The sequence below is a fragment of the Ferrovibrio sp. genome (genome assembly GCF_046297595.1).
In the GTDB taxonomy this organism is placed as follows: Bacteria; Pseudomonadota; Alphaproteobacteria; order Ferrovibrionales; family Ferrovibrionaceae; genus Ferrovibrio.
The window spans coordinates 56058-499213 of record NZ_JBKBHT010000002.1 but is presented as its reverse complement, the minus strand read 5'-3'; the positions used below and the strand labels follow the sequence as shown (position 1 = coordinate 499213).

General features: G+C 64.3%; 453 protein-coding genes, 4 tRNA genes, 1 pseudogene and 1 riboswitch (2 of these 459 cut by a window edge). Of the genes and pseudogenes, 189 read left to right on the top strand and 269 right to left on the bottom strand.

Annotated elements, in window-relative coordinates:
- The 9 genes in view from ACK4FJ_RS08225 to ACK4FJ_RS08185 are tightly spaced (at most 27 nt apart) and all read right to left on the bottom strand, a layout consistent with a single transcriptional unit that may run on beyond the window.
- Positions 1 to 91: the 5' end (the start) of an NnrS family protein gene (locus ACK4FJ_RS08225; RefSeq protein WP_409765368.1), read on the bottom strand. 1118 nt of this gene lie to the left of the window's left edge; only the first 91 of its 1209 coding nucleotides appear in the window; it begins with the start codon at positions 89 to 91; its stop codon lies off the left edge, out of view.
- On the bottom strand, positions 88 to 816 hold the full coding sequence (locus tag ACK4FJ_RS08220) for a carbonic anhydrase (protein ID WP_409765367.1): 729 nt from the start codon (positions 814 to 816) through the stop codon (positions 88 to 90). Before ACK4FJ_RS08220 ends, ACK4FJ_RS08225 begins: the two co-directional genes overlap by 4 nt.
- A gap of 7 nt (positions 817 to 823) precedes the next feature.
- Complete coding sequence (locus ACK4FJ_RS08215; protein ID WP_409765366.1) at positions 824 to 1582, bottom strand: peptidylprolyl isomerase; 759 nt, start codon at positions 1580 to 1582, stop codon at positions 824 to 826.
- 11 nt (positions 1583 to 1593) lie between these two features.
- Positions 1594 to 2292 carry a respiratory nitrate reductase subunit gamma gene (gene narI / locus ACK4FJ_RS08210; RefSeq protein WP_409765365.1) on the bottom strand — a complete coding sequence of 233 codons (699 nt, stop codon included), beginning with the start codon at positions 2290 to 2292 and terminating at the stop codon, positions 1594 to 1596.
- A gap of 17 nt (positions 2293 to 2309) precedes the next feature.
- Positions 2310 to 2993 (bottom strand): nitrate reductase molybdenum cofactor assembly chaperone, encoded by a 684-nt coding sequence (gene narJ / locus ACK4FJ_RS08205; protein WP_409765364.1) that lies wholly within the window; start codon positions 2991 to 2993, stop codon positions 2310 to 2312.
- Positions 2994 to 2998: 5 nt separating this feature from the next.
- Positions 2999 to 4510, bottom strand: coding sequence for a nitrate reductase subunit beta (narH, locus tag ACK4FJ_RS08200; protein ID WP_409765363.1), 1512 nt, complete (start codon positions 4508 to 4510; stop codon positions 2999 to 3001).
- Positions 4511 to 4537: 27 nt separating this feature from the next.
- Positions 4538 to 8269, bottom strand: coding sequence for a nitrate reductase subunit alpha (locus ACK4FJ_RS08195; RefSeq protein WP_409765362.1), 3732 nt, complete (start codon positions 8267 to 8269; stop codon positions 4538 to 4540).
- A 23-nt stretch (positions 8270 to 8292) separates the two neighbouring features.
- Entirely contained in the window at positions 8293 to 9648 is a 1356-nt protein-coding gene (locus tag ACK4FJ_RS08190; protein ID WP_409765361.1) for an MFS transporter, read from the bottom strand.
- Between the two features lie 3 nt (positions 9649 to 9651).
- Positions 9652 to 10968: an MFS transporter gene (locus ACK4FJ_RS08185; RefSeq protein WP_409765360.1), complete on the bottom strand. Its 1317-nt coding sequence runs from the start codon at positions 10966 to 10968 to the stop codon at positions 9652 to 9654.
- A gap of 288 nt (positions 10969 to 11256) precedes the next feature.
- On the opposite strand from ACK4FJ_RS08185, the gene ACK4FJ_RS08180 reads away from it, so the two are divergent.
- A complete protein-coding gene (locus ACK4FJ_RS08180; protein ID WP_409765359.1) occupies positions 11257 to 12003 on the top strand; it encodes a cyclic nucleotide-binding domain-containing protein in 747 nt (248 codons plus the stop codon).
- 22 nt (positions 12004 to 12025) lie between these two features.
- Here ACK4FJ_RS08180 and ACK4FJ_RS08175 read toward each other — a convergent pair whose 3' ends face one another.
- Positions 12026 to 12970, bottom strand: coding sequence for a radical SAM/SPASM domain-containing protein (locus ACK4FJ_RS08175; protein ID WP_409765358.1), 945 nt, complete (start codon positions 12968 to 12970; stop codon positions 12026 to 12028).
- 205 nt (positions 12971 to 13175) lie between these two features.
- Here ACK4FJ_RS08175 and mog point away from each other — a divergent pair, with 205 nt between their 5' ends.
- Complete coding sequence (gene mog, locus ACK4FJ_RS08170) at positions 13176 to 13712, top strand: molybdopterin adenylyltransferase (protein ID WP_409765357.1); 537 nt, start codon at positions 13176 to 13178, stop codon at positions 13710 to 13712.
- A gap of 6 nt (positions 13713 to 13718) precedes the next feature.
- On the opposite strand, the gene ACK4FJ_RS08165 is transcribed toward mog, so the two are convergent.
- The 3 genes from ACK4FJ_RS08165 to ACK4FJ_RS08155 are packed head-to-tail and all read right to left on the bottom strand — an operon-like array spanning position 13719 to position 16085.
- On the bottom strand, positions 13719 to 14123 hold the full coding sequence (locus ACK4FJ_RS08165) for a carboxymuconolactone decarboxylase family protein (protein WP_409765356.1): 405 nt from the start codon (positions 14121 to 14123) through the stop codon (positions 13719 to 13721).
- A gap of 26 nt (positions 14124 to 14149) precedes the next feature.
- Entirely contained in the window at positions 14150 to 14749 is a 600-nt protein-coding gene (locus tag ACK4FJ_RS08160; RefSeq protein ID WP_409765355.1) for a 2-hydroxychromene-2-carboxylate isomerase, read from the bottom strand.
- Between the two features lie 19 nt (positions 14750 to 14768).
- Complete coding sequence (locus ACK4FJ_RS08155; RefSeq protein WP_409765354.1) at positions 14769 to 16085, bottom strand: deoxyguanosinetriphosphate triphosphohydrolase; 1317 nt, start codon at positions 16083 to 16085, stop codon at positions 14769 to 14771.
- Positions 16086 to 16224: 139 nt separating this feature from the next.
- Between ACK4FJ_RS08155 and ACK4FJ_RS08150 the strand changes: the two genes are divergently transcribed.
- The 5 genes from ACK4FJ_RS08150 (at position 16225) to ACK4FJ_RS08130 (ending at position 21691) form a co-directional block, all read left to right on the top strand.
- Positions 16225 to 17940: an ATP-binding protein gene (locus tag ACK4FJ_RS08150; RefSeq protein ID WP_409765353.1), complete on the top strand. Its 1716-nt coding sequence runs from the start codon at positions 16225 to 16227 to the stop codon at positions 17938 to 17940.
- A gap of 111 nt (positions 17941 to 18051) precedes the next feature.
- Positions 18052 to 19026 (top strand): Bug family tripartite tricarboxylate transporter substrate binding protein, encoded by a 975-nt coding sequence (locus ACK4FJ_RS08145; protein ID WP_409765352.1) that lies wholly within the window; start codon positions 18052 to 18054, stop codon positions 19024 to 19026.
- A 9-nt stretch (positions 19027 to 19035) separates the two neighbouring features.
- Positions 19036 to 19509 carry a tripartite tricarboxylate transporter TctB family protein gene (locus ACK4FJ_RS08140; protein WP_409765351.1) on the top strand — a complete coding sequence of 158 codons (474 nt, stop codon included), beginning with the start codon at positions 19036 to 19038 and terminating at the stop codon, positions 19507 to 19509.
- A 1-nt stretch (position 19510) separates the two neighbouring features.
- The gene (locus tag ACK4FJ_RS08135) at positions 19511 to 20986 is read left to right on the top strand and encodes a tripartite tricarboxylate transporter permease (protein WP_409765350.1); all 1476 of its coding nucleotides are present in this window, start codon (positions 19511 to 19513) and stop codon (positions 20984 to 20986) included.
- Between the two features lie 261 nt (positions 20987 to 21247).
- Positions 21248 to 21691 (top strand): PaaI family thioesterase, encoded by a 444-nt coding sequence (locus ACK4FJ_RS08130; RefSeq protein WP_409765349.1) that lies wholly within the window; start codon positions 21248 to 21250, stop codon positions 21689 to 21691.
- A 15-nt stretch (positions 21692 to 21706) separates the two neighbouring features.
- Here the strand turns inward: ACK4FJ_RS08130 and ACK4FJ_RS08125 are convergent, their stop codons facing one another.
- Together ACK4FJ_RS08125 and ACK4FJ_RS08120 are read right to left on the bottom strand one after the other, a co-directional pair.
- The gene (locus tag ACK4FJ_RS08125; RefSeq protein ID WP_409765348.1) at positions 21707 to 22474 is read right to left on the bottom strand and encodes a hypothetical protein; all 768 of its coding nucleotides are present in this window, start codon (positions 22472 to 22474) and stop codon (positions 21707 to 21709) included.
- A gap of 162 nt (positions 22475 to 22636) precedes the next feature.
- Positions 22637 to 22834 (bottom strand): hypothetical protein, encoded by a 198-nt coding sequence (locus tag ACK4FJ_RS08120; protein ID WP_409765347.1) that lies wholly within the window; start codon positions 22832 to 22834, stop codon positions 22637 to 22639.
- Between ACK4FJ_RS08120 and ACK4FJ_RS08115 the strand changes: the two genes are divergently transcribed.
- Positions 22833 to 23570 (top strand): substrate-binding periplasmic protein, encoded by a 738-nt coding sequence (locus tag ACK4FJ_RS08115; RefSeq protein WP_409765346.1) that lies wholly within the window; start codon positions 22833 to 22835, stop codon positions 23568 to 23570. The genes ACK4FJ_RS08120 and ACK4FJ_RS08115 overlap by 2 nt on opposite strands.
- A gap of 82 nt (positions 23571 to 23652) precedes the next feature.
- On the opposite strand, the gene pnp is transcribed toward ACK4FJ_RS08115, so the two are convergent.
- The 21 genes and pseudogenes from pnp to tsaB all read right to left on the bottom strand — a co-directional run bounded on the left by pnp (position 23653) and on the right by tsaB (position 46015).
- Complete coding sequence (gene pnp, locus ACK4FJ_RS08110) at positions 23653 to 25803, bottom strand: polyribonucleotide nucleotidyltransferase (RefSeq protein WP_409765345.1); 2151 nt, start codon at positions 25801 to 25803, stop codon at positions 23653 to 23655.
- Between the two features lie 266 nt (positions 25804 to 26069).
- On the bottom strand, positions 26070 to 26339 hold the full coding sequence (rpsO, locus tag ACK4FJ_RS08105; RefSeq protein WP_409765344.1) for a 30S ribosomal protein S15: 270 nt from the start codon (positions 26337 to 26339) through the stop codon (positions 26070 to 26072).
- 18 nt (positions 26340 to 26357) lie between these two features.
- On the bottom strand, positions 26358 to 27263 hold the full coding sequence (truB, locus tag ACK4FJ_RS08100; protein ID WP_409765343.1) for a tRNA pseudouridine(55) synthase TruB: 906 nt from the start codon (positions 27261 to 27263) through the stop codon (positions 26358 to 26360).
- Positions 27260 to 27739, bottom strand: coding sequence for a 30S ribosome-binding factor RbfA (gene rbfA, locus ACK4FJ_RS08095; protein ID WP_409765342.1), 480 nt, complete (start codon positions 27737 to 27739; stop codon positions 27260 to 27262). The genes truB and rbfA overlap by 4 nt, the downstream gene beginning before the upstream one ends.
- 32 nt (positions 27740 to 27771) lie before the next feature.
- The gene (gene infB, locus ACK4FJ_RS08090; RefSeq protein WP_409765341.1) at positions 27772 to 30627 is read right to left on the bottom strand and encodes a translation initiation factor IF-2; all 2856 of its coding nucleotides are present in this window, start codon (positions 30625 to 30627) and stop codon (positions 27772 to 27774) included.
- 128 nt (positions 30628 to 30755) lie between these two features.
- Positions 30756 to 31226: a DUF448 domain-containing protein gene (locus ACK4FJ_RS08085; protein ID WP_409765340.1), complete on the bottom strand. Its 471-nt coding sequence runs from the start codon at positions 31224 to 31226 to the stop codon at positions 30756 to 30758.
- Positions 31219 to 32751, bottom strand: coding sequence for a transcription termination factor NusA (gene nusA, locus ACK4FJ_RS08080; RefSeq protein ID WP_409765339.1), 1533 nt, complete (start codon positions 32749 to 32751; stop codon positions 31219 to 31221). The genes ACK4FJ_RS08085 and nusA overlap by 8 nt, the downstream gene beginning before the upstream one ends.
- 47 nt (positions 32752 to 32798) lie before the next feature.
- Positions 32799 to 33335, bottom strand: coding sequence for a ribosome maturation factor RimP (rimP, locus tag ACK4FJ_RS08075; protein ID WP_409765530.1), 537 nt, complete (start codon positions 33333 to 33335; stop codon positions 32799 to 32801).
- A gap of 228 nt (positions 33336 to 33563) precedes the next feature.
- Positions 33564 to 34217: a CbtA family protein gene (locus tag ACK4FJ_RS08070; protein WP_409765338.1), complete on the bottom strand. Its 654-nt coding sequence runs from the start codon at positions 34215 to 34217 to the stop codon at positions 33564 to 33566.
- Positions 34218 to 34244: 27 nt separating this feature from the next.
- On the bottom strand, positions 34245 to 34964 hold the full coding sequence (trmB, locus tag ACK4FJ_RS08065; protein ID WP_409765337.1) for a tRNA (guanosine(46)-N7)-methyltransferase TrmB: 720 nt from the start codon (positions 34962 to 34964) through the stop codon (positions 34245 to 34247).
- Positions 34965 to 34966: 2 nt separating this feature from the next.
- Positions 34967 to 36181: a methionine adenosyltransferase gene (gene metK, locus ACK4FJ_RS08060; RefSeq protein ID WP_409765336.1), complete on the bottom strand. Its 1215-nt coding sequence runs from the start codon at positions 36179 to 36181 to the stop codon at positions 34967 to 34969.
- A 145-nt stretch (positions 36182 to 36326) separates the two neighbouring features.
- On the bottom strand, positions 36327 to 36773 hold the full coding sequence (locus tag ACK4FJ_RS08055) for a helix-turn-helix domain-containing protein (RefSeq protein ID WP_409765335.1): 447 nt from the start codon (positions 36771 to 36773) through the stop codon (positions 36327 to 36329).
- A 97-nt stretch (positions 36774 to 36870) separates the two neighbouring features.
- Positions 36871 to 38436 (bottom strand): apolipoprotein N-acyltransferase, encoded by a 1566-nt coding sequence (lnt, locus tag ACK4FJ_RS08050; protein ID WP_409765334.1) that lies wholly within the window; start codon positions 38434 to 38436, stop codon positions 36871 to 36873.
- Between the two features lies 1 nt (position 38437).
- Entirely contained in the window at positions 38438 to 39316 is an 879-nt protein-coding gene (locus ACK4FJ_RS08045; protein WP_409765333.1) for a hemolysin family protein, read from the bottom strand.
- Between the two features lie 146 nt (positions 39317 to 39462).
- Positions 39463 to 39942: pseudogene (ybeY, locus tag ACK4FJ_RS08040) on the bottom strand (rRNA maturation RNase YbeY); the annotation flags it as partial.
- Between the two features lie 9 nt (positions 39943 to 39951).
- On the bottom strand, positions 39952 to 41019 hold the full coding sequence (locus ACK4FJ_RS08035) for a PhoH family protein (RefSeq protein WP_409765332.1): 1068 nt from the start codon (positions 41017 to 41019) through the stop codon (positions 39952 to 39954).
- A 47-nt stretch (positions 41020 to 41066) separates the two neighbouring features.
- Positions 41067 to 42455 carry a tRNA (N6-isopentenyl adenosine(37)-C2)-methylthiotransferase MiaB gene (gene miaB, locus ACK4FJ_RS08030; RefSeq protein WP_409765331.1) on the bottom strand — a complete coding sequence of 463 codons (1389 nt, stop codon included), beginning with the start codon at positions 42453 to 42455 and terminating at the stop codon, positions 41067 to 41069.
- A gap of 387 nt (positions 42456 to 42842) precedes the next feature.
- Positions 42843 to 43718, bottom strand: a complete 876-nt coding sequence (locus ACK4FJ_RS08025) for a lysophospholipid acyltransferase family protein (protein ID WP_409765330.1) — start codon at positions 43716 to 43718, stop codon at positions 42843 to 42845.
- Between the two features lie 29 nt (positions 43719 to 43747).
- Positions 43748 to 44191, bottom strand: coding sequence for a Fur family transcriptional regulator (locus ACK4FJ_RS08020; protein ID WP_409765329.1), 444 nt, complete (start codon positions 44189 to 44191; stop codon positions 43748 to 43750).
- Positions 44192 to 44346: 155 nt separating this feature from the next.
- The gene (locus ACK4FJ_RS08015) at positions 44347 to 44775 is read right to left on the bottom strand and encodes a MucR family transcriptional regulator (RefSeq protein WP_409765328.1); all 429 of its coding nucleotides are present in this window, start codon (positions 44773 to 44775) and stop codon (positions 44347 to 44349) included.
- Between the two features lie 88 nt (positions 44776 to 44863).
- The gene (gene tsaB, locus ACK4FJ_RS08010; protein ID WP_409765327.1) at positions 44864 to 46015 is read right to left on the bottom strand and encodes a tRNA (adenosine(37)-N6)-threonylcarbamoyltransferase complex dimerization subunit type 1 TsaB; all 1152 of its coding nucleotides are present in this window, start codon (positions 46013 to 46015) and stop codon (positions 44864 to 44866) included.
- Between the two features lie 29 nt (positions 46016 to 46044).
- On the opposite strand from tsaB, the gene ddpX reads away from it, so the two are divergent.
- Positions 46045 to 46620, top strand: a complete 576-nt coding sequence (gene ddpX, locus ACK4FJ_RS08005; protein WP_409765326.1) for a D-alanyl-D-alanine dipeptidase — start codon at positions 46045 to 46047, stop codon at positions 46618 to 46620.
- Here the strand turns inward: ddpX and ACK4FJ_RS08000 are convergent.
- From ACK4FJ_RS08000 to sppA, 5 genes are read right to left on the bottom strand one after another with little or no spacing between them, the layout of a single operon-like run.
- Positions 46575 to 47729, bottom strand: a complete 1155-nt coding sequence (locus ACK4FJ_RS08000; RefSeq protein WP_409765325.1) for an FAD-dependent oxidoreductase — start codon at positions 47727 to 47729, stop codon at positions 46575 to 46577. The genes ddpX and ACK4FJ_RS08000 overlap by 46 nt on opposite strands.
- The gene (locus tag ACK4FJ_RS07995) at positions 47726 to 48673 is read right to left on the bottom strand and encodes an ornithine cyclodeaminase family protein (RefSeq protein WP_409765324.1); all 948 of its coding nucleotides are present in this window, start codon (positions 48671 to 48673) and stop codon (positions 47726 to 47728) included. The genes ACK4FJ_RS08000 and ACK4FJ_RS07995 overlap by 4 nt, the downstream gene beginning before the upstream one ends.
- A 10-nt stretch (positions 48674 to 48683) precedes the next feature.
- Positions 48684 to 48998 (bottom strand): lipopolysaccharide assembly protein LapA domain-containing protein, encoded by a 315-nt coding sequence (locus ACK4FJ_RS07990; protein WP_409765323.1) that lies wholly within the window; start codon positions 48996 to 48998, stop codon positions 48684 to 48686.
- An 18-nt stretch (positions 48999 to 49016) separates the two neighbouring features.
- Positions 49017 to 49325 (bottom strand): integration host factor subunit beta, encoded by a 309-nt coding sequence (gene ihfB / locus ACK4FJ_RS07985; protein WP_409765322.1) that lies wholly within the window; start codon positions 49323 to 49325, stop codon positions 49017 to 49019.
- A gap of 41 nt (positions 49326 to 49366) precedes the next feature.
- A complete protein-coding gene (gene sppA, locus ACK4FJ_RS07980) occupies positions 49367 to 50296 on the bottom strand; it encodes a signal peptide peptidase SppA (RefSeq protein WP_409765321.1) in 930 nt (309 codons plus the stop codon).
- Positions 50297 to 50389: 93 nt separating this feature from the next.
- On the opposite strand from sppA, the gene ACK4FJ_RS07975 reads away from it, so the two are divergent.
- Together ACK4FJ_RS07975 and ACK4FJ_RS07970 are read left to right on the top strand one after the other, a co-directional pair.
- The gene (locus ACK4FJ_RS07975; RefSeq protein ID WP_409765320.1) at positions 50390 to 50812 is read left to right on the top strand and encodes a hypothetical protein; all 423 of its coding nucleotides are present in this window, start codon (positions 50390 to 50392) and stop codon (positions 50810 to 50812) included.
- On the top strand, positions 50809 to 51753 hold the full coding sequence (locus tag ACK4FJ_RS07970) for a sterol desaturase family protein (protein ID WP_409765319.1): 945 nt from the start codon (positions 50809 to 50811) through the stop codon (positions 51751 to 51753). The genes ACK4FJ_RS07975 and ACK4FJ_RS07970 overlap by 4 nt, the downstream gene beginning before the upstream one ends.
- Here the strand turns inward: ACK4FJ_RS07970 and ACK4FJ_RS07965 are convergent.
- A complete protein-coding gene (locus ACK4FJ_RS07965) occupies positions 51750 to 52313 on the bottom strand; it encodes a PAS domain-containing protein (RefSeq protein WP_409765318.1) in 564 nt (187 codons plus the stop codon). The two genes, ACK4FJ_RS07970 and ACK4FJ_RS07965, sit on opposite strands and share 4 nt — an antisense overlap.
- 135 nt (positions 52314 to 52448) lie before the next feature.
- Positions 52449 to 53006 carry a sigma-70 family RNA polymerase sigma factor gene (locus ACK4FJ_RS07960; protein ID WP_409765317.1) on the bottom strand — a complete coding sequence of 186 codons (558 nt, stop codon included), beginning with the start codon at positions 53004 to 53006 and terminating at the stop codon, positions 52449 to 52451.
- 146 nt (positions 53007 to 53152) lie between these two features.
- Between ACK4FJ_RS07960 and ACK4FJ_RS07955 the strand changes: the two genes are divergently transcribed.
- Genes ACK4FJ_RS07955 through ACK4FJ_RS07945 form a run of 3 tightly spaced genes read left to right on the top strand, consistent with a single transcriptional unit; the run spans position 53153 to position 55441 of the window.
- On the top strand, positions 53153 to 53734 hold the full coding sequence (locus ACK4FJ_RS07955; protein WP_409765316.1) for an invasion associated locus B family protein: 582 nt from the start codon (positions 53153 to 53155) through the stop codon (positions 53732 to 53734).
- Between the two features lie 4 nt (positions 53735 to 53738).
- Positions 53739 to 54938, top strand: coding sequence for a 23S rRNA (adenine(2503)-C(2))-methyltransferase RlmN (gene rlmN / locus ACK4FJ_RS07950; RefSeq protein WP_409765315.1), 1200 nt, complete (start codon positions 53739 to 53741; stop codon positions 54936 to 54938).
- Between the two features lie 53 nt (positions 54939 to 54991).
- Entirely contained in the window at positions 54992 to 55441 is a 450-nt protein-coding gene (locus tag ACK4FJ_RS07945) for a hypothetical protein (protein ID WP_409765314.1), read from the top strand.
- 11 nt (positions 55442 to 55452) lie between these two features.
- Here ACK4FJ_RS07945 and ACK4FJ_RS07940 read toward each other — a convergent pair whose 3' ends face one another.
- From ACK4FJ_RS07940 to ACK4FJ_RS07920, 5 genes are all read right to left on the bottom strand, one after another.
- Positions 55453 to 57705, bottom strand: coding sequence for a methyl-accepting chemotaxis protein (locus ACK4FJ_RS07940; RefSeq protein WP_409765313.1), 2253 nt, complete (start codon positions 57703 to 57705; stop codon positions 55453 to 55455).
- A gap of 228 nt (positions 57706 to 57933) precedes the next feature.
- Complete coding sequence (gene cynS / locus ACK4FJ_RS07935; RefSeq protein WP_409765312.1) at positions 57934 to 58383, bottom strand: cyanase; 450 nt, start codon at positions 58381 to 58383, stop codon at positions 57934 to 57936.
- A 37-nt stretch (positions 58384 to 58420) separates the two neighbouring features.
- Positions 58421 to 59287 (bottom strand): ABC transporter ATP-binding protein, encoded by an 867-nt coding sequence (locus tag ACK4FJ_RS07930; RefSeq protein WP_409765311.1) that lies wholly within the window; start codon positions 59285 to 59287, stop codon positions 58421 to 58423.
- A gap of 10 nt (positions 59288 to 59297) precedes the next feature.
- Positions 59298 to 60131, bottom strand: coding sequence for a nitrate ABC transporter permease (gene ntrB, locus ACK4FJ_RS07925; protein ID WP_409765310.1), 834 nt, complete (start codon positions 60129 to 60131; stop codon positions 59298 to 59300).
- Between the two features lie 25 nt (positions 60132 to 60156).
- The gene (locus ACK4FJ_RS07920) at positions 60157 to 61551 is read right to left on the bottom strand and encodes a CmpA/NrtA family ABC transporter substrate-binding protein (protein ID WP_409765309.1); all 1395 of its coding nucleotides are present in this window, start codon (positions 61549 to 61551) and stop codon (positions 60157 to 60159) included.
- 175 nt (positions 61552 to 61726) lie between these two features.
- Here ACK4FJ_RS07920 and ACK4FJ_RS07915 point away from each other — a divergent pair, with 175 nt between their 5' ends.
- From ACK4FJ_RS07915 to ACK4FJ_RS07905, 3 genes are all read left to right on the top strand, one after another.
- Positions 61727 to 63661 carry a sigma 54-interacting transcriptional regulator gene (locus ACK4FJ_RS07915; RefSeq protein ID WP_409765308.1) on the top strand — a complete coding sequence of 645 codons (1935 nt, stop codon included), beginning with the start codon at positions 61727 to 61729 and terminating at the stop codon, positions 63659 to 63661.
- Positions 63662 to 63803: 142 nt separating this feature from the next.
- Positions 63804 to 64064, top strand: a complete 261-nt coding sequence (locus ACK4FJ_RS07910; protein ID WP_409765307.1) for an AbrB/MazE/SpoVT family DNA-binding domain-containing protein — start codon at positions 63804 to 63806, stop codon at positions 64062 to 64064.
- Positions 64065 to 64180: 116 nt separating this feature from the next.
- Positions 64181 to 64603 carry a hemerythrin domain-containing protein gene (locus tag ACK4FJ_RS07905; protein WP_409765306.1) on the top strand — a complete coding sequence of 141 codons (423 nt, stop codon included), beginning with the start codon at positions 64181 to 64183 and terminating at the stop codon, positions 64601 to 64603.
- Positions 64604 to 64668: 65 nt separating this feature from the next.
- Here the strand turns inward: ACK4FJ_RS07905 and ACK4FJ_RS07900 are convergent, their stop codons facing one another.
- On the bottom strand, positions 64669 to 65865 hold the full coding sequence (locus tag ACK4FJ_RS07900; RefSeq protein WP_409765305.1) for a M20 aminoacylase family protein: 1197 nt from the start codon (positions 65863 to 65865) through the stop codon (positions 64669 to 64671).
- A gap of 203 nt (positions 65866 to 66068) precedes the next feature.
- Between ACK4FJ_RS07900 and ACK4FJ_RS07895 the strand changes: the two genes are divergently transcribed.
- Complete coding sequence (locus ACK4FJ_RS07895) at positions 66069 to 67346, top strand: MFS transporter (RefSeq protein WP_409765304.1); 1278 nt, start codon at positions 66069 to 66071, stop codon at positions 67344 to 67346.
- Between the two features lie 21 nt (positions 67347 to 67367).
- Here the strand turns inward: ACK4FJ_RS07895 and ACK4FJ_RS07890 are convergent, their stop codons facing one another.
- The 3 genes from ACK4FJ_RS07890 to ACK4FJ_RS07880 form a co-directional block, all read right to left on the bottom strand.
- Entirely contained in the window at positions 67368 to 68762 is a 1395-nt protein-coding gene (locus ACK4FJ_RS07890; protein WP_409765303.1) for an MATE family efflux transporter, read from the bottom strand.
- An 87-nt stretch (positions 68763 to 68849) separates the two neighbouring features.
- Entirely contained in the window at positions 68850 to 69083 is a 234-nt protein-coding gene (locus ACK4FJ_RS07885) for a DUF1127 domain-containing protein (protein ID WP_409765302.1), read from the bottom strand.
- Between the two features lie 2 nt (positions 69084 to 69085).
- The gene (locus ACK4FJ_RS07880) at positions 69086 to 70153 is read right to left on the bottom strand and encodes a class I SAM-dependent methyltransferase (protein WP_409765301.1); all 1068 of its coding nucleotides are present in this window, start codon (positions 70151 to 70153) and stop codon (positions 69086 to 69088) included.
- Positions 70154 to 70295: 142 nt separating this feature from the next.
- Here ACK4FJ_RS07880 and ACK4FJ_RS07875 point away from each other — a divergent pair, with 142 nt between their 5' ends.
- Entirely contained in the window at positions 70296 to 71330 is a 1035-nt protein-coding gene (locus ACK4FJ_RS07875) for a GlxA family transcriptional regulator (RefSeq protein ID WP_409765300.1), read from the top strand.
- 114 nt (positions 71331 to 71444) lie between these two features.
- On the top strand, positions 71445 to 72479 hold the full coding sequence (locus ACK4FJ_RS07870) for a methionine synthase (RefSeq protein ID WP_409765299.1): 1035 nt from the start codon (positions 71445 to 71447) through the stop codon (positions 72477 to 72479).
- Positions 72480 to 72489: 10 nt separating this feature from the next.
- Here the strand turns inward: ACK4FJ_RS07870 and ACK4FJ_RS07865 are convergent, their stop codons facing one another.
- The 7 genes from ACK4FJ_RS07865 to groES all read right to left on the bottom strand — a co-directional run bounded on the left by ACK4FJ_RS07865 (position 72490) and on the right by groES (position 79038).
- Positions 72490 to 72975: a PAS domain-containing protein gene (locus tag ACK4FJ_RS07865; protein WP_409765298.1), complete on the bottom strand. Its 486-nt coding sequence runs from the start codon at positions 72973 to 72975 to the stop codon at positions 72490 to 72492.
- Positions 72976 to 72992: 17 nt separating this feature from the next.
- Positions 72993 to 74360 (bottom strand): methyl-accepting chemotaxis protein, encoded by a 1368-nt coding sequence (locus ACK4FJ_RS07860; protein ID WP_409765297.1) that lies wholly within the window; start codon positions 74358 to 74360, stop codon positions 72993 to 72995.
- A gap of 22 nt (positions 74361 to 74382) precedes the next feature.
- On the bottom strand, positions 74383 to 74913 hold the full coding sequence (locus ACK4FJ_RS07855) for a PAS domain-containing protein (protein ID WP_409765296.1): 531 nt from the start codon (positions 74911 to 74913) through the stop codon (positions 74383 to 74385).
- 242 nt (positions 74914 to 75155) lie between these two features.
- Positions 75156 to 75815, bottom strand: a complete 660-nt coding sequence (gene ycaC / locus ACK4FJ_RS07850; RefSeq protein ID WP_409765295.1) for an isochorismate family cysteine hydrolase YcaC — start codon at positions 75813 to 75815, stop codon at positions 75156 to 75158.
- 140 nt (positions 75816 to 75955) lie between these two features.
- Complete coding sequence (locus ACK4FJ_RS07845) at positions 75956 to 76936, bottom strand: LysR family transcriptional regulator (RefSeq protein ID WP_409765294.1); 981 nt, start codon at positions 76934 to 76936, stop codon at positions 75956 to 75958.
- Positions 76937 to 77028: 92 nt separating this feature from the next.
- Complete coding sequence (gene groL / locus ACK4FJ_RS07840; protein WP_409765293.1) at positions 77029 to 78678, bottom strand: chaperonin GroEL; 1650 nt, start codon at positions 78676 to 78678, stop codon at positions 77029 to 77031.
- A 42-nt stretch (positions 78679 to 78720) separates the two neighbouring features.
- Positions 78721 to 79038: a co-chaperone GroES gene (gene groES / locus ACK4FJ_RS07835; protein WP_300295056.1), complete on the bottom strand. Its 318-nt coding sequence runs from the start codon at positions 79036 to 79038 to the stop codon at positions 78721 to 78723.
- A gap of 279 nt (positions 79039 to 79317) precedes the next feature.
- On the opposite strand from groES, the gene ACK4FJ_RS07830 reads away from it, so the two are divergent.
- The 4 genes from ACK4FJ_RS07830 (at position 79318) to ACK4FJ_RS07815 (ending at position 84708) form a co-directional block, all read left to right on the top strand.
- On the top strand, positions 79318 to 79722 hold the full coding sequence (locus ACK4FJ_RS07830; protein ID WP_409765292.1) for a PaaI family thioesterase: 405 nt from the start codon (positions 79318 to 79320) through the stop codon (positions 79720 to 79722).
- Positions 79723 to 79740: 18 nt separating this feature from the next.
- Positions 79741 to 80895, top strand: a complete 1155-nt coding sequence (locus ACK4FJ_RS07825; RefSeq protein ID WP_409765291.1) for an alanine racemase — start codon at positions 79741 to 79743, stop codon at positions 80893 to 80895.
- Between the two features lie 66 nt (positions 80896 to 80961).
- On the top strand, positions 80962 to 82734 hold the full coding sequence (locus ACK4FJ_RS07820; protein ID WP_409765290.1) for an ATP-binding protein: 1773 nt from the start codon (positions 80962 to 80964) through the stop codon (positions 82732 to 82734).
- Positions 82735 to 82998: 264 nt separating this feature from the next.
- Positions 82999 to 84708, top strand: coding sequence for a sensor histidine kinase (locus ACK4FJ_RS07815; protein WP_409765289.1), 1710 nt, complete (start codon positions 82999 to 83001; stop codon positions 84706 to 84708).
- A 32-nt stretch (positions 84709 to 84740) separates the two neighbouring features.
- Here the strand turns inward: ACK4FJ_RS07815 and ACK4FJ_RS07810 are convergent, their stop codons facing one another.
- The 8 genes from ACK4FJ_RS07810 to rsmI all read right to left on the bottom strand — a co-directional run bounded on the left by ACK4FJ_RS07810 (position 84741) and on the right by rsmI (position 91290).
- On the bottom strand, positions 84741 to 85544 hold the full coding sequence (locus ACK4FJ_RS07810; protein WP_409765288.1) for a dienelactone hydrolase family protein: 804 nt from the start codon (positions 85542 to 85544) through the stop codon (positions 84741 to 84743).
- 15 nt (positions 85545 to 85559) lie between these two features.
- The gene (locus ACK4FJ_RS07805) at positions 85560 to 86648 is read right to left on the bottom strand and encodes a DUF2336 domain-containing protein (RefSeq protein WP_409765287.1); all 1089 of its coding nucleotides are present in this window, start codon (positions 86646 to 86648) and stop codon (positions 85560 to 85562) included.
- A gap of 259 nt (positions 86649 to 86907) precedes the next feature.
- A complete protein-coding gene (locus tag ACK4FJ_RS07800; protein WP_409765286.1) occupies positions 86908 to 87537 on the bottom strand; it encodes a methyltransferase in 630 nt (209 codons plus the stop codon).
- Positions 87534 to 88490, bottom strand: a complete 957-nt coding sequence (gshB, locus tag ACK4FJ_RS07795; RefSeq protein WP_409765285.1) for a glutathione synthase — start codon at positions 88488 to 88490, stop codon at positions 87534 to 87536. Before gshB ends, ACK4FJ_RS07800 begins: the two co-directional genes overlap by 4 nt.
- Positions 88491 to 88525: 35 nt before the next feature.
- Positions 88526 to 89350, bottom strand: a complete 825-nt coding sequence (locus tag ACK4FJ_RS07790; protein WP_409765284.1) for a SirB1 family protein — start codon at positions 89348 to 89350, stop codon at positions 88526 to 88528.
- 21 nt (positions 89351 to 89371) lie between these two features.
- Entirely contained in the window at positions 89372 to 89986 is a 615-nt protein-coding gene (locus ACK4FJ_RS07785; RefSeq protein WP_409765283.1) for a BON domain-containing protein, read from the bottom strand.
- 55 nt (positions 89987 to 90041) lie between these two features.
- The gene (locus ACK4FJ_RS07780; RefSeq protein WP_409765282.1) at positions 90042 to 90404 is read right to left on the bottom strand and encodes a YraN family protein; all 363 of its coding nucleotides are present in this window, start codon (positions 90402 to 90404) and stop codon (positions 90042 to 90044) included.
- Complete coding sequence (rsmI, locus tag ACK4FJ_RS07775) at positions 90391 to 91290, bottom strand: 16S rRNA (cytidine(1402)-2'-O)-methyltransferase (protein ID WP_409765281.1); 900 nt, start codon at positions 91288 to 91290, stop codon at positions 90391 to 90393. Before rsmI ends, ACK4FJ_RS07780 begins: the two co-directional genes overlap by 14 nt.
- Positions 91291 to 91300: 10 nt before the next feature.
- Between rsmI and ACK4FJ_RS07770 the strand changes: the two genes are divergently transcribed.
- The 3 genes from ACK4FJ_RS07770 (at position 91301) to ACK4FJ_RS07760 (ending at position 93907) form a co-directional block, all read left to right on the top strand.
- On the top strand, positions 91301 to 92683 hold the full coding sequence (locus ACK4FJ_RS07770; RefSeq protein ID WP_409765280.1) for a penicillin-binding protein activator: 1383 nt from the start codon (positions 91301 to 91303) through the stop codon (positions 92681 to 92683).
- A gap of 171 nt (positions 92684 to 92854) precedes the next feature.
- Positions 92855 to 93388: a response regulator gene (locus tag ACK4FJ_RS07765; protein WP_409765279.1), complete on the top strand. Its 534-nt coding sequence runs from the start codon at positions 92855 to 92857 to the stop codon at positions 93386 to 93388.
- A 24-nt stretch (positions 93389 to 93412) separates the two neighbouring features.
- Positions 93413 to 93907: a hypothetical protein gene (locus tag ACK4FJ_RS07760; RefSeq protein ID WP_409765278.1), complete on the top strand. Its 495-nt coding sequence runs from the start codon at positions 93413 to 93415 to the stop codon at positions 93905 to 93907.
- Positions 93908 to 93911: 4 nt separating this feature from the next.
- Here ACK4FJ_RS07760 and ACK4FJ_RS07755 read toward each other — a convergent pair whose 3' ends face one another.
- Together ACK4FJ_RS07755 and ACK4FJ_RS07750 are read right to left on the bottom strand one after the other, a co-directional pair.
- Positions 93912 to 94673, bottom strand: coding sequence for a sulfite exporter TauE/SafE family protein (locus ACK4FJ_RS07755; protein ID WP_409765277.1), 762 nt, complete (start codon positions 94671 to 94673; stop codon positions 93912 to 93914).
- Positions 94663 to 95256: a HupE/UreJ family protein gene (locus ACK4FJ_RS07750; RefSeq protein WP_409765276.1), complete on the bottom strand. Its 594-nt coding sequence runs from the start codon at positions 95254 to 95256 to the stop codon at positions 94663 to 94665. The genes ACK4FJ_RS07755 and ACK4FJ_RS07750 overlap by 11 nt, the downstream gene beginning before the upstream one ends.
- 123 nt (positions 95257 to 95379) lie before the next feature.
- Positions 95380 to 95611, top strand: a riboswitch (cobalamin riboswitch).
- Positions 95612 to 95724: 113 nt separating this feature from the next.
- Here ACK4FJ_RS07750 and cobW point away from each other — a divergent pair.
- The 10 genes from cobW to ACK4FJ_RS07700 are packed head-to-tail and all read left to right on the top strand — an operon-like array spanning position 95725 to position 107786.
- A complete protein-coding gene (gene cobW, locus ACK4FJ_RS07745; protein ID WP_409765275.1) occupies positions 95725 to 96765 on the top strand; it encodes a cobalamin biosynthesis protein CobW in 1041 nt (346 codons plus the stop codon).
- 27 nt (positions 96766 to 96792) lie between these two features.
- Positions 96793 to 100551: a cobaltochelatase subunit CobN gene (gene cobN / locus ACK4FJ_RS07740; RefSeq protein WP_409765274.1), complete on the top strand. Its 3759-nt coding sequence runs from the start codon at positions 96793 to 96795 to the stop codon at positions 100549 to 100551.
- A complete protein-coding gene (gene cobO, locus ACK4FJ_RS07735) occupies positions 100548 to 101192 on the top strand; it encodes a cob(I)yrinic acid a,c-diamide adenosyltransferase (protein WP_409765273.1) in 645 nt (214 codons plus the stop codon). The genes cobN and cobO overlap by 4 nt, the downstream gene beginning before the upstream one ends.
- Before the next feature lie 15 nt (positions 101193 to 101207).
- Complete coding sequence (locus ACK4FJ_RS07730) at positions 101208 to 102194, top strand: sirohydrochlorin chelatase (protein ID WP_409765272.1); 987 nt, start codon at positions 101208 to 101210, stop codon at positions 102192 to 102194.
- A complete protein-coding gene (locus tag ACK4FJ_RS07725) occupies positions 102194 to 102862 on the top strand; it encodes a precorrin-8X methylmutase (RefSeq protein ID WP_409765271.1) in 669 nt (222 codons plus the stop codon). Before ACK4FJ_RS07730 ends, ACK4FJ_RS07725 begins: the two co-directional genes overlap by 1 nt.
- A complete protein-coding gene (cbiE, locus tag ACK4FJ_RS07720; RefSeq protein WP_409765270.1) occupies positions 102859 to 104061 on the top strand; it encodes a precorrin-6y C5,15-methyltransferase (decarboxylating) subunit CbiE in 1203 nt (400 codons plus the stop codon). The genes ACK4FJ_RS07725 and cbiE overlap by 4 nt, the downstream gene beginning before the upstream one ends.
- Positions 104058 to 104777, top strand: a complete 720-nt coding sequence (gene cobI, locus ACK4FJ_RS07715) for a precorrin-2 C(20)-methyltransferase (protein ID WP_409765269.1) — start codon at positions 104058 to 104060, stop codon at positions 104775 to 104777. The genes cbiE and cobI overlap by 4 nt, the downstream gene beginning before the upstream one ends.
- Positions 104774 to 106576, top strand: coding sequence for a precorrin-3B C(17)-methyltransferase (cobJ, locus tag ACK4FJ_RS07710; RefSeq protein WP_409765268.1), 1803 nt, complete (start codon positions 104774 to 104776; stop codon positions 106574 to 106576). Before cobI ends, cobJ begins: the two co-directional genes overlap by 4 nt.
- Positions 106573 to 107361, top strand: coding sequence for a precorrin-4 C(11)-methyltransferase (gene cobM, locus ACK4FJ_RS07705; protein WP_409765267.1), 789 nt, complete (start codon positions 106573 to 106575; stop codon positions 107359 to 107361). The genes cobJ and cobM overlap by 4 nt, the downstream gene beginning before the upstream one ends.
- A gap of 8 nt (positions 107362 to 107369) precedes the next feature.
- Positions 107370 to 107786: a protease inhibitor I42 family protein gene (locus tag ACK4FJ_RS07700; RefSeq protein ID WP_409765266.1), complete on the top strand. Its 417-nt coding sequence runs from the start codon at positions 107370 to 107372 to the stop codon at positions 107784 to 107786.
- Positions 107787 to 107789: 3 nt separating this feature from the next.
- Here the strand turns inward: ACK4FJ_RS07700 and ACK4FJ_RS07695 are convergent, their stop codons facing one another.
- Both ACK4FJ_RS07695 and ACK4FJ_RS07690 read right to left on the bottom strand, forming a co-directional pair.
- Positions 107790 to 108563 (bottom strand): cobalt-precorrin-6A reductase, encoded by a 774-nt coding sequence (locus tag ACK4FJ_RS07695; protein WP_409765265.1) that lies wholly within the window; start codon positions 108561 to 108563, stop codon positions 107790 to 107792.
- Entirely contained in the window at positions 108563 to 109657 is a 1095-nt protein-coding gene (locus ACK4FJ_RS07690; RefSeq protein ID WP_409765529.1) for a cobalt-precorrin-5B (C(1))-methyltransferase, read from the bottom strand. Before ACK4FJ_RS07690 ends, ACK4FJ_RS07695 begins: the two co-directional genes overlap by 1 nt.
- A gap of 88 nt (positions 109658 to 109745) precedes the next feature.
- Between ACK4FJ_RS07690 and cobA the strand changes: the two genes are divergently transcribed.
- From cobA to ACK4FJ_RS07665, 5 genes are all read left to right on the top strand, one after another.
- The gene (gene cobA / locus ACK4FJ_RS07685; RefSeq protein WP_409765264.1) at positions 109746 to 110561 is read left to right on the top strand and encodes a uroporphyrinogen-III C-methyltransferase; all 816 of its coding nucleotides are present in this window, start codon (positions 109746 to 109748) and stop codon (positions 110559 to 110561) included.
- Positions 110543 to 111871, top strand: coding sequence for a cobyrinate a,c-diamide synthase (locus tag ACK4FJ_RS07680; protein ID WP_409765263.1), 1329 nt, complete (start codon positions 110543 to 110545; stop codon positions 111869 to 111871). The genes cobA and ACK4FJ_RS07680 overlap by 19 nt, the downstream gene beginning before the upstream one ends.
- Before the next feature lie 110 nt (positions 111872 to 111981).
- The gene (locus ACK4FJ_RS07675; RefSeq protein ID WP_409765262.1) at positions 111982 to 112455 is read left to right on the top strand and encodes a hypothetical protein; all 474 of its coding nucleotides are present in this window, start codon (positions 111982 to 111984) and stop codon (positions 112453 to 112455) included.
- Positions 112452 to 113264, top strand: a complete 813-nt coding sequence (locus ACK4FJ_RS07670; protein WP_409765261.1) for a GAF domain-containing protein — start codon at positions 112452 to 112454, stop codon at positions 113262 to 113264. The genes ACK4FJ_RS07675 and ACK4FJ_RS07670 overlap by 4 nt, the downstream gene beginning before the upstream one ends.
- 114 nt (positions 113265 to 113378) lie before the next feature.
- Complete coding sequence (locus ACK4FJ_RS07665) at positions 113379 to 113909, top strand: SH3 domain-containing protein (RefSeq protein WP_409765260.1); 531 nt, start codon at positions 113379 to 113381, stop codon at positions 113907 to 113909.
- A gap of 3 nt (positions 113910 to 113912) precedes the next feature.
- On the opposite strand, the gene ACK4FJ_RS07660 is transcribed toward ACK4FJ_RS07665, so the two are convergent.
- A complete protein-coding gene (locus tag ACK4FJ_RS07660) occupies positions 113913 to 114356 on the bottom strand; it encodes an Rrf2 family transcriptional regulator (RefSeq protein WP_409765259.1) in 444 nt (147 codons plus the stop codon).
- 134 nt (positions 114357 to 114490) lie between these two features.
- On the opposite strand from ACK4FJ_RS07660, the gene fdxA reads away from it, so the two are divergent.
- From fdxA to ACK4FJ_RS07640, 4 genes are read left to right on the top strand one after another with little or no spacing between them, the layout of a single operon-like run.
- Positions 114491 to 114832 carry a ferredoxin FdxA gene (fdxA, locus tag ACK4FJ_RS07655; RefSeq protein ID WP_409765258.1) on the top strand — a complete coding sequence of 114 codons (342 nt, stop codon included), beginning with the start codon at positions 114491 to 114493 and terminating at the stop codon, positions 114830 to 114832.
- Positions 114829 to 115257, top strand: a complete 429-nt coding sequence (locus ACK4FJ_RS07650) for a hypothetical protein (protein ID WP_409765257.1) — start codon at positions 114829 to 114831, stop codon at positions 115255 to 115257. The genes fdxA and ACK4FJ_RS07650 overlap by 4 nt, the downstream gene beginning before the upstream one ends.
- A gap of 5 nt (positions 115258 to 115262) precedes the next feature.
- Complete coding sequence (locus ACK4FJ_RS07645; protein WP_409765256.1) at positions 115263 to 116483, top strand: NnrS family protein; 1221 nt, start codon at positions 115263 to 115265, stop codon at positions 116481 to 116483.
- Positions 116484 to 116526: 43 nt separating this feature from the next.
- Entirely contained in the window at positions 116527 to 117036 is a 510-nt protein-coding gene (locus tag ACK4FJ_RS07640) for a group III truncated hemoglobin (protein ID WP_409765255.1), read from the top strand.
- A gap of 7 nt (positions 117037 to 117043) precedes the next feature.
- Here ACK4FJ_RS07640 and ACK4FJ_RS07635 read toward each other — a convergent pair whose 3' ends face one another.
- Positions 117044 to 117712 carry a glutathione S-transferase family protein gene (locus ACK4FJ_RS07635; protein WP_409765254.1) on the bottom strand — a complete coding sequence of 223 codons (669 nt, stop codon included), beginning with the start codon at positions 117710 to 117712 and terminating at the stop codon, positions 117044 to 117046.
- 93 nt (positions 117713 to 117805) lie between these two features.
- Here ACK4FJ_RS07635 and ACK4FJ_RS07630 point away from each other — a divergent pair, with 93 nt between their 5' ends.
- A complete protein-coding gene (locus tag ACK4FJ_RS07630; protein ID WP_409765253.1) occupies positions 117806 to 118384 on the top strand; it encodes a TetR/AcrR family transcriptional regulator in 579 nt (192 codons plus the stop codon).
- Positions 118385 to 118387: 3 nt separating this feature from the next.
- On the opposite strand, the gene ACK4FJ_RS07625 is transcribed toward ACK4FJ_RS07630, so the two are convergent.
- From ACK4FJ_RS07625 to irrA, 5 genes are all read right to left on the bottom strand, one after another.
- On the bottom strand, positions 118388 to 118996 hold the full coding sequence (locus ACK4FJ_RS07625) for a pyridoxamine 5'-phosphate oxidase family protein (protein ID WP_409765252.1): 609 nt from the start codon (positions 118994 to 118996) through the stop codon (positions 118388 to 118390).
- A gap of 126 nt (positions 118997 to 119122) precedes the next feature.
- Positions 119123 to 119713, bottom strand: coding sequence for a DUF3501 family protein (locus ACK4FJ_RS07620; RefSeq protein ID WP_409765251.1), 591 nt, complete (start codon positions 119711 to 119713; stop codon positions 119123 to 119125).
- Positions 119714 to 119766: 53 nt separating this feature from the next.
- Positions 119767 to 121131 (bottom strand): (Fe-S)-binding protein, encoded by a 1365-nt coding sequence (locus ACK4FJ_RS07615; protein ID WP_409765250.1) that lies wholly within the window; start codon positions 121129 to 121131, stop codon positions 119767 to 119769.
- Positions 121132 to 121220: 89 nt separating this feature from the next.
- Positions 121221 to 121640 (bottom strand): rubrerythrin family protein, encoded by a 420-nt coding sequence (locus ACK4FJ_RS07610; protein ID WP_409765249.1) that lies wholly within the window; start codon positions 121638 to 121640, stop codon positions 121221 to 121223.
- A 208-nt stretch (positions 121641 to 121848) separates the two neighbouring features.
- Positions 121849 to 122268 carry an iron response transcriptional regulator IrrA gene (gene irrA / locus ACK4FJ_RS07605; protein ID WP_409765248.1) on the bottom strand — a complete coding sequence of 140 codons (420 nt, stop codon included), beginning with the start codon at positions 122266 to 122268 and terminating at the stop codon, positions 121849 to 121851.
- 337 nt (positions 122269 to 122605) lie between these two features.
- Between irrA and fabA the strand changes: the two genes are divergently transcribed.
- The 5 genes from fabA (at position 122606) to ACK4FJ_RS07580 (ending at position 126559) form a co-directional block, all read left to right on the top strand.
- Complete coding sequence (fabA, locus tag ACK4FJ_RS07600) at positions 122606 to 123130, top strand: bifunctional 3-hydroxydecanoyl-ACP dehydratase/trans-2-decenoyl-ACP isomerase (RefSeq protein ID WP_374302074.1); 525 nt, start codon at positions 122606 to 122608, stop codon at positions 123128 to 123130.
- A gap of 120 nt (positions 123131 to 123250) precedes the next feature.
- Positions 123251 to 124483: a beta-ketoacyl-ACP synthase I gene (gene fabB, locus ACK4FJ_RS07595; protein ID WP_409765247.1), complete on the top strand. Its 1233-nt coding sequence runs from the start codon at positions 123251 to 123253 to the stop codon at positions 124481 to 124483.
- Between the two features lie 55 nt (positions 124484 to 124538).
- A complete protein-coding gene (locus tag ACK4FJ_RS07590) occupies positions 124539 to 125363 on the top strand; it encodes an enoyl-ACP reductase (RefSeq protein WP_409765246.1) in 825 nt (274 codons plus the stop codon).
- 55 nt (positions 125364 to 125418) lie between these two features.
- Positions 125419 to 125934: a PAS domain-containing protein gene (locus tag ACK4FJ_RS07585; RefSeq protein WP_409765245.1), complete on the top strand. Its 516-nt coding sequence runs from the start codon at positions 125419 to 125421 to the stop codon at positions 125932 to 125934.
- 61 nt (positions 125935 to 125995) lie between these two features.
- A complete protein-coding gene (locus tag ACK4FJ_RS07580) occupies positions 125996 to 126559 on the top strand; it encodes a PAS domain-containing protein (protein ID WP_409765244.1) in 564 nt (187 codons plus the stop codon).
- Positions 126560 to 126565: 6 nt separating this feature from the next.
- Here the strand turns inward: ACK4FJ_RS07580 and ACK4FJ_RS07575 are convergent, their stop codons facing one another.
- Positions 126566 to 127729 carry an aminotransferase class V-fold PLP-dependent enzyme gene (locus tag ACK4FJ_RS07575; protein WP_409765243.1) on the bottom strand — a complete coding sequence of 388 codons (1164 nt, stop codon included), beginning with the start codon at positions 127727 to 127729 and terminating at the stop codon, positions 126566 to 126568.
- A 138-nt stretch (positions 127730 to 127867) separates the two neighbouring features.
- Between ACK4FJ_RS07575 and ACK4FJ_RS07570 the strand changes: the two genes are divergently transcribed.
- A complete protein-coding gene (locus ACK4FJ_RS07570) occupies positions 127868 to 128749 on the top strand; it encodes an EamA family transporter (RefSeq protein ID WP_409765242.1) in 882 nt (293 codons plus the stop codon).
- A gap of 21 nt (positions 128750 to 128770) precedes the next feature.
- On the opposite strand, the gene ACK4FJ_RS07565 is transcribed toward ACK4FJ_RS07570, so the two are convergent.
- The 3 genes from ACK4FJ_RS07565 to ACK4FJ_RS07555 form a co-directional block, all read right to left on the bottom strand.
- Positions 128771 to 128923 carry a hypothetical protein gene (locus ACK4FJ_RS07565; RefSeq protein ID WP_409765241.1) on the bottom strand — a complete coding sequence of 51 codons (153 nt, stop codon included), beginning with the start codon at positions 128921 to 128923 and terminating at the stop codon, positions 128771 to 128773.
- A gap of 94 nt (positions 128924 to 129017) precedes the next feature.
- Entirely contained in the window at positions 129018 to 129284 is a 267-nt protein-coding gene (locus ACK4FJ_RS07560; protein WP_409765240.1) for a hypothetical protein, read from the bottom strand.
- A 157-nt stretch (positions 129285 to 129441) separates the two neighbouring features.
- Complete coding sequence (locus tag ACK4FJ_RS07555; protein ID WP_409765239.1) at positions 129442 to 129741, bottom strand: hypothetical protein; 300 nt, start codon at positions 129739 to 129741, stop codon at positions 129442 to 129444.
- A gap of 288 nt (positions 129742 to 130029) precedes the next feature.
- Between ACK4FJ_RS07555 and ACK4FJ_RS07550 the strand changes: the two genes are divergently transcribed.
- Positions 130030 to 130194, top strand: a complete 165-nt coding sequence (locus ACK4FJ_RS07550) for a hypothetical protein (RefSeq protein ID WP_409765238.1) — start codon at positions 130030 to 130032, stop codon at positions 130192 to 130194.
- Between the two features lie 23 nt (positions 130195 to 130217).
- Here ACK4FJ_RS07550 and pssA read toward each other — a convergent pair whose 3' ends face one another.
- Positions 130218 to 131069, bottom strand: coding sequence for a CDP-diacylglycerol--serine O-phosphatidyltransferase (pssA, locus tag ACK4FJ_RS07545; RefSeq protein WP_409765237.1), 852 nt, complete (start codon positions 131067 to 131069; stop codon positions 130218 to 130220).
- Between the two features lie 86 nt (positions 131070 to 131155).
- Positions 131156 to 131848 carry a phosphatidylserine decarboxylase gene (locus ACK4FJ_RS07540; RefSeq protein WP_409765236.1) on the bottom strand — a complete coding sequence of 231 codons (693 nt, stop codon included), beginning with the start codon at positions 131846 to 131848 and terminating at the stop codon, positions 131156 to 131158.
- A gap of 119 nt (positions 131849 to 131967) precedes the next feature.
- Here ACK4FJ_RS07540 and ACK4FJ_RS07535 point away from each other — a divergent pair, with 119 nt between their 5' ends.
- The gene (locus ACK4FJ_RS07535; RefSeq protein ID WP_409765235.1) at positions 131968 to 132663 is read left to right on the top strand and encodes a glutathione S-transferase family protein; all 696 of its coding nucleotides are present in this window, start codon (positions 131968 to 131970) and stop codon (positions 132661 to 132663) included.
- Positions 132664 to 132686: 23 nt separating this feature from the next.
- Here the strand turns inward: ACK4FJ_RS07535 and ACK4FJ_RS07530 are convergent, their stop codons facing one another.
- Positions 132687 to 133574 (bottom strand): LysR family transcriptional regulator, encoded by an 888-nt coding sequence (locus ACK4FJ_RS07530; protein WP_409765234.1) that lies wholly within the window; start codon positions 133572 to 133574, stop codon positions 132687 to 132689.
- A 117-nt stretch (positions 133575 to 133691) separates the two neighbouring features.
- Here ACK4FJ_RS07530 and ACK4FJ_RS07525 point away from each other — a divergent pair, with 117 nt between their 5' ends.
- Together ACK4FJ_RS07525 and ACK4FJ_RS07520 are read left to right on the top strand one after the other, a co-directional pair.
- Positions 133692 to 134321, top strand: a complete 630-nt coding sequence (locus ACK4FJ_RS07525; protein ID WP_409765233.1) for a glutathione S-transferase family protein — start codon at positions 133692 to 133694, stop codon at positions 134319 to 134321.
- Between the two features lie 4 nt (positions 134322 to 134325).
- On the top strand, positions 134326 to 135243 hold the full coding sequence (locus tag ACK4FJ_RS07520; protein ID WP_409765232.1) for a pyridoxamine 5'-phosphate oxidase family protein: 918 nt from the start codon (positions 134326 to 134328) through the stop codon (positions 135241 to 135243).
- Here ACK4FJ_RS07520 and ACK4FJ_RS07515 read toward each other — a convergent pair.
- Positions 135240 to 137075 carry an ABCB family ABC transporter ATP-binding protein/permease gene (locus ACK4FJ_RS07515; protein WP_409765231.1) on the bottom strand — a complete coding sequence of 612 codons (1836 nt, stop codon included), beginning with the start codon at positions 137073 to 137075 and terminating at the stop codon, positions 135240 to 135242. The two genes, ACK4FJ_RS07520 and ACK4FJ_RS07515, sit on opposite strands and share 4 nt — an antisense overlap.
- A gap of 124 nt (positions 137076 to 137199) precedes the next feature.
- On the opposite strand from ACK4FJ_RS07515, the gene ACK4FJ_RS07510 reads away from it, so the two are divergent.
- Positions 137200 to 138048: a fumarylacetoacetate hydrolase family protein gene (locus tag ACK4FJ_RS07510; protein ID WP_409765230.1), complete on the top strand. Its 849-nt coding sequence runs from the start codon at positions 137200 to 137202 to the stop codon at positions 138046 to 138048.
- Positions 138049 to 138059: 11 nt separating this feature from the next.
- Here ACK4FJ_RS07510 and ACK4FJ_RS07505 read toward each other — a convergent pair whose 3' ends face one another.
- The 24 genes from ACK4FJ_RS07505 to ACK4FJ_RS07390 form a co-directional block, all read right to left on the bottom strand.
- Positions 138060 to 139106, bottom strand: coding sequence for a quinone-dependent dihydroorotate dehydrogenase (locus ACK4FJ_RS07505; protein WP_409765229.1), 1047 nt, complete (start codon positions 139104 to 139106; stop codon positions 138060 to 138062).
- Positions 139103 to 139756 (bottom strand): 2'-5' RNA ligase family protein, encoded by a 654-nt coding sequence (locus ACK4FJ_RS07500; RefSeq protein ID WP_409765228.1) that lies wholly within the window; start codon positions 139754 to 139756, stop codon positions 139103 to 139105. Before ACK4FJ_RS07500 ends, ACK4FJ_RS07505 begins: the two co-directional genes overlap by 4 nt.
- Positions 139753 to 140097, bottom strand: a complete 345-nt coding sequence (locus ACK4FJ_RS07495; protein WP_409765227.1) for a DUF952 domain-containing protein — start codon at positions 140095 to 140097, stop codon at positions 139753 to 139755. Before ACK4FJ_RS07495 ends, ACK4FJ_RS07500 begins: the two co-directional genes overlap by 4 nt.
- 46 nt (positions 140098 to 140143) lie before the next feature.
- Positions 140144 to 140548, bottom strand: coding sequence for a 3TM-type holin (locus tag ACK4FJ_RS07490; protein ID WP_409765226.1), 405 nt, complete (start codon positions 140546 to 140548; stop codon positions 140144 to 140146).
- Between the two features lie 13 nt (positions 140549 to 140561).
- On the bottom strand, positions 140562 to 141020 hold the full coding sequence (locus ACK4FJ_RS07485; RefSeq protein WP_409765225.1) for a cell wall hydrolase: 459 nt from the start codon (positions 141018 to 141020) through the stop codon (positions 140562 to 140564).
- A gap of 13 nt (positions 141021 to 141033) precedes the next feature.
- Complete coding sequence (locus tag ACK4FJ_RS07480; protein ID WP_409765224.1) at positions 141034 to 141333, bottom strand: hypothetical protein; 300 nt, start codon at positions 141331 to 141333, stop codon at positions 141034 to 141036.
- 37 nt (positions 141334 to 141370) lie between these two features.
- A complete protein-coding gene (terL, locus tag ACK4FJ_RS07475; RefSeq protein WP_409765223.1) occupies positions 141371 to 142909 on the bottom strand; it encodes a phage terminase large subunit in 1539 nt (512 codons plus the stop codon).
- Complete coding sequence (locus tag ACK4FJ_RS07470; protein WP_409765222.1) at positions 142902 to 143225, bottom strand: hypothetical protein; 324 nt, start codon at positions 143223 to 143225, stop codon at positions 142902 to 142904. Before ACK4FJ_RS07470 ends, terL begins: the two co-directional genes overlap by 8 nt.
- A gap of 54 nt (positions 143226 to 143279) precedes the next feature.
- Positions 143280 to 144128 carry a phage tail fiber protein gene (locus ACK4FJ_RS07465; RefSeq protein WP_409765221.1) on the bottom strand — a complete coding sequence of 283 codons (849 nt, stop codon included), beginning with the start codon at positions 144126 to 144128 and terminating at the stop codon, positions 143280 to 143282.
- A gap of 154 nt (positions 144129 to 144282) precedes the next feature.
- The gene (locus ACK4FJ_RS07460) at positions 144283 to 145497 is read right to left on the bottom strand and encodes a hypothetical protein (RefSeq protein WP_409765220.1); all 1215 of its coding nucleotides are present in this window, start codon (positions 145495 to 145497) and stop codon (positions 144283 to 144285) included.
- Positions 145494 to 146834, bottom strand: coding sequence for a radical SAM protein (locus ACK4FJ_RS07455; RefSeq protein WP_409765219.1), 1341 nt, complete (start codon positions 146832 to 146834; stop codon positions 145494 to 145496). The genes ACK4FJ_RS07460 and ACK4FJ_RS07455 overlap by 4 nt, the downstream gene beginning before the upstream one ends.
- 7 nt (positions 146835 to 146841) lie before the next feature.
- On the bottom strand, positions 146842 to 147810 hold the full coding sequence (locus tag ACK4FJ_RS07450) for a hypothetical protein (protein WP_409765218.1): 969 nt from the start codon (positions 147808 to 147810) through the stop codon (positions 146842 to 146844).
- Positions 147811 to 148281: a hypothetical protein gene (locus ACK4FJ_RS07445; protein ID WP_409765217.1), complete on the bottom strand. Its 471-nt coding sequence runs from the start codon at positions 148279 to 148281 to the stop codon at positions 147811 to 147813.
- A gap of 47 nt (positions 148282 to 148328) precedes the next feature.
- On the bottom strand, positions 148329 to 149657 hold the full coding sequence (locus ACK4FJ_RS07440) for a hypothetical protein (RefSeq protein WP_409765216.1): 1329 nt from the start codon (positions 149655 to 149657) through the stop codon (positions 148329 to 148331).
- Positions 149658 to 149675: 18 nt separating this feature from the next.
- Positions 149676 to 150152 (bottom strand): hypothetical protein, encoded by a 477-nt coding sequence (locus ACK4FJ_RS07435; RefSeq protein WP_409765215.1) that lies wholly within the window; start codon positions 150150 to 150152, stop codon positions 149676 to 149678.
- The gene (locus tag ACK4FJ_RS07430) at positions 150152 to 152062 is read right to left on the bottom strand and encodes a hypothetical protein (protein ID WP_409765214.1); all 1911 of its coding nucleotides are present in this window, start codon (positions 152060 to 152062) and stop codon (positions 150152 to 150154) included. The genes ACK4FJ_RS07435 and ACK4FJ_RS07430 overlap by 1 nt, the downstream gene beginning before the upstream one ends.
- Positions 152062 to 152631 carry a hypothetical protein gene (locus ACK4FJ_RS07425; protein WP_409765213.1) on the bottom strand — a complete coding sequence of 190 codons (570 nt, stop codon included), beginning with the start codon at positions 152629 to 152631 and terminating at the stop codon, positions 152062 to 152064. The genes ACK4FJ_RS07430 and ACK4FJ_RS07425 overlap by 1 nt, the downstream gene beginning before the upstream one ends.
- A 149-nt stretch (positions 152632 to 152780) precedes the next feature.
- The gene (locus tag ACK4FJ_RS07420; protein WP_409765212.1) at positions 152781 to 153050 is read right to left on the bottom strand and encodes a hypothetical protein; all 270 of its coding nucleotides are present in this window, start codon (positions 153048 to 153050) and stop codon (positions 152781 to 152783) included.
- 10 nt (positions 153051 to 153060) lie between these two features.
- On the bottom strand, positions 153061 to 153879 hold the full coding sequence (locus ACK4FJ_RS07415) for a phage capsid protein (protein ID WP_409765211.1): 819 nt from the start codon (positions 153877 to 153879) through the stop codon (positions 153061 to 153063).
- A gap of 243 nt (positions 153880 to 154122) precedes the next feature.
- Positions 154123 to 154857 (bottom strand): capsid assembly protein, encoded by a 735-nt coding sequence (locus tag ACK4FJ_RS07410; protein WP_409765210.1) that lies wholly within the window; start codon positions 154855 to 154857, stop codon positions 154123 to 154125.
- Between the two features lie 41 nt (positions 154858 to 154898).
- Positions 154899 to 155135, bottom strand: a complete 237-nt coding sequence (locus ACK4FJ_RS07405) for a hypothetical protein (RefSeq protein WP_409765209.1) — start codon at positions 155133 to 155135, stop codon at positions 154899 to 154901.
- Positions 155132 to 156775 (bottom strand): portal protein, encoded by a 1644-nt coding sequence (locus tag ACK4FJ_RS07400; protein WP_409765208.1) that lies wholly within the window; start codon positions 156773 to 156775, stop codon positions 155132 to 155134. Before ACK4FJ_RS07400 ends, ACK4FJ_RS07405 begins: the two co-directional genes overlap by 4 nt.
- Before the next feature lie 5 nt (positions 156776 to 156780).
- Complete coding sequence (locus ACK4FJ_RS07395; protein ID WP_409765207.1) at positions 156781 to 156933, bottom strand: hypothetical protein; 153 nt, start codon at positions 156931 to 156933, stop codon at positions 156781 to 156783.
- Positions 156934 to 157037: 104 nt separating this feature from the next.
- Entirely contained in the window at positions 157038 to 157520 is a 483-nt protein-coding gene (locus ACK4FJ_RS07390) for a hypothetical protein (RefSeq protein WP_409765206.1), read from the bottom strand.
- Positions 157521 to 157669: 149 nt separating this feature from the next.
- On the opposite strand from ACK4FJ_RS07390, the gene ACK4FJ_RS07385 reads away from it, so the two are divergent.
- From ACK4FJ_RS07385 to ACK4FJ_RS07370, 4 genes are all read left to right on the top strand, one after another.
- Positions 157670 to 158302, top strand: coding sequence for a helix-turn-helix transcriptional regulator (locus ACK4FJ_RS07385; RefSeq protein ID WP_409765205.1), 633 nt, complete (start codon positions 157670 to 157672; stop codon positions 158300 to 158302).
- Between the two features lie 98 nt (positions 158303 to 158400).
- Entirely contained in the window at positions 158401 to 159099 is a 699-nt protein-coding gene (locus ACK4FJ_RS07380) for a hypothetical protein (RefSeq protein WP_409765204.1), read from the top strand.
- Positions 159099 to 161909 carry an ATP-dependent DNA helicase gene (locus tag ACK4FJ_RS07375; protein WP_409765203.1) on the top strand — a complete coding sequence of 937 codons (2811 nt, stop codon included), beginning with the start codon at positions 159099 to 159101 and terminating at the stop codon, positions 161907 to 161909. Before ACK4FJ_RS07380 ends, ACK4FJ_RS07375 begins: the two co-directional genes overlap by 1 nt.
- 111 nt (positions 161910 to 162020) lie before the next feature.
- Positions 162021 to 162452, top strand: coding sequence for a tellurite resistance TerB family protein (locus tag ACK4FJ_RS07370; protein ID WP_409765202.1), 432 nt, complete (start codon positions 162021 to 162023; stop codon positions 162450 to 162452).
- Positions 162453 to 162458: 6 nt separating this feature from the next.
- On the opposite strand, the gene ACK4FJ_RS07365 is transcribed toward ACK4FJ_RS07370, so the two are convergent.
- Together ACK4FJ_RS07365 and ACK4FJ_RS07360 are read right to left on the bottom strand one after the other, a co-directional pair.
- Positions 162459 to 162806, bottom strand: coding sequence for an antibiotic biosynthesis monooxygenase family protein (locus ACK4FJ_RS07365; protein WP_409765201.1), 348 nt, complete (start codon positions 162804 to 162806; stop codon positions 162459 to 162461).
- Between the two features lie 22 nt (positions 162807 to 162828).
- Positions 162829 to 163755, bottom strand: a complete 927-nt coding sequence (locus ACK4FJ_RS07360) for a diacylglycerol/lipid kinase family protein (protein ID WP_409765200.1) — start codon at positions 163753 to 163755, stop codon at positions 162829 to 162831.
- Positions 163756 to 163855: 100 nt separating this feature from the next.
- On the opposite strand from ACK4FJ_RS07360, the gene ACK4FJ_RS07355 reads away from it, so the two are divergent.
- From ACK4FJ_RS07355 to ACK4FJ_RS07325, 7 genes are all read left to right on the top strand, one after another.
- Complete coding sequence (locus ACK4FJ_RS07355) at positions 163856 to 164344, top strand: thermonuclease family protein (RefSeq protein WP_409765199.1); 489 nt, start codon at positions 163856 to 163858, stop codon at positions 164342 to 164344.
- Between the two features lie 110 nt (positions 164345 to 164454).
- Positions 164455 to 164763, top strand: a complete 309-nt coding sequence (gene rplU / locus ACK4FJ_RS07350; RefSeq protein WP_409765198.1) for a 50S ribosomal protein L21 — start codon at positions 164455 to 164457, stop codon at positions 164761 to 164763.
- A gap of 32 nt (positions 164764 to 164795) precedes the next feature.
- Positions 164796 to 165056, top strand: a complete 261-nt coding sequence (gene rpmA / locus ACK4FJ_RS07345) for a 50S ribosomal protein L27 (RefSeq protein WP_409765197.1) — start codon at positions 164796 to 164798, stop codon at positions 165054 to 165056.
- 93 nt (positions 165057 to 165149) lie between these two features.
- Positions 165150 to 166184 carry a GTPase ObgE gene (gene obgE, locus ACK4FJ_RS07340; RefSeq protein ID WP_409765196.1) on the top strand — a complete coding sequence of 345 codons (1035 nt, stop codon included), beginning with the start codon at positions 165150 to 165152 and terminating at the stop codon, positions 166182 to 166184.
- Complete coding sequence (gene proB / locus ACK4FJ_RS07335; protein WP_409765195.1) at positions 166177 to 167292, top strand: glutamate 5-kinase; 1116 nt, start codon at positions 166177 to 166179, stop codon at positions 167290 to 167292. The genes obgE and proB overlap by 8 nt, the downstream gene beginning before the upstream one ends.
- The gene (locus tag ACK4FJ_RS07330) at positions 167289 to 168584 is read left to right on the top strand and encodes a glutamate-5-semialdehyde dehydrogenase (protein ID WP_409765194.1); all 1296 of its coding nucleotides are present in this window, start codon (positions 167289 to 167291) and stop codon (positions 168582 to 168584) included. The genes proB and ACK4FJ_RS07330 overlap by 4 nt, the downstream gene beginning before the upstream one ends.
- Before the next feature lie 27 nt (positions 168585 to 168611).
- Complete coding sequence (locus tag ACK4FJ_RS07325) at positions 168612 to 169217, top strand: nicotinate-nucleotide adenylyltransferase (protein WP_409765193.1); 606 nt, start codon at positions 168612 to 168614, stop codon at positions 169215 to 169217.
- On the opposite strand, the gene ACK4FJ_RS07320 is transcribed toward ACK4FJ_RS07325, so the two are convergent.
- The 5 genes from ACK4FJ_RS07320 to ACK4FJ_RS07300 all read right to left on the bottom strand — a co-directional run bounded on the left by ACK4FJ_RS07320 (position 169208) and on the right by ACK4FJ_RS07300 (position 175390).
- Positions 169208 to 170422 carry a class I SAM-dependent methyltransferase gene (locus ACK4FJ_RS07320; RefSeq protein ID WP_409765192.1) on the bottom strand — a complete coding sequence of 405 codons (1215 nt, stop codon included), beginning with the start codon at positions 170420 to 170422 and terminating at the stop codon, positions 169208 to 169210. The genes ACK4FJ_RS07325 and ACK4FJ_RS07320 overlap by 10 nt on opposite strands.
- Positions 170419 to 171411, bottom strand: a complete 993-nt coding sequence (locus tag ACK4FJ_RS07315) for an NADPH:quinone oxidoreductase family protein (protein WP_409765191.1) — start codon at positions 171409 to 171411, stop codon at positions 170419 to 170421. Before ACK4FJ_RS07315 ends, ACK4FJ_RS07320 begins: the two co-directional genes overlap by 4 nt.
- Before the next feature lie 98 nt (positions 171412 to 171509).
- Complete coding sequence (infC, locus tag ACK4FJ_RS07310; protein WP_409765527.1) at positions 171510 to 172052, bottom strand: translation initiation factor IF-3; 543 nt, start codon at positions 172050 to 172052, stop codon at positions 171510 to 171512.
- 58 nt (positions 172053 to 172110) lie between these two features.
- The gene (gene thrS / locus ACK4FJ_RS07305) at positions 172111 to 174099 is read right to left on the bottom strand and encodes a threonine--tRNA ligase (RefSeq protein WP_409765190.1); all 1989 of its coding nucleotides are present in this window, start codon (positions 174097 to 174099) and stop codon (positions 172111 to 172113) included.
- Between the two features lie 85 nt (positions 174100 to 174184).
- A complete protein-coding gene (locus ACK4FJ_RS07300; RefSeq protein WP_409765189.1) occupies positions 174185 to 175390 on the bottom strand; it encodes a glycosyltransferase family 4 protein in 1206 nt (401 codons plus the stop codon).
- A gap of 101 nt (positions 175391 to 175491) precedes the next feature.
- Between ACK4FJ_RS07300 and ACK4FJ_RS07295 the strand changes: the two genes are divergently transcribed.
- Both ACK4FJ_RS07295 and ACK4FJ_RS07290 read left to right on the top strand, forming a co-directional pair.
- Positions 175492 to 176250, top strand: coding sequence for an alpha/beta hydrolase (locus ACK4FJ_RS07295; RefSeq protein WP_409765188.1), 759 nt, complete (start codon positions 175492 to 175494; stop codon positions 176248 to 176250).
- A 22-nt stretch (positions 176251 to 176272) separates the two neighbouring features.
- The gene (locus ACK4FJ_RS07290) at positions 176273 to 176773 is read left to right on the top strand and encodes a hypothetical protein (RefSeq protein WP_409765187.1); all 501 of its coding nucleotides are present in this window, start codon (positions 176273 to 176275) and stop codon (positions 176771 to 176773) included.
- Position 176774: 1 nt separating this feature from the next.
- Here the strand turns inward: ACK4FJ_RS07290 and ACK4FJ_RS07285 are convergent, their stop codons facing one another.
- Positions 176775 to 177638, bottom strand: coding sequence for an SDR family oxidoreductase (locus ACK4FJ_RS07285; protein ID WP_409765186.1), 864 nt, complete (start codon positions 177636 to 177638; stop codon positions 176775 to 176777).
- The gene (locus ACK4FJ_RS07280) at positions 177639 to 178067 is read right to left on the bottom strand and encodes a RidA family protein (protein ID WP_409765185.1); all 429 of its coding nucleotides are present in this window, start codon (positions 178065 to 178067) and stop codon (positions 177639 to 177641) included.
- Between the two features lie 83 nt (positions 178068 to 178150).
- Here ACK4FJ_RS07280 and ACK4FJ_RS07275 point away from each other — a divergent pair, with 83 nt between their 5' ends.
- The gene (locus ACK4FJ_RS07275) at positions 178151 to 178909 is read left to right on the top strand and encodes a tetratricopeptide repeat protein (protein ID WP_409765184.1); all 759 of its coding nucleotides are present in this window, start codon (positions 178151 to 178153) and stop codon (positions 178907 to 178909) included.
- Here the strand turns inward: ACK4FJ_RS07275 and queG are convergent.
- From queG to ACK4FJ_RS07260, 3 genes are all read right to left on the bottom strand, one after another.
- Positions 178896 to 180008 carry a tRNA epoxyqueuosine(34) reductase QueG gene (queG, locus tag ACK4FJ_RS07270; protein WP_409765183.1) on the bottom strand — a complete coding sequence of 371 codons (1113 nt, stop codon included), beginning with the start codon at positions 180006 to 180008 and terminating at the stop codon, positions 178896 to 178898. The genes ACK4FJ_RS07275 and queG overlap by 14 nt on opposite strands.
- Before the next feature lie 6 nt (positions 180009 to 180014).
- The gene (locus tag ACK4FJ_RS07265) at positions 180015 to 180368 is read right to left on the bottom strand and encodes a RidA family protein (RefSeq protein WP_409765182.1); all 354 of its coding nucleotides are present in this window, start codon (positions 180366 to 180368) and stop codon (positions 180015 to 180017) included.
- A gap of 128 nt (positions 180369 to 180496) precedes the next feature.
- The gene (locus ACK4FJ_RS07260; protein ID WP_409765181.1) at positions 180497 to 181165 is read right to left on the bottom strand and encodes a glutathione S-transferase family protein; all 669 of its coding nucleotides are present in this window, start codon (positions 181163 to 181165) and stop codon (positions 180497 to 180499) included.
- Between the two features lie 73 nt (positions 181166 to 181238).
- Between ACK4FJ_RS07260 and ACK4FJ_RS07255 the strand changes: the two genes are divergently transcribed.
- The 3 genes from ACK4FJ_RS07255 to ACK4FJ_RS07245 all read left to right on the top strand — a co-directional run bounded on the left by ACK4FJ_RS07255 (position 181239) and on the right by ACK4FJ_RS07245 (position 185281).
- A complete protein-coding gene (locus ACK4FJ_RS07255) occupies positions 181239 to 181859 on the top strand; it encodes a glutathione S-transferase family protein (RefSeq protein WP_409765180.1) in 621 nt (206 codons plus the stop codon).
- Between the two features lie 524 nt (positions 181860 to 182383).
- On the top strand, positions 182384 to 184675 hold the full coding sequence (locus ACK4FJ_RS07250; protein WP_409765179.1) for a methyl-accepting chemotaxis protein: 2292 nt from the start codon (positions 182384 to 182386) through the stop codon (positions 184673 to 184675).
- Between the two features lie 231 nt (positions 184676 to 184906).
- On the top strand, positions 184907 to 185281 hold the full coding sequence (locus ACK4FJ_RS07245) for a DUF6481 family protein (protein WP_409765178.1): 375 nt from the start codon (positions 184907 to 184909) through the stop codon (positions 185279 to 185281).
- Positions 185282 to 185351: 70 nt separating this feature from the next.
- Here ACK4FJ_RS07245 and phhA read toward each other — a convergent pair whose 3' ends face one another.
- Complete coding sequence (gene phhA, locus ACK4FJ_RS07240) at positions 185352 to 186224, bottom strand: phenylalanine 4-monooxygenase (RefSeq protein WP_409765177.1); 873 nt, start codon at positions 186222 to 186224, stop codon at positions 185352 to 185354.
- Between the two features lie 137 nt (positions 186225 to 186361).
- Here phhA and ACK4FJ_RS07235 point away from each other — a divergent pair, with 137 nt between their 5' ends.
- On the top strand, positions 186362 to 186841 hold the full coding sequence (locus tag ACK4FJ_RS07235) for an Lrp/AsnC family transcriptional regulator (RefSeq protein ID WP_409765176.1): 480 nt from the start codon (positions 186362 to 186364) through the stop codon (positions 186839 to 186841).
- 170 nt (positions 186842 to 187011) lie between these two features.
- Here ACK4FJ_RS07235 and ACK4FJ_RS07230 read toward each other — a convergent pair whose 3' ends face one another.
- A complete protein-coding gene (locus ACK4FJ_RS07230) occupies positions 187012 to 187374 on the bottom strand; it encodes a c-type cytochrome (RefSeq protein WP_409765175.1) in 363 nt (120 codons plus the stop codon).
- A 4-nt stretch (positions 187375 to 187378) separates the two neighbouring features.
- A complete protein-coding gene (locus ACK4FJ_RS07225; protein WP_409765174.1) occupies positions 187379 to 188299 on the bottom strand; it encodes an N-formylglutamate amidohydrolase in 921 nt (306 codons plus the stop codon).
- 204 nt (positions 188300 to 188503) lie between these two features.
- Between ACK4FJ_RS07225 and ACK4FJ_RS07220 the strand changes: the two genes are divergently transcribed.
- From ACK4FJ_RS07220 to ACK4FJ_RS07205, 4 genes are all read left to right on the top strand, one after another.
- Positions 188504 to 188578 (top strand) — tRNA-Val (locus ACK4FJ_RS07220).
- Between the two features lie 305 nt (positions 188579 to 188883).
- Positions 188884 to 189108 carry a hypothetical protein gene (locus ACK4FJ_RS07215; RefSeq protein ID WP_409765173.1) on the top strand — a complete coding sequence of 75 codons (225 nt, stop codon included), beginning with the start codon at positions 188884 to 188886 and terminating at the stop codon, positions 189106 to 189108.
- A 165-nt stretch (positions 189109 to 189273) separates the two neighbouring features.
- On the top strand, positions 189274 to 191493 hold the full coding sequence (locus ACK4FJ_RS07210; RefSeq protein ID WP_409765172.1) for a methyl-accepting chemotaxis protein: 2220 nt from the start codon (positions 189274 to 189276) through the stop codon (positions 191491 to 191493).
- A gap of 134 nt (positions 191494 to 191627) precedes the next feature.
- Positions 191628 to 194066 carry a methyl-accepting chemotaxis protein gene (locus ACK4FJ_RS07205; protein ID WP_409765171.1) on the top strand — a complete coding sequence of 813 codons (2439 nt, stop codon included), beginning with the start codon at positions 191628 to 191630 and terminating at the stop codon, positions 194064 to 194066.
- A 47-nt stretch (positions 194067 to 194113) separates the two neighbouring features.
- Here the strand turns inward: ACK4FJ_RS07205 and ACK4FJ_RS07200 are convergent, their stop codons facing one another.
- Positions 194114 to 194755: an FMN-binding negative transcriptional regulator gene (locus ACK4FJ_RS07200; protein ID WP_409765170.1), complete on the bottom strand. Its 642-nt coding sequence runs from the start codon at positions 194753 to 194755 to the stop codon at positions 194114 to 194116.
- A gap of 179 nt (positions 194756 to 194934) precedes the next feature.
- Here ACK4FJ_RS07200 and ACK4FJ_RS07195 point away from each other — a divergent pair, with 179 nt between their 5' ends.
- Entirely contained in the window at positions 194935 to 198090 is a 3156-nt protein-coding gene (locus ACK4FJ_RS07195; protein WP_409765169.1) for an EAL domain-containing protein, read from the top strand.
- A gap of 30 nt (positions 198091 to 198120) precedes the next feature.
- Here the strand turns inward: ACK4FJ_RS07195 and ACK4FJ_RS07190 are convergent, their stop codons facing one another.
- The 4 genes from ACK4FJ_RS07190 to ACK4FJ_RS07175 form a co-directional block, all read right to left on the bottom strand.
- Positions 198121 to 199344, bottom strand: coding sequence for a methyl-accepting chemotaxis protein (locus tag ACK4FJ_RS07190; protein WP_409765168.1), 1224 nt, complete (start codon positions 199342 to 199344; stop codon positions 198121 to 198123).
- A gap of 48 nt (positions 199345 to 199392) precedes the next feature.
- Positions 199393 to 199944, bottom strand: a complete 552-nt coding sequence (locus tag ACK4FJ_RS07185) for a PAS domain-containing protein (protein WP_409765167.1) — start codon at positions 199942 to 199944, stop codon at positions 199393 to 199395.
- A 212-nt stretch (positions 199945 to 200156) separates the two neighbouring features.
- On the bottom strand, positions 200157 to 200576 hold the full coding sequence (locus ACK4FJ_RS07180; RefSeq protein WP_409765166.1) for a hemerythrin domain-containing protein: 420 nt from the start codon (positions 200574 to 200576) through the stop codon (positions 200157 to 200159).
- A gap of 160 nt (positions 200577 to 200736) precedes the next feature.
- Positions 200737 to 200812, bottom strand: a tRNA-Thr gene (locus ACK4FJ_RS07175).
- Positions 200813 to 200985: 173 nt separating this feature from the next.
- On the opposite strand from ACK4FJ_RS07175, the gene ACK4FJ_RS07170 reads away from it, so the two are divergent.
- Positions 200986 to 201621, top strand: a complete 636-nt coding sequence (locus ACK4FJ_RS07170) for a glutathione S-transferase family protein (protein ID WP_409765165.1) — start codon at positions 200986 to 200988, stop codon at positions 201619 to 201621.
- Between the two features lie 6 nt (positions 201622 to 201627).
- Here ACK4FJ_RS07170 and ACK4FJ_RS07165 read toward each other — a convergent pair whose 3' ends face one another.
- From ACK4FJ_RS07165 to hemC, 4 genes are read right to left on the bottom strand one after another with little or no spacing between them, the layout of a single operon-like run.
- Positions 201628 to 202962, bottom strand: a complete 1335-nt coding sequence (locus ACK4FJ_RS07165) for a heme biosynthesis HemY N-terminal domain-containing protein (protein ID WP_409765164.1) — start codon at positions 202960 to 202962, stop codon at positions 201628 to 201630.
- 2 nt (positions 202963 to 202964) lie between these two features.
- Entirely contained in the window at positions 202965 to 204059 is a 1095-nt protein-coding gene (locus ACK4FJ_RS07160; protein WP_409765163.1) for a COG4223 family protein, read from the bottom strand.
- Positions 204056 to 204787, bottom strand: coding sequence for a uroporphyrinogen-III synthase (locus ACK4FJ_RS07155; protein ID WP_409765162.1), 732 nt, complete (start codon positions 204785 to 204787; stop codon positions 204056 to 204058). Before ACK4FJ_RS07155 ends, ACK4FJ_RS07160 begins: the two co-directional genes overlap by 4 nt.
- Before the next feature lies 1 nt (position 204788).
- Positions 204789 to 205721, bottom strand: a complete 933-nt coding sequence (hemC, locus tag ACK4FJ_RS07150; protein ID WP_409765161.1) for a hydroxymethylbilane synthase — start codon at positions 205719 to 205721, stop codon at positions 204789 to 204791.
- Positions 205722 to 205841: 120 nt separating this feature from the next.
- Here hemC and tsaD point away from each other — a divergent pair, with 120 nt between their 5' ends.
- From tsaD to ACK4FJ_RS07130, 4 genes are all read left to right on the top strand, one after another.
- Positions 205842 to 206912, top strand: a complete 1071-nt coding sequence (gene tsaD, locus ACK4FJ_RS07145) for a tRNA (adenosine(37)-N6)-threonylcarbamoyltransferase complex transferase subunit TsaD (RefSeq protein WP_409765160.1) — start codon at positions 205842 to 205844, stop codon at positions 206910 to 206912.
- Positions 206913 to 206916: 4 nt separating this feature from the next.
- Positions 206917 to 207909, top strand: coding sequence for an NAD(P)H-dependent glycerol-3-phosphate dehydrogenase (locus ACK4FJ_RS07140; protein WP_409765159.1), 993 nt, complete (start codon positions 206917 to 206919; stop codon positions 207907 to 207909).
- A 2-nt stretch (positions 207910 to 207911) separates the two neighbouring features.
- Positions 207912 to 208325 carry an EVE domain-containing protein gene (locus tag ACK4FJ_RS07135; protein WP_409765158.1) on the top strand — a complete coding sequence of 138 codons (414 nt, stop codon included), beginning with the start codon at positions 207912 to 207914 and terminating at the stop codon, positions 208323 to 208325.
- A gap of 111 nt (positions 208326 to 208436) precedes the next feature.
- Positions 208437 to 208799: a Rieske (2Fe-2S) protein gene (locus ACK4FJ_RS07130; protein ID WP_409765157.1), complete on the top strand. Its 363-nt coding sequence runs from the start codon at positions 208437 to 208439 to the stop codon at positions 208797 to 208799.
- Positions 208800 to 209033: 234 nt separating this feature from the next.
- On the opposite strand, the gene hemP is transcribed toward ACK4FJ_RS07130, so the two are convergent.
- The 6 genes from hemP to ACK4FJ_RS07100 all read right to left on the bottom strand — a co-directional run bounded on the left by hemP (position 209034) and on the right by ACK4FJ_RS07100 (position 213923).
- Positions 209034 to 209240, bottom strand: a complete 207-nt coding sequence (gene hemP, locus ACK4FJ_RS07125) for a hemin uptake protein HemP (RefSeq protein WP_409765156.1) — start codon at positions 209238 to 209240, stop codon at positions 209034 to 209036.
- A gap of 162 nt (positions 209241 to 209402) precedes the next feature.
- On the bottom strand, positions 209403 to 209636 hold the full coding sequence (locus ACK4FJ_RS07120; RefSeq protein WP_409765155.1) for a hypothetical protein: 234 nt from the start codon (positions 209634 to 209636) through the stop codon (positions 209403 to 209405).
- 126 nt (positions 209637 to 209762) lie between these two features.
- Positions 209763 to 210470 carry a 2OG-Fe(II) oxygenase gene (locus ACK4FJ_RS07115; RefSeq protein WP_409765154.1) on the bottom strand — a complete coding sequence of 236 codons (708 nt, stop codon included), beginning with the start codon at positions 210468 to 210470 and terminating at the stop codon, positions 209763 to 209765.
- A gap of 54 nt (positions 210471 to 210524) precedes the next feature.
- Positions 210525 to 210932, bottom strand: coding sequence for a nuclear transport factor 2 family protein (locus ACK4FJ_RS07110; protein WP_409765153.1), 408 nt, complete (start codon positions 210930 to 210932; stop codon positions 210525 to 210527).
- A gap of 8 nt (positions 210933 to 210940) precedes the next feature.
- Positions 210941 to 211687, bottom strand: a complete 747-nt coding sequence (locus ACK4FJ_RS07105) for a creatininase family protein (protein ID WP_409765152.1) — start codon at positions 211685 to 211687, stop codon at positions 210941 to 210943.
- A gap of 82 nt (positions 211688 to 211769) precedes the next feature.
- Complete coding sequence (locus ACK4FJ_RS07100) at positions 211770 to 213923, bottom strand: methyl-accepting chemotaxis protein (protein ID WP_409765151.1); 2154 nt, start codon at positions 213921 to 213923, stop codon at positions 211770 to 211772.
- 608 nt (positions 213924 to 214531) lie between these two features.
- Between ACK4FJ_RS07100 and rpsD the strand changes: the two genes are divergently transcribed.
- The 3 genes from rpsD (at position 214532) to ACK4FJ_RS07085 (ending at position 218860) form a co-directional block, all read left to right on the top strand.
- Complete coding sequence (gene rpsD, locus ACK4FJ_RS07095) at positions 214532 to 215146, top strand: 30S ribosomal protein S4 (RefSeq protein WP_409765150.1); 615 nt, start codon at positions 214532 to 214534, stop codon at positions 215144 to 215146.
- A gap of 115 nt (positions 215147 to 215261) precedes the next feature.
- Positions 215262 to 218450 (top strand): ATP-binding protein, encoded by a 3189-nt coding sequence (locus ACK4FJ_RS07090; RefSeq protein WP_409765149.1) that lies wholly within the window; start codon positions 215262 to 215264, stop codon positions 218448 to 218450.
- A complete protein-coding gene (locus tag ACK4FJ_RS07085) occupies positions 218447 to 218860 on the top strand; it encodes a PleD family two-component system response regulator (RefSeq protein WP_409765148.1) in 414 nt (137 codons plus the stop codon). The genes ACK4FJ_RS07090 and ACK4FJ_RS07085 overlap by 4 nt, the downstream gene beginning before the upstream one ends.
- 18 nt (positions 218861 to 218878) lie before the next feature.
- Here the strand turns inward: ACK4FJ_RS07085 and ACK4FJ_RS07080 are convergent, their stop codons facing one another.
- Positions 218879 to 219289, bottom strand: a complete 411-nt coding sequence (locus ACK4FJ_RS07080) for a winged helix-turn-helix transcriptional regulator (protein WP_409765147.1) — start codon at positions 219287 to 219289, stop codon at positions 218879 to 218881.
- 193 nt (positions 219290 to 219482) lie between these two features.
- Between ACK4FJ_RS07080 and ACK4FJ_RS07075 the strand changes: the two genes are divergently transcribed.
- Entirely contained in the window at positions 219483 to 220064 is a 582-nt protein-coding gene (locus ACK4FJ_RS07075) for a flavodoxin family protein (protein WP_409765146.1), read from the top strand.
- Between the two features lie 3 nt (positions 220065 to 220067).
- On the opposite strand, the gene ACK4FJ_RS07070 is transcribed toward ACK4FJ_RS07075, so the two are convergent.
- From ACK4FJ_RS07070 to purC, 9 genes are all read right to left on the bottom strand, one after another.
- A complete protein-coding gene (locus ACK4FJ_RS07070; RefSeq protein ID WP_409765145.1) occupies positions 220068 to 220958 on the bottom strand; it encodes a carbon-nitrogen hydrolase family protein in 891 nt (296 codons plus the stop codon).
- Positions 220955 to 221563 carry a GNAT family N-acetyltransferase gene (locus tag ACK4FJ_RS07065; protein ID WP_409765144.1) on the bottom strand — a complete coding sequence of 203 codons (609 nt, stop codon included), beginning with the start codon at positions 221561 to 221563 and terminating at the stop codon, positions 220955 to 220957. The genes ACK4FJ_RS07070 and ACK4FJ_RS07065 overlap by 4 nt, the downstream gene beginning before the upstream one ends.
- Positions 221560 to 221970 (bottom strand): ketosteroid isomerase-related protein, encoded by a 411-nt coding sequence (locus tag ACK4FJ_RS07060; RefSeq protein ID WP_409765143.1) that lies wholly within the window; start codon positions 221968 to 221970, stop codon positions 221560 to 221562. Before ACK4FJ_RS07060 ends, ACK4FJ_RS07065 begins: the two co-directional genes overlap by 4 nt.
- Before the next feature lie 81 nt (positions 221971 to 222051).
- Positions 222052 to 222393, bottom strand: coding sequence for a Grx4 family monothiol glutaredoxin (gene grxD / locus ACK4FJ_RS07055; protein ID WP_409765142.1), 342 nt, complete (start codon positions 222391 to 222393; stop codon positions 222052 to 222054).
- A gap of 26 nt (positions 222394 to 222419) precedes the next feature.
- On the bottom strand, positions 222420 to 222650 hold the full coding sequence (locus ACK4FJ_RS07050; RefSeq protein WP_409745404.1) for a BolA family protein: 231 nt from the start codon (positions 222648 to 222650) through the stop codon (positions 222420 to 222422).
- Positions 222651 to 222670: 20 nt separating this feature from the next.
- Positions 222671 to 224827: a phosphoribosylformylglycinamidine synthase subunit PurL gene (gene purL / locus ACK4FJ_RS07045; RefSeq protein WP_409765525.1), complete on the bottom strand. Its 2157-nt coding sequence runs from the start codon at positions 224825 to 224827 to the stop codon at positions 222671 to 222673.
- A gap of 38 nt (positions 224828 to 224865) precedes the next feature.
- Positions 224866 to 225561 carry a phosphoribosylformylglycinamidine synthase subunit PurQ gene (purQ, locus tag ACK4FJ_RS07040; protein ID WP_409765141.1) on the bottom strand — a complete coding sequence of 232 codons (696 nt, stop codon included), beginning with the start codon at positions 225559 to 225561 and terminating at the stop codon, positions 224866 to 224868.
- A 6-nt stretch (positions 225562 to 225567) separates the two neighbouring features.
- Entirely contained in the window at positions 225568 to 225822 is a 255-nt protein-coding gene (gene purS / locus ACK4FJ_RS07035; protein ID WP_409765140.1) for a phosphoribosylformylglycinamidine synthase subunit PurS, read from the bottom strand.
- A gap of 97 nt (positions 225823 to 225919) precedes the next feature.
- Complete coding sequence (purC, locus tag ACK4FJ_RS07030) at positions 225920 to 226684, bottom strand: phosphoribosylaminoimidazolesuccinocarboxamide synthase (protein ID WP_300299832.1); 765 nt, start codon at positions 226682 to 226684, stop codon at positions 225920 to 225922.
- Positions 226685 to 226917: 233 nt separating this feature from the next.
- Between purC and ACK4FJ_RS07025 the strand changes: the two genes are divergently transcribed.
- The gene (locus ACK4FJ_RS07025; protein ID WP_409765139.1) at positions 226918 to 227235 is read left to right on the top strand and encodes a DUF1476 domain-containing protein; all 318 of its coding nucleotides are present in this window, start codon (positions 226918 to 226920) and stop codon (positions 227233 to 227235) included.
- A 21-nt stretch (positions 227236 to 227256) separates the two neighbouring features.
- Here the strand turns inward: ACK4FJ_RS07025 and ACK4FJ_RS07020 are convergent, their stop codons facing one another.
- The 10 genes from ACK4FJ_RS07020 to ACK4FJ_RS06975 form a co-directional block, all read right to left on the bottom strand.
- Positions 227257 to 228660, bottom strand: a complete 1404-nt coding sequence (locus ACK4FJ_RS07020; RefSeq protein ID WP_409765138.1) for a multicopper oxidase family protein — start codon at positions 228658 to 228660, stop codon at positions 227257 to 227259.
- Positions 228661 to 228670: 10 nt separating this feature from the next.
- On the bottom strand, positions 228671 to 229567 hold the full coding sequence (locus tag ACK4FJ_RS07015) for a DMT family transporter (protein ID WP_409765137.1): 897 nt from the start codon (positions 229565 to 229567) through the stop codon (positions 228671 to 228673).
- Positions 229564 to 230541, bottom strand: a complete 978-nt coding sequence (locus ACK4FJ_RS07010; RefSeq protein WP_409765136.1) for a GNAT family N-acetyltransferase — start codon at positions 230539 to 230541, stop codon at positions 229564 to 229566. Before ACK4FJ_RS07010 ends, ACK4FJ_RS07015 begins: the two co-directional genes overlap by 4 nt.
- 52 nt (positions 230542 to 230593) lie before the next feature.
- Positions 230594 to 231454 (bottom strand): serine hydrolase domain-containing protein, encoded by an 861-nt coding sequence (locus ACK4FJ_RS07005; protein ID WP_409765135.1) that lies wholly within the window; start codon positions 231452 to 231454, stop codon positions 230594 to 230596.
- A 31-nt stretch (positions 231455 to 231485) separates the two neighbouring features.
- On the bottom strand, positions 231486 to 232853 hold the full coding sequence (gene otsA, locus ACK4FJ_RS07000) for an alpha,alpha-trehalose-phosphate synthase (UDP-forming) (RefSeq protein WP_409765134.1): 1368 nt from the start codon (positions 232851 to 232853) through the stop codon (positions 231486 to 231488).
- A complete protein-coding gene (locus ACK4FJ_RS06995; RefSeq protein WP_409765133.1) occupies positions 232838 to 234655 on the bottom strand; it encodes a glycoside hydrolase family 15 protein in 1818 nt (605 codons plus the stop codon). Before ACK4FJ_RS06995 ends, otsA begins: the two co-directional genes overlap by 16 nt.
- Entirely contained in the window at positions 234652 to 235425 is a 774-nt protein-coding gene (otsB, locus tag ACK4FJ_RS06990) for a trehalose-phosphatase (protein WP_409765132.1), read from the bottom strand. The genes ACK4FJ_RS06995 and otsB overlap by 4 nt, the downstream gene beginning before the upstream one ends.
- A 151-nt stretch (positions 235426 to 235576) precedes the next feature.
- A complete protein-coding gene (locus tag ACK4FJ_RS06985; protein ID WP_409765131.1) occupies positions 235577 to 236425 on the bottom strand; it encodes an alpha/beta fold hydrolase in 849 nt (282 codons plus the stop codon).
- 11 nt (positions 236426 to 236436) lie between these two features.
- Complete coding sequence (locus ACK4FJ_RS06980; protein WP_409765130.1) at positions 236437 to 237177, bottom strand: methyltransferase family protein; 741 nt, start codon at positions 237175 to 237177, stop codon at positions 236437 to 236439.
- A gap of 10 nt (positions 237178 to 237187) precedes the next feature.
- Complete coding sequence (locus tag ACK4FJ_RS06975) at positions 237188 to 238126, bottom strand: alpha/beta fold hydrolase (RefSeq protein ID WP_409765129.1); 939 nt, start codon at positions 238124 to 238126, stop codon at positions 237188 to 237190.
- A 174-nt stretch (positions 238127 to 238300) separates the two neighbouring features.
- Between ACK4FJ_RS06975 and ACK4FJ_RS06970 the strand changes: the two genes are divergently transcribed.
- Positions 238301 to 238804 (top strand): MarR family winged helix-turn-helix transcriptional regulator, encoded by a 504-nt coding sequence (locus ACK4FJ_RS06970; protein WP_409765128.1) that lies wholly within the window; start codon positions 238301 to 238303, stop codon positions 238802 to 238804.
- Between the two features lie 33 nt (positions 238805 to 238837).
- Here the strand turns inward: ACK4FJ_RS06970 and ACK4FJ_RS06965 are convergent, their stop codons facing one another.
- Entirely contained in the window at positions 238838 to 240064 is a 1227-nt protein-coding gene (locus tag ACK4FJ_RS06965; protein ID WP_409765127.1) for a tetratricopeptide repeat protein, read from the bottom strand.
- A gap of 328 nt (positions 240065 to 240392) precedes the next feature.
- Between ACK4FJ_RS06965 and ACK4FJ_RS06960 the strand changes: the two genes are divergently transcribed.
- The 5 genes from ACK4FJ_RS06960 (at position 240393) to ACK4FJ_RS06940 (ending at position 246505) form a co-directional block, all read left to right on the top strand.
- Positions 240393 to 241064 (top strand): TetR/AcrR family transcriptional regulator, encoded by a 672-nt coding sequence (locus ACK4FJ_RS06960; protein ID WP_409765126.1) that lies wholly within the window; start codon positions 240393 to 240395, stop codon positions 241062 to 241064.
- Between the two features lie 10 nt (positions 241065 to 241074).
- On the top strand, positions 241075 to 242781 hold the full coding sequence (locus tag ACK4FJ_RS06955) for an adenylate/guanylate cyclase domain-containing protein (RefSeq protein ID WP_409765125.1): 1707 nt from the start codon (positions 241075 to 241077) through the stop codon (positions 242779 to 242781).
- A gap of 90 nt (positions 242782 to 242871) precedes the next feature.
- Positions 242872 to 243360 carry a DUF1003 domain-containing protein gene (locus ACK4FJ_RS06950; RefSeq protein ID WP_409765124.1) on the top strand — a complete coding sequence of 163 codons (489 nt, stop codon included), beginning with the start codon at positions 242872 to 242874 and terminating at the stop codon, positions 243358 to 243360.
- Between the two features lie 4 nt (positions 243361 to 243364).
- Complete coding sequence (locus ACK4FJ_RS06945; protein ID WP_409765123.1) at positions 243365 to 244861, top strand: thymidine phosphorylase family protein; 1497 nt, start codon at positions 243365 to 243367, stop codon at positions 244859 to 244861.
- An 18-nt stretch (positions 244862 to 244879) separates the two neighbouring features.
- Complete coding sequence (locus ACK4FJ_RS06940; protein ID WP_409765122.1) at positions 244880 to 246505, top strand: MBL fold metallo-hydrolase; 1626 nt, start codon at positions 244880 to 244882, stop codon at positions 246503 to 246505.
- A 3-nt stretch (positions 246506 to 246508) separates the two neighbouring features.
- Here ACK4FJ_RS06940 and ACK4FJ_RS06935 read toward each other — a convergent pair whose 3' ends face one another.
- From ACK4FJ_RS06935 to ACK4FJ_RS06885, 11 genes are all read right to left on the bottom strand, one after another.
- The gene (locus ACK4FJ_RS06935; RefSeq protein WP_409765121.1) at positions 246509 to 249145 is read right to left on the bottom strand and encodes a cation-translocating P-type ATPase; all 2637 of its coding nucleotides are present in this window, start codon (positions 249143 to 249145) and stop codon (positions 246509 to 246511) included.
- A gap of 66 nt (positions 249146 to 249211) precedes the next feature.
- Positions 249212 to 251191: a TonB-dependent receptor gene (locus ACK4FJ_RS06930; RefSeq protein WP_409765120.1), complete on the bottom strand. Its 1980-nt coding sequence runs from the start codon at positions 251189 to 251191 to the stop codon at positions 249212 to 249214.
- A 147-nt stretch (positions 251192 to 251338) separates the two neighbouring features.
- Complete coding sequence (locus tag ACK4FJ_RS06925; protein WP_409765119.1) at positions 251339 to 251707, bottom strand: histidine triad nucleotide-binding protein; 369 nt, start codon at positions 251705 to 251707, stop codon at positions 251339 to 251341.
- A 23-nt stretch (positions 251708 to 251730) separates the two neighbouring features.
- Positions 251731 to 252060 carry a phosphoribosyl-ATP diphosphatase gene (locus ACK4FJ_RS06920; protein WP_409745428.1) on the bottom strand — a complete coding sequence of 110 codons (330 nt, stop codon included), beginning with the start codon at positions 252058 to 252060 and terminating at the stop codon, positions 251731 to 251733.
- Between the two features lie 16 nt (positions 252061 to 252076).
- Complete coding sequence (hisF, locus tag ACK4FJ_RS06915; protein WP_409765118.1) at positions 252077 to 252850, bottom strand: imidazole glycerol phosphate synthase subunit HisF; 774 nt, start codon at positions 252848 to 252850, stop codon at positions 252077 to 252079.
- Between the two features lie 89 nt (positions 252851 to 252939).
- Entirely contained in the window at positions 252940 to 254181 is a 1242-nt protein-coding gene (locus ACK4FJ_RS06910; RefSeq protein WP_409765117.1) for a PLP-dependent aminotransferase family protein, read from the bottom strand.
- Positions 254182 to 254284: 103 nt separating this feature from the next.
- Positions 254285 to 255445 (bottom strand): acyl-CoA dehydrogenase family protein, encoded by a 1161-nt coding sequence (locus ACK4FJ_RS06905; protein ID WP_409765116.1) that lies wholly within the window; start codon positions 255443 to 255445, stop codon positions 254285 to 254287.
- 55 nt (positions 255446 to 255500) lie between these two features.
- Entirely contained in the window at positions 255501 to 256046 is a 546-nt protein-coding gene (locus ACK4FJ_RS06900) for an OsmC family protein (RefSeq protein WP_409765115.1), read from the bottom strand.
- A gap of 42 nt (positions 256047 to 256088) precedes the next feature.
- The gene (locus ACK4FJ_RS06895) at positions 256089 to 256859 is read right to left on the bottom strand and encodes an ABC transporter permease (protein ID WP_409765114.1); all 771 of its coding nucleotides are present in this window, start codon (positions 256857 to 256859) and stop codon (positions 256089 to 256091) included.
- Positions 256860 to 256912: 53 nt separating this feature from the next.
- Positions 256913 to 258157, bottom strand: a complete 1245-nt coding sequence (locus ACK4FJ_RS06890; RefSeq protein WP_409765113.1) for an ABC transporter substrate-binding protein — start codon at positions 258155 to 258157, stop codon at positions 256913 to 256915.
- Positions 258141 to 258971 (bottom strand): ABC transporter ATP-binding protein, encoded by an 831-nt coding sequence (locus ACK4FJ_RS06885; protein WP_409765112.1) that lies wholly within the window; start codon positions 258969 to 258971, stop codon positions 258141 to 258143. The genes ACK4FJ_RS06890 and ACK4FJ_RS06885 overlap by 17 nt, the downstream gene beginning before the upstream one ends.
- A gap of 405 nt (positions 258972 to 259376) precedes the next feature.
- Between ACK4FJ_RS06885 and ACK4FJ_RS06880 the strand changes: the two genes are divergently transcribed.
- Positions 259377 to 259985, top strand: a complete 609-nt coding sequence (locus tag ACK4FJ_RS06880; protein ID WP_409765111.1) for a TetR/AcrR family transcriptional regulator — start codon at positions 259377 to 259379, stop codon at positions 259983 to 259985.
- Here the strand turns inward: ACK4FJ_RS06880 and hisA are convergent.
- The 7 genes from hisA to ACK4FJ_RS06845 form a co-directional block, all read right to left on the bottom strand.
- Positions 259982 to 260719 carry a 1-(5-phosphoribosyl)-5-[(5-phosphoribosylamino)methylideneamino]imidazole-4-carboxamide isomerase gene (gene hisA, locus ACK4FJ_RS06875; RefSeq protein WP_409765110.1) on the bottom strand — a complete coding sequence of 246 codons (738 nt, stop codon included), beginning with the start codon at positions 260717 to 260719 and terminating at the stop codon, positions 259982 to 259984. The two genes, ACK4FJ_RS06880 and hisA, sit on opposite strands and share 4 nt — an antisense overlap.
- On the bottom strand, positions 260716 to 261294 hold the full coding sequence (locus ACK4FJ_RS06870) for an N-acetyltransferase family protein (RefSeq protein WP_409765109.1): 579 nt from the start codon (positions 261292 to 261294) through the stop codon (positions 260716 to 260718). Before ACK4FJ_RS06870 ends, hisA begins: the two co-directional genes overlap by 4 nt.
- Positions 261291 to 261935: an imidazole glycerol phosphate synthase subunit HisH gene (gene hisH, locus ACK4FJ_RS06865; protein WP_409765108.1), complete on the bottom strand. Its 645-nt coding sequence runs from the start codon at positions 261933 to 261935 to the stop codon at positions 261291 to 261293. The genes ACK4FJ_RS06870 and hisH overlap by 4 nt, the downstream gene beginning before the upstream one ends.
- The gene (locus tag ACK4FJ_RS06860; RefSeq protein WP_409765107.1) at positions 261935 to 262396 is read right to left on the bottom strand and encodes a DUF2628 domain-containing protein; all 462 of its coding nucleotides are present in this window, start codon (positions 262394 to 262396) and stop codon (positions 261935 to 261937) included. The genes hisH and ACK4FJ_RS06860 overlap by 1 nt, the downstream gene beginning before the upstream one ends.
- A gap of 12 nt (positions 262397 to 262408) precedes the next feature.
- Complete coding sequence (gene hisB / locus ACK4FJ_RS06855; protein WP_409765106.1) at positions 262409 to 263002, bottom strand: imidazoleglycerol-phosphate dehydratase HisB; 594 nt, start codon at positions 263000 to 263002, stop codon at positions 262409 to 262411.
- A 177-nt stretch (positions 263003 to 263179) separates the two neighbouring features.
- Positions 263180 to 263659, bottom strand: a complete 480-nt coding sequence (locus tag ACK4FJ_RS06850) for a hypothetical protein (RefSeq protein WP_409765105.1) — start codon at positions 263657 to 263659, stop codon at positions 263180 to 263182.
- Positions 263660 to 264137: 478 nt separating this feature from the next.
- Positions 264138 to 266351, bottom strand: a complete 2214-nt coding sequence (locus ACK4FJ_RS06845; protein WP_409765104.1) for a methyl-accepting chemotaxis protein — start codon at positions 266349 to 266351, stop codon at positions 264138 to 264140.
- 623 nt (positions 266352 to 266974) lie between these two features.
- Here ACK4FJ_RS06845 and ACK4FJ_RS06840 point away from each other — a divergent pair.
- Together ACK4FJ_RS06840 and ACK4FJ_RS06835 are read left to right on the top strand one after the other, a co-directional pair.
- Entirely contained in the window at positions 266975 to 267427 is a 453-nt protein-coding gene (locus ACK4FJ_RS06840; protein ID WP_409765103.1) for a helix-turn-helix domain-containing protein, read from the top strand.
- A 179-nt stretch (positions 267428 to 267606) separates the two neighbouring features.
- On the top strand, positions 267607 to 268422 hold the full coding sequence (locus tag ACK4FJ_RS06835) for a hypothetical protein (RefSeq protein WP_409765102.1): 816 nt from the start codon (positions 267607 to 267609) through the stop codon (positions 268420 to 268422).
- Between the two features lie 7 nt (positions 268423 to 268429).
- On the opposite strand, the gene ACK4FJ_RS06830 is transcribed toward ACK4FJ_RS06835, so the two are convergent.
- Positions 268430 to 269245, bottom strand: a complete 816-nt coding sequence (locus ACK4FJ_RS06830) for a hypothetical protein (protein ID WP_409765101.1) — start codon at positions 269243 to 269245, stop codon at positions 268430 to 268432.
- A gap of 282 nt (positions 269246 to 269527) precedes the next feature.
- Between ACK4FJ_RS06830 and hslV the strand changes: the two genes are divergently transcribed.
- The 3 genes from hslV (at position 269528) to ACK4FJ_RS06815 (ending at position 272248) form a co-directional block, all read left to right on the top strand.
- On the top strand, positions 269528 to 270085 hold the full coding sequence (gene hslV / locus ACK4FJ_RS06825) for an ATP-dependent protease subunit HslV (protein ID WP_409765100.1): 558 nt from the start codon (positions 269528 to 269530) through the stop codon (positions 270083 to 270085).
- Positions 270082 to 271398 (top strand): ATP-dependent protease ATPase subunit HslU, encoded by a 1317-nt coding sequence (gene hslU, locus ACK4FJ_RS06820; RefSeq protein WP_409765099.1) that lies wholly within the window; start codon positions 270082 to 270084, stop codon positions 271396 to 271398. The genes hslV and hslU overlap by 4 nt, the downstream gene beginning before the upstream one ends.
- Before the next feature lie 61 nt (positions 271399 to 271459).
- Entirely contained in the window at positions 271460 to 272248 is a 789-nt protein-coding gene (locus tag ACK4FJ_RS06815; protein WP_409765098.1) for an SDR family NAD(P)-dependent oxidoreductase, read from the top strand.
- Positions 272249 to 272268: 20 nt separating this feature from the next.
- Here ACK4FJ_RS06815 and ACK4FJ_RS06810 read toward each other — a convergent pair whose 3' ends face one another.
- The gene (locus ACK4FJ_RS06810; protein ID WP_409765097.1) at positions 272269 to 272619 is read right to left on the bottom strand and encodes a helix-turn-helix domain-containing protein; all 351 of its coding nucleotides are present in this window, start codon (positions 272617 to 272619) and stop codon (positions 272269 to 272271) included.
- A gap of 82 nt (positions 272620 to 272701) precedes the next feature.
- Here ACK4FJ_RS06810 and ACK4FJ_RS06805 point away from each other — a divergent pair, with 82 nt between their 5' ends.
- Positions 272702 to 273538, top strand: coding sequence for a substrate-binding periplasmic protein (locus ACK4FJ_RS06805; RefSeq protein WP_409765096.1), 837 nt, complete (start codon positions 272702 to 272704; stop codon positions 273536 to 273538).
- A gap of 4 nt (positions 273539 to 273542) precedes the next feature.
- Here ACK4FJ_RS06805 and ACK4FJ_RS06800 read toward each other — a convergent pair whose 3' ends face one another.
- The 7 genes from ACK4FJ_RS06800 to ACK4FJ_RS06770 form a co-directional block, all read right to left on the bottom strand.
- The gene (locus tag ACK4FJ_RS06800) at positions 273543 to 274631 is read right to left on the bottom strand and encodes a M14 family metallopeptidase (RefSeq protein ID WP_409765095.1); all 1089 of its coding nucleotides are present in this window, start codon (positions 274629 to 274631) and stop codon (positions 273543 to 273545) included.
- An 86-nt stretch (positions 274632 to 274717) separates the two neighbouring features.
- Positions 274718 to 275314 carry a Smr/MutS family protein gene (locus ACK4FJ_RS06795; RefSeq protein ID WP_409765094.1) on the bottom strand — a complete coding sequence of 199 codons (597 nt, stop codon included), beginning with the start codon at positions 275312 to 275314 and terminating at the stop codon, positions 274718 to 274720.
- On the bottom strand, positions 275289 to 275990 hold the full coding sequence (locus ACK4FJ_RS06790; RefSeq protein ID WP_409765093.1) for a lactate utilization protein C: 702 nt from the start codon (positions 275988 to 275990) through the stop codon (positions 275289 to 275291). The genes ACK4FJ_RS06795 and ACK4FJ_RS06790 overlap by 26 nt, the downstream gene beginning before the upstream one ends.
- Positions 275987 to 277423 carry a LutB/LldF family L-lactate oxidation iron-sulfur protein gene (locus tag ACK4FJ_RS06785; protein ID WP_409765523.1) on the bottom strand — a complete coding sequence of 479 codons (1437 nt, stop codon included), beginning with the start codon at positions 277421 to 277423 and terminating at the stop codon, positions 275987 to 275989. Before ACK4FJ_RS06785 ends, ACK4FJ_RS06790 begins: the two co-directional genes overlap by 4 nt.
- A gap of 16 nt (positions 277424 to 277439) precedes the next feature.
- Positions 277440 to 278201, bottom strand: a complete 762-nt coding sequence (locus tag ACK4FJ_RS06780; RefSeq protein WP_409765092.1) for a (Fe-S)-binding protein — start codon at positions 278199 to 278201, stop codon at positions 277440 to 277442.
- A gap of 22 nt (positions 278202 to 278223) precedes the next feature.
- Positions 278224 to 278931 carry a FadR/GntR family transcriptional regulator gene (locus tag ACK4FJ_RS06775; RefSeq protein WP_409765091.1) on the bottom strand — a complete coding sequence of 236 codons (708 nt, stop codon included), beginning with the start codon at positions 278929 to 278931 and terminating at the stop codon, positions 278224 to 278226.
- A gap of 61 nt (positions 278932 to 278992) precedes the next feature.
- Positions 278993 to 279556, bottom strand: coding sequence for an N-acetyltransferase family protein (locus tag ACK4FJ_RS06770; protein ID WP_409765090.1), 564 nt, complete (start codon positions 279554 to 279556; stop codon positions 278993 to 278995).
- Positions 279557 to 279666: 110 nt separating this feature from the next.
- Between ACK4FJ_RS06770 and ACK4FJ_RS06765 the strand changes: the two genes are divergently transcribed.
- Positions 279667 to 280191 (top strand): PAS domain-containing protein, encoded by a 525-nt coding sequence (locus tag ACK4FJ_RS06765; protein WP_409765089.1) that lies wholly within the window; start codon positions 279667 to 279669, stop codon positions 280189 to 280191.
- A 184-nt stretch (positions 280192 to 280375) separates the two neighbouring features.
- Positions 280376 to 280840 (top strand): PAS domain-containing protein, encoded by a 465-nt coding sequence (locus ACK4FJ_RS06760; RefSeq protein ID WP_409765088.1) that lies wholly within the window; start codon positions 280376 to 280378, stop codon positions 280838 to 280840.
- A gap of 18 nt (positions 280841 to 280858) precedes the next feature.
- Here ACK4FJ_RS06760 and ACK4FJ_RS06755 read toward each other — a convergent pair whose 3' ends face one another.
- Positions 280859 to 282052 (bottom strand): murein transglycosylase A, encoded by a 1194-nt coding sequence (locus ACK4FJ_RS06755; RefSeq protein WP_409765087.1) that lies wholly within the window; start codon positions 282050 to 282052, stop codon positions 280859 to 280861.
- Positions 282052 to 282729, bottom strand: a complete 678-nt coding sequence (locus ACK4FJ_RS06750) for a Tim44/TimA family putative adaptor protein (protein ID WP_409765086.1) — start codon at positions 282727 to 282729, stop codon at positions 282052 to 282054. Before ACK4FJ_RS06750 ends, ACK4FJ_RS06755 begins: the two co-directional genes overlap by 1 nt.
- 225 nt (positions 282730 to 282954) lie before the next feature.
- Between ACK4FJ_RS06750 and secB the strand changes: the two genes are divergently transcribed.
- Positions 282955 to 283434 (top strand): protein-export chaperone SecB, encoded by a 480-nt coding sequence (gene secB / locus ACK4FJ_RS06745; RefSeq protein ID WP_409765085.1) that lies wholly within the window; start codon positions 282955 to 282957, stop codon positions 283432 to 283434.
- Between the two features lie 59 nt (positions 283435 to 283493).
- Positions 283494 to 284066, top strand: a complete 573-nt coding sequence (locus ACK4FJ_RS06740; protein ID WP_409765084.1) for a PAS domain-containing protein — start codon at positions 283494 to 283496, stop codon at positions 284064 to 284066.
- Here the strand turns inward: ACK4FJ_RS06740 and dnaQ are convergent.
- The 5 genes from dnaQ to ACK4FJ_RS06715 are packed head-to-tail and all read right to left on the bottom strand — an operon-like array spanning position 284035 to position 287669.
- Positions 284035 to 284724, bottom strand: coding sequence for a DNA polymerase III subunit epsilon (gene dnaQ, locus ACK4FJ_RS06735; RefSeq protein ID WP_409765083.1), 690 nt, complete (start codon positions 284722 to 284724; stop codon positions 284035 to 284037). The genes ACK4FJ_RS06740 and dnaQ overlap by 32 nt on opposite strands.
- Positions 284717 to 285337, bottom strand: coding sequence for a dephospho-CoA kinase (gene coaE / locus ACK4FJ_RS06730; protein WP_409765082.1), 621 nt, complete (start codon positions 285335 to 285337; stop codon positions 284717 to 284719). The genes dnaQ and coaE overlap by 8 nt, the downstream gene beginning before the upstream one ends.
- A gap of 21 nt (positions 285338 to 285358) precedes the next feature.
- Complete coding sequence (locus ACK4FJ_RS06725) at positions 285359 to 286213, bottom strand: shikimate dehydrogenase (RefSeq protein ID WP_409765081.1); 855 nt, start codon at positions 286211 to 286213, stop codon at positions 285359 to 285361.
- Positions 286210 to 286803, bottom strand: coding sequence for a Maf family protein (locus ACK4FJ_RS06720; RefSeq protein ID WP_409765080.1), 594 nt, complete (start codon positions 286801 to 286803; stop codon positions 286210 to 286212). The genes ACK4FJ_RS06725 and ACK4FJ_RS06720 overlap by 4 nt, the downstream gene beginning before the upstream one ends.
- The gene (locus ACK4FJ_RS06715; RefSeq protein WP_409765079.1) at positions 286800 to 287669 is read right to left on the bottom strand and encodes a pyruvate, water dikinase regulatory protein; all 870 of its coding nucleotides are present in this window, start codon (positions 287667 to 287669) and stop codon (positions 286800 to 286802) included. Before ACK4FJ_RS06715 ends, ACK4FJ_RS06720 begins: the two co-directional genes overlap by 4 nt.
- A gap of 419 nt (positions 287670 to 288088) precedes the next feature.
- Here ACK4FJ_RS06715 and hemE point away from each other — a divergent pair, with 419 nt between their 5' ends.
- Both hemE and hemH read left to right on the top strand, forming a co-directional pair.
- Positions 288089 to 289159, top strand: coding sequence for a uroporphyrinogen decarboxylase (gene hemE, locus ACK4FJ_RS06710; RefSeq protein ID WP_409765078.1), 1071 nt, complete (start codon positions 288089 to 288091; stop codon positions 289157 to 289159).
- Between the two features lie 118 nt (positions 289160 to 289277).
- On the top strand, positions 289278 to 290321 hold the full coding sequence (gene hemH, locus ACK4FJ_RS06705) for a ferrochelatase (RefSeq protein ID WP_409765077.1): 1044 nt from the start codon (positions 289278 to 289280) through the stop codon (positions 290319 to 290321).
- A 5-nt stretch (positions 290322 to 290326) separates the two neighbouring features.
- On the opposite strand, the gene ACK4FJ_RS06700 is transcribed toward hemH, so the two are convergent.
- Positions 290327 to 290545 carry a DUF1127 domain-containing protein gene (locus ACK4FJ_RS06700; protein WP_409765076.1) on the bottom strand — a complete coding sequence of 73 codons (219 nt, stop codon included), beginning with the start codon at positions 290543 to 290545 and terminating at the stop codon, positions 290327 to 290329.
- Between the two features lies 1 nt (position 290546).
- Positions 290547 to 290984 (bottom strand): acyl-CoA thioesterase, encoded by a 438-nt coding sequence (locus ACK4FJ_RS06695; protein ID WP_409765075.1) that lies wholly within the window; start codon positions 290982 to 290984, stop codon positions 290547 to 290549.
- A 133-nt stretch (positions 290985 to 291117) separates the two neighbouring features.
- Between ACK4FJ_RS06695 and ACK4FJ_RS06690 the strand changes: the two genes are divergently transcribed.
- From ACK4FJ_RS06690 to ACK4FJ_RS06670, 5 genes are all read left to right on the top strand, one after another.
- Positions 291118 to 291660: a MarR family winged helix-turn-helix transcriptional regulator gene (locus ACK4FJ_RS06690; protein ID WP_409765074.1), complete on the top strand. Its 543-nt coding sequence runs from the start codon at positions 291118 to 291120 to the stop codon at positions 291658 to 291660.
- Between the two features lie 22 nt (positions 291661 to 291682).
- On the top strand, positions 291683 to 292108 hold the full coding sequence (hemJ, locus tag ACK4FJ_RS06685; protein WP_409765073.1) for a protoporphyrinogen oxidase HemJ: 426 nt from the start codon (positions 291683 to 291685) through the stop codon (positions 292106 to 292108).
- Between the two features lie 272 nt (positions 292109 to 292380).
- A complete protein-coding gene (locus ACK4FJ_RS06680) occupies positions 292381 to 293592 on the top strand; it encodes an efflux RND transporter periplasmic adaptor subunit (protein WP_409765072.1) in 1212 nt (403 codons plus the stop codon).
- A 31-nt stretch (positions 293593 to 293623) separates the two neighbouring features.
- The gene (locus ACK4FJ_RS06675; RefSeq protein WP_409765071.1) at positions 293624 to 296803 is read left to right on the top strand and encodes an efflux RND transporter permease subunit; all 3180 of its coding nucleotides are present in this window, start codon (positions 293624 to 293626) and stop codon (positions 296801 to 296803) included.
- Between the two features lie 186 nt (positions 296804 to 296989).
- Entirely contained in the window at positions 296990 to 298153 is a 1164-nt protein-coding gene (locus tag ACK4FJ_RS06670) for a hypothetical protein (protein WP_409765070.1), read from the top strand.
- Positions 298154 to 298163: 10 nt separating this feature from the next.
- Here ACK4FJ_RS06670 and ACK4FJ_RS06665 read toward each other — a convergent pair whose 3' ends face one another.
- Both ACK4FJ_RS06665 and ACK4FJ_RS06660 read right to left on the bottom strand, forming a co-directional pair.
- Positions 298164 to 299384 carry an adenylate/guanylate cyclase domain-containing protein gene (locus ACK4FJ_RS06665; protein WP_409765069.1) on the bottom strand — a complete coding sequence of 407 codons (1221 nt, stop codon included), beginning with the start codon at positions 299382 to 299384 and terminating at the stop codon, positions 298164 to 298166.
- A 106-nt stretch (positions 299385 to 299490) separates the two neighbouring features.
- Positions 299491 to 300519, bottom strand: coding sequence for a DUF2332 domain-containing protein (locus ACK4FJ_RS06660; RefSeq protein WP_409765068.1), 1029 nt, complete (start codon positions 300517 to 300519; stop codon positions 299491 to 299493).
- A 107-nt stretch (positions 300520 to 300626) separates the two neighbouring features.
- Between ACK4FJ_RS06660 and ACK4FJ_RS06655 the strand changes: the two genes are divergently transcribed.
- Positions 300627 to 300713, top strand: a tRNA-Leu gene (locus ACK4FJ_RS06655).
- Between the two features lie 5 nt (positions 300714 to 300718).
- Here the strand turns inward: ACK4FJ_RS06655 and ACK4FJ_RS06650 are convergent.
- Positions 300719 to 300943 carry a hypothetical protein gene (locus ACK4FJ_RS06650; RefSeq protein ID WP_409765067.1) on the bottom strand — a complete coding sequence of 75 codons (225 nt, stop codon included), beginning with the start codon at positions 300941 to 300943 and terminating at the stop codon, positions 300719 to 300721.
- 18 nt (positions 300944 to 300961) lie between these two features.
- Here ACK4FJ_RS06650 and ACK4FJ_RS06645 point away from each other — a divergent pair, with 18 nt between their 5' ends.
- The 5 genes from ACK4FJ_RS06645 (at position 300962) to ACK4FJ_RS06625 (ending at position 306844) form a co-directional block, all read left to right on the top strand.
- Entirely contained in the window at positions 300962 to 301453 is a 492-nt protein-coding gene (locus ACK4FJ_RS06645; RefSeq protein WP_409765066.1) for a PadR family transcriptional regulator, read from the top strand.
- A gap of 66 nt (positions 301454 to 301519) precedes the next feature.
- Positions 301520 to 301822 carry a DUF3861 domain-containing protein gene (locus tag ACK4FJ_RS06640; RefSeq protein WP_409765065.1) on the top strand — a complete coding sequence of 101 codons (303 nt, stop codon included), beginning with the start codon at positions 301520 to 301522 and terminating at the stop codon, positions 301820 to 301822.
- 146 nt (positions 301823 to 301968) lie between these two features.
- Positions 301969 to 302970, top strand: coding sequence for an HlyD family secretion protein (locus ACK4FJ_RS06635; protein ID WP_409765064.1), 1002 nt, complete (start codon positions 301969 to 301971; stop codon positions 302968 to 302970).
- Positions 302967 to 305717 (top strand): ribosome-associated ATPase/putative transporter RbbA, encoded by a 2751-nt coding sequence (gene rbbA, locus ACK4FJ_RS06630; protein ID WP_409765063.1) that lies wholly within the window; start codon positions 302967 to 302969, stop codon positions 305715 to 305717. The genes ACK4FJ_RS06635 and rbbA overlap by 4 nt, the downstream gene beginning before the upstream one ends.
- Positions 305718 to 305719: 2 nt before the next feature.
- Complete coding sequence (locus ACK4FJ_RS06625) at positions 305720 to 306844, top strand: ABC transporter permease (RefSeq protein ID WP_409765062.1); 1125 nt, start codon at positions 305720 to 305722, stop codon at positions 306842 to 306844.
- 3 nt (positions 306845 to 306847) lie between these two features.
- Here ACK4FJ_RS06625 and egtD read toward each other — a convergent pair whose 3' ends face one another.
- A complete protein-coding gene (egtD, locus tag ACK4FJ_RS06620; protein ID WP_409765061.1) occupies positions 306848 to 307837 on the bottom strand; it encodes an L-histidine N(alpha)-methyltransferase in 990 nt (329 codons plus the stop codon).
- Positions 307834 to 309192 (bottom strand): ergothioneine biosynthesis protein EgtB, encoded by a 1359-nt coding sequence (gene egtB / locus ACK4FJ_RS06615; RefSeq protein ID WP_409765060.1) that lies wholly within the window; start codon positions 309190 to 309192, stop codon positions 307834 to 307836. Before egtB ends, egtD begins: the two co-directional genes overlap by 4 nt.
- A gap of 276 nt (positions 309193 to 309468) precedes the next feature.
- Here egtB and ACK4FJ_RS06610 point away from each other — a divergent pair, with 276 nt between their 5' ends.
- Entirely contained in the window at positions 309469 to 310662 is a 1194-nt protein-coding gene (locus ACK4FJ_RS06610; RefSeq protein WP_409765059.1) for an acyl-CoA dehydrogenase family protein, read from the top strand.
- A 10-nt stretch (positions 310663 to 310672) separates the two neighbouring features.
- Here ACK4FJ_RS06610 and ACK4FJ_RS06605 read toward each other — a convergent pair whose 3' ends face one another.
- Entirely contained in the window at positions 310673 to 312751 is a 2079-nt protein-coding gene (locus ACK4FJ_RS06605; protein WP_409765058.1) for a thioredoxin domain-containing protein, read from the bottom strand.
- A 55-nt stretch (positions 312752 to 312806) separates the two neighbouring features.
- Between ACK4FJ_RS06605 and ACK4FJ_RS06600 the strand changes: the two genes are divergently transcribed.
- From ACK4FJ_RS06600 to ACK4FJ_RS06580, 5 genes are all read left to right on the top strand, one after another.
- The gene (locus tag ACK4FJ_RS06600; RefSeq protein ID WP_409765057.1) at positions 312807 to 313052 is read left to right on the top strand and encodes a DUF6489 family protein; all 246 of its coding nucleotides are present in this window, start codon (positions 312807 to 312809) and stop codon (positions 313050 to 313052) included.
- Between the two features lie 10 nt (positions 313053 to 313062).
- Positions 313063 to 313440: a (2Fe-2S) ferredoxin domain-containing protein gene (locus tag ACK4FJ_RS06595; protein ID WP_409765056.1), complete on the top strand. Its 378-nt coding sequence runs from the start codon at positions 313063 to 313065 to the stop codon at positions 313438 to 313440.
- On the top strand, positions 313440 to 314783 hold the full coding sequence (gene mnmE / locus ACK4FJ_RS06590; RefSeq protein ID WP_409765521.1) for a tRNA uridine-5-carboxymethylaminomethyl(34) synthesis GTPase MnmE: 1344 nt from the start codon (positions 313440 to 313442) through the stop codon (positions 314781 to 314783). The genes ACK4FJ_RS06595 and mnmE overlap by 1 nt, the downstream gene beginning before the upstream one ends.
- A gap of 140 nt (positions 314784 to 314923) precedes the next feature.
- The gene (locus ACK4FJ_RS06585; protein ID WP_409765055.1) at positions 314924 to 315451 is read left to right on the top strand and encodes a PAS domain-containing protein; all 528 of its coding nucleotides are present in this window, start codon (positions 314924 to 314926) and stop codon (positions 315449 to 315451) included.
- Between the two features lie 4 nt (positions 315452 to 315455).
- On the top strand, positions 315456 to 316031 hold the full coding sequence (locus tag ACK4FJ_RS06580) for a GNAT family N-acetyltransferase (RefSeq protein WP_409765054.1): 576 nt from the start codon (positions 315456 to 315458) through the stop codon (positions 316029 to 316031).
- Here the strand turns inward: ACK4FJ_RS06580 and ACK4FJ_RS06575 are convergent.
- The 3 genes from ACK4FJ_RS06575 to ACK4FJ_RS06565 all read right to left on the bottom strand — a co-directional run bounded on the left by ACK4FJ_RS06575 (position 316028) and on the right by ACK4FJ_RS06565 (position 318127).
- Complete coding sequence (locus ACK4FJ_RS06575) at positions 316028 to 316429, bottom strand: PepSY domain-containing protein (protein ID WP_409765053.1); 402 nt, start codon at positions 316427 to 316429, stop codon at positions 316028 to 316030. The two genes, ACK4FJ_RS06580 and ACK4FJ_RS06575, sit on opposite strands and share 4 nt — an antisense overlap.
- Before the next feature lie 98 nt (positions 316430 to 316527).
- A complete protein-coding gene (locus ACK4FJ_RS06570; RefSeq protein WP_409765052.1) occupies positions 316528 to 317310 on the bottom strand; it encodes an alpha/beta fold hydrolase in 783 nt (260 codons plus the stop codon).
- Positions 317311 to 317329: 19 nt separating this feature from the next.
- Positions 317330 to 318127, bottom strand: a complete 798-nt coding sequence (locus tag ACK4FJ_RS06565; protein ID WP_409765051.1) for an MOSC domain-containing protein — start codon at positions 318125 to 318127, stop codon at positions 317330 to 317332.
- A gap of 113 nt (positions 318128 to 318240) precedes the next feature.
- Here ACK4FJ_RS06565 and ACK4FJ_RS06560 point away from each other — a divergent pair, with 113 nt between their 5' ends.
- The 5 genes from ACK4FJ_RS06560 to ACK4FJ_RS06540 all read left to right on the top strand — a co-directional run bounded on the left by ACK4FJ_RS06560 (position 318241) and on the right by ACK4FJ_RS06540 (position 323384).
- Positions 318241 to 318657 (top strand): DUF4149 domain-containing protein, encoded by a 417-nt coding sequence (locus ACK4FJ_RS06560; RefSeq protein ID WP_409765050.1) that lies wholly within the window; start codon positions 318241 to 318243, stop codon positions 318655 to 318657.
- A 219-nt stretch (positions 318658 to 318876) separates the two neighbouring features.
- Positions 318877 to 320775 (top strand): tRNA uridine-5-carboxymethylaminomethyl(34) synthesis enzyme MnmG, encoded by a 1899-nt coding sequence (gene mnmG, locus ACK4FJ_RS06555; protein ID WP_409765049.1) that lies wholly within the window; start codon positions 318877 to 318879, stop codon positions 320773 to 320775.
- An 86-nt stretch (positions 320776 to 320861) separates the two neighbouring features.
- Positions 320862 to 321512: a 16S rRNA (guanine(527)-N(7))-methyltransferase RsmG gene (gene rsmG, locus ACK4FJ_RS06550; protein ID WP_409765048.1), complete on the top strand. Its 651-nt coding sequence runs from the start codon at positions 320862 to 320864 to the stop codon at positions 321510 to 321512.
- 44 nt (positions 321513 to 321556) lie between these two features.
- Positions 321557 to 322339, top strand: a complete 783-nt coding sequence (locus tag ACK4FJ_RS06545; RefSeq protein WP_409765519.1) for a ParA family protein — start codon at positions 321557 to 321559, stop codon at positions 322337 to 322339.
- Between the two features lie 112 nt (positions 322340 to 322451).
- Positions 322452 to 323384 (top strand): ParB/RepB/Spo0J family partition protein, encoded by a 933-nt coding sequence (locus ACK4FJ_RS06540; protein ID WP_409765047.1) that lies wholly within the window; start codon positions 322452 to 322454, stop codon positions 323382 to 323384.
- A gap of 5 nt (positions 323385 to 323389) precedes the next feature.
- Here the strand turns inward: ACK4FJ_RS06540 and ACK4FJ_RS06535 are convergent, their stop codons facing one another.
- Positions 323390 to 324301, bottom strand: a complete 912-nt coding sequence (locus tag ACK4FJ_RS06535) for a hypothetical protein (protein ID WP_409765046.1) — start codon at positions 324299 to 324301, stop codon at positions 323390 to 323392.
- A gap of 113 nt (positions 324302 to 324414) precedes the next feature.
- The gene (locus ACK4FJ_RS06530) at positions 324415 to 324921 is read right to left on the bottom strand and encodes an AAA family ATPase (protein WP_409765045.1); all 507 of its coding nucleotides are present in this window, start codon (positions 324919 to 324921) and stop codon (positions 324415 to 324417) included.
- Positions 324922 to 325034: 113 nt separating this feature from the next.
- Here ACK4FJ_RS06530 and msrB point away from each other — a divergent pair, with 113 nt between their 5' ends.
- The 7 genes from msrB to ACK4FJ_RS06495 all read left to right on the top strand — a co-directional run bounded on the left by msrB (position 325035) and on the right by ACK4FJ_RS06495 (position 332034).
- A complete protein-coding gene (msrB, locus tag ACK4FJ_RS06525; protein WP_409765044.1) occupies positions 325035 to 325415 on the top strand; it encodes a peptide-methionine (R)-S-oxide reductase MsrB in 381 nt (126 codons plus the stop codon).
- Between the two features lie 82 nt (positions 325416 to 325497).
- Complete coding sequence (locus tag ACK4FJ_RS06520; RefSeq protein WP_409765043.1) at positions 325498 to 326415, top strand: hypothetical protein; 918 nt, start codon at positions 325498 to 325500, stop codon at positions 326413 to 326415.
- A gap of 12 nt (positions 326416 to 326427) precedes the next feature.
- Entirely contained in the window at positions 326428 to 326847 is a 420-nt protein-coding gene (locus ACK4FJ_RS06515; RefSeq protein ID WP_409765042.1) for a hypothetical protein, read from the top strand.
- 481 nt (positions 326848 to 327328) lie between these two features.
- Positions 327329 to 328588 carry an ammonium transporter gene (locus ACK4FJ_RS06510; protein WP_409765517.1) on the top strand — a complete coding sequence of 420 codons (1260 nt, stop codon included), beginning with the start codon at positions 327329 to 327331 and terminating at the stop codon, positions 328586 to 328588.
- Between the two features lie 198 nt (positions 328589 to 328786).
- Positions 328787 to 330292 carry a circularly permuted type 2 ATP-grasp protein gene (locus ACK4FJ_RS06505; RefSeq protein ID WP_409765041.1) on the top strand — a complete coding sequence of 502 codons (1506 nt, stop codon included), beginning with the start codon at positions 328787 to 328789 and terminating at the stop codon, positions 330290 to 330292.
- Between the two features lie 3 nt (positions 330293 to 330295).
- Positions 330296 to 331252 (top strand): alpha-E domain-containing protein, encoded by a 957-nt coding sequence (locus tag ACK4FJ_RS06500; protein ID WP_409765040.1) that lies wholly within the window; start codon positions 330296 to 330298, stop codon positions 331250 to 331252.
- Between the two features lie 44 nt (positions 331253 to 331296).
- Positions 331297 to 332034, top strand: coding sequence for a peptidase (locus ACK4FJ_RS06495; RefSeq protein WP_409765039.1), 738 nt, complete (start codon positions 331297 to 331299; stop codon positions 332032 to 332034).
- Positions 332035 to 332056: 22 nt separating this feature from the next.
- On the opposite strand, the gene ACK4FJ_RS06490 is transcribed toward ACK4FJ_RS06495, so the two are convergent.
- Entirely contained in the window at positions 332057 to 332656 is a 600-nt protein-coding gene (locus ACK4FJ_RS06490; RefSeq protein WP_409765038.1) for a PA14 domain-containing protein, read from the bottom strand.
- A gap of 190 nt (positions 332657 to 332846) precedes the next feature.
- Here ACK4FJ_RS06490 and ACK4FJ_RS06485 point away from each other — a divergent pair, with 190 nt between their 5' ends.
- A complete protein-coding gene (locus ACK4FJ_RS06485; RefSeq protein WP_409765037.1) occupies positions 332847 to 335270 on the top strand; it encodes a patatin-like phospholipase family protein in 2424 nt (807 codons plus the stop codon).
- An 11-nt stretch (positions 335271 to 335281) separates the two neighbouring features.
- On the opposite strand, the gene xth is transcribed toward ACK4FJ_RS06485, so the two are convergent.
- Both xth and ACK4FJ_RS06475 read right to left on the bottom strand, forming a co-directional pair.
- A complete protein-coding gene (xth, locus tag ACK4FJ_RS06480) occupies positions 335282 to 336112 on the bottom strand; it encodes an exodeoxyribonuclease III (protein WP_409765036.1) in 831 nt (276 codons plus the stop codon).
- Between the two features lie 46 nt (positions 336113 to 336158).
- Positions 336159 to 337394, bottom strand: a complete 1236-nt coding sequence (locus ACK4FJ_RS06475) for a multidrug effflux MFS transporter (protein ID WP_409765035.1) — start codon at positions 337392 to 337394, stop codon at positions 336159 to 336161.
- A gap of 231 nt (positions 337395 to 337625) precedes the next feature.
- Here ACK4FJ_RS06475 and ACK4FJ_RS06470 point away from each other — a divergent pair, with 231 nt between their 5' ends.
- Positions 337626 to 338126: a GFA family protein gene (locus tag ACK4FJ_RS06470; protein WP_409765034.1), complete on the top strand. Its 501-nt coding sequence runs from the start codon at positions 337626 to 337628 to the stop codon at positions 338124 to 338126.
- Here the strand turns inward: ACK4FJ_RS06470 and ACK4FJ_RS06465 are convergent.
- The 3 genes from ACK4FJ_RS06465 to ACK4FJ_RS06455 form a co-directional block, all read right to left on the bottom strand.
- Entirely contained in the window at positions 338123 to 339067 is a 945-nt protein-coding gene (locus ACK4FJ_RS06465) for a class I SAM-dependent methyltransferase (protein ID WP_409765033.1), read from the bottom strand. The genes ACK4FJ_RS06470 and ACK4FJ_RS06465 overlap by 4 nt on opposite strands.
- Positions 339057 to 340133 carry a hypothetical protein gene (locus tag ACK4FJ_RS06460; RefSeq protein ID WP_409765032.1) on the bottom strand — a complete coding sequence of 359 codons (1077 nt, stop codon included), beginning with the start codon at positions 340131 to 340133 and terminating at the stop codon, positions 339057 to 339059. The genes ACK4FJ_RS06465 and ACK4FJ_RS06460 overlap by 11 nt, the downstream gene beginning before the upstream one ends.
- A 174-nt stretch (positions 340134 to 340307) precedes the next feature.
- Positions 340308 to 340685, bottom strand: a complete 378-nt coding sequence (locus ACK4FJ_RS06455; RefSeq protein ID WP_409765031.1) for a nuclear transport factor 2 family protein — start codon at positions 340683 to 340685, stop codon at positions 340308 to 340310.
- A 103-nt stretch (positions 340686 to 340788) separates the two neighbouring features.
- Between ACK4FJ_RS06455 and ACK4FJ_RS06450 the strand changes: the two genes are divergently transcribed.
- Positions 340789 to 341022 carry a hypothetical protein gene (locus ACK4FJ_RS06450; RefSeq protein WP_409765030.1) on the top strand — a complete coding sequence of 78 codons (234 nt, stop codon included), beginning with the start codon at positions 340789 to 340791 and terminating at the stop codon, positions 341020 to 341022.
- 29 nt (positions 341023 to 341051) lie between these two features.
- On the opposite strand, the gene ACK4FJ_RS06445 is transcribed toward ACK4FJ_RS06450, so the two are convergent.
- The 3 genes from ACK4FJ_RS06445 to ACK4FJ_RS06435 form a co-directional block, all read right to left on the bottom strand.
- Positions 341052 to 341690, bottom strand: a complete 639-nt coding sequence (locus tag ACK4FJ_RS06445) for a hypothetical protein (protein WP_409765029.1) — start codon at positions 341688 to 341690, stop codon at positions 341052 to 341054.
- Positions 341691 to 341700: 10 nt separating this feature from the next.
- Positions 341701 to 342771, bottom strand: coding sequence for a gentisate 1,2-dioxygenase (gene gtdA, locus ACK4FJ_RS06440; RefSeq protein WP_409765028.1), 1071 nt, complete (start codon positions 342769 to 342771; stop codon positions 341701 to 341703).
- 151 nt (positions 342772 to 342922) lie between these two features.
- The gene (locus ACK4FJ_RS06435) at positions 342923 to 344896 is read right to left on the bottom strand and encodes a methyl-accepting chemotaxis protein (protein ID WP_409765027.1); all 1974 of its coding nucleotides are present in this window, start codon (positions 344894 to 344896) and stop codon (positions 342923 to 342925) included.
- Here ACK4FJ_RS06435 and ACK4FJ_RS06430 point away from each other — a divergent pair.
- Positions 344891 to 345439: a hypothetical protein gene (locus tag ACK4FJ_RS06430; protein WP_409765026.1), complete on the top strand. Its 549-nt coding sequence runs from the start codon at positions 344891 to 344893 to the stop codon at positions 345437 to 345439. The two genes, ACK4FJ_RS06435 and ACK4FJ_RS06430, sit on opposite strands and share 6 nt — an antisense overlap.
- Before the next feature lie 55 nt (positions 345440 to 345494).
- Here the strand turns inward: ACK4FJ_RS06430 and ACK4FJ_RS06425 are convergent, their stop codons facing one another.
- The 3 genes from ACK4FJ_RS06425 to ACK4FJ_RS06415 form a co-directional block, all read right to left on the bottom strand.
- A complete protein-coding gene (locus ACK4FJ_RS06425; RefSeq protein ID WP_409765025.1) occupies positions 345495 to 346241 on the bottom strand; it encodes a response regulator in 747 nt (248 codons plus the stop codon).
- 127 nt (positions 346242 to 346368) lie between these two features.
- Positions 346369 to 346977 carry a PAS domain-containing protein gene (locus ACK4FJ_RS06420; RefSeq protein ID WP_409765024.1) on the bottom strand — a complete coding sequence of 203 codons (609 nt, stop codon included), beginning with the start codon at positions 346975 to 346977 and terminating at the stop codon, positions 346369 to 346371.
- A complete protein-coding gene (locus tag ACK4FJ_RS06415; RefSeq protein WP_409765023.1) occupies positions 346974 to 347555 on the bottom strand; it encodes a PAS domain-containing protein in 582 nt (193 codons plus the stop codon). The genes ACK4FJ_RS06420 and ACK4FJ_RS06415 overlap by 4 nt, the downstream gene beginning before the upstream one ends.
- A gap of 205 nt (positions 347556 to 347760) precedes the next feature.
- On the opposite strand from ACK4FJ_RS06415, the gene ACK4FJ_RS06410 reads away from it, so the two are divergent.
- Both ACK4FJ_RS06410 and cueR read left to right on the top strand, forming a co-directional pair.
- Positions 347761 to 350193: a heavy metal translocating P-type ATPase gene (locus ACK4FJ_RS06410; RefSeq protein ID WP_409765022.1), complete on the top strand. Its 2433-nt coding sequence runs from the start codon at positions 347761 to 347763 to the stop codon at positions 350191 to 350193.
- Entirely contained in the window at positions 350190 to 350603 is a 414-nt protein-coding gene (gene cueR / locus ACK4FJ_RS06405; protein WP_409765021.1) for a Cu(I)-responsive transcriptional regulator, read from the top strand. The genes ACK4FJ_RS06410 and cueR overlap by 4 nt, the downstream gene beginning before the upstream one ends.
- A gap of 67 nt (positions 350604 to 350670) precedes the next feature.
- On the opposite strand, the gene ACK4FJ_RS06400 is transcribed toward cueR, so the two are convergent.
- Positions 350671 to 351318: an outer membrane protein gene (locus ACK4FJ_RS06400; protein WP_409765020.1), complete on the bottom strand. Its 648-nt coding sequence runs from the start codon at positions 351316 to 351318 to the stop codon at positions 350671 to 350673.
- Between the two features lie 188 nt (positions 351319 to 351506).
- On the opposite strand from ACK4FJ_RS06400, the gene ACK4FJ_RS06395 reads away from it, so the two are divergent.
- On the top strand, positions 351507 to 351932 hold the full coding sequence (locus ACK4FJ_RS06395) for a hypothetical protein (protein WP_409765019.1): 426 nt from the start codon (positions 351507 to 351509) through the stop codon (positions 351930 to 351932).
- Here ACK4FJ_RS06395 and ACK4FJ_RS06390 read toward each other — a convergent pair.
- Complete coding sequence (locus ACK4FJ_RS06390; RefSeq protein WP_409765018.1) at positions 351922 to 353016, bottom strand: hypothetical protein; 1095 nt, start codon at positions 353014 to 353016, stop codon at positions 351922 to 351924. The genes ACK4FJ_RS06395 and ACK4FJ_RS06390 overlap by 11 nt on opposite strands.
- A gap of 4 nt (positions 353017 to 353020) precedes the next feature.
- Entirely contained in the window at positions 353021 to 353617 is a 597-nt protein-coding gene (locus ACK4FJ_RS06385) for a TIGR00645 family protein (RefSeq protein ID WP_409765515.1), read from the bottom strand.
- Positions 353618 to 353812: 195 nt separating this feature from the next.
- Here ACK4FJ_RS06385 and ACK4FJ_RS06380 point away from each other — a divergent pair, with 195 nt between their 5' ends.
- From ACK4FJ_RS06380 to ACK4FJ_RS06340, 9 genes are all read left to right on the top strand, one after another.
- Complete coding sequence (locus ACK4FJ_RS06380; protein ID WP_409765017.1) at positions 353813 to 355066, top strand: glycoside hydrolase family 2 TIM barrel-domain containing protein; 1254 nt, start codon at positions 353813 to 353815, stop codon at positions 355064 to 355066.
- 49 nt (positions 355067 to 355115) lie between these two features.
- Positions 355116 to 356435, top strand: coding sequence for an MFS transporter (locus tag ACK4FJ_RS06375; protein WP_409765016.1), 1320 nt, complete (start codon positions 355116 to 355118; stop codon positions 356433 to 356435).
- Positions 356436 to 356608: 173 nt separating this feature from the next.
- On the top strand, positions 356609 to 357703 hold the full coding sequence (locus ACK4FJ_RS06370; protein WP_409765015.1) for an ABC transporter ATP-binding protein: 1095 nt from the start codon (positions 356609 to 356611) through the stop codon (positions 357701 to 357703).
- Entirely contained in the window at positions 357700 to 359001 is a 1302-nt protein-coding gene (locus ACK4FJ_RS06365) for an ABC transporter substrate-binding protein (RefSeq protein WP_409765014.1), read from the top strand. The genes ACK4FJ_RS06370 and ACK4FJ_RS06365 overlap by 4 nt, the downstream gene beginning before the upstream one ends.
- A gap of 54 nt (positions 359002 to 359055) precedes the next feature.
- Positions 359056 to 359931, top strand: coding sequence for a carbohydrate ABC transporter permease (locus tag ACK4FJ_RS06360; protein WP_409765013.1), 876 nt, complete (start codon positions 359056 to 359058; stop codon positions 359929 to 359931).
- On the top strand, positions 359928 to 360791 hold the full coding sequence (locus ACK4FJ_RS06355; protein WP_409765012.1) for a carbohydrate ABC transporter permease: 864 nt from the start codon (positions 359928 to 359930) through the stop codon (positions 360789 to 360791). Before ACK4FJ_RS06360 ends, ACK4FJ_RS06355 begins: the two co-directional genes overlap by 4 nt.
- An 11-nt stretch (positions 360792 to 360802) precedes the next feature.
- Positions 360803 to 361645: an endonuclease/exonuclease/phosphatase family protein gene (locus ACK4FJ_RS06350; protein ID WP_409765011.1), complete on the top strand. Its 843-nt coding sequence runs from the start codon at positions 360803 to 360805 to the stop codon at positions 361643 to 361645.
- 79 nt (positions 361646 to 361724) lie between these two features.
- Positions 361725 to 362696 (top strand): Gfo/Idh/MocA family protein, encoded by a 972-nt coding sequence (locus ACK4FJ_RS06345; protein WP_409765010.1) that lies wholly within the window; start codon positions 361725 to 361727, stop codon positions 362694 to 362696.
- Between the two features lie 190 nt (positions 362697 to 362886).
- Positions 362887 to 363066: a DUF1328 domain-containing protein gene (locus tag ACK4FJ_RS06340; protein ID WP_409765009.1), complete on the top strand. Its 180-nt coding sequence runs from the start codon at positions 362887 to 362889 to the stop codon at positions 363064 to 363066.
- 106 nt (positions 363067 to 363172) lie between these two features.
- Here ACK4FJ_RS06340 and ACK4FJ_RS06335 read toward each other — a convergent pair whose 3' ends face one another.
- Genes ACK4FJ_RS06335 through ACK4FJ_RS06325 form a run of 3 tightly spaced genes read right to left on the bottom strand, consistent with a single transcriptional unit; the run spans position 363173 to position 366523 of the window.
- Positions 363173 to 364018 (bottom strand): IclR family transcriptional regulator, encoded by an 846-nt coding sequence (locus ACK4FJ_RS06335; protein WP_409765008.1) that lies wholly within the window; start codon positions 364016 to 364018, stop codon positions 363173 to 363175.
- A 31-nt stretch (positions 364019 to 364049) separates the two neighbouring features.
- A complete protein-coding gene (locus ACK4FJ_RS06330; RefSeq protein ID WP_409765007.1) occupies positions 364050 to 365753 on the bottom strand; it encodes an FAD-dependent oxidoreductase in 1704 nt (567 codons plus the stop codon).
- 8 nt (positions 365754 to 365761) lie between these two features.
- On the bottom strand, positions 365762 to 366523 hold the full coding sequence (locus tag ACK4FJ_RS06325) for an SDR family NAD(P)-dependent oxidoreductase (protein ID WP_409765006.1): 762 nt from the start codon (positions 366521 to 366523) through the stop codon (positions 365762 to 365764).
- Positions 366524 to 366705: 182 nt separating this feature from the next.
- Here ACK4FJ_RS06325 and ACK4FJ_RS06320 point away from each other — a divergent pair, with 182 nt between their 5' ends.
- Genes ACK4FJ_RS06320 through ACK4FJ_RS06300 form a run of 5 tightly spaced genes read left to right on the top strand, consistent with a single transcriptional unit; the run spans position 366706 to position 371774 of the window.
- Positions 366706 to 367758, top strand: a complete 1053-nt coding sequence (locus ACK4FJ_RS06320) for a TRAP transporter substrate-binding protein (RefSeq protein WP_409765005.1) — start codon at positions 366706 to 366708, stop codon at positions 367756 to 367758.
- Positions 367759 to 367773: 15 nt separating this feature from the next.
- The gene (locus ACK4FJ_RS06315; RefSeq protein WP_409765004.1) at positions 367774 to 368400 is read left to right on the top strand and encodes a TRAP transporter small permease subunit; all 627 of its coding nucleotides are present in this window, start codon (positions 367774 to 367776) and stop codon (positions 368398 to 368400) included.
- A 10-nt stretch (positions 368401 to 368410) separates the two neighbouring features.
- Positions 368411 to 369760, top strand: coding sequence for a TRAP transporter large permease subunit (locus ACK4FJ_RS06310; RefSeq protein WP_409765003.1), 1350 nt, complete (start codon positions 368411 to 368413; stop codon positions 369758 to 369760).
- Positions 369761 to 369775: 15 nt separating this feature from the next.
- A complete protein-coding gene (locus ACK4FJ_RS06305; protein WP_409765002.1) occupies positions 369776 to 370726 on the top strand; it encodes an MBL fold metallo-hydrolase in 951 nt (316 codons plus the stop codon).
- 46 nt (positions 370727 to 370772) lie between these two features.
- Positions 370773 to 371774: an LLM class flavin-dependent oxidoreductase gene (locus ACK4FJ_RS06300; RefSeq protein ID WP_409765001.1), complete on the top strand. Its 1002-nt coding sequence runs from the start codon at positions 370773 to 370775 to the stop codon at positions 371772 to 371774.
- A 4-nt stretch (positions 371775 to 371778) separates the two neighbouring features.
- Here ACK4FJ_RS06300 and ACK4FJ_RS06295 read toward each other — a convergent pair whose 3' ends face one another.
- Positions 371779 to 371997, bottom strand: coding sequence for a hypothetical protein (locus tag ACK4FJ_RS06295; protein WP_409765000.1), 219 nt, complete (start codon positions 371995 to 371997; stop codon positions 371779 to 371781).
- Between the two features lie 306 nt (positions 371998 to 372303).
- Between ACK4FJ_RS06295 and ACK4FJ_RS06290 the strand changes: the two genes are divergently transcribed.
- The 10 genes from ACK4FJ_RS06290 to ACK4FJ_RS06245 all read left to right on the top strand — a co-directional run bounded on the left by ACK4FJ_RS06290 (position 372304) and on the right by ACK4FJ_RS06245 (position 378603).
- Positions 372304 to 373437, top strand: coding sequence for a helix-turn-helix domain-containing protein (locus tag ACK4FJ_RS06290; RefSeq protein WP_409764999.1), 1134 nt, complete (start codon positions 372304 to 372306; stop codon positions 373435 to 373437).
- A gap of 217 nt (positions 373438 to 373654) precedes the next feature.
- Positions 373655 to 374212, top strand: coding sequence for a DUF2589 domain-containing protein (locus tag ACK4FJ_RS06285; protein ID WP_409764998.1), 558 nt, complete (start codon positions 373655 to 373657; stop codon positions 374210 to 374212).
- A gap of 21 nt (positions 374213 to 374233) precedes the next feature.
- Positions 374234 to 374863: a DUF2589 domain-containing protein gene (locus ACK4FJ_RS06280; protein ID WP_409764997.1), complete on the top strand. Its 630-nt coding sequence runs from the start codon at positions 374234 to 374236 to the stop codon at positions 374861 to 374863.
- 68 nt (positions 374864 to 374931) lie between these two features.
- Complete coding sequence (locus ACK4FJ_RS06275; protein ID WP_409764996.1) at positions 374932 to 375201, top strand: hypothetical protein; 270 nt, start codon at positions 374932 to 374934, stop codon at positions 375199 to 375201.
- Entirely contained in the window at positions 375198 to 375587 is a 390-nt protein-coding gene (locus ACK4FJ_RS06270) for a hypothetical protein (RefSeq protein ID WP_409764995.1), read from the top strand. The genes ACK4FJ_RS06275 and ACK4FJ_RS06270 overlap by 4 nt, the downstream gene beginning before the upstream one ends.
- Complete coding sequence (locus ACK4FJ_RS06265) at positions 375571 to 375798, top strand: hypothetical protein (protein ID WP_409764994.1); 228 nt, start codon at positions 375571 to 375573, stop codon at positions 375796 to 375798. The genes ACK4FJ_RS06270 and ACK4FJ_RS06265 overlap by 17 nt, the downstream gene beginning before the upstream one ends.
- A gap of 43 nt (positions 375799 to 375841) precedes the next feature.
- Entirely contained in the window at positions 375842 to 376243 is a 402-nt protein-coding gene (locus ACK4FJ_RS06260) for a hypothetical protein (RefSeq protein ID WP_409764993.1), read from the top strand.
- A gap of 129 nt (positions 376244 to 376372) precedes the next feature.
- Entirely contained in the window at positions 376373 to 377209 is an 837-nt protein-coding gene (locus tag ACK4FJ_RS06255) for a glycoside hydrolase family 19 protein (protein ID WP_409764992.1), read from the top strand.
- A gap of 94 nt (positions 377210 to 377303) precedes the next feature.
- A complete protein-coding gene (locus tag ACK4FJ_RS06250) occupies positions 377304 to 377906 on the top strand; it encodes a YopT-type cysteine protease domain-containing protein (protein WP_409764991.1) in 603 nt (200 codons plus the stop codon).
- Positions 377907 to 377982: 76 nt separating this feature from the next.
- On the top strand, positions 377983 to 378603 hold the full coding sequence (locus tag ACK4FJ_RS06245) for a hypothetical protein (protein ID WP_409764990.1): 621 nt from the start codon (positions 377983 to 377985) through the stop codon (positions 378601 to 378603).
- A gap of 190 nt (positions 378604 to 378793) precedes the next feature.
- On the opposite strand, the gene ACK4FJ_RS06240 is transcribed toward ACK4FJ_RS06245, so the two are convergent.
- The 11 genes from ACK4FJ_RS06240 to ACK4FJ_RS06190 all read right to left on the bottom strand — a co-directional run bounded on the left by ACK4FJ_RS06240 (position 378794) and on the right by ACK4FJ_RS06190 (position 389101).
- The gene (locus tag ACK4FJ_RS06240; RefSeq protein ID WP_409764989.1) at positions 378794 to 379621 is read right to left on the bottom strand and encodes an SDR family oxidoreductase; all 828 of its coding nucleotides are present in this window, start codon (positions 379619 to 379621) and stop codon (positions 378794 to 378796) included.
- The gene (locus ACK4FJ_RS06235; protein ID WP_409764988.1) at positions 379563 to 380240 is read right to left on the bottom strand and encodes a TenA family transcriptional regulator; all 678 of its coding nucleotides are present in this window, start codon (positions 380238 to 380240) and stop codon (positions 379563 to 379565) included. The genes ACK4FJ_RS06240 and ACK4FJ_RS06235 overlap by 59 nt, the downstream gene beginning before the upstream one ends.
- The gene (locus ACK4FJ_RS06230; RefSeq protein ID WP_409764987.1) at positions 380227 to 381720 is read right to left on the bottom strand and encodes an AMP-binding protein; all 1494 of its coding nucleotides are present in this window, start codon (positions 381718 to 381720) and stop codon (positions 380227 to 380229) included. Before ACK4FJ_RS06230 ends, ACK4FJ_RS06235 begins: the two co-directional genes overlap by 14 nt.
- Positions 381717 to 382310, bottom strand: a complete 594-nt coding sequence (locus ACK4FJ_RS06225; protein WP_409764986.1) for a thermostable hemolysin — start codon at positions 382308 to 382310, stop codon at positions 381717 to 381719. The genes ACK4FJ_RS06230 and ACK4FJ_RS06225 overlap by 4 nt, the downstream gene beginning before the upstream one ends.
- Before the next feature lie 158 nt (positions 382311 to 382468).
- Positions 382469 to 383143, bottom strand: a complete 675-nt coding sequence (locus ACK4FJ_RS06220) for a DUF6134 family protein (RefSeq protein ID WP_409764985.1) — start codon at positions 383141 to 383143, stop codon at positions 382469 to 382471.
- Between the two features lie 268 nt (positions 383144 to 383411).
- Positions 383412 to 384212, bottom strand: coding sequence for a hypothetical protein (locus ACK4FJ_RS06215; protein ID WP_409764984.1), 801 nt, complete (start codon positions 384210 to 384212; stop codon positions 383412 to 383414).
- On the bottom strand, positions 384205 to 385533 hold the full coding sequence (locus tag ACK4FJ_RS06210; protein WP_409764983.1) for a DNA cytosine methyltransferase: 1329 nt from the start codon (positions 385531 to 385533) through the stop codon (positions 384205 to 384207). The genes ACK4FJ_RS06215 and ACK4FJ_RS06210 overlap by 8 nt, the downstream gene beginning before the upstream one ends.
- On the bottom strand, positions 385520 to 385969 hold the full coding sequence (locus ACK4FJ_RS06205; protein ID WP_409764982.1) for a very short patch repair endonuclease: 450 nt from the start codon (positions 385967 to 385969) through the stop codon (positions 385520 to 385522). The genes ACK4FJ_RS06210 and ACK4FJ_RS06205 overlap by 14 nt, the downstream gene beginning before the upstream one ends.
- A 126-nt stretch (positions 385970 to 386095) precedes the next feature.
- Positions 386096 to 387427 carry a hypothetical protein gene (locus ACK4FJ_RS06200; protein WP_409764981.1) on the bottom strand — a complete coding sequence of 444 codons (1332 nt, stop codon included), beginning with the start codon at positions 387425 to 387427 and terminating at the stop codon, positions 386096 to 386098.
- 4 nt (positions 387428 to 387431) lie between these two features.
- Positions 387432 to 388640, bottom strand: a complete 1209-nt coding sequence (locus ACK4FJ_RS06195; RefSeq protein ID WP_409764980.1) for a hypothetical protein — start codon at positions 388638 to 388640, stop codon at positions 387432 to 387434.
- Positions 388637 to 389101: a hypothetical protein gene (locus ACK4FJ_RS06190; RefSeq protein WP_409764979.1), complete on the bottom strand. Its 465-nt coding sequence runs from the start codon at positions 389099 to 389101 to the stop codon at positions 388637 to 388639. Before ACK4FJ_RS06190 ends, ACK4FJ_RS06195 begins: the two co-directional genes overlap by 4 nt.
- Positions 389102 to 389364: 263 nt before the next feature.
- On the opposite strand from ACK4FJ_RS06190, the gene ACK4FJ_RS06185 reads away from it, so the two are divergent.
- Positions 389365 to 389742, top strand: a complete 378-nt coding sequence (locus ACK4FJ_RS06185; RefSeq protein WP_409764978.1) for a hypothetical protein — start codon at positions 389365 to 389367, stop codon at positions 389740 to 389742.
- 49 nt (positions 389743 to 389791) lie between these two features.
- Here the strand turns inward: ACK4FJ_RS06185 and ACK4FJ_RS06180 are convergent, their stop codons facing one another.
- A complete protein-coding gene (locus tag ACK4FJ_RS06180) occupies positions 389792 to 391102 on the bottom strand; it encodes a DNA cytosine methyltransferase (RefSeq protein WP_409764977.1) in 1311 nt (436 codons plus the stop codon).
- 85 nt (positions 391103 to 391187) lie between these two features.
- Positions 391188 to 391598 carry a very short patch repair endonuclease gene (locus ACK4FJ_RS06175; RefSeq protein ID WP_409764976.1) on the bottom strand — a complete coding sequence of 137 codons (411 nt, stop codon included), beginning with the start codon at positions 391596 to 391598 and terminating at the stop codon, positions 391188 to 391190.
- 177 nt (positions 391599 to 391775) lie between these two features.
- Here ACK4FJ_RS06175 and ACK4FJ_RS06170 point away from each other — a divergent pair, with 177 nt between their 5' ends.
- The 3 genes from ACK4FJ_RS06170 (at position 391776) to ACK4FJ_RS06160 (ending at position 395917) form a co-directional block, all read left to right on the top strand.
- Positions 391776 to 392636, top strand: coding sequence for a hypothetical protein (locus tag ACK4FJ_RS06170; protein WP_409764975.1), 861 nt, complete (start codon positions 391776 to 391778; stop codon positions 392634 to 392636).
- Positions 392637 to 392753: 117 nt separating this feature from the next.
- Positions 392754 to 394496 carry an SIR2 family protein gene (locus ACK4FJ_RS06165; RefSeq protein ID WP_409764974.1) on the top strand — a complete coding sequence of 581 codons (1743 nt, stop codon included), beginning with the start codon at positions 392754 to 392756 and terminating at the stop codon, positions 394494 to 394496.
- Positions 394493 to 395917 (top strand): argonaute/piwi family protein, encoded by a 1425-nt coding sequence (locus tag ACK4FJ_RS06160; protein ID WP_300295641.1) that lies wholly within the window; start codon positions 394493 to 394495, stop codon positions 395915 to 395917. Before ACK4FJ_RS06165 ends, ACK4FJ_RS06160 begins: the two co-directional genes overlap by 4 nt.
- A 290-nt stretch (positions 395918 to 396207) precedes the next feature.
- Here the strand turns inward: ACK4FJ_RS06160 and ACK4FJ_RS06155 are convergent, their stop codons facing one another.
- Positions 396208 to 397161: a toll/interleukin-1 receptor domain-containing protein gene (locus ACK4FJ_RS06155; RefSeq protein WP_409764973.1), complete on the bottom strand. Its 954-nt coding sequence runs from the start codon at positions 397159 to 397161 to the stop codon at positions 396208 to 396210.
- Between the two features lie 84 nt (positions 397162 to 397245).
- Positions 397246 to 397869, bottom strand: coding sequence for a recombinase family protein (locus tag ACK4FJ_RS06150; RefSeq protein WP_409765513.1), 624 nt, complete (start codon positions 397867 to 397869; stop codon positions 397246 to 397248).
- A 270-nt stretch (positions 397870 to 398139) separates the two neighbouring features.
- On the opposite strand from ACK4FJ_RS06150, the gene ACK4FJ_RS06145 reads away from it, so the two are divergent.
- Both ACK4FJ_RS06145 and ACK4FJ_RS06140 read left to right on the top strand, forming a co-directional pair.
- A complete protein-coding gene (locus tag ACK4FJ_RS06145; protein WP_409764972.1) occupies positions 398140 to 399144 on the top strand; it encodes a DUF2971 domain-containing protein in 1005 nt (334 codons plus the stop codon).
- Positions 399145 to 399170: 26 nt separating this feature from the next.
- Complete coding sequence (locus tag ACK4FJ_RS06140; protein ID WP_409764971.1) at positions 399171 to 399860, top strand: hypothetical protein; 690 nt, start codon at positions 399171 to 399173, stop codon at positions 399858 to 399860.
- 186 nt (positions 399861 to 400046) lie between these two features.
- Here the strand turns inward: ACK4FJ_RS06140 and ACK4FJ_RS06135 are convergent, their stop codons facing one another.
- From ACK4FJ_RS06135 to ACK4FJ_RS06125, 3 genes are read right to left on the bottom strand one after another with little or no spacing between them, the layout of a single operon-like run.
- A complete protein-coding gene (locus tag ACK4FJ_RS06135) occupies positions 400047 to 400757 on the bottom strand; it encodes a hypothetical protein (RefSeq protein ID WP_409764970.1) in 711 nt (236 codons plus the stop codon).
- Positions 400757 to 401959, bottom strand: coding sequence for a dienelactone hydrolase family protein (locus ACK4FJ_RS06130; protein ID WP_409764969.1), 1203 nt, complete (start codon positions 401957 to 401959; stop codon positions 400757 to 400759). Before ACK4FJ_RS06130 ends, ACK4FJ_RS06135 begins: the two co-directional genes overlap by 1 nt.
- A 12-nt stretch (positions 401960 to 401971) precedes the next feature.
- Positions 401972 to 402535 (bottom strand): hypothetical protein, encoded by a 564-nt coding sequence (locus ACK4FJ_RS06125; protein WP_409764968.1) that lies wholly within the window; start codon positions 402533 to 402535, stop codon positions 401972 to 401974.
- Positions 402536 to 402608: 73 nt separating this feature from the next.
- Between ACK4FJ_RS06125 and ACK4FJ_RS06120 the strand changes: the two genes are divergently transcribed.
- Positions 402609 to 402872 (top strand): helix-turn-helix domain-containing protein, encoded by a 264-nt coding sequence (locus ACK4FJ_RS06120; protein ID WP_409764967.1) that lies wholly within the window; start codon positions 402609 to 402611, stop codon positions 402870 to 402872.
- A gap of 29 nt (positions 402873 to 402901) precedes the next feature.
- On the opposite strand, the gene ACK4FJ_RS06115 is transcribed toward ACK4FJ_RS06120, so the two are convergent.
- From ACK4FJ_RS06115 to ACK4FJ_RS06105, 3 genes are all read right to left on the bottom strand, one after another.
- Positions 402902 to 403426: a hypothetical protein gene (locus ACK4FJ_RS06115; RefSeq protein WP_409764966.1), complete on the bottom strand. Its 525-nt coding sequence runs from the start codon at positions 403424 to 403426 to the stop codon at positions 402902 to 402904.
- Positions 403423 to 405156, bottom strand: a complete 1734-nt coding sequence (locus ACK4FJ_RS06110; protein ID WP_409764965.1) for a DUF6538 domain-containing protein — start codon at positions 405154 to 405156, stop codon at positions 403423 to 403425. The genes ACK4FJ_RS06115 and ACK4FJ_RS06110 overlap by 4 nt, the downstream gene beginning before the upstream one ends.
- Before the next feature lie 240 nt (positions 405157 to 405396).
- Positions 405397 to 405473, bottom strand: a tRNA-Arg gene (locus ACK4FJ_RS06105).
- A gap of 224 nt (positions 405474 to 405697) precedes the next feature.
- On the opposite strand from ACK4FJ_RS06105, the gene ACK4FJ_RS06100 reads away from it, so the two are divergent.
- Complete coding sequence (locus tag ACK4FJ_RS06100) at positions 405698 to 406246, top strand: hypothetical protein (RefSeq protein WP_409764964.1); 549 nt, start codon at positions 405698 to 405700, stop codon at positions 406244 to 406246.
- An 18-nt stretch (positions 406247 to 406264) separates the two neighbouring features.
- On the opposite strand, the gene ACK4FJ_RS06095 is transcribed toward ACK4FJ_RS06100, so the two are convergent.
- The 7 genes from ACK4FJ_RS06095 to ACK4FJ_RS06065 form a co-directional block, all read right to left on the bottom strand.
- A complete protein-coding gene (locus ACK4FJ_RS06095) occupies positions 406265 to 409075 on the bottom strand; it encodes a helicase-related protein (protein ID WP_409764963.1) in 2811 nt (936 codons plus the stop codon).
- Between the two features lie 18 nt (positions 409076 to 409093).
- Positions 409094 to 409531, bottom strand: a complete 438-nt coding sequence (locus ACK4FJ_RS06090; protein ID WP_409764962.1) for a PaaI family thioesterase — start codon at positions 409529 to 409531, stop codon at positions 409094 to 409096.
- 83 nt (positions 409532 to 409614) lie between these two features.
- Positions 409615 to 410724, bottom strand: a complete 1110-nt coding sequence (modC, locus tag ACK4FJ_RS06085; protein WP_409764961.1) for a molybdenum ABC transporter ATP-binding protein — start codon at positions 410722 to 410724, stop codon at positions 409615 to 409617.
- Positions 410685 to 411374: a molybdate ABC transporter permease subunit gene (modB, locus tag ACK4FJ_RS06080; protein WP_409764960.1), complete on the bottom strand. Its 690-nt coding sequence runs from the start codon at positions 411372 to 411374 to the stop codon at positions 410685 to 410687. The genes modC and modB overlap by 40 nt, the downstream gene beginning before the upstream one ends.
- 96 nt (positions 411375 to 411470) lie before the next feature.
- Positions 411471 to 412274 carry a molybdate ABC transporter substrate-binding protein gene (gene modA / locus ACK4FJ_RS06075; protein WP_409764959.1) on the bottom strand — a complete coding sequence of 268 codons (804 nt, stop codon included), beginning with the start codon at positions 412272 to 412274 and terminating at the stop codon, positions 411471 to 411473.
- Between the two features lie 154 nt (positions 412275 to 412428).
- Positions 412429 to 412794: a winged helix-turn-helix domain-containing protein gene (locus ACK4FJ_RS06070; RefSeq protein WP_409764958.1), complete on the bottom strand. Its 366-nt coding sequence runs from the start codon at positions 412792 to 412794 to the stop codon at positions 412429 to 412431.
- An 80-nt stretch (positions 412795 to 412874) separates the two neighbouring features.
- Entirely contained in the window at positions 412875 to 414182 is a 1308-nt protein-coding gene (locus tag ACK4FJ_RS06065) for a hypothetical protein (protein ID WP_409764957.1), read from the bottom strand.
- Positions 414183 to 414585: 403 nt separating this feature from the next.
- Here ACK4FJ_RS06065 and scpA point away from each other — a divergent pair, with 403 nt between their 5' ends.
- Positions 414586 to 416754, top strand: a complete 2169-nt coding sequence (scpA, locus tag ACK4FJ_RS06060) for a methylmalonyl-CoA mutase (RefSeq protein ID WP_409764956.1) — start codon at positions 414586 to 414588, stop codon at positions 416752 to 416754.
- A 3-nt stretch (positions 416755 to 416757) separates the two neighbouring features.
- Here the strand turns inward: scpA and ACK4FJ_RS06055 are convergent, their stop codons facing one another.
- Positions 416758 to 419034: a methyl-accepting chemotaxis protein gene (locus ACK4FJ_RS06055; protein WP_409764955.1), complete on the bottom strand. Its 2277-nt coding sequence runs from the start codon at positions 419032 to 419034 to the stop codon at positions 416758 to 416760.
- A 382-nt stretch (positions 419035 to 419416) separates the two neighbouring features.
- Here ACK4FJ_RS06055 and rnk point away from each other — a divergent pair, with 382 nt between their 5' ends.
- Positions 419417 to 419839 carry a nucleoside diphosphate kinase regulator gene (gene rnk / locus ACK4FJ_RS06050; protein ID WP_409764954.1) on the top strand — a complete coding sequence of 141 codons (423 nt, stop codon included), beginning with the start codon at positions 419417 to 419419 and terminating at the stop codon, positions 419837 to 419839.
- Between the two features lie 24 nt (positions 419840 to 419863).
- On the opposite strand, the gene ACK4FJ_RS06045 is transcribed toward rnk, so the two are convergent.
- Both ACK4FJ_RS06045 and ACK4FJ_RS06040 read right to left on the bottom strand, forming a co-directional pair.
- Positions 419864 to 421708 (bottom strand): methyl-accepting chemotaxis protein, encoded by a 1845-nt coding sequence (locus ACK4FJ_RS06045; RefSeq protein ID WP_409764953.1) that lies wholly within the window; start codon positions 421706 to 421708, stop codon positions 419864 to 419866.
- Positions 421709 to 421747: 39 nt separating this feature from the next.
- On the bottom strand, positions 421748 to 422119 hold the full coding sequence (locus ACK4FJ_RS06040) for a hypothetical protein (RefSeq protein ID WP_409764952.1): 372 nt from the start codon (positions 422117 to 422119) through the stop codon (positions 421748 to 421750).
- A 193-nt stretch (positions 422120 to 422312) separates the two neighbouring features.
- On the opposite strand from ACK4FJ_RS06040, the gene ACK4FJ_RS06035 reads away from it, so the two are divergent.
- Complete coding sequence (locus tag ACK4FJ_RS06035) at positions 422313 to 422714, top strand: MAPEG family protein (protein WP_409764951.1); 402 nt, start codon at positions 422313 to 422315, stop codon at positions 422712 to 422714.
- A 51-nt stretch (positions 422715 to 422765) separates the two neighbouring features.
- Positions 422766 to 424367 (top strand): GMC family oxidoreductase, encoded by a 1602-nt coding sequence (locus ACK4FJ_RS06030; protein ID WP_409764950.1) that lies wholly within the window; start codon positions 422766 to 422768, stop codon positions 424365 to 424367.
- Between the two features lie 5 nt (positions 424368 to 424372).
- Here the strand turns inward: ACK4FJ_RS06030 and ACK4FJ_RS06025 are convergent, their stop codons facing one another.
- The gene (locus ACK4FJ_RS06025) at positions 424373 to 424756 is read right to left on the bottom strand and encodes a response regulator (protein ID WP_409764949.1); all 384 of its coding nucleotides are present in this window, start codon (positions 424754 to 424756) and stop codon (positions 424373 to 424375) included.
- Positions 424757 to 424905: 149 nt separating this feature from the next.
- Between ACK4FJ_RS06025 and ACK4FJ_RS06020 the strand changes: the two genes are divergently transcribed.
- Positions 424906 to 427158, top strand: coding sequence for a PAS domain S-box protein (locus ACK4FJ_RS06020; protein ID WP_409764948.1), 2253 nt, complete (start codon positions 424906 to 424908; stop codon positions 427156 to 427158).
- A gap of 7 nt (positions 427159 to 427165) precedes the next feature.
- Here the strand turns inward: ACK4FJ_RS06020 and ACK4FJ_RS06015 are convergent, their stop codons facing one another.
- A complete protein-coding gene (locus ACK4FJ_RS06015) occupies positions 427166 to 427669 on the bottom strand; it encodes a GAF domain-containing protein (protein ID WP_409764947.1) in 504 nt (167 codons plus the stop codon).
- Between the two features lie 318 nt (positions 427670 to 427987).
- On the opposite strand from ACK4FJ_RS06015, the gene ACK4FJ_RS06010 reads away from it, so the two are divergent.
- Positions 427988 to 429433 carry a CHAD domain-containing protein gene (locus ACK4FJ_RS06010; RefSeq protein WP_409764946.1) on the top strand — a complete coding sequence of 482 codons (1446 nt, stop codon included), beginning with the start codon at positions 427988 to 427990 and terminating at the stop codon, positions 429431 to 429433.
- 4 nt (positions 429434 to 429437) lie between these two features.
- Here the strand turns inward: ACK4FJ_RS06010 and ACK4FJ_RS06005 are convergent, their stop codons facing one another.
- The 7 genes from ACK4FJ_RS06005 to ACK4FJ_RS05975 all read right to left on the bottom strand — a co-directional run bounded on the left by ACK4FJ_RS06005 (position 429438) and on the right by ACK4FJ_RS05975 (position 435302).
- Positions 429438 to 430262, bottom strand: coding sequence for a phosphodiesterase (locus tag ACK4FJ_RS06005; RefSeq protein ID WP_409764945.1), 825 nt, complete (start codon positions 430260 to 430262; stop codon positions 429438 to 429440).
- 111 nt (positions 430263 to 430373) lie between these two features.
- Positions 430374 to 431420, bottom strand: coding sequence for an ABC transporter ATP-binding protein (locus ACK4FJ_RS06000; protein ID WP_409764944.1), 1047 nt, complete (start codon positions 431418 to 431420; stop codon positions 430374 to 430376).
- Positions 431417 to 432223: an ABC transporter permease gene (locus tag ACK4FJ_RS05995; RefSeq protein WP_409764943.1), complete on the bottom strand. Its 807-nt coding sequence runs from the start codon at positions 432221 to 432223 to the stop codon at positions 431417 to 431419. Before ACK4FJ_RS05995 ends, ACK4FJ_RS06000 begins: the two co-directional genes overlap by 4 nt.
- A 13-nt stretch (positions 432224 to 432236) precedes the next feature.
- A complete protein-coding gene (locus ACK4FJ_RS05990) occupies positions 432237 to 433055 on the bottom strand; it encodes an ABC transporter permease (RefSeq protein WP_409764942.1) in 819 nt (272 codons plus the stop codon).
- 68 nt (positions 433056 to 433123) lie between these two features.
- Positions 433124 to 434134 carry an extracellular solute-binding protein gene (locus ACK4FJ_RS05985; protein WP_409764941.1) on the bottom strand — a complete coding sequence of 337 codons (1011 nt, stop codon included), beginning with the start codon at positions 434132 to 434134 and terminating at the stop codon, positions 433124 to 433126.
- Positions 434135 to 434138: 4 nt separating this feature from the next.
- Positions 434139 to 434948 (bottom strand): DeoR/GlpR family DNA-binding transcription regulator, encoded by an 810-nt coding sequence (locus tag ACK4FJ_RS05980; protein WP_409764940.1) that lies wholly within the window; start codon positions 434946 to 434948, stop codon positions 434139 to 434141.
- Between the two features lie 165 nt (positions 434949 to 435113).
- Positions 435114 to 435302 (bottom strand): superinfection immunity protein, encoded by a 189-nt coding sequence (locus ACK4FJ_RS05975; protein WP_409764939.1) that lies wholly within the window; start codon positions 435300 to 435302, stop codon positions 435114 to 435116.
- A 141-nt stretch (positions 435303 to 435443) separates the two neighbouring features.
- Between ACK4FJ_RS05975 and ACK4FJ_RS05970 the strand changes: the two genes are divergently transcribed.
- Positions 435444 to 436409 (top strand): complex I NDUFA9 subunit family protein, encoded by a 966-nt coding sequence (locus tag ACK4FJ_RS05970; RefSeq protein WP_409764938.1) that lies wholly within the window; start codon positions 435444 to 435446, stop codon positions 436407 to 436409.
- 76 nt (positions 436410 to 436485) lie between these two features.
- Here the strand turns inward: ACK4FJ_RS05970 and ACK4FJ_RS05965 are convergent, their stop codons facing one another.
- Positions 436486 to 437976 (bottom strand): NADP-dependent isocitrate dehydrogenase, encoded by a 1491-nt coding sequence (locus ACK4FJ_RS05965; protein ID WP_409764937.1) that lies wholly within the window; start codon positions 437974 to 437976, stop codon positions 436486 to 436488.
- A gap of 121 nt (positions 437977 to 438097) precedes the next feature.
- Here ACK4FJ_RS05965 and ACK4FJ_RS05960 point away from each other — a divergent pair, with 121 nt between their 5' ends.
- On the top strand, positions 438098 to 438970 hold the full coding sequence (locus tag ACK4FJ_RS05960; RefSeq protein ID WP_409764936.1) for a LysR substrate-binding domain-containing protein: 873 nt from the start codon (positions 438098 to 438100) through the stop codon (positions 438968 to 438970).
- 7 nt (positions 438971 to 438977) lie between these two features.
- On the opposite strand, the gene ACK4FJ_RS05955 is transcribed toward ACK4FJ_RS05960, so the two are convergent.
- Entirely contained in the window at positions 438978 to 439865 is an 888-nt protein-coding gene (locus tag ACK4FJ_RS05955) for a LytTR family DNA-binding domain-containing protein (protein WP_409764935.1), read from the bottom strand.
- Positions 439866 to 439973: 108 nt separating this feature from the next.
- Between ACK4FJ_RS05955 and ACK4FJ_RS05950 the strand changes: the two genes are divergently transcribed.
- The 3 genes from ACK4FJ_RS05950 to ACK4FJ_RS05940 form a co-directional block, all read left to right on the top strand.
- On the top strand, positions 439974 to 441170 hold the full coding sequence (locus ACK4FJ_RS05950) for an acyltransferase family protein (protein WP_409764934.1): 1197 nt from the start codon (positions 439974 to 439976) through the stop codon (positions 441168 to 441170).
- A gap of 262 nt (positions 441171 to 441432) precedes the next feature.
- On the top strand, positions 441433 to 442878 hold the full coding sequence (locus ACK4FJ_RS05945; protein WP_409764933.1) for an NAD(P)-dependent oxidoreductase: 1446 nt from the start codon (positions 441433 to 441435) through the stop codon (positions 442876 to 442878).
- Between the two features lie 5 nt (positions 442879 to 442883).
- On the top strand, positions 442884 to 443156 hold the 5' portion of the coding sequence (locus ACK4FJ_RS05940) for a hypothetical protein (protein WP_409764932.1). 153 nt of this gene lie beyond the right edge of the window; only the first 273 of its 426 coding nucleotides appear in the window; the start codon lies at positions 442884 to 442886; the stop codon falls past the right edge of the window.

The following is a 443156-nucleotide window of genomic DNA, read 5'->3' as shown; positions in this document are numbered from 1 at the left end:
GTAGGAAGAAGGGGCGGAACCCGCTTTGCAGGATCGCCGGCCAGCGCGCCGCGGCTTTGGTGCGCGCCTCGGGTGCAGCGGATCGCGTCATCGCTCGACCAGTTCCATCAGGCCTTCGCAGCAGCCGCAGGCGGGCGCTGGCAGTTCACCCGCAGCCACGGCGCGGAATCGTCCGCTGGCGCCATCCAGCGCCTGGATCTGGCCGTGTTGCAGATCGAAATGCCAGCCATGCAGGGCCAGCTTGCCACTTTGCACACGCTCGGCGATCCAGGGGAAACTCTGCAGGTTGCGCAGCGACAGGCCGATGGCCGCCTTCTCAAGCCAGCGCAGGCGTTCCGCCTCGCCGGCCTCGCTGGCAAGGTTCTCCATCTCCGTCACCATCTCGCCGGCCATGGCGACCCAGTCGGGCAGGAATTCGAAATCCGCGCTGCCGCCGCGGCGCTCGGCCAGAAAGCGGATGCCGCCGCAATGGGAATGGCCCAGCACGATGATGTGATCGACCTCCAGTGCCCGCACGCCGAATTCAACGGCGGCGCTGGTGCCCTTGGGCACGCCGCGCGGCTTCTCATAGGCCGGTACCAGGGCCGCCACGTTGCGGATCACGAACAGGTCGCCCGGCTGGGCCTCGGTCAATAATGCGGGATCGGAGCGCGAATCTGAGCAGGCGATCACCAGGACGCGCGGCGACTGGCCTTCGCTGACCAGCTTTTCATAAGGCCGGTCGTCGCCTTCGAAGAAGCTGTCATGAAAATGCTCGAACCCGCGCAGCAGACGGCGCAGGGCCAGCGTGCCGGAACTGTGTTCGCGATCCGACATGGCATTGTCACTGCAGCAGCGGAGAGTCGGCGCCGGCCAGGGCCACGCCGGTGATCTCGGCTTCGGCCGCCAGCACGGATATGTACTGGCGGATGGCAGTGCGGAAGACCGACTCGGCCAGGTAATCCGCCACCCGCTCGCGCACCTGCTCATATGCCATGTCGCGGCCGGCCTCGCGCTGCACGAGTTGCAGCACATGGAAGCCATAGCGGCTGGGCACCGGCACCGGCGAGAGCTGGCCGATTTCCAGGCTGTCGAGGAAGGTCTCGAATTCCGGGATCGTGCTGCCGCTGGCGAACTGCCCCAGATGGCCGCCGGAGTCTTTTGAGGGACAGGCGGAATATTGCTGCGCCAGCTGGCCGAACAGTTCCGGGTCGCCCTGCAGCGTCGTAATCAGCTTCTCGGCCTGCATCCGCGCCGCTTCGCGTTCTTCCTCGTCGTCCGGCATCGCCGCCAGCAGAATATGGCGGGCCTCGTACAGCGACGGGCTGCGGAACTGAGCAGGGTTGGCATCGAAATAGCGCCGGCAGCTTTCCTCGTCTGGCGCCGGCAGCGAGACTTCCGACGCGATCAGGCGGTCGATGGCATCCTCGCTTTCGCGACCGAAACCCAAAGCTTCGGCGCGTTGCAGCAGCAACTCGCGTACCGCCAGCGCCTCGGCGGCCCGGCGACCGGCCTCTTCGGCCGTGGCGGCGGGGTGATACTGCATCTCGGCCAGAACGGCGGCCTCATCGATGGCCGTTCCATTCACGCGGATCACTTCCATGATGCACCTCCTTACAGGGTCGGCCGGGCCGGCGAGCGGCGCCGCACCACCTGGTAGCTGCGGAACACATACCCCACCGGCACGCTCCAGATATGCACCAGGCGGCTGAACGGGAAGAGGACAAAGATCGTTATGCCCAGCACGAGGTGCAGCTTGAACGGCCAGTCGACATTGGCGACCAGTTCGGCGGCGCCGCCACGGAAGGTGACGATGCGCTGCGCCCATTCCGACAGGGCCAGCATGGTACCGCCATCGCTGTGCTGCACCGAGAAGGGCAGCGTGACGAGGCCAAGCACAAGCTGCAGCCACAGCACCAGCAGGATGGTGATATCCATCGGCGAGCTGGTGGCGCGGATGCGCGGATCGGTCAGGCGGCGATGCAGCAGCATGGTCAGACCGATGAAGCAGATCGTTCCGGCCGTGCCGCCCGATACCACGGCCACCATCTGCTTGGCGCCGGCGGTTATAAAATGCTCGTACAGCCAGTGCGGCGTGAGCAGGCCGACGAAATGGCCGAAGAACAGGAACAGGATGCCGATATGGAACAGGTTCGAACCCCAGCGGAGCTGGCGCGCCCGCAGCATCTGGCTGGAACCGCTGCGCCAGGTGTATTGCCCGCGTTCAAACCGCACCAGGCTGCCGATCAGGAAGACGCTGAGGCCGATATAGGGATAGATCCCGAACAGGAAATGCTCGACATACTGCATCATGGTTGCGTCCTCCGGTCTCAGCGCGGGGATGGATTGTTCATGGCCTGCACCCAGGCCGAGGCCTTGCCGCAGCCATTGCCGGTGCGGGTCGGATCATTCTCCGGCCCGAAGGTGACGGCGGCTTCTTCCCAGGCCCTGTCGAGCGCCTCGAAACTGTCGTCGTCTTCCTCGGGCGGTCGAACCGGAGCAACCACCGCGCCGGCATCGACCAGCGCAAGCAAGGCGGCCGGCACGGCGGCATAAGCCGACCGGCGCTTTTCCAGCCGGTCACGCAGCAATGCAAAGATCGGTGCCGCATCGCGCAGGATGCCGCGTGCTTCCTTGGGGTCGATCTGACTGAGGAATTCCAGCAACAGCGGCAGGTAATCGGGCAGTTCGCGCGGATGCGGCTCGAAACCATGGCTGCGATACAGCTCGATCAGCGCCACCATCGCCGGGCCGCGGTCGCGCGAGTCGCCATGCACATGTTCATAGAGATGCAGAGCGACGGAGCGGCCACGGTCGAACAGGCTGGTGAAACGTTCCTGCAAGGCCATCAGGTCGGCCGCGCCCAGTTCGGCGACCAGGTTGCCGAGCGCGCCGGCAACCTTCGGGCTGGGCCTGAGATCCGCCTCGATGATGGCGCGGATTTCCGGCAATGCCGCCTGCAGGTCGGCGGTGGGATAATCGAGCAGGGCGGAAAGGGCTTTCAGGATGCGCATGATGATCACTCCCCGGCCGCGGCCTGGCGGCCGGGCGCGAACAGGTTGGCCGGTTCCTTGCCGCCCGAGCAGCCCGAACCGAAGGAGAAGCCGCAGCCGCCGCGCAGGTCGAAGGCATTTTCGGCATATTCGCGATGGGTGGACGGGATCACGTAGCGATCCTCGTAGTTGGCGATCGCCATGATCTTGTACATGTCCTCGACCTGGGCGAGACTTAAGCCCACCTGCTCGAGCACGGCCTTGTTTTCCCTGGCATCGACATGGCGGCTGCGCATGAACACGCGCATGGCCATCATGCGCTCCAGTGCCTGCACAACGGGCTCCTCGGCACCGGCGGTGAGCAGGTTGGCGAGGTACTTCACCGGGATGCGCAGGCTGCGGACATCGGCGATCTCGTCGGCCATGGCGATCTTGCCCGCATCGGCGGCCGCCTGGATCGGCGAGAGCGGCGGCACATACCACACCATCGGCAGGGTGCGGTATTCCGGATGTAGCGGGAAGGCGATCTTCCAGTCGATCGCCATCTTGTAGGTCGGCGAATTGCGCGCCGCCTCCAGCCAGTTTTCCGGCACGCCGTCGCGGCGGGCCTGTTCGATCACTGCCGGATCATGCGGATTGAGGAAGATATCGAGCTGGGCCTGATACAGGTCCTGCTCGGTCGGTGCGCTGGCTGCTTCCTCGATGCGGTCGGCATCGTAAAGCAGCACGCCGAGATAGCGGATGCGGCCGACGCAGGTTTCCGAGCAGACCGTCGGTTCGCCCGCCTCGATGCGCGGGAAACAGAAGATGCATTTCTCGGCCTTGCCGGACTTCCAGTTGTAGTAAATCTTCTTGTAGGGGCAGGCACTGACGCACATGCGCCAGCCGCGGCACTTGTCCTGGTCGATCAGAACAATGCCATCTTCCTCGCGCTTGTAGATCGAGCCAGACGGGCAGGCGGCGACGCAGGCCGGATTGAGGCAGTGTTCGCACAGGCGCGGCAGGTAGAACATGAAGGTGTTCTCGAACTGCCCGTAGATTTCCTTCTGGATGCCCTCGAAATTCTTGTCCTTCGAGCGCTTGGCGAATTCGGTGCCGAGGATTTCCTCCCAGTTCGGACCCCACTCGATCTTTTCCATCCGCTTGCCGGTGATCAGCGACACCGGGCGGGCCACCGGCATGGCTTCCGATTCCGGCGCCGTCTGCAGGTGATCGTATTCGAACGTGAAGGGTTCATAGTAATCGTCGATCTCGGGCAGATGCGGATTGGCGAAGATCTTCGCCAGGATGCGCCACTTGCCGCCGATGCGCGGCTCGATTTTTCCGCCGCGGGTACGCTTCCAGCCACCCTGCCACTTGTCCTGGTTCTCCCATTCCTTGGGATAGCCGATACCGGGCTTGGTCTCGACATTGTTGAACCAGGCATATTCGACGCCTTCGCGCGAAGTCCAGACATTCTTGCAGGTCACCGAGCAGGTGTGACAACCGATGCACTTGTCCAGATTCAGGACCATGGCGATTTGAGCACGGACTTTCATGGGGCGATCTCCTTGGTCTGTGCTGGCTTATTCGGCCGCCGCGGTGCCGGGCCGCGGGCCTTCCAGCCAATCTACATTGGCCATCTTGCGCACCACGACGAACTCGTCGCGGTTGGTGCCAATCGTGCCGTAGTAATTGAAGCCGTAGCTGAGCTGGGCATAGCCGCCGATCATGTGGGTCGGCTTGACCGTGGCGCGGGTCACCGAGTTATGGATGCCGCCGCGGGCGCCCGTGATCTCGCTGCCCGGCACGTTCACGATCTTCTCCTGCGCGTGATACATCAGGATCATGCCCTCGTTGACACGCTGGCTGACCACCGCTCGGGCCACCAGGGCACCGTTGGAGTTGAAGACCTCGACCCAGTCGTTGTCCTCGACGCCGGCTTTCTTCGCATCCACCTCGCTGAGCCAGACGATCGGCCCGCCGCGCGAGAGCGTGAGCATCATCAGGTTGTCGGTATAGGTGCTGTGGATGCCCCATTTCTGGTGCGGCGTGATGAAGTTGAGCAGGATCTCCGGATTGCCGTTGCTGCGCTTGCCATGCACCTCGGCCACGCTGCGCGTGTCGATGGGCGGGCGATAGGTGGTCAGGCCCTCGCCGAAAGCCAGCATCCAGGGGTGATCCTGGTAAAGCTGCTGCCGGCCGGTGAGCGTGCGCCAGGGAATCAGCTCGTGCACGTTGGTATAGCAGGCGTTGTAGCTGACATGCTCGGATTCCAGCCCGCTCCAGGTCGGCGACGAGATGATCTTGCGCGGCTGCGCCTGCAGGTCGCGGAAGCGCAGCTTGTCGTCCTCGCGCGGCACAGCCAGATGGGTGTGGTCGCGGCCGGTCGCCTTGGACAGCGCCGCCCAGGATTTCACCGCCACCTCGCCGTTGGTTTCCGGCGCCAGCGACAGAATCACTTCCGCCGCCTCGATATCGGTCTCGATCTTCGGCAGGCCATAGCTGACGCCCGGTTCGGTGACCTTGCCGTTCAGCTTGCCCAGGAAATCCACCTCATGCTCGGTGTTCCAGCTGATGCCCTTGCCGCCATTACCGATCTTGGTCATCAGCGGGCCAAGCGCCGTGAACTTCTTGTAGGTGTTCGGATAGTCGCGTTCGACCACCGCGATCTGCGGCATGGTCTTGCCCGGGATGGGCTCAATCTCGCCCTTGCGCCAGTCCTTCGGCTCGAAGGCCTGACCCAACTCAGCGGGCGTATCGTGCATCAGCGGAGTGAGCACGATGTCCTTCTCGACACCGAGATGACCCTCGCAGACGGTGGAGAATTTCTTGGCGATGCCCTTGAAGATTTCCCAGTCGCTGCGCGCCTCCCAGGCCGGATCGACCGCCGCCGACAGCGGGTGGATGAAGGGATGCATGTCGGAGGTGTTCATGTCGTGCTTTTCGTACCAGGTGGCCGTGGGCAGCACGATGTCGGAATACATGCAGGTGGTGGACATGCGGAAATCCAGCGTCACCAGCAGGTCGAGTTTGCCTTCCGCGGCATCGCGCCAGACCACCTCCTCCGGCTTGCGGCCACCTTCTTCGCCCAGATCCTTGCCCTGCACGCCGTGCTGGGTGCCGAGCAGGTATTTCAGGAAATATTCATGTCCCTTGCCGCTGGACCCCAGGATGTTAGAGCGCCAGACGAACATGTTGCGCGGGAAGTTGGCCGGATTGTCCGGGTCCTCGCACGACATGCGGACAGTGCCGCTTTTCAGCTTGTCGATCAGATAGGGCCCGAGCTCCTGCCCGGCCGCAGCAGCTTCCTTGGCCAGATGCAGCGGATTGCGCTCGATCTGCGGTGCGCTGGGCAGCCAGCCCATACGCTCGGCCCGCACATTGAAGTCGATCAGCGAGCCGGTCAGCTTCTTCGGTGCCACCGGCGAGAGGATTTCCTCCACCGCCAGCTTCTCGTACCGCCACTGGCCGGTATGGGCATAGAAGAACGAGGTCGAATTCTGCTGGCGCGGCGGACGGTGCCAGTCCAGCGCAAAGGCCAGCGGCAGCCAGCCGCATTGCGGACGCAGCTTCTCCTGGCCAACGTAATGCGACCAGCCACCACCCGACTGGCCGATGCAGCCACACATCGCCAGCAGGTTGATGATGCCGCGATAGTTCATGTCGGCGTGATACCAGTGGTTCACCGCCGCGCCGAGGATGACCATGGACTTGCCCTTGGTCTTGTCAGCGTTGTCGGCAAAGGCCCGCGCCACGGCGACAACCTGTTCGCGCGGCACGCCGGTGATGCGTTCCTGCCAGGCCGGCGTGTAGGGCTGGTCCTCGTCGAAGCTTTTTGCGGTATTCGGATCACCGATGCCGCGATCCACGCCATAATTGGCCAGGAACAGGTCGTAGACCGCAGCGGCCAGAACCGGGCCGTTCTTGGTCTCGATCCGCCTGACCGGAATCTTCCGCTCGATCACATCGGGATGGGCGCTGTGATTGAAGTGTTCATGGGCGATCCCGCCGAAATACGGGAAGGCCACGGCCTTCACATCGTCCTCGACGCCCTTGAGGCCCAGCCGCAGCCTGGTCTCGGCGCCGCCGGATTCCTTCTCTTCCAGGTTCCACTTACCCTGTTCGCCCCAGCGGAAGCCGATGGAGCCCAGCGGCGCGACCAGTTTGCCGGTCTTCTCGTCGATGGCGACGGTCTTCCAGTCCGGATTGTTGGTCTGGCCCAGATTATCGGCGAAATCGGACGTGCGCAGGAAACGGTCAGGCACCAGGCGGCCGTCGCGTTCGACCAGCATCACCAGGTTCGGCATGTCGGTATAACGCCGGCAGTAATCCTGGAAATATTCGCTGCGGCCCTTGGCGTGGTATTCGCTCAGGATCACATGGCCCATCGCCATGGCCAGCGCGGCATCGGTGCCCTGCTTGGGATGCAGCCAGAGATCGGCGAATTTCGATGCTTCCGAATAATCGGGCGTCACCACCGCCACCTTGGCGCCCTTGTAGCGAACCTCGGTCATGAAATGGGCGTCCGGCGTGCGCGTCTGCGGCACGTTCGAACCCCACAGCATCAGGAAAGTGGAGTTGTACCAGTCGGCCGATTCCGGCACGTCGGTCTGCTCGCCCCAGGTCTGCGGCGAGCTGGGCGGCAGGTCGCAATACCAGTCGTAGAAGCTCATGCAGACGCCGCCGATCAGCGACAGATACCGGCTGCCGGCCGCGTAAGACACCATCGACATGGCCGGGATCGGCGAGAAGCCGATGATGCGATCGGGCCCGAAAGCCTTGATCGTGTAGGCGTTGGAGGCGGCGATGATCTCGTTCACCTCGTCCCAGCCGGCACGCACGAAACCGCCCATGCCGCGGGCCGACTTGTATTCCTTGGCCTTGGCCTTGTCCTCGACGATGGACTGCCAGGCCGCCACCGGATCGCGGTGCGTCTGCTTCGCCGACCGCCACAGCCGCATCAGGCGGCCGCGGATCATCGGATACTTCACGCGGTTGGCGCTGTAGAGATACCAGGAGTAGCTGGCACCGCGCGAACAGCCGCGCGGTTCGTGGTTGGGCAGATCGGGCCGCGTGCGCGGATAATCGGTCTGCTGGGTTTCCCAGGTAACGATGCCTCCCTTTACGTAGATCTTCCACGAGCAGGAACCCGTGCAGTTGGCACCGTGGGTGGAGCGTACGATACGGTCATGGGCCCAGCGGTTGCGGTAGGCGTCTTCCCAGGAACGATCTTCGGTGGTGATCAGCCCGTGTCCGTCGGAAAACTCACCGACCTGCTTGCGGAAGTATGTCAGACGATCGAGAAAGCGGCTCATGGTTGGGGCTCCATTGGCTCGCGTCAGCAGGGACGCTCGGCGCCCTTGCGGGCGTAATACCACCAGTTGATGGCGACATTGACCGCGTAATAGAAGGCGGCCCAGTAGAAGAAGGCGTTCGGCGAGCCGAACAGCGTCATCGAGTAGCCCAGCATGATGCCGGCGGCGAACGGGCCATAGGCGGCAATCGCGCTGGTCCAGCCGATAACGCCCGCGGCCTGCCGCGGCTCGAACAGCATCGGCATCTGCTTGAAGGTCGAGGCGTTGCCGATGCCGGAGAAGAAGAACAGGCCCAGCATGAAGGCGAGGAAATACGGGAACTCGGCCAGCGAGGTCGGTGAGGTGTAGAAGGTGACGCCCACGGCGCAGGCAATCAGGCCGATCCCCGACCATTGCGTGACGATGGCGCCGCCGAAACGATCCGACAACGGGCCGGCGATCACACGCATGATCGAACCGATCAGGGGCCCGAGGAAGGCATAGGCCAGCGGATCGGGGGCATTGGGAAACCCGCCGTATGTCTGGCGGATCAGCAGCGGGAAAGTGGCCGAGAAGCCCGAGAACGAGCCGAAGGTCATGACATACAGCGTCGTCATGAAGAAGCCGTGCTTGAGCTTGAAGATATCAAGCTGGTCGCGGAAATTGGCCCGCACCGGCACGCTGCGCAGCATAAACCAGGCCAGGATGCCGAACAGCGCGATCAGCGGCACATAAACCAGCGCGGCATTCTGCAACCAGATCTTGCTCTGCACGCCCCCGCGGGTGAAGTCCAGCGGCTCGCCCGCCAGGCTGCCGAACAGAGCCATACCGATGATCCACGGCGTGACGAACTGCACGATGCTGACGCCGAAATTGCCGATGCCGGCCTGGATGGCCAGCGCCGTGCCCTGCAGGCGCTTGGGGAAGAACAGGCTGGTGCTGGGCATGAAGGACGAAAAGTTGCCGCCACCCAGGCCGGCCAGGAAGGCCAGCGTCATCAGCACCCAGTAAGGCGTGGTCGGATCCTGCACGGCGTAGAACCAGCCGATGGCCGGGATCAACAGGCTGAGCGTGGAGAGCGCCACCACGTTGCGCGTGCCATAGAGCGGCACCAGGAAGGTCTGGATGATGCGCAGGCTGCCGCCGGCAAGGCCGGGCATGGCCGCCAGCCAGAACAGCTCGCTCTGGGTCAGCTTGAACCCGGCGCCCGGCAGGCGCACCACCAGGGCCGAGACCATGAACCAGACGATGAAGGCCATGGTCAGGTTAGCCGTGGTGATGATCAGCGTGCGCCAGGCAATCGCCTTGCCGGTGCTGTCCCAGAATTGCTGGTTCTCGGGTTCCCAGCGGCTCAGCCAGTGGCCTCTGCGGGTCGTGGTGTTGTCGGTGGCAATGGTCATGACTCAGGCCTCCTTGGGCCGTGCGGAAGCGTCGGCCGCAGGCGATGCACCAACCAGCTTGGCCGGCGCGCCGCCCTCGGCGAGTTCTGGCAGATCCTGCGGGCCGCGCAGGGCCGGATGCTTGCGCCGTTCCATGCGGATGATGGCGAAGTGCATCCAGGTCAGTGCCGTGGCGACCAGCACGAACAACAGCATGAAACAGCTGGTCCACACGCCGATGATGTCGTTCAGCGCACCGAAGGCGATCGGCAGCACGAAGCCGCCCAGGCCGCCAATCAGGCCGACCACGCCACCCACCGCACCCACATGCCCGGGGTAATAGACGGGGATGTGCTTGTAGACTGCGGCCTTACCCAACGACATGAAGAAACCGAGCACGAAGGTGATCACGGTGAACGGAATAAAGCTGATGGCAATCGTGAAGGTGATCGGGCCCTTGATACCATGCACGGTGTAGTCGGTGGCCGGATAGGACAGGAGGAAGGTGCAGATCACCGAGACGATGAAGGTCCAGTACATCACCCGACGCGCGCCGTATTTGTCGGACAGTACACCGCCATAGGCACGAAACAGGCTGGCCGGGATAGAATAGGCCGCGCCCAGCATGCCGGCGGTTTTCACGTCCAGGCCGTAGACGCCCATGTAGTAGCGCGGCAGCCACAGGGCGAGCGCGACGAAGGCACCGAAAACGAAGAAGTAGTAGAGCGAGAAGCGCCAGACCTGCAGGTTCTTCAGCGGTGCGAGCTGGGCCAGCAGCGGCTCGGGCTTGGCGCCTGTGCGCTTGCGTTCGGCCAGCGCCGGGTCGTCCTTGGTGAAAAGCAGGAAGGCGATGGCCATGACGAGCATGGCAACGGCCCAGACCTTGGCCACCATCTCCCACCCAAAGGCCACCATCACGAAGGGGGCGACGAATTTGGTGACAGCAGCACCCACATTGCCCATGCCGAAGATGCCGAGCGCGGTGCCCTGTTTTTCCTTCGGATACCATTTCGAGACATAGGCGACGCCGACCGCAAACGATCCGCCGGCAATGCCGACGCCGAGCGCGGCGAGCAGGAAGGTCTCGTAGGAATAGGCCGAGGTGAGTAGCCAGGTGGCGATTGCGGCCGCCACCATGACGACCGTGTAAACCAGGCGCCCGCCATACTGGTCAGTCCAGATGCCAAGCAGCAGGCGGCTGAGCGAACCGGTCAGGATCGGCGTGCCGATCAGCAGGCCGAACTGGGTTTCATTGAGGCCAAGATCCTTTTTGATCTGGATGCCGATGATCGAAAAGATCGTCCATACGGCGAAGCAGACGGTGAATGCCACCGTACTCATGACCAGGGCTGAGGATTGGCCAGCGGGGCTGGCGGCGGGGACGGATTGAGAGGCCATCGTGTTCTCCTGCATCCCGAATTGCAGCAGCGGGATGCGGAGCCACGATGTGTGAGGGTTTGGGAAAACCGATTGCGTTAGATCAAGCCCATCGCGGAGCTGGTTTTTTTGCAGCGCGATAACTTGATTTCTGTCAAAATATGCTGGTCTGGCTTACCGGACTATGCTTGATATCGGTCAATGCCCTGTTTGGCACAGCATCTATCCTGCCCTCGCGGACGGAGGTGAAACATGCGCGCTGTTGACCAGGAACTTCTGGAAAAAACCGAGATTTATCAGAGACTCGACCACGCGATTGTCGAACGCCTGGTTCGCGATTGCCCGGTGCGCGAATACCCCAAAAACGCCATCCTGACCGAGCAGGGCGATGCCTCGGAATACGTACATCTTATCCTCAGCGGCCGCGTCGCACTCATGGCGGAATGCTGCGATGGCGAAAGCACGGTGGTAACGACTTTCGGCAACGGCGAAATCTTTGTTAGCGCAGCGACGATCCTGCAGATGCCCTACCTTGTCACCGCCAAGACCACGGCGCCCTCCCGCGTGCTGCTGATTCCCAGCGTGCGTTTCCGACAGGCTCTGGAAACCGAGCATGCCCTGGCCCTGATGATGGTCGACCGCCTGGCCCGCCATTGGCGGCTGCTTGTGGAACATCTGCGCGAACTGAAACTGCATACCGCCACCGAACGTCTGGCCAGTTATCTCGTGCGCCATAGCCCGGTCAGCAGCGGTCCGGCCAGCTTCCGCCTGGCCGACGACCGCAAGACCATCGCGGCCGAACTGGGCATGAGTTCGGAATGCCTGTCGCGCACCTTCCAGCAGTTGCGCGGCTATGGCATACGCGCCAGCGGCAGCCGGATCGAGATCGCCGAGGTGCGCAAGCTGCGCGATCTCTACCGGCCCGTGGCGCGCGCGGCCTCTGTGGATCGCAGAGCCGTCGACGAGATCAGGAAACAGGAACCTGCGACACTGAATTGAAGCGCCGCAGGTTTCTTCATAATTATTTGTAAGCGGCGCAACCTTCGCAGACCGTGCCGCGCACATCGCCCTTCAGATGCGCCCGGCGCAGGTCCTGGAAGACCGGCGAATTCCAGGCCTCGGCGAAACCTTCGCTCGTTAGATCACCCATATGAAAGCGGCCGTCATGGTCGAAACAGCAGGCTGAGAGTTTACCGTCCCAGGTGATATGCCCCTCGGTGAAGACCGCCCAGCAGGGCAGCGGATCGCGTAGCGCCGCAGCCCGGCCGCGATTGCCAGCCACCGCCGACCAGCCGCGTATATCCTCCTCGCCACTGACCAGATCGGCCTGGCTGTAGAGCGGCAAGGCATAAACCTCGTCGACATAAGGCCGGATTTCATCAAGTGCCTCCTGCATGCGCTCGCCCTGCTCTCCATCATACTCGATGTAGGAGGCATACAGGCCGCAGCCATGCCCCGCCTCGTCCCGGATGGTGCGCGCGGCACGGATATTGGCCTTGATCGCCTCGAAATAGCGCGGCTTCACGCCAGCCACATCGCTGAACTGCTCGGCATCGGCGTAATTGTAGGAGAATTTCAGCGAGTCGAGCCCGGCCTCCATGCAGGCGCGCACCCGTTCCGGCGTGGCCAGCGAACCGTTGGTAGTGAGGAAGACATACGGATAGCCGCAATCCTGCTTGGCATAGGCCACCGCCTCGGGCAGCCAGGGCACCATGAAAGATTCACCCAGGTAAAACAGGCCAAGCTCTTCCACACCGGCATCGCGCATCTCGCGCACCAGTTGGCGGAACAGCCCTTTGTCCATGTCTTTCTGATCGCGCAGGCGCATGTCGCGGGCGCAGAAGGCGCAGGCGAAGTTGCAGCGCCCGGTCAGTTCGATTTTGACCGAACGCGGCACCGGTGCGACGGCACGGGCACGCGTCGGGTCGATATGCGTTATTGCGTCGATACGTTCAGTGATCGTCATGGCCGCATCCTTTCTGGAATATCGCGAACACGATTACGCTGAACCGTAGTATTGAATCGGGCGTTAACAGGCTCTGCGGTGTTTTGCCGCGTTATGCGGTTCGTTGCATGGCACCGTTGATCCGCATCAAAAATCCGTCTGCGCAAAACTTGTAAAAGCAACTGACTCAAACAACGGTCCGTCAGCGCAAACGGAGATTGGAATCATGACAGACATACCGATTGGCGTGGTGACGGTGTCGGACCGGGCCAGTGCCGGCATTTACGAGGATCGCGGCGGGCCGGCCATCGTTGCCGAACTGAAACGGATTCTCGTCACGCCATGGCGCGCCGAAACGCGCGTGATCGCCGACGAGAAATCCCTGATCGCCTATACCCTGAGCGACCTGAGCGACCGGCTGCATTGCCCGCTGATCGTCACCACGGGCGGCACCGGCCCTGCGCTGCGCGACGTGACTCCGGAAGCCACCGAGGATGTCTGTGAAAAGATGATGCCCGGCTTCGGCGAACTGATGCGCAGCGTCAGCCTGCAATCCGTGCCGACCGCGATCCTGTCGCGCCAAACTGCCGGCATCCGCGGCAACAGCCTGATCGTGAACCTGCCCGGCAAGCCATCGGCCATCGCCGAATGCCTGGCGGCCGTGTTTCCGGCGATTCCCTATTGCATCGACCTGATCGGTGGGCCGTATCTGGAAACCGACCCGGAGGTCTGCCGCGCCTTCCGGCCGGCCGTGAAGGCCTGACCCGGTTCAGTCCTTTTTCTTTACAGCACCGGCTTCCTGCAGAACTTCGTTGGCGGCCTTGAAGGCCTCAAGGCCAGCAGGGATGCCGCAATAGATAGTGGCCTGCAGCAGCACTTCCTTGATCTCGTCCGGCGTGAGGCCGTTATTCAGCGCGCCTTTCACGTGCAGGCGAAGTTCCGGCGCGCGGTTGAGTGCGGTCAGCATGGCCAGATTGATGATGCTGCGCGTCTTGCGGTCCAGCCCAGGGCGATCCCATACATAACCCCAGCACCATTCGGTCGTCACATGCTGGAAGGCCATCATGAAGTCATTGGCATTGGCCAGCGAGCGGTCGACATAATCGGCGCCCAGCACTTCGCGGCGCACTTTCAGACCATGATCGAACAGGGCCTTGGTGTCGTTCTCGGACATGACTGATTCCTCGATGCTTGCTTCGGTTAAGACTTCGCCAGGGCACGGTCGACGAAATCCAGCCGATCCTGTCCCCAGAAGATTTCCCCATCGATCACATAGGATGGCGCACCGAACACGTTGGCATCGATCGCCTGCTGGGTGCCCCGTGTATATTCGGCCTGAACCGCATCGCTTTCGGCGGCGCCAAAAAGCTTTGCCGGATCGAGGCCGGTTTCCGTGATGATCTGTTCCAGGATTTCCGGATCGGCGATGTTGCGGTCCTCGGCCCAGACGGCGCGCATCATGGTATGGGCCAGGCCGACCGCATCCTGCCCCGCTTCACGCGCCGCGATCACCAGTCGGGCGGCCAAGGCCTCGTTCATCGGAAAGAAGGAGGGTTGCAGATTGAGCGGCACGCCCAGGAACTCGCGCCAGCGCTTCAACTCAACGATACGATAGGCCTGACGCTGCGGTGCGCGCTTGGCCAGCGGCAAACCACCGCTGACCGGGAACACCTCGGCAGCCGCCATGGGAATGATCCGGATGCTGGCGCCATGGCGCTTGGCGATGTCGGCGAATCGCTGCGAGCCCAGATAGGCCCAGGGCGATGCCAGAAACACGTAATAATCAACCGTCTTGGCCATGAAGCCCTCCCTTAAGATTTTATTGCAGGCCACGCAGGCGCTGGAACTGCTTCAGTGCATATGAGTCCGTCATGCCGCTGACGAAATCGGTCACGCTCAGCAACCAGTCATAGCGGCCGGCCGCGGGCGGCGGCAGTCTCGGCATCAGGCGCAGCAGGGCGTGCTGGCGCGGGCTGATCGCGCTCATATCGCGCGTCTTTTCTAGCGCGAGATGGGCGTCGCAGAAGGCGGCCAGCAGACTGGTGAGGATTTCGCCGCCCATCACCTCGGTCTGGAAACGCTCGCGGGTCTGGAAAATCCGGCTGCGCGTGAACGCGGCGATTTCGGCCAGATGCGGCGCGATGGCCGCCTGCCCCAGCAAGTCGCCAGTAAAGCTGCCCTGCAGGATGGCGGCTTCGCTGTCGCAGAACACATCCACCGCCTGGTCGATCAAGTCGCCAATCACCTTGGCCCGCAGATAGGCAATCTTCCAGGTTTCGTCGTCGATTTCCTTGTAGCGCGGCGGCAGACGGCGCAACAGGCTGTGCAGGCGCTCTTCGGCTTCCGCAAAGGTGATGCGGCCCAGCTTGAAGCCGTCCTCTATATCGATCACCGAATAACAGATATCGTCGGCGGCCTCGACCAGATAGGTCAGCGGATGGCGGGCGTAGCGATCCTCGCCCAGCCGGCTCAGTCCAACCGTCTCGACCATTTCGTCAAACAACGTCGTCTCGGCGGCGAAATGGCCGAACTTCCCTTTGTTGGGGTCGGCCGCCAGGCTGCCGAAGGGATATTTCATGAAGGTGGCGAGCGTGGCGCAGGTGAGTCGCAGGCCGCCGGCATCGCGCCAGTTCTGCAACCGCGTCATCACGCGGAAACCCTGGGCGTTGCCTTCGAAATGGAGGAAGTCCCGCCGCTGCTGCTCAGATAGTGGCGCGATCAGTTCCGCGCCCGGGCCGCTGCGGAACCAGTGCTGGATCGTGGCCTCGCCGAAATGGCCGAAGGGCGGGTTGCCGATGTCATGTCCGATGCAGGCAGCTGCCACGATATGGCCGAATTCGGCGGCCGTGATGTTACCCAGTCCGTCACCATGGCGCTGCAGCACGGTCTCGCCCACCTGCGCGCCCAACGAGCGGCCGACGGAAGAAACCTCCAGAGAATGGGTCAACCGGTTGCGCACATAATCGCTCTCGGGAAGCGAGTGGACCTGCGTCTTGTCCTGCAACCTGCGGAAGGCGGAACAGAAGACCACGCGGTCCCAGTCCTTCTGGAAGGGATTGCGGGATGGCGTTACCGGTTCGGCGCCGCGGTGGCCGAGCCTCTGGGCGGAAAGCAGCCTGGGCCATTGCATCGTCATGACCGCACTGTGAAGAGAATGATTTTCGCTTTCAAGGGCTTGCTGCGGTGACAAAAAGCCGGCGCCGAAGTTTTGATTGCACTGGCCCCGATCAAAATAGGATGATTAAGACAAGTACGAATACAACGCTGGCGTCCCCATGGTCATCCCGACGATTGCCGTCACTGCGACCGCTGCCCCCCTGATCGTCGCGCTGGCCTGTCTGTTTGCCCATCGCAAGCTGGGCGGCGGCCGACATTTGCTGTTCTGGGCCATTGCCCATGCCTGCTTGCCCATCCCGTTCGCCATCATCGGCTTCACCGACTGGCCCATCGATCCCAACCGGCTGCTGTCGGTGATTGCGGTCAGCGCCATATTGTTGTCGGCAGTGATGCTGGCCAGCGGTATCCGCGTGCAGACCGGGCGCAGCGACCGGCTTGAAGTGGCGCTGGCCGTCGCGGTCGCGCTGACCGTCTGCACGCTGCTGATCCAGCATGTCACCGGCCTGACCTATGCCGTTCCCACCATTATAGCCGCAGCCGGCCTGCTTTATGCAGGCGCACTGCTGATGCTGCACCGGCGGTCGCTGCTGTATTTCCTCACCGGCGGGCTGCAGATGGCGCGCGGCTGCATGGCCATCTATTACGCGCTGGGCCTGACCGAACTGGGCCATCAACTGAACGGCGCACTGGCTGGATCGATCTTCGCCAACCTGCTCACCGGGCTTGGCCTGATGATGATCGAGTTCGACAATGCACGGCAGCGCGAGCACAGCACGCGGGAGGACGAGCAGGAAACCCGCAAATTCCTGCAGACCCTGATGGATGCCATGCCGGCAACCATGACCTACAAGGACAGCGACCTGCGCTATCGCCTGGCCAACCGCGCCGTGCGCGAACTGCTGAAGCCTTTCAATACCGATCCGATCGGCAAAACCTGGAGCGAGATCGCCGGCCCCGAAGCTGCCGCCGTGGTCGAGCAGCAGGACCGCATCATTCTTGCCACCGGAGAAGCCCTGCACATGGAGCAGGGCTGGACCGGACCGGACGGCAAGCCGATCATTGCCTTGGCCCAGAAAGTGCCGCTCAAGGATGAAAGTGGCCAGGTTGTCGGCATCATCACCTGCGGAATCGACATCACGCGCCTGAAGGAAACCGAAGCCCAACTCATCGAGCAGCGTGAAGCCGCAGAAATCGCCAGCCGGACCAAGACCGCTTTCCTGGCGAATATGAGCCATGAACTGCGCACGCCGCTGAACGCCATCATCGGCTTTGCCGAGATGATGGCGACCGGCTATACCGGCGAACTGACGGCGCGGCAGAAGGAATATGCCGTCAATATCCGGCAATCGGGCGAACACCTGCTGCGGCTGGTGAATGATATTCTCGATCTGTCCCGCCTCGAAAACGGCCGGCTCGAACTCAATATCGCGATCTGCGATTTCGACACGCTAGCCCGCAGTGCATTGGCCATGGTGGAACCCCAGGCCCGCGAAGCCGGCATCAAGCTGGCTTTCACGCCCTGCCGGCTGAAAGTCCGCGCCGATGAACGGGCATTGGTGCAGATCCTGGTCAACCTGATGGGCAATGCGGTGAAATTCAACCGGCCGCAGGGCAGCGTGAGCCTGCGAGCCGAAATCACAGACGGTGTACTGTGCATTCGCGTGGAGGACACCGGCATCGGCATGAGCAGCATGGAAAGCCACGCCGCCACCCAGCCCTTCTATCGCATTGATGCCTATCGCGCCCGCGCCAATAGCGGCGCCGGCCTGGGCCTCTCGATCTGCCGCAGTCTGGTCGAACTGCATGGCGGACGGCTGGATATCCGCAGCCAACCTGGAGCCGGCACCTGTGTCGAGATCATGCTGCCGGCCTGACGCCATCCCCTTTCCGTATATGGCGTAAATTTCCGGGCGCCTCCCCTTGTCATCCCCCCGGCAAGACGGCTCTACTTCCCATAACCAATATGGCCGTCCAGGGAGGACATCATGATGCATCGCCGCGACTTTCTTCGCTCCAGCGTCTATGGCGCCGCCGCCTTCAGCCTGCTGCCTGGCCTCTCTGCCCAGGCCCAGACGGTCGATACGCTGAAGCTGTTCGTGCCGGCCAATCCCGGCGGGGGCTGGGACCAGACCGCGCGCAGCATGGAACAGGCCCTGAAGCAGGCCAGCCTGATAAAGGGCGCGCAGGTGACCAATGTGGGCGGCGCCGGCGGGGCCGTCGGCCTGCCGCAATTCGTCAATCAGTGGAAAGGCCAGGGCAATGCCCTGATGGTGGCCGGCATGGTGATGGTCGGCGCGCTGATCGCCAACAAGTCGCCGGTGAAACTCTCCCAGGTCACGCCGATCGCCCGCCTGACCGGTGAATTCCAGGTCGTGGTCGTGCCGGCTGCCTCGCCGCACAAGACGCTGGCCGACCTGGTGGCCGCCTTCAAAGCCGATCCGGCCAAGGTATCCTGGGCCGGCGGCTCTGCCGGCGGCTCCGATCACATCCTGGCCGGCATGATCGCCAAGGCGGCCGGTGCCGACCCCAAGAAGGTCTCCTATGTGGCCTATTCGGGTGGCGGCCCTGCCCTGGCCGCCTTGCTGGGCAACCAGGTGACCTGCGGCATTTCCGGTTTTGGCGAATTCGGCGAGCAGGTGAAGGCCGGCAAGCTCCGCGCGCTGGCGATCTCTGCCGACAAACGCCAGCCCGGCATCGATATCCCCACCATCAAGGAACAGGGTCTGGATGTGGAATTGTTCAATTGGCGCGGCGTTTTTGCACCGCCCGGCGTGAAGGATGCCGACCGCGCCGCGATGATCGACCTGATGACCAAAATGAATGCCAGCCCGGCCTGGGCGGAACAACTCAAGGCACGCGACTGGACCGGCATATTCCTCGCGGGCGATGCCTATGCCAAATATATCGAACAGGAAAACACCCGCATTGAGGCCATCCTGAAAGAGATCGGGCTGGCATAAGCCGTCGCCATGCAGCGCCTGCGCAGACCGGAAAGCCTCGTCGCCATCGGCGTGATCGGATTGGGCTGTCTTGCCCTGTTCGAGACGACACGCATCCCGGTCTCGCCGATGTATGCCCGGGTTGGCCCCACGGCGATGGCCTATGCCGCCAGCCTGCTGCTGATCGGCCTCGGGGTGGCGCTGCTGGTTCAGGTCTGGCGGGGCGAGTGGACCTCGGAACCGGAGGAAGCCGATACCCCGCTCAACCTCCGCCGCGCGGGCTGGCTGCTGGCGGGACTGGTGCTCAATGCCGGACTGATCGGCCCGCTGGGTTTCGTGCCGGCCTCCACCCTGCTGTTTGCCTGCACCGCCCGTGCCTTCGGCAGCCGCCGGTCTCTGCGCGACGCGCTCGTCGGCGCCCTGCTTGCAGCGCTGGCCTATTTCGGTTTCGCACAATTGCTGGGCATCAATATCGGCGCCGGAATCATGGAAGGCTGGATCTGAGATGGAGACCCTGAGCCTGCTGGCGGACGGCTTCGCCATCGCATTGCAGCCGGCCAACCTGCTCTGGGCCATCGTTGGCGTCACACTTGGCACGGCCGTTGGCGTGCTGCCGGGACTGGGGCCGGCGCTGACCATCGCGCTGCTGTTGCCGATCACCTTCCACGTCCCCGCGACGGCCGCCTTCATCCTGTTCGCCGGCATCTACTACGGCGCCATGTATGGCGGCAGCACGACGTCGATCCTGCTGAACACACCGGGCGAAAGCGCCACGATCATCACGGCGCTGGAAGGCCATCGCATGGCGCGCAAGGGCCGCGCGGCGGCGGCGCTGGCCACGGCCGCCATCGGCAGCTTCATTGCCGGCACCATCGGCACCCTGGGCATCACCTTCCTGGCCCCGCCGCTGGTGGAATTCGCCCTGCAATTCGGACCAGCCGATTATTTCTCGCTCATGGTGCTGGCTTTCGTCGCCGTGTCGGCCGTGCTGGGCAGCTCGGTGCTGCGCGGTCTGACTTCGCTGGCCTTCGGCATCCTGCTCGGCCTGATCGGCATCGACCTGCAGACCGGCCAGCCGCGCTTCACCTTCGGGCTGCCCGAACTGCTGGACGGCATCAACGTAATCGTGGTGGCAGTCGGCCTGTTTGCGGTCGGCGAGACTCTGTATCTGGCGGCCCGCCCGATGGGACAGGCCACGCTGACGCCGCTAAAAGGCAAGGCATGGATGACGCGCGAGGACTGGCGTCGTTCGTGGAAGCCCTGGCTGCGCGGTTCGGCGATCGGATTCCCGTTCGGTGCGCTGCCGGCCGGCGGCGCCGAGGTGCCGACCTTCGTCAGTTACTTCGTCGAGAAGAAGTTGTCGAAGCACCCAGAGGAATTCGGCCATGGCGCCATCGAAGGCGTGGCCGGGCCGGAAGCGGCCAACAACGCATCGGCAGCCGGCGTTCTGGTGCCGATGCTGGCGCTTGGCTTGCCGACATCGGCTACCGCGGCCATCATGCTTTCGGCGTTCCAGTCCTACGGCATAAATCCCGGACCGCTGTTGCTGGAGAGCCAGCCCGAGCTGGTCTGGGGCCTGATCGCGTCGCTGTATGTCGGCAACGTGATGTTGCTGGTGCTGAACCTGCCGCTGGCCGGATTGTGGGCGAAGATCCTCGCCATCCCGTCGCCCTGGCTGTATGGCGGCATCCTCGTTTTCGCCACCATCGGCACCTATGGGATCAGCCAGTCGGCCGTCGACCTGGTTCTGCTGTATCTGATCGGCGGGATCGGCTATCTGATGCGCCGTTTCGATTTCCCGGTGGCACCGACCGTGATCGGCATGATCCTCGGCCCCTTCGCCGAGCAGGAATTCCGCCGCGCGCTGACCATTTCGGCCGGCGACTTCAGCGTTTTTGCCACCCGCCCGCTGAGCGCCACCCTGCTTGCCGCGGCCCTCCTGCTGCTGGTCCTGCCACTGCTGCTGCGCCGCCGGAACTGAGGTTTCTGCCACGAAAATGACAGAATTGCGGCACCGGCTGCTGCAACGGGAATCGTGACCCCCGTCACTGCAAATCACTCAGGGGGCGCTTATATAGAATTCTCAGGAGCGGGTGGTTTTGCAGAGTCATCCTTTCCTTTTTCCTCCCCCAACGATCCCCCCTCGAGGGGCGACCTCCCCCCGGTCGCCCCTCATTTTTTTGCCATCCCTGCAGAGCCTGCATGACTTGCCTTCGCGTGATGCATGGGCGATGACACGGGCATGAAACCCAGACCCCATCCGGTGCCGGCCGGCTTCCAAACCCTGCCGCCCGTCTCGCCGTTTTTCCGCACGCTTGGCAAGGTTTACATTCTGGAGCGCCCGGGCCTGCCGCCCGTCTATGGCCTGCATGTGCGGCCCAAGCATGCCAACCGCCACGGCACTGGCCATGGTGGTTTCCTGGCCACGCTGGCGGATACCTTCATGGCCGCCTTCGTTCATCATCAGCGCCGCGAGATCGGCACGATGTGGACCATCCGCCTCGGCATGGAATACAAGCGGCCGGCGCCGCTGGGCGCCTGGCTGGAATGCCATCTGGCGGATATCCGCCGCGAGGGCGCCTTCGTGACGGTGGACTGCGTGTTGCAAACCGGCCCGGCCGACCAACCGGTGATTACCAACAAGGCGACGGCCGTGTTCAAGGTAACCGACCGCGAGCCGGGTTGACCGGCGTCGTGTGAGTTACTGCGCTGTAGGCGGCAGGGCCGAGGGCGGCGGCGCGGCCGAGACAATGCGGCAGATGAAGGCACGACCGCTGGCTTCCTCCAGGCGGATTTCCTCCCCGCTGCGCTGAGCCCCCCATCCGGCGCCAAAATAATCGTAACGGGCGCCCGACGGCTGGCGCCTCAAGGTAACCGGCAGCCGGTCTCGGGTTTCAACCACGAGACGGTCTTCCGCCGCACCCAGCACGACATGCAGGGTATCGCTGCAGCGGAATACGATTTCGCCGCCAGCACCGGCCAACTTGCGCGCTTCCGCCGACGGACCGCGCTCGGGCACCGAGGCGATCGAAAAGCTGGTCGACTGGCCGGCGCTCTGCCAGGCGGGACGCGCAGCGGCCAACCGCTCTAGGGCAGCATTGGCCTGCAATTGGGCAGCACGGATTTCGGCCTGGCTGGGCTCGGTCTCGATGCCGTCCACCGTTTTGAACCCGTCGCGAAAACGGCCATCGGAAAAAGACAGGTTCAGTTCGATCCGCCGGAATCCATCCATGGAACCGGCCTGGCCACCGCGCCGACGGCCGTGTTCACCGTAATGCATCAGAGCGCCGTTATGGAAACCGAACACCACATTGGCATTGCCGAAATCACCGTAACTGCGCCATTCGGCTATGCGCTCGGGTTTGCCATCCTTCAGCGCGGCTTCCCATTCGGTGCTGACATCGCCTGCGGTATAACTGCCCCGCACAATGGTGGCACCCGCTGCAACATCCTCCGTCTCGCCGGGCATCTGCTCCGCCGGGGCGCCGGCCGGGGAATCCGTTTGCGCAACCGCAGGCATTCCCAGGCCGGCCAGCAACAGGGCAAGCCAGGCCCACCGGCAGAAACACTTGGGGCTGAAGACGGGCAGCATGGTCATAGTCATAAGGATGACCGGGGAAAGCGGCAGGAATCAGGCAATGGCGGCATGGGTAAACCCAAGGAATTCCAAGAATTTCCAAAAGCGAATCGGGAACGGGGCAATTTTACTGCACTGCAATGTTGTGCGCCCTGGGTAATCGAATCGTAAGTCGCAACAAAATTCGATTTCCGCGACAATGCGGCAGAAGGCAAGCAGCAGGAGAATTCCGTTGCGCGGCATCGCAATCATGTTGATCGCCCTCGCCGGCCTGCCGGCCGGGCAGCCCCATGCCCAGACCCAGCCGCAGGTAACCCCCCTGCAGATCGTGGGGCCTGCGCGCCCACCTTACATCATCGATCAGGACGGCGTCGGCACCGGCCCCGCCGTGGAACTCGTCCAGCACCTGGCCACCAGCGTCGGCCTCGACCCCACGGTCCGCATCCTGCCCTTCCAGCGTGCGGTGCTCGCCCTGGATCAGGGCGACACGATTTACCCCGCCCTGCTCCGCACGCCGCAACGGGAAAAACGCTATCAGTGGATCGGCGAGGTGTTCGCCGACCGGGCAGTGTTTTTCACACGTTGGGAAACCGAGGTAGTGAATGTCATCGACGCCGCCCGCGCCCTGCCGGTGATTGGGGTCATGCGCGGCTCGGAGTTGCAATTCATCCTGCAGTCATTGGGGCTGGACCGGATGGAAACCAATGCCAGCGAAAACGATAACGCGCGCCTGCTGCAGGCCGGGCGGATCGATGGCTGGTTTGCGCTGGAGGCCGTGGGCCGAGCCACCTGGCGGGAACTGGATTTCAACCCGGCCAACCTGCGCTCGGGCGAGCCTTTCGCCCTGCTGTCCTTCTGGATTGCCGCTTCGGCCAACCTGCCGCCCAGCACCGTGGCAAGGCTGCGCGCCACCTACCGGGCCATGCGCGCCGATGGCCGTTACCAGCGCATCATCGCGCCGCTGGCGGCGCTGACCGCGCCGTCGTAACGCGGTGGCGATAATCCGCTGAACGTGAAAAGGGCCGGGATCGCTCCCGGCCCTTCGCATCGCTCCGGCTGGAAGAGTCGGATTACTCGGCCTGGGCAGCCTCGCCCTCGTCGGCCTTCGGCTTGTTCGACAGGTCCTCGCCGGTGGCCTGGTCGACCACCTTCATCGAGAGGCGCACCTTGCCGCGCTCGTCGATGCCCAGCACCTTGACGCGCACTTCCTGGCCTTCCGACACCACATCGCTCGGCTTGTTGACGCGCTTGGACGCCATTTCCGAGACATGGACGAGACCATCGCGGCTGCCGAAGAAGTTCACGAAGGCGCCGAAATCGACGATCTTCACGACCTTGCCCTTGTAGATCATGCCGACCTCGGGTTCCGAGACGATCGACTTGATCCACTGCACGGCGGTATCGGCGGCGGCTGGATCGCTGGAGGCGATCTTGATCGTGCCATCGTCCTCGATGTCGATCTTGGTGCCGGTCTTCTCGACGATCTCGCGGATCACCTTGCCGCCCGAACCGATCACTTCGCGGATCTTGTCCTTCGGCACGCTCATGGTGGTGATGCGCGGCGCGTTTTCCTTCACGCCCGAGCGGTTCTGCGAGATCGCCTTGGCCATTTCGCCCAGGATGTGGATGCGGCCATGCTTGGCCTGATCCAGCGCGACACGCATGATCTCCTCGGTGATGCCGGCGATCTTGATGTCCATCTGCAGCGAGGTGACGCCCTGCTCGGTGCCGGCCACCTTGAAATCCATGTCGCCGAGATGATCCTCGTCGCCGAGGATATCCGACAGCACGGCATAGCGCTCACCCTCGAGGATGAGGCCCATGGCGATACCGGCCACCGGCGCCTTCATCGGCACGCCGGCATCCATCAGCGCCAGCGAGCTGCCGCAGACGGTGGCCATCGATGAGGAACCGTTCGACTCGGTGATCTCCGACACGACGCGGATCGTGTAGGGGAACTCTTCCTTGCTGGGCAGCAGCGGGCGCACGGCGCGCCAGGCCAGCTTGCCGTGACCGATTTCGCGGCGACCCGGCGAACCCATACGGCCGGCTTCGCCGACCGAGTAGGGCGGGAAGTTGTAGTGCAGCATGAACGACTCGCGGTATTCGCCGTCCAGCGCGTCGATGATCTGCTCATCCGTGCCGGTACCCAGCGTGGTGACCACCAGCGCCTGGGTCTCACCGCGAGTGAACAAAGCCGCGCCGTGGGCACGCGGCAGTACGCCGACTTCCGATACGATCGGGCGCACGGTCTTGGTGTCGCGGCCATCGATGCGCAGGCCGGTATCCAGGATGTTGAAGCGCACGACCTTGGCTTCCAAGTCCTTGAAGGCATCGGAAACGTCGACCGGATTGGCCTCGCCCTCGGCGAACAGCGCCTTGGCCTTGGCCTTCACTTCGCCGACCTTGGCGTAGCGGGCCTGCTTGACCTTCTCCTGATAGGCGACGCGCAGCTCGGCCTCGATGCCGGACTGCTCCAGCTTCTTCAGCGCGGCCTCGTAACCGGTACGCTCGCTGAGCGGCATGGCGTCCTTGGCGGCACGCTCGGCCAGGCCGATGATGGCTTCGATCACGGGCTGGAAGCCCTTGTGGCCATGCATCACGGCGCCGAGCATGACGTCTTCCGGCAGCTGCTGGGCTTCGGATTCCACCATCAGCACGGCATCGGCGGTGCCGGCGACGACCAGATCCAGCTTGTTGTTCGGATCGCTCATCTGCGACTTGGTCGGGTTCAGCACGTATTCGCCGTTGATGTAGGCGACACGGGCGGCACCGATCGGGCCCATGAAGGGGATGCCCGAGATGGTGAGCGCGGCCGAGGCGCCGACCATGGCGACGACATCGGGGTCGTTCTCCATGTCATGCGACAGCACGGTGGCGACCACCTGGGTCTCGTTGCGGAAACCTTCGGCAAACAGCGGACGGATCGGGCGGTCGATCAGGCGGGAGACCAGGGTCTCCTTCTCGCTCGGACGGCCCTCGCGCTTGAAGAAGCCGCCGGGGATCTTGCCCGCAGCGAAGGTCTTCTCCTGGTAATTCACGGTGAGCGGGAAAAAGTCCACGCCCGGTTTCGGCGATTTCGCGGCCACCGCGGTGCACAGCACGATGGTGTCGCCATAGGTCACCATCACGGCGCCATCGGCCTGACGGGCAACCTTGCCGGTTTCGATCACGAGCTTGCGCCCGCCCCACATCAATTCGGTTTTGTGGATATTGAACATATTGACCTTCTTCCTTCTGAAGCGCCGCAGTCCCTGACTGGCGGCGCCCGGCGGAACGGCGCCCATCGCCTTCCGCCCGGCCGATGCGGCTGATCTTCAGCCGGCCTCGGCAAACCGGCATTGCGGGCCCATCCCGAATGCCGGCCTGTCCGGACTACCGATGAAACACCAACGCCCGCCCGCGGCTGAACTGCCGCTGGCGGGCGTGGCATGTCGTGTCCGGAATACGGCCGCTTGCGGTCTGTATCGCGCCAGCGGCCATATCGTTACTTGCGCAGACCCAGGCGCTGGATCAGCGCATCGTAACGCGCCGGATCGGTGCGCTTCAGATAGTCGAGCAGGCTGCGGCGCTTGCTGACCATCATCAGCAGGCCACGACGCGAATGCACGTCTTTCTTGTGGGTCTTGAAGTGTTCGGTGAGGTTGTTGATCCGCTCGGTGAGCAGAGCCACCTGGATGTCCGGCGAACCGGTGTCGCCCTTCTTGGTGGCGAATTCGGAAACCAGCGCGGTTTTGCGCTCGGCAGTGATGGTCATGTGACTAACTCCGCGACATCATAGGTTGAACAAACGCAGCGGCCTGACCTCGTCAGAGAGACGCTCGGCTATCCCAACGGCCTTGCCGTCGGCTGTCACCAGCAATTCTCCTTCCGGCGGAAGTCCGGGAGCCGCAAGCGCGATCCGGATCGACTGGCCGTGCCTGAGGCGGTCGGCCTGGGGGCCGGTCACAACCAGAGCCGGGATGTCGTCCAGCGCGGTTTCAACCGGCAGCAGATACGCGTGCGCGGCGTCCTTTTGGCACAGTTCCTCCAGCGAATCCAGCGAAAAAGCCCGGTCCTCGCCATAGCGGCCAACCCGGGTGCGCCGCAGGGCCACCACATGGCCGAAACAGCCCAGAGCCTGGCCGAAATCCCGGGCTAGGGCCCGTACATAGGCCCCCTTGCCGCAATCCACCTCGAATACGGCATGATCCGGGTCCGGAACATCGGCCAGCCGCAGGGCGTCGATCCGGATCGGCCGGGAGGCCAGATCCGGGGCCTGCCCGGCCCGGGCCAGGTCATAGGCCCGCTCGCCGGCCACCTTCAGGGCCGAATAGACCGGCGGCCGCTGCATGATCTCGCCCACGAAGCCGGGCAGCATAGCCTCGATGGCGGCCCGGTCCGGCCGCTCGTCCGAGCGCGCGATCACCGGTCCTTCGGCGTCGTCGGTGCTGGTGGCCTCGCCCCAGCGCACGGTGAAACGGTAGGTTTTGCCCGAACCCATGACATAGGCGACTGTCTTGGTCGCTTCGCCGAGCGCGATGGGGAGGATGCCAGTGGCCAGAGGATCGAGGGTACCGCCATGGCCGGCCTTGGCCGCCTGGGTCAGGCGGCGCACCTTCGCCAGGCACTGGGTCGAGGTCAGCCCAAGCGGCTTGTCGACGATCACCCAGCCATGGACCGGGCGGCCCTTCCGCTTCATTCCTCGGTCTCGTCGTCGGCCGGCTTCTTCAGGTCGGCCTGCACGGCGGGATGCTGCAGCACGCGCTCGACACGCGCGGCTTCGTCGAAGCTTTCATCCAGCTTGAAGGAAAAGCTGGGCGCCAGCCGCAGGTTGATGCGGTGCGCCGCTTCGGTGCGGATATAGGCCTGGGCACGATTCAGCGCGGCGATGGTCTTGGTCGCATCCTCGCCACCCAGCGGCATGACGAAGGCCGTGGCATTGCGCAGGTCGGGACTGACCCGCACCTCTGTGACGGTGACGGAAACGCCGTCGATCAGGTCGGGATCGCGGAAATGGCCGCGCAGCAGGATATCGCTCAGGATATGGCGCAATTCCTCGCCGACCCTGAGCTGCCGCTGGCTGCGGCCGCCGGGCAGATCGGCCTGGGAAGAACGACTACCCTGGGAACGACCGCCGCGCGCGCCGCTATGGGCGCTTTTACCGCGCTGTGCCATGACCTGTCACTCCGCCGAACTGTGGCGCGCGCTTAAAGCTCGCGCGCCACGCTCTCGAGTTCGAAACACTCGATCATGTCGCCCTGCTTGATGTCGTCGTAATTCTCGAACGACATGCCGCAATCCATGCCCTGCTTGACCTCGCGGACATCGTCCTTGAAGCGCTTGAGGGTCGAAAGCGCGCCTTCGTGGATCACCACGTTGTCGCGCAGCAGGCGCACCTTGGCGCCGCGCTTGACCAGGCCCTCGGTGACCATGCAGCCCGCGACCTTGCCGACCTTGGTGATGTTGAACACCTCGCGGATCTCGGCATAGCCGAGGAAACGCTCGCGGATCGACGGCGCCAGCATACCCGACAGCAGGGCCTTCAGGTCATCCAGCACGTTGTAGATGATCGAGTAGTAGCGAATGTCGACGCCGTCGCGCTCGGCCATTTCGCGCGCCTGCTTGGAGGCGCGCACGTTGAAGCCGATGATGGCGCCCTTCGAGGCCGCCGCCAGGGCGATGTCGGATTCGCTGATCGCGCCGACCGCGCCATGCAGGATGCGGACGCTGACTTCCTCGGTGGCCAGTTTCTGCGCCGCGCCGATGATCGCTTCCAGCGAACCCTGCACGTCGGTCTTGACCACGATCGGCAGCTCCTTCTGCTCGCCGGCCTTGATCTTGGAGAACATCTGCTCCAGCGTGCCGCGCGCCGAGACGGCGCTCTTGGCCTCGCGCTGCTTGCGCTCGCGGAACTCGGCCACCTCGCGGGCACGTGCTTCGTTGTCGACGACGACGAACTCGTCGCCGGCTTCCGGCGTACCCTGGAGGCCGAGCACCTCGACCGGCACGGCCGGGCCGGCCGACACGGCGTTCTTGCCGTGATCGTCGATCAGGGCGCGCACGCGGCCCCAGGACGAACCCGCCACGAAGACATCGCCGACATGCAGTGTGCCGCGCTGGACCAGGACGGTGGCGACCGAACCGCGGCCGCGCTCCAGCTTGGCTTCCACCACCACGCCTTCGGCGCGACGGTCGGGATTGGCCTTGAGATCGAGGATTTCCGCCTGCAGCAGGATAGCTTCTTCCAGGGTATCGAGGCCCTTCCTGGTCTTGGCCGAAACCTCGATCGACTGCACGTCGCCGCCCATCTGCTCGACCACGATCTCGTGGTTCAGCAGCTCCTGCCGCACCTTCTGCGGATTGGCCTGCGGCTTGTCGCATTTATTGATTGCCACGACGATCGGCACGCCGGCCGCCTTGGCATGATGGATCGCTTCCACCGTCTGCGGCATCACGCTGTCGTCGGCGGCAACCACCAGAACGACAATGTCGGTGACCTTGGCGCCGCGGGCGCGCATCTGCGTGAAAGCCTCGTGGCCCGGCGTGTCGAGGAAGGTGATCGCCTTGCCCGACTTCAGATGCACCTGGTAGGCACCGATATGCTGGGTGATGCCGCCGGCCTCGCCGCTGACCACATCGGTCTGGCGCAGGGCATCAAGCAGCGAGGTCTTACCGTGGTCGACGTGACCCATGACGGTGACAACCGGCGGACGCGGCAGCAGCGCGCCCTCTTCGTCCTTCTCGCCGCCCAGGCCCAGCTCGACGTCGGATTCCGCCACGCGCTGCACGCGATGGCCGAATTCGCTCACCACCAGCTCGGCAGTATCGGCATCGATGGTCTGGTTGATGGTGGCCATCACGCCCATCTTCATCAGGGCCTTGATGACGTCGACACCGCGCTCGGCCATACGGTTGGCCAGTTCCTGCACGGTGATGGTCTCGGGGATCACCACATCGCGCAGAATCTTCTGCTGCTCGGCGGTGCCCTGATGCATGGCGCGCTTTTCACGCTCGATGCGGCGGCGGAAGGATGCCACCGAGCGGACACGCTCGTTGTCGTCCAGCGCCTTGGTCACGCTGAGCTTGCCGGCGCGGCGTTCGGCGCCATCGCGACCGCGGCTGGGCGCGGCCTTGGCCGGCGCGGCCTTGGCGCCGGCGCCACGGCGCTTGCCGCCCGCCTCGTCCTCGTCATCCACCACGGCCCGGCCGGGAACCGCAGCGACACCCGGTGCGGCTTCGGTACCAGTGGTTTCCGGCGCGTTCAGGCGGCGGGCTGCCTCGGCCTCGGCCTTCTTGCGCGCATCGTCTTCGGCTTTCTTGCGGGCATCCTCGTCGGCCTGGCGGCGCAGGGCCGCCTCGCGTTCGGCGTGGACGCGGGAAAGCTCTTCCTGACGGCGGCGCATGTCCTCTTCGGCCACGCGGCGCATCTCGGCATATTTGCGGCGCTCGTCTTCATTGACGCGGCCGCGCGCCTGGCGTTCCTCATCCGACATGGGCTTGAGCACCATGCCGGTCGGACGCTGCGGACGCTGGGCAGTACCGCGCTCGCGTTCACGCTCCCGCCCAGGGCGCACATCGCCGGTCGGCTGCGCGGTCATGCGCGGGCCGCTGCGCGGCGCCGCCGACGGGGCGGTCTTGCTTTCGGGTTCCGCAGCCGGCGCCGGCTCGGCCGGTCGCGCGGGGGCCGCCTTCGCAGCCTCGGCAGCACGGACGGCGGCCTCTTCGGCCGCCTTCGCGGCCTTGGCCGCATCATGCTCGGCGAATTTCTCGGTCAGGGACGGCACATGCACGCTGGGCGCGGCCGTCTTCGGCGCAGCAGCCTTCGGCGCGGCAGCAGGAGCGGCCGGCGCCGTCGGGGCGGCCGGCGGCGCGGCGTCGGCTTTGGCGGCAGCGGCACCCGGCGGCACGATGGTGCGCTTCTTGCGCACCTCCACCGTCACCGCCTTGGTCCTGCCATGGCTGAAGCTCTGGCGTACCTGGCCGGTCTCGACGGTTTTCTTCAGCTCCAGCCGCTTGGGCCGTGCCGCCGCCTTGTCCTTGTCCTGCTCGTTCACGTCGCTCATACAGTCCGCTTCCGCCTACCGCTCAAAACTCTTCCGCATCGGTCCGATGCACCAAACTCATGTCCCGCGCCACGCCGATCCAAGGCGTGCCCCGGGTGATGGCACCCTCCACCCGGCCCGTCAACCGCCTAAATTCCGGCGCCGACCAGCCTGGCGAGCAATGCCAGATCGGCCGCCAGGCGGCCGGTGAACGGCGTGCGCTTCAGCGCCAGCCGTCCGAAGCCGAGCGGGCCCGCATCGGCAAGCAGCGCCTCGCTACCTGCCCCGGCGGCCCCATCGGCCAGCACCAGCCCGGCACGCCGGGCTTTTTCGACCTGCCCGGCGACATGCGCCGTCCAGGCCTTCACGCTGCGGGCCGCCAGATCATCCGGCACCTGCAGCCTGCGTTTCGCGCCGCGGGCAAACACGCCCTTGGCCATGGCCGCCGCCACCGCATCGGGCGCCGGCGCCAGCCAGAGGCCGCGACCGGGAAACCGATGCGCCGGGTCCGGCACTACCGCGCCCGCCGCATCGACGGCGAACCGCAGCAACCGGTCCGGCGTGGTCCGCACACCGCTGAGAAGACAGCGGCGCCGCCGACCCGACTGGCCGTCAGGCATCCGCCTGGCCGGCACCTTCCTCCTCGCCCTCGAACCAGTGCTGACGCGCCGCCATGATGATGGCGTTCGCATCCTCGTTCGACAGGCCCTCGCCGACGATTTCCTGCAATTCGTCGCCGGCCAGATCGCCCAGATCGTCCAGCGTCTTGACGCCCTTCTCGCCGAGCGCGACCAGCATCGCGGGCGTCAGCCCCTCGATTCCGGCCACCTCGTCGCTGACGCCCAGCGCCCTGCGCTTTTCCTCGAATTCGGAATTGCGCTTCTCGATGAATTCCAGCGCCCGCTCGTGCAGCTCGTTGGCGATATCGCCGTCGAAGCCCTCGATCTCGGCCAGTTCCTCGACCGGCAGATAGGCGAGTTCCTCGACCTTGGTGAAGCCTTCGGTGACCAGCAGCTGGGCCAGCGTCTCATCGACATCCAGCGAGTCGATGAAGAGCTGGCTGCGCTCGCGGAATTCCTTCTGGCGGCGCTCGCTCTCTTCTTCCTCGGTCAGGATGTCGATGTCGTAGCCGGTGAGCTGCGAGGCCAGTCGCACATTCTGGCCGCGGCGGCCGATGGCCAGCGACAGCTGGTCGGTCGGCACCACGACTTCCACGGCATTGGCCTCTTCGTCCAGCACCACCTTGGCCACTTCGGCCGGGGCCAGCGCGTTGACGATGAAGGTTGCCGGATCGGGCGACCACTTGATGATGTCGATCTTCTCGCCCTGCAACTCGTTCACCACGGCCTGCACGCGGCTGCCGCGCATGCCGACGCAGGCGCCGACCGGATCGATCGAGTTGTCGTTGGACAGCACGGCGATCTTGGCGCGGCTGCCCGGATCGCGCGCCACGGCGCGGATCTCGATGATACCGTCATAGACTTCCGGCACTTCCTGGGCAAACAGCTTGGCCATGAACTGCGGATGCGAGCGCGACAGGAAAATCTGCGGCCCGCGCGGCTCGCGGCGCACGTCGTAGATATAGGCACGCGCGCGGTCGCCCTGGCGGAAGGTCTCGCGCGGCAGCAGCTCGTCGCGACGCAGGATCGCTTCGGCGCGGCCCAGATCGATGGTGACGTTACCGTATTCCACGCGCTTGACCAGACCGTTCACGATCTCGCCGATGCGGTCCTTGTATTCGTTGTACTGCCGCTCACGCTCGGCCTCGCGCACCTTCTGCACGATCACCTGCTTGGCGGTCTGCGCGGCGATGCGGCCGAAATCGATCGGCGGCAGCGGCTCGGCAATCACGTCGCCCACCTGGGCGTCGGGGTTACGGCGCTGCGCCTCGATCACGCCGATCTCGACGGCGTCGTTCTCGATCTTGTCGACCACCTGCAGATGCCGCTCCAGGCGGATCTCGCCGGTCTTGCGGTCGATCTCGGCATGGATGTCGTTCTCCAGGCCATAACGCGAGCGAGCGGCCTTCTGGATCGCGTCTTCCATCGCCATCAGGACGACGTCGCGCTCGATGGCCTTCTCGCGGGCCACGGCGTCGGCCACCTGAAGCAGCTCGAGCCGGTTGAAACTGGTCACCGTTTCCATTGTTCCTGTTCCTCGGACCTTACCCGTACAAATCCCTGTCTGAACTCTTACTCAGCTGCGCCCTGCTGCGCGGCGTCCTGCCGCCCCGCCAGCGCGGCGGCAATCAGGTCGTCGGTGACGACCAGCTTGGCATTGGCGATCTCGGCCACCGGCAGCGGCGTCTCCGCGCCCGACTCCTCGTCGGCCAGCAGCACGGCATCGCCGCGCAGGCCTTTGAGCCGCCCACGGAAACGCTTGCGGCCGTCCAGCGGCCGGGCCAGCTCGATCTTGGCCTCGAAGCTCTTGAAGCGTTCGAAATCGGCCAGCCTTGTCAGCGGACGATCCAGGCCCGGCGAAGAAACCTCCAGCCGGTAGGCGCCGCTGATCGGATCCTCCACGTCCAGCAGCGCGCTGACCGCGCGGCTGACCTCGGCGCAATCTTCCACCGTGATGCCGCCGTCATGCGGGGCGCCGCCGGTGTCGCGCTCGAACATGATCTGCAGCACCGGGCGCTGGGCGCCAAGCAGCTTGACGCGCACCAGCTGGAAGCCCATGGCCTCCAGGGTGGGCGCGATCATGTCCGCAATCCGGGTCGCCGCATCCATGCGTGCGCTGTCGTCCTTCAATCCGAGGGTCTGGAACCTGCCGGCCCCGTTCTGCCGGTGGACCGCTAAGTCCCTGCGGCACAAACAAAAAATGGGCCGGCCGGCCCATATCCAATTTCCCGATCCGACCATGGACCAGGCCAGCAATGTCGGAGGCTGTTATAGCGGCAAATTCCGCCAATGCAAGGCCTTTTCAGGCCGCGGCGACCCCTCCGGCCCAGTGTAGGCTCAGCCCTGGCGCAGGACCACCCGCCGGGTCGCCAGGACCGAAAAAGCCCCCAGCAGCAGCCAGAACAGCAGGTCGAGCGCCAGGCCGAGTTCCACCCCCAGCGCCCCGTCGGTGGCGCCGGGTTCGAAACTCAGCCCGGGATTCAGGCCGGCCAGGGGATCGGCGGCGTCGGTCGGCAGGGCCGTCCATTCCGGCAGGGTTGAAACCACCAGCAGCGGCAGCACCAGCAGCCCGGCCCCCAGCAGCAGGGCCGAGCGGCCCGACATCTGCAAAGAACGGCCCGACCAGAGCAGGAACAGGCCGGCGGCCGTGCAGATCACGGTGAACAGCCAGATCAGCAGGCCGACGGCATCGCGTGGCCAGGCCCCGGGCAGTTCGAGCGGCAGGATCATCCAGGGCATCAGCACCACGGCCAGATAGCCGCCCAGCCCCCAGGCCAGCCCGCCGGGATAGCCGGGCACGCCCAGGCGGCGGAACACCATCTGCAGGGCCAGGCCGGCGACCAGTCCGGTCACCGCGTGCTGCAGCAGAAAGGCTTCGCGGCCGGCAATATCGGGGGTATCCGGCGGCGCCACCACCGCCTTCACAACCATCAGGACCAGTGTGGCGAGGATGCTTGCCATCGTCGCCGCAGCACCCAGCCGGAACGGCATCCGCCCTCCCCCGCAAGGATCGACCGGTCAGAGCCGGCGCAATCGATAGTAGTGCGGAGTCCGCCCGGCGGCGATGGCTTTCTGCTCGTATTTGCTGGCCGGCCAGTCATCGGGCCGTTGCAGCCAGTCGGCGCTGCCCTCGGCCAGCCATTCGAACCGCGGCTCGGCCAGGATATGGCGCAGCATCCAGCGCTGGTAATCCGGCACGTCGGTGGCGACGCGCAACTCGCCGCCCGCAGGGATCAGCCGCGCCCATTCGGCCAGCGTGTCGGCATTCACGATGCGGCGCCACTGGTGCCGCTTCTTCGGCCAGGGATCGGGAAACAGCGTGAAGCCGCGCTGCACCGCCTTGTCGGGCAGCGCCTTGAGCAGCAGCCGGGCATCGTCGGTGAGGATGCGGATGTTATCCCTATGATCGCCGCGCTCATGGCGTTCGGCGATGCGCATCACCAGCTTGGCGACGCCATGTTCGTAAGGCTCGATGCCGATGAAGCCGATCTCGGGATGGCGTTCGGAGAGGTCGAACATATGCCCGCCATCGCCGAAGCCGACCTCGACCCAGTAGGCCTGCTTCGGACTGGCGAACAACGTGGCCGGATCGAGCGTTACGCCCGGCGCGGGCAGGGTGAAGGACACACGCGGCAGCCATTCGCCGAAGCGGCCTTCGCGGGTGGGAGAAAGTTTGCGGCCGCGCCGACGCCCGTAGATCAGGCGTCGCGGCGCGGCCGCGGACTCGTCTTCAGACACGTTTAGCGGACGTTGAAGGCCGACTTCAGGTCCTTGACCAGATCCGTCTTCTCCCACGAGAAGCCGCCGTCCTTTTCCGGCTTGCGGCCGAAATGGCCGTAGGCGGCGGTGCGGGCGTAGATCGGGCGGTTGAGCTTGAGATGCTCGCGGATGCCGCGCGGGCTGAGGCTCATCAGTTCCTGCAGCACCTTGGCGATCTTGTTCTCGTCCGCCTTGCCGGTGCCGAAGGTGTCGACATAAACCGACAGCGGATGCGCCACGCCGATGGCATAGGACAGCTGGATCAGGCAGCGGCCGGCCAGACCGGCGGCCACCACGTTCTTGGCCAGGTAGCGCGCGGCATAGGCGGCCGAGCGATCAACCTTGGTCGGATCCTTGCCCGAGAAGGCGCCGCCGCCATGGGGGGCCGCGCCGCCGTAGGTGTCGACGATGATCTTGCGGCCGGTCAGGCCGGCATCGCCGTCCGGGCCGCCGATGACGAAACGGCCGGTAGGGTTGACGTAGAAATGCTCGTCATCGCACATCCAGCCCTTCGGCAGGGCCTTCAGCACATAGGGGCGCACGATGCGCTTGATATCGCCGGACTCGAGCTGGCGGCCCTTCTTGTCCTTGGCGGCATGCTGGGTGGAAACGACGACGGCGGTGGCGCCGGTCGGCTTGCCGTTCTTGTAGAGCAGCGTGACCTGGCTCTTGGCATCCGGGCCCAGCAGCGGCTCCTTGCCGCTGTGGCGCGCATCGGCCAGCAGCTTGAGGATGTTATGCGACAGCTGGATCGGGGCCGGCATCAGCTCCGGCGTCTCGTCGCAGGCGTAGCCGAACATGATGCCCTGGTCGCCGGCGCCCTCGTCCTTGTTGCCGGCGGCATCGACGCCCACGGCGATGTCGGCCGACTGGCCGTGCAGCAGCACGTCAACCTTGGCGGTCTTCCAGTGGAAGCCCTTCTGCTCGTAGCCGATATCCTTCACGGCGGCGCGGGCGACTTCCTCGATCTTCTTCTTGTTCACCGCGCCGGACTTCGACACCAGGCTTTTCGGGCCGCGGACTTCGCCGGCCAGCACGATGCGGTTGGTGGTGGTCAGCGTCTCGCAGGCCACGCGGGCATAAGGATCTTCCTTCAGGAAGAGGTCGAGAACCGAGTCAGAAATCCGGTCGCAGACCTTGTCGGGATGGCCCTCGGAAACCGATTCGCTGGTGAACAGGTAAGAAGAACGCGCCACGGTGTTGTCTCCTCAAACGACCGCGCCAATCGGCCCAGGCTGCTCCGCCCCGCACCGGCGCTTGGCGTACGCCGGGATTGGGAAAAGTGCGAAAGTCCGGTTATTTCGCAGACGCTGGCCCGGGGGTCAAGCGTAATGGCCGAAATCAGGCGGAATGGAGGGCCCTTAGTGGGGCAGGATCGACATCTTCTGCCAATTCCTGGCCGCTCATGGCGCGCACCAGGTCGATGATCCGGCGTCGCAGGCTCGGCTGGCGCAGCAGATGGAAGGCCCGCAGCAATTCAACATCCTCGCGGGTGAAAGACGGCAATTGTCCTTCCGGCGTCACCACCGGTTCGAGCAGGCGGCCATTGCGCGCTTCGACCGGCTGGCCCTCCAGGCCCTCGAAGAAATAGGCCGGCGGCACGTCCAGGATCGTAGCGAACTGGAACAGCCGGCTGGCGCCGATGCGGTTGGCGCCCTTTTCGTATTTCTGGATCTGCTGGAAGGTCAGGCCGACGAGCTGGCCGAGCCGGTCCTGGCTCATGCCGATCATCGCGCGACGCAATTTCAGGCGGTTTCCGACATGCACATCAACCGAATTCTTCGGCACTGGACTGTCCTTTACGCTTCTACCCGGCCGGAGCGGCCGTCGATGGGGTGCCGCTTCTGCGGCTGCCCGGTGAATAAAGCGGCCCATGCCGGCCCGGTCAATGATTAATCAGCCTACGGTTAACCACGCCCGCGAAAAGAATCAGCAAGCCGGCAAAGACCAGGGCCGGCCAATCGCCCAGCCGCGCATAGAGTGTGGCCTGCTCCAGCGGCGCCGGCAGCGCGCCATCGACCACGCCCACCGCATCCAGCCCGAGGCTGGCGATGATGCGGCCATAGGGATCGACGATGGCGCTAATGCCATTGTTGGCGGCGCGCACCAGCGGCAGGCCCTGTTCAATGGCTCGAAAACGCGCAGCAGCCAGATGCTGATAGGGGCCGGATGAACGGCCGAACCAGGCATCATTGGTGAGATTCAGCAGCCAGCGGGCGGGCGGGCCGGACGCGGCGATCTCGGCCGGGAAGATGGCTTCATAGCAGACCAGCGCGCGGGCCGGCGGCAGGCCGGGAATGGCCATCGACGACGCGCCGGCGCCGGGCGAAAAATCGATGCTGCCGACGGCCAGGGCATCGAGGCCGAGCGGTCGCAGCAGATTGCGGAACGGCAGGTATTCGCCGAACGGCACCAGATGGATCTTGTCGTATTGCGACGCCAGCGCGCCATCGGGGCCGAGCGCGAAGATGCTGTTGTAGAGCACCAGGCTGCGGTTCTGGTCGAAGCTTCTTCTGGGCGCGCCGGTGATCAGCGCGCCGCCGCTGGGCGCCAGACGCGACAGCGCATCGCGCAGGGCGGTTTCCTCATCCAGCAGATAGGGGATCGCCGTCTCCGGCCAGACGATATGCGTGGGCGGCACGGCGGACGGCTGCAGGCTGAGCGCGATATGTGCCTGCAGGTGTTTCTGCCGCAGATCGTCGCGCCATTTCAGGGTCTGCGCCACGCTGGGCTGCACCAGGCGCAGTTGGATGCCCGGCATCGATTCGAACGGCGCTTGCCAGACCCGCAGGGCGCCGGCACCGAGCAGCACTGCAAAACCGAAGGGCAGCGCCAGCGCGGCAAGGCGCAGCCGGCGCGACACCTGCGGCGCGATGGTCAGCGCCAGTCCGCCGCAGGCCAGCATGGTGGCAAGGCCCAGGCCATGGGCACCGATCCAGGCCGCCGTCTGCATCGTGGCCGGCCAGCCCGCCCAGACATAGCCGACCAGATTCCAGGGGAAGCCGGTCAGCACAAAAGAGCGCAGCCATTCGCCGATCAGCCAGCCGCAGGGCAGCAGCAGATAACGCCATGCCATGCTGCGACCACCGGCCAGACGCCCGAGCCACGCGCCGCCGGCCGGAAACAGCGCCAGCAGCAAAGGCAGGCCCAGCACGGGCAGCGGCAGCAGGATGGCGAAGCGTTCGGCATCGACGAAGAAGGCGATGCCGATCCAGTACAGCCCGGCGACGAAATAACCGTAGGCGAAGGCATAGAGCGTGAAGAAAACCTGCCGGCCATGACTGCCTTCGCTCAGCAGGAAAATGGCCACCAGCGCCAGCAGGCCAAGCGGCCACAGATAAAGCGGCGCCTGTGCGCCGGCAAGCAGCACGCCAAGCAGCAGCGCGGCGCCATAACGGCGCCAGCCGCCCAGGCCCTGCCAGCGGGCGATCAGCACGCTCAGGCGATTCATGTCAGGCGGCGTCGGCGTTGGATTGCTGCGGCAGCGGGCGGATACGCACGCGTTTCACGCGGCGTGGATCGGCGTCGAGCACGTCGATGGCAAGGCCGGCCGGGTGTTCGATCCGCTCGCCGCGCAGGGGCACGCGGCCCAGATGCGACACGATCAGGCCGCCCACGGTATCGACATCCTCGTCCTTGTCCGGGTCGAGCAGCTGGCGTCCGAGCTTGTGTTCCAGATCCTCGATGGGGCAGCGGCCATGAGCCTCCAGCACGCCATCGGGACGCTGGATCAGCAGGCCGCCCGCCGCCTCGTCATGCTCGTCGTCGATCTCGCCGACGATCTGCTCGACCAGGTCCTCAATGGTGACCAGACCGTCCACACCGCCATATTCATCAACGATGATGGCCATGTGGATGCGGGTGTCGCGCATCTCGCGCAGCAGCTGCAGCACCGATTTCGACGGCGGCACAACCAGCAGCTTGCGCACCACCTTTTCCAGCTCAAAGCCGCTGCGGCCGGCCAGATAGGGCAGCACGTCCTTCACATGGACCATGCCGATCACGTCATCCAGCGTCTCGCGATAGACCGGCAGGCGGGAATGCTCGGCATCGACCAGCATCTTCACCAGCTTCTCGAAATCGATATCGGCCGGTACGGCGATGATGTCGGTGCGCGGCACGCGGATTTCGCCCACCCGCATCTCGCCCACTTCCAGCACGTTGCGCAGCAGGGCGCGCTCGGCGGTTTCTTCCGGCGTGGTCGTGTCGTCGGCGTGCTCCTCCAGCAATTCCTCGATGCTGTCGCGCAGACTTTCCTCGCCGCGCCCGCGCAGGAGCGCCAGCAGACGCTGCCACAGGGTATTGCCGCCGTTTTCGCGGGACTCGCTCATGCTGCCTTCTTCTTCCGTGCCTTGGGCTTCCCGGCCCGAACCGGCGCGGCCTTCTTCTTTTTCACGGTCGTCTTCGCTGCGGCCTTTTTCCTTGCCGCTTTTGGTTTCGCTGCCTTTGATTTCACTGGCGCCTTGCGCGCCGGCTGATAGGGATCGGCGATCTTCAGCCCGGCGAGGATTTCCACCTCGCGCGGTTCCATCGCCGCCGCCTCTTCATCATCCATATGATCGTAGCCAAGCAGATGCAGCACGCCATGCACGGTCAGATGTGCGACATGGTCGGCCAGCGTTTTGCCCTGTTCCCTCGCCTCGCGCCGGCAGGTGGCCAGGCCCAGGGCGATATCACCCAGATAGGCCGGCGGCCTGGCCGGATTGATCGCCGCATCGGCGGGAAACGACAGCACGTTGGTTGGCTTGTCCTTGGCGCGCCAGCCGGCATTCAGCTTGCGCATTTCGGCATCGTCGGTCAGCAGGATGCTCAGGCCGGTGGCCGCCTTCACCGGCAGTTCGGCCTTCAGGGCGGCGCGCACGGCACGCCGCACCAATGCGGCGGGGCCGGGCAGGGCCGTGCGCCAGCCGGCGGCGGCAACGCGGATATCGATGTCGATACTGGAACCGTCGGGCATGGCTCGGGCTCAGCGACGCGGCCGGCCGGCGGCATCCGGCCGGGCCAGGTCCAGTTCCCGCTCGTGCTGGGAATAGGCGCGCACGATCTTGGTGACCAGCGGATGGCGCACCACATCGGCCTCGCCGAAGCGCACGAAGGAAATGCCCTCGACGCCCTCGAGGATGTCGAGTGCATGACGCAGGCCCGAGGGCACGCCGATGGGCAGGTCGATCTGCGACAGGTCGCCGGTGACGGCCAGGCGCGAATTCTCGCCCAGGCGGGTGAGCAGCATCTTCATCTGCACCGGCGAGGTATTCTGCGCCTCGTCGAGGATGACATAGGCGTTGGAGAGCGTGCGACCGCGCATGAAGGCGAGCGGCGCCACTTCGATCTCGCCGCTTTCCAGGCCCTTGGCGACACGCTCGGCCGGCAGCATGTCGTAAAGCGCGTCGTAAAGCGGACGCAGATAGGGATCGATCTTTTCGCGCATGTCGCCGGGCAGAAAGCCGAGCCGCTCGCCGGCTTCCACCGCGGGCCGCGAGAGGATGATGCGGTCGACGCGGCCTTCCAGTAGCATGGAGACAGCCATGGCGACGGCGAGGTAGGTCTTGCCGGTGCCGGCGGGGCCGAGACCGAAGACCAGTTCATGCTTCTGCAGAGCATCGAAATAGGTCTTCTGCGTCACCGAGCGCGGCAGGATGATGCGCTTCTTGGTGCGCACCGAGCCATCGGGCAGCTTCTCGCCTTCGCGCGGCATGTCACCCGCCTTGTCCCGCAATCTTGCCGTCACCGGTGCGTTCATCTGACCTCCCTGGATCATGCGGATGGCGCCATCGACATCGCCCATCTCGATCATCCGGCCGTCTTCCAGACGGCCGTAAAGCTCGTTCAGCACCTGGCTGGCCTGCGCCTGGCCCTCGGTCGGCCCGCTGATCATCAGCCGGTTGCCGCGCGGCGTCACCGCCACGCCCAAGCGCTCCTCGATACGCGCCAGATGGCGGTCATGTTCGCCGAACAGCAGCGCCAGCAGGCGGTTGTCGGCAAAATCGAGGATGGTCGGTTGACCGGATGCTTCCGGACCGCGCGGATCACTCACAGGCTTGAGCCTTTCGGTTACCAGCAAATCCTTGTGCCGCGCCCGCGTCACGCCGCCTCGCGGCTGGCGCCGGCGATCGCGGCGAACAGCGAATTGGCGTGGCCGTCGGTGACCGTCACGGTGACGAAGTCGCCGATCTTCACGGTCGGATCGTTCAGCACCACCGACTGCATGTAGGGCGAACGGCCGAGCAGCTGGCCGGGCTGGCGGCCCGGGCGCTCGACCAGCACATCCATGCTGCGGCCCACGCAGGCGCGGTTGAAAGCAGCCGACTGTTCCTGCAGCAGGGCCTGCAGCGCATAGAGGCGCTCGGTACTGACGGCATCGGAAACCTGCTGCGGCATCAGGCTGCCCGGTGTGCCGGGTCGCGGCGAGTATTTGAAGGAATAGGCCTGCGCGAAGCCGACATCGCGCACCAGCTGCAGCGTAGCCTCGAAATCGCGGTCACTCTCGCCGGGAAAACCGGTGATGAAATCGGAGGTCAGCGCGATATCTGGCCGCGCCGCGCGCAGTTTCTCGACGATGCGCAGATAATCCTCGGCACGGTGGCCGCGGTTCATCGCTTTCAGGATGGCATCCGATCCCGACTGGATCGGCAGATGCAGGAACGGCATCAGGCCGGATACATCGCGATGGGCGGCAATCAGATCGTCATCCATCTCGCGCGGATGCGACGTCGTGTAGCGCCAGCGCAATTTCGGATGGCGACGGGCGAAGCGATCGTTCAGTTCGCGCAGTAGGCGACCGAGCGACCATGTCTCGCCATCAGGCCCTGCGCCATGCCAGGCATTCACATTCTGGCCCAGCAGGGCGATCTCAATGGCACCGGCATCGATCAGGCGTTCGGCCTCGGCAATAACGGCGGCGGCCGGGCGCGAATATTCGGCGCCGCGCGTATAGGGCACCACGCAGAAGGTGCAGAACTTGTCGCAGCCTTCCTGGATCGCCAGGAAACCGACCGGGCCGGGCGGCGTGGCAACCTGTTCGGGCAGGTGGTCGAATTTCGATTCGACCGGGAATTCGGTATCCAGCACGCCGCTGCCCTTGCCAGACGCCAGCGCGCGGTGGCGTTCGGCTTTGGCCAGCAATTCGGGCAGACGGTGATAGGCCTGCGGCCCGACCACAAGGTCGACGAAAGGCGCGCGGGCATGGATTTCCTCGCCCTCGGCCTGGGCGACGCAGCCGGCCACGGCGATGGTGACGTCGCCGCCGCGCTCGCGCGCCTCGGCCTTGCGGATGCGCCAGTGGCCCAGTTCCGAGAAGACCTTCTCGGCAGCCTTCTCGCGGATATGGCAGGTGTTGATGATCACCATGTCGGCGTCATCGGGCGTCTCGGTCTTGGCGTATCCCAGCGGGGCCAGCACGTCCGCCATGCGGGCGGAGTCGTAGACGTTCATCTGGCAGCCGTAGGTCTTGATGAACAGCTTCTTGGCCAAGTCCGGGTTTCAGCGGGGCGAATCGTCGATTGTTAACGAGGCCCCAGACGCTCCTTGCGATGTTTCGACTGTTGCAACCTAGCATCCCGGGGGCGCCAAGCCAAGCGGAACGGCATGGCGGCAAGCGCGGCGTCACAGATTCTTCACAAGAGAATCAATGGTTTAATCCGGCCAACGGATGACCGGCCAACGCCTGGGCGCGCCCGGCATGCGGCCAGGCCCCGGCCAATCCTCGCCAATAATCGCCAATGATCGACAATTATCGCCAATTCTTGCCAATCATCGCCAAAACCGGCGGCGGCGGCCGGCGGATTCGCGGCCCGGGACCGAGGCCGGGGAGCAGACTGGGAAGGACGTGGCGCCGGCGGCACCCGGAATCAAGGCCGGTCAGGCCCCGTCGGCGACGGGGGCCGGTGGAGCCTCCAGCACATGCCCGGGCACATGATGGTGGTGCGGCTTGGGCAGGCTGCGCTCGCCCCCCTCGCGGCCGGCATTGATGTCGCTGAGGCCCTCCAGCACGCGCTGGTGACACCAGGCCGCCATGCCCTTGCGCGAGGCGAAATCCTCCATGGTCACCGGCTGGTGCAGTTCGACCACCGCCTCGCAGGGGCCCGCCTTGAGGAAGCGCCACAGATGCGGCACCAGATCCTCGTCGCCGACCCAGGCGAAGATGCGCATCCAGCGCCGCCCGACCGGCATGTGATTGAGCTTGGCGTAACCGAGGCTGACCGGCTGCACATTCAGCATGCGCCCCTGCACCGGATGTTCGGCGGCGGCGAAGAAGGCGGATTTGAAACTGTGGATGCGCAGGCCGTCGGAGGACGTGCCTTCGGGGAACAGGATGAGGTTGTCGCCATGTTCCAGCCGTTCGCGCATCTCGTCGCGGTGTTCGGCGGTGCGGCGACGGTTCTCGCGTTCGACGAACACGGTGCGCTGCAACCGCGCCAGCGTGCCGAAGAACGGCCAGGTGCCGACTTCCTGCTTGGCGATGAAGCTGGCCGGCAGCACGGCCGACAACACGACGATATCGAGCCAGGAAATATGATTGGACACGAACAACGTGGGCGCCGCCGCCGGCGCATGGCCCACACGCCGGACCTTCACGCGCAGAAGCCAGGCGACGCTGCGATGATAAACATGCGGCAGGCTGCGCATCAGCGGGCTGCCGGTCTTGATCAGCAGAAACTGGACGGGGATCAGCAGCACCGTCCACACAAGGAAGACGGCGAGCGTCAGAATGGCCCTGACGGTCATAAAGGTCATGTTGACATGAAGGTCATGCTAACGAGCGGCTAGTGACCGCTTTTGCCCTTCTTGCCGGCACCCTTGTCATCGAGCGGCACGCCGAACAACTCAAGCCGGTGGTCGACCAGCTTGTAGCCCAGGCGCGCAGCGATCTTTTCCTGCAGCGCCTCGAGTTCCGGGTCATTGAATTCGATGATCTTGCCCGAGCGCGTGTCGATCAGGTGATCGTGGTGCGATTCGGGCATTTCCTCGTAGCGGGCGCGGCCGTCGCCCAGATCGAGGCGGCTGAGGATGCCGTTTTCCTCGAACATGCGGACCGTGCGATAGACCGTGGCAATCGAGATGCGCGGATCGACCGCCACCGAGCGGCGGTGCAACTCCTCTACATCGGGATGATCGTCGGAGGCGCTCAGCACACGGGCTATCACCCGGCGCTGATCGGTCATCCGCATGCCCAGTTGTTCGCAGAGTTGTTCGAGACGGCTGCTCATCTGCCGGCTGCCCTTTTATGCTGTTTTATCCCTGTCGGAGCGACCCGCTATTTCTAGCACGTCCCATCCGGGGATGAAACGCGTCGCTCCGGTCCTGCGACCCCAAAATGGGCCGTTCTTCCAATAAGCCTTTCGGCCCGGAAAATCCAATGCCGTCAACGCCGGCGGCGGCCCTTGCCCAGGCCGATCTTCTTGGCCAGCGCCTGGCGATGCAGAGCATAATTCGGCGCAACCATCGGATAATCCGGCGGCAGGCCCCAACGTTCGCGATATTGTTCCGGCGTCATCTTGTAGTGGCTCATCAGATGGCGCTTGAGCATCTTCAGCTTCTTGCCGTCTTCCAGGCAGACGAGATAGTCGGGTGTGACCGACTTCTTCACAGCGATGGCCGGCTGCGGTTTCTCTCCGACGCCGGAGGATTGCACCACCGCTGCACCCGCAGCGCCGATGCCGGCCAGCGTGGCGTAGACCTGGCGTATCAGGGCCGGCAGCTCGGCCGACTCGGTCTTGTTGTTCGAGACATGGGCGGCGACGATCTCGACCGTCAGCGCCAGCAATTCCGACCTGTCGGCGGCAGTGGCCATGGTTCCGCTCCCAATATCTGAAATAAAACCGGATTCCGCCGCCAATATATGTGGCCAGCCGATACTAAATCCAGTGACGAATTCGGGCTTATTTTTGTGATTTGTCTGAAAAAGACAGTAAAACCTGCATCACCACGGCATCGCCGCCGGCGGCATAATAGCCGCGCCGGTGCCCCACCGCCGCGAAACCCAACCCGGCATAGAGGGCACGGGCGGCGGCATTATCCTCGGCCACTTCCAGGAAGCAGCGCGCGACGCCCCGTTCGGCCAGCTGCGCCAGCCCGGCACGCATCAGCGTCTCGGCCACGCCCAGGCGGCGCAGGCGCGGCTTGACGCCCAGGGTGATCACTTCCGCCTCGTCGGCGGCGATGCGCAGCAACAGGAAGCCGACCGGCTGGTCGCCGCTCAGCGCCAGCAGGCACAATGCGCCGGGCATGGCCAGCAGCTCGCGGAAACTCTGCGCGTTCCAGACCTCGCCGCGCGCAACGCCGGCGAAGGCTTCTTCATGCAGCGGCGCGAGGATGTCGGCGGCCTCGACGCCGCAGGGTTGCACGGCCACGCTCAGGCTTGCGCGCGGCTGCGCCACTGCCGGCAGGGCGGCATCGGGCGGACGGATGTAGAGCGGCGATGGCGCATGCTGCGGTCGCGGCTGGGCCAGTGCCAGCCTTGCCACGATCACCGGATCGGGATTGGACTCGGCGGGCGAGAGAATGAGGTCGTCGCGGTTGGCCGCCTGCTGCAGCAGGGCCGCACCGCTGCCAACCAATAGCGTGGCGCCGACAGGCAGGGCCGCGACGGCGGCGGCGATGGGCAATATCCGCGGTTCGTCCAGCGCCGCGCCCAGGCCGGCTTCGGCTGCCGCGAAAGCCTGCATGTAAACCTCGCCGCGTCGCGCATCGATCACGGCGACGGTATGCCGCCCGGGTTGCGCGGCGGCGATGGCCAGCGCCTGTGTGGTGGTGACGCCATGCACGGGCCGGTTCAGCGCCAGGCCGAGCGCGCGGGCGGTGGCCAGCGCGGTGCGGATGCCGGTAAACGACCCGGGGCCGATGGTGGCGGCAATGGCATCGAGCTGCTTCAGCTCGATGCCGGCGGCGGCGCGTGCCTGTTCCAGCACCGGCAGCAGGCGTTCGGCATTGCCCTTGCCGCCGGGCGAAACCACACGGGCCAGCACCTTGTCGCCATCCAGGATGGCGGCCGAGCAGGCATCCAGCGCGGTATCGATGGCGAGCAGCTTCACGGGCGCGATCCGCAATGGTAGGAGAAGGCATGACCGTGCCTTCCCCCCATCATGCCGGCCTGGTCGAGATCGCCGGCCCCGATTATCCGGTGCTGATCGACATGCGCTATGCCAGCGCCGACAACATCACCGGCAAACCGATCTACCGACGCCCGGCCTGTTTCCTGAACGCCGAAGCCGCCGGCCTGCTGCGCAGCGCCATCCGGCTTGCCGCGCAGATGGACCTGCGGCTGAAAGTCTTCGATGCCTTCCGCCCCACCGAGGCAGCCTGGGCTTTGTGGAACCATAATCCCGATCCGAATTTCCTGGCCGATCCGCGCAAGGGCTCGCCCCATTCGCGCGGCGCGGCGGTGGATGTCACGCTGGTCGGCACGGATGGCCGCGCGCTGGACATGGGCACCGATTTCGATGCCTTCACGCCGCTGGCCTTCCACGGCAACCTCGACGTCACGCCCGCGCAGCAGCGCAACCGCGCCCTGCTGCTCGGCATCATGACCGCCGCCGGGTGGGACTTCTACCGCAATGAATGGTGGCACTACCAGCTTTTCCAGCCGCGCCGTTACCCGCTGCTGTCGGATGCGGCAGCGGGAACCTCGATGATGTGACCGGCAGCCCAGCGCGCCGCCGCTTCAAACTCCGCCTTCTCCTGCAGCACGGCGGCGATCCTTTCGCCCAGCGCCGGCCCGAATTTGAAGCCGTGGCCAGAGGTGCCGCACAGCGCATAGCCGCGCGCACCGAGGCGACGGAACTGGAGTCGTTCCTCCGGTTCGACATCGTAGAAGCAGGTTTTGCCCTGCAGCACGCGGTAGCCTTCCAGCCCGGCGATGCGATGGCGCGCGTTATCCAGGATGGCGTCGATCTCGGCCGATGACGGATCGCGGTTGCCATCCGGATCGGCGGTGGGACCAAAACGATGGTCGCTGATCTTCAGCCCGGTGCGCATGCCATCGCGCGTGACGCGCGGCGGCACCAAGTAGAAGCCCTTCGCGGCGCCGATTTCGAGCAGCATCGGCGCGGCATGCCAGGCAGCCACGAATTCCGCCGGCGGCTGCAGATAGACAACGGTCTGGCGCGACGGACGCGATACCGGCGCCAGATCGGGCAGCAGCCGGCCGGTCCACGGCCCGGCGGCTACCAGGATACGGTCGGCACGCAGCGTGTTGCCGTCGGCGAGCGTCAGGCTGCCGGCCTCGGCATCCAGCGCCGCGACGGTCCTGCCGGTCAGCATCGGCACGCCGCGTTCGCGCAGATGGCCGCTTAAGGCCGCGATGATGGATTGCGCGAACAGCACACCGCCCGAGGGGCAGTAATAGGCATCATCCAGTCCGTCGCCCACCAGCATGGGCCAGCGGCCGGTCACGGTCTCGGCGTCAAAGGCGAGGTGCTCGATCTCTTCCGCCGCCAGCGCGACAACGGATTCCTTGGCCCAGCCATCGCCCGCGCCGCTCAGGATCAGCGTGCCGGTCTCGGCATAAAGCCGCATCTTCAGATCGCCCCACAGCCTTTCCCAGCCGTGATAGGCCTCGCGCACCATGCGCAGATAGCCGCGCTGCGCGCCGTAGGGATAGCGGATCAGGCGGTGCTGGTCGACCGAGGAACCAAGCGGATTGGGCAGCACGCCCTGTTCCACCACGCTGACATCGGCGCCGGCACGCCGCAGCGCCCAGGCCGCGCAGAGCCCGACAATGCCGCCGCCAACAACGACGGTCTTCATGGCTGCACGCTTTCGGCCACCAGCTCGGCCGCGGCGAGATCTTCCAGCGCGGTGCCGACCGATTTGAACAGCGTGATCTCGTCGTCGCCTTTGCGCGCGAAGGCATCGGTGCGGCACAGATCGAACAGATCGCCGCGCACCTGTTCCGGCGTCAGCAGGCCGTGTTTCATCGGCACCACCAGATCGCCGGCTTCCTTCAGCGCGCCGGTGCGGGTATCGACCCAGACCGCGGCGCGCTGCAATGCTGCGTCGTCGGCCTCGCGCATCTCGGGCGTGAAGCCGCCGACCAGATCGACATGGGTGCCCGGCCGCAGCCATTCGCCGCGCACCAGCGGTTCGCGGCTGAGCGTGGCGCAGGAAATCGTGTCGGCCGTGCGCACGGCGTTTTCCAGATCCTCGACCACCGCGACCGATACGTTGAGGTCGCCGAGTTTTTCCGCCACCGCCTCGGCACGGAAGCGGTTGCGGTTCCAGATCTCGATCCGTTTGTAGCGCCGCACGGCATGATGGGCGCGGATCAGATGCGGCGCCAATGAACCGGCGCCGACCATGAGGAACTGCTTCGCATCGCGGCGCGCCAGATAATCGGCGGCGAGCGCCGAGGCGCAGGCCGTGCGGCGCAGGGTGAGCGCCACGCCGTCGATGATCGCTTTCGGCGTGCCGGTTTTCGCGTCGAGCAGAAGATACGAGCCGGTGACCGATGGCAGGCCGAGCTTCGCGTTGTCGGGATAGACGCTGACCGCCTTGATGCCGATATGGCCGCCGGGTATCCAGGCCGGCATCACCAGCAGGGTGCCGCCGGCACCGCCGGCCGGATCGTCGACATGGAAGTGACTGCGCAACGGCACCTGCCCGCCTTCGTTGCGGAATGCATTGCGCAGATGCTGAACCAGTCTGCCGTAAGGCAGAGCCGCATGAACGGCAGCGGCTTCTATGCTGCGCATCGCGACCGCCTTAGACCGCCGGCGGCGGCACGGACGGCAGCGTACCGGCCGGCTGTTCGGCCGGGCCCGTGGCCTGGTGTGCGGCAGCCTTCTGCGCATCGCGCTGGCGCTTGCGGCGCGCCGCCGTCCAGGCATTGAGGCGGCCGAGAATGGCGCCGAAGACCAGCCCGGCCAGAAAAACCAGGAAGACCAGCAGGTAGAGCGGCAGGTCGAGGATGAAAGGCAGCGGTTCGAGGCTGACGGTGACAGCCTGCCGATTGGATACCGCGAAGACCACCAGAACGATCAGCAGCAGGGCAGCGAACAGGACGCGCAGAAAGCGCATGGCAGCCCCTTCAGATATTTACTCGTCGGAATCCGAGTTCTGGTCGCCCGACAGGTTGAGTTTCTGGCGCAGCTCCTTGCCCGTCTTGAAGAAGGGCACGAATTTCTCCTGCACCTCGACGGCGGCGCCGGTGCGCGGATTGCGACCGGTGCGTGCCGGTCGGCGCTTTACGGAAAAAGCCCCGAAACCGCGCAATTCGACACGGTCGCCGCGCGAGAGCGCATTGGCGATTTCATCGAAAATTGTGCCGACGATCCGCTCGATATCGCGTTGCGTCAGATGCTGGTTACGTTCGGCCAGACGGTTGATGAGTTCGGACTTGATCATCGGCGTTTCCCTGCGCAGCGGTGGCGGGGCCCCCTCGTTCTCTACTCAGGGTGCCAAAGGGAGACCAGCCCGTCAAGCTTAAGCCGTTCGGAGAAAAGGCTTTTTCCAAACAGGGTCGCCAGCGCCCCGGCGCCGACCCCGTCCAGCCAGCCCGTGGGGGGCTCGGAAGGGATGTCGTGGAGGGGCAATTCAGGGGCGATTCCCCGATTCCGGGCCAGCCAGTCGCGGGCCTCGGCCAGGCCGCCGAGACCGTCGATCAGCCGGTTTTCCAGCGCCGCCCGGCCGGAATAGACCCGGCCGTCAGCCAGCACGGCCACGGTTTCAACCGGCAGATTCCGGCGTTCGGCCACAAGTTTCACAAACCAAGTGTGTGTTTCCTGCACCATGCGCTGGATCTGGGCCCGACCCTCCGGGCTCATGGGCCGGGTCGGGTTGGGCTGGTCCTTCAGGGGGCCCGAAACGATGGTTTCGGCGCTCACCCCGATCTTTTCCATCAGCTTGGAAAATTCGGCGGTCTGGAACAGCACACCGATCGAGCCGGTCAGCGAGGTTTCGCGCGCCAGCACCTGGTCGCCGGCAATGGCTATCATGTAACCCGCAGAAGCGCCCAGCGTGCCGATCACCGAGACTACCGGCTTATGCTCGGAAACCTTGCGGATCGCCTGGAACAGCGCTTCGCCGCCATAGGTGCTGCCGCCCGGGCTGTTGATATGGATGATCACCGCTTTCACGCGGTCGTCGGTGGCGGCCTCGTGCAGCTTTTCCATCCACCAGTCGTTCTCGGCGATCACGCCGTTGATCTCCAGACGCGCAACATGGGCCTGATGGCGGCGGATCACGTTGCCGGGATCGATCCAGTACAGCGCGCCGAGCGCGGCCGCGACGACCGCAAGCACGGCGACAAGGCGCCACCAGTTGAGACGGCGCGCCAGTCGGCGGCGCTCCAGCCAAGCATCGGTATCGTTGGTCATGGCGCACAAGGTAAGGGCGGCGGCCCCGCTTGCCAAGAGAGCCGCCGCCAATAACACCTTGCTGCTGCACATAAAGCCGCCAATACTGCGGCCATGGCCCTGCCGCTGGACCCCACCGTGCCGCTGGCCGGCATTGCGCTGATCCTGCTGCTGGTCTGGCTGACCGGCGGCAACCGCCGCGCGCTGGTTTCCGGCCGCGACGATGCCGCCGCCCTGCTGGCCGCCGCCGAAACCGGATTCGCCGCCGCAGACATTGCCGTGTCCCGCAACGGCGACTGCGCCATCGCCCATGATGGCCATGGTCATCTCGCCATCGTGTTCGCCAGCGGCGCGAAGCTGGCCGTCCGCAAACTGCAACGCGACGAGATCGCAACCGTGACGCTGACGCCGCAGGATGACGGCAGCGCGGTGCTGGCGATCCGCACGCGGGCCTTCACGCATCCCGATTTTGCGCTGCGGCTGGATCAGGAGACAGCGGAAGACTGGCGCCGGCGCGTGACGGAGATGCCGGCATGAGCGAGCTGGCGCTCCGGCTACCCGATCCGGTGATCCTGGCCATTCCGGCCTTCGTCGGGCTGGCCGCCCTGGAAATCCTGGTCGCGCGCCTGCGCAAACATCCGGCCTACGAACTGCGCGACACGGCGGCGTCACTGACCATGGGCCTGGTGAACCTGGTGCAGGCCGTGCTGTTCGCCGGCGTGATCTGGTGGAGCCTGCAAGCCACGTATGAATGGCGGCTGTTCGACCTGCCCGTCACGATCTGGACCTGGCTCGCGCTGCTATTCGCCGAGGACCTGGTCTATTACTGGTTTCACCGCCTGAGCCATGAGCATCGCATCTGGTGGGCGGCACATGTGAACCACCATTCGTCGCAGCATTACAATCTCTCGACGGCTTTGCGGCAGCACTGGACGGGCAACCTGGTCTTCACCTGGGCGCTGTGGCTGCCGCTGGCGCTGGTCGGCTTTCCGCCCGCGCTGATCGTATTCCAGAAGGGCATCAGCCTGGTTTACCAGTTCTGGATCCACACCGAGCAGGTCCGCCGCCTGCCGCGTTGGTTCGAGGCGGTGTTCAACACGCCCTCGCATCACCGCGTGCATCACGCCACCAACCCGCGCTACCTGGACCGCAACTATGCCGGCATCTTCATCATCTGGGACAAGCTGTTCGGCAGCTTCGCGCCGGAAGACGATGCCGAGCCCTGCCGCTATGGCATCGTGAAGAATCTCGGCAGCTTCAACCCGCTGCGCATCGCCTTCCATGAATGGGTCGATATCGGCCGCGATTTGCGCAAGGCCGGATCGCTGAGAGAGGCGATGGGCTATCTGTTCGGACCGCCGGGCTGGCGGCCCGACGGCACAGGCGTCACGTCTGACATCTTGCGTGCGCGCTGGCAGGCCGAACGATCCGATGCCACGACAGAAGCCGGAACAGGCGCCGGGGCCGCAGCAGACTAGAGCGTGTCGAGCATGCCGCGGAAGGTGGCCTGCAGCACGCCCTTCTCCAGCGCCTGGATCGGAATGAGGCGTGGCTTGGGCTGGTTGGCCGGCGCGCCCGAGACGCTCCAGGTCACGGCGCCGAGCACGAAGGCGACACGCCGAGGATCGCTATCGCCAGCCACCGGCAGCAGCAGGCGGCGCACGCGGCTCATGCCCTCCTCCGCCCAGCGCTGGGTGCTTTCGACATACAGCGGCTGTGCCTTTGCGATCACGGTGGCGTAAAGCTGTTCCATGTGATGGCGGTAGGCGCCGCTGTAAACCTCAGCGGTGGTCTTGCCAGTGGCATCGCGGTTAAACCGCTGCACCAGTTCGGTGCCGACCAGGCGAAAACGCATCACATGCTCATCGCCGGTTGGCTCGGCCAGCGACAGGAAAGGCAGCAGACGGCGCGGCATGTCGAGCGGATCGATCATGCTGCGTAGAGGCAGCGCATCCTCGACCCGCCTGGCCGACCAATAGGCAGCCAGATTGAGCAGGATACGGTCATCGGCGAAGGGAAGCGGGAGACCGGCAGTCACTTAAGATAACAATGTGGTGATATGGCGAATCGATGAGATGAAGCGTGACTCGACAGTCAGGCAATTTCCATTTTATTACAATGACTTGCAACCTGTCGGCGAATCGTTCCGCATGGAAATATCGCTTAAGGCCGATCAGCCGTCGTTTCCTTCCCCGTCAAGCTGTGCCCGCAGCCGGGCGAGCGCGAGACGGATTCGCGATTTGACCGTGCCCAGTGGCAGATTTTCGCGCTCTGCGATGGCGCGATGGGACAGGTCGCCGAAAAACGCGAGCTGCAGCAGATGGGTCTGGTCGGCCGGCAGGCTGTTCATGGCGCGACGCAGGCGCGCCTCGGTTTGCGCCTGATCGACGCCGCTGTCGGGCGCGGGCACATCATCGGGCATCAGGGCGGGATCGTTGGGATCGATCTCGGGGCGTTTCTCGCGCCGCAAGCGGTCGATGCGCTTGTTGCGCGCGATGGTGAACAGCCATGTGGCGACAGAGGCCTGCACCGGATCGAATGTGGCGGCACGCCGCCAGGCGGAAATCAGGCTTTCCTGCGCCAGTTCCTCGGCCACGTCTTCCGCCGCGCCGAGGCGCATCATGTAGGCCTTCAGTCGCGGCGCGAAATGGTCATACAGCGTGGCAAAGGCGGCACGGTCGCCGCGCTGGGCCACTGCCTGCATCAGCGTCGCCTGCCTGTCGCGATCCATCCCCTCCCGATCCATGCCGTCATGCTGCGCGAAGCGGGCCGATAACGCAAGGCAGCCAATGATTTAAGGTCTTGGCCGCATATCTGCCATGATGTTGCCATGAAATCGGGTGGAAATCCCCCGACACCACCGCTATGTTCGCCGCCATGACCGACAACAAGGCTTATCGACTGGCAGCTCCGCTGCTCGCCTCGCTCCTCCTTTTTCTGCCGGCCGGCCACGACGATGCACGGGCCCAGCAGAAGCCGCAGAAGACACAGAGCGCAGCCAAGAGCGAAACCAAGCGCATCGGCAGCTTCTCGGGCTGGGATGCCTATGAGCATACCGACAAGGGCGCCAAGCTCTGCTACCTGCATGCCCAGCCGGAAAAGAAGGAACCGGCGACGGCCAAGCGGGGCGAGATCTACATCCTGGTGACGCACAAGCCGAAGGAGAAGATCCGCAACGAAGTGAGCATCTATTTCGGTTACCCGCTGAAGGAACAGGTGGCTGCGCAGGCCGTGATCGGCAGCGCCACCATCGAGATGTTTACGCACCAGGAAGCGGCCTGGGCCGCCGATGCCGCCACCGACCAAAAACTGGTCGAGGCCCTGCGCAAGGGCAGGACCCTGGTGGTCAAAGGCGAGTCGACGCGCGGCACCAAGACCACCGACACCTATGACCTGAATGGCTTTACCGCCGCCCTGCAGGCCATCGACAAGGCCTGCGCCATGGCGGCCACCTCCTGACGCCATGACCAGCCAAGCGACCGCCATCGTTCCGGATATCGCGGCCCGCGCGGATGCTCCCGCAGCGGCTGCCGATGGCCGCCAAGACCTACTTGGTCTGACGCGGTCTGAAATCGCCGCCGCCCTGGTGGCCGCCGGCGAACCGGAGAAGGCGGCCAAGATGCGCGCCAGCCAGCTCTGGCACTGGATCTATTATCGCGGCAGCCGCGATTTCGCCGAGATGACCACGCTGGCGAAGGACATGCGCGAGCGCCTGGCCGGTCGCTTCACGGTGGGTCGGCCGCAGGCCAGCCGCGACCTGAAAAGCGTGGACGGCACGCGCAAATGGCTGTTGAAATTTGCCGACGGCCAGGAAGCCGAATGCGTGCATATCCCGGAAGACGACCGGGGCGCGCTGTGCGTGTCCAGCCAGGTCGGCTGCACGCTGACCTGCAAATTCTGCCATACCGGAACGATGAAGCTGGTGCGCAACCTGGACGCCGGCGAGATCGTCGGCCAGGTGATGCTGGCGCGCGACCACCTGGAGGAATGGCCCTCGCCCAAGGACGGCCGCATGCTGTCCAACATCGTGATGATGGGCATGGGCGAGCCGCTTTATAACTTTGACAATGTGTCGAAGGCGCTGAAGATCGTGATGGACAACGAGGGTATCGCGATTTCCAAGCGCCGCATCACGCTCTCCACCGCCGGCGTGGTGCCGATGATCGCACGCTGCGGGGCCGAGCTGGGCGTAAACCTCGCCATCAGCCTGCATGCCGTGCGCGACGATATCCGCGACGTGATCGTACCGATCAACAAGAAATACCCGATCAAGGACCTGCTGGCCGCCTGCGCCGCCTATCCCGGCCTGAGCAACGCGCGCCGCATCACGTTTGAATATGTGATGCTGAAAGGCGTGAATGACACGCCTGCCGACGCCAAGGAACTGGTGCGGCTGCTGAAAGGCATCCCGGCCAAGGTGAACCTGATCCCGTTCAATCCCTGGCCCGGCGCGCCCTATGAATGTTCCAGCGACGAGGCGATCCGCAAGTTCAGCGATATCGTGTTCAATGCCGGCTATTCCTCGCCGGTGCGCACCCCGCGCGGCCGCGACATCATGGCTGCCTGCGGCCAGCTGAAATCGGACAGCGTGAAACGCAGCAAGGCCGACATCTTGCGCGAACAGGCCGCCAAGGAAGCCACCGCCGCGGCTGTGCCAGCCTGAATATGCGGATGCCGCCCGCTTCCCGTTCCGGCCTTGCGGCCGCCGTTATACTGATGAGCCTGTTGGCGACCGATGCGGCATTTGGCCAGCAGGTCAACCTGGCTCCGCCGCCACCCGCACCAACGCTGCCACCGGCCTTCAGCACACCGCAGGGGCCGGCGGCACAGCCTGCCGTCGAAATCGACGACCGCATCGCCTTCAACAGCACCGAGCGCTGGCTGATCCCGGATTATTTCCAGAGGGTGCGGGAGAAGCAGAGCCGCGCCTCACGGGCGGCAAAATTCCAGCGCGGCCTGCCGGAGGGAATCGCGAAAGCGCCCCGCAAAGGCGACCTGCTGCCGGCGAACGTGGTGGCCAGTCTGCACCGCCTGCCCGGTCCACTGCTGCGTGAGCTGCCGCCGGCACGGCCCGATACCGAGCGGCTGGTGGTCGGCATCGACATCATCCTGCTGCGCCGCTCCAGCGGCGAAGTGCTGGACGTGCTTGGCAGCGTCATCGAGTGACCGGACCGTGATCAGGCCGCCCGGGCTTCGACCCGGCTTGCGACCTGGGCCTGCATCCGGGTTTGTACTGCCGGCATCGCCGTTTCCGCCTTCTTGAAAAATCCGACCAGGTCGGCCAGTTCACGTGCCTGCTGGGCCAGCGCCTGCGCCGAGGCGGTGGTTTCCTCCACCAGCGCCGCATTGCGCTGGGTCGCCTGGTCCATCTGTGCCACTGCCATGTTCACCTGCTCGAGCCCGGTGGCCTGTTCGCGCGAGGCGGCGGCGATTTCGCCGATGATGTCGGTCACGCCCCGGATCGCCTGATTGACTTCGTTCAGGGCATCGCCGGCACGACCGACCAGAGCGGATCCCTCGCGCACATGGCCGTTGGAGGCCTCGATCAGCCCTTTGATTTCCTTCGCTGCATTGGCGGAACGCTGTGCGAGCGCCCGCACCTCATGCGCCACCACGGCGAAACCCTTGCCGGCCTCGCCCGCGCGCGCCGCCTCGACAGAGGCGTTCAACGCCAGCAGGTTGGTCTGGAAGGCGATCTCGTTCATCACCGCGACGATGTCGCCGATGCGGTTGGCGCTGGCCTCGATCTTGCCCATCGCGTCGACCACGCCCTGCACGACGGCGCCGCTGGCTGCGGCCTTGTCGCGCGCGGCGCTGCCCAGGCCATCGGCGCGGGCGGCATTATCGGCATTCTGCTTCACTGTCGTGGTGATCTGCTGCATCGTCGCGGCGGTTTCCTCCAAAGCCGCCGCCTGGCTTTCGCTGCGCTGGGCCAGATCCAGGCTGCCGGTGGAAATCTCAGCTGCCGCCGATTCAACCATCGCCGTGCTGTCGCTTAAGCGCCGCGAAACATCGCGCAGCATCGCCGCCATGCGGTTGGCGCTGTCCTTCAACTGTCCAAAAATGCCCGCATAATCGCCGGTCACCTGCCGGCTGGTATCGCCCTGCCCCAACGCCTCGGTCACTTCGGCCAGTTCCCCGGTCATGCCCTGCAGCATTCCGGTCAGGCGGTTGAGCTGGCGGCTGACATCCAGGAAGAAGCCTTCTTTGCCATCCTGTGCCAGGCGGCCAGCCAGATCGCCGGCGATGACCCGGTTGACCAGTTCGGTGATCTCGGCCGCGGCCACCTTTTCGCGCGCCTCGCGTTCCGCCAGCTTGAGCCTTTCGCCATCGCGCAACACCTGGCGTTCGCGCGAGGATTTGCGCCGCGCGCGAGCCTCGCTGCGCCAGACACGATAGGCATCGCGCAGGGCGCCAAAGCGACGGCCGCCGCCAAGCAGCAGTCCAGCCATGGCGACCAGGGGCAGGCCGAGCGTCAGGCAGGCCGCGAAGATGCCCGCGAAGCGGTCCCTCGGCTGCGCCAGCAGCCGCGCGCAATCCTCGCGCAGATCGGCAGCGACCCGGTCGCGCGCGCGGTTGATCTGTTCGATGCGCTGGGTGGTGACCTGGAACCAGTGCGGCGCGGCGATGCCGCCGGTGGAGCCATGGGCGAAGCCGTCGTAGATCGTGCCGCGCAGGCCCTGCACGGCGGCGAAGACCGGTTCCTCGCGCAGGGCGTCGAAAAACGCCGCCTGACCGGCGGTCGCATGCGACCTGAACACGGCGAAGTCGGCTTCCTGCAGGAACCCTAAGCTCATGAAGCGCTGGAAGACCGGCAGATCGAACCGACCGGCGGCCAGCGCGCCCGATCCGGTGGCGCGTTCCTGCGCCGACTTTTCCAGCCCTTCGAGCAGGGCGAGGAAGGCATCCAGGCCACGCGCCAGTGTCATGTTGTTGAGCAGGTAGCCGATGCCGCGCACGCTTTCCAGGCCATGGCGGATCGGCGTGGTCCAGTTGGCGAAGGATTGCTGGGTGGTGAAATCCAGATTGTCGATGGCCGGCCGCGCCCGGCAGGCCTGATCGAGCAGACGGCCCAGCTCGTCGCCGGCGGCGACCAGCGGCGCCAGCAATGCATGGGAACGACAATCCGCAACGGCCTGGCGCACCGCATCCGCGCTCTGGTCCATCGCGCCGCGTGCCGCCAGCAGCTGCTCGCGGAATTCGCGCCCCCTGCTGCCGATGAACAAGGCGCTGGAGCCGCGCTCGCGCTGCAGGTTGTTGGCCAGATGACCGATGGCGATGGCATAGGCGATGGCTTTTTCGGCGGCCGGAGCCTCATCGCGCAACTGCCGCTCCTCGTAGAGGCGGGTGGCGGCAAACCCGACGAAATCGAGAATCGCGAGATTGCGGGTGATATGTGCTTGGGGCGAGGTCTGGGCGGAAGCAGGCATGCGGCACCTCATTTATCGCTTTTGGGTAGCCGCCCGAGGCGGCACCATGACTCAAAAGCAAGCATGATCCGTGCCAAGAAAACTTTTGCGGAAACAGACTCACCCATCGCGCACGGTTCGCGAGCAGGCCCTTCAGGACGCGGCGGCGAAACGCATAAAAACAGATGCCGTCCGGCATGAACCGGACGGCATAGGCTGCGATGATACGCGGCGGCGAACCGCCGGGTCTCAGTAGCGCTTGTAGTCGAGGAACTTGCCGGTCATGACGATCTTCACGCGGTCGCCCTTGGGATCGGGCAGGCGCTCCATCGTCATGTTGAAATCGATCGCCGACATGATGCCGTCGCCGAACTCCTCCTGGATCAGTTCCTTCCAGGTGGTGCCGTAGACCTGCACCAGTTCGTGGAAGCGATAGATCAGCGGATCGGTCGGCGGGCCCGGGGGCAGCGAACCGCGATAGGGCGTTTCGGCCAGCAGCTTCTCTTCCATCTTGCCCAGGCCGAACAGCTTGGCGGCCTTGGCGGCCTGCTGCGGCGTGAGCTTCATCTGGCCGAGCAGCCCGGCGGTGAGGAAGATCGGCGACTGCTTGGAATCGATCTTCTTGGTGATCTCCTTCCAGCTCCAGCCTTTCATCCGCTTGATGTCGAGAATCTTCTCGGTGACGGACTCGCGTTTCACGATGTTTCTCCTGTGGCTCGGGTGACGACGGACATGGTTATTCGGCGGCCGCGCCGCCCAGGCCGGCCTTGGGCGCGGCGGCATAGACATGCGGCGGCTTGCGGGCATCCCAGCCGGCCGGCGGCGTGAAAGCCTTGGAACGGCGGACCAGAAAATCCAGCAGGTGGTTGCGGATCGGATAGTAGTCCGGCAGCTGGTGCAGGGTTTCGCGGCTGCGGTCACGCGGCAGGGTGTTGACCAGGATCTCGGCGATCCGGGCGCCCGGGCCGTTGGTCATCAGCACGATGCGATCGGCCAGCAGCATGGCCTCGTCCACGTCATGGGTGATCATGAAGACGGTGAGATTGGTGGCGGAGCGCAGGCGCAACACTTCATCCTGCAGGGTGCCACGCGTGAGTGCATCGAGCGCCGAGAAGGGCTCGTCCATCAGCAGCGTCTTGGGTTCGATGGACAGCGCGCGGGCAATGCCGACGCGCTGTTTCATGCCGCCGGAAAGCTGCGCCGGGCGTTTGGTTTCCGCACCGGCCAGGCCGACCATGGCGATGTATTTGCGCGCATGCTCCGCCGCCTTGGCCTTCGACCAGTCGGGCCAGCGCGACTGCACGGCAAACAGCACATTGTCGAGCACGCTCATCCACGGCATCAGGGCATGGCCCTGGAACACCACGGCGCGGTCCAGGCTGGGGCCTTCCACGGCCTTGCCATCGAAGATGATGGCGCCGTCGCTGGGCCGGTCGAGGCCGGCCAGGATGTTGAGCACGGTGGTCTTGCCGCAACCGGAATGGCCGATGATGCAGACGAATTCGCCCTTCTCGACGCCGAACCACAGGTCTTCGAACACCGCCTTGTCGGTGCCGGGGAACTGACGCTTGAGCGCTTCGACTGAAATGAAATGCTGGCTCATGCGGATATCCTCACTCCGGGTAGGTGACGAGGCGGGTGAGGAAACCGAGCAACTGATCGAGCAGCATGCCGATCACGCCGATGAAGAGGATGGCGTTGATCACATTGGCGATCGACAGGTTGTTCCATTCGTTCCACACGAAGTAGCCGATGCCAGTGCCGCCGACCAGCATCTCGGCCGCCACGATCACCAGCCAGGCGATCGACACCGAGATGCGCATGCCGGTGAGGATGGTGGGCGCCGCCGCCGGCAGGATGACGCGGAAGATCTTGCGGAAGGTGCCGACTTCCAGCGTGCGCGCCACGTTCAGCCATTCCTTGCGCACGCTGGCCACCGCGAAGGCCGTGTTCACCAGCATGGGCCAGATCGAACAGATGAAGATGACGAACACCGCCGAGATGTCGCTGTCCTTGATCGTGTAGAGGGCCAGCGGCATCCAGGCGAGCGGCGAGACCGGCCGCATCAGCTGGATGAAGGGATCGAGCGCCTGGCGGAAGATCGGCGACAGGCCGATCAGGAAACCGAGCGGCACAGCGACCAGCACGGCCAGACCGAAGCCGATGCCGACGCGCAGGATCGAATAGGCGAGCTGGGTGCCGATGCCCTGGTCGTTCGGTCCCTTGTAGTAGAAAGGATCGGCGACATGCGCCCAGAGCTTGGCGCCCACCTCGAGCGGGCCCGGCATGGCGGATTTGCCTGCCACTGCCGTCTGGCCCATCAGCTTGGCGTATTCCGGATCGATGTCCTGCGCCGCACCGCCGCCCATGGTGGCGAGTTGCCAGGCCAGCAGGAAGGCGACCAGCAGGGCAACCGACAGGATGGCGGCGCGGACGCGGAAGGACATCTTCATCCGGAAATACCCCTTTGCCTTACGCGCGCTTGATCTTGAACGAGGCGATGTATTCGTCCGGCTTGGCCGGATCGAAGGTCTTGCCCATCACCTTGACCGGCGCATAGGTGGTGCTCGGCGGCGTGAGGCCGACTTCCTTCATCAGCTTGGCCGCGTCGGTGGCGAGGAAGACCTGTTCGGCCACCTGCCTGTAGTTGACCTCGCCCTTGAGCTGGCCCCAGCGCTTCATCTGGGTCAGGATCCAGACGGCGAAGCTGTGCCAGGGGAAGGGCGCGAAATCGATGCGGTCGGGCACCTTCTGCACCTTGCCCAGGCCGTCGGCGAAGGTGCCAGTCAGCACCTGCTCGACCACCGTCACCGGCTGGTTCAGGTAGTTGGCCGGCGCGATGGCTTCAGCGATCTGCTTGCGGTTTTCCGCCTTGGTGGCATAGGCGGTCGCCTCGATGATCGCCTTCAGCAGCGCCTGGTAGGTATTGGGCATGGTGGTGACGAATTCCTGGCTAGCGGCGAAGGCGCAGCAGGGATGGCCGTCCCAGATTTCCTTGGACAGGATGTGGATGAAGCCGACGCCGTCATAGACCGCGCGCTGGTTCACCGGATCGGGCGCGAGGAAGCCGTCGAGGTTGTCGGCGCGCAGGTTGGCCACCATTTCCGGCGGCGGCACGGCGCGGATCTGCACGTCGGCATCCGGGTCGATGCCGTGTTCGGCGAGATAGTAGCGCAGCAGGTAATTGTGCATCGAATAGTCGAAGGGCACGCCGAACTTGAAGCCCTTCCACTGCTTCGGATCGCGCTTGTCCTTGTGCTTCATCGCCAGGGTGATCGCCTGACCGTTGATGTTCTCCACCGCCGGCATGGTGTAGGGGATCGGGTTCGAGCCGGTGCCGGTGGTGATCGCCAGCGGCATGGGCGAGAGCATGTGGGCGGCGTCGTATTCCTTGTTCAGCGCCTTGTCGCGCACCACCGCCCAGCCGGCGGTCTTGATCACTTCCACATTCAGGCCGTGCTTGGAATAGAAGCCCATCGGATGGGCCATGATGATCGGCGTGGCGCAGGTGATCGGGATGAAGCCGACCTTGAGGTCCTTCTTCTCGATGGCGCCGGCCTTGCCCTGGGCGAAGACCTCGCGCGCGGTGGCCAGCGGGAAGACCTGCTCGATGGCGGCCAGCAGCGTGCCGGCGCCGATGGCATGCAGCACGCGGCGGCGGGTCATGTCGTCAGGAATCAGGGCGCGCACCACGGCCTGGTCGACCGCGTTGGTCAGGCGCTTTTCCTCGTCGGCGGCCACTTCGAGCTGCTGCTGGCGCTGCAGCATGGCGAATTCGGCATTGTGCTCGGCCAGCGAGCGATGGGCGCCGCAGGGACAGGCGGAAAGATCGCTCTGGTGATCGAACGGGTTCTTGAACAGTGACATGCTGCCTGCCTCTCCTGTTGCGGTTGCCTCAAGCGGAAATCAGCAAGGAGCGTGCCATGGCGGCAAAAACCACGATTGCCAAGGCTTTGCTGGGCGGGCTACACTACGATTATTCGTAATATACGATTTATCGTAGTCATGATTACGATAAATCGTAGAACACTCGGACCCTGCCATGGACCGCGACACCGCCGATTTCGGCCGCGCCTTCGAGGCCAATCCCCAGGCCATGCTGGCCGTCGACCCGGCGCAGGATCGCATCATCGACGCCAATCCGGCCGCCTGCCGCCTGCTCGGCTATGACCGCGCCGCCTTGTGCGCCCTGAAGATGACCGAACTGCATCCGGGCCAGCGGCCGGCGCTGATCGTCTTCACCGAGGCTGTGGCCGCCAAGGGCCGCTACTGGACCCGCAGCTTAAGCCCGCGCCATGCCGGCGGGCGCGAGGTGAAGGTGGAATATGTCGGCGCGCCGCTGGAAAGCGCGGCAGACCAACCACCGGGTCAACCGCCGCGCCTGCTGCTGATCGCGCAGGACCTGGAGGAGCTGCAGCGCCATACCGTCGACGACGAGGCCGATCATTACGTGCGCGGCGGCCTGGCGGAATGGCAGCGCGTGGAGCGGTTTTTCCGCGACATCGAACGCGAAAACCAGCTGATCCTGCGCGCGGCCGGCGAAGGCATCTATGGCGTGAATGCCGAGGGCAAGACGACGTTCGTCAATCCGGCCGCCGAACGTATGCTGGGCTGGAGCGCCGACGAGCTGGTCGGCAAGGACATCCATTCGATGGTGCATCACAGCCATGCCGACGGCTCGCATTACCACGGCCACGACTGCCCGATCTACGGCGCCTTCCGCGACGGCCATGTGCACACCGTGGACAACGAGGTGTTCTGGCGCCGCGACGGCACGCCCTTCTGGGTCGAGTACACTTCGACGCCGATCCGCGACCGCGGCGCACTGGTGGGCGCGGTGGTGGTATTCCGCGACGTGAGCCTGAAACGCGAGGCCGACGACAAGCTGCGCGCGGCGCTGGATGAAGTGGAAAACCTGCGGCAGAAGCTGGAGCTGGAAAACGCCTATCTGCAGGAGGAAATCCGCGCCGAGAGCAATCATCGCGGCATCATCGGCAAGTCGGCGGCGATCCAGAACATCCTGCGCCAGGTGGAGCTGGTGGCGCCCACCGACGCCACCGTTCTGGTGACCGGCGAGAGCGGTACCGGCAAGGAGCTGATCGCGCGTGCCATCCACGAGGCGAGCAAACGCAGCGACCGCCCGCTGATCCGCGTCAACTGCGCGGCGATCCCACGCGAACTGTTCGAGAGCGAATTTTTTGGCCATGTGCGCGGCGCCTTCACGGGGGCCTTGCGCGACCGCATCGGCCGTTTCGAGTTGGCCGATGGCGGCACGCTGTTCCTCGACGAGGTCGGCGAGATTCCACTGGAGCTGCAGGGCAAGCTGTTGCGCGTGCTGCAGGAAGGCCAGTTCGAGCGCGTGGGCGAGGAGCGCACGCGCCATGTGGATGTGCGCGTGATCGCCGCCACCAACCGCGACCTGAAATCGGAAGTGCGGCTGGGCCGGTTCCGCGAGGACCTGTATTTCCGCCTCAACGTGGTGCCGATCGAATCGGTCAGCCTGCGCGAGCGGCGCGAGGACATTCCGCTGCTGGCGGCGCATTTCCTGCGCGGCGCCAGTCGCAAGCTGAAGACCGGCGGCCTGCGCCTGACCGAAGGCGACGCACGCCGGCTCAGCCATTACGACTGGCCGGGCAATGTGCGTGAACTGGAAAACGTGATCGAGCGCGCCGCCATCCTGGCGCGCGACGGGCGTTTGCGTATCGAGCTGCCGGAGGCAGAGTCACTGCTACGGCCGGCGCCGGCCATGACCGATGCCAATGGCGGGCTGCTGACCGACGAGGAACGACGCGAACGCGACCGCGCCAATATCCGAGCCGCCCTGGCGGCCTGTGGCGGCAAGCTGTTCGGCGCCGATGGGGCCGCAGCCCTGCTGGGCGTGAAACCCACCACGCTGGCCTCGCGCATCAAGGCCCTGGGGATTTCCCGGGCCGCCTTTGCCGAAAAGGCAGGCAGCACCGCACCGCGCCAGCCCTGATTCCGGGCAAACCGCAACAGGTGGTGGCTTCGACTGGCACTCTCACCCTCTTGTCTGCCAAAGCATTAGGCGTTTCACTGGTCGCGCCTTCCCCGGCCGGCTGCCGTTGCCTGCGCATGCTTTCTCCTGCTGCGAGGCGATCATGGCCACCATTCGTCTGGACAAACAGGGCAGGCTGGTTCTGCCCGCCGAACTGATCGGCAGCCATCACTGGCGCGCCGGCACCGAATTCAGCATCGAGGACCGGCCGGAAGGCCTGCTGCTGCGGCCGCTGCGCGCCCATCCCAAATCCACCCGGGCAAAGGCCGACGGCCATCATGGCAGCACGGGGCATGGCAGTATTGGCCGCGACACCGCCCTGGCCGATGCCGTGCGCGACCGTTACGCCAAGCTGGGGCATTGAGCCGGGACGGCATGCGACAGTTTGCCCTAGAGCTATAAGATGCATATTACTTGCATCTTATAGCCGCACGCCTTATCTGATGCTCCGTCTCAACATGACAGGAAACGGAGCTTCCCATGGCCGCCACCGACCGCTATCGCCAGCATCACAGCGAGCTTGATGCGCTGTTCAACAAGGTCGTCAACCAGTTGCACAATCCAGCCGGCGACACATGGGCCCATGACACGACCCGCCTGCTGTCGGAATTCACCGCGCGGCTTTCAACCCACCTGTCGGTCGAAGACAATACGCTGTATCCGAACCTGCTGGCTTCGGGCCATGCCGACCTCGTGCGCATGGCAACGCATTACAAGGCCGAGATGGGGAACCTGTACGGATCGTACATGGATTTCTGGAAACGCTGGCGTTCGGCGGCGCTGCTGCAGAAAGACACCGGCGACTTCCTCAAGGAAGCACGGGCGATCTTTTCCACCCTGCGGGCTCGGATCGAACGCGAGGATCGCGAGCTTTATCCGCTGGCCGACCGGGTCCTGCATTAAAGGATCCGATGACATGATGCGATGCGCGGATCAATACCGCGCATCGCCCATGCAAAACGCCAGCGTCAGGCGGCGTCGCCCAATTCCACGTTCACCAGGTTGACCCAATAGGCCGCGCCGGTGACGAGGATCTGGTCGTTGAAATCGTAATGCGGCGTGTGCACGTAATGGCAGGAGCCATCCTCGATGCTGCCGCCGTTGCCGACCAGGATATAGGCGCCGGGCTTCTGCTCCAGCATGAAGGCGAAATCCTCGGCACCGGTCAGCTTCTCGACATCGCCATCGGTCTTCGCCTCGCCCACGGTCAGCGCCGCAGCCCGCAGCGCCAGCGCGGTCTGCTCGGGCGCGTTCACCAGCGGCGGATAGCGGCGCAGGTAGTGATATTCCACGCTGCAGCCATGGGCCTGGGCGATGCCCTGCGCCACCTCGGCCAGGCGCCGTTCCAGCAGGTCGCGGTCGGCCGGCGTGTAGCTGCGCGCCGTGCCGCGGATCAGGACTTCGGAAGGAATCACGTTGGGTGAGCCATAGGCGCCAGCCGCGACATGCCCCACGCTGATCACGGCAGCATTCTGTGGCGACACATTGCGGCCGATGATGCCCTGGGTGGCGGTGATGAAATTCGCCGCCGGCTGGGTCGGGTCGGTGCCCATCTGCGGCATCGCGCCATGGCCGCCGGTGCCACGGAATTTCACGGTCCAGGTATCCGACGCCGCCATCATCGGGCCCGGCCGGATGGCGAAATGGCCGGTCGGCAGACCGGGCATGTTGTGCATGCCATAGACGGCATCGCAGGGAAATTTCTCGAACAGGCCGTCCTCGATCATCACCCGCGCGCCGGCCTCGCCCTCCTCGGCCGGCTGGAAAATGAAATGCAGCGTGCCGGCGAAATCTGGATTCTGCGCCAGATGCTTGGCCGCGCCGAGCAGCATGGTGGTGTGGCCGTCATGGCCGCAGGCATGCATCTTGCCGTCATGCACGGATTTATGCGCGAAACTGTTCTTTTCCTGCAGGTTCAGCGCATCCATGTCGGCGCGCAGGGCAATCGCCCGCTGGCCCTGGCGTTTGCCTTTCAGGGTGCCGACCACGCCGGTTTTCCCCAAGCCGCGATGGATCGGGATGCCCCATTCGGTGAGCCTGGCCGCCACGATGTCGGCCGTGCGATTCTCCTCGAAGGCGGTTTCCGGATGCTTGTGGATGTCGTGGCGGATCGCGGTGAGTTCCTCGCGATAGGCCTGCATCTCCTTGAGGAGGTCCTTGCTCATGGCGGTTACCTTTTGGTGCGTTGGTTTTTATGGCTGGGAAAGCTGCACCCAGCACAGCACCAAGCCGGCCGGCTGGCAAGAGGACCCGGCCACGAATTGCACCGGTACATTACTTCCTCTGGACTAAAGCCGGTGCCGGCCCCATCATCCGGGCTGCCTGTCCGTCAGGCCGTCCCGAGACAAAAACATAAGAGCCGCCCGCCATGGCCACCCGCAGCCTTTCGCCCCGTATTCCCTTCCATCACGATTCGCTCAGCCAGTGGCAGAGCGTGTCGATCCTGTCCGGCGCCGCCATCATGCTGTCGCTGGCCATGGGCATGCGCCAGAGCCTTGGCCTGTTCATGCAGCCGATCACCCGCGACATCGGCATCTCGGCCGCCGATTTCGCCTTCGCGCTGGCGGTGCAGAATATCGTCTGGGGCATCGCGCAGCCTTTTGCCGGCGCGCTGGTCGACCGCTTCGGCACACGCTTCATCGCGCTGTTCGGCGGCCTGCTCTATGCCGCCGCCCTGATCATCACCGCCTATGCCGATGCCGCCTGGATGATCACGCTAAGCTCGGGCGCCATGATCGGCGTGGCGCTGGCCTGCACCACCTCGGGCATCGCCGCCAAGATCGCCGCCAAGGTGGTGCGGCCGGAACGGCGCAGCCTGGCCTTCGGCCTGGTCTCGGCGGCCGGGTCCATCGGCACCTTCTTCTGCGCGCCGCTGGCCCAGGGCGTGATCCAGTCGAGCGGCTGGCAGATGGCGATGTTTGCCTTCGTGGCTTTGGCCGCCGCGATGCTGCCGGCGGCCCTGATGGGCGGCCGCGCCGACAAGGTGCCGGTCGGCGGCCCTGCCGGCGGTCAGGCCGAAACGATGCGCAGCACGCTGGCCGAGGCGCGGCGCCATGGCGGCTATATCGTGATGGCCGCGGCCTTTTTCGTCTGCGGCCTGCAGCTGGTGTTCCTTACCACCCACCTGCCCACCTTCCTGGCCGATTGCGGCGCCGACCCGATGCTGGGCGCGCAGGCCCTGGCGGTGATCGGCGCCTTCAACGTGTTCGGCTCGTGGCTGTTCGGCTGGCTGGGCGACCGCTATCACAAGCCGATGCTGCTGGGCCTGATCTACATCGCGCGTTCGGTGGCCATCGCGCTGTATTTCATGATGCCGGTCAGCAGCGCCTCCACGCTGGTCTTCGCCGCCGTGATGGGCACGCTGTGGCTGGGCGTGATTCCGCTGGTCAACGGCCTGGTGGCGCAGATCTTCGGCATCCGTTATCTCGCCACGCTGACCGGCATCGCCTTTTTCAGCCACCAGGTAGGCAGCTTCCTGGGCGCCTGGGCCGGCGGCGTGATCTATGACGCGCTGGGCTCCTACACGCTGGCCTGGCAGCTGGCCGCCGGCATCGGTGCCGCCGCCGGCGTGATGCAGCTGTTCATGAACACGCGGCCGACCGAACGTGTGCTGGCCGCGCAGCGCGAGGCGGTGGCCGCGGAGTGATCCGCGGCCGCGCGCCCGCTGCTAGTGGCGGGTGAAGAGGCGCCACATCGTCAGCAGCGTGGTGAGCGCGGCTCCCGTGACCAGGCCGATCCACAGCCCGGTCACGCCCAGGTTCTGAATCTCGCAAAGCCAGATGCCGAGCGGTGCGCCGATCACCCAGTAGGAGACGAGCTTGAACGTCATCGTCGCGGCGGTATCCTTGCGGCCGCGCAGCAGCCCCAGTGCCGCCAGCCCGGGATAGACGATCAGTTCCAGCAACCCGAGCAGGAGCAGAAGACCCACCGCAACCTTGGCCGCGGCAATCCCCGCAGCACTGGAATCGAAGAACCAGACAGCCAGCGGTTCTGCGCTGACAGCCATCAATGCGAACAGCGCCGCGCCAGCCGTCAGCGATATGAGAAGGCTGCTGGTTACGACCGCCCGGGCAATCGCCGCATCCTCCAGTGTCGCCGCCCGCGCCATGCGCACCATGGCGGCCTGAAGCATGGCTGCCGATCCGGCATAGAGGATGCCCGACAGCCGAAGCGTCAGCGTATGGGCCGCGACATCGGCCGCGCTGAGCGCCGCCGCATAGAGTGTCACCGCCAGGAAGATGCCGGTCTCGGTCAGCATCGTCACGCCGATGGGAAGGCCGACGCGCAGCACGGCACCCAGGCCATGGTGCTCGACCGCTGCGCCGGCCGGGGCTGCCGCCGGCATCGCCGCAGTGGCGGTGGCCCGCCGCGCCACGAACAGCAGCGCCGCAAGGGTTGCGGCTGCGACCAGCAGGGTAGACAGGCCCGCGCCGGTCGGGCCGAAGGCGGGAATCGGTCCTGCGCCCATCATCAGCACATAATTGGCGACCGCATTCAGCGGCAGCATCACCATCGTGACATTGAGAAAGACCTTCGGCTTCTCCGCCGCCGTGAGGACCGTGCGGTAGAGCGTGACGCCCAGCATGGGGATGAGCGTCAGCGCCATGCTGCGTGTGTATCCCGTACCCTCATCGAGCAGGCCGCGCCCGAGACCGAGATACTCCAGCCAGGCCGGCGCGAACCAGACCGCCGGAAGCGACAGGAGCGCCAGCAGGGCGACCATGATCCAGCCGGTGCGCTCGAGCTTGGCGCGGGAAACCGAATCGGCCCGCGTGACCGCCGCCGTATAGAAGGGCGCCAGACCGCCGAGCGTTCCGGCACAGAAATAGAAGATGATGGAATAGAGGTCGCTGCCGACCGCCACCGCGGCCAACGCCTCGGCGCCGAACAGCCACGACACCATCAGCGTGTCGGTCACGCTCATGCCCATGTTGACCAGGGCGATCAGCGCAATCGGCAGAGCCAGCCGGAGCAGCGACCGGCCTTCTTCAAGGCGCAGCGTCCAACCCGATGCTGTCGCGGGGATGGCGGTGGATGCGAACCCGACGTCTGCGGTCGACATGAAATCACTCCTGCATGTTGATGATGACGAACGGGATTCGGCGGCCGCGGCGTGACACGCGGCCGCCGGTCATCGGCGATCCCTGTTTCAGAGATCCCTGAGACGCCGTTCCGCGATCCAGAAGGGTCGCGTGGCTTCGTAATGCGCGGCGACAGGATCGATCCCCGCATCACGCAGGGTGCGGGGATCGATCCGCGCCAGCACCCGGCGCGCCCGGATGCGCCGGTGCCGCACGCGCAAGGCCTGGGTCACGCGGGTCAGCCAGCCGGTCTGGCGGTCTTCGGTACGCCGACCGAAAGCCGCCCAAAGGATGGCCTGCATGTTCAGCGCCGCAGTTCCAGGATCAGGTTGAAGGGCGTTGCCGTGGCGCGACGGAACTGCGTGAAGCCATTGGCGTGCGCGAGTTCCGATAGCCGGCCTTCGCCGGCCTGCGCGCCCAGCACGTGGCTGCCGTTTTCCGAAATCGCATGGGCGCAGCACAGGGCGGTGGAGCCGGCATAGTACATGCGGCCGATCGGGTTGAGGTTGTCTTCCACCTTGTCGTTGGCGAAGGGTTCGACCAGCATCACCGTGCCGTCCGGCGCCAGGCTTTTGGCGGCATGGCGCAGGGCCACATCGGGATGGCCCATGTCGTGCAGCGCATCGAAGAAGCAGATCAGGTCGAAGCCCGACGACGCATAGTCGCCGGCCTTGGCGACCTCGAAGGTGACGCGGTCGGCCACGCCGGCCTTCTTCGCATTCTCGCGCGCCGCCTCGATCGAGCCTTCATGCACATCGAAGCCCCAAAAGTGCGACTTCGGAAAAGCCTGCGCCATGATGATGGCGGAATGGCCGTGGCCGCAGCCCACATCGGCCACCTTCGCGCCGGCCTCAAGCTTGGGCACCACGCCCTCCAGCGCGGGCAGCCATTCCGGCACCAGATGGGCCTGGTAGCCGTTGCGGAAAAAAGCGGCCACGCCGCAATAGAGACGATGATGGTGATCGCCCCAGGCCACGCCCTTGCCGGTCTTGATGGCCGCGATGGTCTTGGCCTCGTCGAACCACAGCGAGGCCGCCACTTCCCAGGCATTGGGAATGAAGACCGGGCTGCTTTCTTCGGCCAGCATCATCGCCTGCTCGGGCGACAGCTCGTATTTCTGCTCGGCCGCGTGATAAACCACGTAACCGCCGGCGGCATTGCAGTTCAGCCACTCGCGCACATAGCGCTCGGCGCAACCGGCGCGCTTGGCCACCTCCTCCGAGGTGAGCGGGCCGGCGCCGGCCATGGCCTTGTAGAGGCCGAGCTTGTGGCCGATGCTGATCATCACGCCGCCGTTACTGGCCGACATATCGGCCACAGCCATGCCGACCAGCGCATGCAGCTTGTCCTGATTGATGTTGATCGCGTTCATTACCGTCACCTGATGCGTAAATTACTTCGGGGGAATGGGGTTCAGCGCCCGCTTGCGGGTCGGCGGCACATTGACGGTTGCCGGTCGCGCTGTTGAGAGCGTAACTTGTCAATACCGGTTCAAACGTGCCATCGGTGCCGGAATGTCGTCTCCGCCAACCCTTCATGTCAGCCTGATCGCCATGCCCGAGGCTTCGGTTTCGGTGCTCTACGGGCTTTACGACCTGCTGAATGCCTTCCGCACCATGCAGGGCATCATCGATTCGGCGACGAACTACCCGCCCTTCGAAGTCGAGATCGTGGGCGAAGAAGCCGGCGAGCAGCGCCTGGCCGGCGATACGTTGACCCATGTGCACCGTTCCATCGCGGAGGTGCCGGCCACCGACATCATCATCGTACCCGCCCTGGTGCTGGAGAAATGGCAGACCGGTCGCTATCCCGCGCTGGTGACCTGGCTGAAGCAGCGATACGACGACGGCGCCATCCTGTGTTCCGCCTGCTCCGGCATCTTCCTGCTGGCCGAGACCGGCTTGTTCGATGGCCGCCAGAGCACGATCCACTGGGTCTACAGCCGGCATTTCCAGAAGGTGTTTCCCAATATTCCGCTCAGCCCGGAGAAGACCCTGGTGGTGGCCGGCGACCGCGAGCAGTTCGTCTCTTGCGGTGCCTCGATGTCGTGGCACGATCTGGGCCTCTACCTGATCGCGCGCCACGTCAACCCGGCCGCCGCCCAGGCGGTGGCGCGCTTCTTCGCCCTGCAATGGCATCGCGACGGCCTGGCGCCCTTCATCGCGTTCGAAGGCCGGCGCGACCATGGCGATGCCGCGGTCCTGACGGCGCAGACCTGGCTGGCGACGCATTACTCCGTGGCCGACCCCGTCGAGCAGATGGTGCGGCAATCGGGGCTGGCCACGCGCACCTTCAAGCGCCGCTTCACCAATGCCACCGGCCATGCCCCGCTGGATTACGTGCAGCGCCTGCGCATCGAAGAGGCCAAGCGCCGGCTGGAGCGCACCGGCGAATCGGTGGATGAGATCGGCTGGCAGGTCGGCTATGAGGAACCGGCGTTTTTCCGCCGCCTGTTCAAGCGCGTCACCGGCCTGTCGCCCAGCAGCTACCGCCGCCAGTTCCAGGTGCCCGACTATTCCGCGCGCGATACCGCGCCGAAGCAGGACTAGCCTGGAATTGCTGTGGTCCGGATTGGTCCGCGCCGGCATTGACGCTACGGCGGTTGCATCGACCGCCGCGCGGACTAGATTGCGCCAAAGCGTATTTCCGGGAGGAAAAGAAAAATGGCCGCACCGATTCTGTTTCCCGCCACCCTGGCCGGCAGCCTGCCGAAACCCTTCTGGCTGGCCGAGACCAATAAGCTGTGGCCGCAATGGCAGCAGAGCGGCGAAGCGCTGGGAACCGCCAAGCGCGACGCCACGCTTTTGTGGATCAAGCGGCAGGAGGATGCCGGGTTAAGCGTGATCGGCGATGGCGAGATGTCGCGCCAGCATTTTGTGCACGGTTTCGTCGAGAATGTGGACGGCATCGACCGTGCCCACAAGGTGGAGATCGGCATCCGCGCCGACCGCTACAAGGCGATGGTGCCGCAGGTGGTGGGCGAGCTTAAATTGAAAGGCCGCGCGCATCCCTGGGAAGGCAAATTCCTGCGCGCCCATACCAAACTGCCCATCAAGTTCACTCTGCCCGGCCCGATGACCATCATGGATACGGTGGCCGACCGCCATTACGGCGACCGGGTGAAATGCGCCATGGCCTTCGCCGCCCTGCTGAACCAGGAAGCGAAAGCCCTGGAAGCCGAGGGCGTCGACATCATCCAGTTCGACGAACCCGCCTTCAACGCCTATACGAAGGAAGCCGCCGAATGGGGCATCGACGCGCTGCACCGCGCCATCGACGGCCTGAAGACAAAAACCGCCGTGCATATCTGCTACGGCTACGGCATCAAGGCCAATATCGACTGGAAGCAGAGCTTAGGGTCCGAATGGCGCCAGTATGAGGATTTTTTCCCGGCGCTGGCGAAAAGCCGCATCCACCAGGTGTCGCTGGAATGCTTCAATTCCCGCGTGCCGCCGCATCTGATGAAACTCCTTGAGGGCAAGGAGGTAATGGTGGGCGTGATCGACGTGGCGAGCGACGCCATCGAGACGCCGCAGCAGATCGCCGAGACGATCAAGACGGCGATGCAGTATGTGCCCAAGGAACGCATCATCCCCTGCACCAATTGCGGCCTGGCGCCGCTGTCGCGCGAGGTGGCGATTGCGAAGGTGGCGGCTTTGGGCGAGGGTACGAAACTGGCGCGGCAGATGTTCGGGTGAAGCCTGTTAATTACGTCACGTAGATTCCGCACAAGAACATGTTGATCGACTGACCGTCGTCGGAGAGCGGCAGGATCAGGCGCTCGTAATGCCAGTAGGTATTGTCGCGCGCCAGCAGCTTCACATGGTCGCAGCGTGGCCGCCGGTCGGTCAGCGCCGCGCGATACTGTTCCTCCACCATGGTGGCGACCTCGGGTGTCTTGATGTCGCGCGGCGATTTCCCGGTCAGGTTCTGGCCGTGGATCTCGTCGACAGTGCTGCCCGACAGGCGGTAGCGGAAATGCGGCGCCTCGGCCAGCACCTCGATGATGAAGATGTTGGGTAGCATGTCGCGCAGGTCCAGAGGATCGATGTCGGCGCGGGCAGGAAACGGTCGCGTGTGGCGCTTGGTTTCCCAATAATCGTGCAGGCGCAGAAGATTCGCCTTGCAGGGCTGCTTGCCGGCAGCGATGCAGCGGCGGCAAAGCGTGGCAGTACTGGCGTCGAAAGGCGGCATGGCAATGCAAAAGCCGGTTAGCCGCGCGACAGGCGAAAGAAACCGACAATGCCACTGAGCTGGCGCGCCAGATCGGCCAGCGTGCGCGCCGAGGCCGAGGTTTCCTCGACCAAAGCGCTGTTGCGCTGGGTCATCTGGTCCAGGCTGGCGACGGCAGTATTGGCTTCGTCCAGGCTGCGCGACTGTTCGGCCGAGGCCGCCGCGATCTCGGCCACGATGTCGCTGGCTTTCTTCACCGCATTGACGATGTCGCCCAGCGAGGCGCCGGCGCGGTTGACCAGCTCGGCGCCCGTCCTCACCTCCGCGCCCGATTCCGCGATCAGCGCCTTGATGTCTTTGCTGGCATTGGCGCTACGCTGGGCCAGGGCGCGCACCTCCTGCGCCACCACCGCAAAACCTTTTCCGGCCTCTCCCGCGCGAGCCGCCTCCACCGAAGCGTTCAGCGCCAGCAGGTTGGTCTGGAACGCGATCTCGTCGATCAGGCCGACGATATCGCCGATCTTCGCCGCGCTCTGCTCGATGCGGCCCATGGCCTGTACGGCCTGCTGCACCACGGCGCCGCCGGTCTCGGCCGTGTCGCGCGCCGCCACCGTAAGCTGGCTGGCGGCCTGGGCATTGTCGGCGGTCTGCCGCACGGTCGCGGTGATCTGGTGCATGGCCGCCGCCGTCTGCTCCAGCGTGGCGGCCTGGCTTTCGGTGCGGCCGGCAAGATCGCGGCTGCCCTCGTCGATCTGGTCGGCCGCCATCTGCACGGCCTCGGCCGCGCGGCCAAGCTGCTGCGCCACGTCGCGCAGAGCCGCAATGGTGCGATTGGTATCCTGCTGCACGGTGGCGAAGACGCCCTGGTAGTCGCCCTGCATTTCCTTGCTGAGGTCGCCGCCGGCCATCGCCGCGATGACGCGCGCCACCTCGCCGAAGGCCGTGCCGGTGCGCTCCACCAGCATGTTGATGCCCTCGGCCAGGCGGCGCATGAAACCGTCCTTGCCATCCAGGCTGAGGCGACCGCCCAGATCGCCGGCGGCAGCAGCCGTCACCAGTTCGGCCACCTCGGCCTGCAGCCGCGCGGTTTCCTCCGCGCCGGCCTCCATGGTCTGGCGCGCGCCGTTGATGATATCGGCGCCGCCGCGGAAATTCCCCACCATGCCCTGGGGCAGGAAGGGACGGAAATACTTGCCCTGCGCGGCAAACGACAGCGAGGCGCCGGATTCGCGGATATAGGCATCGGTGAGATCGAGCAGGCGGTTGAAGGCCGCCAGCGTGGGAGCTAGGTCGCCATACTCCTTCAGATGCAGGATGCGCCCCGACATGTCGCCCTGCGCCGCCCTGGCGCAGATCGCATCGATCTGTGCCAACGCCTTCCGGTGTCGCGACGCGGCCAGCAGCATTTTATCCCCCTGGTTTATGTGATCAGGCCTGCACGGCCAATCCCAGTATGAAACGGTCGTAATCCAGGCCGCGCGCCTGCAGCGCGCTTTCGATCATGGCGAGGCCGGCCTGCATGCCCTGCTTGCGGTCGGCCACACGCTCCTCCGCTTCGCAGACCTGGCGATACAGCGGCTCGATCACCGCAAGCGCGCTGCGGCCCGGCACGCGGCGATTGGAATGGAAACCATCCACATTGCCCTGCAGGTCGCGACTGGGCGTGACATGGGCGAGCACCCAGTAATGATCGCCGTTCTTGGCCAGGTTCTTCACATAGGCGAAGATTTCATCGCCATCGCGAATGCGCTGCCAGAGCAGATGGAACACGGCGCGCGGCATTTCCGGATGGCGCACGATGGAATGCGGCTGGCCGAGGACTTCCTCTTCCTCGTAGAGGCCGACCTGGCAGAAGATATCGTTGACGTAAGTGATGCGCCCTTTCAGATCCGTCTTGCTGACGATGATCTGGTTCTCGGCGAATTGCCGCTCTCGCCCGGTTGGCTCCGGCCGCTGCATTTCCACCTCCCCCCGAAGGTTGAATACTGCGCTATTAGTCTCAGCAGGAGATTGTTCTGGCAAGAATAATTTATGTTTAAAACATCACTTAAGCTATTGAGTCGATAATAGAATTTACGCGAATTTGTCTTAAATCATTTTCGATTCCGTCGCGTATTCCGGGAAAAACAACCCATTTTGTCCACACAACGAAAAAGGCCCGGTGTTTCCACCGGGCCTTTCCGTGGGCCACGCCCCACGCTTCAGGCAGCCGGCTTCTTGATCGTGGCCTGCTGCGCGAAGTAGCTGGTCATCAGGTTCTTGTAGTCGGGGATATGGTCGGCGAGCAGCTTGGCCAGACCTTCGATGTCATTGCGCCAGTCGCGATGCAGCTCGCAGGCGACACCAAACCAGTTCATCAACTGGGCGCCGGCCTGGCTCATGCGATTCCAGGCAGCCTGCTGGGCGATCTCGTTGAAGGTACCCGAGGCATCGGTCACCACGAAGACGTCGAAGTCTTCGGCGAGCGCCGAGAGTGCGGGGAACGCCACGCAGACTTCGGTGACGACGCCGGCGATGATGAGTTGCTTGCGGCCCGTCGCTTTCACGGCTTTCACAAAATCCTCGTTGTCCCAGGCGTTGATATTGCCCGGACGGGCGATATAAGGCGCATCGGGGAACATCGCCTTCAGTTCCGGCATCAGCGGGCCGTTCGGGCCGCTTTCGAAACTGGTGGTCAGGATGGTCGGCAGATTGAAGAATTTTGCGAGATCGGCCACCGCCAGCACGTTGTTGCGGAATTTGTCGGGGTCGATGTCGCGCACCAGCGACAGCAGACCGGCCTGGTGGTCCACCAGCAGGACAACGGCATTGTCCTTGTCGAGGCGGTTGTAGCTCTTCGGGGAGATGGTCTGGATGGTCATGGTCGTGGGTCCTTGCGTGGAGGAGTGGGTTATCCGTCACCGGTGTCGTCCGGTGAGATGGAAGCTACTCGACACCATCCGGCCCGATTAGGCGGGTCGTTTCGGACTCACTGTCCGCCCAGGCCGAACAATCAAGGACGTCAAGATTTCTTCGTTTGGGCCGCTTTTTTGCGGATTTTCGCGCGGCCGGCACCCGATTTGGGCCCTGCTGCCATCCAGGGCGGCGTGCCGGCAAAGGCCGCGACCAGATGGTCGACGATGGCGCGCAGCTTGCGCGGCATATGGCGGGTCGGCGGATAGACGGCGTAGATCCCATAGGATGTCGGCATGGCCTCGGGCAGGACCTCGATCAGCGCGCCGCTGCGCAGGGCATCAGCGACGATGAAGCGCGGCAGCACGGTGATGCCCAGGCCGGCAATCGCCATGTCGCGCATCGCCTCGCCGTTATTGGCGACGAGGCGGCTGCGGGTTTCGACCACGCGCATGTCACCCCCTGGGTTGGCCGGCTCGAACCGCCAGAGCCGGCCGGTATGCGTGTTGGCATAATCGATCGTGGCGTGATGGGAAAGATCCTCCACGCTTTTCGGCAGGCCATGCTGTTTTGCGTAAGCCGGGCTGCAGCAGACCACACGCTCACTCTCGCAGAGCTTGCGCGCCATCAATGACGAATCATCAAGATTTCCGATGCGCACGGCGAGATCGTAACCAGCCCCTATGATGTCAACGGCGCGATCATCAAAATCCAGTGCAATCTCCAGTTCGGGGTGGGCCTTGGCAAAGCCGCTGATCATCGGCGTGAGATAGGCCACGCCAAAACTGACCGGCGCCGTCATGCGCAGGCGGCCAGTCAGCGGCCCGTCCTTGGCAGCGGCAGCATCCACTGCCTCTTCCACCCCCTGGACCAGTGGCGCCAACGTCTCAAAAAGTTCGATGCCGCGATCCGTTGGCGTCACGCTGCGCGTGGTTCGGCGCAGCAGTTCGACGCCCAAGGCATTCTCAAGATTGCGCACCCGGTCGCTGACCACGGATTTCGACAGCGCCAGCCGCGCGGCGGCGGCGGTGAAGCTGCCGGCCTTCACGACTTCGATGAAGGCGAGAATATCTTCGTAGCGCTGGATCATCGGCAGAATCTAGACGAGCCACGCACAACGAAAAAGGCCCGGTGTTTCCACCGGGCCTTTCCGTTCCAGTGCAGGACTGATGGGCAGCGGACTTAGAAGTCCATGCCACCCATGCCGCCCATGCCACCCATGCCGCCGGGGGCGCCGGCCGGGGCCTTCGGCTCCGGCTTGTCGGCCACCATGGCTTCGGTGGTGATCAGGAGGGCAGCAACCGAAGCCGCACCCTGCAGGGCGACGCGCACGACCTTGGCCGGGTCGATCACGCCGGCCTTGACCAGGTCGACATATTCTTCGGTCTGGGCGTTGAAGCCCCAGTTGGTGTCCTTCGACTCCAGCAGCTTGCCGGCAACCACCGCACCGTCGACGCCGGAATTCTCGGCGATCTGACGGACCGGCGCCTGCAGGGCGCGGCGGATGATCTCGACGCCATGCTTCTGGTCGCCGTTCTCAACCTTCACCTTCTCGATGGCGCGGGTGGCATAGAGCAGGGCGGTGCCGCCGCCCGGAACGATGCCTTCCTCGACCGCGGCGCGGGTGGCGTGCAGGGCGTCGTCAACGCGATCCTTGCGCTCCTTCACCTCGACCTCGGTGGCGCCGCCGACCTTGATGACGGCCACGCCGCCAGCCAGCTTGGCCAGACGCTCCTGCAGCTTCTCGCGGTCGTAGTCCGAGGAGGTCTCCTCGATCTGCGCCTTGATCTGCGCGCAACGGGCGTCGATGTCCTTCTTCTTGCCGGCGCCGCCGACAACAGTGGTGTTCTCCTTGTCGATGGTCACCTTCTTGGCGGTGCCCAGCATCTGCAGGGTGACCGACTCAAGCTTGATGCCCAGGTCTTCGGAGATCAGCTGGCCGCCGGTCAGGATGGCGATGTCTTCCAGCATGGCCTTGCGGCGGTCGCCGAAGCCCGGCGCCTTCACGGCGGCAACCTTCAGGCCGCCGCGCAGCTTGTTGACCACCAGGGTGGCCAGAGCCTCGCCTTCCACGTCTTCCGCGATGATCAGCAGCGGACGGCCGGTCTGCACCACGGCTTCCAGAACCGGGAGCATGGCCTGCAGGCCCGACAGCTTCTTCTCGTGCAGCAGGATGTAGGGGTTCTCCATCTCGCAGAGCATCTTCTCCGCGTTGGTGATGAAGTACGGCGACAGGTAGCCGCGGTCGAACTGCATGCCCTCGACGACGTCCAGCTCGGTCTCCAAGCTCTTGGCCTCTTCAACCGTGATCACGCCCTCGTTGCCGACCTTTTCCATCGCCTTGGCGATCATGTTGCCGATTTCGGCATCGCCATTGGCCGAGATGGTGCCGACCTGGGCGATTTCCTTGGCGCCGGCGATCTTCTTGGCGCGGGACTTCACGTCCTCGATCACCTTCTCGACCGCGAGGTCGATGCCGCGCTTCAGGTCCATCGGGTTCATGCCGGCGGCAACGGCCTTGGCGCCTTCGCGCACGATGGCCTGGGCCAGCACGGTGGCGGTGGTGGTGCCGTCGCCGGCCTGGTCGTTCGCCTTCGAGGCCACTTCGCGCACCATCTGGGCGCCCATGTTCTCGAACTTGTCGGACAGTTCGATCTCCTTGGCGACGGTGACGCCGTCCTTGGTGATGCGCGGCGCGCCGAACGACTTGTCGATCACGACGTTGCGGCCCTTCGGGCCCAGCGTCACCTTGACGGCATCGGCGAGGATGTCGACGCCGCGCAGCATCTTGCCACGGGCTTCGGCGCCGAACTTGACGTCTTTAGCAGCCATTGCTGTTTCTCCTTGAAATGTCTGTCTGATGGATAGGCGCTATCAAGCGGCCTTGGACTTCTTGGCGGGGGTGCCTTCGATGATGCCCATGATGTCGGATTCCTTCATGATCAGGAGATCCTCGCCATCGAGCTTCACCTCAGTGCCCGACCACTTGCCGAACAGCACGCGGTCGCCGACCTTGACGTCGAGCGGCTGCACCTTGCCATTCTCGTCGCGGGCGCCGGCGCCGACGGCGATGATCTCGCCCTGCATCGGCTTTTCCTTGGCGCTGTCGGGAATGATGATGCCGCCGGCGGTGCGCTCTTCTTCAGCAACGCGCTTCACCACCACGCGGTCATGCAGCGGACGAAACTTCATGCGATCCTCCTTGAGTGTTGTCGCATAGATCAGGGTCAGAATTTCGTACAATCTAGCGAAATCAATGGTTTAGAAGTAATTTCGCCCGATTGTTAGCACTCTCGCTCGGAGAGCGCCAGACACTTAAGCAGCCCGCCACGCTCCGTCAAGGGAGGGTTGCCCGGATTCCGCCATAATTTTTCTCTGGCCGGCCCGGGTGTTAACGCGGCCGGCCCTGCCGGATAGCTTGAGCGGGGACACAGCTCCCGCTCAGACCGCCACCGTTCAGTAGGAAGCCGCATGACCGCCGGGACCAGCCTGCCCTTCGCCGACCTGATGGGCCTGACCATCACTTCGGCAGGCCCAGACGGGGTGACCGCCGAACTGCCGGTGCGGCCCGATCTGTGTACCCGCCCCGCCGTGCTGCATGGCGGGGCGGTGATGGCCTTTGCCGACACCCTGGGCGCGGTGGCCACCATGGCCTGGCTGAAGGCCAATCTGGGCGAGGGCTGGGGCACCACCACGATCGAGAGCAAGACCAATTTCCTGGCCGCCATTCCGGCCGGCGAAACCGCCCATGCCGAATGCACGCCGATCCATCGCGGCCGCACCACGCAGGTGTGGCAGACGAAAATCAGCCGGGCCGACGGCAAACTCGCCGCCATCGTGACACAGACGCAGCTCGTGCTGGCGCCGCGTGCGTAAACAGACTAAGCGGAAGACATGACAACTACTCTCGCCGACCTGCCCACGCCATCGCTGATCCTCGACCGGCAAAGGCTGCTGAACAACATCGCCCGCATGCAGGCCCGCGCCCGCGACCTGGGCGTCATTTTGCGGCCGCATCTGAAGACGGCGAAATCGGCGAAAGTGGCCGAACTGGCCGTGGGCAAAGACGGCCCGCTTACCGTCTCTACGCTGGCCGAGGCGGCCTATTTCGCCAAAGCCGGCTTCACCGACATAACCTATGCCGTGCCGATGGCGCCGGCGAAACTGGCGCAGGCGGCGGCCATCATGCGCGACGCGCCGGGCCTGAAGCTGATCACCGACAACCTGGACGTGGCGCGCGCCGTGGTCGAACAGGGCCGCGCGCTGGGCGTGACATTCGCCGTGCTGATCAAGATCGATTGCGGCCTGGGCCGCGCCGGCATCGCGCCGGACAGCGATCTGCTGCTGCCCCTGGCCAAGGCCCTGTCGCAACCGGGCGCGACGCTTGCCGGCGTGCTGACCCATGCGGGCCATTCCTATCACGCGAAAAGCATCCCGGAGATCGAGCGCATTGCCGAGGAAGAACGCCAGGCCGTGCTGCTGGCGGCTTCGCGCCTGCGGGCAGCGGGGCATGACTGCGCCATCGTCTCGGTGGGCTCGACACCGACGGCGCTGTTTGCGAAGACGCTGGACGGCGTGACCGAGATGCGGCCGGGCAATTTCGTGTTCTTCGACCTGTTCCAGGCCGGTCTGGGCTGCTGCGGCATGGAAGATATCGCTGTCAGCGTGCTGGCCAGCGTGGTGAGCCATCATCATGGCCGCAACCATCTGCTGATCGATGCCGGTGGACTGGCGCTTTCCAAGGATACCGGCGCCAACGAACATGCGCCGGGCACCGGTTATGGCCGGGTCTGCCGGCCCGATGGTTCGCTGCCCCTGCCCGGTCTGGCCATTCATGATGTACACCAGGAACATGGGCTGGTTGGCACAGGTCGGAACGGGCCGGTGGATTTCGCCGCCCATCCGCCGGGCAGCCGCCTGCGCGTGCTGCCCAACCATGTCTGCATGACCGGCGCGATGTATGACCGCTATCACGTGGTGGATGGCAGCCGCGATGCGGGTGGTAACCCCGTGGTGATCGCCGAATGGGACCGGATAAACGGCTGGTGATCAAAAAGATACGTTGCCAGGGGGGCGCTTTTTCCGGTTGAGTTGGCGCGGGGGGCTTTCCAGCCGATGACCGACTCATATCCGCCGATGGCCGGCCAGACCACGCAGGAACCGGGCATGTCCAGCATGCCGCGTAGCCGGCACCACGATCCGGTGCTGGGCAGCTTCCGTCAGGTGGTGCCGATCAATGCCGCCGTCACGCTGATCAATGTGTCGGCCCTGGCCCTGCTGCTGTCCAACGCGATACCGGGCCAATGGCTGCTCGGCTGGTGGCTGCTGCATTCCATCCCCGCCATCTACATGCTCTACCGCTGGCTCGCGCGACCGCGCCGAGCTACACCGGCCGCCGGCGCAGGGCCGCGGCGCATGCGCCAGTACGATACTGTCGTCGCGGCGATTTCCGGATCGAGCTGGGGCGTGGCGGCCCTGTTCCTGCCGCTCTTAAGCGAGCAGCAGCAGTTGCTGGTGATCATGGTGGCGGCCGGCATGATCGCCGGATCGGCCGCGACACTGGCCGTGGTGCCGAATGCCGCCGCCGCCTTCATGACGCTGACAGCCGCGCCCTACATCGTGTTTTTCATCCACCAGGGCAGCGTGGTCAGCCTGGCGATGGCGGTGCTGTCGATCCTCTATGTCGGCGCCATGGTGCTGACCAACCGGATCGTCAACGGCGTGATCCGCCGCAACCGCCGACTATACGAGGAAAACCACGCCCTCTACGACCGCATCCGCGCCGCCCAGGCCGAACTGCTCGATATTGCGGAAAGCACGGAGGCCTTCGCCTTCCTCGACGCCCAGGGACACCTGATGTTGTGGAACCGCCGCCTGCCCGACCTGCTCGGCATCGATGCGGCTCAGCTGGAGCGCGGCGCCGATTTCGAGACGTTGCTGCGGCGCGCCGGCCTGCCCGACCTGCTGCTGACCAGCGAAATCGCCGGCGGCCTGCTGCAGCTGCCGAACGGCCGCTGGGTGCAAGTCGGCCGCCGCGTCACGCCGCAGGGTGACCGCGCACTTATCTTGAGCGATATGACCGAACAGCAGCAGGCCAGCGCCCAGCTACAGGCTCAGAATGCCCGGCTGGAGGAACTGTTCCGCCAAGTCAGCCAGGCGCGCGATGCTGCTTTACGCGCCAGCCAGGCCAAGTCGATCTTCCTGGCCAACATGAGCCACGAACTGCGCACGCCGCTGAATGCCATCATCGGCTTTTCCGACATCGTGCAGAAGAAGATGTTCGGGGCCACTTCGCCGAAATACGATGAATACCTGAACGACATCAACGGCAGCGCGCGGCACCTGCTGGCAGTGATCGACGACATCCTCGACCTGGCCCGTATCGAGGCCAACCAGATCGTGCTGCATGAAAGCGACGTGATGCTGGACGAGGAAATACCGGTCTGCGCCCGGCTCGCCGCATCGCATTACGGCCGCCCCGCCCATGCCGTGACCGTGAACCTGCCCGATACGCTGCCGCCCCTGCATGCCGATGCCCGCCTGATCCGGCAGGTCCTGATCAATCTGGTCGGCAATGCGCTGAAATTCTCGCCCACCGGCATGACGGTGGAGGTCGGCGCCCGGCTGGATGCGCAGAGCAACGAGATTTCGCTCTGGGTACAGGACCATGGCATCGGCATCGCGCCGCAGGACCAGGCCCGCATCTTCGATCCCTTCGAACAGGCCGATACCCAGCTCAGCCGTAACTACGGCGGCGTCGGCCTGGGCCTGTCGCTGGTGCGCGCCTTCGTGCAGGCCCACAAGGGCCGCATCGGCATCGACAGCGCGCCGGGTAAGGGCACGCGGATCACGGCCACCTTCCCCGCCGAACGCACCGGCGCAGCCTGAATTTATGCAGAATCCGGGCAAAAGACATTAAATTGCGGTTATACCCGCACGGCGCATTGGACGCCGGACATGATTTCAGGTTGATTGGGGGTGAAGACTTTCCAACCAGCCATGCCGAATTCCTCCTTTCATAACACGCCCCCCGACTCCCCTGGCGGCGTGAATGACCTGTCTGCCGGGCCACAAGGCGCTGCAGCGCTGCAGTCGGCTGAGTTAGCATCGGACGAGCCGGGATCAGGCGCGCCGTTTCATGCCAGCTTCCAGATGGTGCTGCTGATCTATGCCGGCACCACGGTCGTTTTTCCCTCCATAACCAGCCTGCTGCTGTGGCAGCAGACCCGTGCCGAATGGATTCCAGGCTGGTGGCTGCTGCATGTGCTGGCCGCCGTCATCATCGTGTTCGACTGGTTCCTGCGCGGACACCAGCGGCCAGAAGCACCGCCGCGCTGGCAACGGTCGCTGGACATCGCCGTGGCAGGTTTTTCCGGCCTGGTCTGGGGCGCCGCCGCTTTGGCCATGCCACAGCTCGACACGCCCAGCCAGCTGCTGCTGGTGGCAGTGATCGCGGGCGTGATCGGCGGCTCCGCCCCGGCACTGGCGCTGATGCCCGCCGCCGGTGCCGCCTTCATCGTCAATGTCGCCTGGCCCTATGCGGCGTATTTCCTGCTGCAGGGCGGCGTGATCGGCCATGGCATGGGCCTGCTGATCGGCGGCTACGTGGCCGCCATGATCATCGCCAACAGGGTGCTGCATCGCGTGCTGCTGCGCAACTGGCGCCTGAGCGAGGAAAACACTGCGCTATATGAACGCATCCGCCGCGCCCAGGACGAATTGCTGGACATCGCCGACAGCAGCGAGGCTTTCGTCTTTTTCGACGGTGCGGGCCGCATCCAGCTGTGGAACAACCGCTTTCCCCAGCTGCTTGGCCTGGGCGAGAACGACCTGCGGCGCAACGATGCGCTGGCGCCGCTGCTGTTGCGCGCCGGCATGCCGGCCGATCTGGCCGACTGGCTGGAAGCCGATCCGCCCGGTATCGATCCACTTGGCGCAGCGCAGCGCAGCGACCATGCCCGGCCATTGCTGGAACTGCCCGGGCGCGGCTGGGTACGGGCCAGCCTGCGTATGCTGCCCCATGGCGACCGCGCATTGATCCTGGTGGACGTGACCGACCAGCAGCAGGCCGGTGCCCAGCTGCAGGACCAGCACACGAAACTGGAAACCCTGTTCCGCGAAGTCAGCCAGACGCGCGATGCCGCTTTGCGCGCCAGCCAGGCCAAATCGATCTTCCTGGCAAACATGAGCCACGAACTGCGCACGCCGCTGAATGCCATCATCGGTTTTTCCGACATCATACGGCAGAAGATGTTCGGCGCTGATTCACCGCGTTACGCCGAATATGTCGACGACATATACAGCAGCGGCCGCCACCTGCTGGCCGTGATCAACGACATCCTCGACCTGGCCCGCATCGAGGCCAATCAGATCGCCCTGCAGGAAAGCCTGGTGGACGTGGCCGAGGAGATAGACACCAGCATCAAGCTTGCCGGGCGGCAGTTCGACCGCGCCGCCAACCTGATCACGGCAAATATTCCGGCCGGATTGCCGGCGCTGTATGCCGATGCCCGGCTGGTGCGTCAAATCCTGATCAACCTGATCGGCAATGCACTGAAATTCTCGCCGCCCGGCATGCCCGTGGAAGCCGGCGCGCGGCTGGATGCGCAAAGCAACGAGATCTCTCTGTGGGTGCAGGACCATGGCATTGGCATTGCGCCGCAGGACCAGAAACGCATCTTCGATCCCTTCGAGCAGGCCGATACAAAACTGAGCCGCAGTTTCGGCGGCATCGGCCTGGGGCTGTCGCTGGTGCGTGCCTTTGTGCAGGCCCATCAGGGCCGGGTTGACATCGACAGCGCGCCGGGCAAAGGCACGCGGATCACCGTAACTTTTCCCGCCGAGCGGACGCAGCGGGCCTGATCCTGCGCGCCGCAAAAGTCGCGCGCCCAAATCTACCAGAAGAACCCAAGCTGATGCAGGAAGGCGTCCATGGCCGACTGCCACAGGCCCGGCCGTTCCAGCAGCTGGTGGCCCTCGTCATCTTCGACCGGGCCGAACAGATACAATTCAGCGCTGCCGCCCACGCCGGTATAGGCATCATGCCAGCGCCGGATCATGGCCTTGCTGTGATGGCGATCGTTTTCCGCATAGAGCCACAGTGACGGTGCATCGGCGCCGGAACCCGCGCGCACAAAAACGTCGCGGTTGAAATCGTCCATCATGCCCTGCTCGGCGATCCAGCCACCGGCAAAATTGATGCTGCCCACCACGCCGGGCGGATGCTGGCCGGCATAGGCGACGCTGAGCAGGCCACCACGGGAATGGCCCGCCACCAGGATGCGGCGGCTGTCGATCTCGGGCCGGTTGCGCATGCCATCCACCACCGCGCCGACATCGTCCAGCGCATGCTGCAGCCCCTCGGCCAGCTTCAGCGCGTTCCAGGCATAACTTTCCAGATACGTGCCTTCCGACTCGCCGCGGCCGCGGCGCATAGGCGCCAGGAAGGCGAAACCGCGGGCATGGAAATAACGGGCCTGGTTTTCATAGCGCAGCACGGCTTCGCGCGGGATGCGGCCACGTTCGGCACCCTGGCCGGTGGAACCGTGATTGAACACCACCAGCGGCGCGGGATGGCTGCCGCGCGGCGGATAATAGGTGGCTTTTATGGTTAACGGGCGCCCGAGCGCAGGATCGGCAACACGGCTGGGGATCGTGAGGGTTTCGCTGGGAAGACTGTCGGCCGGCTCAGCGATCATAATGGGCGGGCTTGCTCAGGCCGCCATCCGCTGCGCCGCCTGGGCACGCGAACGTCGGCGCGTCAGCCAGCGCTGTTCCTGCGGATCCCACAAGGCGGTGAAATCGGCCAGCACCATGGCTGTTACCATCTCGACGAATTCGGCGCGCTCCGACGCGCCGCGCAGGAAATCGAAGCCGCGCGCCAGATCGACCACCGCCTCGACCATCCTGAAATAATCCTGCGGCAGGCGGCAGCGCTGATAGATCGCCGCCAGGCCGCGCCGGCCGGGATCGTGGATCAGCAGCCGCGCATTGCCCAGCGAGATGCCGGCCAGCTGGGCCAGGGCCTGTTCGAAGAAAGCGAGGTCGCCGCCGGCCAGGGCGCGCAGCACAAGCATGCCGTTGAGCTGCCCGCGCTTCTGCAGGTCGACCACCAGATCGGCCAGTGCCGGCGGCAGGGCGCCGTCGCCGAGCAGGCCGAGCAAGGTGCGCTCGCGCAGCTGCATCATGGTGTCGGCGGCCATCGCCGGCGGGATGTGATACCGCGCGATCAGCGCCTCGCGCAGGGTATCCGATACCTGGGCGATCAGGCGCGCTGCGAATTTCGGCGGCAGGTTCGGATGGCGCGCCAGCGCATCGCCCAGGCCGCGGCTGTCGGGAAAACGGTCGAGGGCCCGGCCCATCTGCAACGGACCGACGCTGGCGCCGCGATTGCCCATCAGCACCACGACGGCGGGTTCGGCGGCATGGGCGATCAATGCATCGGCCAGATCGACGGAGACGCTGGCCCGACCGGCAATGGCGGACTGGTGCTGCGGCGACACCGCCTGCAGCAGATCGATCAGATCGGCATCGCTGAAGACCGGCGAATGCTGCAGCAGCGGTGCGGCGACGGCGACAACATCGCGCGCCATCCGCAGGGCCAGGCTGCGCGGCAGCTCGTTGCTGTCGCGCAACTGCTCGGCCAGGGCCTGCCGTACGCTGGCCTCGACGTCGCGCGCCAACGCCGCGATGATCGCCTGCGCAAGCTCGCGCTCGGCAGCGGTCAGGGCACGCTTCTTATAGGCCTGCGCGACTTTCGCGGCCGTGTCGGCGCGGGTCGCGGGCGATGGATCCGCCAGCAACCGCTCGACATCCTGAATGCTAAGAAACGCCCCGTCTGACACCGAAATCCTGCCCCCGCGGCCCGATGTTGGCGGCGGACAATAGCAAAGGAAGCCGAAATGTCACGACCAAATCGTCCTGCTGCTGCGACCGGCGATGATCAAACACAATAGCGACCGTTACCGCGCAGCGAGCGATTTACTTTCGTATGCACCTAGCGGCTGCACATAGCCATCTTCGTTGCATAATGATTCAAGGATTTAAAACGGCCGCGCCCCATCAGAGCCGGCGGAAACGGCTGAACTGGAAATGCTGCAACCGGCCGGCCGGCGTGTGGTGCCCTTCCTGCAGCGCCTGCTGCAAAACGAAATCCGGCCCCAGTTCGGCCTGCAGGCTTTCCGGGCTGTAGCGCTGCACCGGCAAGCCGCTGCAGCGTTCCGGCCCGTCCGGCGCAAAGCTGCCGATCACAACGTGGCCGCCCGGCGGAACAGCGGCACGCAAAGCCGCCCTATAGGCCGCGCGATCCTCCGCATCGGTGAGGAAATGGAACACCGCACGGTCATGCCACAGATCGTAGCGACGCTGCGGCCGCCATGACGTGACATCGGCCACGATCCAGTCGACGCCCCAATCCGCGCCGACGCCGCGCGGACCAAGGCGCTCGCGGGCTTTCGCCAGCGCCGCGGCGGCGATGTCTAGCACGGCGACGTCACGCCAGCCGAGATCGAGCAGCGCATCGACCAGCCGCGAGGCGCCACCGCCGATATCGATCAGCGAGGCTTTGGCTGTCAGCCCGGTCTGCGCGATCAGGTCGAGCGAGGTCTGCGGCCGGTCCTGGAACCAGCTGACCTCATCCTCACCCTTGGTGGTGTAGACCTCCTGCCAGTGCTGCTGGCGGGATGTGGTCACGCCAGCACGCGGCGTTTCAGCGCGTCCTCGATGGCGTCCCAGATTTCGGCCTCGAGCTGCACGCCGTCGAAGCGGTTGATCTGCTGGATGCCGGTGGGCGAGGTGACGTTGATCTCGGTGAGATAACCGCCGATCACGTCGATACCGACGAAGATCAGGCCTTCGCGCTTGAGATGCGGGCCGATGATGTCGCAGATTTCGCGTTCGCGGTCGGTCAGCGCCGCCTTCTCGGGCCGGCCGCCGACATGCATATTCGAGCGCGCCTCGCCCTTGGCCGGTACGCGATTGACCGCGCCGGCCGGACGGCCATCGATCAGGATGATGCGCTTGTCGCCTGCGCGCACATCGGGCAGGTAACGCTGCACGATCACCGGCTCGCGCGACAGCTTGGTGAACATTTCGAGCAGCGAGCCGAGATTCTCGTCGTCGGGCCGCAGGCGGAACACACCGGCGCCGCCATTGCCGAACAGCGGCTTCAGGATGATGTCGCCATGCTCCGCGCGGAAGGCCTTGATCGCCTCCATGTCGGACGAGATCAGGGTGGGCGGCATCACGCCGTCGAAATGCGTCACGTACAGCTTTTCCGGCGCGTTGCGCACGGCGACCGGGTTGTTCACCACCAGCGTCCGGGGATGGATGTGCTGCAGGATATGCGTGGCGGTGATGTAGGCCATGTCGAAGGGCGGATCCTGGCGCATCAGCACCACGTCCATCTCGGCCAGATCGACCAGCGCCGGCTCGCCCATCGTGTAGTGGTTGCCGCGCTCGTAGCGCAGGCGCATCGGCCGGGCGCGGGCCAGTACGCGTCCGTCGCGGAAGCTCAGGTCCTTGGCCAGGTAGTGGATCAGGGAATAACCGCGCCGTTCGGCTTCCAGCCCGAGCATGAAGGAGCTGTCGCCATCGAAATCGATGTGTTCGATGGGGTCCATCTGGATCGCCACCTTGAGGGCCATGGCACAGTCCTTCTGTTCGCTGGGGTACGGGGTCGTTAATTGAGCTGCAGGCGAATGTGGCGCAGGAAGGCCTCGGCCTCAAGACTTGCCGCCTCGTCGCCCGCCAGCATCAGGTAGCGTTCCGTGGCGGCGATGGCCTGGCGGATGCGGCCGAGCTTGCCCTCCACCACGCCCAGCTCGCGCCAGGCCGGCGCGAAATTCGGCGCCACCAGCAGCATGCGGCGCAGAGTTTCGGCCGTGCGCTCGATATCGCCGGCGCGCCAGGCGCGGCCCTTGATGTTGTTCTGCAGCCGCAGCAGCACCTCGCGCGCCGTCATCGGCCGTACATGTTCGGGCCGCACATCCTCGCCGCTGCCCAGCCGGCGCAGCAGGTCCTGCATCTCCGGCGGCGCGGAGACGCGGCCGCCATGGAAGGGATCGAGCACCAGGCTGCCATCCTCGCCGTCCAGCCGGATCAGGAAATGGCCCGGGAAATCGATGCCATGCACCGGCCAAGCCTGTGCCTTCGCCGCATGAATATAGAGGATGCCCAGCGCCACCGGCAGGCCCATGCGGCGGTCGATGACGCGGATCAGGTCGGCATTCTGCGGATCGTCGTAGGTTTCGGTATCGCCGCGATACCCGAACTCCACGCCGATCACCCCGGCCAGCGCCATGGCGCGCGGCGCCACCTCGGGGCCTGCATCGACGCGGCTGAGCGCGCCAGCCATGTCGCTCAGGTGCCGGCGATAGGGCAGCAGATCGAGCGTGGGCCGGTCGAGCGCCGCCAGCAGCAAAGCGGCCTCGGCAATATCCAGGCCGTCATCCGGCGCGGCGCCGAGGGCTTTGAGGGCCGTTTCGATTGCCGCCGTGTCGCCCATCGCCCGCCGCTATCCGCTGCGCTACACGGGCCGGCGGCGCGGATCGGTCTTGAGCCAGACATGGCTGACCACGCGCCGCACGCCCTTGATGATGCGCGCATGTTCGGTCACGCGCTGGATTTCGTCTTCGCTCTGCGCCAGGCCGATCAGGTAGATCGTGCCGTTCACTGTCTCGATCGAATAATTGATGTCGACGATGCTCTTGTCGGTGGCGATCTTGGCGCGCAGCTGGGTGGTGATCCAGCTGTCGTTGGCGGAATCGATCAGTCCGCCTTCATCGGTCACCTGCACTTCGTTGATCACTTCGTTGATGCGGTCGCTGGCCGCCCAGGCCAGGCGCGTGGCCTCGTCGCGCGAGAATTCAGTGCCGACCACGCCGGTCAGCAGCACGCGGCCCTCGACCACGGTGATCGATAGCTTGCGCCACAGATACTGGTTCTCCTTGATCAGCTTGTCGTTGATCAGGAGCTGGATGCCCTTGTCGTTGGCGGCATTCTTGGCGCCGCGTTCCTCGGCGGCCGCGATGCCGGCCGTGGCGCCGGCGCCAACGGCAAGACCGACACAGCCACTCAACAGCGGCGCCGCGGCCAGCAGCAGAACCAGCGGAATGAAACGGAGATGGGTGGATGAACGCACGGACGACTCCCCTGCCTGTGACGGAACAACACCTTTATGCCTCTCCGGCCGCCGCTCAAATCCGCCAGGCATCGCGGATATGGCGCGGCAATCGCCCGGGGGCAAGCAGCACGGCATCAAAGCGCAGCGACAGGCCGGCGGCATCGGGCTGCCGCGCCAAGAATACCGCAGCGGCCTGCGCAATGCGACGGCGCTGGGCAGCCTGGATCGCTTCCGCCGCACGATCCTGTTCGCCGCGCCATTTCACCTCCACCGCCACCAGCAGGCGGCCGCGACGGGCGAATATGTCGATCTCGCCGGCCGGATGGCGCCAGTTGCGCACCAGGATGCGGTAACCCTGCAGCCGCAGCCACCAGGCCGCCAGGCTTTCGCCGCGCCGGCCCGTCCGGTTGCGGCTGTTGCGTTCAGTCTTTTCCATCGCGCAGCTGCAGAGCACGGGCATAGACCGGCTTGCGCGGCAGGCCCAGCAGGGTCGCGACCTCGTCCACCGCCTGGCGTAACGGCAGCCGGTTCATCGCCTCAGCCAGCGCTGAGTCCAGATCGGCCTCCGACGGTGCCGCAGCGGCCGGCGGCGGGCCGATCACCAGTGTCACCTCGCCTTTCGGCGGCCCATGTTCGGCATAATGCGCGGCCAGCGCGGCCAGGCTACCGCGCCGCACCTCCTCGAATTTCTTGGTCAGTTCGCGGGCCATGGCGGCTTCGCGGTCAGGTCCCAGCACAGCCGCCATGTCGGCCAGGCTATCAGCTAGGCGTTGGGCGCTTTCCAGCAGCACCAGCGTGGCCGGCACGGATTTCAGCTCGGCCAGCCAGCTGCGGCGGGCTGCCGATTTGGGCGGCGGGAAGCCGGCAAACATAAAACGGTCGCTGGGCAGGCCCGACAGGCACAGCGCGGTAGGCACGGCAGAGGCACCGGGCAGGGCGGTGACATGGATGCCGGCCGCGATGCAGTCCTTCACCAGTTTGTAACCCGGATCGTTGATCAGCGGCGTGCCGGCATCGGAAACCAGCGCCACCACGGCGCCGCCCTGCAGCTTTTCGATCAGCTGGGGCCGCACTTTCGCCGCATTATGCTCATGGTATGGCAGCAGGTGGGCCCGGATGCCGTAGCGCTGCAGCAGCGGACCGGTCACCCGGCTGTCCTCGCAGGCGACCAGATCGGCCCGCTGCAGCAAGGCCAGCGCGCGCAGCGTGATATCGGCGGCGTTGCCGATGGGGGTTGCCACCAGATATAAGCCGGGGATGAATTGTGCCGCGTCCACCCCGGAGACCAGGGCTTCGGGCGGCGGCGGGATCGGGTTTGTCATGGGCGCCGGAATGAGCTGCGTAAGTTACCTTAAGTCGGGCCTTTCCGCGCTGTCTATGCTGGCGGCCGTTTCCCTGCCATTGCTGCTGGGCGCCTGCCAGAGCGGAGCACCCGCGCAGGGCGGTCTGCCCGGCCTGCTGGACCGAATCGCACCCGGCGCGCCGCAGCGCGTGGCGCCGCAGCCGGCCCAGCCCGGACAGGCGAATATCCCGCCGGCGACAACCCCGCAATTGCCCCGGCCGGCCGCGCCGTCTCTGGCCATCGAGACCCAGCCCCTGCCCGGCCCGATGCTGACGCCTCCAGGCGGAACCGACATGATCCGGATCGCCTTTCTCGCACCCCTGAGCGGACCCAATGCCGGCCTGGGCCGCGCCCTGCTGGATGCGGCCCAGCTGGCCCTGTTCGACCTGGCCGACGACCGCCTCGCCCTGCTGCCGCGCGATACGGAAGGCCAGCCGGAAAAGGCCGCCGCCGCCGCCCAGCAGGCCCTGGCCGAAGGGGCACAGATCATCATCGGGCCGCTGTTTGCCAATGAAGCGGCGGTGGTTGGACCGTTGGCGCGCGAGCGTGGCGTGAAGGTGCTGAGCTTCTCCACCGACCGCAGCGTGGCCGGCAACGGGGTCTATCTTCTGGGTTTCACGCCCGACCAGCAGATCGAACGGGTCATGACCTTCGCCCGCACCAAAGGCGTGACGCGTTATGCGCTGCTGGCGCCCGATTCCGCTTATGGCAATGCTGTGGCCCAGGCCGCCGAACTGGCGGCCCAGCAGGCCGGCGGCCGGTTGCTGCGGCAGGACCGTTATCCCAGCGACACCGGCGACCTGACCCCCGTTGTGCGGCGTTTCGCCAATGCGCTGCGCACGCTGCCGCCGCGCGGCCCGGAAGAACCGCCGGTGGAAGGCGTGGATCCCAACCTGCCGCGCCCGGTGGATGCCGTGCTGCTGCCAGAAGGCGGCGCCAGGCTGCGCGCCTTGGCGCCCCTGTTACCCTATTTCGACATCGACCCGCGCGCCGTGCGTTTCCTGGGCACCGGTCTGTGGGAAGATGCCGGCCTGGGCAGCGAGCCGGCCCTGCAGGGCGGCTGGTATGCCGCGCCGGCGCCGGAAGGATTCGCCGAATTCAGCCGCCGCTTCGAACAGAGCTTCGGCCGCCGGCCGGTGCGGCTGGCCAGCCTGGCCTACGACACCACGGCCCTGGTCGGCATCCTCGCCCGCCGCGGCGATTTCAGCGACGCGGCGCTGACCAATCCCGACGGTTTCGCCGGGTACGATGGCATTTTCCGCTTTCTGCCCAATGGCCTGGTGCAGCGCGGCCTGGCCGTGCTGGAAGTGCAGCGCCGCGGCAGCCGGGTGATCGACCCGGCGCCAGCCAGCTTCCAGCAGCCGCTCAATTGACCTTGCCGCTGCAAAACGCCGCATTATCGGGAAATAACTGCTCCTGCCGGCGAACGGCGTGATATCCGCGTAATCAAACCAATTACTACCTGAGCGAGCTTCATCCTCAGGACTCTTTCTAGTACTATTCCTGCGCGATTTTTTCCGGTCCCCTAGCAGGAGGGATCCCGAATGAGCGAAAACATGGCCGATCACGAGCGCATCGATTTCTCGAAGATCAATTTCCTGATTGTCGAACCGAACCGCGTCATGGGCCAGATGGTCCGCGACGTGCTGATGATGCTGGATGCCCAGTATCTCGACCGCGCCCGCGATTACGACAGCGCCCTGACCGTGCTGCGCCTGGGCCGCGCCGATGTGATGATCACCGAATGGGCGTTGCGCGACGAAAAGCTGGGCCGCACCGGCATGGATATCGTGCACTGGATCCGCAACGATCCCGCCTCGCCCAACCGCATGATGCCGATCGTGATGATGACGGCCAATTCGGAAGAGGAATATGTCTGCCGCGCCCGCGATTGCGGCGTCTCCGAATTCGTCGCCAAACCCTATACGGTGAATGCGTTCTATACCCGTCTGGTTTCGGCCATTGCGCGGCCGCGCCAGTTCGTGCGCATCGACGAGTATTTCGGCCCCGATCGCCGGCGCCGGCGCAGCGACCATTACGCCGGCCCCGAGCGGCGCATTCCGTCGGATGCCCTGTGATCCTCGCCGCATAGCATTCCCCAGATGGCCAGAAAAAAACCGGAATTCCTGCCGCCCCAGCAGGACCTCCGCCGCAAGGCGGTGAATTTCAGCAAGGGCTTCCGCCTCAAGCTGGAGCCGGCCGAACTGCGCCGCCTGGAAACGGTGGTGGAAAAGGCCAGGGATGCGCTCAGCCTCGATGTATCGGACAAGCTGAAGCAGCTGCGCGCGGCGCTGGAAGACGTGGCGCTTGGCCAACAGACCGACCGCGGCATGCGGGCGATCCGCATGCTCTCGCTGGAGATCAAGGGCGCGGGCGGCATGTTCAACTATCCGCTGCTGACCGAATTCGCCAAATCGCTGAACGATTTCGTCAAGGGCATCGAACAGCCCACGCCGCTGCAGCTCGATATCATCGCCGCCCAGATCGATGCACTGTATGTTGTGCTGGGCCAGCGCATCGAGGGCCAGGGCGGCAAGCTGGAGCAGGAACTGCTCGCTGTCCTGCGCCAGGCCATCGAGCGGCACAAGACGACTTAAGACCCTACAGCATCTTCCACAATGGCAGGCCGCTGAGCGCAGCAAACGCGCAGAGCGCAAGCGCGGCGTGGCGGAACTGTTTTTCATCGGCGCGGGCGAACAGCCGGCTGCCCCAGCGCAATGGCAGCAGATAGGCCGGAATGAGCGGCAATGCCGTGAGCAGGTTTTCCGCCGTGAAGAGTCCGTTCCACCAGTAGGACAGCGCGGTTGCGATGGCCGTGAGGCCGAAGAACACCACCAGATTCGCGCGTACCGTGGCGGCGGAAGCCTGGCCGCCCAGCCACAGCAGAACCACCGGCGGTCCGGGCAGCGCGGCGGCGCCGCCGCTCAATCCCGCCAGTGCGCCGGTGCCCAAAGTGGCTGGCAGCGACAGCCGCCGGCGGTAGCGCCAGCCTGCACTCATCAGCAGGACAGCCAGCAGGATCAGGCCGCAGATCGCCCAGCGCATCGCATCGGGATCGGCGACCACCAGCAGCGCGACGCCGAAAGGAATGGCGGCGACGGCGGCCAGGCCGAGCGGCAGCACCTCGCGCCACACACAGCGCCGCAGCGCATCGGGCAGCATCGGCAGGGCGGCCACGTCATCGGCGATCAGCAGCCAGATGGCGGCGAGTTTGGGTTCATAAAGCAGGCCGGCCACCGGCATGAACATCATGGCGCCGCCGAAACCGGAAAAGCCGCGCACGAAGCCGGCCAGCGCCGCAGCGCCGATCACGACCCAGTAACGCGGCTCCGCGATGAGGGCGAGAAAAACCTCAGCCGACAAGGATGACGATGCCGGCCAGCGCCACGGCGGCGCCGGCGGCGCGCGTCAGCGCCGGCAGGGCGAACCGCTGGGCCAGGCGCGCGGCGACCAGGCCGCCGGTATGCAGTAGGGCGGTGGCCAGCACCATGCCGCCGGCATACAGCGCGGCCTGTGAGGCATCGCCCATCTCTGTACCATGGGCATGACCATGCAGCAGGGCGAAGACGGCCGTGACCGCCATGGCGGCAGCCAGCGGCGGCCGCGCCGCGAAGGCAACGGCCAGACCCAGGACCAGAACGGAGAGCGCGATGCCGGCCTCGACACCGGGCAGCATGACGCCAGCCAGCGCCAGGGCGAAACCGCCGGCCATGGGCAACACGAAGGACAGCGGCAGCAGCCACAGGGCGCGGCCGCCATGCTGGATCGCCCAGAGGCCGACCGCCACCATCGCCAGCAGATGGTCGAGACCGCCGAAGGGATGCGCGAAGCCGCCGGCGAAACCGAGGACGACCTCCTCGCCACCCGGATGACCCGGATGGGCAAAAGCGGTGCCTGCGGCCAGGATCATCATGGCAGACATGGTCAGCGTGCGGTGAAACGACATCGGATACCCTCTTGGCGCAGTTGCGACCCACCCGCCCCCTTTGTGCCCAAGCAGGCCGGATTTGACAAGGCCGAGAGACCGTACACGGTCTTGCGGCGCAATTTGACAAGGCGGAACCGGGGCCTTACGGTCCGCCGCGATGGTTCGCCGGGCGGCTTGCGTCGCGCGGCGATGAAAAGGGAATGCGGTGCGGGCCGGCCGGAAGGCAGATGCCCAAAACCGCGGCAGCCCCCGCTACGGTAGGCGGTGAGCGGCGCGCATCAGGCCACTGGACAGAATGTCATGCCGTCCGGGAAGGCGCGCGATCCGCATCGACCCGCGAGCCCGGAGACCTGCCATCGCTTTGGTCGAAGCGGAACCGTCGGACGGGGTGTGCCGGCGCCCGGGTTGTGCCATCCTGCCCCCTCGCAGCGGCGGACCGGCATTCCTGTTCCGCGACGGCGTCACGCGATCAGGACGCTTGAACCCATGCAGAAGAGTACCGCGACAAAAATCCCGGCCACCATCGTCACCGGCTTTCTCGGCGCCGGCAAAACCACGCTGATCCGCAATCTGATCCAGAATGCCGATGGCCGGCGCATCGCGCTGATCGTGAACGAATTCGGCGAAGTGGGCATCGATGGCGACCTGCTGAAAAGCTGCGGCGCGCCCGATTGCGGCGAGGAAGACATCGTCGAACTGGCCAATGGCTGCCTGTGCTGCACCGTCGCCGACGACTTCCTGCCCACCCTGCAGAAACTGCTGGAACGGCCGAATCCACCCTCGCATATCGTGATCGAGACATCCGGCCTCGCGCTGCCCAAGCCGCTGGTGCAGGCCTTCGCCTGGCCAGGCGTGAAGACGCGGGCCACGGTGGACGGCGTGATCACCCTGGTGGATGCCGCCGCCGTCGCGGCCGGCCGCTTCGCCGATGACGAGGCGGCGCTGGCTGCCCAGCGTGCGGCCGACCCCAACCTGGATCATGACAATCCGCTGGAGGAATTGTTCGAGGACCAGCTCGGTTGTGCCGATCTGGTGCTGCTGACCAAGACCGATCTGCTGGCGCAGGACGACCTGCCGCGCGTGCAGGCCGAATTGGCGGCGCATCTGCGGCCGGGCGTGAAGACCGTGCCCGTGCGCCAGGGCGAGGTGGCCGCCGACATCCTGCTGGGGCTGGCCGCCGCCGCCGAAGACGACATCGCGGCGCGCAAGTCCCATCACGACGACGAAGAAGACCACGACCACGAGGATTTCGCCAGCTTTGCCGTCACCCTGCCCGAACAGCCGGCGCCGGAAGCGTTGCTGGCGCGGCTCGATCCGCTGATCGCCGAACACGACATCCTGCGCATCAAGGGCTTTGTCGCCGTGGCGGGCAAGGGCATGCGGCTGGTGCTGCAGGGTGTGGGTGCCCGGCTGCAGCATTATTACGACCGCGACTGGCAGAGCGGCGAGTATCGCGCGACCCGTTTGGTTGTGATCGGTCGCGCCGGACTGGACGAAGCCGCAATCCGCGCCGCGCTGGCGGCCTGACGCGGACGGCTGAAGGGGGAAGCCGGCTTGCATCTGCTCAATGCCATACCGGGTGGCGCGGCGGCGACGGAGTCTCCCGTCGATCTGCGGCAATCGCCCGGCGACATCGTGGTGTTGAGCGCTGCCGATTCCGAACTGGCGGCCCTGAGCGCGGCCTGCGCCGCCCTGCCGGAAGACTTCCCCAGCCTGCGGCTGGCCAACCTGCTGCAGCTCAGCCATCCCTATGCCGTCGACCTCTATGTCGAACAGGTGATCGCGAAGGCGCGGCTGGTGATCGTGCGGCTGTTGGGCGGCCAGAGCTACTGGACCTATGGGGTGGAGCGCCTGAGCGATGTCTGCCGCGCCCGGGGCATCGCGCTGGCCTTCCTGCCCGGCGACCGCCAGCCGGATCCGGCGCTGGATGGTTTCTCCACGCTGGACGACGATACCCGCACCACCCTGTTCGGTTATTTCCGCGAAGGCGGCATCGACAATCTGGGCCAGATGCTGCGTTGCGCCGCGGCCCTGATCGGCCGCGACGAAGACCCGTTGCCGGCGCGGCCCCTGCCGGCCGCTGGACTCTACTGGCCGGGCCATGCCGAACCCGATCTCAACACCCTGCGCCGGATCTGGGCCGACCATAAATGCGCGGCCCAGCCGGTGGCCGCCATCGTGTTCTATCGCGCCCTGCTGCAGGCCGGCGACATCGCCGCCGTGGACGCACTGATCGAAGCTCTGGCGGCGGAAGGCATGAGTCCGCTGCCGATCTACGTCACCAGCCTGAAGGACCGCCTGTCTGCCGACATGGCCTCGACGCTGATCGAACAGGCCCTGCCCGACGTGATCCTGAACGCCACCAGCTTCGCCATCGGCAACCCGCGTGGCGAAGGCGGCAGCGAAGACCCGCTGGGCCAGAGCGACTGCCCGGTGCTGCAGGTGGTTTTCGCCTCCAGCCCGCGCGAGCTGTGGCAGGACGGCACGCGCGGCCTGAACGCGCGTGACCTCGCCATCGCCGTCGCGCTGCCCGAGATCGACGGCCGCATCCTGACCCGCGCCGTCGCCTTCAAGGCCGAAGCCGTGTTCGACCAACGCACGGAATGCAGCATCGTGCGGCTGGTGCCCGATGCAGGCCGCTGCGCCTTCACCGCAAAGCTCGCCGCCGCCTGGTCGCGGCTGGCGCGCCTGGCGCCGGCCGAGCGCCGCATCGCCATCGTGCTGGCCAATTACCCGAACCGCGACGGCCGGATCGGCAATGGCGTCGGCCTCGATACGCCGCAGAGCGTGGTGCAGATCCTGCGCGCTATGAAGGATGCCGGGTATGAATTGAATGCCCTGCCGGTCAGCGGCAACCGCCTGATCGCCGCGCTGACCGAGGGCGTCACCAACGATTTCAGCCAGACCTCGGCCCGCCGCGTGCGTGCCCGCTATCCGCTGGCGCTGTATCGCCGTTTCTTCGACAGCCTGCCGACAGCGTTGCGCGAGGCGGTTACGGCGCGCTGGGGTGCACCGGAAGACGATCCGCAACTGCAGGACGACGGCTTTGCCCTGCCGGTGCTGCCGCTGGGCAACGTGGCGGTGATGATCCAGCCGGCACGCGGGTACAACATCGACCCCGCGCGCAGCTACCACGATCCCGACCTGGTGCCGCCGCACAATTACATCGCCGCCTATGCCTGGCTGCGCGAAAGCTTCGGCGCCGATGCCGTGATCCATTGCGGCAAGCACGGCAACCTGGAATGGCTGCCCGGCAAGGCGCTGGCACTCAGCGAGGATTGTTTCCCTGAAGCCGTGTTCGGTCCGCTGCCGCAGCTTTATCCCTTCATCGTCAACGATCCCGGCGAAGGCACCCAGGCCAAGCGCCGCACCGCCGCCGTGATCCTCGATCACCTGACGCCGCCGCTGACGCGGGCGGAAATCTATGGCGACCTCGCAGCACTCGAACAGCTGGTCGACGAATATTACGAGGCTGCCGGCCTCGATCGCCGCCGCCTGCCGCTGCTGGCCGAGCGCATCATCGACGAGGCGCGGCGGCTGGGCCTGGATGCCGATTGCGACATCAAGCCCGGCGAACCCACGGAAAGCGCGCTGCTCAAGCTCGACAACCACCTCTGCGACCTGAAGGAACTGCAGATCCGCGATGGCCTGCATGTCTATGGCGTGAAGCCCCAGGGCGAACAGCTGGTCGATCTTCTGGTGGCTCTGGTGCGCCTGCCGCGCGGACGCACCGGCCGCAGCCGGCCGGGCGACGAATCGATCCTGCGCGCCCTGGCCACCGATCTCAAACTGGACTGCGACCCGTTGGGCATCGACTACGCCGCCGACTGGACGGGGCCGAAACCGGCCGTGCTGGCCGACCTGGTCGCCACGCCCTGGCGCAGTTTCGGCGACACGGTGGAGCGGCTGGAATGCCTGGCCCGGCAGCTGATCGCCGACCGCCGCGTGCCCGAGGATCACTGGACCGCCACGCAGGCAGTGCTGCACGCGGTGGATTACGAGTTGCGGCCGGCCGTATTGCGCTGCGGTTATGCCGAGATCGAAAACCTGCTGCGCGGCATGGATGGCCGTTTCGTGCCGCCGGGGCCGAGCGGCGCGCCGACGCGTGGCCGGCCCGATGTTCTGCCCACCGGGCGCAACTTCTTCTCGCTGGACGCGCGCAGCCTGCCCACGCCGACGGCCTGGACCCTGGGCTGGCAATCGGCCGACGCGCTGCTGCAGCGCCACCGCCAGGACCACGGCGAATGGCCGCGCGCCATCCTCTTGAATGCCTGGGGCACCGCCAACATGCGCACCGGCGGCGACGACATCGCCCAGGCGCTGGCCCTGATCGGCGCACGCCCCACCTGGGAAACCGGATCGGGCCGCGTCACCGGTTTCGAGATCGTGCCGCTCGATCTGCTCGACCGCCCGCGCGTGGATGTCACGCTGAAGGTCAGTGGCTTCTTCCGCGATGCCTTCCCGGCTCAGGTGGCGCTGTTCGATGCCGCCAGCCGCGCCGTGCAGGCATTGGACGAACCCGATCACCTCAATCCGCTGGCCATGCATGCGCGCGGCGAGATCCAGCGGCTGACCGCCGGCGGGCTGGCGCTGGACGCGGCGAAACGCAGCGCGGGTTACCGCATTTTCGGCGCCAAGCCCGGAGCCTACGGCGCCGGCCTGCAGGCCCTGGTGGATGAAGGTGGCTGGGACTCCGCCGACGATCTGGCACGCGCCTATATTGCCTGGGGCGGTTATGCCTATGGCGCGGAAGCCGAGGGCGTAGAGGATTATGCCGGCTTCACCCGCCGCCTGGCACGCACCGATGCGGTGGTGCAGAACCAGGACAACCGCGAACACGACCTGCTCGATTCCGACGATTACTACCAGTTCGAGGGTGGCGCCTTCGCCGCCGTGCAGTATGCCTCGGGCACCGCGCCGACCGCCTACCACAACGACCATTCCCGCCCCGAGGCGCCACGCATCCGCCGGCTGGAGGAAGAGATCGCCCGCGTGGTGCGCGGCCGCGCCGCCAATCCGAAATGGATCGCCGGCGTGAAGCGCCATGGCTACAAGGGCGCCTTCGAGATCGCCGCCACGGTGGACTATCTGTTTGCCTTCGCCGCCACCACCGGCCTGGTGCGCGACCACCAGTTCGACGCGCTCTACGATGCCTATCTGAACGACGCCGAGACGCGCGCCTTCATCGAGGACAACAACCCGGCAGCGGCACGCGAGATCGCAGAACGCTTCCAGGAGGCGATCCGCCGCGGCCTGTGGCGGCCGCGCACCAATTCCGCCGCCGACCTGCTGGAAAGGATGCTGGCCGCATGAAAGTGAAAGAGCAGGGCCTGAGCGAGGACGAGGTCAACGCCCGCGCCAACGAGAAGGCGAAGAAGCGCAAGGAAGTGCGCGACCGCATGCTGGCGACCAAGACCATCGAGAAGGGCCTTCTCATGGTCCATACCGGCAAGGGCAAGGGCAAGTCCACCGCCGCCTTCGGCCTGGTGATGCGCGCCATCGGCAACGGTTTCCGCGTCGGCATCGTGCAGTTCGTGAAGGGCAAGTGGCAGACCGGCGAACGGCCTGTGCTGGAGAAATTCCCCGAGCAGGTGACGATCAAGGCCATGGGCGAAGGCTTCACCTGGGATACCCAGGACCGCGCCCGCGACATCGCCGCAGCAAAAGCCGCCTGGACCGAGGCGAAACGCATGATCGAGGCCTGCCGCAGCAATCCTCCGGCTTACGACATGCTGGTGTTCGACGAACTCAACATCGTGCTGCGCTACGACTACCTCGATCTGGCCGAGGTGGTGGAAACCCTTCGCCAGCGGCCGCCGATGCTCCATATCGTGGTGACCGGCCGCAACGCCAAGTCCGAGCTGATCGAGGCGGCCGACCTGGTGACCGAGATGACCGAGATCAAGCATCCCTTCCAGGCCGGCGTGAAGGCCCAGAAGGGCATCGAGTTCTAAAGAGAGTCCAGCCCCATGTTCCAGAACCCCTTCCAGAAGACCGGCGTGATGCTGTGCGGCCATGGCAGCCGCGACGAACGTGCCGTGGCGGAATTCACTGCCCTGGCCGATCACATGAAACGCCGCCTGCCGCAATACGATGTTGATTTCGGCTTCCTGGAATTCGCCACGCCGATCATACGCGAGGGCCTGGATGCCCTGCGCGCCAAGGGCAACACCAAGATCCTGGCCCTGCCCGGCATGCTGTTCGCCGCCGGCCATGCCAAGAACGACATCCCCAGCGTGCTCAACCGCTACCAGGCCGAACATCCGGATGTGAGCATACAGTATGGCCGCGACCTGGGCATCGACCTGAAGATGCTGCGTGCCGCCGGCGAGCGCGTGCAGCAGGCATTGAATGCCGCCGGCGACCATATCGGCCGCCACGAGACGGCCTTGGTGGTGGTGGGTCGCGGCACCTCGGACCCCGACGCCAATTCGAACATCGCCAAGGTCATGCGCATGCTGTGGGAGGGCTTCGGCTTCGGCTGGGCTGAGACGGCCTATTCCGGCGTCACCTTCCCGCTGGTGCAGCCCGCTTTGGAGCATGTGGCAAGGCTTGGCTACAAACGCGTGATCGTATTCCCGTATTTCCTGTTCACCGGCATCCTGGTCGAGCGCATCTACGAGCATACCGACCGCGTGGCCGCCGCCCATCCCGGCATCGAATTCGTCAAGGCCGGCTACCTGAACGACCATCCGCTGGTGCTGGAGGTGTTCGAGGACCGGCTGCAGGAAATCCTGGCCGGCACCAACAACATGAACTGCCAGATGTGCAAATACCGTGCGCAGGTTCTGGGTTTCGAGGACGAGGTCGGCCTGGCACAGGAAAGCCACCACCACCATGTGGAGGGCATCGGCACCGGAAAGCATGATCATGGGCACAGCCACGACCATAATCACGGCCACCACCCCTATCCCCATGCCGACCATCCGCTCGGCCCCAAGACGCTGACCAAGTGATGGCCGGATCATCCAGATACGATTACCTGCGCGATCCCGACGCGATCTATCGTCTGTCGTTCCAGATGATCCGCGACGAGGTGGACCTGTCGCATCTGCCGCCGGGCATCGACGAACTGGCCCTGCGCCTGATCCATGCCAGCGCCATGCCCGACATCCTGCCCGACCTGGTCTGGACGCCCGACCTGCCGCTGGCTGTGCATGACGCGCTACGCGCCGGCCGGCCGATCCTGAGCGATGTCGACATGGTGGCTTATGGCGTGATCCGCTCGCGCCTGCCGGCGAATAATCCGGTGCTGAGTTTTCTCAACACACCGGAAGCGCGCGAAATCGGCCGCACAAAACAGATCACCCGTTCGGCGGCGGCCGTGGAATTGTGGCAACCGCATCTGGCCCGCGCCGTGGTGGTGATCGGCAATGCGCCGACCGCCCTGTTCCGCCTGCTGGAGCTGCTGCTGGATGAAGGCGCGCCGAAACCGGCCGCCATTCTCGGCTTCCCGGTCGGTTTCGTCGGCGCGGCGGAATCGAAACAGGCGCTGATCGACGCCGCACCCGAGGGCGTGGCTTTCGCCACCCTGAAAGGCCGGCGCGGCGGCAGTGCGATGGCAGCGGCTGCGATCAACGCGCTGGCGGCCTGGGAGCCCGCGAAGGAAAAGGTGGCGCCATGACCCTGCCCTGGCTTTCCGTGATCGGCCTCGGCGAGGATGGGCTGAATGGCCTGGCGCCGGCGGCGCGGGCGCTGGCCGAGGATGCGGAGATCCTGATCGGCGGCGAACGCCATCTGGCCCTGTTGCCCGAGTTGCCGAACCAGACGCGCATGACCTGGACGCGGCCTTTGCTCGATCTGGTCGAGCGCATTACCGATTATCGCGGCCGCCGCGTCTGCGTGCTGGCGACCGGCGACCCGATGTGGTTCGGCATCGGCGTGACACTGGCCAAACGCGTGCCGGCCGATGAGATGCGCATCTTCCCCCATATCAGTGCCTTCAGCCTGGCGGCCGCCCGCATGGGCTGGGCCGTGGATGCCTGCGACTGCCTCACGCTGCATGGCCGGCCGCTCGACCTGCTGGGCCTCCATCTGCAGCCCCATGCGAAGCTGCTGATCCTCTCCGACAATGGCCAGACGCCGGCACAGGTGGCGGCCTTTCTGACCAAACGCGGTTTCGGCAGCGCTGAAATCAGCGTGCTGGAACATATGGGCGGCGCGGCGGAACGCCGGCATGACGGCGCGGCGAAGGGCTGGACGCTGGAATCCTGCGCCGATTTCAACACCCTTGCGGTGCAGCTGCAGGATGGCCCGGGCCTGAGCCGCCTGGCCGGGCTGGATGACGACCTGTTCCTGCATGACGGCAACATCACCAAACGCGAAATCCGTGCCGTCACGTTATCAAAGCTAGCCCCCTTTGCCGGCGAGCTGCTCTGGGATGTCGGCGCCGGGTCGGGTTCGATCGGGATCGAATGGCTGCGTGCCGATCGCCGCAACCGCGCGATCGCCATCGAGGCGCGCGAAGGCCGGCGCGGCATGATTGCGCAGAATGCCCTGGCGCTGGGCGTACCGCATCTGGAAATCGTGGCCGGCAGCGTGCCGGCGGCGCTGGATGGCCTGCCCGCGCCGGATGCCATTTTCATCGGCGGCGGCATCATGGCAGACGGCCTGATCGCGCGCTGCTGGGACATACTGAAACCCGGCGGCCGGCTGGTCGCCAATGTCGTGACGCTGGAAGGTGAGGCCAAGGTCGTGCAGGCGCGCCAGAGTTATGGCGGTGATCTCGGCCGCTTCAGCGTCTATCGCGCCGAGCCGGTCGGCCGCTTCCATGGCTGGCATGCCATGATGCCGGTGACGCAGTGGAGCGTGACAAAAGAATGAGTGGTACCCTGTATGGCCTCGGCATCGGACCGGGTGACCCCGAGCTGATCACCCTGAAGGCGCTGCGCCTGCTGCAGGCCGCCGATGTGGTGGCCTATCCCGCGCCCGAGCAGGGCGACAGCCTGGCCCGCCGCATCGTGGCGCCGCATTTAAGCGGCAAGCAGGCAGAGCTGGCCATCCGCATGCCGCTCAGCGTGGCGCGGTTTCCGGCCCAGGCCGTGTATGAACAGGCCACCGGCGATCTCGCAGCGCATCTCAAAGCGGGCCGCAACGTGGCGGTGCTGTGCGAAGGCGATCCCTTCCTCTATGGTTCGTTCATGTATCTGTTCGGCCGGCTGAGCGAGGATTTCCCGGTCGAGATCGTGCCCGGCGTGTCGTCGCTCACCGCCTGTGCCGCCGCCCTGCAATATCCGCTGGTGTCGCGCAACGACGTGCTGACCGTGATTCCCGCACCGCTGGACGACGAGACCATCGCGCATAAACTGCTGCATACCGATGCCGCCGCAATCCTGAAACTGGGCCGGCACGGGCCGCGTGTGATCGAGCTGCTCAACCGCCTGCATCTGGCGGATCGCGCCCGCTATATCGAACGCGCCACCATGACCGAGCAGCGCATCCTGCCGCTGTCCGAGGTCGACCCTTCGGCCATCCCCTATTTCGCCATGATCGTGGTACACCGCAAAGGCCGCCAGCATTTCATGGAGTTCGGCGCATGAGCGGAAAACCTGCACTTGTGCTGCTTACTCCCAACGCGCGCGGCGTGGCGCAGGCCCTGATGGCCGCCTTCCCGGCCTGGGAGGTCTACGCCCCCGACGATGCCGCGCTGGTACATGCCCTGCCGTTAGGCAAGGCGACCGACACCATCGCGCAGTTATTCGCGGCCGGCCGGCCGGTAATCGGCATCTGCGCCGCCGGCATCCTGATCCGCGCGGTCGCGCCGCTGCTGTCCGACAAGCATAATGAACCGCCGCTCATCGCGGTGGCGGCCGATGGCTCGTCTGTCGTGCCTTTGCTGGGTGGCCATCATGGCGCCAACCTGCTCAGTCGCCGCATTGCGGCCGTGCTGCAGGGCATTCCGGCGATCACCACCGCCGGCGACCTTGCTTTCGGCCTGGGCCTCGATGAGCCGCCCGAAGGCTACACACTGGCCAATCCGGAAGATGCCAAGGGCCTGATGGCGAACCTGCTGCGCGGCGGCGGCGTGCGCATCGAGGGCGATGCGCCCTGGCTGGCCGACAGCAACCTGCCGCTCAGCGCCGATGGCCGCATGGTGATCGAGGTCACGCATCGCGCGGTCGAGGGCAGCACCGACCATCTGGTCTATCACCCGCGCAACATCGCCATCGGCGTCGGCTGCGAACGCAATGCAAAGCCGGTGGAGCTGATCCGCCTGGTGCAGACCACATTGTCGGAACATGGCATCGCACGCGACAGCATCGCCGGTGTCTATTCGCTGGACCTGAAGGCCGACGAGCCGGCGATGCAGGAACTGGCGCGCTGGCTGGGCGTGCCTTTCCGCGTCTTCGATGCCGCCACGCTGGAGGCCGAGACGCCGCGGCTGGCCAATCCCTCCGATGCCGTGTTCGCCGAAGTCGGCTGCCACGGCGTCTCGGAAGGCGCGGCTTTGGCCGCCGCCGGGCCGGAAGCCGCACTGATCGTGCCGAAGGTGAAATCCGAACGCGCCACCTGCGCCATCGCGCTTTCACCCTCGCCCTTCGATGGCGCCTCGCGCGGCTTGCCGCGCGGCGAACTGCATGTGGTGGGCACCGGACCGGGCGATGCGTCATGGCTGACCCCGGAAGCGCGCATCGCGCTCAGCGCGGCCACCGACTGGGTCGGTTACGGCCTGTATCTTGATCTTTACCCAGAACTGGCGGCCGGCAAGACGCAGCATCGCTTCGAGCTGGGCGAAGAGGAAAAACGTGTGCGCGCCGCCCTTGAGCTGGCTGCAAAGGGCAAACGCGTGGCGCTGGTCTGCTCGGGCGATCCCGGCATTTATGCCATGGCGACGCTGGTCTTTGCCCTGCTGGAACAGGAACCGCAGCGCAAGGACTGGCAGCGCGCCGCCATCAGCGTCGCGCCCGGCATCTCGGCCTTGCAGGCAGCGGCAGCCCGTTCCGGTGCGCTGCTGGGCCATGATTTCTGCACCATCTCGCTGTCCGACCTGCTGACGCCGCTGGACATGATCCTGCTGCGCATCAAGAAGGCGGCCGAGGCCGATTTCGTCGTCGCCTTCTACAACCCGGTATCGCAGCGCCGCCGCACCCAGCTGGCCATGGCGAAGGACATCCTGCTGCAGCATCGCCCGCGCGAGACGCCCGTGGTGCTGGCACGCAACCTGGGCCGCGAGGGTGAACGGGTGACGCTGACCAATCTGGGCGACCTCGATGTCGAGCAGGTGGACATGCTGACCGTTGTTCTGGTGGGCAGCAGCGCCAGCCGCAGCATCGTCTTGCAGAATGGCCGCCGTTTCGCCTATACGCCACGCGGCTACGAGAAAAAGTTCAGTCCATGACCGTCCACTTCATTGGCGCCGGCCCCGGTGCCCCCGATCTGATCACCCTGCGCGGCGCGAAGCTGATCGAAAGCTGCCCGGTCTGCCTTTATGCCGGTTCGCTGGTGCCCGAAGCCGTCGTGAAGCTGGCGCCGGAAGGCGCGCGCGTGGTGGATACCGCGCCGCTGAACCTGGACGAGATCATGGCCGAGATCCAGGCTGCGCATGACAGGGGCCAGGACGTGGCGCGCGTGCATTCCGGCGATCCCTCGCTCTATGGCGCCATCGCCGAGCAGATTCGCCGCCTGAAGAAGCTGGATATCCCCTACACGATCACGCCGGGCGTGCCGGCCTTCGCCGCCGCCGCTGCTGCCCTGCAGACCGAACTGACTCTGCCCGACATCGCCCAGTCGGTGGTCCTGACCCGCACGGCGATGAAATCCTCCGACATGCCGGCGGGCGAGGCTTTGGCCAATTTCGGCCGCACGGGCGCCACGCTGGCCATTCATCTGTCCATCCGCAACATCCGCCATGTGGTGGAGGAACTGACGCCGCATTACGGCGCCGACTGTCCTGTGGCCGTGGTGGTGCGCGCCACATGGCCGGACCAGCAGATCATCCGCGGCTGCCTGTCCGATATCGCGGCGAAAGTGCGCGCGGCCAAGATCACCCGCACGGCCCTGATCCTGGTCGGCCGGGTGCTGGACGAGGCTGCTGATTTCAGCGACAGCGCGTTGTACGATCCGAATCACGTGCATGTGCTGCGGCCCGGCGAAAAAGCCAAGGCCAAAGCTGCGAAGCGATGAGGCTGACCATGGCGACCTGGCGCACAATCACCGTCCTGCTGTTCTGCGGCTTCCTGGCCGCCTGCGCCGACACCCCCGAAGCCGTCGTTGAGAAACCCGAGCCCCTGACGCTGGATTTCGCCCAGTCGGGCGGCCGCTTCATCCTGATGCAGGGCGAAGAGCTGCGCATCCGCCTCGCCGCCAATCACAGCACCGGCTATCGCTGGAGCATGGTCAACGAAGCGCCCGGCGTCGAAGTGCTGAGCCTGGCCGAGGAACCGTCCTACATCGCCGAGGGTACGATGCCCGGCCGTGGCGGCATGGAAGTGTGGCATTTCCGCGCCACCGGCACCGGGCCGACCATCCTGTATTTCGTCTATCGTCGGCCTTTTGAGCCGAACGGCCCGGCGGCGCGCGAAGCGATCTACAATTTCGAGATCCGCTGACGCCTAAACCGCGCTGATATTCGCCCAGGCCAGCGCGGCACCCACCGAATCCAAAGTCTCGCCCGGCGGCAGGGGTGGGCGCTCGATCATCAGCACCGGAATGTGCAGCTCGGCAGCGGCCGCGATCTTGGCCGCCGCGCCGCCGGCATTCTTGGTCACCAGCAGGTCGATGCGATGCTGCCGCATCAATGTGCGTTCGTCTTCCGGCCGGAACGGTCCGCGCCCGAGGATCAGATCGCCCGGCGGCAGCGGAACGCCATCGGCCGGTGGATCGATCATCCGAGTGAGAAACCACCGCCCGTTGCCATGCGGCTTGTCTTCACGGCCCAGCGGCACAAAGGGTGCGATCTCCTGCCGGCCGAGCGTGAGGAAGATGCGCTGCGCCGGATGAAAGCGCAGGAACACCGCCGCCGCCGTCACGCTAGGCATCATGGTCCAGCGGTCGCCCGGCGACGGCACCCAGGGTGGCCGCACCAGTTTGGCGCGCGGGACGCCTAAGGCCTGGCAGGCCTCGAAAGCATGACGCGCCATCTGGGCCGCAAAAGGATGCGTGGCATCCAGCACCAGGTCGATCTTTTCGTTCACCAGATACTCGCTCAGGCCCGCCACGCCGCCGAAACCGCCGATGCGAAACTCGCCCGGCGGCTTTTCCGGATTCTCGGTGCGCCCGGCCAGCGAGGAAATGCAGCGGATTTTCGGATGATGCTCAAGCTCGCGCGCCAGCCGCAGGCCTTCGCCAGTGCCGCCCAGCAGCAACAGGTTGCGTTTGCGCGCCATCAGGCCTGCTCCCCGCTGCGACCGACAATACCGCCGGCGCGATCCACCGCCACCACGTCGATGGCGATACGCGCCGGCGCCACGATCCGTTCGGCTGCGTCACGCGCCAGCCGGGCCACATGATCGCCCAGCGGCAGACCTGCCTTCTGCGCCATCTGCAAGACTTCCAACGCGGTATTGGCCTCCATCGCGCGCGCGACCAGCGCGGCATCGCCGCCACATTCGCTCAGCCATTGCGCCAATGCGGCCTTGTCGACCTGGCTGCGGCCGGAATGCAGGTCCATCTGGCCCTGCGCCAGTTTCACCAGTTTGGCGAAGCCGCCGCCGATGGTCAGGCGCGGCAGCGGATGCTGGCGCAGGTATTTCAGCAGCGCACCGGCGAAGTCGCCCATGTCGAGCAGAGCGATTTCGGGCAGATCGTAGAGCGCCTGCACGGCAGCCTCCGAGCTTGAGCCGGTGCAGCCGGCGACATGATCCAGCCCTGCGGCAACCGCCACATCAACACCGCGATGGATCGAATGAATCCATGCCGAACAGGAAAACGGCACGACGATGCCGGTGGTTCCCAGGATGCTCAAACCGCCCACGATGCCCAGGCGCGGATTCCAGGTCTGCTTCGCCAGCTCCGCGCCGCCCGGCACGGCGATCTCGATCTCGACATCCGGCGCTTCGCCATGCCGCGCGGCCAGCACTTGCACAGCTTCGCTCATCATCCGGCGCGGCACCGGGTTGATTGCCGGTTCACCCGGCGGAATCGGCAGGCCGGCGCGCGTGACCATGCCCACGCCTTCGCCGGCACGGAACACGATGCCGCTGCCCGGCGCGGCGCGGCGCACGCGGGCGAGGATCAGCGCCTGATGCGTCACGTCGGGATCGTCGCCGGCATCCTTGACGATGCCGGCCTCGGCCCAATCCGGTCCCAGTGCCTCGCGTGCCAGCGCAAAACTGGGCGTCTCGCCCTTCGGCAGCGTGATGGCGACCGGATCGGGGAAAGCGCCGGTGAGCAATGCCTGATAGGCCGCCGTGGTTGCCGCCGTGGCGCAGGCGCCCGTCGTCCAGCCCCGGCGCAGGGCGGAGGCGGGTTCGGCAGGCATTTCGGCCGGCGTTTCGGTGGGCATCTCGGCAGCCTGGGTCATGGGGGCCAAAGTATACACTGGGGCGCGGCCGGTGTACCTTGCCGCCATGCAATTGCCATCTCTGCAGATGCCGGTTTTCCCCCCCGGCTGGGTCTGGCTGACCGGCGCCGGCCCCGGCGATCCGGGCCTGTTGACCCTGCATGCGGTGAACGCCCTGAACCAGGCCGATGTCGTGATTTACGACGCCCTGGTGGGCGAGGCGATCCTGGCCTGCGCCCGCCCCGGCGCGCTGCTGGAATATGCCGGCAAACGCGGCGGCAAGCCTTCGCCCAAGCAGCGCGATATCAGCCTGCGCCTGGTCGAACTGGCGCAGCAGGGCAAGCGCGTCTTGCGCCTGAAGGGCGGCGATCCCTTCGTCTTCGGCCGCGGCGCGGAAGAGGCGCTCTCCTTACGCGAAGCAGGCATTCCCTTCCGCGTCATCCCCGGCATCTCGGCCGGCGTAGGCGGCCTGGCTTATGCCGGCATCCCGCTCACCCATCGCGACACCAATTCCTGCGTCACCTTCCTCACCGGCCATAACGCCAGCGGCGAGGTGCCCGACAGCGTCGACTGGGCCGCCATGGTGCGCGCCTCGCCGGTGCTGGTGATCTATATGGCGATCAAGCATCTCGACATCCTGGTGTCGAAGCTGCGCCATGCCGGACTGGCGGGCGAACGCCCCGCCGCGCTGGTCAGCCACGCGACCCTGCCGGAGATGCGCGTGCTGCGCAGCAACCTGGACCGCATCGTGGCCGATGCCGAGACGGCAAGGGTCGAGCCGCCGGCCCTGCTGGTGGTGGGCGAGGTGGTCGACCTGCATGCGCTGTTCGGCAGCAGCGACCTGCAGGCCAGGCTCGCGCCGCCATGCCCAATCGCCATCTGACCCGCGGCCTGGTGATCGCCGCGCCGGCCTCGGCCAGCGGCAAGACCACCGTGACGCTCGCGCTGCTTCGCCTGCTGGCCCGCGAAGGCCGCATCGTCGCACCCTTCAAGACCGGACCGGATTACATCGACGGCGCCTTCCATCGCGCCGCCAGCGCTGGGCGGCCCTGCTACAATCTCGATCTTTTCGCCATGCGGCCCGCGACCCTGGCCGGCGTGCTCGATTACGGCAGCGCCGGCGCCGAGATCGTGGTGATCGAAGGCGTGATGGGGCTGTTCGATGGCGCCGTCAGCAGCGAAGGCAGCACCGCCGACCTGACGGCAAAACTGGACCTGCCGGTGGTGCTGGTGATCGATGCCGCGCGCCAGAGCCAATCCATTGCGGCGCTGGTGCATGGTTTCCGCAGTTTCCGCGCCGATGTCGTGCTGGCCGGCGTGATCCTCAACCGCGTGTCGTCGCCCAAACACGAGATGCTGTTGCGCAATGCCCTGGCGCCGCTTGGCCTGCCGGTGCTGGCCGCCCTGCCGCCGGAAGGCGATCTGACGATGCCGAGCCGGCATCTGGGCCTGGTGCAGGCCGAGGAACGCGACGGCCTCGATTTTTTTCTCGACCGTGCGGCCGACTGGCTGCATCTGCATCTGGATCGCGCGGCGCTGGAGCAATTGCTGCAGCCCCTGCAGGTCAGCCGGCCGGCGACGCTGGCGCCTCTGCCGCCGCTGGGCCAGCATATTGCAGTTGCGCGCGATGCGGCCTTTGCCTTCGCCTATCCGCATCTGCTGCAGGGCTGGCAGGCCCAGGGCGCGAATCTCAGCTTCTTTTCGCCGCTGGCCGACGAAGCACCAATGCTGGATTGCGACGCGGTGTTCCTGCCCGGCGGCTATCCCGAACTGCATGCGGCAAAACTGGCCGGCAATGCTGGCCTGCTGCAGGGCCTGCGCGCGGCAGCGGATCGCGGCGCGACCATCTATGGCGAATGCGGCGGCTTCATGCTGCTGGGTCGCGGCCTGACCGATGCCGATGGCCACAAGCATGCCATGGCCGGCCTGCTGCCCATTGAGACCAGTTTTGCCGAACGCAAGCGCCATCTGGGATATCGCCGCATCACCAGTCTGGCCGATACGATGCTGGGTCCGGCGGGCCAGCGGTTTCGTGGCCATGAATTCCATTATTCCGTCCAGACCGGCGGCGAAGACCAGACACAGGCCTTGTTCAGCACCACGGATGCCGCCGGCGCCGCGCTTGGTCCGACCGGCTGCCACCAGGGCAAAGTGTTCGGCAGTTACCTACACCTGATCGACCGCGAGGATTGAGCGCGCGAACGCCGCAGGCTCAAGGTTGCGGTATTATCTTACGGCAATCCCGGGCCGCATCTGTCCTAGACTAGCAAAAAAAGCAAACGGGAAACGATCAAACCGCCGGCATGATCAACTGGATCGACATACTTTCGCCCCGGCTGCGCCATCTGCATCGCGACTGGATCCATTTCCGAGCCCATAACCTGATGCCAGCCGTGGGCGACTATAACGGCTTCGCTCGTGCCGAGGCGGTGGAGGCCGCCCAACGGCATAGCGCGACGGTGATCCTGCCGGCCGAAAGCGGCCCGCTGTTCAAGCATGTGGGCGATGGGCTGAACGGCGTGTTGCCGTCCTGCCGCAGCGGCATGCATTTCAGCGATCTGGCCTCGCCGGTGCTGCGCGCCGCCCTGACCGGCCCCTTCCACCGCATTGCCAGCAGCCGGCAGCCGGAAGCAAGACGCAGCCATACACGTGGTGGGAACGAGACATCCGATTATGAAATGCTGCTGCTGCCATTCTGCGATAGCCGCTTGCGGGTCTGCATCATACACGCCGTCTACGATCTGGCCGGCATCGACTGGAAAAGGGCGTTTGCATGATAGAGCCAGCAATCCCCGAAGACGAAGACTACCGCCTGGCGGCGCTGCGCATGCTGCCGCTGCTGGATACACCGCCGGAACCGGATTTCGATGCCGTGGTGCAACTCGGCCGCGCCATGTTCGCCGTGCCGACCTGCCTCGTCACCCTGGTCGACAGCCACCGCCAGTGGTTCAAGGCTCGCGCCGGACTGGATGCAACCGAAACGCCGCGTGCGCATTCCTTTTGCGGTCATGCCATCCTGCAGCACGACGTAATGGTGGTGCCCGACGCATCGCTGGATGAACGCTTCCACGACAACCCTCTGGTGCTCGGCACACCCTTCATCCGATTTTATGCCGGCGCGCCGATCCTGCTACCCAGCGGCTATACCATCGGCACAGTCTGCATCCTGGGCCCAGAGCCACGCCACGATTTCGACGCCGGGCAACAGGATTTGCTGGCCAAGCTCGCCATGTTGGCGCTTTCGGCGATCACTCTGCGCGCCCTGCGCAGCAATTTCGACCGCGCGCGCCGCGAGGCCGACCGCAGCCGCCTGCTGGTTCTGGCCAGCCCGGCGCCCCTGGCCCTGGCGGATGCGGAAGGCCGGCTTGAGGTCTTCAACGAAGCCTTCGCCGCGCTCTGCCTGCGGCCTCCTGAGGTTGGCGGCCCCGTTGAGCAGGCGCTGGACCTCGGCCAGTGGCCGCCGGCCGCCATGGCGCGCAACGGATCGGACATGGCCGTGCTGACCTTCAATGACCGCGACGCAAGGTTGGCAGTTTACCGCGATCCCGAAGGCTATATCCTGACCACCGCGCCCGACGGACTTTAGCCTCGGCGTTGCACGCCGGCAGGCGGCTGCTACGATCCGGCCATGGCGGCCCGATTCGCGGCTGCGTTGTGTGGGTTAACCATTCCTTTGCCGCTTTGCGCTAGTCACCGCAGCATGCTGCCGCGTTTCGCCCTTGTCCTGCTTCTGTCGCTGGTTGCCCTGGCTGCTGCGCCGGCCCCGGCGGACGCCATCGACACGGTATCGCCGGTGGCGGATAAAGGCGCCGATTCCGGCCTGCCGCTGCCGCGTTTCGTCAGCCTGGCCGCCGACAAGGTGAATGCCCGCACCGGACCGGGTTCACGTTATCCCATCGCCTGGCAATATCAGCGCCGTGGTCTGCCGGTGGAGGTGGTGGCGGAATACGAATACTGGCGCCGCATCCGCGATCATGACGGCACCGAGACCTGGGTGCACAAGAACCTGACCTCGGGCAAGCGCTTCGCCGTGGTGGACGGCACGGTGCGCAGCCTGTTCAAGAAACCCGACATGGCCGCCGACGTGCTGCTGACCGCCGAACCCGGCGTGATGGCGCGGCTGCGCAAATGCCCCGATGTGGCCTGGTGCCAGGTGGAAATCGCCGGCACGCGCGGCTGGATGCCGCGCAGCCATCTCTGGGGCCTGTATCCCGACGAAGTCTTCGACTGACGCCTAGCTGACGCCGAGCAGACGGCGCAGGCTGCGCGTGATGGCCGGATTGCCCAGCATGTCGGCCAGCGTGTAGCGGTCGAGCACGGCAAGGAATGCCTTCACCGCTTCGGCGAAGGGCTGCTTGAGCTGGCAGGCCGGCGCCAGGCAGCAGGTGTTGCTGGCGCCGTCGAAACATTCCACCAGGTTGAAGTTGTCCTCGGTGGCGCGCACCACGGCGCCGATGGCGATCAGGCCGGCGGCGCGGCTGAGCTGCAGGCCGCCATTGCGGCCGCGCAGGCTGTCGACGAAGCCCGCCTGCGCCAGGGTCAGCGCCACCTTCATCAAATGATGACGCGAGACATCGTAATGCTCGGCGATCTCCTCGATGGTGCAGCGCCGGGCCGGATTCAGCCCCAGATACATCAGCATGCGTAGGGCGTAGTCGGTATGCAGCGTCAGATGCATGGCCAGGGTCGTCCGTGATCCTTGGGCGGGGGGTGCGACAAAATATGCATTTAATTTACTTGATATCGGCCGGCCGCTCAATATCATGCATTTTAAATACTTCTTTTAAAGGCCCCGCCTCCTGGAGGCTTCCGATGACCTACGTCGTGACCGAGCAGTGCATCAAGTGCAAGTACATGGATTGCGTCGAGGTCTGTCCGGTCGACTGCTTCTATGTCGGCGAGAACATGCTGGTGATCAATCCGGACGAATGCATCGATTGCGGCGTCTGCGAGCCGGAATGCCCGGCCGAGGCCATCCTGCCCGACACCGACCGCCGCACGGATGCATGGGCCGCCCTCAATCGCGACTACGCCAAGCAATGGCCCAACATCACCCGCAAGGGCACCCCGCCCGAGGATGCCGATGCCTGGCGTGGCGTGGCCGACAAGTTCAGCCGCTTCTTCTCGCCCGAACCCGGAAAGGACCAGTCATGAACGACATGAGCCTGCATGCCGGCATCCTGCCGCACCGCCTGCATAACCGCGCACCGCAGCTGCATGACAGCCTGCCTCGCGCCGCTTTCGGCATCACGGCCGGCGCCTATGTGCTGATGCTGCTGGTCTACTGGCTCACCTTCGGCGCCAAGGCCGAGGGCGCGCTGATGGTGGCGGTCAGTACCGTGTACGTGATCATGTTCTTCGGCGTGCCCTGGGTGATGGCGCGGCTGGGCGAAAAAATGCTGCGCCAGCGCCATGGCGGCCGTGCCGCGCCGAACCTGGAGGATTTCCTGCAGACCGGCATCCAGACCTGGACCGGACCGATGAGCGGCTGGAGCGCCCTCATCCAGGTGACGCTGATCCCCGTCGGCCTGGCCTTCGCCACCCTGGGCATCTGCATCGCCGTGGCGATGGCGCGCTGATCGCCATGGCCGCCGCCTTCGCATTGCCGCAGGATCCGCCGCGCCAGGAACCGGCACAGCGCCGCTGGGCGTTGTTTGCGCTCGGCTTCCGGCCCTTCTATCTCGCCGGCGCCGCCTATGCCGTGCTGATCCTGCCATTATGGCTGGCCGTTTATGGCGGCCATGTCGCCCTGCCGATAGCCAATCCGCTGGCCTGGCATGGCCACGAGATGCTGTTCGGTTTCGGCGTCGCGATCATTGCCGGCTTCCTGCTGACGGCCGTGCGCAACTGGACCGGTCAGGATACCGCAACCGGCCTGCCGCTTGCCCTGCTGGTGCTGGTATGGCTGGCCGGCCGCGTCGCACCCTTCCTGCTGCCGCCCGACTTCGCGGCGATGGCCGATCTGGCCTTCCTGCCGGCACTCGCCGTCGCCCTGGCGCAGCCGATCTTTCTCATGCGCGTATGCAAGGCCTCGCAGCGGCCCTGGCTGCCGCTGGTGGTCCTGAGCCTGCTAACCATCGCCAACCTGCTGCATCATGCCGGTGCCATGGGTTTCTGGAGCGAGGGCATCGTTTTCAGCCGGCATCTGGCGCTGGGCGTGGTCGCCATCCTGATCAGCGTGATCGCCGCGCGCATCGTGCCCAGCTTCACCATGTCGGGTGCCGGCATGTTCATTCCGGCCGCGCCCCGGCGCGACCGCATTGCGCTGGCGGCGCTGGTGCTGGCCGTGGCGCTGGATGTGACAGCCGTGCTGTGGCCGGTGCCATCCCCACTGCTGATGGCCACCAATGCCGCCGCAGCCCTGCTGCATGCCAGCCGGATGCAGCAATGGCATAGCTGGTCGGCGCGCCGTGTGCCGTTGCTGGCGATCCTGCATATCGCCTATCTCTGGCTGCCGCTTAGTTTTGCCCTGCGCGCCGCCAGTGCATGGAGCGACGCAGTGACGCCGGCCATGGCCGATCATGCGCTGGGTGTCGGCGCCATGGCCGGGCTGATGCTGGCGATGATGACGCGCAGCGCGCTGGGCCATACCGGCCGCAAGCTGAAGGCCGGACCGGTGGAGGTCGGCATCTATGCCGCCATCACGCTGGCCGCTTTGCTGCGGTTCTGCGCGCTGGTACATCCTGCCCTGCAATGGCCTTTGCTGCTGGCCGCCGGCATAGCCTGGGAGGCCGCGTTCGGCCTGTTCCTGCTGCGCTACCTGCCGATCCTGCTGCGGCCGCGCATCGACGGCAAACCGGGCTGACCGACTCGTTTCCTCCCCTCCCATCCCCTATATAATTGTTGTCATGGCCCATCAGGACGAAACCGACACAACTTTGGCCGAACGCCAGGCCCGCCGCGCCCAGCTTGCGCCAGGCACTGCCGCCGGCGTGACCGAGGCGATGGTGCATGACGTGGTGCACGCCTTCTACGGCCGAATCCGCACTGACGCCGTGCTGGGGCCGATCTTCGAGGGCGTGATCAGGGACAACTGGGATCACCACCTGGCCAAGATGTGCGATTTCTGGTCGTCGGTGCTGCTGATGACCGGCCGTTACGATGGCCGCCCGATGCCGGCGCATATCCGCATCGATGTCGGCCAGGGCGCAGGCCTGACGGGCGCGCATTTCGCCCATTGGCTGGAGCTGTTCCGCACCACAGTCCGCGAGCGCTGCCCACCAGCGGCCGCCGCCCTGTTCGAGGACCGGGCGCAGAAGATCGCCGCCTCGCTGCTGCAGGGTGTGCAGTTCAGCCGCGGCGAACTGCCCGACTGGCTCGGGCCGGTGAAGAGCGAACCCGCCAAAGATTCGGTATAAGGCGCCATCAGGCGTGAAGCGGAGGCCCGTCTTTCGCGTAATGCACCATGCGCTGGCCCGGCAGCAGATCATAGGCTGACTGCCAGCCTGGAAGACTGGCGATGCGATCCAGCCAAGCGTGGATTCCCGGATGCGTAATGGCGAAATCGTAGCCCGTCTCATCAGCCGGGAAATGCAGATAGGCCATCATCGAAATATCGGCCACGGTAAAACCAGCACCGGCCACGAAGGCCGAAGACACCACCCGCTTTTCCAGGATCCCGAGGAAGTCATCCAGCCGGCGGCGGAAATATGTCAGCACATGAGGATTGGGCTTCGGCGTGAAGCTGCGCATGAAGCGATAGGACGCCATATAGCCGGTGAGCTTATGATTGTCCCAGAACAGCCAGCGCAACACTTCGTATTTCTCGGCCGCTGTGTCGCCGCCGAACTTGCCGTGTTTCTCGGCCAGTTTCATCAGGATCGGTGCGGTTTGCGTCAGCTTGACGCCATCTTCTTCCAGCACCGGAATCTCGCCCATCGTGTTGACATTGGCGCGCCATTCGGCGGAACGCGTCACGCCGCCGGCGAAATCGGTCCAGATCGGCTCAAAATGCTGGCCACAGAATCTCAGCATCAGCGCCAACTTGTAGCTGTTTCCGGACTCCGGAAAATAATGCAGGCGATAAGACGGCATCGCGGATTCCTGTCAAGAACGAATGCACTTGTGTACAGAACATTTGTTCTGTACAGTATACCCGAATGAGGCGATGTCAACATGCATGACAATATGGCCATCTCAGATCGTCAGCAGGCGCTGATGGAAGTGACACTCCGCATTATCGGGCGGCTGGGTGTGGATGGCGTGACACATCGCGCGGTTGCCGCCGAAGCCGGGTTGTCATTGGGCGCGATCACTCATCACTTCAGCTCGCGCGACAGCCTGGTGGAGGCCGCCCTGCACCACGCCCTGGCGCGTGAAACCGGGCGTCTGCGCGCGCTCAGCCTGTCGCTGCAGGATCACGTGATGGATATCGATGCCTGGATTGGCGCGCTGGCTGCGTGGTATGCCCGAGAACTGAAGACCGATGCAGAGGTACATATCGCCTGCTATGAGGCTTTTCTGGCGGCGGCGCGCAGCCCGCGCTACCGCGACATTATCCAGCAATGGTTCTCCACTTGGCAGCGTAGCGCCGAGCTGGCCCTGAAGGCCGCTGGTTCGACGCAGCCTCGGCAGCATGCCGAGCTCTTTGTTTCCGCCCTGATTGGCTTAATCCTGCAACAACTGGCTGCGCCGCGCCGCAGTTTCCGCCGCGATGCCGTCGCGCTGCTGAGCGGGCTGGTCGATGGCTTGCTCGGCCGTCGCTGAGCACTAGTAAAGCCGGTTCTTGTAGCTTTCTTCCAGATTGGCATCGGCCGCTTCGGCATCCAGCCCGCCGACCTGGTCGGCAATCACGCGGCCCAGCGTGGGAAAGCTGCTGCGCGGCACATGCTTTTCGGCATTCCACAGATCCGAACGGATCATCGCCTTGCCGCAATGGAAATAGACTTCGCGCACGCTGATCTCCAGCGCCGATGCCGGCAGCTTGCCCTGCGCAATCATCGGCTGCAGACGTGCCGGGTCGGTGATCACTCTCGCGGTTCCATTCACGCGCAAGGTCTCGTTGATCCCGGGAACAAAGAACAACAGCCCGACATCGGACGATGCGACGACATTGCGAAGCGAATCGATCAGGTTGTTGCCGCGCCGATCCGGCAGCAGCAGCGTGACATCATCCTCCACGCGGACAAAGCCTGGCGCATCGCCACGCGGCGAGGCATCGGCGCCGTCCGGACCATGGGTCGCCAGCACGACAAAGGGCGACAGCGCGATAAAGGCCTTGGCGTGCTTGTCCAGCCGGGGCAGGATTTTCTTCTGCACCAGCTCGCTGGGCTGATCATAACTGTCGCGCAGGTCGGATTCACTGGAAAGAACAGTCATGCCGGGCCTCAGAATAACACGTGGAGCCCGGACCAGGTCCGGGCATGACGATGTCCGAAAACGAACCTACCTGTCATGCCATGCCTTGGGCGTGGCATCCACGATTTTATTTTCCAGGCTTAAGGCTTACGCGAAATCCTGCGCCAGGCTTTCGCGCACGGATTCCGGCATCACGGCGATATGCCCGTAATGGGGATGCTCGATGGCCAGCAGCACGCGGGTGCCGGGTTTGCGGAATTCGGCGATCTGCTCGGCCGTGAAGGGGAAGCGCAGGAAATGTACGCTTGAGGTCTTGCCATCCTCGCGGTTGCGCTCGGCATCGTCTTCCGGCACGGCGCGGATCTTGTGGCCGGCGAATTCCAGCATCACGGTCTGGTCGATATTGGTGAGCTGGGCCAGCACGATGGGCCGGCGCACCGCATCCTCGATCTCGATCATGAAGGTGGCGACCAGTTCGCGGCCCTTCGGAATCAGCGGCTCGTAGGCGCGCAGCTCGTCTTCCAGCTGCTCCGCGCCGCCCTTCTCGATGAACAGCATCTCCTGGATCTGCCACCACATGGTGGCGTAATTCTCGAAATAGAAGGTGCAGAAGGGGCCGACGCCGACGCGGCGGTTTTTCTTGATCGCCACCACTTCGGCGCGCTTGTCCTTGCGCACCTTCACAAAGTCGTCGAGCGACAGGATATCGGCGTGGGTGATTGTCGTCTTCAGAGCCATAAACACATCATCCTCCTGAAAGTGCGAAGCCCCTCCGCCCCCTCAGCTTAAATTCAGATCAGACCGTAGGCCCGGGCGAACAGCTCGACCGGATGATCGGCCTTGGCGGGAAGGCTGAAGCCGTCCTTGTCCTTGCCTTCGCGCTCCATACCCTGGCGGATATGGATTGCCGCCAGCGGACATTCGGAGGCGATATGCGCCTTGTTCTCCTTCACCGCCGTACGCGCCACCGGCTTGCCGACTTTCATGCCGACCTCGAAGAATTCCTTGCGCACGCCCCAGCTGCCGCCATGGCCGGCGCAGCGTTCGATTACGGCCAAGTCCTGGCCCGGCTTCATCTCGGGGATCAGCTTCATCAGCTCGGTGGCCTTGGCGCCCATATTCTGCGCGCGGGCATGGCAGGCCAGATGCAGCGTGACGCCGCCTTCGAGCGGTTTAAGCCCCGGCGCGAGGCCTTCCTTCTTGGCGATGTCGACGATGTATTCCGAGATGTCGAAGGTGGCCTGGGCCAGCTTCTTCACCAGCGGGTCATTCGGCAGGATCAGCGGCCATTCGAATTTCAGCATCAGCGCGCAGCTCGGCACCAGCGCCACGATGTCATAGCCCTGATCGATCAGCGGCGCGAAGGCCTCGGCCACCACGCGGGCCTTCTTCGCCACGTCGTCGATGTCGCCCTGCTCCAGTCGCGGCATGCCGCAGCAGCCGGGATATTCCACCCGCAGGTCGACGCCGTTATGGGCGAGGATTTTCTGCGCGGCGACACCGATATCGGGATTGTTGTAATTGCCGAAGCAGGTGGCGTAGATCGCCGCCTTGCGCTTGCCATAGGCCGGCGCGGCAGTGTTCACTGCGGCCGGTTCGGATTTGGCGCGCGCCACCAGCGTTTTCGCATTGAATTTCGGCAGCTCGGCATCGCGATGGATGTCGGCGACGGTTTCCATGATCGGCCGCGTCAGGCCGTTGCCGCGTTCGGACGCCCAGTTGGCAATCGGCGCGACCAGGCCGGCCAGCTTGCCGTTGCGGTCGGTCTGCGACAGCTGGTCGCCGATCTTGTCCTTGTGGCCGTGATGCCGCTCGGCCGCGCGGTAGCGCAGCATCAGATGCGGGAAATCGAGGTTGAACTCGTGCGGCGGCACATAAGGGCACTTGGTCATGTAGCACAGATCGCAGAGCGTGCAGGCATCCACGATCGGCTTGAAATCCTTCGACTCCACCTCGTCCAGCTCGCCGGTGGGCGAGGCATCGACCAGGTCGAACAGGCGTGGGAAAGAGTCACACAGGTTGAAGCAGCGGCGACAGCCATGGCAGATGTCGAGCACACGCCGCATCTCGGCGTCGAGCTTTTCCAGATCGTAGAAATCGGGATTCTGCCAGTCCAGCGGATGCCGGGTCGGCGCCTCGAGGCTGCCTTCGCGCATGGTCGTCTCCGGGAGCGGGTGCGTCTACGGGAAAGGCCCGGAGTCCAAGCGGACTCCGGGCGGTACGTCACCTTTGAAACGCGCGGCGATCAGCCGAGCGTGTCGAGCGCCTTCTGGAAACGGCCGGCGTGGCTCTTCTCGGCCTTGGCCAGCGTCTCGAACCATTCCGCGATCTCGTCGAAACCTTCGTCGCGGGCGGTCTTGGCCATGCCGGGATACATGTCGGTGTATTCGTGGGTCTCGCCGGCAACGGCGGCCTTCAGGTTGTCGGCCGTGGCGCCGATCGGCAGATCGGTGGCCGGGTCGCCGACTTCGGCCATGAATTCGAGATGGCCGTGGGCGTGGCCGGTCTCGCCTTCCGCGGTGGAGCGGAACACGGCGGCGACGTCGTTGTAGCCTTCCACGTCGGCCTTCTGGGCGAAGTAGAGGTAGCGGCGGTTCGCCTGGCTTTCACCGGCGAAGGCTTCCTTCAGATTGTTGTGGGTCTTGGTGCCTTTGAGTGCGGGCATGGCTGGTCCTCCTTGTTCTTCCCTGCATACCGCCGGGGCCGGGTTGGCCCCGGGGCGGGCGCCCCGCTCTGGCCCCCCACTGCCAATGGGGGGCAGCGGGACAGAGATTCGGGACGCTGCGGATTATGGACCGGCGCCTTTCACTGTCAAGGTTTTTTGGAATTATTCTAACTTATGCAGGGTCGCTACGACCCTGCCGCGTGGCGGCTCAGTCTTCCAGTCGCACGATCACGTCGACCCGGGCAATCCTGGCGCCGTCGGGGGCCGATGGCAGGCGGGCGACCGCCACCTCGGTTTCCGGAATGTCGCGCAGCTCGCCGGTGCGCTCGTAATAGAAATGGTGATGGGCCGACAGGTTGGTGTCGAAATAGGCCCGGCCGGCATCGACGGTCACCATGCGGAGCAGGCCGGCGGCGGTGAACTGGTGCAGGCAGTTATAGACCGTGGCCAGCGACAGCCGGGCGCCGCGCTCGGCGGCCTCGGTGAACAGGCTTTCCGCCGTCACATGCCGGTTGCCGCGTGAAAACAGGATTTCGGCCAGCACCAAGCGCTGGCGCGTGGTACGCAGGCCAGCGGCCCGCAGTTGTTCGGCGGCGGCCCGGAAGCGGGGTTCGATCACCTTGGTCATGATTTGCATATATAGCAGGATTGGGCTGCCGGCCACAGGAATGTCATACTTGGCCGTTCCCGGCCATTTTCCAGGGCAAAGCCCCGTTTCGGCCGGGTGAAAGGCCAGACCGGTGGCACAGATGTAACAAAGTGCAACGAAACTGTTGCGACCGGGCCCCGGATCACTACATTGTGGCCGGAAGGCGAAGGATGGCCCGCTATTTATGGCCTGGAGCGGCTGCTGCGGCAGCGGCCCGGGCATGCCGGCCAGCGGGAGGATTTGCCGGCCAATCGGGCCTTGCACGGCGCAATCGTTGCCCGGCAGGCGTTGCTAACGGGGTTGAGGGTTTCCCAACGTGGAACAGAAGAACAGTTACAGCTACGAGGATCTTCTTGCTTGCGCGCATGGCAAGCTGTTTGGCGAGGGTAATGCCCGCCTGCCGCTGCCGCCCATGCTGATGCTCGACCGCATCGTGAAGATCGTCAGCGACGGCGGTAAATATGGCAAGGGCGAGATCGAGGCCGAACTCGATATCAAGCCCAACCTGTGGTTCTTCCCCTGCCATTTCGAGAACGACCCGATCATGCCGGGCTGCCTGGGGCTTGATGGCATGTGGCAGCTGGTCGGCTTTTTCCTCGGCTGGATGAAGGCACCGGGCCGGGGCCGTGCGCTCAGCGTCGGCGAGGTGAAGTTCTCCGACATGGTGACGCCGGCGGCGAAAAAGATCACCTACAAGATCGACATCAAGAAGCTGCTGCTGCGCAAATTCGGCATCGCCATCGCCGACGGCACCATGTATATCGACGGCAAACCGGCCTATGAGTGCAAGGACATGCGCGTCGGCGTTTTCCCCGATGGCATGGCGCCGGCCGCCACGTAACAGCCGGCCCGAGTAACAGCCGGCAAGGGGCTGCGTCGGTTTATTGAACGGGTGCAATGACTGCGGCTGCCGGATTGGTTTTCCTGCGATCCGGCCCGCATCCTGAGGAGTTTCACGCCCATGCGTCGCGTCGTCGTTACCGGTATCGGCATCACCTCGTCCATCGGCAATACCGCCGAGGAAGTGGCCGACAGCCTGAAGGCCGGCCGTTCCGGCATCGTGTTCGCCGAGGACTACGCCCGACTCGGTTTCCGCAGCCAGGTGCATGGCACCGTCAAGATCGACCTTGATGCTGCGGTCGACCGGCGCCAGAAGCGTTTCATGGGTGACGGCGCGGCCTACGCCTATCTGGCGATGGAACAGGCGATCGCCGACAGCGGCCTGGAGCAGGGCGACATCATCAATCCGCGCACCGGTCTGATCGTCGGCTCGGGCGGCGCCTCGACCAAGAATCTGGTTGCCGCTGCCGATATCGTGCGCGAAAAGGGCGGCCCGAAGAAAATCGGCCCCTTCATGGTGCCGCGCACCATGTCGAGCACCTGCTCGGCCGTGCTGTCCACCGCTTTCAAGATCAAGGGCGTGAATTATTCGATCAGCTCGGCCTGCTCGACCTCGGCGCACTGCATCGGCAATGCCGCCGAACTGATCCAGCTCGGCAAGCAGGACGTGATCTTCGCCGGTGGCGGCGAGGAACTGGACTGGACCTTAAGCTGCCTGTTCGACGCCATGCCGGCGATGTCCTCGTCGTTCAACGCCACGCCCGAGCGCGCCTCGCGCGCCTATGACAAGGACCGCGACGGCTTCGTGATCGCCGGCGGCGGCGGCATCGTTGTGATGGAAGAGCTGGAGCACGCCAAGGCGCGCGGCGCCAAGATCTATGCCGAACTGGTCGGCTATGGCGCCACCTCGGACGGCGCCGACATGGTCGCTCCCTCGGGCGAAGGCGCGGTGCGCTGCATGCAGATGGCCCTGGCCGAAAGCGCGCGCGGCAGCAACGCGCCGATCGACTACATCAACACTCATGGCACATCCACACCGGCGGGCGACATCACCGAACTGAACGCGATCCGCGAGGTGTTCGGCGAGGCCGTGCCGGCGATCAGTTCGACCAAGTCGCTGACCGGCCACAGCCTGGGCGCCGCCGGCGTGCAGGAAGCCATCTATAGCATGTTGATGATGCGCGACAACTTCATCGCCGCCTCGGCCAATATCGAAAACCTCGACCCGGGCGCCGAAGGCTTCCCGATCGTGCGCGAACGCCGCGACAACGTGACGCTGAACCGCGTGATGTCGAATTCCTTCGGCTTCGGCGGCACCAACGCGTCGCTGGTGTTCCAGCGCTACGAGGCCTGACCGCTTCCATCCCTCTGCCCAAAACAGAAACCTCCTTCCTTTCCGGATTTCCGATATGACCGAAATGCGCGCGTTGATGAGTGGCAAGCGCGGCCTCATCATGGGGGTCGCCAACGATCACTCGATCGCCTGGGGCATCGCCGAGATGCTGCACCGGCATGGCGCCGAACTGGCCTTCACCTTCCAGGGCGAGGCCTTCGAGCGTCGCGTGCGGCCGCTGGCCGAGAGCGTGAACGCCAAGGCGGTGGTGCCCTGCGATGTCGAGGACGAGACCTCGATGCGCCAGGCCTTCGAGAAGGTCGGCGCCGCCTTTGGCAACCAGATCGATTTCGTGGTGCATGCCATCGCCTATTCCGACAAGGAAGAGCTGAAGGGCCGCTACCTCAACACCACGCGCGGCAATTTCAGCCGCTCGCTGCTGATCTCCTGCTATTCCTTCACCGAGGTCGCGCGGCTGGCCATGCCCTATATGAGCAATGGCGGTTCGCTGATCACGCTGACCTATGAGGGCAGCACGCGGGTGATGCCGAACTACAACGTGATGGGCGTGGCCAAGGCGGCGCTGGAAGCATCCGTGCGCTACCTCGCGGTCGATCTCGGCCCGCAGAATATCCGCGTCAATGCCGTGTCGCCCGGCCCGATGCGCACGCTGGCCGGTTCGGCCATCGGCTCGGCGCGGGCCACCTTCAAGTTCACCGCGCAGCACAGCCCGCTGCGCCGCAACGCCAGCTTGGACGAAGTGGGCGGCGCCGCGCTGTTCCTGCTCTCCGACCTGGGCGCCGGCGTCACCGGCGAGATCGTGCATGTCGACAGCGGCTTCCATGCGCTCGGCATGCCGAACCCGGCCGACCTGAACGGGAACGGCAACGGCGAAGGCTGACGCCGGCGGCGCGGTTCCCGGATTTGCCGCTGTGGATCGCCCGCTAAATACCCTGATGTCCGATCTGCGGCTGCCGGGCCACCTGCAGCTCGCCGAACATTGGCTCGGCCTCTACCGGAATCATGGAGATCGCGTGCCGCCCTTGAGCGCACTCGATCCGATCCGTTTCCCCAAGGCGCTGGCCGACAGCTGGATCGTCGATGCCGAAGAGGGCCGTCGGTTTCGCATCCGCCTGTCGGGCGAAACGCTGGTCAGCTGGTACGGCTTCAATCCGAAGGGGCGACATTACGAGGACCTCTTCACCCCGGCCATCCTGCCCGCCGTCACCGAACAGTCGTGCCGCGTGATCGGCGACCCCGCCATCTGCTATCACCGCATGCATACGACGATTCCCGACTGGACCGTGCCGGCCTTCTTCGAACGCCTCGTGCTGCCGCTGGCCGATGCCGAGGGCCGCGTGCGCCACCTGGTCGGTGCCACGCTGTTCCAGGGCGAGGCCGACCACGGCAAGGGTGGCAAGGCCGCCGTGGTCGATGCCGATTACTGGTATGCCGTTTCGGCCGCCATTTAAATCCGCCTGCATTACGGCTTTGTAATTTCCATTTCGGCAGTGGGGTTTCTACGTTGCAGGCATGGAACACGGCCTTGCCTCGCTGATTGTCGACATGCCCGATGCCAAGCTGCAGGCGGTGGCGCGACACTGGCTCACGCTGTATTACGCGGCCAATGGCATCCCGCGCCTGCGCGACATCGATGCCGTGCAGATGCGCCAGGCCCTGGCCGATATCTGGATCCTCGACCTGCATGACGACGGCATGCCGCGCGTGCATCTGGCTGGCGAGACGCTGGCCGACTGGTTCGGCCGCTGCCTGAAGGGGCTGCCGCTGGACACGATTTACAATGCCGACATATTGCCTGTGGTCATGAACACGGTGCGGCAGGTGAGCGAGACGCCGGCCATCCTCATGCAGCAGGCGCGCAGCCTGCCCACCGCGCGCAGCTTCACGGTGCCGTTCCATCGCCTGGCGATGCCCCTATGCGACGACAACGGCACCATCCGCCATGTGCTGGGCGTTTCGGTCTTCAGCACCCGCGAAGGCCATGGCAATGGCCCGGCGCAGACCAGCATAGAGCGCGAATGGCTCTATCCGCTGAGTACCGCCGCCGCCGAACGCGTCGCCGCCATGGTGGCCTGAGCTGCTTCAGCCCAGCGCGATCTTCAGCACGCCGAACAGCCGCTCCACATCCTGATCGGTGTTGTAGAGATGCGGCGTCACCCGCATCGACTGGCCGCGCACGCTGACGAACACGTTTTCCGCCGCCAGCTTCGCCGGCAGGTCAGCCGGCACGCCGTCCTTGAAGCGCAGGCCGAGGAAATGGCCGGCGCGTTTTGTCGCCGGCGCCGAACCGAGGCCGAATTCCGCCTGCGCGCGCGCCGCGATGGCAGCCGTGCGCGCGGCCAGCGTGGCCTGGATGTTGGCCACACCCCAGCCGAGCAGCATCTCGAGCGCGGCCATCGACGCCGGCATCAGGGCGAAATTGCTGCGCTCGCCCACATCGAAGCGGCGTGCACCGGGCTGGTAGTCGCTCTTGTAATCGACCAGGCCGGCGAAATTCTCCGAATCCCGGCGCGCGATCCAGTTCTGCTCGAACGGCATCGCCTGCTGCCAGCGCTTTGCTACATAGAGATAACCCAGGGAATAGGGCCCCATCAGCCATTTGTAGCCGCCGACGGCGAGGAAATCGGGATCGATCACCTGCACGTCGAAGGGCAGCGCGCCGAGCGACTGCGTGGCATCGATACACAGGGCCGCGCCAACCTTCGTGCAGGCCTGGCGGATCGCGACGAGGTCGAGCAGGCCGCCATCGGTCCAGTGGCAATGGGGCAGCGCGACAATCGCGGTGTTCGCGTCAATGCGCGCCAGCACCGCCGCAGTCCAGTCGTCGTCGGCCGGGCGCGGCACCTGCACATGGGCGGCATTCGCTGCCCGCGCCTTCTCGATCCAGGGATAGACATTGGACGGAAACTGCTCGGCCAGCGTCAGCACGCTCTGGCCGCGTTTAAGCGGCAGGGCATGGGCGGCCACCGCCATGCCGTAGGAGGCCGCCGGCACGATGGCGACATCGTCGGTGGCGGCGTTCACCATACGCGCGAATAGCCCGCGCACGATCTCGGTATCGGTGAAGAAATCCTGCGCCGTCACCGTCCAGGGCTGCGCCTTGCGCGCCATGCCGGCCTCGCCTGCCGCCACCACCGCCTTCGCCAGCGGCGACATGTAGGCACAGTTCAGATAGGCGATATCGTCGGGGATGTCGAAGAGATGGCGTTGCGAGGGCAGCAGTTTGGTCGGGCTATGCGCGGTCATACCCCGAGCTTAGCGGCGCGGCGATGGTGCTGGCCATGGCTGAAAAATGTATGGCAACAATTTTGCGCCGGCCCGGGACTGGTCCGGCGCCGGCCTGGGGCGCAAAGTGCGGCCAAGCATAAACAGACCCCAGCCATCATGCCGCTGCCCCATATTGCCCTTGCCGTCCTGATCGCCGCGCTCTGGGGCTTCAACTTCGTCGTGATCCGCATCGGGCTGGATGCCTTTCCGCCCTTCCTGTTCAACGGCCTGCGTTTCGCCGTGGCGGCCCTGCCCTTCCTGCTGTTCTTCCGCCATCCTGGCGTGAAATGGCGCTGGGTGATCGGCACCGGCCTGGTGCTGGGCGTGGCCAAGTTCAGCCTGCTGTTCCTCGGCATGGCCCATGGCATGCCAGCGGGCCTGGCCTCGGTGGTGATGCAGGCCCAGGCCTTGTTCAGCGTCGCCTTCGCCGCCCTGCTGCTGAGCGAGCGGCCGGGCATGGTTCAGTGGATCGGCCTGGGCATCGCCGCCGCCGGCCTGGTGGTGATCGGCAGCGATCTTGGCGTCGATACGCCGATGCTGGCCTTCCTGATGCTGATCGCGGCGGCGGCCTGCTGGGGCTTTGCCAATATCCTGACGCGCCGCGCGGCGACAAAACAGCCGCTCGCCTTCATGGTCTGGGTCAGCGCGGTGCCGCCGCTGCCGATGCTGGGCCTGTCATGGGCCTATGAAGGCGAAGCCGCGATCATGCAGACCCTTGCCGGGCTGGACATGAAGGGCATGCTCGCCGTGCTCTATATCGGCCTGCTCTCCACCACGGCCTGCTTCGCCGCCTGGAGTTTCCTGCTGCGGCAATACAAGGCGTCGCTGGTGGCGCCCTTCACCCTGCTGGTGCCGGTCTTCGGTCTGGCCAGCGCGGCTCTGGTGCTCGACGAAATGCCGTCGACCGTCGAGCTGGCCGGCTCGGCGCTGATCCTGCTGGGACTGATGGTGAATGCCGGGCTGCTGACGCGCTGGATGCGCCGCACGGCCGCCGCCTGAAAAGACCTAAGCGGCATCGCCCTATAATTTCATGGCCAGGTCGCGAATCGCATCGCGACAGGCATCGGCCGTGCGCTCCAGATAGGACCGTGCTTCGGGACGAAGGCCATCCTGCTGCAGTTGTTCGTTGATCGACGCGAGAATAGCGCGCAGGTGCCGTATACGACCCGGCATATCCTTCTCCCCCTCAGGCGAATCAGTCATCACCCGACGGAGAGTGCCGTCTGCATGGTTAACAAAACCTGAGAGCGCCCAATCGGAAGCCGGATCAGGCCGCCGCGCCTTCGGTGACGTAACCGGTGAACTGGCGGATGCTGTCGAGCATGTGTCGCGGCACGGGATCGTGGCCCTTCAGGATCAGCACCAGGGCGGCGCGCGTGACGCCGAGCTTGGCGGCATATTCCTCGAAGCTGATGCCGTTGCGACGGCAGGCCTCCAGCACCAGCGGCTGGGCATCGCGGGCAAAGAACTGCTTTGCCCCATAGCCCCGGGTTTCCAGGGCGATCTGATGAGGGATCGGATTCGGGCGGTACACGGTTTGCCTCCTTACAGTTCCGTCTGGCCGCAGCGGGGCCGGCGGGATTGCGCCGGCGGAGAAAAATTTGGCGAATGCCGTGACGGATTCAAGAGGAAATTCTGCCGCAGCCCAGCTGCCGCAGGCATGACCCGTGACCGGAGTTTCGGGGGTGTGTTTAAACGCTGAGGTCGGCGTTGCGGCCCATGCCGCGCGGGCGGGTGCGGTCGGTCTTGGCCTCGGTGGCCGAGGCGCCGCTGTCGCTGTCCTTGCCCTTCTTGGCCTTGGACCGGTCGGAACCGCTGGAATTGCCCGAAGCGGTGGCCGCCATGCGCGTATCGGCCCGCACCGGCACGGCCGTCACCGCCGCGGCCGCCTGGGTCGCGTTGGGAGCCTGATTCTGCTGGGCCAGACCATGGGCCGGGGTTGGCGCCTGGGCCTGGGGCAGAGAGCTGAGCGGTGGGACAAGAAAGGTCATGTTTTACATGTATGATGGGGTATAACCCTTGACAAGGATATTATTTCCCAAAGTGGTTAACACCGAATCAATCCACCCGCCCCGCGCGAAGGAAGCCCGGCCCTGACCCAGTCGAAAACGGATAAAAACCGGAAAACCGCCGGAAAACCTGGCCTTCTGGCCCGGCTGTTCGGTGCCGAGGCGCCGGCCAAACCGGCGCCCAAACGGCAATATACCGGTCCGGCCAAGGATCCGCGGGCGGTTCTAGCCCAGCAGATCAGGACGATTCGCGCCAAGCTGAACCCGCAATTGCTGAAGATCGCCGAGAAGCTGGCGAAAAAGGGGCCACCGGTGACCGACCAGGAACGCGCCACGCTGGCCATCGAGTTGTTTCTGGCGCAGAAGCAGGATGGCGGCGATTTCGCCGCCAAGCTGAAGGCCAAGCTGGAAGAGCAGAAACGCCGCAGCCACTAGGGCGCGGCAAAGGCTTTGGTGTTTCAGTGAACCGTCGTGTGCGGCGGTTCACCTTCGGTCTTGTCCGCTGCCGCGGCCGGCGCGTCGGCCGCCGGGGCTGTCGCGGGCTTGGCGTCACCGCGCCGCAGGCGCTCATGCGCCTTGATCGAAAACGGAATCGAGCCCAGATAGGCCAGTTCGATGGCGGCCAGCGTATACCACGGCTGGTTCAGCAGGGCGGCGGCCAGCAGGCCGACGCCAAGCAGCACCAGGCCGACATACTCGCGCGGCACCCGCACGCGCTTGAACGAAAAGGTCGGCACGCGGGAAATCATCAGGCCGCCGATGATCAGCAGCCACAGCGCGTTCAGCGCCGGCGAGCGGAAGAAGTCGCTCTCCATTTCCAGGCTGATGATTAGGAACAGCAGGGCCAGGCCGGCGCCGGCCGGAGAGGGAATGCCGGTGAAGAAACTGCCGGTCCATTGCGGCTTTTCCGTATCGTCCAGCGCGGTGTTGAAACGCGCCAGACGCAAAGCCGTGCAGACGCTGTAGGCCAGCACCACCAGCCAGCCGGTATTGCCGTTGCCCAGGTCGTGCAGGGTCCAGAAATACAGCACCATCGCCGGCGCCACGCCGAAGCTGAGGAAATCCGACAGCGAATCCAGCTCGGCGCCGAAACGCGAGGCGCCTTTCAGCAGCCGCGCCACGCGGCCGTCCAGCATGTCGAACAGGGCGGCGATGGCGATGGCCATCACGGCGAACTTGAACTGCCCGAGCAGCGCGAAGCGGATCGCGGTCAGGCCCGAGCAGAGCGCGATGATGGTGAGGATGTTAGGCGCGAGCGTGTTGAGCGGCAGGTTGCGCAGGCGCTGCGGCGGCTTGAGGCTCATCGGCATATCGCCATCTCCTTCACGGCACGCATAGTCTAGGCGGCCCGTCTTGCCGCCTGGTTAACGCGCCTGGCACTCCGCCTGGTCCTTGCTCAGCGCACTTCGCCGGTGCGCGGCTGTTCGTTGGCGCCGTCCTCGGCGATCACCGTCTCGCCGGCGATCATGCGCTGGCCGACACAGACCAGCGGCACCATGCCATCATCCAGATAGATGTCGACGCGGCTGCCGAAACGGATCAGGCCGAAGCGTTCGCCGGCGCGCAGCTGCTGGCCTTCCTGCACCTCGCAGAGGATGCGCCGCGCCACCAGGCCGGCGATCTGCACGACCGCGATTTCCTTGTCGTTCTTCAGCTTCAGCCGCATAGACTGGCGTTCGTTGTCGGTGCTGGCCTTGTCGAGCGCGGCATTGAGGAACTTGCCCGGACGATAGGCCAGCGCGGTGATCGTGCCATCCGCCGGCGCGCGGTTCACATGCACGTCGAACACGTTCATGAACACCGAGATGCGCTGGCGCGGGTCGCTGCCCATGCCCAACTCTTCCGGCGGGGCGGCGCGCTCGATCATCTGCACCACGCCATCGGCGGGCGAGATCAGCAGGCCGGCGCGCACCGGCGTCACGCGCGGCGGATCGCGGAAGAAATAGGCGCACCAGCAGGTCAGGATCACGCCCAGCCAGCCCAGCGGCTCGGCGACCCAGAACAGCACCAGAGTCACCACGGCGAAGATGGCAATGAACTTCCAGCCCTCGCGGTGGATCGGCACCAGAACGGAACGGATCGTGTCCATATTTACGTCTGCCTCGTGCAAAATCTTGTGGCTGCTAATCTAAGGGCTGGCGGTTGCCATATAAAGGGCTGGCCGGCAAACATCATGGCCAAGCTTCCCGGACCGAAGGATTCCGTGCCATGGCCATCACTCTCTATGAGCTCGCTGCCGCCGACGGCCGCCGGTTCAGCCCCCATTGCTGGAAGGCGCATATGGCGCTGGCCCACAAGGGCCTGTCCTACGAGGCGGTGCCCACCCGCTTCACCCAGATCCGGGAGCGCTGCGGCGGCGCATTCAAGACCGTGCCGATCCTGGAGGATAACGGCAAGCAGGTGGTCGATTCCTGGGCCATCGCCGAATATCTCGACCAGGCCTATCCCGACCGGCCGGCCCTGTTCGGCGGAGAGACCGGCAAGGCTCATGCCCGCTTTGTGCAGAACTGGGCGCAGACCCAGCTGCATCCGCAGATCGTGCGACTGATCGTGCACGACATCTTCACCCAACTCGCGCCCGAGGATCATGCCTATTTCCGTGAAAGCCGCGAGAAGCTGTTCGGCGCCACGCTGGAGCAGGTGCAGGATGGCCGCGACGGACGGCTGGCTGCCTTCCGCGCCGCGCTGGAGCCTGCGCGCCAGACCCTGAAGGCGCAGCCCTTCATCTCGGGCGCCGCGCCGCTTTATGCCGATTACGTGCTGTTCGGTCCGCTGCAATGGGCGCGCGTCATGGGCCGCCTGGTGCTGTTGGAAAACGACGATCCGGTAATGGCCTGGTTCCAGCGCGTCGCCGCTCTGCATGGCGGCAACGCGCTTAAACAGCCGGGCTACTGGGCGGCCTAGACAACCGCCCCATTTGACACCCTTTACTGCAGCACCGGATTGGCGCGCAGGCGATCGGCGGCGAAATCGATGAAGGCGCGGATCTTGGCATTGGCGCGCCGACCCTCGGCATGCAGCAGATGCACCGGGATCGGCGGCCGTTCGTGCTCGGCCAGCAGCACCTGCAGTTTCCCGGCCTGTAGTTCCGGCGCCACCATGTAGGACAGAACGCGGGTGATGCCGCGCCCGGCCACGGCGGCGGCGATCACGGCTTCGGCCGAATTCACGAAGAAGCGCGCCGGCGGCTCGATCACCGCGTCGCGGAAATGCCAGCCCTCGGCCACGACAGGCGGCGCGAAGAGCAGGCAGGTATGGTCCATAAGGTCGCGCGGCTTCAATGGCATGCCATGGCGCGCAATATAGTCTGGCGAAGCCACCACCACGGGCCGCACATGGCCGACGCGCACGGCGCTTAAACTCGAATCCTGCAGATGCGCGATGCGCACCGCCACATCGAAGCCTTCCTCGATCAGGTTGGTGACGCGGTCGAGCAGCAGCAACCGCGTCGTGACGTCGGGATAACGGTCGAGGAAATCCAGCACCACCGGCGCCACATGCCGGCGGCCGAACATCAACGATGCCGTGATGCTGACCTGGCCGCGCGGCGCGTCATGCAGACCGGCGGCCGAGGCCTCGGCCTCGTCGATGTCGGCCAGGATGCGGCGGGCATCGACGAGGAAACGTTCGCCCGCCTCGGTCAGGCGCACATGACGGGTGCTGCGCTGGAACAGAGCCGTGCCCAGCCGCTCCTCCAGCAGGGCGACGGCGCGGGTGACCGAAGGCGGCGAGAGATGTAGCCGCCGGGCGGCACCGGCAAAACCGCTTTCCTCGGCCACCGCCGCAAAAACCCGCATGGCTTCCAGGCGATCCATGGATTATTTCATATTCTGAAACAGAAACTTGTAAAAGCAGATTATTATCATATTGAAAGGAAATGACAGTCTATCGGGACCGTAACCTGAAGGACCAGCCTCCCCATGACTACCCGCATGACTGCCCCGATCCGCCTGCACCGTTTCGCCCTGTCCGGCCATGCCCATCGCGCCGAACTGTTCCTCTCCCTGCTCGGCCTGCCGTTCGAGGCCATCGATGTCGACCTGCGCGCCGGGGCGCAGAAGCAGCCCGATTTCCTGCGCCTCAATGCCTTCGGCCAGGTGCCGGTGATCGAGGATGGCGATGTGGTGATAGCCGACAGCAACGCCATCCTGGTCTACCTCGCCAGCAAATACGACAAGACCGGCCGCTGGCTGCCGCGCGATCCGGTGCTAACGGCGGAAACACAGCGCTGGCTGTCGGTCGCCGCCGGGCCGCTGGCCGTGGGCCCGGCACTGGCGCGCATCATCCTGCTGTTCAAGGCGCCGCTGGATCATGAGCGCGCGAAAACGGCGGCGACGGCACTGTTCGGCGTGATGGATGCCCATCTGGCCGGACGCGAATACTTCGTTGGCAAGGGGCCGACGATTGCCGATATCGCGCTCTATTCCTACACGGCCCATGCGCCCGAGGGCGGCGTGGCGCTGGAACCTTACGCCAATATCCGCGCCTGGCTGCAGCGCATCGAGGCCCTGCCCGGTTTCGTGCCGATGATCAAAAGCCCCCTGCCGCAGGCGGCGGAGTAAACCCATGGGCCGCTTCCATGCCGGCGAACAGGCGTTGCAGGCGCGGCTGAACCCCGCCCTGCCCGCGCGCATGCAGCAGACTGCCGCCATGGCGATCCGCGAATTCATGCCCGACCAGCATCGCGATTTCTTTGCCATGCTGCCCACGCTGTTCGTCGGCAGCGTGGATGAAGAAGGCCGGCCCTGGGCCTCGGTGTTAAGCGGCCAGCCGGGTTTCGTGCTGTCCCCCGATCCACGCAGCCTGCATGTGGCGGCAAAGCCCGTCGCCGGCGATCCGCTGAACGATCACCTGCGCCTGGGCGCGCAGCTGGGCCTGCTGGGCCTGCAGCCGGAAACGCGGCGGCGCAATCGCATGAACGGGCGCATCACGACGCTGGATGACAGCGGTTTCACGGTGGAAGTCGAACAGAGCTTCGGCAACTGCCCGCAATATATCCAGGCCCGTGCGCCGCGTTTTGCCGCCGCATCCGAAACGCCCCGCCTGCTGCGCGAAACCGCGATCCTCTCGCCGCGTGCCGCCACCATGCTGGCCGAGGCCGATACCCTGTTCATCGCCACCTCGGCCGATGGCGAAGGCGTGGACGTCTCCCACCGCGGCGGCCGGCCCGGCTTTTTGCGCGTGGAAGAGAAGGATGGCGCCACGCGGATCACGCTGCCCGATTTCCGCGGCAACAAGTTCTTCAACACGCTGGGCAACATCGCGCTGAACCCGCGCGCCGGCCTGCTGGTGGTGGATTATGCAACCGGCGATCTGCTGCAGCTCACGGCCCGGGCGGAGATCGTCTGGGACGGGCCCGAGGTGGACAGCTTCGCCGGCGCCGAACGCCTGCTGCGTTTAACTGTGGAAGAAGGCCACATCATCGAAGGCGGCCTGCCGTTGCGCTGGAGCGACCCGGATTACGCGCCGCAGCTTGCCGGCTAGTCGCCCGCCGCCGGCAGCGGGGTAGCGTTCGGTCGGTCAGAGACGATTGCTTCACCGGCCGCGCGGGCTTCCTGCTGCTTGTGCCACAGCGCGGCATACAGCCCGCCGGCCTGCAGCAGGGCATGATGCCGGCCACGTTCGGCGATGCGGCCCTGATCCAGCACGATGATCTCGTCGGCATCCACCACGGTGGACAGGCGATGGGCGATCACCAGGGTGGTGCAGCCTTCCGCCGCGCGGGCCAGGGCGGCCTGGATTTCGCGTTCCGTATGGGTGTCGAGCGCCGAGGTGGCCTCGTCGAACACCATGATCTTGGGCTGTTTCAGCAGCGCACGGGCAATCGCCACGCGCTGCTTCTCGCCGCCCGACAGTTTGAGGCCGCGTTCGCCCACCATGGTCTGAATGCCATCGGGCAGGCGTGCGATCAGGCCATCGAGCTGGGCCATTCTTGCTGCCTCTTCCACCTCGGCGTCAGAAGCTTCCACGCGGCCGTAACGGATGTTGTAGAGGATGGTGTCGTTGAACAGCACGGTGTCCTGCGGCACGATGCCGATGGCACGCCGCAGGCTGGTCTGGCTGACCTCGCGGATATCCTGCCCGTCGATGCGGATACAGCCGTCGCTGACATCGTAGAAGCGATAGAGCAGGCGCGAGAGCGTGGACTTGCCGGCACCCGACGCCCCCACCACCGCCACCTTGGCGCCGGAGGGAATGCGGAAACTCACCCCGGCCAGGATCTCGCGGCGCGGATCGTAGGCGAAACGCACGGCATCGAATTCGACCTCGCCGCGCGACACGTCCAGCGCCGGTGCACCGGGTCTGTCCTGCACCTCCTGCGGCACGTCGAGCAGCTTGAACATCGCTTCCATGTCGATCAGGCCCTGCTTGATCTCGCGATAGGCGAAGCCGAGGAAGTTGAGCGGCAGGTAAAGCTGGATCAGATAGGCATTGACCATGACGATGTCGCCCAGCGTCATGGAACCATCGCGCACGCCCAGCACGGCCAGGCTCATCACGCCGATCAGGCCGACGGCGATGATGGCGCCCTGGCCCAGATTGAGCAGGGCCAGCGAGGTCTGGCTTTTCACCGCGGCGCGTTCGTAGCGGCTGAGCGCCTCGTCGAAACGGCGCGCTTCATGCGCCTCGTTGGTGAAGTATTTCACCGTCTCGTAATTGAGCAGGCTGTCGATGGCCCGCGTATTGGCGCGCTGGTCCTCGTCGTTCATCTGGCGCCGGTATTTGGTGCGCCATTCGGTGATGCTCAGCGTGTAGAAGATATAGCCCGCGATGGTACCGACCGTGATCAGCGCGAAGCTCCAGCCATAGAGCCACCACAGGATGCCGCCGACCAGGCCGATCTCGACGATGGTGGGCAGGATGTTGAAGGTCATGAACTGCAGCACGAACTGGATGCCCTTGGTGCCGCGTTCGATCACCCGGCTCAAACCGCCGGTCTGGCGCTCCAGGTGGAAGCGTAGGGACAGGGCATGCAGATGGTTGAAGGTCTGCAGGGCCAGGTCGCGGATCGCCGCCTGGGCCACCTTGGCGAATACCGCGTCGCGCAGCTCGCCAAACCCCTGGGACGCCATGCGCGCCACGCCATAGGCCAGCACCATGGCCAGCACGGCGCCGACGGCGATCTGCCCGGCCGATACTCCGGTATCCAGCAGGTCGACCGCGCGCTTGAAGAAATATGGCACTGCAACATTGACCAGCTTGGCCAGCACCAGGAACAGCAGCGCGATCACCACGCGGCGGCGCAGGTCGGGCCGGCTGGCCGGCCAGAGTCGCGGAATCAACAAGCCAGGTAGCGTTTTTTTCAAGTCGGTCATGATGGGCGTGGGGCTGTGGCTGGATTAGGCTGGCGGTGCTTGATCGGGGTGTGTACGGAGCGTATCGTTCGCTCCCCAGATAATCGACCCCGATTATTCCTTTTTCTGGCTAGGGAGCAGTCCGATGAAAGTGGTGAGCTTCGTCCGCAATGGCAAGAGCTCGTATGGAGTGGTCTCCGGCGACGGGATCGTGGATGTCGGTGCGAAACTGGGCGGCAAGTATGCCGATCTCGTCGCGGTTCTCAAAGCCGGCGCGCTGGCCGAGGTGGAGTCTGCTGCCAAAGGTGTGACGGCCGACATGAAACTGGACGGCACCACCCTGCTGCCGGTGGTGCCCAATCCGGGCAAGATCGTCTGCGTCGGCGTCAATTACGACGAACACCGCCGCGAAATGGGCCGCGAACCGCCAGGCCATCCCACCATCTTCGTGCGTTTCCCCGAAAGCCAGGTCGCCCATAACCAGCCCCTGCTGAAGCCCGCCGAATCCGACAAGCTGGATTACGAGGCCGAGCTGGCCGTGATCATCGGCAAGCGCGGCTACAAGGTTTCCGAGAACGATGCCTTCAGCATCATCGCTGGCTATTCCTGCTACAACGACGGCTCGGTGCGCGACTGGCAGACCCACACCGGCCAGTTCACCCCGGGCAAGAATTTCGTCGCCACCGGCGGCTTTGGCCCCTGGATGGTGACGGCCGATGAAATCCCCGACCCGCAGGCGCTGGCCATCGAAAGCCGCCTGAATGGCCAGGTGATGCAGAAGTCGAATACCGAACTGATGACCTTCAACATCCGCAAGATCATCAAGTATGTGACCACCTTCACCCCGCTGGAACCCGGCGACGTGATCGCCACCGGCACGCCGGGCGGCGTCGGCACCAAGCGCAATCCGCCGGTCTACATGAAGGATGGCGACATCATCGAGATCGAGATCGAGAAGGTCGGCCTGCTGCGCAATCCGGTGAAGAACGCTTAAAACAGCTTTCTTCAGACGTCTTTTCCGACGGCTTCCGCAACACTGCGGAAGCCGTCTTTTTTCAGCAGGGCAGCAAGCTCCGCCTTGATCCGGCCGGCCAGACCGGGGCCCTCATAGACCATGGCGGAATAAAGCTGCACGGCCGAGGCGCCGGCGCGGATGCGGGCATAGGCATCCTCGCCCGAGGCGATGCCGCCCACGCCGATCAGCGGCATGCGGCTGCCGATCTTGCCATAGAGCTGTTTCAGCACGGCCTGCGCACGATCACGCAACGGGGCACCCGACAGGCCGCCGGTTTCGGCCTTGTGGCGGCTGCGCAATGTATCAGGTCGCGCGATGGTGGTGTTGGTGGCGACGATGCCGTCCAGCCGGTATTGCAGGGCCAGTTCCGCCACCGCGTCGATGTCTTCCTCGGCCAGGTCGGGCGCGATCTTGACCAGCAAGGGCGTCTTGTATTGCGCATGCAGCGGCTGCAGCCGGGCGAGCAAAGCGGCCAGTTCCTCGCGGCCCTGCAAATTGCGCAGGCCCGGCGTGTTGGGCGAGGAGACGTTGACCACGGCAAAGCCACAGAGTGCGGCCAGCCGCGCATAGGAAATCGCGTAATCGCCGGGACGGTCTTCCGAGTCCTTGTTGGCACCAAGATTGACGCCGACCAGGCCCAGACGGCCGCGCCGCGCCTCCAGCCGCGATGCCACCACATCCAGCCCTTCGTTGTTGAAGCCCATGCGGTTGATCACCGCGCGGTCTTCCTCCAGACGGAACAGGCGCGGCTGCGGATTGCCTGGCTGCGGACGTGGCGTGACGCCGCCGACCTCGACGAAACCGAACCCCAGACGCAGCATGGCATCGGCCACTTCGGCATTCTTGTCGAAGCCGGCTGCCAGCCCGACGGGATTGGGAATGCGTTTGCCGAACAGAGTGGTGGCCAGCACCGGATCATCCGTCTGGCGGGGCGGCAAGACCAACCCGGTTTTCAGTAGATCGAGAGTCAAACGATGCGCGCGTTCGGACTCCACATGCCGCACCAGCGGCCAGACCAGACAGCGATACAGGTTCATGCAACAGACCCCGGGCTGGCCTGCAACGGGGCGCCGAGGGGCAGCGTGGCGAGGATATCAAATTCCAGCGCAGGATAGCGCGTTTCGCGCAGCACGATGACATCCCGCAGCGGAAATTCCAGATCGACGGGCAATGCTGCGATTCGCGCGGCGAAATCTGCCGGCAAGGCTGAAGGCGCGGCATAACGCGCCAGCGTGAGGTGGATCAGGTCGTAGCGCGGCGCACCGCCGGGCGGCGGCGGCAGAACTTCTGCCAGACGGCGGCGCAGCGACCAGACCGCAGCGCCGGCTTCGGCGCGATCATCGGCCATGGCGATCACTGCCGTGGGCGTGGCGCGCAGGCTGGTGAAGCGCAAGGTCACGGGCTTCTGCGCGGCGGCCCAGTCGCGCAGCGCGGCCAGCACCGTTGCGGCATTGGCGGCCCAGTAGGCGTCCTTGTCGAAATCCTGCCGCACCGGCGCGGCGGCATAGAGCGAAAGATGCTGATGCGCGGGCGGCACCAGGCACAGGCCACAGGGGGCGGCAATAGTGGCGACCTGCGTCAGCACCGGCTGCAAGGCCGCCTGCGTGCCGGCCGATGCCAGCGCGGCCACCCCGTAGGAGCGCGCCGGCTGCTGCCAGAAGGAATCGAGGCTGAACCCGGTATTCATGACTCAAGGTCGGGGAAGACATGCCGGCCATCGGGACCGAGCGGCAAAGGCGCGACGCGATGCACGGCCGCAACCGGCAGGTCGCCATAGAGATGGGGGAACAGATCGTCGTTGCGCGACGTTTCCCATTTCAGCGGCGCCGACAGGGCATCCGTCCGCACATACAGCAGCACCAGGTCTTCCAGCCCGGCATAATGCTTCGCCGCCGTTTCGGCCACCTGGGCGGATGTCGAGAAATGGATGAAGCCGTCGCGAATGTCATGCGCGCTGCCGGCAAAATGCCCGGCGGCTTTCGCGGCGGCCCAGTCGGCGGCCGGCAGGATACGGTATATGGTGGTCATATTGATGGCATAGCAGAAAGCTTGCCGGCCGGGGAGAGTTCCGCCGTCATTTCGCCCGGCCGGTGGTTTTCTCGAAACTGCGCAGACCGGCCATGCCCAGCATGGCCAACACCAGTTCGAACAGGGCATCAATGCGGATCTCCGGCGGCTGCACGCCCGGCGCCCAGAGCGCGGCGGCCCAGAGGAACAGTGGATGGCCGAGATAGGCCCAGCCCACGCCGGCGGCGCAGATCCAGCCCACGGCCGGCCGCCAGCCGGCGACGAAGACGCTGCGATGCGCCGCCTCGATCTTGTTCAGCTCGACCTGAAGCTCGGCCGGATGTTGCCGCAACTTCTCCAGCACGGCCTCGGCTTGGGCGCGTTCGGCATCGGAGGTGAACAATTTATCGAAGACATTGCCGATCGCCTCGATGGGTGAGGCGATATTGGCCACCAGCAGTTTATCCAGCATGGCGCGGCTCCGTTCAGGCGATGTCATTATAGAAGGCATGGCGGCCGATCACGGCGCAGGGGGTGTGCCCCCTGGCCCAGTTCGGCGCGATGTCGACGGTGTGATAATGAGTGGCGCCGAAGGTGTAGTCGGGCAGGCCGCCGCCCAGCGCCTGGTCGGCCACCTGCAGCGCGATGCGGAACTGCACGTCGCGTTCATCCACCTTTTCCAGCTTGGCGCGATTGGGGTCGTCCGCCAGCCAGCAGGAAAACTGCCAGGGCCGCAGGCAGACATCGGCCACGCTGCGACCCCACCAGCCGGGTTTGGCGGCGCGGTTGAGGATCACGCTGGCCACGGCCATCATGCCCTCGCGTCCTTCGCTTCGTGCTTCGCCCCACAATGTGCGGGCCAGCGTGTCGCGCGTGAAGGCCTGGTCGCCGAAGGCGGCGGCACGGCTGACATGACCGGTCGGCGGTTTGCGATGAATCGTCATGTGTCGCTCCGAATCAGGAAGAGGCCCGCGCCGGCAGATCGAGCTTGGCCTCGATGCGCAGCAGGTGCTCGGTCAGCCGTGTTTCGACATCCTTGAGGTAGCCGATGGAGGCATAGCGCTGGGCGACCTCGAGTTTGTAGTCCGAGAGTGCGGCCCGCGTGGCGGTGATCGCCGCGCGATGCTCGGCCTGCAATTGTGCGATCTGCTGTTCGGCGCGGTCGCGCTGGCGCTGGATCATCCAGAACAGGCCGGCCAAAGCCGGCAGTTCCACGGCGCTGAGCCACCAGGTCCAGTCGAAGGCTAGATTGGCCATGGCGTATTCCTTTCCTGCAAATTCGCAAATCGCAATCTCAGGGCTCGAAATCACTGGCGGCGACATGCGTCTCGCCGCCCAGCCGCCAGTTCGGCCGGCCGGGTCGCGACGGCAGCATCCCGAGCCGCACCGGTTCCGACAGCAGGCAGCCGGCCACGGCATCCAGGCCATCGTCGCGGCCCAGGCTGCTGCGACCCTGACGACCCGGCCGCCATTCGCGCATCTCGCTGAAGAACGGCGTCTGCGCCACGCTGTCATGGGCTTTCAGCGCGCCGGCAGCCAGCACGGTGTCGAAAGCCTCCAGGATACGCACGGCCTTGGCCTTGCGGCTGGTGCATTCGATCACGCCGGTGCCGCATTCGGCTTCGGCCAGGGCGCGTCGCAGCAGACCGGGCAGGAACTTGCCCAGGCCGTTCGTCTCCAGCCGGATCGCCGGCAGGTAAAGTGCCTTGGCGAATTGCGCCGCCTGGCGGCAGAGCTGGGTGGCGGCATCGGTGGGATCGCGCGGATCCTGCTGCAGCCATTCGATCCGGTGCAGCCAGTAGCCACCCTCGCCATCGGCGAAGACTGCGGCGATCACGCTGCCATCGCCCTTGCGCGGCGAACCGAAGGAGGGATCCCACCAGCAGCTGGCCGAGACCATGCGCCGGCCGCCAATCTCGATGCACAGCCGTTCGCCGCTCAGCACCTCGACCTTCAGATCGTCGCGGTAACCCGCGATCATGTTCGGATCAAGCCGGCCATTCTCGGCCGAGGTGGGCTGCAGGAGCATCTGCGCGGCAAAACGCGCGGGGCCGGTGCGACGCCGGATCACCTCCAGCCTTTCGCGCGGGAAACGTTCGGGCCAGCGGCTCTCGCCCTGTTCGTCCAGCACCGGCAGCACCAGGCGCTGGAAGCCGGCGAGGAAGGGAGCGTCCTCGTTGATCTCGCGACGCGGCTCCAGGGCGTAGATGGAATAGTAGGAATGCGGCGTGCCGATATAAAGCTGCGTGCCTTCGGGCACCAGCACGTAATCGATCTCGGCCAGACGGGCCCGCAGCTCCTCGCGCTTGGCCGGTGTCTCGCAGGTGGCCGGCACCTCGACATCGTCGCACAGCACGATATCGGCGCGGCAGCCGGTGATGTTGCCGTTCAGGCCGCGCGCCAGCATGGACGGATCGCGCCATTCCTTCGCGCGCTGCACGGTGAACTGGTCGGCCGCCCATTGATCGCGCCGCATGGGGCGCAGCGAGATCGTCAGCGGATGACGCTCGATGATGCGTTTCACGTTGCGCACCATCTTGCGCGCCAGCGCCTGTTCGGCGGCCAGCACCAGGATGCGCAGGCCGGGATCGCGCAGCAGCAGCCAGGCCGCGAACAGGCCCACCAGGGTGGACTTGCCGGCATCGCGGAAGACCAGCAGCAGCAATTCGCGTTTGCCGTCCAGCCAGCTCTGCTCCAGCCACGCGAGGATTTCGCGATGCAGCGCGGGCAGGCCGAGATTCTGCCGCTGGTTCCAGAAGCGCACGAACTCCACCAGCGAGACTCCGCGCGCCACCTCGGGCGGCACGCTGCGGATCGGCAGCAGCTCAGCCACGCTCGGCCTCATCCAGCGCGGCGACCATGGCGCGATAGCTGTCGATGTCGAGATCGATGCCGGCGGTGCCGGGGCCGTCTTCCTCATCCAGCGCGAGCAGCTTGCGCAGCAGCGCCAGATGGCTCAGCACCGAACGCGCCGTGGCATGGCGCTGGGCCAGCGCCTTGTCGTCGCCCGGCAGGTCGGGCCGCACCTCGAGTTCATGATAGACCTCGGTGACGGCGCGGAATTTCTGGGTGGCGACGACGCGGAACCGTTCGACGAGCCGGCCCGGACTGGTATCGGAATCGGTATTGGTGTCGGTGATGCTGGTCATGGCAATCTCCAGACCGGACAGGCCCAGCGGCGGCAAACCGCCGGGCCGCCCGGATCAAGCCTTGATGATGTAATTGAGGATCAGCGTCGGCTGGACGTTGTTATGCGGCTGATCGCCGCCGGTGGCTTCGGTATTGCCCACCGCCGGACCGGCATTTCGATAGTTCGGGTTTATAGACCCATTAGAAGAGGGGTCCTCTCGCATGCCATGACGATGCGAGGGCATTTCGGCAATCGTGAGCTGGTGCTGCTGGTTGCCGCCAGCGGTGCCAAGAACGGCACCATCCAGACCAGCGGCAGAGGTTGCGGTAAGGCGATCGGCGGTTACACCGCCCATATCGTCCCGGCCCGCCGCCACCCGGCCGCGCAGGTCAGGCAGGTTAAAGCTGGTGCTGCCGTCGCCTGAGCCATAGGTGGTTCCGATCATGGCAAAAAGGTTGGCATAGGAATCTCGACTGACCGCCGCACCGTCGCAGAACAGCCAGCCGGTCGGCGCGCTGCTGCCGGCAAACGGAGACACCAGGCCAGTGGGAAGCAGGCTGTCGGTGATGGCAATCTGCAGGGTTTCATCATCGCCGTCATTCAGTTCGATCAAGGCGATACCGCTGCCCGCGACCAGCTTTTCGGCCAATGCCCGCGCCGTCGTATCGTTGCCCGATACATGCACGGTCTGCAGACGGCGAATGCGGATCACATCCCCGCTGGCCGGCGCGGCGGCAAAGGCGACAGTGCCGCCAAAGGGATCGCCGGCGCCATAGACGGTGACGCCGGTCGCCGGCGCGCCATTGTGATAGACCACGATTTCGGCGGGCGCGGCAAAGGCGAAGGGAATATCGAACAGAACGGTAGCGCCGTTGCCTTCATAGGTGATGACGGCATTGCCGGTATTGACGGGAATCGACATGGAAAAACCTCTCTATCAATGAAAAACCGGAAACAAATGACGTGCAGATAATCGTCGCGGGACGCAGCCTCCTCCTTTCCTCAGTCCCAGTGGATCAGCAGGCTGGCCAGCAGCAGCAGGGCGGCGGCCAGATCGGTGATAGTGAAGGGGCCGGTCATGCGGCCTGCTCCGGTGCATCGGCACTGGCGATGCCGGCACGGACACAATCCGCCCGGAAGGCATCGGCGCGGCGGATGCAATCGGCCTCATCGCTGCCCAGGGTGACAAAGCTCGGCACCTGGCCGGCCCGGTCGAAACCGTCCCGCCTGTGGTCGCCCGCTTCCACCTGCATGCGCCAGGGCAGGATGCTCTCGCCCGGCGGAGGGAACCGAAGCTCAGTCCTGCCGCGATCCGGCAAGCCGTAGACCAGGTCGATGGCCATGGCTGGCGCCGGCCAGGCCGGATCGAAGCTTTCGCCGAACAGGAGACTGGCCAGCAGGCGGCGATGGAAAGACGGGTCGGCCACCCCCATCAGCCAGTCCCAGGCGGTGGAAATGCGCAGGTTGATATCGGTGAGATAAAAGCCGGTTTCCGCGCGGATGCCCTGGACATGCAGCACGCCATGGCCCCAGCCCGGCGCCTGGCCGATCAGGCCGGCCAGGCGCGGCAGGCGTTCGGCCAGGTCCGGCGCGGCATCGGCATGATACAGCGCGCGGATCCAGTGCCGGCCATGGCCCGCCTCGTCATGAGGCTGGAACAGCCCATAGCCGCGGCATATCACCGTCGCGCCGGCCGATGCCAGCAGCAGGCTGGCGACTTCGACATGATCGTTGTCGATGGCCGCCTGCATCAGAACGGGCCCGAGTTGTCCGGGCCGCTGCTGTTCGGCGAAGAAATCTGCGGTCAGGCTTTCCGCCGCGAGCCAGTCGAGAAAGCCGCGGGCCGATTCGAAACGGCGATAGCCCCAGGGCCGCGGCGACCAGCCGCCGGCCGAACGCGTCGGCTTGGCGATCAGCGGCCCCGCATACGGCCAGGCCAGCAGATCATCCGGCGTGAGCGGCACGCATTGCGGCAACATGGGCAGGTCCAGCAGAACGCTGAGCATCGGAATGCCCCGGCCCTTGTCGACCAGCGCCGCCGTAAGCGCGGCACCGCATGCGGACTGACGCGCGCGCTCGTTCAGCGCGGCGGCCGGCGCTGCAAACGCATCGCTGCAGGCCAGGGCATACCTGTAAGGCTCCCGTGCCGCCATGATCATGATTTGTTCCGGCGTCTGCGCAACCAGAATCCGCGCAGGCACATCCAGCGCTTCGGCCGCGGCGGCAAAATGCTCAGCCTTGTCGTTGCTTTCTCGGCTGGGCGCGGCCAGCAGCAGCAGCGGGGCCCTCATGCCGCCGCTTCCAGTTCTGCCGGATCGATCACCGTCATTTTCTCAGGCAAACCATCGCGCCGGGCCACACCTTCGATCTCGACCAGAACCAGCCGTGTCAGCCAGTACAGCGCGCCGGCAAAGACGGCGAGGTTGTGCCAGTAGCTGTTGTCGCAGGCCTGTTCCCATTCCCGGTCTTCCAGGAACAGGCAGGCGCCCTGGCACAACGGCAGCACCGGGCAGCGGCTGCATTCCGCCCGTGTCGACCAGTGATAGGCCGTATCGAGCCGCACCTCGCCAATAGCCCCGACATGACCGATGCGGTGCTTGGTCTCCGCCGACATGTTCTGGCAGGTCAGCACATTGCCTTTCAGATCCACAGCGAGCTTTGACGGATCGTCCATGCCGCATTTCTGGCCCAGGCTCGATACTGGCCGCGCCTCGGCGATGTGGCGGAACAGCGTGGTGATCTTGTCACGGATCGTGCTGACCACCATGGCCTCGCCGCGCACGGTTTCCCAGAACATGCTGCGCAGATAGGCACGACCCTCGGACTCATTGCGCAACGACAATCGCATGCCGCCATCGTCATAGGGCAGCAACACTTCCTCGGTGACCAGCTGAAGCGTTTCCTCCGGTATCCCGAGCCGGTCGGCGATATGACGGCGGACGGCAGCGAGCGACAGGTTCCGCCGGTGCAGCACGGTATTGAAACTGACGCGCCCCTGCGGGGCCAGACGATCATAGAGCTGGCGCAGGATGGCCCGCTGCGCCGGATCCTCAAGCGGATCGGGACCCCGGTATTTCATCGCCGGCCCGTCATGACTGATGCCGATGCCGAATCCGAGCCGGTCGAGCCAGTCGATCTTCTCCGCATCGAGCAGGGAACCGTTGCTGACCAGACCGAAGGAGGCATCGGGAAACCGCGCGCGCAAGGCTTCCGCCAGCGGCTTGAGCGTCTTCCAGTAGGCGAATGGCTCGCCGCCCCAGAATTCGATACGCTGCGGTGCGCCCTCAAGCCAGCCCGACAGGCCATCCATAAAGACGGCGACGTCCCGTGGTTCGCCCTGCAGGCTCTGCGGCTGAGCTGCCTGGTTGCAATACTGGCAGGCGTAATTGCATTTCAGGCCCAACTGGATCTTCAAGATGCGCGCAGCCGCATTCTTGCCGGCCGGCGTCAGCGGGCTGACCGGAAAGGCGGCGGGAAACGTATTGCGCGGCTGGTGATCTAGCCCCACAGGGCGCAGATCGACGATGCGGCCATCTTCCCATTGCAAAGTGGAGACGGATGGAGTCCAAAGCAGGATGTGCCGTCGCCCCTGCGGCCCGGCCATGAGCAGGCGATATTGCGCAGTCATGGCACCCTCAGACGACGGAAATGATTTTTTCGTCGGCGCCGGAATAATTCCGCCAGCCGGCCTTCAGTTTGATCTTGTCGCCAGGCTCAAGGCCAAGCGCGATCAGACTGAAATGCCCCACGCCGTCTTTAGTATAGACCTGACGGTGAGTCAGATAGCCAGCATTCGATTCCAGATACAGCCGCACCGAAGGCTCGGAGATCAACTCATCGATGTTTTTGTCGTAAACTTCAACTGTGAAATTGGCCATCTGCCCCGCGCCAACGACATCGGGACCAGCCAGACGCAGCGAAGGCAGGAGTGCTTTTACACCGAAGAGATATTCAATAGGAGGATCGTAAATACTGATCGATTCTTTCGGCATTATAAAGAAATCTTGCATGTTATGTGAGCATCCAAAATTTTCATTGTATTTCAAAATGAAACTGCACCTATCAAAGTTATTTGATGCAAATGGGACACACACCATCAACAAAGTCACTTGATTTCTTGCTCCGACAATCAATTGCCTATGAGATTTTGCATTGTAGCTTTCAATGTATCTGTTAAAGGGCATTTTCAATGCACCGTCACGCTTAGAATTAAAAATCCATAATCCGTAATCCGCCCATGCCCCATGCCCAATAATTTCAGGCGTTATTTCGAATGCAATTTGAGAGATAGGTTGCAAATAAAGATTTTCTTTCTTGATTGGTTTTTCGATTGTATCACTCAAGGCCTCTGCAGGTAGCCAATACTGCTGGCTCTTGTGAAGAGAAAAATCAAAAGGATCCGTGTCCAAAACAAAGAGCTTTGGGGTTTTTTCGAGTAATTTTTTCGATTCATGTATAGTCAAAGCATCTATTTTTGCGTCCGCGCTAATTCGCCAAGTTCTTAAAATTATCGTTGCATCATAGATTTTTGCTTCGACAAAGAATGGAATATTTAATTTTGAAAAAAGATAGTTTCGCCTAATCATTTCAATATCGCCTTTCAACTATTTGCAATTACAGTCGCAATTGCAGTTGCAATTGCAGTTGCAATTACAGTTCGTGTAGCAGTTCGTGGCGCCGCAGTTGCAGTTCCGCCAGTCGCGGCGCTGCACGTCGAAGCCCACCTCGGTGCGCAACAGGTAGTAGCCGCCATAGATGCGCTGGTTGACCTGACTGATGGGCTGATTGGTCACACTGGAGCCGCCAGCAAAATCGTAGCCAGGATTGACATAGCCAAGCCCGAGCCCCCAACTCCACCAGTTGGCATTCGGCATGCTCCACAGCCCATTGCCCTGGCAATTTCCATTCGGCACCGCACCAGCGCAATTCGAGATCTGTTGTTCGAGATAGACGATCTCGCGCGTGCGATGCAGGATCGCATCACCGATATCCTGGCCATCGGCCAGCTTGAAACCGGTTGCCAGCGATGACGTGCCGGCGCTTTTCACGCTCGGTGCTTCCAGCGGACCACTCATGACATCGCCGGACCGGGCCACATAATCCCCTGGCAGATCCTGCCAGATCACATCGCCGTCCTGCGCCGAACCCTTGGCCAGGACCTGGCCCGACAGACCGCCATAGGGAACGCCGATACCGGGTGCACCATCCTGCCCTGGCACACCCTGCGGGCCAATAGGACCCGCGGGCCCCGTCTCTCCCTGCGGCCCCTGCGGACCTGCGGACCTGCCAGACCCGTCTCGCCCTGCGGACCCTGCGGACCGGTCAGGCCACGCGCCGCAAGCAATGTCCAGTGCAAGCTGTCCGATTCCGGCGAGACATTGCCGGTGACATCCGCAATGCAGATATAAGCGTTGCCGTCATGCAGCACGGCATCGTCGCGCAGATAGGCTTCAGCAATCTGCCAGGCACCACGCCAGGTCAGGCCGCGCGGTCCCTGCGGGCCGGTTTCGCCGGGCACGCCCTGCAAACCCTGCGGGCCGGCCGGGCCCTGCAATCCCTGGATTCCCTGCGCTCCCTGCGGGCCTGTATCCCCACGCCCGAAATAAACGCCGCCCGACCAATCGCCACTCGCTGCTGATAGTTTAAAGAAAAGCTGCCCCGCATCCGCCGCGAGATAAGCGAAGCCCGCATCGGCGCCATCATGCAGATCACGATCGGCGAAGATGCCGATGGCATCGGGCGTGAAGGACTGGCCCGCCGGCCCCTGGATGCCCTGGATGCCTGGTGGCCCCTGTAGGCCCTGCGGGCCGGCCGGCCCCTGCGGCCCGTCCGGCCCACGCGCACCAGGATCGCCCTTCGGCCCCGGCGGGCCGCCAACGCCCTGGGGACCCTGTGCGCCGGTATAGCCGCGCGGACCTGCCGGGCCGGGTTCGCCCTGCGGCCCACGCGGGCCAACCGGACCGCTGGGGATATTACCCTCGCCCAGTAGGATCGGCTGCCCGTCGCCATCAAAAGCCAAAACACGATTGGCGCGGTCGCCGGAAACGATCTGCAGGTCTTCTCCCGGCGCAATGTTGACATGCGGCGCTACCTTTATGCTGCGCTGCGCCGTTTCATCCACCTGCTGGATGAGCCGCGTGAGGCGTTCGAATTCCGCGTTCAGCGCGGCGGCGCGCAGCACTCCGCCTTCGGCGAAGCGCGCGACGCTGCCAAGCGGCAAGATGCGGGCCAGCGTGACGCGCTGGCCGGCGGCGGGCATGGCCTCGCCAAACTCCACATAGCCGCCACCGGCACCGTCATCGATCAGATCGACTGAAAAATCACCACGCGCGGTATCGTCGACCCAGACATGAACCTCGCTGGTGGCGCCGACGGGAAAGTCAAAGCCGAAGCGGCTCTGGGTACCGGTGGCGATCAGTTGCACCCTTGGGGGCAGATTTGATGCTGTCATCTCATTGCTCCGTGATCTCTAAGTCATCCATTTCTTGATCTGCTCGCCGCCCTGGATGATTCCGGCGCCGGCCTTCGCTGCTGAGGCCAGCATGCCGAAAGGATCCGAGCCGGATGTGCGGCTGAGCAGGTTGAGCTGCAGACCCGATTGCAGACTGCGGATCTGGCGATCGATCTGGCTGTTGATGTCGTCGCTTTCACGCTGGCTCTGCGCCAACAAGTTGGCGAAGACGGCCTCGCCGGAACCATCGCCACTCACGCCGCTGCCCGCAAAGGCGGCACGCTGCGATGCCGTGCTGCGCGCCAGGCGCTCGCGGCGATCGCGCTCGGCCTTGGCGCGCTGCTCTTCCAGTGACGCCATCTGATCTTGCGTCTGCTGCATCTGGATCGCCTGGGCCTGACGCTGGGCTTTCTGCTGCTGGCTGGCCTGCGCGATCGAACTGACGGCACCCAACGTTGTACTCGCAGCCAGCAGTAATGTTTCGATTCCGCTCATCAGTCGGCTCCCTTGATTTCGGTGATCACGGACAGCAGCGTGCAGGGCAAAGGCGCATCCTGCTCGACGCGCCAGAGCGGCAGGTCTGTGCCGCGCACCCAGCCCAGGCCCCGCATTTCGATATCGCCGCTGAATGCGGATAGCGGTACATCAAGGCTGTTGCCGCTCCGGTCGAATGGCAGATGGCGCAATCCGCGGCCGACATCGACGGCCAGCGCCTTGGCGGCATGCAGACGGAATACGGCGCGCACCAACCGCGCCGGACCGCCCTGGCTGGTGATGGCCCCGTTCCCCAGTTCCGGCGGCAGGGGCCGGATTTCGTGGCTGTAGGGCAACCCGATCTCGACGGCGCTGGCCGCGCGGCTCAGGGTAATGGCGCCTTCATGGACGACCTGCCGGGGTTGCGGCTGGCCGTCGGCCACCACCACGACCTCGCGGCCTTCAAGATGTTCGAGTCCACCCCAGCCTGGCTTCGGCGTTTCGCTACTCATCACGACATGTGCATCGCAATATGTATCGGGCACGAAGCGCTCGATGCACATGCTGCCGGCGCGGCGCACGGCGACATAGATGACATTGTCGACCACCGCGATGGCCTTGAACGTACCGTCTGTCTGAAAGACCGTCCATGCCGTCACCTGCTGGGCCCGATACAGCGTAAGGGCCGCGATCCTCCCATTCCCCATCACCACCAGAAACAACCGGTCGCGCTGGGCATAATCCTGGTCAACCGGATTGACGAAGAAGTGGCTGGACAGCAGCGCCAGGTCGGATGCCGTATAGGACTGGTCGATGTCGGTATAGATGAATTCACGCAATTCCTTGCCGGTGCGCGAAAGAAACAGCGTGGCGCCATCCACATGCCGCGGCGGTATCGCGCGATCGGCAAAGGAACCGACCCTGGTCTGCCGCTCGGCGCGCAGCTTGGTCGGCGTCAGGGGTTCGCCGGTCACCATCCACTCCGCCCCGGTGGTGAAGAGCTGCAGATGGCGGCCGGCAACGACAGCACGGATCGCATCGACCTGATCGGTCAGCAGGGCGAATTCGATCGCCTCATCATCCAGGCCGGTGCCCAGATCGAAATTGTCGATATCCGAGGTTTTGGAAAGCCAGATGCGGTTGGGAAGATCGCGCGAACCGGCAAAGGCAAGCCGATCCTGATAGATCGTCGTGCAGACCGGCCAGCCATGCAGGGCGGAAAAGGCCGGCTCCTCCCAGTCGGTCGTGGCGCTGGTATTGTCCAAGGTCTGCAGCACAGTGGCCTGCGCCACTTTCGTGCTGGTGATGAAATCGATGCGGACAGCCTTCTTCTTGATGCGGAACTGCAGGTTGACATGACCCGGCAGGAAGAAATCTTCCGAAGCGGTCAGCGAAATGGTCCCGCCGGTGGCCGATGGAATCAGTGTGATGTCGTCCTTGGCGAACCTGAAGGTCGGTTCGTGCCGCGCGGCGCTCGCGCTGTCGGCGGCAAAGGTGAAGGCCTCGATCTGCCAATCGGTATGGCTGTGGCGTGTGATCCGCTGCGGCGGCAGGTCGGGATGGCACAGGAACAGGGTATCCGCGCTTTGGGTCCAGCTCAGGTTGGACAACATCGCCGCCGTCCAGGGCGCGGTGCCCGTAAACACATGGTTGCCGTCGCGGAAGACCCGCAACGTGGCATCCGTCAGCACCAGCAGATATGTCTGTTCGGTGTTGAAGGTGAAGGCGATCAGGCGCACGGCGGAAATGCCGGCCAGCAACGCGATATGCTCCAGGCCCGGTCGCCGCGTCACGCCACCGGTCGGCCGCAGCAGGACATTGCGCAGCCGAGCGGCGCCGTTGGCATAGCCCTGCAGATCGGATCGCCCCCACAGATCGGGCGCGATCTCGCCGGCCGTGAAGTTGTTCTTGGCAACGGTGATCTTGGCCATCAGCCGCGCACCTCCACCAGGGTGAAATCCTCGATCCGGCCGGGTTCGTCCTGCTGGCTGTCGATGGTTTTGGCGCGGCGGAATTCAGCTTCGGCCAGTTGATGCAGCAGTTGCGCCCGCGTCGTGCTCTCGGTCAGCGGCAGGCAGAATTCGGCGGCCAGGCGGGCAATCAGCGCCAGATCGAAGAAGGGCGGGAACCCGCTTTCGTCGGGCCGGTAGACATAGGTGAGCAGGACCGTTTCGGCATTGCATTCCAGGCGTCGGCCGGAGATGCGATAGACCAGGCCACGGCCGCGATCGGACTGCCCGGCGGCCATGGCGCGCAGAAAATCCGGCGGCAACTGGAAGGCATGGCTATAGTCGCCCGCTGGCTGCTGGTTCAGGCGTGGCAGATTCGCCTGCTGCGTGGCGAAGCGCCACGGATGCGCCGACAGCAATGCATCTCGCAGGCTGGGATACAGATGCCGCGCGATATCCGCTTCCACAGTGGCATCGTCGAACCCGGTGATGGGTTTGGCCCCCAGCGTGATCAGCGCGCGGCTGCATAGATCGGTGGCGGTCAGCGCCATGATGAACTCCTGTGGTTTGTGGCCCGTTGGAGCGCCCCGATGCGATACGAGGAGGGATCGCACCAGGGCGCTCCGGGGCCGCGCGGCCTGGCCGCCGCTTCCTGGCAACAGCATGTCCCGCTGCCGTTGCCGGTGCGGCGGCGGGTGGCTTAGTCGGTGTTGCCGCCGCCCAACGGCGTCAGGTCGGCCAGGTCGACCACGCCGTTCTGGCTGCTGGCGACCACGAAGATGCCGTGCTGCGGCGAACCGCCGATGCCGGTATTGGCCAGAATGAAATCGCCGACCCGCAGCATCTCGGCGGCGGCGTTGAAATAGCCGCTGCTGTCGACAGTACCGGCCGGATCGGGCGTGCTGTAATGCCAGAGCGTGAAGCCGTTGGCATAACCGAGCACCGAGAGGGTTTTCGAGCTGTAAGCCATCTCAGCCTCCTCACACTTCGCGGCAGCGCAGGGTGACGATGCCGGCCGGATCGATCAGCGCGGCACCCTGGCTCATCATGTTGTTGATGAAATGCGCGGCGCGGTCGCCGTGCCAGGTGATGTCGGATTTGACTTCCTGGCCCGAGGCATGGCCGATGGCGGTCTTGTGGTACCAGTGGCAGAAGCGCACATTGTCCTGCAGCGTCAGGCCGCTATGGGCCATCCACAGCGTGCCGAGCCACTGCTTGGCCTGGGCGCCCTTCCACGGCAGATCCTCGTCGCCGACATAATCGGCATCGGCGAATTCCGGGATCTCTAGCAGTTCCGACCATTGCCGCCAGCCGACCACGGCATACCGCTGGCCGTCATCGGGCACATCGGCATTGCCGAGCAGTTCGAAGGCGGTCAGGATCTTGGCCTTGGTCAGACCGTCGCTGTCGCCGCCGGCAAAACTGGCCGACTGATCGAGTGAACGGATGATCAGTTCGTCGGTCTTGCGGCCCAGCGCATAGGCGCCGGCATTGATGATCACCTCGCGCTCGTTATGGCCGACCTTCAGTTCGTCCAGGGCATCGAGCCATTCGCCGGCATAGTAATCCTGCAGCAGGCATTCGACCGAGCCGTGGTCGACATTCATCACTGGCACCTTGCCATGGCGCGCCTTGGTGCTGGCGGTGCCCTTGCCGACCTTCTGGAAGGTGGTCGACGAGCCTTTCACGGATGTCTTCGACCGCACGGTCGGGCGCAGCTTGGCACCCAGGCGCTGATAGGCCTGATGTACGTCGTGCTCGAACTGACGGACGAAGGATTGTTCGATAGTGGGCGTCACGGGACGCTCCTTTCGTCACAGGGTTGCACTGCCATCTCGCGTTATCGCGGGGCGGCGGGTTCATGCGGCGCTCGGCGTTATCCCGCTGAATATGGGCGGGGCACCGTTGCCGCCGCGCCTTCCGGCCGCGCCGGAAAAATCCGGGTCGCGGTTATCGGCAGGCGGGAAAATCTCCGGCCGGCAGCCACGATGCGGCACGCCCTTTGCGTGGACGGCGTGATCGACGGCGCCAGCCGGCCGCGATCAGCCCGGATAAAGCCTGCGGAAACCTTCGGTGACTTTGGCGAGGATTTCGGGGTCGCGTTTCTTCCAGTAGCGCGGGTCACGCATCAGGCCGACCAGTTGCTCTTCGTTCAGCATTTCGCCGCCGCGCTCGCCGGAAACCAGTTTCGGATCGCCGCCCTGCATCATCGTTTCCAGCGCGACAATGCCTTCATAGGATGAGGCCAGCGCGGTGAAGACGGATTCCGGCAGGTTGCGTTTGCCCCAGGCTTCCAGCGTGCGGGCCATCTCGGCGAAGCGCGCCTCGCTGCCGTAACGCTGCACCAGTTTTTCGCGTTCGCCGCGATAGCGGAATTCGCCGGCCATGCGATGCAGGTGCGGTGCCACGTGATCGCAGGCTAGGTCGTAGACCAGCTGTGCCTGGGCCGGCGTAAAGCCTGCTTCGTGCAACCGCTTGTTCACTTCCGGATCGACCCACAGCGCCGGGTCCTTGAAGGAAATCTCGTAGCCATCCGGCGATTCCGGCACGCCAAGTGCCTGGAAGAAGCGGCGCCGACTGTCATCGTCGGCATCCGCGCCGGGCACGCTGACCATACCGGCCAGCTTCTGCTCCAGTGCGCGATAGGATTTCAGCAGCAGATCGACACGCAGTTCACCGGTTCGCGGGTCGCGGAATTTCTCCGGGATCGCGTCGACACCCGCGCCGTCCTCGCCGATGCCACCGTCATGCGTTTCGCCTTCAAGCAGTGTCGTCATGATGCCTTCCTTTCGGTGATCCCTGTATGTTCCAATGTGTGTCACGCTGCGCCACCCAGCTGGCCACGCGCGACCAGTTGCGCGATGTAGGCAGCCAGATGGCGCTGGCCTTCGAGGTGCCGCAATTCGGCCTCGCTGCAATCGGGGGCGGCGCGCCGGTCGATGGTGATGCGCCGCAGATGGCCCAACACGCGTTCCCCATCGCCGCCGCGGAAGCAGCGCGCAAAGGCCGCCGCCAGATCGTCATTCTCGGTGAGAGCGTGAGGCGCCGCGCTCATATGCTGGCTCCCTGCTGGATCGCCGGGTTCTGCAGCAGCTGCTGCAGCATCTGCTGCAATCCCGCGCCGGCAGCCGGATCGACGGCCGGATTGATGCCTGGCTGGCCCTGCGGCTGCTCACCGGCTTCGATCAGGAATTCGCCGGGTACCCCCAGCGTGCGGCCGAGCCAACGCGCCACGGCCAGGGCATCCACGGCCTGCATCGCCTGCGGACCCAGCGCCTGCACTTGCTGCAGCCAGTTCAACGTACTCTGCACGTCGCTCTGGGCCTGCAATCGCGCCAATGGCGACTGCAGCACCAGGGCAACTTCACGGCCATCGAGGGCGAAGCGCGGGATTTCGCCGCGCCTCTGCAGGATCGCCACCGCACGCTGCACCAGCGGCACCAACAATTCGGCCTGCAGGCGACCGAAGGTGGCGCCAAGCTGGCGTGCCATCTCGGCCGAGCGTTCCAGCACTTCCGTCGCCGTCATACGCGGGGCGTCAACCTGGCCGAGACGATCGGCCAGCAGGGCATGGCGGATGCGGCCGCGCAGATCGTCGAGCACGAGCTGCGAAATGTCGAACCGCCCTGGCGCAGCCAGCGGCGTAAGGCCCGAGGACCCGACCGCCTTGGGGATGATCGCGCCGGGCACCAGTTTCACATTGGCCGGGTTCAGCACGCCATCATCGTCGGCCTGCCAGATGCCGGTGACGGCGATGGAGGCATTCTTGAGCACAAGCTCAACCACCTTGTTCGCGGTCTTGATATCGGGCAGGGCCTTCATCACCGGCGAGCGGCCATAGATTTCGCCCGGCGCCTTGAGCCAGCGGAAGGCAATGAACGGCGTCTGGTCGAAGCAGCCCTGTGCCAGCATCGCCGAAGCATCATCCACCGATGCGTCTTCCAGCAGCGCGGCATAGACATGGCCCTGTAACGGCAGCGGCGCCGGCAGCACGCATTCCAGCAGGCCGAGCCGCGCATCGGGCTCGCGCTTGCGTCGTTCGACGAACCAGGCCTGATCTTCCAGGGTCGGATAACGGCGCGCGAGTGTTTCCAGACTCATGTCCTGGCGCCGGAACACGGTATCGAGCCGGCCGCCGGCGCCTTCTTCCAGCACCAGGTCGTTCAGCGGCACGGCCGCGAAGCGGAAAGCACTGGCCTCGCCCAGCGGCGCTTCTTCGCAGGCGAGACAGGCCGTGCCGGCCACCACCAGATCAAGATAGGCCTGGTGGACCTCGACACTGAAATTCGAGCGGTCAAACTGCGCCTGCAACAATTGCGCGGCACGGTCGAGTTCGGCCGCCATGGCACCCTGCTGGTCCTGCGGCACGTCGCGGCCCGGCTGGAAGCTGAACCAGCGCGACCAGGGCGGCGTGAGTTGCGACAGCATGCTGCCGGCCAGTTGTTCGGCCGCATCGGCAGCGGTGGCATCGAACAGCCGCTCGGCCGTCTGTCCCGGCCGGCCGGCGGGACTGCCCGGCCGGCGCGCCGGCAGGGCGAAATCGTAGCAATCCTGCCAGAGCGGTTCCCAGACGCCGCGCTGGCTGCGCGCGCGACCATATCGCTGGCGCAGGGCTTCGGGCTGCAGCAGAGCGGCGGCGGTGGAATCCTGCCGCTGCGACCCAGAGGCAAGAGAAAGATGTGCGGAGCGGGTCATCGGCATCACTCGCCCAGCAGCCGTTTCGGCGCGGGGCCGGAGGGCTGCTGGCCATCGTTCAGGCCACGCCATGAGGTGGCGATGGTTTCGCCCTGGGCCCGGCGACGGCGTTCGCGCGCCGCCTTCTCGGCGATTTCGGCGTCGCTTTCCGTCGGCACCGGTTCAGGGGGCGGCGGGGGAGGAGGCGGCGGAGGCGGCGGCGAGGAGCCGAAAATCCCACCCATGGGTTGATCCTTTTGAAAATTGAGTTTTCTTAATGTTCCTATGGAAGGAAGTTATAGAACGAATATCGTACATCGTCAAGGTATATTTTCCGCAACTCGAGAAAAAGTTCCCATGGTGTTCTTATGCGCCAGCTATGCAGGCCGATCAGTCGTTTGACGGTCTCGACACAGGAAAACGGCAGCGGCGGCGCCAGGCGGCGCGGCGGCTCCAGCACCGGAACCGTCAGGGCGCATTGACCCAGCCGGCGCAGATGCGCCGCCAGGTCGGCTTCCCGATTCCAGTCCATAAATCCTTTTATTTCAAGGCGATGAGCCAGTGGATCAAGCCCCACCCAGCCCTGCTCCAGTGCCAGATAGGCAAAGCAGTGACGAAAACCGGGCTTCAGGCGGCGCAGCTTGGGCAGCCTGGTTTCCTCGGCAAAAACCACCACGGCCCGAGCGGGCATCGCCTCCGGAACCCGAACCGCGCCTGCTGTTCCTGCGTGTGCTGCGGCGCCGGCCTGATCGGATTGGATTGTCATAATATGTCGGCCTGAGCCTGCAAATAGCGGAACATTCATAAAATTCCCGCGTTCTAGTATCTTATAATTCACTTTATGCTCTTATTTCAAACTCGTAATCAGAGAATATTCCTGTAGCCAAATCGACCAATTTGTAAGACGATCTTCCCATGCTGACTCACCGGGCGATTTGGGCCGCAATCGACGGCCTGGCCGAACGTTATGGCCTCACTGCGTCCGGCCTCGCCCGCAAGGCCGGGCTCGATCCCACGACCTTCAACCGCAGCAAACGCGTCTCGCGCGATGGCAAGCAGCGCTGGCCGTCCACCGAATCCATATCGAAGGTGATCGAGGCCACCGGCGCCAGCGTGCCGGAATTCATGAGCCTGCTGGGCGACGGCACGCCGATGGCCAGCGCCCATCGCATCCCGCTGATCGGTCTGGCCCAGGCCGGCAATGCCGGCTATTTCGATGATGCCGGGTTTCCCACTGGCGAGGGCTGGGAAAAGGTACCCTTCCCGCAGATCGACGATCCACAGGCCTATGCGCTCGAGATCAGCGGCGACAGCATGCTGCCGGTCTATCGCGATGGCGATATCGTGATCGTGTCACCGGCGGCCAATGTACGGCGCGGCGACCGCGTGATCGCCAAGACCGTGCAGGGCGAGGTGCTGTGCAAGATCCTCGCGCGCCGCACGCTGACGCGGATCGAACTCTCCTCGTTCAACCCGGCCTATCCCGACCGCAGCTTCGACGTGCCCGACATCGCCTGGATCGCCCGCATCGTCTGGGCGGCGCAGTAGCATTGAGTTGTTCGTTGGTACGCAAGTCTACAAAGAAATACACCTACAAAGTCAGATTTAGCTTTTCACCACCATCTGTCGTTCGGCAAGCTCAAGGTATGTTGCATCGTGCGCTCCATGAGGATGGTGCCGATGCTGGCCTACATGGTGGGCAAGAAGCAGCGATAATATTTCGGCGATCAGTAGGAATGCACATCGACTTTTGCGCGGGAATTCTCACTTGTCTTGAGAATGGACAGATTCGATCTGCGTTTAGTTTACTTAGGACCAGCCTTGAGCTGACTACAAAATTCTCTTGGCTACAGTCGAATTATAAAATGCATCTTTCAAAGTATTTAGAAGGAAATACTCCAAACGTAAAAGCAATGATGCACCATCTAGGCTGGGATCGCGAATATATAGATTTTTATACTCCTTTATGTGCTTACGTACATGGAGATTATGGAATTTCAAACATTACAAAATTTATCACTCACGATCCATCTCAAGCCTCGTTCTATGCAGAAGTTTATACACTTCCACATGAGAAGAAGTTTGTAGTGATAGATGATCATCCCAAAAAAACTCTAATTAAAATGTATGGGCCTATAATTGGTTTAAAGACATTTGATTCAACAATCACCACCTTAATGCGCGGATCTGGAAAATATGCTGATGCATTCCGTTGGTGGCCGCACCCAAAAGTGATTGATTGGTTCAATGTACAGACAAAGTCGCAAGAGCACGAAACGCATTTCCTATGGAGTTCTGAAAAGCAGCGTTTAGCCATCTGTCTGGTAGAGGGCAAATACAAGTGATGCACCCGAACCATGACATCAAGAATGCCATCGCGCGCCTGCCGGCGCTGGTGGCCGGCGGCGGCGTTGCCTGGTGGGCAGAAGGCGGCCGGATCGAGAAGCTCTTGCCCGATGCCGCCGCGCGCCGCGCCCGCGCCGCGCCGCCTCTGCTGGTGCATGGCCGCGCGACGGCCACGCGGCTGGGCATCGAGCCTTTCCCGGCTTTCGACCTGCTCGACCTGTTCGCCTTCGTGCGGCCGGCGAAATTCTGCCTGCCGACGCCCCATGGCCTGCTGGCCCGCATCGGCCTGGATGCCGCCGACGATGAAGAAGCCGCGCAGTATCTGCACGAAGCGGCGCTGACTCTGCTGAACGAATTGCCGCAGCAGAAGCCCCGCACCTTGCGCCGCGCCGCGCGGCTGGCGCAGACGCTGCACAAGGCCGGCTGGCCCTGGGCCCCCTATCTGCTGGCGGCCATGGGACCTGATGCCGCAAGCGTGCCGGCCGGCGGCTTCGGCGGCCTGGATGTGTGGCAGGAACTGCCCGAATGGGTGGATTACGCGCCGCCGCCGCCGCCCGATACACAAAGCGTTTCGCCCACGGAAGCGCGTGAGCGGCTGGCGCGTCTGCTCGGCCAGAATCAGCAACATGGGGCTTCGGAGCTGCGCGAATCCCAGGCCGATTATGCCGCTACCGCCGCGCAGGCCTTCGCCCCGCGCGAAATGATCGGCATGCCCGAACTGGTGCTGGCCGAGGCCGGCACCGGCATCGGCAAGACGCTGGGCTATATCGCGCCGGCCAGTGTCTGGGCTGAGAAGAATGGCGGTACGGTGTGGCTGTCGACCTATACCAAAAACCTGCAGCGCCAGATCGACCGCGAACTCGACCGCCTGTTTTCCGACCCGGCCGAAAAGGCGCAGAAGGTGGTGATCCGCAAGGGTCGCGAGAATTATCTCTGCCTGCTGAATCTTGAAGACGCTGCCCAGGGCGGCGCGGCGCGGCCGCAGGATCTGGTGCCGCTCAGTCTGATCGCGCGCTGGGCCGGCGCCACACGCGACGGCGACCTGGCCGGCGGCGATTTCCCGGCCTGGGCCGTGGACCTGCATGGCCGCAACCGCACGCTGGGCCTGACCGACCAGCGCGGCGAATGTATCCATGCCGGCTGTCCGCATTATCGCAAATGCTTTATCGAGCGTGCCGTACGCAAATCGCGCAAGGCCGAGATGGTGATCGCCAACCACGCGCTGGTGATGATCCAGGCGGCGCAGGGGATGAACGCGGCAGAAGACGACCCGCAGAAACCCCTGCGTTATGTGTTCGACGAGGGCCATCACCTGTTCGATGCGGCCGACAGCGCCTTCGCCGCGCATCTGACCGGGCAGGAAGCCATCGAACTGCGCCGCTGGCTGCGTGGTCCGGAAGGCGGACGGCGCAGCCGCGCGCGCGGCCTGGCCAACCGCATCGGTGACCTGGTCGCCCAGGACGAACGCGGCCGCAATGCGCTGGAGGCAGTCAGCGAGGCAGCGCGCACCCTGCCCTCCGATGGCTGGCTGGCACGCATCGGCGACGGCAACCCAGTCGGCAATGGCGAAAAGTTCCTGACCCGCGTGCGACAGCAGATTCTGGCACGCAGCGCCCAACCCGATTCTCCCTATGGCCTGGAATGCCCGACCAAGGAACCGGTGGCCGGCCTGCTGGAAGCGGCCGGAAATTTCGCCACCGGCATCGAGCGCATCCTGGAACCGATGAACGCGCTGGCGAAAAGTTTAAGCGACATGCTGGCGGACGAAACCGCAGAGCTCGACACGGCGACACGGGCGCGCATCGAAGGCGCCTTGCGCGGCCTGCTCCGCCGCAAGCTCACCCTGGAAGCCTGGCGCAGCATGCTGCTCGACCTGCGCACCGAAACGCCGCCAACCTTCGTGGACTGGTTCGGACTGGAACGCATCGACGGCCGCGATTTCGATCTCGGCCTGTATCGCCATTACCTCGATCCGATGCTGCCCTTCGCGGCCGCCGTGCTGAAACCCGCCCATGGCGTGGCGATCACCTCGGCCACGTTGCGCGACATGGCGCCGGCCAAGGCCGATGCCGCGCCGGGACAGGACTGGGCCAGCGCCGACATTCGCACCGGCGCGCGCCACCTGCCGCAGCCGGGCCGCCATGCCGCCTTCCCCTCGCCCTTCGATTATGCCGCACGCACCCGCGTGCTTGTGGTCACCGACGTGCGGCGCGATGCGATGGACCAGGTGGCTGCCGCCTATCGTGAACTCTTTCTTGCTGCCGGCGGAGGAGGCCTGGGACTCTTCACGGCGATTTTCCGCCTGCGCGCCGTGCAGAAACGTATCCTCAAGCCCCTGGCCGAGGCCGGCCTGCCGCTTTATGCCCAGCATGTCGATCCGCTGGACAATGCCACGCTGGTCGACATCTTCCGCGCCGAGGAACATGCCTGCCTGCTGGGCACGGATGCCATGCGCGACGGTGTCGACGTGCCGGGCGCGTCCCTGCGCCTGGTGGTGTTCGACCGCGTGCCCTGGCCCCGGCCCGACCTTCTGCACAAGGCGCGCAAGGCGGCCTTCGGCGGCCAGGCCTATGACGACCTGCTCACACGCCTGAAACTGAAGCAGGCCTATGGCCGGCTGCTGCGCCGGGCCGAGGATTTCGGCGTCTTTGTCGTTCTGGACGCGCAATTGCCCTCGCGGCTGCTGTCGGCCTTCCCGCCCAGCGTGGAGGTGCGCCGCATCGGCATTGCGGAAGCCGTGGCCGAGACGCGCGGCTTCCTGCAGCAGATGCAGGCGGATCGTGTGACCCAGAACACACTGGAGGCCTGACCCGTCACGCTTTCGCCGTATTCGGCCGCTAGGCGTGACTGGCGCGGGCCGGATCGATCCGGCATAGTGCGCGTCGTCTCGCCCACCCACCTTCTCTATTCCCGGAACCCGATGTCGACCATCACGCCCCAGAATGCCCTGATCTATGCCATGGTGATTGCCGCGGTGGCGGACGGCAAACTGAAGGATTCCGAAATCGCCGCGCTGGAAGTGGCGGTGCGGCACCTGCCGATCTTCAAGGGCTATGGCGTCGACGCGATGCAGGTCGCCACCGGCGACTGCGTCGCCCTGCTGGACCAGGAAGACGGCATCGATGCGGCACTGGGCCTGGTCAAGGAGGCCCTGCCAAAGGACTGGCGCGAGACCGCCTATGCGCTGGCCTGCGACATCGTCGCGGTGGATGGCCATGGCGGCCAGGAAGAACTGCGCTGGCTGGAGATGCTGCGGCACGAGCTGGCCGTCGAGCGCCTGCATGCCGCTGCCATCGAGCGCGGCGCCGGCGTGCGCTACAAGCGCCTGCCGGGCGACCAGCCGAAGAAATAAGCCGCTTCAGCCGAGCTGCGACGTCGCGAAGTTGTAGGCGCGCTCCACCTTCGCCACCCGCAATTCATAATGTGAATACCAGACCTCGCGGCCCTTCTTCTGCGCCGCCGCGTGTTCCATGTTGCGTTTCCAGGCGCGGATATTCTCTTCACTGTCGAAATACGCCACCGTGATGCCGAAACCGTCGGCGCCACGCGTGCTTTCCATGCCAAGGAAGCCCGGCTGCTGCGCGGCCAGCTCGGCCATGCGGTCGGCCATCTGGCCGTAGCCCTTATCGCCGTCCGTGCGCTGCGACGAGAAGATCACGGCGTAATAGGGTGGTTTGGGGGTCTTGGCGAAACCGGAAGCAGACATCGTGGGGCAGTCCCTTGCTGGGTTATTCCGCCGCCTTCTCTAGCATTCTTTGTCCCAGCGCGCTGCCTTTGGGCACGATCAGCGGAATGGATTTCGCGCCAACCGCGATCCGGGCCGGCAGCCGGGCGACGATATCGCCATCGGCCTGCACCGGCTGACCCGCCGGGCCATAAATTTCCACCACACGCCCGCGCACCAGTTCGATTTCCGGCAGGCGCTGCAACTGTCCCAGCGTCAGCGCGACTGTCGCCCGCAATGCTCCGAGACGGCCGCCCATTTTGAACAGGCAGATTTCAAATGCCGGATCGTCCAGCCGTGCATTCGGCGCGCAGACGAACTGCCCGCCATAGAAATGGCCTTTGGCGATCACCGCCGAGGCGCAGTCGTAATCGCGGCCATCGATGCTCAAGGAATAGCGCGGCACGTTATAAGCCAGCAGCTGGCGCAGGCTTTCGATCACATAGGCGCCCTTGCCAAGCCAGCGTTTCAGCTTCGGCGGCAGATTAGCCACCACCTGGGCATCGAAGCCGATGCCGGCCATGATGGTGAACAGCCGCTCGTTCGCATAGCCGGGCCATATCTGCGCCACATCGCCATGCAGCACCGTTTCCATCACGGCCGGCGGCTGCAGCGGCAAACCGATCTCCATGGCCAGCACATTGGCGGTGCCGAGCGGAAAGATACCGAGCGGCGCGGGATTCTCGGCCGGCAGGCCGTTGGCCACCTCGCCGATCGTGCCGTCGCCGCCGGCCGCCACCACGGCGTCATACCTGTCGGCATGGCCGTCATGGGCGAAGGTCTCGGCATCGCCGCGTTTGGTGGTGGGTCGGAATTCGACCGCGCAGCCGGATTCTTCCAGAAGGTCGAGATAGGCCTCCAGCCGCGCGCGTTTCCGCCGGCCGGCGGTCGGATTGTAGATCACCAGCAGGCGGCGGCGGTAATCGGGCATGACGCCGGATAGCAGATTTCGGCGCCGCGCGGCAGGGACGGTTTTATGACAGGACGAATACCGGCTTCCCATAATATCGTATGCTGCTATATCCGCATGCATGACATTGTATGCGATTCGACTGGCCATCCTGGCTCTGTTCCTGCTGGTCGGCCAAGTCCGTGCGGAGCCGGCCGCCAGCGTGGTGGATGGCGACACCATAAAGCTGAATGGCACCACCTATCGCCTGCATGGCATTGATGCGCCGGAAAAAACCCAGGTATGCCAGAGGGATAACATAGACTGGCTGTGCGGACAGGAAGCCGCCGCCCATCTGCGCCGGCTGGTCGCCGGCCGCCCGGTGGCCTGCGAGGCGCGGGACCGCGACCGTTACGGCCGGATCGTCGCCATCTGCCGGGCTGCCGGACTGGACCTGAACCGGGCCATGGTGCGGGCCGGTTTGGCCTGGGCCTATACCCAATACGGCCGGGATTACGAGGACGCCGAACTGGAGGCCCAGATCATGGGGAACGGCGTCTGGGCGACCAATGTGCAGGCCCTGCCGCCCTGGGACTGGCGCCGGCACAGGAGGGGCAACGGACGTTCCTGAAGCGGCGCGAATCCGGGGTTGACAGGCCTTGGCCGGTAGTTATAGTGCGCCACCTCGAATTCAGGCGGCGCCGGACGGCTGGCGCGGCCGCTTTCTTATGGAATATCAAGATGTTCGCAGTGATCAAGACCGGCGGTAAGCAGTACAAGGTGGCGGCTGGCGACGTGCTCGAGGTCGAGCTGGTCGGCGGCCAGGCCGGCGACAAGATCGAATTCGACCAGGTGCTGGCGGTCGGCAATGGCGGCGATGTGAAGGCCGGCAAGGCCGTGGGCGGCGCCAAGGTGAAGGCCGAGGTGATCGGCCAGACCCGCGGTCCGAAGCTGATCGTGTTCAAGAAGCGCCGCCGGCAGAATTCGCGCCGCAAGAACGGCCACCGCCAGAGCTACACTGCGGTGAAGATCCTCGAGATCGCCGCCTGATCGCGCGACCCAAGATTTAAGGAGACAGTTCCATGGCACATAAAAAAGCTGGCGGCTCCTCGCGCAACGGTCGCGACTCAGAGTCAAAGCGTCTCGGCGTGAAGAAGTTCGGCGGTCAGGCCGTGCTCGCCGGCAACATCATCATCCGTCAGCGCGGCACCAAGGTGCATGCCGGCAAGAACGTGGGCATGGGCAAGGACCACACCCTGTTTGCCACCAGCGACGGCTTCGTGAAGTTCCACGACGGCAAGCAGGGCCGTTCGTTCGTTTCGGTGCTGCCGCCGGAGGCGTGATCACACGCGCCTTTCCCGCAAGCATCACACAGATCAAGGGGAATGGCGCAGGCCATTCCCCTTTTTCTTTTTCTGCTGTCTTTGTGAACTCCGATGAAATTCCTCGATCAGGCCAAGGTCTATATTGAAAGCGGGCATGGCGGCCCAGGTTCCGTCAGCTTCCGCCGCGAGAAGTTCATCGAATATGGTGGCCCCGATGGCGGCAACGGCGGCAAGGGCGGCGATGTCTGGGCCGAATGCGTCGACGGGCTGAACACCCTGATCGACTATCGCTATCAGCAGCATTTCCGCGCAGCCCGCGGTGGCCACGGCATGGGCCGCCAGCGTTCAGGCGCCAATGCGGAAGACGTGATCCTGAAGGTGCCCAAGGGCACACAGATCCTGGCCGAGGACAACGAGACTTTGCTGGCCGACCTGACCGAAGTGGGCCAGCGCGTGCTGCTGTGCAAGGGCGGCGACGGCGGCTTCGGCAATGAGCATTACAAATCCTCCACCAACCGCGCGCCGCGCCGCGCCGATCCCGGCTGGCCGGGCGAGGAAAAGTGGATCTGGCTGCGGCTGAAGCTGATCGCCGATGCCGGCCTGGTCGGCCTGCCCAATGCCGGCAAGTCGACATTCCTGAGCCGCGTCTCGCGCGCCAAGCCCAAGATCGCCGATTATCCCTTCACCACGCTGAAGCCCCAGCTTGGCGTCGTGAAGGCGAATGACCGTGAATTCGTGCTGGCCGACCTGCCCGGACTGATCGAGGGCGCGGCCGAAGGCGCCGGCCTGGGCCATCGTTTCCTCGGCCATGTCGAGCGCTGCGCCGTGATCCTGCATCTGGTAGACGGCACGGCGGAAGACCCCGTCGCCAACTGGAAGATGATCCGCAAGGAGCTGAAGGCCTATGGCGCGGCGCTGGACAAAAAGCCCGAGATCATCGGCCTGAACAAGATCGATGCGCTTTCTGCCGACGAGCTGAAAGAGAAGATGACGAAACTGAAGCGGTCGGCGAAACGCCCGGTGCTGGCGCTCTCTGGCGTTTCGGGTGAGGGCATCGACGCGGTGGTGAACCAGCTTTATGCCGTGATCGCCGAAACGCGTGCGGCCGAGAAGGCCGCATTGCAGGCCGGAGAGGGTGATGAGTAATCCTCTCGCCCGCGCCCGACGCATCGTCGTCAAGGTCGGCTCGTCGCTGCTGGTCGATGCGGAAAAGAACACCCTGCGCGAGGCCTGGCTGAATGCCCTGGTCGACGACATCGCGAAGCTGCGCACAGATGGCAAGGATGTACTGGTGGTCTCGTCAGGCGCCATCGCACTGGGCCGCCGCATCCTGGGCCTGAACGGCAAGGCCTTACGGCTGGAAGAGAGCCAGGCCGCTGCTGCTGCAGGCCAGATTCGCCTGTCCTCGGCCTGGCAGGAGGCGCTGGCGCGCCACGAGCTGAAGACCGCACAGATCCTGTTGACCTTAGGGGACACGGAATCGCGCCGGCATTACCTGAATGCCCGCGAGACAGTGCATACCCTGCTGAAGCTCGGCGTTGTGCCGGTGGTGAACGAGAACGACACGGTGGCCACGGCGGAAATCCGCTTCGGCGATAACGACCGCCTGGCCGCCCGCGTGGCGCAGATGATCTCGGCCGACTGCCTGATCCTGCTGTCTGACATCGACGGACTCTACACTGCCGATCCCGGTGTCGACGCAGACGCCAAATTCCTCGCCACCGTGCCGGCGATCACGCCCGAGATCGAGGCGATGGCCGGCGTGTCGCGCTCAGGCCTGGGCCGGGGCGGCATGGTGACCAAGATCGTGGCGGCCAAGATCGCGGTCGGCGCCGGTTGCGCCATGGTGATCGCCAACGGCAAGCAGATGCACCCGGTGCAAAGTGTGCGCGATGGCGGCCGCTGCACCTGGTTCGAGGCGCAGGGCACACCGGCTGTTGCCCGCAAGCAGTGGATCGCCGGCCACCTCAATCCGCAGGGCACGCTCACGCTCGATGCCGGCGCGGTGAAGGCGCTGCAATCGGGCCGCTCTCTGCTGCCCGCCGGCGTGACTAGGGTAGACGGCAAGTTCCAGCGCGGCGACCTGGTGCGCGTCTGTGATCCGGACGGCAACGAGATCGCGGTTGGTCTGAGCGCCTATGCTGATGAAGATGCCCGCCGTATCATCGGACACAAATCCGGCGACATCGTCGAAATTCTCGGCTACCGTGGCCGCGACGAAATGATCCATCGCGACGAACTGGTGCTGCGATGACTGCGCATACTGCTATCGCCGGGCATGCCGCCATTGCCGATACGGCGACCTTGATGAACGAGATGGGCCGCGCCGCCAAAAGCGCCGCCGCCATCCTCGCCACTGCGTCGACCGAGCAGAAGAATGCCGCGTTGCTTGAAGCGGCGAAGGCCATGATTGCAGCCGAGGCCGCCATCCTCGCCGCCAATGCCGAGGACATGGCTGCTGGCCGCGAAAAAGGCCTGACGCCAGCCCTACTCGACCGCCTGATGCTGGATTCAAACCGCATCCGTGCCATCGCCCAGGGGCTGGAGGATGTGGCAGCCCTGCCCGATCCGGTCGGCGCCGTGATGGCGACATGGACACGGCCCAACGGCCTGAAATTCGAGCGCGTGCGTACGCCGCTCGGCGTGATAGGCGTGATCTTCGAAAGCCGCCCGAATGTGACCGCCGATGCCGGGGCGCTCTGCCTGAAGGCCGGCAATGCCTGCATCCTGCGCGGCGGCTCGGAAAGCTTCCGCTCCAGCCGTGCGATCCATGCCGCGCTGGTGGCGGGCCTGAAGGCCGCCGGTCTGCCCGAGACCGCGATCCAGCTGGTGCCCACCATCGACCGCGCCATGGTTGGCGCCATGCTGACGGCGGCGCAATGGCTGGACGTGATCGTGCCGCGCGGCGGCAAGTCGCTGGTGGCGCGTGTGCAGACGGAAAGCCGCGTGCCGGTCTTCGCCCATCTGGAAGGCAACTGCCACGTCTATGTCGAGGCCAGCGCCGATGCCGACATGGCGGAAAAAATCGTGCTGAACGCCAAGCTGCGCCGCACCGGCGTCTGCGGCGCGGCCGAAACCCTGCTGGTGGAGCGCGCGGCGGCAGCCACGCATCTGCCCCGGTTGGTGAAGGCCCTGCTGGAGCGCGGTTGTGAAGTACGCGGCGATACCGAGACGCAGACGGTGGATGCCCGCGTGAAGCCGGCCACCGAAGAGGATTGGGCCACCGAATACCTGGATGCCATCATCGCCGTGCGCGTGGTGGACGGCCTGGACGCGGCGATTGCCCATATTGCCAGCCATGGTTCCAGCCATACGGAAGCGATCCTCACCGAGGATGCCGATCACGCAGCCCAGTTCATGAACCGGCTGGACAGCGCCATCCTGCTGCATAATGCCTCGACGCAGTTCGCCGATGGCGGCGAGTTCGGTTTCGGCGCCGAGATTGGCATCGCCACCGGCAAGATGCATGCACGCGGGCCGGTGGGCGTGGAACAGCTCACCACCTTCAAATACCGCGTTCACGGCAGCGGCCAGATCAGGCCCTGAGACAATCCGCCGGAGCCGCCGCGCCGCATGATCCCGTCCCCCGGCTCTCCGCTTGGCCTGCGCATCGGCCTGCTCGGCGGCTCATTCAATCCGGCCCATGCGGCGCATCGCGAAATCAGCCTGACCGCGCTGCATCGCCTGAAGCTGGATCAGGTCTGGTGGCTGGTCAGTCCGCAGAATCCGCTGAAACCTGTCTCAGGCATGGCGCCTTTGCAGCAGCGCCTGGCCGAGGCGCGCCGGGTTTCGGCGCATCCGCGCATCCTGGTCACCGATGTCGAAAACCGGCTCGGCACGCGCTACACGGCCGATACATTGGCTGCCTTGCAGCGGCATTATCCGCAGACGCGCTTCGTGTGGCTGATGGGCGCCGACAACCTGGCGCAGTTCCATCGCTGGCAGGACTGGCAGGGCATCGCCCGCATGATGCCGATTGCCGTGCTGGACCGTCCCGGCTTCAACCTGACGGCGCCGCAGAATCCGGCCGGCCAATGGCTGTCGCGTTTTCGTGTGGCCCGTCATGACGCCGCCGCCCTGGCCGGCAAAGCCGCGCCGGCATTCCTGCTGCTGAAATCCAAGCTCAATCCGCTGTCTGCCACGGCGATCCGGCAGCAACGCGGCAGACGTCAGGCCTGACGCAGATACAGCTTGTTGATGCCGGTGAGCAGTCTGTGCACTGGCCGATAGAGACCCAGGAAATCCTCCCAGCCCAGACCCAGCGCAGCCGCCATATCCCCCAGCGTGCGGCGGCCATCGATCAGCGCGGCAATCTCGGGCGCACGCGGCGGCGCGGAGAATACCAGCCGTTCGTTCTGGAAGTTGACCGCCAGTTCGCCGCGCTTTTGCAGCGTTTCGGCCAGAGATTGCGGCGGGATGCCATTCAGCCAAGGCACCAGGTCGGGCGCGGGCTGCGCCACGGCTTGGTCCACGCGCGTCGACGGCACGACGTAGATCACATGGGTTTTCAGCGTGCCGCTCAGGCGTTCGGCCAGCGCCGCCTGCTCCAGCCGGGGCAGTCTTGCCGCGCGTTCGCGCAAAGCCTCATCCTTCAGGTAGCTGAGCGGATCGTAGCGGCAGGGTTCGATGAAGGCCGCAATGCCCAAATCCGCGCCGGTGGCAAAATCGACGAGTTCCGGCACGGTATAGGCGCGATCCTGCGCATGCAGCAGCAGGTCGTAGAATTCCGCATCGCCAAGCTTGTGGTCGCCCAGGAAGGGATTGCGCCGGAATTCGTTGGTCTCGGGCAGGTCTGCCAGCAGTGTTTTCGCCAGCGCGAGTTTGCCGCCCGCCGGCAGGTCGGCGGTGAGCTGGCGCAGCGCCGCCTGCAGCGGATAGACCCCGGCGCGGCCATAGCTGCCATAGACCATCAGACCCATGCCGCCATCGGGCGACAGCGCCTGTTTCAGCACCGCCAGACCGGCATCCGGATCGGGCAGGTGATGCAGCACGCCGCAGCAATCGATGTAATCATACGGCCCCGGCGCCAAGGCGGCCAAATCGAGCAGCGAGCCGGTGAAGAAACGGATATTCTTCAGGCCGCGGACTTCGGCACGTGCCTCGGCAACCTTGCGCGAGGCGGCCGAGAGATCGAGATAAACCACTTCGTGGTGGCCACCTGAAGCCTGCAGATACTGCGCAAGGTGAATGAGTCCGTCGCCGGTGCCGCCGCCGGCCACCAGCGCGCGGAAGGGTTGGCGGAAATCGCGCCGCCCGCCGAAAACGTAATGGTTGAGCTCCGGCAGGAAACTAGGGCTGCCGGTGATCAGCCGCTTACGTTCTTCCGCCGGATCGCGCGCCGGATAGGGATAGGCCTCGTACTGCTCTTTGACGGAGTCCGTCACGCGACCTTGATCACCACCTTGCCGGTGGTCTTGCGCGACAGCAGGGCCTGCATCGCCTGCGGCACCTGGTCGAGCGGATAGCTGGCCGAGACATGGGGCTTGAGCCGGCCCTGCTCATACAGCGCCAGCAGGGCGGCGAAATTGGCGCGGTTCTTCTCGGGCTCGCGCGCGGCAAAAGCGCCCCAGAAGACACCGACGATGCTGCAGCCCTTGATCAGCGCCAGGTTGGCCGGCGCTTCCGGAATGCGGCCCGAGGCAAAACCGATCACCAGCAGACGGCCGTCCCAGTTGATGCAGCGGAGCGATTGGTCGAAGGCATCGCCGCCCACCGCGTCGTAGATCACGTCGGCGCCGTTGCCGCCGGTGAGTTCCTTCACGCGATCCTTGATGCTCTCTTTCGAGTAGTTGATCACATGGGCGGCGCCGTATTCCTTCACGATCGCCGCCTTCTCGTCGGAACCGACCGTGCCGATCACGGTGGCGCCCAGTTCGCGGCCCAGCTCCACGGCATTCAGGCCGACGCCGCCGGCCGCACCATGCACCAGCAGCACCTCGCCCTTCTTGATGCGGCCGCGGTCGACCAGCGCGTGATATGTGGTGCCATAGGTGATCGGGAAGCCGGCCGCGATCTCGTAGGGCATGCTGGCCGGAATCTTGAACACGTTACTGGCCGGGCAGTTCACCAGCGTGCCGAAGGCGCCGCTGCCAGTGGTGGCCATCACGCGGTCGCCGGCTTTCAGATCGCTCACCTTCTCGCCCACCTCGACAATCTCGCCGCCGCATTCCATGCCCGGCGCAAACGGGAAGGCCGGCTTGAACTGGTATTTGCCGGCGATCATCAGGGTATCGGGGAAATTCAGGCCGGCGGCGTGCACGCGGATGCGCACATCCTTCGGGCCCAGGGCCGGCAGCGGCAGGTCTTCCAGCACCAGGCTCTCCGGCCCACCCCAAGCCTTGCACACCATGGCCTTCGCGACGGCAGCACTCATCTCTCACTCTCCCTGTTTTTTCTTATGGTCCGGGTTTTTCTTGTCTGCAGATACAGAAATGGCGCCGACATAAGCCGGCGCCATCATTCGCGGCCCGATTATTTGGGCGCCATAACCATGGTCATCTGACGCCCTTCCATCTTGGGCGTCTGTTCCATCTTGGCCTTCTCGCCGAGATCGTCCCGCACGCGGTCGAGCAGCTTCATGCCCAGTTCCTGGTGCGCCATCTCGCGGCCGCGGAAGCGCAGGGTGACCTTCACCTTGTCGCCCTCTTCCAGGAACCGCACCATCGCCCGCATCTTCACGTCATAATCATGCGTGTCGATCATCGGGCGCAGTTTGATTTCCTTGATCTCGATGACCTTCTGCTTCTTGCGCGCCTCGGCCGCCTTCTTCTGTTCCTCGTACTTGTACTTGCCGTAATCGAGGACCTTGGCGACGGGCGGCTGGGCGGTCGGCGAAATCTCGACCAGGTCCAGCCCGGCCTCTTCGGCGATTTTCAGCGCTTCACGGATGGGGACGACACCGCGATTTTCGCCGACGGCGTCGATCAGACGAACCTGGGGAACGTCGATCTCGAAATTCACCCGCGGACCGTCGCTTTTGGGCGCCGGCGGGGCATTGAACGGGGGACGGGCTATGACGCGCTCCTAAAGTAGTTTCAACGTAATCAGTAAGTTAGGCAGAGCCGGCTCGAAATCAAGCCGAGGGCATCCGCGCTTCGGCCGCCAATCTAGCAATCGCGTCGGCCAAAGCAATGGTTTCCTGTTGTTCCGATCCCAGCCGGCGCAGCGTGACGGTATTCTGCTCCGCCTCCTTTTTGCCAACCACCAGGATCACCGGCACCTTGGCCAGGCTGAGCTCGCGGATCTTGTAATTGATCTTCTCGTTGCGCAGATCGGTATCGACGCGCAACCCGGCGGCATCGAGCTGGTCGGCCACGTTCTGCGCATAGGCATCGCAATCCGACACGATCGGCGCCACCACAGCCTGGATCGGCGCCATCCACAGCGGCAGTCGGCCGGCATAATGCTCAAGCAGGATGCCGATGAAACGCTCGAAGCTGCCCAGGATCGCGCGATGCAGCATCACCGGGCGATGGCGAGCGCCATCGGCGCCGACGTAATCGGCATCCAGGCGCTCGGGCAGCACAAAATCCACCTGCAGGGTGCCGCATTGCCAGTCGCGGCCGATGGTGTCGCGCAGCACGAATTCCAGCTTCGGGCCATAGAAGGCGCCTTCGCCGGGATTGAGCGTGTAGTCCAGGCCGGCGGCGACGCAGGCTTCCTTCAGCGCGTTCTCGGCCTTGTCCCAGGTCGCATCCGTGCCGGCGCGCTTTTCCGGCCGGTCGGAGAATTTCACCCGGATGTCGGTGAAGCCCATGTCATGGTAGATGCCCTTGAGCAGCTCGCAGAATTCCTTGCTCTCCGAGATGATCTGGTCTTCGGTGCAGAAGATATGCGCGTCATCCTGCGTGAAGTTGCGCACGCGCATGATGCCGTGCAGCGCGCCGCCCGGCTCGAAACGGTGGCAGGAGCCGAACTCGGCCATGCGCAAGGGCAGGTCACGATAGCTCTTGAGGCCCTGGTTGAAGATCTGCACATGGCAGGGGCAGTTCATGGGTTTCAGCGCGAAGACGCGTTCTTCCGGATCGCTGCCGTAATCGCGGATGCCCTGCTCGTTCTCCGCCAGATACATGTTCTCGCGGAACTTTTCCCAGTGGCCCGAAGCTTCCCACAGCTTGCGATCGACCAGCTGCGGCGTCTTCACCTCGACGTATTTCGCCCGTTCCAGCCGGTTGCGCATGTAGCGTTCCAGCGTGCGATACAGCGTCCAGCCCTTGGGGTGCCAGAACACCATGCCGGCGGCTTCTTCCTGCTGGTGGAACAGGCCCATTTCCTTGCCCAGCCGGCGGTGGTCGCGCTTCTCGGCCTCTTCCAGGCGCTTGAGATAGGCGTCCAGCTCCTTCTGGTCGCGCCAGGCGGTGGCATAGACACGCTGCAGCTGGCGGTTCTTCGCATCGCCGCGCCAGTAGGCACCCGACACCTTCATGATCTTGAAAGCGGTGGGCAGCTTGCCGGTGGAGGGCAGATGCGGGCCCATGCAGAGGTCGAGCCAGGCATCGCCCTGGCGATAGATCGAGATGGCTTCGCCGCGCTTGGCGATTTCCGCCACCCATTCGGCCTTGTAGGTCTCGCCGACCGATTTGAAATACTCGACCGCCTTTTCCGGCGCCCACTCCTCGCGCCGGATCGGCAGATCCTGCTTCACGATCTCGGCCATGCGCTGTTCGATCTTGGCGAAATCGTCGGGCGTGAAGGGTTCGTCGCGCACGAAGTCGTAGTAGAAGCCGTCCTCGGTGGCCGGGCCGAAGGTGATCTGCGTGCCGGGATAAAGTTCCTGCACCGCCTGTGCCATCACATGGGCGCCGTCATGGCGGATCAGCTCCAGCAGCTCGGCCTCGTTCTTGTCCTTCATGGTGACGATTTCGAGCCGGGCATCCCGGCTGATCGGCGTCTTGAGATCTTTCAGCACCCCGTCCAGCCGGATCGCCAGCGCCGCCTTGGCCAGGCCGGCACCGATGCTGGCCGCCACATCCGCCCCGGTGCTGCCGGCCGCATAAGTTCGCACACTGCCATCGGGCAGCGTGACGCGGATTTCGGCAGGATTGGCAGCGGATTGGGACATGGGTTAACGGACCTCCAAGGGGGCGCAGCCTAGCCGCCCCGGCCCCCCTGTCAAGCCGGCCCCGGCCCCGCAGAAAGGCGGGATTTCAGCCCTGCCCGGGGAACAGCAGTTTCGTGTAAACCCGGATATAGGCCGCGCACATGGCATCCACGGTGAAATGCTCCATCACGTGGCGGCGCGCCCGCTCGGCGATCGCCATGCGGCGCTCGGGCGACAGCATCAGGGCGGTGTTCAGCGCCTCCGCCAGCGCCTTGGGATCGTTCGGCGGCACCAGCCAGCCGGTCTCGTCCGGCAGCACGGTTTCACGTGCGCCGCCATGGTTGGTGGCGATCACCGGCTTGCCCATCGCCTGCGCCTCGACGGCGACGCGGCCGAAACCTTCGGGGAAGGTGGAGGCCGAGACCACCACATCAGCCAGCATGTAAGCCGCCGGCATGTCCTTGCAGTCGCCCGGCAGGCGCACGCTGCGATCCAGCCCGAGTTGCACGATCAGGCCCTCGAGTTCGGCGCGATAGCCCTCGCGGCCCTGGTGGTCGCCCACCAGCACGGCGATGAAATCCTGCTTGCCGCGCTGTTTCGCCAGCAGGCTGAGCGCGCGCAGCAGCACGGTATGGCCCTTCCAGCGCGTCAGCCGGCCGGGCAGCAGGATCACCGGCAGGCCATCCACCAGGCGCCATTGCTGCGCCAGGCTGGCCATACGGTCGGGATAGATGCGGCCGGGATCGAATTTGCTCAGGTCGGTGCCGCGCGGAATCACGGTCAGGCGGTTGCGCGGCACGCCGAAAGCCTTGTTGGCGTATTCGGCGACGAAATCGGAAATCGCCACCACCATGTCGCCCTTCGACATCGGCCCGGCCCACAGCTTGCGGAACCAGTTATGCGACTTGTAGGCGTTGTGGAAGGTGGTGACGAAGGGCACGCCGCAGCGCTGCGCCGCAGCCCGGGCCGACCAGGCCGGCGCGCGCGAGCGTACATGCACCAGATCCACCGGCAGGGTCCGGATCAGTTCTTCCAGCCGGTCAGCATTGCGCCGCATGACGAAGGGATTTTTGCTGGCCATCGGCAGGGTGAAATGCTTCGCCCCGGCCCGCTCCAGCTCGCGCACCATCGGCCCGCCGGCCGAGGCCACATAGGAAACCCAGCCCGCCTGGGCCAGCGCCTTGGCGGTATCCACCGTACCGCGCTCCACCCCGCCGGTCACCAGTGCGGGCAGGACCTGCAGGATGGCGGGTGGGCGGCCGGTTGGACGATCCGGCGCGGCGGTCATAGTATCGGCAGGCGTCTGGGACATCAGGACTCAGGCGGGAAACAGCGGCCGGCAGTATAGACGGCGGGCAGGCCACGGGAAATGGACCCACGGCTACCATCCGTCAAGCGTTCAGGAGTGCATTCGTGACCGAAGTCCAGTTCCTCACCCGGCCCGACGGCAGCCGCATCGCCTATTGCGCCACGCCGGCCCTTAACGCCGGCCGCCGGCCCGGCCTGCTGTTCTGCGGCGGCTTCAGGTCCGACATGACGGGCAGCAAGGCGCTGGCACTGGAGGCTGCGGCCCGGCAGCGCGGCACCGGCTTCGTGCGCTTCGACTATTTCGGCCATGGCCAGTCGGACGGCAACTTCCTCGATGGCAGCATCGGGCGCTGGAAGGACGATACGCTGGCCGTGCTGCGCGAGGTCTGCGGCGATGGCCCGCAGATCGTGATCGGCTCCAGCATGGGCGGCTGGCTCGCCACGCTGGCGGCACTGGCGATGCCGGAGAAAGTCGCCGGCCTGGTGCTGATCGCGCCGGCGCTGGACTTCACGGAAGACCTGATGTGGGCGCAGATGGACGAGGCGCAGCGCGCCATCCTGCTGCGCGACGGCATCCTGCGTGAACCCTCGCAGTATTCCGACCAGCCTTACGAATACACGCTGAAGCTCATCACCGAGGGCCGCGGGCATTGCATTCTGAAGGCCGGCATCGCTTTCGACAAACCTGTGCGCATTCTGCAGGGCATGCAGGATCCCGATGTGCCGTACCAGCATGCGGTGAAGACCATCGAGGCCTTCCGCGGCGACGACACGCGCCTGATCCTGCTCAAGGACGGCGACCACCGCCTGTCGCGCCCGCAGGATCTGGACCTGCTGATCGAGACGGTGTGGAGCTTACTGTGAGAAAAGGTCATGCTAAATGGACATGAACAGCTTTCGCCACTTTTGTGATGCACTGAAAGATCGCTTCGAGAGTTTTGAAAACACCGGCATCGGTAAAAACCCCAGCAAATTTCGTTTAAAATACAATTTCAGCATTGCCAACAGCGAAGCTGTATATGAATTCGCACACCTCAAATCACCAAAAGACAATGAGAATCTGTTCTATCTGAACATAAAACGTGGTGTCCATACCGACTTGTGGTTGGATAGCATGCAGGCACACCCACCAGGACAAGGCGTCGGCACAATCGTTATCAAAGAGCTTACCGAGTTAGCTGATAAAACCTCTGTGAAAATCGCTCTTAGAAGTGTCCCAAGAGGCAGTTCATATGAACAAAGATCAAAGTGGCTTTCTAACCATAATTTTAAAGACGTCGGGGATGGCACATACGGTGATGCTACCCATGTTCGGTTCCCATCAAATCAAACACTATTTAATAAAATAGCCAAAGCCATATCTCGATTACTCCGCCGCCGGATATAGTTTATATGTTTGAGTGTATCGCCTTCAGCCCTTCGCGATAGCTCGGATATTTCAGGCGCACGCCGAGTTCGCTCTTGATCCTGTCGTTGCGCACGCGGCGGCTGTCGGCATAGAAGCTGGCCTGCATCGGCGATAGCTGCGCCTGATCGAAAGGAATATCCGGCGGCACCGGCAAGCCGAGCAGCTCGGCGGCATACTGCACCACATCCTGCGGCGGCGCCGGTTCGTCGTCGGCGACATTATACACCGTGCCGGGATTGGGTTTCGCCATCGAGGCTTCCAGCACCTGCGCGATATCCTCGACATGGATGCGGCAGAAGACCTGTCCCGGCTTGACGATGCGGTGCGCCGTGCCGCGTTTCACGCCTTCGAGCTGGTTGCGGCCCGGCCCGTAGATGCCGGCCAGCCGGAACACATGCACCGGTACCCCGTGCTCGGCATGCAGCTTCAGCCAGCCGGCCTCGGCTTCGGCGCGGCGCCGGCTGCGCGCCTGCGTCGGGCGCAGGTCGCTTTGTTCATCCACCCAGTCGCCGCCGCGATCGCCATAGACGCCGGTGGTGGAGAGATACCCCAGCCATTTGAGGTCTTTCAGCTTCGCGATATCGGCGGCATGCCAGCGCAGCACGGCATCGGCCTGCTCCTCGGCCGGCACCGAGACCAGCATATGCGTGGCCGGTCCCAGCACGGAGGGATCGCTCAACGGCGCCGTGCCATCGAAGACATGGCTGTCATACCCCAGCGCCGCCAGGGAGGCCGCCTTCTCCAGGCTACGGCTGGTGCCGACAATGCCCCAGCCCTGCGCCTTAAGCCTTGCCGCCAGCACTTTTGCACTGAATCCCAAACCGAAACAGAACAGCACGCTCATCTAGTCCCCGCCGGAATATGTGTCTGTGGTCGCCGCCATGGCCTCAATCTCGATTAAAAACTCCGGGCGTGCCAATGCGGAAACCACAAGGGTCGTCACCGCCGGTGGCCTGATGGAGGCCCAGCGTTGCTGTCGGACCATGGTCAAGTCGGCCAGATCGGCGGCGCGGGTTAGATAATATGTCACTTTGACAAGATCGGATGTCTGCATTCCGGCGGCAACCAGCATGGCCTCCACATTTGCCATTGCCTGCTGACACTGGGGGATAAACGCATCGGCCGCTCTGCCTTCGGGATCGATGCCGACCTGCCCGGAAATCATCAGCAACCGCGCTCCCGACGGAACCTCCATGCCATGACTATAGATGGCCTGGAACGGCTCTGGCACTCGCCACAAGGAAGAAGGATCATGTCGCTTCAATACTGGCATTTAGCCTCCAAGCACACCGCATGCCTTGCTTTTGCCATGACGGCCGGCCACTCTCCGGCGCAATGATGATGCCTGCCAAGATAGTGTCCGCAATCCTGGGCGCCAGTGCCCTCTTCACGCTGGGCGCCGGATTCGCGGCGGCGCAGCAGCCCTCGCGCGCGCTGGAGGATGCCGCCTACGAGGATTGCCTGTCGCTGATGCGCAAGAACCCCGAGGAAGGCTTTGCCCAAGCCCAGCTCTGGCAGGCCACAGGCGGCGGCCTGCCGGCGGCCCATTGCGCGGCGCTGGCGTTGGTGGAGATGAAGCATTACGCCGATGCCGCCGACCGCATCGAACAGTTGCTGCCGATGGCCGAGAAGCAGGCGCCGCACCTGACCGTCGCCCTGCTCGACCAGGCGGCCAATGCCTGGCTGCTGGCCGAACAGCCGCAGCGCGCCAAACAACTGCTGGACATCGCACTGAAGGCTGTGCCCGATACGCCCGACCTGCTGATCGACCGCGCGCTTAGCCTGGCGGCGCTGGGCGACTATCAGGCCGCGCGCGTGGATCTGGATCGCGTGCTGGGCCTCGACCCCACGCGCGAGGATGCGTTGGCCCTGCGTGCTTCGGCACGGCGGCAGACCGGCGACCCGAAGGGCGCGCTGGAAGATGCCGAAACTGCGCTGGTGATCAATCCACGTCTGCCGGAAGGTTTGCTGGAACGCGGCATCCTGCGTTTCGAGGCGGGCGACAGGAAAGGCGCGCGGGCCGACCTGATCCAGGTGCGACTGATCGCGCCGGACAGCGCCGCCGCCGTCTCGGCCGGGCTCTATATCGAGAAGATGGACGTTAAGCCCGAGTGAACTCGGCCCGCACCGTGGGATCGGGCTCGGCCTGCTCCCGTGCAGCCGCGAAACGTGCAAAATCTTTCCCTGGCAGCAATTGCTTCAGTGCCCAGACCGCATGGGCGCGCACCGGCGCAGCCGGATCGGCGCTGAGTTTCTCCAGAACCGGAATAGCCGCGGCATCATTGCTGTTGCCCAGCGAGATGCAGACATTGCGCACGAAGCGGTCGCGGCCGATGCGCTTCACCGCGTTGGTGCTGAAACGCTCGCGGAATGTCACGTCGTCCAGCGCGGCGAGTTCCAGCAGCAAAGGCGCGGTCAGCTCGGGCCTTGCTTGCAGTGTCACCTCGCGCGCGGTGGAAGCGAACTTGTTCCAGGGACAGACGGCCAGGCAATCGTCGCAACCATAGATGCGGTTGCCCATGGGCTTGCGGAACTCCTCCGCGATGATGCCGCCATATTCGATGGTGAGGTATGAGATGCAGCGCCGGGCGTCGAGCTGATAGGGCGCCGGAAAGGCTTTGGTGGGACAGACATCGAGGCAGTTCGCGCAGGACCCGCAATGATCGGTTTCCGCCTGCTCCGGCTGGATCTCCAGCGTGGTCAGGATGATGCCGAGGAACAGCCATGAGCCGAACGCGCGCGAGACCAGGTTGGTATGCTTGCCCTGCCAGCCAATGCCGGCGGCGGCAGACAGCGGCTTTTCCATCAGGGGTGCGGTATCGACGAAGACCTTCACCTCGTCGCCCCATTCGCGGTGCATCCAGCCGGCCAGGCTTTTCAGCTTCTTCTTCACCACCAGGTGATAGTCGCGGCCCTGTGCATAGACCGAAATCGCGGCGCGGTCACCCTGCGCCAGCACATCGAGGGGATTGTCGTCGGGGCCGTAATTCAGGCCCAGCGCAATGATGCTTTTCGCCTCCGGCCACAGCGCATTGGGATGGCGGCGGCGCTCGGCCTTCTCTTCCAGCCAGGCCATCTCGCCATGGCGTTTCAGCGCCATGAAGACATCGAGTTTTTCGGCGAGCTCCGGGCCGATGCGGTCGGTGCTGGTGAAACCGACCGCATCGAATCCTTCCGCGAGGGCACGCGCCCGGATGCGCTCCCTCACCGACATCGCGGCTCAGTCCGGCAGGGCGGCGATGCAGGCGATCTCGACCTTGTATTCCGGCGCGGCCAGCTTGGCTTCCGTGGTGGCGCGGGCCGGCGTGTTGCCCTTCGGCACCCAGGCATCCCAGGCCTTGTTCATATCGGCAAAGGTCTTGATATCCGCCACCCAGACACTGGCCGAGAGGATACGCGTCTTGTCGGTGCCGGCCTGGGCCAGCAGCTTGTCGATCTGGCCGAGGATCTGTTCGGTCTGGCCGGTGACATCGGCCTTGGGATCGGCGGCGACCTGGCCGGCCAGATAGACCGTCTTGCCGTGCACCACGGCCTGGCTCATGCGGGGGCCGACATCGATGCGGCGGATGGACATGGGGTAGTCTCCTTCTCTCTCTCTCTATTCACGTCATGCCACGCTTTAGGCGTGGCATCCACGTGTTGTTAAACATGAACTCGTGGATGCTCGGGCCAAGCCCGAGCATGACAGCTTCTTTAAAACCTCTAGAAATCCAGATCGGCGTAATGCTTCGGTGGCGGCAGGCCGGGAATGTGGTCAGCCAGCAGCGGGCGGAAACTCGGCCGCGACTTCACGCGGGCATACCAGTCCTTGGCGCCGGCATAATCGTCCCACGGGATGTCGCCCAGATAGTCGACGCAGCTTAAGTGCGCGGCCGCCGCGATGTCGGCCAGGCTGAAATCCTCGCCGGCCAGCCAGTTGCGCCGCTCGGTGAGCCAGCCGATGTAGTCGAGGTGGATCTTGAGGTTGGCATGGGCGATGCGGATCACGGCGGATTCGGGATGGCCCATGCCGAGGAAACGCTTCATCACCTTCTCGAAGACCAGCGGCTCGGACACCTCGCGGCCGAATTTGTGATCCCACCACGAGACCAGCCGGCGCGTCTCGGCGCGGCCGGGCGGATCGAAGCCGATCAGCATCTTGTTGGGATAGACCTCGTCGAGGTATTCGCAGATCGCCTGGCTCTCGGCCAGCACGCGGCCGTCATGCTCGACCAGCACGGGACCCTCGCCGGTGGGGTCCATGGCGAGGAATTCCGGCCGGCGCTCCCACACCTTCTCGACCTCGAGGTCGAATTCGAGCCCCTTCTCGCGGAGCAGGACGCGGACTTTGCGGGACTGGGGCGACAGCCACAGATGGTACAGCTTGCGCATGGCTGCGGAGTTTAGTCGTATTCAGGGTGTCGAAAAAGATTCAGGTCGGAAAAATGCAAGGGGTGCCAAGGGCATGCTGAAAATCTGGGGTCGCGGCAGCTCGGTGAACGTGCAGAAGGTGCTGTGGGCGGCCGAGGAACTGGGGCTGGCCTATGAGCATATCCCCGCCGGCGGGCCGTTCGGCGGCCTCGATTCGCCGGCCTACCGCGCCATGAACCCCAACGGCCTGGTGCCGACGCTCCAGGACAGCGACGGCAGCCTGCACTGGGAAAGCAACGCCATCGTGCGCTATCTGGCCGCCCGTTACGGCGCGGGGCAGCTCTGGCCCGAGGCCCCTGCGGCGCGCTCGGAGGCCGACCGCTGGATGGACTGGGTGCCGACCACGCTCGGCGAGCCCATGCGCGTGCTGTTCTGGGGCTTTGTGCGCGATCCGGTGCACGCCGACCTGAATGCCATGACTGCGGCCGAAACCCGGCTGGCCGAACTCTGGGGCCGGGTCGATGCCCACCTCGCGAGTCGCCCCTATCTAGGTGGCGACAGGCTGACCATGGGCGACATCCCGCTGGGCTGCCATCTGCAGCGCTGGCTGAGTTTCCCCATCACCCGGCCGGACCTGCCGCACCTGGCCGCCTGGCACGCCCGGCTGGGTGCCCGCCCAGGTTATGCCCGGCATGTGATGGTGCCCATGGAATGACGTTGACCGGAATGGCTCGTTTGGGTTCGTTCTGCTTCGTTCGAGTTCGTTTCGCTTCGCCAGTGTTCGTTTTGTTTCGTTTGAGCTCGTTACGGCATCCTTTGGCCTCGTTACGCTTCGTCTTGCCTAGCGCCGCTTATCTGGGCCATTTCTCGGGCTTTGAAACAGCAAACCGGCCATGAAATCCTCCAAAATACCAGTCAAGGGCGTTTTTCCGGCCAGAAGGGGCGATTTTGCGACCCTTTAATGCCAGTTTTTGTCGAGTTCCATTCGTTTAAGGCCGTTTCTAGCCTTCAAAACTGCATTTTTAGCCATTTTTCGCCTTAACTACCCGGTTCGGTTAATTTGAAGACGGTATGCGAAATCATAGAACAAATATAGTACAAATCGGCCGCGGCGACAACCCAATCTTCAGGGCACAATTTAAGGTATTGCATTATCGGAAATTAATCCCGGCATAGCCGAGCCTCGGCTTTACGATCCCTGACATCCAAAGCCGAAAAAACCCTGTCAGGAAAACCGCCATGTTCCGCCATTCGCTCAACCGGCTGCTGCTGGTCATCATCCTGCTGCTTGGCGCGGTCGGGATCGTCATGACCTTACTTCAGATGCGCGAGGCCTATCTCAACGCGGTTGAGAAAGGAAAGATTGTGGCGCTGGCACAGGCGGACCGCCTGCTCTTCGATTCCGTTGCCAATTTCCGCGTCCAGCGCGGACAGGCCCAGGCCGACCTTCTGGCGCTCGACAACGGTCGCGCCGCCATGGACGCCATCAAGGCGGATTACCTGAAGCGCTATGCCAATGTGCAGCGGGCCTTCAGCGGCCTGGACATCCCCGATCAGGCCAGGCTGAAAGCCAAGATAGCCGAGGACTGGGCCGTGGTGGAAAACAGGTTTGCCGAGCTGATCGCCGAGGGCGACAAGCCGAAAGCAAGCCGCGCCATCGCCAATACCAACAACTGGTACAATTCGACCACCGGGCTGATCAACGCCGTGAACGCCACTTCAGCGGTGGTCAGCAACGAGATCCGCATCCTTGACCCAACGATCGCGGAACTGGTGCAGGTGCGGCGCTTCGCATGGCAGATCCGCGACCGCTATGGCATCCAGTGTTCGATCCAGCGCCCGAACATCAACCAGAGCAAACCCCTGGACGATGCGCAACGCGCCACCCTCACCCGCAACCGCGGCATCGTGATGGCAGGGTGGGAAGGACTGGAAGAACTTGTCGCCCGCAACGGCATCCTGCCTGCCGTTCAGCAGGCCGTGCGCAATGCCAAGGCAAGCTACGACAAGGCGCAGACCGGCATCGACGATGCAGTCAAGAAGCTGGATGGCAGCGGCAATCCGCTCATGCCGCCGGCTGAGTGGAACGCCCTCTGCCAGGGCCCCTTCGAGCAGATTGTCGGCATTGCCTATACGGCTCTGGATCAAGCCATTGCCTATGCGGATAACGCGCAGGATGCAGCCCAGCAGCGATTAATCGTCAGCGGTGCAGCCGTGGCGGTGGCCGTACTGATCTCGATGTTCGGCATTATTGTGTTGCGTCGCCGCTTCGCCGGTCCGGTGGGCCGGTTGCTGACCGCCGTGGATGGCCTGCGACAGCGGGATTATGCCACGCCAGTGCCGTCAGCCGCCTATCCTGATGAACTCGGCCGCATATCAACCGCACTGGAAGGTCTGCGCGAAAGCGCGGCGCATGCGCAGAAGCTGGAAAACGAGGAGCGTAATCGTCTTGAAGAGGAGAAGCGCGCACAGGACGAGGAAATGAAGCGCAATGAGGCAATCAGCCGCGAGATTGCTGGCTTTTGTGCCGCGATCGCCGCAGGCCAGATCGACAGCCGGATCAAGGAAACCGATAAAAGCGGCGTATTCCTTGGCCTGTCGCAACAGATGAATGGCCTTGCGAAAACGCTGGAGCAGGTATTTGGAGAATTCACGGCCGTCATGGGTGGCATGGCGGAAGGCGATGTCACACGCCAGATCGGTGGCGACTATCATGGCGCTTTCGGTCAACTGAAAACCTCGGCAAATGGCACGGCCCAGCGGCTGCGCATTTTCGCCCAGCAACTCGGAGAAAGCGCCGAGGCGGTTCACAGCGCCTCTTCTGAGCTGATGTCGGGCAATCAGGACCTGGCGCAACGGACGGAAAGCCAGGCAGCGAGCATTGAGGAAACGGCGGCCTCGATGCATGAAGTCACCACGACAGTGAAACAGAATGCCGACAATGCACAGGCCGCCAACCAGTTGGCTGTAGCGGCACGCAATACGGCGGAACGCGGCGGCCAGGTTGTTGGCGATGCCGTTGCCGCTGTCACCCGCATCGAGGAGAGTGCGCAGAAGATCAGCGACATTGTCGGCCTGATCGACGAAATCGCCTTCCAGACCAACCTGCTCGCCTTGAATGCCTCGGTCGAGGCTGCCCGCGCCGGCGAGGCTGGCAAGGGCTTCGCCGTGGTGGCGCAGGAAGTGCGGGCGCTGGCCCAGCGCAGCGCCAATGCGTCGAAGGATATCAAGGCGCTGATCACTGAATCGAATGCCCAGGTGAAAGCGGGGGCCGATCTGGTCGGCCGCACCGGCCAGTCGCTGACCGAGATCGTATCCGCGATCAAGAAAGTCTCCGACATCGTGGCCGAGATCGCGGCCGCCAGCCGTGAGCAGGCCACCGGCCTGGATCAGATCAACACCGCCGTGGGCCAGATGGACGAGATGACCCAGCGCAATGCCGCGCTGGTGGAGGAGAATACCGCTGTCACGCAATCCATGGCCGATCAGGCCGGCAAGCTGGCGGAACTGGTGCGTTTCTTCCGCACCTAGGCCGTTGGGCGTTTGCGCCGGTACTCAAACGCCATCCAGATGGCCAGGGCAAATCGGCCCGGTCGGTGCAAAAACCTGTGCCTAGCGGTCGCCATGGCAGGAAAGCAGGGCAGGAGAACATCGCGCCGGCTGGACAAACGCCCCGCCATCTGCGCCTATGGCGCGCTGGCGGCCCCCGGATGCATTGCATCCCCGGACAGCCGGCCTTTTTGACCGACAACCAGGTGATGCATGAAGGATAAGGACGGCTTTGCCGAACGGCTCGGCACGGCAGCAGCGGCGCGTAAGGCCCTGCTCGACAAGGCGCGGGCGCTGAATCCCGCCAACGACCCCGATTTCGCCGCCCGCCAGGCGGCCCGACTGGAAGCCAGCCGCCGTCGCGAAGCCGCCGAGGCCGAGCGCAAGGCCGCCAAGCTGGCCGAGGCCGCGCGCAAGGCAGCGGAACGCGAAGCCGCGAAGGCCGCCGCCGACGCGGCTGCCAAAGCCGAGCAGGAAGCCCTGGAAGCCGCCCGCGCCGCCAAGGCCAATGTCAAAGTGAAATCCGAAGCCGAACTGAAGGCGGCGCGCGACGCGCGTTATGCCGCCCGCAAGGCGCGCCGGAAGTAAGTTTAGCGGCAGTAAGACCCGAAGAAGATCGTCATGGCCGGCGACATGCCGGCCATTCACGTTTCACAATTCACACATCCGCAGACTCGCCCCAGCCGCCCTCGGCCGCATCGAGCGTGCCGCGCGTGAGCACCACGTCTTCAGCATCGAGATCGCCGGCACCCAGATCGGGCCGCGATTCCAGCGCCGCATAGAGCGGCGTGAAATCGGGCTTGGTCGCCTCGAACAGCTCCTCGAAACTGCGGATCACGAAATAGGTTTTCTGGAACGTGTCGATGCGATAGCGCGTGCGCATCAGCCGCAGCAGGTCGAAGCGCACGCGGTTGGGCGCGGCTGAATCGAGGCAGAACACGCTTTCGCCTTTGGACGACAGGATTCCCGCGCCGTAGATGCGCGGGCCCTCTGCCGTCTCGATCAGGCCGAATTCCACCGTGTACCAGTAGAGCCGCGCCAGACGATGCAGCGCGTTCAGCCCGGCCGCCTTCAGCCCGCCCTCGCCATAGGCCTGCATGTAATCGGCGAAGACCGGGTTCATCAGCAACGGCACATGGCCATAAATGTCGTGGAAGGCATCGGGTTCCTGGATGTAGTCGAGCTGGTCGGCCCGGCGGATCCACCAGGTGACCGGGAAGCGGCGTTTTGCCAGATGGCCGAAGAAGATGTCGTCCGGCACCAGGCCGGGCACACAGACGATGCGCCAGCCCGTGGCCTTTTCCAGCACATCGGACAGGCGTTCAAAATCCGGCACGCCATCCGAGGCCATGCCCAGGCCTTTCAGGCCGGCAAGGAATTCCGGGCAGGCCCGGCCAGGCAGCAGGGCGGCCTGGCGCGCGAACAGAGTGCGCCATACGGCATGGTCCTCGGCCGTGTAGCGGTCCAGCGGCTGGGCGTGGGTGAAATCGGCGGCGATCTCCAGATCGGCCAGATGCTCTTGCGCGACCATGGCGGCCTCCCTCTGCCGTATTCATGTTCCAGCAAGGATATGGCGAATGCTGCGCAAAAACTCCGCAACATGACGCGGTTTTTTATCGCAGTATGCATGAAAGTGGCATAAACTTCTTAAAATCGGAGAAACCGTGCATGCAGACGGATCTGGATGTCTTTGACCTGCGCCTGCTGGCCGCCCTGCAGCAGGATGGCCGCGCGCCCAACGCCGCCCTGGCCGATGCCGTGGGCCTGAGCGCCAGCCAGATCAGCCGGCGTCTGAACCGCCTGGAACAGGAGGGCGTGGTGGAACGCTATGCCGCCCTGCTGCGGCCCGAGGCGGTGGGCCTGACCGTGCAGGCTTTCACGGCGGTATCGATGGAGCGCCATGCCGAGGGCATCGTGCAGGGCTTCGAGCAGACCGTGCTGGCCTGTCCGGAAATCCTGGAATGCTGGTCGGTGACCGGGGAGGCCGACTTTGTGCTGCGCATCGTGGCTCCCGACCTGAAAGCCTTTGCCGATTTCCTGAGCCAGCGCCTGCTGCGCGTGCCAGGCATGCGCAGCGTGCGATCGAGCATCGTGCTGCACCGGATCAAGCAGACCACGGCCCTGCCGCTGGAGCAGGCCGCGGGGTGAGGCAATTATATAAAAATGTCATGCCCGGCCTTGTGCCGGGCATCCACGAGTTTTTAAAGCAAAACGTGGATGCTCGGGCCAAGCCCGAGCATGACGGTCTATATCTTTGGTCATGGCCGCCATGAAGATTCTTGAGCCCGGCCACGACGCATAAAGAAATGTTCTGAAGTCTAATCCCGGCTCAGGCGCCGCAGATAGGCCACGATATCTTCGGTCTGCTGGCGCGAAAGTTCGATGCCGCGCATCGGCGGATGCGGCGCAGCGAGCCAGCCGCGCAAACGCGCCTCGTCGCTCGGCCGGCCGCGCATCAGGCGCGGCAGCGATGGCGCCGCATCGCTGCCCACGGATGCCGTGCCATGGCAGGACGAGCACCAGCGTTCGGTCAGCACGCGGCCCTGGTTCGCATCGCCCACTTCGGCTGCCTGCGCCACCTTCGCGGTATCGGCGGCACGCGCCGTGTCGATCGGAATCGTCTTGCTGCAGGTAGCGAATAGCGCGAAAGCCAGCAGGAAACCAAGGCGGCGCGCGGTCATCGCATCACTCTTTCAAGAAGTCGGGCGTGGCCGAGGCGATCAGCAACTCGATCAGGCCGGTCATGGCGCCCTGCACGCGGTTGAAGCCGCCAGCTTTCTCGATGCGCGTCTCGTCCATGTAGAGGTCGCGGTTGATCTCAAGCTGCAGGGAATGGATGCCCTGGTCGCGCCGGCTGTAATACTGCGTGATGTAGCCGCCGGCATAGGGCTTGTTGCGCGTGGTGCTGAAGCCGCAGGATTTCAGGTAATCCTCGACGCGGTCGACCAGGCGCGGCGCGCAGGACACGCCATGGAAATCACCGATCACCATGTCGGCGCGACGCTGGCCGGCATCGGGATTATGCGTGCCGCCTACCGAAGGCATGGAATGGCAGTCAAGCAGCAGCGCCACGCCATGGCAGGCCTTCGCTTCTTCCAGCAGGGTTTCCAGGGCGTCGTGATAGGGCCGCCAGCAGGTTTCGACCCGGCGCTCGGCCTCGGTGAAGGCAAGCTTGCCCTTGTAGATCTCCAGCCCGCCGGTGACGACGCGGGCGATGGTGCCAAGACCGGCGCCGATCTTGGAGCTGTCGGTCACCACATGAGGCGGCAGCGGCGCGTCGAACATGGCGGGATCGAGTTCGTAGGCGGCACGGTTGGGATCGCAATAGGCGCGCGGGAACAGGGCTTCGAGCAGGGGTGCGCCCAGAGCCGGCCCGGCCGCGTAAAGCTCGTGGATGAAGGCATCTTCCGAACGGCGCAGGGTGAGCGGATCAAGCTGGCTGGCGCCCCGGAAACTGGCCGGATAGATGTCGCCCGAATGAGGCGAGGACAGCACCAGGGCCGAACGGTTGCTGCCGGCCGGCCGGCTGACGCGGATCGGCGGATCGGCCGGAAACTCCGGATCGGGCTGGAACTGGCGGGTTCTGAGACTGGCGCTGCTTGTCATGAAGGACCTGAAAGGGAACGCGGGTACGGAGCAATGAATAATAGGATTGGGGCCGGGATCGGCCATGGATCGACTGCGGGCCATTGACTATGGGGCAGGGGGCAGGGCTTGCCAACCGGCCCGTCAGTGTTTAAAAGCCAGCCGGTCCGGTCGACCCCCGGATACTGCGGCCCGGCTCTGCCCGGCGCTTCAGGCAGCGCGAACGGGCGGTTAGCTCAGCGGTAGAGCACTACCTTGACATGGTAGGGGTCACAAGTTCGATCCTTGTACCGCCCACCACGCGCCCAACCGGATTTCCAGCCTTTATAAGGCCTTTCAGCACCCCGTGCGCGAATTCGACTCGGGCTTGTTCGCCAGAAAAAGCCGGAAAACCGGCTTTTTTATTCAGACATAATTAAGCATACTCATGAAAAGGTCGCTGCATTGCCGCAGCGGTCCGCTGCCGGGGCAATCTGCCGCCGCCCGATCCGGGCGGCGCGAAGTGGGGAGCAATCAGGCATGGCGTTCAGGATGAGTCATCCTCTGTTCCACGAGTCTGTCCGCGGCAGCGCATCGCGCCACGGATTCCGTTACGGGAGCGCCGCATGAGCGTCGAAACCGCCACCATCCCCATCGGCACCGTTTTTGTTGAATGCTCGCGGTTCCTGCCACGCGCCGCACAGCCGCGCTGGCGGGTCGAGCGCATCGTGGCGCTGCCGAACCTGCCCGAGCATGCCGCCATTCGCAAACTGGAGCCGGGCGGCGAAGAGCGTCTGATTACGTTGCAGGCGCTGGCACTCAGCGGGAAATACACCCGGCTCGACAGCTGATCTGTCATGTAGCCAAAGGCTGTAACCTCATCATACTGATCTTCACGCAAACGCAGCAATTTGGCTGTACACGGCCATTCTCTGGTAGAAAAAGACTCTCTGGCCTGCTGATTTTTGATAGCGTCTCCGTACGACTGGTTGAAGCAGTGTACCGGAGATACCCGCATGTCCCCTGCCAGCTCCTCTCGTATCGGCGGTCTGTCGCTTGTCACAAAGATCGCGCTGATCGTCGCCGTCCTGATCATCCTGACTTCAGTCGCCGTGGGTGGCGGCGCCATCTGGGAAATCCGCAACGAGGTGGCCAACCAGGTCATCGAACGCCAGAATAACAGCCTGCGCACCCTGGCAATCCTGGTGCGCAAGAGCTTTCCCGATACGACATTCGAGATCGACGCTCAGGGCCGGGTCGGTCGTGTGACGATGAAGGAGATTCCTGATTTCACCGATCACGCCATGATCGATGAAATCGGCACGCTGACCGGCGAGACCGCCACCCTGTTCCGCTGGCAGGAGGCCGAACAGGATTTTTTTCGCAAGACCACCAACATCAAACGCGATGACGGCGCCCGCGCCGTGGGCACGCCACTGGGCAAGGCCAGTGCCGCCTATGCGCCGGTGGCGGCCGGCCGCACCTATCTGGGCGAGGCGGTGATCCTGGGCAAGCCCTATTACACCGTCTATCACCCGGTGCACGATCCGGCCGGCAAGGTGATCGGCATCCTCTATGCCGGCGTGCTGAAATCGCGCATCGATGCCTTCAGCAATCAGGTAGCCATGGAGATCCTGATCGTTGGTGGCATCGCCGTCGTGATCGGCATCGGTATTGCCCTGCTGCTCACCCGCGCCATCATGCGGCCGCTGCCGCGTCTGACCGAGGCGACGCACCGCCTGGCCGAACACGATCTCTCGGTGCAGATCGGCTATCAGGATCGCGGCGACGAGATCGGCAGCCTGGCGCGCGCGGTCGAGAAGCTGAAACAAACGTCGGTGGCGGCGGCCCGCGCCGAAAGCGGGCTGGAGAATGTCTCCACCAATGTGATGATCGCCGACGAGAATAACGTCATCGTCTACTGCAATCGCGGTGTCTTGCAGACACTGGGCCGCGCGCAGGAGGACATCCGCAGGGACCTGCCGCATTTCGATGCCCAGGACCTGATCGGCAAGAATATCGATATCTTCCACAAGAACCCGGCGCATCAGCAGAAGCTGCTCGCCGGCCTGAAAGGCGAATACAAAGCACGGATCACCGTGGGTGGTCGCATTTTCGACCTGACCGCCAATGCCGCCATCAACCGGCGCGGCGACCGCGTCGGCACCGTGGTGGAATGGGCCGACCGCACCGAGGATGTGCGGATGGGCGACGAACTGGTGGCGATGATCGAGAGCGCCAGCGACAAGGGCTTCGCCGACCGTATCGACACGTCCACGCGCACCGGCTTCATCAAGGCGCTGGGCGAGGCGATCAACGTCATGTCGGATAAATGCCAGGCGATGACCGGCGAAATCGCGGACGGTATCCGCGCGGTCGCCGCCGGCGACCTGACGCGCCGTTCGGACAAGCAGTATCCCGGCATTTTCGGCCAGCTGAAAACCGGGGCCGATGCCATGGCCGATCGCATGCGCGATTTTGCCCAACGTCTGGCGGAGGCCTCGCGCCAGGTACGCGATGCGTCTGCCGAGATTTCTACCGGCAGCCAGGACCTGGCCCAGCGCACGGAGAGCCAGGCCGCTTCGATCGAGGAAACTGCGGCGTCGATGCACGAGATCACCACGACGGTGAAGCAGAATGCCGACAACGCCCAGGCCGCCAACCAGCTGGCCACGGCGGCCCGCGACACGGCGGAGAAGGGCGGCAGCGTGGTGGGCGATGCCGTCTCGGCGGTGAGCCGGATCGAGGAGAGCGCGCAGAAGATCTCCGACATCGTCGGCCTGATCGACGAGATCGCCTTCCAGACCAATCTGCTGGCGCTGAACGCCTCGGTGGAAGCGGCGCGGGCCGGCGAGGCGGGCAAAGGCTTCGCCGTGGTGGCGCAGGAGGTGCGTGCGCTGGCCCAGCGTTCGGCCAATGCCAGCAAGGACATCAAGGCGCTGATCCAGGAATCGAATGCCCAGGTGAAGACCGGGGCCGACCTGGTGGGCCGCACCGGCCAGTCGCTGACCGAGATCGTGGCCTCGATCAAGAAGGTTTCCGACATCGTGGCCGAGATCGCCGCCGCCAGCCGCGAACAGGCCACCGGCCTGGACCAGGTCAATACCGCCGTGGGCCAGATGGACGAGATGACCCAGCGTAACGGTGCCCTGGTGGAGCAGACTTCGGCTTCAGCCCAGGCGCTCGCCGAGCAGGGCCGGCAGCTGGCCGATCTGGTCGGTTTCTTCAAGCTCTGAATCGGAACTGCCGTTGCGTCAGCGCCTTCACAATCGCTCTTAACCATAAGTTGTGAAAAGCGTTTAAGGGTTGCACCGCGTGCCGCCGGGGCGCAAATTCCATCCACAGAGTCATTGTGTGGGGGAGCGCAAGAATGCGTCTCGGCATCCGTCAGAAACTTTTTCTCGCCGTCGGCGTCATCGCCGCGATGGCAGTTATCTCCAGCCTGATCTCGTTCGCCTTCTTCGGACAGGTACGCGGCGCACTCAGCGGCGTGACCGAACGCAGCATCCCGGCGGTGAGCAGTGCGCTCACGCTGGCGGCGCAGAGCGCCGATCTGGCCGCCGCAGCACCGACGCTGGCCTATGCCGCCGGCGAAGGCGAGCGCAAGTCCGCGCTGGGCGAACTGCAGGCCAAGCTGGTGCAGATCGACCGCACCGTGGCCCAGGTGAAAGCCAGCGACGCCCCGGCCGAGATCCGCGAAGAGGTGGAAAACACCGTGGTGCGCCTGGCCGATGCCATGCAGCGCATCGACGATGCGGTGAAGGAGCGCCTGGCGCTCGCTGCCAAACGCCAGGCCCTGACCAAGTCGCTGACCGACAATCATGCCAATTTCCTGTTTCTGGCCCAGCCGGCCGTGGACCAGGCGGTGATGGACATGACGATGGAATTCGAACTGGTGTCGCGTGCCACCGGCCAGGGTGCCTCGGAGATGATCCAGAGCATCCTCGACAAGCAGGTGGCCGGCGCGCGCGCCATCCAGGACCTGGTGGCCAAAGTGAACCTCACCATCGGCATGCTGGCGGTGGCCGCCCAGGCCGACTCGCCCGAGCAGGTCGAACTGATCCAGGTGGACAACATCAATACCAAGGCCGAGATGCTGCGCGCGCTGGATACCGTGCAGGAGGTGTTCCCGAACAAGGAAATCGCCGAAACAGTCGCGGCCATGGCCAAGGTGAGCGAAGGCGAGGAAGGCCTATTCCAGGTCCGCATGCTGGAACTGGCAGCCGCGCGCCAGGCCGTGTCGTCGCTGAGCGAGGCACGCTCGGCCGCCAGCGCACTGGCCGAGGCCGTCGACCAGCTGGTGGCATCCGCGCGCAGCGAGACCGACAATTCGACCTCGGCCTCGATGACCGCCATCAACATCGCGCAGACCAGCATGGCCATCATCGCCGCGATCTGCCTGATCTCGGCGGTGGTGATCGGCTGGCTCTATATCGGCCGCCGCGTGATCGATCCGATCGTCGCCACCACCGGCACCATGGATCGCCTGGCCAAGCGCGACTGGCAGGCCGAAGTGAACGGCGTGGACCGCACCGACGAGATCGGCGACATGGCGCGCGCCGTGCAGGTGTTCAAGGAGCAGGGTCAGGAGGCCGACAAGCTGCAGAGCCAGATCGAGGCCGACCGCGAGCGGTTCGAAACCGAACGTAAGGCGCAGGAAGCCCTGCTGAAGAGCGCTGTGGGCGAAATCGTCGGCGCCGCCAATGCCGGCGACCTGAGCCAGCGTATCGATACGGCGAAGATCGATGGCGTGATGCGCGAACTGGGGCAAGACGTCAACCGCCTGCTCGGCACGGTCGACCGTGCGCTGGGCGATCTGGGCACCATGCTGCACAAGCTGGCCGATGGCGACCTGACGCATCGCATCGGCGGCGACTATCAAGGCATCTTCTCGCGGCTGGCCGGCGACGCCAACCAAGTGAGCGACCGCCTGGCCGGCACGATGAAGCAGCTCGCCGCGGCCGCGGCCCTGGTGCGCGATGCCTCGGCCGAGATATCGACCGGCAGCCAGGACCTGGCACAGCGTACGGAAAGCCAGGCGGCAGCCCTGGAGCAGACGGCGGCCTCGATGCACGAGGTGACGGCAACGGTGAAGCAGAATGCCGACAATGCCCAAGCCGCCAATCAGTTGGCCACGGCGGCCCGTGACACGGCGGAGAAAGGCGGCGGCGTGGTCGGTCGCGCGGTGGCGGCGGTGACGCAGATCGAAACCAGCGCGCAGAAGATTTCCGATATCGTGTCGCTGATCGACGAGATCGCCTTCCAGACCAATCTGCTGGCGCTGAACGCCTCGGTGGAAGCGGCCCGTGCCGGCGAAGCCGGCAAGGGTTTTGCGGTCGTGGCGCAGGAGGTGCGGGCTCTCGCCCAGCGCAGCGCGAACGCGTCAAAGGACATCAAGGGCCTGATCCAGGAATCGAATGCGCAGGTGAAGACCGGGGCCACCCTGGTGAATCAGGCCGGCACGTCGCTGACTGAGATCGTGACGGCGATCAAGAAGGTGAGCGACATCGTGGCCGAGATCGCGGCGGCATCCGCCGAACAGGCGCGCGGCCTGGAAGAGGTGAACGGCGCCGTGGTCAACATGGACGAGATGACCCAGCGCAACGGCGCTCTGGTCGAGCAGACCAATGCCTCGGCGCAGGCCATGGCCGATCAGGCGCGGCAGCTGGCCGAACTGGTCGGGCATTTCCGATTTGAAGGCACGTCGGCAGCAAATGACCGGCTGGCGCAGGCCGAGGTCGATGCCCTGGAAGCCGGCGAACCCGAGACGGACAATGGCGACGATGCCGCCAAGGATGCGGCCGACTGAAATCGCCGACCTGAAAACGGCCGATCGGGAGAGCGGTCGTTCCCTGACTAGCCTTGCGGTCGGCGGGCCGCGGCTTCATCCGCCGCCTGCTGCATCGCCTCGGCCAATGCGACATTCGCATCGCCGCCAAGCCGGCGCAGGTTAGCGATCACGCCGGCGACATCGGCGGCCGGGCGGTTCTGGCTCAGCTTGAACTTGCCTTCCAGCCGCTCAACCGGAATTTCGATCCCAACGATGCCGCGCAGCAGGCCAGTGGCGAAACTCTCCGGCTCATCGCTCAGCTTCCAGCCATTCGGCCCTTCGTAAATGGCTGTCAGGCGTTCGACGATGTTGCGCAGGCGCGCCGGATCGCGGGTCACGCTGGCGCGGCCATAGGCATGCACGGCGGTGTAGTTCCAGGTCGGCACCGCCGGCTTCTTCGCATACCAGTTCGGCGACACATACCCATGCACACCCTGGAAAATGCAGAGCACTGCCTGCCCGTCCAGCGCCGCTGCCTGGCCATTGGCCGCCGCCAGATGGCAGACCAGGCGGCCATGGGGAGCATGGTCCGGCTCGTAGAGGAACGGCACATGGCTGGCCACCATGTCTGCCGCCCCGCCGGAAATCAGCAGGCCGAAAGCATGCCCGGCAATCAGGGCCTGAAGGGGGGCGACGTCGCGGGCGGCGAAATGGGCGGGGATATACATCGGTAAGGTCCGGGTGCTGGTCTGCGGATGGTGGGCGATCAGATATCCAGCCGGCGCGGCGGGCAAGCGGGAAATTGCACCCCGATTGTCTCCGTTCCATCCCCGCAAAAACCCGATTTCCGAAGTATTATCAAATCTATACCTTATTTTTCCGGCCTCTGTGCGGTAGCCCATGCGGCATGGTGCGACCAGATCCTTCCGGACAGCCGGCGCGACCGCTGAGGCATTATGTCCAGATCCTGCTTGCCAGCGTGGCGCTTTGCCTGCTGGCGGCGCTGGCCCTGCATATCGCCGGAGATTATCGCACCCGCATTGCCGCGGCCCGCGCCACCGCCGACATGACGGCCGCCGCCGCCGCGGCCCAGGCCGGCGCCACGCTCGACAATGCCGAGCGGATCCTGCGCAATCTGGCGAGGCACCCCGGCATCGCGGCGCTGGATCCGAAACGCTGCCACGAGGTGTTCAGCGATTCCGAACTGCTGCTGCCGCGCTACACCACGCTGGTGACGGTTGATCGCAATGGCGTGCCGATCTGTTCAGCCTCGCCGCTCTCGCGGCAGCAGCCGCAGACACGATCCTGGCCTTCGCTGGTGGAACGGTTCGGCCAGGGCAATGACCCGCAGAGTTTCGCCGTCAGCGAACCCGTGCGCGGGACCATCACCGACCGCATGCTTGTCTCTTTCGCCATGCCGCTGCGCGATGCCGCCGGCCAGTTGACCGGTGCCGTGTTGCTGCCGCTGGATCTGGAAACATTCCCGACCGTGTTTGAAGGCCGCGCCGCTGACAGCGATTTCTACATCATCAGCCCGCGCGGTAACGTGATCCTGAGCAGCAATCCCGTGGCGCGGCCAGGCCGACCGGCACCCGACTGGCTGCTCTTCCGCCAGGACAGCGAAAAACTGAATGCCAATCCCCTGATCCGCGACGAACGGATGCCGCAAACGGTGATCGCAGCCGCGCGCGATATTCCCCAGGTCGGCTGGCATGTGGTGGCCAGTCTGCCGGCCGAACCGCTGCTGGGCCAGGTCTGGCGCGCGGCGGGCCTGCAGGCGGCCCTTGGCCTGGCCGCCATCGTCGCCATGCTGACCCTGATGCGCCTGATCAGTCGCCGCGTCGCCGACCCAGTCTATGGATTGGCCGCCCTGCTGCACCGCGCAGCCCAGGGCGAACGGGTCGAGGCCCTGCCTCCGACCGGCGCGCTGGAGATCCAGACTATCACCCGCGGGGTCAACCGGCTGATCGAGGCCGTGAACACCCGCGAACAGGCGCTGCGCCAGAGCGAGGAACGCCTGAAACATGCGCTGGATGGCGCCGAAGAAGGTGTGTGGGAATACGACATCGCCCACGATCACATGGAATTCAGCCCGTTATTCCTGTCGCGCATGGGCTATCGCAGCAGCGAATTGCCGCCAATGCTGCAGACGGTGTTCAACCTGCTGCATCCGCTGGATTCGAAACAGGCGATCCAGCGCGTCAATGCGTTCCGCAATGGCGAGGTCGAGCGTCTGAATATCGAGATGCGGCTGCGCACCAAGGCAGGCACCTACATGTGGGCGCTGGTGCGCGGCAAGGTGGTCGAGCATGACGAGCATGGCCGCCCAACCCGGGCGATCGGCACGCATTCCGATATTACGCCGCGCAAGGCCATGGAACTGCAACTCCGCCAGGCGGCTGCCGTGTTCGACAATTCGCCGCAAGCCATCATCGTCTGCGACCGCGACAACCGGATCATAGCCATCAATCCAGCCTTCACCGCCATAACCGGTTACGATGCCGTCGATGTGATGGGCAAGAATCCGTCGCTGCTCTCGTCGGGCAGGCAGGATCGCGACTTTTATGCCGCCATGTGGCACACCCTGCGCACGACAGGCCTATGGCAGGGCGAGGTGTGGAACCGCCGCAAGGACGGCAATGTATACTGCGAGTGGCTGTCGGTGACGCGGATCAACGATGCCACCGGCAACCCGACCAGCTATATCGGCATGTTCGTCGACATCACCAGCCGCAAGGAAGCCGAGGCCCGCGTCACTTGGCAGGCGCATTACGACATGCTGACCGAGCTGCCCAACCGGCGGCTGCTGAACGACCGACTACAGCAGGCCATCATGCGGTCGATGCGCCACGGCCGGCCCGGCGCGGTGCTGATGATCGATCTGGATCATTTCAAGGAAATCAACGACTCGCTTGGCCATACCGCCGGCGACGCGCTGCTGACGGAGACCGCGCGGCGCCTGCAGGGTACGGTGCGCGAGAGCGACACGGTCGCCCGTCTCGGCGGCGACGAATTCGTGGTGCTGCTCGACGAGATCAATACGGCGGAAGATGCCAGGCTGGTGGCGGAAAAGATCAATGCGGTGCTGGCGCGCGCCTATCGCATCGAAGGGCATGATTATTTCATCTCCGGCAGCATCGGCATCAGCGTATTCCCCAACGATGGCCGTGCCGGCGATGATCTGATCAAGCATGCCGATGCCGCCATGTATGCGGCCAAGGGCGCCGGCCGCAACACCTGCCGCTTTTTCACGTCGGACATGCAGGAAACCGTCGACGAACGGCTGACAACAGTGGCCGAGCTGCGGGCCGCCCTGCAGGGCAAAGAGATCGTGCTGCACTATCAGCCGATCGTCGATCTGGGCAGCGGCCGGATTGTGAAGGCGGAAGGCCTGGCGCGCTGGCGGCACCCGCAGCGGGGTCTTTTGAGCCCGGTGCAGTTCGTTCCCTTCGCCGAAACCTACGGTCTGATCGGCCTGCTGGGCGACCGCGTGCTGGCCGAGGCAAGCCGGCAGCGCCGCGGCTGGCATGACGCAGGGCTGGATATCGGGATTGCCGTCAATGTCTCGCCCGAGCAGGTCAAGGCCGGCGACTTCCATACCCGTGTCGCTGCTGCCCTGGAGGGTGAGGCCGACATTCCGCAGCCGCTGATCATAGAGATCACCGAGACGCTGATGATGGCAGGCGACCGGGCCCATCTCGAAACGCTAGACCGGCTGGCGGAATCCGGTGTGAAGATCGCACTGGACGATTTCGGCACCGGTTATTCATCGCTGAGCTATCTGGCCCGCCTGCCGGCACATCTGGTCAAGATCGACCACGCCTTCGTTGCCGAGATCGGCACCAGTCGCGGCGAGCGGCTGGTGCGCGCCATCATCGACATCGCCCACGACCTTGGGCTGGAGGTGGTGGCGGAAGGGATAGAGACTGAGCCGCAGCTCGATTTCCTGCGCCGTGCCGGCTGCGACTATGGGCAGGGTTTCCTGATCGCCCGGCCGATGCCCGCCGACGAGATGCCGGCCTTCATCCGCGATTATCGCCTGGCGATGCCAGCCACGTCATGACCGGCCGACACATGTGGCGGCGCCGTGCGTTCAGAGCGAGCGGATGTAGCCGAGGAAATTGCGTACCTGCGTGCCAAGCTGGCTGGCCTGGCCGTTCAGGCTGTTCACCGCGCTGCTGACCTGATCGGCGGCTTCGCCGGCCGTGCCGGCAGCCGTGCTGATCTCGTGCACATTCGACGATACGCTTTCGATGCCGGCGGCGGCATCCTGGATGTTGTTGCTGATATTCGCCGTGGCGCTGGCCTGCTCCTGCACTGAATCCGACATCAGGCCGACCCGTTCGTTCAGCGTCTCGGACTGGCTCTTGATGATCTCGATGGCGGCGACCGTCTTGTCGGAGGCATGCTGGATCGCGGCGATCTGGTCGGCGATGCTTTTGGCCGCCTCGGCCGTCTTCTGCGCCAGATTGCGCACTTCCTGCGCCACCACGGCGAAACCCTTGCCGGCCTCGCCGGCGCGGGCGGCTTCGACGGAAGCATTCAGCGCGAGCAGGTTGGTCTGGAAGGCAACCGACTTGATGAACTCGACCACCTCGTCGATCTTGCGGTTGGCGGTGGCCAGTTCCTGCACGGCCAGGCTGGCACGTGAGACCTCTTCCTTCACCGCCTCGCTGGCGACCCGGGAATCGCGCACCTGGCGGTCGATTTCGGATACCGAGGCGCTGAGCTGTTCGGCAGCCGCCGCCACGGCCTGGGCGTTATGGGTGGCATTGCCGGCCGACTGCGACACGGAATCCGCCTTGGCATGCACATCCTGGATTTCGCCGGCCATGGTGGCCGCGTTGGTATGCAGGGTACCGGCCGAACCCTGAACGGCGCCCACGATCGACATCACGTCGCGCTCGAACTGGTCGGCCAGCTGCTGGCGTTCGCTGCGGGCCTGCGCCTCCATGGCGGCACGCTGCTCGGCCACCTGCTTTTCCAGGGCGGCGGCGGCCAGCGCCTTCTGATGCATGGCTTCGCGGGCATTGTTGATCACCTGCGCGCCGCGGCGGAAATCGCCGGGCATGCCGCGCAGCAGGAAGGGCCGGAAGAACTTGCCTTCGGCGGCATAGGTGAGCGAGGCACCGGATTCGCGGATGAAGGCATCGGTACGGTCGAGCAGGCGATTCAGGCTCTGCAGCACCGGCGCCAGATCGCCATGCGACTGGGTGTCGACGACGCGCACGGAAAGATCGCCGGCCGCCGCCTTGTCGCAGACGGTCGACAGTTCATCGAGCACCTTCTGTCGTCGATCCTTGCCGAACAAAGCCATCACTACCCTCCGATTGTTATTGTACCCGCGTCTCGGCTTTCCGGCGGTTCAGGCCGCCTGTTTCCCGGTACGCTCGGTTTCGTCGAGCGAAAACACGAATTCTTCGTAGCTCTGGCCGTGCTCGGCCAGGATATTTTCCAGCAGTTTCACGCTGGCAGCCATGCCTTGCTTGCGATCGGCATGGCGGTTCTCCTCTTCCAGCAGCCTGGCATACAGCTTTTCGATCCGCTGGATCGCCGAGGGGCGCGGCTTGCGGCGGTTGGAGTGATAGCCGTCGATCTGGCCATCCTTGCCGTAGCTTGGCGTGACATGGGCAAAGACCCAGTAATAGTCGCCGTTCTTGGCCATGTTCTTCACATAGGCGAAGATCTCGCGGCCGCCGGAGATCGTCTGCCACAGCAGATGAAATACCGCGCGCGGCATGTCGGGATGGCGCACGATGGAATGCGGTTCGCCGACCAACTCGTGTTCTCCATAGAGGCCGACGCGGCAGAACACCTCGTTGGCATAGAGGATGCGGCCCTTGGCGTCGGTCTTGCTGACGATGATCTCGTCTTCGCCGAAGTTGCGTTCGGTCTTGGTGGGCTGTGGTCGCTGCATCAAATCCTCGCAAACTTTTTACGGGTTGCGTGTGTAATCAGGCGGGGAAGAGAACAGAGAATCGTCATCAGGTCATCCGATTGCGGCGGAATTTTTTGATATTAGGCAAATCATGCGCAGCTTCAGATTGCGACTTGCTTTGTTTGGCATATGAAAGGTGATCCTGATGCCGGACATTTGCGAGTCGATACCGATGAGTCATAGATATTACATCACCGAAGAAGGTTCTTTTCATAGAGAAAAGTCTTGAAAGCCAGGTCGGCGCGGAGCACATCGTCGATCAGGCTCTCGAACATGGCAGCCAGGTCGACAAGTTCGATTCCACCCTTGTCGCCACACTGCGTAACCAGCGCCGCGAGGCGAACGAGAATCTTCTGGTGGTGGGCCTGATGCTCGGAAAGCCAGGGAAAGCCAGCCTGCTGCATGATGGTTTCTTCATGCAGGAAATGATCTGCCATCTTCTGTCGCAGGTCATGGAAGAGCATCAGGTCGAGCCTAGTTGTCACCTTGGCCGCCATTTCAACGCAGGCATTGATGCTATCCGCGATTTCGCGGTGTTCGGTATCGATTGCGTCGAGACCGAATTCGGCAGCAGCAGGCAATTTAAAAACGCTCATCGCTGTGAATTCCATTTTCTGCAACTGAAAATAGATTTTAAGCGTTCCTAAATCATCATATCTGAAAAACACGGGCTTTGAGCAGCAGAAAAACGGTGCTATTCAATCCGCATAAAATTGTATGCGCATCATGGAGCGCCCAGACCGCGACTATTTGGATGGCGGGTTTTGGGAATGGTGCCGGCGGAGGGACTCGAACCCCCGACCTCGACTTTACGAAAGTCTTGCTCTACCAACTGAGCTACGCCGGCGTGGCACGCGTCCCCGGTTGACCCGGGCGGGCCGCGCGCGGAAAATACGGGGCGCGGCACAGCTTGGCAAGTCGCAAAGCCGGCCAAAATAATACCGGCAATACAAATGCTTGCCCTGGGTCGTCGCGCGCATGACAGGCCCGGACCGATGGGCGACAGAGGGGGAGTGATCGATGGCCGCCGCCTATACGCTGTATGGCAGTTTCCTGTCCGGCCCGACCTATAAGGTTGGTCTGATGCTGGCGCTGTGCGGCCTGCCCTTCGATTACCGCCATGTCGACCTGGCCAAGGGCCAGCACAAGACGCCGGATTTCCTGGCGCTGAACCGCTTCGGCCAGGTGCCGGCCATGGTGCATGACGGCCAGACGATGTGCCAGTCCGCCGCCATCCTGCTGTATCTGGCCGAGCAGACCGGCAAGTTCGGCGGCGCCACGCCGCAGGAGCTTCAGCGCATCCGCGAATGGCTGATGTGGGAAACCGACCGGCTGGAATCCTCGCTCAGCCGCACGCGCTTCTTCGAGCGTTTCGCCAAGCCCGATCCCGCCGTGCTGGACTACATGCGCAAATACGCCGACATGGTGCTGGGCCAGTTCGACGCGCTGCTGGAAGGCAAACGCTTCCTGGTCGGCGAGCGGCCGACCATCGCCGATATCGCCGTCTTCGCCGCCGTGGTGCATATGGCCGAGGCGAAATTCGAACCCGGCGATTATCCCAACGTAAAATCCTGGTGGGACCGTATCGCCGCTCTGCCGGGCTTCAAGCTGCCCTACGACCTGCTGCCCAAGGGCGATCAGGACGCGGTGCGCTAGACCGCCTCAGCGTTTTTCCAGCATCAGCAGGGGCCGCGGCGCGGCGGCCAGCGGCATCGCCTCGCCCAGCCGCGTTGGATCCAGGCTGTCGAAACTGCCGCAATCGGGGCAGAGCAGATGCCAGTCGGCATGGCCGCTGCCGCAATGGCCACATTGCCACAACTCGCTGCGGATGCTCTCGCGCCAGCGATCGGCGGCGGCAATATCGCCATCGCCCTCTTCCGCCAGCTTCGCCTGCAGCCGCGCCGCCCAACTGCCACCCCGGCTGCCAAGCTGGTCCAGCGCAGCGCGCGCGGCGGAAAATTCATGGGCCTGCAATGCGGCGGCGGCCAGCAGCAGGCGGCTTTCGACTTCCGGCCGGCGTTCCGCCACGAAGGCCTCGGCGCGAGCGAGCAGGCCGGCGGGCGCAACATCCTGCTGCAGGCCGAGCCAGGCATTGGCAAGCGCCTCGGACGGCCGGCGGGCGAAGGCGGCACGCAGCTGCTTCGCCGCCGCTTCACGCGCCGCATGATGGCCAGATTCCTTTTCGGCGGCACGGGCCAGCAGCAGGGGCGGCACCGGATGTTCGGGCAACAGCTTGGCCGCCTGCTCGGCATGCTGGCGCGCCATGCGCGCATCGCCCGTCTGCAGGGCCGATGCCGCCTCGGCCAGATCGAGACGCGCTTCCAGTGCCGATGCCGCCTCGCGGCTGACGGCTTTTTTGCGCCGGGCCAGGTCCAGCCGCTTGCGCGCACCGGCCCAGTCGCCGGCCTCGACCAGCAATTGCAGTTCGGCTTCGGCGGCAAAGGGCGAGGCCGGTCGTAGCGCCGAGGCACGGGCGGCCAGCTGCAGGGCCGCCGCGCGGTCGCCGCGGCTGCGCGCATCGGCCAGCAGGCCGCGCGTGCCAAGGAAGGCCGTGCCGGGATCCTGGTTCAAGGCGGCGAAGGCGCGCTGCGCCTCCTCGTTCCTGCCACCCAGCTGTGCCGCATGGGCCGCCAGCAGGCGCGCCAGCGCCGGATCGTCGAGTTGCTTTTGCGCTTTCGCGGCCAGCTTGGCGGCGCGGTCCGCCTCGCCGGCCGCCACAGCGACCATGCCGGCAGCGAAATTCGCATAGCCTTTCGCCTGGCGTTTCAGCCGGCGGCGCTGCGGCAGGGCCACCGCCCAGGCGACGATCCATGTGAGGATGAAGGCCGCCACGACCAGCAGCACGACGCCCAGCGCCAGCAGCGGCGCCGGCGCCTCGACAATGTGATCGAACCAGGCAATGCGGATGCGGCCAGGCTGGTCGGCGATCCAGGCGGCCAGCGCCGCCAGCGCCATCAGCAAGGCGAGGGCAATCGCCGTCCTGACCAGACGCAGCATGGTCAGCGGATCGCCAGATGCGCGCGCAGGGCGGCGCCATGAGCATCGAGCGCGGCATCGAGATCGAGACGCGCCTGGGCCTGTTCGCGCCAGTCCTGCAGCGCCGGGATCAGCGTCACGCCATCCAGCGCCGTCACTGCGGCCGCCAGATCGCCATCGCGCAGGGCGGCCTCGGCCGTTTCCAGTTTGCCTTCGACCGAGGAGCTATCGACACTGCCGACGCGACGGATGCTGACCAAGCCGGTAACGCGATCGACGGCGCGCTGCCACCAGGGTTTCTCGGCCGCAGCGACGGCCTCACCGCCCGGTGTTGCGCGCTGCTGCTCGGCCAGGGTCGGAAACCGTGCGGCCAGCACGGCGGCCGGCGGAACGCCGCGCTCGGCAAAAGGCTGCAGGCCGGCAAAGGCGGATTTCAGCATGCCGCCCTGAGCCTCGGCATAGCTGCCCAGCAAGGTGGCTTCGCGCGCGAAGGCGCTGCCGCGCCGCGCCAGTTCGCGAGCTTCGGAAAACGCGATGAGTTGCAGCAAAGGTTCGCGCAGGGCGTTGAGCCGCGCCTCGCTGAGGGCGGTGAAGCGCGTCTGCAGATCGGCGATCTGGGTTTGCAGCGTGCTGCGCTGCGCTGCGCTGGCCTCCTGCGTCTGGCGCAGGGTGGCTACCTGCTGCTCCAGCTCGGCCAGCTTCTGCAGCAAGGCCGGATCGGTGCCGGCATTCGCGGCGGGAAGCTGCTGCAGCCGTTCCAGACTGGCCGTCAGCGCGGCAAGGCGTTTTTCCTGCTCCTCGAGACGCGCGAGCAGAGCGGGATCAGGCGCCGGCGCTGCAGTCGTACCGGCCGGGGCCGGCACGGGGATGCTGGCCGTTGTCGCCGGTGTAGATGCCGCCGGGGCGGAAGCTGTCGTGGAAGCCGGCGCCGCGCTCTGGCCGCCCAGCATCGCGTCAAGCTTGCCGCTGCTCCAGAAATGCCAGCCGACGGCAATCACGATGCTGACGACCACTGCGCCAACCAGCAGGATGACCATGCGGCTGCCGCTGCGTTTACCGCCGAGCGGCTCGACTTCAGCGTCGATGATCCTGTCCTGATTGTCCGGCTTGTCGCTCATGATCCATCCGACCGGTTCGTTGTCATTCCATCCAGCAGGGCGAGCATATCATCCTCGCGCGGCATGGCCGCGACGCGAATCTCGGCCCAGCCTAGCGGTGCCAGGGCAGCGGCCACATTGGCACTGAGGGCCAGCGCCGTGCAGGCTGCCGCCCCGTCGCCGATGCCGGCCTGCCGGACCAGCGTAACAAATACCGCCGCCGTGCGGGGAGAGAAAAACAGGGCCGCATCGTATTGACCCGCGGCAAAATCCGCCGCCACCGCCGCCGGCAGCGCCGAAGCCGCCTGCGCTTCATACAACGTGACGCGCCGCACATCGTATCCATTGGCCCGCAGCATGGCCTGCAGATCGCCCGCCAGCGTGGCGCCGGCAACATGCAACAAGGCGCCCTGGCCGACTGGATGCCGCTGGCGCACCAATGCCGCAAGTTTCTCCACGTCGCCGCCGGCGGCCTCGACCTGGGTGAAGCCGGCCTTACGCGCTGCCGCCGCCGTGGTTTCGCCCACGGCATAGACGGCGAGGTTACGGCGGTTGCAGTTGGCGACAAAAGCTCGCAAGCCGTTAACCGAGGTAAACAGCAGCGCGGTCACGCCATCCAGCGGCAGGACGGCATCGTTACGGATGCGGATGTCGAGCAGCGGCGCGCAGTCGGACTCGATGCCGCGTGCCTGCAATTTGCGGCGCAGATTTTGCGCTTCCTGTTCCGGTCGCGTGATCAGCGCGCGCATGTCAGGCTTTGAAGAAATCCGGGCCGATACGTCCTTTCAGCTCGTCGCCCGCATCGCGGCCCATGGCGACGCCGCTCTTTGCCGTGCCTTTGCGCTCGATCTCGATCAGCTCACTGCCATCGGGGCGCGCGATGGCGCCACGCAGGCGCATCTTATCCCCTTCGAGTTCAGCCAGGGCGGCAATCGGCGTGCGGCAGGAGCCATCCAGAACGGCGAGCAAGGCGCGCTCGGCCTCGACGCGGATACGCGTGGCGGCATCGTCGAGGGATTTCAGGAAATCCAGCACGCGGGAATCGCCATCGCGGCATTCGATGCCGATGGCGCCCTGCGCCACGGCGGGCAGCATTTCATCGGTGGACAGCACCTGCATGCCCGGCGGCGCGATCTTCAGGCGATGCAGGCCGGCCAGCGCCAGGAAGGTGGCCGAGACGATGCCATCCTCCAGCTTGCGCAGGCGGGTCTGCACGTTACCGCGGAAGGTGACGACCTGCAGGTCGGGCCGGCGCGCCAGCAGGAAGGATTTGCGCCGCAGCGAAGACGTGCCGACGATGGCGCCCTGCGGCAGCGCGGCCAGCGCGGTGGGTTTCAACGCCAGCAGCACGTCGCGCACATCCTCGCGCGGCAGATAGGCCGCCATCATCAGGCCGGGCGGCAGCTGGGTCGGCATGTCCTTCATGGAATGCACGGCCAGGTCGATGCCGCCATCCAGCAGGGCATCCTCGATCTCCTTGGTGAACAGGCCCTTGCCGCCGGCCTCGGCCAGCGCCCGGTCCTGGATCTGGTCGCCCGTGGTCTTGATGATGCGGATGGCGATGTCGGCCTCGCGCAGGCCGGAATGGGCAGCCAGCAGGCGGTCGCGGGTCTCGTGCGCCTGGGCCAGCGCCAGGGGCGAGCCGCGCGTGCCGATGGTGAGAACGGGTTTGGCCGGAGTCACATGCCTGCCCTGTGTTTGCCTGCCCAGTGTTTGCCGGGCCTGTGCTTGCTGCGGCGGTGTCATAATGCTAGGCCTACTCTATATTTCCTACTGACTGAAACCGACACGGACCCCCGGCGGATGCTTGTTCTGGGCATCGAAACCAGTTGCGACGAAACCGCCTGCGCCGTGGTGCAGGATACGGGCGATCCGGCGCGGCGCATCGTCAGTCATAGCCTGTTCTCGCAACTGAGGGAACACGCGCCCTATGGCGGCGTGGTGCCCGAAATCGCCTCGCGTGCCCATATCGAGCATCTGGATGGCCTGGTGGCCGAAAGCCTGAAAGCGGCTAGCCTGGACCTGGGCGACCTGGACGCCGTCGCGGCCACCGCCGGGCCGGGCCTGATCGGCGGCGTGATGGTCGGCCTGATGACGGCCAAGACCCTGGCCTGGGCGGCGAACAAGCCGCTAATCGCGGTGAACCACCTGGAGGGCCATGCCCTGTCGGTGCGGCTGAGCGATGACGTGCCGTTCCCCTATCTGCTGCTGCTGGTCTCGGGCGGGCATTGCCAGTTCCTCTCCGTCGAGGGCGTGGGGCAATATCGCCGGCTGGGCACCACCATCGATGACGCGGCCGGCGAAGCCTTCGACAAGACCGCCAAGCTGCTGGGCCTGGGTTACCCCGGCGGCCCGGCCATCGAACGGCTGGCGCGTCAGGGCGATGCGACGCGTTTCGAGCTGCCCCGGCCTTTGTGGCGCAAGCCCGGCTGCGATTTCAGTTTCTCCGGCCTGAAGACCGCCGTGCGGCTGGCGCTGGAGTCCTGCGGCCCCAATCCATCTGAGCAGGACAAGGCCGACCTCGCCGCCAGCTTCCAGGCCACGGTGATGGCCGTGATCCTCGACCGCGCCCGACATGCCATCGCCATGTTCGATGAGTCTCACTCTGCACGCGGGAAACATTTTGTTGTGGCCGGTGGCGTGGCGGCAAATGCGAAGCTGCGCGAGGGGCTGGTGGCGCTGGCCGAGGAATACGGCATGGCCTTCACCGCGCCGCCGCTGAGGCTCTGCACCGACAACGGCGCGATGATCGCCTGGGCCGGCCTGGAACGGTTTCGTCTGGGCATGACCGACACGCTGGAGGCGCCGGCGCGGGCGCGCTGGCCGCTGGATGCCACGGCGGCCGTGAAACCCTTCGCAGGGGCCAAGGTGTGAGGCAATGGCCATGAAGCGCATCGGCGTGATCGGTGGCGGCGCCTGGGGCACCGCACTCGCGGCACTCGCCGCTGAACAGGGCGACACCCTGCTATGGGCGCGCAATGCCGAGGTGGTGGACTCCGTCAACACGCGCAATGCCAACACGCTGTATCTGCCCGGCATCGATCTGCCCACGACCCTGAAGGCCACCGGCGAGCTGGCTGCCCTGAAGGATTGCGACGCGCTGGTGCTGGCCGTACCGGCGCAGACCTTGCAGCAGTTTGCACAGGAGATATGGAAAACCCTGCCCGGCCATGCGCCGCTGGTGATCGCCGCCAAGGGCGTGGAGATCGGCAGCGGCAAGCTGCCCAGCCAAGTGCTGCACGATGTGCTGCCGGCGCGGCCGGTGGCAATCCTGACCGGGCCGACCTTTGCCTCTGAAGTCGCACGTGGCCTGCCGGCGGCGGCCACTTTGGCCTGCGCTGATGCGGCTTTGGGCGCGGCGCTGGTGCAGCGCCTGGGCCGGCCGACTTTCCGGCCGTATCTCTCGGACGATGTGACCGGCGCGCAGATCGGCGGCGCGGTGAAGAACGTGCTGGCGATTGCCTGCGGCATCGTGATGGGGCGCAAGCTGGGCGACAATGCGCGCGCGGCGCTGATCACGCGTGGCCTGGCCGAGATGAGCCGGCTGGGCCTCAGCCTTGGCGCGAAGCGCGAAACGCTGATGGGCCTTTCCGGCCTTGGCGATCTGGTGCTGACCTGCACCGGACCGCAATCGCGCAATCTTTCGCTCGGCATGGCTTTGGGCGAGGGCAAAAGCCTGGCCGAGGTGATGGCCGGCCGCCGCACCGTGGCGGAAGGCGTGCATACCGCGCAGGCCATCGATACGCTGGCGCGTGCCCATCACATCGAAATGCCGATCTGCCAGGCAGTGGATGCCGTGCTGCATAAAAATGCTGGGATCGAAGCCATGCTGACCGCCCTGCTGGCGCGGCCATTTAAAATCGAGGACTGAGGATGAACTACTGGCTGATGAAATCCGAGCCGTCTGCTTGGTCGTGGGACCAGCAGGTGAAGAAGAAGGTTGAAAGCTGGAACGGCGTGCGCAATTACCAGGCCGCCAATAACATGAAGGCGATGAAGCTGGGCGACCGCGCCTTCTTCTATCACTCGGTGGACGAGAAGCAGATCGTCGGTATCGTCGAGGTATGCAAGCTGTATCACCCCGATCCCACCGACGAGACCGGCAAATTCGGCATGGTGAGCGTGAAGGCGCTCATGCCTTTGAAGACACCGGTCACACTGGCACAGATCAAGGCCGAGCCGAAGCTGAAGGACCTGGCTTTGCTGCGGCAGTCGCGGCTCTCGGTGTCGCCCGTCGATGCGGCAAGCTGGAAGCTGATCTGCAAGATGGGCGGCGTGAGTGCCTAGCTATTCAAGATACATCGTCATGCTCGGGCTTGGCCCGAGCATCCACGAGTTTCTTTTAAAAAAGACGTGGATGGCCGGGACAAGCCCGGCCATGACGATTCAGGGTTTGTCATGACGGCTACCCGCCCCAACCAGCCCGAGCCGGGCGCGCGGCTGGTCGCGCTGGCCGATATTCCCGAGCCAGGCGCGAAAGGCCTGACATTTGGCGCGGGCAAGGAGCGCTTCGAGTGTTTCGTGCTGCGCTGGCAGGGTGCCGTGCTGGGTTACGTGAATGAATGCCCGCATGCGCGCACGTCGCTGGACTGGCGGCCGGATGCCTTTTTCAACCGCGACATGTCGGCCCTGCAATGCGGCACCCATGGCGCGCTGTTCGCGCCTGAGAGCGGCCAGTGTTTCCTCGGCCCCTGCAAGGGCAAGAGCCTGATCCCCTTTGCCGTGCGCCTCGATGCCGATGGCTGGGTGATTGCCGCCTGAAACGAATGCGGCCGGGATGCTGAGGGAGCATCGCCGGCCGCACGGCAACCGCAGGCAGGGTGGGAGGGAGCTGCAGCAGCCGTTTTGTGGATCTCGTTGTCTGACCTCAGCCGGCGCGGCTGATCACCCGGATGTCGCGGCAGGCTTCGAGCACGCCGAGCAAAGCCTGGCCCAGCAGGTTGATCGGTGCAGTGCGCGTGGTGATGCCCTTGCCTCTGATCATTTGGCCTCCAGTCATTTGGTCAGGATCAGCTTGCCGTTGGTGGTGAGGCGCAGGCGGTAATCGGCGCCGTCATGCTCGATGATGATCTCGCGCGCAGTACGGAACAGCGTACGGCTCGACAGCCGGGGCAATTCGCCGCCCGGCGCCAGTGCCAACCCGTCCGCTTCATTCTCCCGTCCACGCCACCCGGCGGAATCCGCCCGATCCAGCTCTGTCATGACTATTCTCTGCCCCATGCCGCCGAAAGCGGGGCATAGCCCCGCGAACGGCGTGTGGTGTTCAGATTACGGAAGATCATCTGCGAATGCAAGTGAGAATGAGTCGCATATTTAGGGTCGCAAAAAGCCCGCCGGACCCTCGTCCCTGGCGGGCTTCTGGGGTCAGTCGGCCGCGGTCTGCTCAAGACCGTTGCCGACCTGGCGACGCTGCAGGCGGGCCACCAGGCGGCGGACCTCGCCTTCCTGCACACCGTCGCGGCGCATCAGCAGCTGGGTGATCGGATCGGCCAGCATGTCGCTGAGGGCCGGTTCACCGCGGCCGAACCAGCAGACCTGCTTGCCGGCCTTCGCCGTCACGCCAGTTGCCGTCATGGTCGTCTCGTACCGCTCCTGCATCGCCCTCTCCTTTCACTCTCACTCTCGCTACCTGCAACTCAGGTATGGCGCTGATCTTACCGGGGCAAGCATGCAGAGGGTGTGACGAGATTGCGGTCTTTTCGTGACGTGACACCAGTCACGAAATCACCCGGCATCGTGGAAGATCACGCCCAGCGTATGGCGTTCGCCGCGCTGCAAGGTGCTGACGCCATGCCGCATTGCAACACGGTAATCGCCGCGCGGGCCGCGTACCGGACGCTGGTTCACCGCGAAAATCACGGCGGCGCCGCGCTGCAATGAAACCACCTCGGCACGGCTCTGGCTGCGTGGCTTGTTCTCCACCAGCACGAACTCGCCGCCCTCGAAATCGGCACGGTCGCTGAGCAGCAGGGTGGCCTGCAGGGGAAACACCATCTCGCCGTAGAGGTCCTGATGCAGGCGGTTATAGTCGCCCGGACCGTATTTCAGCAGCAGGCAGGTGGGCCGTGCCTGGCCGGCGGCATGGCAGAGCGCCTTGTAGTCTTCATGTCGCAGCGGGAAGCGTGCGGGCAAGCCCATGCGCTGCTGCCAGTCATTGGCCAGCGGCGCCAGATGCGGATAGAGGCCCTGACGCAGGGCCTGCACCGGTTCGGGCAGCGGATACTGGAAATAACGGTATTCGCCCTGGCCATAGCCATGGCGCTGCATCACCACGCGGCTTCGGAAGCCATCCGGCCGGTCATACAGCGCGACTAGCGTGCGGCACTGGGACTCAGACAGCAGCGGCGGCGTGACGGCGAAACCGCGCTCGTTCAGCGCGGCAAGCAGGGCGGACCAGTCGAGGGCGGCGATGCGGGAGACGATGTCGGTCATGGCGGCACTCTAGCGCCGCGCGGAACAGGCCGCTTCCCGTTTATTGCGTTTGCGTCACGGCTTCAGCGCCGCAGCGAAGGTCGCCGTGTCGGTATAGACGCGGTATTCGGCGACGCGGCACCGCCCTGACTCATCTGGTGCAAAGCGGAAGGCGTTGGTCATGTTCACGGCGATGTCGCGCTGCGTGGCCTTGGCGCGCCAGCGGCCGCGGCCCAGCACCACCACCCAGTCGCCTTCGGCGATCACGGCCTCCTGCACCACCTCGACGATCCCCAGCGCCTCGCGCACTTGCGTGAGGAATCGGCGATAGGCCTCGAAGCCCTCATGCACGCCGACCCAGGGCAGCAGACCGGGCGGACCGAAATAACGCACCGTCACATCGGGCGACACGATGCGCGCCAGCGCCTCGAAATCGCCGTCGCGCAGGGCGGCGTAATAGTCGTTCAGCAGCGCCTTGCTCATGGACGGCTTCAGGGTGCGACGAAGTTGCGATAACTCTCGGCCAGTTCGGGCACCACGGCATCCATGATGGTCTTGCCGTGTTCCTTCGTGGCCAGCGCCGGGTTGGAGCCGATGCGGCCATCGGGGAAGCGGGCGCGATAGTCGGCCGCATCGGTGAAGCTGCCCCAGGGCGCGACGCGCGGCGACATCTCGGCCTGCTTCACGGCCTCGGGGTAGGCGTGGAAGGTGAGCGAGACTTCCGACGGCGTGGCGTGCGCCCCTTCCTCGCCGGGGAAGAGTTCGCCCGACAGCCGCTTGGCCGATGGCGCCTCCCACCAGTTCTTGATCGTGCAGCGCAGGCTGGGGGCGTTATGGCCTGCAGGAGCCATGCTGGCCTCGGCATAGATTTCGGAAAAGGCCGCCGTGGCGGTGGCGACATTGCCGCCATGGCCGTTGAGGAAAAAGAAGCGGTCGAAGCCATGCCGGCTTAAGCTGACCACCATGTCGCGGATCACCGCGATCAGCGTGGAGGGCCGGAGCGTCATCGAGCCGGGGAAACCCAGATGGTGCTGCGCCATGCCGACATTGATGGTGGGACCAACCAGCGCACCGGCTGCCTCGCCCACCGCTTTGGCCAGCACCTCGGCGCAGATCGCATCGGTGCCGACCAGGCCGTTGGGGCCATGCTGCTCGGTGGAGCCGATGGGGATGATGATCCCGGTCGAGCGTTTCAGGTAATCCTCGACCTCGGCCCAGGTGCTCAGATGCAGCAGCATGACGACTCCATTGGCGTATCACATTCCGTATCAGGATGTGATGCCACACCGGCGGATGTCTACCCGTCGGCCTGCCGACCGGTCAGAATTCCTTCCAATCGTCATCATCCGTCGCGGCGACAGCCACGGAGGCGGAACCAGCGGCCACCATGGGTGGGCGCTTGAGCACTGGTTTGGCCACCGGCTTTGCCGGGGGTTTTGGCGCCGGCTTCGGCGAGAGCGTGGCGGCGGCTTTCAGTGCGGGCGCCGCCGCCTCTGGTTTCGGTTCCGGCTTCGCTTCGGACTTGCCGGCCTCGCTCGGCACGGCGGCGGCAGCCGGTTTGGCCGCGACAGGCGCGCCAGTGCCGATGCGGAAGAAGCCGACCGCCTGGGCCAGCTCGCCGGCCTGGCCGTTCAGCGCCTGGGCGGCCGCCGTAGTCTGTTCCACCAGGGCGGCGTTGCGCTGGGTCATTTCGTCCATGCCGGCGACGGCCGTGTTGATCTGCTCCAGACCCGTCGCCTGTTCGCGCGAAGCGGCAGCGATCTCGGCCACGATGTCGCTGACCTTCTTGATCGCGGTGACGATCTCGGTGAGCGACTGGCCGGTGCGGTTCACCAGCGCGGCTCCGGTCTTCACCTGCGCGTTCGAATCCGCGATCAGCGCCTTGATGTCCTTGGACGCATTGGCGCTGCGCTGCGCCAGCGCGCGCACTTCCTGCGCCACCACGGCAAAGCCCTTGCCGGCCTCACCCGCACGCGCCGCTTCCACGCTCGCATTCAATGCGAGCAGGTTGGTCTGAAAGGCGATCTCGTCGATCAGCGACACGATATCGGCGATCTTCTGCGCGCTCTGTTCGATCTGGGTCACGGCGTTTACGGCTTCCTGCACCACGCTGCCGCCGCGATCGGCGGTGTCGCGCGCCGCCGTCGCCAGCTGGTTGGCGGCCTGAGCGTTATCCGCATTCTGCTTCACCGTCGCGGTCACCTCGTGCATGGAGGCAGCGGTCTGTTCGATGCTGGCGGCCTGGGATTCCGTGCGGCTGGCCAGATCCTGGCTGCCGGTGGAAATCTCGTCGGAAGCCGAGCGCACCTGTCCGGCCGCCTGGCTGAGTCGCGCCACGATATCCGACAGACGCTCGGCCATGCGGTTGGTGTCGTCCTTCAGGCGGCGGAAGGCGCCGTCGTAATCGCCGGTGATGCGGCGATCCAGCCGGCCATCGGCCATGGCGCCCAGCACGGTGCCCAGTTCGCCGATCATGCCTTCCACGGCCGCCGTCAGGCGATTGATGCCCTGGGCGATGGCGAGATAGAGGCCATCCTTGCCGTCCTCCGAGAGCCGCCGCGCCACATCGCCCGCCGCCACGGCGCCGACCAGGTCGGCAATCTCGCGTGCCGCCGCCTGCTCCTGCGCCTCGCGCGCCACGCGACGCTGTTCGGAGGCCTCGCGCTGGCGTTCGATCTCGCTCTCGGCATCGCGGCGCGCCACCATGCCGTCCTTGAACACCTGCAACGCGCGCGCCATCTCGCCCACCTCGTCACGATGCTCCGCGCCGGTCACGTCCACCGACAGGTCGCCATCGGCGAGCCGGCGCATGGTCGCCGTCATGTCCTGCACCGGCCGCACCACGCTGCGGCGGACCATGGCGATGGCCATAACGATCACCAGCAGCAGCACGCCGAGGCCGATGGCCGAGATCTCGATCAGCCGCATGAAGGCGGCATCCTGGGCCTGGTTGCGCTGCGCGAGATCCTCGCGTTCGGCATCGCGCATCTCGCTTAAACTGGAGCGGATTTCGTCCATCTGCCCCTTGCTGAGCGGCGAGCGCAGGGTGCGCAGGGCGGATTCGCGGCGGGTTTCATCCTTCAGGCGGGTGACCGCCGTTTCGGCGAATTTGAGCTGCCAGTCGACGATGCGGCTGGTGGCCTGGGCCAGGCGTTCTTCCTGTTCGGTGTCGCCGGCGGTAAGGGTTTTCAGCTCCTCCAGCAGCCGCGTGCTGGCCTCGCGGCCGGCATTCACGGTGTCGAGATGACTTTCGTTTTCCGACAGCGCGAAGCCGCGCACGGCGGTTTCCTGGTCCGACATCGCCTGGGCCAGGCCGGCCAGCGCATCCAGCAGGCGGAAGCTTTCCGCGGTCTGCTGCTGGGCGCGCTCCAGGAAACGCACATTCTGGTAGGCCAGGGCGGCGACGGCCAGAAGCAGCGCGAGGATCAGGCCGAAGGCAGCAGAGACGCGCAGGGAAATGCTGAGGTTGCGCATGGGGTCAGGCCTGCGGGCTCATCGGGGACTGCACGGGGAACTGCATCGGGCAAGGTCCTGCCACGCCAATAGTCACGCTATACATGCGCATCGCCTGTCTCTCTGGCTGTTTTCTGGCTGTATGTCTGGTTTTGTCTGGGGAAATACTTGGGGGGAAATACTTGCGGGCGGCATTGCGCCGGCCGAACGGCGCCACGCGCCCCCGTCGGTCGAACGGACGCGATCTGCCCCGATTGCTGCGGATTTTTGCCCCAGCTTGTGCCCCCAAGCTGCTCCGTGATCGGAGCGAATATTCAAGTAGTATAGGTTGCACCCATCGGGCGCAAGCTGGCTTAGTCTTTGATTCAATTACACTATAAGTAGAAATCGAGTATTCATGGCGGCCGGTTGGCCGCTTTTGAGTAATAAATAGAGCAACCGGCAGCGTCATTTGGCCTTTGCTGCACACTTCCGCGGCGCCGGTCGGCCCAATGCAAGCTTGACGGGGGGCGGTTCATCCCTATGATGCGCGCGCCCTCCCCGGCTCCTCACCGGGGGGATCGGCATTCCTTGCATGAACGGGTCGTCGTGGCTGCCTTCCCCTCATGCGCCGAATTCAGGACTGAAGAATGACCAAGCGTCAGGAATCCAAGTACAAGATTAACCGCCGCCTCGGCGAAAACCTCTGGGGCCGCGCCAAGAGCCCGCTGAACAAGCGCGAATATCCGCCGGGCCAGCATGGCCAGAAGCGCAAGAAGCCTTCGGATTACGGCGTGCAGCTGATGGCCAAGCAGCGTCTGAAGGGCTACTACGGCAACATCACCGAGAAGCAGTTCCGCCGCGCCTATGCGGAAGCCAACCGTCGCCGCGGCGACACCTCGGAGAACCTGATCGGCCTGCTCGAGCGCCGCCTGGATGCCGTGGTCTACCGCATGAAGGTGGTGGCCACCGTGTTCGCCGCCCGCCAGTTCGTCAACCATGGCCATATCCTGGTCAACGGCAAGCGCGTCACCATCCCGAGCTATCAGGTGAAGATTGGCGACGTGATCGAAGTGCGCGGCGCCGCGAAGGATTATCCCTTCGTGCTGGAAGCCGTGAAGTCGAGCGAACGCGACGTGCCCGACTATATCGACATGGACCAGGGCAAGCTGAAGGCCACCTTCACCCGCGTGCCGCTGCTGGCCGATGTGCCCTATCCGGTGAAGATGGAACCGAACCTGGTCGTCGAGTATTACTCGCGCTAATAGACCGGTTCATACTGAACACGAAAGGCCGCTCGCCAGAGCGGCCTTTTTTGTTGCCCGCAGCCCGGCGTCGGCGTTTACTTTCACCACCTATGGGGGAAGGGTCGCCCGGCAAATGATCACTGCGTTGCGCCGACAGTTTTTGCCGATCCTGGCGGTGGCGGCCATCCTGCTGCTCGGCGGGCTGGCGGCCCTGATGCTGCAGCAGCGCCAGGAAACGCGGCTGACTGCCAATGCCGAAGCGGTGCTGGCCGGCCTGACCGCCGAGATCGGCGACAACTTCGACACGCTTTTCATACCGGCGACCGCGATTGCCGATGCCGTGATCGAGGCGCGGCTGCAAGACCTGGCTTTCGCGGATGTCGAACGGCTGTTCTTTGCGCTGGCCGGTCATCCGGTGCGGCGCCTGCCGCAGATCAACGGCCTTTATCTCGGTTTTCCCGACGGCAGTTTCCTGCACAGCCAGGAATACGTGCCGACCGCCGTGATGGAGCGGGCCGGCGACAGGCTCGATCCGGCCATGGGCGTGCGCCGGCTGTTGCGCCCGGGCGGACAATCGGGCAGACCCGGTCCGCAGAATCGATGGTTCTATGCCGCGCGTGACGGTAGCGGCTGGATCGCGCTGGACCTGCCGGCCGATGGCTACGACCCGCGCCAGCGGCCATGGTATCGCGAAGCCCTGGCCAGCCAGGCCGCGATCTGGACTGCGCCTTATGTCTTCGCCTCGACCGGCAAGCTGGGCGTCACCCATGCGCGTGCCCTGCGCCGCCGCGATGGCCGCCTGTGGGCCGTGCTGGGCATCGACATGACGATCGAGTCTCTCTCCGACATCCTGCGCGAGCGTCAGATGGCGCTGGATCAGGCCGGCAGCATCGTCTTCGCCACTGACCCGGCCGGCGCGATGGTGGGCCATCCTCAATTGCGCACGGCACTTGAAAAGACCGGCCCTGGAAAGACTGGCGGCAACGTGGCCGAGGCCCTGCAGTCCCTGAGCCGGCCCGGCAGCCTGGAACGCGCGCTGATCGATGCGGCACCGGCAGCAGGCCTGGTGCAGCGCGTCGGCTTCGGCGGCACGGAATACATCATGACCCGCACGGAGCTGCGCGGCGAGGCGGCAATGCCGATGCATGTGTATCTGGCGCAGGACCTGGGCCTAGTGACGGCCGCCGCACGGCGCGACCTGGAACGCAATCTCCTGTTGCTGCTGCTCGGCACGGCGATTGCGGCGGCGGTCATTGCCTATGCGGTGAAACTGCGCGTGGAGATGACGGCGCGGCAGCGCGCCGAACGCGAGCTGGTGGCGGCCCGCGACCAGGCCGAAGCGGCCACGCGGGCGAAGTCGAATTTCCTCGCCACCATGAGCCACGAGATCCGCACGCCGATGAACGGTGTGATGTCGATGGCCGAGATGCTGGAACTCACGCCCCTGAACGGCGAGCAGCATCGCATGGCGCGCGTGATCCGCGATTCTGCCCAGGCCCTGCTGACCGTGATCAACGATATCCTCGATTTCTCCAAGATCGAGGCGGGACGGCTGGATATCGAGCATGTCGCTTTCTCCCTCGCCGAAACAGTGGATGGCGTGGGCGAACTGCTGGCATCGCGTGCCGATGAGAAGATGCTGGAGCTGGCGGTCGATATCGATCCGTCACTCGCCGACCGGCGCATCGGCGATCCGACCAGACTGCGCCAGGTGCTGCTCAATCTCGGTGGCAACGCGGTGAAGTTCACCCATGAGGGCGCCGTGACCCTGAAGGCGATGCCGCTGGTCGAAGGAGATGGCGACGACTGGTTGCGCTTCGAGGTGCGCGACAGCGGCATCGGCCTGACGCCGGAGCAGATGCAGCGGCTGTTCCAGCCTTTCGAGCAGGCGGATTCCTCGACCGCACGGAAATACGGCGGCACCGGCCTGGGGCTTTCGATCTGCCGCCGCCTCTGCGAGATGATGGGCGGCCGGATCGGCGTCGACAGCATCTTCGGCCAGGGCTCCGTCTTCTGGTTCGAACTGCCGCTGCCGCTGGCCGATCCGGCCGAAACCGCGGAGCAGAGTAGCGACGCCTTGAGCGCCCTGCTGGTTGGCCTGCCGGCCGAACACCAGGCCGTCGCGATACGCCATCTGCGGGCCGCCGGCGCCGAGGTTGCCGCCGCCGGGATGGCAGCGGCACAGGATCTGATGGCGACACGGGATTTCGACCTGGTGCTGGTGGATGCCCGGTGCGGCGACGGTGCCTTGCAGGCACCGGAGCGGCTCGGCGCCCAAGCGCAAAATCGAGGTGGCAAGACCACATTCGGGCTGCTGGCGCCGCGGGCACTGGTCTCGACTCTCGATGCCGCCGCGCACAGCCGTTTCCATATCGCCCTGACCTATCCGCTCAGCGGTGCCAGCCTGCGGCGCGCCGCTGGCATCGCCACGGGGCGTATCGATCCCGGCAGCATGGCGGCGACATTCCGCGAGGATATGGCCTTCGCGCCGCCCGACATCGAAACCGCGCGGACTGCCAGCGCCCTGATCCTGGTGGCGGAGGACAACCCGACCAACCGCCTGGTGATCGAGCAGATGCTGGCACGCATGGGCTATGCCTGCGAGATCGGCGATCATGGCGCGGCAGCGTTGGCGCTCTATGCGCGCGGCGGCCATGGCCTGCTGCTGACCGATTTCCACATGCCCGAGATGGACGGCTTCGAACTCACGGCCCGCATCCGTGCCCTTGAAGCCGACGGACGGCCGCGCCTGCCGATCGTCGCGCTCACCGCAGACGCGCTGACCGGCACCGAACAGCAATGCCTGGAGGCCGGCATGGACGGCTATCTGAGCAAACCGGTGAATTCCCGCGCCCTGGCCGCGATGCTGGAAACCTGGATGCCCCAGGCCCTGCCGCTGCGCCGGCCGGCGGGTGCCGCGGACAATACGCTTCAGCCGACGACGACGGCGCCGGGCCCAAGCTGGGACCGCGACATTTTCGACCCGTCGCAGCTGCGCGAGAGTTTCGGCGGTTTCAATGACCTGGCGCGCCAGCTTCTGCGCGATTTTGTCGCCGATGCCGGCCTGCGCGTGGCAGCAATCGCCGAGGCCGTGCAGGGCGGCGATCCGCAGGTCGTGCGCCCATTGGCCCATGCCCTGAAGGGCGGCGCCTATTCGGTGGGCGCAAAACGCCTGGGCACCATCGCCAGCGACCTGCAGGATGCCTGCGACGAGGCGGATACTGCCATGATGAACCTGATGGCGGAGATGCTGGCCCCCACGCTGGATGAGCTGCGCGACCTGCTGCCCACCATCCTTCAGAATGAGGACATTGCCGCATGATCGATGACAGCAGCCGGTACAAGGATCTGCGCATCCTGGTGATCGAGGATGAATCCTATACGCGGCATATGATCACCGGCCTGCTGCGGCAGATCGGTTTCCAGCATATCAACGAGGCCAAGGAAGGCGGCGACGGATTCAAGGAAACCATCCGCACACGCCCGCAGGTGGTGCTGTGCGACGTGCATATGGAGCCGATGGATGGCCTGGGCTATCTCGGCATGCTGCGCGGCTTCAAGAACGAGGATATCGCCGCGACGCCGGTGGTCTTCCTCACCGCCGACAAGCAGCAGGAAACCGTATTAAGCGCCAAGCAGCTCAAGGTGGACGGATACATGGTCAAGCCGGTGTCGCTGGCGACGCTGAAGCAACGCCTGGACGCGCTGCTCAAATTCCACAATCTGATCTGAATCGGCTGATCTGAGGCTCTATTCCGCCGCCTGCCGCGGCAACGCCTGACGCGCGTCTTCGTCGCGCCAGCGCAAAGCGATGTCGCGCACCATGTCGAGCATCGGGTTGAGTTCCTCGCCGCGCGGCGCCAGGGAATAGGTCACCTGCGGCGGAATGGTGGCGCGGTAGTCGCGGTGCACCAGCCGGGCTTCCTCCAGCATGCGCAAACGTTCGGTCAGCACCTTGGCCGAGATGCCGTTGATTTCGCGTTTCAGTTCGCCGAAGCGGCGCGGACCCTGGCTGCGCAGCACATAGAGGATGTAGGTGGTCCATGGCCCCATCAGCAGCCGCAGCACGGCATCGACCGGGCAGGCGGATGGCGATGCGGCGGTTGGGGCCAAGGCGAGGTTGGTCTGGGAGGGCGAGGCTGAATCGGGCATAGCGGACATCAGCATAATCCTTGTCGCGGCCGATCCGTGCGCCGAAGCGCGTGACGGCGGTTACAGGGTGGTTCAAGAAATGGACTTACTTTTAAGTACCTACTTTACTAAAGAAATCAATAGCTCATATTTCATACTTACATGAAGTAACCAATGCGCTTCAGGTAATCAATAATTCCTATCCAAATCAGGGACTTATACAATGACCAAGGTTGCCATCGTCTATCATTCCGGCTACGGCCACACCCAGAAGCAGGCGGAAGCCGTGGCCGAGGGCGTCGCCCGCGTGGCCGGCGCCAAAGCCCTGCTGATCCCGGTGGCCGAGGCCGAGGAGCGCTTCGACGAGCTGAATGCCGCCGACGCCATCGTGTTCGGTTCGCCCACCTACATGGGCAGCGTGTCGGGTCCGTTCAAAACCTGGATGGACGGCACCTCGAAAGTCTGGGGCAAATGGAACGGCAAACTGGCCGCCGGTTTCACCAATTCAGCCTCGCAGTCGGGCGACAAACTCAACACGCTGATGCAGATTTCAGTGTTCGCCGCGCAGCATGGCATGATCTGGGTCAGCCTCGGCCTGATGCCGGGCAACAACAACTCCAAGGGCAGCGTGAACGACCTCAACCGCCTGGGGAGTTTCCTCGGCGCCATGGCGCAGTCGAATGCCGACCAGGGCCCCGAACATGGCCCGATCGCCAGCGACCTGGAGACAGCGAAGCATCTGGGTCAGCGCGTGGCCGAGACGGCGAAGGCCTACAAGCCGGCGCGCGAACTGGTGGATGCGTAAGCGTCAGAGCGTTTCGACCGCCACGGCGAGGGACGGCGACACCTGGCCGTCCCAGTCGCGGCGGGTGAAGACCTGCGCATTGTCGCGCGCGCGGCGCAGCAGGCCGAAATCCAGATCGGCGTGAATCCAGCCGGGACGACTGAGTTCGCCCTGAACGATCACGCCATCGTCGGGCAGCCCGCGATCCGGCGCGGCGAATACGCCGGCCCAGCCGACATTCACATCCACCGCCGGCGACCAGGCGGCATCGCCCACGGTGGGCGCGACGGCGACATAGATCTGATTCTCCAGCGCCCGGGCGCGGGCACCGACCAGCACGCGGTTGGCGCCGGCCAGCGTATCCGTGCAGCTGGGCGCCAGCAGCAGATCGGCACCAGCCGATGCCTGGGCATGGGCGATCAGCGGGAATTCGATGTCGTAGCAGATGCTGATGCCGAAACGGATCGTTTCGCCGCCGATCTTTGCCTCGAAAATTTTAAGCCCGGCACCGCCCCGGATAATCCATTCCTCGCGCTCGAAGCGCGTCATCTGGCGTTTATCCTGGAAGCCCATCGCGCCATGCGGTGAGAACACATAGGCACGGTTGATGAAGCCATCGCCCTGTTTCACCGGCAGGCTCGGCGCAACCACAAACACACCATATTGCCGCGCCAGCGAGGCATAGGTCTCGACGAAGGCATCGTGATACTGCTGCATCGCCGCGATCTGGCCGGTGAGGTCGCGCTGCACAACCTCGGGCAGCAGGGAGGCCAGCTCCATACCGCCATATTCGGGAAACAGCAGAAGCTGCGCGCCGGCATCGGCCGCCTGCCGCACCCAGGATGCGGCATTGGCCTGCCAGCCTTCCAGCGACGCGAATTTCCCGATGGGGTACTGCGCGCAGGAAATCTTCATGCCCGCAGGTCCTTCATCCAGTAGATCATCGGCTTGGGCGTCTCGGCCGCGTCGCCGATATCGCGCCAGGAAAAGCTGGCGACCAGATCGGGTCGTTTGACATAGCCGCGTTTGCCCCAGAAGGCATCCAGCGGCACGTAATCGGCCGGCTTCATCGGATGATCGTCGGGCCGCTGCACGCCACAGAAACAGCAGAGCGGATAACCGAAGCCGCGCGCCGCCGCCTCGCGCTCTTCGAAGAATTTGACGCCGATGCCATGGCCGCGATACTGCGGCAGCAGAACGGATTCGCCGAAATAGAAGATCTCGGCCGTATCCATGCCGGCCCGCACGAAGGGCGCGCGCACGTAATCCGCTTCCTCGTCCAGCGCCAGCGCGGTGGAGGCGCCCACCACGGTTTCGCCGTCGAGAGCCACCACGATGGTGCCGGTTCGCGCCTGGACATAACGCGCGATATAGCGACGCTCATACTCCAGCGAGCCCTCGTAGAGATAAGGCCAGGCGCGGAAGACCGCGATGCGCAGCCGCGCCAGATCGTCGAGCCGGGCGCGCATCTGCTCGCCCGTGAACCGGACAACGCGGATGGCGCCCCCGGCGCTGGTCATCCGCCGACCTGCCGGATCCAGTCGTTGAGATTGTAGGTGTTGGAAATGCGCGCCACCTTTCCGGCGCGGATCTCGAAAAAGGCGCCGGCCGGCAGGCTGTAGCGCTGGCCTTCGGCCGGCGGCAGGCCCTCGTCGCTTTCCAGATACACGCCCAGCACGGTGAACTCGGCGGCCGCGCGGGTGCCATCGGCGTTGGTCATCACGAACAGGTCGACGATCTTTTCCTCGTAGCAGCGGTTCATGCGCTCGAGGAAGGCGCGGAAGGCAGCCTTGCCGGTCTGGCGTTCACCCTGATTGATGTCATGCACCACGTCGTCGGTGAGCAAGGCCAGAAAACCCTCGACATCCTTGGCATTGAAGGCGTCGTAATAGGACCGGATCAGAGCTTCGGCATCTGTATTGGGCATGGCGGACTCGGCAAAGAAAAAGGGCGCGGACAGGATAGCTGTCCGCGCCCATGAATGCCATAGGACGGGCGAAGGAAGCGATCACGCCTCCTGATGGGCGACGCCCTTCTGCTTCAGGTAATCCTGCAGCTCGCCGTTCTGGTACATCTCGCGCACGATGTCGCAGCCGCCGACGAATTCGCCCTTCACGTAAAGCTGCGGGAAGGTCGGCCAGTCGGAGAATTCCTTCAGATGCGTGCGGATCGCCGGATCGGCCAGGATATCCACGCCCTTGAATTTCAGGCCCAGCCGCGAGAGCACCTGCACGACGGTGGCCGAGAATCCGCATTGCGGAAAGACGGGTGTGCCCTTCATGAACAGCACGACGTCGTTGCCGGCCAGTTCCTCGCGGATGCGTTCGAATGTCTGTTCTTTCTCGCTCATGGCGATTATCCCCTGCAGGTCTCGTGTTAAGGCGTTTGCGTGGTGAGGGCCAGCGCATGAAGCTGGCCGCCCATGCGACCTTTAAGCGCGGCATAAACCATCTGGTGCTGCTGGACCCGGGTCTTGCCGGCGAAAGCGGCCGAAACCACCGTGGCGGCGTAATGGTCGCCGTCGCCGCGCAGGTCGTCGATACGGACCTGGGCGTCGGGCAGCGCTTCCTTGATCATCTTCTCGATCTCGCTGGCATCCATCGCCATCGTCAGAATCCCCGGTTTCTTTACAGTTCGCCGGCCATATAGCGCGGCATCCAGCCCTCATGGGCGGTTTTCAGCGCCTGGACCGATATGGTACCGAGCCCGGCAAAGGTCAACGCATCCCCGCCGGTCAGACCGAGCTTGCGCACCGGCACGCCGGCGGCCTCCAGGGCGGCGATCACGGCTTCCGCCTGTGCCGCCGGGCAGGTGACCACGTAGCGGGCCTGGTCCTCGCCGAAACCCATCTCGAAGGCATCGCCCTCGGGCAGCGTCACTGCGGCGCCGATCCCGGACGCCATGGCCATTTCGGCCAGAGCCACGGCCAGGCCGCCATCGGAGCAGTCATGCACGGCCGAAACCATGCCCTTGGTGATCAGCATGCGAACGGCATCGCCGTTTTTCTTTTCGGCCTGCAGGTCCACCGAAGGCGGCGGGCCGGCTTCCTGGCCGCAGATGTCGCGCAGGTAAACCGACTGGCCGAGATGGCCGTGGGTGTTGCCCACCAGCAAAATGGCTTCTCCCGGCAGCTTGAAGGCCAGCGTCGCCATCTGCGCCACGTCGTCGAGCACGCCGACGCCACCGATGGCCGGCGTCGGCAGGATGCCCTTGCCGTTGGTTTCGTTGTAGAGCGAGACGTTGCCCGAGACGACCGGATAATCCAGCGCCAGGCAGGCCTCGCGGATGCCATCCACGGCGCCGACGAACTGCCCCATGATCTCGGGCCGCTCGGGGTTGCCGAAATTCATGTTGTCGGTGATGGCCAGCGGCCGCGCGCCGACGGCGGTGATGTTGCGCCAGGTTTCGGCCACCGCCTGCTTGCCACCCTCGACCGGATCGGCGAAGCAGTAGCGCGGCGTGCAGTCCACGCTCATCGCCAGCGCCTTTTTCGGATGATCCTCCACGCGCACGACAGCGGCATCGCCGCCAGGAATCTGCGCCGTATCGCCGCGCACGAGATAATCGTACTGCTCCCAGATCCAGCGGCGCGAGCACATGTCGGGCGCGCCGATCAGCTTGCCCAGGGCTTCCACGAATGGCAGCGGATGGTTGACGCGGCCCAGCGGCTTCTGCGGCGGGGTCTTTACCCATGGCCTGTCGTATTCAGGCGAGGCCTGGGCCAGCGGATCGATGGGCAGGTCGCCGACCTGCTCGCCGTGGAAGCGCAGCACCATGCGGCCGGTATCGGTCAGATGCCCGATCACGGCGAAGTCGAGTTCCCACTTTCTGAAGATCGCCTCGGCCTGGGGTTCGCTGCCCGGCTTGAGGATGATCAGCATGCGCTCCTGGCTTTCGGAGAGCATGAATTCGAACGGCGTCATGCCGGTTTCGCGCGCGGGCACCTTGTCGAGGTCGATCTCGATGCCCATGCCGCCCTTCGAGGCCATCTCGAAGGACGACGAGGTCAGGCCGGCCGCGCCCATATCCTGGATCGCGACGATGGTGTCGGTGTTCATCAGCTCGAGGCAGGCCTCGATCAGCAGCTTTTCGGTGAAGGGATCGCCGACTTGTACTGTAGGGCGCTTCTCTTCACTGTCGTCGGTGAATTCGGCCGAGGCCATCGAGGCGCCGTGGATGCCATCGCGCCCGGTCTTGGAACCGACATAGACGACGGGATTGCCCAGGCCGGCGGCGGCCGAATAGAAAATCTTGTCGGTTTTGGCCAGACCCACGGTCATGGCGTTGACCAGGATGTTGCCGTTGTAGCTGGGGTGGAAATTCACCTCGCCGGCCACGGTGGGCACGCCGACGCAGTTGCCGTAGCCGCCGATGCCGTGCACCACGCCCGACACCAGATGGCGGGTCTTGGGATGGTCCGGCGCACCGAAACGCAAAGCATTGAGATTGGCGATCGGGCGCGCGCCCATGGTGAAGACGTCGCGCAGGATGCCGCCCACGCCGGTGGCCGCGCCCTGGTAGGGCTCGATGAAGGACGGATGGTTGTGGCTTTCCATCTTGAAGATGGCGGCCAGCCCGTCGCCGATATCGATCACGCCGGCATTCTCGCCCGGGCCCTGGATCACCCAGGGCGCTTTCGTCGGCAGGGTCTTGAGCCACTTCTTCGACGACTTGTAGGAGCAATGCTCCGACCACATCACCGAGAAGATGCCGAGTTCCACCTGGTTGGGCTCGCGGCCCATGATCTCCAGCACGCGGTCGTATTCGTCGCGCGTCAGGCCCATCAGGTCGTTGGGATACTGCACGGCCTTCTTAACGTCACTCACGACAGGCTCTCCGCGATGCTCTCGAACAGGCCCATGCCATCCAAGCCGCCGCAGACGGGGTCGGTGGCGTCTTCCGGATGCGGCATCAGGCCCAGCACGGTCTTCTTGGCGTTGTAGATGCCGGCAATGTTGCCGACCGATCCATTGAGATTGGTTTCCGGCGAAACGGTGCCGAGCGGATCGGCATAGCGGAAGGCGATCTGGTCGTTGTCTTCCAGCCGCTTCACGTCATCGGCGCCCAGCGTGTAGTTGCCGTCGTGATGGGCCACCGGCACGCGGATGGTCTGGCCCTTGCGGTACTTTTTAGTGAACTCGCTGGCCGTGGTCTCGACCCGCAGGTTCACGTCCTTGCAGATGAATTTCAGGCTGGCATTGGTCATCAGCGTGCCGGGCAGCAGGCCGGCCTCGCAGGCGATCTGGAAACCGTTGCACACCGCCAGCACGCGCACGCCGGCTTCGGCACGTTTCTTCACCTCGCGCATGATCGGCGAATGCGCCGCCATGGCGCCGCAGCGCAGGTAGTCGCCATAGGAAAAACCGCCAGGCAGCACGATCAGGTCGATGCCTTCGGGCAGAACGCTGTCGCCATGCCACACGTCAACCGGCGGCTTGCCGCCATTGACCTTGGTCAGCGCCAGACGCATGTCGCGCTCGCGGTTGGAACCGGGGAAGGTGATCAGGGCGGCTTTCATCTGGCGTCAACCCAGCAGTTCGACCGAGTAATTCTCGATCACCGTATTGGCCAGCAGCTTCTGCGCCATGTCCTTCACCGCCGCTTCGATTTCGGCCTTCGGCTTGGCGGCCAGCGCGCCGGTCAGTTCGAGTTCGATCAGCTTGCCCTGTCGCACCTCGGCGACATCGGCGAAGCCAAGGCTGTGCAGTGCCTGGCCAATCGCCTTGCCCTGGGGATCGAGCACGCCGTTCTTCAGGCTGACATGGACGCGGGCTTTCATGGAATTCTGTGTCCTTCTCAAAAACTGCGGCTCAAAAAGCTGCGGCGGCCTCTAGCAGGGCCGCCGCGGTATTCTCACGGCGCCTGTATCGCGCCTCTTACTGCATCGTGTCCGGACCCTTGATGTCGCGCGGGCCGCCTTCGGGCAGGATACCCAGGCGCCGCGCCACTTCCTGGTAGGCCTCGGCGACATTGCCGAGATCGCGGCGGAAGCGGTCCTTGTCCATCTTCTCGTTGGTCTTCAGGTCCCACAGGCGCGCCGAATCCGGGCTGATCTCGTCGGCCAGGATGATGCGCATCTCGTCATTCTGCCACCAGCGGCCGAATTCCAGCTTGAAATCGACCAGACGGATGCCGATGCCGAGGAACAGGCCCGACAGGAAGTCGTTGATGCGCAGCGCGAGATGCATGATCTCGTCGATTTCCTGCGGCGTGGCCCAGCCGAAGCAGGTGATATGTTCTTCCGAGACCAGCGGATCGCCCAGTTCGTCGTTCTTGTAATAGAACTCGACGATGGAGCGCGGCAGCGTGGTGCCTTCGGCAACACCAAGCCGGGTCGCCAGCGAACCGGCGGCGACATTGCGCACCACGGTCTCGAGCGGGATGATCTCGACTTCCTTGATCAGCTGCTCGCGCATGTTCAGGCGGCGCACGAAATGGGTCGGGATGCCGACCTCGCCCAAGCGCGTCATCAGGTATTCGGAGATGCGGTTGTTGAGCACCCCCTTGCCGGTGATGGTGCCCTTTTTCTTGTTGTTGAACGCGGTCGCGTCGTCCTTGAAATACTGTACCAGAGTGCCCGGCTCCGGCCCTTCGAACAGGACCTTCGCCTTGCCCTCATAGACCTGTCTGCGGCGCGTCATGGCACACCCGTGATCTGTTGGGGGAAGCGGGGGAATTTGCTCGGCCCTTGAATAGCGCAAGGGGATCGCTGCCGCAATCGGCCGGCGGCAGAATAGCGCCGGAAATTCCATCCGCTGGCTGGAGCGGAAAGGCGGTTTTCCGCCGCAAAATGCCGCAGCCGCCGACCCTTGCGGCACGCCCTCCCGCTCTCCTATATAACGGGCACGCCAGACCGCATGATAACGAGGCCCGGATGACCACCTTCGACGACCGCAAGGACGCCTTCGAGAAGAAGCATGCCCATGACGAGGAGCTCGCTTTCAAGGCGACTGCGCGGCGCAACAAGCTGCTGGGCCTGTGGGTAGCCGAGCAGATCGGCTTGACCGGCGACAAGGCCGAGGCCTATGCCAAGGAAGTGGTGGCGGCCGATTTCGAGGAAGCCGGCGACGCCGACGTGATCCGCAAGGTGCAGGGCGACCTGAAGGCCAAGAATATCGAGATTTCCGACCACCGCCTGCATGCCAAGCTGGCTGAGCTGCTGGAAGTCGCCAAGAAGCAGGTCGCCGGTTAATACCGGTTTTCCGATAAAAATTCAGCCGACCTGAACGGTCGCCATCATCCCGGCGGCCTGATGCTCCAGGATGTGGCAATGGAGCATCCATTCGCCCGGGTTGTCGGCCAACAGGGCCAGTTGTGCGGTCTCGCCGGGCTGCAGCAGCACGGTGTCGCGCCAAGGCCGGCCGGGCTGGTTCAGCACCCGGAAGACATGGCCGTGCAGATGCAGAGGATGCGGCCTGGACGTATCGTTGCTGACATCGAGAATATAACTTTTTCCTAGCTTTAGCCGGAAAAGCGGCTCGTGGCCGTGATGGCCGGCGTGATCCGTCATGGCCTGGCCGTTGAGGCTCCAGGCCATGCGGTGCTTCTGGAAGGCTTCGCGCATGTCGAGCACCGGCCCGCCATCGACACGCAGGGCATAGGGCACCCCCATGCCGCCACCGAGCACCAACGGCAGGCGTTCGGCCCTGGCAAGATCGGGTTCGGCGACGGGATTGGCTGCCAGCCGGGGGGCGCGGCCAGCAGCACCGGCCATCGGCGTCTCGCCATAGGCCAGGTCGGTCAGGCGATGCTCGCGGCCCTGAAAATCGCGGTCGAGCACGGGATAGCGCCGGCCGGGTTCGCCGGTCAGGTCGAGGATGAGGTCGGCGCGCATGCCGGGGCCCAGCGCGACACGGTCATTGGAGCGGAGCCTTTGCGGCGCATCGAGCGGATGCCCGTCCAGCGCCACCAGCCAGGGGGCATGGTCGGTGAAACGCAGGTCGAAAATGCGCGCATTGGCGGTGTTGACCAGACGCAGACGCAGGCGTTCGCCGGCCGTGACGGCATAGGGCTGGGCCAGTCGGCCATTGATCAGCGCGGTGTTGCCGAGCCGGCCGGCATGGGTGACATCCATGTAATTGCGGAAGTCACCGGTGATCTGCGCGCCGCGGTCAAGACGCAGATCGCTCAGGACCCAGGCGACATCGCGGTCCACCGCCGGTGGATCGGGTTCATCGACGATCAGCAGCCCATACAGGCCGCGGCCGACCTGTTCGGGATTGCCGGCATGGGGGTGATACCAGAAGGTGCCGGCATCGGCGCAGTCGAATTCGTAGACAAAACTTTCACCCGGCTGCACCGGCAGCTGGGTCAGGCCGGGCACGCCGTCCATTGCATGTGGCAGGCGGATGCCGTGCCAGTGGATCGTGGTGTCCTGCGGCAGGTTGTTCTGCAAGGCGACACGCAGACGCTCGCCCTGCCTTACGCGCAACAGCGGCCCGGGAAAACTGCCATTATAGCCCCAGAGCATCGTGCCCGGCTGTCCCGGCACAACAGGCAGAGTGACGGGCGCGGCGGTCAGACCATAACCGGCGGCCTGCGCGTTCCGCGGCAGGAGGATACTGCCGATCATCGCGGCGGCAGAAGCGGACAGGAATGTGCGGCGGGTGACGTTCACAACGTGCAATCTAGCACGCCGCGCGTTCCGGACGATGGGCGAGCCACAGGCCAAGCAGTAGAACGACCAGTCCGGCCAGTAACGGCAGCGTGAGCGGTTCGGCCAGAACCAGCGCACCGAACAGGCCGGCCGTCACCGGGCTTAAGCCCAAGAAGATCGTCACCCGCGTGGGCGAGGCATGGCGCAGGGCCCAGAGCCAGACGGCATAGAAGAGGCCGCTGGAGACGCCGATGAATAGCACGGCCGCCCAACCCTGCATGCTGTAGCCATTCCAGCCCGCGAACAGGCCCTCGGGGATGCTGAGCAGCAGCAGGAAGCCCACGCTGGCCAGCATGGCGAAGGCGCCGATGGGCAATGTGGGATAACGCTGCAGATAGGGCCGGTAGAGCACCGAGCAGACGGCGCCGCAAAGCGCGGCCAGCAAGACGGCAGCCTCGCCGAGCAGACCGGAACCGGGACTTGGGCCGGAAGCGGGATCGAACAGCTTCTCCCCCAGCGCCAGCGCCACGCCCAGCATGGTGAGCAGCACGCCGATGCTTTTGTTCAGCGTCAGCCGTTCGCGCCCGAGTAGCGCCGCAACGATCATGGTGAGCAGCGGAAAACTGGCGAATAGCAGGGCGGCACGCGCCGCCGGAATCAGCGACAGGCCGAAATTCAGCAACGCGATGAGCAACCCGAACTGAATGATGCCCAGTCCGGCGATGGGCAGGATATCACGCCGGGCGAAGCGCATCGGCTGCCTCTGCCACCACAGGACCGGCAACAGGCAGAGCGCGCCGATGGCATAACGAAACATCGCCAGCGTGGCCGGGCCGCTTTCGGCCACCACGAAGCGCGTGGCCACCATGGCGGCGCCGACCTGGATGCCGACGCTGGCGGCCGCCAGGATGGGCCAGTGAGGCTTCACAGTTTGAGGTCCCAGGTCTCGCCGATCAGGTCCACACCGAAGCTGCGATGCTTTTCGCTGGCAACCAGCCTGAAGCCGGCCTTTTCATAGATGCCGCGCGCCGCGGTGAGGATGCTGTTGGTCCATAGCGTGATCTTCTTGTAGCCCGCCTTGCGGGCGAAGCGGATGCATTCCGCCACCAGCGCCTTGCCGACGCCCAGGCCGCGCGCCTTCGGATCAATGATCAACAGCCGCAGCTTGGCGACCGTTTTGTTTTTCTTCACCAGGAACACCGAGCCGACCGGCTCGCCGTCCAGCTCGGCGATCCAGATGCGTTCGCAGGCCGGATCGAAAGTCTTCATGATGCCGACGGCGATTTCCGCCGCCATATCCTCGAAGCTGCGGTCCCAGCCATATTCCTGCGCATAGAGCCGACCATGGGCCTGGATCACCCAGCCGAGATCGCCCGGCTGCAATCCACGCAGGCGCCAGGACCGTTTCTGCGCGGGCGCCTGTGCCGGGGTACTGCCCAGCAGGCTTTCGATGGTGCCCATGGCGTCAGAGAGTCGCATGCGCTCGGCCGGCGACAACCGGGCCAACAGCGGTTCCAGCACACGATGAGAGGCCACTTCCAGCGGCGCCATGGTCCGGCGGCCTTTCGCCGTAAGTTGCAGCAGGCTCTGGCGCGCGTCCTCTTTCGTCGGCTTGCGGGTCACCAGGCCCTGTTTCGTAAATCGGCCCAGCATGCGGCTGAGATAACCGGCATCGAGGCCCAGGTCGCGCACCAGGTCGCTGGCGGTGACACGCTGGCGATGGGCCAGTTCGTAGAGCACGCGGGTCTCGGCCAGCGAGAAGGGGGCATAGAGCTTGCCGTCTTCCAGCACGCCGATCTTGTGCGTGTAGAAGCGGTTAAACTGCCGCATCCGCTCGACCTGCTGCGCCAGGACGGGCTGCTGTGTCAGAGCGGGCTGCGGCTTGGGGGCGGGACCGACCATGGCGTTTCCTCAGGAGATAGCCGCGCCAGTCTCGGCAGAATAGTTGACTGAGTCAAGTATATCGGAAAACCGCCGCCTCCAGCGCGGCCATGTCGGTGCCGGATGCAAACCCGGCCGCCGTGACGCCCTCGGCCGGACGATGATAAACCGCCACCACGCTGCCCGGCCCGCCGCCGCTATGGCCCTCTACATGCTGGCCGGCGCTGGCCTCGCCGCACATCAGGCCGAGACCATAACCCGGCGCCAGCCACGGCCGGTCCGTGACCGGCCCGCCCAGCCAATGGGGCTTTCGCATGGCATCAAGCAAATCGGGTGGCAGCAGGTTTCCGGTGAGCAGGCCGTGCAGCAGCCGCGTCGCTGCATCCAGCGGCCCGATCAGCAGGCCATGATAGACCCAGCCGGGATGGTAGCCGCCCACGATGCCCGGCAGGCCGGTTAGGTCGGCCCGGTCCTGCGCCAGCCGCACCCCGGCTATGCCCAGCGGCGCGAGCACCCGTTGCTCCAGCACCATCCCGAAGGGCTGCCCCGCGGCATGCGCCACGATCTGCGTCAGATGCCAGTAGCCGATGTTGGAGTAACCCCAGTCCTCGCCGGGCGGATAGCGCAGCCGGCCGGCATCGCAGCGCTGCAGCAGGTCGGATATGGGCCAGGGGTCTTCGCCGCGCTCCACCGCCGCGTGATACTCCGCCAGGCCGCCGTAATCGGGCAGGCCGGACCTGTGCTGAAGCAGATGCCGCAGCGTATAGGGCGTGTCAGGCTGAATATCGTCGAGATGAAGCAGGCCATCGCGCACCAACACGAGCGCAGTGGCGGCAATCGCAGTTTTGCCGAAACTCCACCACGGTACGACGGGCGATGGCACAACAGGCGATGCCGTCGGGACCGACGTCGTGCAGGTCAGAAACATGTCCATGCCGGCAGCATAGCTGCCCCGAATGCCCCCGTCAGGCCTGGAGCTGACTGAGGAACGTCTCGCGCCAGTGGGTGATGGTGTTGACGCGCAGCACGGCCATCATGGCCTCCCAGCGCGAGCGGCGCTCATCCAGCGGCATGGTCAGCGCGCGGTCCAGCGCCTCGGCCAGTGCTTCGGTATCGTAGGGATTGACGATCAGCGCACCCTGCATCTCGCGTGCCGCACCGGCGAAACGCGACAGGACCAGTACGCCGGGATCATCGGGATTCTGCGAGGCGACATATTCCTTGGCAACCAGATTCATGCCATCGCGCAGCGGAGTGACGAAGCCGACCCTGGCATGTCGGTAAAAACCAGCCAGGGTTTCGCGCGAGAAGGCCTTGTTGAGATAGCGCACCGGCACCCAGTCGAATTCGGCGAATTTGCCGTTGATCCGTCCGGTGAGACCATCGAGTTCGTTGCGCAGTTTGCGATACTGCGCCACTTCGCCGCGCGAAATGGGCGCAATCTGCATGAAGGTGACCTTGCCGCGATGCTGCGGCCAGGAACCGAGCAGATGATGGAACGCCTCGAAGCGCTGCGGGATACCCTTGGAATAATCCAGCCGGTCGACACCGATCACCAGACTGCGGCCGACCAGGCTCTCGCTCAGGCGTTGCGCCTCCACGCTGCCGGCGCCGGCCGCCGCCATGCGCATGAAATCGGCGGTATCGATGCCGATCGGAAACGCGCCGACGCGCAGTTTGCGGCCATAGGCGGAAATCTGGCCGCCTTCAGCCACGCTGCCCTGGGCTTCGTGCAGGATGTATTCGGTCAATGCGCGCACATCGCCCGCCGTCTGGAATCCGATCAGGTCGTAGGCGCAGAGATCGCGCATCAGCCGTTCATGGCCGGGCAAAGCGGCCAGGACTTCAGGTGCAGGGAACGGAATGTGCAGGAAAAAACCGATGCGGTTCTTCACGCCGCGCCGGCGCAGTTCGGCGGCCAGCGGAATGAAATGATAATCGTGAATCCAGACGACGTCGTCCGGCCGCAGCAGACGGACCAGTTCCTCGGCAAAGCGGGCATTAACCGCCAGATAACCTTCCCAGCTCGCACGGTTGAAATGGATCAGGCCGAGCCGGTAATGGCAGAGCGGCCAGAGCGTGGCATTGGCGAAGTCGAGGTAGAACTGGCGATGTTCGTCGGGCGTGAGATCCAGCACGGCATAATCGACGCGGCCCTGGCGCGCATGGCGCGGTTCCGCGACCGCCTGCTCGCTGACCTCGCCGCTCCAGCCGAACCAGAGGCCGCCCTGGGCCTGCAGGGCCTCGCGCAGAGCCACAGCGAGTCCGCCAGCGCGGCTGAGGCGTTCGCGTGGCATCGCCACGCGGTTGGAAACCACTACGAGCCGCGCCAAAACGCTTCCTCCCATGTCTTTGACAGCCGCATGGCGCAGACGATCAAGCCAACCATCGAATAAGTCTGCGGGAAATTTCCCCATAGCTCACCCGTTGCGGTATCGATGTCTTCCGACAGCAGGCCGAGGTGATTGCGCGAAGCCAGCAGGCTTTCGAAAATCTCGCGCGCTTCATCCCGTCGTCCCACGGCAGCCAGCGCATCGACATACCAGAACGTACAGATCGAAAAGGCATTATGCGGCGACCCGAAATCGTCCGGTGCCACATACCGCATCAGATGGTTGCCACGGCGCAGTTGGCGGCTGATCGCGTCCAGCGTCCCGAGAAAGCGAGGGTCGTCGGCGGCGACGAAACCGATTTCCTGCAACAGCAGCAGGGACGCATCGAGGTCGGCACCGTTAAAACTCTCGACGAAGCTGTTCAGTTCCGCGTTCCAGGCATGCTCCATGATCGCCTTGCGGATAACCTGGGCATGATCGGCCCAGTAGGTCGCCCGTTCGGCCAGCCCCAGGGCGCCGGCGATCTTGGACAGCCGGCGGCAGGCGGCCCAGCACATGGCCGCCGAATGGGTATGCACCCGGGCGCGACCGCGGAATTCCCACAACCCGGCATCGGGGGTGAGCGCCAGCGCCGCCGCCTTTTCGCCCAGCCGTTCGAGCTGTTCGAACAGGGCGACATCGCCGCGGCGCGGCAGCCGGCGGTCGAAGAACATCTGCGCCACCGCCAGCACGATGGAGCCGTAGGTGTCGTTCTGGCGCTGGGCGAAAGCGGCATTGCCGATCCGCACCGGCCCCATGCCGCGATAACCCTGCAGGGCCGGAACATTGCGTTCCTCCATGCTGCTTGATGGATTGAGCGCATAGACCGGCTGCAATTCGCCATCGGGGTTGAGCGCCACCACGGTGGTGATGTAGCGGAGGAAATCCTCCATCGTCTTCGTTGCGCCCAAACGGTTCAGCGCCTGCACGGTGAAATAGGCATCGCGCAGCCAGCAGAACCGGTAGTCCCAATTGCGCGGCGTATTGGCGGCCTCGGGCACCGATGTGGTGAGCGCGGCCAGGATGCCGCCGGTTTCCTCGGCCGCGCAGAGCTTCAGCGTGATGCCGGCGCGGATCACCGCTTCCTGCCATTCGAACGGCACCGACAGGTAGCGCGCCCATTCGACCCAGTATTCGATGGTGCGTTCCTGGAATTCGCGCGCCATGTGGGTGATCGAGGCCGTGAAGCTTTCATCGGGACCGAAGATCAGCGTCACCGGTCCGGTCAGTACGAATTCGCTTTCGGTATCGATATAGGCAATCGGCGCGTCGGTGGTGAGCCGCAGGGCGGCGCCTGGGGCGGTGAAGCGGATATGGTTGCTGCCGAGCGTGCGGCTGGGCTGGGTGGCGCCGTGGTCGAAAAGCGGGCGCAGGCGGATGCGTACCACCGGCGTGCCACCCAGCGGCTCGATGCGGCGGATCAGCATGGCCGGGCGATAGATGCGGTCATGCTGCTTGAAGCGCGGACAGAAATCGGTGATGCGGATACTGCCGCCCTGGTCGTCGCTGAGCGTGGTGACAAGGACGGCGGTGTTGTCGATATAGTGTTGCGCACTCTGTTTGAGGTCGCGCAGCTCGATGCTGAAGACGCCCTCATCGGCATGTTTTGGCTGCAGCAGGTCGCAGAAGACCGGATCGCCATCCAGACGTGGCGCACAATGCCATACGATGCGGCCTGTACGATCGATCAGCGCTGCCACCACGCAATTGCCGATCGTACCTAGATCGAGATTACTCTGGTTCGGCTTTTTGCGGTCCGTCATGCCGTGCGCTCCGCAAAAGCGGCAAGCCAGCCGCGCACGGCCTGTGCATCGGCAAAGCCTTGGCGTTCCGGCCATGAGCGGGCGAGCCCGCCCACCGGCAGCGCCAGGCCGCCCGCGCGTTCCACGGCGCGGAAACCATCCTCATCCGTGCGGTCGTCGCCGATGAAAACCGGCCGGCGGCCGGCGAAGGTCGGTTCGCGCAGGAACAGCTCCACGGCCGAGCCTTTCGACAGGGTGGCATCCTTTACCTCCCAGACATGCCGGCCCGGCATCAGCATCAGGCCGGCATGGCCTTCCAGGGCTTCGGCCAGCCGGGCGCCGAGCTGCGGGCCCAGCTCGGGCGCATGGCGGTAATGCACGGCGAGCGCATGGCTCTTGCGTTCGACCAGGATGCCGGGATGCAGGTCGGCCAAGCGGGCGATGCCGTGATGCAGGCTTTCGGGCAGCGGCAGGCCGGCGACAGGACGGACCTGCGCATGGGGCGTAGGACGCCATTCGCTGCCATGTTGGCCCGAGGCTGCGAGCCGCAGGGGATCGAAGAGCTGATCGACGCTGTCCAGCGCGCGGCCCGATACCAGGGCGAGCGCGCCATCGAGACGGTCGGCGGCAATGCGCAGATGCTCGCGCAGATCGGGCGGCACCACGACGCGATCAGGTGCATCGGCGATATCGAGCAGCGTGCCGTCGATATCGAGGAACAGCGCCCAGTCGGATCGCGGGAATGGCGGCAGGGCCGGCATAGCCCCACCGGAGGAAACAGAGTTGGTCATCAACAACGGCTCGCCCCCCCGGAAAAACCGGGTGATGGAAAAATATTTCTCGGATATCTGAGAATATTTAAGAGCCGAACGCCGAATTACAACCCCGGTTCCGCGCTTTGATACGGACGCAGCGGATCATCAGGAGAACATCCGCGCGTTATCAGGCCGTCTGCGGCTCCATCACCCCCGCGACCGTGTGCAGGAAATCGATCAGATATGGATTGACCCGGTCCGGCTGCGTGACCGGCGCCATGTGGGCCGCGCCGGCCAGATTTACATGACGCGCGGCCGGCAGCAGACGACACAATTCGGCAATCACGCCGCGCGCCGCCAGCGTGGTTTTGCTGCCGCAAAGCAGCAGCACCGGCATGGCCAGGGATTTCGGATCGACGACAATGCTCTCGCGTGCCTGCAGCAACTCGCGGAATTCGCTCGCCACCGTATTCATGCAGCCCGTGACATAAGCCTGCATGTGCTCGGGCATCGCCCGCAGGGCGCCGGGCCCGACCCAGTAATCGAGGAACGCGATGGCGGCGGTACGCGTATCGCCGCTTTCCACCAGTTCGATATGGCGCTGCGCCACCGATGCGATTTCACGCCAGGCATCGCGCTGGCCGCTGTTGCGCAGCAGGCTGAAAGCCACCGGCTCGTACATGGCCAGCGAGGCGATGCGGTGCGGCTGGCGGCCCGCCAGTTCCAGTGCCATGGCGCCGCCATAGGAATGCCCGACCAGATGTATGGGGCCATCCATCCGCTCAAGCAAGGCGGTCAGCAGGGCTATTTCCTCTTCCAGCGTGGGCCTGCCATGATCGGGCATCGGCGTTTCGCCATGGCCGATCAGATCGGGCGCGACAATATGCCAGCCAGGACCAAGCGCTGCGATCAGCGGTCGCCATTGCCGGTGCGAGGCCGCGCCGGAATGCAGCAGCATCAGGCGGGGTGCATCGGCATCGTCACAACCATTGTCGAACCAGGACAGGCGGCCCATGGCCGTTTCCAGCATCGGCATCGCAGCCACTCCTAGATCTTCAGGCCGGGGATCAGCGCCGGAACCCGGTGGCGATAATCGCGATAACGGCCGCCGAAGGTTGCGATCAGATCGCGTTCTTCATAGATGATGCCGACCACGATATAGGCGCTCATGCCAATGGCGAAGAGCAGATGGCCCACCGACATCTGCGGCGTGGCCCAGAAGATCACCAGCCAGCCGGTATAGATCGGATGTCGCATGTAGCGATAAAGCCAGGAGGTGCGGAATTCGTCCTGCGGCACCGGCAGGCCGCGCCACTGGCGGAAAGGCTGCGACAGGCCGAAGAGCTCGAAATGGTCGATCATGAAGGTGGCGGCGACCAGCAGCAGCCAGCCGAAGCCATAGAGCATCCAGATCAGCATGGCGGCGAAACTGTCGTGCACCTGCCAGATCATGGCCGGCAGCGGCTGCCAAAACGCGATCAGCACCGCCACCATGATTGACGTTGCCACCAGATAGACGGCGCGTTGCAGATACAAAGGCACCGTCGCCGACATCCACCGCTTGAAGCCGGGCCGCGCCATCACGCTGTGCTGCAGGCCGAACAATACGATCAGGCCGAGATCGATAGCGCCGGCGAGCCACGGCGACGATACAGGCCAGAGCGAGGCGTCGACATGAATGGGCAATCCCAGACCGGCACTGAGCGGGGCGGCGATGAACAGCGCCAGGGCCAGCGCGGCGATACCAAAACCGAGATAGGCAAACAGGGCAAACAACATTCCGGGCATGGTCGGACTCCTAGGATGTGGACAGAGACGAAAGGAAAGCGAGATAGTCGGTCGCGACGGCTTCCGGCATCTCGATCATCGGCAAATGGCCGCAGGGCAGCAGCAGCAGCGAGGCCCGCGTCAGATGATCGGCAAGCAATGCAGCGCCCGAGACATGCCAGATGCGGTCGTGCTCGCCCCAGACAATGCGGGTCGGCACCGTCATGCCGCTGACGCTGAGCTCCAGCGACGCGGTTTCGCGGGCAAAAGCGTCGAAGACGCTGCGATGGAAGTCCGCCTTGCCGAGTGCGCGTTCGGCCAATGCGCGCCCGACCGGCGCGGGAATGGACGGTGGATGCATCATCAGCCAGCTCAGATACACGGGATAATCCGTCATGCTGCGGATGAACAACGGATTGTCGCCACCCGCCTGCAGGTGTCGCAGCAGGTCGCTCGGCATGGCCGACAGGATTCCACTCGGGCCGGGCAGCCAGAGGCTGCGCACACGGTCGGGATGCGCGGCGGCATACAGCGCTATGACGCGCGCGCCCATGGAATTGCCACCGAGATGCAGCTTACGCAGCCCGAGCGCATCGACGATGGCCGCCAGGGCAGCAACCTGCCCCTGCAACCCAATATCATGGCCAGGCCAGCGTGCACTGTCGCCGAAGCCTGGCAGATCGATGGCGATCACGCGATGGCGAGGCGTGAGGAAGCGCGCGATACGGGTCCAGTTGTCCTTTTCGCCGCTGCTGCCATGCACCAGCAGGATCGGGGCGGCATCGGTGGTCGGGCCGCCCTCGAGGTAAGCGATGGTATGGCCCTGGACAAGAATCGTTTTCGCGGCCAGGCCGGCGCGTTTGCGTTCGACCGCCACGACAAGGTCGCGGAGCGGGGCTGCCGGCGCCAGGAACCAGGCGGCGGCGCCGACCAGAGACAGTGAGATCAGACAGAAGAGCAGAATGAGCATGATGCGGTGCATGGGTGGGATCGCCTTTGAACGGCGGCGAATATATCAACCTTATTGTTAATATCAATAGCATTGATATATTAGTCGGCCTGACACCGAAAACAGGCCGCTAGCCCTCTGGAATCATTGGTGTATGCTGCGCAGACGCATCCGCCCGATGATTGGACTCCGCCCATGACGGCCGCCAAAAAATCTCCTGCTCCACGCATTCCGGTCCCGCGCCGGGACATCCTCGATTCGCTGCGCGGATCGGTGGACGAGACCATTTCGCTGTTTTATCTGGGCTACCGCGCCGGCGTTGCCGGGCCGGGCCGCGTACTCGACAAGCTGGGCTTCGGACGGCCGCACCACCGCATCCTCTATGTGGTGGCGCGCCAACCCGGCATTGCCATCGGCAGCCTGATCGAGATGCTGGCGGTTTCCCGCCAGGCTCTGCACAGGCCGCTGCGCGATCTGGTCGCGCAGGGATATGTCGCGCAGAAAGCGGCGCCGACCAATCGCCGGCTCGCGTTGCTGACGCTGACGCCCAAGGGCGCGGCGCTGGAAAGCAAGCTGACGGACCTGCAATACCAGGCCTTTGCCAAGGCCTTTGCCGCGACCGGGCCGGAAGCCGAGCAACACTGGAAAGCCGTGATGCGCGCGCTCGCCGACCAGGTGCGGCCCGCCTTTACGGTATAGGCGGCGGCCTCAGCCGGTATTTACACGGCACGATCACGCCGCCGCCCGGCCCGCTTCAGCCAGCATACGATAACGTTGGGCGATAGGGCTGGCCGGCTTCAGGAACAGCCGCTCCGCACTCAGGGCCTGCACGAGGCCAAGATCACCATCGCGCTTGGCGGCCTCGATCAGGGTGAGATCGAACAGGTCACGCTGGGCATGGCTGCCGCCGAAACGGCTGGCGATATAGCGCAACGGCCGCAGACGCTGCACCGTGTCGGCATAATGCCCGCCCTGGAAGGACAGCAGGGCCTGCGACAGCGGCAGACCGATCTGTGCCGCCATGGCAGCATTGTCGCCCCGTTTGTCGGCGGCAGCACGCCGCAGCGTGGTCATCTGCTGCTCGATCAGGTCGCGCCGGCCGGCGCCGATGAAACTGATCAGCGCATGAGCGTCGTTGAAGCTGTAGATGCCATCCTGTACCAAACCCGACCAGGCCTCGGCCAGTTCACCCCAGCGTTTCATGCCGACATCCAGGCCGCGCAGATAAAGCCGCCACAGCATGGCCGAGGCATCGATCATGTCGAGCACAACGGTCGACTGGCCGCCGCGGATATGGCGGTCATACAGCGCCAGAACCTCGTCATGCTCGTCGCGGTCCAGATGGAACAGCGCGAGATGCCACCAGTTATGCACGGCCATCATGTTGTCTTCGGCCCAGTGCGGGATGCGGTCGCGCGACCAGCGGATGCCATCCTCAACACGACCCTGCATTTCCATCACATGGGCCACGGCGTGATGGGCCCAGGCATCGCGCGGCTCCAGTGCGCAGGCCTCGCGGCCAGCAGCCTCGGCATGGGCATAATCGCCGCTTTCCTCCAGGCCGAAGGCCAGCATGCCCTGCACCGCGTGCCAGCCGGGGCGCCGGGCATCCCAGGCCGGCAGCACACGCAGCACGCGGTCGCGCAGGTTGCGCGACAGGCCGCGATAGAAATCGAACAGATGCCCCATCTGCAGGGCCAGTAGGTCGCGCGGATGATCGAGCAGAATGTCGTCGAAGCGTTCGCCGGCATCGTCGAAGCGGCCATCGGCCAGCGCCTCGGCGGCGGCGACATGCAGCTTTTCGCGTTCGGTGCGGGCATGCCGCCGCGCCAGTCCGATGCTGTCGCGCGCCGGAGCCAGTCCGGCCGCCTCGGTGCCGCTGAGATAGAGATGGGCGCGCATGGCATGGGCCATGGCGAAGTCGGGTTGCTGGGCGATCACAGTCTCGATCGCCTCCACCGGGTTGCCGCGATAGCAGTTGAACTGGGCCAGCGCCTCTTCATAGCCCCCCCCAGGGCCTCGGCCGTGGCCCCGCTGCAGACCTGGCCGTGAGTATCCTTCATCATCGTGTCCGTCTCCGACTGTGTTTCAAACTGACCAGTCGGTATAAATAAGAGTTTTTCCATTCGTCAAGGTATATGTGGCCTGTCGGACTGCAACCGGGGGAATCAATCATTTATTTGAATTTATTGGTGCTTTATCAGTTTTACATGGGAAAATGGGTTGTTACTCACCGTCTTGTGAAACCGACCGGACGGTTTATATTGAGTGTTTTAGAGGAGTTCCAATGGCCCGCGACGGCACGGCGACCCGCACAGCGATCATGGATGCCGCCCAGGCGCTGATCCTGGAAAGCGGTTTCGCCGCCACCTCGGTGGATGCAGTGATCACCCGCGCCGGCATCACCAAGGGCAGCTTCTTCTACCATTTCAAGACCAAGGCCGACCTGGCGCTTGCGCTGGTGCAGCGCGACGCCGCCCACGATCTGGCGATGCTGGACGCCAACATGAACCGGGCCGAAGGCTTGAGCCGCGATCCGCTGCAGCAGGTGCTGATCTGCATGGGCCTGTATGAGGAAGAGCTGGACAAGCTGACGGCGCCCTATCCCGGCTGCCTCTACGCCTCGTTCATCTACGAGTCGCAGCTTTTCGACGAGAACACCCTGGCGGTGACGCGTGGGGTGTTCGACGATTGGACTGCACGCATCATGGGAAAACTGGAAGAGGCGATGAAGTTTTACCGTCCGCGCCTGCCGGTCGACCTGAAAAGCCTTGCCGAGATGAGCCTGGTGCAGGCCGAGGGCGCCTATATCCTCTCGAAGGTTCAACGCGACCCCAAGGCTGTGGCAGCCCAGTTCCGGCATTACCGCAACTACCTGGAACTGCTGTTCGCACCTGCCGATATAAATAGCGGGAGTGTGAAACCGGCCCGGCTGGACGCGGACGCAACGCCCGCCTAGGCTCCTGCCCATGGCAGGGGGCGGTCGATTCGAGGACATCTACAGCCGGACCAAACTGGCCTCCGGCCTAGTACTGTTCACCTTCCTGCTCACCCATCTGACCAACCATGCCCTGGGCGTGATCTCGCTGTCGGCCATGGAAGGCGGCTCGATACTCTTCAACCTGCTGTGGCGCAGCTGGCCGGGCAGCATCCTGCTCTACGGAGCCGTGCTGCTGCATCCGATGCTCGCGCTCTACAACTGGCTGCGGCGTGGCCATTACCGCGGCATTCCCTGGCAGGGCTGGGTACAGATCTCCCTCGGCCTTCTGGTGCCGCCGCTGGCGGTGGACCACGTGATCGGCACGCGGGCGATGAATGCCGCCTTCGACCTCAACGATTCATACGCCTATGTGCTGATGGTGCTGTTCGTGCAGGAACCGCAGATCGGCCTGCGCCAGAATCTGCTGATTTTGATCGCCTGGGGCCATGGCTGCATCGGCGTCTATTACTGGCTTCGGCTGAAACCCGCCTTCGAGCGGGCCTGGCCCTTCCTCTATGCCATCGCGTTGCTGCTGCCGATGCTGGCCATCCTGGGGTTCGTGTCGGGCGGTCGCTCGGTGATGCTGTTGATGCAGCGCGAGGAATGGCTGGACGCTTTCCGCGCCGGCCTGAACTGGCCCGGACCCGCCGGCCAGGATTTCGGCTTCCGCGCCATCGAGCTTGCCTATGGCGTGATGATCGTGCTGCTCGCGGCAGCCCTGATCGGCCGCGGCCTTTCGGCCCTGCTGCAGCGCCGTCGCGGCAGCATCACCATTCAATATCCCGATGGCCGGCGCTATCGCGGCCAGTCCGGCGCCTTGAACGTGCTGGAGGCCAGCCGCGCCATCGGCTATCCCCATGCCGCCGTCTGCGGCGGCCAGGGTCGTTGCTCCACCTGCCGCGTGCGGGTGAGCGGCGAAGGCCTCGCGATGCTGCCGTTGCCCGACGCCGCCGAGCAGCGTGTGCTGGAACGAATTGGGGCGCCGCCCGGCGTGCGCCTGGCCTGCCAGATCCGGCCCGAGGCGGATATCTCGATCACGCCTTTGCTGCCGGCCGGCGTGCCGGCAAAAGTAGTCTATGGCACCGCGAGCCATGCCCAGGGCGCCGAGCGGCGCATCGCCATCCTGTTTGCAGACCTGCGCGGCTTCACCAAACTGTCGGAGAGCAAGCTGCCCTACGATGTGGTGTTCGTGCTGAACCAGTATTTCAAGGCAATGGGCGAAGCGGTGGAAGGCGCCGGCGGGCGGCTCGACAAGTTCATCGGCGATGGAGTGATGGCCTTGTTTGGCATTGAGGAAGGGCCCGAGGAAGGCTGCCGTCGCGCGCTGGATGCAGCGCAGCGCATGGCGTCCGGCCTGCAGCGGCTGAACGAGGCACTGAAGATGGACCTGGACCAGATGCTGAAACTGGGCATTGGCATCCATTGCGGCCCCGCCATCGTGGGCGAGATGGGCCATGGCAGCGCCATGCACCTCACGGCTGTGGGCGATGCGGTCAACACCGCCAGCCGGCTGGAAAGCGCCACCAAGGATTTCGGCGCCGAACTGGTGATCTCGGCCGAGGTGGCCGAACGCGCCGGGCCGGCCGCGATGGCGGCCCTGTCCTGGCAGCAGGAAACCGTGCATCTGCGCGGCAAGTCCGAACCACTGGCCGTGCTGGTGGCGCAGAAGATCCTCGCCTTGCAGCCGGCGGAATGATCGCGGCTTGACCTCCGTCAATACCGGCGGCTGACCCGACGGCTAGATTGCCGTTAAAATACCGCGACCGTCGCCAGTTCGGAGTCTGCCATGCCCAATACCGTCACGCTGACCGACCGCGATCGCGCCCTGCTGCGCCAGCTGCGGCGCCGTCGTGCCAGCCACCGGCATGCACCGCCGGGTGAGGAACGCAGCCTAGGCCAGGTCATCGCCGATACCGTGGCCCGCGCCGTCGGCTCCTGGCGCTTCATCCTGATTCAGACCGGACTGCTCATCGCCTGGATCATCGGCAACGCGATGACTGGCGGAAATGCCTGGGACCCGTTCCCCTTCATCCTGCTGAACCTGCTGCTCTCGTTTCAGGCCGCCTATACTGCGCCGATCATCATGATGAGCCAGAACCGCCTGTCGGAAATCGACCGGCGCCATGCCGAGGATGATTACCAGGTGAATGTGAAGGCAGAGCTGGAGATCGAATTGCTGCACCAGAAGATCGATCTGCTGCGCGAACAGGAAATCCTCGCGCTGACCAGGGCCGTGAACGCCCTGGCGGATAAGATCGACGGCAAGGGCGCCTGAAGCGATGCTGAAGCTGAAGCGCGTCGCTATCGATACCCATCGCGAAAGCATCGCCTATCTCAGCCGAGCCTGCCCGCTTTATCGCGCCGAGGAATTCCAGGCCCTGGGCAAGATCGAGGTGAAGACCGACGGCCATTGCATCCCCGCCACGCTGAACATCGTCGACGATCCCGGCCTGCTGGCACCCGACGAACTGGGCCTTTCCGAGGAGGCCTTCCGCCTGTTCGCCCGGCATGAGGGCACGACGGTGAGCATCGAGCATCCGCGTCCCGTCGAGAGCCTGGAGGCGGTCCGCGCCAAGATCCAGGGCCGCGTGCTGAGTGAGGCCGAATATCACGCGGTGATCCGCGATGTTGCCGCTTTGCGTTATTCCAAGATGGAGATCGCCGCCTTCCTGGTCGGCTGTGCCAGCTTCATGACGGCCGACGAAGTGCTAAGCCTGACGCGGGCCATGGCCAATGTGGGTCATCGCCTGGAATGGGACCACAAGATGGTGGTCGACAAGCATTGCATCGGCGGTATCCCGGGCAACCGTACCTCGATGATCGTGGTACCTATCGTGATGGCCCATGGCCTGACCATTCCAAAAACCTCGTCGCGTGCCATTACTTCGCCAGCCGGCACCGCCGATACCATGGAGGTGCTGGCCCGCGTTGATATCGGCACCGACGAGATGCGCGCCATTGTCGAGAAGATCGGCGGTTGCCTGGTCTGGGGCGGCCGCGTCAATCTCTCACCCGCCGACGATGTGCTGATTACCGTGGAGCGCCCGCTGCGTATCGACACGCGCGAGCAGATGGTGGCCTCGATCCTTTCCAAGAAGCTGACCGCCGGTTCGCGTTATCTGGTACTCGACATTCCGGTCGGCCCCACGGCGAAGGTGCGCAGCCATGAGGATGCCGTGCGGCTGCGCAAGCTGTTCCAGTATGTTGCCGGCGCGCTGGACCTGCCGATCGAGGTCGTGATCACCGATGGCCGCGAGCCGATCGGCAACGGCATCGGCCCAATGCTGGAGGCGCGCGACGTGATGGCGGTTCTGCGCAACGAGAAGAATGCCCCGCAGGATCTGCGCGAACGCTCCATCCTGCTGGCCGGCACGCTGATCGAGGCGGATGCCGGCATCACCGGCGGCCAGGGCCTGCGTCGTGCCCGCGAACTGCTGGATTCCGGCGCGGCGCTGAAGGCCATGGAACGCATCATCGAGGCCCAGGGCCCGAGCGGCCTGAGCATCGCGCCCAGCCCGACCGGCTATGAAGTGCTGGCGCCGAAGGATGGTATGGTGACGGGCATCGACTGCCTGCGCATTGCACGGATCGCCCGCATGGCCGGCGCGCCGGCCTTCAAGGGTGCCGGCGTGGACCTGCTGAAGAAAACCGGGGGCGCCGTGCGCAAGGGCGAGCCGCTCTATCGCATCCATGCCGCCCTGCCAGCTGATCTGGGTTTCGCCGCCGACCTGGCCGCGCAGGATAGCGGCTTCGTCGTCAATGGCAGTCCGGCATAATCAGGGAAGAGTTCCATCATGTCCGCCACGCTGAGTTTCCATGGCGCCGCCGGCGTCGTCACTGGTTCCTGCTATCGCCTGCAGCTGGGCAATCGCAGTATCCTGGTCGATTGCGGCATGTTCCAGGGCGACAAGACCCTGAAGGAACTGAATTACAGTGCCTGGCCCTTCGACCCGCGCCAGATCGATGCCGTGCTGCTGACCCATGCCCATATCGACCATAGCGGCCTGATCCCGAAACTGGTGAAGGCCGGCTTCGCCGGCCCGATCATGACCACCGAGGGCAGCGCCGATCTGCTGCGTTTCATGCTGCCCGATTCCGGCGGCATCCAGGAGATGGAGGTCGAGCGGCTGAACCGGCGCAACCAGCGGCGCGGACGCGGCATCGTGCAGCCGATCTATACCGAGCAGGACGCCGTCGACAGCCTGAAGCAGATCGCCAAGCGCGATTTCGAGACCTGGTTTGAGGTGATTCCGGGCATCGAGGCGCGGTTGTGGAATGCCGGCCATATCCTTGGTGCGGCCTCAATCGAATTGAAAGTCGCCAATGGAGAGCGCGAGCCGCTGCGGCTACTGTTTTCCGGCGATATCGGGCCGGAACACAAGGCGCTGCAGCATGCCGCCGAGGGGCCGCATGACCTGGACGTGGTGGTGATGGAAGCCACCTATGGCGGCCGGCCACGACCCAAACTCGACGCCGCCGGACGCCGGGCCGCGCTGGCGGCGGAGGTGAACGAGGCGCTGGCCCAGGGCGGCAACCTCGTGATCCCGGCTTTTGCTGTGGAACGCACCCAGGAATTGCTGGCCGACCTGACCAAGCTGATGCATGACGGCACGATCCGGCGCGTGCCGGTTTTCGTCGATTCACCGCTGGCACTCAATGTCACCGACGTGTTCGCCAAATACCTGCACCGCGAGAATGGCGTGCATGCGCCGACCGCGCAGCCCTTCGAGGGCGGCAACCTGCGCTTCACCAAAAGCGTGCAGGAAAGCATGCAGATCGAACAGGTGACCGGCGGAGCTATCATCATCGCTGCCAGCGGCATGTGCGAGGCCGGCCGCATCCGCCATCACCTGAAGAACAATCTCTGGCGACCCAATGCCACGGTGCTGCTGATCGGCTATATGGCGCCGGGCACGCTGGGTTATCTGCTGGAACAGGGCGAGAAGGCGGTGCGCATCCAGGGCGACGAGCTGGAGGTGCGGGCACGCATCCGCAAGCTGGAAATCTATTCCGGCCATGCCGACCATGACGAACTGCTGGACTGGCTGAAGGACCGCCTGCCGATCCGACGCGGCCTGATGCTGACCCATGGCGAGCCCGATGCCGTGGGCGCACTACGCGCCGCCATCGCGCTATGGGACAAGAACACGCTGCCCCACGGGATCCAGCCGCAGGTCTACGCGCCGCGGCTGGACGAGTTCTACGCCCTGAACCACCCGCATCCCAAGCTGCTGAAGACGCCGCAGGTGAAGAAGCGGCTGGATCGTTATGCCGAGGCCGAGGCGCTGTCGGGCCATGACTGGCATAACGACTATGCGCGCCTGATGCTGCAGGTGCAGGCCGAGCTGCGCAATGCTGAAAGCGATGCCGAACGCCGCCGCCTGCTGAAGAAGATGCAGCGCGTGCTGGGGCGGGGATAGGCCTCAGGCGGCTTGCCCGTCGTCCTTCCGCGCCGCCTTGTAGACCTCCATCGCCGCCACCAGCAAAAACGCCGGCAGGGCGAGCAACGCGCCATGCAGCAGCGACACGTCTTCCAGCCGCAGCATCGGGCCGATGCCGGGCAGGGAAGCGGCGGCGAATTGCAGGCCCTGGGCGGCGATCACGCTGAGGATCAGCAGCCAGTTGCCCGACAGCGGCACGCGGAACAGCGAACGTCGCTCCGAACGGCAGTTCAGCACATGGGCATTCTCGAACCAGACGATCAGCCACAACGTGAGCCCCTGGGCGACCACCAGCGGAACATGCCGGCCCTGCAGCAGCCAGGCATAGAAAGCGAAGCTGGCCACGCCGATCACCGCGCCGGACAGCGCCACCTGCTCGATCATGCGGCGGTCGAAGATGCGGCTGTGCTTCGGGCGCGGCCGGCGCTGCAGCAGGCCGGGCTCGGGCTTTTCGAAAGCCAGCGCCACATCCTGGATGCCGTTGGTGACGAGATTGAGCCACAGCAATTGCACGGCCGAGAGCGGCGGCGGCAGGCCGGTCAGGCTGGCCAGCAGCATGAGCAGAATCTCGGCAGCGCCCGTCGAGATGCAGAGCAGGATCACTTTGCGCAGGTTGTCGTAAGCCGCGCGACCTTCCTCGATGCCGGCAACGATGGAGGCGAAATTGTCGTCGACCAGGATCAGGTCGGCCGCCTCACGCGCCACATCGGTGCCGCCGCGCCCCATGGCCACACCGATATCGGCGGCTTTCAGGGCCGGGGCGTCATTGACGCCGTCGCCGGTGACCGCCACCACATGGCCCTGGCGGCGCAGACTTTCGACGATGGCGAGCTTCTGCAGCGGTTCGGTACGGGCAAAGACAAGCGCACGCGCCACGGCCGCATCGAAAGCCGCCTGGTCGCCGCCCAGTTTCTGCAGTTCCGCGCCGGTGATCAGCTGTGCCTCGCCGGCCGCGCCTTCGGCGGCGAGGTCAAGCTGGCGCGCGATGGCCAGTGCCGTGAGCGGGTGATCGCCGGTGACCATGGCGACACGGATGCCGGCGGCCTGCGCAGCACGCACTGAAAGCCGCGCCTCCTGGCGTAATGGATCAATCAGGCCGGCAAAACCGAGCAACATCAAGCCATCGAGCGATTCCGCCTCAGGCGCGGTGACCGCGCCGGCCGCCACGGCGATGACGCGGTAGCCATCGGCGGCGAGCGAGCGCACGGCGCGTTCGGCCGCCGCGCGCCGTTCCGGCTCCCAGGCTTGAGCGCCGCAGAGATCGAGCAGGGTTTCCGGCGCGCCCTTCACATAGGCCACCAGCGTGTCGCCATCGGCATGGAAATCGGCGGCATACCGCCGCGCCGGTTCATAGGCGATGCGGCCGCGATGATCCACCGCATCCATGGCCGCATTGTAGTCGAAGCGCAAGGCAAGGCGCAGGAAGGCCAGATCGACGGCATCGCCGATCTCATCGCCGGTGTGATCGACCGCACCGCCATGGGATTCAGAACAGCGCGCGGCCGCCAGTGCCAGTTGCCGCACGCGGGCATCCTGCGGCGGCATACGGCCGTCATTTTCCGTCAAATCGGGCAGCCAGACGGTTTCGATGGTCAGACGATTCACGGTAAGCGTGCCGGTCTTGTCGGTGGCGATCATGGTGCAGGCACCCAGACCTTCCACGGCGGGCAGGTGCCGCACCACCACGCTCCTCTGGCCCATGCGGTGCACGCTAATGGACAGCGCCACCGTCATCGCGACCGGCAGGCCCTCGGGGATGGCCGATACCGCGAGGGCCACCGCCAGCAGGAATATCTCGGCCATGCCGGCGCCGCGCAGGATTTCCAGCCCGGCGATCAGGGCAATCAGCACCAGCGCGGCGATGGCGATCTGACGGGTGAATACCTCCATGCGGCGCACCAGCGGCGGTGCCGCACCGGCCACCTGCAGGGCCAGTGCCAGCCGCCCGATTTCGCTATGGCGTCCAGTGGCGGCCACCACGGCGCGGGCCCGTCCGCTCTGCACCATCGAGCCGGCGAACAACATGCCGTGCCGATCGCCCAGCGGCGCATCCGCTGCGCTGACATGGCTGGCATCTTTTGCCACCGCCATCGACTCGCCGGTGAGCAGGCTTTCGTCGGCCTCCAGCGCATCGGCCTCGATCAGGCGCAGGTCGGCCGGGATCTTCACGCCGCTTTCCAATTCGACCACATCGCCGGGCACCAAAAGCTCGGTGTCGAGCGAGACCAGCACGCCATCGCGCCAGACCGGTACATGGCCGCGCACCAGGGATTTCAGCGCGCGGGCGCGCGTTTCGGCCTGCCATTCCTGCCAGAATCCGATGCTGCCGTTGAGCAGCAGCACGATGGCGATGAAGCCCGCATCGGCCAGATGATCAAGCAGCAGGCTGACGCCTGCGGCGGCCAGGAGAAGATAGATGAAAGGCGAACGGAACTGGTGCAGGGCGACGCCCAGCATGGTGCGGGCACGGGCCTCGGGCAGCCGGTTGAAGCCGTGCCGGTGCAGCCGCGCGATCGCCTCCGCCCCGCTCAGGCCCTCGCGGATGCTCAGCAGCCGCGCCAGCGCGGCATCGGACGACAGGCTGTGGATGGGATCATGGGCTGGCGGGAGCGGCGTCATGGCGGCATCCTGCCATGACCCGCGGCGCCTTGCCCATGACCGAAATCAAAGACCCGTACTGTGCGCTCAGAAGGCGATACTGGCGCCCAGCCGCACTTCACGACCGCGGATCGGCGCGACGTTCTTCAGCATCGATGTATGGTTGCGGCCTTCCGCGTCCGTCAGGTTGCGGCCCTGGAGCTGCAGCGCCAGGTTGCGGTTTTCCTCGAAAGGCCGCCAGGTCAGCGCTGTGTTCAACACGGCATAACCATCGGTACGCGTCTCGTTTACCCCGGCACGGTTCTGATCCATGCGACCGGCAAGTTCGAAGCGGAAGCCGAGCGCCGCACTATCGGCATTGAAGCCGAGTCCGTAGCCAACCGGCGGAATCAGCGGTAATGCCGTATCGTTGCTGGTGTCGGCGGCGCGCACATAGTCAAGACGGCCATCCAGCTTGAGGGCATAGCCGGCAATGCGCCAGAAGATCCACGCACTTTCCAGCTCGACGCCGCGGAACAACGCATCGGTCTGGCTATATTGCAGTTCATTCAGATTATCCCGCTGATTGCCGGTGAACCTGCCATAGATATAGTTCTGAAACCGCGTGACATAGGCATTTGCCGCGCCAGTCACGTCACCCTCGGTCTTGCGCAGGCTCAGTTCGGCATGCCGCGCACCTTCCTTGCTCAAGGACGCGCTGCCGATCTCGTAGGATTGCGTTGCCACATGCTTGCCGTCTGAAAACAGCTCCTCGGCCGTGGGCGCGCGTTCGGTACGCGACAGCGACAGCCCGGCCGCATAGCCGGGAACAAACTTCCACGAGGCGCTGCCCGACAGGCTGGCCGGGGTGAAATCGCGGCTGCGGCCCAGGCTGCTGGCCTCGACATCCACATGCTCGATGCGGCCGCCGAGGGAGAACAGCCAGTTGCCGGTTTCATAGCGTTCCAGCAGGAACAGGGCGTTGCTGTCGGTGATGGTGGGCGTGATGAAGGCTTCCTCACCGGTGGCCGTGAGGTCGCGCCTATCGCTCTGCAGGCCGATCACGCCGCGGATGTTGCCGATCGGCTTGTGCTCGGCTTCCAGCCGCGCTTCCCAACTTTCGCTGTCGAACCGTGTGGCGCGTTCACCGGTATTCTCGATCTCGTCATGCAGGTAATTGGCATAGCCGAATTTCAGACGCAGTTCGTCAAGGAAGGAAAATAGTTCATACAGGCCGAACTTGCCATCCAGTCGGTTTTGCCGCATGTCGATCCGCACCGGATCGTCGCCCGGAACGCCGTAGTAGCTGTAGAACTGTGCCAAGCTGAATCCGGCATAACCGGCTTCGCCCAGATAGGATGCGCCGACGGCACCGTTGCGGTTTTCGACTGCCGTGTTGTCGACCCGGCCCTTGAGTCCGGCATTGCGTGCCGCATTGGAAGCATAGCCATTGATGCGGTAATCCTCGGCATCCAGGAAACCCGCCTCGCCATGCACCACGAAGCGGTCGCTGACCGCCGCGTTGACGCTGGCGAATCCACTGGTCTCCTGGGCGCCGCTGCCATAATCCAGCCGCGCATTGCCGCTGGCGCCGTTCTTGGACATGGCATCGGGGATGCGGCCGTCGATCACATTGACCACACCGCCGATTGCCGAGGAGCCGTAAAGCAGTGTGGCCGGGCCGCGCAGCACTTCGATCCGTTCGGCGCCGCCGGGCGGGGCCGCCACGGCATGGTCGGGACTGAGGGTGGAGGCATCGAAGGTATCGACGCCGTTCTGCATCACGCGTACACGCGGGCCGCCCTGGCCGCGGATGATCGGCCGTCCGGCGCCGGGGCCAAACTGGGTCGAGCTGACGCCCGGAGTGCCGTCAAGCACCTCGCCCAGCGTGGCGGCGCGGCGGCGGTCCAAAGTTTCGCCCTGCAAAACCGTGCTGCCTTCCACCAGTTCCTCCTGACTCGCGCCCAATGGCGCGGTCACCAGGACGGGGGCGAGCGAGACCGGTTTGTCCTGGGCCAGGACGGTCGCTGGAAACGAGACGAACAGGCTGACGCCGGCCAACAGGCGGTGGCTGAGAGTGTATGACATAAGCGGGACCCCGGGGAGCAGTAACGTTATTTAATAACGTTACTTTATAATATTACTTTCCCACAAGGCCCTGAAATTACAGGCGCCCGCCGGGGTTTTCCGGCGGGCGCCCGGACGAAATGCAGCAGATGAACCGCGGCGAACGGCCTATTCGCCATCCTTCTTCAGCATGCGGCCGAGCACACGGCCGCCGAAGATATGGACATGCAGATGCGGCACTTCCTGGTTGGCGTTGACGCCGCAATTGCTGAGCAGGCGGTAGCCGCCCTCGTCGGCGCCGACCACGCGGGCCGTGTCGCCGATGGCTTTGACGTAGTCGGCCTGCTCTTCCGCGCTGGCCCGGGCCGAGAAATCGTCGAAATCGGCATAGGCGCCCTTGGGGATCACCAGCACATGGATGGGCGACAGCGGGTTGATGTCGTGGAAGGCCAGGCTGTGCTTGCTTTCATGCACCTTCTTGCACGGAATCTCGCCGCGCAGGATTTTTGCAAACACGTTGTTCGGATCGTAAGCCATGGCTAGTGGGATTCCCTTGCGTCTTACGTAAGCTGGCGCGCCTTCTTTTCCTCGATGCCCGACTGACCTTCGCGGCGGCGCAGTTCGGCACGCACATCCTCGATGGTGATGCCGCATTCGGCCCACAGCACCAGCAGGTGGAACACGAGGTCGGCGCTTTCCGAGATCATCTCCTCGCGCGTTTCCGACACGGCGGCGATGGCCAGCTCGACCGCTTCCTCTCCCATCTTCTGGGCGATCTTGGCGCGGCCCTTGGCGAACAGCTTGGCGGTGTGCGACACCGCCGGGTCCCCGCCCTTGCGGCTGAGGATCACGTCGTAGAGGCGTTCCAGCGTGTCGCGGTTCTCGCCCATCGCGTCGGTTCCTTCCCTAGAGCCGTACCGGAATACCGGCAGCGGCCATGCGTTGTTTGGCTTCGGCAATGCTATGCCGGCCGAAATGGAAAATCGAGGCCGCCAGCACGGCCGAGGCATGGCCCTGCACTACACCATCGACGAAGTGATCCAGATTGCCCACGCCGCCTGAGGCCACCACGGGGATGCTGACGGCATCAGCCACCGCGCGGGTGAGATCAAGATCGAAGCCCTTCTCGGTGCCGTCGCGGTCCATCGAGGTAAGCAGGATTTCGCCGGCACCGTATTCGGCCATGCGTTTGGCCCATTCGACCGCATCCAGGCCAGTGGCGTTGCGGCCACCATGGGTGAAGACCTCCCATTTGCCCGGACTTCCCGCTGGCGCCACATTACGCGCGTCGATGGCCACCACCACGCATTGACTGCCGAATTTCTCGGCCGCCTCACGCACGAATTCCGGCCGGTTGACGGCGGCAGTGTTGATCGACGCCTTGTCGGCGCCAGCCAGCAGCAGCTTGCGCACGTCTTCCACCACGCGCACGCCGCCGCCCACGGTGAGCGGCATGAAGCAGCGCTCGGCCGTCCGCGCCACCACGTCGTAGAGCGTGTCGCGGGCATCCGACGACGCGGTGATGTCGAGGAAGGTCAGTTCGTCAGCGCCGGCAGCATCATACACCGCCGCCTGCTCGACCGGATCGCCGGCATCGCGCAGGTTGACGAAATTGACGCCCTTGACGACACGGCCGTCCTTCACGTCGAGGCAGGGAATGACACGGACTTTCAGGGTCATGATCCAGGATCCAGTTTCCGGCCCCGGTCATAGCGGATCGCTGCCCCCAGCGGAAGCGGTTTTACCAGCAAAATGGGGCTTTCTCGCGATCAGGCCGCCCGGTTGGCGCGCAGCTTGTTCTGCAGCAGGGCCGCCAGCCGCTCGATGCCTTCGCGGATGCGGGCCGGCTCGCCCAGCGAGAAGCTTAAGCGCGCGGTGTTGCGCTTCACATCGTTGGCATAGAAGGCCGAGCCGGGCACGAAGGCGACCTGGATGTCCTTCACCGCCTCGGCCAGCAATTCGGCGCCGTCGATGCCATCGGGGAATTCCAGCCAAATGAACATGCCGCCATCGGGCCGGGTGAAACGCACCTCCTTGGGCAGGCAGCGTTCCAGCGCCTCGAGCATCACGTCGCGGCGTTCCTTGTAGGCCTTGCGCAGCTTTTCCACCTGGCTGGCATGGGAAGCCTTGGCAATGTCGCAGGCCACCATCTGGTTGATCGTGCTGCAATGCAGATCGGAGGCCTGCTTGAGCAGCACCAGCTTGTTGATCAATGACGGATCGGCACAGATCCAACCGATGCGCAAAGCCGGTGTCAGTACCTTCGACAGGCTGCCGATATAGACCACGAGGCGTTTGCCGTCGCTTTCAGAGCTGGCGAGATACGTCTGTTCCAGCGCCGCAAAGCTTGGGATGCGGGCATTTTCGTAGCGCAATTCCTCGTATGGCGAATCTTCCAGGATCGCCACATTATAACGATGTGCGAGTTCCAGGATCGCCCGGCGGCGCGCCAGCGAGGTGGTGATGCCGGCCGGATTGCAGAAATCCGGCGTGAGGTAGAAGAATTTAGGCTTCTGTTTGAACGCCGCTTCCAGATCATTCAGCAGCACGCCTTCGTCATCCATCGGCACGGAGATGAATGTCGGCTGATAGGTACCGAAGACCTGGATGGCACCAAGATAGCTGGGCGAGGACATCACGACAGCGTCGCCGGGATTGATCAGGGCGCGGCCAAGGAAATCCAACGCCTGCTGCGCGCCCGAGGTGATCAGCACCTGCTCCGGCGCGGTGTCGATGCCGTGGCTCTTGAGATAACCGACAATCCAGTCGCGCAGCGGGGGATAGCCCTCGCTGATCGAATACTGGAAAGCCTCGCCGGCCATGGCCGGGTTCTGCAGCACGGCCTGATAGGCCTTGCCGATGGAGTCCAGCGGGAACAGGGCCGGATCGGGAATACCGCCGGCAAACGAGATGATTTCCGGCCGCGCGATCAGTTTCAGCAGTTCGCGGATTTCGGAGGCGCGCAGGGTCGCAACGCTCTGGGACAGACCGGGGAACACGGATTCGGACATTCTGGTGGCTCGCGGCGGCTCGGGGTTTCCTCTGGCTGCCGCCACCATAGCCGAGCCGCCCGCCGGCAGGAAAGCGCCGGCGCAGGAATGCGGGAAATCCGGGCTATTTCGCGTCCAGGTCGGCCAGCATCTTGCGCAGCTGCTTGGTCGCCGGGGTGACGATGGCAACGAAGTAGGATTCCCTTAAGCGCCGCTGGGCGGCGGCGCCGACGATATACCCCGAAGCACCGGCATGCAGCATAGCGGCCTGGGCGGCCTTCAGCGACCAGTCGCCGGCTGCCAGCCGGGCCTCGATCACCGCCCGCCAGTAGGCCGGATCGGCCTCGAACGGCGTGGCGGCCAGCTCGTGCACGGTTTCGCGCATTTGTGCCAGGGCATCCTCGAACATGGCCGGCTGTTCGGGGATGTATTTGTTGATATGGCCCAGGCCCTTTTCGGTGCCGCGCATGATGTTGATGCAGCCCTGGATCAGGCCGAAGGCCATGCCGGCCTGCAGCAGAATGAAGCCGGCACGGATGCGTTTGATGAAACCTTCCACCGGCTCGGCCAGCACCATGCTGTCGGGGATGAAGGCCTTGCGGAACGTCACCGCCATGGTGCGGGTACCTTCCAGCGCCAGGAAATGCGTTGACTGGCGCAGCACGATATCCTCGCGGCTGCAATCCACCACGGCCATGACGCGGTGCTGCGGCGCATCGGCCAATTCGAACACCGCGCCGAACAGATGATCGTCGCCCAGATTGGAGACCCAGGGCAGACCGCCTGAGACTTCGTAGCCGCCTTTCACGCGGCGGCCCTTCAGCTTCAGCGGTTCGATGCCGAAGAAACTTTTCATCGGATTCGAAAGCCCCGTGCCGCCGAGCAGCGCGCCCTGCGCCACCTTGCCCAGCAAGGCCTCGCGCGGCGCGGCATTCTGGCTCTGCGCCAGATACCAGGCCAGGGCATCCTGGCACCAGATGCAGAAGGCGGTGGACAGGCATTGCTCACCCGCCACGGCCATCGCCTCGATGGCGGTGACCAGGTCCGGTTTGGCGCCGATATGGGCCGTATAGGCGCCGGCTTCGCCGAAGCTGCGCAGGACGGCGTCGGGGTAAATACCGTCATGGTCGATCTTGTGTACCTGCGGGGCGAGATCGCTGGCAGCGATACCGCGCAGGCGGCTGAGCAGATCGTCGCGGCCCGGCAGAGATGCTGCGGGGATCATGCCCGCCGCGGTAACGGGCACCGGTTCCGACAGGGTGGCGGAAGCGAGGGCGGCTGACATGGGCATCTCCTTGGGCTGCGACGATCGTCTCTGTGGGCAGTGAAACGGCCAGGCGTCAGCCCAGCACAACGTCCACGCCAACCGGCTTCATGAAGGTGTTGGCCACGGGCGACCACTTCTTCACATGCTGGACCAGCTCATCCAGATCGGCCTTGGGCGCATCGGCATCCAGATCGACCTTGATCCGCACGGCATCGAAGCCGACCGGCTTGGGCGAGGTGTCGCCCGTGCCCCAGACGGCCGTGATGTTGATGTCGGCTTCCAGTTCCAGTTCGAGCTTGCGGATGGTGATGTTGCGCGCGACCGCGTTGGCATGGATGCCGACGGCGATGCACGAGCCCAGCGCGGCCAGCGAAGCCTCGGAAGGATTCGGCGCAGTGTCGTCGCCCAGCAGGCCCGGCGGCTCATCGACGATGTAGGGCGGCAGGTTGCGGATGTAGTTGAGGTGCCGGAAGCGGCCCTCGGCCACGGTCTTGCATTTCAGCGTCTTGATCGCCTTCGGGTTTTCCTTGCCCTTGGCGATCAGGTCCATCAGACCGTCCTTGTCGATCGGGGCGAGACAGCCGGTTATGGCGGTAGCGGGTACGGGATTGGCGCTCATTATCAGACTCCTTTCAGGGTGTTTGGTCTTGTGGCGCGGGGTTCATCCTTCCCTGGTCCAGCCGTAGCGCTTGATCAGGGTCAGACAGATCCAGTCGAGCAGGAAGCCGACCGCGCCGATCACCACCACGATGGCGGCAAGGCGGTCGTATTCCAGGGTGTCGCGGGCGTCATTGATCGCGTAGCCGAGGCCGCTTGTGACGCCGAGATATTCCGCCGGTACCAGCACCACCCAGGCGGTGCCGAGCGCGAGACGGATGCCGGTCAGCACGTCCTGCGCCGCCGCCGGCAAAATGATCTGCAGCAGCATCTGCCACGAGCGTGCGCCGAGATTGCGTGCCACCTTGAACCAGGCGGGGTCGATCTTGCGGATGCCGTTAGCGGTGGCAAAGGTGATCGGCCAGACGGCAGCGGCGAAGATCAGGAAGACGATGGCGCCTTCCCAGCTGGAAAAGCTCAGCACCGCAATCGGCATCCACGACAGCGGGCTGATCATGCGCAGGAACTGGAACGGCACATGGGTCAGGTTACGCAGAGCCGCAATACGCCCGATGGCGATGCCGACCGGCACGCCGATGGCAATCGCCCAGGCCATGCCGCCCAGGATGCGCAGCAGGCTGGGCTGCATGGTGGACCACAGACTGCCGCCGCTGATCAGCTTCCACAGGCTCTTGAAGGCCGGGCCGGGTGCGAAACCGGCGAAATTGGCAGTGGCCGGATTGCTGGCCACGATCCAGCCGCCAATCCACCACAGGCCAAGCAGCAAACCGATGCCCAGCGCCGCATTGCCCAGCGAGACAACCTGTCCCCGCATACCCGGTGATAGACGGGGCAGCTTCTTCGCAGCCGGCATATCGAGCGCCAGCGTCACAGCGCGATGACCTCCTCGCGGGTGAAGGGATCGGCGCCGGTCGGCACGGTCGGATCCTTGCGCCAGTCGGGGAACTTGGCCAGCGCCTTGCGGATGAAGCGGTCGTCGACCAGGTCCTTGGCGACGAAATCGGGATCGAGGCCGCCGAGGAAGGTGGTATCGCCCGACACCACGGTCTCGTTCATCGCCTTGACGATCAGCTTGGTGGCCGATGCATAGGGGAAACCGTTGAAGTCGATGCGGCCGTTCTTCCAGTCGGGATGCTTGATCGCCGGCGGCGTCGCATAGGTGCCGGTGTCGTAGAGCGTCATGGCACGCTCGACCACATCCTGCGGCACCGGCAGGTATTCCATGCCATCGCGCGACAGCAGCTTGGCGACTTCCTTCTTGTTGGCGCTGGCATAGACCTGCGCCTTCACGACTGCGTTCATCACCTTCTGCGTCCACTCCGACCGGTCTTTCGTGTCGGATTCATGCATGCAGACCACGCAGCAGGGGTGGTTCTTCCACATGTCACCGGTGAAGCGCAGCATCTTGGCGCCGGCGCGCAACTCGCCCAGGGCATTGAACGGCTCGGCGACGATGTAGGCATCGATCTTCTTGGCAGCCAAAGCCGGCGGCATGTCGGGCGGTGCCATGACCTGCAGGTTGCACTCATCGGCCGCCAGCGGCTGGCCCTGTTCCTTGATCACGGCTTTCACGCCATTTGCGCGCATGGCCATCTGCAGCACGATGTTGTGCATGGAATACCAATAGGGCACGGCGACCTGCTTGCCCTTCAGGTCGGCGAAGCTGTTGATGCCGGCATCCTTGCCGACCACGATGGCGGAGCCGTTGGTATGCGCCCAGCCCATGATCTTGACGGGGAACTTGTTGTTGTAGCGCATCCAGACCGGAATCGGCTTGAGGAAGTGCACCAGATTGAATTTCTGTGCGGCGAAGCTTTCCACCAGCGATGACCATGAGCGGATCAGCGTCGGCTTTTCAGCGACCAGCCCTTCCTCCTTGAAGAACCCCATGCCATGCGCCACCAGCAGTGCCGTGGCATCGGTGATCGGTAGATAGCCGATACGCACCACGTCATCCTTCGGCTGTGCGAAGGACAGGCCGGGCTTCAGTCCGCCCAGCATGGCCAGGCCGCCGGCCGCCATCAGGTCGAGATAGCCACGCCGCGTCAGGCCGCCTTTCGTGGCGGGGGCGCCATGGTCGATCAGGTTGCCGCTGTCACACTGCTCGCACATAGCTCACCTCGTTTCTGGTCTGGGAAAGGCCGATGTCGTTCTCGCCGCGCGGCAGATGTTCGCCGGTGCAGCCCTCGAAGAGTTTCAGCAGCCGGTCGCGTTCGGCCTGCACCGCCGGATCGCCACGATGGCGTTCCTCCGGCAGGTCTATGCGGGTGACGGCGGCGATGCAGCCCGGATTGGCCTGCATGACCAGGGCGCAATCAGCCATCAGCACGGCCTCGTCGATGTCGTGCGTCACCAGCACCAGGGTGATCTTGCGGTCACGACAGATGCGGCGCACATCGCGCTGCAGAGACGCGCGCGTGAAGGCATCCAGCGCCGAGAAGGGTTCGTCGAGCAGCAGCACATCGGGCTGCGTGGCCAGCGAGCGGGCCAATGCCACGCGCTGCTGCTGGCCGCCGGAAAGCTGCAGGGCCGGCGTGTCGTAATGCTCGCCCAGCTGCACCAGGTCGAGCAGCTCCTGCACTATGGCGCGACGTTCGGCCGGTTTCACGCCGGCGAATTTCAGACCCAGCGCCGCATTCTCGCCCACGCTCATCCACGGATAGAGCGACGGCGACTGGAACATCATGTTCCATTTCGGCGACGGGCCGCGCACGATCTCGCCGTCGATCAGCACCTGGCCCTCGGCGGGCTTGAGCAGGCCGGCGATGATGTGCAGCAGAGTGGATTTGCCGCAGCCCGAGCGGCCGATCAGCGCCACCGCCTCGCAGGGCTGGATTTCGGCCTCGATACCGCGCAGGGCCGGCTGGCCGCGGCGATACTGGTGGCCGATGCCCTGGATCTGGATATGCGCGCCCGGCTTATACATGGGCACCGGCTCCGGCGGGCTTGGCAGAATGGATGGACGGGCGAGTACGGCCATGTCGCAGGGACTCCGATAAACACACATTTGAGTGTGAATAAGTAGAGTACGCTTCATATGAACTGTGAATCCAATAGAACAACATTCTAGATTGTCCTTTCTGGATCGCTCGCCACAAGAATGATCGGTCTATCTAGAGCAAGCTTGATGCCAAGTGTGATTCGTCAATGAGTTAGCGATTTTCGTGGCAATGCGGCGGCCGAGTCTGACTGCAAAGCATGCAGCCCTGACAGGCAGAGGCCAGAATCTTGGGCAATTCCACAGTTCTCATTGTGACTATCCAGGGGGCCGGGGCTGACTTATACAAAGCCCCTAGACAGACCGATCCGTTCAGAGTCTTCTCAGAGCATCATGCAGACCCAGCCCGCCCCCGTAACCGAGACCGATGGCAATGCCCAGCCGACCGAACGTCTGCTGAGCACCGCCAAGCTGCTGTTCTGCCGCGATGGCATCCATGCCACCGGCATCGACCGCATCATCGCAGAATCCGGCGTGGCGCGGATGACACTGTATAACCGCTTCGGCTCGAAGGAAGGCCTGCTCTACGCCGTGCTGGAACGCGAAGGCGAAGAATGGCGCGACTGGTTCTTCGCCGCCGTCGAAGCCGCGGGCAACACGCCGGCGCAAAAGCTGAAAGCCGTGTTCCCGGTTTTACGCAGCTGGTTCGAGCGCGAGGATTATTTCGGCTGCGCTTTCATCAATGCCGTGGCCGAGCATGACAAGGGCGAGAGCAAGCTGCGCGGCCTGACGCTGCAGCATAAAGGCGCGGTGCTGGAGTTTTTCGGCCGCCTGGCGCGTGACGCCGGCATCAATGCCCCCGATGCGCTGGCGCATCAGATCGGCCTTCTGATGGATGGCGCGATTGTCGCCGCGATGGTGACGCGGCAGCCGGCGATGGCCGATCACGCCGCCACGGCGGCGGGCGCGATACTCGACGCGGCCCTGCCGAAAGCGGCCTAGGCCGCTTCCTTCAGCGCGGCGGCCGGATCGATACGGCCATCATAAAGCGCGCGACCCAGAATGGCGCCATCGATGGCGGCGCCATTAGCGGCCTCTTTCTTCAGCGCGATCACATCCTCGATCCCGGCCAGCCCCCCCGAAGCGATCACCGGGATCGGCACGGCACGCGCCATTGCCGCAGTGGCGGCGACATTCACACCTTTCAGCAGGCCGTCGCGGTCGATATCGGTGTAGACGATGGCGGCCACGCCGGCATCGACGAATTTCTTCGCCAAGTCGATAGCGTCCAGGTCGCTGGCCTCGGCCCAGCCTTCCACCGCCACGCGGCCCGACCGCGCATCGATGCCAACCACAACGCGCCCGGGCCAGCGTTTCGCTGCCGCCTTCACCAGATCGGGATTGCGCACGGCGATGGTGCCGAGGATCACGCGGGTGATGCCGGCATCGAGCCAGTTCTCGATGGTCGTTTCGTCGCGGATGCCGCCGCCGAGTTGGATCGGCAGCGTGACCGCCTTGCGGATTGCCTTCACGGCCTCGGCATTGGCTGGCTTTCCGGCGAAGGCGCCATCCAGATCGACGAGATGCAGATACCGAAAGCCCGCATCCTGCCACTGCTTCGCCTGGGCGGCCGGGTCGCGATTGAACACCGTGACGCGCGCCATGTCGCCCTGCTGCAGGCGGACACATTCGCCATTCTTGAGATCGATGGCGGGATAAAGATTGAGTGCGCTCATTCGGTGATCAGAGCCTTGGTATAGAAATAACCGTCGACATAAGCACCGTCCACATAGGCGTAACGCGGCTTGGTGCCCCAGCGTTTGTATCCGGCCTGCTCGCAGAGTTGGATCGCCGCCGTCTGGCTGGCGCGGAAATCGAGATCGATCTGGCGGAAACCAGCCTCGCGGGCAATATCCTCCAGCACGCGGATCAGCCCGCGCGCCAGGCCATGGCCCCGCGCCCAGGGCGCGATGAAGAAGGTGGTCAGCGTGGCGGAATGGGCCTGCGCCTCGTTGTTGGGGGGCGGGCGCAGCAACTGCGCCGAACCGACAATGGCGCCGTCCAGCCGCGCCACCAGCAGATCGCGCTGCGGCATCAGCAGCACGCCACGCCAATAGCTTTCCAGCACGCGGCGCGCCGGCACCTTCAACCAGCCGAAGCCATTGCCATCGATGATCGCCTTCTCGGCCGCCTCGCACAGTTCGTCGATCTCGTCGTCGCCCAGAGCGACCACCTTCTCGACCACTGCGTTTGGCTTGATCTGCTGCAGCTTCATGGTCATGGCGCGCTCTTCCTCGTACTTGCCGCTCATGGCCGCCACCGCAGGAAGTTCGCCAGCAGGCGCAGGCCTGTGGCCTGGCTTTTTTCGGGATGGAACTGCGTGCCCACCATGTTGTCGCGCCCGATGGCGGCCACCACCGCGCCGCCGTACTCGGCCTCGGCCAGCACCACTGCGGAATCGTTCGGCAGCAGGTGATAGCTGTGCACGAAGTACGCATGATCGCCGGTTTTGATGCCGGCCAGCACCGGATGCTGCGGCCGCAGCAGGCGCAGCTGGTTCCAGCCCATATGCGGCACTTTCAGCGCGGCATCCGAAGGCTTGAGCAATTCCACTGCACCGTCGATCCAGCCCAGCCCCTTATGCTCGCCATGTTCGCGGCCGACCGTGGCCATCAGCTGCATACCGACGCAGATGCCCAGGAACGGCTTGCCGCCCTTGATCACCTGCTCGTTCAGCGTCTCGATCATGTCCGGCAAGCTGCTCAGGCCGCGATAGCAGTCGGCGAAGGCGCCCACGCCGGGCAATACGATGGCATCGGCCGCCGCGACCGTTTTTGTATCGGCGGTGACGGCAAGGTCGAGCGCGATGCCGTTTTCATCGGCGGCGCGCTGGATCGCCTTGGCCGCCGACCGCAGATTGCCCGAGCCGTAATCGATCAGGGACAGCTTCATCACACCAGCCTCGGGAATGCGTCGGTCTGCTGCTGCGGCAGCAGGATACGAACCGGTGCGGTTGCCGCACCGGTCTGTGTCGGCGTGACGGGCGCCGCGCGGCCGCGGATATAACGCTCCTCGGCCTCGGCGGCATCCTCGGCGCGCTGCACATCCACAAAGCGCCAGCCCCGGCGGGTCAAGGTCCAGCGCCGGTAATCCGCCGCCATGGCGCCGATCAGGAAACTCAGCCCCAGCGCCAGCACGGTTGCGGCCGGTTCGGCGATGTCGCCGAGTTCCAGAGCGACGCCCCAAAGCATGCTGAGCAGCAGGTAGCCGATCAAGCCAAGCCAGAGGCGATGGCGCAGCAGCCAGAGCGGCGGCATGATCGCCGCCCACCAGGAAAAGCCGCTGGCCACGGCCACGACCTGCGGATCGCCGCCGGTTGGGCCGGGGCGCTCATGCAAGGTGAAAAAACGCATGATTGCCCCGCTTTACAGCGTGCCTTTGGTGGACGGCACCGCATGCGGACTGCGCGGATCCACCGTGAAGGCGGCGCGCAGGGCACGGGCGAGGCCCTTGTAGCAGGTCTCGACGATATGGTGGTTGTTCTCGCCGTACAGATTCTCGACATGCAGGGTGATGCCGGCATTCTGCGCGAAGGCCTGGAACCATTCCTTGAACAATTCGGTATCCATGTCGCCCAGCTTCGGCCGGGTGAAATTCACCTTCCAGATCAGGTACGGACGGTTCGACACGTCGAGCGCGACGCGGGTGAGCGTCTCGTCCATCGGGATCAGGGCATCGCCGTAACGTTGGATGCCGGCGCGTTCGCCCAGGGCTTTGGCGACGGCCTGCCCGATGGCGATGCCGGTATCCTCGGTTAGGTGATGGAAATCGATATGAATGTCGCCCTTAGCCTTCACATCGAGGTCGATCAGGCTGTGGCGGGAGAGTTGCTCCAGCATATGGTCGAGGAAACCGACGCCGGTGGAGATGTTGTAAACACCGGTCCCATCGAGATCGAGCTTGACCGCGATCTCGGTTTCCTTGGTTTTCCGGGCAATGCTGGCCTGGCGTGCGGCCATGGGGCACTCTCCTTGCACTGATACGGCAACGACAGCAACGCGCGTCAACCAGGCGGGATCGGACCTGATGCAGGCCGGCAAACGCGGACGGGCGCGGTATAGCAGGAACCGGCGGGGGTGGCTAGGCAGCTTTGCCCGGGGAAGGGCCTGGAACCGCGGCCTAACCCGCGAACTGCTTCAGACCGGCACGGCTTCAGGCGGCCGCCATTCCGCGGGGGGATCCGGCGCCACATGCTGGGCGGCCATTTCGGCCAGGGCACTCCGGTATTCTGATAGCCAGGCGCCCAGCGTGGCCACCTCGTGGACCGGATTCCCCCGCAATCGGCGTTCCATGGCATCCAGGTCCTGCACCAGCGGGCGCAGCAGACCAAGCTTGATCACCGGCGACAACTCGACCAGGCAGCCTATCGGCAGGCCAGCGATCATGCGGTTGAAAACGCGGGTCAGGCGTTCACCGCGACTTTCCATCGGCCTGCCATCGGGCAGGCGGCTGTCGCCGCGCAACACGGCCAGGCATTGCTGCAGGTTCTGTAGGGTCACGAGCCACTGGCCGGTGCGACCGGGATTATCGACCAGATCCGGCGGCAGGGGCGTTGCCTGCAGCAGCGCGAGAACGCGGCGAAGCCGTTCTGCCACGGTTTCGGCGTCAGCCGTCATGCCGTCTCTCGCCGGACTGCTGCTGGGCAGGAGTGGGGCGCGAGGCAGGTGGGACAAGAATGAGGGAAAAGTTTCCTTGATTCACCGGAGCCATTAACCGTTCAGCTCGATAGCGGCTCCTCAGTCTACTGAGGTTGCCACTACCCGATATGCGAGCAAAAAGTCCTTTGTTTACAGACCGCCGGACTCGCTTAACGAGTCCAGACTAGTGGCATTGCTCTTTTTTGGCGAGTGAAAAACAGAAAAAATACCGCTTTTCTGATAGGTCGCTGATTGCACCTGTATTCAGCGGAAAGAATTAAACTAGAACTCGATAAAGATCAATTCTTCTGCGTTTACCATGTCTTAGACGATAGTACGGGGTATCCGGCCCGTTTCCCGGATCATTCGGGGAAATGGCGGCGGCGGCCGGCAACAGCAATCCATCCCGCTGGCCGGCGCGCTCCGCAGGCACGCCGGCCCATAATAGGTCTGTCGGTCAGGCGATGCGGAAGCGGGCCAGCAGCCCGGCCAGGGCGTCGGACTGGTTGGCCAGCGTCTGCGCCGAGGCATTGGTCTGCTCGACCAGAGCGCCGTTGCGCTGGGTCATCTCGTCCATGTTGACCACGGCGCCGTTCACCTCTTCCAGGCCGCGCGCCTGTTCGGCGGATGCCGCCGCGATCTCGGCCACGATGTCGCTCACCTTCTTCACCGCGCTGACGATCTCGGTCAGCGAGGCACCGGCCTGGTTCACGAGCGACGCGCCTGACCGCACCTGCGCGTTGGATTCCGCAATCAGTGTCTTGATGTCCTTACTGGCATTGGCGCTGCGTTGTGCCAGCGCACGCACTTCCTGAGCGACAACAGCGAAACCCTTGCCGGCCTCTCCCGCGCGCGCGGCCTCCACGCTTGCGTTCAGTGCCAGCAGGTTGGTCTGGAAGGCGATCTCGTCGATCAGCGACACGATATCGACAATCTTCTGCGAGCTGGCTTCGATCTGGCCCATAGCCGTCACTGCCTGCTGCACGATTGTGCCGCCCGACGCAGCGGTGTCGCGCGCCACTGTCGCCAGCTGGTTAGCGGCCTGGGCGTTGTCAGCATTCTGCTTCACCGTCGCCGTCACCTCGTGCATCGAGGCCGCCGTCTGCTCCAGTGCCGCCGCCTGGCTTTCCGTACGCTGCGCCAGGTCCTGGCTGCCGGTCGATATCTCGGCCGAGGCATCGCGCACCGCATTGGCATTCTCGGCGATGTGCTTCATCGCCTCGGCCAGCGTATTGCCCGCCATGTTCACGTCGCCCTGCAGCTTGGCGAACACGCCATGATATTCGCCCTCGACGCGCCGCGTCAGGTCGCCAGCGGCAAGGCCCGACAGGACGCCGCCGACAGCATCGATCGCACCGCCGATGGCATCGAGCAGGCAATTGACGCCATCGCCCAGGCGTACGGCCACGCCGTTGAGCGGGGCGGTATCGATGCGCTGGGCCAGATCGCCATTGGCCGCGGCCGCGACGATTTCGCCGACGGCATGATCCAGCAATTCATCCTGTTCGGCACGTCTGCGTTCGGCCGCCTGACGCTCGGCCTCCACGGCATCGCGCAGGCGCCGGTTTTCCTCGCCATTTTGCTTGAATACGGCCACCGCCGCAGCCATACGGCCGATCTCGTCGCCGCGTGCCAGCCCGGGCACGCTGATCCCGTAATCGCCCCGGGCCAGAACGGTCATGGCTTCGGTCAGCGCCGCGATCGGGTTGGCAATGCCCCGGCCGATCAGCCATGCGAACAGCAGGCCCACGGCAAAGGCGACCAGCGACACCACCAGCACGGCGATGGACGTGGCGGCAAAGGCGGCGGTGGCGGCTTCGCGTTCGGAGACCAGCATGGCCGTCTGGCCGGTCCTGATCTTCTCCAGCCGCTCGGTGATCTGGGCGATATCGGCTTCCATCTCCTGATAGATCAGACGGTTGATATCGCCGGCCGCCGTGGCTGCATTGAGGATGCCGGCCTCGTATTGCTTGGCGAACAATTCCGCGTCGGCCGCCAGCTTGGCCTGCTCCTCGTTGTCGAGCTGGTTCTTCAGGTCGGTGATCATGTCGACGAAGACGCCGACCTTGCCGCGCGCCTCGGCGGCCATGGCCATGTCGCCCTGACCGACGAAGCGTGTTGCGGCGATACGAATCTCGGAAAACGCATCCAGCACCAGTCCGGCTTCGGTGGCGGTGGCGAGCTTGTTCTGGCGGATCGCCGCGCGCACGAGCTGCATCAGGCTTTCGCGCGCGCGCGGACCATAGACCTCAAGCTGGCTGCCGTTGATCTCTTTCAGCATGTTGCGCGCATCGAGCGCCAGGGCGAGATTGCCGAATACTTTCTTCAGCAGCGGCTCGATCTCGCCGAACAGCGCCTTGCGCTGCGGATCGCGCGCCGTTCCCAGCATGCCGGCCAGGCTTTCCGTCATTTTCGGTTCCAGTCGGCGCGTGCCCAGCAGGCCGCGCGGGTCATCGCGCTCGATGAACAGCAGCAGGTTGCGGCGCAGGTCGATCAGATCGCGTTCGAATTCCTGCAGGTGTTGGCTATTGGTGGCGACACGGTCATAGGTGGAGAAGGCATCGCCGCCACGTTGCACGCCGATGATCGCCGCCGCCGCCACAACGGCCAGCAGCGCCAAGGCAATGGCAAAGCCGATGCCGATGCGCAGACGGATGCCCAGGCGCGCCATGGGCCCGGACCGGCCATCGACCGGAGGCATATCCTTTCCGGGCACAACGTTGGCGGGATCGGCAGACGGGCTGCCGGCAGGGGAAAACGAAACAGTCATGGGAATCTCCACGAACATCCGGCGGCCGGGCCGACGGATCATGCGATCAGGCAGGGATCAGAACAGGAGGGAATGGCAGCGGCGCGAAACAATCCCGGTCATGACGACGGGAAGGGCAAGCGGCAAAACATCACGCATGAACGGCTCCTGGACACCGGGTGCCGGCCATAGGGCCGGGCGTAGCGACATTGCGCCCTGATCGGTGTTTCCTCCTGATTGCTCTACCCTCGCGATAGGCTGAGCCGCGGTCAAGAGACCGGATGGGGGTAATGGGTTATCAAAATTTTACACCCGCAGGCATCGCCGTCCCGTCTATGCACCACCGGGACCACGCCATGGTTGTTCCCCGCCTAACCCATTCTCGTTGCAGGAGGATTCCCGCCGGGCCAATATTGTATAAGTACCGGAAATATCCCCGATTTTGGAGCAAGCCTAAAGTTGCAACCGGGTAGCAGGCGCGCCCGACTGGTGGTAAAAACACTACATCAAACGGATGTACTGACTCACTTTGGATGGAGAAGTCGATGCGTAAACCGAACCCTTACGACGCGCATGTCGGGGCCCGGCTGCGCGCTTGCCGCACCCTGGCGGGATTCAGCCAGGAACGGCTCGGCGCCTCGGTTGGATTGAGCTTTCAGCAGATCCAGAAATACGAAAAGGGCCTGAACCGCATCGGCGCCAGCCGGTTGCAGCAGTTCGCCCAGATTCTGAATGTGCCGCCATCCTATTTCTTCGAGGACATGCCCGGCATCGAACAGCAGCCCACCGCCCGCCCCGAGCATGCGGTGGTGTCCGAGATCGAGCAGGACAAGAGCCCGGTTTCGCGGCGTCAGGCGCTCGAGCTGGTGCGCAATTTCGGCAAGATCACCGATCCGATGGTGCGCGACCGGATTTTCCAGTTAATCAAGGCTGCGGCTGCCTCCTATAGCGGCAAGCCCGAAGGCGAAGACGAACAGCCGGAGACGGTGCAGTCCTGATCCTACGCGCGCCGCCGCACGGCGCAGTCATTCGCTGACATTCAAAACCGGGCCGGCAACGGCCCGGTTTTTTGTGCACTGCATCGGTACTACCACAACCTGCAACACGCATTGCCCCTGCCCGACTAACCATAAGTGTGTAGACTCGCCGCCGTTACCACCCTGCAACGGAGGCATGCATGTCTATCCACTACCCTCGTCTTGGTCAGAAATCCCGGCGTCTTCTCGACCAGATCACTCTCAACCATGGCCCGCGCGAGCAGCTCGGCCATTTCTTCCTCGCCGCCGACAAGGCCGCGCGCGACCGCGGCATTACCCTGGAACTCAGCACCGATTTTGAGTTATTGCGCGAAGTCAATCGCATGAACCTCAAACACTGGTACGGCCTGCCGCCGACTTTCGACTCTCATTACAGCGGCATTGATGCGAGCAAGGGCTTCTGGCTGATCGGTCGTAATGACGATGGCGAAATCATCAGCACCCAAGCCGCTCATATGTTCGATCTGAGTGACAGTAATCTGGGCGAAGCGATCGAAAGCCTGAAGCTGTTCTATGCGGATCCGGCCAGCATGCGCCATGACGGCGAAAGCTGCACCATCAATGCACCCAGTGCGACTCAGATCAAAGGCCGCGTCGTGTATTCAGGTTGCACCTGGATTCATCCGGATTACCGGCGACGCCACATGGCCGTTATTCTGCCGCGCATTTCACGGGCATTGGCCTATACGAAATGGGATGCCGATTACACGATCAGCTTTGTCAGCACCAAGCTGGTCGAAATGGGCGTCGCTGCTGCTTATGGTTATCAGCGTGTTGAGCCTGCCATGGATTGGTATAATTCGCCGGTTGGGCCGCATTACCAAGGTACGCTGGTGTGGATGCCCCAGGCCGAAATGCTGACTGACATGGCGCGCTTCGATGCGCTACTGGAAGAAGCGGAAGAAAAGCAGCATCGCAAACCGGACACTGCCGAGCAGCGGCCGGTTACGAATTGAATTTTGCTTAAGCGGAGGGCATCTCGACACCCAATGGTATCGAGATTGTCGCATTGACCAGTGAACTGCCGGTGATGAGTCGCCTGCCGTCCGGCGTGCGCCAGCGCAAAATAACGCGCTGGTAGCGCCGACGGCGGGGATCATGGCCGTCTTGCTCGATGATGGCATCGACATCGTCGAGCACGGGATCACCGGTCATCAAGCAATTCTTGTAGATGCTCTCGATCCAACGCCCATAGGCCTTATCCGGCTGATCGGTCATCAGGCGACCTATGCAGCTTTGAAAAGAGAAATCATCGTAAACGGTGAAGCCGGCACCACTGGTATTTACATACAGATTGCCGTCATTGCCGGGCTCGACATGAACCGTTCTATTGATAAGTCCGGTCTGTTTCAGATAGCGCTCGACTGGCGGAGTATACTGACCATCAACAAACCGCCAGAGTTCAAACAGGCCTGCAAGGTCGCGATGGGTGTGGTGCGCCCAGTCGCGTGGTTCATGCGGCTTGCGGATGAACAGATCGCGCATGCGCGGCTCGCGCAGGAACGCAAGCTCATCCATGCGCGCCAGCAGCGGCTCGGCATCTACATAGGCTTCCTCGAGCCAGCCGCTGGCGAAATAGACCAGGCCGACCGGCTTGTCCTTCACCGCCTTGCGCAGATAGGGCTTGAGCGAGTCGAGGCAGAAGCGGCTGAGCATGCCGGCACGGAACTGCAGGAAGGTGACATTCGGCTGAACCAGCAGCCAGACATAGCCGAGATTGCGCGCGGCATAAGACGGCATGTCGAAATCGGGATCGGGATAACCGAGGCGCTCGGCCAAGTTCGCCGACGGCCAGCGCCACCAGTTTCCGTTTGGATCAATGAGATAATTCATCCATTCCCCCCGACCGCGACCATCGGTCGATGTGGATAAAATTCTAGGATAGGGCCGGACAGGAGTCGAGGGGGCGACCTACACCCGTACTCGCCTCTCCACCAAAGCAGCATAGACCGCCGGTTGTAGGCCTGGATCACGGCCACGGGCGGCAATATCGGGCGGCTTGCATGCACGGGCATGCCTCCCTACATGATAGGACATTCCAATGCTTGAGGTTTTCCCGTCATGAGCAGCAGCGACGACCGCGTGCCGACCTGGCATGGCACCACCATCCTTGCCGTTCGCAAGGGCAGCCAGGTGGTTCTGGCCGGCGATGGCCAGGTCAGTCTGGGCCAGACCGTGATCAAGTCGAATGCCCGCAAGGTGCGCCGCATCGGCGACGGTTCGATCCTGGCCGGTTTCGCCGGCGCCACCGCGGATGCCTTCACGCTGTTTGAGCGGCTGGAAGCCAAGCTGGAGCGCCATCCCGGCCAGCTCGCCCGGGCCTGCGTCGAGCTGGCCAAGGACTGGCGCACCGACCGCTACCTGCGGCGGCTGGAAGCCATGATGGCGGTGGCCGACAAATCGGTGTCGCTGGTGCTGACCGGCACGGGCGACGTGCTGGAACCCGAGGACGGGCTGATCGGTATCGGCTCGGGCGGCAACTATGCGCTGGCCGCCGCCCGCGCACTGATCGACCGTCCCGACATGGACGCCGAACAGATCGCAAAACGCAGCCTGGAAATCGCCGCCGACATCTGCGTCTACACCAACCGCAACATCATCATCGAAACCCTGTCATGACCTCGTTCTCACCGCGCGAAATCGTTTCCGAACTCGACCGCTACATCGTCGGCCAGCACGAGGCCAAGAAGGCCGTGGCCGTAGCCCTGCGCAACCGCTGGCGCCGCCAGCAGCTGCCCGATGCTTTGCGCGACGAGGTACTGCCGAAGAATATCCTGATGATCGGACCAACCGGCGTGGGCAAGACCGAGATTTCGCGCCGCCTCGCCAAGCTGGCCAACGCACCCTTCCTGAAGGTGGAAGCCACCAAGTTCACCGAGGTGGGTTATGTCGGCCGCGACGTCGAGCAGATCGTGCGCGACCTGCTGGACAGCGCCGTGACCATGACGCGCGAACGCAAGCGCAAGGACGTGGCGGCGCGCGCCGAACTGGCGGCGGAAGAACGCCTGCTCGATGCCCTGGTGGGTGACAAGGCCAGCGTCGAGACGCGGCAGAAGTTCCGCAAGATGCTGCGCGAGGGCGAGCTGGACAAACGCGAGATCGAGATCGAGCTGAAGGATGCCGGCAGCAGTGGTATGCCGATGTTCGAAATCCCCGGCATGCCGGGCGCCCAGATGGGCATGGCCAACCTGCAGGACATGCTGGGCAAGGCCTTTGGCGGCCTGCGCGGAAAACCGCGCAAGACCAGTGTGGGCGAGGCGATGAAAGCCCTGATCCAGGAGGAAAGCGACAAGCTGCTGGACCAGGACAACCTGGTGAAGGAAGCCATCACCTCGGTAGAGCAGAATGGCATCGTCTTCATCGACGAGATCGACAAGATCTGCGCCCGCAGCGAATACCGCGGCGGCGGCGACGTGTCGCGCGAGGGCGTGCAGCGCGACCTGCTGCCGCTGATTGAGGGCACCGTCGTCAACACCAAGCACGGCACGGTGAAGACCGACCATATCCTGTTCATCGCTTCGGGCGCCTTCTCGGTGGCCAAGCCGAGCGACCTGCTGCCCGAACTGCAGGGCCGCCTGCCGATCCGCGTCGAGCTGAAAGGCCTGACGCGCGAGGATTTCAAGCGCATCCTGACCGAACCCGAGGCGAGTCTGCTGAAGCAGTATGTCGCCCTGATGGGCACCGAACAGGTGACGCTGAATTTCACCGACGATTCCATCGATGCGCTGGCGCAGATCGCAGCCGAGGTGAACGAGGGTGTGGAGAATATCGGCGCCCGCCGCCTGCACACCATCCTGGAACGCGTGCTGGAAGAGATCAGCTACACCGCGACCGACCATTCCGGCCAGACGGTGACCATCGACGCGGCCTATGTGCAGGCCCGCATCGGCGACCTGGCGAAAAACGCCGACCTGAGCAAGTTCATCCTGTAAACCCGGCTTGACCGGCGCGCTCTGCCGTCGTCTGCTGGCGCAGAGACGGGAGGACAAAACGATGAGTGATCTTTCAGGACGCGTGGCGCTGATCACCGGCGCTTCCAGCGGCATCGGCGCCGCCACCGCGAAGCTGCTGGCAGCGCGCGGCTGCCACATCGCCATCAATTTCTCGAAAAGCCGGGCGGCGGCCGAAGGTGTTGCCGCCGAATGCCGCAAGTGTGACGTCGATACCCTGCTGGTGCAGGGCGACGTGGCCAGCGACACCGATTGTCGCCGCATCGTCGATGAAGCGGTGAGTCATTTCGGCCACCTGGATTACCTGGTCAACAATGCCGGCACGACGAAATTCGTCGCCCATAAGGACCTGGCCGGGCTGTCGGCGCAGGATTTCCACGACATCTATGCCGTCAACACCATCGGCCCCTATCAGATGGTGCGCGCGGCCGAGCCTTATCTGCGGGCCACAAAGGGCGCCGTCGTCAATGTTTCGTCGATTGCCGGCGTGGTCGCCGTCGGTTCGTCGCTGGCCTATGTGGCGTCCAAGGCGGCGCTGAACGGCCTGACGCTGGGCCTGGCCCGCGTGCTGGCGCCTGAAGTGCGCATCAACAGCGTCTGCCCTGGCTTCGTCGAGGGCGAGTGGCTGAAGCAGGGCATGGGCGAGACGGCCTACGAGGCGCTGCGGACGGGCTGGGCCGCGATGGCGCCGCTGGGCCGCACCAACACCGCCGCCGACATCGCCGAGAACATCGCCTTCTTCCTGACCTCGGCGCCGAACATCACCGGCGAGACGCTGATGATCGATGCCGGCATGCGGCTGGCGGCGCCGCGCCCACCGGCGGGACGCTGACACAGGGTATCTTCAGGGCCTCAGCCGCGCAGCAGCTTGAGCATCTGTTCCAGCTTGGCATCGTCCAGCTTGTCGATGCGCCGGCCCAGTTCGTTGGCCAGCAGCGTCGCCCGCGGGCTCAGGCCCGCCGTGTCGATGGTGACGCGAGGATGCGACATCTTGGCCAGCTCGGCCAGTTCCTCGGCATCGTCCCAGATGATGTTGAGATAGCCGCAGATGCGTTGCAGCAGCAGCCAGCTTGGCCGGCCGCGATGGCCGTGTTCCAGTGCCGAGAGATAGGCCGCCGAAACACCGAGGTCTTCCGCCATCTGCTTGAGCGAGATGCCACGGGCCTGGCGCAGGCTGCGGATGCGGGCGCCGAACGGCGTCATCCCGGCAAATCCCGTATGCGCAGGGCGCCCGACATACTGTCTTCGCATTGCCCGATCATGGAACGCATCCTAGTATCATGGCGTGTTACCGCGCCATATCCTTGGCGGCATCCTGTTGCGGATCGTTCGCCGGACCTGCCTCCATGCCGCCCTCATTCTGGCGGGCGGACTTGCCGTGGCCTCGGCGCATGCGCAGCAGGCCGGTCGCAGCGCGCTGGAAATCGGTCTGCGCCCGGTAGCGCCCTACGTAATCCAGAAACCGGACGGCAGTCTGGGCGGCCTGGAATACGAACTGATCACTGCAGCCATGCAGGCCGGCGGATTAGATTTCCATGCCGAACTGGTGCCGTTCGGCCGGCTGGCCGAGGATTTCCGCCATGGCATGTTCGACGGCATCGCGCCGGCCAATGCTGCCATGGGCCTGCCTGGCTGCCTGACACGCACCCTACTAGTCTACCGGAATACCGCCTTCGCCCTGTCGGGTCGAAATCTGCCGCTGCAAGCCGTGGCGGACCTGGCGGGCTATGACGTGATGGCCTTCCAGAATGCCCATCGCATCCTGGGCGGGGCCATAGCCGATGTGCAGGCACGCAATCCGCGTTACCGTGAAGTGGCCAATCAGATGTTGCAGGTGCGCGCGCTGTTCAGCAACCGCACCGATGTGGTCATCATGGATCGCCGCATCTTCCGCCACCTGATGCACAGCCCGGAGACCGGCGTGGATACCAGTGCCGCGCTGCAGGAATTCGCCCTGTTCCCGCCGACTGAATACAGCGTCGCTTTCCGCCGGGCCGAGCTCTGCGCGGCTTTCGACCGAGGCCTGGAAAACATTCGGCGCAATGGCAGCTACGACCAGATTCTGCGCCGCTGGGATAACGGGCCGCAGGCCCAGAACGGCGCGATCCGCAGCCCAGGTTGATAGATCAGGCTGTCGCCAGACCGGCCAACGCCTGCTGCTGAATTTCCACCGCGCGCGGATAACACAGGTTCCGCCATGCGTCGTTGTCGGGATAGAAGGCGGCACGGATCTGCGCCTTGATCTGCTGGCCCAGCGGCGAGAACACATCGCCGCGCAGATGGAGCCAGTTATCGGCGATCACCGACAGCCGCACCTCTTCCGAACTGAGCGTGCCGACTTCGATATTCAGCGCTACCGTCACCGCCTGCGGACAGAAGCGCACCAGGCCCATGCGCAGGTTGCCCTCGATGACAGGAGAATCCGACTGGCCCAGAGCCGGCGAAGTAACGGCATCGCCGAACCAGCGCCGCGCCAGGGCCAGCGGCTCGGAGTCCGGCGCATGGCGGCAGATCATCTCCGAATAGCCGAAGGGCCCGAGGCCGGTATGGAAATCCAGCACACAGATGCGTTTTGCGGATTGCAGGTATTTGTCGGCGATGGCCCTCATCGTGCGGTGCGACCAGCAGGGCTGCGTGCCGCCATAGAAGATACCATCCTTGTGGCTGTGCTGGCCGCCGACGATGGCGGCCGTGGCCACTTTCGCGCCGACCCGGTCGTAATAGGCAGCGATCTTCTGCCGGATATCGGCAGCGGCCGCATCGTTCCACTGTTCCGGCACCAGCCAGGCATGCACCTCGGCATAGGCCGGATTGGCCGGCGGCGCCTTGCTGTCGAAATCGATGAAGTTGCGGTTGATGTCCATGTTGTCTTCGTTCACCCGCCGGCCCCAGGAGAAGCCATAGGGGTTGCTGCCATGGATCAGCAGCAAAGCGGTATCGGCTGGCAGCCTTGCCGCATGGCCTTCGTTCAACCAGCCGACTTGGCAGCCAGAACCGTAATACCCCTCGATGCCATGGGTGCCCGACACGGTGACCAGCACAGAGCGCGCATCCCTCGGCCCGATCCAGGCCACATCGGTGAACAGATCCTCGCCGGCAATGCCTTTCAGCGGATGCGGGATGCTTTCGATCGTCGCACCGGCGGTCTGCGCGGCAGTAAGAAATTTTTTTCGTGCGGTAGCGTAATCGGGGGAGAAATGATTGTGAATCGACATGGGGACCTTCTAGGACGACAAGCTGCAAAGACTTTCCGCCGCATATGGCGGCTTGGCAAGCATGACGGCGTTTGGTCCGGATTGGCTCAGCGTTTCGAAGCCATTTCTTCGCGATGGCGGCGCAGCAGCACGTAGAAAGCGCCGCTGCCGCCCATTTCGGGCCGCGCCGGCGTGACGCCCAGCACCTCGTCGCGCCACGGGCCGCGTTTCAGATAGTCCGGCAGCCAGGCGCGCAACACACCGCGCCGATGCAGCGCGCCGGGCTCGCTGCCGCTTAGGCCCTTGCCGGTGATCACCAGCAGGCAGCGCTTCTGCTGGGCGATGCAGTCGCGGATCAGACGGCTGAGGGCGCGTTCGGCATTGGCGAGCGTCAGGCCATGCAGGTCGATACGGGCCTCAATGGGCAGCTCGCCGCGCTGGAAACGCTGCTTCAGGCGCTTGTCCATCTGCGGCGGCGGTTTTTCACTGTGACGGCCATGAGGCAGCGGCGCTTTCTGCCGCGCCTCGGCCTTGGCCATGGCCGCATTGCCCGGGCCTTCCGGCCGGAACAGTTTCGGCAGTGGCGCCAGCGGCTCGGGCACCACGTTCTTTTTCAGCGGGCGCGCGGAAGCGGCCACCTGGTGCCAGACCTCGTGGTCCGGCACCAGGGGAGCGGGTTTAACCTTGCTGCGTTTCGGCGCCATCGTCGATGAGTACGATATGCAGGCGCCGCGGTCCATGGGCGCCCAGCACCGGCACGCCCTCGATATCGGCGGTGCGCGACGGACCCGTGACGAAATTCACCGTGCGCGGCCAGTTCTCGACACTTCCAAGTCTGTCACGCAAGCGCTGGAAGGCCTCTTCCATCGTGCCGGTCACCTGGCTGGTTTTCAGCACCACGATGTGATGGTCGGGCACAAAATGCAGGGTGGTGGGCGTGGTGCTGGAGGAGTGCAGCATCAGCGTGCCGGTTTCGGCGATGGCGGCAAAAGCCGGCGTCACGCTGACCAGATCCTGGCTGCGGCCGCCGCCATACTCCACCTGCAGCATCGGCCGCTGGTCCCATGGCAAGTTTTGCAGCAGCGGATCGGGCGAGACGCGCAGCCGCGATGGCAGGTTATGGCGCGCCAGATAGTCGCTGATTTTTTCCGGCGCCTGGGAAGCGGAAGCGATGCGGTCGACCGTGACGGTCAGTGCCTCCACCTTGGCGGTGAACAAGGCCACCTGGTCGGCATGGGGCTTCTGCGCCCGCTGCGGCAGCAGGTTGCGCGGATGGCTGGCAATGCGGTCTGCCACGGCACGCGGCCGGGCCGGATCGTCGGCCGTTTCCTTCAGGCCGGCGCGAAGGGTGGCGAAGATACGCTCGCGGCTGCTGCTCATGATGCTTTCCGCTTTTTGTATTGAGCCATGAAGGTCTCGCCCGATTGCGGCGCCGGCAGGTCGCGGCCATCGGTCCAGCCCGAAGCCAGCGGCAGGGATCGGAATCGGCCCTTGCCTTTGCCGAACATATGCAGTGCTGCGATGGCAACGCGGGTGCCAAGGCGATAGAGCCATGGCGTCTTCGCGGCGAAGGCCCAGGCCTCGATGCCCCAGCGCTGCAGCGGCGGGGTGATCTGTTTTTCATGCGCCTGTTCGCGCCACCAGCGCATAATGTCGGGCAGCGGGATGCGCATCGGGCAGACTTCCTCGCATTTGCCGCAGAAAGTGGAAGCGTTGGGCAGATGCCGCGCCGCTTCCAGGCCGATCATATGCGGATCGAGCGCGGCGCCGATCGGGCCCGGATAGACCCAGCCATAGGCATGGCCGCCGACCGAGCGGTAGACCGGACAGTTGTTCATGCAGGCGCCGCAGCGGATGCAGCGCATCAGCGGCTGCAGTTCGGTGCCCAGCATTTCACTGCGGCCGTTATCGACCAGCACGACATGGAATTCCTCGGGCCCGCCCACATCCTCGGGCCGTTTCGGGCCGCAGGACAAAGTCGTGTAGCAGCTCATCTCCTGCCCCGTCGCCGAGCGGGCCAGCACGCGCAATATGGTGGAGAGGTCTTCCAGATTGGGGATCACCTTCTCGATGCTGGAGACCACGATATGCATCTTGGGCAATGACTGCGTCAGGTCGCCGTTGCCTTCGTTGGTGACGATCACCGTGGCGCCGGTTTCCGCGATGAGGAAATTGGCGCCGGTGATGCCGACATCGGCCTGGAAATAACGGTCGCGCAGAACCACCCGCGCCTCGGTGACCAGAACCTGCGGTTCGGTCGACCGCGTGCCGGCCTTTTTGCCATGCAGTTCGTAATCGGGGTGATGTTCTTCGAACAGTTCAGCGACCTGTTCGCGCGTCTTGTGCAGGGCCGGACCGATGATGTGGCTGGGCGGTTCATGGGCAAGCTGGATGATGTATTCGCCCAGGTCGGTTTCCACCGGCTGGATGCCGTGTTCGAGCAGAAAATCGTTCAGGCCGATTTCCTCGCTCACCATCGACTTGCCCTTGGTGACGGTCTTGGCGTTGCGCGACTGGCACAGACTCAGGATCGTCTCGCGCGCCTCGCGCGGCGTGCGGCACCAATGCACCCTGCCGCCGCGCGCCGTCACCTGCTGCTCGAATTTCTCCAGATAGAGATCGATATGCTGCAGGACGTGGTTTTTGATCTTCACGCCCTCGTCGCGCAAAGCCTCGAATTCCGGCAATTCACGCGCGGTCTCCACGCGGCGGCTGGCCATCGGCCCGCCGATGATGTCCATCGCCTTGCGCAGGTTGGGGTCGCGCAAAGCCTTGGATGCGTTGGCCTCGAAATCCTGGGCGGTGATCGGCATGGTCATGGCATCGCCCTCACTTGCTCTCGCCAATGGCTGGCGTATCGGTCATGCCGGCCAGAACCTCGGCCACATGGCGCACCTGTACGCGGCTGCCTTCACGCTGCAGCTTGCCGGCCATGTTGAGCAGGCAGCCCATGTCGCCGGCCAGCAGCAGGTCGGCCCCGGTGCCATTGATGTCGGCGGTCTTGCGGCCGACGATGTCGGTGGAAACCTCGCCGTACTTGACGCAGAAGGTGCCGCCGAAACCGCAGCAGGTTTCCGGCGTCTGCATTTCCACCAGCTCCAGCCCCTCCACGCTCTGCAGCAATTGCCGTGGCTGCTGCTTCACGCCCAGTTCACGCAGGCCTGAGCAGGAATCGTGATAGGTGATCTTCGCATCCAGCTTCGCCGCCACGCCGGCCTGCTTCAGTACATCGACCAGGAAAGATGTGAGCTCGAAGGTTTTCGCCGACAGTGAAGCGGCGCGACTTTGCCATTCGGGTTCGGCGGCAAACAGGGCCGGATAATGATCCCTGATCATGCCGCCGCAGGAGCCCGATGGCGCAACCACATAATCATAAGACTCAAAAGCGGCGATCACCTGCTTGGCGATGGCGGCGGTATCCTTGCGGTCGCCCGAATTATAGGCCGGCTGGCCGCAGCAGACCTGCGCCTCGGGCACCTCGACGCTGCAGCCGGCATCTTCCAGCAGCTTGATCGTGGCGAAGCCGACGCTGGGCCGGAACAGGTCGACCAGGCAGGTGACGAATAACGCAACGCGGGGGCGGGACGACATGGGGCTGGTCTCCGGGAAATCGTCAGTTGAAGCGGGGCGGCAGGCCGAGGCGTTTGAGGCCGTTGGAAATATGGCGCAGCACGGCGGCGCGGGCGGCGGCCGGATCGCGGGCGGCGATGGCGGCCACGATGGCGTCGTGCTCGGCATCGATCTCGGCCAGACGGTTTTCGTAACGCAGGCGGCTCAGGCGCGCGAGCTGCATGGCCTCGCGGGCATGACGGCCGACAAAGGCAGCAAAGCGGCGCAGGGCCGGATTATGGGCCGCCGCCGCCAGCAGGTCGTGGAAGCGGATATCCTCGTTCAGTCCCAGGCCACCCTGGTCGATGGCACGCTGCATCGCGGCCTGGGCGGCGCGCAGGGCCTGCAGGTCGGCAAGCGTGTGGCGCTCGGCGGCCAGGGCTGCGCAATCGGCCTCAATCAGGGCGCGCAATTCGAGCAGGTCGGCTTCCGGTTCTTCGGCCAGCTTGAAGCTGTTGCCGCCCGGCGCAGCAGCCACGAAGGCGCCCTTGCCCTGCCGCGTCTCGACATAACCGTCGGATTTCAGGCGTGCGATGGCCTCGCGGATCACAGCACGGCTCACTCCATGCTGCGCCGCCAGGGCATGTTCGGAAGGCAGGCGGTGACGTGGCGGCCAGTCGCCCGACAGGATCGGCTGCAAAACAGCATCGACCACGGCATCGACGCGGGAGCCGGGGGCGGCAGGCAGGTGGATTTCGGGCAGGGCGGTCATAGTCACCTGCCTGACAAGTTAAATGGATTATTTATCTACTTCAATATATTTAAACGCTATTTCAGTCCGGTTTGGTCTGCTGGTTGGGCAGGGTGCTGTCGCCCGGACCGAGCGGGCGCTGCATGAACACGCTGTCGACCCAGCGGCCATGCTTGAAACCGATGGACGGCAGGGTGCCGACCACACGGAACCCCAGCGCGGCATGCAGACCGATGGAGCCCAGATTCTGCGTATCGCCGATCACCGCCACCATCTGACGGTAGCCCAGCCCTGTGCAGCGCGCGATCAGACTGGAAAGCAGCGCGCGGCCGATGCCCTTGCGCGGCGCATCGGGCGCCACATAGATCGAATCCTCCACCGAAAAACGGTAGGCGATACGTGGGCGGTAATGGCTGGCATAGGCATAGCCCAGCGTCTGGCCATCCAGCTCGGCCACCAGGTAGGGAAAGCCCTTGGCGAGAATATCGCCCCGCCGGCGCGTCATCTCGGTTTGGTCGGGCGGTATTTCCTCGAAACTGCCGAACCCGTGCAGTACGTGATGGCTGTATATGGCGGCAATGGCAGGAATGTCCGCCTCTGTGGAGGGGCGGACGATCACGGGAGGGGGGTTGTTGGTCTGGCTCATGGATTTATTGGCTTTAACGACCCGTCCAGACTATGGCATGCCCCTATGGCCCGGCAACGCGTTGGCAGAATGCCCTTGCCGGCAGCATGGCGTGGCCCCAGATTCTGGTCATGGGGGAGAATCAGCTGCCGTCGGAAGCCGCCGCCGCCCTGAAATTCCGCGAAGCCGGCGGCACAGACAGCGTATTGCCCAATGCGCCCATCCTGCACCGCCTGCTGGCCTACTGGCAGTCGAAATGCGGCCCCGATGGCCGCCTGCCGGGCCGGACCGATATCGATCCGCTCGATCTGCGCGGCATGCTGCCCAATATCTACCTGATCGACGCACTGCCCGATGGCAGATTCCGCGTGCGCCTGCTCGGTGAGGCCCATATTGCCGTCTATGGCCCCGGGCTGGTGGGGCGGATCATCGACGATATCTTTCCGCCCCATTCGGCGGCCGAGTTCAACCGGCTCTACTCCGCCGTGGTGAAAAAGCGCAGCTATCTGATCAATCGCGGCCAGGTCACATGGTGGCAGAACCGCGAATGGGTCCGTTTCGAAGGCCTGCACGCGCCGCTGGCGACGGATGGCACCACCATCGACTGCATCTTCGGCGCCGGTGCTTTTGAGAATTTCGGCGAGACGCCGACCTGATTGAAATCATTTCAAATTTGATTGGCCCTTTGGCGTAAATCGCACGACCTCCGCCTTTCGGCGCCGTTCCTTATGACAATGGTATGCCGCTAGAGTGAAGTGCTACCTGACGATGCGCTGATGAACGAAGCAATCGGAAATGGATATGAACGACACGACGGCGGAGAGCACCAGGATTAGGGAAATGCCGGCGCCGCAGGATCTGGTGCTGCGTAATCTGCTGGCCTATTGGCGATCGAAATGCGAACCCGATGGCCGGCTGCCGGGTCGTGCCTCAATCGATCCGGCCGATCTGCCACAGTTATTGCCGCATCTGTTCCTGATCGATGTGGAAGGTGACGACAACGCCGCACCGGACTATCGCGTGCGCCTGCTCGGCACGGCGCAGAGCGTGATCTACAACGGCAGCTATACCGGACAGACCATCGAGCAGATGATGGGCAGCAAGGCTTCGCTGTTTCGCTACGCCTTCGATCAGGTGCGGCAACGGCGCGGTCCGGTATGTTATGCGGGCAAACTGGTCTGGTGGTTTGGCAAGGAATGGATCGAATTCGAGAGCATCCAGATGCCACTGGCCAGCGACGGCAATGCCATCGACATGATCATCGGCGCCGGCGTGTTCAGCATCATGGGCCGCAAATGGGGCTGAGCTGACCGCTTTGCCCGGCTAGCTCTGCGCCATCAGCCGCGCGGCCACATTTCTGGGCAGCAGCAGCCAAATCTTGCCGGGATGCTTCATGCGGCCGGCAATGCTTTCGGCCTCGGGCCCATGGCCCCAGAAGACGTCGCCGCGCACCGCGCCGCGGATGGCGCCACCGGTATCTTGCGCCACCATCAGGCGTTGCAGTGGGAGGTCGTCATATGGCGGCTGCGCGGAAGGCCGCGTCGCCGCCAGCCAGAGCGGCAGGCCCATGGCATGCAGGCCGCGGTCGACCGCCAGGCTACGTCCCGGCAGCAGGGCCACGCCTTGGGCACCTGGCGGGCCGTCGCTGTCGTCCTTCGGCGCCGGCAATTCGCGGAAGAAGACATAGGACGGATTCTGCCGCAGCAGTTCCGATGCAGCGGAAGGATTGGCGCGCAGCCAGGCACGGATGCTCTGCATCGAGACTTCTTCACGGCTGAGCAGGCCGCGTTCGATCATCACCTTGCCCACCGCCACGTACCCGTGGCCGTTCTGCGCGGCGAAACCGACCCGCATCTGCTTGCCGTCCGGCATCTGCACAAGGCCCGAGCCCTGCACCTGCAGGAAAAAGGCATCGGCGGCATCGTCGAGCCAGACCAGCTCGAGATTCTTTCCCGCCAGCGCGCCGGTTTCGATGGCAGTGCGATCCTCATAGGGCTTCAGCCGACCATCGCGCACCCGGCCGGCGATGCGCTGACCTTTCAGGGCATCGCGGAATTCGCCCAGGTCCACCTGCACGAGATCGGCGGGCTGCCGATAGAGCGGCACGGTATAGGTCCCGCCGCGCTGGCGGCTGCCGCGCACCATCGGTTCGTAATAGCCGGTGAACAGGCCTTCCGGCTTGCCGTCGCCGATCACGGCCACCGGCTGCAATTCGCGTTCGACCAGACGGCGCAGGCCGGCATCGTCGCCGGGTTTCAGCGCATTCAGGGCAGTGCAGAAAGGCTGCCAGTCCTGGCCGGTGCCGTACCGCTCGAGGCCGTCCAGCGCGGCAGTGCCTCGCGCCACCATGCGAGTGCAGCTTCGGCTCAGCGCCGGCAGAGCCTCGGCGACACGGTCGGCGGCATAGCCGGGCAGATCGGCGAATGTGACAGGACGGAAAGCCAGCGGCGGGGCTGGCGGCGGTTTCGGCGCGCAGGCCGCAAGTCCGGCCAGCAGCACGGCGGCGAGAATGCGCATCAATTCGGGGCGGTGGTGGCGATCAGCGTCCAGTTCGGATCGCGCGAGCGGGTATCGCGGGCAAAGGTCCAGATATCCGTCACCTGTTCCACGCTGTTGGCATGGCCGGAAATGACGTGGCCCTGGGCATCCTTGGTGACGCTGATCAGCTCGGATTCAAAGCGGATGGTCACCTCGGCGATGCGGTTGTTCACCTGGGTTTCCACGATCTCGGCACCGCGCAGGCCGACAAAGGTGGTTTCCACCGTTTCGCCGCGTTTGACCCGTTCGTCGATGGCGGCGGCAAAATCGTTGAACACCTCGCGCGACAGCAGCGGGCGGAGGTTGTCCTTGTCACCGGCGGCGAAGGCCGTGACGATCATCTCGTAGGCGGCCTTGGCGCCGCCCAGGAATTCGTCGCCATCGAAAGCCGGATCGACGGCGCGGATGCGGGCAATCTTCTCGTCGACCGGCTGTTCGGGAATGTCGCGGCGCGGCAGGCTGACAACATTGTCGCCATCACGATCCTCGGTGCCGGCCTTGTCGGCTTCGCTCTCAGATCCGGCGAAGGGTGGGCGTCTGCGACGCTGCTCATGGCCGGTCCGCTGTCCCAGCACGGCGCGCAGGCGCAGGGCGATGAAGCCGGCGATGGCGCCAAGCAGGAGAATGTCGAGAAACTGGAAACCGCCGTCGCCCATCGCGTGCCTGTTTACCTTTTCACCAAGTTTACCCCCGGGGCTGTCCCCGGTCCAGCCGAACCGGGCCGCAGGCATCCCGGTTCCATCCCTGCGGCGAAGAGGAAATAGGGATAAATCGCGCTTTTACAAGCGCCACGACACGGTGCCGGCCGGGGCCCGCCTTGTCGGTACCGCGCAAAGCATGCTAGGGACAGCGCATATTCCGAGCAGAGAGACTGTCTGGCCATGACCGACTATGCGAACCCGCCGTCCGGCTTCAATCCCGATGCCGCGCCGCGCTTCGGCCTGAACGCGCAATACACCAAGGATCTGTCGTTCGAGCATCCGATGGCGCCGCGCACCTTCAGCATGGAAGGCGCGCCGCAAATCTCGGTCAATGTCGGCACCCAGGCCGAGCGGGTCAATGACAGCCTGTTCGAGGTGACCCTGCGCATCCTGTGCGAAGCCAAGCACGGCGAAGAGACCGCCTTCGTGGTCGATCTGTATTATGCCGGCCTGTTCACCCTGGCCAATATCCCGGCCGAGCATGTCGAGCCGCTTCTGCTGGTCGAGGCACCGCGCCTGCTGTTCCCGTTCGCCCGCCGCATTGTCGCCGATGCCACCCGCGACGGCGGCATGCCGCCGTTGATGCTAGACCCGATCGACTTCCTGCAGCAATACCAGCGCAGCAAGCAGCTGGAAGCGGAGCAGCAGGGCACGGCCTGAGGCCTGCCCAGCGTAGGGTCACGCAGTCGGGAGAGGCAGCGAGGCACGGGAGGTTCGGCATGACCGTTTCCCTGGATGACGCCATCGCCGCCTCCACCCATCCCCGGCTGCTGACAACCGATTTCCTGAAGATCTGCTCGCCGCGCATCCGGCGCTTCTGGGAATACTGGGTCGCCAAGCGCGGCGACCGCCCGATGCCGTCGCGGCGCGACATCGAACCCACCGAAATCCCCGACCTGCTGCCGTATATCGTGCTGACCGAAGTACTGCGGGAACCGCCTTACCTGCGTTATCGCCTGGTCGGCACCAAGCAGGTGGCCGTGCGCGGCCACGACCCGACCGGCGAGCCGGTGCGCGGCCACTACATCGGCCATCATCTGGGCCAGGAAGAAGACGAGGTCCTGCTGAATTACCGCATCGTCATCGAGCGGCATAGCCTGGTCTACGACTACAATCCGACCCTGGGTCCAATCGCGGAAACCGGTTCGTTCGGCATCAAGCCGGTGCGCGAGCTGGGCACCCTGCTGCTGCCGCTGTCCAGCGACGGCGAGACGGTCGACATGGTTTTCTGCTGCGCCGACATAGAAGTACCGGGCGACCTCAATCCGCCTTCAGCCAAAGCGGATCTTTGAGTTTCGCCACGAAGGCGGCATGGGCCGCCAGCTCTTCCGCGCTGGCTTCGTGCGGTCGCGGCGGGCGGGCCGGACCCCGCGCCATCGGCGTGGTGGCCATGGCCTGTCCGCCGGCATCCATGCCGGCCAGGCCCAGACCCTGCTGTCGGCCGCCGATCAGTTCGAGATAAACCTCGGCCAGCAATTCGGCATCGAGCAGCGCACCATGCTTGGTGCGCGCGGAATTGTCGATGTTGAAGCGTTTGCACAGCGCGTCCAGGCTGGCCTGGGCGCCGGGGAATTTGGCGCGGGCGATCCGCACCGTGTCGATGGCGCGTTCCATCGCGATATGCGGAAACCCTTCCAGCCGCGCCAGCTCGGCATTCAGAAAGCCGATATCGAAGGCCGCGTTGTGTATCACCAGCGGGTCTTCGCCGATAAAGTTGCAGAATTGACGCGCCACATCGGCAAACAGCGGCTTGTCCTTCAGGAACTCGTCGGAAATGCCGTGCACCTTGAAGGCTTCTTCCGGCATGGCGCGTTCGGGATTGATGTAGACGTGGTAATGCCGGCCGGTCGGCACATGGTTCACCAGCTCGATGCAGCCGATTTCCACCACGCGGTCGCCATCCTGCGGATTGAAGCCGGTGGTTTCGGTATCCAGCACCACTTCACGCATTGCCCGACTCCCGTTCCCTGTCTGCCCGGCGCCGCAGGGCGGCCAGCACCTCGGCAACCCGCGCTTCGGTTTCGGCCAGCGACACGCCGGTATCGACCACATAATCCGCGCCGGCACGCTTGTCCGCGTCCGGCACCTGTCGCGCCAGTATGGCGGCGAATTTCTCCTCCGTCATGCCCGGCCGCGCCAGCACGCGGCTTTTCTGCATGTCCGCCGGCGCGCTGACCACGATCACGGCATCCACGCCGGCACGACCCTTGCCCTCGAACAGCAGTGGGATATCCAGCACCACGAATGGTTCCCCATGTGCTTCCGCTTCAGCCAGGAAACGCTGGCGCTCCATGCCGACCAGCGGATGCACGATGGATTCAAGTTTTTTGATCTCGTCCGGTTTGCCCAGCACGAGGCGGGAAAGCACATCGCGATCCACGCTGTCTCCCGTCACCGCTGCCGGGAAGGCCTCGCGCACCGGCGCCACCGCCGCGCCGCCCGGCGCATAGAGCGCATGCACCGTGGCGTCGGCATCGAACAGGGGAACGCCGCGCGCCGCGATCATCTTGCCCACGGTGGACTTGCCCATGCCGATGGACCCAGTGAGAGCAACTTTCAGCATCGTGGCTTCACCATCGCGGCCTCAATCCGCCAGCACGGCATCGCGCAGCGCCGGCGTCACCGCCGGCGCGACGCCAAACCAGGCCTCGAAGCCCGGCCGGCCCTGATGTAGCAGCATGCCCAGCCCATCCACAACCGGATTGCCGCGCGCCTTGGCATTGGCCAGCAGGTCGGTGACCAGCGGCGAATAGACGATGTCGTTGACCAGTGCAGCTGGCGGCAGGTCGTTGAGCGCGATCTCCAGCGGCGGCTGATCCGCCATGCCCAGGCTGGTGGTGTTGACCAGCAGATTGGCGCCGGCCAGGGCCGGTGCGCGCTCGTCCCAGGCGACAGGCAGGATGGCCTTGCCGAATTCGGCCGCCAGCGCCTCGGCTTTTTCGATGCTGCGGTTGGCCAGGCGCAGCTCGGTCACGCCGGCATCCAGCAGCGCGACGATGACGGCGCGTGCGGCACCGCCGGCACCCAGCACGACGGCCGGCCCATTCGCCGCTTTCCAGCCGGCCGGGGCATCCGCTTTCAGATTCTCGATGAAGCCGAAAGCATCGGTGTTGCTGCCATGCAGGCTGCCATCGGGCTGCACCACCACGGTGTTCACCGCGCCGATGCGTCGCGCCGCATCGTCCACCTGCGCCATCAGGGGCAGCACCGCGATCTTGTGCGGGATGGTGACATTCACGCCGCGAAAGCCGGGCTCTTTCGGCAGGTCGGCGATGAAGGCGGCCAGGTCTTCCGGCGGCACCGGCAGCTTGTCGTAGCGCCCGACCAGGCCATGCTGTTTCAGCCAGAAGCCATGCAGCTTCGGCGACCGCGAATGCGCCACCGGCCATCCGATCACGCCGGCGCGCGGGATGATCTGATCGTCATTGGCCACGCTCATGCCCGCAGCACCCTGTTCTCGCGCAGGATATCCAGCAGCGGCAGCAGCGGCAGCCCGAGGATGGTGAAGAAATCGCCCTGGATGCGGCTGAACAGCTGCACGCCCAGGCCTTCGAGCTGATAGGCGCCCACCGACGACAGCACGGCCTCGCCGGCCTGGGCCAGATAGGCGTCGACGAAATCGTCGCTGAAATTACGCATGGTCAGCCGCGCCACATCCACATGGCGCCAGATGATGCCGCCACCGCGCGCCAGCACCACGGCGGAAACCAGTTCATGGGTCTTGCCGCGCAGTGCCTGCAGGTGCGCGCGGGCCCCCTGCATGGTGTCCGGCTTGTCGTACCAGCGGCCCTCGCAGACCAGCATCTGGTCAGCGCCGATGATGAAGTCGCTGCCGGCAGAGGGCGACACGCGCTGCGCCTTCAGTTCGGCCAATGCCGTGGCGGCTTCGGATGGCGGCGCGCCTTCCGCCTGCAGTGCCAGCTTGATCTCGCTTTCATCCACGCGCGCCGGCTGCACGGAAAAATCCAGTCCGGCAGAACGCAGCATGGCCGCCCGGGACGGGCTGGCCGAGGCCAGGATCAGGGTCACGCGCGCGGGCCTTTCTGCGGCGGCGCATCGAGGTCGAGCGCCTGCTGCTTGCGCTGCTCTTCCCGGCGGGCATGCAGGTTGAGGATCGCGGCGGCGGTTTCCTCGATGGAGCGGCGGGTGACGTCGATCATCGGCCAGTTATGCTTGGCGCAGAGCTTGCGCGCAATGTTGAGTTCCTCGCGCACGCGTTCATCGTCCACATAATCGGTCTGAGTCGACTCATGCATCGAAATCAGCCGGTTGCGCCGGATCGAGACCAGGCGGTCGGGCGAGGTGGTGAGCCCCACCACCAGCGGCTGGCGCGCGTTTTCCAGTTCGGGCGGGATGACCAGCCCAGGCACGATGGGCACATTGGCGGTCTTGTAGCCGCGGTTGGCCAGGTAGATCGAGGTTGGCGTCTTGGAGGTGCGCGACACGCCGACCAACACGATATCGGCCTTCTCGATATCCATGGTGAGCTGGCCATCGTCATGGGCGATGGTGAAATGCATCGCGTCGATGCGATGGAAATATTCCGCGTCCAGTTCATGCTGCCGACCCGGCAGGTTCTGGGCCTTTTCGCCCAGATACTTGCCGAAGGCGAGGATCACCGGATCGAGCACCGGCACGATGGGCAGCTTGGCCTTGGCGCAGCCTTTCACCAGGATTTCGCGCAGTTGAGGATCGACGATGGTGAACAGCACCAGCCCGCCCATGGCGGCGATGGCCTCGACCACACGTTCCATCTGCAGGGGTTTACGCACCAGGGCCCAGGTATGGGTTTCCACCTCTTCCTGGGATTTCTGGAACTGCACGAGGGCCGCCTTGGCGACGGATTTCAGCGTCTCGCCGGTGGCATCCGAAACCAGATGAATATGCGGCCGCACGGTTTTCGGCATCGACTGAGAAAGACCCTTCCGGCTGTGGAAAACGGGGAAATAGCGGATAAGGCCGGCTTTTTCCCCAACCCAGTCATTTTCATGCCCGCAAGCCGGTTTTCATGCAACAGACCTGTCACCGGCGGATCATTTTTTGTCCGTCCCTGTGCAAAACGGGGAAAATCCACATCTGCTCCCACCAGGGACAATCATCCCCGTTATCCCCATCATTCCTGTGGCCGATTCATGGCGGTTATGCGACGAGTCGGGTCGGTTTATCCCAAAACCGGCCAAACGGAACGGGTTATCCCACCCAATCGGGACAGAGTCCGGGACGCATGGCGGAGAAGCAGTTATCCCCGACTCACACCGCACAACAAACCACTACATCACTTTTATTTTTAAATAAAATAGAAGAGGAATAAGGAATGGCCCGACTCCCTCCCGCCCAGGCTGAACAGCCAACCAAACCCCTGTTGCGCACGCTAGCCGGCCTGCCCAGCGAACGTCCCCCCATGTGGCTGATGCGTCAGGCCGGACGCTATCTGCCGGAATACCGGGCCACCCGTGCCCAAGCCGGCAGTTTCCTCGATCTCTGTTACAATCCGGCCCTGGCGGCGGAAGTGACATTGCAGCCGATCCGGCGCTTCGGTTTCGACGCCGCCATACTGTTCGCGGATATCCTGCTGGTGCCGCAGGCCCTGGGCCAGGGTCTGGCCTTCAAGGAAAACGAGGGTCCGGTGCTGGATGCGATCCGCACGGCCGGCGAACTGGTCCGCCTGGATCCGAAGGGCATCCACAAGCGCCTGGACCCGGTCTACGAGGCGGTGAGCCGCATCAAGGGGGAGCTACCCCCGGACTGCACGTTGATCGGCTTTGCCGGGGCGCCCTGGACGGTGGCGACCTATATGATTGAGGGTCGCGGGTCGAGTGACCATGCCGCGGCCAAGACCTGGGCCTTCGGCAATCCGTTTGGTCTGGATAGCCTCATGAATATCCTGGTCGAGGCGACTGTCGATTATCTCGATCGCCAGATCGTGGCGGGCGCGGAAGTCGTGCAACTATTCGATACCTGGGCCGGCGTCCTGCCGGAAGCGGAATTCCGCCGCTACTGCATTGATCCGGTGCGCCGGATCATCACGGCGCTGAAACAGAAGCATCCGAAGGTGCCGGTGATCGCATTCCCGCGCGGCGCCGGCGCGCTCTACGATGGTTATGCCGCGGCCACCGGTGCCGATGCGATTGGCTTGGACTACACCGTACCGCTGAACTGGGCGCGCGACCATCTGTGGAACAGGACGCCGGTGCAGGGCAACCTCGATCCGCGCCTGCTGGTGGTGGGCGGCCAGGCCATGGCCGAGGCCGTGCAGCGTCTGCTGCGGACGTTTTCGGGCCGCAACCACATATTCAACCTGGGCCACGGCATTGTGCCGGAAACACCCGTGCGCCATGTGGAAGAGTTGGTGCGTCTGGTGAAGGGTACCGAGACGGCGGTGTAAGATGGCAATCTGAGACGAAAGTCTGCGGTTTTTTCACCGTATTCTTTCGGATTTCTCAAGCCCTGCGGCGTTTTGCTCTGTTGCTGCGGCAGGGATTCAGTCTACATCCTTCTTCATCATGCCCCAGAAAACCGCCGTCATCCTGTTCAATCTCGGTGGGCCGGACAGCCAGCAGGCCGTGCAGCCTTTCCTGTTCAACCTGTTCAACGATCCGGCCATCATCCGGCTACCCAATCCGTTCCGCTGGCTGCTGGCGAAACTGATCTCGTCGCGTCGCGCGCCGAAGGCCGCAGGGATTTATGCGCAGATGGGCGGCCGTTCGCCGATTTTGCCGCAGACCGAAGCCCAGGCGGCGGCCCTGAAGACTGCGCTGGGCAGCGACGACTATGCCGTGTTCATTGCCATGCGTTACTGGCATCCTTTCGCGCAGGAAGCGGCGAAAGCGGCGAAGGACTGGGGCGCGGAGCGTGTGATCCTGCTGCCGCTCTATCCGCAATTCTCCACCACCACCACCGGATCGTCTCTCACTGACTGGCAGCGCGCGGCAACGCAGGTCGGCCTTGACGTGCCCACGGCAGCCATCGGCTGCTATCCGGATGAACCAGGCTTCATCGCGGCGCAGACGCAGCTGCTGCAGGCGGCATTGCTGCAGGCTGAGGCGATGGGAAAGCCGCGCATCCTGTTCTCCGCCCATGGCCTGCCGAAGAAAGTGGTGAACGACGGCGACCCCTATCAGATGCAGGTGGAAAAAAGCGTGGCGGCGATCCAGCGCCAGCTCAAACGCCCCGATCTGGAGATGCAGATCTGCTACCAGAGCCGCGTCGGACCGCTGGAATGGATCGGACCTGCCACCGATGCCGAGATCGAGCGTGCAGCCAAAGATGGCCACGTGGTTGTCGTGGTGCCGGTGGCTTTCGTGTCGGAGCATTCCGAGACACTGGTGGAACTCGACATCGAATATGCCGAACTGGCGCAGCATAACGGCGCCGCCGGTTATGTGCGGGTGCCTACTGTTGGCGTGCAGCCGGAATTCATCGCCGGCCTCGGCCGTCTGGTGCGCGGTGCCATGGCAAGCCAGGATGTGTTCGATGGCGCCCCGCGCTGCGGCAGCGGCGAACGTTCCTGCGGCAATGCCTGGCGGCGCTGTGTCTGCAAGAGCTGAGGTCCTCAGCGCCAGAACGGTTTGTTCACCTCTTGCCGCACATCGACGTCGCTGAGGCCCAGATCGCGCCAAGCCAGGCTGCCCATCGCAGCCAACTGTTGCCGCTCGCGGGCGCGGCTGTGCCAGCAGCGCAGCAGGGCGATCACCCGATTGAACCGCGCCTTGATTGTTCCGGACTCTCTGTCGTGAGACAGGGGTATGGAGAGCAAATCGCTGCAGGTCATGTCAGGCCTCCACGGGCATGGTCTTTTCGAAGTTTCGTATGGCTGCGATGAAGGCCACCGGCACCGGAATCGGCCGCCGGCTGGCCAGCCCGACGGCCACATAGGTAATGCGGCCCAGCACCAGCAACTCGTTTCCGCGCCAGACCGGAAAGGCGAACTGGAAGCTGGTGCGGCCGACATGCGGCACCGTGACACCGATCTCAAGGTCGTCATCCAGACGCGCCGAGCCGCGGAATTCAGCCTCGGTCTTCACCGCCAGGATATCGGCGCCGTCATTGGCCATGGCTGAGCGCAGGCTGTAGCCGATAGCGCGCAGGTATTCGTTGGCCGCGCTGTCGAAAAACACGAAATAATTCGGATTGAACACAATGTCCTGCGGGTCGAGGTCAGCCCAGCGCACCCGGTAGGCATACAGGAAGGAAACATCTTCGCGCTGCATGGCGGCGATCCTTGAAATATGTATGACTCACTCATATATATTACTCATACATATTTTCGTCAATCGGGATTTTCCGCGTTGACCATCGCCGGATAGCAGCCTTAAATCCGGCGGGATACTCGGGGAGAATGTCATGGCATTGCGCGAAGACACCACGGTGAACCTGCTTGGCGCTCTGGGCGTTGCAGTCACCGATCGCATCCGCGATGGCGTCGATGCGGCGGGCGAGCATGGCGGACAGGCCGGTGCGGCACTCACCACCATCGGCATCCTGCCCGGCCTGTCCATCGGCAGGCTGGCCGAGGTGCTGGGCCTCACCCATCCCGGCACGGTGCGGCTGGTCGAACGGCTGGTGGCGGAAGACCTGGTGGAGAAGACGCCATCGCCCGAGGACGGCCGCACCATGGCACTGAAACTCACGTCACTGGGGCGGCAGCGCCGGCGCGACATCCTGACCCAGCGCCAGCGCCGGCTGCAGGCATTGCTCGAAGGCCTGAGTGCAACCGAACGGAAGCAGTTCGACGGATTGCTGCGCAAGATCCTGGGCCATATGCCGGTGTCGCGGCGCCAGGCCCATGCCGTCTGCCGCTATTGCGATGCCGGCCCCTGCTTCCGCAATGGCTGTCCGGTGGACGGAGCCTGCGACGAACCGCAGCCGTCGGACTTGCGGGCCTGAACGGCTGGGGTTAATCAGGCGCATGCTCTACGACTGGCTGAAAGCCCTGCATGTCATATCGGTCATCGCTTGGATGGCCGGCATGCTCTACCTGCCGCGGCTCTACGTCTATCACTGCGAGGCGACACCAGGCTCGAAGGAATCCGAGACCTTCAAGGTGATGGAGCGGCGCCTGCTGAAGGCGATCATCAATCCGGCCATGGGCGCCACCTGGATCTTCGGCGTCTCGATTGCCTGGCTGGGCCATCACTGGGACCAGCCCTGGTTCTGGGTCAAGGTCGTGCTGGTGCTCGGCATGCAGGGAGCCCATGGCGGACTGGCCCGCTGGCAGCGCGACTTCGCCGAAGACCGGAACCGCCACAGCCAGCGCTTTTACCGTTTCATTAACGAGGTGCCGACCCTCTTGATGATCGGCATCGTCATCCTGGTCATCGTCAAACCATTCTGAATATTGGGTTCTTTGTCCAACACAGGGGATGTTGCACGACGGGATCGTTCCTGATATGTACTATATTTAACAGGCAGCGGCGGGGTTCTCTGATTACTGAACAGATAAAGCATGGGTGCAATTTCTTACAGGCACCTTGCTTGAACTGCCGTTAAGGTGCCGCCGCGTAAAGTTTTCGTGGCATTGGTCACAGACCGGGCCGCAGCTTTAGCTTGTCCATACTATCTGCGCCCTTTACTTCTTCGCGCATGCAAAAATCCCGGGGGTTCCCGATGTCGGTGCGTTCCTTGCGTCTCAGCGGTCTGCTGACAGCCGCTATTCTGTCCGTTTTTTCCTTCACGGCCTCTGCGGCTTTTGCGCAGGGTGGCCCCGGCGGCCCGCCGCCGGTGACGGTGGCCAAGCCGGTGGTGAAGCCCATCGTCGAGATGGATGAATATACCGGCCGCTTCGATGCGGTCGGTGCGGTGGAAGTCCGGGCCCGCGTCAGCGGTTATCTCGATACCGTGCATTTCCAGGACGGCGCCACGGTGAACCAGGGCGACCTGCTGTTCACCATCGACCGCCGCACCTATCAGGCGGCCTTCAACCAGGCGCAGGCGACGCTGAACAGCCGGCAGACCGAATTCGATCTGGCCAAGCTGGAATTCGAGCGTTACCAGCGCCTGACCCAGACCGGTGCCGCCGCTGCCGCTACACTCGACCAGCGCCGGCAAACCTTCCTGGCTGCGCAGGCCAACATCGCCGGCGCCCGCGCCGCCCTGGAAACCGCGCGCCTGAACCTGAGCTTCACCGAGATCCGCGCCCCGATTGCCGGCCGTATCTCACGCAAGCTGGTCACCGAGGGCAACTTGGTGCGCGAGAACGAGACGCTGCTGACCACCATCGTGCAGCTCGATCCGGTGTATTTCTATTTCGATATCGACGAGCGTTCCTATCTGGCCTACCAGCGCATCGCCAAGCAGAACGGCGGCAACGGTAACGGCAAGGGTTTGCCGGTGGCCGTGCAGCTTTCCGACGAGAAGAGCTTCACCCACAAGGGCAAGCTCGATTTCACCGACAACCGCCTGGATGCAGCCACCGGCACCATGCGCCTGCGCGCCGTGTTCGAAAACAAGGACCTGTTCCTGACGCCGGGTCTGTTCGGTCGCATCGCCGTGCCGGGCAGCCCGGAATACCAAGCAGTGCTGCTGCCCGACGAGGCGATCCTGACCGACCTCGACCGCCGGTATGTCTATGTTGTCGGAGCCGATGGGGCCGTGCAGCAGCGTCCGGTGAAGTTGGGTTCGCGTACCGACAGCTACCGCATCGTCCGCGAGGGCCTGAAGGGCGACGAGACGGTGGTAATCAACGGGCTGCAGCGCGTGCGTCTGGGCGGCGGACGGGTGACGCCGCAGCCGGTGACCCTGCCGCCGGTCTGGCAGGGCCTGATGGCCCTGCCGCAGCCAGGTGCCCAGGCGGGCGCCCCGCAGGGCGCGTCGAAGTAATCCCTTTTCCGCTTTACGCCGCGAGGCAGCCATGAAGTTCGGACATTTCTTCGTCGACCGGCCGATTTTTGCCGCTGTCATCTCCATCGTGACGGTGATCATCGGCGCGATCGCCTATACCCAGCTGCCGATCAGCGAATATCCTGAAATTGCCCCGCCGCAGATCAACGTCACCGCCAGCTATCCCGGCGCCGATGCCGAGACGGTGGCGCGCACGGTGGCGACGCCGATCGAGCAGGAAATCAATGGCGTGGAAAACATGCTGTACATGTCGTCGTATTCAACGGCGGCCGGCGTGATGCAGCTCACCGTCACCTTCCGCCCCGGCACCAACCTGGACGACGCCCAGGTGCAGGTGCAGAACCGCGTTACCATTGCCGAACCGCGATTGCCCGAGGAAGTGCGCCGTCAGGGCATCACCACGCGCAAGCAGTCCGGCGACTTCTTGATGGTCGTGCACCTGCTCTCGCCCGACAAGCGCTACGACGAGCTGTATATCGCCAACTACATGAACCTGCGCATCCGCGAGCAGCTGCTGCGGCTGGATGGCGTGGGCAATGTGACCGTGTTCGGCGGCAGCGAATACGCCATCCGCATCTGGCTCGATCCCAACCGGCTGTCTGCCTATGGTCTCTCGGGTGCCGATGTGGTGGCCGCGTTGCAGGCGCAGAACGTGCAGGTTTCCGGCGGTGCGCTGGGCCAGCAGCCGGCGCCCGATAGCAATCCGCTGCAGGTGATGGTGACCACCCAGGGCCGGTTCGACGATGTGCGGCAGTTCCGTAACGTGATCGTCAAGACCGGCACCGATGGCCGCATCGTTCAGCTGGAAGACGTGGCCCGCGTCGAAATGGGCGGCAAGGACTATACCAGCCGCAGCTATCTGGACGGTCAGACCGCTGTGGCGATGGGCGTGTTCCAGCGTCCCGGCACCAATGCGCTTGCCACCTCGGAAGAGGTGATCGCCAAGATGGAGGAGCTGAAAAAGGATTTCCCGCCCGGCTTGGAATACACCATCATTTACAACCCGACCGAATTCGTCGAGCAGTCGGTGAACGAGGTCTACAAGACCCTGATTGAGGCGATCATCCTGGTCGCGCTGGTGGTGCTGGTCTTCCTGCAGAACTGGCGCGCGGCGATCATCCCGATCCTGGCCATTCCGGTCTCGTTGATCGGCACTTTCGCGGTGATGGCGGCCTTCGGCTTCTCGCTGAACGTGCTCAGCCTTTTCGGGTTGGTGCTGGCCATCGGCATCGTGGTCGACGATGCCATCGTGGTGGTGGAGAATATCGAGCGCAACATCGCGCTGGGCATGAGCCCGCGCGACGCGGCGCACGAGACCATGGACGAGGTCGGCACCGCCGTGGTTGCCATCGCCGTAGTGCTGTCGGCGGTGTTCATCCCCACGGCCTTCATTCCTGGCATTTCCGGCCAGTTCTACAAGCAGTTCGCGCTGACCATTGCGGCTGCCACCATCATCTCGGCCTTCAACTCCCTCACTTTGTCGCCCGCGTTGGGTGCCATCCTGCTGAAGCGCCATGAGAAGGGCGAACACCATCGGCCGGCCTTCGCGCCGCTGCGCTGGCTGCAGGTCGCCGGCGATAAGTTCAATGTGGGTTTCGACCGGATGGGGGATCGGTACAGCCGTTCGGTCGGCGGCATCGTGAAGCGGCGCGTGATGATGCTGGGTGTCTACGGTTTGCTGGTCGCCGCTACGGGCTTCATGTTCTACACGGTGCCGCCGGGCTTCATCCCGCCGCTGGATCGCGGCTATGCCATCGTCGTCATTCAGCTGCCTGATGGCGCCTCGCTCAGCCGCACCGACGAAGTGACCCAGAAGGCCACCAAGCTGATCGAGAGCGCCCCCGGCGTGGCCCACGTGGTGGCGATCCCCGGCTTCAACGGCGCCACTTTCACCAATTCCAACAATGCTTCCGTGATGTTCACGCCGTTTACGCCGTTCGAGGAACGCCTGGCGCAGGGCCTGACGTCGGATGCCATCGTCGGCCAGATGATCGGCCGCCTGCAGGCTATCGAGGAAGCCTTCGTCATCGCCATCCCGCCGCCGGCGGTGCCCGGCATCGGTTCGGGCGGCGGTTTCAAGATGCAGCTGCAGAATCGCAGCGGCGATGACGTGCGGCCGCTGCTGGCCGCGGCCTACCAGATGATGGGTCGCGCTACGCAGACCCGCGGCGTCACCGGCGTGTTCACCACCTTCTCGGCCTCCTCGCCGCAGGTCTTCCTCGAGATCGACCGTGTGAAGGCGCAGATGCTGAACGTGCCACTGGCCAACGTGTTCGATACGCTGCAGGTGAATCTGGGCTCGGCCTATGTGAACGACTTCAACGCCTTCGGCCGCATCTTCCAGGTGCGCGCCCAGGCCGATGCCGGTTTCCGCCTCACCAAGGAGGATATCCAGCGTCTGAAGGTGCGGTCGGCTAGCGGCGAACTGGTGCCGATGGGCACTCTGGTCGCGCTGCGCGAAACCGCGGGTCCCGATCTGATCCAGCGCTACAACATGTATGTCTCCGTGCCGCTGCAGGGCAACACCGCGCCGGGCTACTCTACCGGCCAGTCGCTGACGGCCATGGAACAGCTCGCCGGCCAGGTGCTGCAGCCGGGACAGGGCTTCGAGTGGACCGAAATCGCCCTGCAGGAACGCATGACCGGCAACACAGCGGTTTTTGTCTTCATTCTGGCCATCGTGTTCGTCTTCCTGGCATTGGCGGCACAGTATGAAAGCTGGGTGTTGCCGTTGGCGATCATGCTGATCGTGCCGATGAGCATGCTGTTCGGCCTGTTCGGCGTCTGGCTGGCCGGCATCGACAACAACGTGCTGGTGCAGATCGGCTTCGTCGTGCTGATCGGCCTGGCGGCAAAGAACGCCATCCTGATCGTGGAATTCGCACGCCAGATCGAGCATGAGGGCAAGAGCGCGGTGGACGCCGTGATCGAAGCCTGCCGCCTGCGTCTGCGCCCCATCCTGATGACGGCTTTCGCCTTCATCCTCGGCGTGCTGCCGCTGGTGGTCTCCTCTGGCGCCGGCGCCGAAATGCGGCGTTCGCTGGGAACGGCGGTGTTCTCGGGCATGATCGGCGTGACACTGGTGGGTCTGTTCCTTACCCCGGTCTTCTATGTGGTGCTGCGTGCCTTCGTGCGGCGCCGCGCCGCGCCGGTGGTTCCGCCACCGGCCGAGCCGCAGACCGGCGAGTGACCAACCGAAAGACCGATGAAAGGCCGCGGGCCCGGAGCAATCCGGGCCCGTTTTATGAGAGATGAATAAAGATAACGCTTACGCGCCCTGATTAATCTTGTAGGTACTTTTTCAGCTACAGCTTTTCCGAGGACTCTCGAATCGCAAAGTAGTAAGTTTCTATGCGCGGGTTTGATGGGGGCTGTCATGAAACTGAACTTTCTTGGTGCAGCGCTTTTTACCTTGTTGATTGGGACACAAGCACACGCAGCAACAGATACGCTAGGCGGTGCAATCATTGTCCGAATTAATGATGGTGTTACGCCACGTTGCATAAATTTGAATAAAGATCGGATTACTGTCACCGTCAGGAAAGTTATAACAACAAAAAAGAAGAACTGGTTTACTGAGGGTAAAGCAATCGGGCTGATGATGAACATCGGCTTTGAAGGAGAAAGTGGAGGCAACACACAAACATTCGCGTTGCCACGAGCATTCAATTCAACAATTGAATCGTATCCCGGTGGACTTATCTCTGTGCCGGTCGAACCTAATTTAATAAATAAATTTCGTCTAAAAAACGGGCAGAATATTTATTCTGGAGCATCAATAGATTTATCCCTTGTTAATATCACTGGGACAACAGCACTTACAGATGTTGTTTTAGCGATAGTAGACATTACAAAATCCTTACCTATCCCAGCGAATCCTTTCACCCAGTATCTGGATTATGCACAACGATATGCAAATGCAATCGTGCAGAAGGTAACAACAAGAAACGAGGAGCAGGATAATCAAACTCGCGAATCAGTTATTCGCATGAATTTTTCTTCGTCAGATACATGCCAAGGTGACCAAGAGTATACAGGTACAAAAGCGGTTGTGCGCAGTGCTACTGGTACGGAAGCGGATGGGATTATAAATCTTAACGATGCTAACAATTATTGTTACAGAGTAGTTCTTACACCGTCATATACAATTCGTTTTGCAAAAACTGAGAATAACGCCTGCCCCACAGACAATGGAAAATATCGTAATCTGACAAATCCGTATGTTGCATTTTTTGTGAATGCAGAAGCTGAAGTAACGGCACTAAAACCCGAGACTCTGAATAAGGATTACTCATTCACATCAACAACAATGCCGGAAACGGCAAGTAGTTCTTACCCTGTTGTCTGGAACTATTATCGTGCAAAAGGCTATAATTTTTCACAAAGTTCTGCGCTTGCAACAATGACTGTAAAGCCTTCCCCGCAAGCTGCTCAATCGCAGACTTTCTATAAACTAGAACCGTTGGTTTTACCGGTGAATGAGTCCATCCAACGCTGCCATGCAAACGGCATTAGCGTGGAACAATGTCTCATAAAATAGTGCTCTTTGATTACTGTCGCAGCTGGGCGGGATCGAGGGTGAAGAGTTCCTGCGGCGCCTCGACGCCGCGCAGGGCATAACGGCCGAGCGACACGGCTTCCTCGCGCAGGCCGCCGGCAGCGGCACGGAAGGCGGCCGAGAGAATGGCGGGCTGATCCACCGAGCGCGCCATGCCCGAGATGCGCGAGAGTTCGTTCACCGCCGGGCCGACCACGGTGAAATCCAGCCGGTCCTCACCGCCGAAGTTGCCATACAGCACTTCGCCCACATGCAGGGCGACCGACATGTCGGTGACCGGCAGGCCGGCATTGGCGCGTCGGTTGCGCACCGCGCGCAGTTCTTTTGTGCAGGCCTTGAGTGCGTTCAGCGCTGCGCGGCAGGCATTTTCCAGATTACCGTCGTCGCGGAAGATGGCCAGCACGCCGTCGCCCATGAATTTCAGCACCTCGCCGTCATGGGCCTGGATGGCGGCTACGGCCGCGCCGGCATAATCGTTCAGCAGCGGCATGATCAGTTCGGGCGTGACGGTATCGACCAGACGGGTGAAGCCGCGCAGGTCGCTGTACCACAGCGCTGCCGAGATGCGCTCGGCCTCGCCCCGGCCGATGGTGCCCGACAGCACGCGGCGCGCGGCGTTGCGGCCCAGATAGGTTTCCGCCAGCGTATCGGCGATGCGGCGCACGCTGGCCGAACGGATCGCGGCGGCGGCAAAGGGGATCAGCGCCTTCAGCGTATCGATCTGGCGGTCGCTGTAGCCCTCGGCATGGTCGGTGCTCCACGAGGCATAGATGGAATCGAGTTGGCCGATCACCGCGCGTTCGCCGAAACGCGTCATGGTCACGAGGTAATCGGTGAAGCCTTCGGCGGCCAGGTCGGTGATGACCGGGAATGGATAGCTGCCATTCATGCCCAGGATGCGCACCCGCAGGTCGGCCTCGCCACTCTGCTCCAGGCGATAGAACGGGCTTTCCTCCCATTTGCGCTGGCCCTCGGCCGTAATCGAACGGCCGAATTCATGCAGCACGGTTTCCGGCTGGTCGCGATGCCAGCCGAAGATGCGGCCGGCCAGTACGGGATGCAGGGTGTCGGCGCCAAGCAGGGCGCGTGTGACGGGAATCCCGGCCTGGTTCAGACCGGCGCAGAAGGAGGCCAGCATCTCGCCTTCACTGGCGCCATCCAGCGAAGCGTCGGCGATGCGGCGGGCGATCTGGGTGAAGACCTGGGGATCCATGAGTGCAGCATATACCGCTGGCGCGTCAAAAAAGCGATGGATGGCAGGTTTTTTTGCCTTCGGTGCGCCGGTATCCATCTGGAAACACGGTATCCCGTATCGGCCGTCAGTCGGACGGGGCAGCCCAGCGCACCCAGCGGCCATGGTAATCCGCCACGGCCAGTTGCTGTGTTTTCCCGCCGGGCCAAAGCGTGAGCGTCAGTTCGCCGCCGTCTTTCGCCGCGCCGCTTTCGAAACGCAGCCAGGCCAGCGGTGCGTCCGGCGCTGCCGTGTTTCCGGTGGCCTCCATCAGCCCGGCGATGCGCTGCTGCTCGGCCGGATCGATATACTGCCAGACGATGGAATGGCAGAGCACGAAGGCTGCGCCTGCCTGCCGTTTCTGCAATGCCTGCACTACGAAATCGCCGGCCCCAGCGCGTGCTGCGCAAATCCCTTCGCGAGCGGCGAAATCCAGCGCGCGCCGCACGCGTTCCTGCCGTTCGGGCTGGTCGGCCCAGATATAAGAGAGCAGGCGCTGGCGATCCTCGGGATTGCGCGCATCGATCGGCGCCAGGTCGCAGGCGGTGCTGTACCGCACCCGTGACGTGGCGTCCGGCGGAGGTGGGCCGTGCCAGTCCGCATGCAGGGTCAGCGGCGCTCGTGCCGTATCGCCCCAGCGCCAGGCGCCGAAATCGTAGGCGTAGCGGAACCAGCACTGGTTCAGCCCGGCGCTGGCCCCGATCTCGCAGACATCCAGCGGCAACGGTCTGGTCAGCGATGCGATCTGCAGGAAACCGCCGAGCAGGATGGCGGAACGCTGCGGGTCGTTAGTCTGGGGCGCGCTTTGCAGATAACGCGCGAGCAGGGGGCCGTGGCGCAGCAGGGCCGCATCCATGCGGGCGGCATCGATCTGCCGCGCGGCATAACATTCGGCCAGCTCGGCATCGCCATCGAGCATGGCGCGATGCAGCGCGCCAGCCAGCCGCAGCGCCAGGGCGTCGGCGCGCGGATCACCCGCCCAGTGGTTTAGCGGTGACGCCCAAGCCGCGCCGGCATCGATGCGGTCTGCGGCCAGATCAAGAAGCCTGGCCGTGAAGGGGGAGCCGAGTGTGCGACACTGATCGGCCTGCTGCCGGAAATGCGCGGGAACAGTCATGCGAGCATCAGAGCGTCTGGCCGGGATCGGGTCCAGCACGGGATTGTGCCCCGACAATCGGCGGCCGATTGACCGCACCGGTCATGGCCCGTAGAGAGAAGGCGGCTGCCCGCTTGGCGGAATTGGTAGACGCACGGGACTTAAAATCCCGAGGCCGAAAGGCCGTGCCGGTTCGAGTCCGGCAGCGGGCACCATCCTTTCAGACAGCATTTTCAAAACCAGCCTTGACATTGCTATCGCAAACTATATCGTAAGATACGTCGAAAGACACTATCGAATGACAGGAGTAAAGATGAATCCTTTTATTTTCAATATGATGCGGGAAAGGGCTGCGCATCACTGCATGCGCCGAGGCCATCGTCATGGCGGTTTCCGGGGCAAATTTGCCGCCTTTTTCGATGACGAGGGCGGACTGGGCGGCCATGGCTTCCGGGCCAGCCGCATGGTCAGCGCCGCCGATCTGCAGCTGCTGATCCTCGCCCTGCTGGAGCAGAAGCCGCGCCATGGCTACGAGATCATCAAGGCGCTGGAGGAACATTCCTCGGGCTTCTACGCGCCCAGCCCCGGCGTGATCTACCCCGCGCTCACCTATCTGGAAGAAATCGGCCATGCCAGCGTGGCGGCCGAAGGAACCAAGAAACTCTACAGCCTGACCGAAACCGGCGCCGCCTATCTGGCCGACCATCGGGCCCAGGCCGATGCCATGTTGGGCCAGCTGGCCCGCATCGGTGAGAAGGTGGCGCGCGCCAAGCAGTTCTTCCGTGGCGGCGAGGATATGGAGGGTGACGATGCGGATGCGTCGTCGAACATGCGCGCGGCCCGCCGCAACCTTAAGCTTGCGCTGCTGGAAAAACAGGACGCCACGCCCGAGGAGCAGCGCCGCATCATCGACATCCTGGTGCGTGCGGCCAAGGAAATCCGCGGCCAGCAATGATCACCACCCATGACCGGACGGGGGAGAATATGGGGCAGCGACCTGGCAACCTGGAAAGGCCATAGCATGCGAGGGCATAGATACCGCGTTACCATCGAACATCTGGGCGGCCCGCATGAAGACGCCGCAGTCCAGCCACCGCTGTGTTTCGAGGCGGTGAACCATGACGAGATTCTCGGCATTGTCGCGCGCCTGCGATCCAGCGGTGTGTATCAGCCCGACGAGGCGGCCTCGCTGGGCATCGGGCTGAAACTGTTTGCCGAAGTGATGTTGAAGCGCCGCGACGATCCGCTGTTTGCCGAACTGCGCCCGGCGATCCGTGCCTTCATCGGCGGCCTGAAGGAGCGCGGCCGGGCCGCTGCCGGGTGAGGGTCGCCTGAACAGCAGTGATCGCCGTCACATCCGGCCGGATCACCGGTTTTCCCTTGATTTACCGCAATGCAGCATCAAGGCTGGAAGCGCAGCCTTGATACGCTCCGATCCGGGGCCCGGGGCCAGACGGAGGGGCCGGAGAGATGCGTCGCATTCTGTTGATCCTGCTGCTGGTCGTGATTGCCGGTGGCGCCGGCGGCTGGTGGTATTTGCAGCAGCGCCGCGCCGCCCTGCCGCCGGGTTTTGCCACCGGCAACGGGCGCATCGAGGCCAACGAGATCGACATCGCCACAAAATACGCCGCCCGCCTTCTGGAGGTCGAGGTGGAGGAAGGCGACCTGGTGCAGGCCGGCCAGGTGATCGCCAGGCTCGATACCCGCGACCTGGAAGCGCAGCTGCGTTCGGCTGAGGCACAGGTGGCCCAGGCGCAGCAGGCGCGCAACCAGGTGCTGGCCGAGATCAACCAACGCCAGAGCGAACTCGCTCTGGCCGACAAGGAATTGCAGCGCGCGCTGGTGCTGTCGGGCCAGAATTTCGTCTCGCAGCAGAAGGTCGACCAGCAGCGCAACATCCGCCGCACGGCCGAAGCCGCGCTCGCGGCGGCGGAAAGCAAACTTGGTGCCGCTGATGCAGCGATCCGCGTGGCGGAAGCCGAGGCCGAACGCATCCGCGACCTGCTGAAGGACGGCATCCTCACCGCGCCGCGCGCCGGGCGCATCCTGTTCCGCCTCGCTGAAGCCGGCGAGGTGCTTGGCGCCGGCGGTAAGGTCGCCACCCTGCTCGATCTCTCCGATGTCTACATGACCTTCTTCCTGCCTTCGGAATCCGCCGGCCGCGTCGCCATCGGCGCCGAGGCGCGGTTGCTGCTGGATGCCGCAGCGACCCGTGCGGTGCCGGCGCGCGTGTCCTTCGTATCCTCGCGCGCGCAGTTCACGCCCAAGCAGGTGGAGACGCGCAGCGAGCGCGAGCGCATGATGTTCCGCATCAAGGCACGTGTGCCGCAGAGCCTGGTGCAGGAATATCTCGACCAGGTGAAGACCGGCCTGACCGGCATGGCCTATGTGCGGCTGGACGCCAATGCCGCATGGCCCGACTGGCTTGACTCCGACCTGACCGCGAAAGTCGCAACCCAAGCGACACAATGAATGCCGGTCAACCGCATGGCGGCCAATCGCATGGCGGCTTGAGCATCGCCCATGTCAGCCATCGCTACGGCAAGACCGTGGCGCTGGATGACGTGAGCCTCGACCTGCCGCCCGGTTCGGCCCTGGCGCTGGTCGGCCCCGACAGCGTCGGCAAATCCACATTGCTGGCACTCGCCTCGGGCGCGAAGAAGCTGCAGCGCGGCAGCATTGCTGCTCTGGGCGCAGATTATGCCAGTCGCCGCGCGCGCGAAGCCGTGCAGCCGCGCATCGCCTACATGCCGCAGGGCCTGGGCCGCAATCTCTACGCCAACCTCACGGTGTCCGAGAATGTCGCCTTCTTCGCGCGCCTGTTCGGCCATGGCCGCGCCGAACGCGAGCGCCGCATCCCCGCCTTGCTGGACGCCACCGGCCTCGCGCCGTTTGCCGACCGGCCGATGCACAAGCTCTCGGGTGGTATGAAGCAGAAGCTGGGCCTGTGCTGCGCACTGGTGCACGATCCCGATCTTCTTATTCTCGATGAACCCACCACCGGCGTCGATCCCCTGTCGCGCCGGCAGTTCTGGGACCTGATCGACAGCATCCGGCAGAGCCGGCCGCAGCTTGCCCTGCTGGTCGCGACTTCGACAATGGATGAGGCCGAACGCTTCGGCCGGGTGATCATGCTGGATCAGGGTCGCATCCTCGCTAGTGGCAGCCCCGCCGAGCTGAAGGCGCAGAGCGGCACGGCGTCGCTGGAGCAGGCTTTCATCGCGTTGCTGCCCAAAGATCGTCGCGGCGGGCTGGATGGCGAACCGGCCCTGCCGCCGGCCCATGTGGACGAGATAGCGGAGCCGGTGATCGCGGCAAAGGGCCTGACGCGGCGCTTTGGCGATTTCACCGCCGTCGACCATGTCGATCTGGCGATCCGGCGCGGCGAGATCTTCGGTTTCCTCGGTTCGAATGGCTGCGGCAAGACCACCACGATGAAGATGCTCACCGGGCTGCTGCCGGCCACGGAGGGCGAAGGCTTCCTGTTTGGCCGGGCGGTGTCCGCCGGGGATTTCTCTATCCGCCGCCGCATCGGCTACATGGCGCAGAGCTTTTCGCTCTATGGCGAACTGACGGTGCGGCAGAACCTTATGCTGCATGCAGCACTTTATGGCCTGGAGAATGCCGGAGCGATCGAACGGAGCAAGGCAATGGTGCGGCATTTCGATTTGAAAGAACACTTGGATTCGATAGCCGACACCCTGCCGATGGGCGTGCGCCAGCGCCTGTCGCTGGCTGTCGCCATTATCCATGAACCCGAGATTCTGATCCTCGACGAGCCGACCTCGGGCGTCGATCCGGTGGCGCGTGAGAATTTCTGGCGCGAGTTGCAGCGGCTGGCCCGCGAGCAGGGCGTCACCATCTTCATCTCCACCCATTACATGACCGAAGCCACGCGCTGCGACCGCGTCGCCTTCATGCATGCCGGCCGCGTGATCGCCACCGGCGCACCGACAGAGCTGCAGCGGGCGCAGAACGCAAGCAGCCTGGAAGAGGCTTTCATCGCCTATATGGAACTGGGCGGGCGCAGTGTGGAGGAAACCGCGCCTGCGATCATGGCGGCCGAATCTGATACGCCGCCTGCCGCGCCGCGTGGCTGGTTTTCCGGCCGCCGGCTGCGCGCCTATGCCTGGCGCGAGAGCATCGAATTGCTGCGCGATCCGATCCGCCTGGGCTTCGCATTGTTCGGCACCGTGATGCTGATGCTTTTGTTCGGTTATGGCATCACCTTCGATGTGGACAATGTCAGCTTCTCGGTGCTGGACCGCGACGGCACGCCGGAAAGCCGCGCCTATATCGAGACCTATTCTGGTTCCTCTTACTTCCGGCGCGAAGCGGATGCGCCCGATGGCGTGGCGCTGATCCAACGCCTGCGCGGCAGCGAGATCACGCTGGCCATCGAGATTCCGCCGAATTTTGGCGCCGACCTGCGGCGCGGGCGGGCGCCGGAAGTCTCGGTCTGGGTCGATGGCGGCATGCCGTTCCGCGCCGAGACCGTCGAGGGTTACGTGAACGGCGCCCATTCCAGCTTCCTGGCCGAACTGGCGCGGCAGCAGGGCGTGAGCGTGAGTCAGCCGGCCAGCCTGGTGATGCGCTACCGCTATAACCAGGCTTTCCGCAGCATCGATGCCATGGTGCCGGCGCTGTTTGCCATGATGCTGATGCTGATCCCGGCCATCCTCGCCACATTGGGCGTGGTATCGGAACGCGAGCGCGGTTCGATCACAAATCTTTACGTGACGCCGGTGCGCAAGCTGGAATTCCTTTTGGGCAAGCAGGCGCCCTATGTAGCGCTGGCTTACGTGAACGTGCTGGTGCTCATCGCCATGGCGGTGTTCGTGTTCGGCGTGCCGCTGAAAGGCAGCCTGTTCGGCCTGTTGCTCGGCGGCTTCTTCTACGTGCTGGCCAGTACCGGCATCGGCATGGTCACATCCTGCTTCACGCGCAGCCAGGTGGCGGCCCTGTTCGGCACCGCCGTGCTGACCATCATGCCGACCGTGCATTTCTCCGGCCTGATGCAGCCGGTTTCCACCCTGCAGGGCGGCGCGAGGCTGATCGGTTCGAGCTTTCCCGCCACCTATTTCCTGCGCACCAGCGTCGGCGCCTTCACCAAAGGGCTGGGCCTGGCCGACCTGATGCCTTTCATCCTCACCACCGCCGCCTTCTGGCCCATCCTGCTGGCCATGGCGTGGCTGTTCCTGCGCAAGCAGGAGACCTGACCATGCTGAGCCTGCGCAACATCTGGCAGCTCTGCCGCAAGGAAATCACCAGCCTACTGCGCGACCGCGTGCTGTTCGTCTTCATGATCTATGCCTGCACGCTGATGGTCTATGCCCAGGCCACCGGCACTTCGCATGATCTGGTGCGCGCCTCGCTCGGCGTGGTGGATGAGGACCGCTCGGCGCTGTCCCAGCGCATCATCGACGCCTTCCAGCCGCCACGCTTCCAGGCGCCGGTGATGGTGGCGCCGCAGGAGGTGGACCGCGCCATGGATCATGCGCGTTACACCTTCGTGCTGAACATTCCGCCCGATTTCCAGGCCGACGTGCTGGCCGGGCGTAGCCCGGAAATCCAGCTGCTGATCGACGCCACTGCGGTGATGCAGGCCGGCATCGGCGGCAACTACATCAATTCGATCGTCAGCGATGAGATCGGACGCTTCCTGCGGCGCGATGCCGATGCTGCCAGCCAGGCCGTGGAGCTGAAGCTGCGGATCGCCTTCAATCAGACGCTGGAATCCACCTGGTTCACCGGCGCCATGGCTTTGCTGCAGGTGCTGAACATGCTGGCCATCCTGCTGACCGGGGCGGCGCTGATGCGCGAGCGCGAACATGGCACGCTGGAGCATCTGCTGGTCATGCCGGTGCGGGCGATGGAGATCATGCTGGCCAAGATTATCGCCAATGGCGGCGTGATCATGGCGATGTCGCTGGTGTCACTGTTCGTGGTGCTGCAGGCTATGCTGGGCCTGCGGATTGCCGGCTCGGTGCTGCTGTTCTATGCCGGCACGGCGATCTACCTGTTCTTCGCCGCTGCCTTGGGCATTTTCCTTGCCACGCTGGCCCGCACGATGGCGCAGTTCGCGCTGATGTTCATGCTGGTGCAAATGCCAATGCAGCTTTTATCGGGCGCCTTCACGCCGCTGGAGGCGATGCCCGACTGGCTGCAGATGGCGGTGCAGCTTCTGCCGACCAAGCATTACGTGGCGCTGACCCAGGCGATCCTGTCGCGCGGCGCGGGGCTGGAGATCGTGTGGCCGGAATTCCTGGCGATCCTGGCCATGGGCGCGGCGGCGGTTGCCTTCAGCCTGATGCGCTTTCGCGTTTTCATCAGCCAGCAGCAATAGGCTTCAGCCCAGCGCCAGCCAGTGCAGGCTAAACAGGCTGTCCGGATCGGTCCATACGGCGGTGGGCCGGAAGCCGGCCTGTTCCGCCAGCTTGTGGAAACCGCTCAGCGTGTATTTGTAGGAATTCTCGGTATGGATCGACTCGCCGGCGGCGAAATCGTAGCGCCGGCCGCCGATGCGCACGCTCTGCGCCGCAAGGCTGACCAGATGCATTTCGATGCGCTGCTGGCGCGGCTGGTAGAAGGCGTAATGGGCGAAGCGTTCCAGCACGAAGTCGCCGCCGAGCTCGCGGTTGATCCGCCGCAGCAGGTTGCGGTTGAAGGCCGCCGTCACGCCGGCGGCATCGTTATAGGCGGCATGCAGCAGGGCCGGGTCCTTTACCAGGTCGACGCCGATCAGCAGGCCGCTGTTGCCGGTATCGCCTTCGCCCAGCATGCGGGCGGCCCCGCGCAGGAAGCCGAGCGCTTCCTCGGGCGTGAAGTTGCCGATCGTCGAGCCGGGGAAAAAACCGGCGCGGCACTGGGCGCCGGGCAGGCGCTCGGGCAGTTTGAGGTCGGGCGCAGTGAAGTCGCCGGCCACCACGCGCACATCCAGGCCGGGATGGTCGCGCATCAGTTCGGCGGCCGCATCGCTCAGATGCGCGCCGGAAATGTCGATGGGCAAAAACCCGCGCGGGCGGTTCAGCGCATCCAGTAGTAGGCGGATTTTCACCAGCGCGCCGGCGCCGAATTCGACGATCTCGGCCTCAGGACCGATCAGCTTGGCGATGTCGCGGCCATGGCGGCGCAGCAGGCCGATCTCGGTGCGCGTCGGATAATATTCCGGCAGCTCGCAGATCTGTTCGAAGAGTTCCGAGCCGCGCCGGTCGTAGAAATATTTTGCCGGCAGGTTTTTCTGTGCGGCCGACAACCCAGCCTGCACATCGGCGGCGAAGGCGCGCAGGGCGGGATCGGGTTGCGCCGGCTCGCGGCGATGCAGGGCGATGTGGCTCATAGATCCTCCGCCAGACGGATGCCGGAAAACTGCCAGCGCGCAGCCGGCGGGAAGAAATTGCGGTAGCTGGGCCGGATATGGCCGTGCGGCGTGGCGCAGGAGCCGCCGCGCAGCACGATCTGCCCCACCATGAACTTGCCGTTATATTCGCCGATGGCGCCGGCTGCCGGTTTGAAGCCGGGATAGGGCTCGTAGCCTGAACGCGTCCATTCCCAAACCTCGCCATAGCCGCGCAGCGTTGCATCGCCGCCATCCAGCAGGGGGCGCGGATGGGGATGCTGGCGGTCAAGGAAACCGCCCATATGTTCGGCGCGGCCCGAGACGGCGGCATGTTCCCATTCGGCTTCGGTGGGCAGGCGCTTGCCGGCCCAGGCGGCGTAGGCGGCGGCCTCGTAGAACGAGACATGGCAGACCGGTTCGGCCGGATCGACGGCGCGGCGACCCATCAGGGTGAAAATCTGCCAGTTCTCGCGATGGGGCTCCTGCGACCAGTAGAGCGGCGCCTGCCAGCCCTCGCGCTGCAACATTGCCCAGCCGTCGGAAAGCCAGAATTCCGGCCGCGCATAGCCGCCATCGGCCATGAATTCCAGATACTCGCCGCAGGTGACCGGCCGCGTCGCCAGACGGAAGGGGTGCAGCAGCACACGATGGCGCGGGCCTTCGTTGTCAAAGGCGAAACCATGGCCATCATGGCCGATCTCGGCGATGCCACCCTCGAAATCGACGAAGCCAAGCCGTGCCGGCTCTTCACGTGTGAAGCTCTGCGACGGCAGGTAGGCCGGTGCGAAGGGATGGCGCGAGAAAGCATGCTTGATGTCGGTGAGCAGCAGTTCCTGATGCTGCTGCTCATGGGCCAGGCCGAGGGCGACCAGCGGCGCGAGCGTGGCCAGCGTCGCATCGTCGGCGCAGTCCAGCAGGTCGGTCATCGCGGTGTCGACATAGTGGCGATACTGCGTGACGGTGGCGGCGGTGGGCCGGCTGAGCAGGCCGCGCTCAGGCCTCGGATGGCGTGCGCCAACCGCTTCGTAATAGGAATTGAACAGGTAGTTGAAGTGTTCGTCGAACACGCAGTAGCCGGACTTGTGCGCCTGCAGGATGAAGGTCTCGAAGAACCAGGTGACATGGGCGCGGTGCCATTTGGTTGGACTGGCATCGGGCATTGACTGCAGCTGCTGGTCTTCCGGCGACAGCGTTTCGGCCAGCAGTTCGGTAAGCTGGCGCACGGTCTGGTAGCCGGCCAGTAATGCGGCGCGTGCTGAATCCCGCCGTTCTTCCGTGCCGCGCTGCTCTGTATCCTGTCTTTCCATACCGCCGCGATGGCTGAAACCGGCCTCAATGGTGAGGGTTTCGCTCATGGTCCTCTGCTCCCCTGCGGCGCCGCAATAAATTTTTCTTCAGAACGGCAAATTCAATCGATGACTGGGATTTCAACTGATTGGGATTTCAACGACTTGCTGTAACCGTGGTTCCAGCATGGCAAAAACATGCCGAATATCAAAAACAACCGGATGGCGGCGCGGCCCGCTCTTTTGCTCTCCCGGTCAGATAGCTAGCCTAATCCGAAGGGCAAGGCGAAAATGTGACGAAACCGACATTTTTCGTTGGCCCGTGAAGAAGATCGGGAAGAGCGCATGACGAAAATGGCAGCAGCCCTGCTCCACCGCGCAGAAGACCTCGCGGCATCGTTCCGCCTGCGCAGCGCCGAAATCGAGCAGGTGCGCTATCTGCCAGATGATATCGCTGCTGCCATGGCGCAGGCCGGCCTCTATCGCGCGCCGCTGCCGCCCGATTGCGGCGGTGCCGGAGTCGATCCCGCCACTTTGCTGCGCCTGATCGAGACGATTGCCGGCGGCGACGCTGCTGCCGGCTGGTGCCTGATGATCGGGGCAACGGCGGCGATTTCCGCCGGGCGCCTGCCGGACAGGGTGGTGCATCAGATTTTTTCCGATCCGCTCACCGTCACCGCCGGCGTCTTCGCGCCGATGGGCCGCGCTTTGCCCGAAGACGGCCAGTGGCGCGTGCGCGGCTGCTGGGGCTGGGGCAGCGGCACGCGCAACGCACACTGGATTTTCGCCGGTTGCCTGCTGATGGATGGTCCACCCGATGCCGAGGGCCGGCCGACGCCGCGCCGCCTGCCCAACGGCCAACCCGACGTGACCATGATGATCCTGCCGGCGAAGGATGTGGTCTTCCACGACACCTGGCAGGCGATGGGCCTGTGCGGCACCGGCAGCGGCGATTTCGAGGTGCGCGACGTGGCGATCCCGCGCGATCATGCCGTGTCGCTGTTCTCCAGTCCGGTGCTGCGGTCCGGCGCCTGCTTCGCCTTCCCGGTTTTTGCCCTGCTGGGACTGGGCATCGCGGCGGTGGCCTTAGGGATTGCCGGCGGTGCGGTGCGCGATTTCGCCACCCTGGCCGGCGCGAAGACGCCGCAGGGTTCCAGCCGACGGCTGGCCGAGCGTGCCACCGTTCAGGCCGAATTCGCCCAGGCCGAGGCGATGGTGCTGGCGGCGCGGAGTCATCTGCATGCCATGGTGGAGGCGGCGATGGCCGACCTGGGCGAGGCGAAACCCGGCAGCACCGTATCGCTGCAGCGGCGCGTGGCTTTGCGCCAGGCCGCGACCCATGCGGCGCATGCCAGTGCCGATGCCGTGAAGCGGCTTTATACTTTGGCCGGCGGTTCGGCAGTGTTTGCCACCTCGCCCTTGCAGCGCGCCTTTCGCGACGTGCATGTGACCACGCAGCACATGATGACGGCGCCGGCCACCTGGGAGGTGATCGGCCGTGCGGGCTTAGGTCTGCCCGTGGACGACGCGCAGATCTAGACCGCCCGCCTTAGACGGCTCGCGTCGCCTTCATCGCCACGACGAGTTCGGCCGGCGCGGTGACCGGCAGGCCGCAGGTGGGACCGAGGCAGACATAGGCGGTGGCGGTGGCATCCACCTGCGCCTTGCCATAGGCCGGATGGCTTTCCGGGATGGAGGCCAACGGATCGGTCACCTGCACAATGCGGTTGGGCACCGACACGCCATAGGCGGCATCGATCAGCGCTTCGGTGGCGGCATCGCCGCGCTTGCCGATGATGGCGACCTGCACCGCGTTGGCGAACAGGTCGAAACCGTTGAGGTAGCTGCCCATCGGAAAGAAATTGCGCGCCGCGTCGGCCGAGAAGGCATCCAGCAGGTTCTGCGCCCGCTCGCGCCACTCGACATTGCCGGTCAGGTACCACAGCCGCGCGAAGACGCCGACCAGCAGGCCATTGCCCGAGGGCGTGGCGTTGTCGGTGGCGTGGCGCGTGCGGGCGACAAGGTTCTCGGCTTCTTTTGATGTCAGGAAATAGCCGCCATTCACCGCATCGGCATAATCGTCTTCCACCGTCTCGGCCCAGGCCTGCGCCTGGCGCAGGTAATCCGGGCTGCCGGTGGCCTCATGCAGCGCGAGCGCCGCGCGCATCATCGCCGCGTAATCGTCGAGCAGGCCGGGGAAGACCAGGATGTCGTTGCGCCAGCTGTGGCCCAGCTTGACCTCGCCCACGCTCATCGTGTTGACGATGAAATCATAGGCGCGTTCGGCCGCTGCCAGCCAGTCGGGCCGTTGATACTGGCGCGACAGTTCGGCCAGGGTCGCGATCATCAGGCCGTTCCAGTCGGCCAGCACCTTGTCGTCCCAACCCGGCTTGATCCGCTGTTCGCGCGCTGCCAGCAGCTTCGCACGACAGGCGGCGAGCTTGGCTTCGGTCTCGGCATCCTTCAGATCGGGCGACAGCGAGCGGCGCAGAATGGTCTTGTGTTCCCAGTTGCCGGCATCGGTCACGTCATAGGCGGCGCAGAACAGCGCGGCATCTTCCGGGCTCAGCACCTGCTCGATCTCGGGCTTGTGCCAGATATAAAACTTGCCTTCCTCGCCTTCCGAATCCGCGTCCTGCGTGGCGGCGAAAGCGCCGTCCGCAGTGATCATCTCGCGCAGGACCCAGCCCACGGTTTCCATCACGCGCTGGCGCAGCACCGGATCGCGTGTCTCGGCCTCCACCATCGCCATATGCGAGAGCAGCTGCGCATTGTCGTACAGCATCTTCTCGAAATGCGGCGCCAGCCATTCCGCGTCGGTGGAATACCGCGCGAAGCCGCCGCCCAGATGATCGTAGATGCCGCCCTGGGCCATGCGTGAAATCGTGTTGGTCACCGCTTTGGCGTAATCGGCCTGGCCGGTGCGCAGATATGCGCGCCACAGCAGGTCGAACAGGCCGGTCTGCGGGAATTTCGGCGCGCCGCCCACGCCGCCATGTTCGGGATCGACATGGGTGACGATCTGCGCCGCCACCTGGTCCAGTATGTCGTTGCTCAAGGCCAGGCGGTCGCGCGATTGCGGCTTGGCCATGCTGCGCAGGCCGCCCACCAGCATCTTCACGTTCTGCGCCACCGATTGCGGCTTGTCGCGCCAGGCCTCATGCACCTTTTGCAGCACCTCCACGAAGCCGGGCCGGCCGAAGCGCGGCTCGGGCGGGAAGTATGTACCGCCCCAGAAGGGCTCGCCCTTGGGCGTGAGGAACATGGTGAGCGGCCAGCCGCCCTGTTCGCCCAGGATATGCAGGGCATTCATGTAGAGCGTGTCGATATCCGGCCGTTCCTCGCGGTCGACCTTGATATTCACGTACAGCTCGTTCATCACCGCGGCGATCTGCGGATTCTCGAAGCTTTCATGGGCCATCACGTGGCACCAGTGGCAGGCGGCATAGCCCACGCTGAGCAGGATCGGCTTGTTGGCCGCCTGGGCGGCGGCCAGCACCTGGGGGCTCCAGATCTGCCAGTGGACCGGATTGTCCCTGTGCTGCTGAAGATACGGCGAGGCGGCCCGGTCCAGGTTGTTGCGGTCCAGATTCACGGTGTTGGTCCCTGACAAGGGGGCGGCGGCCATGCTAGGTATTTGTCCTGCTTCTCGTTTCGGCGTTTCAGACAAGTATGGTGCGACAATGAAGGTCACTGTCAATGTCGATTGCACTCCGGAAGAGGCCCGGCGCTTCCTCGGCCTGCCCGATGTGCAGCCCCTGCAGGAGGCGGTCATGCGCCAGATGCAGGACCGGATGATGAATTCGCTCAGCGCGATGGACCCGGAGACCCTGCTCAAGACCTGGGCGCCGCTGGGCCTGCAGAATCTGGAGCAGATCCAGAAATTCTTTTTCAGCCAGTTCCCCGGCGGCGGAACCGACAAGAAGTGAAGTAAGACCCATGGTTGTTTTGTCCAGCGATCCCAAGCCCTTTTACCGGGCGCATATCTTCGTCTGCACCAACGAGCGGCCGGAAAACCATCCGCGCGGCTCCTGCGCGCGCAAGGGTGCCGAGAAGTTGCGCAACTACATGAAGACCCGCGCCAAGGAACTGGGCATGGGCCTGGAAGACGGCGTGCGCGTGAACAATGCCGGCTGCCTGGAGCGCTGCGAGTTGGGGCCGACGCTGGTGATCTATCCCGACGGCGTGTGGTATCGCGCTGAGACTTTCGAGGATATCGACGAGATCCTCGAAGTACATGTGAAGCAGGGCGGTCGTGTGGCACGGCTGATGCTGAAGCCCGAGGACGGCCCGGACCACAGCGCGAAGCTGAAGTGATCGCGCCGCAGACCATCTACGCCCTCTCCACCGCGCCCGGCCGCGCCGGGGTGGCCGTGATCCGCATCAGCGGGCCGCAGGCGGCCGAGGCGCTCACCGCCTTGTGCGGGTCAGACCTGCCGCGCGCCCGCACGGCGTTTCTGCGCAAGCTGCGCCACGCCGATGGCATGCTGCTGGATGAGGGCATGGTTCTGTGGTTCCCGCGCCCGCACAGCTTCACCGGCGAGGATGTGGTCGAACTGCAGGTGCATGGCGGCCGCGCCGTGCTGGCCGCGTTGTTCGAGGCGCTTGGCAAACTGCCCGGCCTGCGCCTGGCCGAGCCGGGCGAATTCAGCCGCCGGGCTTTCGAGAACGGCAAGCTCGATCTCACCGAGGCCGAGGGCCTGGGCGATTTGATCAATGCCGAGACGGAGGCGCAGCGCAAACAGGCCCTGCGCCAGATGCAGGGTGCGCTGGGCCAGTTGTATGAAGGCTGGCGCAACCAGCTCACCCGGGCGCTGGCGCATCTGGAAGCGGATATCGATTTCCCCGACGAGGATCTGCCTGCCGGCGTGGCCGCCGAGGTGATGCCGCAGATCGCGCGCCTGCGCGCCGAGATCGCCGCGCATCTGGCCGATAACCGGCGCGGCGAACGGCTGCGCGATGGCCTGATGGTGGCGATCCTCGGCGCGCCGAATGTGGGCAAGTCGTCGCTGCTCAACGCGCTCGCGCAGCGCGAGGCGGCGATCGTCTCCGAGATTCCGGGTACCACGCGCGACGTGATCGAGGTGCATCTCGATCTGGGCGGCTATCCCGTGATCCTGGCCGATACGGCAGGCCTGCGCGACAGCGCCGACACCATCGAAAGCGAAGGCGTGGCGCGCGCGCTGAAACGCGCCGAGGCCGCCGACCTGAAACTCGTGGTGCTGGACGCGACGAAAAAGACCGTGCCAAAGGAGACGCAGGCGCTGGTCGATGCCGATACCATCGTGGTCGCCAATAAGACCGACGCCGCCAGCATCCCGGCGGGCTACGAGGTCAACGGCCGCCCGGTGCTGGGCGTTTCAGTGCGCAACGGCGCGGGCATGAGCGCGCTGCTCGATGCGCTGGAGAAAGAGGTCGTGGCGCGCATCGGCATGAGCGGTTCGACCTCGCTGACCCGCGCGCGGCACCGCGAGGCGCTGACCGACTGCGTGGCGGCGCTCGACCGGTTCCTCACCGGTAACGGCCGCAACAACCCTGCGCCGGAACTGGCCGCCGAGGATGTGCGCCTGGCAGCCCGCGCCTTGGGCCGCATCACCGGGCGGATCGATGTGGAAGACCTGCTGGACGTGATCTTCCGCGACTTCTGCATCGGGAAGTGAGCGGCCACACGCAACAGGTATTTTACCCAGGGGTTATCCATTTTTTACCCGCCGCCCCCGCCATCCCGATAGCCAAGCCCGCTGCCATGGCAGATATTTAAGGCGCTTTGGGGGAGCTGTCGGATGGCAGAAGCTGGTCGATGAACATTCCCGTCTACGACGTGCTGGGCAGTTCGTGGGACATGGCCGGCCTGCCGCCCGGGCCGCTGGCCGATCTGTACGATTACTGGGACGGCAAGCGCGCCGGCCGGCCCTGGCCGTCGCGGGCCGATATCGATCCGCTGGATATCCCGCTGCTGCTGAAATACCTGCTGCTGATCGAAATCGAGCGGCTGCAGCCCATGCGCATCCGCTTCCGCCTGGTCGGCACCAATTTCCACCGCTTCTTCGGCCGTGACCTGACCGGCAAGACCCGTGACGAGGCCGAGCTGCGGCCCGACGGACCCGGCGCCGGCCTGGCCGAGATGATGGCGGAATGGCGCGAGGTGCTGCAGCGCGGTGCACCACGCTGGGCCAGCGTGCGCCAGCGGGTGGAGCGCGACGGGCTGGGCTGGGTGCGCTTCACCGGGCTGGCGCTGCCGCTGTCGCGCGCGAACACTTCCGATGGGGCCGGCACCGCCGACATGCTGCTGGTCGCCACGCTGTATCATCCCGACGAAGCGGCCTGAGGCCATGGCCGACCTCTTTCCGCAATTCGCCACCGGCCGGCTGCTGCTGCGCGCTTTCAGGGCCGAAGACGAAGCCGCCTTCGCCGAATTTGCCGTGCGCGAGGAATTCTGGCGGTTCCTGCCCGGGCCGGCGCTGACGCCTGAGCTGGTGGCGCAGTTCATCGCCGCGCGGGTGCGGGATGCCGCCAACCCTTCGGGCCGCGACTGGATCTTCGCCGTGGAGGAACAGGCCTTAAGCCGCGCCATCGGCATGGTGCGCTTAAGCATCGCTTCGCCCGAACACCGCCAGGGCAATATCGGCTTTTCCTTCGATGGCGCCCTGCGCGGGCGCGGCTATGCGTCGGAGGCAATGCGCGAAGTGCTGCGCTTCGGCTTTGCTGACCTGGAGCTGCACCGGATCACGGCTTTGGCCGATGTGGAGAATGCGCGCAGCCATGCGGTGCTGCAGAAACTCGGCTTCCGGCAGGAAGGCCGGCTGCGGCAGAATTTCAACATGCGCGGCGCATGGCGCGACAGCGACTTGTTCGCCCTCTTGCGCAGCGAGTGGCCGGCGGCAGATCCGGCAACCGGCCAGGCCTAAAGCGAACTCTGCTGCGGCCAGCGCGGCACGGGCAGGCTGCCTTGCCCTGAGTTGCCGTGAATGGGACGGCCGGTGCGCGGATCGACCTTCAGCACGCGGTCGCGGCCGTCGCGGGTGCGGTATTCGATTTCGTAGCGCCCGTCCTTCCAGTCGATATCCCTGATGAAGGCGTAATCGGGCCGGCTTTCGATCTGGATGATGATCTGCGACAGCGAGAGCGACCCGGCCGGCGGGCCGTCCGGGTCGACGAGCTTGGGTGGTTCGGGCGCAGGCTGTTCAAGTGCGGGTGTGGCAGGTACGGGAGCGGTGGTCTGCGGGGGCATCTGGGCCTGGGCCGGCTCGGCGGCGGTGCCGCCGGCCAGGCTGCCCAGCAGCAGCAATGCGGCGAGCTGGTTCATGGCAGGTACGCCTTGGGGGCAGGACGGATCATGCTGCCATGAGGCGCCCGGAATATGGCGCGGCGGGGGCGGTGCTGCGGCCTTTTGTGGGATTCGACTCAGCCGTGGCGGCGCAGGAAGTCGCCTAAACGGGCGGCGAATTCGGCCGGGCGCTCGTCATGCAGGGTATGGCCGGCGCCCTCGAAAATGGCGGTTTCCGTGCGCGGGTTCAGCGCCGCCATGCGCCGGATTTCATCCGTGGTGACGAAGCGGCTTGTGGTGCCGTGGAACAGCAGGATGGGGCAGGCGATGGCCGCCCAGTCGTCGCTCCAGTCGCCCACCAGGGCGGCGCGGGCCGGCTCGTGCCAGGCATCGGAAAAGCGGAAGCCCCAGCCGTCCTCGTATTCCACCAGGCTGTCGAGGAAATAACGGTCGAGTCCAAAATCCGAGCCGCGCATGTGATCGAGCAGGGCATCCAGGCTGTCCCACCGCAGCGGCCAGGATTCGCCCTTGCCGGCCGGGCCGAAGCGGCAGCCGATATCCTCCACGATCAGGCCGCGCACCAGGTCGGGCCGGCGGGCGGCGAGTTGATAGGCATTCACGCCGCCGAAGGAATGCCCGGTCAGCATCACCGGCCCGCAGGCCAGATGCTCGATCAGGGCTGCGACATCATTGATGAAGGCCTCGCGGCTGCGATCCTCGGCATGGTCGCTCCAGCCATGGCCGCGCTGGTCCATGCCGACCACGCGCCAGCCGGGTTTGAGCGCATGCGACAGCGGCGCGTAATTGCGGGCGCAGCCGGCGCGGCCATGCAAAGCCACCAGCGTGCGCGCAGCATCGCCGCCGAAATCGACGTAGGAGAGCTTCACGCCGTCGCGGTGCAGGAAATGCCGCTGGCCCATGATCAGATCAGGCGCCGGATCAGTAGATGCGCGCGACGCTGTCGCCCAGGCGGATGATGCCGCCCTCGATCACGCGGGCGTAGACGCCGCATTGCGTATGACCGTAATGGCCGCGCAGGCCGGACAGCAGATCAAGGTCCTGCTCGGCGGTGTCGGGATTCACATGGGTGGCGCCGCAGCGGCCGATGATCTCGGCCACTTCCAGAATCGCGGTGCCGATCTGCAGCCGCGCGCCGATCCAGTGCATCTCGACCCAGGCATCGAAGCCATCCACCAGCAGGTTGCCGCGCAGGCGGCGCCAGTCGAGCGGCTCGTTCAGCCCCATCTTCGTGCCGATGTCGCGCAAGGAGGCGGTGTTCTGGATCGAAATGTATGGCTGCGGCACATCGGTAAACCACGCGCCCGGCGCCTCGGCCACGCGCACGCTGCCGCGCGTCTGCTCGTCGCCCATGGCCTGCAGCACCAGGTGTTCCAGCGCGGCGCGGCCTTCCGGCGTGGTGAGGTCGGCATCGTCAAGCCGGCCATCCCCGGGTGTTTCCGGATCGGGATCGGCCACGGTGATCTTCGTACCCGTGGGATCGAAGGCGCAATGCAAAGCGGCCAGCTTCGGGTTGCGCACCCAGGTGAGGAAATGTGCCTTCTTCTGGAAGGCTGGCTTTTGCGGATCGAAAGCCGATGCGCCATGGGCCAGCGCGAAGCGGCGGTCGCCTGCGATCGGCTGATCGGGGATCAGCTCGGCCTGCTCCAGCGGCTGCGGGCTCAGGCCCTTCACGGGGAAACGGTGGATGCGGGTGAGGGCGGCATGCGGCTGGGTCATGGCCCGACCATGCGCAAGAGGAATGCTGCGGTCAACGGCGGAATTGCTGCAACATTGTCATCGTCGCCGCGATGCTGTTTCGTGTCATCGCCCTTTCATGTTTGCGAGGCCGTATGTCGCATCAGTTCGCCCTCTATGCCACCGCTCTGTTGCTTGGCGCGCAGCTCTTCTTCTCCTTCGTGGTCGCGCCGATGGTATTCGCCAATCTGCCGGCGGCCACCGCGTCGGGCTTCATGCGCGCGATCTTCCCGCTCTACTACACCGTCACGATTGCGCTCTCGTTGCTGGCCCTGCTGGCCTTCGGCGTGGCGCAGGATCAGCGTGGCGTAATTGTGCTGGGCGCCATCGCCGCGCTTGGGCTTTTCTCGCGCCAGGTGCTGTTGCCGCGCATCGAGTTCTGGCGGCCGGGCAGGGAGGCGGGCGATGCCATGGCCACGGCGAAATTCCGTGCCCTGCATCGGGCCAGTGTGCTGGTCAATCTGGCGCAAATGCTTGGCGCGGCAGGGCTTTTGTTCTCTTTCGTTCTATAGCGGGTCGCAGCAGCAAAAAATCCCTTGACTACTGAGAACATAAAAGGTACATTTCACAGGTAGGCGGGTGTTTCACGTGAAACAGCCGATTTCCCTCCAGTATCCCCCTTGGGGTGTTTCACGTGAAACACCCCCTTTTTCCTGTGGGCATGCGGCTGATGGGTGTCTGGCCGCGATTCCTTTTGACGGCTCCGGCCACCTGACCTATACCCCCGCGCCATGAGCGGTTCTTTTGATGTCATCGTCATCGGCGGCGGCCATGCCGGCTGCGAGGCGGCTGCGGCGGCCGCGCGGCTGGGTGCGCGTACCCTGCTGCTGACCCACAAGGTCGAGACGATCGGCGAGATGTCGTGCAACCCGGCCATCGGTGGCCTGGCCAAGGGCCATCTGGTGCGCGAGATCGACGCGCTGGACGGCGTGATGGGCCGGGTGATCGATGCCGCCGGCATCCAGTTCCGCATGCTCAACAAATCCAAGGGCCCCGCCGTGCGCGGCCCGCGCAGCCAGGCCGACCGCAAGCTTTATCGCCAGGCCATGCAGGCATTGCTGATGGAGCAGGCCAATCTCACCATCCATGCCGCTTCGGCGGAAGACATCCGTATCGAGCATGGCGAAGTGAAGGGCGTGCTCGCGGGCGACGGCAGTTTCTTCGCCGCGCCCAAGGTGATCCTCACCACCGGCACCTTTCTGCGCGGCCTGATCCATATCGGCGAAGAGAAGATTCCGGCCGGTCGTGTGGGCGAAGCGCCGTCGCTCGGCCTCTCGAAAACCCTTGAAAAATGCGGCTTTTCGCTGGGGCGCCTGAAAACCGGCACACCGCCGCGGCTGGACGGCAAAAGCATCGACTGGGGCGCTTTGGAGATGCAGGGCGCCGATGATCCGCCGGTGCCGTTCAGCTTCCTGACCGAGCGCATCACCACGCCGCAGATCGAATGCGGCGTCACGTATACGTCGCCCGCAGGCCATGCGCTGATCCGCGACAACCTGCATCGCGCGCCGATGTATTCCGGCCAGATCGAAAGCACCGGCCCGCGCTATTGCCCGTCCATCGAGGACAAGGTGGTACGCTTCGCCGAGCGCGAGCGGCATCAGATCTTCCTGGAGCCGGAAGGGCTGGACGACGACACCGTCTATCCCAATGGGATATCCACCTCTTTGCCGCGCGACGTGCAGGCCGGGCTGCTGAAGACCATTCCGGGCCTGGAAAACGCCGTCATGCTGCGGCCGGGCTATGCCATCGAGTATGATTTTGTCGATCCACGTGAACTGAAGCCGACTTTGGAGACGAAGCGGCAGCCCGGTCTGTATCTGGCCGGCCAGATCAACGGCACCACCGGATACGAGGAAGCCGCCGCCCAGGGGCTGATCGCCGGCCTGAATGCGGCGCTTTCGGCGGGAAATCTCGGTTTTGGCGGGGGCGGGGAGGCGAAAACCTTCATCCTCGACCGCGCCGACGCCTATATCGGCGTGCTGGTTGACGATCTGGTCAGTCTCGGCACCCGCGAACCCTACCGCATGTTCACCAGCCGGGCGGAATACCGCCTCAGCCTGCGCGCCGACAATGCCGACCAGCGCCTCACCCCGCTGGGACTGGAGATCGGCTGCGTGGGAATTTCACGTGAAACAGCCTGGAAAACCAAGGAAAAAGCCCTCGCCGAGGCCCGCGCCCTGGTCCGCGCCCTGAAACTCACGCCCCCGGAGCTGGTCAAACGCGGCCTGAACGTGAACCAGGACGGGCAGATCCGCTCGGCCGCCACCCTGCTGGGCTATCCCGACATGACCGTCACCCGGCTGGTCGAAATCTGGCCGGAACTGCACGGCCTGCGCCCCGACGTGGTCGAGCAGCTCGAGATCGACGGGCGGTATGCCGGCTACATGGAGCGGCAGGAGGCCGACATCCTTGCCTTCCGCAAGGATGAAGGCCTGGTCCTGCCTGAAGCGCTGGATTACGACGCCGTCGGCGGCCTCTCCAACGAGGTGCGGGCCAAGCTGAAGCAGCACCGCCCCGGCACCCTGGGCCAGGCAGCGCGCATCTCGGGCGTCACCCCGGCGGCGCTCTCGGCCCTGCTGGGCTATGTCAAAAAGGCCCGCCGGCAGGGCATCGAAGCTGCCGAATAGCGGTTTTCCGCCATTTTATGATCAATCGCCCGGCATTTTCACGGGAAACACCTGACAACACCGCCGCCATGCGCCATAACCCGGCCATGACCCCACAGGCATTCCAGAAAGCCACCGGCTGCAGCGACCAGGCGCTTGAACGTCTGAATATCTATGCCGCACTGGTCGCCAAATGGCAGAAGGCCATCAACCTGGTGGCGCCCAACACCCTGCCGCAGCTCTGGGAACGGCATTTCCTCGATTCCGCCCAGCTTCTGCCGCTGGCGCCGGAAAGCACCACCCGCTGGCTCGATCTCGGCTCGGGCGGCGGCTTCCCCGGTCTGGTGATCGCGGCCTTGGGAGTCGATGGGGGCGTTGAAACCGTGCATCTGGTGGAAAGCGACCAGCGCAAGGCCACTTTCCTGCGCGAAGCCGCGCGGGCCATGGGCTTGGGCAGCCATGTCACGGTTCACATGAAACGCATCGAGGCGGTGGAGCCCGCAGCCCTGCATGCCGCCATGGGCGGCGCACCGCAGGTGATCTCCGCCCGCGCGCTGGCATCGCTGAAAGATCTGATCCCGCTGGCCCAGCGCCTGGCCGGGCCCGACACGGTTTATCTCTTTCCCAAGGGCCGGCAGGCCGGGGATGAATTGACCGAGGCCCGGCGATATTGGACAATTCAGGCGCTCGACCTGCTGCCGAGCCAGACCGAGGCGCAGGCGCGCATTGTGCGGATGAGGGGGCTCGAAGCCGCGTGACCAGTACAGAACAGGAACAGACGGCCGGCAATCCTAACCTGCGCATGGGCCGCGTGCTGGCGGTGGCCAACCAGAAGGGTGGCGTGGGCAAGACCACCACGGCCATCAATCTGGCCACCGCGCTGGCCGCCGTGGGCGAGCGTGTGCTGCTGATCGATTCCGATCCGCAGGGCAACGCCTCCACCGGCCTGGGTCTGACCCATGACGAGCGCGAACCCGGTACTTACGAATTGCTGATGGGCGCGGCCGAGCTGGACGAAGTGATCCGGCCCACCAAGGTGCCCAACCTGATGATCGTGCCGGCCAATGTGGAACTGGCCGGCGCCGAGCTGGAGATGATGGATCTCGACCGGCGCCAGCATCGCCTGAAGGACGCCATCGAGGGCCGCGTCGGCAGTTTCGATCATGTGCTGATCGACTGCCCGCCATCGCTCACGCTGCTCACCGTGAATGCCATGGTGGCGGCCGATGCCGTGCTGGTGCCGCTGCAATGCGAGTTCTTTGCGCTGGAAGGCCTGGGCCAGCTGCTGCGCACGGTCGAGCGTATTCGCGGCACGCTGAACCCCACGCTGGATGTGCAGGGCGTGGTGCTCACCATGTTCGACAAGCGCAACAACCTGTCCGACCAGGTCGCGGCAGACGTGCGCGGCTTCCTGGGCGACAAGGTCTACGAGACGGTGATCCCGCGCAACGTGCGAATCTCCGAAGCGCCCAGCCATGGCGTGCCAGCATTGATCTACGACCACCGCGCGCCGGGCAGCACCGCCTACATGGCGCTGGCCCGCGAGGTGATCAAACGCGAGCAGGCCCTGCGGTCGGCGGCGTAGTTTTTTTGTTTTCGTCATGCCGGGCTTTTGACCCGGCATCCCATTTCCAAATGGGATCCCGGCTCGCGCTGCGCTTGGCCGGGATGACCGGTCAGGAAGGTATTGAGTAGAGATGATCGACGATCCGAAACGCCGCGGTCTCGGCCGTGGCCTTGCCGCCCTGATGGGCGAAACGCCGGGCAAGGATGGCGAGACCACTGCTGCGCCGCGTGGCCTGCGCGAGATTCCCATCGAGCAGCTGAAACCCAACCCCTACCAGCCGCGCAAGACCTTCCTGCGCGAGCAGTTGGAGGAGCTCGCCCAGTCGATCAAAGAGAAAGGCGTGCTGCAGCCCCTGCTGGTGCGCAAGTCGGCTACGCCGGGTAATTACGAGATCATCGCCGGCGAACGCCGCTGGCGCGCCGCCCAGATCGCCAAGCTGCATACCCTGCCCGCCGTAGTGAAGGAGATTTCCGACCGCGACGCGCTGGAAATCGGCCTGATCGAGAATTTGCAGCGCGAGGACCTCAACGCCGTCGAAGAGGCCGGCGCCTTCCTGAAACTCACCGACGAATTCGGCTACTCTGCCGAGCAGATCGCCCAGGTGATCGGCAAGAGCCGCAGCCATGTCGCCAATATCATGCGCCTGCTGCAGCTGCCCAAGCCGGTGGTGCAGATGATCACCGAGGGCAAACTTTCCGCCGGCCAGGCCCGGCCGCTGATCGGCCATCCGCTCGCCGAGCAATTGGCCCAGCGCATCATCGAGGGCAGCCTCTCTGTGCGCGAGGTGGAAAAACTGGTCGCCGTGGGCAAGGCGGTGGCCGCCGGCCCCAGCGGCAAGAAGCCCGGCCGGCCGCCCTCGTCTGCGACTAAGAAGCCGGCCGACGAACCGGCCGCGAAGAAGGACGCCGATACGCTGGCGTTCGAGCGCGGCCTGGCCGCCGCGCTGGGACTCAGGGTGGAAGTGGAAGGCGAACCGGGCAACCCGGAAGCCGGCCGCCTGATCCTGCATTACCAGAAGCTGGAACAGCTCGACGAACTGGCGAAAAAGCTTAGCCGGCGGTGAGTGATTCAGTTGCCATCCGACCAGGCGGCGACCGTCAGTATGTCTCTTTCATCACGGCGCAGGGTATAGCGCAGCGGCCGTTTCACATAACGGCCCACCAGTATCTCTTCATCAGCGTGAAGGTATTCTAGAACGACCGGAATCTCATAGGAGTCGGCGTCCACGCCATCATTACCACCGGACAAGGTTATGGTTTTCAACATCAGCATGCCGCGCCCGGCCGGATCTAGGAATGGCTTATACAGTTCAGGGCTTGAATCAAAATGATGGCGGATGGCGCGTTCGGCGTCGCTCCAGGGCAGATCAGACTTTGGGATCAACGTATCTGAAGCTGGGCTATATTCCAGCGGCTTCGCACCCTGTTTCTGCAGCAGCGGATTGAGGCGCCAACGGGCCGTTTGCGGCCATGCGGGTTCAAGCTGCAGCGATGAGGCGCACGACGTGTTCGCGGCCATGTGGGCCACCCGGAGCAGGTCGAATACGCCGGTCAGAGCGTCGACTTCCAGTACCCCGGTCCGTGGTGTGGTGCTGCGAATTTTCGGACCTTGGCAGTCGTCTATTTTCACCCCGGTTTCGATGTACCACTCATCGCCCGCATTGAGCGTCGCCTTCAGCGGTTTGATGGCCTCTGCCTCTGTTTCAGGTTTCGAGGTGTTTGCAACGGCAATCTGATATTCGCCGGGCACGACATCACGGATGGTCAGGGTATTGGCGGGAAACTCGCCAAGGCTTTCGCCATTCAGGCTCACGACCGGCAGCAAAGGCGGCGCGTAGCCCTTCATCTTATCTTCTTCCAGTCTGAAGACGACGATCCGGCCAGTTGCCTCCGGGCGCGGCGGCATCTGCATGGCGGGAACGGTCTCGTGTGTCTGCGACGTGGTATGGCAGGCTGCCAGCATGATCAGCAGTCCAAGCACAGGTATTTGTCGCATGTTTTATTCGCCCCCGGTTGTCGAGACTATGGCAAACCGGTTGTGTTTCAGGCAAGCGGCCCCTGCCCAAATAGCGGGGGCGCTCAAGGCCAGCTTCCTCACCTGAAGCCGAAGGGCTGCCGTTCAGCGATGGCGTCGGCGGCGGCTTCGGGCGATTGCCGTGCCGTGTCGATCACCAGATCGGCCGCCCAGGTTTCAAAATGCAGCGCCAGTACATCCTGCCATGACGGCAGGCGGTGGCCGGGAATATCGGCATGACGTGATTCCACGCGGCGGCGCTGTTCGGCGGCATCCGAACAGATCACCTCGATCTCGATGACCGGCGCGCCAGCCTCCATCGCCGCGCGCCGCCATCCGTTGCGGCTTGCCTGCACCGGATTGACCGAGTCCGCCACCACGATATGGCCCAGCCGTAGGTTCTCGGTGGCCAGTCGCTGCGCCGCCGCATAACCCGCCGTGCCGATGCTTTCGCCCGGTATGCCGGCCGCGATCATCGCCTGCTCAATGCTGTCGACGCGCAGATGCACGGCCTGCACCCGCCGCGCCAGCGCCCGGGCCAGACTGGTTTTGCCGCAGCCCGGCAGCCCACCGAGGATGATCAGCATGTCGGGGTCACGTTTGTCATGACGACATTATAGATGTGGAGGCGTGACATCCTGACGATGGTGTTGATGCCAGAACCCGGCGCGCTATTGTTTGTTCCCGGAGGATCGCCGCGATGCCCGACAGCAAGACCAAACCCCTTTCGCCTGAAGCCGAGCGTGTGCTGCGCGGCCATGGCACCGAGCGGCCGGGCTCCAGCCCGCTGAACTACGAGAAGCGCGCCGGGGAATACTACTGTGCCGGCTGCGGCACCGAACTGTTCGGCTCGGATACCAAATACGAAAGCGGCAGCGGCTGGCCCAGTTTCTGGGCCCCCGCCGTCAAAGAGAATGTCGCCGCCCAGATCGACACCAGCCACGGCATGCGCCGCATCGAGGTGCATTGCGCCAGATGCCAGGGCCATCTTGGCCATGTCTTCGAGGATGGGCCGCAGCCCACCGGCCTGCGCTATTGCATCAACGGCGCGGCGCTGCAATTCGAGCCGGATGGGAAATAGCGCCTCCAGGCTGTTATATACCCCCTGACCACAACTTTTCCGGATTGGCCCCATCCGGGCAGGATGCTAGCCTGCCATCCGCATGCTGCCGATTCGTCCTGCCTGCGGTCTCCTGCTGGCGCTGCTGGCTTTGCCGGTCCAGGGCCAGACCGTCGCGCCGCCTGACGATGACCCCATCACCGAGGACGACCGGTTCCGCCTCGCCCAGCCAAGTCAGCCTTTCCTGCATCACTGGCAGGCGACCGCCAGTTACGGCGCCGGCCATGCGCCGCTGAACGACGATGTCGGCACGCGGCTGGGTTTCGGCCGCAACCACCAGGTCATGGCCGGACTGGAAGCCGGTATCGGCGAACGCGGCTTCGGCCGCATCGAAGTCGGACGTGCCTGGCGCGATGGCAAGCGCGATTTCGCCAACGAGGTGCTGCACAGCGATGCCGATATCGAAATCCTCGGCATCAGCGGTGGCGTGTTCATCACGTCGTTTCTATCTGCCGGGCTGTCGCTGCAGCATCGCCGCGAGGATGGCCGCGAAATCTTCGTCAGCAAGACCGGCCTGGACGACAGCCGCACGGATCGTGAGGGCAGCAGCAACCGCGTCGCGCCATTCCTCATGCTGGCCGGTCCTGTCGGCCCTGTCGATCTCGCGCTGCTGCTCGCCTATGCGCGGCTGCGCAGCGAAACCGATTATTCACGGCCGCAGCTCAACAACGGCAACAGCAGCGACAGCGGTCAGGTCAATTCGCGGCTGGCCGATTTTTCCGTTGGCTACTGGCTTTCCGGCAGCGTGAAAATCGGCGCCAGCCTGGGCTGGACCGAAGTGCTGCATCAGCGCACGCAATCCACCTCGCTGCCGCTGGACGACGACTGGGGCACGCTGGGTGCCAGTGCGGTCTGGCGCATCCTGCCCGATCTCGATCTCAGCCTGCATGCCGACCGCGATATCGAAAATGCCCGCGGCAACGGCACGCGCTTCGGCGGCGGGCTGGCTTACCGGTTCTGAGGAGATTTACTCATGAACATCCAGCGCCGCACCCTGCTCCGGATTTTCGCTGTTGTGGTGATCGTCACCCAGCTCGCCGGCTTCACCTGTTACTCCCTCGATCATTCGCGGATCGAATACGCACCGGGTTATGGCTATATCGTCACCGTCGAACGCGAAAAAACCGATGGCAAGACGAAAGACTTTTATTTCGTCTTCGACACGCGGGAGCAGGCCGAGCAGTTCATCCGCGAGTTTCCGGACATGAAATACGGCGTGACGCAGAACCGGATCCCGGGCGGCTGGAAGGCCCGGTATTCGTATAACAGCGACGAGGGCGAAGAGATCGAGCGGACCAAGACCGCCGTCCTTCCGCCGCCCCCGGCCGAAGCCGTCAACCGGATGATTGACCGCGCCACCCCGCCGCTGCCCACCGGGCCCCAACCGCAATAGACCCTTGGCCCACTAGGCCCACGGCGCAATAAGCCCTGATACGGATGAAGGCGCTGAATTCCGCGCCACCCTGCGCATCTGTGCTTAAAAAAGCACCATAATGACCCTGACAGCATAGTTTTTGACCATGCCTATGCCGGCCTGCCTGCGGAATCCGCCGCCTTCCCTGGCGGAATCGGGCTTTGGCTGGCTTCTGCCGCAACGCAACAGGCTGGCATGCTTCTTGTAACTCTCCTGTCCGAGGTATGCGCCAAGGGTGGGCCGGCCGGGGTCTCGTAAGGGGGGACCGGCGCGGTTCTGCCGGAAAGGCCGGGTTGGTCCGGCGGCCGGTTTGATGAATTGGCGTGACCTTCACTGACAGGAGGATTTTATCGTCATGCAACTCCCCACCGTCTCGGCGGCCGCCTCTTCGGCCGATCAGCGGCAGCCCGGCTGGCTCAGCTATGTCGGTTTCGGCCTGGTGCTGGCTGCCCTCATTGCCATGTTCCCCTCGCTCGGCTTTGCCGCCGACGAAGCGCCCAAGGTCCTCAATTCCGGCGACACCGCCTGGATGCTCACCGCCACCGCGCTGGTGTTGCTGATGACCATTCCCGGCCTCGCCCTCTTCTATGGCGGCATGGTGCGCAAGCAGAATGTGCTCGCCATCATGATGCAGAGCTTCGCCATCACCTGCCTGATGAGCATCATCTGGATGGTGGTCGGCTACAGCCTCGCCTTCTCGCCGGGCAATGCCTTCATCGGCGGCTTCGGCAACCTGTTCCTCTCGAACCTGGCGGTGGACTCGCTGTCCGGCACGATCCCGGAAACGGTCTTCGTCGTGTTCCAGATGACGTTTGCCATCATCACTCCGGCCCTGATCACCGGCGCCTTTGCCGACCGCATGAAGTTCTCGGCCATGCTGTGGTTCATGGGCCTGTGGTCGATCTTCGTCTACGCGCCGATCGCCCACATGGTCTGGGGCGGCGAAGGCGCGCTGATGTTCGACATGGGCGTGCTGGACTTCGCCGGCGGCACCGTGGTGCACATCAATGCCGGCGTCGCCGGCCTGGTGGCCTGCCTCGTGCTCGGCAAGCGCCAGGGCTACGGCAAGGTCAGCCATGCGCCGCATAACCTGACGCTCAGCATCATCGGCGCCGCCCTGCTGTGGGTGGGCTGGTTTGGCTTCAACGCCGGTTCGGCGCTCACCGCCGGCACCGGCGCTGGCATGGCCATGCTGGTCACCCAGATCGCCACGGCCGCTGCCGCGCTGGCCTGGATGTTCTCCGAGTGGCTCGCCCGCGGCAAGCCCAGCGTGCTGGGCATCGTCTCGGGTGCCGTGGCCGGTCTGGTCGCGATCACGCCTGCCGCCGGCACTGTCGCGCCGATGGGTGCGCTGATCATCGGCATCGTCGCCGGCATCATCTGCTTCGTGGCTTCCACCACGATCAAGAATGCGCTGGGCTACGACGACAGCCTCGATGTCTGGGGTGTGCACGGCGTGGGCGGTATCGTCGGCGCCATCCTCACCGGTGTCTTCGCCACCAAGGCGATCACCGGTGCCGAGGACGCGGTTGGCCTGATCGACGGCAATGCCGGCCAGGTCCTGACCCAGATCTACGGCGTGGTCATCACCATCGTGTTCACCGCGATCATGAGCCTGATCATCCTGAAGATCATAGACTGGACGATCGGTCTGCGCGTCGACGAGGCCACCGAGCGCGATGGTCTCGACCTGAACCTGCACGGCGAGACGGTGCAGTAACAGGCACGCGAAGACACCCGGGCCGGCACACCCACCCGCCGGCCCGGGTTGCTTCTTTCCTTACGCGGTGGGGTGCGGTGGCGTGGCCTTGCCGCTGATGAGTGCCCGGCCACGCAATCCGCTTTTCTCTCCGCCGGTTTTCCGATTTAATCGAACGGAAGACATCGACCGAAATTCTCGTCGCGGAGATTCAACCTCATGACCGCTTTCGACGAGATGGATACCGGGGCCGCCGGTAGCCAATCCCAATCTGGCCAGTCCCAGCTTGGCCAGTCTCAGTCTGTTCAGGCGCAGCGCAACGCCGTCCGCGCTCCGTATCAGGATTACAAGCGCTGGCTCGATGCCGCGCCGGCCGACATGCTCACCCGCCGCCGCCAGGAAGCCGACCTGCTGTTTCGCCGGCTGGGCATCACCTTTGCCGTCTATGGCGAGGGCGGCGACACCGAACGCCTGATCCCCTTCGATATCGTGCCCCGCATCATCGCGGCGAAGGAATGGCGCAAGTTGCGGCGCGGCCTGAAGCAGCGCGTCCGCGCACTCAACGCCTTCCTCGACGACATCTATCATGCCCGCGCCATCCTGAAGGCCGGCACCATCCCAGAAGACCTGATCCTGAAGAACGCGGCTTATGTGGCGCATATGCGCGACGTGGCCATCGCGCGCCAAACCTATACGCATATCGCCGGCATCGACGTCGTGCGCACGGCGGAAGATCAGTTCTATGTGCTGGAGGATAACTGCCGCACGCCCTCGGGCGTCTCCTACATGCTGGAGAACCGCGAGGCGATGATGCGCCTGTTCCCCGATCTCTTCGCCGCCGTGCGCGTGGCCCCGGTCGGTCATTACCCCGACGCCCTGCTGCAGACCCTGCGCGAAAGCGCGCCGGTGAACTGCGCCGGCGAACCCACCGTGGTGCTGCTCACGCCCGGTGTGTTCAATTCGGCCTATTTCGAGCATGTCTTCCTGGCCGAGCAGATGGGCATCGAACTGGTCGAGGGCGGCGACCTGACGGTGAAGGACGATGTCGTCTACATGCGCACCGTCGGCGGGCTGAAGCGCGTCGACGTGATCTATCGCCGGCTGGACGACGATTTCCTCGACCCGAAAGTCTTCCGCAAGGATTCGCTGATCGGCGTGCCCGGCATTTTCCAGGCCTACAAGGCCGGCAATGTCACGCTCTGCAACGCCGTGGGCACCGGCGTGGCCGACGACAAGTCGATCTATCCCTATGTGCCCGACATGATCCGCTTCTATCTGGGCGAAGAGCCGCTGCTGGCCAATGTGCCGACTTACGTGCTGCGCCGGCCCGACGACCTGAAATACACCCTCGACCACCTGCCCGAACTGGTGGTGAAGGAAGTGCATGGTTCGGGTGGCTACGGCATGCTGGTCGGACCGAAGGCCAGCAAGGCCGAGATCGAGGCCTTTCGCGCCAAGATCATGGCAAAACCCGAAGCCTATATCGCCCAGCCCACGCTGGCGCTCAGCACCTGCCCCACCTTCGTGGAGAGCGGCATCGCGCCGCGCCATGTCGACCTGCGGCCCTTCGTGCTGACCGGCGAGACTATGCGCGTGGTGCCCGGCGGGCTCACCCGCGTGGCCCTGCGCGAAGGCTCGCTGGTAGTGAATTCCAGTCAGGGCGGCGGCACCAAGGATACCTGGGTGCTGGAGGACGCGCCCGACATCGCGGCCGGCGAGGACTGAGCCATGTTGTCCCGCGCCGCCGACAACCTCTACTGGATGACCCGCTATATCGAGCGCGCCGAGGCGATGGCGCGCATCCTCAACGTGGCACAGCGCATGAGCCTGCAGATGGCCGGCAATGCCCGCGGCAGCGGCCGCAGCGACGAATGGGAAGCCGCCCTGATCATTGCCGGCTGCGACAAGTCGTTTGCTCTGCATGGCGGCGCGGTCACCCGCCGGGCGGTGATCGACTTCCTCGCCTTCGCGCCAGACAATCCTTCGTCCATTCATGCCTGCCTCAAGGCGGCACGCGAGAATGCCCGCGCCATGCGGGCGCAGATCACCTCCGAGGCCTGGGAAAGCATCAACGCCTCCTGGCTGGAAATGCAGACTCTCAGCCTCAAGAAAGTGGAATCAGACGGCTTCTCGCCCTTTTTCGACTGGGTGCGCGAACGCAGCCAGCTCTTCCGCGGCGTCGCCGAGGGCACCATGCAGCGCGACGACGCCAACCGCTTCATGCGGCTGGGCACCCTGCTGGAACGCGCCGATTCCACCGCCCGCATTCTCGATGTGAAGTATCACATCCTGCTGCCGTCCCCGGGCGATATCGGCGGCGCTGTCGACTACTACCAGTGGGGCGCCCTGCTGCGTTCGGTCTCGGCCCTGCGCATCTACCGCCAGATTTATCGCGACTCGATCCGGCCCTCGCGGGTGGCCGAGCTGCTGATCCTGCGCGAGGATTTCCCGCGTTCCCTGCATGCCTGCTTTGCCGAGATCGTCACGATCCTGCAGCAGCTGCGGCAGAATTATTCCCGCGACTATCCGTCCGTGCGGCAGGCCGAGGGCATGCTGATGAAGGTGCGCTACGGCGATATCGAGGCGATCTTCGATGCCGGCCTGCACGAATACCTGACCGAGACGATCGACAGCAATATCGAGCTGGGCGCGGCCATCGCCCGCGATTTCATGCAGCCGGCGTGATATAAGAAGAAAAACACCAGGGACCGGAAACCGGGAAGCGTGCCATGACCTATTGCGTCGGCCTTCTGCTTAACGACGGCATCGTCATGCTGTCTGACAGCCGCACCAATGCCGGCGTCGATTCCATTGCCACCTTCGGCAAGATGCATGTCTGGGAACAGCCGGGCGAACGCGCGTTGGCGCTGGCCACGGCAGGCAACCTTTCGCTCAGCCAGTCGGTGGTGGCTTTGCTGCGCGAAGGTTTTGCCGGCGAGGACGGCAAGGCGCATGACATGATGCAGGCCACCAGCATGTTCGAGGCGGCCGGCATCGTCGGCGCCGCGATCCGCGAGGTGGCGCGCCGCGATGGCGAAGGCTTGAAGCAGCAGGGCGTCGAGCCCAGTCTCTCCATGCTGCTGGGCGGTCAGATCGCCGGCCGGCCGCACGAGCTGTACATGCTCTACTATGCCGGCAACTTCATCCGCGCCACCGAAGACACGCCTTTCCTGCAGATCGGCGAGATCAAATACGGCAAGCCCATTCTGGACCGTGTAATCCAGCCCGACACGCCGCTGGTGCAGGCGGCGAAATGCGCGCTGGTGTCGATGGATTCCACCCTGCGGTCCAACATCTCGGTCGGCCCGCCGCTCGATCTGGTGGTTCTGCCCAGGGATACGCAGCGCTTCAGCCTGCGCAAGCGCATCACCGAGCAGGATTCCTATTTCTCCAGCATCCGCGGCCTGTGGGGCGAAGGCCTGCGCAAGGTCTTCGCCACCATTCCCGATCCGGACTGGAATCTCTAGAGGGCCGCTTATTTCGCCGGCTCTATTTCGCCGGCATGTGGGCCAGTGCCGCCGCCGGCACCGTCATCAGGCCGCCGGCGCCCGGCGGCTGCCACTGGAATTTCAGCGCCGCCGTGCCGCGCTTCTGGAAATACTGCACGGTGATCGGATACCAGGCCGGCTGCGAAATCCGCACTTCGCCTAAAGGCGACAGGCGGCCGGCATGCACATCGGGATCGTCCACCACGCGGGTGCGGTCAATGGTGATGCGGATGCCGTCATTGGCAAAGGCGGCGAAGCGGTAGATGCCGGCTTCGAGCTGGATCATTCCGGTCATGTGCACGGCAAAGCCTTCGGTTGCCTGCGAATCCCACATGCGGCCCGAGCCGGATTCGGCATCGAGCTGCAGGATCGCCGGCCCACGACGGCCCTTGGCCAGGTCGGCTGGGCTGCGCGGCATGTTGTCGACATGGTCGAGCTGCGCGATGAAATAGAGTGGCGACAGGCCTGGGCTGAGCTGGGCGGCAGTGGGCTGCGGAGTTGCGGGCTGCGGTGGACCGGCCGGTCTGCTGTCCTGCTGGGTGGCGCAGGCCGCCAGCAGCAAGGCCGGCAGAATTCCGAGAATCAGTTTGCGCAGACGCATCGTCGACATCCCCCGTTGTATTTTGGCCCCGTTCGTATTTCCGCTCCTGCCTGCCGGCAATGCCAAAGCTTAGCCATTCTCGCCTCGCTCCGACAGGTCGGACGATCAACTAACATTGTATGCTTTGTGGCCGGCAGCGGCAAAGCTAGGATGCATCTGTCGGAAAAAAGCCAGGCAGGGGGATACGGCCATGGCGGCGGCAACGGGCAATCCTGGCGCAAAAGATGATGATACGACGCAGGCCGGATGGCTTGGGCGTCTTGGATTCAAAAAGCTGGATGCTCATACACCGGTTTTTACGCCGGTCCTCGATGCCGAGCTTGAACACCTGTGCAGCCGGCACCGTGTCCGCAAGCTGCATCTGAAAGCGCGTGACGACGTACGGACCGCCGCTGCCACGGCGCAGCCTCTGGAAATCGCCACATCGGCGGCGGAGGCCCTGCGGATGTCTGCCCCGCGCCGGCGTGCCATGCCCGCCGCGACCGCGACCGGTCCGGCAGAGGATGAAAAATCCGACCGGCCGGACCTGCGCGCCGCCGAGCTGTCCGCCCTGGCGTTGTCCGGCGGCGGTATTCGTTCGGCGGCCTTTGCCAGCGGCGTGATGCAGGCCATGGCGCAGGCCGGAAAGCTGGAATGCTTCGACTATCTTTCCACCGTGTCCGGCGGTGGCTATACCGGATCGGCCCTGACCTGGGCGCTCTACGATCAGGCCACCAAGGGGGCCAACGATCTCGCCGACCTGAAGATCATCCGCAACACCAGCCAGCCGAACCCGTTTCATCCCGCACCGGGCGACCGCAAGGTCACCTTGCTGGGCCATATCCGCGAACGCGCGAGCTATCTGGCGCCGACCCAGACGCTAAACCTGCTGACGGCGATCGGTAACACGCTGCGCCTGTCGATCAGTTCCCTGCTGATCTATGCCGCGCTGGCGCTCTGCTTCGCCTTACCGCCAACCGCGATCTATGTCGCCGGCTCCGGCTGGCTGCATGACAGCTGTTCCTGGTTCGGTACAGCGACGCCACAAACGGCGGGTGCCTATGCGCTGCTGCTGCTGTCCGCACTGGGATTTGCCATGCTCCTGCTGCTGCCGCTTCTGCGGCAGGCGTGGAAGCGCGATTTTGAATCCACCCATGCCATCCGTGTCGCCGTGCTGCAGGATTTTTCCGCCTGGAGTGCCGGCCTTCTGCTGCTGGCCTTGGCCGCGACGCTGCCGCTCAGTCATGATTATATCGCGCGGCAGGATATTGGCGCAGCCATTGCGAAGCTGGCGGGGCTGGCGGTCGCCGGCGGCGCCAGTGGATTGCTATCCCTGATCCAGCGGCTGGATGACCGGCTGCGCATATTGCTGGTGCGCCTTGCCGCCACGATCCTGGCCTATCTGGCCGGCCTGGCCCTGTATGCTGTTGCCCTGTGGCTGGTTCAGGTCGCCATGACCATTCCATTCTCTATTGCCGCCGGCACCTATCTCGCCGTGGCCGGGCTGATCGTGATTGCGTGCTATCGCTACAATCCGAACTTCATCTCGCCGCACCGTTTCTATCGCGACCGTCTGATGGAGACCTTCATGCCTGCGGCCGACGGGCAGGGCTATGCCGCACCCGATGCCGCCAACCTGTCGGTCATGTGCGGGCTGGACCGCCCCGGGCCCTATCGCGGGCCGTATCACATCGTCAACACCAACGTCATCTTGAACCGTTCGCGGCAGCCCCGCTATTACCAGCGTGGCGGCGACAGCTTCATGCTGTCCCCGCTTTATTCCGGCAGCGCGGCCACCGGCTGGCTGAAAACGGCGCAGCAGAGCAAGGCGAGCAATCATTCGCTCAGCCTGGCCACCGCGATGGCGATCTCGGCGGCGGCCGCCAATCCCAACACGGCTGGTGGCGAGGATGGCCTGATGCGCCGCTGGTCGATCAGTTTCCTCATGACCCTGCTGAACATCCGGCTGGGCTATTGGCAGCCCAATCCGGGGAAGCCGGTCAGGCCAGGCAGCAAGAGTACCGCGCCGCCGAATTTCCTGCGGCCCGGGGTCATGTCGCTGGTGTCGGATTATGGCCGCGAGCATGAATCCTTTGTCGAACTGAGCGATGGCGGTCATTTCGACAATACCGGGCTTTACGAACTGTTCCGCCGTCGCGTCCGCACCATCGTGCTGTCCGATGCATCCTGCGATCCGGATTTCTCGCTGGACGACCTAGGCCGCGCGCTGGCGCTGGCACAGATCGATTTCGGCATTGCCGCGGTGTTCGATCCGATGCCGCAGGCTGACAGCCGCGCCCTGTGGGCCGAGCTGGACCGCGATCCGGCCCAGCCGAATGCCTATCGCGGCAAGGGCTATCCCGCGATCAGCGACGGCGTCCGCGCCAAGCTGCTGCGGGACGGTTTCGTCACGGCCACGATAGCCTATCCCGGCGGCGAATCCGGGCGGCTGATCTACCTGAAGCCCGCGCTGGTCAGCGACGCGCCGGTCGACCTGCTGGCCTATGCGCTGGACTATCCGGATTTCCCGCATCACAGCACGGGCGATCAGTTCTTCAGCGAACGGCGCTTCGAAAGCTACCGTCGCCTCGGCTTCTTCATCGCCGAGAAGATGATGAAAGCGGAATTCGCCTAGGCCGGCCCGCGTCACGGAGCCAGGGTGACGATGATCGGCGCGTGATCGGAGGCCTTTTCCATGCCGCGCATGGCCTTGATCACCTGCGCGCCCTTCAGGCGGTCCTGCAGCTGCGGACTGACCCAGACATGGTCCAGTCGGCGGCCCTTGTCGGCCAGCTCCCAGTTCGGCGAACGGTAGCTCCACCAGGAATACAGCTTCTCGGCCGGCGGCACGAAATGACGCACGGCATCCACCCAGCCGCGCGCGGCCTGCATCTTCAGCAGGCCCTCGGTTTCGACAGGCGTGTGGCTCACCACGTCCAGCAGCTGCTTGTGCGACCACACATCGGTCTCCAGCGGCGCGATGTTCAGGTCGCCGACCAGGATTTCCCGGCCGCCCTTCTTCTTCAGGCCGGCCGACCATTTGGTCATGCCGTCCAGCACATCCAGCTTATGGGCGAACTTGTCGTTCTTCTTCGCGTCCGGAATGTCGCCGCCAGCCGGCACATAGTAATTGTGCAGGATGGTGCCGTCGGCCAGTTCGGCCGCGATATGGCGGCGGTCGTCGCGGCCGGCCAGCTTCAGCTTCTCCTTCAGCACCACCGGCGCCTTGGCAAAGATCGCCACGCCGTTATAGCCCGGCTGGCCATGGATCAGGCGATGGGCATAGCCGCGCTGCTCGAACAGGTCGTGCGGGAAATCCTCGTCCTTCACCTTGGTTTCCTGCAGGCAGAGGATGTCGGGGTCATGCTGGCGCAGGAAGGCATCCATCAAGGCAAGGCGCGCGCGCACCGAGTTGATGTTCCAGGTGGCCAGGGTGATGGGGCGGGACAGGGCTGTCTTTGCGGATGCTTTTGCCATGCCGCCATTTTAGCCCAGTCCGCCCCCCTGTTCCAGATGCCGGCCTTTATTCGGCGGGTACAGGCTGCCGCCTGCTGCCGCGCAGCGTCAGCAGCGCCACCACCAGGGTCGCTACCGCGCAGATGGCGATGCCGCCGGTCATCTTCAGGCCGACGCCGTTGATGAACTTGCCGCTGACGCCGATCACCACCGCGCCGATTGCAAGCTGCAGGGTCGCCATCAGCGACGAGGCCATGCCGGCCGCCTCGCCATAGGCTTCCAGCGCCAGCACGGATGCCGTGGGCAGCAGGAAGCCGAGGCAGCCATAACCCAGCAGCAGCAGCGCCATCGTCAGGTAGAGGTTGTCCAGCCCGATCGCGTTCAGCGCAAAGACCAGCACCATCATCGCCGTGAAGCCGAGAATCGAAGGCATCACCAATGCGCGCAGGCCGAACCGCGCCCCCAGCCGGCCGCAGAACTGCGCGGCGAAGAAGAAGGCGGCGGCATTCAGCGAAAAGGTGACACTGAAGCCGATCGGCGACAGGCCATACTGGCCCATCATCACGAAAGGTGCATTGGCCAGAAAAACGAAGAAGGCGCAGATGGCAAAGCTGCTCGCCAGCGTCAGGCCCATGAAGGTCCTGTCGGTGAAAAGTTGCCGGCTGGCCCCGACCATACTGCCGATACTGGTCTCGGCGCGCTGTGCCGCCGAGCGCGTCTCCGGCACCAGCAGCAGGCCGAGGATGCTGGCGAAGACGGCGATGCCGGCGACGAACCAGAAGACGGTGCGCCAACCCAATGCATCGATGATCACGCTGCCGAACATCGGTGCCAGCAGAGGCGACACGCTGAAGACCAGCATCAGCAGGCCGAGCAGCTTCGCCTCTTCCACGCCGCTATGCAGGTCGCGCACGATGGCGCGCGGGATCACGATGCCGGCTGCCCCTCCAAGGCCCTGTAAAAAGCGGAAAGCGATCAGCGTTTCGACCGTGTCGGCCAGCGCGCAGCCCACGCTGGCGCCGATGAACAGCGCTACGCCGAAATAGAGCGGCAGCCGCCGGCCCAGCAGGTCCGAGATCGGGCCGAAGACAAGCTGGCCGATCGCGAAGGTGATGAAGAAAGCGGTCAGGCTCATCAGAACCTTGTCGGGGTCTGCCTGCAGGTTGTCGCCGATGAATGGCAGCGACGGCAGATACATGTCGATGGCAAACGGGCCGATGGCGGTGAGCAGGCCGAGGATCAGGGCGTTGCGCAGGAAATGCGCGCCGGCCCGGGGATCGGTATGAGTGGGTTGAGCGGTCATGGAAATACTGCCTTTGAACTGCAAAAGGGGAGACGCGCCCCAAAACTGGGACGTTGATATATGATTTGGGGATGAGGGCGCCGGCCGGCCGGCCTGCAGATGCAGACGGGCGAGCGTTGTATAAAGCGAACTGGCCGCCCTGGCCACCGTAGAATTGTCACGATGCAATCCGCATCGTTTGCTGTTGCAGATCAGCCACATCAGATCGATCTCGATCAGGGGAGACCGCCCATGCCGATGCATCTTGAAGGATCCTGCCGCTGCGGCGCCGTGCGCTTCGGCCTCGACAGCCACACGCCTGTCCCCTACCAGCTCTGTTATTGCAGCATCTGCCGCAAGACAGCCGGCGGCGGCGGCTTTGCCATCAATCTGGGCGGCCTTTCCGCTAGCCTGAAGATCGTGAAAGGCCGGCGCAGCATCGGTGTCTACCGGGCGGAAATCTGCGACGACGACGGGAAAAACTGCGAGACCAGCTCAGGCGAGCGCAATTTCTGCAAACGCTGCGCCACCGCGCTCTGGCTCTTTGATCCCACCTGGCCCGATCTGATCCATCCCTTCGCCTCGGCTATCGACACGCCGCTGCCCGCGCCGCCGGCGCGGGTGCATCTGATGCTGCGCTACAAGCCCGGCTGGGTAAAGCCCAGGATCGGCCGGAATGACGAGACATATGATCTGTATCCGAAACTCTCGCTGGCCGAATGGCACAAGAAACACAAGGTTTGGGTGCGTTAGACCTGAAGCGGTTTACGCCCGCGCACCGAGGTTGAAATCGCATTGGTATGGATATCGGTCAATCCGAACTCCCTGAACCACTGCGTGACTTCCTCCTCCGAATGAACGCCGTGATAGCTTGGCGTATAACTATCGAACAGAGTCAGAGCCGAGCGCAACGCGGTTTCGTGATGGGTCGTGAACGGCATCTGCCGGATGAACATTTCCAGCAGCGGATGACCTCGGTTGGCACGCGCCACATCGCTGATCCAGACGCACCAGTCATTGAAGGCCTTGTGCGGCACCCGCGAGGTGAAGGGGATCCATTCTTTCCGGCGCGAGAATATACGCGAGTCATAAACCCAGATCGCGAATTCCCCGCCCGCCTTCACCAGAGGCACCAGTTTGGCAGCATAGCCGCGGGTATCCGGCGTGTGATGCAGCACCCCGGTGGATATGACCATGTCGAAGCATTCCGGCCGGAAAGGCAGGTTTGCTATATCGGCCTGCAGCACGGCTGCTGTGGGAAAGCGGACAAGCTGGTGCTGTGCAACATCGACGGAGTCGCTCAAATCCACGCCGATGACATAGGCACCCCATTCGGCCAGGATTTCCGACACACGGCCGGTGCCGCAGCCAGCGTCTAGGAACAGCCTGCCTTTCACCTGTTCGGGCGAAAGGCCGAATTTGCCGATGAAGTCGCGCCGGCTCAATTTTGAGGCATGCGCGCTATTATGCTGTGCCGTGGTGTATTTCGTCCACTGGAACGAGAAGGACTTCACATATTGATCGGACGACACGAAACGCGGCACGTGATTGACCACCGGCACGCTGGTGCCGTCCGTGAATTCCAGCCGTTCCGCATCGCAGGCGCGGATCGGTGCCTTGAAGATCTGACCCAGCTTCTCGGCAAAGACCGGATCCAGCGTTTTGCCGAAGGTGGCATTAAGATCAATGGGCATACGCGCCCTCCGCCGGACAGGTCATGGTTATGGCGTCGCCATCATGCGTCAGCCGCAGCGTCAGGCCGCGCTGGGTGCCGTCGGGCGAAAAGGCATTGATAAGCGTTTCCGTTGTCTCGTCATCAAGCCGTGCCCCGAACGAAAGCTCGCCACTCCGGATCGCTTTGCAGAAGGATGTGATCCAGGCTTTCTGCATGTCCACGCCGCCGCAGGCATCGCCCAAATCCCGGCGCAGGGGCGCGATATCGGCGCAGGCGATCTCGCCGCCTTGAAGGCCGTCCTGATCGTTCCAGTCCAGGTGGCACCGCAGCCAGGAAAGCGCGGCCCGCCCCAGTTCAAGGTGGTCGAGGCGGATGCGGTAATCCGTGCTGAACCCCAACCTGCAGGTTAACCATGCGGCTTCCGGCAGGCCTGCCCCGGTCAGACCATGCAGGTCGAACGCGACATGATTCCAGGCCTGGCCGGGCGCCTGCGCCCAATGGATCGTTGCGCTCTCCGCCTGCAGGGGGGGTAGGCCATACCGCGACAGGTCGATTCGTATATCACGCAATCTAAGCGTGGTCGGCCCAGGCACATCGATTTTGCCTACCGTCAGGATAGGGCCGGCATAAATCTGCAGTTTCGCCAGCAGCCAGGCGCCGATATTGCCCATCTCCGTGCGCCGCTCGTTCAGCGCCAGCAGCGCTTGAATCATGTTTGTGTTGAAGGTGAGCGTCTCAAGCAGAATATACTTGCGGCCGGCCTTGGCGGGATCGGCATTGTCGAGGGTGGAAAAGAATATATGCCGGCCGATATGGATATGCCGGCCCTCACCATAGGTACGCACATTGTAAAGGGTGGCCTCATCGGCGCGCTTTTCCGGTTGGACGGGAAAGCGCGGCAGCGGCTTGCCGTCTTCCAGCACCATGAAAGGCGAGACGCCGAGCCGCTCGTCGATGGTATCGACGTCAACCTCAACAATGTAGCTGAATCCCTGGTCCCGGCTGGACTTCACCGGCGAGACGAAACGCGGGGCGCGCAGGAAACTGCCGATAAAGAGAGGCAGGACGCGCTGCCGCGTGGCCAAGCCGCTCAGGCGGGTCGTATGGAAAAGCGCCAGCCCCGCCGAGATCAGGCCAATAGAAAAAAGATTATACTGCGGCACGACATTCCCTGCTTATCCAGCGCCGATATCCGGTGGGTATGATGGCCGGCGGTCCGTTAAGAATGCGTGAGGCCGATCCAGCAGCGATGCTCCCCGTCAGCCGGCCTCAGCCTTCATCTGCGCCGGATCGTAGTAGAAGCGTTCGCGCCAGATCTTCTCGCCTTTCCAGGTCTGGTGCGCCAGTTCCTCGATGCGGCGTTTGCTGCCATCCTTGAACTCAAACCGGAAGATCCAGTGCACCACCACGGTGTCGCCGTCGATCAGCACCGGCCGCACGCATTCGCTGGCCACGCTTTTCGCCCGCGCCAGCACGGCGCGTTCATGGGCCACCAGTTTGTCGCGGCCCTGGCGCGGCGGCTCGGTCAGGTTTTCCTGCATGCTGGCATCTTCGGTATAGAAACGCTCGATCGCCTCGTCATGGCGGTTGCTTTCCACCAGGGCGATGAAATCTTCCACGGTCTGCCGGCTCGGCATGGCTGTCCTCCCGTTCGCGGTATTTATCCTAGCGCATTGCGGCGCACTGTCGCACGCGGCGATACCTGCTTGATCAGGGTCATAAAATCAGTATTGTAGATGCATGTTAACGCGTACCGACAAGGTTTTCGCCATTGCCATCACGCTCGCCCTGCTGGGTGCGCTGGGCATGGCCATTGTCATGGCTGTCCGGTTCTGGACCGGCATGGCAGCCGATTTCGATCCGGCCGCCACCTGGCCGCTGATCTGGGGCGTGGTGCTCAGCCTGGTGCTGGGCGCCATCGTGGTGGGCGTGTTCCTCTACGGTCGCCGCCGGGAAATCCGCGGCGAGGACTGAGGTCAGTCCGTCCAAAACAGAGCGCCGGCCTAAAACAGATTGAACGTGTTGCCGGTGATGCCGAGCGGCAGACGGCCGGCTTCGAACAGGCGGAATTTCAGCGCGAAGGGATGTTCGGCATCGCCATCTGCCGCCAGCACCAGCGCGGCCTGATAGGCCGCCTGCGCCGCCGCCCCGGCCGCCACCTGCAGCAGGGCCGGATCGCTCACGCCCTGTTTCGCCGCACTGGCCGTGGCGCGATCGAAGGCTTTTTCGCTGGCCCGCGTCGAGACATGCTCCAGCGCCACCATCAGGTCGTGTTCGGGATTGAGCAGCAAAGCCTCATCCAGCAGGCTCTTGCGCATCTGTTCCTCGGCCTGCCACCAGTCATCGCCCCAGTCGGGTGCCTGCGCGGCATGGGATGCCGCCAGCCAGTCTTCCACACCGGCGATGCCGATGCCGGGAAAGCCCAGCCCGGCGATATAACCCTCGGCATCGGCCAGCTGCGCCTTGCTCAGCGGCCGGCCCACGGCCGAGAACCACGGCAGGCCGCCCACCAGCTTCGCCAGCCGTGCCACGGCACGCAGGCCATCGAGGTCGTCGCTGCCGCCATCGCCGCCGATCTCGAAATCGTCGTCGAGGTCTTCGTCGTCATTGGCGACTTCCACGATCTTGGTGATCTTGGCCATGAGGATCCTTTTAACGGTTGCCGCGGCTTTCGCGCCACAGGCCCAAAGCTTTCTGCACCGGCCTGTCGGAGAAGCTGAACAGCACGGCATCGGTATCCGGCGCGTGATGGCGATGCGGCACCCAGCTCGGTATCACGAAGGTATCGCGTTTGCCCCAGTCGAACCGCTGCTGGCTCTCGCCCTCGCCCACCAGCGTATAGCCATTGCCTTCCACCACGCTGAACACCGTGGCGTCTGAGCAGCGATAGCTGGTGCCGGCAAAGCCTTTGGGCAGCAGCTGCATGAAGGTGCCGATGGTCGGCATGGCGCTCTGGCCGGTGGCCGGGTTGATGTATTGCAGCTTCAGCCCGTGGCAAGGATCCCATTCTTCGGCCCGGCGCATGATCTCCAGCGCCTCGCGCGTGCGGCTGTAGGGATAGTTGAACACAGGCGAGGTGGGTGTCTTTACCTCGTGATCGACGGGCAGCAGGCCCGAGCCGTAGCGCGCCAGGGCATCGCCGGCCGGGCGCGACAGCGGCTGGCTGTCTTCCGGCAGGCGTTCCATGAAGGAACAGTCCAGCGCCTGGATCAGCGGAATGTCCAGGCCGTCCATCCACACCATCGGCCGGTCGCTGTCGTTGCCGTGGTCGTGCCAGGTCCAGCTCGGTGTGATGACGAAATCGCCTTCGTGCATGATGGTCTTTTCGCCATCCACCGCCGTATAGGCGCCATCGCCCTCGACGATGAAGCGCAACGCCGATTGCGTGTGGCGATGCGCCGGCGCCACTTCGCCCGGCAGGATCAGCTGCAGGCCGGCATAGAGCGAGGTGGTGATGCGCGACTGGCCCGGCATACCGGGATTTTCCAGGATCAGCACGCGGCGTTCGGCTTCCTTCGCCGTGATCAGCCGGCCGGCCTCCATGATGTCGTCGCGGATATCGGCGTAATGCCAGATTGCCGGCTGGCAGGCGCTTTTCGGCTGCGGGATCACCAGGGCGTGCAGCACTTCCCACAGCGGCGTCATCTTGCGCGTGCCGATCTTGTCGTAATAGGCACGGCGCTGCTGCATCACGGCCTGGTCGATCTGTGGCTGCTGAGTCATGGCGTCATCCTCGTCTCCCGCTGTCTGGGCGTCGGTCCCCATCTTACTAAGGGGCGCGGGATTGCGGCCTACAATATCAGACTACGGATGAAACCCAAGCCACGATGCCACAGCGCAGTCCGGACGATTCATCGTCCGGACTGCAAAACGGTCAGGTGCGGAAAAAGGCCACCATTTCGGCCAGGTCACCGGCCTGCTGCGACAGGCTCTGGGCTGCGGCCGTGGTTTCCTCGACGAGGGCGGCATTGCGCTGGGTCATCTCATCCATCTGGCCCACGGCGGTGTTGATCTGATCCAGGCCGGTCGCCTGTTCGCGACTGGCTGCCGCGATTTCGGCCACGATGTCGCTCACCTTCTTGATCGAGGCCACGATCTCGGTCAGCGAAGCGCCGGTGCGGTTCACCAGCTCGGCCCCGGTCTTCACCTGGGTGTTCGACTCGGTGATCAGGGCCTTGATGTCCTTCGACGCATTGGCCGAGCGCTGGGCCAGCGCGCGCACCTCCTGCGCCACCACGGCAAAGCCCTTGCCGGCCTCGCCGGCACGGGCAGCCTCCACGCTGGCATTGAGCGCCAGCAGGTTGGTCTGGAAGGCGATCTCGTCGATCAGGCCGACGATATCGGCGATCTTGCGCGCGCTCTCCTCGATCTGCGTCACGGCCGAAACCGCTTCGGAGACCACTTGTCCGCCGCGTTCCGCCGTATCCCGTGCTGCCGTGGCCAGCTGGTTGGCGGCCTGGGCATTGTCGGCATTCTGCTTCACCGTTGTGGTGATCTCGTGCATTGAGGCAGCAGTTTCCTCGATGCTCGCCGCCTGGCTTTCCGTGCGCTGGGCAAGATCCTGGCTGCCGGTAGAGATTTCCGCAGAAGCACCGCTGACGGCCGTTGCCGTATCACGCAGGCGGCCGGCCAGACCGCGCAGCTTTTCCGACATGCCGTTGATGCCATTCTTCAGGGCGCCAAAGACGCCTTCATACTGGCCTTTCACCGAACGGGTCAGGTCGCCTTCAGCCATGGCCCCGGCCACATCGGAAATCTCTCCGGTCATGTCCTGCAATGTAGAAGAGAGATTGTTGAGTTGGCGCGAAAGCTCCAGCAGCACGCCATCCTTCCCTTCTTCATGCAGGCGCCGGCTCAAGTCGCCCTGCAGAATCGCATTGCAGAAGGTGGAAATTTCGGCAGCCACCTCGGCATCGCGGCGGCGCTGTTCCTCTTCGCGGCGACGCTCGGTTTCGATGCGCTGTCGTTCCTCCGCTTCCAGACGCTGCCGTTCCTCGGCATTGAGGCGGAACACTCCCAGGGCGCGCGCCATGTCGGCGATCTCGTCGCTGCGGCGCAGAACCGGGATTTCCTGCTTGAACTGGCCTTCCGACAGCCGGTTCATGATGCCGATCATCCGCACCAGTGGCCCGGCGATGCCGCGCCCGATCAGAACCGCCAGGGCAAAACCCGCCAGGCCGGTCGCCAGCATCACGCCGAACATCCAGATCACGGATTGATCGCGAGCGCTCTTCGATGCGGCCTTGGATGCAGTCACCTCGGCTTGATTGTATTCGAACAGCCGGTCAAAGACCGGAATCATCGCCTGCCCGACATCTTCCACCCGCTTGATCTGCGCATCGAGCTGCAGACGAATGTCGGCATAGGCATTGAAGTCTTTGACATAAGCTTCCATGAGGGGCAGCAGGTTGCCGAGATTCTCGGCCTGCATGCGGGCCTGCAACGCTTCGGCTTCCTTGTTGAGGGTCTGGCGGTAACGATCCTCGATGCGAAGCTGGAAATCCTTTTCGCGTCGGCGCAAGGTAAGGAGCGCGGCTTGATACGATGCATCGCGATCCTTGAACTGGGTCTCCACCTCATGCACGGCCTTGCGCAGGGCGCCCTGCAGACCCACGGTTTCATCGAAACCCATGGTTCGGAAACTTTGCAGCAGAGCGGTAAAACCGAGTTCGTATTCGGCGAATTTCTGGCCAATCTCGCCGCCCATCTGTTTCTCCTCTGCCGTGGTCAGCAGTCTGTCCATGGCTGCGATGCGGGCCTTGGTGCGTGCCAGGCTTTCACTATGCGCTTTCAGGCTGTCTTCGGAGGGGGCTGAAATGAAGGCTTTCTCAAGAATGCGCATTTGCATGAAATTTCCGCGCGCATCTGCAACGGCGGACAGCATCGTCGATGCCTCGGCATCCTGCTGCGCGTAGCGTTCGGCCGTTTGATTCTGCAGGAAGAGGATCAGGCCCAGTACAAGGAAGGCAATCGGCAGGATCGCGCCGATGCCCAGGATCTTCATGGATACGGAAATTTTCACGATGCTTGCCCCCCGTTTCAGTGGATTTTGTACTGCACCGGCTTTTATGCCGGGCACCAGCAGTTCCTGAACAAAGCGGACGCGTTACAATCCTTGGATGTAGGCGGGATTTTCGCAAGGAAAAGCCTGTTAAGGCGCGCCAAAAAGAAAACGCCCGGTCGGGGGGACGAACCGGGCGTTTCGCGCAAGGATAAATCTGCGCCAGAAAGGCACCGAAAAGGGGGGGTTCCCGGTGCCGGCAGCGGCATGGCGCCGCCGCATGCAACCGATATGGGAAGCACAATCCGGCTTGCCAAGTACCGGCAGGCCATAATCTGCGGGCACATTTCCGTGAAAGGCATCGGCGCCGCGCAAGAGACTGAGGAGTAAGCCTGATTCAGGGCCTTGCGCGGTGTGCAGGCCAGCCCTGCGCCATGTCAGTCGATCAGTTTGCGGCGTAATCCGGATCGATCAGGCGATAGCCCAGCCGCGGTTCGGTCAGCAGGAAGCGCGGTTCGTCCGGATCCTTTTCGATCTTGCAGCGCACCTTGCGCGCCAGTACACGCAGGGCCTGGCGCATCTCGGCGGAATCGTTGCCCCACAGCGTGACGGTGAGCTGCTTGGTGGCGACGGGCTGGCCAGTTTTCTGCGCCAGCATCTTCACGAAACGCGCTTCCATCGGCGACAGGCGAACCGGCCGGTCGTCGCGCCGGGTATCGCCGGTCAGCGGGTCGATCTGGAACGGGCCGATGCTGACCGGGCCGTTGGGCGCGGCCGCCTCGCCGCGCCGGCGCAGGGCGGCGCGCACGCGGGCCAGCAATTCGCCGGCATCGAAGGGTTTGGTCACGTAATCGTCGGCGCCCAGATCGAGCGCGCGGATTTTCGCCTCGACTTCCTCCTGGCCCGACAGCACCACGACGGGCGTGCTGGCGCTCTTGCGCAGTTCTTCCAGAACGTCGAAGCCGCTGATATCGGGCAGGCCGAGATCGAGCATCAGCAGGTCGGCGGCCTCGGCCTTGGCCAGGCCGTCCCGCCCGGTCGGCGCCTCGTCAACCAGATAGGCCGCCGCTTCCAGCGCCACACGCAGGGCGGCACGCACCGGCACCGAATCTTCAATGAGCAGGATGCGCTGCCGTTCAGGCTTGTTGTCCGACGCCAGGGTGGCCTCCCCGTCTGACTGCAGCCGATACAACGGCTGGCTGATTTCTTCCCTGTAAGCTTAACCTAAAAAAACGGCTTTGCCAGCGGTTTGGTTGATTTGGCCAGGTAGCAAAGCGGGAAATTCCACCTGACTATCGGTGAAATCGCCGGACGGAATTTCAAGGCGCCATGCCCATGTCAGGCGTGCCGGCACCGATATCGATCAGGCACAGGCCGGCGGCACTCGGATCGTAGGGCACGCCGCCTTCGCCCCAGCCCAGCCGGCGCAGGTTGCTGGCCACCGCCAGCAGTTGGACCGGCGCCCCGGCTTCGTCGGCCAGGATCGGTGCGCCGCAGAACTGGATCATGCGCGATGTGCCATCGGGATCGCTGGTGCGGTAGACGTTCACCGCCGCACAGGGCTGGTCCACGACATGCCACATCAGTCGGCCGCGGCGTTCCTGTTGGCTGTGCTCAGCCATGGTCACGTAGTCCCTGCCCTGCAGGCGTTGTCCCAGATACTGCTCGACCTCGCCGCCGGCCAGCCGGAAGATCATGCGCCCGGGGCTGAAAATCTCCAGCAGCACGACGCGCGGCATCAGGCGGGCGATCATGGTGATGTCCATGTCGGCGCGGCGCGGCAGCAGCCGTTCGCCGCGCCAGCGATTCCAGGCCGTCAGGAAAAGCCGGCTGTCATCGCTCAGTTGCACTTGCTCGTTGCGCGCCGTGACGATTCCGGTCGTCGGGCGCGCCAGCAGGTCGTGCAGCTGTTCAAATCCGTAGATCACTGAAGGCGCTGCCCCAACATGACAAGGTCGGCATTCACCGGCGGAATGCCGGCGCCGATATCGATGAAGCGCAGGCCTTCGCCTTCTGTGTAGGACGCCGCCTCCATCACGTCGCCGGTCTTGCCCGCCACCAGCGGCGTGGCGCAGGCCAGCACCAGCGAGGGCTGGTCGCTGTCGTCGGCGCAGAGCGGCGCGGAGACCAGCTCCACCGGGATCGTGCGGCCGCGCGCGCTCTGCAGCCAGTAATAGATCACGGCCGCGCAAGGCTGCGCGATCTCGGCGAATAGCAGGGCGGCGCGGCGCGCACGGTTTTCCGGCTCGGTGAGGTCGAGGTAGTTGCGGCCGGCCAGGTCGGTACCCAGCATGTCCACGACCATGCTGCCGGCAAAGCAGATCGGAATGGAATCGCGGCCCCGGATATCCAGCAGCAGGCAATAGCCGCGCAGATCGCCCAGGCCGTTGGCATCCATCGCGCCGCGCCGGGGCAGCAGGCGCTTTGCCCGCCAGGCATGCCATTGGGCGAAAAAGCGGCGGCTCGGCTCCGTAAGAGGGGCGGGCAGGCTGGCGATGAAATCCATGGCGGCAGAATATCCAACCTGCTCAGCGTCCTGACTACCGGAAAGATGTCGCAGAGCGAAAAAACTTCAGAATCGCGATATTTTTGTAATATTCCAATGTCTTATGGTGGCAATGGCGCCTCCCATGAGACTTCCGCTTGACCTTCCCATCATGGGAAGCTTTATCTGTATGCGCAGCTATCCCCTGCCGAAAGGAATTTTCGTCATGTCTGCTGCTGTTGCCGCCCTCGACCTGCCGGTCGCGGGCATGAGCTGCGCCTCCTGCGCCGGGCGGGTCGAAAAGGCCCTGGCCGCCATCCCCGGCGTGCGGTCGGCCAGCGTGAACCTGGCCAGCGAAACCGCCCATGTGGAATTCGCCTCGCCCGATATCGCCGTTCTCGCGCCGCTGGTCATCGCGGTGGAGAAGGCCGGCTACCAGGTACCGCAGGACCGGCTGGCCTTGAAGATCGGCGGCATGAGTTGCGCCTCCTGCGTCGGCCGCGTCGAGAAGGCGCTGAATGCCGTGCCGGGTGTGCAGAAGGCCAGCGTCAATCTCGCCAGCGAAACCGCCGAGGTGGTCGCGCCGCGCGGCGCCGTCGAGATGGCCGCGCTGATCGATGTCGTGAAGAGGGCGGGCTACGAGGCGCGCCCTTTTGATGATGCTGCCGCGTCGGCTTCCGCGCGCGAGGACGAGGCAGCCAAAAAGATCGCGCGCGAACGCAACCTCGCCCTGCTCGCCATCCTGCTCACCCTGCCGCTGGCGGGCGGCATGGTGTTCGAGCTGGGCGGCCGGCACGACCTGATGCTGCCGCCGCTGTGGCAGTTCGTCATCGCCACGCCGGTGCAGTTCCTTCTCGGCTGGCGTTTCTACAAGGCCGGCTGGGGTGCGCTGCGGGCGGGCACCGGCAACATGGATCTGCTGGTGGCGCTCGGCACCACGGCGGCCTGGGGTCTCAGTACCTGGCTGTGGTGGCGCGCCGAACCGGGCGAGATGCCGCACCTCTATTATGAGGGCGCGGCGGCGATCATCGCGTTCGTGCGGCTGGGCAAATGGCTGGAGGCCCGCGCCAAGGGCCAGACCGTGGCCGCCCTGCGTGCGCTGATGAAACTGAAGCCCGCCACCGCGCGCCGGCGGCGTGCGGATGGCAGCGAGGAGGAAGTCGCCACCGCCATGCTGCAGCCCGACGACCGGCTGGTGGTGCGCGCCGGCGAAGCCTTCGCCGCCGACGGCCTGATCGTCGAAGGTCGCGGCAGCGTGGATGAATCGATGCTCACCGGCGAAAGCCTGCCGGTGGAAAAAGACGTCGACGATGTCGTGCATGCCGGCACGCTGAACCGCGACGGCCTGATCGTCGCGCGCGTGATGGCGGTGGGCGGCGAAACCGCGCTCGCCCGCATCGTGCGGTTGGTGGAGACCGCGCAGGCCAGCAAGCCGCCGATCCAGAAACTGGTCGACCAGATCAGTGCCGTCTTCGTGCCGGTGGTGGTGCTGATCGCGCTTGTCACGTTTGCCTTTACCCTCACGTTGGCCGGCGGCAGTATGGAAATGGCCCTGGTGCATGCCATTGCGGTGCTGGTGATCGCCTGCCCCTGCGCGCTCGGCCTGGCCACACCGGCCGCGCTGATGGTCGGCACCGGGCTGGCGGCACGGCATGGCATCCTGATCCGCGATGCCGAGGCGCTGGAAGCCGCGCGCAATGTCAAGCTGGTGGCCTTCGACAAGACCGGCACCCTCACCGAAGGCAAGCCGGTGGTCACCGATCTCGTCGCGGCATCGGGCAATGATGAACAGACGCTGCTGATGCAGGCGGCCGCCTTGCAGTCCGGTTCGCAGCATCCGCTGGCCCAGGCCGTGCGCGAGAAGTCGGCCGGCTGCCCGCTTGGTGTGATGGAGGATTTCCGCGATCGTCCCGGTCGCGGCGTCGGCGGGCGCATCGACGGCACGCCGCTTCTGTTCGGCAATGCCCGGCTGATGCGCGAGGAGGGCATCGACATGTCCGCCCTGTCGGCCGATGCGGAAAGGCTGGCCGGCCAGGGCCGAACGGTGTCGTGGCTCGCCGATGCGCAGAAGAAACGTGTTTTCGGCTTGGTAGCCTTCGGCGACGAACCCAAGCCGCAGGCCGCCGATGCCATCGCGCGGCTGAAGGCCATGGGCATCCGCACCGTAATGCTCTCGGGCGACAGCAAAGGTGCGGCGCAGGCCGTGGCGGCACGGCTGGGTATCGAACGCGTGGAATCCGAGATCTTGCCGCAGGACAAGGCCGCGCTGATCGTGGCGCTACGCCAGGAAGCCGGCGGTGCGGTCGCCATGGTGGGCGATGGCATCAACGACGCGCCCGCGTTGGGTGCCGCCGATGTAGGCATCGCCATGGCCACCGGCACGGATGTGGCGATGCAGACGGCCGGCATCACGCTGATGCGCGGCGATCCGGTCTTGGTCGCCGATGCCATCGCGCTGGCACGGGCGACCGATGCCAAGATCAGGCAGAATCTGTTCTGGGCCTTCGCCTATAACGTGATCGGCATTCCGTTGGCTGCTTTTGGCCTGCTCAGCCCGATGCTGGCCGGCGCCGCCATGGCGCTCAGTTCCGTATCGGTGCTGAGTAACGCCCTGCTGCTGAAACGCTGGCGGCCGGCGAGACAGGAGGCAACGCCATGAATATCGGCCAGGCCAGCGACGCCTCGGGCGTCAGCGCCAAGATGATCCGCTATTACGAAAGCGTCGGCCTGATGCCGGAAGCCGGGCGCAGCGCCAGCGGCTATCGCGTCTATACGGACTCGGATGTGCATATGCTGCGCTTCATCCGGCGTTCGCGCGATCTCGGCTTCGCGCTCGACGACATTCGTCTGCTGCTTGGGCTGTGGCGTGATCGCTCACGCCCCTCGGCGGCAGTGAAGGAGATCGCCACCAAGCATATCGACGAGCTGACGGCCAAGATCGCTGAACTGCAGGCGATGAAACGTACGCTGCAGCACCTGGCCGAGGCCTGCCACGGCGATGCGCGGCCCGACTGTCCGATCCTCGACGACCTCGGCGGGCCGGCGAAAAATGGCAAGACCTGCCACTAGGCAGTAAAACGGCGGACAAAATAACGGCGGGCCATGCCCGCCGTTTTCCGTTGCATGGACGGTGTCGTCAGAACCAGCTGCGCAGGCCGATGCGTGCGATATGCATCGTGGTGTCGTCCAGGCCCTGTTCGCCGTCGTTGATCCACTGGTAACGATAGCTCGGTACCAGCTCGAACGAGTCGGACAGCTGGTACGACACGCCGAGTTCGCCGAAGGCGGTCAGGTCGGTATTGTTGCCGTCGTTGCCGCCCAGCGTGGTACTGCCTGCGGTTGCCGTGTGACGGTCGAAGCGCTGATGCACAACGCCGGCGCCGCCACCCAGATACGGCGTCAGCGGCGATCCTGTGGCGAAGTCGTAATAGGCCGCGCCGGTCAGCGAATACATGTCGGTGTCGTCGCCCAGGCCGGCGCTGGAGCCATCGGCGCGGAAGCGGTTGTATTCGCTGTTGCCATAGCCCAGCTCGGCTTCCAGGCGCAGCTGGTTGGGGAAGCGATAACCGTACTGGCCATAGATCGCGTAGCCGGTATCGTGATCGACCTCCGAGCCGCCGGGGCCGTCGGTGTCTTCAGGCATCAGCGCACCAAAGCTGAGGCCGCCATAGGTGCCGGTGCGCAGGGTGGTGTTCTGATTCGTATTGTCCTGCGCGAAGGCAGGCGCGAAGGCGGTGGTGCCAAGCAGGGCTGCCGCGAGGGCGAGCGGAGCGTAACGGGACATAAGCAGTACTCCTGTACAAGTGATGGCGAGGCTTGCCGCCCTTGTGTCTGGCGGTCACCGTCAATGAACGACGCAGTGGTGGCGAAATCATGGCGCGGCATGGTTTTGCTGCGGATTGATCAACACCGTGTCGATTGGGCAACACCGCGGAACTCAAAGTTTTCTGCAGCGTTGCGCCTGATTTTTTCATGGCCCGCGCGCTTGCCATCGCGCGGCCCGCTTCCTACCTGATGGGTGGATTTTTCCAATTTTCCGCTGCGGCCGCGCTGCAGTGCCTTTTTGTCAGGTCTGCCATGTCGCGCCACAACCCGAAGCCTGTCATCGAGCCGGTCGAGCCCGACTGGTCCACGGCTTTGGTGCTGATCTGCTCGGAATGTGATGGCGGGCGCGGCGTCGATCTGGCCGGCGAACTGAAAGACGCCGTCAAGGCGGCCGGCCACAGAAAGGATGTCCGGGTGGCGCGCGTGCGCTGCCTCGGCATCTGCCCCAAACACGGCATTGCCGTCACGGTCACGGCGCCCGGCCGTCCGGCGCAAAGTTTCATCGTGACGGGCAGGGACAGGGACGCGGTGCCGGCGCTCTGCGCCCAGGCGCTGCGGAAAATCAGCGGCTGATCTTGTAAAGCCGCAGACCGTGGCCTTCGATTTCGTCGCGCAGCAGGCCGCGCGCGGCATCCTGCTGCGGCAGCGCGTCGCCATCCAGCTGCCGCGCCTGGCGGAAGCCGCCAGGAAAACCGATGCGGACATCCTGGGCTTCGGCGCGCAGGTTCACCACGATCAGCAGCCAGTCGTCATCCCAGGGTTTCAGCACGGCACGCAGCACGGGTTGGTCATCCATAGGCGCGTCGCGCACCGCGATGTTGTAGGCGGCACCCGCATCGGGCTGCAGCAGGGCGCCACGCAGGCGTCCAATGCGGCGGTTGAGCTGCGCCACGGCATCCCACAGGCGTTTCGATGCCGCCACCTCGATGGCCGTGGCGCGTCGCGGCGGCGATGATACGGCGCCATTCATGGCCTCATTCATTGTAATGCCGTAATCCAGCCGCGGCGCATTGCTGATCCCGAGCGCGCCGGCATTGCGCGCGGCGTAATTGTCCTCGCCCTGCCAGATCAGGCCGCTGGCACCATGCACCAGCGCGGCGAAGGCCAGAGCGCGCGCCTGCGCCGGATCGATCAGCCGTTCATCGCCACGCGCATAGGCCGGCAGCAAGGCCCAGACCGGTTGCGTGGCATGATCGCGTGCCGTGGCGGCGAAACGGTCGGCCTTCAGTGGATCGCGCGGCATCTCGACCACCACGGCGCGGCTTGAATCCAGCAGAGCGGCGTCGGGCGCCTCAACCCTGGGCACCAGCAGCTGCACGCGCGAACCGTTGGCGGCATTCAGCAGGGCTGGCAGGGGCTGGCCCGGATCGGCCGACACGGCGTTGAAGTCGGCGGCGAAAGCGGCCTGGAAACCGCGGCTGGGGCCGGCGGCGTAATCGGCGAGCGCGCCACCCAGAGCCAGCGGCAGGAAGGAGCGCAGCGGATCATAGGCGGCCATCGGCGCGCCGGTGCGGTCGGTATGTGGCACCGTCTGCGGATGCGGGCGCTGTATGGCATCGGGCAGGGTGCGATAGCCGGCATAGGGATCGCCGGCACAGCCGGCCAGCACCAGCAGCAATACCGGCAGCAGCGCGGCGATCAGTCCCGCGCGCGACACGGCTTCAGCCGCGCGTCTTGCGGGCCGGCGGCTTGCCGCCGTCGTCCTCCACCACATGGCCGTCGGCGACCTGGGTATCGGCCGAGAGATGCGGATCCTTGCCGTGGCCTTCGGCGCTTTCGGTCAGCCGGTCCATCAGCGCCAGCAACACGCCCGAGACCACGAAGGTCATGTGGATGCCGACCAGCCAGGCCAGTTCGGTCTGGCTCATCTGGCCGATATTCATGAAGGCGCGCAGCAGCTGGATCGCCGAAATGGCAACGATGCTGGCCACCAGCTTCAGCTTCATGCCGGAATAGTCGATCTTGCCCATCCAGCCCGGTCGGTCCTTGTGGTCGCCGGTATCGATCTTGGAGACGAAATTCTCATAGCCCGAGAAGATCACCAGCAGCAGCAGGTTGCCGGCCAGCGACAGGTCGATCAGGGCCAGGATCGAGAGCACCAGCTGGCTCTCGCTCATGGTGAAGACGATCGGGATGGTGTGGAACAGCTCCTGCAGGAATTTGACCAGCAGCAGGATCAGGGCCACGGCGAGCCCCAGATAGAATGGTGCCATCACCCAGCGGCTGGCGAACAGGGTGGTTTCGAGCAGGCGTTCGATCTGGCGCATCGCGGCAATCCGGAAAAGGTCAAAATCCGCCGGCACGCTAGCCCAAGCAGCCTCCCGCCGCCAGAGGAACCCATCCTGTGGGCGCGATGTTGTCCACACCGGTGCGCTAATCGCAGCGCCCCGGCGAATATCGCGGTTTTTTGTCCTGTGGCGTCAAAGCGCTTGCAAGCTCCACGGCTTACCGGCATGAGTCTCGCCATGCGCCAGATCCTGCTGCCTGCCTTCGCCGCCTTTGCCCTGTTGTTCGCCGCGCCCGCGCCGGTTTCGGCGGCCACCGTCACCGTGCAGGGCGACAGGATCCTGGTCGACGGCAAACCCTTTGCCGTGCTGGGCGCCGCCGGCCAGAGCCGCTTCGGCCTGCTGAAACAGCTCGGCGCCACCACCATCCGCACCTATGGCGACGAAACCGGCTTTGTGCTCGACGAGGCGCAGAAGGTCGGCCTGAAGGTGATCGCTGGTTTCTGGCTCGAGCATCCGCGGCGCGGCTTCAACTATCGCGACCTCGCCCAGGTCGGGCCCCAGCTCCAGCGCCTCACCGAATTCGTCAACCGCCACAAGAACCATCCCGCCCTGCTAATGTGGGGCCTGGGCAACGAGGTGGAAGCCGAGCTGGCCGACGATGCCCAGGTCTGGCCCGGCATCGAGGAAGCCGCGCGGCTGGTGCGGCGGCTCGATCCGCATCATCCCACCCTGGCCGTGCTGGCCGAAGCCGGCAACGATAAGGTGGCCAAGCTGATCCGCAACGCGCCCAGCATCCAGGTGCTCGGCGTGAATTCATACGGCGATGCATTGCCTTCGCTGCCGGCGCGTGTGCGCGCCCAGGGTTGGAAAGGCCCGCTGGTCGTCACCGAGATGGGGCCGATGGGCCAGTGGCAGGCGAAACGCACCGCCTGGAATGCCGCCATCGAACCGAACAGCGACGAGAAGGCGGCTCTGCTGTCGCGCTGGTTCTCCGCGCTGCAGCCCCATGTGCAGGGCGAGATCGTTTTCTACTGGGGCCAGAAGCAGGAAGTGACGCCCACCTGGCACAGCCTGCTGCTGCCCACCGGCGAATACACCCGCACGGCCGAAGCCATGGCGCTGGCCTGGGGCGGCAACACGCCCCAGGGCAACCGCGCGCCGCGCATTTCATTGTTTCGCTTCACCGGCAGCGGCAACGAATGGAACCGCGGCGATACCATCCGCGCCGAAATCGCGGTGGAGGATCCCGATGGCGACCAGATTGGCGTGGTGTGGAGCGTGATGGCGGAAAGCACCGACCTGAAAACCTCGGGCGATGCCGAAGCCGTGCCGTCCAGCTTCCCCCAGGCCTTGCGCGAGCCGGGTCCGAAAGGCGTTGCTATCGCCGGGCTGCAGCCGGGCAACTACCGCCTGTTCGCCACCATCCGCGATGGTCGTGGCGCGGCGGCGACGGCGAACCTGCCCTTCCGTGTGAAGTAAGACATCCATCGCTTTTGCCGCGCCGGCCCGGCGGACTATGTCTCCGCCTGTGACCAGCCCTTCGCCGCTTTCCCGCCTCACGCTCGCCGCCTATGCCGCGCCGGCCTTGCCTGGCGCGATGCTGCTGCTGCCGCTCTATGTGCATTTGCCGGTGCTTTATGCCGACACGCTCGGGCTGGGCCTCACGCTGGTCGGCGGCCTGCTGTTCGCGGCGCGGCTGTGGGATGTGGTCACCGATCCGCTGATCGGCGCCTGGTCGGATCGCATCGATACGCGCTGGGGCCGGCGTAAACCCTGGCTGCTCGCCGGCCTGCCGCTCTGCATGCTGGCAGCGCTCATGCTGTTCCTGCCGCCCGACGGCAGTGGCGGCCTCTGGTTGCTGGGTTGGACCATGGCGCTCTATCTCGGCGCCACCATGATCCAGATTCCCTATCTGGCCTGGGGCGCGGAGCTCTCGCCCGATTATCACCAGCGTACCCGCATCAGCGGCTGGCGCGAGGCGGCCACCGTGCTCGGCACATTGCTTGCTGCCGGTCTGCCAGCGCTGTTCGGCGATGACAGCCGCACCGGCATCGGCGCCATTGGCATCGCAGTTGCCATGCTGCTGCCGCTGGGCGTGCTGCTCGCGTTGCGCGTCGTGCCGGCCGGTCTGCCAGCCGCGCCACAGCGCCTTGATCTCACCGGACTGAAGGCCGTATGGCGCAACGGGCCGTTCCGCCGCCTGCTGCTGGCCTGGCTGTTCAACGGCATCGCCAACGGTCTGCCGGCCACGCTGGTGCTGCTTTATGTCGCCCATGTGCTGCAGGCGCCGGCCGATTTCGCCGGGCTGGTGCTGCTGATCTATTTCGGTGCCGGCATCGCCGCCGTGCCGCTCTGGCTGAAGCTGGCGCAGCATTACGGCAAACATCGTGTCTGGATCGGCGCCATGCTGTGGAACTGTGTCGTCTTCGCCGGCGTGCCGCTGCTCGGCGCCGGCGACACGGCCTTGTTCCTCACGATCTCTCTGCTCACCGGTTTATGTCTGGGTGCCGATCTCGCCCTGCCGCCAGCCATGCAGGCCGACGTGATCGACCTCGATACCGCGCGCACGCGCCGCCAGCGCGCCGGCCTGTTCTTTACCATCTGGGGCATGGCCACCAAGCTGGCGCTGGCGGTGGCCGTGGGCATCGCCTTTCCGCTGCTCGACCTGGCCGGCTTCACGGCCGCTGGCGGCAACACGCCGGCGGCCTTGCTTGCACTGGCCGCGCTCTATGCGCTGGCGCCGGTGGTTTTCAAGCTGGCGGCGATCCTGCTGATGCGGCGCTATCCGATCACGCCAGAGCGGCACCGGCGGTTGCGCGTGCGAATCGAGCGGCAACAGCAATCCTGATTGGTTATTTCCTGGCGGCGCTGCATTCACTTGAAGTCATAGAAGTTTAATCCGCGCGCAAATCGCTCGTCACAATGTTCATATGAAAATGCACCCATGGGGGTGCCGATCATGAGCAGGCGCGCGAAGGCTATGCCGTGTCCGGCTCTGCCCTGTCTGGGGAACCGGCAGCGATGAGCCGCATTGTCGTCGAAGATGTCACCAAGTGCTGGGGTCCTGCACGTGCGGTCGATTCGGTCAGTTTCACGGCCGAAGCCGGGCAGTTGCTGGTGCTGCTCGGCCCCTCGGGCTGCGGCAAATCCACCACGCTGCGACTGATCGCCGGCCTCGAAACCGTGGATGCCGGTCGCATCGTGATCGGCGGGCAGGAGGTGACGCATCTGCCGCCCGCCGCGCGCCGCCTGGCCATGGTGTTCCAGTCCTACGCGCTATTTCCGCATCTCAGCGTGGCGGAAAACATCGTCTTCGGCCTGAAGGTGCGCGGTATCGCGCGCGCCGAACGCGATGCGCGCCTGCAGCGCGTCGCCGGCCTCGTGGGGCTTGATCGCCTGCTGGAACGCCGGCCGGCCGAATTGTCCGGCGGCCAGCGCCAGCGCGTGGCGCTGGGCCGCGCCATCATCGCCGAGGCGCCGGTTTGCCTGATGGACGAGCCGCTCAGCAATCTCGACGCCCAGTTGCGCCACGAGATGCGCAGCGAGATCCGTGAACTGCAACAGCGCCTCGGCATCACGATGATCTATGTCACCCACGATCAGACCGAAGCGATGACCATGGCCGATCAGGTGATCCTGATGCGCGACGGCCGCATCGCCGAGGCCGGCACGCCCGACAACTTGTATCTGAATCCCCAGACCGCTTTCGCGGCGCGATTCCTCGGCACACCGCCGATGAACCTGCTGCCGCTGGATGCGCTCCTGCCGACCCTGCCCGCTGCCCTGCGACCGCCGGGCCTGCCCGTGGAAGCCTGTCTGCTGGGCATCCGGCCCGAACGCATCATGCTGGCGACGCCGGGCGATCCGGCCGTGCCGGCACAGGTGATGGCGGTGGAGTATCTCGGCGCCGACACCGTATTGCTGTGCCGGATCAACGGACATGACTTAGCTGCGCGCATTCCTGGCCATACCGATCTGCGCGCCGGCGCAACCGTGCGCCTGCGCTGGCTGCCGGGCGACCAGCATTTGTTCGGCGCGGCCGATGGCCGCCGCATCGCCGCCCGCAGCGGACTGGCAGAGATTCCCCATCCCCACAGCAAGGAGACCGTCGCATGACATCGAAAAAACAGGCATGGACCGGCATGCTCGCCGGACTGGGCATGGCCCTGTTCGGCTTCGCCCCGCTGGCGCAGGAAGCCCGGGCCACCGATCTTAATTTCTATTTCCCTGTCGCGGTTGGCGGGCCTATCACCAAGATCATCGACGGCATGGCTGCGGATTTCGAGAAGGAGAATCCTGGCATCAAGATCAAGGCGATCTATTCCGGTTCCTACCAGGACACCATCGCCAAGACGCTGACCGCCGTGAAGGGCGGCGATGCGCCGCAGGTGGCCGTGATCCTGTCCACCGACATGTTCACCCTGATCGACGAGAACGCCATTGTGCCGTTCGACAATCTGGCCAAGACGGATGACGACAGGGCCTGGTTGAAGGGCTTCTATCCGGGCTTCATGGAAAACAGCCAGACCGGCGGCAAGACGTGGGGCATTCCGTTCCAGCGTTCCACCGTGGTGATGTACTGGAACAAGGAACTGTTCAAGAAGGCCGGCCTCGATCCGAACAAGCCGCCGCAGAACTGGGCCGAACTGGTCGAGTACGGCAAGAAGCTGACCAAACGCGATGCATCCGGCAATGTCGCCACCTGGGGCGTGCAAGTGCCGTCGTCCGGCTTCCCGTACTGGCTGTTCCAGAGCTTCACCACGCAGAACGACGTGAAGCTGATGAATGCCGAGGGCAACCAGACCTATTTCGACAAGCCCGCCGTGGTCGAGGCCCTGCAATACTGGGTCGACCTCAGCCAGAAGCACAAGATCCATCCGCCGGGCATCGTCGAATGGGGCACCACGCCGAAGGACTTCTTCGAGAAGAAGGCGGCCATCATCTGGACCACCACGGGTAACCTGACCAACATCCGCAACAACGCCAAGTTCGATTTCGGCGTCGCCATGCTGCCGCAAGGCAAGCGGCGCGGTTCGCCCACCGGCGGCGGCAATTTCTACATCTTCAAGAGCGCGACGGCCGAGCAGCAGCAGGCGGCTTTCAAGTTCGCGAAATGGATGACCCAGCCCAAGCGCGCCGCCGAATGGGCGATTGCCACCGGCTATGTCGCGGTGTCACCGGCGGCCTGGGAAACCCCGGAGATGAAGAAGTATGTCGCCGAATTCCCGGCGCCGCTGGTTGCCCGCGACCAGCTGCAGCATGCCGTCGCCGAACTGTCGACGCATGAGAACCAGCGCGTCACCAAGGCGCTGAACGACGGCCTGCAGGCCGCGCTGACCGGCGCCAAGCCGGCCGCACAGGCCATGCAGGATGCCCAGCGCGAGGCCGAACGCATCCTGCGCAGCTATCGCTGACCCAAAGGGCGGGGCGGGTCGCACCGCTCCGCCCATTCCCTTCCGGCGCCGTTCATGTCGCGTTTCAGCATCCATATCCAGGGCTGGCTTCTGCTGCTGCCCGCTGCCGTGCTGCTGGTCGCCTTCACCCATTACCCGGTGGTGGCGACCATCTGGCACAGTTTCTTCAGCACGCCGCGCGGCAATCGGCCGGCGCGCTTCATCGGGCTGGAGAACTACGACGCAATGCTGGCGGACCCGGTCTTCTGGATGTCGCTGTGGAACAACCTGCTGTTTGCCTTGGCAACCATTCCGCTCACCATTGTCATTGCCCTGGCCATGGCCTTGTGGGTCAACGGCCGGATCGCCGGACGCGGACTGCTGCGGCTGGCCTATTTCACACCCACCATCCTGCCGATGATCGCGGTGGCCAATATCTGGCTGTTCTTTTACACACCCGATTACGGCCTGCTCGACCAGTTGCGTGGCTTGGCCGGGCTGCCGGCCTTCAACTGGCTGGGCAGCCGCGAGACCGCGCTGTGGTGTCTCATGGCGGTCAGCGTCTGGAAGGAAGCCGGCTTCTTCATGATATTCTATCTGGCGGCCCTGCAGCAGATTCCGCCCGACCTGACCGAGGCGGCGCAGATCGAGGGCGCCGGCCGCTGGCATGTCTTCCGTCGCATCACCTTTCCGTTGCTGATGCCGACCACGCTGTTCGTACTGGTCAATGCGGTGATCAATGCCTTCCGCGTGGTTGACCATGTGGTGGTGATGACGCGCGGCGGGCCGGACAACGCGTCCACCCTGCTGCTCTTCTATATCTACGAAACCGGTTTCAAATTCTGGGACCAGGGTTATGCCGCGACGTTAACCGTGGTGCTGCTGCTGCTGCTGGGCGGCGCGGCCCTGCTGCAGTTCCTGCTGCTTGAACGGCGGATCCATTACCGATGAGCGCGATACCTGCCGCCATTCCCAACGCTATTCCAGGCCCCACCCGCGCCTTGCTGCACCTCGACCGGACCCTCAACACCGCTGCCGCCTGGCTGCTGGGCATCCTGTGGCTGCTGCCGCTGCTCTATGCGGTCTGGACGGCCTTTCACCCGGCTGAATTCTCCACGCGCTTCGTGCCGCTGGCGCCGCTGACGCTGGATAATTTCGCCGCCGCCTGGCAGGCGGCGCCCTTCCTGCGCTACATCCTCAACACCACGATCCTGGTCGGTGTGATCCTCGCCGGCCAGTTCCTGCTCTGCACGCTGGCGGCCTATGCCTTCGCGCGCTTTGCCTTCCGCGGTCGCGGCATCGCCTTTGCCCTGGTGCTGGTGCAGTTGATGATGATGCCCGACATGCTGCTGGTAGAGAATTATCGCAGCATGCACCAGCTCGGCCTGGTCGACAGTGTCGCGGGCATGGCTCTGCCCTATGTCGCCTCCGCCTTCGGCATATTCCTGCTGCGCCAGGCCTTCAAGACCGTGCCGAAAGAACTGGAAGATGCCGCCCGCATCGAGGGCTGCGGCACGCTCGGCATCCTGTGGCGGGTCTACGTGCCGCTGGCGCGGCCGGTCTATCTCGCCTATGGCCTGGTCTCGGTCAGCTATCACTGGAACAACTTCCTGTGGCCGCTGATCATCACCAACAGCGTCGAGACGCGCCCGCTCACGGTTGGCCTGTCCGTATTTGCCGGCACCGACCAGGGCATAGACTGGTCGGTGATCTGTGCCGCCACGTTGTTGGCCTCGGCACCGTTGCTGGCTGCCTTCCTGCTGTTCCAGCGCCAGTTCGTTCAGAGTTTCATGCGCGCCGGCATCCGTTGACGGAGTCCAATATGACTGTGATCCTGAGCTGGAATATCCAGTATGGCAAAGGCTGCGACGGTGTGGTCGATCTCGGCCGCATCCGGCGCGACATCCTGGCCGCCGGCCTGCCCGATGTGATCTGCCTGCAGGAAGTCGCTGACGGCTTCGCCGAACTGGATGGCGCCGGCGCCGACCAGGCCGCGCAAATCGCCGGAATGTTCGCCGAATACCAGGCGGTCTTTGCGCCGGGCGTCGATCGCTATGATGGCAGGCGCCGACGGTTCGGTAACATGATCCTGTCGCGCCTGCCGCTGCTGGATTCGGAATCGCATCTTCTGCCCCGTCCGGCCGATGGCGCCACGCGGCATATGCGCCGGGTGGTACTGGCGGTCACGGCCGCCACGGCCGCCGGGCCGTTGCGCATCGCCACTACTCATCTGGAATATTTTGCCGCCGGCCAGCGCCATGCCCAGGTCGGCCGCATCCGCGACCTGAGCGCGGAATGGCTCGCCAACGCGCAGATGCCGCCGCAACCCGCACGCCATACCTATGCACCGCTGCCGCCGGCCATGGATCTGGTTTGGTGCGGCGATTTCAATCTCGAACCGAACGACCCTGACTATGCCGCCCTGCAGGCTGATCTGTCCGATGGTACCGGCCGCCTGCAGGATGCCTGGCATCTGCTCCACGGAACGCTGCCCCATGCGCCCACCTGCGGCATACATGATGCCGCGCAATGGCCGCAGGGGCCGCATGCGCGCGATTTCTTTTTCGTCACGCCTGGCCTGCGCACACGGCTGAAATCGGTGGAAACCGACACCCAGACCGCCGCCTCCGACCATCAGCCGATCCGCCTCCTGCTGACCGATTAGGTTAGGGCGGTGGTTGCGCGCGCGGATCGGGCGGCGCATATAATGCGCCGCCTTTAGTCTTGCTGCGAAAGTCCGCGTCATGTCCTCCACCCGCCTCGGCATCATCGGTTATGGCATCATGGGCGAGCGCCTGCTGCGCGCCGCCCTCAACCACGACCCGGCGATCCTCACCGTCGCCGGCCTGTGGGATCCGTCCGCCGCTGCCATGCAGCGCCTGGCCAATGACCTGCCGCAGGTGCCGCGGCTGGCGTCTGCCGAAGCCGTGATCGCAGCCTGCGACTGCCTCTACATCGCCTCGCCGCCGGCCTCGCATCTGGGGTATGCCCGCGCCGCCTTCGCCCAGGCCAAAGCCGTGTTCTGTGAGAAGCCGCTCGCCGTCGATGTGGCGGATGCCGAGGCCTTCGTGGCGGAAGCGGCCAAGCAGAACGGCCGCGGCGGCATCAACTTCCCCTTCGCCTCCTCCTTTGCCGTGGACCAGCTGCGGCAATGGATGCAGCAGGGCGTCACCGGTGCTGTCGAGCGCATCGAGATCGAAATCGGCTTCGCCGCCTGGCCGCGTCCATGGCAGGTGGATGCCGCGGGCTGGCTCGATGCCCGCGCCCAAGGCGGCTTCGCGCGCGAGGTCGGTTCGCATTTCCTGTTCCTCGCCCGCCGCCTGTTCGGCCCGCTGACGCTGCTTGACCACAGCGTCTCCTATCCCGAGGACGGCAAATCCGAACGCGCGATCACAGCCACCCTGCGCGCGGGCGACCTGCCGGTGACGCTGAAGGGCGGCGTCGGCATTACCGACAAACCCGATCACAATATTTTCGAAATCGTCGGGCCGCAGGGCCGCATCCGCCTGCGCGACTGGTCGATCGCCGAACAACTGGTCGATGGCGAGTGGCGCGAAGCACCCGATGCTTTGCCCAACGAGAAGATGCGGCCGCTGGTGCTCAAGCGCCAGCTCGACAAGGTCGCGGCGCTCACCCGCGGCGCGGCGCAGGATCTCGCCACGCTGTCCGAGGCAGCCGAGGTGCAGCGCATGGTGGAAACCATCCTCCACGGCTGACGCGAGCGTTTACCTCTCCTCGCTTTACCCGTTCATGGTGTGAAGTCGTCGCGGAATCGCCACATTCCGCCCCGATTGCCACCGCATTTTCCTAAGACTTTCACTCTGTCGGCCGAACCCGGGCCGGAACCAGGATCGACCTGGACCGTTTCATTCTCAGCGTCGCGAGAACGGCAAAGGAGTGAATACCATGTTGTATTGGGCACTGGTTTTTTTCGTGCTGGCCCTGATTGCTGGCCTGTTTGGCTTCGGCGGCATTGCGGCTGCCTCGGCCAGCATCGCACAGATTCTATTTTTCATTTTCCTGGCCGTCTTTGTCGTCAGCCTGATCGCCCATCTGGTGACCGGCCGTCGTCCGCCGATGGCATAACGCCATCGGTGCGTAGTACCCGCGGTTTGCAGGCCGCGGTTTATGTTTCCTCTTGAGTCCTTCCCCCCAACTCGGCGGATGCTTCGGCATCCGCCTATTTTTTTGCTCAGGCGCTGTAGCCGAGCTGCGCCGACAGTCGCCGCGTGAAGGCCAGCAGCGCCGAGGCATGCGGGCCGTTGAAAGCCACATCGATCTTGCGCGTCGGGCCGATCACGGTGATGGCCAGCTGCAGATGGCCGCTATGGTTGAAGACCGGTGCGCTCAGCGCGCTGATGCCCGGCACCGGCAGATCGGTGGTGGCGGCGATGCCGTCGCGCTTCACCTTGTTCACTTCGCGCGCCAGCGCATCACCGGCCAGCGCACCCACATCGCTCCAGCCCTTCTGCGCCGCCTGCAATTCGGCCTCGATCACCGGCTCGACCAGCTTGGTCGGCAGCCAGGCGGCGAAGATCTTGCCGGTCGCCGTCCCGGTCACGGTGAACATGCCGCCGGGGCGAACATTGGCGTGGATGTAGTTCGACGATTCCTGCACCAGCACGATGGTCGGGCCATGGGTGCCCCAGACCGTGATCGCCACCATCAGGTTCAGTCTCTCGGCCAGCTCGGCCACCTGTTCGGCGGCCAAACGATAGGGATCGCTGCCGCGCAGACGCGCCAGTCCGAGCTGCAGCGCGAAGGGTCCGAGGCGATAACGGCCGGAGCCGGCCTCCTGTTCCACCATCTCCAGCTTGCGCAGGCTGGTCATGTAGGCATGGGCCTGGCCGGGGGTCAGTTCGGCTTGGTTTGCCAGGTCGCGCAGCATCATCGGCTGGCCCTGCTGCGCCAGGATGCCCAGCAGCCGGCCGCCGATTTCCACCGACTGCACGCCGCGGCCCTTCAGCGGCGCCGCATCGCTGTCCTCGCCGCCATAAAGCGGAATGGCCGAAGCCGGATCGATCTTGTTGTCCCCCATGCCTATTGCATAACCGCCGGCGCGGGTTGTGTCACGCAGCGATGCCGGCCGCATGGCGCGCGGCGACATAGCCAAAGGTCATGGCCGGGCCCAGGGTGATGCCGCCGCCGGGATAATTGCCGCCCATGATGCTGGCCATGTCGTTGCCCGCCGCATACAGGCCGGGCACCGGCTGGCCGTTTTCGCCCAGCACGCGGGCCTGCGCATCGGTCTTCAGGCCGGCGAAGCTGCCCAGGTCGCCGATCACCACCTGCACGGCGTAGAACGGCCCGGTCTGCACCGGGGCGATGCAGGGATTGGGCTTCACGGTCGGGTCGCCGAGGTAGCGGTTATAAGCCGTGCTGCCTTTGTGGAATTCCGGATCCTCGCCGCGCATCGCGTGCCTGTTGTATTCCGCCACGGTCTGGCCAAAGGCCTGCGGGTCGATGCCGCAGGCTTCCGCGAGTTCCGACAGCGTGCGGCCGCGCTTGAGGTAACCGTTCTTCAGCTGATGCGCGATCGGCACCGGGAAAGGCTTCACATGGCCCAGGCCGTACCGCCGCAAAGTGGGATGGTCGCAGACCAGCCAGGCGCATATTTCACCGTCCAGGCCTTTGCTGGCCTTCACCAGCGCCTGGCAGAAATCGTGATAGCAGTTGCCTTCGTTCACGAAACGCTTGCCGCTGCGTGTCACGGCGATCACGCCGGGTTTGGCGCGGTCGATGAAATGCGGGAAGGTGCCGAAGCTGCCGTCATTCCACGGCACGCGGCTGACCGGCACCCAGGCGGCGGCATTGGGCAGTTCGTCCGCGGTATGTGCGCCCAGCGGCCGCGCCAGCTTGATGCCGTCGCCGGTATTGCTGCTCGGGGTCGGCGACCAATGCTCCTGGCCGGTCGGCGCATGGGGATAAAGCTGTTTGCGGCGCTCGATATCATGCGGGAAGCCGCCGGTGGCCAGCACCACGCCCTTGCGCGCGTTCACCCGCACCGGGCCGTCCTTGGTACCTATCACCGCGCCGGTCACGGCCGCGCTATCGCGCAGCAATTCCTGCGCCGGTGCCTCCAGCCACAACGGAATGCCCAGATCGAAGGCTGATTTCGCCAAACGGCCGGCCAATGCATTGCCGTTGGTCAACCGCATGGCGCGGCCATGCACGGCCACGTCGCGCAGGTATTTCACCAGCAGCTTCGCCACATAGGCGGCCGAGACCACGCTACGGGTGACGTTGAAGAAATGCAGCAATTCCTTGCCCGAACCGATCATCATGCCGACGAAGGTGATCTCTTTCAGCGGTGGGCGCAGGGTCTTGATCTTGTCGCCCAGTTCGTTGCCATCAAAAGGCTCGGCGCAGATCGAGCGGCCGCCGGCCAGGGCGCCTGGCGCGTCGGGGTGATAATCGGAAAACTGCGGCCCGAGCACGAATTTCACGGCCGTTCTGCTCTCGAAGAAATCGACCATGCGCGGGCCGTTCTCCAGAAAGGCATCGACACGTTCGGCATCGAAATGATTGCCGGCCTCATGCTGCAGGTAGGTGCGCGCGGCTTCCTTGCTGTCCTTTATGCCTTCGCGCGCCGCCAGCGGATTGGCCGGCACCCACAGCCAGCCGCCCGAGCGCGCCGTGGTGCCGCCATAGACGGATTCTTTCTCCACCACCAGCACATCCAGGCCATGCAGCTTCGCCGTCACCGCGGCGGCCATGCCGCCGGCGCCCGAGCCCACCACCAGAAGGTCGCAATCATGGGTCTTCATCGTCATCGCTCCACTCAAACCGTCAGATAGCCGCCATCCACCGGCAGCATCGCGCCGGTGACGTAACTCGACATGTCGGAGGCCAGGAACAGCACCGGGCCGATCAGTTCTTCCGGTTTGCCGGTGCGGCCCATCGGCGTATGCGCCATAAAGCGCCCGATGGCTGCCGGGTCAGCGCGCGTGGCTTCCGTCATCGGCGTATCGATCACGCCGGGCGCGATGCCGTTCACGCGGATGCCTTCCGGCGCCAGTTCAGCGGCGAGCGCGCGGGTGAATTGCAGCACCGCTCCCTTGCTGGCGGTGTAGGTGGTGGCGCGCGGCCCGGTGGCGAAGGAGTTGATTGAACCGAGATTGACGATGCGGCCTTTGGTTTTCCGCAGCTGCGGCAGCAGGGCGCGCGTCACGTTCTTCATGCCGGTGACGTTGACGGTCAGCGTCTCCAGCCAGTGCCGGTCGTAATCGGGATCGTCGATGGCCACCCGGCGGATGATGCCGGCATTGTTGACCAGCACGCTGCACGCCGCGCCCAAAGCGCTCTCAACGCCGGCGGCAAAGGCGGTGCAGGCTTTTGCATCGCTCACATCCAGCGCGGCACCGAAGGCCTTGCCGCCGCCGGTAATGATCTCGGCCGCCACGGCCTGGGCGCCGGCCCCGTTGATATCGGCCACGGCCACCGCCGCCCCGGCTTTGGCCAGACCCAGCGCGATGGCGCGGCCATTGCCCTGGGCCGCGCCGGTGACGACGGCAACTTCGCCAGCCAGTACAGGCTTTTCCATCCGGCTTCCTCCCGCAATTCGTGTATTGCGAACTTATTCGTTATTTCATATAGTCGACTCGACGCGAATGCAAGCGATCCGTTTTCACGGCCGGCTGCAGCGCGATCATTGGAGGAAACGCCCCGTCCGGTTCGTGCCAGGACGGGTATTCGGTCGGTTTGCAAAACCCCGAGGGAGGGATCATGCGTCAGCTTATTCTCAAGGCGGCCACCGTCGCCGCGCTGGGCCTCGGCCTTGCCGCGCCGCAGGCGGCGTTGGCCCAGGCCAAGAGCTTCGACCTGCAGAGCGTGTTCGGCTTGCAGGTGCCGTCGATCGGCCCCAGCCCGGTGAAATGGGCCGAGCGCGTCGCCCTGATGACCAACAACGAGGTCAAGATCAAGGTACACGGCGCTGGCGAATTCGTGCCGCCGTTCGAGGTGTTCGGCGCGGTTTCCAACGGCTCGATCCCGATGGGCTTCGACTGGGTCGGCTACTGGGCGGGCAAAATCCCGGTCGCCAACCTGGTCGGCTCGATGCCGTTTGGCCCGAACCCCGAGCTGTTCCTGGGCTGGATGTTCCAGGGCGGCGGTCTGGAGATCATCCAGAAGGCCTATGATCCGCATAACGTGAAGATCATCCCCTGCCACCTCGTCGTGCCCGAGGCCGGCGGCTGGTTCAACAAGGAGATCAAGACGGTCGCCGACCTCAAGGGTCTCAACATGCGCATCGCCGGCTTAGGAGCCAAGGCGATGGCCAAGCTGGGCGCCAATGTGCAGCTGGTGCCGGCCGGCGAAATCTTCGTCTCGCTGGAGCGCGGCCGCATCGAGGCGGCGGAATTCTCCGCGCCGCAGCTCGATCTCGGCCTGGGCCTGCAGAAGATCGCCAAACATTACTACTTCCCGGGCTGGCACCAGCCGGCCAGCTGGGACACGATCATCGTCAACATGAATGTGTGGAAGTCGCTGCCCGAGAAGCACCAGAAGGCGATGGTCGAGGCCTGCTACGCCAACATCACCTTCAACACCTACGACCAGATCAACGCCCAGGTCGACGCGATCGAAAAGATCGAGGCGGCCGGCGTGAAGGTGCAGCGCTTCCCCAACGAAGTGCTGGCCGCGCTGCAGAAGGCATCCATCGAGGTGATGGAGGAAGAGGCGCAGAAGGACGCGTTGTTCGCCGAGGCCTACAAGTCGCTGACCGCCTATGTGAAGCGCGTCGGCCGCTGGAACGACCTGCAGGCCATTCCGCGCAACTGAGTATGTTATAAAGGGATGCGCCGCACATTCGCGGCGCATCCCTGCTTTTATCGCGAGGACAACCCGGTGATCGCCCTGCTGAAACGGATCGAGGAAGCCTGCGCCTGGTTCGGCCGGGCCATCGGCTGGGCTACGCCCATCCTGGTGATCAGCGTCTGTCTCAGCGTTCTGATGGCGCAGCTGCGCTTCAACGTGCTGTTCGACTGGGGCAGCGACGTGCCGCTGTTCGGCACAAAAATCACCATGAACGGCCTGACCGACCTGCAATGGCACCTGTTCGCCGCGATGGTGATGCTGGGCGGCGTCTATGCCCTGCATACCGACAGCCATGTCAGCGTGGATTTCATCGCCGGCAATTTCACCGAGCGCACGCGACGCATCGTCGTCATCCTGGGCGACATCGTGTTCCTGCTGCCCTTTGCCGCGATCATGACCTGGTTCGCCTGGAAATTCATGCTCTCGGCCTACACGTCCAACGAAGGTTCGTCCTATGGCGGGCTTGAGGATACCTGGATCATCAAGGCGGTGATGCCGCTGGGTTTCAGCCTGCTCGGCCTGCTCGGTCTGGCGCGAACCCTGCGCCTGATCATCCAGCTGGTGCTGACGCGCGGCGCCGTCGCCGAAAAGAAAGTCGGGGCATAGGATCGCCGCCATGGAGTATTTCTGGCCCCTCTTGATGTGCGTCGCCCTGCTGCTGGGCATCTTCACCGGCTATCCGGTGGCGATCGTGCTGGCCGGCATCGGCGTGATCTTCACCTTCGCCGCCGATGTGCCGATCCTGTTCCTCTCCACCGGCGTGTCGCGCACCTTCTCAGGTATTTTGAGCAACTGGCTCCTGATCGCCGTGCCGCTCTTCGTCTTCATGGGCCTGATGCTGGAAAAATCCGGCATCGCCGAACGCCTGCTGCGGTCGCTGGCCGGCCTGCTCGGGCCGCTGCCCGGCGGCTACGCCTTCGCGGTGGCGATCATCGGCATCGTCATGGCGGCCAGCACTGGCATCATCGGCGCTTCCGTGGTGCTGATGGGCGTGCTGGCCCTGCCGGTGATGCTGGAAAGCCGCTACGACCCCAAACTCGCCACCGGGATCATCGCCTCCACCGGCACGCTGGGCATCCTCATTCCGCCCAGCATCATGCTGGTGATCCTGGGCGACACCCTGCGCATTTCGGTGGGCGATTTGTTCGCCGGCGCCATGATCCCCGGCCTGATGCTCGGCGGCCTTTATATTGTCTATCTGGTTTTCGTGGCGATCTTCCGGCCCCAGGCCATGCCGCCGCTGCCCGCGCGCGACCGTCTGCCGCTGGTCCAGGCCATGATCGGCCTGGCGCGCGACCTGCTGGCCCCGATGATCCTGATCCTGGTGGTGCTGGGCTCGATCATCGCCGGCATCGCCACGCCGACGGAAGCCGCGGCGCTCGGCGCGCTGGGCGCCTTCCTGCTGGCCGTCGCCTCGCGCCAGCTCACCTGGAAGCAGTTCCTCGCGGTGCTGAACGAAACCACGCGCACCACGGCGATGATCATGTTCGTGATGATCGGCGCCACCATCTTCAGCGTGATATTCCGTAAATTAGGCGGCGACGTGATGATCGCCGATGCACTGGGCGTAGACGAGGCCGGCACCAATCCCTACTGGGTCATGTTCGTGATCATGGCCTTCGTCTTCGTGCTGGGCATGTTCCTCGACTGGGTCGAGATAACCTTCATCGTCATGCCGATCATCGCGCCGATCATCGCCGGGCTGGATTTCGGCGCGCTGGACAAGGAGCAGATCCTGCTGTGGTTCGCCATCCTGTTCGCGGTGAACCTGCAGACCTCCTTCCTCACGCCGCCCTTTGGCTACGCGCTGTTCTATATCCGTGGCGTGGCGCCGGCCGAGATCGGCACCAGGCTCATCTACCGGGGGATCATCCCCTTTGTGATCATCCAGTTGATCGCGCTGCTGTTGTGCATCATGTTTCCGCAGCTGGCCCTGTGGCTGCCAGAAACCCTGCTCGGGAAATAATCAAGGAGCCCTGTCATGTCGAAAGCTTTTGCCTCCACCGCCGATATGGAAGACAAGAAGGTCTCCTTCACCCAGCTGGGCGAGGGCCTCTATGCCTTCACTGCCGAGGGCGATCCCAATACCGGCGTGATCATCGGCGACGACGGCGTGATGGTGATCGACACCCAGGCCACGCCGAAAATGGCCGGCCAGGTGATCGAGCATATCCGCAAGGTGACCGACAAGCCGATCAAGTATGTGCTGCTGTCGCATTACCATGCCGTGCGCGTGCTCGGCGCCTCGGCCTACAATCCGCAGCAGGTTTTCGCCTCCGAGGCGACCCGCAGCCTGATCGTGGAGCGCGGCAAGGAAGACTGGGATTCGGAATACGGCCGCTTCCCGCGCCTGTTCCGCTCGGCCGAAAGCATTCCCGGCCTGACCTGGCCGACCATGACCTTTCCCACCAAGTTCACGCTCTACATGGGCAAGCGCCGCGTCGAGATCATGCATCTGGGTCGCGGCCACACGGCGGGCGACACGGTCGCCTGGGTGCCCGATGCCGGCGTGCTGTTCTCAGGCGACCTGGTGGAATACCACTCGGCCTGCTATTGCGGCGACGCCCATTTCAAGGACTGGCCGAAGACGCTCGACAGGATCGCCGAGTTGAATCCGAAAGCCATCGTGCCCGGCCGCGGCGATGCCCTGCGCAATCCGAAGGAAGTCGGCGACGGCCTGTCGCTCACCCGCGACTTCCTCACGACGTTATACGGCTCGGTGTCGGAATCGGCCGCCAAGGGCCTGCCGCTGAAAGAGGCGTTTGATCGCTGCAACGATGCCATGCGGCCGCGCTTCGGCAACTTCGCCATCTTCGAACATTGCCAGCCCTTCAACGTGGCGCGCGCCTATGACGAAGCCCTGGGCCTGGATCATCCGCGCATCTGGACGGCGGAACGCGACCAGGCGATGTGGGCGGCGCTCAACGGGTGATGGTTCGCTGCTTGCCGTCGGCCGGTCATGGCCCTAGATGTGGGCCATGACCGATCTTGCCCTCTCCGTCCTCGACCAGTCGATTGCCGTTTCCGGCGCCAGCGAAGACCAGGCCATCCGCGACACCATCGCGATGGCGCAGCATTGCGAGGCCCTGGGCTATCGCCGCTTCTGGGTTTCCGAGCATCACAACCACGAAAGCATCGTCGGCACCGCGCCGGAAATTCTGATCGCGGCGATGGCGGCCGTCACGTCGCGCATCCGGCTGGGTTCGGCCGGCGTGATGCTGCCGCATTATTCGGCCCTGCATGTGGCCGAGCAGTTCCGCGTGCTGGACGCCATCGCGCCGGGCCGCATCGATCTGGGCGTGGGCCGCGCGCCGGGCTCCGACGGCCGCACCGCCTATGCGCTCAATCCGCACGGCGATGGCGGCGAAAGTTTCCCGGCGCAGACGCGCGACCTGCTGCACTGGCTGCATGGTCTGCCGCTGCCCGAGGGCCATGCCTTTCGCAGCATCGCAGCGCATCCGCGTGCCGTCAGTGCGCCGGAAGTCTGGATGCTGGGCAGCTCTGATTACGGCGCGCAACTCGCCGCCCATCTCGGCCTGCCTTATGCCTTCGCGCATTTCATCACTGACGGGCGCGGCGCCGAACAGGCACTGGCACTCTATCGTCAGAATTTCCGTCCGTCGCAATTCTGCCCGGCACCGACGGCCACGCTCTGCGTCTGGGCGCTGGCAGCGGAGACGGAAGACGAAGCACGGCATCTGTTCCGCAGCCGTGCGCGCTGGCGGCTTGATCGTAACCGCGGCCTGCTCAAGCAGATCCAGCCGCCGGATACTGTGCAGATTTCGGCCGATGAACAGCCCGAGATCGATGCGCTGTGGCAGCGCAGCTTCGCGGGTTCGGCGCCGCAGGTTGCCGGCAAGCTGCGTGCCTATGCGCAGACGATGCAGCTGGATGAACTGGTGATCCTGGCCTGGACGCATGACCAGGTCGCGCGCCGGCGCAGTTACGAATTGCTGGCGCGTGAATTCAGCCTGACCTGAAAACCTATTGGCTGCGGCGCTGGCGCATCGCCAGTGCGAAGGCGACGCGGGCCTCGCGCGCGATGCTGTCATTCGCCGGAACCAGGCCGCCGGGCAATGGATGCTTGGCGCGGATATGCGCCACGTCGTAATCGCCATCGGCCAGATCGTAGAGCGACACCACGTAATCCTCGTTTTCGACGATGCGGGCGGCGGTATCGATGGTCCAGTCGGCGATCAGCATGGCGGGCACTCCTTCAACGCGGTGGGAAGAAGCATCTAGGGCGGGCCGGTCGGCGCCGCTGTGACGGCAGGCATAGTCCGGGGCCATAATCCGGCGGAATACCGGGCCAGGGCATTCTGGCAAGGCATTAACGCAGATCGGGATGACAGGTTCCGTGCCGCCGGAATGACAGGTCGGAGGCAGGGCTACATACAAGAACATGCAAGCTGGGGTTTAAAAATTTCATCCACTACATCCAGAAATAGGCAAAACATATATAGAAAATAGATTAATCTGGATTTTCCTCCCTCTCAGAGGGAGGAAAGCATGGCTTTCCCTTCAGGCGAGATTGACCAGGGCACCGAAGGAGCGGATCGCCTGCCGGTCGTTCGGTTCACCACGGCGGGGCTGCCGGCGGGGGAGCGCTTTGCCGCCTGGAGTCGCACGGTCTCGGCCCTGTTTGATCGCTGCGCACCACATCCGCGCCGTGGCGGTGCCGGTTTTTCGGCCTCGCTTACCGCCTATCACTTCGGCGCCTTCCTGCTCTGCCATTCCCGCGCTGATGCCGCACGCTACCTCCGCTCGGCCCAGCGCAGCCGCCTCGACGATCTCGATCACTACCTGATCCATCTGCCGCTGCAGCAGGCCGGCGGCTTCGCCAGCGGTTCTGGGGCCGACGATACCATGCGCCGTCTGCGGCCGATGGATATGACGATCATCGATCTCGCGCTGCCCTCGGGTTATGTCGCCGGTGCCGGCGAGGCGATCAGCCTGATCGTGCCGCGCGCCGGCCTCTCGCTGCTGCTGCGCGATCCCGACCGCCAGCATGGCCGCATCCTGCGCCGCGAACAGCCCATGGCCGCGATGCTGGCGCAGCAGCTCATCGCACTGAACGGCATTGCGCCGCGTTTTGGCCTGCATGAAGCCACGGCGCTCGCCAGTACTGTGATCGGGCTGGCCGCCGTCTGCCTGGGTTTCGATACGCCGGCCACGGCTCGCGCGCCGCCCGTGCCATCTCCGCCGGCCGCGAAGGAAAGCCTCGCGCGCCGCGTCCGCGCCTATATCGAACAGAACCTGCATCGCGAAACACTGACGCCGGAGCTGATCGTCAGGGAGTTGGCGATCTCGCGCAGCCAGCTTTATCGCCAGTTCGAATCCTATGGCGGTGTGCGCCATTACGTGCGCCGGCGACGCCTGCGCCAGAGCCTGCTGGCGATCTGCAATCCGCTGCAATCGGGCCAGCGTATCGCCGACATCGCTTATGAAAAAGGCTTCAGCGACGAGGCGCATTTCAGCCGCCTGTTCCGCGATGCCTTCGGCCTGTCGCCGCGCGAGGCGCGCCGTGCGGTGCAGCGCGGCGATGCGGCTTTGCTCGCGGCCATTCTGCCTGCGGCATCCTCTGCCGACATGGGCGAACAGGCACCCTTCGCCCATTGGATCAGAGAATTGGCCATCGCGTGAGCGCATACAAGAGTACCAATCCGCCGCTTGGCGCGTTTGGGACACCCATCCAGGTTTTTGGGACGCCGGTCCCGCGACGCTTCTGGCCGCTTGCGCTTTGATCACCCGCAAGCGGATAGGACGCGGTGCACAAGGGATCACTTCCGGATGTACTGCTACCGAAACGCCAGCAGCACCGCCCTCGTCAACGGGGGGCGGCCAAGGGGGAGAGCGGAACGTGGCCAACCTGTCTCTGCATCATCTGATCCAAAGCATCGCCGGTGCCGTCGCCGAGGCGCAGGACAAGATCCACCGCTACCAGATTTCCACCGTGCGGCAGTATTTCGACGCCGACAACCGGCCGGTCAGCGTCGATGTGCGGCTGCCCTCCATGGCACCGGATGCCCAGGATGGCGACGAACGCCTGGTGCGCGTGCCGCTGTTGTCGCTGATCGGCGCGCGGCTGCTCGCCGTCAAGGACATGGAGATCAGCTTCGATGTTGGCCTGGGCGGCCAGCCCGAACCCGGCAAGCCGGAACCGAAACTGAGTTCCGCGAAAGCGGCCGATACCGCCGCCGACAGCACCAATGGCAAGGACGATGCGGCGAAGGACGGCCAGGATGCCGCCAAGCCCGATGTCTGGCCCAGCGATACCCATGCGCCTTTAAGCGTCGACATGAGCGCTTCGAAGAATCGTGATGGCGGGCCGATGGCCCACATCACCCTCCGGGTCGAGAGTCAGCCTCCGTCAGAAGGCATGGCGCGGCTGATCCACCATCTCGACAAGTCCATCTAACCAACCAGAGGAGTCCGTTCCATGCCGAATTTCTCAATGGCCGACCAATTCCGCGGCCTGCCCATGGGCGATCTGATCGGCGGTCCGCTTACTGCGGCCTGCGACGCTCAGATCCGCCTGGCCAACGCCACGGCCAACTTCATCAAGGTGATCGGCTTCCTGCCGCCGCCTGCGCCGGCCCAGGGCGCCGTCGCCGATCCGAACGCCGTCGGCGACGTGCGCAACGTCACCTTCAAGTTCGACCGGCCTTCGACCCAGAAGGCCCCGGAGGATGGCGCCGCCACCCTGCCGATGGAGACGGTGGAACTCAGCGTGCCGCTGCTGGCGGTGGTCAAGGTGCCGAACCTGTCGATCAACAAGGTCGACATCACCTTCGACATGGAGGTGAAGAACTCCGAAGCCTCGAAGGAAGCCACCGACATGCAGGCGGCGATGGAAGCCCAGGCCAAGATCGGCTGGGGCCCGATCAGCGCCACGGTGAAGATCTCGGGCTCGGTCTCCTCGCACAAGGAGAACACCCGCTCCACCGACCAGTCGGCCAAGTACCACGTCGAGGTGCATGCCAGCGACGACGGCATGCCCGAAGGCCTGGCGCGCGTGCTCGACATGATCGCCAGCTCGGTGGCGCCGAAGGCGATCACCCAGCACTAAGCCTCTGCAGGGCAGGTAACGCGTAAGGGGCCTTAAACGGCCGGGCTTTTCCGGGAAGGTGTTTCACAATGTTCGATTTGACGGATGTGAGATACGTGAAACGCATCACGGTCGGCAGTACCGACCCGGAAAGGCTGTCGTCGGAAGAGGCCATCCAGGCGGAAGCCGAATTGCTCAACAAATGCCTCGAGCCCACGGCGCGCGGACGCATCATCGGCATCGAGAAGAATTTCAGCCTGCTCAATATCGGCGAGCACCAGGTGGTGCTGCAGGCGATGGTCTATCACATCGGGTTCCCGCGCAAACCCTACTGGCTCGAAGACAAGGCAATGTCATGACGATCCGTCGGCTGGAGGATTTCGCGCGTTCCATCGGCATCGCCTTCGGCGTGGCGCACAGGCAGACGCGCGGCGGCGCCGAGGCCCAGGTCACCTCGATGGATGTCGACCTGGCCGCCACGCTGGAACGCATCGGCCCGAAGGAGGCCGCTGCCACCGGCGGCATGGCCGAGGCCGGCGCCTTCGCCCTGCGCATCGGCCGGCCCAAGCTGCAGACCGTCGACCGCGACGGCAATCTGCTGCGGCTGTCCATCGGTGTGCGCGACGCGAATGGCGAGCAGGTCGAGGTTCGGCTGGAAGGCAAGCTGCTCAGCCGCTACGGCCGTACCATCAACGCAGAGACCATGCAACAGGGGGAGAAGACCACAGATGGCGAAACGCTCTGACGACACATTGCTGCTCGTTCTCTCGGACAAGGAGGCATCCATCTTGCGCGACATCGTCGATCCCCCGCTGGCGACCGGGGACAAGGCCCGCCTGCTCCAGATCACCATCGTCATCCTGCTGCTTGCCGTGCTGGCACTGATCGCCATCGGCCTGTTCCAGCCGCGCCTGGCCCGCGTGATCGCCGAAACCCTGGCGCTGCTCACCAACTGATACCGCGCCACATCTTCAACGCCTGACGACACGGGAGACAAAGATGACAAGCACGCTTCTCACCTTCTTCGCCGCCACCCTGCTGGCTGCGGCACCTGTCCTGGCCCAGCCGGCCGGTGGCGAATATCGCGGCAGTCTGGAGGATCGCGGCCGCCCGGTGGTGGTGATCCTGAGCCTGGAGGCTGCGAAGGCACCCGGCGATGCCGGCGGCCGCATCCGCTTCCAGGAACCCTGGGTCTGCGGCTTCGAGCTGGAATATTCCGGCATCCGCGACAAGGCCGCGATCTATTCCTTCCGGGGTTCGGGCGCCGGCGCCTGCCGGCCCTATACCCAGGGGTACGCGCGGGTGCAGAACGACGGTGCCGACCTGCAGCTTGAACTGGTCGGCGCGGATCGCGGCGCCAGCCAGAAGATCAGACTGCAGCCGGCGCAGAAGCGCGACTGAAAGCTGCGCGGGCTGGCGCTCATCGCGCCCGACCCGCCGGCCAATCCAACACGGCACGACTTCCTCCGTGGCGACGCCTTCGCGCCTTGCCGCCTGGGAATCCTGTGCCCGCAGCAAGGGAGATGTTCCATGTGCATCAGCAATTCGGTCGGCAATGGCGGAGTGAATGCGGCGAACGACGTGCGCTGCGTCCAGCTCCTGCTCAACATGAACCGCGACCGCTGTGGCCTGGCCAGCGATCTCAAGGTCGATGGCGCCTGGGGTCCCAGCAGCGCCGCGGCGCTCGCCACTTTCTGCAAGGCCATCGGCGCGCGCAGCGACACGCCGGTCACCGCCAACGACGAAATCCTCGATGCCCTGCGGCGCGGCCTGCCGCCGGCCCTGGTGCGGCAGAAGCTGTGGATCGTGATGACCAGCGCGCAGGCGGCCCGGATCGACGCTTTCTTCGACGCCATCCTGGCCACCATGAACCGCTACCAGATCAACACGCCGCTGCGCATGGCGCATTTCCTGGCGCAGATCGGCCATGAAAGCGGCTGCCTGCGCTATACCGAGGAGATCGCCAGCGGCGAGGCCTATGAAGGCCGTGTCGACCTCGGCAATACCCAGCCGGGCGACGGACCGCTGTTCAAGGGCCGCGGCCTGATCCAGCTCACCGGCCGCGCCAATTACCGCGAATACGGCAAGGCCTGCGGCAAGAATTTCGAAACCACCGACAAGCCCAGTCTGGTGGCCACCGATCCCGACCTTGCCGTCGATGTCGCCGGCTGGTTCTGGGACAAGCGCCAGCTCAACGCGCTCGCTGACCGCGACGACCTGCGCGAAATCACGCGTCGCGTCAATGGCGGCTTCAACGGCCTGGCCGACCGCGCCGATTTCCTGACGCGGGCCAAGTGGCTGCTGGTGCGCGACGACGCGCCTGTTGCCAGCGGCGCGGCGACCAAAGCAGCGAATGGTGCGGCCTGAGGGCCGACGCAACACGGATCCGGGTCGCGCGGCGGTGGGCGCGCGTCCGGCTGAACGGCCGGCAGGGCCGGCCAACCAAGCAAGGAGAGCGACAATGGCTATCAACGACTATGTCAATCCGATGGATCGCGGCAGCCAGGGGCTGATCCTCGATTACGTCGGCAACGAGCAGACCGCCGGCGGCATCTGCCGCATGCTCAGCATCAACTGGATCATCGAATGTGCCCAGCCTGGCGCGCCGGCGCCGAACGAGGTCTGGCATGCCATGAAGGCGAAAGGCCCGATCTACTTCAAGCAGATCGGCCAGCAACAGATCGGCTACGTCACCATCCTCAATGGCGACGGCTGGTATCAGTCGGTGGTCGATTGCCTCGAACTGGGTTCGCGCAAGGCGCGCCATGCCAAGAGCCTGGCGCCGAACGACAGCGCCACCGACGCGGCCACTCTCGCCAACCGTATCGCGGCGGGGCTGGCGGCCTCCACCACCAAACCGCCGCTCGTCGTGATCCGCTTCACCTGCACTGGCGGTGCGCACTGCATCGCGGCGGCTTCCTACAACGGCAAGACCTACATCTTCGATCCCAATTTTGGCGTGCTGATCATCGATCCGACCAAGCATCAGCTACTGGGCGATGCCATGCAGGATCTCTTCACCTTCTATCACATCGGCACGGCCTACGTGGTGGCCGTGACTTAAAGCTGCCGGCCGGGTCGCATCGCCCAGGCGCGGTGCGGCCCGTTTCATGAGTCGTCTCGCCAGCAGGGAGAACGGAATGCCGATCGGGGATTATGTCGGTCCGGCCGATGGCGGCTGCCCGGCCGAGATCGTGAAAGCCGCCGGCGGCGCAGAGCATGCCGGCGGATTGTGCCTGATGCTCTGCATCGTCTGGATGGTGAATTGCAGCCTGTCCACCGCCAAGGCGCCCGGCATCGTCTGGGGTGCCATGCGCGATAACATCAAGAGCAAGACCGGCCCGCGCTACCTGCGGCAATTCATCCAGCAGCAGGCCGGCCCTACGCGCTTCTTCGCGGCCGGCGACTGGTTCCAGCCCGCCAGCGATCTGGTCGAACTCGCCTCCCGCAGACAAAGGCGCGCCTGCCGGCTGGCGCCCGAGGATGGCTTCGCCACCGCCGGCGACATGGCGACGCGCATCCAGCAGGCACTCAGGGCCTCATCCGCCTGGCCACCGACAACGCTGGTGATCTTCGCTGGCAAGGCTGGCGGTAGCCATGCCACCGCTGTCATCGCCCGCGGCGGCAAGACCTTCCTGCTCGATCCGCTGCAGGGCGTGTTGGTGATCGATCCGGCGCGGCTGCAGGCACTGGATGGTGCCACCGCCGAACTCTTCGCGTTCTACAAAATCCGGAAAGGGCTGGTGATCCCGCTCGCCTGACGGCCGCCGCATCCATCGCGGCCGGCCAACACGCACCTGGCCCTGCGCATGCAGGACTCCTTCACCGCGCGCCGCACCGGCCCATGCTCCCCCACCGGCATGGCCTAGCCGGCGGCGGTGATCTGACCGCCAGGCAGGGCCGCATCGCGTACTGCCGAGCGCGATGCGGCCGACCTGGGGCCGATGCTTGTCACCTGTCCAGGATCGCGGCAGCCTGCCGGCGCAGCCCGAAGTCGATCAGGGCAGGGAAAAAGCGCTGGATGAAAATCAGCAGGCGCTCCGTTGCACCGGGGAAGACCGTCCGAGCCTCCGCTTCGACAGCTTTCACGATCCCGCGCGCCACAACCAGCGGATCGTCCAGTTTCATGTGATAGCCCGACACCAGCGTCGCCATGCCGTCGGTGGCGGCTGTCCTGGTTGCGCGCGGCGCCGCGTAGGTGACGCCGATTTTGTCGCGGGCCAGTTCACGTCGTATGGCGTCCGAGAAGCCGCGCAGGCCGAACTTGGTTGCGCAGTAAGTGGCAAAATGCGGATGGCCGATATCGCCGAACATCGATCCGACATTGACGATCCATGCGCGGTCCGAGCGGCGCAGCAGCGGCAGCAGGTCGCGGGTCAGGGCAATCGGCGCCACGATATTGGTGGCCGCCGCCTGCTCCAGATCGGCATCGGACAGATCTTTCAGCAGCCCGCTCGGCACCAGGCCCGCATTGTTGACCAGGATGTCCAGCTGCCCGCTGGCGCGGCAGGCCTGCAATACGGCCTGCCTGCCATGCGGCGTCGTGATGTCGGCCGCGCAGCAGCGGGCCATCGCGCCGGCCGGCAACTGCGCCGCGGTTTCCCTCAGCCTGCCTTCGTTGCGGCCGATCAGGATGGGAAAGGCGCCATGGCCGGCAAAGGTGAGCGCGAGTGCCCGCCCGATACCGCTGCCGGCCCCGGTTATCGCGACGATGCGCCCCTCAAGCTGCATGGGACAGCCCCAGGAAGCGCGCATCGATGCCACGGAAGATTTCGCCATACAGATGATAGACCACCTTCGCGGTCTCGATGATGGCCTGCTGGGCCTGGTCGTCGGTGATGCCGTTCACGAGGGTCTGGAAAAAAGCCACATGGTCCTGGTCGAGCGCACCATGGGATTTCAGGTAGCTGAAACCGCCGCCTTCGGCCGATCCGAGCGCGGCCTGCAGTTTGCCGGCGGCAATGCCGGCCAGCGCCGCCGACATGCCCTCCAGCACGTGGACCATGCCAAGCATGGCATAGGGGCTGACATGCTCGATGGCATAATAGACATAGGCGACCATGAGGCGGCAGGGCAGGTCTCCCTGGCCGTGCCGCACGGCATCCGCATCGCCGCCCATCGCGCGGATATCGTCCAGGATCCATTCCTCGTGGCCGCGCTCTTCGCCGATATATTCCAGCAGGGCCGCCAGATACCGGCCGTCATTGTCGCCGCAGCGCGCTGCCGCCGTGGCGAGCAGGCGGCAGGTATGCCGCACATGATGATAGGCTTCCGCCAGAAAGGCCGTGTACATCGGCGCCGAAACGCCCTCGCGCAGGGCCCGCTGGATCACGGGCGTTGCGATGAAGGCCTCGCGCTGCGTGCGCGTTTCGGCAATCAGGCGATCATAAAAAAGCATGTCGGGTCTCCACGTCGTCAGGATTATGGAACTGGTCGGCGAAAGCGGCGGCGATGTCCTGCCGGCGCGGTTTTCCGTTCGGTGTCAGCAGTTGTCTTGATGCAAGCTCGCCAGGACCTAGCAGCGCCAGATGCCGTGGCACGGCATAACGCGGCGCTGCCGTCAGGGCGGCATCGACCACCCTGCGCAGGCCGGCAGGAGAAACCGCTTTCGCCCAGGCCGCGCCCAGCAGGGACGGTTCCAGTAGTGCGGCGACATGTCCGTCGGCGGCGCGCAGCACGACGGCGCGTGCGATGCGCGGATCCGCCAGCAGCATGGTTTCGACCCATTCGGGGGAGATGTTGCGGCCGTTGCCGGTGACGATCAGGTTGTCCTTGCGGCCGTCGACCTGCAGATAGCCGTCAGCGTCGAAGCGTCCGATGTCGCCGGTATGCCAGATGCCCGCGGTCGGGCCGTCGGTGCGATTGAGATAGGCTTCGGCAACGGAATCGCTGCGGACGACGATTTCCCCGTCCGGCGCGATCCGCACGTCATACCCGGGCAGTGGCTGTCCCACCGTGCCGGCGCGCCGCAGGCCCGGCCGGTTCACGGCGACGACCGATCCGCATTCCGTGAGGCCATAGCCTTCATGAACCGGTATGCCAAGCTGCCAGGCACGTTCGGCCAGGCTGTCGGGCACGGCGGCGCCGCCGGTGGCAACGAAACGCAGGCTGTTGGGAATCTCGACACGACCGACCGAAGCCACCATCACCCAGGCCTGCAGCAGTTGCGGCACCAGCACCAGGGTCGATGGTCGGTGCTGCGCGACCGCCTCGCCCAGCAACGTGGCGATATCCGGGCCGCTGGCCGCGGCGATATGCGGCGCAATGGTGCAATGGCCGCCGGCCAGGATCGGCAGATAGATGCCGCAGATCGCTTCCAGCAGCAGGGAATAGGGCAGTACGGCAAGATGGCGATCGGCCGCGCCGGCCTGCATCGCCTGCATCACGGCCGCGCAGGTCGAGCGGATCTGCTCCGGACCCAGCACCGCACCCTTGGGATTGCCCGTGGAACCCGAGGTGTAGACGATGCGCCGTCCCTGCATGGCCGGAAGCTGGGCCGCCGCCTCCGCCTTTGGCAGCGCAATCCGTGGAATGCCGCTGCCCGCCAGCCGGTCGCGCTGCGACGCGTCGGCCATGATCGTCTTTATCCCGGCATCCCGCACGATATGTTCAAGCTGGGCATCGGAAAAGAAATGCGGCAGCGGCACGATCGTCCTGCCGGCGGCCCAGCCCGCCAGATCGGCCACCAGCCATTCGATGCTGCTCGGCGCCAGCAGCCCGATGGGATCGGGATAACGCGCAAGAATTTCTGCCGCGCCGGATACCCGCCGCAGCAGGCCGTGCCAGTCGAGATGATTTTCGGCCTCCGCAAATGCGGCCTGATCTTTGTCCGCGCCCTGAGCCAGGTCTTGCAGGCGCAGCAGGATATCGGCGGTCATGCCGCCACTCCGGACTGCGCGCCGCTGCCGCAGGGCAGCCTGGATTGCAGCAGTCGCTGCCGTGCCGTCAGGCCGTCGACGGCGCAGACGCGCGGGTCGCTGTCGTAATAGCTGCCCCAGTTCCCCGGCGCGGCAACGCGGCTGCGATCGGCGATGCCCAGGTCCAGCAGCGGAATGCCCAGCCGCGCCGCCAGCCGGCGCAGCCGTGCCGTCGCCGTGAACACGCCCCAGCGATAGCCCGAGCCCACGCCGATGCGGGCAAATCCGATCAGCAGGTCCAGCAGCGCGCCGGGCCGGTCTGCGGCGAGCGGTCCAAGCTCGACGATGGTTTCGCGCGGCACGGCCATGCCGGTCTGTCGCGCGATCAGCATCTCGACCGCGTCGTCGACATACTGCTCGGAGAAGAAGCCGCAAATGTGATCGCGGAAACCCGCAACACAATGCGGTCGGCCGGCGTCATCGAGAACAGCCAGCATGATGTCGGGAAAACAGGGGGATTCCGCGCCATATTCCCGCTGGTAGACATTGCGGGCCAGTGCCTCGATGCCAGGCCGCAGCGGGTTGTGCGCTTCAACGATTTCCAGACGCATGAAAGCTCCGTGATGCTTCGATGCGCCGGTTGTATGGGAGCCGGCTTACAGCGCCCTTACGGCTGTCTTTACGAATCCTTACAGCGTGACGGGCAGGCAGCAAAAAGACCGCGTCGCCGGCGACGCAGTCTTTCATTCCGTCATCCAGCGAGAAAAATTCAGCGCAGAATGTATTCGATCACCGAACCGTCCTTGGCCTTGAACCGCACTTTGGTCAGCACGTTCTGGCCGTCATACCAGAGCTCGCGCTGCAGGTCGCCGGTGATGGCATAATGGCGCGTCTGCACGGCCTGCCCTTTGACGGTCAGGGTTTCAGGCCCCAGATCGGCAACCGTGATCGCCATGGCCGAACCATCCAGGGTGTTCAGAATCGCCGCCTGGTGCAGGATTCCCTCATGCCACAGGCTGGCCGGGATGCTTAAGGCCTTGGCTTCCGTCGGCTTGCCATCGGCCAGCACGGCCAGTTCGGCGCCGGCGGCGCTGACATTCAGGGCGTGGCGTGTGCCGTCGTCATTGGTCTTGGACCACAGGCGCGCCAGCTTGCCGTTCTGCCAGATTTCATGGCCTTCATGCTCGAAGCGGTAGACCGGCACGAACGCCACCTTCACCACCACATTGGTGGCGATGTCGATCTGCAGTCCATCGGGGTTCTGCCGGAAGTTCAGCTGATGGCTGCCGACTTCCGAGCCATCGCGCAGAACGGCGAAATGCAGCACGCCGTTGCGCGGCGGCGCGGCTTCGGTGACGGGCGCCAGCAGAAACATCTGCCCCAGCGCATAAAGGGCAGTCAGGAAAAGACCGGGTCGGTGGAAACGGGGCAGGAAACGATGCACGGCTCGCCTCATGATGGATTGGGGGGAGCCGCAAGAAGATACGAGCCGGCTTACAATGACCTGACAGGCGCGGGATGAATGGAAGCGTCCGCGCGCGGAAGCGGAGTGGGCTGGATAGCCTGTTTTGCGGTTTTCTGCGCTTAAGGAAAGGATGGGCGCTCAGCTATAGCGCTGACGAGGCTCAGGAAAGCGGCCAAGACATTGTACAAAACGCCCATTAGTCACGGTGGGCAACTCTGGCCCTCATCCGCTGCCAGAGTAATACCGCTCAGGTTCGGGTCTGATAACTTCGCAGCTCTTCGCCGCTGATCTTGTCGGCATCCACAAGCCGATAATGCCGCTCTTCCACCACGCGGACTTCGCCATCCACTAGCGCAAGCTCGAACAGGGCGATCACGTTGTTGGGCATGAACTGCGCCGATACTGGGCGGCACACAAGGTCGGGGAAGTGCCGTTTACATGCGGCGACATCTTGTTGGGTTTGCGTTGGCCCGTGTTTATCCCTGCCGCCTTTGGCCTGAACAGGGACAGCGAACTGTGCTCCATTGCGGTTGATGCCGACGTAAATTTCGTCGACTTCAAGCTGCCCCATACCCTTCACGGTCGTGCGTAAATGGTTCTGCAGCGAGTAGGTCGTTATACCGAGGAAGATATCGATCAGTCGGTTGTAGCGAACCTTAGCGAGAAGCGCCTGTTCGTCCCCCAAAGCGTACCGAGCGATGATCTCAGGTGTTGCGTCGGGGACTTTAATCGCCACCAGATCGGTACGAGGGATGATCCGGTTCACCACCGTTTGGACGAAGCGATACTTCGCCCGGCCGGCCGGCGCGATGACCCAATGCAGCCCGGCATCTGCAGTCTTCCTGATGCTTTCTGGCAGGTCGGTTCGGTACCGCGTGCTGTAAATCACGTCTCCGAGGTTCTTCGGTAGGCGGATACTCAGTTCGGCGGCGGCGCTCTCCAAGTCTTCCCGCTCAAAACCGAAGTCTTTTAATCCCACCTGCCACCGATCAAAGAAAATCTTCTCGACCAGCCGTTCGTAACGATTGCCGCCAGTAGTCTTAGGCACGGGCGCGAACCTTTTCGCGGCCTGCAGTTTTGGACCGCTTCGGAGTTTCGAGCCGCTGGCGCTTGGCGATCACGTTGGATGAGACGCCATATTTATCCGCAGCTTCCGCCATGGTCATAGAAAGGAGTTCGGGGTGACCCAACTCGACAATTACTTCAGGCACTGCCGGCTTTATCCCAAGAGCCTCTATCACCTTGGCAGCTACGGCACGACCAAGCATAGGCGGAACCGAGTTTCCGATTTGCCGAAAACCGTGCCATTTGGTGACATGCAAGCGAAACCAGTCTGGGTATCCATGCAGTCGAGCGGCCTCGCGCACGGTGATGCATCGAGGCGAATGTGGGTGGATTGGGCGGGGCGACGTGAACGCACCTCGGTCGCTGGCCGTTCCGGCGCGTAGAGTATTGCAGACGCCGTTCGGGTGAAGCTTATGGAACCGGCTCACCGGCTCCGTCTCGCCCCATGGGGTTGCTGCAAAGCGCCGGCGCGAAAGGTCGGTATGCTCGGCTCGGAGACTCGAGGTAAGAACGCGGCGATCATACTTCCTGCGATAACTAAAGTCCTTAGGATCGTTCGCCATGCCCCGCAAGACGCGAGCATAGCGGCTCGGGGTCTTGAACTTCGCCACAATGCTATCCGTCGCCAGCAGTTCCTCGAAATCTTCGGCTTCCGGGAGATCCGCGAGGGCATCCCACACCGAGGGCCCCTCTGGCAAAATCAGGTCGCCTTTCTTAGCGCCAGCTGGTCTAGTTGTCCGTTCCGGATACTCGGGCAGCTTCAGCCCCTTCTTTGCCCCCAAGAGAAATAGCCGACGACGATCCTGTGGTACTCCGAATTCAGCCGCATTCAGCACATGATATGGAGTAACTACATCGTAGCCGAGGTCGTCGAATTTTTGGATGACCTCTTCCAAGAACTGCCGGTGTGCACCGACAGTGAGGCCCTTAACGTTCTCGAATACGAAGTAGTTTGCGTCCAACTCGGATACGATGCGCGCGAAGTGACCGACGAGACGGTTGCGGGGATCTTCCAGCGCGCGCTTCCCGATCATGGAAAACCCCTGACACGGGGCTCCGCCGCACACGACATGAACCTTGCGCTTGCCGAGTCCTGCCCGAATACGGATTTCCTGCCCGGACAAGCGGCTCACGTCGTCGCAGATCGTCGCACAGTTAGGAAAGTTGAACTCGTGAACGGCTGCGTGGATCGGATCGAGTTCTACGGCGGCAGCCAAGTCGAATCCTGCCTGCTCGAAAGCAAGGCTCAGGCCGCCGGCACCGGCAAAAAGGTCGATTGCGATGGGGCGGTTAGGATTTGCCACTGGACCCTCGACGCTTAGTCCCCGAACCCCCGACGCGGCCGAGGAACTTGCGTACCTTGATAGCCAGTTGTGCGGTGTCGTTCAACTCACATTGCCAAAGGGTCAAGGTTTCCCAGCCCATATGGCGGAGTTCGTTTAGTTGACGGCCATCCCGAGCCTGGTTGGTGGCAATCTTGGGAGCCCAGTAGTCGAGCCTCGATTTCGGTAACTGTCCTTTTTTGCATCCATGGCCATGCCAGAAACAGCCATGGACGAATACAACCTTACGCTTGGACGGGAATATCAAGTCAGGTTTGCCGGGCAAACCCTTGCCGTGAAGGCGGTACCGGTAGCCCATGTTAAAAATCAACCGCCTCACGAGCAGTTCCGGGGAGGTATTTTTTCCCTTAACCGCCGACATGATGAGACTGCGCTGCGCGGGAGTCCGAGTATCCATATGCAATTAAGGAAAATTGGCGTCCCCGGAGAGACGCATTGGGACAGGCCCAAGTCACTGAAATCTCGTAGTGGAATCACCACTCCAAGGCCGCTTTTGTAGCGCCGATTTGGAGTGGTGGCAAGGTTAGCCGGGCGTGCGTCGGAATGGCGAAATCGCAGGATCGGGTGCTCCAAAAGTAATTGTCACCCAATCATCGTCGTCGTCACCTCGAACAACTTCAATGTTCGTGATCATCTGCCCGTTCAGTCTGAATCGCTCAAAGGGGTTCATCAAACCACCTTCGTGAGCGTCTCCACTGTGCCATCTGTTTGCCTCATTGAGATCGGCGACGGTACGTCGTCCAGCGAGAAAATCTTGAAGCGTGCGCGACGGTATCCGAATGGTGTTGCCGCTCATTTGATATGCCCCAAAGTTGCCAAAGCCATAGTCGTCGGAAAAGCAACGAATTGACGCGTTCAAGGGATCAAGAGTCGCTTGAGGTATTGCGAGGGATGCTCTTTTAATCCGCTCGGAAATAGCAATTAGTGCTGCAGATTCGTCGCGTATAAATATCTCAGGACGGACAATGAGCCTTCCCTGCATCATTGAATGGAATGCCATTGGGTTTTCACGCTGAACACGGAGCAGTGTCACAAAACTTACGGATGTGTGTTGCCGCAAAAACTCCTGAACTACTTGTGACGCGGTCACGGTCCCATGTGCTACGTACGATTCTTGACGCATCAAAGCACACCCACCGTCGCAGACGATAATACCAGTAGGAGCGACGCTGGCGGCAGACTTCAATTGTTGAGCCTTCATTCGAAGACCGTTCCAAAGGGGATTTTTCTGAACAGAATCCGGGACGGAGTACGAAGGGAAGCTGCCAGTCATGTACATTTGGCGAGCGTTATACGATACAGAGAAACGGTAAGTTTCACTGTGGAATGCGACCGTGTGATGCTGTGGGTTATTGTCCAGAATCTCCCGCATGAATTGCGGGAGCCGAGTTTTCAGAACGGCAATAATTTCCCCCTTCTTGGGTAGAAGGAGGATTGTCTTCCGGTCACCCGTCCGTCCATCGCGTCGCGCTTCAACTGAATAGCCGAAGCTATTTGGGGGAAGTCCTGATCGCCGAGCGAATCTGACAATTTCCTCGGACAAGACTCGAACTGGATTCGCTTCCTCAATTCCGATGTCAGATATAGCGGTCACATCGGCGATGAACCGTATATCTGGTGAGCCTGTATCTGAAAAATCCACATCGGGCTTTCGGCCATCAGGTAGCTCTTTTTCGTGCTGAACTGTGCCGATGGACTGTAGCGCCGAAATCCACACCAGTTCCCATGATGCCGAGATGCGATCCAGACCCGGCGTGTTGAGCCGATCAACCATCCGCTGCAACTGGTCATCGGATACAACGCCATGCAAAGCGTTAATGAGTGCCTGAAGCGTGCGGCGCGAGAAGACGAACACGCGTCTAAACCTGATCAGGGACCATTGGCAGCATATGCCACGGCACACCGTTCTCATCTAGCCGGGCACGTTCATGCGCAAGAGCATGTAGCATTGGCCCCGGGGAGTGGTAAATCTCGATATCAATGATGACATGCTGCCAATCCGGCGCTGGACCAATCATGGTCAGCCGCCGGTCTGGCATGGCCTCTTCAAGGCCTTTCCATACTGCGTTGGCCTTGGCCGATACATTGCCAATCCAGAAGATGCCGTGTGCTTCAATCTGTTCTACGCCTAGCTGAACAACTCGTTCGACGGGTAAGTGATGATAATTCTCGGGTAGCACAGATAGCTCCATCGACGTGATTAAGAGTTCTTCTACACTGTCCACCTGAATTGTGCTCATTTCAACATTGACCTTCTTGCGACGCAGACCCATTTCGAACCGGAGCCCAAAGCGACCTCTTGATCGCATTGATTCGTACGAGGCGATAAGACCGACCAAGATCGCGGCTGTACATTCACCCCAGCCCTTTACCTTCAGACTGATGTCGGCCTTGTAGGTGGTAACCCCCTTGGCTTCGCGACGAATCCGACGGGACCGCAATTCCTTCGCGCACACGGCTCGTGCCTCGGTGAACAGCGCTCGGAGAGCTTCTTCGATTGATTCGCGTGTTACGCCGGGGTGCCAGACGAGTCCATGGGCATGCAGCTTTCCCTGCCCGTCATCTTGCAGTTGGATTTCCAATTCCATTGCCCAGACAGTGCCGGGGAACTTCCGGTTCCGCATGTTGCGAATGGCCTTCTTGGCCTGAGCGGCCATCGCCTTGAAGCTCGAACCAATCGGCAGGTAGCCGATATTGACGGTGAGCCACGTCAGGTCGTCGAACAGGATCGGTGCGCCCGCAGCGGCATTGAAGAGCTTCCACACACGCTCTGCTTCCTGTCGTGCCAAGCGACCTGTGCATGCCGGGCAGAGCGGATGATTGCACCGAGTCTTGTAGCGGCGGTCGAATCCGTTCACGTGACGCCACTTCCAGACCTCGCAGCGGCTCATCCGCCTAATGGCCTCGGCAACGTGGAAGGGTAGATGCTCGGTCTGAACTAAGTTGACCAGAATGCCTCGCGACAGTGGCCGCGATGAGCGTTCAAGTGCCGAGACCAGATCGGCGGCACTTAGCGGTTCGATGCGGACCGGCGTAGAGCTTAGAAAGGCAGCCACATCGAATTTCATGACCGCGTTCTCCCCATGATGGCATCAATCCGGGCGCGGCGCTCTGCCATCTTCCGATCAAATGCCAGCCTCTCGTCAGATGGTGGCGTGTTACGCATATCATCGACGGCGGCTCTGTACGCAGCCAGTTCCTCGGGATTGACGGAACCAGTGTCCTCGTCACTCTCGTGGTCCGTCCGCATGGCCTCGGCGAGCCATTGATGTTCAAGCGCCTGTCGTTGCTCGGCAGCGAGGATAACGGCGTTGAGTTCGGGATCGAGCAGACGTTCGCGGGCGAGAAATGCCAGCAGGGCATCGACGGCCGCGTTGATCAGTTCGCCTTGATTCTCGACGCCGAAGTCGCGCTGGGCTCGCTTGAGGATCGACAGGCGAAGATCGTCGATACCGCGAATTGACCGAATGGTAGGCTGCTGTGACTTGTGGCGCGATGGGGCAGCACCGGGCCGGGGAGGTCTGGTCATGGGATACCGTTGGGATGGCGTAACACGCTGGGAAGTGCCGGGGCCCCAAGGCCCCGGCGCGCCATCCCCGCGCAGCAGGTGCTACCTGCCGCATGTATTTAGGTCGCGCGACCGCTCCCGCCCAATTCAGCCCGTGGCGAATACCGAGTAGCGGCAGAAATCGTATCGACGTATCCAGAATCGGATATTTCCGGACACCCCCGCTGAACCTACATCTGCCTTGGCGACCAATGGTGGCTCGCCAGACTTCAGTGAGTGTGACCATGAGAACTACGACTTATGCCCGCTTCTTCCGCACGCTTCAGAGCGCAACGGAGACGAACTACATTCCGGGCGATGCCCCGGCAGAGAGCATCATAGGTGGAAAGATGTACCGGGTCGCGGATTCGACGCTGCTTGCGACCTACGCGCGGTCGTATGAGACATTCGGTGACGCATGGCTTGACGAGGACTTGTACCGCTCCGCCAACGGCCGGCTGTTTCTTCGCATTGTCGGAGGGCCAGAATCCATTCACCACATAGGTGGTGTCGGTGGCGGTCAGTTGCTGCCGTTGGATGCCGTGGACGCCAAGCGGTGGCTTGAGTTCCGCGGTTTGATCGGGGAGTACATCGCGATCTTCGGAGAACCGGAGGCGGCATGACTAGTGGATGCGCGAGGACCAGCCCTCGCGCATCTTTTTCGAATGCTAACTACTCGGCCGCTTGGGCGGCTTCGTCATCCCACTGGCGACGCTTGGACGCGCCCTTCCGATTCCGTTGCGAGATCGGAACCGCTATGCCGAAGTGCGCTGCAGCCGAACCCATGTCCAACGACAGCAACGAGGGATCGCCCAGTTCCAGCGTTTCCTCGGGCATGGCTGGTTTTACACCTGTCGCTTTCATGACCTCTGCGGCCACGGCTTTTGCTAACGGGGGCGGTACGCTGTTTCCAACCTCGCGGGCGCCATGCCATTTCGTCACGTGCATGCGGAACCAGTCTGGATAGCCGTGCAGTCGCATCATCTCGCGCACGGTTATGCAACGAGCATGCTTGTAATGAATTGGCCGCGGGCTGGTGAATGCCCCTCGTGCGGAGTCCGTTCCGGCTCGCAGGGTATTTGAAACACCCTTTTCGGGCAGCTTGAAGAAGCGCGAAATGGGTTCGATCTCGCCCCCCGCTGTCTGTGCGAACCGGCGTCGAGAAATATCCGTATGGTCTGTCCGCAAGCTACTGGTCAGAAGCTCCGGATCGAATGACCGCCGGTAGCTGAAATCGTCGCTGCTGTTCGATAATCCACGAAGAATCATCGCGTACCGACTTGGCTTCTTCCACTTCACCTTAACCGCGTCGGATTCAAGCAGTTCGTCGAAATCTTCGGCATCGGGCAGGTCTTCTAATGCATCCTTGCAGGACGGGCCTTCGGGCAAAACATCCAGAAGGCCGCGAGAACCCGCAGGCCGGCTAGTCATCGCCGGATAATCGGGCAGCTTCAGGCCCTTTCTGGCGCCCATCAAAATCAACCGCTCACGACTTTGCGGAACGGAATAATTGGCGGCGTCGAGGACTTTCCAAGGCAGACGTACGGAATAGCCTTCATGATCGAATGCTTCGATCAACTCGTCTAGAAATGCTTTGTGATTGCCGACCGTGAGACCTTTGACATTCTCAAAGACAAAGTAGCTCGCCTTGAGTTCTGAGACGATACGAACAAAATCTTTGACAAGGGAATTGCGCGGGTCATCCAGTGCGCGCTGGCCAATCATGCTGAAGCCTTGGCAAGGGGCACCGCCGAACACGACGTCAACCTTCTTCTTGCCGAGCTTCGCCGCCTTGCGAATATCGTCTCCGCTCAATCCAGTTACTGAACGGCAGATCGTAGCACAGCGCGGGAAATTAAACGCGTGAACGGCGGCATGTATCGGATCGATTTCAACCGCGGCTACAACGTCGAAGCCCGCCTGCTCGAATCCAAGCGAGAGCCCGCCAGCACCGCTGAACAGATCAATACCAATCGGCCTCATGTATCCCCAGCGCAAATATCAGATACAAAACGAATCTTGGAATCCTGAAACATACTTTGTTCAGCCCCGGAAGTCGATCGAAATTTTAACGCCGTCCCAAAAAGCGCAATAGCCTTTCCTCCAGCCCGTCCGGAGGGGCGGTTTCGCATTGCCAGATCGTGAGTACATCCCACCCTAAGTCCTTCAAGGCAGACTCTTTTTCAGTATCGCGCTGACGGTTGCGCTCGATCTTCGGCCCCCAATAGCTGAGGCGCGATTTCGGCAGCCGGCCTTTCGAGCAGTCGTGTCCATGCCAGTAGCAGCCGTGGACATTGATGGCCTTTTTCAGACTGGGAAACACGATGTCGGGTGTTCCGGGAAGATCTTTGCGATGTAGCCGATACCTGAATCCCAGCCGATGTAGGGTGCGGCGCACCGCCCACTCCGGCAAAGTGTCCTTTGTGCCGACCGCCTGCATTATCCGTCGCCGCTGTTCGGGCGTACGGGTATCCGCCATCTTGCATTCCCTACTTAAAACATCTCGTCGAAATCCCGAGAAACTGCTACTTCTGCGAAACTGAGCGTTTCGGTATGCAACAGAAGTTCAAATTCAATGTCCGCAAAGCCCGACGTATTTTTGGCCTTGTTTAATATGGTATGGCCCCCCGACGCGCCAGAGCCTATTCGGCTTCCGATGACGATTACTGGAACCGAGGTACGAGAAGCAATTCAACATAGAAATCGTAATCTGCCTGAGGGTGAGAAAGTTCTTGGTGCTGGAAATCCAGCAAATTTCCTGAAGGATTTTATACGTAAAAGAACTTGCAACGAGAACTGGCCGCGACGACTGAAAGCTCTACGCTACACAGCACGCCAGCGTTACGGCAATGAACTGGTGTTTGAGTTCGTTCCGTACCGGGATGGAGACGATCAGCCATTTCCTGACCGCTATGATCCGGTTCCAGATATGCCTGTTCACACCATTGAAACGCTGTCTATGAAGCGGGTAGCGAAGGCGCTTGGCCGCGAGGACGAGCCATGGTTGACGCAGATAATTGTAAATCAGCGAATTGCTCATACTCATCTGGCGATCTACTCACCACTGAATGTTGTGGACTTTGACCATCTGCAGATGAGCGTGAAGACCCAGCCGGAGATAGATGCGCTTTTTCTCGCCACAATTTCCGATGACGCGGGCAACGACAGCAGAGTCTTGATGACCTGTGAGGCCAAGCAGTTTAAGGAAAGAATTCTAGAAGATCAGATTAGAGAGCAAGTTCAGAAGGCATTTGGCTTCACTGAAACGCTCGAAGAGCTATACCGGATCGATGCCGTTCTTCCCACCGCTGTCCAAGTTATTCAATATGACGTGGCCGGTGTCATGAAGCGCGGGATTTATATGGTCGAATTCGAACTCGTGCGACGCGACGAATTCTTGGCCCAGCATGCCGGGGATAATCTTTATCGGATGCCCTTGAATCTGGCGTCGAGGGCTTTCTACTTGCTCGAACCGCCAGTCGTTGGGATTTCGAGCAGTCGTCGTGCCAACCGATAGCGTTATTCTCTAACTTCAGACGTATTCTGATTACTGATTATCGCGGCTGCCTAATAGCGTAGGCATCACCGAACGTAGAGTTTGTCATTCAAATTCTACGTGTGGCATATTTCTTAAATGGCAGGTGAGTCGGGTATTGCCGAAGTCGACGCAGACGACTTCGCGCGAAGATATTCTATGCGTGCTGCGAACATCATGTGGCTGCTTGGCGCGGGTGCGTCGGCAGCCGCGGGTGTTCCGACGGCTGGCGAGATGATCTGGGAGTTCAAGCAACAACTGTTCTTGAGCCAGCGCAAGGTGTCGGCCAAATCTGTTGCCGATCTCTCCAATCCCTACGTGCGCGCCCAACTTCAGTCATTCGTTGATTCTGCCGGGAATCTTCCAGCGCCCGATACTCCCACCGAATATGCCGATCTCTTCGAAGCCGTGTGGCCAAACGAGGGTGACCGCCGGACATATCTCGATGGGAAGCTCAAGGGAGCAAAGCCGTCGTATGGCCATATTGCACTCGCGACCTTAATGAAGGCGGGATTGTGCAAAATTGTCTGGACAACGAATTTCGACGCCTTGGTTGCCGACGCATGTGCCAAAGTCTTCGACAGCACCAGTGCGTTGACTAGTATTCATCTTGAGGGGCAGAGCGGAATAGACGAAATATTCCGCAGCGAACGTTGGCCGATGGAGGTCAAATTACACGGTGACTTCCGCTCACGGCGACTAAAAAACACCGGAGACGAACTCCGTCAGCAAGACGCCAAGCTCGGACGGGTGCTGCAGGACACTTGCCTGCGGTCCGGACTAGTTGTTGTTGGCTACAGTGGACGTGACGACTCGGTCATGGATACGCTAGTGGCCGCTGCAAAGCAGAAGGGGGCGTTTCCGAGTGGACTGTTCTGGCTTCATAGAGGGGACAGTCAGCCATTGCCACGTGTCACAGACCTAATCGCAACAGCCGCTGCCAATGGGATTGATGCGGCTGTGGTTCGGATCGATAATTTCGAAGAAGTGATGCGAGACTTAATTCGTCTCACCACAGGCCTCGACACTACTATCCTTGATGCATTTGCTTCAGAGCGTAAGCGTGTATCCGCCGTACCGATCCCGAGCGGCACAAGGGGCTACCCAGTGGTCCGATTGAACGCGCTTCCGCTACAAACGATTCCAACTCATTGCCGGCGTGTACAGTGCAAAATAAATGGACACGCGGAGGTCAGAGCCGCAGTGGAAGCTGCTGGCACCAATATTTTGGTGACGCGAGTCAAGGCTGGGGTTCTGGCATATGGATCGGATGCAGATGTACGAAAGACGTTCGAGCCGTTCGGCATATCCGAATTTGATCTCCACCCAATTGAATCGCATCGGATGCGGTTTGATTCCGGCGAACGTGGTTTGCTTCGAGAAGCCGTCTCGCGAGCCCTCGCACGTACGCTGAAACTGCGATTGGTACATCGTCGTCACACCGATCTCCTGTTTCCTGCCGACGTCAATGATGCGCTGTGGTCCGATCTGAAATCTCTCGTGAAGCAGTTGTCCGGCGTGGTGTCAGGGCATCCGGAGCTTCGATGGTTTGAGGGAATTGGCGTTCGTCTTGATTGGGCGGGAGACCGACTTTGGCTGACGGTCGAACCGAGAACCGTATTTGAAGGTGCAACACAAGAGAACAAGGCCGCAGCGACGGACTTTGCCAGAGAGCGGACGGTTCGGCGATACAACAAGCAACTGAATGATCTCATCGCTTACTGGGCCGGTGTCCTTTCCAACGGAGGGGAGGAATTGCGAGCGTTGAATATCGGGGCTGGGATTGACGCCGTATTCAAACTGGGCGGTGACACGGCTTTTTCGAGAAGGATTCGTTCGTGACAAGTGAGATCGCTCCGCACCTTTGGTTTCCTGAACCAAAGCTTCTGTTCCATGCGGATCGCGTGTCGGATACGGACATCCATCCCCTGCGGGGCCTATCTAGATTTGGACCGTATTCATCAGGTTTGATCCCAGACCCAATCCGAGTAGCTACGATTGCTCCGGAGGAAGATGCACCGAAGCTCTACGCTTTTATGAAGGAGCTAAACGAGGAACATGAACCCTCCGAGCGTAAGGAATACGTTCCGAAGTGGCGCGGTTTCAACACTGTCTTCAACGTCCACATGCGTGGTGCGGATAAGACGTGCCATATCAAGCTCGACAAATCCCTTCAGGCAGAATTTGATAAATCTAATACGCCTCACGTAGTTCTGGCAGACCGTATTCTTCGTGCAATTCAAGTTCTCGAAGCACATCGAAACGAGTTCGATGTGGTCTTCATTTACATTCCGGCGCGATGGAAGCGTGGATATGTGGGTGGACCGGAAGACGATTTTGATCTCCACGATCATATTAAAGCCGTTACGGCTGCGCGTGGCATTCCGGTGCAGCTTGTCCGAGAAGACAAGGCTATCGCCTACAATGACCGCGCCAGTGTCATGTGGAGAATCGGTCTTGCGCTATACACAAAGGCCGGGGGCGTTCCGTGGAAGCTGGCCGACACAGACCCGGAAACGGCTTATGTGGGTATTTCCTACGCCGTTCGACCGGTCGTATCTGACCGGCCTAGATTCGTGACCTGTTGCAGTCAAGTGTTCGATGCAGAGGGATCGGGTCTGGAGTTTGTGGCCTATGACGCGCACGATGTCGAAGTGCAGCGTCAGAACCCGTTTCTCTCGCGCACAGAAATGTTCCGCGTAATGACGAGGTCGTTGGACTTGTATCGGCGGCGACATGCGGGCCGCACTCCACGGCGGGTGATTGTCCATAAAACGACCGAGTTCAAGGCAGAAGAGATTGACGGTTGTATGGAGGCGCTACACCTGTGCGAGTCGGTCGACCTGATTCAGGTTGTGGAGGACGTTAGCTGGCGCGGCGTAAAGATCGAGCAAGCGAGGGGCGATGGGCAGCGCGGAAGTCCTGCGGCCTATCCCGTGCAACGAGGGACGGCCCTCAGCCTTGGGCCAAGAGAAAGCCTGCTTTGGATTCATGGTGAGGTAGGGGGAGTGGCAGATCGTGCGCCATATTTTCAAGGCAAGCGCAGCACGCCTCGTCCGATAAAGCTCGTCAGACATGCAGGCCACGGACCATGGGACGATAGTGTCCGTTCGGCACTCGCATTATCGAAGATGAACTGGAATAACGACGCGCTTTACGACCCTCTGCCTGTCACAATGGGTTATGCGAAGGTTCTCGCACGGGTAATCAAGCGCATTAATGGTCTTGGGCGCACGCCGTATCAATTCCGCTTTTTCATGTAGTCTGTACGTTTGTGCCCGCACGGTTTGCAAGCTAGTTCGTAAACCACCAATAGGGGGCGAACTCGTTTTTATCATTGGTATGTGTCATAGTCGAACTGCATACCCTGCAGCGGTAATCTGTCTCTTCCCAACCGCCCATAATGGAGCGTCCCGGGCGTTCCTGCATGACTACAAGATCGGCATGAGGCCCATCCCGTCTACCAAGGGTCTCTTGTTTCTTGCAGGCAACACATCGCTGCACTTCTTCCATGATTCATTTCCCAGTTCTGCACCCGTGGACGTATTCCAGCTCAAATGCGCCCCAAGGGCTTCTTTAAACTCTTCTTCACGGGTTTCTTCGCTACCTTCTTTACTGATTTGGTCTTCGATTCTGACTTAGCCTTCGTGACAGATTTTGGTTTTCCGAGTATCGCCAGCATTTTTTCGCTGATCCGCGCAAGCTGATTTCCGAGATTATAGACTACGTCTCCGCCGGTATTTTCGCCGAGCCAGCGGCAGTTCACTTGGATGACGTAGCGATCAAAGGTAACAGGCAAACCGATCATAGCTTTGCGCGTTTGCACATTGGCATCGCTAAGGCGGAAGATGTAATTGGGGTCGCCCTTCAGGGTTGAAGCAAGGAACTCGATGATCTTGGCCTTCTGACCCCGTGCGATGATGTTGGTTCGCCTTCCGACTGGTCCCTTGGATTTCACTTCAGAGATTACGTCAATTGAGGCGACGGCGCTGTAGCGGCGGTTCTCTGCCGTTTCGACCATCATCAATTCAAAGCCGATGTATCCGTGGTAGCCGCTATCCGCGACACCGTAATCAGTATGCCATTTTGGTTCGTCGATACGGCTTTGTGATTCCGTAACGACAGGTGCAAGCCCTTCAAGTGCGGCTCGCAACCCGTCATCAAAGCTCTGCCGGAAGTCCGCATACATTTTTTCCTGTATGAGCAGGGGAATCTCGCAGTCGTCGATCACTACAGGTAGGATAACAACCCGGCGCTCAGCCATCTCGCGCATGAGACTGCTATTGAGTTCCTTTCTACACCATTGCGACTTCACTGATTCTTTGGACAGAACAACGATGATCGCCGTCGCCTCGGTCAGAGCGTTCTGAATCTTTTCGACGAGCGAGTCGCCGACGCGCATTTCCCAGCGATCCATCCACACAGCCATGTCATGCGCGACAAGTTGGGCGGCGAGCGCATCCACAAAGCGCGAGTCAGTGCGTGAATACGATATAAAGACAGGCATATCCTCAACCCCAGTTTATCGGGGCCAATATTAACATCGCGGAAATTGAGACACTACCGGGCTAACTCAAATCGTGAATATGTTTCATACGGGCCTAGCGCCTCTGGGTCTTACCGCCTGAATAATAGTTTCAGTGCTCAATTCCGCGCGTATCCGCCGAACAGTCACCGGGGCTATCTTAAACTTTCGAGCGATGGACCGGACCGGTGTATCCCGCCGCAGCTCGCGTTCGATACGGAGGCGTATTGCGTCCGGCAATGCAGGACGCCCAAGACGCTTTCCTTCCGCCTTGGCCCGTTGAAGCCCGGCCTGAACGCGGTCGACGATCAGGGCTCGCTCGAACTCGGCGAATACGCCCAGCATGTGAAACAGGGCTCGGCCCGCCGGAGTCGACGTGTCGACGGCCTGTCGGTGCAGATAGAGGTCGACGCCACGGTTTTGGACCTCAGCAAGGAGTCCGACCAGTTCGGAAAGGGATCGGGCGAGCCGGTCGACACCCCAGACGGCGACCATATCGATCTCGCGCCGGGTGATGGCCGTTAGCAAGCGGTCGTAGCCCGGTCGCTTCTCCCGGCCTTTAGTGCCGCTGGCTTCGTCCGTGATGACTTCCGTCACCTGCCAGCCGAGCCGGTCAGCCACTGCCGTCAGGTCGGCGATCTGGTTGGCGACGGTCTGGCGGCCGTCGGCAGTCGACACACGGCAATACAGGGCAACCCGTTTGCCCGATGGGACAAAAACGGATGGTTTCGACCCGGTCCGAACCGGGCTTGCCGGACCCGCCGTTTTCGCGGGTTTCGAATTCGGCTGGCGAGAGGGGTTTTTGTCCCCTTGGATGTTACGGGAAGATCGCAGGTGGCGGGCCAAGTGGTGGGCTCCATGCAGTTGGGTCCTACCCTACGCAGGGAGAAGAGGGTTTTGACGGGCCCGATCAGCGGTTGGAGATTGTCGTACGCGGTCGGTCCGGGCAGACTCCGCTCCATGTCCGAGGGGGATTCCTACCCAGCCGCTCCGGAGCCGATTAAGGTACCGGTCGCCCAAAAGCATCCCGAGCTTCACCACTATACGCGGTGGGATGGCCTAGAGGGGATATGGAAGTCGCAACAACTCTGGGCGGTCCGCTACGACGCCCTGAACGATCCCACGGAGTTCCGACACGTGCGGGGTCCGTTGGTCGAGGCGATTATTCCGTTTGCAAAGAACTACATCCGGCGAAAGCGTCTCGGACTTCAACGGCTGAACCGGGCGATAATCGAAGGCGGCGGCATCGATATTGTGGCCGCTCAAGAAGTCCGGTCGTACATCGACGCCATCTATGAGGCGACCGAGAAGGCCCGTACCGGGGACAACTTCATCGTCCCACACATCACATCGTTCTGCACGCACAGCGGCGACCATGACTATGAGCGATTCAACGGACTACTCAGCCAGTGGCGTGGATACGGCGGCGAAGAATCTTTCGCGGTGGTATTTGATACGGCCCGGCTGGAAGCGATGCTCAAGGAAGAGCACGCCCGCTTCGAATACATCGGCGCTGTCCTGACTGAGGCAATCTACGCCGACGATGAGTTCAATATGGAAACTGCCTTCCCCCGTCTCACGCAAGGTGTCGGGGAGAATTGGCGCAGCGTGATCCAAAATGACCAGCATAATGTCGGTCAACATCTAGAAGACTTGCTCGATGCGGCGATCCGTATCAAACACAGAGCGTTCCATGAAGAACGCGAAGTCCGCATTGTCGTTTTCCCGGTCGATCCCGGATACGCCAGCAGCCCCTACGGCCGCGAGATCAAAAAGCCAGTCAAACCGCCAGAGACATTCCGCAAGCCGCACGTCTCGCTATTCGGTCCCGACCTAGGACCACTGCCGATCACTCGCATAATCGTAGGACCGAGCCGCGATCAAGACGCCGTCATCGAAAAGGTCCGCAAGCTCGTCGATGATCGGGTTCTGGTGTCGCCGTCCAGCACGCCGTTCCGGCCATAGTCGAGTTCTGAGGACACGGTGGATATATGAAAACCCCCAAGACACCCGATGGCAAGATTGTCACTCGCTATCTCGATCTCATGGTCGAGATCAAACAGCGGATTGCAATCATTGATAGCGTGATCGACCGCTCCGAAAAAGGCGGGAACTACCTTCCGCCGAGAGCAACATATGAAGTGTTGTACCTACAGCTACGATACATCTGTGAGTTAATCGCATTGGGAAGCCTGCTGATGCATGAGGACATTCCAGCGACTCGATCCGCGACGATGATGAAGACGTACGCGGCGGACCATATCATGACGATGCTGCATAAGCTGAAACCGGACTTCTATCCGACGCCCATCGCGGGGGCGCAGACCCGGAAGTTGTCGGTACTGCCGGGAGAGACGCAACCTCGGAAGCATCACCACATCACGCCACTCAAGGAAGGGTATCTCGGTCGGGACGATCTGAAGCGGCTTTACGCGAAGACTGGCGAAGTCCTGCACCAAGGCACACTCAAGACACTGCTGTCCGGTCAGAAGCGGGAAATCGATTTCACCGCGATCACGGACTGGCGAGACAAGATCATCGCCTTACTGAAGGAACATATAATTTCCATCGGTGATGGCGATGTGAAGGTCATTGTCCAGATGCGGCCTCTAGGTGAACGTGCTGAGGCGACGACATCGATTGCAGCACCGGCCGGATTCAGGGTGCCGGGAATAGATTAGGTAGAGTCGAATTTGAGTAGCCCCCCACCCGTCGAACCTGTCGTGGGACTCCCGGTCGGATGGAACGATGCGCCACTCTGACTCCGCGCTCAGGAGCCGTCGTGGTGTCCGCTGCTGCGTAGAAGTGCTCAAATTTCTTTCGTGTTTCCCAGAGGAAAAGCGGATGAAATTTGGCTTTTCAGTTTTCTAATCGGTCTCGACCTGCACGGTCGTCCAGACGCCATTGTGCATCAGCTTACAGACCAGTTGCCGCTGCACGTCGGTCTCGCCACCGGCATTCAGAATCATCCGTCCGTAAAAGCACGGGATCAGTTTGCCGTGATAGTAGGTGTCGTTGGCCTTCTGGTCCGGGTACAGCAGAATCGAACCGGAGTTGCCACTGCTCGGATTCTGCCAGAACTGTTCGCGGCCCAGACCGTCGCCCGCCCGCTGGAACGCCTCGATAGCAAGTCGACGGTCTTCGCCTGTGGCGGCAGAAGTCGTGCGGGCCCATCGGGCAGCAGTCTCGGGCAGTACAACGCCACGACGCTGATCTGACTGTAGCCGTGCCAGCCTGTCCTGATGTCTCTGCTCGTCGACGCTGACCGTGGCTTGGCTGGAGGCCCTTTGGGTGCTCTGTCTGGCGGCATCGTAGATCAGAGCAGAAAGCTGGTTACCGCGCCCAAACAGGATGTTGCTCGCTGACCGGGTTTCATTGGTGTTCGGATCGTAGCGGCCCAGCAATTGGTTGGCGGGGGAACGTGCCTCCTTCTGGCCGTCATGCCGGTTGATAATCTTGCCGATCAACCGATTCTGCGGATCGCGGAATTCCTCAACGCCGCTCTGGCTGAGAGTGGGCTGGTGTGACGCCAGCAGAACCGCTAAGGCAAGGGCCACTGTCCGGACCCGCGATTTCATCAGGCGGCCTTTCGCAAGATCATCTTGCAAGGATTCGTCCCCCAGCCACCGTCGGCTTCGATGGTTCGGTCGTCGACCACGGGTCCGCCGAAGACAATGGCCCATTTGACCAGAGTATTCTCAGCCGACGGCGATACGTCCTCCAGCAGGCCGTTCGCTCCGATCAGGCCGCTGGCCGAGAATTCGCCCGGCTCGGTAATCGTACCTGAGAAGCCGCGAAGTCCGGCGGCCACCTGAGTCCGCCATCTGAAGACGCCACCCGTCACTTGAAGATTGACGATGTTGCTGAACGGCCTTCCGCCTGCCAGAGCCGAGCATTCCATCAATCCGGACCATGAGCCGTCGAAGCGGCTGGAAAGTATCTGCGGGGCATTGCCGACCACGGATGCGATCTCGCGAGTGGCATTCTTGCGAAGGAAAGCGACGACCTGCTTCATGGCGTCCGGATGCTGGCTAACATCATGGGGCGTGCTTGGATACACAATGGAGCGTGCATTGGGATAGTTGCGCAAGTACATCCCGCAATTGACACCCGCATTAGGACCGCCAGCATACCATTCGTCGTTCTGTCCTCGGATGGCGAGGATTGGCTTGTCGAAGGGAAGCTTGATTCCCTCAAGCTGTCGGTTGCTGTGCGGCCCACAATGATAGCCGAGGATTATATAAGAGCGGAAATCACCAGTCGGGATGTTGTGCACCGTCATGCCACCCATTGAGAATCCGGCGACTGAGATGTTGTCGGCATCCACCCATGTGAATGCAGCGATACGCTTCCGGACCATATCGGCCTCGGCGATCCGCGCCTGAACTTCGGGCAGACCGATCCGGGACTTGAATGTGGAGGCATCCGCATAGGGCGCGACAGGCCGGGCCAGACTGTCTGGGGCGAAGACAACAAAGCCCGCCTCTGCCATCGCGCGGATTATCTTCGTCACCTGCGTCGAATGCGTACCGAGGCCGGTAGACCCATGCAGGAATACGACGGCAGGGTAACGGCCTGTGACAGGCCGAAGCTCCAGCATGCGGTCGAGATTGCGACCACGGGTAATGAAGCTGGAAGGCCGGTCGGGGAAGACGATCAGGGTGTTCGACCAGACATTCTCAAGGGCCTGAGGGTCTTCGGGGTCATCGGGCGCAGATTGTGCACCGCTTCCGAAGACAGTCATGGCCAAGACCAGCATCAACGCGAAAGCGTATCGCATGGGGATAACCTGTCAGGTAGCTGGAACGTTTTGGTCGGTAGGTGCGGTGATTCGACGGTAATGATCCTTGTCGATCTGCATCATCACTAGGCCGACTGGAGCCTTGTCCCCGTCCTTCACGGCCTGAGCGAATTGCGTCCGGACGCTTTGTTCCCGCTCTGACACCCAGCGTTGCTTCTCGGCATCGGTCAGCGGCAGCCAGTTGCGAGCGATCCATGGATCACGTGCCAGATCGGGCATCTCGGACAGAACACGGTCGATGCCGTCGACGATCTCCAGAATGGTGGCGGTCTCGTAAAACTTAACCGCGCCGTCCGCGTTGGCATGCGCGGCCTTCTCGAAGCGCGGTACAAGAACGTGCCGGAAGTAGACGCCGAGAACCACTGCGACTGCCGGGAAGAACAGGCCGACGAAGGCTAGAACGATCAGTCCTCTGTTGGCTTGGCTGAACTCGGACCATTGGGTCTCGTCCGGGCCGAAGGTGTAGCTCTTCCAGACGACGCGCAGGGCGATCCAATAGTAGTACAGACCGAACAGGAACAGCGTGACGCCGAGATACAGCAGGCCGTGATCCATCGTGCCCTCCAGCTAACAGTCTTGAACACTATAGTGTCTAGCACTAAAGTTGCCAAGATGTTGCCGTCCGCCCATGGACGCGCAGAAGCTGGTGGCATTGAATTTGAAACGTCTCCGCTTGCAAAAGCAGGTATCGCAGGAGGAACTGGCGGACGGGGCAGGGATAGCGCGGACGTATGTTTCGAGGTTGGAAAGAGCGCTGGAGAATCCGACAGTCGACGTACTGGACCGTCTTGCCCACGCCTTAGAAGCAACCATTCCCGATTTCTTTAGAATCCCTATGCCGCGAGACCGGGAGCCAAAGCCCCTTCCCACCGGCCCCAAGCGCGGGCGTTAACCCATGAAAACCCCGCCCATTCGAAGAGGCTAATGGAGCGTCTCACCCTCTTCTCTTAAGAGGATGCGCTTGTATACCTCACAGTCATAGAGTTCGATCAGTCCACTATACCCATACATGATCTCAACCAGATTAACGTGCTCCGCTTCTGACGCATTCGTCCAGTTACTTGCGGATTCATGATGTGGACTAATGTCGCCGTTGCTCGCGATATACATTGCGGCCTGATGGATACTTCTAATGTGTTGTGGCGCCTCAAGGGCAAGTAATGCATAGCCCAATAGGGCACGCCAGATTATCACTCTCCGACCGAATTTCTCCGCTTTCACTTTCATTAGATCGGTGGAAACGACTCCGTCGATGAACTCAGCCTTCTTTCTCCAACCCTTTATCGGATGCAGAAGGTCAGCAATGGCCTGTGCTGGAGTAACTAGGTATTGTTCACGTAGCCGGATAGTGCGGTCGATGACACATACGGTACTGTCAGGAATACCCCGAACGGCGCTCAATGCTTGACGACTGGGGAAGTTAATTATCGTGCCAGAATGCGTCATTCTTGCACCATGCGATTGTCGCGCTTCACGTTGTCTTGCGGTATGAATACCGAGTACTTGATCTTCTCTATTGCTTCAGCCAAGTCCGACATGGTCCAGCCGTTGCCATAGGTTTCGGCTACATCCGAGACAGCATGGCCTTGCAATCGGTCACGCAAGGCTTTCTCTATTCCGGCGGCACGAGCGGCATCCTTAAAGCCGTGCCGGAACGAATGGAAGACCTTACGATCATCTTCGATTCCTAGTTTGCGAAGCCAACGATTCCAGTCACGCGAGAATTTCTGCGTATACGATCCGCGCTTGTCCTTTCTCAGGTCGGGGAATAGGCGGTGGTGCCCGGCGTCATGCATGCGCTGGACATATTTCAGGAAGCCCCACCGGACCAATTCCGAATGAATTGGAACCTGTCGAAGTGACCCGAGCGTCTTAAGGCGCTTGGTTTCGTCGTTCTGATCCGTGATGTCGATGTAGTAGAACCCGTCGATGGGGTATTGCCGAATGTCTTCAAGGAGCAGTTGGCCAAGTTCTTCTAGGCGTGCACCGGTATAGAGCGCGAGCAGTGGCAACCAATAGGCTGCGTCTTCAATGATCTTTTTGCCCGGCAGGGAGCGGTACTTGGCTGATTTGAAGCCTCGATACACTGTACTGCCGAAGATGATGAGATGATCTTCAGTACTGAATGGAAGTCGCTTGCGGGCGGCAGCTTCTTTTGGCGCAGCGTCGGGCTTCAGATCGCGCGCAGGACTTGCGTCGATAATCCGACCCTCCGCCCAGTTCAGGACTGTCCGAATGGCGGTGAAGTACTTATCCACGGTATGACGGCTTATCATATGATACTTGATGCCTTTCTTTTCCCAAATGCGAATAATGTCTGGTAGTGCAAGCCGGCGCTCAAACCGGGTCAGATTCAGCGGACATCGCTGCAGCATTTCCCGCCACTGAATCAGATGAAATTTGCGTAGATCACCAATTGCAATGTCGCCGACGTACTCGATTAACCTGCGCCATGCCAGACGCCACTCGTGTTCGGTATTTGACGGGTATTGCTTCTTGGCCAGATACCGATTCAGAAGCTCGCTCAGTGGTGTGCGGCTTTCATCAACGACCGGCGGTGGAACCGGGGTGGCAGATGATTCAGGCGGCTTCGGTAGAGCAAGGATGTCGCGTGCAAAGCGGAAGGGTTCAAAGGCGATTTGGTCCTCTGGCGGCAGGCCGCCGAAATCACCGTCATAATCGGGCATGGCCTGACGTACCGTGTGATCCCGGTGGTATTCGGCCGGGGCAAGACGGAAGACGTGTGTCAGTACCGTATCGCTGGGCGGTTGGCGCATCCGGCGTAGGTAATCTAGGTAGTGAGACACAGAAGCCTTGAGTTCATCGGCGCTGTTGAACGGCGGGATTGGCCCGCTGATCATGTCGCTGTCATACATGTCCTGAAGCAGCACGTCGTTGTAAATGGCGTCGAGCCATCCACCAACGACCGATACCGCTCGTAGCAGGTCAAGGTCCGCGACCTTTCCTCGACGTGCTGCGGCCAACTGCCGTTCAGCGTCGGCTGCGATGGGGGCCATCTTGAGCTTGGCTTCTGCCAGATCGCTCGTTTTCAACGAGATGGTGATCTCCGTCTTCCCGCCGAATTTGCTGCGAAGTGCAGGCGGGATCACACGGCGATACTGGTAGATGTTGTCTCGGGTTCGCTTGAGATGAGGAATGGATGTCATGTCAGTCATGCCGTGAACATTGACCGACAAGCCCCTTCCGACCAGTCGACGACCAATGCATTCGGCCAGTGCGGAAAATCCAATACTCGGTACGACACCAGTACTCGGTACATGCGGACACGACGCCACCCCTCGGTCAGACGACACGATTCCGGCTGAAAAATTTTCGGCCGGTTTGGAGTGGCGATTTGGAGTGGTAACACCCCGCACCGCTTTGATTTCCCGTGATTTCCAACACTTGGGTTGGAATGGCGTCCCCGGAGAGATTCGAACTCCCGACCCGCTGCTTAGGACGCAGCCGCTCTATCCAGCTGAGCTACGGGGACGCTGGCGCCTGTGGGCTGCCGGCAAACTAGCCGCGCCGCCCCCATCCTTCAACCATTCCCGGCCTTCAACCATTCCCCGGCTTCAACCATCCCGGCGCGCCGCCGCTCCCGCCGGCTGCATATCCGGAAAATAACCCGACCTATCCGAATGGTAACGCTCCGCGCCTGGGCCGGCCCTGCCAGACTGGCAGCGGGTTTCAGGTTCAGGCAGGCGGAGGCCGATCATGGCGGCGGCAACGGCGGGACAGGTCAACGGCGATGGTCATGGCGACGGCCCGGGCGGCGGCCTGCGCGCGCATCTGCGGGCCCGCCTGCGCGACGGCGCCAGTTTCCTGGGTGCTGTGGAATATTCGTCGGTGATGGTGGCACCCGCCGCCACGCTGGACGACGAGGCGCAGCGCGAGGCCTGGGGCATCACGCTGGAAAACCTGTATTACGCCCTGCTCTGCCTGATGAGCGCCGAGGCCGGCCTGGTGGTCGGCCGCCCGGTGCCGCTGGCCGAGGTGCTGCAGGCCAGCGACCGCCATCATTGCGGTGCGCTGTTCCGCGACCTGCTGACCGATTTCACCCACCATGCCGATTGCCGCCTGGCGCGGCTCAGCCCCGGCGGCCGCATCACCCTGCTCTCGCTGCTCACCCAGGCCCTGCGCGTCAGCTTCGGCAACCTGCTGGCGCTGGACGACGGGCTCGACGCCGAGGCGACGGCCGAGCTGCAGACCTCGCTGGACGGATTAAGCCGCCGCCTGGCCCGCCACACCATCGGCGAACGCTAAGCCGGCGAACGCTGACTTTCAGCGTTTCTTCGGCGTCGCCTGCTGTTTCAGCGCCATCAGCGCGGCAAAGGGGCTGTCGGCCATCTTCGCCTCGTCCTCGCGGCGCTTTTCCTGCTCGCGCTGGCGTTTGGCCACGATGGCCTTGTGCGAGCGCAGATACAGGGTCACATCGGTTTTGGTTTCCGGATCGCGCGCGGTGATCGGCTTGTAGCCCAAAGCCCACAGCAGACGATGCAGCTCATCCGCGCCGCAGCCCGCCAGGTTCATCCAGGCGGTGTCGGGCAGGAAGCTGCCGGGCGGACCCAGGCGTTTTTTCGGCTTCGGCGTTTCTGCGACAGGGGCTTCGGCGGCAGCCGGCTGCTCGACATGAATCTCCGGCACTGGCAGTTCGGCCGGTGCTTCCACCGGCTGTTCGATCTGCTCGCCCACCGGTTCGATCTGCTGCTGCTCCGGCGGCACGATGTCGGCGGTGTCCACCGGCGGCGCGGCCTCGGGCTTTTGTGCCGGTGCCGGTTCGGCTTTTTGTACCGGCTGGCGCGAGGCCTGTTCGGCCTTGCGCGCGCCCTCGGCGATACGCTGCACGACATCGAGGCGGAAGGCATGGCGGCCGGCGCGCAGGAACCCCGCCGCCATCCACCAGGCATCCTCGCGCCACTCAAGAATGGGCAGCGAGGTGAGGCCCGGCGTCGGCGGCGCATCGGGTTCGCGGCCCTGCGCCACGGCCCACAACAAGGTCTTGAGCTGCGTCGGCTTGGGCTTCAGCAGCTTGGGCACCAGGATATGCGTCTCGCCGAAGCTCACGCCCATCTTGCGCAACGGATGCCGTTCGGCCTGGCCCATATGGCGCACCAGGTCGGATACGTCGTCGCGGCGCAGCGCGCCCAGGTTTTCGGCCAGCTGGAAGGCCAGGCCGCGCGCCGCGCCTTTCATCTCGGCATCGCGCAGGCGATAGAGATCGCCCAGATGTTGGCGCAGATGGCGCTTCAGCCAGCCGGCCAGTTTCTCCTCCACCGCCTTGCGCGTCTCGGCAGGAAGCTGGTCGTCGGCCAGCAGCTGCAGCTTCGGCTCCAGCACTTCCGTACCCTTCACCAGCACGGCCAGCGGCACGCTTTCCTTTTCCGCCGTGATCAGCAGCAGGCCGCCCTCGGGCGACAGCGCAAAATTCTCGTCCGGCAGGGCCAGCAACGCCTCGGCATGAGACTGCAAAGCCGGGCCCAGCACGCGCAACGCGGCCGAGCGCAGGATGCGGCGCTGCTCCACCGTTTCATGGCCCACGGCACGGAAGCGCAGGCCGCGCACATGGCCGATGATCTCGCCTTCCACGGTCAGCGCGTCGTCTTCGCCAAGCTGCACGTTGAGGCTGGCCGGGTCTTCCGCCAGGCCCCGGCTCAGGACACTCGTGCGGCGGTCGACGAAACGTTCGGTCAGCTTTTCATGCAAGGCATCGGACAGGCGATCTTCGATGGCGCGCGTCTTGGCCTGCCAGCTCTGCGCATCCTCCAGCCAGCCGCCACGATGGGCAACAGTGGTCCAGGTGCGGATATGCGCCAGGCGCTGCGACAGCGTGTCGATGTCGCCATCGGTGCGGTCGATGTTGCGCAGCTGCCCCGCCACCCAGTCCTGCGGCAGGCGGCCGTCGCGGTCCACCAGATGCACGTAGATCTGGCTAAGAAGCCGCGCATGGCTGTCGGCCAGGTCTTTCGCGAAATCGGGAATGGCGCAGACCTGCCACAGCAGCTCCACGCGATCCTTCCGCGTGGCGCGTTCGGCAACGGCGGTATCAGTGCGCAAAGCCTGCAGGCTCAGCAGGTCGTCGGCATCGCGGCCGCGTGTCAGGCCCTCGCGCGGCGGCGGTTGTTCCAGGCTGGCGACCAAAGCGGCGATGCTGGAATAATCCAGCTCCGGGTTGCGCCAGCGCGCCGCCACCACCGGATCGAAGCGGTGGTTTTCGATCCGCTCGATCAGGTCCGGGTCCAGTGGCGGGCAGTCGCCGGTTGTGCCAAACGTGCCGTTGCGCAGATGGCGGCCGGCGCGGCCGGCGATCTGGCCGGCTTCGGACGGATACAGCGGCCGCATGCCGACGCCGTCGAATTTGGACAGCGCGGCGAAGGCCATGTGCTCGATATCGAGATTCAGGCCCATGCCGATGGCATCGGTGGCCACCATCACGTCCACGTCGCGGTTCTGGAACAGCTCGACCTGGGCGTTGCGCGCGCGCGGACTCAGTGCGCCCAGCACCACCGCCGCGCCGCCGCGCTGGCGCCGGATCGCTTCCGCGATGGCATAGACGTCGTTGGCTGAGAATGCCACCACGGCCGAGCGCTTCGGCAGGCGCGAGAGCTTCTTGGCGCCGGCGTAAGAGAGCTGCGACAGGCGCGGCCGGGCGATGAATTCGGCATTGGGCACCAGGCGGCGCACCAGCCCGCGCATGGTATCCGACCCTAAGAACATCGTCTCTTCACTGCCGCGCGCATGCAGCAAACGATCCGTGAAGACATGGCCGCGTTCGGCATCGGCGCTGAGCTGGATTTCGTCGACGGCCAGGAAGTCGTAGTGCCGGTCCAGCGGCATCGCCTCCACGGTGCAGACGAACCACTGCGCGCCCTTCGGCACGATCTTTTCCTCGCCGGTCACCAGCGCGACATGGCGCTCGCCCTTGATCTTCACCGCGCGGTCATAGACCTCGCGCGCCAGCAGGCGCAAAGGCAGGCCGATGATTCCGCTGCGATGGCTCAACAGTCGCTCGACGGCCAGATGGGTCTTGCCGGTGTTGGTCGGGCCCAGCACGCAGAGGATGCGGCCCTTCTCGGATGTCCTGATCTCGGTCACGAACGCGTCCTGCCCTACTTAATTCTTTGCCTGGATGGTCTTGGTAATGCGCGCCGAGGTGCACAGCACATCGCCTACGCTGGCGGTCACTTCGCAGAAGGCCGTGCTGCGCCCGCGCTTCAGCAGCTTTCCCGCCATGGTCACGCGCTCGCCCGCCTGCACCGAACGGATATGCTGCACATGGATGTCGACGGTCATGGCATGCTCATCCTCGCGCAGATCGCCCAGCATGGCCAGCAGAGCCGGCGGCTCCAGCAGGCCGTTCAGTACCCCGCCATGCACATATTGCCCGTAGATCAGCATGTCGCCGGCCGCCGTGAAGCCCACTTCCGAGCGGCCCGGCGCCACGAGCAGCAGCTCCAGCCCGGCCCAGCGGTGGAAGGCGGTCTGGCCGATCAGGTTTTCGGCAAAAGGCCTGACCCAGGCGGCAAGGCCTGGCTCGAAGCGGGCGGACATGGACGGAGGCTCCGGTTTTGCCCGCCAGTATAGGACCGGGTGCGCAGGCGGCTCAACCCGCCGGCAAGCAGATTGGCCGCCAGCTACGCGCCGCGCCGCCGGCCCAGGCTGCCGCCATCCAGCGCCACGGTCTTGATCTGGGCGAAAACCGGCAATCCCGGCCGCAGGGCCAGTTTTTCCGCCGACAGCCGGGTCACGCGCGCCAGCAGCAGGTCGCCGCCGCAATCCAGCTTCACCTCCACCTGCGGCCCGCTGCTCTGCAACAGCTCGGTCACGATGCCGGGCAGGATGTTCAGCGCGCTGGTCTGTTCCGGGCGCTGCAAAGCCAGGGTCACGTCGCGGGCGCGGATGCGTACGCGCAGGCGTTCGCCGGCCTCGCGCGGCAGGCGCGGCACCAGCATCTCGCCCGCCTTCAGCCGCAAAGCTGTCAGGCCCCAGGCCTCGTCATGGCGCGCCACCTCCGCTTCCAGCACCGCGCCGGCCTCGTAGCGGCCGGTGAGCGGAAACAGGTCCAGCCGCGTGCTCAATTCCGCCACGCTGCCCACCGCCTGCACCTTGCCGTCCGACAGCAGCACGATGGTATCGGCCAGGCGCGTCACTTCCGGGATGGCGTGGCTGACATAGACGATGGGCAAAGCCAGTTCGTCGCGCCGCGCCACGTCCAGCGCGGTCAGCGGCTCGTCCATCAGCAGCACCTGCGGCCTTGAGAGCAGGGCGCGGCCGATCGCCACCCGCTGCTTCTCGCCGCCCGACAATGTCGCCGGCCGCCGCTCCAGCAATCCGCCGATGCCCAGCAGGTCCACCACCTGGTCGAAGCCGATCTCGTCCGTGACGCTGCCGGCGAGGAAGCGGCCATAGAGCAGATTGTGTTTCACATTCAGATGCGGGAACAGCCGCGCATCCTGGAACACATAGCCCACACGGCGGCGATGCGGCGGCACGAAGATGCCGGCCTCGGTATCCACCAGCACGCGGCCGTTTATGCTGATCTTGCCGCGCTGCGGTTTGATCAGGCCGGCGATCATGTTTACCAGCGTGGTTTTGCCGGTGCCCGAACGGCCGAACAGGGCGGTGATCCCGCTGCCGCAGGCAAACCGCGCCTCCAGCGCAAAATCGGCGCCGAAACTGTGCCCGATATCGACGCTTAAGCCCATCATCCCAGCACGCGCTTCGCCATGCGCCGCGCCAGCCATTCGGAAAGAATCAGCGCCGTCACGGCAATCGCGATGGAAATCAGCGTCAGGCGGATGGCCTGCTCGTCGCCGTCCGGCGTCTGGATGAAGCTGTAGATCGCGGTCGGCAGGGTCTGCGTCTCGCCCGGAATGTTCGAGACGAAGGTGATCGTGGCGCCGAATTCGCCGAAGGCGCGCGCAAAGCTCAGTACCGCGCCGGCCAGGATGCCGGGCAGGCTGAGCGGCAGCGTGACGGTGAGGAACACAAGCCAGGGCGGCGCACCCAGGGTGCCGGCCGCGGCTTCGAGTTTTGTATCCACTGCTTCCATCGACAGCCGCACGGCGCGCACCAGCAGCGGAAAGCCCATCACCGCGCAGGCCAGCGCCGCGCCGGTCCAGCGGAAGGCGAAGACGATGCCGAAATGTTCGGCCAGGAACGCGCCCAGCGGCCCCTTGCGGCCGAACAGCAGCAGCAGCAGATACCCGGTCACCACGGGCGGCAGGATCAGCGGCAGATGCACGGCCGCGTCCAGCAGGGCCTTGCCGGGAAACTCGCGCCGCGCCAGCAGCCAGGCGATGGCAATGCCGAATGGCAGGCTGCCCAAAGTGGCGACGGACGCCACTTTCAGGCTCAGCAGCAATGCAGTGGTTTCTTCCGGCGTGAGGGTCATGAGGAAAAATGGGACCCCGGGTCAGGCCCGGGGTGACGAAGCACGATAGGGCAATTCATAGGAACCGTCATGCCGGCCTTGAGCCGGCATCCCATTTTAATTCACCGCCGCCTGCGCCGGCAGAATTGTGAAGCCCGCCTTCTCGAACACGGCTTTCGCCGCCGGCCCGCGCAGAAAGGCCAGATAGGCCGAAGCCTGGGCGTGGGTCGACGATGCAGTGATGGCGGCGGGATACACGATGGGCGGATGGCTATTGGCCGGGAAGGTGCCCAGCACGCGCACGTGTTTCGCATCGGCCGCCGCGTCGGTGGCATAGACGATGCCGGCCGGCACTTCGCCGCGTCCCACCAGGGCCAGTGCCGCGCGCACATTCTCGGCCTGTGCCACGCGGGCCTGCACGCTGGGCCAAACCTTCAGGGATTCCAGCGCCGCCTTGCCGTATTTGCCGGCCGGCACGGCGTTGGTGTCGGCCATGGCCAGCTTGCCATCCTTGCCCAGCAGGCCCGCCAGGTCGAAGCCCGGCGCGATGGTGATGCTGGCCTTCGACTCCGCCGGCGCCACCAGCACGATGGCGTTTCCCAAAAGGTTGCCGCGCGTGCCGGGCTTCAGCAGCTTTTTCTCATCCAGGTAATCCATCCAGGCCAGGTCGGCCGAGATGAACAGATCGGCCGGCGCGCCCGCCTCGATCTGCCGCGCCAGCGCCGCCGAGCCGGCATACGACGCCTTCACGCCGCCCCCGGCTGAAGCTGCGGGTTTCCAGGCCGTGTTGATCTCGTCCAGGGCGTTTTTCATGCTGGCGGCGGCGAACACCACCAGGTCCTGCGCCTTGGCTGTCCCTGGGGCGCCGGCCGGCATGGCAAAGGCGACGGCGGCGGCAAGCAGCAGGGCGTGGCAGCGCATGGCAGTCTCCGTTATGTCCGGTCAACCATAACGGCCGTTATATCCGGCTGGCAATAGCGATATGTCTTCCGCTCATAGTCGTCACCCCGGACTTGATCCGGGGTCCCATTAAATGGGATCCCCGCTTTCGCGGGGATGACGAAGGTGAATTACCTTATTTCTGCCGTTTCTTCCGCAAAGCCGCCACATCTTCGGCGATGGCTTTCTCCGTGGCGGCGGCCATGCGGCGATAGCGCATCAGCACTTCCTGCCCCAGGGCGGTAAGCGTCGCGCCGCCGCCGGCCTTGCCGCCGGTGGCAGCCGTCACCAGCGGCTTGGCGAAATAGCCGTTCAGCGTCTCCACCAGCATCCAGGCGCGTTTGTAGCTCATGTTCAGCCGTCGCCCGGCCGCCGAGATCGAGCCGGTCTCGGCGATGCCTTCCAGCAGGTCGGCCTTGCCCGGCCCGAGGAATACGTCCGGCGCCAGCACCACGCGCAGACGGGCGGCAATATATATTTTACTTGATGCTGATTTAGCCATCGAGTGTATGGTGAATCACAAAAAGTAATTTTGTAAGTGTAGCGAATAGTTTGTAGCTTAAGCGGTTTGATAATGGCGATTCAAGGAACTATTCGTTGTCTAATGTTTTCATCTAAATACTCAGGTCTCGACACACCGCACTTATCAAAAATTTTTTCGAATAACGGTTTTATGGCTTCCAAGCTTGAATCAGCCGACTCTAGAAATCCCTCTTCAATTACAGCATTGTCAAAGCAAGTCCCCACGCCACCCGGCAACGAAATATATCCTGGGCGCGGAGGAAAAGCCAAACTACGACCTTTTATACCTTCATAGCCTGCAATCCATTTATATGGACGGGGCTCGCCTAGTTTTTCTAAAAACTTAGAAAAACGATCTAAGGCTTGAACTAACTCAAACTCATAATAAGGGATTTTATCCCTCATCGCTCCGAGTATATAAGTATCAGCACTCCATATTTCGCCTGTCTCAAAAATGAAAACGAATGCACTCGTTTGGCTGTCATCTTCTAGTCGCTTGGTTGCTGCGTATATGCCAAAACCATCTGAATCGCGCATATAATTAAACTGTGACCATCCAGTTCCGCCTAATGGCATCAAAAAATTGTTTGAACTAGTAGCCCAATCTTTTATGTCGACAATCTTGTGCCTTTTATCTGAATCGAATTTTGGCATCACTCGGAGCCAGATCGCGGGCCCTTCTGACAACACTACTTTAGAAAGTGTTTCTTTCGTATTTAACGGATGCCCTTCAATATACGCTAGCGGTGAGTTAGGTGCCCTAAAGCGAGCATGGCCATTTTCGGGATTTTTTGGTTTAAACAATGCGGGTTCAACCATCTTTGGCAACGATGCTTTATATTCAGCACTAGATAAGATAACTCGTATTGCTTCTTCGATTTTCCTCGCTAGCTTGATCCTTTCTTCCCTGCGCTTGTCGTCATTTGCATCTTCGGGCAAGTCGTAAAGAATTGGATTTCGAAGGTGCCGCAGGTCAAAGGGCATGTTTTCAGGTGATGGCGGGCCATACGCCGTATTCATTACGGGTATGATGCGGCTGTGCCCTAAAGAGCTAAGCGCCCATCCATACTCAATCATCACGTTGGGATTTGGCGCTGGTCGGCCGTCAATGCGCTTTCCAACAAAAGTTAAATCGGGCAGAAAAATCGCGGCTTGATCAATTTTCCGAAAAATAGTCTCTACAATCGGCGGAGATCCCGGAACACCTTTGGTGTCACGATCTATTTCGATCCCCTCACGGACGGCCTCTTCCAATTCAATATCTGAGGCAACGGCGGATATCGCACGTTCAAGAGCGCGCTCAATAAGATTGCGGCCGGTTTTGGTGGCGGTGTCTGCTTGCCAAGAAAAAAATATCGTTATTGCCACAACCTGTTCTCTCCAAACATGTCGACGAAGTTTAGCAACGACACATGCAGTTTAACTCCCGTCTTTTTTCAAACAGCAGGGGAATGCGTTGTATTTCTGAGATAATGTCGCTATATTGTTCTAATATTGGTTGCGATGGCCGGCCGCGTTGCCCTTGGCTGAGCCGTTTGTGATATTTCAACGGCTTAACACATCAAAACCATCGCAAAACGACGGAAAACGATGGGCAGACGCTGCGATTTCGGCGCAATATGGCCCGCCCGGCCCGCCAAACCGTGGCGCAGGTACAATCGGACGCTGTGAATTGCCGGCACGTCAAATTGACAGGGGTTAAAAGCCGGCCATACTAAGTTTTGCACCGCAGCAACGGAGATTTCCGTCCCTCACGCCTGCGGAGAGTGGGATGCGAGACATGACCGAGAAGACCGCGCCGAATTTCCCCGAAGCCTGGGCGAAAATGGCCCAGAAGGAACTGGGCGACAAACCGCTCTCCGAGCTGCTGTGGCAGACCCCCGAAGGCATCGCGGTCAAGCCGCTCTACACCGCCGCCGATCTCGAAGGCCTGGAGACGCTGAATTCCCTGCCGGGCTTCGATCCCTTCACGCGCGGCGTGCGCGGCACCATGTACGCCAACCGGCCCTGGACGATCCGGCAATATGCCGGCTTCTCCACAGCGGAAGAGTCGAATGCCTTCTACCGCAAGAATCTCGCCGCCGGCCAGCAGGGCGTGAGCGTGGCCTTCGATCTGGCCACCCATCGCGGCTACGATTCCGATCATCCGCGCGTGGTGGGCGATGTCGGCAAGGCCGGCGTGGCCATCGATTCCATCGAGGACATGAAGATCCTGTTCGACGGCATCCCGCTCGACAAGATGAGCGTGTCGATGACCATGAACGGCGCCGTGCTGCCCGTGCTGGCCTGTTACATCGTCGCGGCCGAGGAACAGGGCGTGAAGCCTGACCAGCTCTCGGGCACCATTCAGAATGACATTCTGAAAGAGTTCATGGTGCGCAACACCTATATCTACCCGCCCGCGCCCAGCATGCGGATCATCTCGGACATCATCGGCTATACCGCGCAGCATATGCCGAAGTTCAATTCCATCTCGATCTCCGGCTACCACATGCAGGAAGCCGGCGCCACCGCCGTGCAGGAGCTGGCCTTCACCCTGGCCGATGGCCTGGAATACGTGCGCACGGCGATCAACTCGGGCCTCGATGTCGATGCCTTCGCGGGTCGTCTGAGCTTCTTCTTCGCCATCGGCATGAACTTCTTCATGGAGATCGCCAAGCTGCGCGCCGCGCGCTTTTTGTGGGCGCGCATCATGAAGCAGTTCAACCCGAAGAAGGCCGGGTCGCTTATGCTGCGTACCCATTGCCAGACTTCGGGCGTCTCGCTCACCGAGCAGGACCCGTATAACAACGTGGTGCGCACGGCCATCGAAGCGATGGCCGCAGTCCTTGGCGGCACGCAGTCGCTGCACACCAATGCGCTGGACGAAGCCATCGCTTTGCCCACGGAATTCTCCGCCCGCATCGCGCGCAACACCCAGCTGATCATCCAGGAAGAAAGCTACGTCACCAAGGTGGTTGATCCGCTCGGCGGTTCGTATTACGTCGAGGCGCTGACGCACGCGCTGGTCACCCATGCCTGGGCGCTGATCCAGGAAGTCGAGGCCATGGGCGGCATGACCAAGGCGGTCGAAAGCGGCATGCCCAAGCTGAAGATCGAGGAAGCCGCTGCGCGCCGCCAGGCCCGGGTGGATCGCGGCGAGGATGTGATCGTCGGCGTCAACAAGTATCGCGCCGCCAGCCAGGACGTGCCGGATCTTCTGGAAGTCGACAACACCCGCGTGCGCGAGCAGCAGGTGGCAAGGCTGAAGACCATCCGCAACACCCGCGACAAGGCCAAGGCCGAAGCGGCCATCAAGGCGCTTGAGACAGGCGCCGCCGGCAAGGCCAACCTGCTTGAGCTGTGTGTGCAGGCGGCGCGCGCGCGCGTCACGGTGGGCGAGATGTCGGATGCCATGGAGCGTGTCTTCACCCGCCACCAGGCCACCATCCGCTCGATCTCTGGCGTCTACGGCGCGGCCTATGCCAATGACGAGGGCTTCATGCAGATCCAGAAGGACATCGAGGCATTCGCGGCGGAAGAAGGCCGCCGCCCGCGCATGCTGGTGGTCAAGCTGGGCCAGGACGGCCATGACCGCGGCGCCAAGGTGATAGCCACCGCCTTCGCTGACCTGGGCTTCGACGTCGATGTGGGCCCGCTGTTCCAGACGCCGGAAGAAGCCGCCAAGGATGCCATCGAAAACGACGTGCATGTGATCGGCGTATCGTCGCAGGCCGCCGGCCACAAGACGCTTGTCCCTCAATTGATCAAAGCCCTGCACGACCAGGGCGCCAGCGACATCCTCGTCATCACCGGCGGCGTGATCCCGCCGCAGGATTACGATTTCCTGCGGTCAGCCGGCGTGGCCGGCATCTACGGCCCGGGCACCAACATCCCGCAGGCGGCCAGCGAAATCGTCAGGCTGATCCGCCAGCAGCGTCGCACCGCCGCTGCCGAATAAGGCTCACGCCACGCGCCGCAGGTTCGGCGGCGCGGTCGTGCGGAAAAAGCCGACCAGTTCGGCCAGGTCGCGCGCCTGACCGGCCAGGGCTTGGGCCGAGGCCGAGGTCTGCTCCACCAGCGCGCCGTTGCGCTGGGTCATCTCGTCCATCTGGCCCACGGCGGCATTGATCTGCTCCAGCCCGGTGGCCTGTTCCTTCGAGGCGCCGGCGATCTCGGCCACGATATCCGAGACGCGGGCAATCGAATCCACGATGCCGCTCAGCTGTTCGCCGGTGCGCTGTACCAGTTCGGCGCCGGTTCGCACCTGGGCATTCGATTCCTGGATCAGGCCCTTGATGTCCTTGGACGCATTGGCGCTGCGCTGGGCGAGCGCGCGGACTTCCTGCGCGACGACAGCAAAGCCCTTGCCCGCCTCGCCCGCGCGTGCCGCTTCGACCGATGCGTTGAGCGCCAGCAGGTTGGTCTGAAAGGCGATCTCGTCGATCAGGCCGATGATGTCCGAGATTTTGCGCGCGCTGTGCTCGATGCGCTGCACGGCATCCACGGCGTCATGCACCACCTGTCCGCCCTGCTCGGCGCTGCCGCGCGCCTCCAGCGCCAGCCGGCTGGCCTCCTGCGCGTTGTCGGCATTCTGCCGCACGGTGGCGGTCACCTGCTGCATCGAGGCGGCGGTCTGCTCCAGGCTCGCCGCCTGGCTCTCGGTGCGCGCCGCCAGGTCGCTGCTGCCGGCCGAGATTTCGCTGGCGGCATCGCGCACCGTGGCGGCGTTGGCGGCCAGCCGCCCGGCCAGGTCGGTCAGCCGCGCCGCCATGCCGTTGGCGCTGGACTTCAGCTCGCCGAACACGCCGTGGTAATCGCCGGTGATCTTGCGGGTCAGATCGCCGCTGCTCATCGCCGTCATGCTGCCGGCCAGCTCGTCGGTGATGCCATGCAGCGACGCAGTCAGGCGGTTCAGCCGCTGGCTCAGGGTCAGCAGGAAGCCGTCCTTGCCGGCTTCATTCAGCCGGCCACTCAGGTCGCCGTCCGCCACGCGTTCGCATAGCGCGGCGATCTCTGTGGCCGCGGCGGCTTCGCGCTTTTCGCGCTCCTGCCGGCGCTGGTCCGAGGCGTGCCGCTGCTCCTCGGCCGCCTGTTCCAGCGCGACCTTCTCCTCGGCATTCCTCTTGAACACCTGCACGGCCTTGGCCATGGCTCCCAGTTCGTCGCGCCGCTCCAGGGCTGGAACCTCGCAGGCCAGGTCGCCGGCCGCCAGACGATGCATGGCGCCGGTCATTCTGCCCAGCGGGCCGGTGATCGCACGCACGAACAGCGTGCCGATCACGGCGGTCAGCAGCAGCAGCGCGGCAATCGCGGCACCGGCCATCATGGTCTGGCGCATGGCCTCATTGCGCATGTCGCCGGCCAGGGCCAGCAGGTCGGCGCTCATGGCTTCTTCCACCGCCTTCATGCGGTCGATATAGCGGGTCATGGCGGCGAACCAGGCCGGCGCGGCCACGTCGCCCGTGTTGCCGGTATTGACGCTATCCTGCGCGATGCGGCGGAAGTTGCTGACGCCGGCCTGCTCGGCCTCGGCGGGCAGGCGCTGCAGCAATGCGGCCGGCGCCGGCGCGGCGATGCGGGCGGCTTCGTCCAGCATCTGGGTCTGCAGCGCCGACAGCGCGATCACACGGCGATAGACCGCCGGTTCGAATTTGCCGGCGGCGAAGGCGCCTGCGGCCTGGCCGCGTTCCTGGCCGGCCAGTTCCTTGCCCTGCAGCAGCGAATAATAGGCCTGGGTGGCGCGGCTGATGTTGGCATCGTCGCTGGCATGGATCGTGCGCCCGATCACGTCAAGCTGGGCCATGATCGTGGTCGTGTAAAAGGCGAAGGATTGTGGCCCCGGCAGGGTCAGCGCGTCGATGCCGCGCCGTGTGCCGTCCAGTTGCGCCAAGGCCTGCTGGCTCTGTTGTGCCGCCGTGCCGAGACCTCCTGCCGCCAGTTGCGGCAATATCGCCGTCAGTTTGACTCGTGCCGAGTCGGTGCGGCCGCGCTGCGCCTGCAACTCCGATCCGAACTGCTTGCCGCCGCTGCCCAGGAACAGGGCCGAGCTGCCACGCTCCTTCTGTAGCTCATCGGCGAAGGCGCTGGCCGCAACGGCATAGTCGGCCAGGGCCTGCACGGCCTCGGCCTGGCGCAATTTGTCCAGCCGGTCCTGGATCACCAGGGTGGCAAAGCCGAGCAGCGCCAGGCTTGGGATCAGGAGGGCGAAAATGATCCGGCTTCTTATCGACCGCAACATGGGAGGGCTCCGTCAGAATTACAGGCGCGCAACCTAGGGCGGCTTGCTCACGGGCTGGTCGACTTAGATCAATCTCCGCTGCAGTTGGGGCGCCACGGAATTGACGCCGGTCAAGCCTGCGGGGCTTTGTCGCAGCCGGCCAAGTCCAAATTGCCGGGTTGAAATGGCGGCAGGTCAGAGGCATATAAGAGAAATCATGATCATCGCGCGCCGCCATCACCTTCAGCTTTTCCGCGCCGGTCGCCTGCACGCAGGCGCCTAGGCCTCGTCGCGCGCGCCCTCCGGCTGCATCGCGCGCCGGGGCAAACCACGATCCGCCTGTTCAACGTCTTTCCACCGGGCCATCGCAGGATGGCGCCGGCCTCATGCCATTGGAGCCATCATGTCTTTCGTCAATCCGCGCCCCGCCGTCACGCTCACCGAAACCGATGCCGACCGCTTGCAGGCCCTGAGCGGCCAGGTGCGGCCGCGCCAGCCCGGCATCGCCGAGATGCTGGAACAGGAAATCGAGCGCGCCAGCATCGTGGCGCCGCAGCAGGTGCCGCCCGATGTGGTGACGATGAACAGTCATGTCGTGTTCGGCTACGAGCACAGCCAGCGCAGCCACTGGCTCACTCTCGTTTATCCCGGCGAAGCCGATCTCGACCTGGCCAAGATCGCGGTGACGACGCCGGTCGGCGCCGCGCTGATCGGCCTGCGCGAGGGCGACAGCATCGGCTGGACGCTGGCCAGCGGCGAGCAGCGCCGCATCACCCTGCACAAGGTGGCTTATCAGCCCGAGCGCGTCGGCCGCTACGATCTGTAGCGGCCGGTCACGCCGGACGCGGACTCAGAATTCCTGCCAGTCCTCGTCGGCTGCAGCGCTCGCCGCCGGGGCAGTTTGTGGCTTCGCCGCCGGCCGTGGTGCTGTGGGCTTTGCCGCGGGCATGCGCGCGGCAGGCTTCAGCGGCACCACCTTGGCGCCGTTGGTGGCAGGCTGCGGCTGCGCCGCCGCATCCGTGCGGAAGAATCCGACCAGATCGGCCAGTTGCCGCGCCTGGCCTTCCAGGGTCTGCGCCGCCGCCGTCGTCTCTTCCACCAGCGCGCCGTTGCGCTGGGTGATCTCGTCCATGCCGGCAACAGCCGTGTTGATCTGCTCCAGGCCGGTCGCCTGCTCTTTGCTGGCGGCGGCGATCTCGGCCACGATGTCGCTGACCTTCTTGATCGCGGCGACGATGTCGGTCAGCGAGGCGCCGGTCTGGTTGACCAAAGCCGCGCCGGTCTTCACCTGGGCGTTCGACTCGGTGATCAGCGCTTTGATGTCCTTACTGGCATTGGCGCTGCGCTGGGCGAGCGCCCGCACTTCCTGGGCGACAACAGCGAAACCCTTGCCGGCTTCGCCGGCGCGGGCGGCTTCCACGCTCGCGTTCAGCGCCAGCAGATTGGTCTGGAAGGCAATTTCGTCGATCAGGCCGACGATGTCGCTGATCTTCTGCGCGCTGGTTTCGATCTGCGTCACGGCCGAGACGGCATCGGCCACAACGCTGCCGCCCTTTTCGGCGGTATCGCGCGCCGCAACCGCCAGCTGGTTGGCGGCCTGGGCATTGTCGGCATTCTGCTTCACCGTCGTGGTGATCTCGTGCATCGAGGCGGCCGTCTCCTCGATTGAAGCGGCTTGGCTTTCCGTGCGCTGCGCAAGATCCTGCGAACCGGAGGAAATCTCGGTCGAGGCGGTCTTCACCGCTTCGGCGCTCTGGGCCAGGCGGCCGGCGAAATCGCGCAGCTTCTCGCCCATCTGGTTGATATCGGCAGCCAGCGCGCCGAACCGGCCGCGGAAACCATCCTTGATGCGGCGGCGCAGATCACCGCCAGCCATCGCGCCGGTCACGTCCTGCACGGCGGCAAACACATCCTCGGTGCGGGCCAGCAGGGTGTTCACCGACTCGCCCACACGCTGCATCACGCCCGTCAGCTCGGCGGTGTTGACTCGCTGGGCCAGATCGCCGTCGGCGGCGGCGGCCACCACCTGGCCGATGGCCTGTTCGAAACGCTGCTCGGCTGCGGTCTGCTGGGCGGCGAAGCGCTCGCGCTGTGCAGCCGCCTCGGTTTCCAGTTTCTCGCGTTCGGCCATGCTGGCCTTCATCTCGGCCAGGCTCTGCGCACTGCGGGCGAACAGGTTCTCCAGCACCAGGCAGAGCCAGATCAGCACGGCGCATTCCGCCACCACGATCACAGCATGTACCACGACGCGGCCGAAATCGCTGCCATCGGGGAAGATCGCATAAGGCAGGATGAAATTGAGCGACAGGTGATGCAGCGCGGTCAGTGTTGCGGCGGTGAGGATGGCACGCCAGTCGCAATAGGCCGCCAGCACCGCGAAGATCGCGAAGTAATACATATGCATATCGATCTGCCACGGGCCGCTTGCTGCAAAGACCAGCAGCGAGGCCATGCCGACGAAGGCCGCCGCCACCACCTGGCGCGTCGCCGTGCCGGTGGGATCGGTGCGGCAGAACCAGGTAGCGATCAGCGCGATCAGCGCGGCGCCAATGGTGCTGACCAAAAGATTGGTGCCGTTCAGCCAGGCCACGGCGGCAATCAGCGGCAGGTGCAGCCACAGCCAGACGATGAAAACCGAACTGGCGCGGCGGCGCAGCTCCTCAAGGGAAGCAAGTTGAAGCATGGCGGCGAGCATGACGTTTCCTTTTTGTGTGAACTCTTGGGCTGCCCGGGCTCAGCCGCGGATTGTCTTGGTCGAGAAACCGAGGCATCCGGCCAGGATGCCGTCGCCGGCCAGCACCAGATGCGCGCCGGCGGCATAAAGCTGGGCCGCCGCATCCGGATCGCGGCTGGCGACCAGCCACAGATTGGCCCAGGCGCCCTGGCCCAGCGGACGGGCATCGGCCCGATCCAGCAGCGCGGCTGCCTGTGGCAGGGTCGTCGCGGCCCCGGGCAGCAGCACGATCAGCCTGGCGGCCTGCGCCGCATCGGCATTGCGTGCACCCTGCGGCAGCGTGAGTGCCAGCAGGGGCAGGATCGCGATCACGGCAATGCCGAGCATGGCGGCAAGGTTGCGGCGGCGGGCTGAAGCGGGGCCGGGTGTCATGATTACAGTGAGGCAGGATGGCGGGGCGGGATAAAGTTTCAATTCGGTAATCTTACGCCACGGCAACGATGCAGGATCATGGCCGTCGGCAAAAACAAGGCCTGTGGCCGGAAAGTCGCAAAACCGCTATGATTCGGCGAAGAATCGTACGTGTTCTCCCGCATAGCGGGGCATAATAACAGACAGGATCGTCATGCCGCCATTTGCCGTTACGCCGCTTTACGCCGCCCTCTGCGCCATCCTGCTGATCGCGCTCTCGCTGCGCGTCGCGCGGCTGCGCGGAAGCCTGAAGGTCGCCCTGGGCGATGGCGGCGAGCGTGCCCTGCAGAAGGCGATCCGCGTGCAGGGTAATTTCATCGAATATGTGCCGATGGCGCTGCTGCTGCTGTTCCTGCTGGAACTGAGCCGTCAGGCGCCGCTCTGGGCCCTGCATGCGCTGGGGGCCGGCCTGCTGCTCGGCCGCATCCTGCATGCGATCGGCCTGTCCAGTTCCGCCGGGCTGTCGTTTGGGCGTTTCGTCGGCACGATACTAACCTTCAGCATGATCATGATCACGGCGATCTGGCTGCTGATCCTGGCGGTCAATGCCATGTAAGCTGGCACAAAGCCCGCGTCAGTCGGGCGGCACAGAGAGGGGGAGGACGCGATGGACTACGATTACATCGTGATCGGCGGTGGTTCGGCGGGCTGTGTGCTGGCCCGACGCCTGAGCGACGATGGCGTGACGAAAGTCTGCCTGATCGAAGCCGGCCCCAAGGACGACCATATCCTCTGCCGCGTGCCGCTGGGCGCCGCCGCCTTCATGCCGGTGAAATGGCGCAACTGGGGTTTCGACACCGAGCCGCAGCCCGGCCTGTCCGGCCGGCGCGGTTATCAGCCACGCGGACGCATGCTGGGCGGGTCGTCCGGCATCAACGCGATGATCTATACCCGCGGCCATGCCTCGGATTACGACGACTGGGCGCGGCTGCATGGCGCGGATGGCTGGTCGTTTTCCGATGTGCTGCCCTATTTCAAACGCGCCGAAGCCAATGCGCGCGTCGGCGCCGACGATCCCCTGCATGGCGGCGAGGGCCCGCTGCAGGTCAGCGACCTGGTCTCGCCGCATCCGATCAACGAAACCTTCCTGTCTGCCTGCGACACCCTGCAGCTGCCGCGCAACAGCGATTTCAACGGGCCGTCCCAGGATGGCGTCGGCTATTACCAGGTGACGCAGAAAAACGGCGAGCGCTGGTCGGCCGCGCGGGCCTATCTGCCGCCGGATGTACGAAACCGTCACAACCTGCATGTCGAAACCGACACGCGTGTGCTGCGCATCCTGTTCACCGGGCGCCGCGCTGCCGGCGTCGCCTGCCGGCAGAAGGGCCGCGAGATCGCGCTACGCGCCAGGGCTGGCGTGGTGCTGGCGGCCGGGACCTTCCAGTCGCCGCAGCTGCTGATGCTCTCGGGCATCGGCCCGGGCGAGGAACTGGCGCGCCATGGCCTGCCGGTGCTGCACGATCTGCTCGGCGTGGGGCAGAACCTGCAGGACCATGTGGATTTCATCCTGCTCTACAAGACCGACGATCCCACCCTGCCCGGCGTGTCGTTGCGTGGCGCCGCGCATCTGCTGCGCGAGATCGGGCGCTGGCGCCGCGAGCGACGCGGCATGCTCACCACCAACTTTGCCGAGTCCGGCGCCTTCCTGCGCTCCGATCCGTCGCAGCCGCGCCCCGACCTGCAGATGCATTTCGTCAATGCGCTGGTCGACGACCATGCGCGCAAGACCCATCTGGGCCATGGCTACAGCCTGCATACCTGCGTGCTGCGGCCGAAAAGCCGCGGCAGCGTTGGCCTGAAGGGTGCCGATCCGCTGCTGCCGCCGAAGATCGATCCGCAATTCTTCAGTCATCCCGACGATATCGATCTGCTGCTCAAGGGCGTGAAGCTGGCCCGCCGCATCATGGATGCCGCGCCGTTCCAGGCGCTGAATCCGCGCGAGATGTACACGGCAGGGATCGCTGACGATGCCGGGCTTCTGGAGCAAATCCGGCGCCGTGCCGACACGATCTATCATCCGGTCGGTACCTGCCGCATGGGTGCGGCCGACGACGTGCAGGCCGTGGTCGACCCGCAGCTTCGCCTGCGCGGCATGGAGGGTCTGTGGGTGGCCGATGCCTCGGTGATGCCAAGCCTGATCGGCGGCAACACCAACGCCCCCACCATTATGATTGCCGAGAAGGCCGCCGACCTGATCCGGGCTGCCTGAAAGCGTCAGCCGTCGCGCAGCACGTCTTTCAGCACGGCATCCACGGCGGCCAGCAGATCGTCTCGGCGCACCGGCTTTTGCAGCACGCGGTCGGCGCCCAGACGTTCGGCCATGTCGAGCAGGTCGCCGGCCTTGATCCAGCCGCCACCGGACACCGCGATCACCGGCAGGGCCGGCCAGCGCTGCTTCACCTGGCGCAGCACCTCGATGCCGTCGCGCTGGGGCATCAGGATGTCGGTCAGCACGATGTCGAAGGATTCCTGTTCGATCAGGGCCAGGCCCTGTTCGCCGTCTTTGGCCGTGACGACCTCATGGCCATGGGCGGTCAGATGGGCCTGAAGGATGCGGCCGAATTCGGCATTGTCGTCGACCACCAGAATACGCGGCATGCTGTTTATCCAGGTATCGGCTCGCTATGGCCGGGAAATTTGTATTGTCTTTGCCCGGGCTTTTTACCATTCTAACGAGGAATTCAGATTGGAAAACCTCTATTTGAGATAGAATTATTTTGTAATATCAACGATCTGCGGCAACCGGCATGACCGACGATCTTCTCCAAGCCGTCGTGGACACCGCCATAGATGGCCTGATTCTGATCGAGGCCGATGGTCGCGTCGCCCTCTTCAATGCCGCCTGCGAGAAACTGTTCGGCTACACACCCGACGAGGTGCTGGGGCGCAACGTCTCAATGCTGATGCCCGAGCCGGATCGCACGGCCCATGATGGCTATATCCGTCGTTACCGCGAAACCGGCGAGAAACGTATCATCGGCATCGGCCGCGAGGTGCTGGGCCGTCGCAAGGACGGCACGGTGTTTCCCTTCGAGCTGGCTGTTGGCGAATATCATCGCGACGGCCGCCGGATGTTCGTGGGCGTGATCCACGACCTCAGCAAATACCGGCGCAGCGAGGAGCGCTTCAAGCAGGTGGTGGAAACCGCCATCGACGGCCTGATCCTGATCGATGCGGGCGGCATCGTGAAACTGTACAACCCGGCCTGCGAGAAGCTGTTCGGTTATGCCGCGTCCGAGGTGCTGGGCAACAACGTGTCGATGCTGATGCCCGAACCCGACCGTTCGGCGCATGACGGTTATCTGCGCCACCACCTTCAAACAGGCGAGAAGCGCATCATCGGCATCGGCCGCGAGGTACTGGGTCGGCGCAAGGACGGCAAGGTGTTTCCCTTCGAACTGGCGGTCGGTTCGTTCGAAGAAGATGGCGCGCCGATGTTCGTTGGTGTGATCCACGATCTCAGCAACTACCGTCGCAGCGAGGAACGCCGACGCGAAAGCGAGGCGCGTATCCGCTTGCTGGTCGACTCGATCACCGACTACGCCATTTTCATGATGGATGCCGAGGGCAAAGTGCTGACCTGGAATGCCGGGGCGCAGAACCTGACCGGCTACACGCCGGATGAAGCCATCGGCAAGACGCGCGACCAGTATTACATCGACAGCGACCTGACCGTTGATGCGCCCAGCCAAGCCCTGCGCATCGCGGCCGAGAAGGGACGCTACGTCAACGAGGAATGGCGCCGGCGCAAGGATGGCAGCCGTTTCTGGGCCAGCCTGGTGATCACCGCCTTGCGTGATACCGATGGCAACCTGACTGGCTTCGTGAACATCACGCGCGACATGACCGAGCGGCGGCAGGCGGAAGATCTGCGCGACCAGTTGCGACAGGCGCAGAAGATGGAGGCGCTGGGCCAGCTCACCGGCGGCATCGCCCACGACTTCAACAATCTGCTGGCCGTGATCGTTGGCAATCTGGAATTGCTGGGCGACCGGGTGAATGACGGTGAAAGCACGCGGCTGATCGAGCAGGCCTTGCGCAATGCCGGCCGTGGCGCCGACCTGACGCAGCGGTTGTTGGCCTTTGGTCGCCGCCAGAAACTCAACCCCGCGCGCATCGACATCAACGAACAGCTTCATGGCATGCACGACATGCTGCAGCGAACGCTGGGAGGCAGCATATCCTTTGAACTGGATCTGGCGCCGGACCTGCCCGTTGTCGAAGCCGATGTCAGTGAACTCGAGAATGCCATTCTGAATATCGCGCTGAACGCGCGCGATGCCATGCAGGGTAGTGGCCGTCTCACCATCCGCACGGCCTGGAGCCATCTGAATGAGCCGCGCGTCATGGCCACGCGCACGGCGCCGTCCGGCAGTTATGCCATGATCAGCCTGCGCGATACCGGTTGCGGCATGTCACCAGACATCCTGGCGCGCGTCTTCGAACCATTTTTCACAACGAAGGAAATCGGCAAGGGCAGCGGGCTCGGCCTGTCGATGGTCTACGGTTTCATCGCGCAATCGGGCGGTTATGTCGAAATCAACAGTCAACCTGGCGAGGGCACCGAGTTCCGGTTGTTCCTGCCGGCACTGGACGATCAGGCGATGCCGCGCCGACCCGAACATGAAGCCGGTCGCCGCCTGGTCCTCTGCGTCGACGACAATGCCGATGTGCGCGCCACCATGTCGGCCCTGCTCGGCAGTCTGGGTTTTGCCGTGCTGCCTGCCGCCACGGCCGCCGATGCCCTGGCCGAGATGCGGCGTGGCCTGCCGATCGACCTGGTGCTCACCGACATCCAGATGCCCGGCGGCATGGATGGCATCGCGCTGGCCGACCGTATCCTGGCAAAGAAACCGGATATGCCGATCCTGTTCATGTCTGGTTCATCGGGCGAGGATCGGCTGCAGCAGATAAGCCACTCTTCGACATTGCGCATCCTGCGCAAGCCGGTGCGCAAGACGGAACTGGCTGAAGCGATCAAGGCCCTGCTGGGCGAGTGACTAGGAATTACGCTGCCACGCGGCCGCGGTATTTAAACGTCAGCGTCAGCAGATTCGCGATCTGGTACATGTATAGGATATCGGCTTCGCTCCACTCGCGCGGGCGGTCCTGTTCCGCCGAAACGATGGCGACCGGCAGCCCGTCCGGATCGGGCACCATGATGTCGATCAGGGCGCGGATGCCACTGGTGCGGGCATACGGCGCGGCGAGGTTGCGGGTGGCCGGATGCTGGGCGTAATCGGGGATCACCAGCAGGCGATCCTGGCAGATCATGTCGAAATACAGCGGCACGCTGGTCGCCGTCAGAATCATGCCGGCGGGAAATTCGGTCTCGCGGCGATCCAGCAGGCATTGGCAGTGGATGGCGTCGCCGGCGAGATTGAACAGCCACACGCTTGCCCGCGTGCAGCCGAGCTGGGCGGTGATGTCCTGACAGATCGCCTCGTAGATCGGTTCCAGGCCCTGGGCACCGCCATTGGTGGCGCGTATCGCAGCGTTGGTTCGGTCCATGCTCTCCACTCGACACCGCAATCGGTTCGGCCAAGCCTGCCGCACCAGCGTAACGAGAGTATTAAAGACCATGCAGAGGAAATAGGTAGTGGCGCTGCCAGCCTGCCATAAAAAAAGCCGCCCGGTATGCCTGGGGGGGAGGCGGTGCCGGGCGGCTCTGGAGACAGGCTCGTGAAAGCCGTCTGCTGCTAGACCCGTATATAAGCCGGGAAAAGGGGCGGAATTAGGGCATCCGTCACGGCTTTCGCAGAACTGTAACAATTGTAAACGACTGAGTTGTTTGACTTTTTTTTAGAGCCTCCGGTAGAGTCCGCCGCCATGAGCGATCAGCCCGCGTTGCTGCGTCTCGGTCTCGCCGCGGGCAGCCTCGCCCCGGCGCGCCGCGCCCCACTATTGCAGGGCCTGTCCACGCGCCGCCGCCAGACCAACCTGACCCTCTGCGATACCGACAATCGCCGTTTCGCCGCCGCCGGCTGGCTCTGCCTGGCCGGGAGCCATGCCGGGGAGCACGACCTGTTGCCGGTGGCCGGCCTGGCCCTGGTCGATCCGCCTGCCCTGGATGCCGACCTTGCCCTGGAAGGTCTGGCTGTATTGCGCCGTACCGCGCAGGCCGGCAGCCTTGAACGCGAAGGACACCAAGTCAGCATCGAAATCGCCAAACTGACGCTGCGTTGCGATGAGCGCAGTGCTGAAGCCGGCGAGATTCTTTTGCAGGGGCCGGCCGGCGCGCTGCCGATCCTGCACAGGCTCGCCGCCGAATTCTGCGCCGACCTGCCGGTGCGCTGGAATGGCTCGGCGCCTCTGGTGCATCTGGCGGCCACGCTCGGCCTGATCGAGCCGCAGCCGCAGCGTGCCGGCACGATCCCCTTCGAACTGGCCGACGATCACGATGCGGCCTCGGCCTTCGTTGCCATCCTGCGGCACTGCCTGCTGCAATTCGATGCCAACCTGCTGCCGGTGCTGCGCGACTTCGATGCCGAAGGCGTGCACCAGATGCGGGTGGCCTTACGCCGGATGCGCTCGGCCTTCGGACTCTTCGCGCCGATGCTGCGCGAGGCGGTCATGCTGCCGCTGGTGGAGGAACTACGTTGGCTCAACGGCCCGCTCGGGCGCAAGCGCGACCTCGATGTTTTCCTGGCCGAGACGCTGGCGCCGCTACGCCGTGAGCTCGACGACGTGAAAGCGATGCAGCATCTGGGCATCATCCTGGAAGACCATCGCGCCGCCGCTCAGGTGGCGCTGGCCTCGGCGCTGCAATCGCCGCGTCTGGCCGCCCTGCGGCTGGGCTTCGCGCGGCTGGCCGACCGGGTGATGGACGGCAGCGCACTGGTCGATGCGGATTTGGCCGCCCAGCCGGCCGAGCGTTTCGCCGCACAGATGTTGCGCAAGCGGCGCAAGAAGGTGAAGGCATTGGGCGCGCAGCATGCCGAATTGCCGATCGAAAGCCTGCACGAGCTGCGCATCCGCGCCAAGAAACTGCGTTATGCCGCCGAATTCTTCCGGCCGCTGTTCAGCAGGAAGGATACGCGGCGTTTCATCGCCGCCCTCAGCCGCCTGCAGGATTGCCTGGGCGCGTTGAACGATGCCGATGTGGGCGGCCGGCTGGTGCGCGACCTGTTGCCCGATGCCGGCCATGGCACGGCGACTGCGGCGATCACCGCGTGGTTCGCCGGCCGCCAGCAGCTGCAGCTCGCGCAGCTTGGCGATGCCTGGGAGGATTTCGCCGCGATCCGTCCGTTCTGGAAGGATGCGCTGAAGGACTGAGTGTTCAGTCGATCAGCCTGCCGCTGGCATCGAAAAACGGATAGGGGCCGTCGTAATCGCCGATGAAGGCGGTGTGGCTGATCAGCCGGCCGCCATTCCACCAATGCAGCATGAAGCCCGGCGGTTCCATGCGGAAACAGCTCGGCGCCTCCGGGTCTATGTCCAGCGCCACCTGATGTGCCGGGCTGGGACAGGTCAGCGCCGGTCGGCCGCCCACATCGGCGCGGATGGTGCGATGCAGGTGGCCACACAGGATCAGCTCGACCTGGGGGTGCCGCGCCATGATGGCTGCGAATTCCTCGCGACCCTTCAGGCCGATCTTGTCCATATGGCCGATGCCGGTTTCGAATGGCGGATGATGCATGATCACCAGGGTCGGCGCATCGGGCTTCTGGCCCAGCGTATTGTCCAGCCAATTCAAACGCTCGGCGCATAATTCGCCGCCGCCCTGGCCGGGGATCAGGGTATCCAGTCCCACGATGCGCAGTGGATACTCGTCGTCGATGGTGAATTGCAGGAAGCTGTCGCGCTGCTTCGGCAGATAGCCGCCATGGGCAAAAGCGTCGCGCATGGCGTTGCGCTCATCGTGGTTGCCCGGCACGGCGATGATGCGCTGCTGGATCGGTGCCAGGATGGATTTCAGGTGGTCGTATTCCTCCGGCCGGCCGAGGTCGACCAGATCGCCGGTCAGCAGGATCAGGTCGGGCTGCGGCTTCAGCGCCAGCAGCTCCTGCACGCAACGCTCCAGCATCGCCGCGGTATCCACCTTCTTGTAGGCCAGCTTGCCGGGCAGCTTGATATGCGTGTCGGTGATCTGGGCGATCAGCATGAAATGACAATCCCTTCCTTTTCTCGTCATCCCCGCGAAAGCGGGGATCCCATTTGTTGATACTGAAAAAATGGGACCCCGGGTCAAGCCCGGGGTGACGAACAACCTTAATCACAGAACCAGCAGGCCGCGCGGGTCAATGGCCAGCCGCACGGTTTCGCCGTGGCTGAAGTCGCGACGCGCGGTGCTTTCGATCACCAGCGGCTGTGCCTCGCCGACTTCGACGAACAACCGCGTGCGGTCGCCCAGGAAAAAGGCGGCGGCCACAATGCCCTGCAAGCCAGTCTGCTCGTGGCTTTCGGCAATGCGGATGTCTTCCGGGCGGAACAGGATTTCGGTGGCATGCTGCGGCGCCTCGGCCCAGGGCAGGTCGCCAGCCCGGCAGGTGAACATGCCATTGCGTGCCGCGCCGGTCAGGCGGTTCATGGTGCCGATGAATTCGGCCACGAAACGCGTGCTCGGCCGCTGATAGATTTCGCGTGGCTTGCCGATCTGCGCCACGCGGCCATGCTCCATCACCACGATGCGGTCGCCCAGCGCCATCGCCTCGGCCTGGTCATGCGTCACATAGATCGCGGTGATCTGCAGGCTGCGCAGCAGCGTGTCGATCTCCAGCCGCAATGTATCGCGCAGCTTGGCGTCCAGCGCGGTGAGTGGTTCGTCCAGCAGCAGGGCGCGCGGCCGCACCGCGATGGCGCGCGCCAGGGCCACACGCTGGCGCTGGCCGCCCGACAGCTGGTCGATGCGGCGGTCGGCCAGTTTCTCGATCCGCATCATGCCCAGCATCTCGGCCACGCGGGCCTTGATCTGGGCCGCCGGTGTTTTGCGGATCTTCAGGCCGTAACCGATATTCTCGGCAACCGTCATATTGGGGAACAGGGCATAGGACTGGAACACCATGCCCACATTGCGCTGCTCGATCGGCAGGCGCGTCACGTCCTCGCCGTCGAACAGCACTTTGCCACCGCCATCGGGTTCTTCCAGTCCGGCGATGATGCGCAGGGTGGTGGTCTTGCCGCAGCCCGAGGGGCCGAGGAACACGACGGTTTCGCCTGCATTGATTGCGAGGTCCAGCGGCTCCAGCGCCCTGGTGCCGTCGGGGAAGGTCTTGGCGCAGTTGGTAAGCGCGATGGCGAGCGGCTGTGTCGTGTTGGTCATTCGGATTCCTCCGCCACGAATTTCGGCGCACGCGGCTTGGCGAAATGCTGCATCGCCAGCAGCAGCGGCATGATCATCAGGAAAAACACCAGGGTATAGGCGCTGCCGATTTCAAGGCGCAGGCTTGCATAGGCATCGGCCAGGCCGACAGGCAGCGTCTTGGTCAGCGGTGTGTGCAGCAGCCAGGTCATGTTGAACTCGCCCATGGAGAGCGTCACCACCATCAGCGATCCGGCCAGGATGCCGGCGCGGCAATTGGGCAGCACGATATGGGTGAAGCGCTGCCAGAAGCCGGCGCCCAGCGAGGCGGCGCCCTCTTCCAGGGTTTTCAGGTCGATGGCCATCAGCACGGCCAGCACGCTGCGCACCATGAAAGGCAGGGTGAACAGCACATGGCCCACCAGGATGAAGCCCCAGGAGGTGCGGAAGCCCGACAATGCGCCATAGGTGACGATCAGCGCCAATGCCGTGGCCAGGCCCGGCACGGCCACCGGCATCACCAGCAGTTCCTCGATGGCCCGCGTCAGCGCGCTCTGGCGCTTGGCCAGCACATAGGCGGTCGGCACACCCAGCACCAGCGTCACGGCCAGGCAGGCAATCGAGAGTCCGATGGAGAGGAAGATGGTATCGCGATAGCCGTTCCACACCTCGAACACCCAGCGCAGCGTCAGCCCGCTTTCGATGCCGATGAAGTAGTTCACCGTCAGACCGGCCATGATCGACAGCACCACCGGCACGATCAGGAAAGCGCAGACCAGCAAAGTAAAACCGAGCTGCAGCAGGAAAAGGCCGCGATGTTTCATGTCGCGCCCCCTCTCAGCCTGCCGCCGCGACGGTGCCGCCGGCTGCCGTGCGTGCCACGGCCAGCACGATCCAGGTGGCGGCACCCAGCACGAAGCTTAAGGCGGCCGCCATGGCGATATTGGCCGAGAGTGTGAACTCGGTATAGATCACCATCGGCAGCACATTGATGCGGGCGGCGAGCGTGAAGGCCGTGCCGAAAGCGCCGACGGCAGTGGCGAAGCAGATCGCGCCGGCCGAGATGAAGGCCGGCTTCAGGCCGGGAATGATCACGTCCAGCATCACGCGCCATGGCGAGGCACCGAGCGACCGCGCGGCTTCCTCCAGCTTGGGGTCGAGCTTTTCGGCGGCCGCCATCACGGTGAGGATGGTGCGCGGGATCGAGAAATAGACATAGCCCATGAACAGGCCGGTCAGCGAATAGGCGAAGACCAGCTTCTCGCCGGTGAGGAATTCGGTGATCTGGCCGATCAGGCCCTGGCGGCCGGCCAGCATGATCACCATGAAGCCGATCACGACGCCGGGGAAGGCCAGCGGAAAGGTAAGCATCGCCACCAGCGCGCCGTTGCCGGGAAATTTGTGGCGCTGCAGGAACACGCCGGAGATGCCGCTGATCGCCAGGGTGGCGAAGGTGGTGGCGGCGGCGATGCCCAGCGTGGCGATCAGGCTATTAAGGTAATTTGCATCGGTCAGGATCGCGGCATAGGCGGCCCAGCCGGTCTTGCCGCTGCCGCCGATGAAAAACAGCCGCACCATCGGCAGCAGGAAAAAGGCGCCGAAAAAGATGCCAGCCGGCAGCAGCAGGAAAATCAGGAGTTGGGTGTCTCGGCGCATCGTGCCTCTAACGGGTAAAGGCGGGACGATCCGATGATCGCCCCGCCATACCTAAAACTACGCGTAGTTCAGTTCACTTCGTTCTTGTAGCGCTCGACGATCTTGGCCTGTGCGGCGGCCAGCTTCTTCAGGTCCACCGCCTTGGCGCGGGCATATTCCGCCTCGGGCAGGAACTTGGCCTTGGCCTCATTCGAGAGACGGTCGGCGAAGACCGGACGCAGATAGGCATTGCCCCACATCGCCTGGCTGTCGTCGGAGAGCACGAAATCCAGCACCTTCTTGCCGTTATCCGGGTTCGGGCCCTTGTTGACCAGGCCCATCACATACGGGAAGACCAGCGTGCCTTCCTTCGGGATCACGAACTGCACCGGCGCCTTGTCGGTATGCTGGCCGCGATAGGCGTTGAAGTCGTAATCGAACAGGATCGGAATCTCGCCCGAGATCACGCGGGCGTAAGACGTCTGCTTCGGCACGATCGGCTGGTTCTTGGCCAGGTCCTTGAAGTACTTGATCGCCGGATCGAGGTTGTCGTACGTGCCGCCCAGCGCGAGGTTCACGGCCATCACGCCCAGCTGGCCCACGGCGGCCGAGGTCGGATCGAGATAACCGACCAGGCCCTTGTATTCGGGCTTGAGCAGGTCGGCCCAGCTCTGCGGCACCGGCTTGTTGCCGAGCGCGGCCTTGTTGACGAACAGGCCCAGGGTGCCGGAGTGGATGGTGAACCAGTAGCCGTCCTTGTCCTTCAGGTCGGCCGGGATCTTGTCCCAGTTCTTCGGCTTGTAGGGGGTCAGCACGCCGGCATCCTTGGCCGGATCGGCGGCGATACCGCCCAGATAGGTCACGTCGGCCACCGGGTTGGCCTTCTCGGCGATCAGGGCGGCGATGGCCTGACCGGAATTCTTGTTGTCGGGCGGCACGCTGATGCCGAGCTTGGACTGGATCGCCCGGAGCTGCGAACCCCAGTCGGCCCATTCCGGCGGGCAGTTGTAGCAGATTGCCCGCTGCTGGGCGTTGGCGTCCATGACACTGCCAAGCGCGGCAATGCCCAATGCGGTTGCGAAAGCGAGACGTTTCAACATGGGGTCAACCCCTCCTGCCGTTATGGTTTACTGCTGCGGTGGAAACGGTGTCGTCGGACCAGACGACAAGGCGCACGCCGGCATCGCGCAGCTGCGCGGCGATGGCGGGCGGCACCGGGCGGTCGGTGAAAACCACGCTCGCCTCGGTGATCCGGCCGCCGCGCATGGTGGCGCCGCGGCCGAATTTGGAATGGTCCAGCACCAGGAAACGCTGGCGGCAATGGCGCGCGAGTTCGCTGCGCATGGTGATCTCGTCGGCGCTGAAATCCAGCAGGGTGCCGTCTTCCGCCACGCCGCCCACGCCATAGATGCCGATATCCACGGCGAAGCGGCTGAAGAAGCCATGCGCCTCGCCGGCCACCACGTCGCGATCCAGGTTGCGCAGCCGGCCGCCGGCCACGGTGATCTCGCAGGAGGGATTGCGGCTCAGCGCCAGGGCGGCGTTCAGGTTGTTGGTCATCACGCGCAGGCCGGGATGATCGGTCAGCGCCAGCGCGCATTGCTCGGGCGTGGTGCCGATGCCGAAGAACAGCGAGGCGCCCTCGGGCACCGCGCGCGCCACCAGCTGCGCGATGCGGCGCTTGGCCTCGATGTTCAGCACCTGGCGTGCGGGATAGGCCAGGTTCTCGCCCTCGGGCGGCAGTTCGACGCCGCCATGCTTCCGGCGCAGCAGGCCGCGGTCGCAGAGCAGGTTCACGTCGCGGCGGATGGTCTGGGGGGTAACGCCGAACTGGATCGCCAGGGCGTCGATGGCCTGGAAGCCCTCGCTGCGGACAAGCTCAACAATGGCGCGTGCGCGGTCTTCCGCCAGCATCCCGGTCCCCGAAGTCGTTTCCTGTCCCAATCGGCGCATCATGTTCGTATGAACATTGCGGGCCGTTCTTTTCGTTCAGATGACTTTCACATGAAAGTTTCGTGACGTCAAACGAACAGCATAGATATGTATGCTGACTAAAACTGTCTTATGAATATCAATGATTTAATTCGGGCGGCGCAGGGCCAGGCCCATGCAGACCGCCCAGCCGATCACGGTCCAGCCCACCGCCAGGTTGGCCAGGAAGATCTTCTGCCGCCAGGGATGGGCCCGCCGCCAGGCCAGCAGGCTGGGCAGGAAATAAACGCTGGCCAGCAGCAGCAGGCCGACAAGGGTGGGGAATCCGGCGCCCATGATGGGATGGCAGAGTAGCGACCGGCTGCGACCCTGCCTACAGTCCGGCCCGTCTCAAAACCGGGTCAAACCATTGGCGGCAGGGCGGATTTGGCTATAGTCCGGGGCATTCGTTTTTCGCGTCAGGCAGGGGATCGCGTCATGTCGCTGCGCAACAAGCTCGTCACCGTATTCGGCGGCTCCGGCTTCGTCGGCCGCTATATCGTGCAGAAGCTGGCCCAGCAGGGTGCCCGCGTGCGGGTCGCCATCCGCCGCCCCGACGAGGGCCTGTTCCTCAAGCCCATGGGTGGCGTCGGCCAGATCGACATCGTGCAGGCCAATATCCGCATGCCCATGTCGGTGCAGCAGGCCGTCAAGGGCGCCGATATCGTGATCAACTGCGTCGGCATCCTCTACCAGAGCGGTGCGCAGAAATTCGCCGCCGTGCAGGCGCGCGGCGCCGAGGTGATCGCGCTGTGCGCCAAGGAAGCCGGCGTGCAGCAGATGCTGCATATCTCGGCCATCGGCGCCGATGCCGAAAGCGGCTCGGCCTATGCGCGCAGCAAGGCCCAGGGCGAGGCCGGCATCCGCCGCCACATGCCGCAGGCGATCATCCTGCGCCCCAGCATCGTGTTCGGCCCGGAAGACGATTTCTTCAACCGTTTCGCGGCGCTGGCCAGCATTGCGCCGGCCCTGCCGCTGGTCGATGGCGGCCACACGAAGATGCAGCCGGTCTATGTGGGCGACGTGGCCGAGGCTGCGGTCCGCGCGCTGTCCAATTCGGCCGCCGCCGGCCAGACCTTCGAGCTGGGCGGGCCCAAGGTCTACAGCTTCAGGGAGCTGCTGGAACTCACGCTGGCCGCGATCCACAAGAAGCGCCTGCTGCTGCCCGTGCCCGGCGCACTGCTGAAACCCGCCGCTTTCTTCATGGAGCTACAGCCGCTTTTCGCGCCGCCAATCACGCGTGATCAGATCGAACTGCTGAAAGCCGATAACGTGGTGGCGGCGAATGCCAAGGGTCTGAAGGATCTGGGCATCGATCTGCCGGTGCCGGTGGAAGGCACCATCGACACTTATCTGTTCCGTTTCCGCCGTGGCGGCGGAAAGTTCGAACCGCGCTTCAGCTGATCGCCGCGCTGAAACTCAACAGACGGAACGGGCCGGGTGTCATGCACCCGGCCTTTTTCATGTCTGATATATATGGTCACTGACCCTGGCCGAGTGAAAAGCCTGGCACGCCATCGAAGGTGTAGAGCTGCTCGGTCTTGATGAAATCGAGACCCTGCTGCGTCAGATGACGCAGAAGCTCCACCACCATGGCCCTGTTGAACTGCTTGCCTTCCCTGGCCATGAAGCGGCAGCGCCAGTGATCCGTGCAGAAGGTTTCCGGCAGCCCACCCGGCCAGACTTTGATGCCGCGATTGGTGATCATCGTGAGTTCGAACAACCCGTTCTCGACGGTCTTCAATGCGTCAGCCAGCTCCGCGACCGGTGCATCGGCATGGATGAAGACATCGATCCCAATCAGTTCTTTCAGGGCTTTTTTGCGCTTCTGCGCCGGCCAGACGGTCACGGCCTGCGCATGGGTCGCATAGGATGCCGGCGTCAGGACTTTCGGCGTTTGGCCGAGCCGGGCAATCACCGCCTCGGCGAAGGCGGCGGTGCCGACCTTCTGCGCGGAATGGCCTGGCCGGAAGATGTCTGCCGTGTGGATGCCGGCTTCGATGGTCGCCAGCCAGGCATTGTGCACCTTCTCCGCAACCTTGTGCTGGCCGATATGGAGCAGCATCATCACGCCCGCCAGCAGAAGGCCCGAGGGATTGGCGATATCCTGCCCCGCGATGTCGGGCGCCGAGCCGTGGATCGCCTCGAACATCGCGCAATGCTCGCCGATATTGGCCGATGGTGCGAGGCCGACCGAGCCCGTGATCTGCGCCGCCACATCGCTCAGGATGTCGCCATACAGGTTCGGCATTACGATCACATCGAAGGCATGCGGCGTGTCAGCCAAACGCGCCGCGCCGATATCCACGATCATGTGATCGCTGGCGATATCGGGATAATCGGCGGCGATCTCGTCGAACACCCGATGGAACAGGCCGTCGGTCAGCTTCATGATGTTGTCCTTGGTGAAGCAGGTGACCTTCTTGCGGCCATGCGCCCGAGCATAGTCGAAGGCATAACGCACGATCCGCTCGCAGCCCGGCCGCGAGATCAGCTTCAGGCACTGATAGACCTCGTCGGTCTGCCGATGCTCGATGCCGGCATAGAGGTCTTCCTCGTTCTCGCGCACGATCACCACGTCCATGTCCGGATGCCGCGTGGCAATCGCCGGAGCATGAGCGACGCAGGGCCGCACATTCGCCAGCAAGCCGAGGGCCTTGCGCACCGTCACGTTCAGGCTCTTGTAGCCACCGCCCTGCGGCGTGGTGACTGGGCCTTTGTAGAAGATGCGGGTGCGCCGCAGGCTGTCCCATGCGTTCGCCGGAATGCCCGAGGTCTCGCCGGCCAGATACACCGCCTTGCCGATTTCGATCGGCTCCAGCGCGATATTGGCGCCGGCGGCCAGCAGCACTTTCAGACTGGCCTGCATGATCTCGGGCCCGATCCCGTCGCCGGGGGCAACCGTGACGGGGACGGGAAGTGGGCTGGCCTGGGCCAGGATCTGGTTTGGCTGCTTCAGGTGGATGGTCATGGCAACGCTCCTGGGGTTATGCCTTGCGTCTGGTGGCGCGCACCCTATCGGCATGGCATTTATTGTTGAAATTGATAGTAAAAAGAATAAATATTGAGAATATCAATATATAGGCCACCCCATGACCGTGCCCGCCCATATCGATCCGGACTTGCTGCGTGCCTTTGTCGCCGTCGTCGAATGCGGGGGCTTTTCGCAGGCGGCCGAACGGCTGTTGCGCGGCCAGTCGGCCGTATCGCTGCAGATCAAGCGGCTGGAGGAACGCCTGGGCGTGCGTCTGCTCGACCGCAATCCGCGCCGGGTGGTGCTGACCAGCGAAGGCGAACTGATCCTCGATCATGCCCGCCGGATTCTCAGCCTGAATGATGAACTGGTCGCGCGCCTGCGCGAACCCGAACTCTCCGGCCTCGTGCGGCTTGGCGCGCCGGAGGATTTCGCCACCAGCCATCTGCCCAATGTGCTCGCGCGGTTTTCCCGCAGCCACCCGAAGGTGGCGCTGGAAGTGACCTGCGAGCTGACGCTGGAACTGCTTGAACGCTTCAACGCCGGCGGTCTCGATCTGGCACTGGTGAAGCGCGAGCCGATGGGGCATCTGGGCGGCATGCGTGTCTGGCGCGAGCCGCTGGTTTGGGTCGCCGCCAGCCGCGCGGTGGCGGAAACAAACGATCCCCTGCCGCTGGTCGTCTCGCCGCGCCCCTGCGTCTACCGCAAGCGCGCCACCGATGCCCTCGATTCAGAAGGCCGCTCATGGCGCATCGCCTATACCTGCGGTTCGCTGACGGGCAACCATGCCGCTGTGCGCGCCGGCCTGGGCCTCACCGTGCTGCCCAAGGCCATGGTGCCGGCCGATCTGACGGTACTCAACGACGACATACTGGGTTTGCCCACGCTGGCTGATACCGAGATCGCGCTGATTGCCGCGTCGCAGCTTTCCGCGCCCGCCGAACGGCTGCGCGATTACATCATCCGCGAACTGGAACACGGCACGCAGTAATCGTGATTCAACCGCTCTGCAGCAACGTATCGCGCCAGCGCCGGCCGCCGGCGATCTGCCGGCCATCGTCCAGCGTCACGGTGAAATCGCCGCTGTCGTTGCTGATGATGTCGCGCACGCGATGGCGGTTGACCAGCCGCGAGCGATGGATGCGCACGAAACCCTGATCCGCCAGCTCTTCTTCCAGCGCCGCGAGTGTTTGCCGCTGCAGCCAGCTGCGTCCGGCCAGATGCAGCTCGACATAATTGCCGGCCGCTTCCGCCCACAGGATCTCGGCCGGATCGAGCCAGACGCGGCGTGCGCCATCGCGAATCTCCAGCCGGCGTGTCGCCGGCAGACTTGTTGGCGCCACCTGTTCGACAATCGTCACCGGCTTGCGCATGGCCATGGCCAGCAGCCAGGCGCCGACAGCCATGGCGATATAGGCCAGCGCATCCTTGCGGCCTTCATAGACCAGGCCGGTCACCAGCGGGTCGTCGCCCAGCTCGTATGAGCCGCCGAACAGCGGATAGAGCGCCAGCCGCAAAACCGTCATGCCGCCGATATGCGCCACGCCAAAAGCGATCATGCCGGCGCCATGGCCCAGCAGCACGCGCGGCCAGCCGATGCGGCGCGGGTCCAGCCGGGCCGTCCAGGTGAATACTGCTGGCGTGACGGCAAAGACGATCACGATGCTGGTCAGCTCATTGACGACGATATGCCATAGCGGGATATCGAGCCCGACGCGGCCGGCCTCGATCCAGTAGGACGAGCCGACCAGGGCGGCCACGGTGAGCAGGATGGCCGCATAGGCCACCCACATCCAGGCCGGAAAGCGGAAAGCGCGGATTTCCGGCGTCGCATCCAGCCCGCCATTCATCCCATCTGGCCCGCCATTCGTCACCGGTGCGGTCATGGCGTTCCACCACTCATGGCAGCCAGCCGTCCATCCGCCCCGTTGCCGTTTGCAGGACCGGGGCCGTCTGGCACATCGATCGGCAGTTCAATGCTGCTGGAGTTGTTGATGACCATGTCTTCAGGCCAGGAAACCGCATCCTTGCACACGCGCCGCTACGACCTCGACTGGCTGCGCATCGGCGCCTTCGGGCTGCTGATCCTTTACCATATCGGCATGTTTTTCGTCTCGTGGGACTGGCATGTGAAAAGCACTCATGCCAGCCCGGTTTTGCAACCGCTGATGCTGCTGACCAGCCCATGGCGGCTGGCGCTGCAGTTCCTGATCGCCGGCTGCGCCACACGCTTCATGGCCGACCGGCTTGATCGCGCGGCAATGCTGAAAAGCCGCAGTCTCCGCCTGCTGCTGCCGCTGGTCTTCGGCATGCTGGTGATCGTGCCGCCGCAGACCTATTACGAGATCGTGGAGAAACTGGGGTTTCAAGACGGCTGGTTTGTCTTCTATGTGAAATATATCGCCTTCCACGATGGCTGGCAGCCCGGCGGCAAACCGCTGATCGTGCCGACCTGGAATCACTTGTGGTTCGTGGCCTATCTGTGGGCCTACAGCATGATCGTCATCGCGCTGCGACCGCTGCTGCTGTCCGATCCCTTGCGCCGCATCGTGGGCGGGCTGCTGCCGCATCTGCGCGGTGCCGTGCTGCTGCTTGCGCCGCCGCTGTTCATCGCCGCCATGCGCCTGTGGCTGCGGCCGTTATTTGGCGAGACCCATGCGCTGGTCGATGACTGGTACCTGCATGCGGTCTACCTGCCGCTGTTCCTGTTCGGCTACGGCATCGCCAAGGCTGAATCCGTCTGGGCGGCGATCGAACGACTGCGCTGGGTGGCGCTGGGTCTGGCCGTGGGCTGTTACGGCGGGCTGGTCTGGTTCATGCTGGAAGGCAGCCCGGCACTCACTCCCTGGCGGGGCGTGGTCTGGGCCTTCGACCTCTGGGCCTGGATCCTCATGCTGCTGGGCTTCGCGCGGCGGTTTCTCAGCTTCGATCACCCCGCCCGGCGCTATCTCACCGAGGCCGTCTTCCCCTTTTATATCCTGCATCAGACGGTGATCGTGGTGGCCGGCCACCACCTGACGGGGCTGGGTCTGCCGGCCTGGGCCGAGGGGGCGATCCTGATTCTGGCCACCATTCTGGCCTGCTGGGGTGGTTACGAAGTGGTCCGGCGGGTTGGATGGCTCAGGCCGTGGTTTGGGTTGAAGCCGGACCAATCCCAGACCATGCCAGCCAGATCAATATCTTATTCGTAATTTAGTATCATTTCGGTCCTATTTGTGAGGCAAAAACGACTGAGAGCCGTTCGCAGACCTATAAAACCGGTCCCGACTCCATAAAAAGGTCAACAAACGTGACCTATCGTCCATTTTTTGCTTGATCCTGGCGGCGGCAGGCAATAAATGTTGCCCTCCGCCCCAGCGATTGGTTCTTTGCGTCTTCAGTCATTGCGCCTGCCGCCCGGGGTGTCCCTGTTACCTGTTACCCGCCCCCGGGGATGTGAGTCGAGGAAGCGCCATGGCCGAGAGGATGCTGAAATTCGTGCAGACCGCCCAGGCCATGCCGGAAAAGCGCATGGCGGCGGATCGCGCCAAGGATTTCGACGAGATCTACCGGGAATTCGCCGCCCAGAAGGCGGGCGAACAGGCTTCGCGCTGCTCGCAATGCGGTGTGCCCTTCTGTCAGGTGCATTGCCCCCTGCACAACAACATCCCCGACTGGCTGCGCATGACGGCGGAAGGCCGACTGGAAGAAGCCTATGAGCTGAGCCAGGCCACCAACACCTTCCCCGAGGTCTGCGGCCGCATCTGCCCGCAGGACCGTCTGTGCGAAGGCAACTGCGTGATCGAGCAGTCGGGCCATGGCACCGTCACCATCGGCGCCATCGAGAAATACATCACCGAAACCGCCTGGGCCTCGGGCTGGGTGAAGGCGCCCAAGCCGGTCCATGCCGAACGGCCGCAGAGCATCGGCATCGTCGGTGCGGGTCCGGCAGGCCTGGCTGCTGCCGACAAGCTGCGCCGGCTGGGCTACGCCGTGCATGTCTACGACCGTTACGACCGCCCCGGCGGCCTGCTGATCTACGGCATCCCGAATTTCAAGCTGGAGAAGGATGTCGTCGAGCGGCGCTCCAAGCTGCTGGCCGAGGCCGGCGTGCAGTTCCACATGAATTTCGAGGTCGGCCGCGACGCCACGCTGGACGAGCTGCGCAAGAAGCACGATGCCGTGCTGATTGCTACCGGCGTCTACAAGGCGCGCGACATCCAGGCGCCCGGTTCGGGCCTGCAGAATATCGTGCCGGCGATGACCTATCTCACCGCCTCCAACAGGCATGGTCTGGGCGACACGGTGCCGGAATTCGAGAACGGCCAGCTTAATGCCCAGGGCAAGAAGGTTGTCGTGATCGGCGGCGGCGACACCGCGATGGATTGCGTGCGCACCGCCATCCGCCAGGGCGCGACCGCTGTGCATTGCCTCTATCGCCGCGACAAGGCCAACATGCCGGGCTCGATGCGCGAAGTGAAGAACGCCGAGGAAGAGGGCGTCGAATTCGTCTGGCTGTCGCTGCCCAAGAGCTTCCGCGGCGAGGGCAAGGTCACCGCCGTGCATGCCGGCCGCATGAAGCTCGGCCCTGCCGATGCTTCCGGCCGCCAGATGCCGGTGGAGATCGAGGGCGCCGATTTCGACCAGCCGGCCGATCTGGTGATCAAGGCTTTGGGCTTCGATCCGGAAGAACTGCCGCAGCAATTCAAGGCGCCGCATCTGGAAACCACCCGCTGGGGCACCGTGAAGATCTCGGCGCGCAGCAAGATGACCTCCATGCCCGGCGTGTTTGCCGCCGGCGACATCGTGCGCGGCGCCAGCCTCGTGGTCTGGGCGATCCGCGACGGCCGCGATGCGGCCGATGCCATCCACCAGTATATCCAGGCCAAGGCGCAGCCGGCGGCTGCGGCGGCGGAGTGAGGGTCATGCGGGTGCTGCTCAAGCTACTGCTGGCCGTTTCTGTATTCCTTGCTGCCGGGCAGGCACTGGCGCAGGTAGAGCCTAGGCAGTGGGTCATGGAGACAAACGCATTATTCCTGGCAAAGGATGTAGCTGCATTTGAGAAGGCCTTTGAGAAGGCGGCTTACAATCCGCAAAAAAATGCAGCGACATTTGTGAACGCGTTCCGGCCTTTCACGAATGCCATTCAAGGATTCGGGAATGGCAATGTGAATGCTATTCTGAGGGACCAGGATTTT

Coding starts and splice junctions, on each gene's coding strand:
- ACK4FJ_RS08220 (WP_409765367.1), bottom strand. CDS start 816: ATGTCGGATCGCGAACACAGTTCCGGCACGCTGGCCCTGCGCCGTCTG.
- ACK4FJ_RS08215 (WP_409765366.1), bottom strand. CDS start 1,582: ATGGAAGTGATCCGCGTGAATGGAACGGCCATCGATGAGGCCGCCGTT.
- narI (WP_409765365.1), bottom strand. CDS start 2,292: ATGATGCAGTATGTCGAGCATTTCCTGTTCGGGATCTATCCCTATATC.
- narJ (WP_409765364.1), bottom strand. CDS start 2,993: ATGCGCATCCTGAAAGCCCTTTCCGCCCTGCTCGATTATCCCACCGCC.
- narH (WP_409765363.1), bottom strand. CDS start 4,510: ATGAAAGTCCGTGCTCAAATCGCCATGGTCCTGAATCTGGACAAGTGC.
- ACK4FJ_RS08195 (WP_409765362.1), bottom strand. CDS start 8,269: ATGAGCCGCTTTCTCGATCGTCTGACATACTTCCGCAAGCAGGTCGGT.
- ACK4FJ_RS08190 (WP_409765361.1), bottom strand. CDS start 9,648: ATGACCATTGCCACCGACAACACCACGACCCGCAGAGGCCACTGGCTG.
- ACK4FJ_RS08185 (WP_409765360.1), bottom strand. CDS start 10,968: ATGAGTACGGTGGCATTCACCGTCTGCTTCGCCGTATGGACGATCTTT.
- ACK4FJ_RS08180 (WP_409765359.1), top strand. CDS start 11,257: ATGCGCGCTGTTGACCAGGAACTTCTGGAAAAAACCGAGATTTATCAG.
- ACK4FJ_RS08175 (WP_409765358.1), bottom strand. CDS start 12,970: ATGACGATCACTGAACGTATCGACGCAATAACGCATATCGACCCGACG.
- mog (WP_409765357.1), top strand. CDS start 13,176: ATGACAGACATACCGATTGGCGTGGTGACGGTGTCGGACCGGGCCAGT.
- ACK4FJ_RS08165 (WP_409765356.1), bottom strand. CDS start 14,123: ATGTCCGAGAACGACACCAAGGCCCTGTTCGATCATGGTCTGAAAGTG.
- ACK4FJ_RS08160 (WP_409765355.1), bottom strand. CDS start 14,749: ATGGCCAAGACGGTTGATTATTACGTGTTTCTGGCATCGCCCTGGGCC.
- ACK4FJ_RS08155 (WP_409765354.1), bottom strand. CDS start 16,085: ATGACGATGCAATGGCCCAGGCTGCTTTCCGCCCAGAGGCTCGGCCAC.
- ACK4FJ_RS08150 (WP_409765353.1), top strand. CDS start 16,225: ATGGTCATCCCGACGATTGCCGTCACTGCGACCGCTGCCCCCCTGATC.
- ACK4FJ_RS08145 (WP_409765352.1), top strand. CDS start 18,052: ATGATGCATCGCCGCGACTTTCTTCGCTCCAGCGTCTATGGCGCCGCC.
- ACK4FJ_RS08140 (WP_409765351.1), top strand. CDS start 19,036: ATGCAGCGCCTGCGCAGACCGGAAAGCCTCGTCGCCATCGGCGTGATC.
- ACK4FJ_RS08135 (WP_409765350.1), top strand. CDS start 19,511: ATGGAGACCCTGAGCCTGCTGGCGGACGGCTTCGCCATCGCATTGCAG.
- ACK4FJ_RS08130 (WP_409765349.1), top strand. CDS start 21,248: ATGAAACCCAGACCCCATCCGGTGCCGGCCGGCTTCCAAACCCTGCCG.
- ACK4FJ_RS08125 (WP_409765348.1), bottom strand. CDS start 22,474: ATGCCCGGCGAGACGGAGGATGTTGCAGCGGGTGCCACCATTGTGCGG.
- ACK4FJ_RS08115 (WP_409765346.1), top strand. CDS start 22,833: ATGTTGATCGCCCTCGCCGGCCTGCCGGCCGGGCAGCCCCATGCCCAG.
- ACK4FJ_RS08120 (WP_409765347.1), bottom strand. CDS start 22,834: ATGATTGCGATGCCGCGCAACGGAATTCTCCTGCTGCTTGCCTTCTGC.
- pnp (WP_409765345.1), bottom strand. CDS start 25,803: ATGTTCAATATCCACAAAACCGAATTGATGTGGGGCGGGCGCAAGCTC.
- rpsO (WP_409765344.1), bottom strand. CDS start 26,339: ATGACCATCACTGCCGAGCGCAAAACCGCGCTGGTTTCCGAATTCGCC.
- truB (WP_409765343.1), bottom strand. CDS start 27,263: ATGAAGCGGAAGGGCCGCCCGGTCCATGGCTGGGTGATCGTCGACAAG.
- rbfA (WP_409765342.1), bottom strand. CDS start 27,739: ATGGCACAGCGCGGTAAAAGCGCCCATAGCGGCGCGCGCGGCGGTCGT.
- infB (WP_409765341.1), bottom strand. CDS start 30,627: ATGAGCGACGTGAACGAGCAGGACAAGGACAAGGCGGCGGCACGGCCC.
- ACK4FJ_RS08085 (WP_409765340.1), bottom strand. CDS start 31,226: ATGCCTGACGGCCAGTCGGGTCGGCGGCGCCGCTGTCTTCTCAGCGGT.
- nusA (WP_409765339.1), bottom strand. CDS start 32,751: ATGGAAACGGTGACCAGTTTCAACCGGCTCGAGCTGCTTCAGGTGGCC.
- rimP (WP_409765530.1), bottom strand. CDS start 33,335: ATGGATGCGGCGACCCGGATTGCGGACATGATCGCGCCCACCCTGGAG.
- ACK4FJ_RS08070 (WP_409765338.1), bottom strand. CDS start 34,217: ATGCCGTTCCGGCTGGGTGCTGCGGCGACGATGGCAAGCATCCTCGCC.
- lnt (WP_409765334.1), bottom strand. CDS start 38,436: ATGAATCGCCTGAGCGTGCTGATCGCCCGCTGGCAGGGCCTGGGCGGC.
- ACK4FJ_RS08045 (WP_409765333.1), bottom strand. CDS start 39,316: ATGAGCGAGTCCCGCGAAAACGGCGGCAATACCCTGTGGCAGCGTCTG.
- ACK4FJ_RS08025 (WP_409765330.1), bottom strand. CDS start 43,718: ATGACCTTTATGACCGTCAGGGCCATTCTGACGCTCGCCGTCTTCCTT.
- ACK4FJ_RS08020 (WP_409765329.1), bottom strand. CDS start 44,191: ATGAGCAGCCGTCTCGAACAACTCTGCGAACAACTGGGCATGCGGATG.
- ACK4FJ_RS08015 (WP_409765328.1), bottom strand. CDS start 44,775: ATGGCCACTGCCGCCGACAGGTCGGAATTGCTGGCGCTGACGGTCGAG.
- ddpX (WP_409765326.1), top strand. CDS start 46,045: ATGACCGTGCCTTCCCCCCATCATGCCGGCCTGGTCGAGATCGCCGGC.
- ACK4FJ_RS08000 (WP_409765325.1), bottom strand. CDS start 47,729: ATGAAGACCGTCGTTGTTGGCGGCGGCATTGTCGGGCTCTGCGCGGCC.
- ACK4FJ_RS07995 (WP_409765324.1), bottom strand. CDS start 48,673: ATGCGCAGCATAGAAGCCGCTGCCGTTCATGCGGCTCTGCCTTACGGC.
- ACK4FJ_RS07990 (WP_409765323.1), bottom strand. CDS start 48,998: ATGCGCTTTCTGCGCGTCCTGTTCGCTGCCCTGCTGCTGATCGTTCTG.
- ihfB (WP_409765322.1), bottom strand. CDS start 49,325: ATGATCAAGTCCGAACTCATCAACCGTCTGGCCGAACGTAACCAGCAT.
- sppA (WP_409765321.1), bottom strand. CDS start 50,296: ATGACCAACGATACCGATGCTTGGCTGGAGCGCCGCCGACTGGCGCGC.
- ACK4FJ_RS07975 (WP_409765320.1), top strand. CDS start 50,390: ATGGCCCTGCCGCTGGACCCCACCGTGCCGCTGGCCGGCATTGCGCTG.
- ACK4FJ_RS07970 (WP_409765319.1), top strand. CDS start 50,809: ATGAGCGAGCTGGCGCTCCGGCTACCCGATCCGGTGATCCTGGCCATT.
- ACK4FJ_RS07960 (WP_409765317.1), bottom strand. CDS start 53,006: ATGGATCGCGACAGGCAGGCGACGCTGATGCAGGCAGTGGCCCAGCGC.
- ACK4FJ_RS07955 (WP_409765316.1), top strand. CDS start 53,153: ATGACCGACAACAAGGCTTATCGACTGGCAGCTCCGCTGCTCGCCTCG.
- rlmN (WP_409765315.1), top strand. CDS start 53,739: ATGACCAGCCAAGCGACCGCCATCGTTCCGGATATCGCGGCCCGCGCG.
- ACK4FJ_RS07945 (WP_409765314.1), top strand. CDS start 54,992: ATGAGCCTGTTGGCGACCGATGCGGCATTTGGCCAGCAGGTCAACCTG.
- ACK4FJ_RS07940 (WP_409765313.1), bottom strand. CDS start 57,705: ATGCCTGCTTCCGCCCAGACCTCGCCCCAAGCACATATCACCCGCAAT.
- ACK4FJ_RS07930 (WP_409765311.1), bottom strand. CDS start 59,287: ATGAGCCAGCATTTCATTTCAGTCGAAGCGCTCAAGCGTCAGTTCCCC.
- ntrB (WP_409765310.1), bottom strand. CDS start 60,131: ATGTCCTTCCGCGTCCGCGCCGCCATCCTGTCGGTTGCCCTGCTGGTC.
- ACK4FJ_RS07920 (WP_409765309.1), bottom strand. CDS start 61,551: ATGTCACTGTTCAAGAACCCGTTCGATCACCAGAGCGATCTTTCCGCC.
- ACK4FJ_RS07915 (WP_409765308.1), top strand. CDS start 61,727: ATGGACCGCGACACCGCCGATTTCGGCCGCGCCTTCGAGGCCAATCCC.
- ACK4FJ_RS07910 (WP_409765307.1), top strand. CDS start 63,804: ATGGCCACCATTCGTCTGGACAAACAGGGCAGGCTGGTTCTGCCCGCC.
- ACK4FJ_RS07905 (WP_409765306.1), top strand. CDS start 64,181: ATGGCCGCCACCGACCGCTATCGCCAGCATCACAGCGAGCTTGATGCG.
- ACK4FJ_RS07900 (WP_409765305.1), bottom strand. CDS start 65,865: ATGAGCAAGGACCTCCTCAAGGAGATGCAGGCCTATCGCGAGGAACTC.
- ACK4FJ_RS07895 (WP_409765304.1), top strand. CDS start 66,069: ATGGCCACCCGCAGCCTTTCGCCCCGTATTCCCTTCCATCACGATTCG.
- ACK4FJ_RS07890 (WP_409765303.1), bottom strand. CDS start 68,762: ATGTCGACCGCAGACGTCGGGTTCGCATCCACCGCCATCCCCGCGACA.
- ACK4FJ_RS07885 (WP_409765302.1), bottom strand. CDS start 69,083: ATGCAGGCCATCCTTTGGGCGGCTTTCGGTCGGCGTACCGAAGACCGC.
- ACK4FJ_RS07880 (WP_409765301.1), bottom strand. CDS start 70,153: ATGAACGCGATCAACATCAATCAGGACAAGCTGCATGCGCTGGTCGGC.
- ACK4FJ_RS07875 (WP_409765300.1), top strand. CDS start 70,296: ATGTCGTCTCCGCCAACCCTTCATGTCAGCCTGATCGCCATGCCCGAG.
- ACK4FJ_RS07870 (WP_409765299.1), top strand. CDS start 71,445: ATGGCCGCACCGATTCTGTTTCCCGCCACCCTGGCCGGCAGCCTGCCG.
- ACK4FJ_RS07865 (WP_409765298.1), bottom strand. CDS start 72,975: ATGCCGCCTTTCGACGCCAGTACTGCCACGCTTTGCCGCCGCTGCATC.
- ACK4FJ_RS07860 (WP_409765297.1), bottom strand. CDS start 74,360: ATGCTGCTGGCCGCGTCGCGACACCGGAAGGCGTTGGCACAGATCGAT.
- ACK4FJ_RS07855 (WP_409765296.1), bottom strand. CDS start 74,913: ATGCAGCGGCCGGAGCCAACCGGGCGAGAGCGGCAATTCGCCGAGAAC.
- ycaC (WP_409765295.1), bottom strand. CDS start 75,815: ATGACCATCCAGACCATCTCCCCGAAGAGCTACAACCGCCTCGACAAG.
- ACK4FJ_RS07845 (WP_409765294.1), bottom strand. CDS start 76,936: ATGATCCAGCGCTACGAAGATATTCTCGCCTTCATCGAAGTCGTGAAG.
- groL (WP_409765293.1), bottom strand. CDS start 78,678: ATGGCTGCTAAAGACGTCAAGTTCGGCGCCGAAGCCCGTGGCAAGATG.
- groES (WP_300295056.1), bottom strand. CDS start 79,038: ATGAAGTTTCGTCCGCTGCATGACCGCGTGGTGGTGAAGCGCGTTGCT.
- ACK4FJ_RS07830 (WP_409765292.1), top strand. CDS start 79,318: ATGACCGCCGGGACCAGCCTGCCCTTCGCCGACCTGATGGGCCTGACC.
- ACK4FJ_RS07825 (WP_409765291.1), top strand. CDS start 79,741: ATGACAACTACTCTCGCCGACCTGCCCACGCCATCGCTGATCCTCGAC.
- ACK4FJ_RS07820 (WP_409765290.1), top strand. CDS start 80,962: ATGACCGACTCATATCCGCCGATGGCCGGCCAGACCACGCAGGAACCG.
- ACK4FJ_RS07815 (WP_409765289.1), top strand. CDS start 82,999: ATGGTGCTGCTGATCTATGCCGGCACCACGGTCGTTTTTCCCTCCATA.
- ACK4FJ_RS07810 (WP_409765288.1), bottom strand. CDS start 85,544: ATGATCGCTGAGCCGGCCGACAGTCTTCCCAGCGAAACCCTCACGATC.
- gshB (WP_409765285.1), bottom strand. CDS start 88,490: ATGGCCCTCAAGGTGGCGATCCAGATGGACCCCATCGAACACATCGAT.
- ACK4FJ_RS07790 (WP_409765284.1), bottom strand. CDS start 89,350: ATGGGCGACACGGCGGCAATCGAAACGGCCCTCAAAGCCCTCGGCGCC.
- ACK4FJ_RS07780 (WP_409765282.1), bottom strand. CDS start 90,404: ATGGAAAAGACTGAACGCAACAGCCGCAACCGGACGGGCCGGCGCGGC.
- rsmI (WP_409765281.1), bottom strand. CDS start 91,290: ATGACAAACCCGATCCCGCCGCCGCCCGAAGCCCTGGTCTCCGGGGTG.
- ACK4FJ_RS07770 (WP_409765280.1), top strand. CDS start 91,301: ATGAGCTGCGTAAGTTACCTTAAGTCGGGCCTTTCCGCGCTGTCTATG.
- ACK4FJ_RS07765 (WP_409765279.1), top strand. CDS start 92,855: ATGAGCGAAAACATGGCCGATCACGAGCGCATCGATTTCTCGAAGATC.
- ACK4FJ_RS07760 (WP_409765278.1), top strand. CDS start 93,413: ATGGCCAGAAAAAAACCGGAATTCCTGCCGCCCCAGCAGGACCTCCGC.
- ACK4FJ_RS07750 (WP_409765276.1), bottom strand. CDS start 95,256: ATGTCGTTTCACCGCACGCTGACCATGTCTGCCATGATGATCCTGGCC.
- cobW (WP_409765275.1), top strand. CDS start 95,725: ATGCAGAAGAGTACCGCGACAAAAATCCCGGCCACCATCGTCACCGGC.
- cobO (WP_409765273.1), top strand. CDS start 100,548: ATGAAAGTGAAAGAGCAGGGCCTGAGCGAGGACGAGGTCAACGCCCGC.
- ACK4FJ_RS07730 (WP_409765272.1), top strand. CDS start 101,208: ATGTTCCAGAACCCCTTCCAGAAGACCGGCGTGATGCTGTGCGGCCAT.
- ACK4FJ_RS07725 (WP_409765271.1), top strand. CDS start 102,194: ATGGCCGGATCATCCAGATACGATTACCTGCGCGATCCCGACGCGATC.
- cbiE (WP_409765270.1), top strand. CDS start 102,859: ATGACCCTGCCCTGGCTTTCCGTGATCGGCCTCGGCGAGGATGGGCTG.
- cobI (WP_409765269.1), top strand. CDS start 104,058: ATGAGTGGTACCCTGTATGGCCTCGGCATCGGACCGGGTGACCCCGAG.
- cobJ (WP_409765268.1), top strand. CDS start 104,774: ATGAGCGGAAAACCTGCACTTGTGCTGCTTACTCCCAACGCGCGCGGC.
- cobM (WP_409765267.1), top strand. CDS start 106,573: ATGACCGTCCACTTCATTGGCGCCGGCCCCGGTGCCCCCGATCTGATC.
- ACK4FJ_RS07700 (WP_409765266.1), top strand. CDS start 107,370: ATGGCGACCTGGCGCACAATCACCGTCCTGCTGTTCTGCGGCTTCCTG.
- ACK4FJ_RS07695 (WP_409765265.1), bottom strand. CDS start 108,563: ATGGCGCGCAAACGCAACCTGTTGCTGCTGGGCGGCACTGGCGAAGGC.
- ACK4FJ_RS07690 (WP_409765529.1), bottom strand. CDS start 109,657: ATGCCTGCCGAACCCGCCTCCGCCCTGCGCCGGGGCTGGACGACGGGC.
- cobA (WP_409765264.1), top strand. CDS start 109,746: ATGCAATTGCCATCTCTGCAGATGCCGGTTTTCCCCCCCGGCTGGGTC.
- ACK4FJ_RS07680 (WP_409765263.1), top strand. CDS start 110,543: ATGCCCAATCGCCATCTGACCCGCGGCCTGGTGATCGCCGCGCCGGCC.
- ACK4FJ_RS07675 (WP_409765262.1), top strand. CDS start 111,982: ATGATCAACTGGATCGACATACTTTCGCCCCGGCTGCGCCATCTGCAT.
- ACK4FJ_RS07670 (WP_409765261.1), top strand. CDS start 112,452: ATGATAGAGCCAGCAATCCCCGAAGACGAAGACTACCGCCTGGCGGCG.
- ACK4FJ_RS07665 (WP_409765260.1), top strand. CDS start 113,379: ATGCTGCCGCGTTTCGCCCTTGTCCTGCTTCTGTCGCTGGTTGCCCTG.
- ACK4FJ_RS07660 (WP_409765259.1), bottom strand. CDS start 114,356: ATGCATCTGACGCTGCATACCGACTACGCCCTACGCATGCTGATGTAT.
- fdxA (WP_409765258.1), top strand. CDS start 114,491: ATGACCTACGTCGTGACCGAGCAGTGCATCAAGTGCAAGTACATGGAT.
- ACK4FJ_RS07650 (WP_409765257.1), top strand. CDS start 114,829: ATGAACGACATGAGCCTGCATGCCGGCATCCTGCCGCACCGCCTGCAT.
- ACK4FJ_RS07645 (WP_409765256.1), top strand. CDS start 115,263: ATGGCCGCCGCCTTCGCATTGCCGCAGGATCCGCCGCGCCAGGAACCG.
- ACK4FJ_RS07640 (WP_409765255.1), top strand. CDS start 116,527: ATGGCCCATCAGGACGAAACCGACACAACTTTGGCCGAACGCCAGGCC.
- ACK4FJ_RS07635 (WP_409765254.1), bottom strand. CDS start 117,712: ATGCCGTCTTATCGCCTGCATTATTTTCCGGAGTCCGGAAACAGCTAC.
- ACK4FJ_RS07630 (WP_409765253.1), top strand. CDS start 117,806: ATGGCCATCTCAGATCGTCAGCAGGCGCTGATGGAAGTGACACTCCGC.
- ACK4FJ_RS07625 (WP_409765252.1), bottom strand. CDS start 118,996: ATGACTGTTCTTTCCAGTGAATCCGACCTGCGCGACAGTTATGATCAG.
- ACK4FJ_RS07620 (WP_409765251.1), bottom strand. CDS start 119,713: ATGGCTCTGAAGACGACAATCACCCACGCCGATATCCTGTCGCTCGAC.
- ACK4FJ_RS07615 (WP_409765250.1), bottom strand. CDS start 121,131: ATGCGCGAAGGCAGCCTCGAGGCGCCGACCCGGCATCCGCTGGACTGG.
- ACK4FJ_RS07610 (WP_409765249.1), bottom strand. CDS start 121,640: ATGCCCGCACTCAAAGGCACCAAGACCCACAACAATCTGAAGGAAGCC.
- irrA (WP_409765248.1), bottom strand. CDS start 122,268: ATGACCAAGGTGATCGAACCCCGCTTCCGGGCCGCCGCCGAACAACTG.
- fabB (WP_409765247.1), top strand. CDS start 123,251: ATGCGTCGCGTCGTCGTTACCGGTATCGGCATCACCTCGTCCATCGGC.
- ACK4FJ_RS07590 (WP_409765246.1), top strand. CDS start 124,539: ATGACCGAAATGCGCGCGTTGATGAGTGGCAAGCGCGGCCTCATCATG.
- ACK4FJ_RS07585 (WP_409765245.1), top strand. CDS start 125,419: ATGTCCGATCTGCGGCTGCCGGGCCACCTGCAGCTCGCCGAACATTGG.
- ACK4FJ_RS07580 (WP_409765244.1), top strand. CDS start 125,996: ATGGAACACGGCCTTGCCTCGCTGATTGTCGACATGCCCGATGCCAAG.
- ACK4FJ_RS07575 (WP_409765243.1), bottom strand. CDS start 127,729: ATGACCGCGCATAGCCCGACCAAACTGCTGCCCTCGCAACGCCATCTC.
- ACK4FJ_RS07570 (WP_409765242.1), top strand. CDS start 127,868: ATGCCGCTGCCCCATATTGCCCTTGCCGTCCTGATCGCCGCGCTCTGG.
- ACK4FJ_RS07565 (WP_409765241.1), bottom strand. CDS start 128,923: ATGCCGGGTCGTATACGGCACCTGCGCGCTATTCTCGCGTCGATCAAC.
- ACK4FJ_RS07555 (WP_409765239.1), bottom strand. CDS start 129,741: ATGACCTTTCTTGTCCCACCGCTCAGCTCTCTGCCCCAGGCCCAGGCG.
- pssA (WP_409765237.1), bottom strand. CDS start 131,069: ATGCCGATGAGCCTCAAGCCGCCGCAGCGCCTGCGCAACCTGCCGCTC.
- ACK4FJ_RS07540 (WP_409765236.1), bottom strand. CDS start 131,848: ATGGACACGATCCGTTCCGTTCTGGTGCCGATCCACCGCGAGGGCTGG.
- ACK4FJ_RS07535 (WP_409765235.1), top strand. CDS start 131,968: ATGGCCATCACTCTCTATGAGCTCGCTGCCGCCGACGGCCGCCGGTTC.
- ACK4FJ_RS07530 (WP_409765234.1), bottom strand. CDS start 133,574: ATGGATCGCCTGGAAGCCATGCGGGTTTTTGCGGCGGTGGCCGAGGAA.
- ACK4FJ_RS07525 (WP_409765233.1), top strand. CDS start 133,692: ATGACTGCCCCGATCCGCCTGCACCGTTTCGCCCTGTCCGGCCATGCC.
- ACK4FJ_RS07520 (WP_409765232.1), top strand. CDS start 134,326: ATGGGCCGCTTCCATGCCGGCGAACAGGCGTTGCAGGCGCGGCTGAAC.
- ACK4FJ_RS07515 (WP_409765231.1), bottom strand. CDS start 137,075: ATGACCGACTTGAAAAAAACGCTACCTGGCTTGTTGATTCCGCGACTC.
- ACK4FJ_RS07510 (WP_409765230.1), top strand. CDS start 137,200: ATGAAAGTGGTGAGCTTCGTCCGCAATGGCAAGAGCTCGTATGGAGTG.
- ACK4FJ_RS07505 (WP_409765229.1), bottom strand. CDS start 139,106: ATGAACCTGTATCGCTGTCTGGTCTGGCCGCTGGTGCGGCATGTGGAG.
- ACK4FJ_RS07500 (WP_409765228.1), bottom strand. CDS start 139,756: ATGAATACCGGGTTCAGCCTCGATTCCTTCTGGCAGCAGCCGGCGCGC.
- ACK4FJ_RS07495 (WP_409765227.1), bottom strand. CDS start 140,097: ATGACCACCATATACCGTATCCTGCCGGCCGCCGACTGGGCCGCCGCG.
- ACK4FJ_RS07490 (WP_409765226.1), bottom strand. CDS start 140,548: ATGCTGGATAAACTGCTGGTGGCCAATATCGCCTCACCCATCGAGGCG.
- ACK4FJ_RS07485 (WP_409765225.1), bottom strand. CDS start 141,020: ATGACGATTCATCGCAAACCGCCGACCGGTCATGTCAGCCGTGCCGCC.
- ACK4FJ_RS07480 (WP_409765224.1), bottom strand. CDS start 141,333: ATGGCCAATCTAGCCTTCGACTGGACCTGGTGGCTCAGCGCCGTGGAA.
- ACK4FJ_RS07470 (WP_409765222.1), bottom strand. CDS start 143,225: ATGACCAGCATCACCGACACCAATACCGATTCCGATACCAGTCCGGGC.
- ACK4FJ_RS07465 (WP_409765221.1), bottom strand. CDS start 144,128: ATGTCGATTCCCGTCAATACCGGCAATGCCGTCATCACCTATGAAGGC.
- ACK4FJ_RS07460 (WP_409765220.1), bottom strand. CDS start 145,497: ATGAGGGCCCCGCTGCTGCTGCTGGCCGCGCCCAGCCGAGAAAGCAAC.
- ACK4FJ_RS07455 (WP_409765219.1), bottom strand. CDS start 146,834: ATGACTGCGCAATATCGCCTGCTCATGGCCGGGCCGCAGGGGCGACGG.
- ACK4FJ_RS07445 (WP_409765217.1), bottom strand. CDS start 148,281: ATGAGTGGTCCGCTGGAAGCACCGAGCGTGAAAAGCGCCGGCACGTCA.
- ACK4FJ_RS07440 (WP_409765216.1), bottom strand. CDS start 149,657: ATGACAGCATCAAATCTGCCCCCAAGGGTGCAACTGATCGCCACCGGT.
- ACK4FJ_RS07435 (WP_409765215.1), bottom strand. CDS start 150,152: ATGAGCGGAATCGAAACATTACTGCTGGCTGCGAGTACAACGTTGGGT.
- ACK4FJ_RS07430 (WP_409765214.1), bottom strand. CDS start 152,062: ATGGCCAAGATCACCGTTGCCAAGAACAACTTCACGGCCGGCGAGATC.
- ACK4FJ_RS07425 (WP_409765213.1), bottom strand. CDS start 152,631: ATGGCGCTGACCGCCACCGATCTATGCAGCCGCGCGCTGATCACGCTG.
- ACK4FJ_RS07420 (WP_409765212.1), bottom strand. CDS start 153,050: ATGGCTTACAGCTCGAAAACCCTCTCGGTGCTCGGTTATGCCAACGGC.
- ACK4FJ_RS07410 (WP_409765210.1), bottom strand. CDS start 154,857: ATGACGACACTGCTTGAAGGCGAAACGCATGACGGTGGCATCGGCGAG.
- ACK4FJ_RS07405 (WP_409765209.1), bottom strand. CDS start 155,135: ATGAGCGCGGCGCCTCACGCTCTCACCGAGAATGACGATCTGGCGGCG.
- ACK4FJ_RS07400 (WP_409765208.1), bottom strand. CDS start 156,775: ATGACCCGCTCCGCACATCTTTCTCTTGCCTCTGGGTCGCAGCGGCAG.
- ACK4FJ_RS07390 (WP_409765206.1), bottom strand. CDS start 157,520: ATGACAATCCAATCCGATCAGGCCGGCGCCGCAGCACACGCAGGAACA.
- ACK4FJ_RS07385 (WP_409765205.1), top strand. CDS start 157,670: ATGCTGACTCACCGGGCGATTTGGGCCGCAATCGACGGCCTGGCCGAA.
- ACK4FJ_RS07380 (WP_409765204.1), top strand. CDS start 158,401: ATGTTGCATCGTGCGCTCCATGAGGATGGTGCCGATGCTGGCCTACAT.
- ACK4FJ_RS07375 (WP_409765203.1), top strand. CDS start 159,099: ATGCACCCGAACCATGACATCAAGAATGCCATCGCGCGCCTGCCGGCG.
- ACK4FJ_RS07370 (WP_409765202.1), top strand. CDS start 162,021: ATGTCGACCATCACGCCCCAGAATGCCCTGATCTATGCCATGGTGATT.
- ACK4FJ_RS07365 (WP_409765201.1), bottom strand. CDS start 162,806: ATGTCTGCTTCCGGTTTCGCCAAGACCCCCAAACCACCCTATTACGCC.
- ACK4FJ_RS07360 (WP_409765200.1), bottom strand. CDS start 163,755: ATGCCCGATTACCGCCGCCGCCTGCTGGTGATCTACAATCCGACCGCC.
- ACK4FJ_RS07355 (WP_409765199.1), top strand. CDS start 163,856: ATGACATTGTATGCGATTCGACTGGCCATCCTGGCTCTGTTCCTGCTG.
- rplU (WP_409765198.1), top strand. CDS start 164,455: ATGTTCGCAGTGATCAAGACCGGCGGTAAGCAGTACAAGGTGGCGGCT.
- rpmA (WP_409765197.1), top strand. CDS start 164,796: ATGGCACATAAAAAAGCTGGCGGCTCCTCGCGCAACGGTCGCGACTCA.
- obgE (WP_409765196.1), top strand. CDS start 165,150: ATGAAATTCCTCGATCAGGCCAAGGTCTATATTGAAAGCGGGCATGGC.
- proB (WP_409765195.1), top strand. CDS start 166,177: ATGAGTAATCCTCTCGCCCGCGCCCGACGCATCGTCGTCAAGGTCGGC.
- ACK4FJ_RS07330 (WP_409765194.1), top strand. CDS start 167,289: ATGACTGCGCATACTGCTATCGCCGGGCATGCCGCCATTGCCGATACG.
- ACK4FJ_RS07325 (WP_409765193.1), top strand. CDS start 168,612: ATGATCCCGTCCCCCGGCTCTCCGCTTGGCCTGCGCATCGGCCTGCTC.
- ACK4FJ_RS07315 (WP_409765191.1), bottom strand. CDS start 171,411: ATGAGTGCTGCCGTCGCGAAGGCCATGGTGTGCAAGGCTTGGGGTGGG.
- thrS (WP_409765190.1), bottom strand. CDS start 174,099: ATGTCCCAATCCGCTGCCAATCCTGCCGAAATCCGCGTCACGCTGCCC.
- ACK4FJ_RS07300 (WP_409765189.1), bottom strand. CDS start 175,390: ATGTCCCAGACGCCTGCCGATACTATGACCGCCGCGCCGGATCGTCCA.
- ACK4FJ_RS07290 (WP_409765187.1), top strand. CDS start 176,273: ATGAACAGCTTTCGCCACTTTTGTGATGCACTGAAAGATCGCTTCGAG.
- ACK4FJ_RS07285 (WP_409765186.1), bottom strand. CDS start 177,638: ATGAGCGTGCTGTTCTGTTTCGGTTTGGGATTCAGTGCAAAAGTGCTG.
- ACK4FJ_RS07280 (WP_409765185.1), bottom strand. CDS start 178,067: ATGCCAGTATTGAAGCGACATGATCCTTCTTCCTTGTGGCGAGTGCCA.
- queG (WP_409765183.1), bottom strand. CDS start 180,008: ATGTCGGTGAGGGAGCGCATCCGGGCGCGTGCCCTCGCGGAAGGATTC.
- ACK4FJ_RS07265 (WP_409765182.1), bottom strand. CDS start 180,368: ATGTCCATCCGCCGCATCGATGTCGGCCCCCGCATGAGCCAGGCCGTG.
- ACK4FJ_RS07260 (WP_409765181.1), bottom strand. CDS start 181,165: ATGCGCAAGCTGTACCATCTGTGGCTGTCGCCCCAGTCCCGCAAAGTC.
- ACK4FJ_RS07255 (WP_409765180.1), top strand. CDS start 181,239: ATGCTGAAAATCTGGGGTCGCGGCAGCTCGGTGAACGTGCAGAAGGTG.
- ACK4FJ_RS07250 (WP_409765179.1), top strand. CDS start 182,384: ATGTTCCGCCATTCGCTCAACCGGCTGCTGCTGGTCATCATCCTGCTG.
- ACK4FJ_RS07245 (WP_409765178.1), top strand. CDS start 184,907: ATGAAGGATAAGGACGGCTTTGCCGAACGGCTCGGCACGGCAGCAGCG.
- phhA (WP_409765177.1), bottom strand. CDS start 186,224: ATGGTCGCGCAAGAGCATCTGGCCGATCTGGAGATCGCCGCCGATTTC.
- ACK4FJ_RS07235 (WP_409765176.1), top strand. CDS start 186,362: ATGCAGACGGATCTGGATGTCTTTGACCTGCGCCTGCTGGCCGCCCTG.
- ACK4FJ_RS07230 (WP_409765175.1), bottom strand. CDS start 187,374: ATGACCGCGCGCCGCCTTGGTTTCCTGCTGGCTTTCGCGCTATTCGCT.
- ACK4FJ_RS07225 (WP_409765174.1), bottom strand. CDS start 188,299: ATGACAAGCAGCGCCAGTCTCAGAACCCGCCAGTTCCAGCCCGATCCG.
- ACK4FJ_RS07215 (WP_409765173.1), top strand. CDS start 188,884: ATGAGCGTCGAAACCGCCACCATCCCCATCGGCACCGTTTTTGTTGAA.
- ACK4FJ_RS07210 (WP_409765172.1), top strand. CDS start 189,274: ATGTCCCCTGCCAGCTCCTCTCGTATCGGCGGTCTGTCGCTTGTCACA.
- ACK4FJ_RS07205 (WP_409765171.1), top strand. CDS start 191,628: ATGCGTCTCGGCATCCGTCAGAAACTTTTTCTCGCCGTCGGCGTCATC.
- ACK4FJ_RS07200 (WP_409765170.1), bottom strand. CDS start 194,755: ATGTATATCCCCGCCCATTTCGCCGCCCGCGACGTCGCCCCCCTTCAG.
- ACK4FJ_RS07195 (WP_409765169.1), top strand. CDS start 194,935: ATGGTGCGACCAGATCCTTCCGGACAGCCGGCGCGACCGCTGAGGCAT.
- ACK4FJ_RS07190 (WP_409765168.1), bottom strand. CDS start 199,344: ATGGCTTTGTTCGGCAAGGATCGACGACAGAAGGTGCTCGATGAACTG.
- ACK4FJ_RS07185 (WP_409765167.1), bottom strand. CDS start 199,944: ATGCAGCGACCACAGCCCACCAAGACCGAACGCAACTTCGGCGAAGAC.
- ACK4FJ_RS07180 (WP_409765166.1), bottom strand. CDS start 200,576: ATGGAATTCACAGCGATGAGCGTTTTTAAATTGCCTGCTGCTGCCGAA.
- ACK4FJ_RS07170 (WP_409765165.1), top strand. CDS start 200,986: ATGGCCGCCGCCTATACGCTGTATGGCAGTTTCCTGTCCGGCCCGACC.
- ACK4FJ_RS07165 (WP_409765164.1), bottom strand. CDS start 202,962: ATGCTGCGTCTGGTCAGGACGGCGATTGCCCTCGCCTTGCTGATGGCG.
- ACK4FJ_RS07160 (WP_409765163.1), bottom strand. CDS start 204,059: ATGAGCGACAAGCCGGACAATCAGGACAGGATCATCGACGCTGAAGTC.
- ACK4FJ_RS07155 (WP_409765162.1), bottom strand. CDS start 204,787: ATGCGCGCGCTGATCACGCGACCGGAACAGGAAGCGCAAAATCTGCGC.
- tsaD (WP_409765160.1), top strand. CDS start 205,842: ATGCTTGTTCTGGGCATCGAAACCAGTTGCGACGAAACCGCCTGCGCC.
- ACK4FJ_RS07140 (WP_409765159.1), top strand. CDS start 206,917: ATGGCCATGAAGCGCATCGGCGTGATCGGTGGCGGCGCCTGGGGCACC.
- ACK4FJ_RS07135 (WP_409765158.1), top strand. CDS start 207,912: ATGAACTACTGGCTGATGAAATCCGAGCCGTCTGCTTGGTCGTGGGAC.
- ACK4FJ_RS07130 (WP_409765157.1), top strand. CDS start 208,437: ATGACGGCTACCCGCCCCAACCAGCCCGAGCCGGGCGCGCGGCTGGTC.
- hemP (WP_409765156.1), bottom strand. CDS start 209,240: ATGACAGAGCTGGATCGGGCGGATTCCGCCGGGTGGCGTGGACGGGAG.
- ACK4FJ_RS07120 (WP_409765155.1), bottom strand. CDS start 209,636: ATGCAGGAGCGGTACGAGACGACCATGACGGCAACTGGCGTGACGGCG.
- ACK4FJ_RS07115 (WP_409765154.1), bottom strand. CDS start 210,470: ATGACCGACATCGTCTCCCGCATCGCCGCCCTCGACTGGTCCGCCCTG.
- ACK4FJ_RS07110 (WP_409765153.1), bottom strand. CDS start 210,932: ATGAGCAAGGCGCTGCTGAACGACTATTACGCCGCCCTGCGCGACGGC.
- ACK4FJ_RS07105 (WP_409765152.1), bottom strand. CDS start 211,687: ATGCTGCTGCATCTGAGCACCTGGGCCGAGGTCGAGGATTACCTGAAA.
- ACK4FJ_RS07100 (WP_409765151.1), bottom strand. CDS start 213,923: ATGCGCAACCTCAGCATTTCCCTGCGCGTCTCTGCTGCCTTCGGCCTG.
- rpsD (WP_409765150.1), top strand. CDS start 214,532: ATGACCAAGCGTCAGGAATCCAAGTACAAGATTAACCGCCGCCTCGGC.
- ACK4FJ_RS07090 (WP_409765149.1), top strand. CDS start 215,262: ATGATCACTGCGTTGCGCCGACAGTTTTTGCCGATCCTGGCGGTGGCG.
- ACK4FJ_RS07085 (WP_409765148.1), top strand. CDS start 218,447: ATGATCGATGACAGCAGCCGGTACAAGGATCTGCGCATCCTGGTGATC.
- ACK4FJ_RS07080 (WP_409765147.1), bottom strand. CDS start 219,289: ATGTCCGCTATGCCCGATTCAGCCTCGCCCTCCCAGACCAACCTCGCC.
- ACK4FJ_RS07075 (WP_409765146.1), top strand. CDS start 219,483: ATGACCAAGGTTGCCATCGTCTATCATTCCGGCTACGGCCACACCCAG.
- ACK4FJ_RS07070 (WP_409765145.1), bottom strand. CDS start 220,958: ATGAAGATTTCCTGCGCGCAGTACCCCATCGGGAAATTCGCGTCGCTG.
- ACK4FJ_RS07065 (WP_409765144.1), bottom strand. CDS start 221,563: ATGACCAGCGCCGGGGGCGCCATCCGCGTTGTCCGGTTCACGGGCGAG.
- ACK4FJ_RS07060 (WP_409765143.1), bottom strand. CDS start 221,970: ATGCCCAATACAGATGCCGAAGCTCTGATCCGGTCCTATTACGACGCC.
- grxD (WP_409765142.1), bottom strand. CDS start 222,393: ATGAGCGAGAAAGAACAGACATTCGAACGCATCCGCGAGGAACTGGCC.
- ACK4FJ_RS07050 (WP_409745404.1), bottom strand. CDS start 222,650: ATGGCGATGGATGCCAGCGAGATCGAGAAGATGATCAAGGAAGCGCTG.
- purL (WP_409765525.1), bottom strand. CDS start 224,827: ATGGGCCTGACGCGCGACGAATACGACCGCGTGCTGGAGATCATGGGC.
- purQ (WP_409765141.1), bottom strand. CDS start 225,561: ATGAAAGCCGCCCTGATCACCTTCCCCGGTTCCAACCGCGAGCGCGAC.
- purS (WP_409765140.1), bottom strand. CDS start 225,822: ATGAAAGCCCGCGTCCATGTCAGCCTGAAGAACGGCGTGCTCGATCCC.
- purC (WP_300299832.1), bottom strand. CDS start 226,684: ATGACGCGCCGCAGACAGGTCTATGAGGGCAAGGCGAAGGTCCTGTTC.
- ACK4FJ_RS07025 (WP_409765139.1), top strand. CDS start 226,918: ATGACCACCTTCGACGACCGCAAGGACGCCTTCGAGAAGAAGCATGCC.
- ACK4FJ_RS07010 (WP_409765136.1), bottom strand. CDS start 230,541: ATGGTCGGTCCCGCCCCCAAGCCGCAGCCCGCTCTGACACAGCAGCCC.
- ACK4FJ_RS07005 (WP_409765135.1), bottom strand. CDS start 231,454: ATGGACATGTTTCTGACCTGCACGACGTCGGTCCCGACGGCATCGCCT.
- ACK4FJ_RS06995 (WP_409765133.1), bottom strand. CDS start 234,655: ATGACGGACCGCAAAAAGCCGAACCAGAGTAATCTCGATCTAGGTACG.
- otsB (WP_409765132.1), bottom strand. CDS start 235,425: ATGACCAACTCTGTTTCCTCCGGTGGGGCTATGCCGGCCCTGCCGCCA.
- ACK4FJ_RS06985 (WP_409765131.1), bottom strand. CDS start 236,425: ATGCCGATGCTGGAAACGGCCATGGGCCGCCTGTCCTGGTTCGACAAT.
- ACK4FJ_RS06980 (WP_409765130.1), bottom strand. CDS start 237,177: ATGCCCGGAATGTTGTTTGCCCTGTTTGCCTATCTCGGTTTTGGTATC.
- ACK4FJ_RS06975 (WP_409765129.1), bottom strand. CDS start 238,126: ATGCTCATTCTGCTCTTCTGTCTGATCTCACTGTCTCTGGTCGGCGCC.
- ACK4FJ_RS06970 (WP_409765128.1), top strand. CDS start 238,301: ATGACGGCCGCCAAAAAATCTCCTGCTCCACGCATTCCGGTCCCGCGC.
- ACK4FJ_RS06960 (WP_409765126.1), top strand. CDS start 240,393: ATGGCCCGCGACGGCACGGCGACCCGCACAGCGATCATGGATGCCGCC.
- ACK4FJ_RS06955 (WP_409765125.1), top strand. CDS start 241,075: ATGGCAGGGGGCGGTCGATTCGAGGACATCTACAGCCGGACCAAACTG.
- ACK4FJ_RS06950 (WP_409765124.1), top strand. CDS start 242,872: ATGCCCAATACCGTCACGCTGACCGACCGCGATCGCGCCCTGCTGCGC.
- ACK4FJ_RS06945 (WP_409765123.1), top strand. CDS start 243,365: ATGCTGAAGCTGAAGCGCGTCGCTATCGATACCCATCGCGAAAGCATC.
- ACK4FJ_RS06940 (WP_409765122.1), top strand. CDS start 244,880: ATGTCCGCCACGCTGAGTTTCCATGGCGCCGCCGGCGTCGTCACTGGT.
- ACK4FJ_RS06935 (WP_409765121.1), bottom strand. CDS start 249,145: ATGACGCCGCTCCCGCCAGCCCATGATCCCATCCACAGCCTGTCGTCC.
- ACK4FJ_RS06930 (WP_409765120.1), bottom strand. CDS start 251,191: ATGTCATACACTCTCAGCCACCGCCTGTTGGCCGGCGTCAGCCTGTTC.
- ACK4FJ_RS06925 (WP_409765119.1), bottom strand. CDS start 251,707: ATGGCTTACGATCCGAACAACGTGTTTGCAAAAATCCTGCGCGGCGAG.
- ACK4FJ_RS06920 (WP_409745428.1), bottom strand. CDS start 252,060: ATGGGCGAGAACCGCGACACGCTGGAACGCCTCTACGACGTGATCCTC.
- hisF (WP_409765118.1), bottom strand. CDS start 252,850: ATGACCCTGAAAGTCCGTGTCATTCCCTGCCTCGACGTGAAGGACGGC.
- ACK4FJ_RS06910 (WP_409765117.1), bottom strand. CDS start 254,181: ATGTCCGAATCCGTGTTCCCCGGTCTGTCCCAGAGCGTTGCGACCCTG.
- ACK4FJ_RS06905 (WP_409765116.1), bottom strand. CDS start 255,445: ATGTCAGCCGCCCTCGCTTCCGCCACCCTGTCGGAACCGGTGCCCGTT.
- ACK4FJ_RS06900 (WP_409765115.1), bottom strand. CDS start 256,046: ATGAGCGCCAATCCCGTACCCGCTACCGCCATAACCGGCTGTCTCGCC.
- ACK4FJ_RS06895 (WP_409765114.1), bottom strand. CDS start 256,859: ATGCGGGGACAGGTTGTCTCGCTGGGCAATGCGGCGCTGGGCATCGGT.
- ACK4FJ_RS06890 (WP_409765113.1), bottom strand. CDS start 258,157: ATGTGCGAGCAGTGTGACAGCGGCAACCTGATCGACCATGGCGCCCCC.
- ACK4FJ_RS06885 (WP_409765112.1), bottom strand. CDS start 258,971: ATGTATAAGCCGGGCGCGCATATCCAGATCCAGGGCATCGGCCACCAG.
- ACK4FJ_RS06880 (WP_409765111.1), top strand. CDS start 259,377: ATGCAGACCCAGCCCGCCCCCGTAACCGAGACCGATGGCAATGCCCAG.
- hisA (WP_409765110.1), bottom strand. CDS start 260,719: ATGAGCGCACTCAATCTTTATCCCGCCATCGATCTCAAGAATGGCGAA.
- ACK4FJ_RS06870 (WP_409765109.1), bottom strand. CDS start 261,294: ATGAGCGGCAAGTACGAGGAAGAGCGCGCCATGACCATGAAGCTGCAG.
- hisH (WP_409765108.1), bottom strand. CDS start 261,935: ATGAAGCTGTCCCTGATCGATTACGGCTCGGGCAATCTGCGGTCGGCG.
- ACK4FJ_RS06860 (WP_409765107.1), bottom strand. CDS start 262,396: ATGCGTTTTTTCACCTTGCATGAGCGCCCCGGCCCAACCGGCGGCGAT.
- hisB (WP_409765106.1), bottom strand. CDS start 263,002: ATGGCCGCACGCCAGGCCAGCATTGCCCGGAAAACCAAGGAAACCGAG.
- ACK4FJ_RS06850 (WP_409765105.1), bottom strand. CDS start 263,659: ATGACGGCTGACGCCGAAACCGTGGCAGAACGGCTTCGCCGCGTTCTC.
- ACK4FJ_RS06845 (WP_409765104.1), bottom strand. CDS start 266,351: ATGGCGCGCCTGGGCATCCGTCTGCGCATCGGCATCGGCTTTGCCATT.
- ACK4FJ_RS06840 (WP_409765103.1), top strand. CDS start 266,975: ATGCGTAAACCGAACCCTTACGACGCGCATGTCGGGGCCCGGCTGCGC.
- ACK4FJ_RS06835 (WP_409765102.1), top strand. CDS start 267,607: ATGTCTATCCACTACCCTCGTCTTGGTCAGAAATCCCGGCGTCTTCTC.
- hslV (WP_409765100.1), top strand. CDS start 269,528: ATGAGCAGCAGCGACGACCGCGTGCCGACCTGGCATGGCACCACCATC.
- hslU (WP_409765099.1), top strand. CDS start 270,082: ATGACCTCGTTCTCACCGCGCGAAATCGTTTCCGAACTCGACCGCTAC.
- ACK4FJ_RS06815 (WP_409765098.1), top strand. CDS start 271,460: ATGAGTGATCTTTCAGGACGCGTGGCGCTGATCACCGGCGCTTCCAGC.
- ACK4FJ_RS06810 (WP_409765097.1), bottom strand. CDS start 272,619: ATGACGCCGTTCGGCGCCCGCATCCGCAGCCTGCGCCAGGCCCGTGGC.
- ACK4FJ_RS06800 (WP_409765095.1), bottom strand. CDS start 274,631: ATGTCGATTCACAATCATTTCTCCCCCGATTACGCTACCGCACGAAAA.
- ACK4FJ_RS06795 (WP_409765094.1), bottom strand. CDS start 275,314: ATGGCGCCGAAACGCAGCAAGGTTAAACCCGCTCCCCTGGTGCCGGAC.
- ACK4FJ_RS06790 (WP_409765093.1), bottom strand. CDS start 275,990: ATGAGCAGCAGCCGCGAGCGTATCTTCGCCACCCTTCGCGCCGGCCTG.
- ACK4FJ_RS06785 (WP_409765523.1), bottom strand. CDS start 277,423: ATGCCGATCACCGCCCAGGATTTCGAGGCCAACGCATCCAAGGCTTTG.
- ACK4FJ_RS06780 (WP_409765092.1), bottom strand. CDS start 278,201: ATGTCGTCCCGCCCCCGCGTTGCGTTATTCGTCACCTGCCTGGTCGAC.
- ACK4FJ_RS06775 (WP_409765091.1), bottom strand. CDS start 278,931: ATGACCGCCCTGCCCGAAATCCACCTGCCTGCCGCCCCCGGCTCCCGC.
- ACK4FJ_RS06770 (WP_409765090.1), bottom strand. CDS start 279,556: ATGAGCCAGACCAACAACCCCCCTCCCGTGATCGTCCGCCCCTCCACA.
- ACK4FJ_RS06765 (WP_409765089.1), top strand. CDS start 279,667: ATGGGGGAGAATCAGCTGCCGTCGGAAGCCGCCGCCGCCCTGAAATTC.
- ACK4FJ_RS06760 (WP_409765088.1), top strand. CDS start 280,376: ATGCCGGCGCCGCAGGATCTGGTGCTGCGTAATCTGCTGGCCTATTGG.
- ACK4FJ_RS06755 (WP_409765087.1), bottom strand. CDS start 282,052: ATGCGCATTCTCGCCGCCGTGCTGCTGGCCGGACTTGCGGCCTGCGCG.
- ACK4FJ_RS06750 (WP_409765086.1), bottom strand. CDS start 282,729: ATGGGCGACGGCGGTTTCCAGTTTCTCGACATTCTCCTGCTTGGCGCC.
- secB (WP_409765085.1), top strand. CDS start 282,955: ATGACCGACTATGCGAACCCGCCGTCCGGCTTCAATCCCGATGCCGCG.
- ACK4FJ_RS06740 (WP_409765084.1), top strand. CDS start 283,494: ATGACCGTTTCCCTGGATGACGCCATCGCCGCCTCCACCCATCCCCGG.
- dnaQ (WP_409765083.1), bottom strand. CDS start 284,724: ATGCGTGAAGTGGTGCTGGATACCGAAACCACCGGCTTCAATCCGCAG.
- coaE (WP_409765082.1), bottom strand. CDS start 285,337: ATGCTGAAAGTTGCTCTCACTGGGTCCATCGGCATGGGCAAGTCCACC.
- ACK4FJ_RS06725 (WP_409765081.1), bottom strand. CDS start 286,213: ATGAGCGTGGCCAATGACGATCAGATCATCCCGCGCGCCGGCGTGATC.
- hemE (WP_409765078.1), top strand. CDS start 288,089: ATGGCCCGACTCCCTCCCGCCCAGGCTGAACAGCCAACCAAACCCCTG.
- hemH (WP_409765077.1), top strand. CDS start 289,278: ATGCCCCAGAAAACCGCCGTCATCCTGTTCAATCTCGGTGGGCCGGAC.
- ACK4FJ_RS06700 (WP_409765076.1), bottom strand. CDS start 290,545: ATGACCTGCAGCGATTTGCTCTCCATACCCCTGTCTCACGACAGAGAG.
- ACK4FJ_RS06695 (WP_409765075.1), bottom strand. CDS start 290,984: ATGCAGCGCGAAGATGTTTCCTTCCTGTATGCCTACCGGGTGCGCTGG.
- ACK4FJ_RS06690 (WP_409765074.1), top strand. CDS start 291,118: ATGGCATTGCGCGAAGACACCACGGTGAACCTGCTTGGCGCTCTGGGC.
- hemJ (WP_409765073.1), top strand. CDS start 291,683: ATGCTCTACGACTGGCTGAAAGCCCTGCATGTCATATCGGTCATCGCT.
- ACK4FJ_RS06680 (WP_409765072.1), top strand. CDS start 292,381: ATGTCGGTGCGTTCCTTGCGTCTCAGCGGTCTGCTGACAGCCGCTATT.
- ACK4FJ_RS06675 (WP_409765071.1), top strand. CDS start 293,624: ATGAAGTTCGGACATTTCTTCGTCGACCGGCCGATTTTTGCCGCTGTC.
- ACK4FJ_RS06670 (WP_409765070.1), top strand. CDS start 296,990: ATGAAACTGAACTTTCTTGGTGCAGCGCTTTTTACCTTGTTGATTGGG.
- ACK4FJ_RS06665 (WP_409765069.1), bottom strand. CDS start 299,384: ATGGATCCCCAGGTCTTCACCCAGATCGCCCGCCGCATCGCCGACGCT.
- ACK4FJ_RS06660 (WP_409765068.1), bottom strand. CDS start 300,519: ATGACTGTTCCCGCGCATTTCCGGCAGCAGGCCGATCAGTGTCGCACA.
- ACK4FJ_RS06650 (WP_409765067.1), bottom strand. CDS start 300,943: ATGGCCGCCCAGTCCGCCCTCGTCATCGAAAAAGGCGGCAAATTTGCC.
- ACK4FJ_RS06645 (WP_409765066.1), top strand. CDS start 300,962: ATGGTCAGCGCCGCCGATCTGCAGCTGCTGATCCTCGCCCTGCTGGAG.
- ACK4FJ_RS06640 (WP_409765065.1), top strand. CDS start 301,520: ATGCGAGGGCATAGATACCGCGTTACCATCGAACATCTGGGCGGCCCG.
- ACK4FJ_RS06635 (WP_409765064.1), top strand. CDS start 301,969: ATGCGTCGCATTCTGTTGATCCTGCTGCTGGTCGTGATTGCCGGTGGC.
- rbbA (WP_409765063.1), top strand. CDS start 302,967: ATGAATGCCGGTCAACCGCATGGCGGCCAATCGCATGGCGGCTTGAGC.
- ACK4FJ_RS06625 (WP_409765062.1), top strand. CDS start 305,720: ATGCTGAGCCTGCGCAACATCTGGCAGCTCTGCCGCAAGGAAATCACC.
- egtD (WP_409765061.1), bottom strand. CDS start 307,837: ATGAGCCACATCGCCCTGCATCGCCGCGAGCCGGCGCAACCCGATCCC.
- egtB (WP_409765060.1), bottom strand. CDS start 309,192: ATGAGCGAAACCCTCACCATTGAGGCCGGTTTCAGCCATCGCGGCGGT.
- ACK4FJ_RS06610 (WP_409765059.1), top strand. CDS start 309,469: ATGACGAAAATGGCAGCAGCCCTGCTCCACCGCGCAGAAGACCTCGCG.
- ACK4FJ_RS06605 (WP_409765058.1), bottom strand. CDS start 312,751: ATGGCCGCCGCCCCCTTGTCAGGGACCAACACCGTGAATCTGGACCGC.
- ACK4FJ_RS06600 (WP_409765057.1), top strand. CDS start 312,807: ATGAAGGTCACTGTCAATGTCGATTGCACTCCGGAAGAGGCCCGGCGC.
- ACK4FJ_RS06595 (WP_409765056.1), top strand. CDS start 313,063: ATGGTTGTTTTGTCCAGCGATCCCAAGCCCTTTTACCGGGCGCATATC.
- ACK4FJ_RS06585 (WP_409765055.1), top strand. CDS start 314,924: ATGAACATTCCCGTCTACGACGTGCTGGGCAGTTCGTGGGACATGGCC.
- ACK4FJ_RS06580 (WP_409765054.1), top strand. CDS start 315,456: ATGGCCGACCTCTTTCCGCAATTCGCCACCGGCCGGCTGCTGCTGCGC.
- ACK4FJ_RS06575 (WP_409765053.1), bottom strand. CDS start 316,429: ATGAACCAGCTCGCCGCATTGCTGCTGCTGGGCAGCCTGGCCGGCGGC.
- ACK4FJ_RS06570 (WP_409765052.1), bottom strand. CDS start 317,310: ATGGGCCAGCGGCATTTCCTGCACCGCGACGGCGTGAAGCTCTCCTAC.
- ACK4FJ_RS06565 (WP_409765051.1), bottom strand. CDS start 318,127: ATGACCCAGCCGCATGCCGCCCTCACCCGCATCCACCGTTTCCCCGTG.
- ACK4FJ_RS06560 (WP_409765050.1), top strand. CDS start 318,241: ATGTCGCATCAGTTCGCCCTCTATGCCACCGCTCTGTTGCTTGGCGCG.
- mnmG (WP_409765049.1), top strand. CDS start 318,877: ATGAGCGGTTCTTTTGATGTCATCGTCATCGGCGGCGGCCATGCCGGC.
- rsmG (WP_409765048.1), top strand. CDS start 320,862: ATGACCCCACAGGCATTCCAGAAAGCCACCGGCTGCAGCGACCAGGCG.
- ACK4FJ_RS06545 (WP_409765519.1), top strand. CDS start 321,557: ATGGGCCGCGTGCTGGCGGTGGCCAACCAGAAGGGTGGCGTGGGCAAG.
- ACK4FJ_RS06540 (WP_409765047.1), top strand. CDS start 322,452: ATGATCGACGATCCGAAACGCCGCGGTCTCGGCCGTGGCCTTGCCGCC.
- ACK4FJ_RS06530 (WP_409765045.1), bottom strand. CDS start 324,921: ATGCTGATCATCCTCGGTGGGCTGCCGGGCTGCGGCAAAACCAGTCTG.
- msrB (WP_409765044.1), top strand. CDS start 325,035: ATGCCCGACAGCAAGACCAAACCCCTTTCGCCTGAAGCCGAGCGTGTG.
- ACK4FJ_RS06520 (WP_409765043.1), top strand. CDS start 325,498: ATGCTGCCGATTCGTCCTGCCTGCGGTCTCCTGCTGGCGCTGCTGGCT.
- ACK4FJ_RS06515 (WP_409765042.1), top strand. CDS start 326,428: ATGAACATCCAGCGCCGCACCCTGCTCCGGATTTTCGCTGTTGTGGTG.
- ACK4FJ_RS06510 (WP_409765517.1), top strand. CDS start 327,329: ATGTTCCCCTCGCTCGGCTTTGCCGCCGACGAAGCGCCCAAGGTCCTC.
- ACK4FJ_RS06505 (WP_409765041.1), top strand. CDS start 328,787: ATGACCGCTTTCGACGAGATGGATACCGGGGCCGCCGGTAGCCAATCC.
- ACK4FJ_RS06500 (WP_409765040.1), top strand. CDS start 330,296: ATGTTGTCCCGCGCCGCCGACAACCTCTACTGGATGACCCGCTATATC.
- ACK4FJ_RS06495 (WP_409765039.1), top strand. CDS start 331,297: ATGACCTATTGCGTCGGCCTTCTGCTTAACGACGGCATCGTCATGCTG.
- ACK4FJ_RS06490 (WP_409765038.1), bottom strand. CDS start 332,656: ATGCGTCTGCGCAAACTGATTCTCGGAATTCTGCCGGCCTTGCTGCTG.
- ACK4FJ_RS06485 (WP_409765037.1), top strand. CDS start 332,847: ATGGCGGCGGCAACGGGCAATCCTGGCGCAAAAGATGATGATACGACG.
- xth (WP_409765036.1), bottom strand. CDS start 336,112: ATGGCAAAAGCATCCGCAAAGACAGCCCTGTCCCGCCCCATCACCCTG.
- ACK4FJ_RS06475 (WP_409765035.1), bottom strand. CDS start 337,394: ATGACCGCTCAACCCACTCATACCGATCCCCGGGCCGGCGCGCATTTC.
- ACK4FJ_RS06470 (WP_409765034.1), top strand. CDS start 337,626: ATGCCGATGCATCTTGAAGGATCCTGCCGCTGCGGCGCCGTGCGCTTC.
- ACK4FJ_RS06465 (WP_409765033.1), bottom strand. CDS start 339,067: ATGCCCATTGATCTTAATGCCACCTTCGGCAAAACGCTGGATCCGGTC.
- ACK4FJ_RS06455 (WP_409765031.1), bottom strand. CDS start 340,685: ATGCCGAGCCGGCAGACCGTGGAAGATTTCATCGCCCTGGTGGAAAGC.
- ACK4FJ_RS06450 (WP_409765030.1), top strand. CDS start 340,789: ATGTTAACGCGTACCGACAAGGTTTTCGCCATTGCCATCACGCTCGCC.
- ACK4FJ_RS06445 (WP_409765029.1), bottom strand. CDS start 341,690: ATGGCCAAGATCACCAAGATCGTGGAAGTCGCCAATGACGACGAAGAC.
- gtdA (WP_409765028.1), bottom strand. CDS start 342,771: ATGACTCAGCAGCCACAGATCGACCAGGCCGTGATGCAGCAGCGCCGT.
- ACK4FJ_RS06435 (WP_409765027.1), bottom strand. CDS start 344,896: ATGCAAATGCGCATTCTTGAGAAAGCCTTCATTTCAGCCCCCTCCGAA.
- ACK4FJ_RS06415 (WP_409765023.1), bottom strand. CDS start 347,555: ATGGATTTCATCGCCAGCCTGCCCGCCCCTCTTACGGAGCCGAGCCGC.
- ACK4FJ_RS06410 (WP_409765022.1), top strand. CDS start 347,761: ATGTCTGCTGCTGTTGCCGCCCTCGACCTGCCGGTCGCGGGCATGAGC.
- cueR (WP_409765021.1), top strand. CDS start 350,190: ATGAATATCGGCCAGGCCAGCGACGCCTCGGGCGTCAGCGCCAAGATG.
- ACK4FJ_RS06400 (WP_409765020.1), bottom strand. CDS start 351,318: ATGTCCCGTTACGCTCCGCTCGCCCTCGCGGCAGCCCTGCTTGGCACC.
- ACK4FJ_RS06395 (WP_409765019.1), top strand. CDS start 351,507: ATGGCCCGCGCGCTTGCCATCGCGCGGCCCGCTTCCTACCTGATGGGT.
- ACK4FJ_RS06380 (WP_409765017.1), top strand. CDS start 353,813: ATGAGTCTCGCCATGCGCCAGATCCTGCTGCCTGCCTTCGCCGCCTTT.
- ACK4FJ_RS06370 (WP_409765015.1), top strand. CDS start 356,609: ATGAGCCGCATTGTCGTCGAAGATGTCACCAAGTGCTGGGGTCCTGCA.
- ACK4FJ_RS06365 (WP_409765014.1), top strand. CDS start 357,700: ATGACATCGAAAAAACAGGCATGGACCGGCATGCTCGCCGGACTGGGC.
- ACK4FJ_RS06360 (WP_409765013.1), top strand. CDS start 359,056: ATGTCGCGTTTCAGCATCCATATCCAGGGCTGGCTTCTGCTGCTGCCC.
- ACK4FJ_RS06355 (WP_409765012.1), top strand. CDS start 359,928: ATGAGCGCGATACCTGCCGCCATTCCCAACGCTATTCCAGGCCCCACC.
- ACK4FJ_RS06350 (WP_409765011.1), top strand. CDS start 360,803: ATGACTGTGATCCTGAGCTGGAATATCCAGTATGGCAAAGGCTGCGAC.
- ACK4FJ_RS06345 (WP_409765010.1), top strand. CDS start 361,725: ATGTCCTCCACCCGCCTCGGCATCATCGGTTATGGCATCATGGGCGAG.
- ACK4FJ_RS06340 (WP_409765009.1), top strand. CDS start 362,887: ATGTTGTATTGGGCACTGGTTTTTTTCGTGCTGGCCCTGATTGCTGGC.
- ACK4FJ_RS06335 (WP_409765008.1), bottom strand. CDS start 364,018: ATGGGGGACAACAAGATCGATCCGGCTTCGGCCATTCCGCTTTATGGC.
- ACK4FJ_RS06330 (WP_409765007.1), bottom strand. CDS start 365,753: ATGACGATGAAGACCCATGATTGCGACCTTCTGGTGGTGGGCTCGGGC.
- ACK4FJ_RS06325 (WP_409765006.1), bottom strand. CDS start 366,523: ATGGAAAAGCCTGTACTGGCTGGCGAAGTTGCCGTCGTCACCGGCGCG.
- ACK4FJ_RS06320 (WP_409765005.1), top strand. CDS start 366,706: ATGCGTCAGCTTATTCTCAAGGCGGCCACCGTCGCCGCGCTGGGCCTC.
- ACK4FJ_RS06315 (WP_409765004.1), top strand. CDS start 367,774: ATGCGCCGCACATTCGCGGCGCATCCCTGCTTTTATCGCGAGGACAAC.
- ACK4FJ_RS06310 (WP_409765003.1), top strand. CDS start 368,411: ATGGAGTATTTCTGGCCCCTCTTGATGTGCGTCGCCCTGCTGCTGGGC.
- ACK4FJ_RS06305 (WP_409765002.1), top strand. CDS start 369,776: ATGTCGAAAGCTTTTGCCTCCACCGCCGATATGGAAGACAAGAAGGTC.
- ACK4FJ_RS06300 (WP_409765001.1), top strand. CDS start 370,773: ATGACCGATCTTGCCCTCTCCGTCCTCGACCAGTCGATTGCCGTTTCC.
- ACK4FJ_RS06295 (WP_409765000.1), bottom strand. CDS start 371,997: ATGCTGATCGCCGACTGGACCATCGATACCGCCGCCCGCATCGTCGAA.
- ACK4FJ_RS06290 (WP_409764999.1), top strand. CDS start 372,304: ATGGCTTTCCCTTCAGGCGAGATTGACCAGGGCACCGAAGGAGCGGAT.
- ACK4FJ_RS06280 (WP_409764997.1), top strand. CDS start 374,234: ATGCCGAATTTCTCAATGGCCGACCAATTCCGCGGCCTGCCCATGGGC.
- ACK4FJ_RS06275 (WP_409764996.1), top strand. CDS start 374,932: ATGTTCGATTTGACGGATGTGAGATACGTGAAACGCATCACGGTCGGC.
- ACK4FJ_RS06270 (WP_409764995.1), top strand. CDS start 375,198: ATGACGATCCGTCGGCTGGAGGATTTCGCGCGTTCCATCGGCATCGCC.
- ACK4FJ_RS06265 (WP_409764994.1), top strand. CDS start 375,571: ATGGCGAAACGCTCTGACGACACATTGCTGCTCGTTCTCTCGGACAAG.
- ACK4FJ_RS06260 (WP_409764993.1), top strand. CDS start 375,842: ATGACAAGCACGCTTCTCACCTTCTTCGCCGCCACCCTGCTGGCTGCG.
- ACK4FJ_RS06255 (WP_409764992.1), top strand. CDS start 376,373: ATGTGCATCAGCAATTCGGTCGGCAATGGCGGAGTGAATGCGGCGAAC.
- ACK4FJ_RS06250 (WP_409764991.1), top strand. CDS start 377,304: ATGGCTATCAACGACTATGTCAATCCGATGGATCGCGGCAGCCAGGGG.
- ACK4FJ_RS06245 (WP_409764990.1), top strand. CDS start 377,983: ATGCCGATCGGGGATTATGTCGGTCCGGCCGATGGCGGCTGCCCGGCC.
- ACK4FJ_RS06240 (WP_409764989.1), bottom strand. CDS start 379,621: ATGGCGAAATCTTCCGTGGCATCGATGCGCGCTTCCTGGGGCTGTCCC.
- ACK4FJ_RS06235 (WP_409764988.1), bottom strand. CDS start 380,240: ATGCTTTTTTATGATCGCCTGATTGCCGAAACGCGCACGCAGCGCGAG.
- ACK4FJ_RS06230 (WP_409764987.1), bottom strand. CDS start 381,720: ATGACCGCCGATATCCTGCTGCGCCTGCAAGACCTGGCTCAGGGCGCG.
- ACK4FJ_RS06225 (WP_409764986.1), bottom strand. CDS start 382,310: ATGCGTCTGGAAATCGTTGAAGCGCACAACCCGCTGCGGCCTGGCATC.
- ACK4FJ_RS06205 (WP_409764982.1), bottom strand. CDS start 385,969: ATGGATACTCGGACTCCCGCGCAGCGCAGTCTCATCATGTCGGCGGTT.
- ACK4FJ_RS06195 (WP_409764980.1), bottom strand. CDS start 388,640: ATGAAATTCGATGTGGCTGCCTTTCTAAGCTCTACGCCGGTCCGCATC.
- ACK4FJ_RS06190 (WP_409764979.1), bottom strand. CDS start 389,101: ATGACCAGACCTCCCCGGCCCGGTGCTGCCCCATCGCGCCACAAGTCA.
- ACK4FJ_RS06185 (WP_409764978.1), top strand. CDS start 389,365: ATGAGAACTACGACTTATGCCCGCTTCTTCCGCACGCTTCAGAGCGCA.
- ACK4FJ_RS06180 (WP_409764977.1), bottom strand. CDS start 391,102: ATGAGGCCGATTGGTATTGATCTGTTCAGCGGTGCTGGCGGGCTCTCG.
- ACK4FJ_RS06175 (WP_409764976.1), bottom strand. CDS start 391,598: ATGGCGGATACCCGTACGCCCGAACAGCGGCGACGGATAATGCAGGCG.
- ACK4FJ_RS06170 (WP_409764975.1), top strand. CDS start 391,776: ATGACGATTACTGGAACCGAGGTACGAGAAGCAATTCAACATAGAAAT.
- ACK4FJ_RS06165 (WP_409764974.1), top strand. CDS start 392,754: ATGGCAGGTGAGTCGGGTATTGCCGAAGTCGACGCAGACGACTTCGCG.
- ACK4FJ_RS06155 (WP_409764973.1), bottom strand. CDS start 397,161: ATGCCTGTCTTTATATCGTATTCACGCACTGACTCGCGCTTTGTGGAT.
- ACK4FJ_RS06145 (WP_409764972.1), top strand. CDS start 398,140: ATGTCCGAGGGGGATTCCTACCCAGCCGCTCCGGAGCCGATTAAGGTA.
- ACK4FJ_RS06140 (WP_409764971.1), top strand. CDS start 399,171: ATGAAAACCCCCAAGACACCCGATGGCAAGATTGTCACTCGCTATCTC.
- ACK4FJ_RS06135 (WP_409764970.1), bottom strand. CDS start 400,757: ATGAAATCGCGGGTCCGGACAGTGGCCCTTGCCTTAGCGGTTCTGCTG.
- ACK4FJ_RS06130 (WP_409764969.1), bottom strand. CDS start 401,959: ATGCGATACGCTTTCGCGTTGATGCTGGTCTTGGCCATGACTGTCTTC.
- ACK4FJ_RS06125 (WP_409764968.1), bottom strand. CDS start 402,535: ATGGATCACGGCCTGCTGTATCTCGGCGTCACGCTGTTCCTGTTCGGT.
- ACK4FJ_RS06120 (WP_409764967.1), top strand. CDS start 402,609: ATGGACGCGCAGAAGCTGGTGGCATTGAATTTGAAACGTCTCCGCTTG.
- ACK4FJ_RS06115 (WP_409764966.1), bottom strand. CDS start 403,426: ATGACGCATTCTGGCACGATAATTAACTTCCCCAGTCGTCAAGCATTG.
- ACK4FJ_RS06110 (WP_409764965.1), bottom strand. CDS start 405,156: ATGACTGACATGACATCCATTCCTCATCTCAAGCGAACCCGAGACAAC.
- ACK4FJ_RS06100 (WP_409764964.1), top strand. CDS start 405,698: ATGGCGGCGGCAACGGCGGGACAGGTCAACGGCGATGGTCATGGCGAC.
- ACK4FJ_RS06090 (WP_409764962.1), bottom strand. CDS start 409,531: ATGTCCGCCCGCTTCGAGCCAGGCCTTGCCGCCTGGGTCAGGCCTTTT.
- modC (WP_409764961.1), bottom strand. CDS start 410,724: ATGGCTGGCGCGGCGCATGGCGAAGCGCGTGCTGGGATGATGGGCTTA.
- modB (WP_409764960.1), bottom strand. CDS start 411,374: ATGACCCTCACGCCGGAAGAAACCACTGCATTGCTGCTGAGCCTGAAA.
- modA (WP_409764959.1), bottom strand. CDS start 412,274: ATGCGCTGCCACGCCCTGCTGCTTGCCGCCGCCGTCGCCTTTGCCATG.
- ACK4FJ_RS06070 (WP_409764958.1), bottom strand. CDS start 412,794: ATGGCTAAATCAGCATCAAGTAAAATATATATTGCCGCCCGTCTGCGC.
- scpA (WP_409764956.1), top strand. CDS start 414,586: ATGCGAGACATGACCGAGAAGACCGCGCCGAATTTCCCCGAAGCCTGG.
- ACK4FJ_RS06055 (WP_409764955.1), bottom strand. CDS start 419,034: ATGTTGCGGTCGATAAGAAGCCGGATCATTTTCGCCCTCCTGATCCCA.
- rnk (WP_409764954.1), top strand. CDS start 419,417: ATGTCTTTCGTCAATCCGCGCCCCGCCGTCACGCTCACCGAAACCGAT.
- ACK4FJ_RS06045 (WP_409764953.1), bottom strand. CDS start 421,708: ATGCTCGCCGCCATGCTTCAACTTGCTTCCCTTGAGGAGCTGCGCCGC.
- ACK4FJ_RS06040 (WP_409764952.1), bottom strand. CDS start 422,119: ATGACACCCGGCCCCGCTTCAGCCCGCCGCCGCAACCTTGCCGCCATG.
- ACK4FJ_RS06035 (WP_409764951.1), top strand. CDS start 422,313: ATGCCGCCATTTGCCGTTACGCCGCTTTACGCCGCCCTCTGCGCCATC.
- ACK4FJ_RS06030 (WP_409764950.1), top strand. CDS start 422,766: ATGGACTACGATTACATCGTGATCGGCGGTGGTTCGGCGGGCTGTGTG.
- ACK4FJ_RS06025 (WP_409764949.1), bottom strand. CDS start 424,756: ATGCCGCGTATTCTGGTGGTCGACGACAATGCCGAATTCGGCCGCATC.
- ACK4FJ_RS06020 (WP_409764948.1), top strand. CDS start 424,906: ATGACCGACGATCTTCTCCAAGCCGTCGTGGACACCGCCATAGATGGC.
- ACK4FJ_RS06015 (WP_409764947.1), bottom strand. CDS start 427,669: ATGGACCGAACCAACGCTGCGATACGCGCCACCAATGGCGGTGCCCAG.
- ACK4FJ_RS06010 (WP_409764946.1), top strand. CDS start 427,988: ATGAGCGATCAGCCCGCGTTGCTGCGTCTCGGTCTCGCCGCGGGCAGC.
- ACK4FJ_RS06005 (WP_409764945.1), bottom strand. CDS start 430,262: ATGCTGATCGCCCAGATCACCGACACGCATATCAAGCTGCCCGGCAAG.
- ACK4FJ_RS06000 (WP_409764944.1), bottom strand. CDS start 431,420: ATGACCAACACGACACAGCCGCTCGCCATCGCGCTTACCAACTGCGCC.
- ACK4FJ_RS05995 (WP_409764943.1), bottom strand. CDS start 432,223: ATGAAACATCGCGGCCTTTTCCTGCTGCAGCTCGGTTTTACTTTGCTG.
- ACK4FJ_RS05990 (WP_409764942.1), bottom strand. CDS start 433,055: ATGCGCCGAGACACCCAACTCCTGATTTTCCTGCTGCTGCCGGCTGGC.
- ACK4FJ_RS05985 (WP_409764941.1), bottom strand. CDS start 434,134: ATGTTGAAACGTCTCGCTTTCGCAACCGCATTGGGCATTGCCGCGCTT.
- ACK4FJ_RS05980 (WP_409764940.1), bottom strand. CDS start 434,948: ATGCTGGCGGAAGACCGCGCACGCGCCATTGTTGAGCTTGTCCGCAGC.
- ACK4FJ_RS05975 (WP_409764939.1), bottom strand. CDS start 435,302: ATGGGCGCCGGATTCCCCACCCTTGTCGGCCTGCTGCTGCTGGCCAGC.
- ACK4FJ_RS05970 (WP_409764938.1), top strand. CDS start 435,444: ATGTCGCTGCGCAACAAGCTCGTCACCGTATTCGGCGGCTCCGGCTTC.
- ACK4FJ_RS05965 (WP_409764937.1), bottom strand. CDS start 437,976: ATGACCATCCACCTGAAGCAGCCAAACCAGATCCTGGCCCAGGCCAGC.
- ACK4FJ_RS05960 (WP_409764936.1), top strand. CDS start 438,098: ATGACCGTGCCCGCCCATATCGATCCGGACTTGCTGCGTGCCTTTGTC.
- ACK4FJ_RS05955 (WP_409764935.1), bottom strand. CDS start 439,865: ATGACCGCACCGGTGACGAATGGCGGGCCAGATGGGATGAATGGCGGG.
- ACK4FJ_RS05950 (WP_409764934.1), top strand. CDS start 439,974: ATGACCATGTCTTCAGGCCAGGAAACCGCATCCTTGCACACGCGCCGC.
- ACK4FJ_RS05945 (WP_409764933.1), top strand. CDS start 441,433: ATGGCCGAGAGGATGCTGAAATTCGTGCAGACCGCCCAGGCCATGCCG.